Below are 348,097 nucleotides of genomic sequence, written 5' to 3' on the forward strand. Positions count from 1 at the left end.
GCATTAAATAAGTGAAGAAGCCCCGCACGAAAGTGCGGGGCTTTTTTACGTCTGCACTTTGCCACGTTAAGCTGAAACATTTTCATTTTCTGCATCAAACCTCGACATCTTACAACGATCAGGCTAATGTTGGGCATCTGGATGTCTAAACGTTTATATGGTTGTAAGAGGTGAGCAGGTTATGCCAATCAGGGTTCCCGACGAATTACCGGCAGTGAATTTTTTGCGTGACGAAAATGTCTTTGTGATGACATCGTCGCGCGCCAGTGTTCAGGAGATCCGCCCGCTTAAAGTGCTCATACTGAATCTGATGCCGAAAAAGATCGAAACGGAGAATCAGTTTCTGCGTCTGCTTTCCAACTCGCCCTTACAGATCGATATTCAGCTGCTGCGCATCGACAGCCGCGAGTCACGCAATACGCCCACTGAGCACCTCAACAACTTCTACTGCAATTTTGAAGATATCCAGCATGATAACTACGATGGCTTAATCGTGACAGGTGCACCACTCGGGCTGGTTGATTTTAATGATGTCGCTTACTGGCCACAGATTCAGCGCGTTCTGCACTGGGCCAATGAGCATGTCACCTCAACCCTGTTTGTCTGTTGGGCGGTTCAGGCTGCGCTTAACATTCTGTATGGTATCCCCAAGCAAACCCGGCATAACAAACTGTCTGGCGTCTATGAACATCAGATACTGCATCCCCATGCGTTACTGACCCGCGGTTTTGATGATAATTTCCTCGCACCGCACTCACGCTATGCTGATTTTCCCACTCATTTGATAACGGATTACACCGATCTTGAGCTGTTTGCTGAATCGGAACAAACCGGTGCCTATCTGATGGCGAGTAAAGACAAACGTCTGGTGTTTGTTACCGGTCACCCGGAATATGATGCCCTGACGTTGTCTGGTGAGTATCATCGCGATTATGAAGCGGGGGTGAATCCGGAAGTCCCTTATAACTATTTCCCGCAGGATAATCCGGTATTGCCACCCCGCGCCACCTGGCGCAGTCACGGCAATCTGTTGTTCTCGAACTGGCTCAACTACTACGTTTACCAGATCACGCCGTTCGATCTGCGTCACATGAACCCAACGCTGGAATAGTCCCGTCTGAAGATCAACTGAACCGTGTTAGCCGATGGCAACACGGTTTTTTTTCGCCTTTAAAACGTTAACTGAAAGCGATTCCTTTAATGGATTAAAGTTTTATTTCAGATAAAACATCAGGATAGGTTGTTTTGTATTTAAAAATGGAAATAGTTTTTGATTTAAAAAAATAAATGCTTATGCTCTGATCCTGTAGCTCACAAAATAAACACCGTGTGGATCCGCTGCTTTCGATCCTTTGAATACAGGAGAACGCCAGCATGACAGACTCAGTGATCAGCCATACCCTGATTTTCAGCCAGCCCTTTAGCCATGCAGAACAGCAGCTGTTAACGCCCGAGGCTGTTTCTTTTTTAGAGTCTCTGGTCGCACGCTTTGCACCGCAACGCGAAGTGCTGTTATCGGCTCGCCAGCAGCGTCAGCAGCAATATGACCAGGGCTATCTGCCAGACTTCGATATGGAAACGGCTTCCATAAGGGCCAGTGAATGGCGTATTCAATCTATTCCGGCAGATTTAGAAGATCGTCGGGTCGAGATCACCGGTCCACCCGATCGGAAAATGGTGATTAACGCCCTGAACTCAAACGTTAAAGTCTTTATGGCCGACTTTGAGGATTCGCTCTCTCCGGAGTGGTCAACGTTGATTGAAGGGCAGCTGACACTGCGCGAAGCAGTACAGGGCACCCTGAGTTATACCAGCGACAAAGGCAAAATTTATCAGCTCGGCGCTACCCCTGCGGTACTGATGTGCCGGGTGCGCGGTCTGCATCTGTCAGAAAAACATGTCAGCTGGCAGGGAAAGGCAATTCCGGGCGGGCTGTTTGATTTCGCGCTCTATTTCTTCCACAACGTCCGGCCGTTACTGGCCAAAGGCAGCGGGCCTTATTTCTATCTGCCGAAAACCGAGAGCTGGCAGGAGATCGCCTGGTGGCGTGAGATCTTCAGTTTCAGCGAGGATCAGTTCGATCTGCCGCGTGGCACGATCAAAGCCACTGTCCTGATCGAAACCTTACCCGCCGTGTTTCAGATGGATGAGATCCTGTGGAATCTGCGCGATCACATTGTTGGCCTCAACTGTGGCCGCTGGGATTACATCTTCAGCTATATCAAAACCCTGAAACAGCATGCGGATCGCGTGCTGCCGGATCGCCAGTCCGTCACCATGTCTCAGCCTTTCCTGGACGCTTATTCGCGACTGCTGATTAAAACCTGTCATCGGCGGGGGGCTTTTGCGATGGGCGGGATGTCAGCGCTGATCCCCGCTAAAGATCCCACGCGCAATGCCTGGGTACTGCAGCGCGTGACGGAAGATAAGCAGCGGGAGGCAGGTAACGGGCATGACGGCACCTGGATTGCTCATCCTGGTCTGGCAGAGACCGCGATGGCGGTCTTCAACGCTGCGCTGGGCGACCGGCCAAACCAGCTGCAGGTCATGCGGAAAGAGGATGCGCCGATCACAGCGGAGCAGCTGCTGGCGCCCTGCCAGGGTGAGCGCACCGAAGCCGGTATGCGCGCCAACATCCGTGTTGCGCTGCAATATCTGGAAGCGTGGATCAGCGGTAACGGCTGTGTCCCGATTGACGGACTGATGGAGGATGCCGCCACCGCTGAGATCGCACGCACCTCAATCTGGCAATGGATTCATCATCAGCAAATGCTGAACAACGGCCAGCAGGTCACAGCTGAACTGTTTCTGCGCTGGCTTAACGAAGAGCTGCATCTGCTACAAAACGCGCTGGGCGAAGCCCACTTCAGCGCCGGTCGCTATGACGACGCGGCGCAGCTGATGGCTCAGATCACCACCGAGCGCGAGCTGGTTTCCTTTCTTACCCTGCCAGGCTATCGCCTGATCCCCTGAACAGAGGAGCTATTGCCATGACACGTACTCAACAGATCGATCAACTGGAACAACTCTGGCAGACCGCACGCTGGCAGGGCATTACACGCCCTTACAGCGCAGCAGAGGTCGTCAATCTGCGCGGCTCGGTCCTGCCCGCCTGTACGCTGGCAGAGCGCGGTGCGGAAAAATTATGGGCGTTGCTGAATGGCGAGGCGAAGAAAGGGTATATCAATAGCCTGGGTGCGCTGAGCGGCGGGCAGGCACTGCAGCAGGCCAAAGCGGGCATCGAAGCGATCTACCTTTCTGGCTGGCAGGTAGCGGCGGATGCCAACGTGGCGGGGCAGATGTATCCCGATCAGTCGCTCTACCCGGTGAACTCGGTGCCGGAAGTGGTGACGCGCATTAATCAGACCTTTCAGCGCGCCGATCAGATTCAGTGGTCCAGCGGCATTGAAGCGGGGGACAGCCGGCACACCGATTTCTTCCTGCCAATTGTGGCCGATGCTGAAGCTGGTTTTGGCGGCGTGCTGAATGCGTATGAGCTGATGAAGGCGATGATTCAGGCGGGCGCGGCGGCGGTCCACTTCGAAGATCAGCTGGCGGCGGTAAAAAAATGCGGTCACATGGGCGGCAAAGTTCTGGTACCGACTCAGGAAGCCATTCAGAAACTGGTAGCGGCACGGCTGGCTGCCGATGTGATGGGCGTGCCAACCGTGCTGCTGGCACGAACTGATGCCGACGCCGCTGACCTGATTACCTCAGACTGCGATGAATACGATCGTCCCTTTATCCAGGGCGACCGGACGGCAGAAGGCTTCTTCCGCACCCACGCCGGCATTGAACAGGCGATCAGTCGCGGGCTGGCCTATGCACCTTATGCTGACATCCTGTGGTGTGAAACCTCAACGCCGGATCTGGCGATGGCGCAGCGCTTTGCCGACGCCATTCATGCGCGTTTCCCCGGCAAGCTGCTGGCCTACAACTGTTCACCGTCGTTCAATTGGAAGAAGAACCTCGATGACCGCACCATCGCGAAGTTTCAGCAGGCGCTCAGCGACATGGGCTATCGCTTCCAGTTCATCACGCTGGCGGGCATCCACAGCATGTGGTTCAACATGTTCGATCTGGCCCACGCCTACGCCCAGGGCGAAGGGATGCGTCACTATGTTGAAAAGGTTCAGCAGCCTGAGTTCGCTGCCCGCGATCGCGGTTACAGCTTCTCTTCGCATCAGCAGGAGGTGGGCACCGGCTATTTTGATCAGGTGACTAATATCATTCAGGGCGGTAAGTCCTCGGTCACCGCGCTCACCGGTTCGACCGAAGAGCATCAGTTCTGACCCTTTTCCTCTGACTGATTTCCCGTCCGCAAACCGCGGGCGGGCGTTTACCGGAGCTGATTATGCCGCCACGCGAATCATTGATCGCCCACACTATCCTGCAGGGTTTTGATGCACAGTATGGTCGCTTTCTCGACATCACCGCTGGCGCGCAGCAGCGGTTTGAGCAGGCGGAATGGCAGGCGGTGCAGCATGCCATGAAGGCCCGTATTCATCTCTATGACCATCACGTCAGCCTGGTTGCCGATCAACTGCGGGTGCTGAACGGTGCGGCCAGCTGGGATGAGATGTTCTGGCTGCGGGTTAAGGACCACTATCAAAGCCTGCTGCCCGGCTATCCACGACATGAAATTGCCGAAAGCTTCTTTAATTCTGTCTACTGCCGGTTACATGGACATGCCGATCTGCAGCCGGACCGGCTGTTTATCTTCAGCTCTCAATCCCTGACCGCACCGGTCACACCTTTGCGCCCGTTATCGCGCCGTTATCAGCCGGAGCGGGGCTGGCTGGCACTGGTGGATCAGGTGTTGAGCGATTTACCGCTGACGTTGCCGTGGCAGCAGCGCGCTCGCGACGTCGGCTGGATTGTCCGCCACCTGCAGTCGCATTTTCCCCGGCTGAACCAGGGCTGGCTCGAGGTCAACAGTGAACTCTTCTATCGTAACAAAACTGCCTGGCTGGTGGCGCGCCTGCATCTGCCGGAGGGCATCTTGCCCTGTCTGCTGCCGATCCAGCGCAGTGAAACGGGCGAACTGTGGATCGACACCTGTCTGACCGATGTGAATGACGCCAGCATTGTGTTTGGTTTTGCCCGCGCCTATTTCATGGTTTATGCGCCGGTGCCTGCGGCGCTGGTTGCCTGGCTGCAACCGATTCTGCCTGGCAAAACCCTGGCGGAGCGCTATATGGCGATTGGCTGCCAGAAGCACGGTAAAACCGAGAGCTATCGCGAGTATCTTCAGGCGCTGGCAGAGAATGAGACGGCCTTTGAGATCGCACCCGGCGTGCGCGGCATGGTGATGCTGGTCTTCACGCTGCCGGGTTTTGACTGGGTGTTCAAGGTCATCAGGGATCGCTTCGCGCCGCAAAAAGAGGTGACGGAAGCGCAGGTCCGCGCCTGTTATCAGCAGGTCAAAGAGCACGATCGCGTGGGACGTATGGCGGATACGCAGGAGTTCGAGCAGTTTGCGCTGCCGCTGTCGCGCATCTCACCGGCGCTGCTGGCAGAACTCCACGCCTGCGTGGCTGAGAAGCTGCATATCGAAGGCGATCGCCTGATTATTCGTCACCTGTGGCTGGAGCGCCGTATGCAGCCGCTTAATCTCTACCTGGCCCAGGCGAATGCCGCAGAGCGACGTCACGCGATTGAGGAGTATGGCAATGCCATCCGACAGCTGGCGGCGGCCAATATCTTTCCCGGAGACATGCTGTTTAAAAACTTCGGCATCACCCGCCATGGCCGGGTGATTTTTTACGATTACGATGAGATTCGCCCGATGCAGGAGCTGCACTTCCGGGAGGTGCCCGCGGCGCGCTATGAGGAGGATGAACTCAGCGCCGAGCCCTGGTACAGCGTCGGGCCGGACGATGTCTTCCCGGAAACCTTCCGCTATGCGTTATGCAGTGAAGCCGCTACCGGCGCATTGCTGTTACAACTGCATCCGGAGATATTCGACGCCCGCTGGTGGCGCGCGCAGCAGCAGCGCATCGCCCAGGGCCATGTGGAAGAGGTGATCGCCTGGCGGCAGACGCAGCGTTTCAGCGTCTGCTACGGCGCAGATAAAGTTAACGACCGCTGTACGCCAGCGTAACCTGGCGCGCTTCGCGGATGACCAGTGCACCTAATTCAGTAATCCGATCGTCTGTCATGCGGGCGATGGGGCCGGAGATGGAGAGCGCGGCAAACGCCTCGCCATGTTCGTCATAGATTGGCGCGGCGACACAACGCAGTCCAAGCGCATGTTCTTCATCATCAAATGAGAAGCCCGCTTTGCGCACCAGCGCCAGATTCTCTTTCAGACTCTGCGGCGACATCAGGGTTTTCGGCGTGTAGTAATGCAATCCTTTCTGATGCAGCAGGGCGGTGACCTGCTCATCGCCCAGATGGGCCAGGAACGCTTTGCCTGCGCCAGACGCATGCATCGGCAGCTTGCCGCCAATCGGCGCGGACATTCGCATCAGCTGGGTACACTGCACCTGATCAATGATCACCGCCTGGTGATCGCTGAGATCCAGCACCGCCAGATTCACCGTTTCACCGGACTGCTCCATCAGGCTACGCAGCACCGGGTGTACCAGCGCCAGCAGGTTACGGCTCTGCAGGAAACTGCTGCCGACCACGAAGGCGTGTGCGCCGATCGTCCACAGCCCGAGATCGCCCACCTGCCGGACAAAACCCTGCTGCTGCATGGTGCTGAGCAGGCGATGCGTGGTGGAGTTAGGCAAACCCGCCTGCTGAGCCAGCTCGGTCAGCGCTACGCTGCCATGTGAGTCAGCAATCAGCTCCAGCAGCGTCAGGCCGCGGGTCAGCGATTGCACCTGACCGCCCGCGGGTGCGGCGACAGGGGTGCCACGGGGTTTCTTGCCGCGCTTAACAGGAACCGGCGTTGCCATCATTGTTTCTCCTTTTGCATTGTGGAAATCATTTTCGTTTTAATCACGCGCATTGCAAACGCTGGTTTTCTGGTCAGACCTGTACAGCCGTGACCTGAAAAACTCTCAGTCGAGGTTACTTTGTCGCCTGACCAGCTTGTGCCAGAATGAAAAACGGGCTTTTCCGCCAGCAGACTGACGTGAATGGGGCAACAGTGAGCAATAAAATCGACGCGTTAAAACAGCAGCTCGCACAACGCATTATGGTGCTGGATGGGGGGATGGGCACCATGATCCAGAGCTATAAGCTGGAAGAAGAGGATTATCGCGGCAGCCGTTTTGCTGACTGGCCCTGCGATCTCAAAGGCAATAACGATCTGCTGGTGCTGAGTAAACCGGCGGTGATGCGCGAGATCCACGACGCCTATCTGGCGGCGGGTGCGGATATCCTCGAAACCAACACCTTTAACGCCACGTCGATTGCGATGGCGGACTACCAGATGGAACGTTTATCGGCGGAGATCAATTTTGAAGCGGCCCGCCTGGCGCGAGCCTGCGCCGATGCGTGGACGGCGAAAACGCCGGATCGTCCGCGTTATGTTGCGGGTGTGCTCGGCCCGACCAACCGCACCTGCTCGATCTCACCCGACGTCAACGATCCTGCCTACCGTAACGTTACTTTTAATCAGCTGGTGGAGGCGTACCGCGAATCGACCCGCGCGCTGGTGGAGGGCGGGTCCGACATCATCATGATTGAAACGGTGTTCGATACGCTGAATGCCAAAGCAGCCGTCTATGCGGTGCAGACCGAGATGGAAGCGCTGGGCGTTGCGCTGCCGCTGATGATCTCCGGCACTATCACCGACGCCTCCGGCCGAACGCTCTCCGGCCAGACCACCGAAGCTTTTTACAACTCGCTGCGTCACGCCGAACCGCTCTCTTTTGGCCTGAACTGCGCGCTGGGACCCGACGAGCTTCGTCAGTATGTGGCGGAACTGTCGCGCATCGCTGAAGGCTACGTGACCGCCCATCCCAACGCCGGTCTGCCCAATGCCTTTGGCGAATATGATCTGGATGCGGAACTGATGGCGCAGCAGATTGGTGAATGGGCCACCGCCGGATTCCTGAACATTATCGGCGGCTGCTGTGGCACCACACCGCAACATATCGCTGCCATGGTGGCGGCGGTTGAAGGCGTTGCACCGCGTCAGTTGCCGACGATCCCGGTGGCCTGCCGTCTCTCCGGTCTGGAGCCGCTTAACATCACCGCAGAGTCACTGTTTGTTAACGTCGGTGAGCGCACCAACGTCACCGGCTCAGCAAAATTTAAAAGGCTGATCAAAGAAGAGAAGTATAACGAAGCGCTGGAAGTGGCGCTACAGCAGGTGCAGAGCGGCGCGCAGATCATCGACATCAACATGGATGAAGGCATGCTCGACGCCGAGGCGGCGATGGTACGCTTTCTGAATCTGATTGCTGGCGAACCCGATATTGCCCGCGTGCCGATCATGATCGACTCCTCAAAATGGGAGGTGATTGAGAAAGGGTTGCAGTGCATTCAGGGCAAAGGGATCGTGAACTCAATTTCGATGAAAGAGGGTGAAGCGGCCTTTATTCATCATGCGCGTCAGGTCCGGCGTTACGGCGCGGCGATGGTGGTCATGGCGTTTGACGAAGTGGGTCAGGCGGATACCCGCGCCCGTAAAATTGAGATCTGCCGCCGTGCTTACCGGATCCTCACCGAACAGGTCGGTTTCCCGCCGGAAGATATTATCTTCGACCCCAACATCTTTGCGGTCGCCACCGGCATCGACGAACACAACAACTACGCCATGGATTTCATTGGTGCCTGCGAAGATATCAAGCGCGAGCTGCCCCATGCGATGATCTCCGGCGGCGTCTCCAACGTATCGTTTTCATTCCGTGGCAACGATCCGGTGCGTGAAGCGATACATGCCGTCTTTCTCTATTACGCCATCCGTAAAGGCATGGATATGGGCATCGTCAACGCAGGCCAGCTGGCGATTTATGATGATTTGCCGGCAGAACTGCGCGAGGCGGTAGAGGATGTGATTCTTAACCGGCGGGATGATGGCACCGAGCGGCTGCTGGCGCTTGCGGAGAAATACCGTGGCGGCAAAAGCGATGGCTCGCAGGAAAAACAGCTCGCGGAATGGCGCAGCTGGGACGTGGTGAAACGGCTGGAGTATTCGCTGGTCAAGGGGATCACCGAGTTTATAGAGCAGGATACCGAAGAGGCGCGCCAGCAGGTACCACGGCCGATAGAGGTGATTGAAGGCCCGCTGATGTCCGGCATGAACGTCGTCGGTGACCTGTTCGGTGAGGGCAAGATGTTCCTGCCGCAGGTGGTGAAATCGGCGCGCGTGATGAAGCAGGCGGTGGCGTATCTGGAACCCTTTATCGAAGCCAGCAAAGAGGCGGGGCGCAGCAACGGTAAAATCGTGCTGGCCACGGTCAAAGGCGACGTGCACGACATCGGCAAAAATATTGTCGGCGTGGTGCTGCAGTGTAATAACTACGAAATCATTGACCTTGGCGTGATGGTGCCGGGCGAAAAAATTCTCAAAACGGCGCGCGAAGTGAATGCGGACATCATCGGCTTATCAGGCCTGATTACGCCGTCGCTGGATGAGATGGTCAACATGGCGAAAGAGATGGAGCGTCAGGGCTTTACCTTACCACTGCTGATTGGCGGCGCGACCACCTCGAAGGCGCATACCGCTGTCAAAATTGAGCAGCATTACAGCGGCCCGACGGTCTACGTGCAGAACGCTTCACGTACCGTTGGCGTAGTGTCGTCGCTGCTCTCCGCCACGTTAAAAGAGGATTTCGTCGCCCGAACCCGCAAAGAGTACGAGACCGTGCGCATTCAGCATGCACGCAAAAAGCCGCGCACGCCGCCGGTCTCGCTGCAGGCGGCGCGCGATAACGCCACCTCAATTGACTGGGAGAGTTACACGCCACCCGTGCCGCACCGTCCCGGGGTCAGCCAGGTGGAGGCCAGCATTGAAACACTGCGCAACTACATCGACTGGACGCCGTTCTTTATGACCTGGTCGCTGGCGGGCAAATATCCCCGCATCATGGAGGATGAGGTTGTGGGTGAAGAGGCGCAGCGTCTGTTTGCCGATGCCAATGCGATGCTCGACAGATTAAGCCAGCAGTCGCTGCTGAAGCCACGTGGCGTGGTCGGTATTTTTCCGGCTAACCGGGTCGGCGATGATATTCATCTCTACAGTGATGAGCGGCGGGATGAGATTTTGTGTGTGAGTCATCACTTACGCCAGCAGACCGAAAAAACCGACTTCGCCAACTACTGTCTGGCGGATTTTGTGGCCCCGAAATCGAGCGGCAAAGCGGACTATCTCGGTGCCTTCGCGGTGACCGGCGGGCTGGAAGAGGATGCGCTGGCGGAGGCGTACGATCGTCAGCATGACGACTACAACAAGATCATGGTGAAAGCGCTGGCTGACCGTCTGGCGGAAGCCTTTGCCGAATATCTGCACGAGCGGGTACGTAAGGTGATCTGGGGCTTCGCGCCCAACGAAAATCTCAGCAATGAAGAGCTGATTCGGGAAAATTATCAGGGGATACGTCCGGCGCCAGGCTATCCGGCCTGCCCGGAGCACACTGAGAAAGCCGCCATCTGGCGTCTGCTGGCGATGGAAGAACAGACCGGCATGAAGCTCACCGAATCCTTTGCCATGTGGCCGGGCGCGTCAGTCTCTGGCTGGTACTTCAGCCATCCTGACAGCCGCTATTTCGCCGTAGCGCAGATCCAGCGTGACCAGGTGGAAGATTATGCGGTACGCAAAGGGATGTCGTTAACGGAAGTTGAGCGCTGGCTGGCGCCGAATCTCGGCTACGACGCGAACTAAATAAAAAAGCGGCCTGAGGGCCGCTTCAGACTGCTGACAAATCCAGCTCCGGTTAAATCTGGCAGCAATGAAGAAACTCAACGCGCAGGGAACCCGGTCAGAGGAGGAAAGCGTCCCGCGCCAGGGACGGCGCGGGCCGAGCGGCCAGGGATGGCATTAGCGCCTTTCCGATCTGACCGGGTTCCCTGAGCAGGCGCGATCTCATTGCTATGCTTTGCTTCAGGCGTATGCTCCCTGAGCCTGCTTTCTGTTAACCGCATGAAACGGCCCTGAGGCCGCCATCTGCTTAGTTAAAGCGCGCGTCGCGATCGGACGTCAGATCATACAGCTGGTACTTGCGACCCAGCATCTGACCGCCATCACGCGTCAGCGGCACCCAGTTCACCTGCGCGCGACCGCGCGTTGGCGTCACGGTGAACAGATCCATTGGGATGGAGATATAGAAGCCTTTGGTGAAGTCGCCTTCGCCATACTCTTCAGACGAGACGTTGGTTTTGGTGGCATAGACACCCACCATCACGCCACTGTCGAAGCGCTTCGACACATCGACCGTCACGCCTTTATCTTTCGCCAGATACTGACCGACGCTGGTTTTCACCAGTACATCCTGCATGAACCATGGACGCCAGTAACCCGTCAGGTTGCCGGTTGAGGCTTTATAGCGGTTAAACTGCATCATGTTGTCCCAGTCACGCTGACGGACATAGTTGGCATCGACGCCCACCGCCCAGTTCGCATCGACCGGACGATAGAGCAGCTCGCCGCCCACGCCGCCATACATCGTCTCCAGGTACCCGCCGTAAACCTGACCATAGAAGCCGTTACCGAGGTGGCCCATATAGTTCGCCTGCAGATCGTTGACGTAGACGTTGTTCTCAACGTAGTCGCGGATATGGGTACGCACGCGCGGCAGCGAAGAGTCCGCCGGTGCGCCGTTGTAGTTGAACTTGTCGTAGTTGTTGGCGAGGTTACCAAACAGACTACCGCCCACCAGCAGGTGATCCGTCAGCCAGTAATCAGCGTTAGCCATTACGCCGACCTGATACATATAGAAGCTTTCCGGGCCGCCCACCGACTGATTCAGCACTGGTGAGAGGCTGTAGTTCAGGCGATCCTGACGAATAAACATACCCTGCTCGGTGCTACCCGGATCGACCGGTTCTTTGCGGGTCTGTTGCAGTGGCTGCTCATGGCCCAGCGGATAGCCTTCCAGATTGTTACGCAGGCTGGCGACCTGCGTCTCAGTCGTCACCTGTGGCATGTTAAAGCGCGACTCGGTGACATTGATAGTGTCGATGCCGTCAGGCAGGTGGTTCATGATGATGCGGTTCGCGCGATCCACCCCTTCACGGGTATCGCGATACTTCGTCTGCTCGCCTGACACATAGATCGTGTGACCCTGAGTCTGAATACGCGGACCATCGAGACCGGCATTGTATTTCAGATCGGTTAACTGAGTGCCCACCACCGTCGGCTCCAGCAACTTAGGTTGCGGCTGCGGATTGTAGGAAGGCTTCTCACTGTCGATGTGCGCCTGACGCAGATCGTTGAAGTTGGTGCGAATGGTGACACCAAACATAAAGGTGTTACCGCGTTCGTAGCTGGCGTTGATGTCAGCCCAGTCGGTCAGGCGATAAATCGCGCCGACGTTGAGCTTGCTGCGCTGCTCAAGGCGACCAGCAAAGTCATTCTGGTAGTCGTTGCCCTCATACTCCATTTTAAGGCGCAGCGGCTGCCAGGGCGTCTGATACTCCACGCCGCCAAACAGCGCCGTCGGGCCGTGGAACATCTGCGAGCCGTTGATTGAACCCGCTTCGCCCACCTGCGGACGCTGGCAATAGCTGTCGCTGTATGAGCAGAAGGGGTTCTTCACGGTGCCGCTGTTGCCGAGATAGCCCCAGCCAAGCCCCAGGGTAAAGTCGAACGGTCCCCATGCTTTGGTCGCCACCAGGTATTCGCTGTCGAACAGACCGGTACCGCCCAGATCGCGGGTGCCCACCGCCACTTCCGGCAGCCAGAAGCCCTCCTGCCACAGACGGAGTTTCAGGTCGAAGGCTTTATCTTTATAGCTCTGCGTGCCGCTGAATTCTGAGACCGCACTGTACTGACGGGTACGCACGTCGGTATACCGCACCGTGGTCTCCAGCCAGGGAAAGAGCTGCAGTGACGCGGAGTAGTATCGGTACTGATCGTTGTCGCGTGCGTTGAGGCTGAACTCGCCCTCTTTGGCCATGCGCGCCGTCGGCACCTGCATCAGACCCACGCCGCCGAAATCGGATTGTGAAGGGCCCACCGGCTCGGGCCAGGTGTCAGCCTGCGCCTGACAGGCTGCCGCCACGGAAACAGCCAACAGGCTGAAGAGATAACGTTTTTTCATCAGTCTGGTATCCGGTGAGTCAGTACGGAAAGGATGCGTTCATTAAGGTCTTCATAGCTGCCTGGCAGGCTCCATGACGAAAAGCCGAGCCAGATAATGCTGCCTGGCTCCACTTCCGCGTGGCGATGATTCCAGTAGGCAACCGGCACCTGCTGTGTGGCGCCTGAAGGTGCAATCACGGTGACAAAATTGCGTTCTGCCCCGGAGAGTGCGTCATGACCATCCAGATAGTCGCGTACTGATTTACCCGGCTGCCAGCTCACTTTGCCAGCGCCGCTCAGCGCGCCGAGCAGCAGCACAGAATCTGAGGGGGCCTGCAGATAGAGGTCATAGCTGCCTTCCAGCCGACGGTTGTCAGCCGGATGCAGACGGATCCAGTCCGGGTCGAGCGACGTGAACTGGCGACCTGCTACTTTGATGGCGCTCAGCTGGCGGATCACCTCATCAATGGCCGCCGCCCGATCGCCGCTGCTGTCGGCACGCCAGGCACGTAACGCGCCCAGCGTCTGTTGATAGTGCTGCTGTGCCACTGCGCTGGCGCCGCGCTCGGCAATAAAGGTCGTGCGCCAGTCAGTGTTGACCTGCAGTGGAGGCAGAGTCACCAGCTGGGAGAGATCCGCGACCTGGCTCAGCTCAGCCTGACCGCCGTTGTGCGGTGCATGAACGATAACCTGCGCAGTTGCCTGCGCTTCTGCGGCGCTGAACAGGCTCAGCCCGGCCAGCAAAAAAGTGATTTTTTTCATGATTTCGCCGGCTTCAGAATAGTGATATCTACAGGGAAGGCGTCTGCCGCCAGCATCTGATGGGCCTGCACCACATCGCCGCTGCTGTTATCGATCCAGAAGGTGTTTTCCCACTCGCGGTTACTGCTGTCGATGCTCACCTGCTCATGCCAGACGCGGCACGGAATGCGGTTGCCCGCCACGGTCAGGACTTCGTCGGTGCCGCGCTGGAAGGTTGAACGCACAGTCGCGCCGCGAACCTTGCCCTGTTCGGTCCACTGCACGATGCGGGTCCAGCCTGCGCCGTTGCTGATATGCAGGCTGTCAGCGAGCGGATCCTGTTGCAGATTGCTGACGCTCAGCAGGTTATCCGGCAAGCCCAGGGTTTTAACCAGGCGGCCATGCTGTGTCACCAGCATCGCCTGGTCCTGTGTCACCCATTTCTGCTGACCTTTCTCGTTGTAGCCGAGCACTACAAAAATGCGCGGACCTTCATTCAGGCGAGCATAGAGACTGGCATAGGGAAGATTGTTGACCTGTTGATCGGTAACGGTCACGTCGTCCGGACCGTTAACCGCAAGCAGCAGAGTCTGTTCAAGACCTTTTTGCGTTTGTGTACAGGCCTGCAGCAGCAGGCAAGCGAGCAGCAGAGGAAGTTGGCGCACTGTGTGTCCCTGATAAGTCATGCCAAAGTAAAAAATAACCACACAGGCGTGTGGTTATGTTTAAAGGTGCTCTGCCCGTCCCGTTCCGGCTGCAGAAATACAGGTTACGTGGCTCAGCGTCCTCACTCACCGAAGTCAGTGGTTCAGCCTCTGCCCGTTTGCTGCAGATCAGCAATCAGACGGGGGTCGGGCATCCATCAACGAGTGGTGCTCGTCGTGGTCGTGGTTGTTGTACCGGTATTTGCACCGTCACCACCGCCAGAAGCGGCAATGCCGAGCCCGACCAGCGCGCCAAGCGCACCGATACCCACAGCGGTCGACGTGCCAGCAGAGATTGCTCCCGCCTGCGCGCCAGCTGCGGTACCAGCTTCTTCCGGCGCAGCAAATGCGCTGGAAGAGACGGCAACGAAGATCAAGGCTGCACCGGCAACCATAGTTTTTTTCATAACAGCGTTTCCTGCATTGAGTGAATGAAGGATCTCTGTCCGCTGAGGTTGCAACGCAGTCAGACTGCGGCAAAATCGACGGACAGTCCCATTGCGGGCGCGTTCAGTATAGGGCAACAAAATACCAGAGTTCAGCACCGGAAAAACCAGGGTGAATAGCGGGGTGGGCGCGTGATTTAATTAGCTGGATTGGGGATAACTACTTTTTATATCGGAATATTTCGGGCTGATGCCAGATATTTCGCTGCTGGCGAATCAATTGCAAAGCGGAATGTTCTTTTTTATTAATATCTGGTACGGAATAAGAATAATCAGAATTTACTCAGGATTGCTGAAACTGAATATGATTATGAATCAATAGCTAACAATAGAGATTGCCCCATTTCAGGACCATTTTATACTTTATGCTGGCCCGTTCAGCGCATCGATGTTCAGAATTATCTTAGGTTATTTTAAGACTTTTCCCTGACAACCCATGCTCTCCGACGATATAAACAGCCCATTCAGATGTAAAAACAGACATAAAAAGGGCGGCAAAGTGGCCGCCCGATGAAATTAACGCCGATTAACGCCAGGATTTATAGCGGTTAATTAAGGCATTAGTGGAGCTGTCGTGAGTGGTAATTTCGTCCTCGTTTTCCAGTTCCGGCAGAATACGGTTCGCCAGCTGCTTACCTAATTCCACACCCCACTGATCGAAGGTGAAGATATTCAGGATGGCACCCTGAGTGAAGATTTTGTGCTCATACAGGGCAATCAGTGCGCCCAGGCTGTAAGGGGTAATCTCACGCAGCAGGATGGAGTTAGTCGGGCGGTTACCTTCAAACACCTTGAACGGCACGATATGGGCCACAGACTCTGCAGATTTACCGGCATCGGTAAACTCTTTCTCTACGACGTCGCGTGACTTACCAAACGCCAGCGCTTCAGTCTGGGCAAAGAAGTTAGAGAGCAGCTTCGGATGGTGATCCGCGAGCGCATTATGGGTAATGGCCGGCGCAATAAAGTCGCACGGAACCAGCTTGGTACCCTGGTGGATCAGCTGATAAAACGCGTGCTGACCGTTGGTGCCAGGTTCGCCCCAGATGATTGGGCCAGTCTGGTAGTCCACCGGATGACCGGCACGATCCACATACTTGCCGTTTGACTCCATATTGCCCTGCTGGAAATAGGCGGCAAAGCGGTGCATGTACTGGTCGTAAGGCAGAATCGCTTCGGTTTCAGCACCAAAGAAATTGTTGTACCAGATGCCAATCAGCGCCAGCAGCACCGGCAGGTTCTGCTCAGCCGGCGCAGAGGCGAAGTGCTGGTCCATGGCATGTGCGCCGCTCAGCAGCTGCTCGAAGTTATCGAAACCAATCGAGAGAATGATCGACAGGCCGATCGCTGACCACAGTGAATAACGGCCGCCAACCCAGTCCCAGAATTCAAACATGTTGTTGGTGTCGATACCGAATTCGCCCACCGCTTTGGCATTGGTCGACAGCGCAGCAAAGTGTTTCGCTACGTGCTGCTGGTCGCCTGCCGTTTTCAGGAACCAGTCGCGCGCGCTGTGGGCGTTGGTCATGGTTTCCTGGGTGGTGAAGGTTTTCGATGCCACCAGGAACAGGGTGGTTTCCGGGCTGAGATCTTTCAGCGTTTCGGCGATGTGGGTGCCGTCAACGTTAGAAACAAAATGCATGTTCAGATGGTTTTTGTACGGGCGCAGCGCTTCAGTCACCATAAACGGGCCGAGGTCAGAGCCGCCGATACCGATATTCACCACGTCGGTGATCGCTTTACCGGTATAGCCTTTCCATTCGCCGCTGATGATGCGCTCAGAGAAGCCTTTCATCTTATCCAGCACCGCGTTGACCTCTGGCATCACATCTTTGCCATCCACCAGAATCGGCGTGTTACTCCGGTTACGCAGCGCGACGTGCAGCACCGCACGATCTTCGGTGCGGTTAATCTTCTCACCCGAGAACATAGACTTAATGGCACCGCTCAGGTCGGTCTCTTTGGCCAGCGCCTGTAACTTATCGAGGGTTTCCTGGGTGATGCGGTTTTTGGAGAAATCCACCAGCATCTGATCATCAAAGGTGGCAGAGAATTTGGCAAAACGATCGGCATCCTGGGCGAACAGATCGGCAATTTCTACCGACTTCATCTGCTCAAAATGCTGTTGCAGCGCTTTCCAGGCTGCGGTTTGTGTCGGATTGATATTTTTCATGGCAACACTCTTGTTGATATTAAGAACCGTCATTCCATCGGAGGCACATCATGCCCGTTTAGCGTTTCAGTATGACCACAGTTGTAACTGAAAGGAAAAATTTTGTCAGCGCGCGCCGGACAGGCGATCTGAACGCCGCTGTTTATCGCCAGCATTCACTGGCGCGAACAGCCAGCGGACCGCAGAGGCAACGCGCGGTAAAGTGTGACGCGAAAGTCTGCGCAAAACGTTGTGCCGTATCAGGGATTGCTGCATGGGCTGAACCCATTAAGCACTGTAGCCGCTGCGACGCAGAGTCATTTGTTTTCTGATGCGGCGCTCCGGGCATCGCTGACATTGACAGCAGGTCCAGAAAAGGCTAGATCTATGCGCCTACTTGCGCACCTGTGCGCAAGCCAGAAGAGGCGCGTCGCCCAGGCAGTGTGTTGGAGGAACCGTATCCGGTGAAAACACATGATGGGGAGCGACGCCGAGGTGGGTCAGCACGCGGTGTGCTGCCTGTCGGCTACAGGGGCTGAATCCTCTGGGTTGTCACCAGAAACGTCTGCAGTCGACGTTTCGCAAGGTGGGGCGCTTCTGGGTGACTCGTCTATCCGATCTTGTCCGCCCGTTTCTGCTCTTTCCTTGTGCCTGGCTGAAAGAATGTTTCTCGACCCTTTCATCGGCGAGAACAAGATAACCTGACACGAGGTCCTACATGTCTCAAACACTGATAGTGGCAAAATTCGGCGGCACCAGCGTAGCCGATTTTGAAGCGATGAACCGCAGCGCCGATGTGGTGTTGCAGGACGCCAGCACGCGTCTGGTGGTGCTCTCTGCTTCGGCGGGCATTACTAATCTGCTGGTTGCGCTGGCTGAAGGCCAGCAGGCTCCTCAGCGCGCTGTGCTGCTTGATGATATCCGCCGTATCCAGTACGCCATTGTTGATCGCCTGCAGCGTCCGGAAGTGATCCGCGATGAAATTGATCGGATGATCGACAATATCAGCATGCTTTCCGAAGCCGCCTCACTGGCAACCTCGAATGCCCTGACCGATGAACTGGTCAGCCACGGTGAGCTGATGTCATCACTGCTGTTTGTGGAAATTCTGCGTGAACGCCAGGTTAATGCGGAGTGGTTCGATGTCCGCAAGGTAATGCGTACCGACGATCATTTTGGCCGGGCAGTACCGGATGTACAGGTGCTGGCGGAGCAGGCGACGGCGCAGTTACAGCCGCGCATTGAGCAGGCATTGGTCATTACTCAGGGGTTCATCGGCAGTGAAAGCGAAGGGCGCACCACCACCCTGGGTCGCGGCGGCAGTGATTACACCGCCGCGCTGCTGGGCGAAGCGCTGAATGCGGCGCGTGTGGATATCTGGACGGATGTGCCGGGCATCTACACCACCGATCCGCGCGTGGTGCCGACGGCGAAGCGTATTGATGAAATTACTTTTGAAGAAGCCGCTGAAATGGCGACGTTCGGTGCGAAAGTGCTGCACCCGGCGACGCTGCTTCCCGCTGTACGCCGGGGTATTCCGGTATTCGTCGGTTCCAGTAAGGATCCGGCAGCCGGTGGGACCCGCGTCTGCAATGAAACCCGCAACCCGCCGCTGTTTCGGGCGCTGGCGCTACGCCGTAAGCAGACGCTGTTAACGCTGCACAGCCTTAACATGCTGCATACGTTTGGTTTCCTTGCCGAACTCTTCAATATTCTGGCGCGTCATAACGTCTCGGTTGACCTGATCACCACCTCCGAAGTGAGCGTGGCGCTGACGCTCGACACCACCGGATCGACCTCAACCAGTGCCAGCCTGCTGACCCAGGCTTTACTGACTGAACTCTCGTCGCTGTGCCGGGTTGAAGTGGAAGAAGATCTGGCGCTGGTGGCGATTATCGGTAATCAGCTGTCAAAAGCGTGCGGCGTCGGCAAAGAGGTATTTGGTGTGCTCGACCCGTTCAACCTGCGGATGATTTGCTACGGTGCCAGTAGCTACAACCTCTGCTTCCTGGTACCGGGCAACGATGCTGAAAGCGTGGTACGTACGCTGCATCGTAATCTGTTCGAGTAAACTTCTCTGCCATTCAGGCCGCGTCAGCGCGGCCTGAAAAACGGCAAGAATGGTTCATATCTCCCTCATTACTCCCCATCACGCGACTTCCGATAAATCCCCTTAATACATAAAGTTACATTCTGTTATTGCCAAATGGCAACCCCTTTCTCTGCGCATTTCGTGCACCTGCATTGCGCTCCCTTCCCGCAGATTTATAATCCCGCCGCTGAATCAATTCACCCAAATTTAGGAAATATCATGAAAAGGTTAGTCGCAGAGGCGCTGGGTACCTTCGTGCTGGTGGCCGGCGGTTGTGGTAGTGCCGTGCTGTCAGCTGCGTTCCCGGAGCTGGGCATTGGCTTCATGGGCGTGGCGCTGGCTTTCGGGCTGAGCGTGCTGGTCATGGCGTATGCGGTCGGTCACATCTCAGGCGGGCACTTTAACCCGGCGGTGACCCTGGGATTAGTGGCAGGCGGACGTTTTCCCGCGTCTCAGGCTATCCCTTACATCATCGCGCAACTGGCTGGCGGCATTGCCGCTGGCGCGGTGCTCTATCTGATCGCCAGCGGTAAAGGCGACTTCAGTGCAGCGGCCAGCGGCTTTGCGGCGAATGGCTACGGTGAACACTCGCCGGGCGGCTTCAGCCTGCAGTCAGGTATGATCGCCGAAGGGGTGATGACCGCTATCTTCCTGATTGTGATCATGGGTGCCACCAGCGAGCGCGCGCCGAAAGGCTTTGCACCTATTGCGATTGGCCTGGCGTTAACCCTGATTCATCTGATCAGCATTCCGGTGACGAATACCTCGGTTAACCCGGCACGCAGCACCGCGGCAGCCCTGTTCCAGGGTGACTGGGCGATCTCTCAGCTGTGGATGTTCTGGTTAATGCCGATTATCGGTGCCGTGATTGGTGGTTTGATCTACCGCGGTTTAGATGAAAAAGCAGCGTAATTTCGTCAATAATCAGCGGATCGGCAGCAGTCGATCCGCATTTTCCCGCCTCGACCCATCTTCGCCTTACGCCATGATAATGAAATGTTATGATCCGGCCTTCGTCACGGCAGTCGTTCCTGCATGATGACTCTCTATGGCAAATCTGCATAAAACATAACATTCTTATAAGGAAGTCTGGCTATGCTCGCCACGTTAACCCGCCTGTTCCCGCTCTGGGCCGTGCTGTTGTCTGTCGCCGCTTATTACTCTCCAGGTACGTTTCTCGGCATCGGACCCTGGGTCACTTATCTGCTGATGCTGATTATGTTCGGCATGGGTGTGACCCTGAATATCGACGATTTTAAACGGGTCCTGACCCGACCTGCGCCGGTGATTGCCGGAACCTTTCTGCACTATCTGGTGATGCCGTTAGCCGCCTGGGGACTGGCAAAACTGTTTCATATGCCGCCCGATCTGGCTGCCGGTATGATTCTGGTCGGCTCAGTTGCCAGCGGCACCGCCAGCAACGTCATGATCTATCTGGCGAAGGGGGATGTGGCGCTGTCGGTGACGATCTCGTCAGTCTCTGCGCTGGTGGGTGTATTCGCCACGCCGCTGTTAACCCGCTTTTATGTTGATACCCACATTCAGGTTGATGTGGCTGGCATGCTGCTGAGCATCGTGAAGATCGTCGTGATCCCCATCTCCCTGGGACTGATCATTCATCACAGCATGAACAGCGTGGTTCGCCGGGTGGAACCCTGGCTGCCTGCGTTTTCGATGGTCTGTATTCTGCTGATCATCAGTGCGGTGGTGGCGGGCAGTCAGGCCTTTATTGGATCGGTGGGTCTGATGGTGATCGCGGCGGTGATCCTGCATAACGCGATTGGCCTGCTTGGCGGCTACTGGGGCGGTAAGCTGTTTGGCTTCGATGAGTCAACCTGCCGTACCCTGGCGCTGGAGGTCGGCATGCAAAATTCCGGTCTGGCGGCGACGCTGGGCAAACTCTACTTCTCACCGCTGGCGGCATTGCCAGGCGCGCTGTTCTCGGTGTGGCACAACCTGTCAGGTTCACTGCTGGCGGGTTACTGGTCAGGGAAGCCGATTAAGAAGAAGTAACAGTGGCGGCGCACTATTGCACTGCGCCGCATCTCACTGCTGCCGCGCCGGACGATCGTCGCTCCGGCGCGGCAGGTTATTCACTCCGCTCAGTTTTATTCATAGTCACGTTCATCGTCGGGCTGTTCCAGCACCGTGTAGGCCACACTACAAAACAGTGAATTCAGGCGCTTCATGTCGCCCAGTAAACCGAGATGCAGCGAACTGGTCTCAATGCTCTGCACGTTCTTCTGGTGCAGGCGGTCAACATGCGCATGAGAGTAGCGGCGGATCATCAGACGGAAACGATGTTTAGCGCGGCGCAGACGTTTAGCGCTGGTGATATCGTGTGACAGAAACACCGACAGACTCATTCTGAGGTTAGCGATCAGCAGCTCATGCAGCTCCTGCAGCTCTTTTAATCCCTCGGCAGAGAACGCGCGGCCCGCTGCCAGTGACTTGTCAGCGACATCGCCGCTCATCCGCTCAATGATGTCCCCGGCCTGCTCCAGATTTAGTGACATTTCAATGATTTCGCCCCAGCGACGTGAGTCCTCTTCGGGGAGGTCCTCTTTTGGCATCCGCGCCAGATAGAGTTTGATGGCGGTATAGAGCACATCGACATCATCATCCAGCCTGCGCACCGTGCGTTCCTCGCGGGATTCGCCATGTACCACCTTATTAAACGCCTCCAGCATCTGCTCCAGCACGTCACCCATGCGCAACGCTTCGCGGGCGGCATTCACCAGCGCCAGCGCCGGCGTATCCAGTGCGCTGCGATCGAGGTGCTTCGGCTTGAGGTGCAGCGCGTTATCCACGTCGTCGGCGATCATACGGCGACAGAGGCGCGCCATCAGGTCAGCAAACGGCACCATCGCCACGCAGCGGATCAGGTTGTAAAACACATGGAAGAAAATCACTAACTCTTCATCGTTGACCGGCAGCTTATCCAGCCACTCCGCCACAATATCGACAAACGGCAGGATGAACACGCAGCCGATCAGCTTGAACAGCAGGCTGCCGAGCGCCACGCGCTTGCCCGCGGCATTCGAGCCGCTGGCGTTGATCATCGCCAGCAGGCCGCTACCGAGATTGGCACCAATCACCAGACAGAGCGCCACCTTGAACGAAATCACGCCGGTGGCGGTGAGCGTCGCGGTGATCAGCACCGCGGCCAGGCTGGAGTAACTGATGATGGCGAACACCGCACCCAGCAGCGCATCGAGCATCACGTCGCCGGTCAGGCTGGAGAAAAGCACCTGGACACCGGCGGCCTGGGTAATCGGGCGAGCCGCTTCGACAATCAGCTGCAGCGCCAGCAATATCAGGCCCAGGCCGATACTGGCCCGGCCTAACTGACCCGCACGGGTCTGCTTGCGGCTGAGGAAGAACACCACGCCAAAGAAGATAAACAGCGGTGAGAGCCAGGAGAGATCAAACGTCAGGATACGCGCCATAATCGCGGTGCCGACATCCGCGCCAAGAATCACCACCAGCGCGGGCGTCAGGCTGACCAGATTCTGCGCCACAAAAGAGGTCACCAGCAGCGTAGTGGCGTTGCTGCTCTGCACCAGCGTGGTCACGCCAATGCCCGCCAGAAACGCCATCGGTTTTTTTTCTATGCTGCGGCTCAGGACGCGGCGCAGATCGGCACCGTAAACCCGCATGATGCCGGTTCGTACGATATGCGTGCCCCAGACCAGCAGGGCCACCGCAGAGAGTAAATTAAGCAGGGTTAACACGTGGTGTCGCTCCTCGAATGTCAGGCTCAAAGCACAGACTGCCAGCCTGACGGAAGAGAGCAATCTGTGAAGGGGATTGCCGTGCTATGCGTGATTTTTTCCTGTGTTTTAAGCCACCTGGCGCAAAGTCGACATCTCTAATTGTAGACCAATCTTCCTGCCAGCGGGATGCAAATCCGCCGCCGATCGGTTAAGCACATCAACCGAAAGTTCCACATCATGCGCCCGGATACGATAGCGGATCACGTTGCCCAGCAGGCTGTGGCTGAGGATTTCCGCAGGAATGCCCTGGCCCGGCGCGGTAAACAGCATTGATTCCGGGCGAATGGCCACCTGGCTGTGGAAAGGCTGACCGGTCAGTCGCGTCGCCTGCTCAGCGCTCAGCAGGTTGTAGTTGCCAATAAATCCGGCGGCGAAGAGATCGACCGGTTGGGTATAGAGCGCTTCGGCATCGCCATTCTGCACGATTTTGCCCCGGTTCATCAGCACGATACGATCGGAGAGCGTCAGCGCCTCCTCCTGATCGTGGGTGACGAACAGGGTGGTGAGATTCAGCTCGCGCTGGATGCGCCGGATTTGATCGCGCAGATGGCGGCGAATACGCGCATCCAGCGCCGACAGCGGTTCATCCAGCAGCAGCAGACGCGGACGCGTCACCAGCGAACGAGCCAGTGCCACGCGCTGACACTGCCCGCCTGACAACTGGTGCGGATAACGGCGTGCATAATCATTGAGTTCAACCAGCTCCAGCACCTCCAGCACCCGCTGGCGAATCTGCGCTTCGGGCAGTTTCTGCATCTTCAGGCCAAATGCGACGTTCTTCTCTACCGTCATGTTAGGAAACAGCGCATAGCTCTGAAACACCATACCGATGGCGCGCTTCTGCGGGGCCAGCGGCACGATATCTTTGCCCTCCAGCCTGATTTCACCGCTGTCGACGCCGGTTAATCCCGCCAGACAACGCAGCAGCGTCGATTTACCGCAGCCGCTGGGGCCGAGCAGGGTGACAAATTCCCCTTCAGCGGCGCTGAAATCGATCTGCTCAAAAATGGGCGTGGGTCCATAGGACTTGTTCAGCTCTCTGACCTCAAGGTAACTCATATTCAGCCTCGTTCGGGATTCAGGGCGTTGGCCAGCCAGGTAACCAGCAGCACCACAAAGAAGTAGGAGATCACCAGCGCGCTGGTGAAATGACCGCTGCCGTTACGCATGTTGAAGAGGTAAACCTGCAGGGTTTCATAGCGGTTGCCGACCAGCAGGTTAGCGAAGACAAATTCGCCAATCAGGAAGGAGAAAGAGAGCAGCACGGCAATCAGCATCCCTTTGCGCAGGTTGGGCAGCACGACCCACAGCGCCGCCTGCCAGGTGCTGGCACCCAGCAACTGCGCGGCATCAATCAGCTCTTTGAGGTTGATCGCCTGCATATTGTTCGCCAGCGCCCGGTAGATAAAGGGTAACGCGATAGTGAAATAACAGCCGATTAAGATCCACGGCGTGCCGGTCAGCATCAGCGGTGACGAAGAGTAGAGTTGCAGTAATCCCACTGACGACACCACCGGCGGCACGGCGAAAGGCATCAGGATCAGGACGTTCATCACCGCATCCAGTCGAGGAAAATAGTAAGCGATTACAAACATGGCAGGCAGCACCAGCACCAGCGAGAACAGCAGCGCACCCAGGCAAATCAGCAGCGAATGGCCCAGCGCCGTCAGAAATCGCGGGTCGCTCCAGAGCTGGATGAACCACTTCAGGCTATAGCCCTGTGGCAGAATGGTGTTACTCCAGTCGGACGACAGTGCATAAAGCAGTGTGGCCAGTAAAGGCAGTGCCAGCAGGGTAAAGAGTAACCCGACCATTATCCGGTGATAGAGGTGCTCAGCACGTGACATGGCGGCTCCTTTCATGGCTGTTTCGCATTGAGATAGCTACGGCGCACCAGATATTGCTGCACCAGGGTGATCAGCGCCATAATCGCCACCAGCAGCATCGCCAGCGCACTACCGGTGTTGGGATCCAGCGAGATATCGCCGGAGACCAGCGCGGCAATGCGCACCGGCACCACGTTGAAATTACCCGTGGTCAGGGCATAAATCGTGGCGTAAGCGCCCAGTGCATTTGCCAGCAGGATCACAAAGGTCCCGAGCAGCGCCGGAAACAGAATCGGCAGGCCGATATGCCACCAGTAGTGCCAGCGGCTGGCACCCAGCAGCGCAGCGGACTCCTGCCACTCTTTTTTCAGCCCGTCGAACGCCGGGTAGAGCAGCAGCACGCCCAGCGGGATCTGGAACCAGGTGTAGACCAGCACCATGCCGTTGCGCGAGAAGAGTCTGAAGCTCTCAACCAGACCATAATGGCGCAACAGCAATGTCAGGCAGCCGTTCAGCCCCAGCAGAATCACAAAGGCAAACGCCAGCGGGACACCGGCAAAGTTGCTGGTCATATTGGTAAAAGCGATGAGAAAGCGCTGCAGTCGCCCGCCGCCGAGCTGATGCAGTGAATAGCCGGTGACCAGTGCAATCAGTAAGCCGTAGACGCTTGACCAGAGTGAGATATCCAGCGAAAAACGAAACGCCTGCTGGTAGAAGGGCGAGGTGAGAATGTCCTGATAGTTATCCCAGCCCCACTGGCTGTTCATCTCACTCCAGAAGCTGTTAATGGCGATCCACAACAGCGGTGCCAGCTGAAAGGCGACCCAGAACAGGGTGAACGGTAACAGCAGCAGCAGCGCGACTCCTTTTCCTCTCATCTCTTCGGCTCCGCCAGCAGGCCGCGACAAACCGGCTTGTCATGCGCCACCTCAAGCAGTTCACACAGCGTGCCGCACAGATCGGTCTGCTGCGGTGCCAGGTCAGGCTGCAGCGAGAAAGCCCGGCCAAAGACAAACAGCGGCACCGTGGTCTCTTCCGGCAGAATGCCGCCGTGGGAGCGATCGTCATTCATGCCGTGATCGGCGGTCACCATCACCTGATAGCCCTCAGCCAGCCACAAGGGCATCCACTGCGACAGCAGGCCGTCGGCGATGCGTGCCCGGTTGCGGTACTGTGGCGAAGAGAGGCCCGATTTATGACCGGCATCGTCGATATTCATCGGGTGGATTAGCAGAAAATCGGGATCGTGACGCAGCCGCAGGCTCTCTGCATCTTCAAACAGATGCGAGTCGGGATAGCTATCGTCAGAATAAAAATGGCCATACTGAATGGGCAGGTCCGGCGCGTCAGTGTGACGATCGCGCGCCGGAACGAACGGCGTTCGGTTATAAAGCTCACTCACCCAGTGGTAGGCCGCCGCCGCAGTCGTCAGTCCCGTCGCTCGCGCAAAGTGAAAGATGCTACGCTCGCGGCTTAACCGGCTGACGCCATTATGAATAATGCCGCTTCTGACCGGCGGAATACCGGTCAGAATGCACTCATAAAGCGGGCGTGACAGCGAGGGTAATTCACAGGTCATACGGTAATAAAATCCGTTGCCCTGCGAACATTCGGCATGCAGGTAACCCATTGCATGTTGTGCGACCTGATTGCTCAGGCCGTCCAGCACTACCAGGATGGTCTTCATTCCGTTCTCCCTGCCGCGAATTACTGCTGCATGTTGATGATGACGTTTTCCTGCCACAGGCGCGGCAGCATTTTCGACGATTTATCCCAGGCAGCCTGATCCTTCACCGGACGGGCATTTTTATATTCAGATTGCGGCAGCAGGCGAGCCTGAACGTCCGCTGGCAGCGTCAGATGTTCAGCACGGATCGGACGGGCATAGCCCTTCGCCAGATTGATCTGTCCCTGGTCTGAGAAGATATATTCGCGCGTCAGTTTTGCGGCGTTAGGGTGTTTCGCATATTTGTTGATGACGGTGGTGTAGCCGGAGGTCACGGAGCCATCAGACGGGATCACCACTTCGTAGCGGTTTTTGTCGATCTGGTCCCGGTAGTTAAGGGCGTTAAAGTCCCACACCACCGCCATCTGCACTTCGCCTTTTTCGATATTGGCAATCACCGGATCGGTAACGCCAAGACGACCCTGTTTGGCCAGATCGGCAAAGAAAGCCAGCGCCGGTTTCAGGTTCTTCTCATCGCCACCTAAGGCGTAGTTTGCCGCCAGTACGCCGTTAGCCGCCTGAGCTGCCACGCCGACGTCACCGATAGTAACCACATACTTACCTTTTTTCAGATCGGCCCAGCTGTGGGGGATATCTTTAACCTGCTGCTTGTCGATCAGGAAGGCGATGGTGCCGGTATAGGCCAGCGCCCAGTGGCCATCTTTATCTTTAGCCCAGGCCGGAATCTGATCCCAGTGAGTGGGTTTATAGGGCTGGGTCACACCTTTAGCGACAGCGATCGGGCCAAAGGCGGCACCCACGTCCCCGATGTCAGCGCTGGCGTTCTCTTTCTCTGCATCGAATTTCGCCAGCTCCTGCGCCGATGACATATCGGTATCGCTGTGCTTAAGGCCATATTTGCTGCTGATGTCGTTCCAGGTGTCTTTCCAGTTAGCCCAGCTATCCGGCATCCCGACGCTGTTGACCTGGCCTTCACTGCGTGCCGCTTTTTCCAGGGCGGCAAGGTCGTTATCGGCGGCCTGCGCAACGGGCAGGGTGAGCACTACAGCACTGGCTATTACAGAGGCGATAAACGCTTTCATCTCAGTTGCTCCGGGTGTAAGTTGATGGGCCTGGCTGGTCTAGTCCAGCAAGAACCGAGCCAATGTAGCCCCTGTATATGAACGATTTATGACAGGGCGGCGCTGTGCGGGGGATGGGCGATGAAAGATGTGACCCGTTCGCCTGTCACAGGCGCGTTTACCTGAACAGTAAGAGTGCGGAGTCGCACCAAAATGAGGCTACTGTTGTGGAGTCGATAGCACTCAAAACGGCGGATGCGATCGCCAGCGTCCTGCTGACGCGTATTCAGGCCGGAGAGTTCAGCGCCGGGCGACTGCCGGCGGAGCGTGCCTTAAGCGAAGCGTTCAGCACGACCCGGATTACCCTTCGGGAAGCATTGGGCAAGCTGGAAGCCCAGGGGATGATCTACCGGGAACTGCGTCGCGGCTGGTTTATCGCACCGCCGCGGCTGATCTATAACCCGCTGCATCACAGCCACTTTCATGCCATGGCAATGGAGCAGGGACGGCAGGCGGCTACCGAGGTCATCGCCGCCGAACAGGTCGCGGCACACGACAGCGTGGCGACAGCGCTGCGGCTGGCCTCCGGTTCGTCGGTTTACTGCATCCGCCGCCTGCGGCGCATCGACGGGCGCGCGGTGCTCTATGTTGAACACTACCTCAATCCGCGTTTTTTTCCTGGTCTGCTTGATGAAGATTTGACCCGCTCACTGACCGATCTCTATGACCAGCGCTACGGCATTCGTTACGGCGGCGCGCGCTTCACCATCCTGCCCGGCCCGCTGCCGGAGGTCGCCGCACCCATGCTGAATGTGGCACCGGGCAGCCCCGGTTTGTTGATCACCCGCATCAATCGCAACCAGCAAAAAGAGGTGATTGATTGCGACTGTGAATACTGGCGTTACGATGCGCTCTGTGTTGATGTGGAGGCCTGAGGAGTTATTGTGATTTGCGTCACACTCGCGCATGATACCGCGCGCTAACAACTCCTTTTTTAAGGCGCAACATGAGTGACAAAAATCCTTTGGCCCGCCACCTTGCAACGGTACTGCAATGGGTGCTGAATCTGGGTCTGCTGAGTCTGGCGATCATCCTGATCGTCTTTTTAGGCAAAGAAACTATCCATCTGGCAAACGTGCTGTTTAACACCAGCGAGCAGTCATCCTCCTATCTGTTGATTGAGGGGATTGTCATTTATTTCCTCTACTTCGAATTTATTGCGTTGATTGTTAAGTACTTTCAGTCGGGATATCACTTTCCGCTGCGCTATTTTGTCTATATCGGTATCACGGCAATTATCCGCCTGATTATCGTCGACCATAAAAACCCCTTCGATACGCTCTGTTACTCTGCGGCGATTCTGATTCTGGTAATCACTCTGTGGCTGGCAAACAGCAACCGCCTGAAACGCGAGTAATCCTCCTGCCGTCTGTCATGACGGCAGGTGTTCGCATCGCGTCTCTGCGCTAAACTAGCGTCCTGAAAATTATTGGGAGTGGTGCTATGTCGCAAGACGCGCTCAGCTTATTACGTGCACTCAACTGGCTTTCTCCGTCGCAGGCAACCCTTGCGCCGCCATTGCTCGACTGGCTGATGGAGGAAGATTCAATGACGCGCCGTTTTGAACAACATTGCCAGCGGGTCACGGTTCAGCCGCTGCGTGAAGGCTTTATCGACGCCAGCGAGTTGGATGATGAAAAGGGCTTGTTGCCAGACGATCAACGCTTCTGGCTGCGCGAAGTGTTGCTGTTCGGCGACGATCAGCCCTGGCTGGCTGGCCGTACGCTGGTGCCGGAAAGCACCCTTAACGGGCCAGAAGCGATGCTGCAGCAGCTGGGCACCCGGCCGCTGGGTCGCTATCTCTTCTCCTCTTCAACGCTGACCCGTGATTTTATTGAGCCGGGGCAGGTGGAGGGATTGTGGGGACGGCGCTCACGCCTGCGTCTCTCCGGCAAACCCCTGTTGCTGACTGAACTGTTTTTACCGGCATCGCCGCTCTATCGCGATCTGGTCTGAGGATCCTGTGGTGCAAAATAGCTTAAGTATAAATAAATGGCGGGCCTACACGCGCCTGATGCGTATCGATAAGCCGATCGGTACGCTGCTGCTGATGTGGCCAACGCTCTGGGCATTATGGCTGGCTGACATGGCGATCCCGCCGCTGCCGGTGCTGGCGGTGTTTGTTGCCGGTGTCATCGTGATGCGTGCGGCCGGTTGTGTGATCAATGACTACGCCGATCGCAAAGTAGACGGTCATGTCGAACGCACGAAGCATCGGCCACTGGCCAGCGGCGCGGTGAGTGCAAAAGAGGCTAAGCTGCTGTTCGTGATACTGGCTCTGGCGGCTTTTGCGCTGGTGCTGACCATGAACATGATGACGATTATGCTCTCAGTGGTGGGGCTGGCGCTGGCCTGGGTCTATCCCTTTATGAAGCGTTATACCCACCTGCCGCAGGTAGTGCTGGGTGCCGCCTTTGGCTGGGCCATTCCCATGGCATGGTCCGCAGTTAGTGAGTCCTTACCTCTGGTCTGCTGGCTGGTATTCATCGCCAACATCTGCTGGACGGTCGCCTATGACACTCAGTATGCGATGGTGGATCGGGATGATGACCTGAAGATTGGCGTGAAGTCGACCGCGATTCTCTTTGGCCGTTTCGACAAGCTAATCATTGGTCTGCTGCAACTGGCGACGCTGCTGCTGCTGGCGCTGGTTGGCCTCATGCTGCATCTGAACAGCGCCTTCTACTGGACGCTATTACTGGCCGCCGCGCTGTTTGTTTATCAACAGAAGCTGATCGCCGGACGCGAGCGGCAACCCTGTTTCCAGGCTTTTCTCAATAATAACTATGTCGGGATGGTGCTGTTCCTCGGTGTGCTGATGAACACCCCGCCGTTCAGCCAGCTGTTCTGACAGGGGATTCAGGCACAAAAAAGGCGACCTCATGAGGTCGCCTTTTTACTATGCGCGCTGGGGTCAGTCGTGCGCCACAGCGGTTTCAATCGTCATACGGACATCGCTGGTGACCAGGTCTGCCAGCATATGCCAGGTCGCCAGGGTCTGCGCAACATCGGCATCACCGCTGTCGCTGATATACCCTTCATCGCGCAGGGTCAGGACCAGTGAGGTAAAGACCGCTTTGTCGAAGAATTCCGGGGCATTGATACCGTGCAGCACCGACAGACGCTGTGCCAGCGTCCGGCTCTCTTTCTCCAGCGTGCCGCGGTTAATCGTCGGCTTGGCGCTGAGAATGGAGAACGTAATAGCATAGCGCTGCAGTGTTTCACGCACACCGGCGGCCAGCAGTTGCAGCGTGCGATAGCGCGCTGAGGAAAAGCGCAATTCGCCGGCTTCAAGCGTAATCAGGCCCTGACGCGCCAGCTCCTGACTCAGTTCGGTCAGCAGTTGTGGCAGCTCATCGGTCTGCCAGCGCAGGAACAGCTCACTCTTCAGCATCGGGTAGATCAGGCTCACCTGACGCAGCAGTTCTGCTTCGCTCAGCGTTTGATGCTGCTGAACTATGGCGGCAATCAGCGACGGCATCACCAGCATATGATGAATATTGTTGCGATAGTAGGTCATCAGCACAGCCTGCTCACGCGGCAGAATGATGATGTCGCCAATGCTGTCCTTTTCACTCTCAAACTTATTCATACCCATGGCGTGATCCAGCAGCGCTTCCGCTGAGAGATCGGGTACGGTCGCATTTGGCGAGTAAGGCACGTTGCGCAGCAACTGGGTATAGCACTCCAGTTGTTCAATCAGCTGTTCACGGGTTAGTGAGCGCTGACGTGACGCCAGCAGGGCGGTGACACAGAGGTTCATGGCGTTAGCCGCGCCCGCTTCATTGATACGCACCATCAGGCTGGCAGCAATATCGTTGACGGTTGGGGTTAACCAGCTGGGACGCTGCGGCTCAATCGGATCGATGGCATCGCGCCATTCCGGCACCCGCTTGTTGAGATAGTTGACCAGCGGCAGGGGTTCGCCAAAGTTCACGTAACCCTGACCGAGATTGCGCAGCTTGCGTAAGCCGCGCACCATCTGCATGAAGCCCTCTTTCTCTTTCGCCGCGCCGCGCAGCTCTTTAGCGTAAGTGCCCACTTCCATCACGTGCTCATAGCCGATATAGATCGGCACCAGCGTGATCGGGCGATTTCCGCCGCGCAGCATCGCCTGCAGCGTCATGGCTAAGGTGCCGGTTTTAGGGTCCAGCAGGCGACCGGTTCGTGAACGGCCTCCTTCGACAAAGTACTCAACCGAATAGCCGCGGGTGAATAGCTCGCCGAGATATTCGCGGAATACCGTGGCGTAGAGCTTGTTGCCTTTAAAGGTACGACGAATAAAGAAAGCGCCCAGGCGACGGAAAATCGGGCCGGCTGGCCAGAAGTTGAGATTGATACCGGCTGCGATGTGCGGCGGCACCAGTCCCTGATGATAGAGCACATAGGAGAGCAGCAGATAATCCATGTGGCTGCGATGGCACGGCACATAGACAATCTCGTGGCCATCCTGCGCCAGCTGGCGGACTTTTTCGCCGCCATTGACGTTGATGCCCTGATAGAGCCGACTCCAGAGCCAGCCCATCACGCGGTCAGTTACGCGGATGGCTTCATAGGAGAAGTTTGCCGCAATCTCCTCCATCATTTCGACGGCGTTCTGCTGCGCTTTCTCATGGGAGATTTTTTTGCTGCGAGCTTCATCTTCTACTGCTTTTTCAATCGCTTTGGATTGCAGCAGACGAGTAAACAGATCCTGACGCGCCGGCAAGCGCGGGCCAATCGCCGCCAGCCGCTGGCGGGCAAAATGAATGCGCGCCACACGAGCCAGCTTCTGGGCGATCGACTGATCCGTACCGTGTTCAGTTGCCATGCGGCGCAGCGACACCGTCGGCGAGAAGCGGACAAAACTGTCGCGCCCGTGCCAGATCACCGCAAAAAACTTCTGCACCCCGTTCAGCACCCGCAGGTGTGGCGTTGCTTCGCCCTGGACTTCACGTCCTGGTGCGCGGCCAAACATCACCGTGACCGGCAGCATCTGAATATCCAGCTTAGGGTTATTGCGATGCAGGTCCAGGTAATCGTGAAAGATTTTCACGGATTCAACGCTGGGCACAAAATAGGGGAAGACGCGAGGGCCATTGTGGATAAAGACGTGGCGCGGCAGCAGAGAACCATCAATCTCCAACGGAGTGAGCGGGTCGGGCAGATGATGCCGCAGACACTGTGCGCGTAAAGTCAGTAAGTCGGCCTTCGAATCGTAAGGCAAAACATACATAATAGGTCGGGTCGGATCCAGACCATGTTCAGACACGGGATCGGCCGGAATGGCCTTACTTTTTACCAAAAACGACAGTGGTAAATTAAGCAGTTTGTAATAGAGTTTACGCCAACCTGACATAGACAACATGAAGCCTCTTGTTAGCAAAGCGCCGCAAGCATACCAGAAAGCGCAGCGAAGATCTGTGGTGGTGCCAATTGCACGCAGCCCAGACATTGACGTCAATCCGATGAAAGGGTTCCCACATCATGGCAAATAATGCCACCGGACTTATCAGAATAGTAAAAGCTGCAGGTTACTCATGGCAGGGGCTTCGTGCCGCCTGGCAACATGAAGCGGCGTTTCGGCAGGAAGCGCTGGCTGCGCTGGCCGCTATTGTTATCGCGTGCTGGCTGGATGTCGATGTGGTCTCCCGCATCCTCATGATTGGGGTGGTGGTGCTGGTGGTCATTGTTGAAATCCTCAATAGCGCCATTGAAGCAGTGGTCGACCGCATCGGTCAGGAGCATCATCCGCTGGCGGGCCGGGCAAAAGACATGGGCTCGGCGGCAGTGCTGATCAGCATCTTACTGGCACTCTTCGTCTGGATCGCGCTGCTCTGGACACATTTGCGATAAGCCTTCCATAACGCGTTTGAGGGCGCGTTTTCCCTGACAATCGGTTTCCATTTCACCAATACCTGTATATACTCACAGCGACTGTATAAACAACCAGGGGGCGGGATGAAAGCATTAACCAGCAGGCAGCAGCAGGTCTATGACCTGATTCGCGACCATATTTCTTCAACGGGCATGCCGCCTACGCGTGCCGAGATCGCCGCGCAGCTGGGCTTCCGTTCGCCGAACGCGGCAGAAGAGCATCTGAAAGCGCTGGCGCGCAAAGGCGTCATCGAGATCGTTTCCGGTGCATCGCGCGGCATTCGACTGTTAATGGAAGAAGAAGCCTCAGAAGGGCTACCGCTGATTGGCCGGGTTGCTGCCGGTGAGCCGATCATGGCGCAGGAACATATCGAAACCCACTACAAGGTCGATCCGGGCCTGTTTAAGCCGTCTGCTGACTTCCTGCTGCGCGTCAGCGGAATGTCGATGAAAGATATCGGGATTATGGATGGCGACCTGCTCGCGGTGCATAAAACCCAGGATGTGCGTAACGGCCAGGTTGTGGTTGCCCGCATTGATGATGAAGTCACCGTTAAGCGCTGGAAAAAGCAGGGTGCTATCGTGCATCTGCTGCCGGAAAACAGCGATTTTGACCCGATTGTTGTCGATACCCGTGCGCAGTCACTGACCATAGAAGGTCTGGCTGTTGGCGTGGTGCGCAACGGCGAGTGGCTCTGATTCTTCTGCCAGCGTGCATTCGCCTTCTCTGATGCTATTCTGTCTGCCCTAATTTTGTCGCTGCCTCTTTTGCGCAGCGACACTGAGCACGGAACGGCGAATGCGCTTTATTACGGCAACCGATAAAAATCTCTGGCGGCTTGCGCTGCCGATGATCCTTTCAAATATCACCGTTCCCTTACTGGGAGTGGTCGATACTGCAGTAATTGGTCATCTCGACAGCCCTGTCTATCTTGGCGGGGTTGCGGTCGGGACTACAGTGACCAGCTTCCTCTTTATGCTGCTGCTTTTCCTTCGAATGAGTACCACTGGCCTTACGGCGCAGGCATTTGGCGCTGGCGATAAAATGGCGCTGGCACGCGCGCTGACTCAGCCGCTGATCATTGCGCTGCTGGCGGGCGTACTGTTCATCGCTTTGCGTTATCCGATTATTCAGCTGTCGACCCATCTGGTTGGCGGCAATCCCGATGTACTCGAACAGGCGGCACTGTTTATTCAGATTCGCTGGCTCAGTGCGCCTGCCACGCTGGCAAACCTGGTCATTCTGGGCTGGCTGCTGGGCGTGCAGTATGCACGCGCGCCGGTGATCCTGCTGGTGGTGGGCAACCTGGTTAACATCGTGCTCGATCTCTGGCTGGTGATGGGGCTGCACTGGGGTGTCGCGGGGGCGGCAACCGCCACGGCGCTGGCGGAATACATTACGCTGGTTGTCGGCAGCATCATGGTCTGGCGGGTGTTAAAACTGCGCGGAATTACGCTTAGCCTGCTGAAGCAGAGCTGGCGCGGTGACAGCGGCCGGCTGTTGCGACTGAACCGGGACATCATGCTGCGCTCTCTGATGCTGCAGTTCTGTTTCGCCTCGCTGACCGTACTGGGTGCCCGGCTGGGTCCGGATGTGGTAGCGGTTAACGCAGTATTACTGATGTTCATCACTTTTACTGCCTACGCGCTGGATGGCTTTGCCTATGCGGTTGAAGCTTTTGCGGGTGAGGCGCATGGTGCAAAAGATGGCAGCAAGCTCCTGCGCGTCTGGCACTCTGCCTGTCGGCAGGCGGTGGTGGTGGCGCTGTTCTTTTCGCTGATCTATGCCATTTTTGGCCCGCAGATCGTTACCCTGCTGACCTCTCTTCAGTCACTCCAGCAGACAGCGGACCGCTATCTGGTCTGGCAGATGATTATGCCGCTGATCGGTGTCTGGTGTTATCTGCTGGATGGCATGTTCATCGGGGCGACGCGCGGGCGTGAGATGCGTAACAGCATGGTAGTTGCCGCAGCAGGCTATTTTCTGACGCTGCTTAGCGTACCGGTACTGGGTAACCATGGTCTTTGGCTGGCAGTCACAGTTTTCCTGGCGCTGCGCGGCCTGTCGCTGTGGCTCATCTGGCGTAAGCACTGGCGTCAGAACAGCTGGTTTGATGCCTGAGTCAGCCGTGGCTGCACGCAAGCCGATACGGATTATTCTGTATTATTCCACGGTTAATAAATTGGCTACTACAATTAACTCTATGCAGCGCAGTTAACCAGCGCTTTGTATCGTTATTTTGTTAAGTAGCAAGATAATCATTAAAACCCGAGGATTGGAGGTCTGCCATGAATAAAGACGAAGCAAGCGGCAACTGGAAGCAGTTCAAAGGCAAAATGAAAGAGAAATGGGGCAAGCTGACCGACGATGATATGCAGGTTATCGAAGGTAAACGCGATCAGCTGGTCGGTAAAATCCAGGAGCGTTACGGCTCTACCAAAGATGAAGCCGAGCGCGAAGTAAGCGACTGGGAAGGTCAGAACAAAGATCACCGCTGGTAATCAGACAATAGGTTGATAATCAGCTGAATGCGTTCCGGTGGGCCCTCACCGGAACCGCACAAGGATGTGCCGATTACCCGCGTTTCCCCCGCTTTTTACCCTCATCCTGATGGTCATGCTCGCAGCTTTCATGGTGCGTACAGGCTTCAACCGCAGCACAATTTTCACATAAACCATGCGCTTCAATCACGCTGTGGCGTAATGCAAACTGCGCTTCACCTGCCAGACCAGCAATAATCTTCTCTACGCCCTGCGCCTGTTTCTCTGTAACGACGGCACAGCGGTCACAGACCAGCATCACTGATGTATGTGCTGGTGCCTCAAAATGATGACACATGACGTAGCTGTTGTTGGATTCCACCCGATGAATGAAACCCTGCTCCAGCAGGAAATCGAGCGCCCGGTAAACCGTGGGAGGCTTGGCCTGCGGCTCGCTGACCCGGAGTTGATCCAGCAGATCGTAGGCGCTGATCGAGCCAGGCTGCTCGGCCATCAGGCGCAACACTTCAGCACGCTGCGAAGTCAGACGCACACCGCGCTGCAGGCACATCTTTTCGGCCTGAATCAAAATTTGCTGCGACGTCATGTTTGTCATGAAAATTCTCCGCTGGATAAGTGATGTTATTTTATCACACATAGTTTCGCGGCGCTGAGGTTGGTTTTCGTCTGAAAAACAGCATCATTTGCCTGATAAAGCAGCAGAATCAGAATTTAAGCCGTCTTCTATCTCAAATCTGACGACAAATCAGATCCATTCCGAATCAACCTGAAGCGGAATTTGTTGGCATTTTGCTTTGCATCTCACTGAGTTAAGAAGTAATGTTCAGAAAGACTTAAGAAAAGTCTGGCATTATTTGAAATATCCCAATGCAGTTTGAACAATTACAACGGTTTTTTGATTGGAAAACGTCCAATCCTTTGAATTAAGACACTGTTTCCTTTGAATTCACAGCAATAACGCGTTAGCCAGGGTTCACAATAGGGCTAACAAACTATTCAGTCATTGAATGTTTCAATGACAATTTCTCAGGTGATGGCAGGCAAATGGTGAAAAAATCCGCTCAACGTTCAGCGCTAATCTACACAGCTGTAACGACCGCGCTTTTCCTTTCTTCTTCCGCCATGGCGGCAGGGACCTGGTATGATGCACGTAATGACGCCATGGGCGGCACCGGCGTAGCATCTTCTCTTTATGGCTCCGCAGTGCTGGCGAACCCGGCATTAATGACACGCGCCAAACCCGACGATAGCGTCAGCATTATTTTTCCCTCAGCGGGCATTCAGGTGACTGACAAAGATAAGCTGATAGATAAAGTGGATGATATTACCGATACCGTTGATCGCTACCGCGACGTGCTCAGTAATTTAACCTTCGCTGATTATCTGCGTGGCTATCCTGAAGTGCGCGCCGCCTCAGGCGATGTCGCCAACCAGCTAAATGATTTACGCGGCAACAAAGCGGACGGTAACGCCGGGGTTGCCCTGGCCGTCACTATCCCTGACGAGACGCTGCCTTTCGCCTTTATCACCAAAGCCTATGGCTCAGCGCACGTGCGTGCCAATGTGGTCCAGAGCGATATCGACTATCTGCGCGGTGTGGCTAACGGCACAGTGCTTCCTCGTCCTGGCGATCAAAATAACCTGCGCTCCAGCGCGAATGGCTTAGCGGCGCTGGTCACCGATTATGGTGTTGCGGTGGCGCATGAGTTCACCATCGCTGGTCAGCCAGTATCGGTAGGCGTTACACCGAAAGTGCAGAAAACCTGGCTCTATAACTACACCGCCAGCATTTACAACTACGACAAAAGTGACATCAATAACAGCCAGTATCGCAGCACCGACACCGGCTTTAACGTTGATGCCGGTCTGGCGACCACCTTTGCTGAAAACTGGACGCTGGGTGTAACCGGACAGAACCTGGTTTCGCGCGATCTGCAGACCAAAGAGGTCAATGGTTTCCGCGACACCTACCAGATTCGCCCGCTGGTCACCACCGGTCTGGCCTGGGATAAAGGTCCGTTTACCGTGACGGGCGATGTGGATCTGACTGAAACCAAACGCTTCAAAACTCAGGATAACAGCCAGTATGCGGCAGTGGGCGCGGAATACCGCGTACTTGACTGGCTGCAGCTGCGTGCAGGTTATCGTGCGGACATGCGTTCTAACGACGAAAATGTCGCTACGGCCGGTTTTGGTCTGTCACCGTTTAACAAAGCCGTCCATCTGGATCTGGCGGGCTCTGTAGGTGCTAACAACACCTGGGGCGCGATGATGCAGCTGGGCTTTAACTTCTAAGCGCGTTATTCAGACTGTTCGGGGGCGGGCGATGCACTATCGCCCGCCCTTGTGTTATCCTTGCACAGAATTCCATCACCCCTTAATTACCGGATTGTCTGCGCTTCATGCCTAATTTCTCTTCGCAACGTTTCTCTATCGCCCCTATGCTCGACTGGACCGATCGTCACTGTCGCTATTTTCATCGCCAGCTGACCGGTGACACGCTGCTCTACACCGAAATGGTGACCACGGGCGCAATCATTCATGGCAAAGGGGATTACCTGGCTTACAGTGAGGCTGAGCATCCGGTCGCGTTGCAGCTTGGCGGTAGCGATCGGGCGGCACTGGCGCAGTGCGCGAAGCTGGCAGAGCAGCGCGGTTACGATGAAGTGAATCTTAATGTCGGCTGTCCCTCTGATCGGGTGCAGAATGGCCGTTTCGGCGCCTGCCTGATGGCCGAGGCGAATCTGGTCGCAGATGCCGTTAAAGCGATGCGCGACGTGGTTTCCATTCCGGTCACGGTGAAAACCCGCATTGGTATCGATGAGCTGGACAGCTATGAATTCCTGACCGATTTTATCAGCACGGTGGCGGGACGCGGTGAGTGTGAGACATTTATCATTCATGCGCGTAAAGCCTGGCTCTCCGGCCTCAGCCCGAAAGAGAACCGCGAGATTCCACCGCTGGATTATCCCCGCGTCTATCAGCTGAAACGCGATTTTCCGCAACTGACCATTGCCCTCAATGGCGGCGTGAAAACGCTGGAAGAGGCACTGACCCATCTGCAATACCTTGACGGCGTGATGATGGGACGTGAAGCCTACCAAAACCCCGGCATTCTGGCGCAGGTCGATCAGACATTGTTTGGTCGTCAGCATCCGGCGGCGAACCCGGTTGAAGTGGTGCGCGCCATGTATCCCTATATTGAAGCGGAACTGGCGAAGGGGACGTATCTGGGACATGTCACGCGCCATATGCTGGGTCTGTTCCAGGGAATTCCGGGCGCCCGTCAGTGGCGACGCCACCTGAGTGAAAATGCCCACAAACCCGGTGCCGATGTCCGTGTGCTGGAGGCGGCGCTTGCGCTGGTCGCCGATAAAATCCCGCAGGAAGCCTGACGCCTCATCTGAAACCGAAAAAACCAGCTCTGAAAGCTGGTTTTTTTACGCCACTATGTGGTTTTTCTCACCAGGTTGCGCTCTTCTGTTTATCTCTTATCAGCAGAAAATCAATGAGTTAATTGTTGGCACGTTTTTTGTAATAACTATAACAATCGGAATCAAAAAGGAGCGCTGACGTGGAAATTTTATTCGTATTAGGGTTTTTCCTGATGCTGTTGCTGACCGGCGTTTCGCTGTTAGGCGTGCTGGCGGCACTGGTGGTCGCAACCATCGTGATGTTTGTCGGTGGACTGTTTGCAATTGTTATTAAAGTGTTGCCGTGGCTGGTGCTGGCGGTAATTGCGGTCTGGCTGCATCGTGCCTTTTTTGGCGACAGCGATGAGCGAGCACGTCGTAAGCTGCGGCGTAAGATCAACAGGTTAGACCGCAAAGGCTGGCGCTAAATGCGGTGAAGATCACAGTGTGAGAGATTGGTCAGGGCTGATTTGCAATTAAACATATTTTTTACTTATGTTTTCTGGCAGGATGCCTGTCGTCAAATCGATGTGCCATCGACTCGACACGAATTCATCGCCGCTGTCCCTACACCAGCGCGAACAAAAAATAAAAAAAGAGAAGGGCTTCCCGCGGGAGGCCCTTTTTGTTGCTCACTACTATGGAATTAAGAGACAGGATCCCTGCGTGGCGCGGCTCTCCAGCATCTGGTGCGCTTTGCTGGCCTCTTTCAGCGCAAACTTCTGCTGCTCCGGCACATCAACTTTAATTGCGCCACTCGCCAGCAGCGAGAAAAGCTCGGCACTGGCGGTTTCCAGCTCCTGACGGTTGGTGATATAGCCAAACAGTGAAGGGCGGGTCACAAACAGCGAGCCTTTCTTATTCAGAATGCCGAGATCAATCCCGGTCACCGGACCCGAAGCATTGCCAAAACTGACCATCAGCCCATGACGGCGCAATGAGTCCAGCGATGCTTCCCAGGTATCTTTGCCCACGGAGTCATAAACTACGCCCACTTTTTTTCCATCGGTCAGTTCGCTGACGCGTTGCGCAATATTCTCTTCGCGGTAGTTAATCGTCGCCCAGGCGCCGGCCTTTTTCGCCATCGCTGCCTTTTCTGCTGACCCGACTGTGCCAATCAAATGGGCACCCAGCGCTTTTGCCCACTGACAGGCAATTAACCCGACGCCGCCCGCTGCGGCATGAAACAGAAAGGTCTCACCGGCGCTGATTTTATAGGTCTGGCGCAGCAGATATTGTGTGGTCAGCCCTTTCAGGTAGCTGGCTGCGCCCTGCTCAAAGCTGATCGCCTCCGGGAGATGCATCAGGCGATCTTCCGCCACGTTGTGCACTTCGCTATAGGCCCCCATCGACGCCAGACAGTAGACCACGCGATCGCCGGGCTTAAATAATGTCACGCCACGTCCAACCCGCGACACCACGCCTGCGGCTTCTGTACCCAGGCCAGAGGGAAAAGCGGCGACCGGATAAAGCCCGCTGCGAACATAGGTATCGATGTAATTAATCCCGATAGCGCGATGTTCTACCTGCACTTCATGTTCGGCCGGGTCAGCAGGTTCAAAATCTGTCCACTCTAAAACGTCCGGGCCGCCATGTGCGCTGAACTGAATACGCTTTGCCATTCTGACTCCTGTGATTGTTTCATCATGAGGGTGAGGCACGCACCCCAACTAAGGTATACTTGCGCGTCCCCACAGAAGATCGGTAATGCATTCACTATGGCAGGAAATAAACCCACCAACAAATCGAACGAAACGCAGGATCGCCAGCTCGCAGGCGTGAAAATGCCCCCGCATTCGCTGGAAGCGGAGCAGTCGGTGCTCGGTGGGTTAATGCTGGATAACGAGCGCTGGGACAATGTCTCTGAGCGCGTCGTCGCGAATGATTTTTTCAACCGCTCGCATCGGCTGATTTTTTCAGAGATGCAGCGGCTGCTGGAAAACAGCAAGCCCATTGACCTGATTACGCTCTCCGAATCGCTGGAAACCCGTGGCGAACTGGAGATGGCGGGCGGCTTCGCCTATCTGGCGGAACTGGCGAAAAACACCCCGAGCGCGGCGAACATCGGCGCCTATGCTGACATCGTGCGCGAACGTGCGGTGGTGCGTGAGATGATCGCCGTCGCTAACCAGATTGCCGATGCCGGTTATGATCCGCAGGGGCGTAACAGCGAAGAGCTGCTCGACTTCGCGGAGTCGAACGTCTTTAAAATTGCGGAAGCCCGCGCGGATAAGGATGCTGGTCCGAAAAACATCGAGCAGATTCTGGAATCGACCGTTTCGCGTATCGAATCGCTCTATCAGACACCGCACGATGGCGTCACCGGCGTCGATACCGGCTATCAGGATCTGAATAAAAAGACCGCGGGCCTGCAGGGTTCTGATCTGATTATTGTTGCAGCACGTCCTTCGATGGGTAAAACCACCTTTGCGATGAACCTGTGCGAAAACGCCGCCATGCTGCAGGAAAAACCGGTGCTGATCTTCAGTCTGGAGATGCCCAGCGAGCAGATCATGATGCGTATGCTGGCGTCACTCTCCCGCGTCGATCAGACCCGCATCCGTACCGGGCAGCTGGATGATGAGGACTGGGCGCGTATTTCCGGCACCATGGGCATCCTGCTGGAGAAGAAGAACATGTACATTGATGACTCTTCCGGCCTGACGCCCACCGAAGTGCGTTCACGCGCCCGACGCATCTACCGTGAAAACGGTGGATTAAGCATGATCATGATCGACTATCTGCAGCTGATGCGCGTGCCGTCGCTGTCGGACAACCGTACGCTGGAAATTGCTGAGATCTCCCGCTCGCTGAAAGCACTGGCCAAAGAGCTGAACGTGCCGGTTGTGGCGCTGTCGCAGCTTAACCGCTCGCTGGAGCAGCGAGCCGATAAACGTCCGGTCAACTCGGATCTGCGTGAATCGGGCTCGATCGAGCAGGATGCGGATTTGATCATGTTTATCTATCGCGATGAGGTTTACCACGAAAACAGCGATCTTAAAGGGATCGCGGAGATCATTCTGGGTAAACAGCGTAACGGCCCGATCGGTACGGTACGCCTGACCTTTAACGGTCAGTGGTCACGCTTCGACAACTACGCTGGCCCGCAATACGACGACGAATAATCCCCGGTTTGTGCTGTCATGCACGATCTGTGCATGACAGCCCCCATCATCACAAAATAGTGTTGGACAACCTCTCGGGTTATCGGGTTATCTGTAACAAAGCGACGCCCATCACGCTGTGGAAACGGAATGACTCACGTAGACGATTACGACCTTAAAATCCTGACTTTATTACAATCCAACGGCCGTCTGACCAATCAGGAACTCAGCGATCTGGTCGGCCTTTCTGCCTCACAATGTTCCCGCCGTCGTATCAATCTGGAACAGGCTAATCTGATCCTGGGTTATCATGCCCGGCTGTCGCCCGATGCCATCGGGCTTGGCATGGTGGGATTGATTGAGGTGCGTTTAATTAACCACACCGCAGAATATGTTGAGAGCTTTCACCGGATGGTGGAGCAGGAACAGGCGATCGTGGATGCCTATAAAACCACCGGCGATGCGGACTATCTGCTTAAAGTGGCAGTGGCCGATCTCAATTCCCTTAGTGCGTTAATCAGCCAGTTAGTCGCGGGCCACCAGAGCGTTTCCCATGTGAAAACCTCGGTAGTGCTGGGACGCATGAAAGAGAACGGGCTGATGATGCTGCCTGAGCAGAAGACGCGCTAAAAAGGTGCGCGCTGTGCGCTTTTGGTGCACACTTGCGGCAATTAATGCGAAGAGCGCGCATAGAGTCGGACTTTAACGCATAGGTTGACGGTATCTGCCGGAATTTATGCACAAAGTTCTTTTTTAAAGCGCCTTAGATATCAATGGGATATCGCTGGCACCCGGTTTACAGCAGTTCAGTGCTGTGGCGATGGTGCGTTTTTTGCATCGAAACCGCATCCTTTGCACTGAGAAAACCCCATGGATAACATCGCAGAACCCTCCCGCGTCCCGCATTCGCGCATTGAAGATGCGCTGGCGATGGTGCTTGGCACCCTGATGGTCTCGTTCGGCGTCATTATGCTGAAACAGGCGGGAGCGCTGACCGGCAGCACCGCAGGCATCGCCTTTCTGATCAGCTACCTGTCGCCGCTTTCGTTCGGCAGCGCGTTCTTCCTGATCAACATCCCTTTTTACTGGCTGGCGGTAAAACGCATGGGCTGGGAATTTACGCTGAAAACCTTCTGCGCCGTCGGTCTGGTATCGCTGTTCACCCAGCTGCACCCGCTGTTCGTCCACTTTTCTGACCTTAACCCCTTCTATGCGACACTGTTCGGTAACGTCATCATGGGAATCGGGTTTATAGTGTTATTTCGTCATAAGGCGAGCCTGGGCGGCGTCAATATTCTGGCGCTGTGGCTACAGGATCGCTTTGGGATCCGCGCGGGGAAACTGCAAATGGTGGTCGATACCTGCGTCGTGCTGGCGTCACTCTTTGTGGTGAGCGGCCCCATCCTGCTCGCGTCGATTGCGGGTGCGGTGATCCTGAATCTGATTATTGCAATGAACCACCGTCCGGGACGCTATCGGGTTTAATCCGCATCTTCCCTCTGGACCAATCATGGAGACCTACACCGTGTTTCAAAACGTTGATGCCTATGCTGGCGATCCGATTCTGTCGTTGATGGAAGCCTTCAAACAAGACCCACGCGAACACAAAGTTAACCTGAGTATCGGCCTCTATTACGACGAAAAGGGCATCATCCCGCAGCTGAAGGCTGTAGCCGCTGCCGAAGAGCAGATCTATGCTGAGCCGCATCAGGCATCACTCTATCTGCCAATGGAAGGGCTGAACAGCTACCGTAGTGCGATTGCACCGCTGCTGTTTGGTGCCGATCATCCGGTGTTAAACGCGGGCCGTATCGCCTCTATTCAGACGCTGGGCGGTTCTGGCGCGCTGAAAGTGGGCGCGGATTTCCTTAAGCGCTACTTCCCGCAGTCTGCGGTCTGGGTCAGCGATCCGACCTGGGAGAACCACGTCGCGATTTTTAATGGTGCAGGTTTTGAGGTAAATACCTATCCCTGGTATGACGCAGAGACCCACGGCGTGCGGTTTGATGCCTTTATCAGCACCCTGAAAACCCTGCCAGCGCAGAGCGTCGTGCTGCTGCATCCCTGCTGTCATAACCCGACCGGTGCTGACCTGACTGATGCGCAGTGGGATCAGACCGTTGAGGTGCTGAAAGCACAGCAGCTGATCCCATTCCTGGATATCGCCTATCAGGGCTTTGGGGCCGGCATGCAGCAGGATGCCTATGCGTTGCGCGCGGTCGCGGCGGCGGGCCTGCCAGCCCTGGTGAGCAACTCCTTCTCCAAAATTTTCTCGCTCTATGGCGAGCGCGTGGGCGGTCTCTCTATCGTCTGTGACAGCGCCGAAGAGTCAGCGCGTGTGCTGGGCCAGTTAAAAGCCACGGTTCGCCGCAACTACTCCAGCCCGCCGAATTTCGGTGCGCAGGTTGTCGCGCGCGTACTCAACGATGACGAGTTGAAAGCCAGCTGGCTGGCTGAAGTGGAAGCGATGCGCTTACGCATTCTGGACATGCGTCAGTCGCTGGTGGACGTGCTGAGCACTGCACTGCCAGGTAAAAACTTCGACTACCTGCTGAAGCAGCGTGGCATGTTCAGCTACACCGGCCTGAGTGCGCAGCAGGTCGATCGTCTGCGCAACGAATTTGGCATCTATCTGGTGGGCAGCGGCCGCATGTGTGTGGCCGGTCTGAACAGCAAAAATGTGCATCAGGTGGCTGAAGCGTTTGCCGCCGTGATGTAACGGCCGCCAGGCTGTAAAAAAAACCGTCAGGGTGCTCTCTGGCGGTTTTTTTATGGGTCAGGGTTTACCTTTCGGCGACATGCTGCACACTTAAACGGGGTAACCGTTTCAGGAATAAGCTATGTGGCATCAACAAACTATTACGCTGAGCGCGAAGCCGCGCGGGTTTCATCTGGTCACCGATGAGATCGTGAACTCGCTCTCCGGACTGCGTGATATCAAAACCGGTCTGCTGCATCTGCTGTTGCAGCACACTTCGGCGTCGTTAACCTTAAATGAGAATTGCGACCCGACGGTGCGCAGCGACATGGAGCAGCATTTCATGCGGCACGTGCCGGAGAATGCGCCTTATCAGCACGATTACGAAGGGCGTGATGATATGCCGGCGCACATCAAATCGTCGATCTTAGGGGTTTCGTTGTTATTACCGGTTCAGCGGGGACGTCTGGTGCTGGGCACCTGGCAGGGTATCTGGCTGGGCGAGCATCGCATTGAGGGCGGTGCCAGGCGGATTGTCGCCACTTTACAAGGGGAATCGTAATGAATAACTCAGACTTTCTGACCTATTGCATGAGCAAGCCGGGCGCGGAGCAGAGCGTCCACAGTGACTGGAAAGCCACGCAGATTAAAAGCAACGGCGTGCTGTTTGCGATGGTACATGAGGCGAAAGGGCGGCCAGCGGTCTCGCTGAAATCGACGCCTGCGCTGGCCGAATTACTGCGCGAAGAGCATAGCGATATTATTCCCAGCGAGCATCTGAACAAGTCACACTGGAGCACGCTGTTCCTGGACGGTTCGCTGAAAGATTCGCAGATCTACTATCTGGTCGATGCCTCATTCCAGCAGGTTGCAACGGCCCGCTAAACGGCAATAAAAAACCCTCTTACCTGAGCAAGAGGGTTTTAGAGACCGCGGGTTACGCGGCAGGCTGCTCGCGCAGGGTATTAATGTCGATAACGAAGCGGTATTTCACATCGCTTTTCAGCATGCGCTCATAGGCTTCATTGATCTGGTCCATCGCGATCAGTTCAATGTCTGACGTAATGCCGTGCTCACCACAGAAATCGAGCATCTCCTGGGTCTCTGCGATGCCGCCAATCAGTGAACCGGCGATGCTGCGACGCTTGAAGATCAGGTTAAATACCTGCGGTGCCGGGTGATCGTGCTCCGGTGCACCCACCAGCGTCATGTTGCCATCCAGCTTCAGCAGGGTGATGAAGGGGTTGAGATCGTGCTGAGCCGCCACGGTATTCAGAATGAAGTCGAAGCTGTTGGCGTGCTGCGCCATCTGCTCCGCATCTTTAGAGATCACGACTTCATCGGCACCCAGACGTTTGCCATCTTCAATTTTGGAAGGCGAGGTGGTGAACAGCACCACATGTGCGCCCATGGCATGGGCAATTTTCACGCCCATATGGCCCAGGCCGCCTAAGCCTACGATACCCACTTTCTTGCCCGGGCCGACATTCCAGTGGCGCAGCGGCGAGTAAGTGGTGATACCGGCACACAGCAGCGGTGCCACGCCCGCCAGCTCCAGGTTCTCGGGAATGCGCAGCACAAAGCTCTCATCAACCACCATCGACGTTGAGTAACCGCCGTAGGTAATGGCGCCGGTTTCACGATCTTCACCGTTATAGGTGCCAACAAAGCCGTTTTCACAATACTGCTCCAGACCCTGCTGACAGCTCGGACAGCTGCGGCACGAATCGACCATGCAGCCTACGCCGACCAGATCGCCGACTTTGTATTTCTGCGTCTGCGGGCCAACGGCCGTGACGCGACCGACAATTTCATGGCCCGGAACCACGGGAAAAATGGTGTTTTTCCACTCATTACGGGCCTGATGCAGGTCTGAGTGGCAAACGCCACAGAACAGCACCTCAAGCTGAACGTCATGGGCGCGCAGCTCACGCGGCTTAAAATCGAACGGTGCCAGTTTGGATTTTGCATCCTGAGCAGCATACGCATGCGTAATATTCATGGTGTCTCCAGTTTCGATGTGTCGTGAGTGTTATTCGATGAAGTGCAGCAGCGTTGATGTGCTGCGAAAACAGGGCGACGCCAGGGGCGTGCCAAAGAGGAACCGCTTAAGGATAGTCAGCGTGGGGAAAAGCGTATATGCCTATACATGTCTGAATCTTGCCTGATTCTGCAATTTTCTGGCTGAATCGACAGGGGAGAGTAAAAGGCCCGCACGCGGCGGGCCTGACAGAATTACTTCTGTAACAGTGGCTTCAGGAAGCGCGCGGTATGTGATTTCTCACATTCCGCCACGGTTTCTGGCGTACCAGCTACCAGGATTTCACCGCCGCCGCTGCCGCCTTCCGGACCCAGGTCGACAATCCAGTCTGCAGTTTTAACCACATCCAGGTTGTGCTCAATCACCACGATGGTGTTGCCCTGATCGCGCAGCTTATGCAGCACTTCCAGCAGCTGCTGGATATCGGCAAAGTGCAGGCCGGTGGTCGGTTCATCCAGAATGTAGAGCGTCTGACCGGTGCCACGCTTTGACAGCTCACGCGCCAGCTTCACGCGCTGGGCTTCACCGCCGGAAAGAGTGGTCGCGGACTGACCGAGGCGGATGTAGGTGAGACCCACATCGATCAGCGTCTGCAGCTTACGCGCCAGCGCCGGCACCGCATCGAAGAACTCACGTGCCTCTTCGATGGTCATCTCCAGCACTTCGTGAATGCTCTTTCCTTTGTACTTCACTTCCAGCGTTTCACGGTTATAGCGTTTGCCTTTGCACTGATCGCACGGCACATAAATGTCCGGCAGGAAGTGCATTTCGACTTTCAGCACGCCATCGCCCTGACAGGCTTCACAGCGTCCGCCACGCACGTTAAAGCTGAAGCGGCCCGGATTATAGCCGCGCGAACGCGCTTCCGGCACGCCCGCAAACAGTTCACGCACCGGGGTGAAGATGCCGGTGTAGGTGGCCGGGTTGGAGCGCGGTGTACGACCAATCGGGCTCTGGTCGATGTCGATTACTTTGTCGAAGTGCTCCAGTCCCGCCACGTCACGGTAAGGTGCCGGTTCGGCGATGGTCGCGCCGTTCAGCGCCCGCTGGGCAATCGGGAAGAGCGTATCGTTGATCAGGGTCGATTTACCCGAGCCGGAAACACCGGTAATACAGGTGAACAGTCCGACCGGCAGCGTCAGCGTGACATCCTTGAGGTTGTTGCCGCGTGCGCCAGTAATCTTCAGGACTTTGGCCGGGTCGCCTTTGACGCGCTCCTCTGGCACTGCAATGCCACGCTTGCCGCTCAGGAACTGGCCGGTCAGTGACGCTTCCTGCGCCATGATCTGATCAACCGTGCCTTCAGCCACCACCTGGCCGCCATGTACGCCCGCACCCGGACCGATATCGATCACATGGTCAGCGGCACGAATCGCATCTTCATCATGCTCAACCACGATCACCGTGTTACCGAGGTCGCGCAGATGAATCAGGGTGCCAAGCAGACGTTCGTTGTCGCGCTGGTGCAGGCCGATTGAAGGCTCATCCAGCACATACATCACGCCGACCAGACCGGCACCGATCTGGCTGGCCAGACGGATACGCTGTGCTTCACCACCGGACAGGGTCTCGGCGGAACGCGACATCGAAAGATAGTTCAGGCCGACGTTGACCAGGAAGCTCAGGCGATCGCCAATCTCTTTCAAAATTTTCTCGGCGATCTGCGCACGCTGGCCGCTGAGTTTCATATTTTCAAAGAAGGACATCGCATGGCCGATGCTCATCTCAGAGATGGTCGGCAGCGTGGTGTTCTCCACGAAGACATGACGCGCTTCACGACGCAGACGGGTTCCTTCACAGCTGGCACAGGCGCGGTTGCTGATAAATTTCGCCAGCTCTTCGCGTACCGCTGAGGACTCGGTCTCTTTGTAGCGGCGCTCCATGTTATTGAGCACCCCTTCAAATGGATGACGGCGCACCGAGGTGTCGCCGCGATCGTTGATGTACTTAAATTCGATGCTCTCTTTGCCTGATCCGTACAGAATCACTTTCTGTACGTTTTCTGGCAGGCTGCCGAACGACGCTTCGATATCAAAATCGAGGTGTTCCGCCAGCGAACGCAGCATCTGGAAGTAGTAGAAATTGCGGCGATCCCAGCCGCGGATTGCACCGCCCGCCAGCGAGAGTTCAGGATTCTGCACCACGCGGTCAGGGTCAAAATATTGCTGTACGCCAAGGCCGTCACAGGTCGGACAGGCGCCCGCCGGGTTGTTAAACGAGAACAGGCGCGGCTCCAGCTCGCTCATGCTGTAACCACAGATCGGGCAGGCGAAGTTAGCCGAGAAGAGCAGCTCTTCTGCGGCGCTGTCATCCATGTCCGCCACGATGGCCGTCCCGCCGGAGAGCTCCAGCGTGGTCTCAAACGATTCCGCCAGGCGGGTTGCGAGATCTTCACGTACTTTAAAGCGGTCAATCACCACTTCAATGGTGTGCTTCTTCTGCAGCTCGAGTTTTGGCGGATCGGAGAGGTCACACACTTCGCCATCAATACGCGCACGGATATAACCTTGCGTCGCCAGATTCTCCAGCGTTTTGGTGTGCTCACCCTTACGATCTTTCACCACCGGCGCCAGCAGCATCAGGCGACGGCCTTCCGGCTGGGAGAGCACCTGATCGACCATCTGGCTGACGGTCTGCGCCGCCAGCGGCACATCATGATCCGGGCAGCGCGGTTCGCCAACGCGGGCAAACAGCAGACGCAGGTAATCATGGATCTCGGTGATGGTTCCCACGGTCGAGCGTGGGTTGTGTGAGGTGGATTTCTGTTCAATGGAAATGGCGGGCGACAAACCTTCGATATGATCGACGTCCGGCTTCTCCATTAACGAAAGAAACTGGCGCGCATACGCAGAGAGCGACTCCACATAGCGGCGCTGACCTTCCGCATACAGCGTATCAAACGCCAGTGAGGATTTACCGGAACCTGACAGGCCGGTTACCACAATGAGTTTGTCGCGTGGGATGGTCAGGTTGATGTTTTTCAAATTATGGGTGCGGGCACCACGAACTTCGATCTTATCCATTCACCTTTCCCGGATTAGCAGCACTCACCGCGCCTTGCCGACACGGCCAGAATAAACGTGTCATTATGGCACAAAAAATAGACTGAATAAATATCCAGTACTCTCAGCCTCCGGCGCGCAGCGGATTAAAACTGGAACCCCGCTCGAAAGTGGGAAACAGACCGCAGGACGTGTTAGAATTGATAGATTAGACTGTATGCATTAACTCATCGGGAGACAGCAACATGGCCAGTCGTGGCGTTAACAAAGTGATTCTTGTCGGGAATCTGGGTCAGGATCCGGAAGTACGTTATATGCCAAATGGTGGCGCTGTTGCCAACATTACGCTGGCTACGTCGGAAAGCTGGCGCGACAAGCAGACCGGTGAAAACAAAGAGATCACTGAGTGGCACCGTGTGGTTCTGTTTGGCAAACTGGCTGAAGTCGCGGGTGAATACCTGAAAAAAGGGTCGCAGGTCTATATCGAAGGCCAGCTGCGCACCCGTAAATGGCAGGATCAGGGTGGCCAGGAGCGTTACACCACCGAAGTCGTGGTTAACGTTGGTGGTACCATGCAGATGCTGGGTGGCCGTCAGCAGGGCGGTAATGCCGGTGCAGGCGCTCCAGCCGGTGGTGGCGCGCAGGGCGGTGGCAACAACAATGGCTGGGGTCAGCCGCAGCAGCCGCAGGGCAACAATAACCAGTTCAGTGGTGGCGCGCAGTCCCGTCCGCAGCCGCAGCCACAGAGCGCGCCGGCCAGCAACAACAACGAACCACCAATGGATTTCGACGACGATATTCCGTTCTGATTCCGTTGGCCAGAGAGTACAAAAAAAGCCCGCTTTGCGGGCTTTTTTTATGCGCGGCGTCTGGCGGCCAGCTACGACCATTCCGCCAGAATCGCCTCCGTGCTCAGCACACGCGGCACGTTGCCGGGGATCAGCAGTGAGGCCCACACGTCATTGTGCTGGTTAATCAGTGCTTCGGCGCTGACCCAGCGGCGGTCTGCCGTGGTGTGCGCATCGGCGGCAACGGTAATCGCATAGCCCGCACTGGCACCGACTTTTATCGTGGTATCCAGGCAGTAGTCAGTGGCACAACCGCACACCACAAATTCCTCTACCGCCAGCCTCTTTAACAGCGCGGCCAGGTCGGTGTGCCAGAAGCTGTCGCAGGCAATTTTAGTCACATAGTGTGCGCCAGCAGGCTGAACGATTTCCGGCAGCAGCCCGAAAGCCGCATTACCCTCGCACATCTCGCCTTCGCGGTGCTGGATAAATATTGTGATATCGGCGCGTTCGGTCAGCCGGTTAATCTGTGCAATCCTTCCCGCTGTGTCGAAGCGTGGCGTGCTGAAGACGCCATTCTGCATATCAATGACCACGACTACCCGCTGTGCCATGCTTAATCCCATCCGGTTTGAAAAAAGCAGTGTTACCTGAGGCATTGCGGAAAGCAATCTTTTGCATTTTCCCCCCTGTCACAGGCATGCTAAACCGACTGGTTAAATAAGGAGAGAGAAGTGGAAGGTGTTCCGGCGAGTTTCCCCTGTGAGAAAGACCGCGCCCGGTTTCAGCAACTCGCCGAGCTGCCCGGTGTGGAACTCTATCAGGCCCACATCTCCCGCTACGCATTTGAACCCCATACCCATGAAGCCTTTGGTATCGGCACCATTGAAGCGGGCGCGCAACGCTTTCGCTACCGCGGCACCGAATATACTGCGCCGGAGAACTCGCTGGTCATGATGAATCCGGATGAGCTGCATACCGGTGAGTCAGCGTGTGAAGAGGGCTGGCGCTACCAGATGATCTACATTCAGCCGCAGCTGATGGATGAACTGACCGGCGATCGCGGCTGGTGGTTCAACGAGGCGCTGTTGACCGATCCGCGCGTGGCGCGGCCGCTCTCCCGCACGCTGGCGACACTCTGGCAGGCGGAATCACCTCTGGCGCGCCAGAGCCTGCTGGCTGAACTGCTGTTGCAGATTCGTCCGCTGGCACGCATGTCCTCACAGGGCAGACCGGATGCACGGCATCGTTTTGATCAGGTAAGAGATTTTCTGCGCGCAAACCTCGCAGAACCGGTGCGGCTGGATGAGCTGGCGGCGCTGGCCTCGCTTTCGCCGTGGCACTTCTTACGCGCCTTTCGTCAGCACTATCACGTTACGCCTCATCAGATGCTGATGGCTTTCCGGCTTTACGACGCCAAGCAAAGGCTGGCACAGGGTGAAGCGGCTGCCAGCGTTGCGGCGGCGGTGGGATTAACCGATCAGGCCCATCTGACCCGCGCCTTTGCAAACCGTTATGGCATCACGCCGGGCCGCTATCAAAAGCAGGTGCGCCAGCCCTGATACCACCGCAATCTGCTACAAGCATTCCCCGCCCGAACCCGCCACACTGAACGAAAAAGCTATATAAGGAAGAAATTATGTTTGCTGGTGTCATGTTTGCCGTCACCGCCGGACTGCTGTGGGGGCTGATCTTTGTCGGGCCGCTGCTGGTGCCTGACTATCCTGGCGCGCTGCAATCGGCGGGACGTTATGTGGCGTTTGGGCTGATTGCGCTGCCGCTGGCCTGGCACGGTCGTCATCGCCTGCGCAAGCTGGCCCGGGCCGACTGGCGTGAGGCGGTAAAGCTCTCGCTGGTGGGAAACCTCTTCTACTATGCGTTTCTGGCGAACGCCATTCAGCGCACTGGCGGGCCGGTCTCCACCATGATTATCGGCACGCTGCCGGTGGTGATCGCTGTGACGGCCAATCTCTGTTACGGCCATCTTGAAGGACGCCTGCCGTGGCGGCGGCTGTTTCCGGCACTGGTCATGATGGCGGCCGGATTACTCTGCGTGAATGCGGCGGAGCTACAGAGTCAGGGCCACACCCTTGATCTCAGCCGTTATCTGACCGGTATCGCGCTGGCGCTGCTGGCTGTGGTCTGCTGGACCTGGTATCCGCTGCGCAATGCCCGCTGGCTGCGTACACATCCCGAACTGCGGCCCTCGACCTGGGCAACAGCGCAGGGAGTCGTGACGCTGCCGATGGCGCTAATCATGTACGCGCTGGTCAGCGCGCAGCTTGCCTGGCAACAGCCGGCTTTTGCACTGCCGTTTGGGCCGCGTCCTGAAGTGTTTATCTCCCTGATGCTGGCGATTGGTCTGCTCTGTTCCTGGCTCGGGACCTTATGCTGGAACGCTGCCAGCCAGCGTCTGCCCACCGTACTGATGGGGCCACTGATTGTTTTTGAGATCCTTTTCGGCCTGTTGTGGACTTTTCTCTGGTATCAAAGCTGGCCACCCCTGCTCACCGTGACGGGGATTATTTGTCTGATGGCTGGTGTCCTGTGGGCAATGCGCATTAAACCGCAGCCTCTCGTCGTCGCGGTTAAAGAGTAAACCGCGAAGATTGCCAAAAGACCTCTGCCGCGCGGATAACACGCCGCGCGGCTTTTTAAGATTAAACCCTACCCCGATTTGCTCGCTCTCCGGCAGATTTGTGCCGCGAAATCGATTTCATGCCTCTGCGTAATCGTGCCTTTACCCCCGAAAGCCTCTTTCATCCCCTGTTTGTCAGTGAAAAAACGGGACTGATGGTCTCCTGAACATAGCCATGTTTAGCGTTGCCAGGGAGGAACTGTTCAGATATCGGTCATTAATCAGGAAAAATCGCGCAGCATTATGGACGTTATGCTTTTATCAGCGGCTTTTTATTGCGGTATGGTCCTGAGAAAGGGAGGCTGAAAACCACTATTAACTTCACTTAGTGATGAATGAGTAAGAAAACTCCGCCGCTGCGTTAATAATTAAAGATTAATCTCTGGCATCAATGATGCGCAATGAAGAGAGCGAAAAGATAGACACATAACGTTAGTGATAAGGAGCAATAAACTATTTATCCTGGATTAATCCTGGAGAAAGTATATGCCATTAACCCATTCCCCGGAATTAAACGCAGCCGCAAAAATTTGAGTCAGGTCCAGCATTAACTCAAATATACGATGATTGTTTTTTGCGCGATGTTTAAATTGGCTTAATGAAATTGAGACGATTTAGTTCCGACGATTAGCTGGGCTTACGTAAGAAAGGGAGGGCCCAATCCCGCGTAAACGAGATTGGGAAGGGAAGAGTAGCCGTAGAATGCGAGACGTTTGCTGTTGTGAATCAATTTTACCGCAAAAAAAGAAGCTTAGCCGTGAAGCCATTCATTAGTTATAAATGGAGCGGAAAAGGGTGCCGCAATTGTCCTGTTAAATGATCTTCATCTCTTCTGGTAAGAACAAATCTCAGCGTTAAGTCTAAAAAGCGCGGTAGCATTGGGGTTTAGCGGTTCTCCGTGCCTGACGGATAATGGTATACGCTGCGACTGATATCTAATAAGCGGCAGCTGCGACGGGTGCCAATGTCAAAGGTGGCCTGCAGGAAATCCACAGCCTGACGTTTTTCATTAGTGGTAAAGAAGTGCTTCAGAACACTCTGCAGCATCTCTTTGTCCGAGTTGAGCGTCTGCAGTTCACGCGTGATGTTCTGCAGTTTTTCTTCCAGCTCTTTGATTTTTCTGCCTTCTTCCGAAGACAACCCAGAAAACTTCTTCTTCCAGCTGTAGAACGTGGCTTCAGAGATGCCTAACTCTTCACAAATCTCTCTGACTTTCACGCCCGATTCAGAAGCTTTAATGGCATTTGTGATTTGATCTTCGCTGTATCGTGACTTTCTCATAAATGCTCTTACCTTTCTTATCGATTAATGGATGAGAATGACTTTAATAATTTCTGGCACTGTAAGATTCTATTAAGGCAGTATTAAAGTGCGCGAATTGAATTGCGAAGCCTAAATTAAGATATTTAGAATAAATATCATCATGGGATAAATCTTATTTTATTCTTATCCGGTGGGCGTGCCTTCCTGGAGGGGGATTTTTGTTATAAATTCATCGCATCCAAAATACGAAAAAATTCTACGTACATTGGATATTTAGCCTGACCGACTTGATTAATATGGCGGGAAGGGCTCTTAAAGGTTGTTTTATTTTCAGCCTGAAATCGTTTCCATCTGAAGTGATTCGCGCCATTTATAATAAGAATTATCCTGAATTAACACTCCGGATCATGATTTACATCTCAATTTTCGGACCAGCTTGGTCTGAAGTCTTACATTTTCGCCAGGCCCACTGAGCGCTTATTAATTCGTTACAGGGATGTTGTACCGAAGCGGTTGTAGTTGAGTAATACTAAGGAAGAGTCGATGAAATTGAGCGTAATGTCTAATGCCGCCTGGATGATGTCTGAGAAGATCATCTCCGTTTTTGGCGTCATTTTTGTGACGTCTTACGTGGCGAAATCCTTTGGCCCAACGGTGTTTGGCCAGATGGCGTTTTCTACTTCACTATTTGCGATGGTGCAAACCGTTGCAATCTTTGGCACCGAAACCATTCTGTTTAAACGCGTCAGCAAAAATGCGTCAAAAGGCCTGCGCCTGATGACCATCGCCCGCACGATGAGAATGGTGCTGTTGCTGGTCACTTCGGTGCCAGTCTTAATCTGGGTCTGGTACAACATGCAGGAAAATTTCCTGGCGTTTGCACTGGCCTCATTTGTTGCCTCGGTTTTTGTCACCCAGGACACCTTCAGCGTTTATAACAACGCGCGTCTTGCCTCGCGTCTTAACACCATCGCCAACGCCGTGGGCATGCTGCTGAGTTTCGGCATCAGCTTCACCGTCGCCTGGCTGCGTCTTAATCCGCTCTGGCTGACGCTGTCGATTGTCGCAGTGACTCTGGTGCCTTATCTGATTAAGCGTCACAACTTCTATCAGGACCATCAGGATCAGATGCCACCGCGCGAAAAGCGCACGGCCTATCTGCGTTATCTGATGTATGCCGGTCTGCCACTGGCGATCTCCAGCATCTTTATCTCTGTGCAGGTAAAAGCGGCGCAGATGTTCCTGGCAGGCACGGCACCCGCGCGCGACCTCGGGCTGTTTGCGGCGGCGAATACCATTTCCGCCTCATGGATTTTTATCCCGGTGGCGCTCATCACCTCCTGCTTCACTGAAATCTTCAGGGAGCGGGGCGAGGTCGCCATTAAGCTGGCTGCGCGGCTCAATGGCTATGTTATGGCGGTTTCATTGCTGATGCTGCTGGTCATTTCGCTTTACGGCGAGCGGATCATCATTGCGTTGTACGGCCCGGAATTCACACAGTCAGGAAGTCTCATTACGTTGCTGTCGATAGCGACCAGCTTTTCGGCAATGGGGACCGTAGCGTATCGCTACATGGTCAAAGAGGGAGGATTTAACTACTTGCTGAGGAAAATCATCTGCCTGATGGTCATCAGTTTGCCGCTCTCCTGGTGGTTGATCCAGGGTCACGGCATCATGGGGGCCGCGTGGAGCGTTTTCCTTTCAGAACTTTTGTCCCTGACCGTAATGAATTACTTCTTTAAAAACGGCGTCATTCAAAAGATTCAGGTTTCCTCACTCAACTACAAAACATACAAATGAGGTCAGATATGCTCAAGTTGAAAGAAGAACTCAGAAGAAGTGTGCAGTATTTTATTAAGAAGATGCCCTGGGCTTATCAGGACCGCATCTACTACTTCCATAAGTTCAGAAAGCTGCCCAATCTGCGTCAGCCAAAAGTGTTCAACGAGAAGGTGTTGTACCGTAAGTTTATCTTCGGCGATTACCAAAGCTATGGTCGTCTGTCAGATAAGTACTCGGTGCGCGAATTCATTGCTGAAAAAATCGGTAATGAATACCTGATCCCGCTGGTACACGAAACGACTGACCCGACCACGCTGAACAGCTTACCCTGCTGGAAGGGGACGGTGATCAAGCCGAACCACGCCTCCAACATGGTAGAGATTCTGCTGGAGGAGCCGGACGCACTGCGCAAGCAGCAGATCATTCATGACTGCTATCGCTGGCTGAAGACCGACTTCGCCAACGAAGCGCGTGAGATTCACTATCGCTACATCAAGCCACGTATCCTGGTTGAGAAGTACATTGGTGATGGCAAAAGCGCGCCCATTGATTACAAGTTTCATATGTTCAACAAGCGTGATGGCAAGTTCGAATATGTGCTCCAGGTGATCTACAACCGCTGCCAGCCGCTGCTGTCGATGAATTTCTACGTGAATAACCTCAATGAGGCCTATCACAAGATTCGCGATACCGGTCTGGATGTCTCACCGATTATGCCGTCACTGGAACATGCGCTCGAACTGAGCAAGAAGCTGGCCAGTGATTTCGACTACGTGCGTGTGGACTGGTATATCCATGACGAGCGCATCTACTTTGGCGAACTGACCTTCACCCCAGGTGCAGGACTGGTCACCGGATTAGATCGTGGTTTAAATCAGATGATGGGAGATATGTGGATTCAGGACCGCCGCGGAACGCAGAGCCCGGGCGTTACAGTGCAGGATGTTAATATCCCTGCCATGTTGAAGAAAATTTAAGCACACACAGCAATATAAAAAACCCCGCTAAGCGGGGTTTTTTATGCGCAAAAATCAGGGCATCGGCCAGTCAGCAGGCGCCTGGCTCATCACATCGATAAAGGCATGCTTTGAGATTTCCAGAAAGTTATGCACGTTATCCATGCTCAGGGTAATGCCCATCAGACCGGTAACAAACCAGCAGGTCATGCCTAAACCAATCCCGCCACACATAAATGCCATCACGTGACGGCTATCCTGACGAAGTTTGGTTTTCAGGGTGCTGGCAAAAAACATCATGATTGCGCTCAGCAATTCCCAACGCATAACAAGTAAACTGGCGGTTAACGTAGCCATCGGCCGGACCTCAATATCAGTAAGTATTCCTGACAATCTGCGGACATCACCGGCGGCGGAAAAGTGTGTCAGGGGGTGCTTTTTCGCCGTCAACCCAGGTTCAAAGTGTGACTTGGGTCACATTATATCACCCGATTTTAAATTTTGAACAAAATTTGACTCTGGTATGGTAGCGGCGTGAGGGAATAGTGAGCAGTAGAAGAAGAACGGCGGGGAAATCAGTCAGATGCGCCCGGGCGGGCGCATCTGAGGGGTCAACGAACCGGACAGCACTCGCCGGTCGTGCGCTGGGTGAAGCTACTGATACCGTCATTGCAGCCAAAACTCAGCAGGCGAGGGCGCTGAATCGCCTGGCGGCGCATGGTATGGCGGTAAGCGGTAGGCGTCTGTGAAAACTGACGACGAAACACACGGGAGAAGGTCTGCTGCGAGTCATAGCCATACTGCATCGCGATATCAAAAACCGGCCGCTGTGTCTGTGACAGCGCTTCCGCTGCCAGCGTCAGACGGCGCTCGCGAATATAGCCACCCAGCGTCTGTTTCGTTACCGAACGGAACATACGCTGCAGATGCCATTTCGAATAGCCCGATTTTGCGGCAACCTCATCGATCGACAGGCTCTTATCCAGGTTCTGGTCAATCCAGTGCGTCAGGGAATGAATGATCTCTTCTTGCATCATGGTCTCATCCTTCTGGTGCTTAATAAGCGGTAATGGGAGTTTAGTGGTTTTGATGGAGAGCGAGTATAATTCCTCAAGTTAACTTGAGGTAAAGAGCCTGATGAAAAAAGAACGCAACTATCCGAAACCGGTCTTAACACCGGGTGAAGTGGCGCGCCGCAGCGGTGTGGCGGTTTCGGCGCTGCACTTTTATGAGACAAAAGGACTTATTTTCAGCACCCGCAACAGCGGCAATCAGCGGCGATACAGCCGTGACGTGCTGCGACGCGTCGCGATTATCAAGATTGCGCAGCGTATCGGCATTCCGCTGGCAACGGTCAGTGACAGCCTGGATCACATTCCGCCTGACAAGCGCATGTCGACACCGGAGTGGGATGCGCTGACGCAGCACTGGCGCGAAGAGCTGGATAAGCGCATTGAAACCCTGACCCGCCTGCGTAATGACCTGGATGGCTGTATCGGCTGCGGCTGTTTGTCGATGCGCGACTGCCCGCTGCGCAATCCCGGCGACCGGCTGGGTCAGCAGGGCTCGGGTGCGGTGCTGCTTGACCCGGAACAGGATGATAAACATCCGGATGTGGAGTGACGTCTATACTTGGTGAAGGTCAAAACACAGGGAATCATGATGATCACCGTTCACCATCTTGAGAAATCGCGCTCACATCGGGTGCTGTGGCTGCTGGAAGAGCTGGAAGTGCCGTACCAGATTAAACGCTATCAACGCGAACCGACCATGCTGGCCCCGGAGGCGCTGAAAAAAGTGCATCCACTGGGAAAATCACCGGTCATTACCGACGGGAACCAGGTAGTGGCAGAGTCAGGTGCCATTCTCGAATATCTTGAAGAGAAATATGATCACGAGTTCCGGCTCAAAGTGAGTGATGAGGCGTCACGGCTGCAGTGCCGCTACTGGCTGCACTATGCCGAAGGCTCGCTGATGCCGCTGCTGGTGATGAAGCTGATCTTCGGTCAGATGGGTAAAGCACCGGTGCCGTGGCTGCTGCGTCCGGTCGGGGCGGCATTCGGTAAAGGCGTGCAGAAAGCGTTCCTGGATAAACAGCTTAAGCCACACATGCAGATGATCGAACAGCATCTGGCTGCAAATCCCTGGTTCGCCGGTCAGCGCTTCAGTATCGCTGATATCCAGATGAGCTTTCCGCTCCTGGCGCTTGCGCGACGTGCCGGACTGGAGCAGATGCCCGCCAGCCAGAAATGGCTGCAGACTGTGCAACAGCGTGCCGCCTGGCAGCGCGCGATCGATCAGGGCGGCGAGCTTTCGCTGCCAGGTTAATTCCCCTCTTCCACTGGCGGGTCGTGTCTCATCACGGCTGCGCCGGTGCGCATCCCCCTGAAAATCGCGTTAACTTCAGGGCGTCAGCGTTTGACGTCGGCCTGGGCCACGTGGCTGCTGGCCACTTAAGCCTGATCTTTATGCTGAAGAATCTCCCTCTGACAGTTGAAAATGTGCCGCTAAACGCCGGATAATCGCATGCCTTTTTATCTGGCCGCTTCTGGCGGCCAACTATCTGCGGCAAGGTAAACGTTTGCCTGTCGGATAAAACCCGACAGTGACGCCGTCTACCCGCTTATTCCAGGGACAGCGATGGTCGCAGAGCGATCCACACAACAAAAATTTTTGAGGCTCAACTATGTCAACTGAATCACGCCCGGCCAGTGGAAAACTGGACGCCTGGTTCTCGATCTCGGCGCGCGGCAGCAGCGTGCGCCAGGAAATTCTGGCCGGACTTACCACCTTCCTGGCGATGGTCTACTCCGTCATCGTGGTGCCGGGGATGCTGGGCAAGGCCGGTTTTCCCCCCACTGCCGTGTTTGTCGCCACCTGCCTGGTTGCCAGCTTTGGTTCCATCATCATGGGACTGTGGGCCAATCTGCCGATGGCAATTGGCTGTGCAATCTCCTTAACCGCCTTTACCGCTTTCAGCCTCGTGCTGGGCCAGCACATCAGCGTGCCGGTTGCGCTGGGCGCGGTGTTCCTGATGGGCCTGCTGTTTACCCTGATCTCAGTGACCGGCATTCGTGCCTGGATCCTGCGTAATCTGCCGATGGGCGTGGCGCACGGCACTGGCGTCGGAATTGGCCTGTTTTTGCTGCTGATTGCGGCTGACGGTGTAGGCCTGGTAGTGAAAAACCCGGCACCGGGCCTGCCGGTGGCGCTGGGCCACTTCACCACCTTCCCGGTAATGATGACGCTGCTGGGACTGGCAGCAATTATTGGACTGGAGAAGCGCCGGATGCCCGGCGGTATACTCATGACAATTATCGCCATTTCGCTGCTGGGGCTGATTTTCGATCCGGCGGTGAGCTACAAAGGATTGTTTGCGCTGCCGAGCCTGCGTGATGCCAGCGGTGAGTCGCTGCTGTTCAGCCTCGACATTATGGGCGCGATGCAGCCGGTCGTGCTGCCAAGCGTGCTGGCACTGGTGATGACGGCGGTCTTTGACGCGACCGGCACCATTCGCGCGGTCGCGGGTCAGGCAAATCTGCTGGATAAACAGGGCCAGATTATCAATGGTGGCCGTGCGCTGACTAGCGACTCCGTCAGCAGCCTGTTCGCGGGTCTGGTGGGCGCGTCACCGGCTGCGGTTTATATCGAATCGGCGGCAGGAACGGCGGCGGGGGGTAAAACCGGTCTTACCGCGATTGTGGTCGGCCTGCTGTTCCTTGCCATTCTGTTTATGTCACCGCTGGCGTATCTGGTGCCGGCTTACGCCACCGCCCCCGCGCTGATGTATGTGGGTCTGCTGATGCTGAGCAACGTGGCGAAAGTGGACTTCAATGATTTTGTCGATGCGATGTCGGGCCTGTTAACGGCGGTGATTATCGTGCTCACCTGTAACATCGTAACCGGTATTATGATCGGCTTCGCCAGCCTGGTCGTGGGGCGTCTCTTCGCGGGGGAATGGCGCAAGCTCAACGTCGGCACCGTCATTATTGCTATCGCGCTGGTGGCGTTTTACGCCGGTGGCTGGGCGATCTGACTGTACAACCGGGCGTGCGGCTGCACGTCCGGAATTTTTCACTATTTTCCCGCCCGGCGCACGCGTAGCTGACAATCTTCACCGCAGTTTGTTTTACACTTTAGCGCTTAACCAATGATTGAAAGAAACGACGCCTAAGGAAAGCATGGAAATCTTTTTTACAATTCTCATCATGACGCTGGTCGTGTCGCTCTCTGGCGTCGCGGCTCGTATCCTCCCTTTTCAGATCCCGTTGCCGCTGGTTCAGATCGCCGTGGGTGCGATGCTGGCCTGGCCAACTTTTGGTCTGCATGTCGACTTTGACCCGGAGCTGTTTCTGGTGCTCTTTATTCCGCCGCTGCTGTTCGCGGATGGCTGGAAGACGCCGATCAGTGAGTTCCTGCATCATGGTCGCGAGATAATTGGCTTAGCACTGGCGCTGGTCCTGATTACCGTGATCGGCATCGGCTATCTGATCTACTGGCTGGTACCAGGTATCCCGCTGATCCCTGCCTTTGCGCTGGCGGCGGTGCTGTCACCGACCGATGCCGTGGCGCTCTCAGGCATTGTCGGTGAAGGCCGTATTCCCAAGAAGATTATGTCGATCGTGCAGGGCGAAGCCCTGATGAATGACGCTTCGGGCCTGGTATCGCTGAAATTTGCCGTGGCAGTCGCCATGGGTACCATGGTGTTTACCTGGGGCGGTGCCAGCGTTGAGTTCCTGAAAGTGGCGGTGGGTGGTCTGATTGCGGGTGTCGCGATCTGCTGGCTCTACGGTAAGTCACTGCGCCTGCTCAGCCGCTGGAGCGGTGACGATCCGGCTACCCAGACCGTACTGCTGCTGCTGCTGCCGTTCGCCTCTTACCTGATTGCTGAACATCTGGGTGTCTCAGGCATCCTGGCGGCCGTGGCTGCCGGTATGACCATCACCCGTTCCGGTATTATTCGTCAGGCACCGCTGGCGATGCGCCTGCGTGCCAACAGCGTCTGGCAGATGCTGGAGTTCGTCTTTAACGGCATGGTCTTCCTGATGCTGGGCCTGCAGTTGCCGGATATTCTGCAGACCTCTGTCGATCAGGCGCAGGCCGATCCGAACGTCGAGCTCTGGATGCTGTTTGCCGATATCGGGCTGGTCTATGCCGCGCTGATGATCGTGCGTTTTGGCTGGCTGTGGATTATGCAGCGCTTCAGCAAACGCCTGCTGAAGAAGAAGCCGCTGGAGTTCTCCAACTACTCGTTGCGTGAACTGCTGATCGCCTCCTTTGCGGGTGTGCGCGGCGCGATTACCCTGGCCGGTGTCCTGTCGATTCCGCTGTTCCTGACCAACGGCGAGCCTTTCCCGGCGCGTTATGAACTGGTCTTTATCGCCACCGGCGTGATTCTCTTCTCGCTGCTGGTGGGAGTGGTGATTCTGCCGATTCTGCTGCGCGGCATTGATACCATTGATAAAGGCGCACACCGTCGCGAGTTGCAGAATGCGCGAGCGGTAATGGCAGGCGCAGCCATTGAGAGCCTGCACAAGATGGAAGAGCGGCTGGAGAATGAGTCGGAAGAGAACATCGACCCGGAGCTGCTTAAAGAGGTGAGTCTGCGGGTGATTGGCAACTTACGTCGTCGCGCTGAAGGGAAGAATGACCTTGAACACGCGCTGTTCGCCGAGAACCTGGAGCGTCGCTTCCGCCTGACCGGACTGCGTGCCGAACGTGCTGAGGTCTATCATCTGCGCGCCACCCAGCAAATCTCCAATGAGACGATGCAGAAGTTACTGCACGACCTGGATCTGCTGGAAGCGCTGCTGATCGAAAAAGAGGAGTAAGTCCTGACTGGCACGCCTGCGCGTTAATGCGGCGTGCCAGCCTTTCACACCGACAGGCGCGGCGGCTCATCCGGCCAATGCTCGCGACAACAGGCTATCCACGCCTGCGCACTGCGCGACAGATAACTCCCTTCCCGCCAGATCAATCCCAGACTCCACTTCAGCTCCGATTCCAGCGGCAGCCACAGCAGCGACTGCTTATCCAGCCGCTGACAGATCGGCTCCGGCAGAATCGCCAGCCCCATCTCCGCCTGCACCATCGCCGCCAGAAAATCCCACTGTCCGCTGCGAACCGCCACCGTTGGCGTCAGGTTGAGCCGCTGAAACGCCTGCATCAGCTGACGATTCAGCGAGAACTCCTCATTAAAAATCAGCAGTGGATGCTCTGCCAGTTCTGCCAGTCCAATCTGCTGGCGGCTGAGCCACTCCGGGCGACGCGGCAGCAGTACGCAGAGCGGATGATGCATCAGGGGCAGGGTGTTCAGCGGCAGCTCGGCATCGACCGGTAGCGCGGTCAGGGCGATATCCAGACTGCCCGCCAGCACCGCCTGCTGGACGGTCAGACCGCCGAATTCAGAGATTTTCAGCTTCACACCGGGATAGCGGCGGCGAAACGCGGAAATCGAACCGGCGATCTGCATACCGACCATCGGCGGAATACCCAGTCGCAGCTCACCGGTTTTAAGCTGGTTGATGTCACCAATCTCCGCTTCCAGCTGATGAAACTGCTGCAGGATCGCCAGGCCGCGCTGATAGACCGCCTGGCCGCTGTCGGTGAGGTGCAGACGACGACCATCGCGCAGGATCAGCGTGCAGCCCAGCTCCTCCTCCAGCTGGCGCAACATTTTGCTGATGGTCGGTTGCGTCACAAACAGCTTCTGCGCCGCACGGGTAAAGCTTTGCTGGCGTACGACTTCAGTAAAGTAACGCAGGGCGCGGACATCCATAACTATTCCTTTCAGGCATGATTTCGATAATTTTAATTCATTTTTTTCACCTTCTGTTGACGATTTATACTGGTGACATCAATTTAATCGGGGAGACAAGGTGATGGCGTTAGCGCTCACTTTACGCAGCAACCGCGCAGTGCAATGGCTCAGCCTGCCGCTCCAGCTGGGTTTCTATATCGGCCTGTTTATCGCCTGCGACCGGCTGGTGAGCTGGCTGCATCTGCCGCTGCCCGCCAATATCGTCGGGATGCTGCTGCTGCTGGCGTTAATCGTGACGCGGATTGTGCCGCTGAACTGGGTGAAAGCCGGATCACGCTGGCTGCTGGCCGAGATGCTGCTGTTCTTTATTCCGGCGGTGGTGGCGGTGGTGAACTATGGCGATCTGCTGCGGGTTGATGGCTGGCGCATCTGTGTGGTGATTGGCGTCAGTACGCTGCTGGTGCTGGCCTCGACTGCCTGGGTGGTGGACCGGCTTTATCAGTATGAAGTCGCGCGCGCCGCGCGTAAGCAGGATCCGCATGCGTGATTTTCTTCTCAGCCTGCTGTGTGTAGCCGTTACGCTGCTGGTTTATGCGCTGAATAAACGGCTTTATCGCCGCTGGCGGACGCTGCTGCTGATGCCACTGGTGATGACGCCGCTGGTGCTGGTGGCATTGCTGCTGCTGACGCATATCAGCTGGCAGGATTACATCGCCGAAAACCACTGGCTGCTCTGGCTGCTGGGGCCAGCGACGCTGGCGTTTGCCGTACCGGTCTATGAGAACGTGGAAATTATTAAGCGCCACTGGCTGTCGCTGAGCGCGGGCGTAGTGACCGCGACGCTGGTCGCCGTCTGCAGTTCCGTCTGGCTGGCGCGGCTGTTAACCCTGCCGGAGTCGATTCAGCGCAGCCTGGCCGTGCGCTCTATCACCACGCCGTTTGCGCTGGCTGCGGCGGGTCCGATTGGCGGGCAGCCCGATCTGGTGGCGCTGTTCGTGGTGATCACGGGCGTGTTTGGCATGGCAATCGGCGACGTGCTGTTTCTGCGGCTCGCCATTAAGCAGGGCGTGGCGAAAGGCGCGGGATTCGGTGCGGCGTCCCACGGCGCCGGCACGGCACGCGCCTATCAGATTGGCCAGCAGGAGGGCGTGGTCGCCAGCCTGGTAATGATGCTCTCTGGCGTGGTGACCGTGGTGCTGGCTCCGCTGATTGGGCACCTGATGTGGACAATATAGGCTACACTCCGTCGCACAGGGGCTGGTCTGCGCTGAGACACGTATTTTTACGTAAAGTTTTCCAGATTTTGTTGTCTCCCCATTTCAGGCTGTTAACCTTGCGGCCGAATTAATTGTCCTTTCACGGAGTGGAATCATGTTTAAGCAACTTGTTGCCGGGAGCGCCCTCGGGCTGGTTTTAATGAGCGGTGCCGCTCAGGCGATTGAAGGCAGTGTTGATGTCAGCGAACACAACACCAACCTGAATGTGGGTCTGGGCACCACAACACCCGGTCTGTTTCTGAAAGGTAACTGGCTGCGTAGCGACCATGACGGCAGCACCTACGGTGCCGGTCTGGGTTACAACGTTGATTTCGGGCCGCTGCGTCTGGCGCCGACCGCAAAAGCGATCTTCACCCATCCTGAAGATGGAAAAGATGGATTTGCGGTGGCGCTGGGTGGTGCAGCACACTACAGCTTCAACAGCATGTGGGGCCTGTATGGCGAATATTATTACGCGCCAGAGTCTTTCACCGATCAGCTCGACAGCTATCAGGAAGCCGGTGGCGGCCTGAGCTTCACGCCGGTTTCACTGCTTAACCTGCGTGTGGGTTATCAGTACATCGAACTGAACAACAAAGATGGACGCAAAGATAACGTGCTGGTCGATGGCCCGTACGTGGGTGCATCGCTGCGCTTCTGATTCTGCTGCGCAAAAGAAGAGGGCGACTACTTCGGTAGCCGCCCTTTTTTATTGCCTGCTCGTTATGAACGAAAAGCCACGATCAGTGCGCTTTGCCCTGTTCGATGCCGGTGCCGGTCTGCGAGCGGATAAACTGTGCACGGAAGCGTGAACGTTCTTCTGCGCCCTGCTGCGAATGGTCGGTAATCGAGAAGAGCCAGATGCCCACAAAAGCCACCGCCATGGAGAACAGCGCCGGATACTCATAGGGGAAAATCGCCTTCGCGTTGCCCAGCACCTGTACCCACACCGTCGGGCCGAGGATCATCAGGATAACGGCGGTCAGCAGACCGAGCCAGCCGCCCACCATCGCGCCGCGCGTCGTGAGTTTTGACCAGTACATCGACAGCAGGATGATCGGGAAGTTACAGCTGGCCGCAATCGAGAAGGCCAGCCCGACCATAAAGGCGATGTTCTGTTTCTCAAACAGAATACCCAGCGCAATCGCCACCACGCCCAGCGCCAGCACGGTAATTTTTGAAACCCGCAGTTCATCTTTCTCGCTCGCCTGACCTTTACGATACACGCTGGCGTAGAGGTCGTGAGACACCGCCGACGCACCTGCCAGGGTTAAGCCTGCGACAACGGCCAGAATCGTGGCGAAGGCAACCGCAGAGATAAAGCCCAGGAAGGTGCTGCCGCCCACGGCGTTCGCCAGATGTACCGCCGCCATATTGGTGCCGCCAATCAGCGCGCCGCTGGCATCTTTAAAGGCCGGGTTAGCGCCCACCAGCAGGATGGCACCGAAGCCGATAATAAAGGTCAGGAAGTAGAAGTAGCCCATAAAACCGGTGGCCCAGAAGACGCTTTTACGTGCCTCTTTAGCATCCGCTACGGTGAAGAAGCGCATCAGGATATGCGGCAATCCGGCCGTACCAAACATCAGCCCCAGCCCCAGAGACAGCGCCGAGATAGGATCTTTAACCAGTCCGCCAGGCTGCATAATCGCGATGCCTTTTGGATGGACCGCCATCGCTTCGGTGAACAGCGTATTAAAACTGAAACCGGTCGCCTTCATTACCATGACCGCCATGAAGGTGGCACCAAACAGCAGCAGCACGGCTTTGATGATCTGCACCCAGGTGGTGGCCAGCATGCCGCCAAACAGCACATACATCACCATCAGAATGCCGACCAGGACTACCGCAACATGGTAGTTAAGGCCAAACAGCAGCTGGATCAGTTTACCGGCCCCGACCATCTGCGCGATCAGGTAGAGCGCCACGACCACCAGTGAGCCGCAGGCTGACAGGGTGCGGATCGGCATCTGCTTCAGACGATATGAGGCGACATCGGCAAACGTATAGCGACCCAGGTTGCGCAGTCGCTCGGCGATTAAAAACAGAATCATCGGCCAGCCAACCAGGAAGCCGAGCGAGTAGATCAGCCCGTCATAACCAGAGGTGTAAACCAGCGCCGAAATGCCCAGGAACGAGGCGGCCGACATGAAGTCACCCGCCATCGCCAGGCCATTCTGGAAGCCAGTGATATTGCCGCCCGCGGTGTAGTAGTCATTACGTGATCGGGTGCGCTTTGAGGCCCAGTAAGTAATTCCCAGCGTGGCCCCGACGAAAATCGTAAACATGATAATCGCCTGGTAGTTGGTCGCCTGGCGCTGCACGGCACCGGTTATCGCATCGGCAGCCATCGCTGAAAACGGCAGCATTAAGGCCAGCAGCCATAAGGTGAGACGAGTCATGATTTCACCTCGCTGAGGATCGCTTTCGTTAAACGGTCAAACTCACCGTTGGCACGCCAGACATAGACGCCGGTCAGCACAAACGACATCACAATCAGCCCGACCCCAATCGGGATACCGCGCGTGACGTTGGTGCCGGCATGCAGCGGCGTACCGAGCCAGCCGGGGGCAAACGCGATCAGCAGGATAAAGCCGACATAGAGCACCAGCATGATCAGCGACAGCAGCGTCGCGAACGCCTGACGCTTACGGACTAACTCATGAAAAAGGGGATTACGCTCAATCTGTTGATTGATGGCATCCTGATTCGAAAGGGCGTCATTCATCACATTTTCTCCAGAGGGCTTGCAGGCGAGAACCTCGCGACAGGGCGCGGATTCAGCTGGTTATAATATTTGTGACTACCGAAACAGACTGCGTAGGGCGGGTGTGGCGGGAAGCGATCTTCCCGCCGGACAGCGTGCGCTTAAGGCATTTTGATCGACTGTTTCTCCTCAAGCAGTTTTTCTACTACGCCAGGATCGGCGAGCGTAGAAGTATCACCAAGATTACTGGTATCTCCGGTGGCAATTTTGCGCAGAATACGCCGCATGATTTTGCCGGAGCGGGTTTTCGGCAGTGAGTCGGTCCAGTGCAGCACATCCGGTGTGGCTATCGGGCCAATCTCTTTACGGACCCACTGGCGCACTTCGGTATACAACTCCGGCGACGGCTCTTCGCCATGATTCAGCGTGATATAGGCATAAATCGCCTGGCCTTTGATGCTGTGCGGAATCCCCACTACCGCCGCTTCGGCAATTTTAGGGTGCGAGACCAGCGCCGATTCAATTTCGGCGGTGCCGAGTCGATGACCGGAAACATTGAGTACGTCATCGACGCGTCCGGTGATCCAGTAGTAGCCATCTTCATCACGACGGGCACCATCACCACTGAAGTAGACATTTTTAAAGGTAGAGAAGTAAGTCTGCTCGAAACGGTCGTGATCGCCATAGAGGGTACGTGCCTGACCCGGCCACGACTCGGTGATCACCAGATTGCCTTCACAGGCGCCTTCCTGTGGCTGACCTTCGTTATCCACCAGCGCGGGCTGCACGCCAAAGAACGGTCGGGTGGCGGAACCCGCTTTCAGTTCGGTCGCACCCGGCAGCGGCGTGATCATGAAGCCGCCGGTTTCGGTCTGCCACCAGGTATCAACAATCGGGCAGCGGCTGTTGCCGATTTTCTTGTAGTACCACTCCCAGGCTTCCGGGTTAATTGGCTCACCGACCGATCCCATAATGCGCAGGCTGCTGCGGTCGGTGCCGGCAATCGCCTTATCACCTTCCGCCATCAGCGCACGGATTGCAGTGGGCGCGGTGTAGAGCAGCGTGACTTTATGTTTATCGACCACTTCCGCCATACGGCTCGGCGTTGGCCAGTTTGGCACCCCTTCAAACATCAGTGTGGTGGCGCCACAGGCCAGCGGGCCATAAACCAGATAGCTGTGGCCCGTCACCCAGCCAACATCAGCGGTGCACCAGTAGATATCATCCTGATGGTAATCAAAGACGAACTTAAAGGTGGTCGCGGCATAGACCAGATACCCGCCGGTGGAGTGCAACACGCCTTTGGGTTTGCCGGTTGAACCGGAGGTATAAAGGATAAACAGCGGATCTTCTGCGCCGACTTCTGCGGCAGCGTGGTTGGTGCTCGCGTTCAGCATCAGGTCGTGCCACCACTGATCGCGGCCTTCAACCCAGCCCACATCTTTACCAGTGCGCTGGAACACCACCACGTTTTTCACGCTGGTGACATTGGGATTTTTTAACGCGTCATCGACATTTTTCTTCAGCGGAATGCTGCGACCGGCGCGGATCCCTTCATCGGCCGTGATTACCAGCGAGGCGCTGGAATCGACGATGCGGCCCGCGACCGCCTCTGGTGAGAAACCGCCAAAGATCACCGAGTGAACGGCACCGATACGCGCACAGGCCAGCATCGCTACTGCGGCTTCCGGCACCATCGGCATATAGATCGCCACCACGTCGCCTTTTTTCACTTCCAGCAGTTCCAGCACGTTGGCGAAGCGACAGACTTCGGCATGCAGCTGGCGGAAAGTCAGGGTTTTGCTTTCGCTGGCGTCGTCGCCTTCCCAGATAATCGCCGGGTGATCGCCGCGCGTGGCTAAATGACGGTCAAGGCAGTTTGCCGCCAGGTTGAGCGTGCCATCTTCGTACCAGCGAATGTTAATGTTACCTGGTGCAAACGAGCAGTTTTTCACTTTGCTGTAAGGCTTGATCCAGTCAAGGATTTTGCCCTGTTCGCCCCAGAAACTGTCTGGATCGTCGACAGATTGCTGATACATCGCCTGATACTGTTCTGCAGTAATCAGGGTGTTTGCTGCAATATTCTCTGGAACGGGATGTTTGTGTATTTGGCTCATGGCGGATCTCCTTGAAGATGTTAATGATATGTCAATCAATGGTTAATTAAAGCCTGCGCCAAAGCTTTGTTTCTTTTTTGCGCCACAGATCACGTGATACACATCCCCCAAGAAGCGTTAAGCCATTCTGATCTATCAGGTTAACGCTCTGGCGGCGCTGGAGAAGTCAGGCATCGCTTTTACGCTTTTATCCTGAATAAAAAGCGAGCAAACGCGCCGGATCAGTTTTTAATCGTTTCTGCATAGCTATGCGTAAATTCATCGAAGTAATACTTTTCATAACAGCAGGTTAGGGTTTTTCAGCTCCAGCAGCACTTTATGCTGCTTAGATGGTGAACTTTTAATCGGATCCGCCAGGGGTTGCATTTACCACAGTGAAAATGGTACTTATCTCGCCCCTGTTCTGCAGGTATCAACTCAGACCGCGTCTGAAAATGGGTATGGGAATCATCAGATTTTCATACGAGGCGCTGTTTCAAGACACCCTCTAATTTACCGGGCTTTTTGCTCACTCCCTGTGTGTATTGTCTTCTGCACCTTCGCAGTAGAGAGAAACGGGTTTTGACTGAGGAAATTACACGTTATGAAAGGTTTTAAAATCAGCCTGGCCTGGCAGATTCTGACAGCCCTGGTGCTTGGCATCGTTGTGGGTGCTGTGTTGCATAATCAGCCAGACAATCGTGAATGGTTAGTCACCAACATTCTCAGCCCGGCAGGCGATATCTTTATTCATCTTATCAAGATGATTGTGGTACCGATTGTGATTTCATCCCTGATTGTCGGCATCGCTGGCGTGGGTGATGCAAAGAAGCTGGGACGCATCGGCGTCAAAACGATTCTCTACTTTGAAGTGATCACCACCATTGCCATTGTGGTCGGTATTACGCTGGCCAACGTATTTCAACCCGGCACCGGCATTGATATGTCAACGCTGGCAACGGTGGACATCTCTAAATATGAAGCGACAACGGCAGAGGTACAGGGCGGTCCGCACAGCCTGGTGACCACCATTCTGTCGCTGATCCCGCAGAATATTTTCGCCTCAATGGCGAAGGGCGACATGCTGCCGATTATCTTTTTCTCGGTGCTGTTTGGCTTAGGCCTGTCGTCACTGCCGTCAGAACAGCGCGATCCGCTGGTGAACCTGTTCCGTGGCATTTCTGAAGCGATGTTTAAAGTGACGCACATGATCATGCGCTATGCCCCGGTGGGTGTGTTTGCGTTGATTGCGGTGACGATTGCTAACTTCGGCTTTGCCTCGCTCTGGCCGCTGGCTAAGCTGGTGTTGCTGGTTTACGCGGCAATTCTGTTCTTCGCCTTTGTGGTGCTGGGCGGAGTGGCGCGCTTCTGTAAGCTGCGGATTACCACGCTGATGCGTATCCTGAAGGATGAGCTGATTCTCTCTTACTCCACTTCCAGTTCGGAAACGGTGCTGCCGCGTATCATGGAGAAGATGGAAGCCTACGGCGCGCCGAAAGCGATCACCAGCTTCGTGGTGCCGACCGGTTATTCGTTTAATCTGGATGGTTCAACGCTTTATCAGAGTATCGCGGCGATCTTTATTGCGCAGCTGTATGGCATTGACCTGTCGCTGACCGACGAGATTGTGCTGGTAATAACGCTGATGGTGACCTCGAAAGGTATCGCTGGCGTGCCAGGCGTCTCCTTCGTAGTGCTGCTGGCCACGCTGGGCAGCGTCGGCATTCCTCTGGAAGGTCTGGCGTTTATCGCCGGTGTTGACCGCATCATGGATATGGCGCGTACCGCGCTGAACGTGGTTGGTAATGCGCTGGCGGTGCTGGTGATTGCCCGCTGGGAAAACCAGTTCGACGTCGAAAAGGCGAAAGAGTATGAGCTGGAGCTGCGGACACAGACCGCAAGCTGAACACGGCATTAACGTAAAAATGGGCTCAACGAAAGTTGGGCCTTTTTTTATGAGATTTTTCATGTCAGATATGCAGGTTGACCGAGAATTAAATAGTTATATTTTTATAACTATAATGCAGGCTTTCGAGGCAGTAACATTGTTATTATGATTGATTATGGTTATATTTCGTTGCGGTGAGTTGACTGTGGTCTTTGACAACATGGAGTGTTGACGGATGCCAGAAATTAACTGGACGAAAAAGGCATTGAAACAGCTTTATGGGCTGCCTCAGAAAGAGGGTAACGCTATTGAAGATGCTGTAGAGGCGCTGGCTAAATGGCCGGATATTCCCCATCTGAAAGTCGAAAAGCTGACTGATGATAAACAGAAGCGAATGAAGCTGGTAGTAGGTCACTACCGCGTACTCTGGAAGATAGAGAAAGGTCAGCCAGTAGTGATAGATATACTTGAAGTCGTAAGAAGAACATCGACCACGTACAAAAAGCGCTAGCAGTGTGGCAGGAGCAATGTGCGTCATCAATAAGTTCTGTGCAGCCGGGTTTAGCGTTCCGCAGCACAGGCAGACGATCAGACAGTGTTGCCTGCCGTACCAATAAGGAGTGATTACCCATGAATGCTATACAGTTTCTGACGGACGAGCGCGGGAACCGCACTGGTGCTGTCATCCCTATAGAGCTGTTTAATAAGCTCATGGCTGAACGTCATTTAGATGATGTGTTTGAGTCTGTCCCTTATGAAGTGGGTCCAGACGATGATGAAACGATTCCTCATGATGTAATGAAAATCAGCCGACGGCAATCCGTTCCTTTGCATGTTGCCTGGCGTTTGCATCGTCACATGTCACAGGAAGAGGTGGCGAATAAACTGGGCATCACGCAGGCTGGCGTGTCGAAGTTAGAGTCGAGAAAGAAACCTCAAAAACAAACGCTTGAGAAGCTGGCTGCTTTATATGGCTGCAGAACGTCACAACTTTATATTGATTAAATGGATGCGCGTTTAACCTGCGATTGGTGGGTTTTAATTGGCTGACGCGGCTCCCTCGCGATGTCGAATGGTGCCCTCAGAACCCATTATGAGGCAGGCAATTGCTCACTGTTTTCTGATACCTGAAGAGTAAAGCGTCCCACGCCAGGGACAAAAACGCCGGGAGCGTTTTTGAACAACGCAGAGCGTTGGCCCGGCAACGGGCGCACCTCATGGATGAGGTGCGTAATCGCGTGGGCCGAGCGTCATGGATGACGAATGCGTCTTTACGATCAGGTGAACCTATTCTGACCTGCACCAGTCTCCCAGCGATTCCACTAACATGCACCGCACCCAGGTCGTAATGCTTATACTCATCACTAACCCAACCTGATCTCCCGCAACATGACTCACCCCACATCCATCGAAAAAAGATCTCACCCAATGAATTAATCATTCGTTATGATAGTTAGTAATTTGAATAATTTATTCCTTTGCGGAGCCCGCCATGAAACTCGACCTCAGCCAGATGATCACCGAAGGCCGCAACCCGGCCAGCCAGAATATTGACGAACTCTCCACCGAAGCGATGCTGCGCGTCATCAATGATGAAGATAAAAAGGTGGCGCTGGCGGTTGAGGCCATCGTGCCGCAGATTGCCGCCGCCGTTGACGCCATCTGCGCCGCCTTCCAGGCCGGTGGACGACTGATCTATTGCGGCGCAGGCACCTCCGGTCGACTTGGCATACTGGATGCCAGCGAATGCCCACCTACCTTTGGCACACCCCGCGAGCAGGTTATCGGCCTGATTGCAGGAGGCCATACCGCCATACTCCAGGCGGTAGAAAACGCGGAAGACAACCGGGAGCAGGGCGCGCAGGATCTGAAAGATATCCACTTCAGCCGCCACGATGTGCTGGTTGGCATCGCCGCCAGCGGTCGCACACCCTACGTACTGGGTGCGCTGGCATACGCAAACGAACTTGGCGCGACCACTGTATCGCTCACCTGTAATCCAGGCAGCGCCATGTCGCAGGTTGCCGCGATTGCGCTCACGCCGGTGGTCGGCCCCGAAGTGATCACCGGGTCTTCTCGTATGAAAGCGGGCACGGCGCAAAAACTGGTGCTCAACATGCTCACTACCGGGTCGATGATCCGCAGCGGAAAAGTGTACGGCAACCTGATGGTCGATGTGGAAGCCACCAATCAGAAACTGGTGCAGCGTCAGGTTAACATCGTCATGCAGGCCACTGACTGTGATGAGGCGACGGCCAGCGCCGCGCTCACCGCCTGTGGCGGACACTGCAAAACCGCCATTCTGATGGTGCTGGCTGACCTGGCTGCCGATGAGGCGAAAGCGCTGCTCAGTCAGCATCAGGGCTTTATCCGTCAGGCTTTACAGGCAGCGGGAGCACGCTAATGGCCAGAATCACCGAGGCACTGTTGCGCGACATCCTGCAGGCGGTCGGTGGCGCGCAAAATATCGCGGCCTGTGGTCACTGCATGACGCGGCTCCGCCTGACGCTCAATCAGCCGGGAGAGAGTGATCTGGCACGGTTAAAAAGCCTGCCGGGTGTCTTAGGCGTTATCGACAGCGAGGCACAGTTGCAGATTGTGCTGGGGCCTGGCAAGGCGCAAACCGCCGCCGAAGGGATGCAGAACCTGCTGGCTCAGGGTGATACCGCGCTGGCACCGCAGGGCCAAACAGCGGAACTAAGCCTGCTTGCGGCGCAGCAGAAGCAGCAGCTAAAGGCGAAACAGACCAGCGGCGTGCATCAGTTCCTGTCGCGCTTCGCCACCATCTTCACTCCGCTGATTCCGGGCTTTATCGGCGCGGGGCTGCTGCTGGGATTTGCCACGCTGATTGAACAGAGTCTCCACCTCAATGCACCCGGTGACCACGCGCCCTGGCTGCTGCATACCGTGGCGTACATGAAAGTCTTCGGTAAAGGGTTGTTCACCTTTCTCAGCATCCTGATTGGCTACAACGCGCAGAAAGCGTTTGGCGGCAGCGGCGTCAATGGCGCAATCATCGCCTCGCTGTTTGTGCTCGGCTATGTGCCCACGGCCACCACCGGCTACTACAGCGGCATGGAAAACTTCTTTGGCCTGGCGATCGACCCGCGCGGCAACATTATTGGCGTGCTGATGGCGGCGATTATCGGGGCGTGGATTGAAAAACAGCTGCGCAAAATCATTCCCGACAATCTCGATATGATCCTCACCTCGCTGTTTACGCTGTTGATCACCGGCGCCATCACCTATCTGTTGATCATGCCGCTGGGCGGCGAACTGTTTAAAGGGATGTCGTGGCTGTTTATCCATCTCAATAACAATCCCTTTGGCTGTGCGCTGCTGGCCGGGCTGTTCCTGATCGCGGTGATGTTCGGCATCCATCAGGGCTTTATTCCGGTCTACTTTGCGCTGATGGAAACCCAGGGTTTTAACTCGCTCTTCCCGATTCTGGCGATGGCGGGAGCAGGCCAGGTCGGCGCATCACTGGCGTTGTGGTGCAAAGCAGAAAAAGGGGCGCTGCTGCGGGCGCAGATCAAAGGCGCTATCGTGCCGGGGCTGCTTGGCGTCGGTGAACCGCTGATCTACGGCGTCACTTTGCCGCGCCTCAAGCCCTTTATCACCGCCTGCGGCGGTGGTGCGCTGGGCGGGTTCTTTATCGGGCTGGTGGCGTGGCTGGGTTTGCCGGTCGGGATGAACACGGTATTCGGACCCTCCGGCCTGGTCACGCTGCCACTGATGACCTCCAGCCAGGGGATCTTCGCTGGCATGGCGGTCTATCTGGCCGGGCTGATGGTGGCCTGGATCGGCGGATTCCTGCTCACCTGGTGGTTTGGCACCCGTAATGTCGACCTCAGCTGACCCGCTGCCGGAATTCTCCAGTCCGGCTAACGGATGGATAATCAACCAAAAATGTGAAAGCCGCTACAAAGCGGCTTTATTATTGCCACTAATTTAACTTAAACGCTAAAGAGTAGGCAGAAGCATGCCGAAAACATAAAAAAAGGTAATCGTTATCTCTCAGCCCACAGTTTTCATGCCGACACTCAGACCGTCGCGTGCAGGACGTCGGGTCTCCAAGGACTTTTGATGCGTAACAACCAGCCTGTCTCTCAGCGTGAATATCTGTTCGACGATAATGCGACACTGATGTCGACCACCGATCTTAACAGCCACATCACCTACGCTAACGACGCGTTTATCGAGGCGAGCGGATTCACCGCCGACGAGATCAACGGCCAGCCGCATAACATGGTACGTCACCCCGATATGCCATCAGAAGCGTTTGCCGACATGTGGGCGACGCTGAAACAGGGTGAACCCTGGACGGCACTGGTCAAGAACCGCCGTAAAAATGGCGATCACTACTGGGTACGGGCCAACGCCATTCCGGTAGTACGCGACGGTAAAGTGCAGGGCTACATGTCGGTGCGCACCAAACCCACGGCAGAGGAAGTGCGTCAGACTGAGGTGCTCTATCAGGATTTTCGTGAAGGGCGCGCCAGAGGGCGACGTTTTCACAAAGGCCTGCTGGTTCGCAGCGGCTGGCGTCGTCCCGCCTCAATCCTGAAGACGCTGCCCCTTCGCTGGCGGATCCGCACAACGCTGCTGACGTTACTGCCCCTCTCGGTGGCAGGCGTCTGGGCGCTGGGCATGACGCCCACGGCACTGGCAGGCTTTACCGCGGGAATGGTTGCGCTGCTTCTGCTCTGCAGCCTGTGGCTGGAGCAGCAGATTTCACGCCCTATTGAGCGGATGTGCAAACAGGCGCTGAGCGTGGCAACCGGTGCCAGCCATAAAGTGGAGCAGATGGACCGCGTTGATGAGGTGGGTGTGACGCTGCGCGCCATCGGTCAGCTCGGATTGATGTTCCGCTGGCTGGTGGATGATGTCAGCGGCCAGGCGATCAACGTGCTGAGCGCCAGCGACGCCATCGCCCGCAGCAACAACGAACTCAGCCGCCGTACCGAGCAGGCGGCTGCCAATGTGCAGCAGACTGCGGCCACCATGAACGAAATGACCGCCACGGTGAAGAGCAACACTGAAACTGCGCATGAGGCGAATACCCTCTCAGCCGGCACCAGCCATGCTGCCAGCAAAGGCGGCGAGGTGATGACCGAAATGATGGGCATGATGGGCGAAATTGCTGACAGTTCAAAGCGGATTGCCAATATTACCAGCGTTATCGACGGGATTGCGTTCCAGACCAATATCCTGGCACTGAACGCCGCCGTGGAAGCGGCGCGGGCCGGTGAGCAGGGCAAAGGCTTTGCGGTGGTCGCCGGAGAAGTGCGCAGCCTGGCGCAGCGCAGCGCCAAAGCCGCGAGCGAAATCAAAATGCTGGTTGAAACCAGCGCCAGCCGGGTCAACTCGGGCAATGAGCACGCCAGCGCGGCAGGCCGCACGATGCAGGATATCGTGTCGCAGGTGCAGAATGTCACCGCACTGATCGCCCAGATCAGTGCCGCCACGGCCGAACAGGCGACCGCGCTCAGCGAAGTCAGTTCAGCGGTGGAAGATCTTGATGATATCACCCACCAGAACGCCGCCCGCGTGACAGAAAGCGCTGAGGCTTCAGGTCGCATGACCCATCAGGCTAACCGTCTGGTCGAAGCGATCAGCGTCTTTCGTTAAGAGAAGAGATTCAGCGGCCCGGTTAAGAGGCCAGCGCCTGCGTGCCGTCGCGTCCGGCACGCAGTGCGCCTGGTGACTGACCGACAATCCGTTTAAAGGCGCGACTGAATGCCGCAATCGAGCCGTAGCCGAGATGATAAGCCACGGCTTCCACCGCTTCACCGTTGTTCACAATCCGCTGCACCGCCAGCCGCATCCGCAACTCCGTCAGATAGCGCAGCGGCGTCATACCGGTGGCATTGAGAAACCGTCCGGCAAACACTGAGCGCGAACAGCCTGCCACGCTGGCCAGCCGCGCCACCGTCCAGTTTTCGCCTGGCTCCCGATGCATCGCAGCAATCGCCTGACTCAGACGTGGATCGCGCATCGCCTGCACCAGCCCACTGCGCTCGCCGCAGCCGTTCTCTACCCAGCCGCGCACAATCAGCGCGGCAACCACGTCTGCCAGACGCGACAGAATACCGGCGAATCCCGCCTGGCGGGTGAGCGACTCCCGCTCCATCGCCGCCAGAATCGGCTGAATCTCCGGGTATTGCGACAGCAGAGTACTCACCAGCATCACATCGGGCATGGTATTGATCAGCGGCTGCATGCCGCCGAGCTCAAACGCCATGCAGGCGCTGAATAACAGCACGCTGTGCTCGTCATCACAGGCATCTTCCGGGGCTGCAATGGCGCAGACGCTGTCGCAGAGCGGCTTGCTCGCCATGTTCTTAATACACTGGCAGCTCGCCTCCTCACTGGAGATCAGGCTGTGGGGTTTGCCGTGCGGCACCAGCAGCGCATCGCCGCTGTTGAGCTGAAACACCTCGCCGGAGGCGCTGCGCACCATCAGTGAGCCGCGTCCGACAAAGTGGAACTGCGCCCGGCCCGGCGCGTGATCATAACGCAGCCCAAACGGCGCGCTCACTGCGATACGCTGATAGTTCACGCCATAGAGGCGCATCCCCATCAGCAGCTCACTGGTCAGATCTCCATAGTGGCTCATGTGATTCCAGACGAATTATCAAAAATGAAGGTGTAAGCATCATAGATCGTCCTGACACGGCGTTCTATGCTCACACTCACTTTTTTTATCTTCCGGAGAAGCAGCATGAGTCTGACAACCGAAGTGGCTGATGAGGTTTCCTCGCCGACCCGTCCCGCGTGGGGCGCGGTATTTGCTATGGCATTTGGGGTGTTCAGCCTCATCACCGCCGAATTTTTACCCGTGAGTCTGCTGACGCCGATGGCCCACAGCCTCGGCGTATCCGAAGGCCAGGCGGGACAGACCGTCACCATCACCGCGCTGGTGGCGCTGTTTACCAGTCTGGTCACCGGCAGCGTCACGCGGCGCATCGACCGCCGCATCGTCATGCTGGTGTTTTCGTTGTTGCTGATCGCGTCGGCACTGATGGTGGCGTTTGCGGCTGACCTGACGGTGATCCTGCTGGCGCGGGTGCTACTGGGTATGGCCATTGGCGGCTTCTGGACACTCTCAACCGCCATCACCATGCGCCTGGTTCCCAACGATCAGGTGCCGCGTGCGCTCTCTATCGTCTTCAGCGGTATCTCGCTGGCGACGATTATCGCTACGCCACTGGGCAGCTATCTCGGCGGACTGGTGGGCTGGCGCAACATCTTTATGCTGACTGCCGGACTGGGTGCGGTGGCGCTGCTGTGGCAGTTCTTTACCCTGCCCGCCATGCCGGCAGAGAACAAAGCCCGCAACGGCGGGGTGCTGGCGCTGCTGCGTATTGGTGTGATGCGCTGGGGAATGCTGGCGGTAATCATGATGTTTACCGGTCACTTCGCCTTCTTTACCTATCTGCGTCCATTTCTGGAAAGCGTTGCGCAGCTCAACCTCAATCAGCTGTCGCTGGTGCTGCTGGCCTTTGGTGTGGCGAACTTCTTTGGCACCTCGCTGGCCGGTTTCCTGGTCACCCGCAGCGTATCACTGACCCTGAGTGGCATGGCGCTGTTGATGAGTGTCACCGCGCTGCTGCTGGTGAGCTTTGGCGATGTCAGCTGGATGGTAGGTGCAGGCGTGGCGATCTGGGGTATGGCGTTTGGTTCGATGCCAACCGGCTGGTCAACCTGGATTTCGCGCGCGGTGCCGGATGATGCGGAGTCGGGCGGCGGTTTACTGGTTGCCACCATCCAGCTGGCGATTACTGTCGGCGCGGCGGCGGGCGGCTGGATGTTTGACCTGCGCGGCGCAGGCGGTGTGTTCGTTGCCAGCGGAGTGCTGATGCTGCTGGCCGCGCTGACCATCTTCACCCGGGTACGACATCACGGTTAAATCCTCAAGGGCAGCAATATATGCTGCCTTTTTTTATGGGCGTAGATTATTAACCTTTTGAGTGATAACTGTGCGAAATGTGCTTTTTATCATCAATTTTACTGAACGAGTTAAGCAAAACCCTCCGCTTTTTACTGATCAACTTCCGGACTAATATATCTATCAACAAGGCAGCACGCCTTACCTGATAAAAATTAACCGAGGAATTGACCATGAAATCTATCAAAACTTTTGCAGCTGTTATCGCGCTTTCTGTTCTGCCATTCGCCAGCTTCGCCCAATCTGTGACCGCCATCGACTCTACGCTGGATGGTGCTGAAGCGAAAATCGCTGCGCAGGCTCAGGAAGCTGGTGCTTCATATAAAATCACTGAAGCTTACACCAACAACGGCGTTCACATGACCGCTGAGCTGCTGAAATAAGTTAAGTTTTACCCTCTTGTGCTGACAGGACGCCTTTGGGCGTCCTGGCGGCGTTTATCCGCTAATAATCCTGTCCCTTTCCCCCCGAAATAATTATTATTCTCAAAAACAATTCTGCATCTGACTGCTGGTCAGCTGTTTCTGGTTGCAATGTCGGGCTTTCTTTTCACTGCGTCTGCAGTGGATTAACTATGGAGAAGTTATGAAAGCGATTACCAATACGTGCCGGACCCTGCGTCCGCTGTTACTGGCTACGGCCCTGTTCTCTGCCTCAGGATGGCTGGCGGTGCAGGCTGAAGATCTCAATCAGGCTGTGGGTAAAGGCGTCTATGAACTGGCAGTCAGCCCGAAAGATAACGCGCTGTTCGTGGCGACAGCGCAGAACAGCAGCGGTGACGGCGGCACAGTTTTCCGTCTCGACCCGGCTACGCTGGCGGTACAGCAGTCGATCAATACGGAGCTGAAATCTTTCGGCGCGGCGATCAACCCGCAAACCAACGTGCTCTACATCGGCAACACCGTAAACGGCTCGGTTACGGCCATTGACGCCAGCAGCGGCAAAGTGCTCAACACGCTGGTGCTGGATAGCCGTAAGCGCAGTGAGACAGTGCGCCCATTGCAGCCGCGTCAGGTGGCGGTTGATGCTAAAACTAACCGGGTTTATATCACCGGCCTGGGACCGCAAAGCGTGGTCTGGGTGGTGGATGGCAGCACGCTGAAGCTTGTCAGTACCATCCCGAATACCGGTAAAATGGGCACCGGCCTGGCGGTAGATTCAGACGCGCAAAAGGTCTACGTCACCAACGGTGATGGTGAACTGGTGACGATCAATGCGCGCACCAATGCCATTGAGAAAAAGCAGAAGATTGACGGAGATAAAGAGCACTTCTTCCTGAACATCGCGCTGGATACGCGCGGTCAGCGCGCCTTCCTGACAGATTCAAAGCAGGCGCAGGTGCTGGTGGTTGATCTGCGTAATCAGCAGGTGATTCAGCGGATTGATGTGCCGGAATCACTGGCGGTGCTGTTTAATGGTGAGCGCGATGAGCTTTATGTCACCCATCGCAAAGCGGGTGAAGTCAGCATCATCGACGCCAGCAGCTATAAGGTGAAGCGCACGGTAAAAACCCCGGCGCTGCCTAACAGTCTGGCACTCTCGGCAGATGGCAAGGTGCTTTATGTCAGCGTGAAACAGCCTGGCTCGCGTAAGGCGCCGCCAAAAAATCCTGACAGCGTGATGCGTATTGCACTGTAAGGCGTGACGTCCCGGACACTACTGTGTTGAAGCTGTTTTACATCCGGTCTTTGTAAACGAGAAAGCCACTCTGACGAGTGGCTTTTTATTTAAACAGAATCGCTTTCGCCGTTTTGAGGGTTCAGATGCGAAAGGCCACTCTTTTTCCGGTCGGAAGTTCCACATCAAGACTGAGTTTTCCGCCCATTGCTTCGACATAGCGTTTCAGCGTGGCAACCTTAATCTCATTTCCGCGTTGCTCAATCTGAGCAACGGCAGGCTGACGCACGCCCATGGCCTCGGCGAGCGTCTTTTGTGATAACTGAAGCTCTTCGCGAATCATCTGAAGCCCGACTTCCAGAGTCATTTCATCAGACATTTTTTTGATTCGCGCCTGACTCTCAGGGGAGAAGTCGGCGATAACATCATCCAGGGTTCTCATTAATTATTTCCCTTCTCCTGTTCAGCCAGCCAGGCTGAAAATTCATCGTCAGCGATGCGTATCATTCGGATATAAAAACGTTTGTCATGACTCTTATCTCCGGCACATAACACAATAGCCTGGCGGACAGGGTCAAATGCATAAAATGCCCGGATTGGCTTTCCTGAAAACTGTACGCGGAGTTCTTTCATATTCCTGTACTGCGAGCCCTTGAGAGTATCAGCATAAGGGCGAGGCAAATCAGGGCCGTATACTTTTAACTTTCCCAGATCCGCTAACATTTTTTCCTGCAGGGCTTCTTCCTGCTCACTTAGCCAGCTTTCAAAGCGCGGGCTCAGGAGTACGGTCCACATGACATACTTCCTTGTATATATTCCGTCATACAGGGTACAGATTATAAGCTACAGCTTATAAATTCAAGCCAGAGAACACGCATGACGGCTGATTTAAGCATTAAAAAAGCCCGCTTTCGCGGGCCAGGAGCAGCACATCTCTGCTGTTACAGGAGTCCTGCAGGTTCTTTGCGGGATGATCCGTGGCTGAGGAGAGTGGGGTGGAAATCGACCCGTGCCGCCATACTTAAGTAGTTACACCTCTTCCGACGCTTCGCGCATCATCTCATCGTGCGGAACATCATCCAGAATCTGTTCAAAGCTGCGCAGACGCTTATAGATCGACATCAGTTCGATCAGCGTCGACCAGGAGGCGATCAGATACTGGAACGAGCCGCGCACCTGATCAAACACGTTGGTGATCTGGTTGAGTAAGCCCAGCGTGATGGTGCCCGCCACAATGGATGGAAACAGCAGGAACAGACCAAACACGTTATCAACCTGCAGATAGAGAATGCGGGTGATGTTGAAGTAGAGATAGTGAAAGTAGAGACGGAAGTAGTTAACCCGCACCCGACTGAACAACTCCTGAACCGTCTGCGGTGTGGCACGATCGGCATTGTCTTCGCCGTAGACCAGCTCTTTACGGTAGGCGGCTTCAACCCGCTGATTGCGGAACTCCAGCCCCGGCAGCTTAATCCCGACCAGCGCCAGCAAGCCAGTACCAAACACTGACCAGAGCACAGCGGCAATCACCAGTGCGTAAGGAATGTTGCCGAGGATGGGAATATCTTTCACGTGATGGGAGAGCGCGACCAGCACCGGTAAAAACGCCACCAGCGTCATAATTGCCTGAATAAAACTGACACCCCAGTTTTCCAGCGTGGTCGCAAACCGCATGGTGTCTTCCTGCACACGCTGTGCGGCACCTTCGACATGACGCAGACGCTGCCAGTTGTGCATGTAGTAGTTATTCATGGCGCTACGCCAGCGGAAAACCCAGTGGCTGATAAAGAAGGAGTTGAGTACGCCAATCACCACCGCGATTAATGCGATGCCGAGAAAAGAGAAAACCTCATGGTAAAACTCCGCAATCTGCACCGATCCCGCTTTGGTTAACGCTTTCTGAATCAGATCATAAAACGGTCCATACCAGGCGTTAATGGCCACTCCGACCTGCACGCCAAACCAGGTCACAAAGATGATCAGCGCGGAGCCCCAGACTGACCAGCGTTGCCATGGATGCGCATCAATCAACCGCCAGACCCCGGCAAAAATGGCTACCATGATCCAGTAATAGAGGTAGAACCAGAGCTGACTCACGGCGATAAAACGCGCTGCCGTCGTCGGCAGGGGCTGTTTCATTGCTGTTTCAAAGGTGGGCCAGATGCCGGGCAGATGCGCGGCAAAGCCGAACCAGGCAAAAATCGCTACTAAGCTCCAGACAGCCGCAGAGCTGAAAAACAGCGCTGGCCGCGGAAAAAAAGACTTAAACATAGGCACTCCGCTGTTGTGTGTTGCCTGTTATAACGTTTTTGACGGGTCGCTGTCTGTAGTCTGTTGTTTCTGCTAATGACAGGAGGGGGATAGATGTTAATGAAATTGTGCGGTTTTGTTTCCTGGAACTAAATCTTTGTGAATGGCAGTGTTACAATAGGTTGTTTGTTACCGGTAACAAACAGGCTCCTGGCCTGTATCTGCTGATAAAAACCATTACAACGCAACCACCTATTTTTTTCATACCGCCGGTCAGCGCGGGAATGAGGCAATGTCATGTCAGAACAAAAAAAGGGTCATTCACGCAGGGATTTTTTGCTGAAGACAATCACCCTGGCGCCTGCAATGGCGGTAGGTTCCACAGCGATGGGTGCACTCTCCCTGCCGCTGGCCACACAGGCGGCTGAAACCCCGGCCACGCCACAGCAGGCGCGCGACTACCAGCCGAACTGGTTCACCGCCGAAGAGTTTGCTTTTATTACCGCCGCCGTGGCACGGCTTATCCCCAGCGATGAACGCGGGCCTGGTGCGCTGGAAGCGGGCGTGCCTGAGTTTATCGATCGTCAGATGAATACGCCGTATGCCACGGGGTCGAACTGGTATATGCAGGGGCCGTTTAACCCCGACCTGCCGAAAGAGCTGGGCTATCAGCTGCCGCTGGTGCCACAGCAGATCTACCGCCTCGGTCTGGCCGATGCCGATAATTACAGCAAAAAGCAGCACGGCAAGGTGTTCGCCCAGCTCAGTGGCGAGCAGCAGGATGCCTTACTGCAGGCGATGGAAAATGGCAGTGCTGAATTCAGCCAGCTGCCGGCAAAAGTCTTCTTTAGTTTCCTGTTGCAGAATACCCGTGAAGGCTTCTTCAGCGATCCTATACACGGCGGGAATCAGGGCATGGTCGGCTGGAAGCTGATTAACTTCCCTGGCGCACGCGCCGACTTTATGGACTGGGTAGAGCGCGGCGAACGTTATCCGTTCCCGTCAGTGTCGATTCGCGGGGAGAGAAGCTAAGCATGGCAAACGAAATGAAAAAAGTGGATGCGGTGATTGTCGGCTTCGGCTGGGCGGGTGCCATTATGGCGAAAGAGCTGACCGAAGCGGGCCTGAACGTGCTGGCGCTGGAGCGCGGACCGCATCGTGATACCTATCCCGATGGCTCTTATCCGCAGTCCATTGATGAGCTGACCTATAACGTCCGCAAAAAGCTTTTCCAGGATCTCTCCAAAAGCACCGTGACCATTCGTCATGATGCGTCGCAGACCGCAGTGCCCTATCGTCAGCTGGCGGCATTTCTGCCCGGTACCGGTACCGGTGGCGCGGGTCTTCACTGGTCCGGCGTCCATTTCCGTGTCGATCCGGTTGAGTTGCGGATGCGCAGCCATTACGAAGAGCGCTACGGCAAGAACTTCATCCCGGAAGGCATGACGATTCAGGATTTTGGCGTCAGCTACGATGAGCTGGAGCCGTTCTTCGACAAAGCGGAAAAGGTTTTTGGCACCTCAGGCAGCGCCTGGAGTATCAAAGGCAAAGTGGTCGGCAAAGATACAGGCGGCAACCCGTTTGCGCCCGATCGCTCAGATAACTTCCCGCTGCCCGCGCAGAAGCGCACTTACTCGGCGCAGCTGTTTGCTCAGGCGGCAGAGTCGGTCGGCTATCACCCTTACGATCTGCCGTCCGCCAATACCTCGGGTCCGTATACCAACACCTACGGCGCACAGATGGGGCCGTGCAACTTCTGCGGTTACTGCAGCGGCTACGCCTGCTACATGTATTCCAAGGCGTCGCCTAACGTCAATATCCTGCCTGCGCTGCGTCAGGAGCCGAAGTTTGAGCTGCGCAATAACTCTTATGTGCTGCGGGTCAATCTCAGCGATGACAAAACGCGTGCGACCGGCGTGACCTATGTGGATGGGCAGGGCCGCGAGCAGATTCAGCCCGCTGACCTGGTGATCCTCTCCGCCTTCCAGTTCCACAATGTTCACCTGATGCTGCTGTCGGGCATCGGCAAACCCTACAACCCGATTACCAACGAAGGGACCGTGGGCCGTAACTTCGCCTATCAGAACCTCTCTACGCTGAAGGCACTGTTTGATAAGAACACCACCACTAATCCGTTTATCGGTGCGGGTGGCGCAGGCGTTGCGGTTGATGATTTCAACGCGGATAACTTCGACCACGGGCCGCTGGGCTTTGTTGGTGGTTCGCCATTCTGGGTTAACCAGGCGGGCACCAAACCGATCTCCGGCCTGCCGGTGCCGGCGGGTACGCCTAACTGGGGCAGCAAATGGAAAGCGGCGGTGGCGGATACCTACACCCATCATCTGTCGATGGATGCGCACGGCGCCCACCAGTCTTATCGCGCCAACTACCTTGATCTCGATCCCAACTACAAAGATGCCTATGGACAGCCGCTGCTGCGCATGACCTTTGACTGGCAGGAGAACGACATCAAAATGGCGCAGTTCATGGTCGGTAAGATGCGCAATATCGCGGAAGCGATGAATCCGAAGATGATCATCGGCGGCGCGAAAAAGCCGGGCACCCATTTCGACTCTACGGTTTATCAGACTACCCACATCAGTGGCGGGGCGATCATGGGTGACGATCCAAAAACCAGTGCGGTTAACCGTTATCTGCAAAGCTGGGACGTACCGAATGTGTTTGTACCGGGCGCATCAGCTTTCCCGCAGGGACTGGGCTACAACCCGACCGGCATGGTGGCGGCGCTGACCTACTGGTCAGCTAAAGCGATTCGCGAACACTACCTGAAAAATCCAGGCCCACTGGTGCAGGCATAAGGATATGGCGATGAAAAATGGCATTCTGGCTCTGATTCTTGGCTCCCTGACGTTCGCCGCCCTGGCGGAGAGCAGCCAGGACGACCTGGTTAAACGGGGTGAGTATCTGGCGCGAGCCGGTGACTGTGTGGCCTGCCACACCAGCAAAGGCGGCGCGGCGTTTGCCGGTGGTCTGCCGATGGCAACACCGATTGGCACCATCTACTCCACCAACATTACGCCCGATCCCGCGACTGGCATTGGCGAATACAGCTACGACGACTTCCAGAAAGCGGTGCGTCAGGGCGTGGCGAAAAATGGCGATACGCTCTATCCGGCGATGCCATATCCCTCTTACGCCGTGGTCAGCGATGAAGACATGAAGGCGCTTTACGCCTACTTCATGCATGGCGTCGCGCCGGTCGGGCAGCCAAACCGGGAGAGCGACATTCCCTGGCCGCTATCGATGCGCTGGCCGCTGGCGATCTGGCGCGGAATTTTTGCGCCCGACGTGAAAGCGTTCCAGCCTGCAGCCCAGGAAGATCCGGTGCTGGCACGTGGTCGCTATCTGGTAGAAGGACTGGGTCACTGCGGGGCCTGTCACACGCCGCGCAGCATCACGATGCAGGAGAAGGCGCTGACCAACAATGAGGGCAGCGACTATCTGGCGGGCAGCAGCGCACCGATTGATGGCTGGACCGCCAGCAACCTGCGTGGCGACAACCGCGATGGACTGGGTCGCTGGAGCGAAGAGGACCTGCGTCAGTTCCTGCGTTATGGCCGCAACGATCAGACCGCTGCTTTTGGTGGCATGACCGACGTGGTGGAACACAGCCTGCAGCACCTGAGCGAGTCCGATATCACGGCGATTGCGCGCTATCTGAAGTCGCTGGGCGCGAAAGATCCCCATCAGGCAGCCTTCAGCGTCGATGACGCCACCGCCAAAGCGTTGTGGAAAGGTGACGACAGTGCGACGGGGGCAGCCACCTACGTCGACAGCTGTGCGGCGTGCCATAAAACCGATGGCAGCGGCTATAAACGTTTCTATCCGGCGCTGCGCGGTAATCCGGTAGTACTGGCGGACGATCCGACCTCACTGATTCATATCGTGCTGGTGGGCGGAGAGTTGCCTGGCGTTAATGGCGCGCCGTCGACCATTACCATGCCAGCATTTGGCTGGCGTCTTGACGATCAGCAGGTGGCGGACGTGGTGAACTTCGTGCGTAACAGCTGGGGCAACAAGGCGTCGGAGCCGGTCAGCGCGAAACAGGTCGCTGAGCTGCGTAAAGATGAGAAAGATCGGCTGGGCAGTGCAGATATCCGGGTACTGGAAGGCAAATAATCGGCAGTAAAAAAGGCCGTCATCATCAGGATGACGGCCTTTTCTTTTAGATATTCTCCAGATCGATACCGCGCGTTTTCGGCCCATAAATCCCTACCGACAGCATCACCATCACCATGCTCAGCACGATAAAGGTAATCACGCCTGGCGTACCGGCATACTGCAGGATCACCCCAATCAAAATACTGCTGAATACCGTAGAGAGACGGCTGAAGGAGTAGCAGAAGCCGACCGCCCGCGCACGAATATGGGTCGGGAAAATCTCGGTCTGATAGGCGTGGAAGCTGAAGGTCAGCCAGGCGTTGGACCAGGTGATCAGGAAGCCGCAGAGAATCAGCAATACCGGCTGCGTCTGGAAGGCGAACAACGTGCCGAACACCACCGTCATCAGCGACGACAGGACAATCTGCCACTTATTTTCCAGCTTATCGGCGTAGCGGCTACAGATCAGCGATCCCAGCGGATAGGCCAGCGTGATGAAGAAGGCATAAAGCAAACTGTGCGTCACCGTGGCACCGCGGCCTGACAGCAGCGCAGGCAGCCAGTTACCAAAGCCGAAAAAGCCGATCGCCTGGAAAAAATTCATCACCACCAGCATCAGGGTGCGCTTGCGGTAAGAGGGTGACCAGATCTCGCTGAAGCGCCCCCGTTTTGGCAGCTGCGCCGCGGCGTCGTCGGCTGAAAAAGCGGGTCCTGCCGGGATGCCGCAGCGTTGCTCCATCGTGGACAACACCTGATGCGCCTCCTGATGACGACCCTGCTGCGCCAGCCAGCGCGCCGACTCCGGCAGGTTCCTGCGCACCAGCCAGATCACCAGCGAGCAGACCGCGCCCGCAATGACCACCCAGCGCCAGCCTTCAAGGCTGAACAGCGTTTGCGGAATCAGCCACCACGACATCAGCGCCACGGCCGGCACCGATAAAAACTGCACGAAAAAGGAGAAGGCAAAGGCGCGGCTGCGCAGATGGGTCGGCACCCATTCCGACAGATAGGTGTCGATGGTCACCAGCTCGACGCCCAGCCCGATCCCTACCAGAAAGCGGAACAGAATAATCATCTCCGCGCTCTGCTGGAACGCCATCAGCAGCGAAAACAGTCCGTACCACAGCAGCGCACACATAAAGGTGAGACGGCGACCAAAGCGGTCAGCGTAGGGTGCCAGCAGGCTGGCACCAAAAAACAGACCGAGAAAAGTGGCTGAGGCGAAGGCCGCCTGATCGGAGAAGCCCAGCACGCCTGCCGCACCAGTGTGAAATACGCCCGCCGACAGCAGGCCGGTACTGATATAGCCGGTTTCAAACAGGTCATAAAGCTCAAAAAAGCCGCCCAGCGCCAGCAGCGTAATAAAGCGCCACAATCCGGCGGAGGAGGGCAGCGCATCAACCCGAGCGGCTAAGCTGTTACGGGCCGCCGATGAAGCGTGCATCGGCGGCAGGCTGGTGGAGGTGGTGGTCATGTCAGCGTGAACCTCAGGCAGTGTAGAGACGACTCGCAGCCGGTCGGAGGCTTATTAAAATAGTTAACCGTTAGCAAGCGAAGAAATAGCAGAATAGTCAATTCATCCGCCGTTGCCGAGAGGGTCGTTGCTGACTATTTAGCAACGTACATTGCAGGTTTTGCCATCCGTGGCACTGTGCTTTAAGGCAGCTTCGGCCAGACGCCTGGCCCGATCGGCAGACCCAGCAGATACCACACCAGCAGCAGCGCTATCCAGCTGATAAAGAACACCAGCGGATAGGGGAAGATCAGCACGTAATAGGTGCCGAGCTGCGCATCTTTCTGATAACGCTGCAAAAAGGCGAGAAACAGCGGCAGAAACGGCGACATCGGTGCCAGTGGCAGCACGGCGGAGTCGGCGATGCGGAAAATCATCTGGGCAAAGGCGGGATGGAAGCCGAGCAGCATAAACATCGGCACAAAGACCGGTGCCAGAATCGACCAGATGGCTGAGCCGCTGGCGATAAACATACAGAGAAACGCCGACAGGAACATCAGGCCGAGAAAAGCGGGCGCGCCGCTGACGCCTGCGCTCTCCAGCACATCGGTCAGCCCGATCGCCATGAATTTTCCCATGTTGCTCCAGTTGAAGAACGCCACGAACTGCGACAGCGGAAACACCATCACGATAAAACCCGCCATGCCCTTCATCGGATCGACCAGCAGCTGCGGGATATCATCCGGACGGCGGATCTGTCGGGTGACCACGCCATAAGCAATCGCCACCACAAAGAAAAACAGAATGATGATCGGCACAATGCCCTGAATAAAAGGCGAGGGAATAATGGCGCCGGTGGCGGGATTGCGCAGCGGTGCATTTTCCGGCACCACCAGCAGCGCCATCAGGGCGATAAACAGCAGCGCGGCGATCCCGGCAGCCCGCAGACCGCGGTTTTCAAGCGGCGTCAGCGCCGCCAGCTTCTCGCCGTTGCCCTGCCACTTTGGCAGTCGCGGCTCGACAAATTTATCGGTCAGCAGCGCGCCCACAATCGTCAGCACAATCACCGACGTGGCCATAAAGAACCAGTTATCGATCACGCTGACATGCACCGTGTCGCTGACCGCTTTAGCCGCTTCAGTGCTGATGCCCGAGAGCAGCACATCGGTGGTGACAATCAGCAGGTTGGCGGTAAAGCCGGAGGCCACACCGGCAATGGCGGCCAGCAGGCCCGCCACCGGATGACGGCCCACCGCCAGAAAGATAAGTGCGCCCAGCGGCGGCATCACTACCAGCGCGGCATCCGAGGAGATATGGCTGAAAAAGGCGATAAACAGCACCATGTAGCTGGCATAACGGCGGCTGACGCGTGACGCCATCTTCACCATCAGCGACTGGAGCAGGCCGACCTTTTCCGCCAGTCCGGCACCAATCACCAGCGCCAGAATCGATCCCAGCGGGGTAAAGCTGCTGAAATTTTTGATGATATTTGGCAGGATCCACTGAATGCCTGCGACGCTCAGCAGGTTATTCACCCGCACGATTTCGCCGTTGCTCGGGTTCTTCACCGCCAGATCCAGCGCGCTGATAATGGCGGTCGCCACCATCAGCACCACGATCAGATAGACAAACAGTAAAAACGGGTTGGGGACTTTATTCCCCACGCGCTCGATCCAGCTGAAGAGCCGGCCAGGACTGCGGTTCTCGGATGTTGCTTCCATGGTATTGGTTCTCGTCTTGTGTCCCTTTTATCGGCGGTAGCAAGGCCTGACGCCGGTCGCGTTGTGCGACAGGCGGTGAGTTCAGTTCCGGCACCGCTGAATCAGGGAAGTGTTTGCAATATTTTTTTATAGTGGTCCGTGTCAGAGACACGGCCGTTGGCTCATTCGGCCAGTTTTGTTGGTGTGATCCCCGCCGGGATCGGGCAGTGATAGGGCTGCGCGGCGCGTACCCGATCAAACTCGGCCCGGCAGCCAGCCAGCGCCTGCCGATCCGTTAACAGCGTTAGCACCGTGGCCGCCATCACTTTGCCCGCCAGAAACATCCCCTTATGCCCGATACTGGTGCGTCCCTGCGCCACCAGTTGCCAGGTGTGCAGCGGCGTGCCGAAGGTAAAGCAGGGCGCAAAACACTGTGCAGTCGGCGTCACCCAGCTGACATCGCCGACGTCGGTGGAGCCATAAAGCAGATCACGTGTGACCGCATAGGGCGCGACCTCATCCATAAACAGCTTGTCACCCAGTTTTTCAGCCCAGGCGTGACCGGCTTCACCACCGGTTCGGGCGGCATTGAGCCGGGCATTGCGCAGATCGTCATCAGTGAGCGTGGCACGCAGTTCAGCCGCAAACGCGCGTTCTTCGTCGCTGTAGTCGGGCAAACCAAACTGATGCAAATAACGCTCCATGACCGCTTCCAGCGCGCGATTCGGCACGTAATCCGAGCAGGCTTTGTCAAAACGTACGGTCAGCGTGGTGTCGGTCATCAGTGCTGCCCCCCTGGCGATATTGATCACCCGTTCATAAATCGCCTGCGCCTGTGGCAGTTCCGGGGCGCGGATCAGGTAGAGCACCTCCGCATCGGCCTGCACCACGTTCGGCGATACACCGCCGCTGTTGGTGATGGCGTAGTGCAGACGTGCCTCCTGAACGATATGCTCGCGCAGAAAGTTGGCCCCGGTATTCATCAGCGTGACGGCATCCAGGGCGCTTCGGCCCAGATGGGGAGAATTGGCCGCGTGCGCCGCAACCCCTTTGAAGCTGAACGCCGCCTGAATATTGGCGAGGGTGCGCAGATTGAACATGCCGCTGAACCCCTCCGGATGCCAGGTCACGGCGGCATCAACGTCGTCAAACAGCCCTTCGCGCACCATAAAAGTCTTGCCCGAACCGCCTTCTTCGCCAGGGCAGCCGTAAAAGCGCACCGTGCCACCCGTGTGATGCTGTTCCATCCAGGCTTTCACGGCGCAGGCCGCCGCAACACCCGCCGTGCCGAGCAGGTTGTGACCGCAGCCGTGTCCGTTGCCGTTGGCTTCCAGCGGTTGTGGCCGGGCGCAGCCCGCCTGCTGACTCAGGCCCGCCAGCGCATCGAACTCGCCAAGGATGGCAATCACCGGCTTGCCGCTGCCCGCACTGGCGATAAACGCCGTATCGATGCCACCCACGCCGCGTTCCACTCTGAATCCCTCTTCTGCCAGCGCATCAGAAAGCAGGGCTGACGAGCGGGTTTCGGCAAAGCGGGTCTCCGGTATGTCCCAGATGGCGTCACTGAGCGTGCTGAAACGAAGCTGATGACGAGCGATATAGTCGGCAATAAAGTCTTCCATCATCGTGAGCCCCCATACTGCGCCTGGTTCAGCGCCAGCGTCGCCAGCAGCGTGATGGCGTCCGGCATCACCCGCTCATCAAAGTCGAATTTCGCATTGTGGTGACCCGCCGCCAGCTCACAGCCAAAAATGACGTAAGAGGCCTGACCGCCGCGCTGCTTTACCCGTTCCATCATGTAGGTCGCATCTTCCGAACCCGCCGCCTGCGCTTTACGATCGACCACGGAGTTGAAGATACCGAGCGCGTCCGCCTGCTGATGGATGAAATCAACCCATGGCTGCGTCGGGGTACAGCTGCGCGCGGCCCCCATCAGCGAGACCCGCTGCTCAACGCCATACATCGCCGCCGCACCGGCAATCACCCGCAGCGCCTGCTGATAGATGTCGTCGTTGACCTGATTGGTCACGCCACGGGTTTCGACTTTCAGCAGGGCGCAGTCGGCTACCACGTTGCGGCCGGTTCCCGCCTGCAGCACGCCCACGTTGACCCGTGCCACGCCGCCGCTGTGCTGGGTTAAACCATGCAGCGCCAGCGTTGCCTGCGCGGCGGCCAGCAGGGCATTGCGCCCCTCTTCCGGGCGACCGCCCGCATGGGCACCGACGCCGGTAAAGTGAACATCCAGCTTGGTAGTGGCGAGGAAGCTGTCGCTGCCGCACACCACTTCGCCTGCCGGTACGCCGGTGCCGATATGAATCGCGGTGAAGCGATCAACGTCATCGACCACGCCCGCCGCCACCATCGCTTTTGCGCCGCGCACACCCTCTTCGGCGGGCTGGAAGATCAGTTTAATCGTACCGCTGAGCTGATCTTTCATCGCCATCAGCACCGAGGCGAGACCCAGCCCGATAGTGGTGTGGCCGTCATGCCCGCAGGCGTGCATCATGCCTGCGTTGCAGGAAGCGAACCCTTCACGTTGCGGCAGATGATCGTCAGCCTGGCTCTCGTTGAGATCCAGGGCATCCATATCGACGCGGAAGCCCATCACCGGGCCTGGACGGCCGGTCTCGAGCGTTGCCACGATGCCGCAGAATCCGCCGGAGAAGTGGCTGATCCACTGCGGCAGCGCGCCCTGTTGCAGCGCGCGCGCTTCCTGCTGCTTCAGCACCGCCTCGTCGGGCAAGCCCATCCGCGCGTCAGCGTCGATGACCTCACGGCCCAGCTTCAGTTGATAACCGAGCTTATGCAGCTCTTCAGCGACTAAGGTGGCGGTGCGGAACTCCAGCCAGCCCGATTCGGCATAGTGATGGAAGTCGCGACGCCACTGTTGCAGCTGTGGCAGCCGGGCGCTGACGTGGTCTGAAAGGGGGTTCATCGGCTCTCTCCTCGTTGTTGATTTTTTATGCACTGTTCCGAATCTACACAATGGTATTGACCGGCATAAGATGCGAATATCTTGTGACTGATAAACAACGGTTATCGCAAAATTATGTCTGCCAATCTCAAGCTCCATCAGCTGCGCGCCTTCGTTGACGTGGCGCGACAGGGCAGTATCCGGGCGGCAAGCCGTCTTTCCGGGCTGTCACAACCGGCGTTAACCAAAGCGATTCAGGAACTGGAGCGCGAGCTGGGGGCAAAGCTGTTTATCCGCCGTCAGCAGGGCGTGGTGTTAACCGATATCGGTGATAACTTTTTTCGGCATGCCAGCCTGGTGCTGGCGGAGTTGCGGGTCGCCGAAGAGGATATCCAGCAGCGGCTGGGACTGGGTGGCGGTCAGGTGAATATCGGCGTCGGTGGCAGCGTGGCGCGCACCATTATGCCGCAGGTGATTAACCAGTTTCATCGCGAATACCCGCTGGTGAAGGTGCGCATCGTCGAAGGCCAGCTGGTGTCGATGGTGCATGAACTGCGCCAGGGCGCGCTCGATTTCACCATTAATACCTACGATCAGAGCCATCTCGATCAGGAGCTGATGTATGAGCGGATGATGGAGCGCGAGTACAAGGTGGTGGTGCGCAAAGGCCATCCGCTGGAAAAGGCGCGTTCTCTGGCGGAGTTACAGCAGGCGGACTGGACGATGCCAACGCCTAAAGGCAGTTACTACCGCTTGTTGCACGATCTGTTTGGCGAGCGCGGCATGGCCCCGAAAATTGTGGTGACCTGTGAAACCTTTATGGCCTGCACCAGCCTGGTCGCGCAAAGCGATTTCATCAGTATTCTGTCGGTCGACGTCATTGACGACCCGATTCTGGGTCGGTCGCTGGTGGCGCTGACGCTCGACGAACCCCTGCCGAAAGCGATCTTCTATCTGATCCAGCGCAAAGACACGACGCTGACCCCAATGAGCAGTTATATGGCACAACTCTTTCGCCGTTATTGCCAGTAAAATCAGCGAGTAAAGTCGATCGTCTACACTGTTAAGGTACTGAAAAAAATCCACCCGACAAATATAGAGGTTACGATGCAAGTCAGTCCTTATCTGTTTCTCTATGGCCGTTGCGAAGAGGCTATCGACTTTTACCTGCAGGCGACCGGGGGAGAGTTGCTCTCTAAAATGAAATTCGGTGATATGCCGGATCAGGGTGAGCAGGTCGGCGATCAGTCTGCCGCGCCGCAGCCGCCAGAAAAGATCATGCATGCCCAGCTGCGTATTGGTGACGGTGAGCTGATGCTGAGCGATGGCAACACCGATCAGCCGCCAGCGTCTGAGCATGCCGGTTACGCGGTCAGTCTCTCAACTACCGATGTCGAAAAGGGTAAAGCCTGGTTTGAGAAACTGTCGGCAGGCGGTAAGGTGACAACTGAGTGGCAGGAGACGTTCTGGTCGAACGGATTCGCGATGTTCATTGATAAGTTCAACATTCCATGGCGCATCAACGTCGAGAAGCCGCAGGAATAATCGGGCCAGCCGGCGTCGCAATTTGCGGCGCCGTATTAATTAATGGCAACTGCCCGGATTAAAGCGCGGCGGCGCTATTCAGGCCGCCGCACGTAATCAGAAGTTATAACCCGCCACCAGGTAGTAACCCCAGCCAGTCGATTTCACTTCAAACGGTCCATTGCCGAAATTCTGTTCCTGACCATCCGCCCACTGTCCGCCGTTGTGGAAGTAACGCGCCACCGCAGAGAAGTGCCAGTGATCGTAACCCAGTGACAGAATGTGACTGGAGGCGATTGAGTTGCTGGTGCGTGATGAACCGCCTTTATCGCGGAGATCGGAACCCCAGTCGAAGTTGGTGAAGCCCACATAGCCCAGATTACCGCCCCACAGTGTGGTGATTGGCACGAAGTATTTCACTTTGAAGCGATAGCCATCCCAGCTGTTTTCATTCGCCGCACCGTAGTTTTCCCACTGATATTTGGCGTAGACGTTCAGCGACAGGCCGACATCGCTGTGCGTATCGATATCGGTGCCCAGACCCATATACCAGGTGTTCTGGCGGCTATCGCTGTTGCGGCCCATGTCGTAGATGTAGTTGTTAGCGAAATACCACTCTTTGAACGGACCAAACGCCAGGCTGGTGCCGGTCAGTTTGTCGATAGAGAAGCGCGGCTCAATCTCCATAAACATCGGTGAACCGTGATCAAAAATGCCGTTGGCGTTGCTGTTACCTGCGCCGAAGAAGTTGGTCAGGTCGAGGTAGCCATAAAAATCGAACCAGTCCTTCTTCGCGAACGCTTCATATTCCAGATAAACGTCGTTGTTAAACTGCGGTCCGAAACGGGTGTGGTAGCTGCCTACCACGTTAACGCTCTGATGCCACCAGTCGGAGACATACTGCGGATCGCTTTCAGCGGCCTGCGCAGCGCCACTCAATGAACATGCCAGCACGGCACCTGCTATCAACGTTTTAAATTTCATTATTATCAGCCACATGCTTTTGACCGCCGCACAGCAGACGCAGTCAGAGAGAAATCGGTCCCTTGATGGGAATGAGGGTTTCACAGCAAATAACAGCCAGTTCTTCAGCCCGCGTAGCGTGCCTGTAACAGATCGATAGAAAATAGATTTTGCTCACGTTTGTCAAAAAGTGTTGCATTACAATTCAGCTAAAATGTGATGCGCTTCACAATAATGACCAGGATCGAACGGAACCAGGCAACCGTTTACGTTGTCTGGTTCGTGATCAAACGGGCGGGATCAGGGAAGGGTGACGCGAACCTGCAAACCACAAATGGCACCCTGTGGCGTCAGGCAATTGGAAAGGGCGACGTGAATCTGATGCTTCTGTGCGACGTTGCGCACAATGGATAATCCCAGCCCGCTGCCCTGGGCTTTAACGTCAGGTGAACGGGTAAAACGGTCAAAGGCGCGTTCGATAAAGGATTCCGGCATGCCTGGCCCGTTATCGACAATATCGACCACTGTTTTACCTGCGACCCGATGCAGCAGCACATCGACCAGGCTGCCCTCCGGCGTGTGCAACATGGCGTTACCAATCAGATTGTCGAACAGGCTGCGCAGCTCGGAACGGCTGGCCTGCAGACGATACTGCGTGGAGCCATTAAAGCCGATATCGATGCCGCGTTTATCTGCCACTACCATCAGCTGCTCAATGCTCTCTTTCAGCAGATCGTCCAGTTCGATATGCTCGACGCTGGCGACCACGCTCTGGTCATCCTGACGCGAGACATTGAGTAACTGCGTGACCAGATGACGGGTGCGTGTGACGCCCGCTTCCAGCTGGCTGAACTGCCGGCTCGCTTCGCCTGGCTGGATGTGCTGACGCAGATTTTCCAGCTGCAAGGTCACCGCCGTTACCGGCGTGCGCAGCTCATGCGCCGCATCTTCCAGGAACTGACGCTGCGACGACCAGGCCTCACGCAGCTTACTCAGCAGCGAGTTGTAGGCGGCCACCAGCGGCAGGATCTCATCCGGCAAGCCTTCGGGTGAGACATTGTGCGGATGGTGCGTCTCCTGCGCGGCAATCTGACGCGAAGCGACCTGCAGATCCCGGGTGATCTTGCGCACCACCAGCCAGATCACCAGCAGTGAAAGCGGCATCATCAGGATCAACGGAATGATCGCTGACAGCGCCCGCTTGACCATCAATGCCTTCATGTAGCTGAGGTTGTGCATCACCTGGATAGTTTTTATCTCGCTGCCAGGTAAGCCGGGCCGGGTATAGATGCGCCATTCGCAGTCGTCGCACTGACCCACATGCACGTCGCGATAGCCCCGTTGATTTTGCAGCGGAGCCTGCAGCTCCGGCCATGAGCTGGCCCGTAACTGACCCCGATCGTCCCACAGTTGTACCACAAAGGCGCTCTTCGCCTTGTCAGGCGCAATAAGCATCGGCATCAGGGCGGGCATCTGTTTATTAGTGGACCAGGCATCAGCGATTTTTGCCAGCTGATCGTCCTTCATGGTGCCGACCATATCGCCGTAGCAGCTGAAGAAATACCAGGTGACGCCGCCGATCATCAGCAGATGAATAATCAGCAGCGTAGAGAGTAATTTGTTGCGTAATGAACGCATAAAGGTGAAGGGTTTCATATTGCCGGTACCCGCCAGCCCAGTCCGCGCACATTGCGGATCACGTCGTTATCCAGCTTGCGGCGCATCCCGTGGATCAGAACATCCACCGCGTTGCTGCTGACTTCATCGCCCCAGCCATAGATGCGATTTTCCAGCTGCTCGCGCGACAGAATAGCGCCTGGCCGCTCCAGCAGGGCGTAGAGCAGGGCATATTCGCGCGCCGTAAGCTGCTCGCGCTGTCCTTTGTAGAGCACTTCGCGGGTCATCATATCCAGCTGCACATCGCCGCTGCCCAGCACCGAGTCTGCTGCGCCGTGACTACGTCGGGTAATCGCGCGCATCCGGGCCATAACTTCCTGTAAATCGAACGGTTTAAGCAGGTAGTCGTCAGCGCCGCTGTCGAGTCCCTGAATCCGCTGCGCCACCGTGTCGCGTGCGGTAAGAATCAGCACCGGCGTGGCGTCGCCGCGCCCGCGCGCCCGGCGCAGTACCTGCAGGCCATCATCGCGCGGTAAGCCGAGATCGAGCAGCACGCAGCTGTAGCCGCCTTCGCTCCAGGCATTCTGGGCATAGATGCCATCACGCACCCAATCCACCGACCAGCCCGCGCCCTCCAGTGCCTGCTGCAGGTTCGCGCCGATCATTTCATCATCTTCAACCAGTAACACGCGCATGGCTGATCTCCTTCAGAAAGATGAGGGGAGTTTACTCACCAATTGTTAGGCCAGAATTATCCGCCGTCATACTTCGCGCTGTAGCGGCGTTGGCTGCTTTTGCTCACCCCAGTCACTGACTGATGTCAGTGACTGGGGACTCGCGCATTTGCCGCCTTGCCACAGCACGGATTATTTTGGCGGACTTCTGCCGTCATACTTCGCACTAAAGCCCCGCTGGCCGCGCGATCCCGCTTCCGTTTCAGCCGTTGCTAATTCTGCGCTAATTTTCTGCTAATTAAGGGATAAATTTTAGCGGGTAGAGTGGCTCCACTGCACATCAGCATCAACAGGAGGAACCATGAATCAGCGCGAGTTTATTCGGAGTTTGCTGGACTGGATTGAGAACAACTTAGGACACGATCTGCATCTGGATGAGGTGGCGCGCCGCTCGGGCTATTCGCGCTGGCATCTGCAACGGCTGTTTCGCCAGCATACCGGCTTTTCACTGGCAGAGTATATCCGTCAGCGCCGTTTAACCGAGTCTGCGCTCACGTTGCTGAGCAGCAACGAAGCGATACTGCAGGTGGCGATGAACTATGGCTTTGATACCCAGCAGGCCTATACCCGCACGTTTAAAAACTACTTTATGGTGACGCCTGGCCAGTTGCGCCGTCAGCGTCGCGTCGAGCCGGATCGGCTGCTATTCCCTCTGGCGATGGCCAGCTGATGCCTGATAAGACCTTCCCGTCACAGCCTGCGGACGGGAAGGTCGGCCCGCGCTTTGCGCTTCTCTCCACGTGTTCTTCGCCTCGCCTTTTTTTGCCCATCAGCCACAGTGACCCCGCCCGAACGTGTTAGTTTGTTGCCAGCATCCCTTTACTGTCGGAGTCGGGAAACATGGAAAACGGCGCGAATTTAACCGCCATGTTGGTATTTGCACGGGTTGTGGAATTACAGAGTTTCAGTGAGGCGGCACGCGCACTCGGCTTGTCCAAATCCCATGTCAGCCGGGAGATCGCCCGTCTGGAGCTGCGGCTCGGTATCCGGCTGCTGCAACGCACCACCCGGCGGCTGGCGCTGACCGAGCTGGGCCAGGCGTACTATCCCTACTGTGTGCGGATGCTGGCCGAAGTGCAGCGCGCCGAAGCCTTTGTGCAGCAGGTGCATCAGCAGCCCGCCGGCCATGTCAGGCTGCAGGCACCCGTCACGTTCGGCTGCCAGTGCATAGTCCCTGTTCTTAATCGCTTTCTGCGTCGGCATCTGCATATCAATGTCGATCTTGATCTGACCGATCGCAGTCACGTTCGGCTGGATGATCAGGCGGATCTGGCGATTGTGATCCGATCCCGATCGCCACAGCAGGGCAATTTTCGGGTACTGAGCGAAATCGAGTGGGGGCTCTATGCCGCGCCCGCCTACCTGGCGCAGCGACCCGCCATCACGCATCCTGAGATGCTGCCACGCCACGACCTGCTGATGTTTCATGGTCCGGCGCACACCGCCGCACTGCCGTTCCGCCGTGATAAACAGCGGCTGGCACTGGATGTACGTAGCCGTTTTCGCGCCAATAACAGCATGGCGCTGCTCAATGCGGCACTGGCAGGGAGCGGCATCGCCTATCTGCCCTCCTACATGGCCCAGGAGGCGATGGCGCGCGGGGATATTCAGCAACTGCTGCCGGAGTGGCAGATGGATCGTCTGCAAAGCTATCTGCTGCTGCACGACACGCCCGAACCGGCGTCGCCCGTGACGCTGCTGTGCGATGCCCTGGTTGCGGCGCTGAATACAGGCTGATTGTTGCCTGCTGACAACAATCAGCGCCACAGAGTAACTATCCCGCCGCGACTGTTGTTACTCCGCTACGCCGGTTAGCCTGTATCCCTGATTACTCACCGGATATCATCATGCAACAGTCACCCGAAACTGCAGAGTTTCAGCACTGGCGACGTAACTTAGGGGTCTGCGTCGTCGGCTCTTTTACCACTATCGTGGCGATGACGCTGCTGCTGCCGTTTCTGCCGCTCTATGTGCAGCAACTCGGCGTTGAGCAGCCCGCCGCTATCGCCCGCTGGTCCGGCCTTGCCTACGGCGCGACCTTTTTCAGCGCCGCACTGACTGCGCCGTTGTGGGGCAGGCTGGCTGACCGCTATGGTCGTAAGCTGATGCTGATTCGGGCCAGTCTCGGGATGGCGATTGCGATGTCGCTGATTGGCATGGCGACCGCGCCGTGGCAACTGGTGGCGCTGCGCCTGCTGGCGGGGCTGCTGGGCGGCTACGCATCGGGATCGACCATTCTGGTGGCGGCGCAAACGCCGAAAGCGCAGACCGGCTGGGCGCTGGGGGTGTTGTCTTCTGGCATTATGGCCGGCAACGTGGTCGGACCGCTGCTGGGCGGTGTGCTACCGCCACTGATCGGGATTCGTCAGACTTTCTGGCTGACCGGCGCCGTGATTTTTCTCGCCTTCCTCGCCACCACCTTTTTACTCAAAGAGCAGCCACGTGCTCCCGCGACATCGCGCGCCAGCCAGCAACCGCATTCTGAAGCCGGGCCGGTTAATCACAGCCTGATACGGCTGATGTGGCTCTCTGGCATGTTGCTGATCTTCGCCAGCATGTCGATTGAGCCGATTATTACGCTTTACGTGGGCGAGTTTGTGCAGGGCGACCACCAGATCACCCTGATCGCCGGACTGGTGATGTCCGCGGCGGCGCTGGGCACGGTCCTGGCGGCACCACGACTGGGTCGGCTGGCCGATCGGGTAGGGCACTGGCGGGTGCTGACCGGCGGTTTAGTCGTTAGCGGGCTGCTGCTGATACCCCAGGCATTTATCACGGCGGCCTGGCAACTGGTGCTGCTGCGTTTTCTTATGGGGATGGCGCTGGGCGGGTTGATGCCGTGCATCACGGCGATTATTCGTCATAACGTGCCGGGTTCACAGGTTGGGCGGATGCTGGGATATTCGACATCGGCACAATATATCGGCCAGGTCAGCGGCCCGCTGTTCGGTGGACTGGTGGGCGGTGCATTCGGGATGCGGCCGGTGTTTCTGGCAACCTGCGTGGTGATGCTGTTTTGCGCCTGGCTCAACTGGCGTGGCATGAAAAAGTAGTGCGATCAAAAAAGGCGGACCGGAGTCCGCCTTAGTTTATTCACAGCTGCGTGAATTACTTCTGGTCTGGCAGCGCGTAGGCAATCACATAATCGCCCAGCCTGGTACCAAACGAGCCGTGACCCCCTGCCGCGATGACAACGTACTGCTTGCCATCCACTTCATAGGTCATTGGTGTCGCCTGGCCGCCTGCTGGCAGACGTGCCTGCCATAACAGTTCGCCGGTATCAGTGCTGAAAGCACGCAGGTAGTTATCTGCGGTCGCACCAATGAAGAACACCTTACCTGCGGTGGTGATAGGACCACCCAGCATCGGCATACCCATTTTGAACGGCAGCGGAACCGGTGCGCTATCGCGAACGGTACCGATACGCTGTTTCCACACCACGTTGTTGGTCTTCAGATCCACCGCGGAGATGTAACCCCAGGCAGGCTGTTTGCATGGCAGACCAAACGGTGACAGGAACGGGTTCAGCTCGACGCCATACGGCACGCCATACTGAGGCTGAATACCGGTTTCAGTACCTGAACCACCTTCAGCGCCTTTCGGCGGCTCAATCGGGTTGCCTGGGCCACGTGGAATCAGCTTAGAGACAAACGGCAGCGCCATTGGGTTAGCAATCGCGATCTGACGATGAGGATCGACTGCGATGCCGCCCCATTCGAACATACCGAGGTTACCCGGGAACACCAGCGTACCCTGCTCAGATGGCGGAGTGAACGGACCTTCATAGCGCAGGCGCTTGAAGATCACGCGGCACACCAGCTGGTCAAACATCGTCGCGCCCCACATATCCTTGTCCGTGAGATTCTGTTTCGGACGGAAGGTCAGCTCAGAGTAGGGCTGAGTGGCGGCAACGTGATCGCCTTTAGCAGCACCCTGTGGCACTGGCGTTTCCGGCGCAGGCACGACTGGCTTGCCGGTACGGCGATCCAGTACAAAGATGTTGCCGGTTTTCGCTGGCGCGTAGACAACCGGTACGGTGTTGCCATCTTTGTCGGTGATGTCAGCCAGCGTCGGCTGCGACGGCAGGTCCATATCCCACAGATCGTGATGCACAGTCTGATAAGACCAGACCAGCTTACCGGTGGTGGCGTTCAGGGCCAGCACGCTGCTCGCATAACGCTCCTGCTCTGGTGTGCGGTTACCGCCCCAGATATCCGGGGTGCTCACGCCCATCGGCAGGTAAACGGTATCCAGTTTCGGATCGTAAACTGCCGGTGCCCATGAGTTCGGAGAGTTCATGGTGAAGGTGTGTTCATCAGCCGGAATGGCATTAGGATCTTTTGCGCCTGGATCAAATACCCACAGCAGTTTGCCGGTATTCACATCAAAGCCACGAATCACGCCTGACGGCTCGCGGGTTGAGTAGTTATCGGTAACCGCACCCGCCATCACGATGGTGGTGTTAGTAATCACCGGCGGTGAGGTCGGCTCATACTGACCCGCAGTGGTGACAGGCTGTTTGTGTTGCAGATCCAGCTCGCCGTTGACGCCAAATGCCGGGCAGCGTTCGCCGGTCTCTGCGTCCAGTGCAAACAGACGACCATCGTTGACCGGCAGATAGATACGACGTGAACACAGCGCAGGCTGAGTGTTCGCTGCATCGGCGGCTGCCGGCACTTCGTGGTAAGAAACACCGCGACAGGTCACGTGCTGGAAGGTCGGGTTGACCTTCATGCCCGGATCAAATTTCCACTTCTGCTTACCGGTGGCCGCATCCAGTGCAAACAGGATCTGGTGTGGCGAACAGAGATAAAGCGTGTCGCGGATTTTAATCGGCGTGACTTCGTCGGTAATTTCACCCGGATCGTTAGGGGTTTTCATGTCGCCAGTCTGGAACTGCCAGGCAACCTGCAACTCTTTCACGTTCTGATGATTAATCTGCTTCAGCGGAGAGAAACGGGTTCCCTGCTGATCACGTGCATAAGCGGGCCAGTCAGCGTCCGGGATGTTGCTCAGCGGCGCAGCCTGCGGGGCGTTGTCAGCGGTTTCTGGTACTGACCCGTTGATGACCTGCGGATCGTTGAATACCGCATAGGCCAGCACAATGGCACTGGCAATCAGCGCCACAGCCATGGTACCCAGCGCGGCTTTGCTGCCCGCATTGAAGCTGCGATAGACAAACGGCAGGATCAGCCAGACACCGAAGATCACCAGCACATCGGTGCGTGGTGCCAGTGCCCAGAAGTCGGTGCCCACTTCCCATACACCCCAGATCAGGGTGCCGATCAGCAGCAACGCATAGAGAACCAGCGCAGTGCTTTTACGACGGGAAAGCAGATAAGCGGTGATAAGCATCACCACACCGCCAAAAACGTAATACCAGGAACCACCAATGGCGGCTAACCAGCCACCGCCAATCAGCATAAACGCGCCCGTCAGCACTGCGAACAGCACCGTCAGGAAACGAATTACGCCAAAAGATGAGGAGTTTTTCCCCATAATATCGACCTCGTTTCGTTGCCATAAAACACACGAAAACAACCAGATAGGCTGTTTCCAGTTATCAAGTACAAATGATTAGGGTGTTCTGAAGTATCTCTTCCGTTAAGACAGACGATCCCTTTGTGTTAAATGTTATAGCAAAATCAGATCGAGGTTTGATTTTTTTGGCTTAAACCGCTTAACAACTGGAATAAAACGACATTTTATGGGGGATTAAAGGACGTTAAGCGCACCGCCGTGTGCCCTTAACGCCGGAAGGCAGGATTTGTGAATCAGCAGCTAATAAGATCGCCGTCCGAGCGTTGCTGTTGCCAGCCGCTGATATTTATCTCAGCAAACTGCTCAGCGGTTAAGGGCGGCGTATGACTTCGTACGATTACCTCTGCCCCTTTTTCACGAAACGTCGCCATAAAAAAGGGAAAGGTAAACTTCTCATAATTATCATTAAAGAAAGATTCGGTTAAAACAATTCCTGAAAAAGGAAATGATTCCAGCAGTCGCCAGTCTGCACCCGGCGGCGCAAAATCATAAAGCCAGAAATCAAATTTCTTTGTTAATTCAAGCAGTGACGTACTGTGTGCTGCCAGACTGGAATAATTAATTCCAATCCGGACACGCGCATTTTGTAAATGCGTATAGGCATCCGGAACCGCGATCATTCCCCGTAATCGAATATCTTCCACCGGCACAACCATTAATGCTGCTTCAGTAGCAATTTGATTGTGTAATGAAATAATGTTGTTTGTATTAAGTATATTGCCGCTATCCTGGTTTTGCTGAAGATAAGGCACGCTATAGCAAATGCCAGTGACATTACGCTTAACGTGATGGATTGGTTCAGTAACATAGGGGTTATATAAACTGTTTTTCATTATCTCTATGAAATTCAATAGAAAGGATTTGTTGTTAATTAAGCATATAAAAAGTCGCATTTTTCTAAACGCGTGAATAAATATAGATCACATGCTTAATCCAAATCATCCTTTTGTTGCCTGAGAAAGTAAATAAACCTGTTAGCAAAGAAACGATAATTCCTTTGGCGTCTGATGATGTGCTGGAATATATTCAATAGTCGGGACCAATAGGCTGGTAATAATCATGAGGGGTCTGACGCGCCTCGGCCGGACAGGGACGCTGCTTATCGCGCAGGGAGGCTGCGCTGGAGCCGCAGGCCTTCTGCTCGCATCCGGTCTGCTATCGTGAAGCCGACAATCACCACACCAATAACACCGCGCAACGACGCGGGTTTCCTCACCTGATTTGGGATAAGACATGGGATTTATGGCATCGGCGGCGGAAGAGTCGCTGTGGCGACATCGGACATTTGTCGCCTTCTGGGTGGCGCGTACCTGCTCATCATTTGGTTTTCAGATGTTCTCGGTCGCAATCAGCTGGCAGATCTATGCGCTGACCAACAGCGCAATGGCGTTAGGGATGATTGGCTTAATGCAGTTTCTGCCGTCGGTGTTGCTGGCGCTGCCAGCGGGTCATCTGGCGGATCAATATGACCGGCGGCGGATCGTGCTGTTGGGTCAGCTGGTGGAATTTGCCGCACTGCTGGCATTAGTGGTGCTTACCTTATTCCATACCCCCGATAAGACCGCCTTGTGGGGGCTGGTGTTTATGATTGCAGTGGCGAAAGCGCTGGAGTGGCCTGCGATGTCTTCGATGCTGCCGTCGCTGGTGCCGCCTTCGATTCTGGCGCGTGCGATGGCGATGAACTCCGTGGGCGGTCAGGCAGCGGTTATCGTTGGGCCGACGATTGGCGGGCTGCTTTATGTCGCCGGGCCGCATGTGGTGTATGGCGTTTCCGGGCTATTTTATCTGGTTTCGCTGACGCTGGTGAGTCTGCTGCGTTATGAACGCCCGGTGCAGGCTCGTCTGCCGATGAATATGAAGAATCTGTTTGCCGGGATTCACTTTATCCGTGAGCGTAAAGATGTACTTGGGGTAATTTCGCTCGATCTGTTTGCGGTGCTTTTGGGCGGTGCAACGGCGCTGCTGCCGATTTTTGCCAAAGATATTCTGCATACCGGGCCCTGGGGGTTGGGGATGTTGCGCGGGGCGCCGTCGGTAGGAGCATTGCTGGTGGGCATCTGGCTGAGCCGCCACAAGCTGGAGAAGCATGTCGGGATGATTATGTTTGGCTCGGTGGCGGGCTTTGGCGTTGCCACGCTGGTGTTCGCGCTTTCCACGCAATTGTGGCTGTCGCTAGTGGCGCTCTGTGCGCTGGGTGGCTTTGATATGGTGAGTATGGTGATCCGGGGTGCGCTGGTGCAGCTGGATACGCCGGACACCATGCGCGGTCGGGTGAATGCGGTTAACGCGATTTTCATTAATACGTCGAATCAACTGGGCGAGTTTGAGTCGGGGTTGCTGGCTGCCTGGATGGGTGCGGCACCGGCGGCGGCGATTGGCGGCATCGGTACGCTGGTAGTGGTGGCGCTTTGGATGAAGTTGTTTCCGCATCTGCGACGGCGTCAGAAGCTGGAGAATGAGGTGGATCCGGTTTGAACAACCGAGGTTGGTGAGGCAGATGCGGTTGTAGAATTGAGTGCAGTCTCAGGGAGCCTATGCCTTGCGCAAAGACGCAAAAGCGCCATCCATTCGCTGTGAGTATGTAAGTTGCCTCTGACTGAGACGCAAACCGGACGAACGCAAAGCTCCGGAACGCCTTTCAAAACGTTCCTGATTTACACGAAAACGCGTTCCTTGCTATAACTTATCTCTCATCGGCAGGCCTGTGGCCTCCTCAGTCAGCTTAAGCGCTTATAGAGGGTTCCGTTATGAATCAGACTCACTCCATTCCGGAAATTTATAATCCTGATGTGCCGTATTCAGTAAAGTGCGAGATCGTGGCGCAGCTGTGCCGGGCGCTGGCTTCCCATAAAAACATCCCGGTTAGCGCCCTGAGAAAATATCTTCTGGAAAAAACTCACGTTGATTTCGAAAATCTGGAGGATAACCCGGTAGGAATGCTGCTGCTGTATGAGTACCTTCACTGCCAGCGCCCCTCGGTCTGCGCCCGGAATGAAAAAAACCTTCATTAAGCGCTGCCTCCAGCAGGGGGCCATTTAATCAAATACGCCTTCGGAGAAGAGGGCTGGAGAAGGGGCGGTTGAGTTGTCGCTGGCAACGGTTTCCCGAGCCAGCTCAACCTCAATATTGTCACTGGCCCGAAGGCCAGTACAGGAAGTTACCAGTCATACTGCCATTAAAATCCTGGGGTCAGAGGGGGAGGCCGACCCGCAGGCTGGGGCCATCAGGCCCCGGTTTTTCCCAGGTTGGCGTCAAATGTTAGCCAGCTTTCACGCATGTCCACTACGCTGCGGGTTTTACGAGCCTCATCGATTTTAATTGCCGTGAGGCCCGCTTCCAGCGCGTCCACTACTGAAACTTTCAGCGGTGTTCCCTGTTTAATATGTTTAACGATCTCTTCAGCCATCAACGCATCTGCGCCGTAATGGCCATCATACGCATTGCCGCTGTAGGCGGTATCGACCTCTTTCTCGCCGCTGCGCGCGTTGTGTACGCGGAAGTAGTTGCGCACGAAGTCGCCTTCCGCCATGCCGTCGGTGCCCATGACACAGAAACGGCGGAACTCATCCGGCACATTCAGATTGGCGTGGAAGGCCAGCGTCGCGCCGCCTTCGTACTCAATCAGGGCAGTCTGGTAGTCGACAATATCGGCATCGCTGTCGAACACCGCATCGGTGCTCGACCAGCCGCTGGGCTTCACGTGATAAAGTTCTGAGTCAGCGGTGATAGCTCCCTGCGGCGCATGAGCGGGAGTAAAGGATTTCCGGCCACCAAAGCTGGCGACGCGGATCGGGCGCTCCTGCAACAGGCCCTGATAGAGATCGATGTCGTGACAGCATTTTTCCAGAATGTACGGGCCGGCATATTTCTCCAGACGGCGCCAGTCGCGCTGAAAGAATGCGCCGTGATAAGGCTTGATATGTTCTGTCGCCTCAATCGAGGTGATCTCACCCAACTGACCCGCATCGCGTGCCGCCAGCAAATCATGATAGAGCGGGGAATAGCGCAGTACCAGGCCGACCAGAATGCGCGCTTCGCCATACTGACGCACCAGCTTCGCCATCTCCATGGTCTGCTCTTCATTGATCACCACCGGCTTTTCGGTAAACACCGTGTAACCCGCCGCCAGCGCCTGACCCACATGCTCCAGATGCAGGAAGTTGGGTGAGCCAACCAGCACGACATCCATTCCGCCATGTTCCAGCAGAGCATCGATTGACGCAAAGGCCTGGCCGGGCGCGATACCAAAGCTGTGCAGATTAGGCAGTCCGGCGGGTGCCGGATCGTAATAACCCACTACCGAGAAGGCGTCGTCGGCTTTGCTGAACTCTTTGATCACGTGGGACAGTCGAAAGCCGAGACCGATAATGCCTACTTTCATGTTAAACCCCTGCTCCTGAAATCGCATGATGCATAGCCCGCCTGTGATCGGGCGCGCCTGTTGATAATCTGACCACCAACTTATTACGACAGAAAAACTAATGTCAATAACGCACTGCGCGTTTTGCGAGGGGTTTTTTGTTATGATGATGTAAAATAACAAGAAAATTCAGATATGATTTTGCTATATTTATTTGTTATTGCGATTTAAGTTTTTTTATCCTATCGTTCGCTCATTATGGCTATAACCCTTAATCAGGGAAGGAAGCGCGTGCAACCACACTATCTTCTGGGCATTGATGGCGGCGGTACACAGTGTCGCGCGCGGTTAACCGACCTGCAGGGTCGCATCCTGGCTGAAGCCACCGGCGGGCCTGCCAACGTCTGGTCAGACTATGACGCGGCACTGACCTGCGTCGGGCAGCTGATCGAACGGGTATTGTCACAGGCGGGATTAGCCCCGGAGGCGCTGACGCAAACCGCGCTGGTGGCCGGATTAGCCGGTGCGAACGTCACCTCGGTACAGGCGCGGCTCGCCAGCTGGCAACCTGCCTGCGCGGCGTTACAGGTGGTCAGCGATGTGGAGATCGCCTGTGCGGGCGCCCATGGCGGCGCACCTGGCGCCGTCTTTATTATCGGCACCGGCAGTCAGGGAGCCGCGTGGGATGGCGAACAGTTTACGCTGCTTGGCGGCTGGGGCTTTGCCTTGTCTGACCAGGGATCGGGCGCTGAGCTGGGCCGTCGTGCGCTGCGGCTGGCGCTGCTGGCCCATGAAGCGATTATTACCCCGAGCGCTCTTACCCGGCAGCTGATGGCGCAGTTCGACCACGGCCCGGAAACCATGCTGCTCTGGACGCGCTCAGCGACGCCTGCAGACTGGGCTCGCGTGGTGCCACAGATTTTTGCGGCCGCCGACGCGGGCGATGGTCATGCACAGGATCTGCTGCATCAGACCGCAGCCGATATCGGCCTGATGGTCCGCCGTCTGACTGCCCTGAGCAGCGGACCCGTGGCGCTGATGGGGGGACTAGCCACGCCGATTCAGCGCTGGCTGGATGACGATATTCAGGCCCGGCTGGTGACGCCGCAGGGCGATGCCCTGAGCGGGGCGCTGATACTGGCGCAGCAGCTGACGCCTGCCCGATTACCGATCTGAAGCTGGCTGAGTATCCTCAGCCAGATAACCCGAGGAATTTATGACCGCTCCCAACGTAACCGCGCGCATTCTGCGGTTGATTGTTGAAAATGCGCCGATCAGCCAGTCAGACCTGAAAGTTCGTAGCGGACTGAGCATGTCGACCGTGTCGCAGGCGACTAATCGCCTGCTGGCGCAGGAAATCGTGCAGGAGCTGGGGCTGCGTCGCGTGTCGATGGGGCGGCCAAAAACGCTGCTTGGGCTCAATCCCGATCGCGCCAGCGTGATTGGCATTCAGCTCAATGCGGAACGCAACCTGATCGTCATGACCGATCTCAGCGGCAATCTGCTGGGCGAGCAGCAGATGCCGAAAGGCACGCTGACGCCGCGCCAGCTCGGCGATGCGCTGGCGAAATTCCTGCGCGGTGTTGAGGAGAAGCGGGTGGGCGCCATTGGCCTGGCCCTGTCGGGACTGGTCGATGCCGAAAACGGCTACTGTATCCGATCCAAAGTGCTCGACTGGGACAACGTCCCGATTGCGCGCCTGCTGGAAGAGCGTTTTTCGCTGCCGGTGTTTATCGAGAATGACGCCAACGCCATGGCAATGGCGGCGCTGGTGTTTGGTCAGCTCGGCAACGCGCAGTCGGCGGTGATCGCCACCTACGGCAAAGGGATCGGGGCGGGCATCATCCTGAATCGTCAGCTCTACCGCGGTCGTCACGGCAAGGCGGGGGAGATTGGCAACGGGCTGGTGGGCGACGGCTCACTGCGTCTGCTGGAAGATGTCGCCTCATCGCGCGCCATTCTGCAACGGCTTGCTGAGCAGGAACCGGTGGAAGGCCTCACGTTGCAGGCGCTGGATCAGCGGCCAACACCCGAGGTGCTGGCGGTGCTGGAAGAGGCAGGACGCGAGCTGGGAATTTCACTGGCGAACCTGTCGGTGGCTTACGATCCGGATGTGGTTTATCTGGCGATGGAGCCGCACATGGCGTCACGCATTCTGCTCGATCACATCACCCAGAGCTTCCAGGCCTACCGGCTTAAACTGACGCCGCACATGACGCCGCTGCAGTTCCTGACTGAATCGAACCGCATGTGGGCGCTGGGCGCGGCGGGTTTTGCTGTCAACCGGCTGCTTGATCTGCTGGCGGCGCAGGCCGATGAAGAGCCGGTTACCTGAGTTATCCCTCGAATAAAAACGGGCGCCACGGCGCCCGTTTTTGTTTCCGCGCTTCCCTTAGCGCAGGCGCATCCCCTGATCATCAAACAGCAGGCAGTGTGCGGCAGAAAAGCCCAGTTCAACCTGGGTTCCCAGATCGCGCGTGGTTGCTTCACGCTCTTCCACCACCAGCATCTCTTCACGCCCGATATCCAGGTAGAGATAGTTGGTGTGGCCCAGCATTTCGCCATAGGCCAGCTCGCCGTGAAAGCGCAATGCCTCCGGCGTCTGCGCGGCAGGCTGGAAATGCTCGGGACGAATTCCCAGCGTCACGGTTTGCCCCTCGCGGCAGTCGGCGGCGATTTTCAGCACCAGCCCCTCAATCTTCAGTTCCGGCACCCGCAGCTGCACTTCACCCTTGCCCGTGGCGCTGATTTCCGCCCGCAGGAAGTTCATTTTTGGCGAGCCGATAAAGCCGGCGACAAACAGGTTATCCGGGTCGTGATAGAGCGTCAGCGGTGCGCCGACCTGCTCAATGCGGCCCTGACGCAGCACGACGATGCGGTCAGCCAGCGTCATCGCTTCCAGCTGATCGTGGGTGACATAAATCATGGTATTGCCGAGCGAGGCGTGCAGCCGCGCAATCTCAATCCGCATCTGCAAACGCAGCTCGGCATCGAGGTTAGAGAGCGGCTCATCGAACAGGAAGATACGCGGATGACGGATAATTGCCCGGCCAATCGCCACGCGCTGCCGTTGTCCGCCAGAGAGCGCGCGCGGCAGGCGGTCGAGCAGTTCGGTGAGATGCAGGCGGGCGGCCGTCCGGGCAATCGCCTCGTTGATCTCCGCTTTGGACTTTTTCATTACCTCAAGCGGATAGGCCAGGTTGCCGCGCACCGTCATGTTGGGGTAGAGCGCATAAGACTGAAACACCATAGCAATGCCGCGCTCGGTGGCGGGCTGCTGCGTCATGTCCTGCTCCTCAATCAGCAACTGACCGCTGCTGATCTCCTCCAGCCCGGCGATCATCCGCAGCAGTGTCGATTTGCCGCAGCCGGATGGCCCGACAAACACCACAAATTCGCCGCTGTTGATCGTCAGATCGATGCCATGAATGACATTAACGTGTTCATAAGACTTCTTCACATTCTGCAAGCGCAGGCTGGTCATCGGCTACCTCACTCAGAGTAACTGGCCCATGTAGATGGCATTGCTGCGCAGGATTGGGGTGAACCCCATGCGCTGATAAAAGGCACAGACCTGCTCATTCTGCAGGCTGACGCCAAGATGGACACCAGTGACACCGGCAGCGCGCAGCGCCGCCAGCTCATGCTCAATCATCCGGCGACCCCAGCCGCCTTTCTGTGCCGGGGGTAGCAGGTTGATATGCAGATGAGCGGGCCACTGCGTCACCAGCGTGTCAGCGGCCTGGTCAGGATGGCGTATTGCGTCGAGCACTTTGCTGTCGAGCGGCGCGCTGGCGCTGCGATCACGATATTTCTCCTGCAGCTGCGGCCACCATTCGGCCTGTAGCTGCGCTTCAAACGCGCGGGTATCGGGCGCGGCGACCACATAACCCTGCACCTCACCGTCCCGCTCCAGCACAAAAGCAAAGTCAGGCGCGAAACGCGCATAAGGCACAGCAAAACGCTGGCCGGGATAGTCAGGATCGGAATAGAGCGCGCGGGCATCGCCACCTGCATCGGCTGTTTCCAGGCAGATGCGGTAGAGCGCCGGGTAGTCCGCCGGGGTGGCCGGACGAATGACACCTTGATTCGCCATGGTGAATTCTCGTGAGTGAGTGAATCGGTCAGGGATTGAACAGATCCGCAGATAAAAGTTACGTTAATGAAAGTGGACTTAGTTTTCAAGATAGAATAATTACCTTATCTCACTAACACGGGCGCTTCGGCAATGTTTACCGGCATCGGGATGCACAACTGTGATCGCCAACACGCCCGGATCGTGGCGGCTGGCAGCAGATTCACGGCCAGTGAAAGGGGAAAAGTGTGAGCGTGATAGGATTTTCGTATGTTTTATCAGGACGTTATTTTGCAATGATTGCACTGGCATCTCCTGCTGCAGAAAAAGTAGCTGGCGACGCACCGCCACGGTTAATCGCGTAAATGCCAGCGCAGTGTGCTGAATTTCACGCCATGTCGCTGTTTATTTGCGCGTGCTCACAGCGTTGCAATTCCCCGCGCAGGCTGTTTGACTTTATTTTTTTATTAAAGTAAGTATGAGTGAGTGCGTTTGTGTGCGGCTGCAGCCTGCAGGATGTCAGGCGGTGAGATGAAAGGATGCCGATCCTGGTCTGAAGAAGGTGAGCATAATGTCTGTTTCCTCCGTTCGTTCGTTCCGAATTCGCAATGTGGGTCGGCTGCTGGCAGCGGGCCTGCTGGCGGGCAGCGTCTCGCATGCCGCCCACGCCGCCGTTACCCTGAATGAGTGGGATATCTACAACTACCCGGAGCAGACTGCCGCGGTAGATGAAGGGATTAAAGAGTTTTCCCAGCAGAATCCCGGCATTGTGATTAACCGCTCGGTTCACTCCTTTGAAGATACCCGTATTCCCCTGAAGCTGGCGCTGACCGCCGGTGATGGCCCGCAGATCGCTCAGGTCAACCAGGGCGGCGGCGATATGGGCTCGCTGGTTAAAGATAAGCTGCTGCTGCCGCTCGACAGCTACGCCGCCAGCAACGGCTGGACCACACGCTTCCCGGACTCGATTCTGAAACGTAACCGCTGGTCAGACAGCGGCGAGTTTGGCAGCGGCAAACTCTATGGCGTCGCCAGCCTGGGCGAGATGGTCGGGCTCTATTACAACAAAGCGCTGCTGGATAAAGCAGGTATTGCCGTGCCGAAAACGCTGGCTGAGCTGGAAAGCGCGATGGCGAAACTGAAGCAGCAGGGCACCGCACCGATGATGCTCGGTCTGCTGGATGGCAACATGGGCCAGCAGCTGCTCAGCACCCTGTGGCAGGCGCAGATTGAGAGCCACGACCGCAAGACGCTGGATAATCTGATTTACGATGTGGGCGGCACCTTCAAAGACAGCAAGCTGGTCAATGCCGCCTCTATGATGAAGAGCTGGACCGACAAAGGGTACTTCTTCCCTGGCTTCCAGGGCATCGGTCACGACGATGCGGCGACGCTGTTCCAGAACGGCCAGGCTGCGTTCCTGGTCAGCGGCACCTGGTATCTCGGCCAGTTTAAAGACAACAAAGATATTCACTTTGCCGCGATGCCTGCCGGTGAAGGCGTGAAGCAACCGCTGATGGTGGGCGGTACCGATCTGGCGTTCTCCATCACCAGCACTGCCAAAGGCAAAGACCAGCAGGAAGGTGCGGCGAAGTTCATCAACTATATGGTCTCTGATGCCATGGCGAACCGCTGGCTGAAGGTGGGCTTCCTGCCTGCCAGCACCAACAAAGCGGCGAAAATGCCAGCGGACAATCCGCTGCTGGCCGAGGCGTATCAGGTCTGGCTGACGCTCAATGATTACGACGGTTTAGGTCACTACGTGGACTGGGCGACACCCACCATGAACGCCGAGCTGAATCAGAACGTTCAACTGCTGCTGGCAGGCCGTCAGACACCCGATCAGATGGTAGTTAATTTTGATAACAACTATCAGCGTTACCTGAAAACACTGAAGCATTAAGCCGGAGGCCCGGCGAACAGCCGGGCCTGAGCCTCGTTCTGAACCACGAGTAGAGTTATGTTGAATTTAAGTGGCTGGCGTAATTTTCTCTATGTTCTGCCTGCGGTGCTGGTCTATGCGGTGTTTCTGCTGTTCCCGCTACTGGCCTCGCTGGGCATCAGTTTTACCGAATGGGACGGCACCTCGCTGCCGGTGTTTAGCGGCGTCAGCAACTATCTGCGGATGTTCAGCGATCCGGTGTTCTGGATTGCACTGGGCAATAACGCCATCCTGATGCTGTTCTATACCCTGTTGCCGATTGGCGTCGGCCTGCTGCTCTGCAGCTTTCTGTATGACACGCGCAACAACAGCGAACGCAGCGTGCTGCGCATTCTCTTTTTCCTGCCCTACATCATGCCGATGGCGGTGCTGGGCGTGGTGTGGCGCTGGCTCTATAACCCGGCGTTTGGTCCGATCGACCAGATATTACGCGCAATCGGATTGCCCCAGCTGGCGCTCTCCTGGCTGGGTGATTTTACCTGGGCGCTGCCCGCCGTGGGTCTGGTCGCCACCTGGTACTTCTTCGGCTTCTGTCTGGTGCTGTTTATGGCGGGCCTGCAGCGCATGGATCCGTCACTGCTGGAAGCGGCCGATCTCGATGGCTCGTCGCGTCGCCAGAAGTTTATGCGCATTACGCTGCCAGGCCTGCGACCCGAGCTGCGGATTGCCCTGCTGCTGACGGTGATCGCCAGTCTGAAAGCCTTTGACCTGGTCTATGTGATGACGCAGGGCGGCCCGGGCACCTCCACCATGGTGACCAACATCTTTATGTATAAGCAGGGCTTTGATCTGCACTACTTTGGCTACGCCTCGTCGGTAGCGGTGTTCAGCATGGTCATTGTTTTAGGGATTAACTATCTGATCCATCTGGCCTTAAAGGAGCGTTACTGATGCGAAGCACGCCGGTGATTTCACGCGCGCTGATCTGGATCGTGGCGCTGATGACGATTCTGCCGTTCCTGATGGCGCTGATGACGTCGTTCAAAACCCAGATGGAGCTGTTTCAGGGGGTCTTCACGCTGCCCGCCTCGCTGAATTTCAAAAACTACCTGACCGCGTGGCAACAGGGCCACTTCAACGTCTACTTCCTCAACTCGGTGCTGGTGGTGATTCCGGTGGTGCTGTTCAGCGTGCTGCTGGGCATTCTGGCCGGGTTCGGTTTCGCGTGGCTGAAAATCCCTGGTAAAAAAGTCATCGGAGCGATGCTGGCGCTGGGGATGGTATTGCCGAGTGAAGCCTTTATCATTCCGCTCTATCACGAGCTGCGCTGGATGGGGCTGACCAACACCTATCTGGCGCTGATCCTGCCGCAAATTGCCCTGTCGCTGCCCTTTACCACGCTGATGATCGCCAGTGCTTTCCAGCAGGTGCCGAAAGAACTGGTGGAAGCGGCGGTAATGGATGGGGCATCGCGGGTCAAAATTCTGTGGGGCATTCTGGTGCCCGCTATCTGGCCGACCCTCTCAACGCTGGGGCTGCTGCTGTTTATCTGGACCTGGAATGAGTTCCTGATCCCGCTGATTCTGGTCAACAAGGATGAGTTACGCACACTGCCAATTGGCATGATGTTTTTCCAGAACAAAAACACCATCGACATTCCGGTGCTGATGGCGGGCGCGATGATTGTGATTATGCCGCTGATCGTGGTGTTCCTGATTTTCCAGCGCAAGTTCATCAGCGGCGTCACCGAAGGGGCCGTGAAGTAATCTGTGATAGCCCGCACGAAACGGCGCACTGGCGGCCAGACAAAGGTTTGCCGCGCCGTATCGTGCTGCAATTCCTCCTCCTCAATCCTGCGGGAGACGCATGATGCACCTTTCCCTTGCTGATTTTCACCCTGTCGCCGATGGCGAAACCCCGGACACGGCCGTGCTGCAACGCGCTATGGATCAGATTGCGGCGGCGGGTGGTGGCCGTCTGACCCTGCCTGCCGGGCGTTATCGCAGCGGCTGCCTGAATCTGCCCTCTGATTTTGAACTCCATCTTGAAGCGGGCGCGGTGCTGATCGCCAGTCAGCGGCTGGCTGATTACCAGGCGGTACAGGCGCTGAGCTGTGCTGAGAAGTCCCACAATGTGCTGCTCTATGCGCTGGGCCAGCGCAATATCACCATCAGCGGCACCGGCCGTATAGACGGTGACGGTGAAGCCTGGTTTGCCGCTGAGCGTGACGAGCAGGGCTATCGCCTGCCGCGTGCGGACCGGCCGCGGATCATTGTGTTTGAAGATTGTGAGCAGGTAACGCTGACCGCTTTTACCATCGTGCAGGCGCCGATGTGGACGGTGCATCTGGTGAGCTGTCGCCATGTGCATATCGACCACCTCACCATCGACAATGCCATGACCATGCCGAATACCGATGCGCTCGATATCGACAGCTGCGAAGCGGTGTTTGTCAGCAATAGCTATCTCAGTGCCGCCGATGATGCCATCTGCATCAAAACCACCCATAAACCGGCCGCGCTGCGGCGTCCGGCGCGGCAGATTATGATCACCAACTGCCTGCTGCGTAGCTACAGCTGCGCCTTTAAAATCGGCACTGAAACCTGGGATGATGTGGAAGATGTCACGGTGACCGGCTGCACCATTTTTGATTCCAACCGTGGCATTGGCATTCTGTCGCGTGACGGCGGCGCGATGCGGCGTCTGCTGTTCAGTAATCTGACTTTTGCCTGTCACCATGCGCCGCTCTGTCACTGGGGAAAAGCCGATCCGCTGCATATTTCGGTGCGCAGGCGCGATCCCGCCATTACGCCCGGCATCGTAGAGCAGGTGCAGTTCAGTAACGTTACGGGCGTGGCGGAAGGGGCGATTAACCTGCATGCCGCAGAACCGGGCTGGATACGCGATGTGGTCATCAGCCAGCTGCAAATGCGGCAGATCGTGGCACCGGTTGCACAGGGACACTATGACGTACGGCCGCCCTGTAATCCGGACTCCCCGACCGGCATGGGGCTGGATAACGCCTACAAACTTGACCCGAAAACCGGCGAAGCTTTTGGCGTAGAGCGCTATCCCGGCGGGCTGCCGGGCCTGTTTGCACGCGGGGTGGAGAACCTGCAACTGCACAGCCTGGCGATAGTACGGCCGGAACCGTTACCGCCAGGCTGGCACCCCGAGTGCGTGGTGCAGTTGCCGGACTAAATCACAGCGCGGCGGCGATGGCCATACCGAGCTGTTCGGTGCTGGCGCTGCCGCCGAGATCGCGCGTCAGGTGCTCACCCGCTGCCAGCGTGCGTTCAATCGCGTCTAACACCGCATCACCTGCCGCTTTGTAGCCGAGGTGCTCCAGCATCATCGCGCCACACCAGATCTGTCCGATGGGATTGGCGACGCCTTTACCGGCGATATCGGGCGCAGAACCGTGAACCGGTTCAAACAGGCTGGGGAACAGGCCTTCCGGATTGATATTGGCCGAAGGGGCGATGCCGATGGTGCCGGTACAGGCCGGGCCGAGATCGGAGAGGATATCGCCAAACAGATTGCTGGCGACCACCACATCAAACCAGTCCGGATGCAGCACGAAGTTAGCGGTGAGAATATCGATGTGATACTTATCGACGCGAACCTCGGGGAACTGACCGGCCATGGCTTCAACGCGACTATCCCAGTAGGGCATAGTGATGGCAATACCGTTCGATTTGGTGGCGGATGTCAGGTGTTTCTTCGGCCGACTCTGCGCCAGCTGATAGGCAAACTTCAGGATGCGATCGACGCCGGTGCGCGTCATCACCGTCTCCTGAATCACCACTTCACGTTCGGTGCCGGGGAACATGGTGCCGCCGACGCTGGAGTATTCACCCTCCGTGTTTTCGCGTACCACATAGAAGTCGATATCGCCGGGCTGACGGTTCGCCAGCGGCGCTTTGACGCCTGGCATCAGTCGCACCGGACGCAGATTCACATATTGATCGAACTCCCGGCGGAACTGCAGCAGCGAGCCCCACAGTGAAACGTGGTCGGGCACCACATCGGGCCAGCCGACTGCGCCAAAATAGATCGCATCAAAGGCTTTCAGCTGTGGAAACCAGTCGTCAGGCAACATTTTGCCATGCTGCTGCCAGTAGTCGGCACTGGCGTAATCGAACCACTCCCAGCGCAGCGGAATGTTAAATTTCTCTGCGGCCGCATTCATTACACGGACGCCTTCCGGCATCACTTCTTTGCCGATGCCGTCGCCAGGGATCACGGCAACAGAGTGAATTTTGTCAGTCACAGGGTACCTTTCCGGTTGATGTTCGAATTGTGTACGCAGTATAACTGTCGCTTACGGGGAAATAATGAGCCTGAAAGGCAATCCAGTGTTGAATAAAAGTAGAGAATCCCGCACCTCCACCGATGATTTAGCCTTCTTTGTTCGCCTGGCTGCGCTGGATAGCCTGACTGCGGCGGCGCGCGAACTGGGACTGTCGCTGGCGGCGGTCAGCAAACGTCTGAGCCAGCTGGAACAGCGGCTTGGTGTGCAACTCCTGCGCCGCACCACGCGACGACTGGAGCTGACGCCGGAAGGGCGCCGTTATCTGGCGGGTGCGCGTCCGTTGCTGGATCAGCTGGCGGCGCTGGAAGAGGCGGTCAGCGGCGAAACCGCCCAGCTGCGCGGCACACTTAACATCAACGCCTCATTTGGCTTTGGCCGTCGGCATATTGCGCCCTGCGTCTCGGCTTTTGCCGCGCTGCACCCGGAACTCTCGCTGTCGCTGCAGCTCAGCAGCCAGCCACTTAATTTTCTTGATGCCCACATGGATATTGATATCCGCGTCGGAGAACTGCCCGACTCACGGCTGGTGGCGCGCAAACTGCGTACCAATCCGCGCATTCTCTGCTGCTCACCCGCCTATGCCGCCCGGCACGGTCTGCCGGAGACAGTGCGCGATCTGGCACAACACAACTGCATTTTACTGCGCCAGCACGACAGCGATTTTACCCTGTGGCGACTGACCAGCGGCGAACAGAGCATCAATCAGAAAGTGCGCGGCAGTCTTATCACCAACGATGGCGAAGTGGCGATGCGGCTGGCGATGGATGGGCATGGCATCTTGCTGCGTTCCTGGTGGGACGCGCAGCACAGTCTGGCGACGGGCGAACTGCTGCCGGTGTTACCCGACTGGCAGGCACCGGATGGCGATATTTTTGCGGTCTGGCAGGCGCAGCGTCAGCTTCCGGCGCGTATTACCGCATTTGTGGCGTTTCTGCAGAGCAATCTGCAATCGGTTGATTAGCCAGGCTTTTAAAGGCAGTTTCTGGTGCGGCCAGACGCCTGCGGACAATATACATACCGCATTAAGCTGATTCGGTTGCGTCAGCGTGCCGCTGCGTTTACAGCGTTTTAGCGGCTGCGTATGATTCTTATTCTTTTTATTTCCAGCCTGTCCTCTGCGTTGTGGCCAGCCGGGAGCAGCAGGCAGATAGGGGAGTTAAGTATGAAAGCGTTGTTCAGTCCGCGTACAGCGGCACTTACACTGGCGATGGTGACCACCTTCAGCCTGACGGCGTGCCAGATGCCGGCGAAAAAAGTGGATGCCAGCGCGCCGGTGGTGATGCAGCCCTCCAGCCCGGATAACCTGATTCAGCGCGAGCTGGGTGAAGGTTTGTATGAGATGGCCTATCTGCCAGCAAAAAACGCCCTCTATGTCGCCAGCGCGCAGGGATTTAAAGATATCAGCGGCGGCATGATCTACCGTCTTGATGCTTCCACGCTGCAGAGCACCGGCGCGGGACACTTCGATCTGAAAAACTTTGGTCTGATCAGCGCGCCTGACGGCAGCGCACTCTACGCCACCAACACGCTGGATGGCGGTATCTCTAAAATCGATCCTGATAACGGTAAGGTGCTGAAGCGCCTGATGTTTGACGAGAAAAACGAGAAAGGCATGCCCTATGGCACGCGTGAAATCTTTCTGCATGACGGGCTGCTCTATGTCGGCGGCGTGGGCGATCCGGGCGTGATCTGGGTGGTTGATGCCAAAACCCTGACGCTGAAAACCCGGATAAAAAATGCCGGGAAGTGGGTCACAGGTATCATCTTCTCGCCGGTCAGCGACCGGATTTATGCGGCGAACGGCAGCGGGGAAATCCTGGTGATCAATCCGCGCAATAACAAAATCGAGCAGCGCCTGACGGCGGGTGACGGGCAGGAGTATCTGTTCCTGAATATGGCCGAGGATCCGGCAACCGGTCGCCTGTTTGTGACGGATAATTCAAAAGCGAAAAATACGCTGGTGTTTGATGAGCGCAACGGCAAGGTCATTAAGCGTCTGAATCCGGGCGACTCACTGGGGATTAAGTTTAATGGCAAGCGCAATGAGATTTATATCAGCCAGCGCGAATCGAAGAAGGTGCTGCAGCTGGATGGCACCACCTATGAGGTGAAAAACAGCTGGTCATTTGATAGCCACCCCAACAGTCTGCTGGTCTCACCGGACGGGCAGACCCTGTTCGTCACCCTGAAGCAGGGCTTCAATGACGATCACAGCAGTCAGGGGCTGGATGGCGTGGCGCGTATCACACTGCAATAAGAAAAGGCGGCATCGCTGCCGCCTGCATCTTTACTTAGCCACACCTTCTACCAGCACCACGCGATAGTTCGCGCCTTTCAGACGGTGCGCTTTGGCAGCCTGATATTCCGGGCTGTCATACCAGGCATGTGCGGCTTCGCGGCTCGCGAATTCCAGAATCACCACGCCTTCCGCTTCCTGCCCTTCCAGCGTTTCCAGTTCGCCATAAAAGGCGAGAGGATTGATCTGATGATCGCCGCGAGCCTCGCCCGCTTTCTCGGCATAGATCGCCATTTCGTCCTGGTTCAGGGTGTTATCACGAATAAATACAACATATGCACTCACAGGTCTCTCCTTAAGCTTTTTTATCCTGGGTTTTGGTATCGAAGTCAGCGGCATCATGACGCTCGTGCAGCTGATCGGCCGGGTCGCCCATGACACGGTTGACCTTGCGGCCACGAATCACAGCAGGTCGCAGCGCGATCTCTTTCGCCCAGCGCACCACATTTTTATAGGAGTGCACATCCAGGAATTCGGCACCGCCATACTGGTCATTCAGCACCATGTTGCCGTACCACGGCCAGGTAGCGATATCAGCGATGGTGTAGTCATCACCGGCCAGATAGCGGTTATCTGCCAGCTGACGATCCAGCACGTCGAGCTGACGCTTCGCTTCCAGCGTGAAGCGGTTAATGGCGTACTCAATTTTTTCTGGCGCGTAGTGATAGAAATGACCGAAACCACCGCCGAGGTAAGGCGCTGAGCCCTGTAACCAGAAGAGCCAGTTCAGGGTTTCGGTGCGGCCAGCGATATCTTTCGGCAGGAAGTAGCCATACTTCTCCGCAAGATAGAGCAGGATATTGCCCGATTCAAATACCCGAATCGGCGGCGTTGCCGAGTGGTCGCTCAGCGCCGGGATTTTCGAGTTCGGGTTTACGTCGACAAAACCGCTGGAGAACTGATCGCCTTCGCCGATACGGATCAGCCAGGCATCATATTCCGCATCGTTGACGTTAAGCGCCAGCAGCTCTTCCAGCAGGATGGTCACCTTCTGGCCGTTAGGCGTGCCAAGCGAATAGAGCTGTAAAGGATGCTTGCCGACCGGCAACGCTTTTTCATGGGTGGGACCAGCGAACGGACGATTAGTTTTAGCGCCGTTACCTTTGGCTTCAGGGTCCCAGGTCCAGACTTTTGCGGGCTGATATGCATTTTCCGACATAATGAAAGTTCGCCTTATGGTGTGGTATTGGTCTGGAGTGTAGCAGGTGCTGCGAAGGGGGTTTAACTCTGCTGGCTGCGCAAGGCCGTGCTGCAGGGGGCTGATGTCAGGCGGGCAGCGGCACTGGAGAAAAGTGAATAAAAGTGTGTCAGGCAGGTGGTTCGTTATCCTGAGCGGAGGTGGCCGTGCAGTCAGCAGCGACTGCACGGCAGGCAGGGTTACAGCAGTTCACGCTCAATCAGTTCGCGGGTTTCTACCGCCTGAACCTTCATCTTTTCCGGGTAGCCAAACAGAGACGCCGCGATGATCGGTTCACCGCCGACTTTATAACTGCGGGTGGCAAAGCCGGTGTCGCGCAGCGTTTTGAACAGGGTGTCGAAGTCCACTTCGCCTTCGCCCACGCCGACATGCTGGTGAATGGTGGCATCCACCCCTGGCGGGTTAACGATGTAGCGACAGTGTTTTGTATGGTTCATGGTGTCGGCGATCAGCATGTGTGACAGATCGTCACCGGCATACTCCAGCATCGGTTTCACATCACCTTTGCCTTTGTCATAAAAGAAAGTGTGTGGCGCGCTGTAGATATACTTCACATTATCGCTGCGGAACGACTTCACGATATCCACAGTTTCGTTGTTCTCTTCGCAGAAATCCCACGGATGGGCCTGGATTTCGACGCGGATGCCTTCACGTTCGATGATCGGCAGCAGCTCTTCCATGGAGCGATAGAACATCTCTTCACAGATTTCCGGCTCGTTAGGCGTGCCGGAGAGTTCGGTGTTGATCACCTGCACACCCATCTCAACCGCGATCTCGATCATCCGCTTCCAGTTCTTCACCGCCGCCTGACGACGCAGCTCATCCGGGCCGGACCAGCGATAGACCACAATAAACGAGGAGATCTCCAGCCCGGTGGCGTTTAACGCATTCTTATACTCGGTGATGATTTCACGGCTGGCTTTAGGATGCTTATAAAACGGGTTGATCTGCGGATGCGGCGACTGTTCGATATATTTGTATCCCCAGTCGGCCACCTGATGAACCATACGGGTGATGCCTAAATCTTTAATCACATCCACATCAAAAGCGATTTTCATCTTTCTGCTCCGGGCACATTAAGGTTGCTGTTCTTCATTGAAGGTCACGCCAATCTGCTGCCTGACGTTGTCCATCGCGGCCAGGGTGGTAATCGCCTGGTCAAGCGAATGGATGGGCGAATCGATCCGGTTCTGACCGATACACCAGGCGAAATGGTTAATTTCATGACAGAGCTGTTCATAGCGGCTGGCAGGCTCCTGCCACTGCAGGCGATGACGCCGATCGCTGGAGGTCAGGGTGAAGTTACCGGGCGCATAGAACTGGCCTGAAAGTTCCAGCGTGGCCTCGCGTCCGGCGATCACCGCGCCGCCTGGCGTGTTGCTGAACAGGGTGGTATTCAGCACCGAATGCATGCCGTGCTGATGGGTAAACAGCATCGACGTCTGACCGTTTACACGCCCATCCGGGACGGGCTGGCCCCGGGCGACGATCGTGTCAGGCGCACCGCCGCCAACAAACACGCTAAGCGCCACCAGATAGCTGCCCAGATCCAGCATCGGGCCGCCCGCCAGATCGGCGTTGAAGATGCGATGGTCCGGGGTGAAAAACTCGCCATGATCGGCAATCAGGGTGTGAACATCGCCGAGCACGCCATCCTCCAGCAGCTGACGGATAACGTCATATTTCGGTGTGAAGTTGCACCACATCGCCTCCATACAGAGCAGGTTCGCGGCAGCGGCAGTCTGTTTAAGCTGTGTCGCCTGCTGAGCATTCAGCGCCAGCGGCTTTTCAATCAGCAGATGCTTTCCGGCGGCAATGGCGCGCAGACCATCGGGAAAATGGTGGTTGTGGGGCGTAGCGATATAGACCGCATCAACATCCTCCCGCGCCAGCAGCACGTCGAGACTGCCCGTGGCATGGCTGATTGACCATTTGTCGGCAAAGGCCTGTGCTTTTGCCGGGTCACGCGCAGCCACCGCCGTGATCTGCTGATGGGTATGCTGGCGCAGTGCATTGGCAAAATGGTCGGCGATCCAGCCCGGCCCGATAATGCCCCAGCGCAACTGTGGTACCTGGCTGGCAGCGGTCAGGCGTGGAACCGGAAGCGTTGAAGGGAACATAACTTTTCCTTTTATACGTGCAGGCAGGTGCTGCTCAGGGCTCCACTATAGAAAGCCCGCCGTCGTCGCTCTAACCTTTTAATGATGTGATCCCATCAACCCGATCGGCGCAGGATTTTTATCCGTTTTAGCAAATGGGCGTTTTAAAGAGAATGCAGAAAGAAATGAATGTTTCATTTTGCGAGGACGATCAAGATTAACGCTGACTTTCTATCAAATAAATGAGAGGAAATGGCTGTGCCGCGATAGAGTGTTGATGTCTCAGACAACAGAATATATAGGCGTAGCCGTCAGCCAGCGCTACAGAAAGCAGAAGCAGGGAGAAGGATGATGTCAAAAGTGACGATGACCGCCATTGCGCAGGCGGCGGGCGTGGGCGTGGCCACCGTGGATCGGGTGCTGAATGGACGCGCGCCGGTGCGCAGCGTGACCGAGCAGAAAGTGCTGGCTGCGGCCCGCGAGCTGGGCTATCACCTGACGCAGGCACACATCCGGACAGCATCGCCGCTCGCTGCGGCAACAGTTCGCGTGAGCTTTATCCTGCTGCCTGCTCGTTATTCGTTTTATCAGCAGCTGGGCGAGATGCTGAAACAGCAGCTGAAGGCTCAGCAGCCACAGGGCAGCGAACCTGAGTTTTGCTGGCATGATATTCACGAAGTGGAGGCGGTGGCGCACTCGCTGCGTCTGCTGGCACAGCGCAGTGATGTGATTGCGCTGGTGGCGCTGGATCATCCGCTGATTCGTCACGCGATTCAGGATGTGTCCCGACTGGGCGTGCGGGTTCACGCGCTGTTTTCTGATTTCTCGCCCTGTGAGCATGCGGGGTTTGTCGGCATTGATAATCAGAAAGCGGGACGTACGGCGGCCTGGATGGCACAGCATCTGCTGCGTCAGCCGGGATGCGTTGGGGTGCTGCTGGGCGATCACCGCTTTACCTGCCAGGAGAGCAGCGAGATCAGTTTCCGCTCTTACCTGCGCGAGTCAGGCATCAGCCAGCGGGTACTGGAACCGTTAAAAACGCATGAGTCGGGTGAAGGGGGCTATCAGGCGACCCGGCAGTTGCTGGACACTCATGATGATCTGGTGATGATTTATGCGCCCTGCGGCGGCATAGAGGGTGTGGTGCGGGCGCTGCGTGACAGCGGGCGCAGACAGATCGATCTGCTGTGCCACGGTCCGCTGCCCGGCGATGAGCTGGCGCTGATTGATGGCACCATTACGCTGATGTTGCGCCATCGTATTGATGCCATGGCTGCGGCGGTGATCGCCACCTGCCTCAATAGCCGGATGGAACAGCGCGACCATTTTGCGCAGGTGACCGTACCCTTTGAAATCGTGACGCGTGAAAACCTGTAGAAAGAGCAGGTTAGCGGGTATTTGATAGAAAACTATCATATAAAGAAATATTTAAACGCGATCTCTATCAAAAAATGAAACTTTCATTGTTGTCTGAGATGAAATTTTCATTTGATACTGCCAGCAGTTCTCACTGCACAGGCAGATATCATGACCTTTCACATTGCTAATGCGCCCTGTAGCTGGGGCGTCGACGATCCCGCTAATCCCTGGCTGCCGCCATGGCAGAAAGTCCTGACGGAGGCCGCTCAGGCTGGCTATCCCAGTATTGAACTTGGCCCCTGGGGCTATCTGCCAGCGGATGCAGCCGAACTGACGCGGCAGCTTAATGCGCATCAGCTTTCGCTGGTGGCGGGTACGATTTTTGATGATTTGGTCAGTGAAGCGCATTTCCCTGAACTGGTGACGCTGACCCACAATCTGTGTCGTACGCTGGGCAGCGTACCAGCCGCCGCCAGAACGCCCGGCGCCAGCGCGCCTTATCTGGTGATCATCGACTTCGGGAATCCGGAGCGGGCGAAATATGCCGGTCAGTCAGAAAAAGCGCCACGGCTCTCCGCTGACGACTGGCAGCGCATGATGCGACACATCACCATTCTGAGTGAGATTGCCTGGCAGGAGTATGGCGTGCGACCGGTGATCCATCCGCATGCGGGCGGCTGCATTGAGTTTGCCGATGAGCTTGCGCGGCTGGTCAGTGATATTCCGCATCAGGTGGCTGGTTTATGTCTGGATACCGGCCATCTCTATTACGCCGGGATGGATCCGGTCGCTTCACTGCAACAGTACTGGACCCGCATCGATTACCTCCACTTCAAAGACGTTAACCAGCGGGTCTGGCGAGACGCCCTCTCTCGCGGACTCGACTTTTTCACTGCCTGCGCGCAGGGGGTGATGTGTCCGCTGGGGCAGGGCGCAATTGACTATCCGGCGGTGCGCGCACTGCTGACTGAGCGTAACTATCAGGGCTGGATCACCATCGAACAGGAGCGTGATCCGCGCCATGCCGACACCAGTCTGCGGGATGTTAAAGCCAGCCTGGACTATCTCCGATCAACAGGATTTTGAGGACAACAGCATGATTAACGGTAAAAAAGCGGCTAATCGCTCGCTGCGCTGGGGCATGATCGGCGGCGGCGGCACCAGCCAGATTGGCTATATCCATCGCTCTGCGGCACAGCGTGACGGAAACTTTGTGCTGCTGGCGGGGGCATTTGATATTGATGCCGCACGCGGGCGTGAGTTTGGTCAGGCGCTGGGTGTGGCACCGGACCGCTGTTATCCCGATTATGCCAGCCTGTTCGCCGGGGAAGCCGCGCGTGAAGATGGCATTGAGGCGGTGTCTGTCGCCACGCCTAATAATACTCATTTCGCCATTTGCCGCGCGGCGCTTAACGCCGGGCTGCATGTGGTGTGCGAGAAGCCCCTCTGTTTTACGGTCGAAGAGGCGGATGAGCTGGAGCAGCTGAGCCGGGAGAAGCAGAAGGTTGTTGGCGTCACCTACGGTTACGCCGGGCATCAGCTGGTTCATCAGGCCAGGGAAATGATCGCCGAAGGGGCTCTGGGTGAGATCCGCATCGTTAACATGCAGTTTGCTCACGGCTTCCATAATGAGGCGGTGGAGTTGCAGAGTGAAAGCACCCGCTGGCGGGTCGATCCGCGCTTTGTCGGCCCGAGTTACGTGTTAGGCGACCTGGCGACGCATCCGTTATTTATCGCAGAAACGATGTTGCCACAGCTGAAAGTGACGCGTCTGCTCTGTTCGCGTCAGAGCTTTGTCGCGTCGCGTGCGCCGCTGGAGGATAACGCCTTTGTGATGATGGAGTATGACAACGGCGCAGTCGGCACGTTATGGGCGTCGGCGGTGAATGCCGGATCGATGCACGGGCAGAAGATTCGGGTCGTCGGATCGAAAGCCAGTCTGGAGTGGTGGGATGAGCAGCCGAACCAGTTGCGCTATGAAGTGCAGGGCGAGCCAGTGCGCATTCTGGAGCGCGGCATGGGCTATCTTAATCCGCGCGCGCTGGAAGAGGACCGCATTGGCGGAGGGCATACCGAGGGGTTATTTGAAGCCTGGTCCAATCTTTATCGTCGCTTCGCACTGGCGATGGATGCCACCGATCGCCGTGACACCGACTTCCTGCAGGATTTCTGGTATCCCGACGTGCATGCCGGATTAATGGGCGTGCGCTGGGTCGCGCAGTGCGTGAAATCGGCGGATGCCGGTGCAGTGTGGGTGGCGTGCTGAAGCAGAGGGTGAGCCACAGGATGTGGCGAGTGTATCGAACCTTCGATAACGGGTTCGCTCCACAAAAGCAAAAAACCCGCCAGAGGCGGGTTCTTTAAATATGGTGCCCGAACCCGGACAAAAATGCCGGGAGCATTTTTGCATCGCGCGGCTTCGCGCGACCCGGAGGGTGAGCCACAGGATGTGGCGAGTGTATCGAACCTTCGATAACGGGTTCGCTCCACAAAAGCAAAAAACCCGCCAGAGGCGGGTTCTTTAAATATGGTGCCCGAACCCGGACAAAAATGCCGGGAGCATTTTTGCATCGCGCGGCTTCGCGCGACCCGGAGGGTGAGCCACAGGATGTGGCGAGTGTATCGAACCTTCGATAACGGGTTCGTTCCACAAAAGCAAAAACCCGCCAGAGGCGGGTTCTTTAAATATGGTGCCCGAACCCGGAATCGAACCAGGGACACGGGGATTTTCAATCCCCTGCTCTACCGACTGAGCTATTCGGGCAACGGGGCGCATTAAACCGTAAAGGCCGCGGGTCGTCAACGGCTTTCACTAAAAAACCCCTGGAAACGTGACTGATTGCCTGATTTTCAGTCAAAGCGGGTAAAACCTCAGGCCAGCGCGCCATTTTTACGGCACAGCGCGATGCTGTAAACATCCTCCGCCAGCCGCTGTGCGGTGGCGACATCCTGCACATTGCGCTTCACCAGCAGCTTGCTGAGGCAGCCTTCAAGAATCAGCTCCATCTGATCGGCCACCATGCTGGGGTTGTCCAGCGCCTGCTCCACCAGAATGTCGTGGGTGAACTGCCATGAGCCGCGTTTCTGCTGTTCGGCCAGTTGATGGATGGGCTGATCGGGCTGCGGGTAGAAGCTGCAGGCGGCGATAAACAGGCAGCCTGGAAAGCGTCCTTTGCTGACCTGCTCACTCAGGACCTCATAGCGTGCCATCAGCTTCTGGTCGGGCGACAGCGATTCATCCAGCAGGATCTGGCGTCGCCAGGTATCAATCTGCTGCCCGTGATAGCGCAGTGCATCGTAGAGCAGGGCGTCACGATCGGGCCAGAACTGCTGAAGCTGGTCACGGGTTAATTCGGATCCCGCCAGGGTTTCCAATGAGAGGGTGGCGGCGAGGCCGTTCTGTTCAAGCACATTCAATGCATGCTCGAGTATCTGTTCACGCTGCAAGTGACTCTCCTCTGGTATGCAGGCCCGGTAATGCACCGGGCAATGACCTGACTCCAGTGTTGTTTACGGGGTAAGTTTCTGCAAATGCGCCCGGAAGTCGGCGGCATTGAGAAACCCGGTGATGCGCGATCCGGCGATTTCGCGGCCCTGCGCATCAAAGAACAAAATCGTCGGTAAGCCCAGCACCTGAAGGTGCTGCAACAGCGCGTTATCACTGGCGTTGTTGGCGGTGACGTTGGCCTGTAGCAGCTGTACCTGACTCAGGCTATCGCGCACGGCGCTGTCACTAAAGGTATATTTTTCAAACTCTTTGCAAGCGACGCACCAGTCAGCGTAGAGATCGACCATGGTGATGCGGCCACGGGCCTGCTGCAGCGCGCTATCGAGCTGCTGCGGCGTCTGGATAGTATGGAACGGCAGCGGTGCCACAGCCTGCTGCTGCGCCGCCGGGCCACCAAAGGCCCAGTCCTGCAACGGGCGTGCGCTGATCAGCGCAGCGGCCAGCATGATAATCTGCACTACGCGCCACTTACCGCTGCTGGCGCGCAGGCTGACGCTGAACGCCCAGCCAAAGAACGCCACGCCGAGCAGGCTCCAGAACCGCAATCCCCATGCATCGCCCAGCACCCGCTCCAGCAGGAAGACCGGCAGCGCCAGGATGACAAAACCAAAGCCCTCTTTAACGGTTTGCATCCACGGGCCGCTTTTCGGCAGCAGCCGGTTGCCAAACAGGGTCACGGCGATCAGCGGTAATCCCATTCCGACCGCATAGAGCCACAGCGTCCCGGCACCGGCCCACAGATTTCCGCTCTGCGCGATGTAAAGCAGAATGGCGCTGAGCGGGGCCGTGGTGCATGGCGAGCAGATCAAACCCGCCAGCGCGCCCATCAGGAAGACGCCGGGCAGCGAGCCACCCTGCTGACGATTACTCCACAGGGTCAGGCGGGTTTGCAGGCTGGCGGGCAGTTGCAGCGTAAACAGGCCGAACATTGACAGCGCCAGCACGATAAACAGCAGTGAGAGCGTGAACAGCACATAAGGATGCTGCAACGCGGCCTGGAAGCGCAGGCCCGCTGCCGCGACGACCACTCCCAGCAGCGTGTAGGTCAGCGCCATCCCCTGCACATAGACCATCGCCAGCGCGAACAGTCGGCCCAGCGAATAGTGGCGCTGTCCGCCAAGGATAATGCCGGAGATCAGCGGATACATCGGCAGTACGCAGGGCGTAAACGCGACACCGATACCAATCAGTAGCGCCCAGAGCGGCGAGAAAGGCAGCGGGCTGGCGGGCGCGGGCTGAGCGCTGACCGGCGGCGGTGCGCTGCTGGCGGTCACCGCACTTACCGGAACGCTGCGCGTTTCTGGCGGATAACAGAATCCGGCGGCGGCACAGCCCTGATAAGTCACACTGAGCGTGGCGCCGCTGGCCGCCTGTTGCAGCGTCACCGGCAGCGTCAGATCCTGCGGATAGATTTCACTTTTGCCGAAGAATTCATCTTCATGCGGCTGACCAGCCGGCAGCGTTAACGGCGCGATGGTCGCGTTCTGCGGTGTGATGTGGATCTGCTGGCGATAGAGGTAGTAACCCGATTTCACTTTCCAGTGCAGGTTGAGCTGCGCGCCCTGCTGGTCGAAGTCAAAAGTAAAGGCCTGATCGACCGGCACAAAGCGACTGGTCGCCGGATTTGAAAAGAGTGAAGCGTGTGCCTGCAGGCCGATAAACAGCGTCAGCAGAAGCGTAATTAAGCGAGAGATGCGTGCAGCCATGACAAGTATTCACTGTCTCCATATTGAACCGGCAGCGCCAGCAGTTCGGGCACATCGTAAGGGTGAGCGTCTTTGAGCAGATCACACAGCGCCTGCTGATGATCGCTGTCGCATTTCAGCAGCATCTGGACTTCGCTGCTCTGCTCCATTTTTCCCTGCCAGAGATACCAGGAGGTGGCGCCCGGCAGCAGTGTGACACAGGCCGCCAGCCTGGCTTCCAGCGCTAAGCCAGCAAGGTGCTCCGCCGTGGCCTGATCGGGCGTGGTGCAGAGGATAACGACAGCATTCATCCTGTAACTCCTGTTTTAAAGAGCGCCGATGATAGCACGCTCCATCCGTAACACGAGGAGTGCGCTTATAGCAGCAATCCGCCAAAAACGAAGCCAGAGAGCACCGACAGCGCAATGGCGATCACGCCGGGAATGATAAAGGCATGGTTAAACACATACTTGCCAATCCGGGTCGAACCCGTGTCATCCATCTCAACGGCGGCCAGCAGGGTCGGGTAGGTCGGCAGCACAAACAGCGCCGAAACCGCCGCGAAGGAAGCGATGGCAGTAAGCGGCGTAACGCCCAGCAGCAGCGCGGCGGGCATCAGCGCTTTGGTGGTCGCAGCCTGCGAGTAGAGCAGCATCGAGGCGAAGAACAGCACCAGCGCCAGCATCCACGGATAGGTTTTCAGCGTGTCGCCCGCCAGCATCTGAATCTCCGCCAGATGTGCCTTCACAAAGGTATCGCCCAGCCAGGCGACGCCCATCACGCAGATACAGGCGCTCATGCCGGACTTAAAGGTGCTGGCGCTGAGGATTTCGCTGGTGTCGAGTTTGCAGGTCAGGCTGATCAGCGTGGCGATGGTCAGCATAAACACCACAATCGCTTCATTGCGTGGCAGTGGCGGATTGACGATCAGCCCGACGCTGGCGCTGGTCGCGGTGGCATAAAGCACCACGGCCACAATGCCCGTCAGAAACAGCAGCACCGATTTTTTCGCGCCCGGTTTTGCCTGGTAGAGGCTGGCGCCGCGCAGCGTGACTTCGCCTTTGGCGAGACGCGCCTGATAAACCTCATCATCCTTTAGCTCACGGCCTAAGAAGTTAGTCACCAGAGCCGCCAGGAAGAGGCCCACCATGGTTGAGGGGATGGCAATCGCCAGCAGCGTGATATAGCTGACGCCGCGCGGCTCAAGCAAAGTGGCGAAGAAAACCACTGCGGCTGAAATGGGTGATGCGGTAATCGCGATCTGCGAAGCCACTACCGCAATCGACAGCGGCCGGGAAGGGCGAACGCCTTGCTCTTTCGCCACTTCTGCAATCACCGGTAATGTTGAGAACGCGGTATGTCCGGTACCGGCCAGTAGCGTCATCAGGTAGGTCACTAGTGGGGCCAGCAGCGTAACGTGGCGTGGATGGCGGCGCAGCAGGCGTTCCGCCAGACTCACCAGATAATCCATCCCGCCTGCCACCTGCATGGCGGCTATCGCGGCGATCACCGCCATGATGATTTCAATCACATCGAACGGAATAGCACCAGGTGCCATGCCAAATCCCAGCGTCAGGATCAGCACGCCCATCCCGCCTGCGAACCCGATACCAATGCCGCCAAGACGTGCGCCCAACCAGATCGCCATCAAGACGATAAGCAGCTCAACCACAAACATGAATGACTCCTGAAAGATAAACCGGTAATAGCCGGGTGTGCTGTTTAACAAAAAAAAAGGCACACCGTGTTGATCGCGGTGTGCCTTTGGTTAACCAGCGTCGGTTAAAACTTACTGTTCGTTTTCATCAGTATAACGTTTGGCTTTATAAACCGGGTACATCAGGTTCTGCACCGAGAAGATATCGTCCAGCTCACTTTCCGTCAGCAGGCCGCGCTCCAGCACGACCTCACGTACGCTTTTACCGGTTTCCGCACAGATTTTGCCGACGATGTCGCCGTTGTGGTGGCCGATGTAAGGGTTAAGGTAAGTCACGATACCAATCGAGTTGAAGACATAGGCTTCGCACACCGCGCGGTTGGCGGTAATGCCGTTGATGCACTTCTCCAGCAGGTTGTAGCAGGCGTTAGTCAGAATGCTGATCGACTCAAACAGCGCCTGGCCAATCACCGGCTCCATCACGTTGAGCTGCAGCTGGCCCGCTTCAGAGGCCATCGTCACGGTGATGTCGTTGCCAATCACTTTGAAGCAGACCTGGTTTACCACCTCCGGTACAACCGGATTGACCTTGGCGGGCATGATAGAGGAACCCGCCTGCAGCTCTGGCAGATTGATTTCATTCAGGCCTGCACGCGGGCCAGAGGAGAGCAGGCGCAGGTCGTTACAGATTTTAGAGAGCTTCACCGCCAGACGTTTCAGCGATGAATGGACCATCACATAGGCGCCGCAGTCGGAGGTTGCTTCAATCAGATCTTCCGCCGGCACCACCGGCAGGTTGCTGACTTCCGCCAGACGCTGTACCGCCAGGTGCTGATAGCCTTCCGGCGTATTGAGGCGGGTGCCGATGGCGGTCGCGCCCAGGTTCACTTCCAGCAGCAGTTCCGCGGTGCGCAGAATGCTTTTGGTCTCTTCATTCAGCAGTACGCTGAAGGCGTGAAATTCCTGCCCAAGAGTCATCGGCACGGCATCCTGCAACTGGGTACGGCCCATTTTCAGGATGGTCTGGAATTCATCGGCTTTGTGCTGGAAGCCTTCGGCCAGCTGACTGATGCCATCAAGCAGTTTCAGTAGCGAGCTGTAGACCGCGATGCGGAAACCGGTTGGGTAGGCGTCATTGGTGGACTGGCATTTGTTCACATGATCGTTGGGGTTGAGGTACTGATATTCCCCTTTCTGGTGGCCCATCAGCTCAAGGCCGATGTTCGCCAGCACTTCATTGGTGTTCATGTTGACCGAGGTTCCGGCACCGCCCTGATAAACATCCACGGGGAACTGGTCCATACAGCGGCCGTTGTTAAGCACTTCGTCGCAGGCCTTAATGATGGTATCGGCAATGTTGCGCGGGATGGTCTGCAGCTCTTTGTTGGCCATCGCCGCCGCTTTTTTTACCATCACCATGCCGCGGACAAATTCAGGTATGTCGCTGATTTTGCTGTTGCTGATATAAAAATTCTCAATCGCACGCAGAGTATGAACGCCATAATAGGCATCCGCCGGAACTTCGCGCATACCTAACAGGTCTTCTTCGATACGAATGTTGTTCGCCATGATAACCTTCTTGTTGTTGCCGCTAACCATCACAAAGGATGTGTTTATTTTGTCGTGGTGTACCCGTGCCGACATATTATCCGTCTTCATAGGGGCGTGTGCGATCATATTCTGATGCATATGAAAAGCACGCATGCAGATCACTTAATGCTGCAGCCTGGTTAACGATATGTGAAGTTGGTTACAAAATTAACCCCGCAGGATAAATTTGACAGGATCGGTTGAAAATGGCGGCGCGGGTGCCCATCTCTTTTCTTATCATCCTCAGGATGAACGCTTTCTGCTGACCGGCACGCTGCCGTTCAGCCCCTACTTACAGGAGAGTACGGTGCGCTGGATACCGTTATTAGTCTTTTTCGTTCTGGCCTGGATTGAGATTTCCCTCTTCATTCAGGTTGCACACGTCATGGGCGTGCTGCTTACCATGCTGCTAGTGGTCTTCACCTCGTGCATCGGCGTCTCGCTGGTCAAAAATCAGGGCATGAAAAACTTTATGCTGATGCAGGAGAAGCTGGCACGTAATGAAAGCCCGGCCAATGAGATGATCAAAAGCGTGTCGCTGATCATCGCCGGTTTCCTGCTGCTGCTGCCTGGTTTCTTTACCGACCTGCTGGGCCTGCTGCTGCTGCTGCCACCGGTGCAGAAGCATCTGACGCTGAAGCTGATGCCTCATCTGCGCGTCTGGCGGGGACCGGGAGCCGGTCCAGACAGCGGCTACACCATGGATGGCGAGTTCGAGCGTAAAGACAGCGATCGCCTTGAGCATCATGACGATCACAAGGATCGTTAACCGCAACTGTCACCTCTGAAAGCGCAACCCTCGGGTTGCGTGAGATTGTTGAAAAACCTGACCCGGCCAGCTGTGAGACCGGAGCCGCACAGGGAACAGGGTCAGATCGGAAAGTCGCAAAATCGTCATCCATGACTGCTCGGCCCGCGCCATCCATGACTTCTCGGCCCGCGCCATCCATGACTGCTCGGCCCTCGCCATCCGTGGCGCGGGACGCTTTCCTCTTCTGACCCTGTTTCCTGCGCCCTGAGCTTAACCGTTGCTGCCAGGGTCATCCTGTTCTGAGTTTGTCAGCACGCTGGCGCAACCTTCGGGTTGCGTTTTTTATCTGCCCTATCATCTGTTCAAAAAGCCATCACTTATCACTCACAGGTAAAAAATTTGTTGTCCGCCCCCTTGAAAGTGGGTGGCAGCGGCCCTATCTCTCTGGTCACGAGGCCGGAAGCCATGCAGCCCGGTGTTCAACCCCAAAACTGAATGATTGGACTTCTCAAAGGAGAGCTATCAAATGAAAATTCGTCCATTGCACGATCGCGTTATCGTCAAGCGTAAAGAAGTTGAAGCTAAATCAGCTGGCGGCATCGTGCTGACCGGTTCCGCAGCCGGTAAATCCACCCGTGGTGAAGTACTGGCTGTCGGCAATGGCCGCATCCTTGAGAGTGGCGACGTTAAGCCGCTGGACGTGAAGGTTGGCGACATCGTGATCTTCAGCGAAGGTTACGGCGCGAAAACCGAGAAAATCGACAACGAAGAGGTGCTTATCATCTCTGAGAGCGACATTCTGGCCGTTGTTGAAGCGTAATTTTTACGCGTAATTCACTGAACGAAACGAATTTAAGGGATATTTAAAGATGGCAGCTAAAGACGTAAAATTCGGTAATGACGCACGCGTAAAAATGCTGCGTGGCGTGAACGTACTGGCAGATGCAGTAAAAGTTACCCTGGGTCCTAAAGGCCGTAACGTAGTCCTGGATAAATCTTTTGGTGCACCGACCATCACTAAAGATGGTGTTTCTGTTGCACGTGAAATCGAGCTGGAAGACAAGTTTGAGAACATGGGCGCGCAGATGGTGAAAGAAGTTGCCTCTAAAGCGAACGACGCTGCGGGCGACGGTACCACCACTGCAACCGTACTGGCACAGTCTATCATCACCGAAGGCCTGAAAGCGGTCGCAGCGGGTATGAACCCGATGGACCTGAAGCGCGGTATTGACCAGGCTGTTATCGCTGCGGTTGAGAAACTGAAAGCGCTGTCTGTTCCTTGCTCTGACTCTAAAGCGATTGCGCAGGTAGGTACTATCTCTGCTAACTCCGATGAAACCGTGGGCCAGTTGATTGCTCAGGCGATGGAGAAAGTGGGTAAAGAAGGCGTGATCACCGTTGAAGAAGGCACCGGCCTGCAGGATGAGCTGGATGTGGTTGAAGGTATGCAGTTTGATCGCGGCTACCTGTCACCTTACTTCATCAACAAGCCAGAAACCGGTGCGATTGAACTGGAATCTCCGTTCATCCTGCTGGCTGACAAGAAAATCTCTAACATCCGTGAAATGCTGCCAGTGCTGGAAGCCGTTGCGAAAGCCGGCAAACCACTGCTGATCATCGCGGAAGATGTTGAAGGCGAAGCGCTGGCAACACTGGTGGTTAACACCATGCGCGGCATCGTGAAAGTGGCTGCGGTTAAAGCACCAGGCTTCGGCGACCGTCGTAAAGCTATGCTGCAGGATATCGCTATCCTGACCGGTGGTACCGTAATCTCTGAAGAGATCGGTATGGAACTGGAGAAAGCGGCTCTGGAAGATCTGGGCCAGGCAAAACGCGTTGTGATCAACAAAGACACCACCACCATCATCGACGGTGTGGGTGAAGAAGCGACAATTCAGGGCCGTGTAACCCAGATTCGTCAGCAGATCGAAGAAGCAACGTCTGACTACGACAAAGAAAAACTGCAGGAACGCGTAGCGAAACTGGCAGGCGGCGTAGCCGTTCTGAAAGTAGGCGCAGCAACTGAAGTTGAAATGAAAGAGAAGAAAGCCCGCGTTGAAGATGCGCTGCACGCAACCCGTGCTGCTGTAGAAGAAGGTGTGGTTGCTGGTGGTGGTGTGGCGCTGGTTCGCGTGGCAGCACAGCTGGTTGATCTGCGTGGTCAGAACGAAGATCAGAACGTCGGTATCAAAGTTGCGCTGCGCGCGATGGAATCTCCACTGCGTCAGATCGTTTCTAACGCCGGTGAAGAGCCATCTGTTGTCGCTAACAACGTGAAAGCGGGCGACGGTAACTACGGTTACAACGCGCAGACTGAAGAGTACGGCAACATGATCGACTTCGGTATCCTGGACCCAACCAAAGTGACCCGTTCTGCTCTGCAGTACGCGGCCTCTGTTGCGGGTCTGATGATCACGACCGAATGTATGGTCACTGACCTGCCAAAAGGCGACGCACCTGATTTAGGCGGCGGCGCTGGCGGTATGGGTGGCATGGGCGGTATGGGCGGCATGATGTAATTGCCGTTGACTGCTTAAGTCATCAAAGAACCCCCGATCGGAAACGGTCGGGGGTTTTTCTTTTTCAGCGTCTGAATGCTGGCAGCAGCAGGAAAAACCCATTAACTTTTTTTATGTTCTGCATCATGGTTTAGTCAGGGCGGGATGCTCTAACGTGGATCCCGGCGCAAAATAGCGCGCTCTGAAAGGGATAAACAACAGATTAAGGAAAATTAAAATGCAAGATAAATGGGAATTTTATAAGGACGAAGCACACAAGTGGCGCTGGAGAAGAACGGCGCCCAACGGCAATATTACCGGCGCCGCCAGTCAGGGCTACGTTAACAAAGCCGATTGCATCGAAAATGCACGACGTAATGGCTACACCGGTTAAGGGCATCACGCTCTGACATCACCCCCGATCGGAAACGGTCGGGGGTTTTTCTTTTGGGTGGGAAAATAGTATAAGTAAGGCGCAATCGTTCGTCTTTCCTCTTGATATGTCACGCTGTCTGCGGCTGCGCCGACTGATCGACTGGCTTCATTTTATTCACCAGCATCGGCACGCTTGCCAGCCTGCAAGCGGCGTGAAATATTGAGACGATATAACGGGATAAGGGCAATGAATGTGCAGAAAGAAAAATCCTTTTTCTGCTACGCTGCCACCCGACTCTGATGATAATAAATGGGGATTACAATGCGGATTAACCTCTTGCTCGGACTGACGGCTGGCGCGTTATTGCTGGCGGGCTGCAGCAGCTCTACGCAACTCTCTTCAGCAGGACAGCGCGTGACGTTCACCGATCAGCAGCCTGGCAATACCTGTCAGCTTCTGGGCAATATTACCGGCTCTCAGAGCAACTGGCTGAGCGGTGCAGGCGGCGAAACCAGCGCACTGCGTGGCGCAGCAAACGACCTGCGCAATCGCGCAGCGGAGATGGGCGGTAACGTGATTTATGGAGCAACCAGTCCGACGCAGAACCTGTTGTCCGCGTTCGCGCCACTCGACAGCAAAATGACCGGCCAGGTCTACAAGTGCCCATAATGTGAATCAGGCAGTCTGCCAAATTGAACCGGCCAGCCTTTTGCTGGCCGTTTTTATTCCTGACGTAACTGTAAATCTAACGGTGTTTTACTTGGCTCTCCGCCAATTTCACGCGCCAGCTTTGGCACCAGATAGCCGGAGACCTGTGACAGTAATGCACGCACCAGCTGGCGGGCCTCGTCATCTGACACAAAGAAATGCGCCGCACCCTGTACCTTATCCAGCACGTGCAGATAGTAGGGCAGAATGCCGGCATCAAATAGCGCATTGCTCAGGGTGGCCAGCGTCTGCGCATTATCGTTGATGCCACGCAACAGGACGCTCTGATTCAGCAGGGTGACACCGGCACGCTTCAGGCTGCTCATCGCCTCACGCAGCTCATCATCAATCTCCTGCGCATGGTTGATGTGCGTCACCATCACCACCTGCAGATGCGTCTCGCTGAGCATCTGACAGAGCTGATCGGTAATGCGCGCCGGTATCACCACCGGTAAACGGCTGTGGATGCGCAGACGTTTCAGATGCGGGATCTGTTCCAGCGCGGCGATAAGCCAGGCGAGCTCATGATCTTTCGCCATCAGCGGATCGCCGCCGGAGAAAATGATCTCATCCAGCTCGGGATGATCGGCGATATAGTCCAGTGCAGCCTGCCAGCTACGCTTGTTGCCGGGATTATCCTGATAGGGGAAATGACGACGGAAGCAGTAGCGACAGTTGACGGCGCAGCCGCCTTTTACCAACAATAAAGCCCGGTTTCGGTATTTATGCAGCAATCCAGGTACAACGTTGCTTTGTTCATCGAGCGGATCGGTGCTATAACCTGGCGCATCAGTGAATTCCTGGCGGCGGGTCAGTACCTGAAGCAGCAGCGGGTCGTGCGCATCGCCTTTTTTCATCCGGCGGATGAACGCATGCGGTACACGTAAGGCGAAAAGACGCCGCGCATCCGCACCTTCAGCCAGCTCAGTGTGCTGATCAAGGGCTAAAATCCGCAGTAATTCATCAGGTTCGGTGACAACATCCGCAAGTTGCTGCAACCAATCTTCTCTGGAAGGTGTTTTTAGGGTTACAATGTGTGCCATTTTTTTGGCTTAGTACCAGTGTCAATTTTCGTAGAGGGCCTTCATGGCGACTTATTCTAGCAACGATTTCCGTCCCGGTCTTAAAATCATGTTCGAAGGCGAGCCGTATGCCATCGAATCCAGTGAGTTCGTTAAACCGGGTAAAGGTCAGGCATTCGCGCGCGTTAAAATGCGTCGCCTGCTGACGGGTTCTCGCGTTGAGAAAACTTTTAAATCTACCGACTCCGCCGAAGGCGCTGACGTAGTAGATACCAACCTGAACTACCTGTACAACGACGGTGAGTTCTACCACTTCATGCATCCGGAAAGCTTTGAGCAGTTCCAGGTTGAAGAGAAGACGGTAAGCGATGCAGCAAAATGGCTGCAGGATAACGCTGAATGTATCGTTACGCTGTGGAACGGTCGTCCGATCGCCGTTCAGCCGCCGAACTTTATCGAAGCTGAAGTTATCGAAACCGATCCAGGCCTGAAAGGTGATACCGCAGGGACTGGCGGCAAGCCAGCTAAACTCTCTACCGGTGCCGTGGTGAAAGTGCCACTGTTCGTGCAAGAGGGCGAAGTGGTGAAAGTTGACACCCGCTCTGGCGAATACGTGTCACGCGTGAAATAAGATTCGCAGGCGCATCTTCTGGTGCGCCTTTTTCTTGTCTGAGAGAAAAAAATGATCAAGCTGGCAAAATTAATCGCGTTCGCGTTGCTGGTCTCCTCTGCGTTAAGCGCCTGCAACACATTCCACGGTTTTGGCGAAGATGTCTCTCACTTAGGTGGTGCCATTTCGCGAGCAGCAAAATGACCTTAACTGATTGTCCTTTTTAAAGTCTCGCCAGCAGCAACTGCCGGAAATCCGGCTATGCTTAAAGCGCTGTACTTTACATCCATCAAAAAGGACATTGTTATGTTAAAGAAAAGTATTGCTGCAATCTTCTCTGTACTGGTGCTCTCTTCCCTGCTCACAGCTTGTAATACAACGCGTGGCGTAGGTGAAGATGTCGAAGCGGGCGGCCAGGCGATTCAGAACAGCACGAAGTAACCTGTTATTCCAACCGGTACGAAATGCTTTTCGTACCGGCTTGTCAGATTCTGCACTATTTCTGTTTTACCCAGATTAACTCTTCAACCGGGAAACCATCCCGACGCGCCTGATCAACCAGTTTCTCTTTTACGCCCGGTTCCAGTTGTGGTGTGCGTGACAGTATCCAGAGATAGTGGCGATTCGGTCCACATACCAGCGCATAGCGGTAGTCCGGATCGAGAGCAATCACGTTATAGCCGCCATAGAAGGGGCCGAAGAAAGAGACTTTCAGAGAAGCCCGCGTGGGTTCACCGGTGAAGTAGGCTTTGCCGACGCTCTCCTGCCAGCGCTGCTTTTTGACGTTATAGCCACGGTTGATTACCTTCAGGCCGCCATCTTCTCGCGGGCTGTAGTTTGCCGTTACCTGTTCAAGTCCGCGCTCAAAAGGGTGGTTAAGGCGGGCAATCTCATACCACTGGCCGAGATAGCGCTGGCTGTCAAAGTTATCTACGACCGTGACGTTCTTTGGCGGCGTAGTGCTGCAGGCGACAGAGAGAAAAGCACTCAGGCTGGCAACAACTGTTTTCCATGGAGACATAGTGGGATTCCTTTGTGATTTAACCGCTTAAGTATAGAAGCCGAAACGCTGTTTTTGGCAGTACGGGCACGAGATTGTTTGCCGCAGGCATTGCAGGTAGACTTCCCCCCCTAATTTGTATCAGGAGTCATCACCATGAGCGAAACGGCAAGCTGGCAACCAAGCGCATCCATCGCCAATTTGTTAAAACGCGCCGCTATTTTAGCAGAAGTGCGTCGTTTCTTTGCCGATCGCGGCGTGCTGGAAGTGGATACGCCGGCGATGAGCCAGGCCACCATTACCGATATCCATCTGGTGCCATTCCAGACGCGTTTTGTCGGGCCTGGCGCTGCGCAGGGGCGCGATCTCTGGCTGATGACCAGCCCGGAATATCATATGAAACGCCTGCTGGCGGCGGGCAGTGGCCCGATCTACCAGATGGCGCGCAGCTTCCGCAATGAAGAGGCGGGACGTCACCACAACCCGGAATTTACCATGCTGGAGTGGTACCGGCCGCATTACGATATGTACCGTCTGATGAACGAAGTTGACGATCTGATGCAGCAGGTGCTGGAGTGTGACAGCGCTGAGTCGCTCTCCTATCAGCAGGCGTTTATCCGCCATCTTGAGCTGGATCCGCTGTCAGCGGATAAAGCGCAGTTGCGTGAAGCGGCAGAGAAGTTGGGTGAAGGCGAGCTGGCGCGTGCAGAAGAGGATCGCGATACCTTACTGATGCTGCTGTTTATGCTGGGGGTGGAACCGAAGATTGGTCAGGATAAACCCTGCTTCGTTTATCATTTCCCGGCCAGCCAGGCAGCCCTGGCGGAGATCAGCACCGAAGATCACCGCGTGGCCGAACGCTTTGAGGTCTATTACAAAGGCATTGAGCTGGCGAACGGTTTCCGTGAACTGACCGACAGCCGTGAGCAGCGTCAGCGTTTTGAGCAGGATAACCGTCGCCGTGCGGCGCGCGGCCTGCCTGTGCATCCTATTGATACATATCTGCTGGATGCGCTGGCGCATGGCATGCCAGCCTGTTCCGGGGTCGCACTGGGTATTGATCGCCTGATCATGCTGGCGTTGAAAGCGGAGTCATTGAGCGATGTCATCGCCTTTCCGGTGGATCGCTGCTAATCGGTTAATCACAAACGATGGCGGATTAGAGGGGAAGGGTTGGCCCGGATGAAGAGCAAAGCGTCCGAGCCAGGATGGCGAGGCCGACCGCCATGGATGGCGGCCTTCTTTGCGATCAGCCGGGCCATCCCTGACCTGGCACAGGTTTCAGCTAACTGCTGCTGTCAGGAAACTCCTGAATGGTGACCGGCAGCGTCAGTTTCTGATCGTTTCGCAGTACCTGCACATCAATCACTGAACCCGGGCGAATTTCTGCTACCTGATCCATGGTCTCCTGTGCGGAGATGGCCGGCTTGCCATTAACGCTGAGCAGCACATCGTTGGCCTGAATCCCGGCTTTATCCGCTGGCCCATCTGGCGTGACCACGCTGACAATAATGCCCTGAACCCGATCCAGATTGCTGCCCTGTCCATGCAGCGGCGGCAGCTCACGCCCGGTAATGCCGATATAGCCGCGTATCACCCGACCATCACGAATCAGCTTATCCATGATCTTCGAGGCTAAAACGGTTGGAATGGCGAAACCAATCCCTTCCGGGGTTTCACCATCACTACTTTTATCAAAGGTCAGGGTGTTAATGCCCATCAGCTCGCCTAGCGAGTTAATCAGCGCGCCGCCGGAGTTACCCTGATTGATTGACGCATCGGTCTGCAGGAAGTTCTGTCGGCCTGATGAGCTTAAGCCAACCCGGCCCGTGGCGCTGATAATGCCCTGCGTGACCGTCTGACCAAGGTTATAGGGGTTGCCGATAGCCATCACCACATCCCCGATATGCGCCTGGCGATTTGGATTGATGGGGATAACGGGCAGGCCGGAGGCCGTAATTTTCAGTACCGCCAGATCGGTCATGCCATCGGAACCCACCAGCGTCGCTTCAAAGAAGCGGCCATCCTGCAGCGCCACGATAATTTGATCGGCATTATTGATCACATGCTTATTGGTAAGGATGTAGCCTTTTGCATTCATGATCACCCCTGAACCCAGGGTCGTGATGCCACGATTGTTGTTGCCGTGGGCGCTACGATTGTAAACGTTCACAACGGCAGGCACGGCGCGTCGCACCCCTTGATTGAAGCTAAAGGGCGTTTCGTCTGTAATATTTTCGTGGTTATAGAGGGCGTCGCTGCCCATACGTAGTGCAGGCAGTGCTGCGAGCAAAATACCCGCCACAATCAGGCCCAGCACCACGGCACGCAAAAGTTTAAGAAACATGGTGTTAAATTACGCCAGGGGAGATCGCAGGGGAGAATAGCATGAGAGCGGCGGACACACACGTGCTTGTGTCCGCCGTAATGCGAGGTTTATCTCAACAACAGATAGATACTTTCATCGCCGCGCACCACATTCAGTGCCAGTACCGGCGGTTTCCCTTCCAGTATTTTACGCATTTCAGCAATGGTCTGAACCCGGTTACGGTTAACGCCGATAATCACATCATCTTTCTGCAGACCAACCTGTTCAGCCGGTGTGCCTTTTTCGATGGTATCGACCTTCACGCCTTTATCACCGGTTTTAGTCTGTCCATCACTGAGGGTTGCGCCCTGAAGCGCGGGTGACATCAGCTGTGCGCTGGCGGTGCTCTGTGCGCTCTGCTCCAGCGTAACGGTAACCGTTAATGGCTTACCTTCACGCAGCAGGCCAAGTTTAACCTGTTCACCTGGCGGCGTGGTTCCCACTTTGACGCGCAACTCAGCGAAGCTGGTAATCGGCTTGTCGTTGATCGACGTAATGATATCGCCTGACTTCACGCCCGCTTTCTGCGCGGCAGATTGCGGTAAGACTTCAGAGACAAAGGCGCCGCGCTGCGCATCGACATTGAATGCTTTAGCCATATCGGCTGTCATTTCAGTGCCTTTGATGCCGAGCTGACCGCGCTTCACTTCACCAAATTTAATCAGCTGCTGCGCGAGGTTCATCGCCATATCACTCGGGATAGCAAAGCCGATACCGATGTTACCGCCGCTGGAGGCGAGAATCGCGGTGTTGATACCGATCAGTTCACCATTAAGGTTGACCAGCGCACCGCCTGAGTTGCCACGGTTGATCGCGGCATCGGTCTGAATAAAGTTTTCCAGCCCTTCCAGGTTCAGGCCGCTACGGCCCAGTGCGGAGATAATACCGGAGGTGGCCGTCTGTCCCAGCCCGAACGGGTTACCGATCGCCACCGCGAAATCACCCACTTTCAGCTGGTCAGAGTCCGCGACTTTCACCTGCGTGAGGTTTTTTGCGCCCTGAATCTGAATCAGCGCGATATCGGTCTGCTCATCATGACCAATGAGTTTGGCTTCATATTCACTGCCGTCGCCAAGCTGTACGTTGATTTTATCCGCACCGTTGACTACGTGATTGTTGGTGAGCACGTAGCCTTTCGCGGCATCGATGATCACGCCAGAACCTAAACCTTCAAACGGCTGTGGCTGACTATTTCCGCCAGGCATCTGACCAAAAAAACGCTTCAGCGGTTCAGGAATATCCTGAGCCTGTGCACCCGAATCAGTGCCTTCCACATGCACACTGACCACGGCAGGTAGCACTTTCTCCAGCATCGGTGCCAGACTCGGCAGCGGCTGGCCCGCAATTTGTGCTGGCAGCGTTGCCATCGCGTCTGGCGCGGCGGCAAGGCTCATCCCAATACTCAGGGCTAATGCGCTAAACAGGCGTGCTTGTTTTTTCATTGCTACAACGCTCTCGCTGCAAAAGGTGGGAGGAATTAATAAGTGTGACAGTCATTTGCGGTCAGGGTTCGCAAAAACAGCGGGCGCAGACAGGCTGCGCCCCAAAAAGATTAGTCGCGGGCAGGGCGCTCGCCACGCAGTAAACCGGATGCGCCTTCAGAATAGTCGCGCGGCATCTGCACCGGCACCTGATCGTTGTCCGCTTCGGCTTCAGTCAGCTGATAGGCAAACGGATTTTTCTGGCCAGGCAGATTCGGCAGCAGGTCATTTGAGCCTTTTGCCATGTGCTGATAGAGCTGACGATAATCACGCGCCATGTTGTCCAGCAGCTCCGCGCTCTGCGCGAAGTGATTGGTCAGCTCTTCGCGATAATCCGCCAGCTCCGCTTTCGATTTTTCCAGCTCGTACTGCATGCTGCGCTGCTCACGCAGCTTTTTGTTGCCAAAACGCATGGCGACTGCGCCGACAATAATACCAACCACTAAACCAATTAGCCCGTATTCCCAGGTCATAATGACTCCCGTGTTATTTCCATTGTTCCGTAGGGCATTGCACCATTTCAATAATAGTCACTATACCCGTTAATCTTATGGATGTGGAACTCTGGAGCAGCATGGCTTAGTGTAGAACGGCCTTTTTTTCAGCAACCGTGGTATGAATCAGACACCATTCAGGGACTTTGAAACAACAATGCAAACCTCAACTCCGCTTGCACGCTATGAACAGGCGCTGTCGCAGGGCGAATTCAGGCCCGATGACGTACAACGTGAAGCGATTACCCGTTTAGACGCGCTGCAGCAGGCGCTGGTTGCCCGGCAACAATCCGCCGCGCCTGCCACATCCGGCCTGCTGGGTCGCCTGTCAAAATTGATCGGTAAAGAGAAAAACGAGACGCCACAACCGGTACGTGGACTCTATATGTGGGGCGGTGTCGGTCGCGGTAAGACCTGGGTCATGGATCTCTTTTTTCAGTCTATTCCTGGCGATCGCAAACTGCGTCTGCACTTCCACCGCTTTATGCTGCGGGTGCATGAAGAGCTGACGCAGCTTCAGGGGCAGAGCGATCCGTTACTGATTATTGCGGACAAATTCAAAGCAGAAACGGATATCCTCTGTTTTGATGAATTTTTTGTCTCCGATATCACCGATGCGATGCTGCTGGGCACGCTGATGGAAGCGCTGTTTGAACGCGGCATTGCGCTGGTGGCCACCTCGAACATTCCGCCTGATGATCTCTATCGTAATGGTCTGCAGCGCGCGCGCTTCCTGCCTGCCATCGAGCAGATCAAACGTCATTGTGATGTGATGAATGTGGATGCCGGTATCGACTATCGGTTACGCACGCTGACCTCCGCGCACCTGTGGAACTCTCCGCTGAACAAAGAGACGCACGCTGAAATGGCGCGGATGTTTAAAGCACTGTCGGGCAGCCAGCCTGAAGATGCGCCGGTTCTGGAAATTAATCACCGCCAGATGCCGACGCTGGGCGTCAGCGAGGGCGTGCTGGCGATTAATTTCACCACTCTGTGTGGCGAAGGGCGCAGCCAGCATGACTATATTGCGCTGTCGCGCCGTTTTCACAGTGTGCTGCTGTATGACGTGCCGGTGATGATCTACAAAACCGAAGATCAGGCACGGCGTTTCCTCGCACTGGTCGATGAGTTCTATGAACGGCATGTGAAGCTGGTGGTCGCGGCAGAAACGTCACTGACCGAGATTTATCAGGGCACGCGGCTGAAGTTTGAATACCAGCGCTGTTTATCCCGACTTCAGGAGATGCAGAGCGAAGAGTATCTGCGTTTACCGCACCTGCCGTGAGAATAATCGGGATAAATACCGAAATAGGGTTCGATTTTTGTAACCGACTTCTCTATAATCTTGCGACCCCACGTTACAGCAAAGGATTTTTTTCCCAAATCCTCTGTGTTCCAGTAACTCTATCCGAAGGGGTGGCTTGCTGGTCAAAATGGTCGTGTGAGCCTCATTCGTTTACTTAAGCGTTTGGGATTTCACCAACGTGTAACTTAATTTGGGTAAGCTTTTCGATGAAAACTTTTACAGCTAAACCAGAAACCGTCCAACGTGACTGGTTTGTAGTTGACGCAACGGGCAAAACTTTGGGTCGCCTGGCGACTGAACTGGCGCGCCGTCTGCGTGGTAAGCATAAAGCGGAATACACTCCGCACGTTGATACGGGTGATTACATCATCGTTCTGAACGCAGAAAAAGTTGCTGTAACCGGCAACAAGCGTACTGACAAGATCTACTATCACCACACTGGCCACATCGGTGGTATCAAACAGGCGACCTTTGAAGAGATGATTGCTCGCCGTCCTGAGCGTGTGATTGAGATCGCGGTTAAAGGCATGCTGCCGAAGGGCCCGCTGGGTCGTGCTATGTACCGTAAACTGAAAGTTTACGCAGGCAACGAGCACACCCATGCGGCACAGCAACCGCAAGTTCTTGACATTTAATCGGGATTAAAGGCAATGGCTGAAACTCAAAACTACGGCACTGGTCGCCGCAAAAGCTCTACCGCTCGCGTATTCATTAAGCCGGGTAGCGGTAACATCGTAATTAACCAACGTTCTCTGGAACAGTACTTCGGTCGCGAAACTGCCCGCATGGTAGTTCGTCAGCCGCTTGAGCTGCTGGACCTGGTTGGTAAATTCGATCTCTATGTCACTGTTAAAGGTGGCGGTATTTCTGGTCAGGCTGGTGCGATCCGTCACGGTATCACCCGCGCTCTGATGGAATACGACGAATCACTGCGTGGCGAGCTGCGTAAAGCTGGCTTCGTAACGCGTGATGCGCGTCAGGTTGAACGTAAGAAAGTCGGCCTGCGTAAAGCACGTCGTCGTCCTCAGTTCTCCAAGCGTTAATTGTTTGCAGCTCCGGCTGCGGCAATTGGCTCAAAAAACCCGCTTCGGCGGGTTTTTTATTTTCTGCCTTCCCATAAACTGTCCGCGAAAACCGTAACGCCGCGCTCAATTTACCTGCAAAGATTCATTCCACGCCCACAAGCAGCCTAAAATCTGGTAAACTCTGTGTCACTTTGCGCCCGCAGGCCGGTGCGTTATGCGCCTCCCCACTGTCGGGGCGTCAGTATCTGTGACGCAGCTAACCAGGTTGCGTGCGAGTTCGATAAGCAAGTGAGTCGCCGTGTGGTTGGCTATTCGCAGTATCTTTTTGTGAACAAACTTGGAGGTTTTCATGGCTGTCGCTGCCAACAAACGTTCGGTAATGACGCTGTTTTCTGGTCCTACTGACATTTTCAGCCATCAGGTACGTATCGTCCTGGCGGAGAAGGGTGTCAGCGTAGAGATCGAGCAGGTCGAAATGGATAACCTGCCGCAGGATCTGATTGACCTCAATCCGTATCGCACGGTACCGACGCTGGTAGATCGTGAGCTGACGCTGTATGAATCACGCATCATCATGGAATATTTAGATGAGCGCTTCCCGCATCCGCCACTGATGCCGGTTTATCCGGTTGCCCGTGGTGATAGCCGCCTGATGATGCACCGCATCGAGCAGGACTGGTATAGCCTGATGAGGAAAGTAGAGAATAGCAGCGGTCAGGAAGCGGAAGCGGCACGCAAGCAACTGCGTGAAGAGCTGCTGGCTATCGCGCCACTGTTTGGCCGTACGCCTTATTTCATGAGCGAAGAGTTCAGCCTGGTTGATTGCTATCTGGCTCCGCTGTTATGGCGTCTGCCGTCAATGGGTATCGATTTGATCGGCTCAGGTTCAAAAGAGCTGAAAGGTTACATGAATCGCGTATTTGAGCGTGACTCTTTCCTCGCTTCATTAACTGAAGCTGAACGTGAAATGCGGCTGCAAGCCCGGGCTTAACGTATGGAAATGTCGCAACTTACTGCACGTCGTCCCTATCTGCTGCGCGCCTTTTATGACTGGTTGCTCGACAACCAGCTGACGCCGCATCTGGTGGTCGACATAAATCTGCCGGGTGTGCAGGTGCCGCTGGAGTATGCGCGCGATGGTCAGATAGTCCTGAACATTGCGCCACGTGCTGTCGGTAACCTCGATCTGGCAAACGATCAGGTGTCGTTCAACGCCCGCTTTGGTGGCGTTCCTCGCCAGGTTAACGTGCCGATGGCGGCGATTCTGGCAATCTATGCGCGTGAAAATGGCGCCGGGACGATGTTTGAACCGGAACCGGCTTACGAGCTGGGCACGCATGAGGCGTCAGAGGGTCAGGAAGAGACTATGATGTCGGTGATTGATGGTGATCGTCCTGACGATGCCAGCGATGACGAGACACCGCCTGATGACGATCCACCGCCACGTGGTGGACGACCTTCACTGCGCGTAGTGAAATAGCAGTGACATAACAGCGAATACCCGTCCATCCGACGGGTATTTTTTTGCCTGTCAGCCATAAAAAAATCCGGCTGCCTGCGCAAGCCGGATTTTTTCAGCAGACCATCGCGATCAATAGACGTCGCGCAGGTAGCGCTTCTCTTTCTTCAGCTGATCGACATAGTCAGCAGCGCGCTCGGTGGAGAGACCACCAAACTGGCGAACCACTTCATACAGCGCGTTATCCACATCCTTCGCCATACGCGATGCATCGCCACAGACATAGAAGTAAGCCCCTTCCTGCAGCCAGGCATACAACTCAGCGCCCTGTTCAAGCATCCGGCTCTGCACGTAGATTTTCTTCTCCTGATCGCGTGAGAAGGCCAGATCCAGACGCGTCAGCAAGCCATTATCGCGCCAGGCAAGTAATTCATCCTGATAGATAAAGTCATGTTCCTGATGCTGATCGCCGAAGAACAGCCAGTTTTTGCCCTGCGCGCCGGTTGCCTGGCGCTCCTGCAGGAAAGCACGGAATGGGGCGATACCGGTACCTGGTCCCACCATGATCAGCGGTGCGCTGTTGTTGGCAGGCACGCGGAACGATTTATTGGGTGAGATAAAGATGGCGGGCTTCTCACCGCGACGCACACGCTCGGCCAGGTAGGTTGAGCAGACGCCACCGCGATTACGGCCGCCACTGTGATAACGCACCGAGGCAACGGTCAGATGCACCTGGTCAGGATGGGCTTTAGAGCTGGATGAAATTGAGTAAGCGCGATGCTGCAGCGGACGCAGCAGCGCGACAAACTCGGGTACCGCCAGCGTGCGCGTCAGCTCAAGCTGCAGCAGGTCAAGGGCATCTTTGCCCCACAGCCACACGCCCAGCGCATCCTTATCATCATGCTGTAACACATGACGCAGCTCCTGGTTGGTGGTGTTCTGCCCGACCCATTCGATTAACTTGCGTGACGGCTCTGAGATCTCAAACTGATAGGTCAGCAGGTCGCCAAGGCTGCGATCAAAGCCGGGCACCGGCGTCTCGTAGTCCGCGTTAAGCTGGGTCAGCAGCAGGCTGACCAGCGACGGCTCGTTGACCGGAATTACGCCCAGCGCATCGCCCGCTTCATACTTCAGGCCGCTGTCAGACAGGTCGAACTCGAAATGACGAATATCTTTGGCTGACTGCTCGCCTGACAAACGCTTGTTAGTGATCAGCGCGGCGGCGTATGGATTGGATTTGTTGCTGCCTGGAATGACTGGCGCTTCAGGCGCGCTTTCCAGCACGGTGCCGCTGCTGCCCGCGCTGGCGGCAAACTGTGGCATTGAGCTGTTCAGCCACTCGCTGGAAGGCTCCTCAAAATCGATATCACAATCGATACGATCAACCACGCGTTTCGCGCCCAACTGCTCAAGACGCATATCAATGAATTTACCCGCCTGACAGAAGCCATCGTAGCCGGTATCGCCAATCGCCAGCACGGCGAAATGCATCTGCTCCAGACGCGGTGCGGTACTGGCAGAGATCGCGTCCCAGAACAGCTGCGCGTTGTCCGGCATTTCACCTTCGCCATAGGTCGAGGTGACGATCAGTACATGGCGCATGGTGGCAAATACGTCGAGATCGACATCGCCCAGCGCCTGAACCACCGGCACCAGACCTTTAGCGCGCGCAGATTTCGCTGCGGTCTGCGCCAGTGCTTCAGCATTGCCGGTCTGTGAGCCATAAAGAATGTGCAGTTGCGTCGTCGCGGCTGCGCTTGTGCCCGCGGCGGGTTGCTGCTTGTCTTCTAATACCAGCAAACGGGAGTGCAGACCCGCAAGAAAGCCAGCCAGCCAGTACTTCTGATCGCCATTAAAAGGTGCATCTTCTGGAATATAAGGAATTTTCATGGGTACTTTTACTCAATCCCGTTCTCGCCCGTCATCAGTGGCATTGTCCGGTGTGAAAGCGGTTCCGCTTTCCCGCGCCGCATCATGTGCGACAGGGGAGAGCGGTGCTGCATCTGTCCGGTACAACGATTAATCCGGGCAATGATCAATTAATAATATTCAGTTCAGCCTGATCAGTATCACTGTCAGGAGAGTTTACCCACCGCAGCGGCGATTTCCGGCAATGCCGCACGTGCAAACAGCTCTTCAAAGTCAGGCAGGTGGCCCAGCACTTCCCGGTTACAGGCATCCTGATACATGATCCAGCCATAGGTTGCCAGACTGTCCATGGAGCGGATGTTACGTTGCGTCAGCGCCGCTTTGTAATCTGACATGCGTTTGGTACCAATCAGACTCGCCAGTTCATCATCGCTGTAGCTCTCGATAGCGGAACGGGCATGACGCTGCAGCTTGCTTATCAGCGAAAAGTCTTCCGTCATCAACAGATTACGGACCGCTTTTTCAACTGCCGCATCTTCAACCGGGGTGCCTTTCGGTAATTTCCCCAGCGCCAGCTGCTGGGCAAAACTCAGCACGGTGTAGTTGTTCAGCAGGACAAACATCTCCAGCGTATCGGTCGCGCCATAAGCCGGTACGGCACCGTTGGCGATGGTTTTACCCTGACGCCATGCGGCTTTAAACTTCGCCACCTGATGGCCTGCCAGCGCCGTCGACAGCTCTTCGAGCAGATCTTTACGGCTCTTGGCTTTCAGAATCTCGCCGCCATCCTGATAGAGCAGCAGCGAGCGCGGCATCACGTAAACAAAGTGGTGACACTCTGTTTCCCAGTTCTCCAGCAGCCAGGCGGCACGTGGTGATTTGGTCGCCTCCAGATGCCAGTTCAGCATGGTCAGCACCGCCTGCTTGTGCACCTGGGCCATCTCATCCTGATCGGCAATCGAGCCGAACTGCACCGAATCACCGGCAGCATGGCTGGCCAGCGATCCATAGGGGTCGTACTGGTAGGCGAAGCCGCCGCTCATGCCGTTGCCAAATCCTTTACCGAAGGTGCCCAGGTTGAGGATGGCACCGTTGGTCATATATTCGCAGCAGAAGTCACCGACGCCTTCAACCACGGCGGTGGCACCGGAGTTACGCACCGCGAAACGGTCACCGGCCTGGCCCTGCACGAACAGACGTCCGCCTGTCGCGCCAAACAGCGCAAAGTTACCAATCAGCACGTTGCCATCGGCATCCTGCGCGCCGCCACCAGGCGACATCACGATCAGTTCGCCGCCACACTGTCCTTTGCCGACACCGTCGTTACAGGTGCCGTAATGGGTCAGCTGCATGCCATCGTTGCAGAAGGCACCAAACGACTGACCGGCAGAACCGGTGGTGGAAATTTTTACGCTCTCAGGGGCCAGATAACGACGACCGCGGTCGTCAGTCATTACGGCAGGCATCGCCTGCAGCTGCTCAGAACTCAGCTGATGGTTCAGCATCCGCTCAATATCGATGGCCAGCTGGCCGCCGACACTTTTGTTTCGGTTATTCAGCACGATGTTGTTGCCCAGAGTGACGTCAGGATTTCCCTGATCCACCAGCGACAGCTTCAGTTGCTCAATCCAGACATCATCCAGCTCAAAATCTTTTTCCAGATAAACCGGCTTGTCGATTTTCAGCTCAGGCACCACGGTAAGCATGGCGCGTAAGTCGAGCTTGCCCACTTCCAGCGGGTGATCCATCAGGTGCAACAGGTCAGAGCGACCGCGTGCCTCACGCAGGGAGCGCAGGCCCATACGCGCAAGGATTTCACGCACTTCATGCGCCACGTTGAGGAAATACTGCGCCAGCTGACGCGGATCGCCATCAAACGCTTCGGCATTCGTGGTTAAGCCAGCCGGGCACTTAACGTTACAGTTCTTCGCCATCACGCATTTCAGCATCATCAGCGCCGTCGTACCGAACTCAAAGCTGTCGCCGCCCAGCAGCGCAGATTTCACCACGTCGCTGCCGGTCTGCTGTGCGCCAGAGCAGCGCAGCAGCACTTTCTCACGCAGGCCGTTGGCGCACAGCGCCTGGTGGACTTCAGCGATGCCGATTTCAGCCACGCGTCCGGTATATTTCAGGCTGGTCACCGACGCAGCGCCGGTACCGCCGGTGTTACCCGCAACGTTAATCACGTCTGCACCGGCTTTGGCCACGCCGACCGCGATGGTGCCGATCCCTTCAGACGAGACCAGCTTGACGATAACGCGCACCCGCGCGGCTTTGCAGTCGTGGATCAGCTGCGCCAGATCTTCGATGGAATAGGTGTCGTGATGCGGCGGCGGTGAGACCAGCTCGACGCCAGGCGTACCGCCACGCGCGGCAGCAATCTCGACGGTAACTTTGGCCGCCGGTAACTGACCGCCTTCGCCAGGTTTCGCACCCTGACCAATTTTGATCTCCAGCTCTTCCAGCATCGGATCCGCCAGATAGGCAGCCCAGACGCCAAAACGGCCCGAAGCCAGCTGTTTGATGCGTGAGGCACGAATGGTGCCGTGACGGGAGTAATGCTCGCCGCCTTCACCGCAGTTACTCATGCCACCGACCATATTGGTGCCGTGCGCGACCGCTTCATGAGCGGGAGCCACCAGCGCACCGTGGCTCATCGCCCCGGAGGCAAAGGTACGGGTAATTTCACAGGCTGGCTGCACTTCGCTCAGTGGCAGTGAGGGCAGGGTGGTGAAGATACGTGACAGATAATCGGCCGCTTTACCGTAAGCGGTCACTTTCAGACCGCCAGTCACCACTTCGCTGCTTTCAATATCGTCGCCGAAGCGGGATTTCAGGGCGCGAGACAGGTTCTGCAGGCGTTCGCTCTCAGGCTTCAGTCCTTCAATCGCATCGGTCAGACGCAGCATAAAGTGATTCAGGCTGCCATCTACCGCTTCACACTCCATGCCACGAATGGCAAAGCCGTTGTTGGTCAGCGAGTAGCGTCCCAGCTTGCGGCGGAACTCCGCTTCGCTGTCGATGTGGGTCAGGTCAGCCGGGAATGTCAGGATGTCGCGCAGGGCCGCCGGGCGACGTTTACGCTCTTCATACATCAGGCTTGAGAACTGACGGTAATCAGCAGTAATCGCGAAATTATTAATCACCTCATCCGGGATGCGCTCAAAGCTGCTGTCTTTAAAGGTCTCTGGCTTGATGCCAAACGCATTATCCAGTTTAGCCAGCGTCATCAGGCGGATGAAGTTGTCCTCTTCGCGCGCTTTGTCGGCAAAGCGAATCGGTTCTTCGGTCATATCGATAAAGGTCCGCACGGCGATGGTGCCGTAGGAGTGACCTGCGCCTTCTGCACGCTCTTTGAACAGGCCCAGCAACGGAACTTCAGATTCGCCCTGAATCTTCAGTGCGCTCTGGTGCCAGTCAACGGCCATCTGCGCGATCGTCGCGAAGCCTGCGCCGCCCACCGGCGTTTTGATATTCGGGAAATACTTTTTCAGCACCGGATCATCGGTGTTGAGGAAGTTAGGCTCAAAGAACTCACCGCTGCTGTAGCTCTCAACGGTACAGAGGCCCACTTTGCCCATGGTTTTCATCAGTGCTTTTTCAGCCGCTTTGGCATAGCGCTTAAAGGCTTTGTTACCTTCTTCACCTTCACCAAATTTCTCCTCTGCGCGCATCTGTACGCCCAGCGGATAGATAGCTGACGCTCCAAAGCCAAGTGTGGCGGCAATGTGGTGCGACGAGATGCTCTGGCCGCTTTCAACCACCAGAGAAACATCCAGACGCAACCCTTCCTTTATCAGGCGCTGGTTGATGGCGGAAACCACCAGCAGCATCGGGATCGCGGCGTGCTTTGAAGAGATATGGCGATCGGTAAGTACGGCGATGCCACCCTGGGTACGGGCAAAATCAACCACCTGTTGCGCCAGGTCATCAATCGCTTTTTCCAAAGCATTCGCGTTCGCGGTGGTGCTCAGCAGATCTTTGCCGATCACCGGCTCATAGAGCATCTCAAAGCGGGCATAAGGTGCGATAGTCTGCTCGCGTAAACGCAGCATATCGAGGTGGCTGAGAATCGGGGTCGGCACCACAATCTGACGGCCTTTGCTGCGGCCCAGATGGGGTTTTGCCCCCAGCGCGACACGCAACGTCATGCCATCCACTTCGCGGATTGAGTCCAGCGGCGGGTTGGTGACCTGCGCAAAGCGCTGAGAGAAGTAGTGCGCCATACCGCCTTCATGATCGGATAAGCCGTTGATGGCGTTGCCGTAACCCATCGCGGAGATCTTCTCTGCGCCGGTATTCAGCATCGGATCCATCATGAACTTGAAGCTTTCCTGGTTGTAGTAGTAGGCAACAAAGCGCTGATACGTTTTCAGATCGCCACGATAACGCAGCGGTGAACCCTGTTGTTCTGCCGGGATCTCGGGCAGATCGTCAAGACCGACGCGCGCTTCACGCAGCAACGCCGAATAATCTTTCTCTGCGGCCAGTTTTTCCAGCGCCTGCAGCGTGGTATAGCTGCGTTTTTCACGGTGATCGAAATAGAGCATACCGCCCGCTTCGATACGCCCACGACGCAACACGCTTTCAGGTGGGAAGGCGATCTGGCCCGCTTCCGACATCGCACCGATATAGTCAGCGGTTTCTACTGAACGCAGTGGACGCAGACCCAGACGATCAAGACGGGCGCCAATTACTTCGCCATTACCAAAGATTAAGGCAGCAGGGCCGTCGTTCTTCTCTTCATACAGCGAGAAGTACTCCAGCATGTCACGCACTTCTGGCGACAGCGCGCTGTCGTTTTCCCAGGCGGGCGGCATCATCGACACCACGGCGGTGATCAGATCGAGGTCATCTTCCATCAGACGGCTGTGGATGCTCTGATCCAGGCGCGAACTGTCGGACTGGCCTTTAGGCCGCACGATGGTCTTGCCACGGGCCAGCGCCAGCGCGGACTCAGCGATGCGGTTTTTACGGTCAGTGTTCAGCTCGCCGTTGTGCGCCATCAGGCGGAACGGCTGCGCCATCGTGGTATGGGGATCGGTGTTAGTGGAGAAGCGGGTATGGAAAAACAGCCCGCGCACCTGATGATCCGGATCGGTCAGATCTTTGAAGTAAGGGATCACCTCATTGGAATTCAGACGGGCTTTGAATACCTGCGTGCGTGACGACAGCGACAGCGGATAGAGGCCGCCAAATTCGCTTTCGGTAAAGGCTCGGGCTTCAATGGTTAACAGGGCACGGTAGATGCGTTTTTCGAAGTCGTTCTGATCAACCACATCCTGTGGCGCAGTGAAAATCCACTGCAGAATCGGTAACTGGAACTGCGCGGCTGCCGGGCGCGTCACGCTGCTGTCGAGCGGCATGTCACGCTTCATAAGTACCGGCAGACCAAAGCTGCTGAGGGTTTCATCCACCAGACGTTCGGCATTCGCGCGCAGCTCAGCATCTTTCGGCACAAAGAAGTTACCGACACCAAAGCGTCCCGCTTCCAGCGGCTGGCCGGTAATTTTGCGGAAGAATTGCAGCGAAAGATCAACGTTGACCCCCGCGCCGTCGCCAACGCCTTCCGCTGACATGCCGCCGCGGTGAGGCACCGTACACAGGGCGCTGTGCGCCATCTGCAGAATCTCGTGGGTCTGCTCGCCGTCCTTACGCGTAATGAAACCTACACCACAGCTGTCACTGCCTGCTGTCGGATCATACAAGCCATAGGATTGAGGTTTTTTAGTGGACATTGAGGGTCTCCTTAAACTGCTTTGACATTACCTGCACTGTTTCAGGGTCTGAGCGCAACGGGGGCGCTATCATTTTCATCGCCATGCTCTGTCGAGCGCGCGTCATAGCCCTGAGCATTTCTCTCCAGACATCGGTAAAACGTCCTTAATTGAGCTGCTCTCTGATTTCCGGTCTCTTAAAGGAGATGACTTAAACCACGCGGGAGTCTTCTTGTTGCATAGATATGCCGAGACAATGGCCCGTCTGGAAAGCTTTCAGCGGATTTCCAACTTATCGGGAAAGCGTAATCAGGTCAAATAGGGCGGTCAGACGGGATTATCAGGCGTTTTAACTGCTTAAGTCTATGAATTAAATACTTTTTAAGGTTTAAAATGTATCACTCTGGTGCCTGGCGACAGGCCGATAAATGTGAACTGACTCACTGTAGTGCAGGCGTCAGATCTCTGCACCATGCTGGTGACAGGGTGTTAAGCAGCATTAAATGCTGTTCAGCACCCATGATGCATAGCATGTATCTGTTTTTCTTATGTCCGGTTATTTGAATGAAACCGCGGTTGGTTATAAGAAAAATTAATCAGCATGGGCATGCTTAAAACAGCATTAAAGATGAATGGCTATGCATATAAAAGGGTGTGCCTGTGCAACAGGACGCTGCCAGGATATTGAAAAAAGGCCGTACAGAGAAATCGGTGATTCGCTGGCGGCCTTACAGATTATTCATTTGGCACAGTCAGTCAAGGGTTTTAACCGCTTTGTCCTTAACGTCGCCGATCGGCGAGGCTGCTGCACCATAAAAGCGCATTTGATCCCTTATCTCCACGCGACGTGCTGCGACGGCAGCGGGTTAACTGCGCTATTATGAGGCTGTTTCTCTTCCAGGGAGTTGTTATGAAACAAATTCGTCTGTTGGCGCAGTACTACGTTGATTTAATGGTGAAGCTTGGACTGGTGAGGTTCTCGCTGCTGCTGGCGTCTGCGCTGGTGGTGCTGGCGATGATTGTCCAGATGGCGGTCACGATGGTACTGCGGGGCCATGTCGAGAGTATTGACGTGGTGCGTTCGGTCTTCTTCGGGCTGCTGATCACGCCCTGGGCGGTCTATTTCCTCTCGGTGGTGGTCGATCAGCTGGAGGAGTCACGGCAACGCCTGGCACGGCTGGTGGATAAGCTGGAAGAGATGCGTACCCGCGATCTGGAACTCAATCAGCAGATGAAAGAGACCATTACGCAGCTGAATCAGGAGATCAGCGATCGTAAAAAGGCGGAGCTGGCACGCGAACAGGTGATGGATAAGCTGCGTGAAGAGGTAACGCGTCGTGAGCAGGCACAGATTGAGCTGGAACAGCAATCCTCCTTCCTGCGCTCCTTCCTGGATGCCTCGCCTGACCTGGTGTTCTATCGCAACATCGATAAACAGTTCTCCGGCTGCAACCGTGCAATGGAGCTGCTGACCGGCAAAAGCGAAAAGCAGCTGATTGGCCTGACGCCGCGCGATATCTATGATGATGAAGCGGCCACTAAGGTGCTGGAAACGGACGAGAAGGTGTTCCGCCACAACGTCTCGCTGACCTATGAACAGTGGCTGCAATATCCCGACGGACGCAAAGCCTGCTTCGAGATCCGTAAAGTGCCTTACTACGACCGCGTGGGTAAGCGCAGCGGATTGATGGGCTTTGGCCGCGATATAACCGAACGTAAGCGCTATCAGGACGCGTTAGAGAACGCCAGCCGGGAGAAGACCACCTTTATCTCTACGATCAGCCACGAGCTTCGTACGCCGCTTAATGGCATTGTCGGCCTGAGCCGCATCCTGCTGGACACCGACCTCAATCAGGAACAGCTGAAATATCTCAAAACCATCCACGTCTCCGCCATCACGCTGGGCAACATCTTTAATGATGTGATTGAGGTGGACAAAATCGAGCGCCGTAAAGTACAGCTGGATAATCAGCCGCTCGACTTCACCGGTTTCCTGGCCGATTTAGAAAACCTCTCTGGCCTGCTGGCACAGCCGAAAGGGCTGAAGTTTGTGCTCGCGCCGCAACTGCCGCTGCCGCATATGATCTCGACCGATGGAACGCGTCTGCGCCAGATTCTGTGGAACCTGATTGGTAACGCCGTGAAGTTCACCCAGCAGGGCGAGATCGTGGTGCGGGTAACCTATGAGCAGGACGAGACGCTGCGCTTTGAGGTGCAGGACTCCGGCATGGGTATCCGTCAGGAGGAGCAGGACAAGATCTTCGCTATGTATTATCAGGTCAAAGATCAGCATGGCGGTAAACCGGCTACCGGTACCGGCATCGGGCTGGCAGTATCACGCCGCCTGGCGCAGGCGATGGGCGGTGATATCCGGGTGCACAGTGCGCCGGGACAGGGTTCCTGCTTCACCGTAGAGATTAAAGCGCCACGCATTGCTGAAGAGGTGGAGGATGAAGGCGTGGACGACAGCCTGCCACTGCCTGCGCTGCACGTGCTGCTGGTTGAAGATATTGAGCTTAATGTGATTGTCGCGCGCTCGGTACTGGAGAAGCTGGGCTGCAGTGTGGAAGTCGCCATGACCGGCAGTGAGGCGCTGGCGATGTTTGACCCGCTGGAGTTTGACCTGGTGCTGCTGGACATTCAGCTGCCCGATATGACCGGGCTGGATGTCTCACGTGCGATTCGCCAGCAGTACCAGGGAACGCATCTGCCCCCGCTGGTTGCTCTTACCGCCAATGTTCTCAAAGACAAAAAAGAGTACTTCGACGCGGGAATGGATGACGTGCTCAGCAAACCGCTGGCAGTGCCGGCACTCACTGCGATGATTAAAAAGTACTGGGATTATCAGGCAGAACCGGAAGAGGAGATCGCTGATGTCAGCGATGACAAAACCCGGATGCTGCTGGATGTCGCGATGCTCGAACAGTATATCGAGCTGGTTGGTCCCAGCCTTATTACCCAAAGCCTGACGATGTTTGAAAAGATGATGCCGGACTACCTTGCGGTGCTGGAGTCGAATCTGATGGCGCGCGATCAGAAAGGCATTGCTGAAGAGGGACACAAAATCAAAGGGGCGGCGGGTTCGGTCGGGCTGCAGCGTTTGCAGATGCTGGCGAAACAGATTCAGAGTCCGGAGTTACCGGCGTGGTGGGACAATGTGGGTGAATGGATTGATGAGCTGAAGCATGAATGGCGACACGATGTGCAGGTATTACGCGACTGGGTGGCAGAGCAGGATAAGTGATACCCCGGAAAAAAATGACCCCAGCCGAGGCCGGGGTGCGCGAAATACTGCGCCAACACCAGGGAAATCATTGCGGCCGCTATGATTTGAATAATTAATGCAGCCGCAGGGTATTGGTTAACACTGTCATCACCTTAGCAAATTCATCTTCTCATGCGACAAGATTCATTAAAATTTGTGATATTGAGCAGCGTTTAAATACAGAAAACATTAATTTGGCAACACAGTCAAGTAAGGAATTAATTTCTGTGCTGTGTTGCTGCTATTTTAATCAGTTTTACGCTTTTTCGTGTAGTTTTAATGCTGCCGGGCAGGGAAACTGAGGCTGAGCAGCACCAAAGTGAGCCGCCGTTAACATTTGCCTTTTGAGTGAGGCTAACGCGCTGATATTGCAAGCGCGCTGCCTGAAATGACACGAATTATCCAAAACGATTTGGAATGATAAAAAAGAATCTAAAAGTTTGTCCTTCTGTCGTTCTGCTATCAGGGTTATTACTGGAAGGAAATAGTGCCATTCTGGCAACCCGTGACGCTATTAAGCGCTGCTTATTTATCCGTTATAACGATAATTCTGATTAACCTTTAGGCGCGGCAGGATTAAGAAAACAATAACAGTTAAGCATGGTAAATGATTCATGCGGGCGCTTATTACTCATGATTAAGTGTTTATCTGGAAAGATGCTAAGCAATGGCAATGAATGGAACCGATTCCTTTTTTGCGGAAGTACTTGAACTATTTCGAACTGTTGCAGCATGTTGATGCAAAATGATTGAATAAAGTCTGGAAACAGCCTGTCAGTTTTCAGCGATAATCGTAAAAAGGCTGCTTTTTTAGCAGTGATTACATGAGTGATTGATTAACGTCTGAAACAAGTGTGGGAAGATTGCATGAACAAGCATAAAGGAAGCGTCGGACAGCGTATCAGACGTATTGTTGGTCGTATCGTACTGGTGTGGCTGGGAATATGGCTGGCGGGCATTTTACTCTTTTCGTTCTTACCCGTGCCGTTCTCAGCGGTGATGGCTGAACGACAGATCGGAGCCTGGTTACGCGGTGATTTTAGTTATGTCGCCCATTCAGACTGGGTCGGCCATGACGAGATTTCGCCCTGGATGGGGCTGGCCGTTATCGCCTCAGAAGATCAAAAGTTTCCCACCCATTGGGGCTTTGATGTGGCGGCGATTGAGTCTGTACTGGATAACAGCGATAGCCGGATGCGTGGGGCGTCCACGCTGTCTCAACAGACGGCGAAGAATCTGTTCCTCTGGGATGGTCGCAGCTGGGTGCGTAAAGGTCTGGAAGCGGGTCTGACGGTAGGAATTGAAACGGTCTGGACGAAGCGGCGTATTTTAACCGTCTATCTCAATATTGCGGAGTTCGGGCCCGGCATCTTTGGCGTTGAGGCGGCTTCTCAGCGTTATTTCCATAAGCCTGCCAGCCGGCTGACCGCAGCAGATGCCGCCTTACTGGCAGCGGTGCTGCCTAATCCGATACGTTATCGTGCTGCTGCACCCTCAGGCTATGTCAGAGAGCGGCAGCAGTGGATACTGCGTCAGATGCGCCAGCTTGGCGGGGAAGGCTTCCTGCAGCGTAATCAGCTCGACTAAGCGTTAATCTTCATCGAAACCCGCTTCAAATAACTCAATGACCGCTGCCAGCGCCGGAATCTCCTCCGGGCCGCTGGCTTCAATCTCAATGTGGCCGCCTTTTGCCGAGTCGAGCATCAGCAGCGCAATCACGCTGCTGGCTTCGGCTTCAGTGCCCGCTTCATTGCGCAGTAATACTTCGGCATCAAAGCTCTGCACCAGCTCAAATAACTTCATCGCCGGACGTGCATGCATGCCCAGCTTATTTTTGATTTCTACAGTTTGTCTGACGGTCATGATTTGCGCTTTTCCAGCGTACGATGGCGTGACTGCACATTCTTACCCCGTGAACGGAAGTAATCTGCCAGCTGTTCTGCAATATAGACTGAGCGGTGTTTACCGCCGGTGCAGCCAATCGCCACGGTAAGATAGCTACGGTTATTGGTCTCCAGCATCGGCAGCCAGAGTTCAAGGTAGCTGCGCGTCTGGTAGATAAAATTATGCACTTCAGTGTGGCGATCAAGGAAGGCCGCCACAGGACGATCGAGGCCGGTCATCGGGCGCAGTTTGGGATCCCAGTGGGGGTTGGGCAGAAAGCGCACGTCAAATACATAGTCAGCGTCAATCGGAATGCCATGCTTGAAGCCAAACGACTCAAACACCATGGTCAGCTCACGTTCACGCTTGCCCAGCAGGCGGGTACGCAGCATCTCTGCCAGCTCGTGCACCGACATCTCTGAGGTGTCGATGATCAGATCGGCACGCGAACGAAGTGGCTCCAGCAGATCGCTCTCTTCATCAATCGCGCTCTCCAGCGAGAGGTTTTTGCTGGAGAGGGGATGCAGACGGCGCGTATCGCTGTAACGACGAATCAGGGTGTTGCGATCGGCGTCGAGAAACAGCAGCTGAGGGGAAAATGTATCAGGCAGATTATTCAGTGCGGTTTCAAAAATTTCCGGGGATTCGGGCATATTACGCACGTCGATGCTGACCGCCGCCGAAATATTGCGCTCAGCCAGCGAGTTAGCTAACTCAGGCAGCAGCACGACCGGCAGGTTATCAACGCAGTAGAACCCCATATCTTCCAGCGCACGGAGCGCCACTGACTTCCCCGAGCCTGAACGACCGCTAACGATCATCAGCACCATGACCTTCTCTCCCGTTTTAAAACCGGCACCGGGCCGGTAAAGACGCGTTACTGCTCCGACTGGACTTCCGTAATAATGGCATAGAGCTCTTCATCACTCTGCGCTGCGCGCAGACGACGGCAAACCGTTTTATCTGCCAGACGCTTTGCCACCAGTGACAGGGTGTGCAGATGTGTTTTGCACTGGTCAGCCGGGACCAGTAAGGCAAACAACAGATCGACCGGCTGGTTGTCGACGGCATCAAACGCAATCGGCTGTTCGAGGCTGATAAACACCCCAACCGCGCGCAGCGTATCCTCTTCCAGCTTGCCGTGCGGGATGGCTATCCCGTTACCAATACCGGTACTGCCCATGCGTTCGCGGGTCAGGATCGCTTCGAAAAGCGTCTGGTGCGGCAGGTTGAGCTGCTTAGCGGCCAGTTCGCTGATGATTTCCAGCGCACGTTTTTTGCTCTGGCAGTGGACGCCGCTGCGGGTGCAGTCTGGCGAAAGCACTGTGCTCAATTCCAGTGTGAGATCGTTGTTCATTATCGTTTCACTTGCGTGTTCACCAGGCCATTCACCGCCAGCGCGTATTGACGCGTGTGACAAACGGCGCCTGCTCAGATGACAAAACGGGGCGGATTATCCGCCCCATCCTGTCGGCTCTGCGCGCCAGGCGCGCGTCGCTAGCGTGAAGGTTAGTGTTTTTTCAGTTTATCTTTGTGTTTGGTCAGCTGACGGGTGAGCTTATCGATCAGTCCGTCAATGGCCGCATACATATCTTCCGCTTCGGATGTGGCGTGCAGCTCGCCACCATTCACGTGTAGTGTTGCGTCAGCCACCTGCGTGACTTTCTCAACCTTCAGGACAATATAGACCTGATTGATATGTTCAAAATAGTGTTCCAGTTTGGCAAATTTACCGTTGACGAATTCACGCAGAGGTGGAGTGATTTCAACGTGTTGCCCGGTCAGGTTCAGCTGCATAGGTCTTCCTTCTCATTTCTTTCAAACCAGTTGTTTACGCTGGTTCGATGGCGGGATGGATAAAGACTCACGATATTTGGCGACGGTACGCCGTGCCACCATGATCCCCTGATCAGATAACATGGAGGTCAGTTTACTGTCGCTCAAGGGTTTGGCTGGATTTTCCGCCGAAATTAATTTTTTCACCAGGGCACGAATCGCGGTAGAGGAGGCTTCACCGCCACCTTCCGTATTAACGTGACTGGAGAAAAAGTACTTCAGTTCAAAAATGCCACGCGGGCTGTGCAGATACTTCTGCGTGGTAACGCGGGAGATGGTCGATTCGTGCATCTCAACGGCCTGGGCGATATCCGCCAGCACCATCGGGCGCATAAATTCTTCACCCTGCTCGAAAAAGGCCTGCTGCTGCTCAACAATACAGCGCGTCACTTTCAGCAGGGTATCATTGCGGCTTTCCAGACTCTTAATCAGCCAGCGGGCTTCCTGCAGATTACTGCGAATGAACTGGCTGTCGCTGTCGTTCCGCGTCGCGCCGCTCATTGCCGCATAGTGCTGATTGATCTTCAGGCGTGGCACGCTATCGGCATTGAGTTCAACCGTCCAGCGGCTGCCGATCTTACGCACCAGCACATCGGGAATGACATATTCTGGTTCGCCGGTGTTGATCGACTGACCCGGACGCGGGTCCAGCGACTGAATCAGCAGCATCGCCTCTTTCAGCACCTCTTCTTTGAGGCGTGTGACCCGCATCAGGCTGCGGAAATCGTGGTTTGCCAGCAGATCGAGATGTTCGCTGACGATCAGGCGCGCCTCTGCCAGCATCGGCGTTTCGGGCGCATATTGTGAAAGCTGCACCAGCAGGCAGTCACGCAGGTCGCGCGCGCCAACACCAATCGGGTCAAAGCGCTGGATGCGTTTCAGCACCGCTTCAACTTCATCCGCTTCGAGCTCATCATCGCCGATGCTGTCAAGGATCTCCTCAAGCGAAACGGTGAGATACCCGGTGTCATCAATAGCATCGACAATAGAGGTGGCAATGGCGCGATCGGTATCGCTGAACGGCGTCAGGCCGACCTGCCACATCAGATAATCCTGCAGCGACTGGGTTGTTTCGCCCTGATAAACCGGTAACTCATCATCCTGGTAATCGGTGCCGGTGCCGGAAGGCGTACCCGCGGTGTAGATCTCATCCCAGGTCGCATCCAGCGGCAGTTCATCAGGCATCTCTTTCTGCTCAAGCGCTTCGCGTGTATCCAGCGCCTCGGCCTCTGAAGACTCCCGTGAATCGATCTCTTCATGCAGGTCAGTCTGCTCAAGCAGCGGATTACTTTCCAGCGCAAGCTGAAGCTCCTGCTGGAGTTCAAGCGTAGAGAGTTGCAGCAGGCGAATCGCCTGTTGCAATTGCGGAGTCATTGCCAGCTGTTGGCTGAACCTGAGTTGTAAACCTTGCTTCATAGACAGGATGATCGTTCCCAGGTAAACATCGGTATTAACGACACCTTATCAGAGTCTGAACTCTTCACCCAAATAAACCCGCTTAACCTGCTCATCCGCAAGAATTTCATTCGGTGTGCCGTGTGCGATCAGGTGCCCCTGGCTGACGATATAAGCCCGCTCACAGACCGCTAACGTTTCACGTACGTTATGGTCGGTAATCAGCACACCGAGGCCGCTGTCACGCAGATGCTCAATGATCTTCTTAATGTCGATAACGGAGATGGGGTCAACACCGGCAAAAGGTTCATCCAGCAGGATAAATTTAGGATTAGCCGCCAGCGCCCGCGCAATCTCAACACGACGTCGCTCACCACCCGAAAGTGCCTGGCCCATGCTGTCGCGCAGGTGCTCAATGTGAAACTCTTCCATCAGCTCACGGGCACGATCCTGGCGTTGCTCTTCGGTCAGATCGTCACGGATCTGCAAGACCGCCATCAGGTTATCGTAGACGCTGAGGCGACGGAAGATCGATGCCTCCTGCGGCAGATAGCCGATGCCACGACGCGCACGGGCATGCAGCGGCAGGATGCTGATATCTTCATCATCAATAATAATGCGGCCAGCGTCACGCGGCACAATGCCCACTACCATGTAAAAGGTGGTGGTTTTACCGGCACCGTTCGGGCCCAGCAGGCCGACAATCTCGCCGGATTTTACCTGCAGGCTGACATCTTCTACCACGCGACGGCCTTTATATGCCTTCGCCAGGTTTTCTGCGATTAATGTGGCCATAGCTATCAGTTACTCTTCTTTCCGCTGTTGGACGAACCTTTGTCCTGAAGTTGCGACGGCACCAGTACAGTCGTGACGCGCTTGTTCTGGCCCTGACTGAAAGCCTGCATTTTCTGCTCTTTCACCAGGTAGGTAATACGATCGCCTTTGATGTTGCTGTCCTGCTGCTCAATGAACGCATTGCCGGTCAGTTCAACGAAATCATTAGCCAGTTCATAGTGCAGTTTTGCGGCATGGCCCTGCACCGGCTTACCGCTGTCCTGCATCTGATAGAAGGTGGCGGGATTACCGTAGGCGTCAACGATGGTTTTCTTGCTGTCGCCGCCCGGACGGGTCACCACGACTTTATCTGCCGTGATTTTAATTGAGCCCTGCGTCACGATGACATTGCCGGTAAAGGTCGCGACATTGCCTTGCAAATCCAGCGCCTGATTCTGCGAGTCAATATTGACGGGCTTGTCCGAGTCACCGGTCAGAGCCAGCGCCGGAACGCTGGTTGCCAGCAGCATGCTGGCCAGTAAAAGCTTCAGGCTATTTTTGTTCATTTTGAATTTCATAAGAGGTTTTGACCTTCTCGATTAACTCGGCGTTTTTTGTCCGTAAATTGCCGCGCATTTTCATGCCGGTGGAGTTAAAACTGCGGCCATACAATGTCACCTGGTCATCAGAGGTAACGTCCTGAGTGACAAGATTAATCTGGGCGTTATCGGTTTTGATCCGCTCAAGCTGAGAATCCTGCGTCAGCGTATTCAGCTCAACATGGCCATACAGGTAAAGCATACGATCTTTGGTGAGCTTTGCTTTATCCGCGCGTAACGTCCATGTAGGGATTTTGTTCTCATCAAAGGTGGTCATGACCGGATTGTCGAACCAGCTCAGTTCATCATCCGAGAAATAGGTCACTTTGTCAGAGACCAGTTTATATGACAGCGCGCCCTGCGGGTTATAAACCACAGTGTGTGAATCAGCACTGGTGTAGGTCGGTGACTGACTGTCCGTGCCGACTGGCGTGCCATCGTCATCCTGGTTAGTAAGATTCCAGCCGATCAAAACCAGTGCAATCAAGGTCAGAATCAGCGTTATCCAACGCCTGCTTTTACTCATACTGATTGCCCTTTGGCATCCTCAAATTTGTTCTGCGCCATTAAGATCAGGTCACATACTTCGCGAACTGCACCGCGTCCACCGGCAATCCGCGTGACATAATGCGCGCGCGGCAACAGGATCGGATGTGCATCCGCCACCGCCACGCTTAAACCCACTTTCGCCATAACCGGCCAGTCGATCAGATCGTCACCAATGTAGGTGACCTGGTCGTCGGAAAGAGACAGTTTATCCAGAAGTTCACGATAGGCCAAAAGCTTATCCGATTGTCCCTGATAAAGATGACGGATGCCGAGCGTTTTGCAGCGATCTTCCATCAGGCGGGCATTGCGGCCGGTAATAATAGCCACTTCCACATCGGAGGTCAGCAAACAGCGAACGCCGTAACCGTCCCGCACGTTGAATGCCTTCAGCTCTTCGCCATTATTCCCCATGTAGATCACCCCGTCGGACATCACGCCATCGACATCGCAGATCAGCAGACGAATCCTGCTGGCGCGCGCCATAACGTCAGCGCTGACCGGGCCGTAGCAGGTTTCAATCGGGTGGGTTGCCTGTTGCATTTTCTCTTCCTGTTCAGACTACGCCAGCGCGCAGCATGTCATGCATATGTACCACACCGAGCAGATGGTCGTCATCGGCCACCAGAATCGAGGTAATGTTTTTGGTCTGCATCAGGTTCAGGGCTTCCACCGCCAGCATATTAGGCCGGACGCGGATGCCACCTGGCGTCATCACTTCCCCGATGGTGGCGCGCTGGAAATCGATGCCCATATCAAAGATGCGGCGCAGGTCACCATCGGTAAAGATACCTTCAATTTTCATCAGGTCGTCGACGATCACCGTCAGCCCCAGATTTTTGCGGGTAATCTCCAGCAGCGCATCGCGCAGCGAGGCGTCCCGTGTGACGTGCGGCAGCTCATCGCCACTGTGCATGATATCAGCCACATGCAGCAGCAGTTTACGGCCCAGCGCACCACCAGGATGGGACAAAGCAAAGTCTTCGGCGGTGAAGCCGCGCGCTTCCAGCAGCGAAACCGCCAGCGCGTCACCCATCACCAGCGTGGCCGTGGTGCTGGTGGTCGGTGCCAGACCCAGCGGGCAGGCTTCCTGCGGAACATGGACACACAGATGCACATCGGCAACCCGGCCCATCGCACTGTCAGGCCGTCCGGTCATGCAGATCAGCGTAATGTGCTGACGCTTTAAAACCGGAATCAGCGCGAGGATTTCGTTCGACTCACCGCTGTTGGAGATGGCGATGACCACATCATTTTTGCTCACCATGCCCAGATCGCCATGGCTGGCTTCGGCCGGATGAACAAAAAAAGCGGGCGTGCCGGTACTGGCAAAGGTCGCCGCCATTTTTTTGCCGATATGGCCAGACTTGCCCATGCCCATCACCACCACTTTACCCTGACAGGCGTAGATCAGGGCGCAGGCGCGGGCGAAATCGTCGTTAATATATTGATCGAGTTGTTCCAGACCTTCGCGCTCAATGCGCAGTACGGTTTTCCCCGCCTGCTGGAAATCAAATGCTGTTGGTTGCTGATATGACATAGTGAGTCTGTCCTTGTTAGCCGTCCATGAATGCCGGCTGCATCCACAGCAGCGTCACCCAGACGAAGAAACCACAGAGTAAAAATAAGCCTGCCGTACGGCCAACGCGGCGGCGACGTAGCAGGCAGAGCAGGGCAAACAGCACGCTGACTCCCAGCATCACCCAGTAATCACGGGCGAAGGCGTGATAATCGACACTGCCAGGGTGAATCAGCGCCGGCAGACCCAGCACAATGGCAATATTATAAATGTTGGCGCCGATCAGATTGCCGATCGCGATATCATCTTCGCCTTTCAGCGCACCGGCAATAACCGTTGCCAGCTCGGGCAGGCTGGTGCCCACGGCGATCAGCGTCAGGCCCATCACCAGCTCGCTGACGCCAAAATAGTCGGCAAACGCCGTGGCATTGTCGATCACCATTCGTGTCGACATCGGCAGGATAATCAGCGCGACGGCCAGCCAGAGAAAGGCCACCGTATTTCCACTCTCTTCGCGTGGCAGCTCGGCCAGCTGCTCGCGGGTCAGGGTGTCGTTGTTATCCCGTTCTGCTTTACGCGCAATGCGAATTACCACCATCAGATAAATCGCGGCAATGGCGATCAGGCCTATTCCATCCAGTCGACTAAGCTGATTGTCAAACAGCATGAAACCGCTGAGCAGGGTAACCAGCAACATTAACGGCAGTTCACGGCGTATCAGATTAGAATGGACGCTGAGCGGGTGCATAAGCGCAGCGGCACCCAGGATGAGTAAAATATTGGTAATATTCGAGCCGAGCGCGGTGCCAACAGCAAGATCCATCTGGCCATGCTGCGCGGCGGAAAAGGAGAGGATCATCTCTGGCAGCGAGGTGCCGATGCTGACAACGGTCATGCCAATAATCAGTGGCGGGATGCCAAATGATCGACACAGTATAGAGGCGCTAAACACCAGACGATCGGCACCATATGCCAGTAAAAGCAAACCGATAATCAGCAGTGCAGAAGCTACGAACATGAAAAATCCTTGCGTAAAAACCCAGGCCGGCAATGCCTTTCCCGACCGGTTTAAGGTTCTGTTTGGCGAGACAGGCGCTGATTTTGACCGTCCGGACGGCAAAAGTAAATTTAATGACCATTTTCGCCAAATCTTAGCGGTAAGTTTCTGTAAAGCTATCGTGAATCAGGACCGAACAGGCTACCATCGTACCCCATGTTTACGCCCGATCCTTACAAGAGGTTATAATGATCCAGCAGCAATCGAATCTGGTTGAGGTTCGTGGCGTGAGTTTTTCGCGCGGAGATCGCACCATCTTCGATGACATTTCGCTGACCGTGCCAAAAGGCAAAGTGACGGCGATAATGGGGCCGTCGGGGATAGGAAAAACCACGCTGCTACGCTTGATTGGGGGGCAACTTCAGCCGACCCGCGGTGAAATCTTTTTCCGTGGTGAAAACATTCCGTCACTGTCTCGCACTAAATTGTACGAAGCGCGCAAAAAAATGAGCATGCTGTTCCAGTCTGGCGCGCTGTTTACTGACCTGACGGTCTATGAAAATGTTGCCTGGCCGCTGCGTGAACATACCCGTCTGCCTCCTCCGCTGCTGCACAGCACAGTGCTGATGAAGCTGGAAGCGGTGGGTCTGCGTGGCGCGGCCCAGCTGAAGCCCGCGGAGCTGTCGGGCGGAATGGCGCGTCGTGTGGCACTGGCGCGCGCTATCGCGCTGGAGCCGGAACTGATCATGTTTGATGAGCCTTTCGTCGGTCAGGATCCGATCACGATGGGTGTGCTGGTAAAACTCATTGATGAACTGAACCATGCTCTGGGCCTGACCTGTATTGTGGTCTCGCACGACGTACCGGAAGTACTGAGTATTGCGGACTATGCCTATATCGTGGCCGGACAAAAAATTATCGCACACGGCACCACGCCGGAGTTGCGAGCGAACAATGACCCGCGCGTTCGCCAGTTTATTGATGGCGATGCGGATGGTCCGGTTCCCTTCCGTTTTCCTGCCGGCGACTATCTCGCTGATTTAACCGGCTAAGGGAGTAACTAAACTGATGGTGTTGAAGGCGCTGGCGACATTTGGACGTCAGGGAATTGAAACGTGCGCCAGTTTTGGACGCGCAGGACTCATGCTCTTTCATGCGCTGGTGGGCAAGCCAGCGTTCCGCAGACACACGCCGCTACTGATTAAACAACTTTATAGCGTCGGCGTGCTGTCGCTGCTGATCATCGTGGTTTCCGGTCTGTTTATCGGCATGGTGCTTGGCCTTCAGGGTTATCTGGTCTTAAACACCTATGGCGCGGAAACCAGCCTCGGTATGCTGGTGGCGTTGTCATTGCTGCGCGAACTGGGGCCGGTTGTAACCGCGCTGCTGTTCGCCGGACGGGCAGGGTCTGCGCTGACCGCCGAAATCGGCCTGATGAAGGCCACCGAACAGCTCTCCAGTATGGAGATGATGGCGGTTGACCCGTTGCGCCGGGTGGTCTCGCCGCGCTTCTGGGCCGGTTTTATCAGTATGCCGTTACTGACGCTGATTTTTACCGCGGTAGGGATTGCCGGTGGGGCGCTGGTCGGGGTGAGCTGGAAAGGGATTGATCCTGGTTTCTTCTGGTCGGCGATGCAGAATGCCGTCGATTTTCGTGCCGATGTGGTTAACTGCCTGATTAAAAGTGCGGTATTTGCCATTACCGTGACGTGGATTGCGCTGTTTAACGGCTATGATGCGATTCCAACCTCTGAAGGGATCAGTCGCGCGACGACGCGCACTGTGGTGCACGCGTCACTGGCGGTGCTCGGATTGGATTTTGTGCTGACAGCACTGATGTTTGGGAATTGATGCAATGCAAAGCAAAAAAAGCGAAATCTGGGTTGGCATATTTATGATTATGGCGTTGCTGGCGGCGCTGTTTCTCGCTCTGCGCGTCGCCGATTTAAAGTCAATGGGCACCGAGCCGACGTGGAAGCTCTACGCCACCTTTGACAATATTGGTGGTCTCAAAGCCAGTTCGCCGGTCAAGATTGGTGGGGTGGTGATTGGCCGGGTGACCGACATTGAGTTAGAGCCGAAAACGCTGCTGCCGCGTGTCACCATGGACATCAGCGATCAGTATGCGAATAAAATTTCAGACACCAGCTCGCTGGCGGTTCGCACTCAGGGACTGCTGGGTGAGCAATTCCTGGCACTCAATTTAGGATTTGACGATCCTGAACTGGGTTCGGCGATGCTGAAAGATGGCGATACGCTGCGCGATACGAAATCCGCCATGGTGCTCGAAGACCTGATCGGTCAGTTCCTTTATAAGAGCGGCGATAATAAACAAAACAGTGAAAACAAGGATGCGCAGGAAGGCGACAGTGCTGCGCCTGCGGCACCGGCTCAACCTTAAAGAAGAGGGTATACCATGTTTAAACGTTTACTGATGATTGCCATGCTGGTGGTTGCGGTACCGCTGACGGCAACCGCAGCCGATCAGAGCAACCCCTACAAACTGATGAATGAAGCGGCGCAAAAGACGTTCACCCGTCTGAAAAACGAGCAGCCGAAAATCAAGCAGGACCCTAACTACCTGCGTCAGATTGTGCGTCAGGAGCTGCTGCCCTATGTGCAGATCAAATATGCGGGCGCGTTAGTGCTGGGCCGCTACTATCGTGATTCGACGCCCGCTCAGCGTGAAGCCTACTTCAGCGCCTTTGGTGACTATCTGGCGCAGGCTTATGGTCAGGCACTGGCACTGTACAACGGACAGAGCTACCAGATTCAGCCTGAGCAGCCGTTAGGCGATGCCCAGATTGTCGCTATTCGCGTTTCCATTATCGATCCAAATGGCCGTCCACCGGTTCGCCTCGACTTCCAGTGGCGTAAAAACAGCCAGAGCGGTAACTGGCAGGCGTATGACATGATCGCTGAAGGCGTCAGCATGATCACCACCAAACAAAATGAGTGGAGCGATCTGTTACGTACCAAAGGTATCGATGGTCTGACGGCGCAGCTGAAATCTTCTGCGGCACAGCCAATCACGCTGGATAAACAACAATAATGCACGAATCGTTACGCTGGGAGCGGGAAGCCAGCACGCTATTACTGAAAGGCGAACTGGATCGCGACACGCTGATGAGCCTGTGGCAGCAACGTGAAACGCTGATTAAAGATGTCGATACCATCGACGTCGCGGCGCTGGAGCGTGTGGACTCTTCCGGGCTTGCCCTGCTGGTGCATCTGCGGGAAATCGCGCGGGCACAGGGTATTACCCCTCGCTTTACGGGCATCAGCGACAAACTGCATTCGCTGATTACGCTTTACAATCTGCAACAGATTATTGTTTCTGCGGATAAAAGCGCCTGATATCCGGTTGTTATGCTAAGCCCCTGTTTTCAACAGGGGCTTTTGCGTATTTAAGAGTCAGCCGCTTTCCTCTACTATGTCAGCCTTATTATTATTAAGTGAAGTTAAGCCCAATGGAAAACAGTGAAATTCAGGCCGTGCTGATGGCAGCATTGCCTTTAGACGAAGTGCATGTGATGAGCAATGATGGCAGCCATTTTCAGGTGATCGCCGTAGGCGAACTGTTTGGCGAACTGAGCCGCGTGAAAAAGCAGCAGGCTGTCTACGCGCCGCTGATGGAATTTATCGCGGATAACCGCATTCATGCTGTCTCTATCAAAACCTATACTCCCGCTGAATGGGCGCGTGACCGTAAACTCAACGGTTTCTGATCCCCAGCGTGGTGAACTCGTCGCTGGCGAGTCCAATCTTTAGCTAGTTAATTGAGAGCCGTGTTAATGGACAAATTTCGTGTGCAAGGCCCCACCCGCTTAAGTGGTGAAGTAACCATTTCCGGGGCAAAGAACGCCGCGCTTCCTATTCTGTTTGCTGCGCTGCTGGCTGAAGAGCCGGTCGAGATCCAGAATGTGCCAAAGCTGCGCGACATTGATACCACCATGAAGCTGCTGAGCCAGCTGGGTGCGAAGGTGGAACGCAACGGTTCTGTGCATGTCGATGCCAGCGCGGTAGATGTATTTTGTGCGCCTTACGATCTGGTCAAAACCATGCGTGCCTCAATCTGGGCGCTGGGCCCGCTGGTGGCGCGTTTTGGTCAGGGTCAGGTTTCCCTGCCGGGTGGCTGCGCTATCGGCGCGCGTCCGGTTGATCTGCACATTACCGGTCTTGAACAGCTGGGTGCCGAGATCAAGCTGGAAGAGGGCTACGTGAAAGCGTCAGTCAATGGCCGCCTGAAGGGCGCACTGATTGTCATGGACAAAATCAGCGTCGGCGCGACCGTGACCATCATGAGTGCTGCGACGCTGGCGACCGGTACTACCGTGATTGAGAATGCGGCGCGTGAGCCGGAAATTGTCGATACCGCCAATTTCCTGAACACCCTGGGCGCCAGAATCAGCGGTGCAGGCAGCGATAAAATCACCATCGAAGGCGTAGAGCGTCTGGGTGGCGGTGTTTATCGTGTCCTGCCAGACCGTATCGAAACCGGTACCTTCCTGGTGGCTGCCGCCATTTCGGGTGGCAAAGTGATGTGTCACAAAACCCAGCCGGATACGCTGGATGCTGTGCTGGCCAAGCTGCGTGATGCGGGTGCCGATATCGAAACCGGTGAAGACTGGATCAGTCTGGATATGCACGGCAAGCGGCCAAAAGCGGTCAACGTGCGCACTGCACCGCATCCAGGTTTCCCGACCGATATGCAGGCGCAGTTCACACTGCTAAACATGGTTGCGGAAGGCACGGGCGTGATTACCGAAACCATCTTCGAAAACCGTTTCATGCATATCCCGGAACTGATTCGTATGGGCGGACATGCTGAGATTGAGAGCAACACGGCGATCTGTCATGGGGTTGAAACCCTGTCAGGTGCGCAGGTGATGGCGACCGATTTGCGTGCGTCTGCCAGCCTGGTTCTGGCCGGTTGTATTGCGGAAGGAACGACGTTTGTTGATCGCATTTATCACATCGATCGTGGCTATGAGCACATCGAAGATAAGCTGAAAGCCATGGGCGCAAACATCGAGCGCGTCAGCGAAGAGTAATCCCGCAGATGCTCTGAAAGAGCCAGCCCCCTTTGGGGGCTGGTTTTTTTTCGCCTGAGGATCGCCTGAGTTTTCAGGCGGTATCGGAATGATCGACAGGCGCCCGGATACGTTTTCTGCGATCCAGCAGGCAGTGGGTCTCGGGATCGTAATAGCGGCTGGGCCAGATCTCACAAGGATGAACCTTGATCGCGTCAGCGATCAACCATTCGCCCTTGGGCCATGGACGCGTGAGCGCATTAGCCAGCGTTGATGAACTGAGACCTGCTGCGCGTGACAGCGCTGCGAGTGTCATTCCACGCTTATGCAGCGCCGCGATAATGTCAGCCGGGTGCCAGTCTTCCATCCTTTTTTGCATATCCTGTTCTCCTTTTCCCTGTCATTGCGTCGTCCAGCAGGACGTGAGCTTTCCTTTTTACCGTTATCTGGAAAGATTGAGGTTTTTATAGCAAATAGTTCCCATTAGTTTCCAGTAATATTTGGATCCAGCATCTGATCTGTGGGGTGGCATGCAAAAGGAGTGCAACAGCTAAGAGATAACAAAAAGAAGTGAGAGCAGGGACGTAAAAACGGAGCCTGTCAGGCTCCGTGAGGGATCAGAAATCGCGCTGAACTGACATGTGCGCCAGCGACTCCAGCGCACTGCGCCACGGCGATTCGGGCAGAATACGCAAGGCTTCAATGGCTTTATCCGCTTCCTGTTCGGCGCGGCTGCGCGTCCATTCGAGTGAACCACACTGATTCATCGCTTCCAGTACCGGTTCCAGCAGATGGCGGCCATTTCCCTGCTCAATGGCTTCACGGATCATCTTCGCCTGCTCAGGTGAGCCGTGCTGCATAGCATGCAGCAGTGGCAGCGTGGGTTTGCCTTCACTCAGATCATCGCCGGTATTTTTGCCCAGCGTCTCGCCGTCAGCACTGTAATCCAGTAAGTCGTCAATTAACTGGAAAGCGGTGCCCAGATAGCGCCCATAATCCTGTAGCGCTTTTTCCTCTTCAGGTGTGGCTTCAGCCAGTATCGCCGAGGCCTGCGAGGCCGCTTCAAACAGACGCGCGGTCTTGCTGTAAATCACGCGCATGTAACTCTCTTCGGTGATGTCGGGATCGTTGACGTTCATCAGCTGCAGGACTTCGCCCTCAGCAATCACGTTTACCGCTTCTGACATCAGCGCCAGGATACGCAGCGAACCCATGCTGGTCATCATCTGGAAGGCGCGGGTGTAAATAAAATCACCGACCAGCACGCTTGCCGCATTGCCAAACGCCGCGTTCGCGGTCGCTTTGCCACGACGCATATCGGATTCATCCACGACATCGTCATGCAGCAGCGTGGCGGTGTGGATAAATTCGATCAGCGCCGCATTGGTCACGTGAAGATCGCCCTTGTAGCCCATGGCACGTGCGGATAGCACGGCAATCATGGGACGGATACGCTTGCCCCCACCACTGATGATGTAGTAGCCCAACTGGTTGATGAGCGAGACATCTGAATTCAGCTGGTCGAGGATGGTCTGGTTAACGGCAGCCATATCCTGTGCGGTTAATTCATTAATCTGTTCTAAGTTCATTCGTCTTTTCAGCTATGACTCGTTATCTCTGCCATGGTAAGTGCTTTTACCCAGCCAGCGTTCAGGTAATCTGTTACTGATTGTACTTGAATTTTCTGCCTGAGAAACGGTTGCATTCAGCCTGTGTTTTTTTTCTGCAAGAGTGTGCAAAGTGCTCTTGTCTTCTTCTGGAGTTTTGCGTAGAATTCGCGCCCTATTGTGAATATTTAGCGCGCCGCCTGATGAACTAAAAGGCAAGCGCAGAAGCGGAGTTTTATATGTACGCGGTTTTCCAAAGTGGTGGTAAACAACACCGAGTAAGCGAAGGTCAGACCGTTCGCCTGGAAAAGCTGGACATCGCAACCGGTGAAACGATTGAGTTTGACCAGGTTCTGATGATTGCTAATGGCGAAGACGTGAAAATCGGCGCGCCACTGGTTTCAGGCGGAATGATCAAGGCAGAAGTTGTTGCTCACGGTCGTGGCGAGAAAATTAAGATCGTTAAGTTTCGTCGTCGTAAGCACTACCGTAAGCAAGCAGGCCATCGCCAGTGGTTCACTGATGTGAAAATCACTGGTATCACGGCATAAGAGGAGATCTGACAAATGGCACATAAAAAGGCTGGTGGTTCGACTCGAAATGGTCGTGACTCCAATGCAAAACGTCTGGGTGTAAAACGTTTCGGTGGCGAATCTGTTCTGGCAGGTAGCATCATCGTTCGTCAGCGTGGCACCAAATTCCACGCCGGTACCAATGTAGGTTGTGGTCGTGACCACACCCTGTTTGCTACCGCAGACGGTAAAGTACAGTTCGAAGTTAAAGGTCCGAACAACCGTAAATACATCAGCATCGTTGCTGAGTAAGGTTGTCGTGACGCAGACGTTTAACGTCTGAACGCACGAATTGAAGGCCCCGCAGCTCCTGCGGGGCTTTTTACATTCTGCGGTCTGTTGCGGTAAAAGCGACGCATCACAAAAGTTTGCTGTACACTTTATGTACGCACTGGCGAAAGCCAATCCTGATTTATCCGCCGCTGGTCAGCGCAGAAGACCCTGGCGGACCCGTCTGCAGAGTGCTGCAGGCGATTGTGTGACGGAGATAGAAAATGAAGTTTGTAGATGAAGCGACAATTTTGGTCGTCGCCGGTGATGGCGGTAATGGTTGCGTAAGCTTCCGCCGCGAAAAATATATCCCGAGAGGCGGCCCTGATGGGGGTGATGGCGGTGACGGCGGTGACGTTTATCTGATCGCTGATGAAAACCTCAACACCCTTATCGATTATCGTTTCGAAAAATCTTTCCGCGCCGAGCGTGGGCAGAACGGCCAGAGCCGCGACTGTACTGGCAAACGCGGTAAAGATATCGAAGTTAAAGTGCCGGTCGGCACCCGGGTTATCGATCAGGGTACCGGCGAGACACTGGGCGACATGACGCGTCACGGCCAGAAACTGATGGTCGGCAAAGGCGGCTGGCATGGCCTGGGTAACACCCGCTTTAAATCATCTGTAAACCGCAGTCCGCGCCAGAAAACCATGGGTACCCCAGGTGAAAAGCGCGATCTGCAGCTGGAGCTGATGCTGCTGGCAGATGTCGGGATGCTGGGCTTACCGAATGCCGGTAAATCGACCTTTATCCGTGCCGTATCGGCAGCGAAGCCAAAAGTGGCGGACTATCCGTTTACCACGCTGGTGCCGAGCCTGGGCGTGGTTCGTATGGACAGCGAGCAGAGCTTCGTCGTGGCCGATATCCCTGGCCTGATTGAAGGCGCAGCCGATGGCGCAGGCCTGGGCATTCGCTTCCTGAAGCACCTTGAGCGCTGCCGCGTGTTGCTGCACCTGATCGACATCGACCCTATCGATGAAAGCGATCCGGTTGAAAATGCCCGCATCATTCTCGGCGAGCTGGAAAAGTACAGCGAGAAGCTGTTCAACAAGCCACGCTGGCTGGTCTTCAACAAAATTGATCTGATCAGTGAAGAAGAAGCGCAGTCACGGGCTAAAGCGGTGGCTGAAGCACTGGGCTGGGAAGATAAGTATTACCTGATTTCTGCCGCAAGCCGTACCGGTGTCAACGAACTCTGCTGGGACGTGATGAGCTTCATCAACGCTAATCCGAAAGAAGCGGAGCTTGAAGAGAAGCAGCCGGAGAAAGTGGAGTTCATGTGGGACGATTACCACAAAGAAACCATTGAAAACACGGTTGAAGTGGAAGATGAAGAGTGGGATGACGACTGGGATGATGAAGACGACGAAGGCGTTGAAATTATCTATCAGCGTTAACCGATCGCCTGCTACAGCGTGATATGCAATGCCCCCTTTCAGGCCTGAAAGGGGGCATTGTTCTTTCTGCAGCTAGCTCATCACCGCCACACTCAGTCGCGCACTGCAGCACAGCTGATCCCGACCGTTACGAATCTCAATCTGCCAGCTCTGACTGCGTTTACCCAGATGCAGTGGACGGCAAATTCCCCGCACCAGACCGGCAGAAACCGCACGATGATGGCTGGCATTCACTTCTACGCCAACCACGCTGATGCCTTCCTCAACCGCCAGATATCCGGCAATTGAGCCCATCGACTCCGCCAGCACCACGGACGCACCGCCATGCAGCAGCCCGAACGGCTGTTGCGTACGGGCATCGACCGGCATCGTCGCTTCCAGATAATCATCACCTATCAGGGTAAAAACGATACCCAGATGGGCCACCAGAGAGTTCTCACCCAGCGCATTCAAGGCGGGAAGATCAATGGATCGCTTCCAGATCGCTGTCATTATCAGGCTCCCAGGGTTGCGCCACCATCAACCACAATATCCTGCAGCGTCACATGGCTGGCAAGATCCGACGCGAGAAACATTACAGTGGCCGCAATTTCCTGCGGCTGCGCGATCTTGCCCAGCGGGATACCCAGCTTGAACTGATCCGGGAAGCCGGCAATCATCTCCTGCTCACCCGTCGGTGTGTGCCACAGGCTGCGCTGCATATCGGTGTCGGTGGAACCGGGTGAAACGATGTTGCAGCGCACGCCATAGGGCGCCATCTCCAGACCCACGGTCTGACAGAGACTGCGCAGCGCCGCTTTTGAAGCACCATAAGCGGACATGCCAATACGCGGGGCATGAGCCGAATTAGACGCGACGGTGACGATGGCACCGGCGCGCTGTTCGCGAAAGCGTGGCAATGTTTGCTGGAACAGATTAAACGCGCCGCCCGCATTGACGTTAAGACACGCCTGCCAGTCGGCAAACGACAGCTCATCGGTGGCACCAATCCGTAAGATACCGGCTGCGTTGACCAGCACATCAATGCGCGGTTGCACGGCCAATACGCGCTGGCAGATCGTTTTGACCTGAGCCGGATCGGCTACATCCATCGTGTGGCAGGGAAACGGGTAATCATGGCCCTTAAAACGTTGATCAAAGGCCTCGACCTGTGCGCCAGCCTGATGAAAGGCTAACGCAGTATGATAGCCGATGCCCTGGCCGGCACCGGTTACCCAGACGATTTTACCGCTGAAGTCGAATGTGTGGCTCATTTCGCCGGCTCCCGCGTCAGCAGCGCCCACCAGCCATCAATGCTCGGATTTTTCGCCAGGCTGACGAAATCGATATCACGATGTACCTGACGCCAGCGTGCCGCCAGCGCCATCACGCGTACTGAGTCCAGACCGTAATCAATCAGGTTTTCATCATCTTCCGGCACCTCATCATCTTCCAGCAGCGGCAGGATCAACGCGCGCAAATCATCTTTGCTGAGTGGCACAGGCATCAGATCGGCGGTCATCACCACTTTTCCGCTACGGCCCGCGGTGTAGGTCAGCGCCATCATATGTTCCTCACGGCTGAAGTCAGCCAGCGCATCGGCCACCATGAACGGCTGAATATTGCGCATAAACGCATCGGTGGCGGTGGTCAGGCAGCCAATATGGGCATAGACGCCGGTGATAATCAGCTGATCGCGACCCATCTCCTGCAGGATCGACTCCAGCGGCGAGCGGTGAAATGCACTGTAGCGCCATTTGGTCAGGACATGATCGTCCTCATCTGGTGCCAGCGCATCCACGATCTTCTGCTGATCGGGATGTTTATTCAGGCCCGGTCCCCACATGTCGTTGAGCAGCGCACGATCTTCATCGCTCTGCGCGTTTGGCTGAGCGGTGTAAAACACCGGAATGCCCTGCGCTTTGCAGTAGCGACGCAGCCGGGCAATATTGTCGACTACCTGCTCAACCAGCGGGCTGTTGTCGCCCCAGAAGTTGAGAAAATAGCGCTGCATATCGTGGATCAGCAGGGCGGCACGGCCCGGCTCCAGCATCCATTTCACTTTGTTGTTGGGCAACTCGGTGGCGGCTGGCAGCGGATAAGAGGTCAGTTGTGGAATAGCCATTGAAAATCTCCGGACAGATCAGGCTTGCGCTTGTTGATCGGCAAGTTGTTGGCGCAGACGTTTTTTGTCCACCTTTCCGACCGCGGTCAGCGGCAGGGCATCTACGCAGGTAATACGGTCGGGCAGCTTAAATTCTGCGACGCCAAGTTCACGAAGGTGACGACGCAGCGCTACCGGTTTAACCGGCTGACGGGTGACGATAAAGGCACAGCTCTTTTCACCCATCAGCTCGTCGCTCATGGAGACCAGTGCAGCGTGGATCACATCCGCATGGCGCTGCAGCAGGTTTTCGATCTCTTCGGCTGCGATCTTTTCGCCGCCCCGGTTGATCTGATCTTTCTCCCGGCCCTGCACGATGATGTTGCCAGCAGGCGTGATCTCAATCAGATCGCCAGAGCAGTAAAAGCCCTGGTCATCGAAGCTGGCGGCGTTATGTTCCGGGCTGTTGTAGTAGCCGCGGAAGGTATAAGGACCACGCGTCATCAGGCGACCGATGGAGCCTGCTGGCAATGGATTACCCTGATCGTCGGCGACCCACACCTCGTCATCCGGGGAGATCGGGCGTCCCTGCGTGGTGAGAATGGTCTGCTCATCGTCATCCAGTCGGGTGTAGTTCACCAGACCTTCCGCCATACCAAATACCTGCTGCAGGGTGCAGCCGATCTCGTTCTGGATGCGCGCGGCCAGCGTTTCGCCCAGCTTTGCGCCACCGACCTGAATGCGTTGCAGCGAGGCCAGCGCAGCATTGCTGCCCCATTCCTGAATCGCCTGCAGCCAGAGACTGGCGGCGGGCGGAACCAGGCCGGTATCGGTGACCTGATGCTTTTCAATCAGCGGGAAGCAGAGTGTTGCGCTGGGATCGGCGGCTAAGATCACCTGTCCGCCCGCGTAAAAAACGCCCAGCGCGCCCGGCGAACTCATCGGGAAGTTATGCGCGGCGGGCAGGGCGATCAGGTAGCGGGTGTCGGCGGTAACATCGCAGATAACGTCACTCTCACGGATGCTGTAGTAGTAATCATTATGGGTACGTGGGATCAGTTTCGGTGTACCGGTACTGCCACCCGACAGCTGGAAAAAGGCGACTTCATCGCCTGCGGTCGGGGTTGCGATGAAGTTGCCCGCGGGTTCAGCCAGCAGGGCGTCGAGGCTGTTTTCCGTCTGAGCGTCATTACGCAGGATCACCTGTTGTAGTGAACGCTGATCGCGGCGAAGTTGCGCAATAAACGCATCATCGGCGAACAGTGCGTGGCTGCGATCGGCAATTAACAGGCTCGGCGAGATCTGACTGGCATAGGCGGCCAGTTCAGTGCGCTGATGGCTGAACAGGGCGTTAACCGGGGCAACGCCGATTTTGAACAGGGCAAACAGCGTCAGGTAAAACTCAGCCACGTTGCCAAGCTGCACCAGCGCCGTATCGCCTGACTTCAGGCCGCGACGCTGCAATGCCGCGGCCAGGTTGTCACTCAGCGCCGCCAGCTGGCGATAGGTAAATTGTCGTTCGCCATCAATCACCGCTACGCTCTCGCTGTCGCGATGACGTTCCAGGATATCGGTCATCGGCAGATCGAGCCAGTAGCCTTTTTCACGGTAACGTGCGGCCAGATCGTCCGGCCAGCGGCTGTAGGAAATCGTCATACAGGTTCCTTTATTGCAGTCCAAAAGCGCGAAGCATGGTGTCGAGTTTGACGCCGGTTTCACGCCATTCTGATTCAGGTTGTGAGTCCGCTACGATGCCTGCGCCCGCAAACAGCCGCACCCGCGGGCCATTCACCGTACCGCAGCGAATGGTGACGACCCATTCGCCATTGCCCTGATCGTCACACCAGCCGACGATGCCGCCAAACAGCTGACGTTCAAATGGCTCCAGTCGCTGAATCAGCGCCTGAGCACGCTGATGCGGGAAGCCGCTGAGGGCCGGTGTTGGATGCAGCAGACAGGCCAGTGACAGCGCATTTTCGCGATCGTCCAGCACGTCACCCTGAATCTGCGTAGCGAGATGCCACAGTGTTGCGGTGGTCAGCAGTGAAGGTGTCTCGGGGACCGACAGCATCCGGCTGCGCGGCTGCAGCGTCGCGCGCATCGCATCCGTGACCAGCTTATGCTCATGACGATCTTTTGCTGAGTGCATCAGGCTGTCGCCAGAGGCCTGGTCACGCTGCGGATCGCGATGACGCGGCGCTGAACCGGCCAGCGGACAGGAGCTGAACTGGCGGCCCTGCTTACGAATCATCAGTTCCGGGCTGGCGCCAACCAGCGCGCCACCATCGGGCAGCGGCAGATGGAAGTGATAGCTGTTAGGGTTCTGCGCCACGATGCGCTGCATCAGGGCGGCCTTATCAACCGGTTGTTCCGCCACGATATCCATCAGCCGCGACAACACCACTTTATCCAGATCGCCGCGCTGCGTAGCCGCTACCGCCTGCGCAACCATGTCGATGAAAATGTCATGGTCCGGCACCGCCGTGCGGCGACGCACCTGCGGCAGTTCAGCCTCAGTTAGAGAGGCACTGGCGTTGAGATCGTCACGGTTAAAGGTCTGATACGACTCAGGGATAAACAGCGCAGCGGGCTGATCCACGTCGAAGGGGATTGCACCCACCAGAATGGGATGGGCAATGCCCTGTTTTCTGGCTGAAGCAAAATGGTGCTGTAGTTGCTGCTGAAACTCCCCTGTCAGCTGCTCACCCTGCCTTACCGGCGCGGTAAGGGTAGTAAAACAGCCCTGTGTGGTCAGGCTTTGCCAGGGAGAGGTAAACAGAAAGCCACGGCAGAGTGCCGGGAAATCCTGCAACAAGGGATGTTCAAACGCCAGCGATTCCACCATAATTTCCACCTATAAATGATAAGATAACTAATAATGATTATCATTTGTATTGTGGGCCAGTAACCTACGTTGATTAGCCGAAAGTGTCAATAATTACGCGGCGATTCAGCTGGCATGGCCGGTTAAATCAGCACAAATGGTCTCTCTCTTTTTCCGGGTAAAAGTGGACGAAAATCTATGAGTAAACATGGTGTCACATCGGCGATAGCGCTGTTTTTCCTGAGCATCAGCCTGTTCAGTGTTACCGCTGCTGCCCAGACCGGCTGGCCGCGAACTGTCGCCGGGGCAACAGGCAATATCACGCTGACCCAGGCACCGATGCGCATTGTTTCGACCAGCGTTACCCTGACCGGCTCGCTGCTGGCCATTGATGCGCCGGTCGTCGCTAGTGGCGCAACCGCACCCGGCAGTCGGCTGGCTGATAAGCAGGGATTCTTCCGTCAGTGGGGCGAAGTGGCCAAACAGCGCGGCGTAAAACGTCTCTACATTGGTGAGCCCAGTGCAGAAGCGATTGCTGCTGAAGCGCCAGACCTGATTGTGGTCAGCGCCACCGGGAATGATTCGGCGATCAAACTGGTCGATCAGCTTGCGGCGATTGCGCCGGTGCTGGTGGTGAATTACGACGATAAAAGCTGGCAGCAACTGGTGACGTTGCTGGGTGAGGCGACCGGGCATGAAGCGGAAGCTGCCGCCCGGAAAGCTGAGTTTGATGCGCGAGAAAAGGCTCTGAAAGCGAAGCTGACCCTGCCGCCGCAGCCGGTATCAGCGATGGTGTGGAACGGGGATGGCCGGGCAGTCAATCTGTGGACGGATGCATCGGCGCAGGGGAAATTACTGCAGCAACTGGGCTTCACTCTGGCGACGCCGCCGGCCACTCTTCAGTCTGGTCACAGCATGGGACAGCGTAAAGATATCCTGCAACTGTCAGGAGAAAATCTGGCGGCAGGCCTTAATGGTCAATCATATCTGCTGTTTGCCGCTGAAGAGCCCACCGCCGCACAGGTGATGAGCAACCCTTTCCTGGCGCAGACCCCAGCTGTGCGCGCAAAAGCGGTCTATGCGCTGGGGCTGGATAGCTTCCGGCTCGACTACTACAGCGCCAACAATTTGCTGACGCGGCTGGAGACGTTGTTCGTTAAATCATGATCCCGTTTCCGCCGGTGCAGGCGGTTGATAGCGACGCAGACGCGCCATCAGCAGCCACATGACGATGCTCAGCACGGTTGCTGCCAGACCAGCCAGGCTGGCCGCCTGCTGCGGCAACAGCAGTGAACCCATCGCGCCAATCATCGCTGCACCTATCGCATCGCCGGTGACATTCTGCGCTGTCCAGAGGCTGTTGATCCTGCCGAGCAGCGCATCAGGCGTCAGCGTCTGGATCAGCGCGTACTGCACCAGGCTGTTGATGGCACTGAAATAGCCAAAGACCGCGAGGCAGACCAGACTCGCGCTGAACCACGGCATCAGGCTGAACAGAGCCAGCGCGACGAAAGCAGCAATAGCACTCGCCAGAATCAGGCGGCCCGGCTGCGGTGACTGTGCCAGCCGTCCGCTGGTGAGGGCACCTGTGGCAGCACCCAGCGGAACGGCGGCATACATCAGCCCTAACTCCGTCACACCGACCTGCCAGTGTGGCGCCAGCGCCGGATAGAGCACGCGCACCGCGCTGGCTAACGTCACCAGCGCGCCGACCAGCGCCGCCATGCCAACAATCGGGCTGGCAAACAGGAATTGCACGCCGCTGGCCAGTGCTTTCAGCGGATGTTCACGCGGCTGCGGCGGTGGCGCAAGCCGCGGCAACCGCAGCAGGGTTAGCACCGTCAGCAACGTGCCGAACGCCGCCAGTCCGTAGTTCCACGCCACACCGCCCTGCGCGATGACCAGTCCGGCAATGGCGGGGGAGAGAATCGCGCCAAAGCGCACCGTCAGCATGGTAATCGCACCTGCTTTCATCAGGTTTTCACGCCCGACCAGCGCCGGCGTCGCCGCCAGCAGCGCGGTGACGCCTATCGCGCCGAAAAAACCATCCCACAGTCCCAGCACAAAGACGGCGATCACCGACGGCGAAGGGAGCAGGGCATTGATGCATAAGGCGACAAAGCCCAGGCCACAGGTGGATCGGGCAAACAGGATCAGACGTCGGCGCTCATAGCGATCCGCCAGCACACCGCCGGTCAGCAGGCCGATAAACATGCCGGCACCGGCCAGCGTCACCGCCAGCCCCACCAGCAGCGGCGACTGCGTTAGCTGCTGAATCTGAACCGGTACCGCCACCGCCAGCATGCCGAGGGCGACGATGGAGATAAAGCGGGCGATAAAAATGGCGCGAAAGGCGGGGTGGGTTCTCAGCAGGCTGAGATCGATAAAGTGGGAGGGTTTGTTCATAACGTCGCTTTTTTGCACCCATTTTCCTCATCATTGAGTCCGGGAGTCATGGTAACATACAAAAAATCACTAATAACGATAACAAGTATCATTATCATAATGACTCGTGCTGCGATCTCAATGAATCGGTGAAGGTTTAAACGTTATGCGTCAACTTCGTGCAATAGCAGGTTCAGGGATGCTGCTGTTGTTGCTTCTCGCGCTCAGCCTGATGCTGGGTGCCAAATCTATCCCCTTTCATGATGTCACGCAGGCCTTACTCAGCGACTGTAACCGCGTCGATTGTGTCATCGTGCGCGATGCCCGACTGCCGCGCACCCTGGCGGGACTGCTGGCCGGGATCAGTTTAGGTCTGGCGGGCGCGCTGATGCAGAGCCTGACGCGCAATCCGCTGGCCGATCCCGGCATTCTCGGTATCAACGCCGGTGCAGGCTTTGCGGTAGTGCTGGGCATCGCCCTGTCTGGCGCTGACTCCCCCGCGGACTGGCTTGGCTTTGCCTTTACGGGCGCACTGCTGGCCTCCCTGCTGGTGGCGCTGACCGGTGCGCTGGGTGGTGGCCGCGTTAATCCGGTGCGTCTGACGCTGGCAGGCGTGGCGCTGGGCGCGGTGCTGGAGGGGTTAACCTCTGGTTTATCGCTGCTCAATCCTGACATCTACGATCATCTGCGTTTCTGGCACAGTGGCTCGCTGGATATCCGCAATTTTGCCATTCTGCGCACCACCTTTTCGGCGGTAGTCGCCGGGAGCCTGCTGGCGCTGCTGCTGGCGCGTTCGCTCAACAGCCTGAGTATGGGCGGTGATATGGCGACTGCGCTGGGTACCCGGGTGATGCGTACCCAGCTGGTGGGATTACTGGCTATTGCGCTGCTGAGTGGGGCGGCGACAGCCGCTGTCGGCCCCATCGCGTTTGTCGGCTTAATGACGCCACATCTGGCCCGCTGGCTGCTGGGTAACGATCATCGCTGGATGCTGCCCGGAACCCTTCTTATCACCCCCTGTTTGCTGCTGGCCGCCGATATTCTGGGACGGCTGCTGGTACCGGGCGAACTGCGCGTGTCGATTGTCACGGCCATACTGGGCGCGCCGATGCTGATTGTGCTGGTGCGCCGCAAGTCGGGAAGAGGGCAGCTATGAAACGGGTGATGATTAATGCGCTGATGCTGCTGGTGGCCTGCGGGGTGCTGACCTTTCTGAGCATTACGCGCGGCACCTTACCGATCTCCGCCAGCCAGTTGTGGGCCCTTATCAACGGCGAGGCGGCGCGTAACATACAGCTGATTGTACTGGAGTGGCGACTGCCGCGTGTCATGATGGCGCTGCTGATTGGTGCGGCACTGGGCGTCAGCGGGGCAATTTTTCAGTCGCTGCTGCGCAACCCGCTGGGCAGCCCCGATATTCTGGGTTTCAATACCGGCGCTTACAGCGGCGTGCTGGTGGCACTGGTGCTGTTCCAGCAAAACATGGAGGGCATGACGCTGGCGGCACTGCTTGGCGGACTGCTCACGGCGAGCGTGGTCTGGCTGTTCAGCTGGCGCAACGGCGTGGAGACCTTTCGTCTGATCATTGTGGGCATCAGCGTGCGGGCGCTGCTGATGGCGCTGAACAGCTGGCTGATTATCAGCGCCTCACTGGAGGCGGCACTGAGCGCCGGGCTCTGGAGCGCCGGTTCACTCAACGGCATTACCTGGGCGAAAACGACGCCGGTGATTACCGTGCTGCTGCTGGCGCTGCTGGCGACAAGCATGCTGGCCCGGCGCATGCGTCTACTGGAGATGGGTGACGACACCGCCTGCGCGCTGGGCGTACCGGTTGAACGCAGCCGCGTTTTGCTGATGCTGACGGGCGTGATCCTCACCGCCGCCTCTACCGCGCTGGTCGGTCCTGTCTCCTTTATTGCGCTGCTGGCACCGCAGATTGCTCGTCGGCTGTGTGGCGGTATCAAAGGCGCGCTGCCGCTGGCTGCCTTGTGCGGCGCGCTGCTGTTAACCGCCGCGGATTATGCCGCGCAGCACTTTTTCCTGCCTTATCAGCTGCCGGTTGGCGTCATCACGGTTAGCCTGGGCGGACTCTATCTGATTGCTCTACTGGTACGGGAGGCGCGACGCCAATGACAGTGAAAACACGTTTGCAGGGCGACGCGCTGACGCTGGGGTATGACAAAAAAATCGTGGCGGAGAATCTCACCGTCGCGATCCCCGACGGTGAACTGACCGTTATTATTGGCCCCAATGCCTGTGGAAAGTCGACGCTGCTGCGTACCTTAAGCCGCCTGGTCTCGCCCCTGAAAGGCCAGGTGCTGCTGGATGGCAATGCGATTGCTCACTACGCTACCAAAGAGGTGGCGCGTCGGCTGGGGCTGCTACCGCAAAGCTCGAATGCACCAGCGGGCATCAGCGTCAGCGAACTGGTCGCGCGCGGGCGTTATCCGCACCAGTCGCTGTTTGGTCGCTGGCGACAGGAAGATGAGACGGCTGTTCAGCAGGCAATGCAGGCTACCGGCGTGGCAGATTTGGCGCAGCAGCAGGTTGATACGCTCTCTGGCGGCCAGCGGCAGCGGGTGTGGATTGCGATGGTGCTGGCTCAGCAGACGCCACTGTTGCTGCTGGATGAACCGACCACCTGGCTCGACATCGCCCATCAGATTGAGTTGCTGGAATTAATGCAGGATCTCAATCAGCAGCATGGCCGTACGCTGGTGGTGGTGCTGCACGATCTCAATCAGGCGTGCCGCTATGCCAGCCACCTGATTGCGATGCGAGACGGGAAAATCATTGCCGAAGGGAAACCGGCGGAGATCGTCACGCCGGAACTGATAGAAGCGATCTACGGCCTGCGCTGCATCATCATTAACGATCCGGTGGCCGGTACGCCGATGATTGTGCCGCTGGGAAGAGGCTGACCTGCGCTTTCTTCAGGTGGAGAAAGCGCAAAGTCAGAACGGTTCAGGGATTCAGCGACGCCAGGCACTGCTGCAGTCGTGGCCCAATCTGTTCGAACATGCGCGGTGAGATGATCTCGACGTGCGCACAGTCCAGCGGCCAGATAGTCAGCTCGCCGACATAGGGCGCCCAGGCGCGGCGCGCATCCTGACCGGGCTGCTGCGTCTGTTCCGCCAGGAACAGGGTTGCGTGTCCGGTGAAACGGGCACTGCGCGCTGTTGCCAGCAGGCGCACCGAACTGGCGTAGTTGGCTTCAATGGTGGTAAACAGTGCCTCCATTCCTTCACCGGCCTGCTGCCGCTGCGCAGCGATAAACTGCTCGCGCTCACGATTAACCTCTTCCAGCACCGCCGGATCCAGCACGTTTTCACCGCGTCGTTCATCCCAGTTCTGCGTCTCCGGCGGCCAGGTATCCAGCAGTCCGAGGAAGGCAACGGTTTCACCTTCGGCCTCCAGCCGCGCGGCGATACCCTGCGCCAGCGTGCCACCCAGCGAGTAGCCCAGGAAATAGTATGGCCCCTGTGGCTGCTGCTGACGCACCGTCGCCAGATGCGCCTCACACACCGCGTCAAGGTGCTGCGCCTGGTTCAGCGGGCTGGTGATGTCGGGTGACTGAATGCCGAGTAGCGACCAGCGTGCATCCAGATAGCGTTGCAACACGCTGAACTGCCAGGCAAAACCGGAGGCGGGATGGAAGCAAAACAGCGTTGGGCCAGTGCCGCGTCGCAAGGGTAATACCGCTTCAAATCCGGCACGAGCCACATCCGCGGGCTCGCTGCTGAGCAGTGTCGCCAGCTTTTCTACCGTGGATGCCACCATGATCTGGCCCACTGACACCGGCTGATTCAGCGTCCGGCGCAGCTGTGCTGCCAGCCGCATCGCCAGCAGCGAGTGACCGCCCAGCGAGAAGAAATCATCCTGGGCGCTCACCGGTTCGCACTCCAGCAGCCTGGCAAACGCCTGTGCCAGTGTCGTTTCGAGTCCGGGATGCGGCGCGCGACCAGCCAGCGCTGCCTGCGTTTGCGGCAGCGGCAGCGCTTTGCGATCCAGTTTACCGTTGCTGCTGAGCGGTAACGCCGCCAACTGAACAATCGCCACCGGCACCATATGCGCCGGTAACTGTGAGGCCAGAGTCTGACGCATTGCGTCGGTATCGATCGGGCCATCAGCCACCACATAGCCGACCAGCTGGCGGGCATCGCCCTGCTGATCGCTGCTGCTCCCCAGCACCACCGCATGTGTGACGGCCTGCTCAATGCCAGGTAGCGCAGCCATGGCGTGGTCGATCTCGTTCAGCTCGATACGCTGCCCGCGAATTTTTAGCTGATCGTCGCTGCGGCCCAGATACTCCACCGCACCATCCGGCAGCCAGCGCGCCATATCACCAGTGCGGTACATCCGGGAGCCGTGACCCCACGGATCGGCGACAAACCGGCTGGCAGTGAGGTCGGGACGATCAAGATAGCCATGCGCCAGCTGCACGCCGGTCAGATAGAGATCGCCAGCCACGCCCGGTGGCACCGGCTGCAGACGCGCATCCAGAATCCGTAAGCCGGTGTTCCAGACCGGGAAGCCAATCGGCACGCTGGCCCCTTCGACGGCCGCCAGCTCCGGGCCAAAGGCCGGATAGTAGCTGACATCAACCGCCGCTTCGGTCGGGCCATAAAGATTATGCAAGGGCACACGGGTCAGCGCCTGCCACTGGCGCGATAACTCTGCGGGCAGCGCTTCGCCGCTACAGAAAACCCGGCGCAGGGTGGCGCAGCGCGCTATCGCGTCACCTTCCTGCAACGAAGCGACAAAAGCAGCCAGCATCGACGGAACAAAATGGGTGGTGGTCACGCGGTAGCGGGCAAACAGCTGCTGCAGCGCGTCCGGGTCGCGATGAGCATCGGGCGGAGCCATCACCAGCCGTGCGCCGACGATGAGCGGCCAGAAGAACTCCCATACCGAAACATCAAAGCTGCTCGGGGTTTTCTGCAACACCACATCATCGCTGCCGAGCGGATAGCGATCCTGCATCCATAACAGACGGTTGACGATCGCCTCATGACTGACCAGCACCCCTTTTGGCCGACCGGTCGAGCCGGAGGTATAGATGATGTATGCGCCATCCTGTGGACGCGGGGCCTGCATCAGCACGCTATCCACGGGTGTTAACAGCGCGTCGTAAAACAGCGGCGCGACGGGTGAGAGTGCCGCCAGCCGCTCGGCCAGTTCACGACAGGTGATCAGCGTTTTCGGCGCGGCATCTTCCAGCATCATCTGTAACCGATCGTCCGGGTAGCCGGTATCAAGCGGCAGCCAGGTTGCCCCCACGCTGACGATCGCCTGCAGCGCCAGCGATAAAAAGACCGAACGCGGCAGCGCTACGGCGACGATATCACCCGGCGTCACTCCCTGCGCAATCAACTGCTGCCCCAGCGCGGCGACCTGCTGCTGCATCTGTTGATAGTTAAGCTGATGCCCCTCATCTGCCAGTGCCGGAGCGCGCGGCGAACGCTGTGCCTGCCGAAGCAGCAGGCTGCTCAGGGTTTCTGCAGGCAGCATTACGGCAGTCTGGTTGATCGCCGCGAGCTGCTGATGCTCTTCCGGCATCAGCATGTCCAGCTCGCCACAGGCACTGGCTGGCCGGACGGCAAGCTGCTGAAGCAGCAGGCCAAAGCGGTTGGCGTGTTGCTTTAGCGTTGTCTCACTGTAGCGCTGTGCATTAGCGAGTAACTCCAGCGTCAGGTCGCCCTGTTCGCTGAGGTAGATAGCAATCTCCAGATCGCGTACCGGTCCTGACGCCAGCTGATGGGTTATGCCTTTGATGCCAGCGAAATCGAGCTGGTAATCAAACATCTTCAGGTTGATTACCGGCCCATAGAGCGGATCGCTGTCGCCGGAGCGACCCAGATCGCGCTGCACCTGTTCAGCGTCGTAACGCTGATGACGACGCATTTTTTTGACTTCGGCCGCCAGACGCCCGGCCAGTGCCGTCAGCGGCTGTGCCGGATCGTAATGCACCGCCATTGGCAGCACGTTAATCACCGGACCGGTGGCGCAGAGCGCGGCCGAGCCGATGCGGCGCATAAAGATGAAACCGGCGGCGAACGCATGCTGACCGGTGAGGCGCGCCAGCCATAACGCCACCAGCGCAAAGGCGGTATCCGCAGCACTGAGGTTGTGCTGCCCGGTGTGCGTCAGCAAAGCCTGAAACGTGTCGCGATCCACGGCAAACGTGTGGCGCAGCAGGTCGGTACTGGCGCTCTCACCGGCCAGCGGCAGAGCGGACAACGAGGCGGGCGCAGGTAGCTGCGCGCCTTTCTCCAGCCAGAACTGGCGATCGCGCTGCCAGCCCGAAGATTGCTGATAGCGCTGATATTCATCAACGACGTCGCTGAACGGCACGAACGGGCTTGGCTCCGGCGTGTCGCCGCGCTGCCAGGCGCTGTAGAGATTGGCGATACGGCGGGTCAGGGCGGTGAAACTAAAACCATCGACCACCAGATGATGGTATCGCTGATACCAGCACCAGTGATCCTCATCCAGCCGAAACAGGCTGTGATGGTAGAGCGGCGCGCCGCTCAGCACCCGCAGATCGCCGGTCATATCCTGCTGCATCAGCGCACGTGCTGCGGCCTCCGGATCGGCGGCGTCGCGCAGATCGATCACCTCAGGCTCGCGGAAAGCCTGGGGTTCAGGCCACTGTAGCGGTTCACCCTCCAGCTCGCCAAAGGCCATATTCAGTGTGTCCGCTTCCTGCATGCCAGCAATTATGGCCCGTGACAGCAGCGCGCTGTTCAGCGCACCGCGCAGTTCGACAAAATGCGCCACGGCGTAAGCATTGGAATAGGGCGATAGCTGGTCAGCGATCCAGATTCCGGGCTGAGCGGCCACCAGTGGCAGCGTTTTTTGTTCTGTCTGCGGGTTGAGGGTGATCTCAGACATTTTCGCCTCTGTCCTGCGTCATAACCGGACGGATATCGTGCCAGTTTTCATTCAGCCAGCTCAGACAGTCAGCCTGTGGCCCGGGGCCAAACACCGGCTGCCATCCTGCCGGAACCGCACAAAAGGCGGGCCATAAACTGTACTGCTGCTGATCGTTCTTCAGCACCTGACAATCCTGTTGCGGATCGTCGAAAGGGTTAAGTTGTTGCATGTCGGTCTCCTGTCCGCAGTCACCGGGCGCGCTAACGCCGCTGTCCTGCATAGATATCTTTCAGTGGCGCGCAGAAGGCGGAATATAAGCGGGTCAGGGCTATTGCCACATGGCTTTAAGGCCTGCCAGCAGTCCGCCGCGCCAGCACAGCGCATCGTGACCGCCTTCGACCGGGTGATAGCTGACCTGATGTCCGGCAGCGTTCAGATCGTGCTGAAACTGCTGGTTTGCTGCCAGAATCAGCCGTTCGCGTCGTCCCGCTTCCAGGTAGAAGCGGCGAGGGGGGGCCTGCAGTAAGCCCTGTTGTAACTGCTGTGGCAGCCAGCCATTGGGATCGCCGCGCGCGGGCCACCAGAACGACCCGGAGAGGCTGATCGCCCCAGCAAAGGTTTCCGGCCAGGTCAGGGTGGCGTAAGCGGCAGAAAGGCCGCCAAAACTCTGTCCCGCTACCAGCGTGCTGTCGGCACGAAACGGCGCCCAGCGCTGAACCTGCGGCAACAGCTCGTGCTGAATCGCCAGCCAGAAGTCAGGGTTACAGGTCAGCTCACGCGTGCGGTGCTCGCGGTCGATGATGTCGATCATGACATAGACCGCAGGGGGCAGTTCGCCTGCCTCTGTCAGTTGCTGAAGCGGGCCGGCAACCGGCATGTTCTGTGCCCAGAACTGACCATCCAGCAGCAGTACCAGCGGACGATCGCCTGCACTGGCGTCTCCGGTAACAGAGATCCAGATCTGACGCTGGTTCCCCAGCCGTTCGCTGCGCCACAAATAGTGTTGCAGCGGAATATCAGCGGCACGGCCTTCATCAACTGCACGCCACACCTGCTGATCCGGCGCGTGTGGCAGGTGCAGTGGCGAGACCCTCATTCCGCGTCCACCCGCCCAGCTTCGCAAAGGATTCAGCGGGTCGCTTTGCGCCTGCGGGAATTTCTGACTCCACCACTGGCGCACTGCCTGCATATCGGCCTGCCCGGTAAAAGTCTCTTCCTGACTATCAGGAATCAGGCAGTAACTGCCGCGCCAGTCAGCGGGCAGGGCGGTCTGCCACCACCAGACATCGGTATCGGGAACAGGCGTTAATGAGGAGGGGACCGCTGAATGATGATGATCGGTTACGCCGGTAATATTGATCCAGACGCGCCGGGTATCGGAGTGCTGCGTGTCACCCTGAGGATCGCGCCAGAAAAAGGTGACCTGACAGGTTCCCTTTTCGCCAGCTTCAACCAGAGGAATGCCCCGTTGCTGCTGCTGTTGCCACCAGCGTTCACTGCCGGTTTCTTCATTTAACCACGTCATACGCGCCATCTTTCGATCACCCTTGATTAGGGTCATGCATGTTATGAATAATAGTATTGATAATTATTTGCATTTGCAATAGGGTGTTTCCGCCCGACAGGGAGCGCGCGCATCCTCTCTGCCGCACCGGCTTTCAGACTGATGCAAAGCGGTTCTGACGCTGGCCCGGCGACAAGGGGAAAACGTTGCAGGCAAGGTTATTACTTTTTTACCGGCACGCCGGCAGTGGCATCCTCGCCGGCACTCCAGGAACAGAAAAATGAAAAAGTTATCCCGGCTTTCGTTAGCCATTATGATTGAACTGGGTTTCACCGCCTCTCTCATTTCTGCCGGTGCCGTGGCTGCCGAAGCCACCCGCGAACCGGCTATCGACAGCAGCACCTCCGATACCCTCCACGACGACACCATGATGGTGACCGCCGCCGAGCAGACGCTGCAGGCACCTGGCGTGTCGACCATCACCGCCGACGAAATTAAAAAACATCCACCCGCACGCGATGTCGCCGAAATTATTCGCACCATGCCTGGCGTCAATCTGACCGGTAACTCCACCAGCGGCCAGCGCGGAAACAATCGCCAGATCGATATCCGCGGCATGGGGCCGGAAAATACCCTGATTCTGATCGATGGATTGCCGGTGACCAGCCGCAACGCGGTTCGGCTTGGCTGGCGTGGCGAGCGTGATACGCGCGGCGACACTAACTGGGTGCCGCCAGAGATCATTGATCGCATTGAGGTAATCCGCGGTCCGGCAGCGGCCCGTTACGGTAACGGTGCAGCGGGCGGCGTGGTGAACATCATCACCAAAAAAGAGATGGATAATCAGTGGCACGGCTCATGGAGCGCCTATTACAACGTGCCGGAACACAAGGAGGAGGGCGCGACCCGTCGCACCAACTTCAGCCTTGAAGGGCCACTGGGCGATGATGTCAGTTTCCGGCTCTATGGCGGACTGGCAAAAACGCAGGCTGATGCTTACGACATTAATGAAGGGCACGCCGCAGACCGCACCGGCAGTTACGCCGGATCGTACCCGGCGGGCCGGGAAGGCTCGATCAACAAAGATATTCATGGCCTGCTGCGCTGGGCATTTGCGCCGATGCAGACGCTGGAAGTGGGGGCCGGTTACAGTCGTCAGGGCAACCTCTATGCCGGGGACACGCAGAACACCAATACCAACGCCCTGGTGAAAAGCAAATATGGTGAAGAGACCAACCGGCTCTATCGGCAGAACTTTTCTGTTAAGTGGACCGGTGCCTGGGATAATGGCATCAGCACCAATACCTACGCGCAATATGAGAATACCCGCAACGCGCGTCTGAATGAGGGGCTGGCGGGCGGCACCGAAGGCATCTTCGCCAACAGCAACTTCAATACCATCCAGCTGGATGATGTGTTGTTGCACAGTGAGATCAGTGTGCCGTTTGAATGGCTGGTGAACCAGACCGCGACTTTCGGGACGGAATGGAATCAGCAGCGGATGAAGGATCCTTCATCGACGACTCAGGCCGCCAGCTACGGGTCGATTCCCGGTATCGCTACGACCGGCCGCACACCCTATTCACAGGCGGAAATCTTCTCGCTGTTTGCCGAAGACAATATTGAGCTGACCGATAGCACCATGCTGACGCCGGGCCTGCGCTTCGATCACCATTCGATTGTCGGCGATAACTGGAGTCCGTCGCTCAACCTGTCACAGGGATTAGGCGATGAGTTCACACTGAAAATGGGTATTGCGCGCGCCTATAAAGCCCCGAGCCTCTATCAGACCAACCCGAACTATCTGCTCTACAGCAACGGTCAGGGCTGCGCCGCCAGTGCCGGTGCCTGTTATCTGATGGGTAATGACGATCTGAAAGCGGAAAACAGCATCAATAAAGAGATTGGGGTCGAATGGAAGCGCGATGGCTACCAGGCGGGCCTGACCTGGTTCCGCAACGACTACCGTAACAAGATCGAGGCTGGCACGGCGCCAACCGGCACCGCATCTAACGGCAAAACCGACATCTACAAATGGGAAAATGTGCCCAAAGCGGTCGTCGAGGGGCTGGAAGGCACGGTCAATGTCCCGTTCTCTGACAGCGTGACGTGGAACAATAACTTCACTTACATGTTGCAGAGTAAGAATAAAGAGACCGGCGATCGTCTGTCGATTATTCCGGAATATACGCTCAATTCGACGCTGAGCTGGCAGGCGATGCAGGACCTCTCCCTGCAAACGACCCTGACCTGGTACGGTAAACAGGTACCGAAGAAATATGACTATAAAGGTAACGCCGTTACCGGTAGCGCCACCGATCAGGTGAGCCCCTATTCGGTTGTGGGCATGAGCGGCACCTATGACGTTAATAAATATGCCAGCGTCACCGTGGGTATCGACAACCTGTTCGACAAGCGCCATTTCCGTCAGGGCAACGCGCAGACCACCGGCAATGCCACCACCGGAGCGTGGCTCTATGGCGCAGGGGCCAATACCTTTAACGAGTCGGGCCGCACCTGGTATATGAGCGTGAATATCCGCTTCTGATGGACGGGCAATAAAAAGCGCAGCGGTTGATCTGACCGCTGCGCTTTTTTTATGACTGAATAATCAGTTGTTCTGATTGATATCGCGGTAGAGACGGCTCTCAAATCGCACCAGCGGAATACGGCGGGTACGCTGATCTTCCGGCGGGACCGCATAACCGGAAAGGAACTGAACGAATGCCACCCGCGCACCACTGGAGGTGGTGATAAAGCCCGCCAGGTTATAGACGCCCTGCAGTGAGCCGGTTTTCGCCGAGACTTTGCCATCCAGCCCCGCCTCATGCAGCCCGCCGCGATACTGCAGCGTGCCGTCGTAACCTGCCAGCGGCAGCATCGAAATATAATCCAGCGTGTTGTCATTCTTCGCAATGAACTGCAATACCTGCATCATGGTTTGCGGCGAAATCAGGTCATGGCGGGAGAGACCTGAACCATCCACCTGAATGCTATTACCCATGTCGACATTGGCTTTGGCTTTCAGGATGCGGCGAACGGCATCCTGTCCGGCGCGGAACGTGCCGGGCACATTGAAGTAGTGCTGACCAATGGTGCGAAACACCGTGTCGGCAATCATGTTGTCTGACTTCTTCAGCATGGTGTGCAGCAGCGTATGCAGCGGCGCGGACTGGGTCGATGCCAGCACGGTACCCGGTTCGGTGACCTGCGTCTGTCGCACCAGATGCCCGCTATAGTCAATCTCAGACGACCGTAGTTCCGCCTTGAGGATTTCGCCAGCCCAGGCCGCGCCATCCTGCACCGCAAATGCCAGCGGCAGCGGTTCCGCGCGCTGGCGCATACAGCCCGTGAGGGTGTAGCGGTTCAGCTCGCCCGGCACCACATCCAGCTCGCAATATTGCCCTTCGCCGCTGTTGCGGCCAATGGTGCGCACCTGGCTGTACATATGCGCCGGATAATAGGAGGCGATACGTACAAAGGCATTCTCACCCGGCGTATTAGCACTGTAGAGCGACACCGAGAAGCAGTTTTTATCAACGATTGCCGCACCCGGCGGAGCACTGAAGCACTGGGTCATATCGTTCCACGGCCAGCCCGGCGCCATATCGTGACTGGCAAAAACGGAGGTGTCGATAACCAGATTGCCTTTGATATGGTTAATGCCCTGCTTTTTTATCGCCGCCACCATGTTGCGCAGATCCTGACGGCTTAAGGTGGGATCACCGCCGAAACGTGCGACTAAATCGCCGTTCAGGGTGCCATCGATAATGGCGCCGCGAGTCTCAAAAGTGGTCTGAAAACGGAAGTCGCCACCCAGCTCCAGCAATGCTGCCAGCGCCGTCACCACTTTCATGGTACTGGCGGGCAGGGCCATCTGTTTTCCGTGATAATCAATAATCGGTGTTGATGCGCCTACTTTTTGTACCATCAGCGCCAGATTGGCGCCGTCTGGCAGGTACTGCATGTATTCATCAACTGGCGCTGCGTGTGCCTGCAGCATAAATGCGCAGCTTAATCCGGTAACAAGTCGTGAAAATCGCATAATCTCGCGGTAACTGGCAGGTGAGGGCGTCAATACTACGTCGCTGGACGGTGCAAAGTAAACGATGACCCGCAGGGAACTCTGGGGTAAAATACGTATCAAATTGCAAAACTCTTTTCTGGCCTGGAAGCATCTCCGGGTCAGGATTCTTTTATTTGCAAAAACGGGCTAATGCGCCGCAGAACGCTTTTTTCTGCAGTCACCGGTCAGGATGACATCGTTAAACAGGAAAGATGGCGAGGAGCTTAAATGAATCAGATTCCGATGACGTTAAGAGGCGCTGAAAGATTGCGCGAAGAGCTGAACGAGCTGAAAACCGTGAAGCGCCCGCGCATTATCGCCTCTATCGCTGATGCACGCGAACATGGCGATTTAAAAGAGAACGCGGAATATCACGCTGCGCGTGAAGAGCAGGGTTTTTGCGAAGGCCGTATTCAGGAGATTGAAGCCAAACTCTCCAATGCGCAGGTTATCGACGTCACTCAGATGCCGAAAACCGGACGCGTGATTTTCGGTGCAACCGTTACCGTGCTGAACGTCGAAACCGACGAAGAAGCCACGTATCGCATTGTGGGCGATGACGAAGCGGACTTTAAGCAAAATCTGATTTCGGTCAATTCGCCGATGGCGCGTGGCCTGGTGGGTAAAGAGGCCGATGACGTGGCTATCGTGAAAACCCCGGGCGGCGACGTTGAGTATGAAATCCTGAAGGTGGAATACCTTTAAGATGTTGCTACGCTTTGAAAAGCGTTAAAGCACAATGTAAAGAAAGGAAAAAGGCCGCATTGCGGCCTTTTATCTGAGGTAAGAGCATGTCACTTTCTTTGCCCACTTAGCGTGGCAGAGAAATTTTGCTCTCTTTAGAGGGGCGATACAGCACCAGCGTTTTGCCGATCACCTGTACGTTGCTGGCACCGGTCTCACGCACGATAGCCTCAACGATCAGCTGCTTCGTTTCACGATCTTCCGAGGCGATTTTTACCTTGATCAGTTCGTGATGCGACAGAGCCTGCTCGATTTCGGCCAGCACGCCTTCAGTCAGGCCATTGCCACCCAGCATAACCACTGGCTTGAGCGGATGGGCGAGGCCCTTGAGGTGCTGTTTTTGTTTGGTACTTAGATTCATCGTAGTTTTTTACTTACTCAGGGATTGAAAACGGTTCATTCTACCGCCATCTCGGGTATATCACCAAATCGACGCAACCCATTGCGTGCAGGTTTATCGCTACGATGACGATTTAGTTGGAAATATTATGACGGGTAAAAAGCGTTCGGCCAGCTCCGGCCGCTGGCTTCAGGAACACTTTAGCGATAAATATGTGCTCCAGGCGCATAAAAAAGGGTTGCGTTCGCGCGCCTGGTTTAAACTTGATGAAATACAACAGGGTGACAAGCTTTTCAAACCCGGCATGACCGTGGTAGATCTGGGTGCTGCACCCGGAGGCTGGTCGCAATATGTGGTACAGCAAATTGGGAACAAAGGGCGAGTCATTGCCTGTGATATCCTGCCAATGGATCCGATAGTCGGTGTCGATTTCCTTCAGGGCGATTTTCGTGAAGAATCGGTGGTCAATGCGCTGCTTGAACGCGTTGGCGATCAAAAAGTTCAGGTTGTCATGTCCGATATGGCGCCGAATATGAGTGGTACACCTGCCGTAGATATTCCCCGGTCGATGTATTTAGTCGAGCTGGCGCTGGAGATGTGTCGGGATATCCTGGCACCTGGCGGCAGTTTTGTAGTGAAAGTGTTTCAGGGAGATGGCTTCGATGAATACCTGCGGGAAATTCGCTCCCTGTTTACGAAAGTGAAAATTCGTAAGCCGGACGCTTCACGTTCACGTTCACGTGAAGTGTATATTGTGGCGACTGGGCGCAAACTATAACCAAATTGCTGGAGAAGTCCGCAGTTTTGCTGCGATTCCATGTATGCGGGATCTATAGTACCCTACGCTATCTGTTAACACCGTTGTAATATGAGGTTAATCCCTTGAGTGACATGGCGAAAAACCTGATTCTCTGGTTAGTCATCGCGGTCGTGCTGATGTCAGTATTCCAGAGCTTTGGGCCCAGCGAGTCGAATGGCCGTCGGGTTGATTATTCAACCTTCCTGTCGGAAGTGAACCAGGATCAGGTCCGCGAGGCACGTATTAACGGGCGTGAAATTAACGTCGTTAAAAAAGACAGCAATAAATACACGACCTACATTCCTGTCAACGATCCCAAGTTGCTCGATAACCTCTTGACCAAAAACGTCAAAGTGGTTGGCGAACCGCCGGAAGAACCAAGCCTGCTGGCTTCAATCTTCATTTCATGGTTCCCGATGTTGCTGCTGATCGGTGTGTGGATCTTCTTTATGCGTCAGATGCAGGGCGGCGGCGGTAAGGGCGCGATGTCCTTCGGCAAGAGCAAAGCCCGCATGTTGACGGAAGACCAGATTAAAACCACTTTCGCCGACGTAGCAGGTTGTGACGAAGCGAAAGATGAAGTTGCTGAGCTGGTGGAATATCTGCGTGAGCCAAGCCGTTTCCAGAAGCTGGGCGGTAAGATTCCAAAAGGCGTTCTGATGGTGGGGCCACCGGGTACCGGTAAAACCTTGCTGGCAAAAGCGATTGCCGGCGAAGCGAAGGTGCCTTTCTTTACCATCTCCGGTTCTGACTTTGTGGAAATGTTTGTCGGTGTCGGTGCATCCCGTGTGCGTGACATGTTCGAACAGGCCAAAAAAGCGGCTCCATGCATCATCTTTATCGATGAGATCGACGCAGTCGGTCGTCAGCGTGGCGCCGGTTTAGGCGGTGGACATGACGAACGTGAGCAGACGCTGAACCAGATGCTGGTTGAGATGGATGGTTTCGAAGGTAACGAAGGTATTATTGTTATCGCCGCAACTAACCGTCCTGACGTACTGGACCCTGCGCTGCTGCGTCCAGGTCGCTTTGACCGTCAGGTTGTTGTTGGCCTGCCAGATGTTCGCGGTCGTGAGCAGATCCTGAAAGTGCATATGCGTCGTGTGCCGCTGGCAACTGATGTTGATGCAGCAATCATTGCACGTGGTACGCCAGGCTTCTCGGGTGCCGATCTGGCCAACCTTGTTAACGAAGCAGCGCTGTTCGCGGCCCGTTCAAACAAGCGTGTGGTTTCGATGGTAGAGTTCGAGAAAGCGAAAGACAAAATCATGATGGGTGCGGAACGTCGCTCCATGGTGATGACGGAATCGCAGAAAGAGTCAACTGCCTACCACGAAGCAGGCCACGCCATTATTGGTCGCCTGGTGCCAGAGCATGACCCGGTTCATAAAGTAACGATTATCCCGCGCGGTCGCGCACTGGGTGTGACCTTCTTCCTGCCTGAAGGCGACGCGATCAGCGCCAGCCGTCAGAAACTGGAAAGCCAGATCTCAACGCTTTACGGCGGTCGTCTGGCAGAAGAGATCATCTACGGTGCAGAACGTGTTTCTACCGGTGCGTCCAACGATATTAAAGTTGCGACCAATCTGGCGCGTAACATGGTGACGCAGTGGGGCTTCTCTGAAAAACTGGGTCCGTTGCTCTATGCAGAAGAAGAGGGTGAAGTGTTCCTCGGACGTTCTGTCGCGAAAGCGAAACATATGTCTGATGAAACGGCCCGCATCATCGACCAGGAAGTTAAGCACCTGATCGACAGCAACTACCAGCGTGCTCGTCAGATTCTGGGTGAGAACATGGACATCCTTCACGCGATGAAAGACGCGCTGATGAAGTATGAAACCATTGATGCACCGCAGATCGACGACCTGATGGCACGCCGCGAAGTGCGTCCGCCAGCGGGCTGGGAAGATCCAGGCAGCAACTCAGACAGCAACGGTACGCCAAAGGCGCCACGTCCGGTTGATGAACCGCGTACGCCAAACCCAGGCAATACCATGTCAGAGCAGTACAACAAATAAGACGCAACATCGTCAGACAAAACCCCGGCTGGTCCGGGGTTTTTTACATCCAGATATTGATCAGCAAGGAGTTTCCGCTATGAAGTTGTTCGCCCGTGATTCCCATCTCGATTTATCTTTTCCACATGTGATGGGCATTCTTAACGTCACGCCGGACTCCTTTTCAGATGGTGGAAAGCATAACGCGCTGGTCGATGCGCTGACGCATACCAATGAGATGGTCAATGCAGGCGCAACCATCATCGATGTGGGTGGGGAATCAACCCGTCCTGGCGCGGATGAAGTGAGTGTGGAGGAGGAGCTGGAGCGGGTGATTCCGGTCATCGATGCCATTGCCCAGCGTTTCGAAGTCTGGATTTCAGTGGACACCTCTAAAGCTGACGTCATCCGGGAAGCTGCGCGAGTGGGTGCTCACATCATTAACGACGTGCGTTCACTTTCTGAACCCGGAGCACTGGAAGCCGCAACCGCAACCGGACTGCCCGTCTGTTTAATGCATATGCAGGGCGAACCGCGCACCATGCAGCAGGCACCGGTTTACGAAAATATTTTAAGCGAAGTGGACACTTACTTCGCTCAGCAGATAGCGCGCTGCGAAGCAGCGGGCATTAAAAAAGAGCGTCTGATACTCGACCCGGGCTTCGGTTTCGGTAAAAATCTCAGCCACAATTATGAACTGCTGGCTCATCTTGGCGATTTTCACCACTTCGGCCTGCCGCTGTTAGTGGGGATGTCGCGTAAATCGATGATTGGCCAGCTGTTAAACGTCGGCCCGTCACAGCGTTTAACCGGCAGCCTGAGTTGCGCGGTGATTGCTGCTATGCAGGGCGCGCAGATTATTCGCGCCCATGATGTAAAAGAGACGGCTGAAGCGATGCGCGTGGTCGAAGCGACCCGAAGAGCAAAAGGAGTATCATGAGTAATCGTAAATATTTCGGTACAGACGGCATTCGTGGCAAAGTCGGTGAAGCACCCATCACCCCCGATTTCGTCCTGAAGCTGGGCTGGGCCGCAGGTAAAGTGCTGGCGCGCCACGGTTCAAAGAAGATCATCATCGGTAAAGATACCCGTATCTCTGGTTATATGCTGGAGTCCGCGCTGGAAGCCGGTCTCGCTGCAGCAGGCCTGACGGCCGCCTTTACCGGCCCGATGCCGACACCAGCCATCGCCTATCTGACCCGTACCTTCCGCGCAGAGGCGGGCATTGTGATTTCAGCGTCACATAACCCCTTTGACGACAACGGAATTAAATTCTTCTCGTCCGAGGGCACCAAACTGCCCGACGACGTTGAAGAGGCGATTGAGCTGGAGATGGAAAAGCCGATTACCTGTGTTGAATCAGCGCAGTTAGGTCGTGCCAGCCGTATTGTGGATGCAGCAGGGCGTTACATTGAGTTCTGCAAAGGGACGTTCCCCAGCGAACTGAATCTGAATGGCCTGAAAATTGTGGTCGACTGCGCCAATGGTGCCACCTACCACATTGCGCCGAATGTATTGCGTGAACTGGGCGCGACGGTGATTGCTATCGGTGTCCAGCCAGACGGCATGAACATCAACAAAGAGTGCGGTGCCACCGATCTCAAACTGCTGCAGCAGCGCGTGCTGGCGGAGAAGGCCGATATCGGCCTGGCCTACGACGGTGACGGCGATCGCATCATGATGATTGACCATCTGGGTGACAAAGTTGATGGCGACCAGATCCTCTACATCATTGCGCGTGAAGCCCTGCGTCAGGGACAGTTACGCGGCGGCGTGGTGGGTACGCTGATGAGTAACATGGGGCTGGAGTTAGCGCTGAAACAGCTTGGCATTCCGTTTACCCGTGCCAAAGTCGGTGACCGTTATGTACTGGAGAAGATGCAGGAGAAGGGCTGGCGTCTCGGTGCAGAGAACTCCGGTCATGTGATCCTGCTGGATAAAACCACAACCGGTGACGGTATCGTTGCAAGTTTGCAAGTGCTCACTGCGATGGTGCGTAACCACATGAGCCTGCACGATCTCTGTAGTGGCATGAAGATGCTGCCGCAGGTCCTGGTTAACGTACGCTTTGCGGGCGAACATGATCCGCTTCAGAGTGACGCGGTAAAAGCCGTCACGGCTGAAGTAGAGAAAGCGCTGGCGGGCCGCGGACGCGTTCTGCTGCGTAAATCAGGGACTGAGCCATTGATTCGTGTCATGGTCGAAGGCGAAAATGAGGCGCAGGTTACCGAACTGGCGAATCGCATCGCCGACCAGGTCAAGGCCGTTTAAAACCGTAACAGGCGGTCTGCAGAGTGCTGAACTGCCTGTAAAATCACCGGGATGGCGTTTTTTTCTGCAAACAGTATGGGTAGTAAAAATTGCACTTGCAGAGATATGCGCCTTTGGTTAGTATTCACACCCGCTTCTGATGGGTGATGACGAGACTCCCCATCAATACTGGTTGAAGCTTTAACTGTACGATTACCGTGCAAGGAACAGGATGATATGTACCAAGCTCTTTTAGTAGTTTTCCTTATTGTAGCTATCGCCCTCGTGGGTATGATCATGCTGCAGCAAGGCAAAGGCGCTGATATGGGAGCCTCATTCGGTGCAGGCGCATCCGGTACGGTGTTTGGTTCTTCGGGTTCAGGTAATTTCATGACTCGTACAACCGGCATCTTAGCAGCGCTGTTTTTCATCATCAGCCTGGTTCTGGGTAATCTGAACAGCAATAAAGCGTCTAAAGGAAGCGAGTGGGAAAATCTTTCTGCGCCGGCGCAGTCTTCTCAACAGACTGAAAAGCCAGCTCAACCGGTAACGCCGGGCAGCGATATTCCTAAGTAAGGTCGTCAGCACAACGAATCGTTGTGGTCAGTGCAGTGCCGTGGTGGTGGAATTGGTAGACACGCTACCTTGAGGTGGTAGTGCCCGATTGGGCTTACGGGTTCAAGTCCCGTCCTCGGTACCAAATAGCAGTATCCCTTGCATTTTATGCAGGTCTGGCGTATTATTCGCCACGTTTTCGGACGCGGGGTGGAGCAGCCTGGTAGCTCGTCGGGCTCATAACCCGAAGGTCGTCGGTTCAAATCCGGCCCCCGCAACCAATTTTCCCTTTGAGTTCTTTTTCAAATATACTGTATGCATCGACGGACGCATTCACGGTTATTTTTTGAAAGAAAATTCTTTGGATGGAGTCCGGGCCGCATTGCGGCATACAGGGTCCAGTGATTAAAAGCCCCGAATATTCGGGGTTTTTTGTTATTAGCGAATCGTAATACTGGGCTATAGGCCCTTTTTTTATGTCTTGGGGGTGGGCTTGTCCACATTAGAGCAAAAATTGACAGAGTTGGTATCGGCTCCCGTAGAAGCGCTGGGTTACGAACTGGTTGGAATTGAATTCGTTCGTAGTCGCACATCTATCCTGCGCATCTATATTGATAGTGAAGATGGCATCAATGTCGATGATTGCGCCGATGTCAGCCACCAGGTAAGTGCGGTAATGGATGTTGAAGATCCCATTACCGTCCCTTACAACCTAGAAGTCTCTTCACCGGGACTCGATCGTCCTCTGTTCACTGCAGAACACTACACCCGCTTTATGGGTGAAGAAGTGAGTCTGGTGTTGCGTATGGCCGTTCAGAACCGCCGTAAATGGCAGGGAACCATTAAGTCAGTTGATGGCGAGATGATCACGGTGCACGTTGAGGGTAGCGATGAAGTGTTCGCGCTGAGTAATATTCAGAAAGCGAACCTGGTCCCCCACTTTTAAAAGTCCGGATTGAGGCTAACCAGGATGAACAAAGAGATCTTAGCTGTTGTAGAAGCCGTTTCTAACGAAAAAGCCCTGCCGCGTGAGAAAATCTTCGAAGCGCTGGAGAGCGCGCTGGCGACTGCGACCAAGAAAAAGTACGAGCAGGAAATTGAGGTACGCGTCAGCATTGATCGCCGCAGTGGCGATTTCGATACTTTCCGCCGCTGGGAAATCGTAGAAGAGGTGACACAGCCGACGCGCGAGATCACGCTGGATGCGGCCCGCTTCGAAGATGAAGCATTCAATCTGGGCGAATATGTCGAAGATCAGATTGAATCGGTCACCTTTGACCGTATCACCACCCAGACCGCTAAGCAGGTTATCGTGCAAAAAGTGCGCGAAGCTGAGCGCGCAATGGTGGTTGATCAGTTCCGTGAGCAGGAAGGCGAAATTATCACGGGCGTGGTGAAGAAAGTTAACCGCGACAACATCTCCCTCGACTTAGGCAGCAATGCCGAAGCGGTGATTCTGCGCGAAGATATGCTGCCGCGTGAAAACTTCCGTCCAGGCGACCGTATTCGTGGCGTACTCTACTCTGTACGTCCGGAAGCGCGTGGCGCGCAACTGTTCGTGACGCGTTCTAAACCAGAAATGCTGATTGAACTGTTCCGCATCGAGGTGCCAGAAATTGGCGAAGAACTGATTGAAATTAAAGCCGCTGCCCGTGATCCGGGTTCGCGCGCTAAAATTGCAGTCAAAACCAACGACAAACGTATTGATCCGGTGGGTGCCTGTGTGGGCATGCGCGGCGCGCGTGTTCAGGCAGTTTCCAGTGAACTGGGCGGCGAGCGTATCGATATCGTGCTGTGGGACGATAACCCGGCGCAGTTTGTTATTAACGCCATGGCTCCGGCCGATGTGGCGTCAATCGTGGTTGATGAAGATAACCACACCATGGATATCGCCGTAGAAGCTGGCAATCTGGCTCAGGCGATCGGCCGTAACGGCCAAAACGTGCGTCTCGCTTCACAGCTGAGTGGCTGGGAGCTGAACGTGATGACCGTCGATGATCTGCAGGCTAAGCATCAGGCTGAAGCACATGCAGCGATCGATATGTTCACTAAACATCTCGACATCGACGAAGAGTTCGCCACCGTACTGGTGGAAGAGGGCTTCTCCTCGCTGGAAGAGCTGGCATACGTGCCAATCAACGAGCTGCTGGAAGTCGACGGCCTCGACGAAGAGACCATTGAAGCCCTGCGTGAACGAGCAAAAAATGCGTTAACCACCCTGGCACTGGCGAAAGAAGAGAGTCTTGGAAATCAGGAGCCCGCTGAGGATCTTCTGAATCTTGAAGGCCTCGATCGTGCGCTGGCGTTCCGCCTGGCGTCGAAAGGCGTTTGCACGCTGGAAGATCTCGCTGAGCAAGGTGTTGACGATCTGACGGATATTGAAGGCATGTCTGATGAACAAGCCGGCGCGCTGATTATGGCCGCACGTAATATCTGCTGGTTCGGCGATGACGCGTAATAACAGGAAGGAACAGCATGACAGATGTAACCGTAAAATCGCTGGCCGCAGAAATTCAGACTCCGGTCGATCGCCTGGTACAGCAATTTGCTGATGCGGGGATCCCTAAGTCTGAAAATGACGCGGTGACCCAGCAAGAGAAAGAAACCTTACTATCTCATCTGAACCGTGAACACGGTCAGGTCGGTTCAGCTAAGCTGACGCTGCAGCGTAAAACGCGCAGCACCTTGAATATTCCAGGCACCGGGGGTAAAAGTAAGTCGGTGCAAATTGAAGTCCGCAAAAAGCGTACCTATGTGAAGGGTGATGCAGAGGCTGAGCAAGCTCAGGCAGAAGCTGAAGCCGAGGCGCAGCGTGAAGCGGAAGAGCAGGCGCAACGCGAGGCTGAAGAAAAAGCCCGTCGCGAAGCTGAACAGAAAGCGCAACGTGAAGCCGAAGATAAAGCCAGGCGCGAAGCCGCTGACAAGGCCAAACGTGCAGCAGCGGAAAATGAAAAAGTGACAAATCAACCTACCGACGAAGTGACCAGGGCTGCGCAATCAGACAAAGCCCGTCGCGAAGCTGAAGCTGCCGAACTGAAGCGTAAAGCTGAAGAAGAAGCCCGCCGTAAGCTTGAAGAGGCTGCCCGCCTCGTAGCAGAAGAAGCCCGCCGTCTGGCTGAAGAGAAATCAGCTGAATGGGAAAAACCGGAAGAAGAGGATAAAGGCGACTATCACGTCACCACTTCGACACATGCCCGTCAGGCGGAAGACGAAAACGACCGTCAGGTTGAAGCAGGTCGTGCGCGTGCGCGTACTACGGCTAAAGCTGCGCGTCCGGCGAAAAAAGGCAACAAACACTCTGAAGCCAAAACTGACCGTGAAGAAGCGCGTGCGCAGGTTCGTGGTGGTAAAGGCGGCAAGCATCGCAAACCTAGCGCACTGCAGCAGGGCTTCAACAAGCCAGCGCAGGCCGTTAACCGCGATGTTGTGATTGGCGAAACTATCACCGTAGCCGAACTGGCTAACAAAATGGCGGTGAAAGGTTCTCTGGTCATTAAAGCGATGATGAGAATGGGCGCCATGGCGACCATCAACCAGGTCATCGACCAGGAAACTGCACAGCTCGTTGCCGAAGAGATGGGCCACAAAGTGACCCTGCGTCGTGAGAACGAGCTGGAAGAAGCGGTAATGGACGATCGTGATACTGATGCTGCGCAGGAGTCTCGTGCTCCGGTTGTCACCATCATGGGCCACGTCGACCACGGTAAAACGTCCCTGCTGGACTATATTCGTTCCACTAAAATCGCCTCTGGCGAAGCGGGCGGTATTACTCAGCACATCGGTGCTTACCACGTTGAAACCGACAACGGTATGGTTACCTTCCTGGATACCCCGGGCCACGCCGCGTTTACCGCGATGCGTGCACGTGGTGCGCAGGCGACCGATATCGTTATCCTGGTGGTTGCAGCAGACGATGGCGTGATGCCACAGACTGTCGAAGCTATTCAGCACGCCAAAGCCGCTAAAGTGCCGGTTGTGGTTGCAGTGAACAAGTGCGATAAGCCAGAAGCGGATCCGGATCGTGTTAAAAACGAACTGACTCAGTACGGTATCATTCCGGAAGAGTGGGGCGGCGAAAACATGTTCGTTAATGTCTCTGCGAAAGCGGGTACCGGCATTGATGACCTGTTAAACGCTATCCTGCTGCAGGCGGAAGTGCTGGAACTGACCGCTATCCGTGAAGGTATGGCGAGCGGCGTGGTGATCGAATCGTTCCTCGACAAAGGTCGTGGTCCGGTTGCCACCGTGCTGGTACGTGAAGGTACGCTGAACAAAGGCGACATCGTTCTTTGTGGTTTCGAATATGGCCGCGTTCGTGCAATGCGTGACGAACTGGGTCGCGAAGTCATGGAAGCGGGTCCATCTATCCCGGTTGAGATTCTGGGCCTGTCCGGCGTGCCGGCTGCGGGTGATGAAGCGACCGTGGTACGTGACGAGAAGAAAGCACGTGAAGTTGCGCTCTATCGTCAGGGCAAATTCCGCGAAGTTAAACTGGCTCGCCAGCAGAAATCTAAGCTCGAGAACATGTTTGCTAACATGACCGAAGGCGAAGTGTCTGAACTGAACATCGTTCTGAAAGCTGACGTTCAGGGTTCTGTGGAAGCAATCTCCGACTCCCTGCAGAAACTCTCCACCGACGAAGTGAAGGTGAAGATTGTGGGTTCAGGCGTGGGCGGGATTACCGAAACCGATGCGACCCTGGCTGCTGCCTCTAACGCCATCCTCCTTGGCTTCAACGTTCGTGCCGATGCCTCTGCGCGTCGCGTCATTGACGCAGAAAGCCTGGATCTGCGCTACTACTCTGTCATCTATAACCTGATTGACGAAGTTAAAGCGGCGATGAGCGGCATGCTGGCACCAGAGTACAAACAGCAGATCATCGGTCTGGCTGCGGTGCGCGATGTGTTCAAATCACCGAAGTTTGGCGCGATTGCCGGTTGTATGGTGACGGAAGGTAACATCAAGCGTCACAATCCAATCCGTGTCCTGCGCGACAACGTGGTAATTTACGAAGGCGAGCTGGAATCTCTGCGTCGCTTTAAAGATGACGTCAACGAAGTGCGTAACGGCATGGAGTGCGGTATCGGCGTGAAGAACTACAACGACGTTCGCGTTGGCGATATGATCGAAGTGTTTGAAATCATCGAAATTAAACGCACCATCGAGTAATAGACTGCTGATGTGTTGCAATTTGGGAGGCCTCTGGCCTCCCGAATTATTTGGGAGAAATAATGATGGCGAAAGAATTTGGTCGCCCGCAGCGCGTTTCACAAGAGCTGCAAAAAGAGATTGCGATGATCCTGCAGCGTGAGATCAAAGATCCACGTCTTGGCATGATGGTCACCGTATCAGGCGTTGAAGTCTCACGCGATCTCGCTTACGCAAAAGTGTTCGTGACTTTCCTCAACGACAAAGATGAAGAAGCGATTAAACATGGCCTGAAAGCGCTGAAAGAAGCGTCAGGTTATATCCGCATTCTGCTGGGCAAAGCGATGCGTCTGCGTATCGTGCCTGAGCTGACTTTCTTCTACGACAACTCGTTAGTCGAAGGGATGCGCATGTCCAATCTCGTCACCAGCGTCGTGAAGAACGATACTGAGCGCCGTGGTCCGGACGCCACTGGCGATGACGAGGAGGCGTAATGAGTCGTCCGCGTCGTCGCGGTCGCGACGTCCATGGCGTGTTGTTGCTGGATAAGCCACAAGGCGTCTCGTCGAATGATGTCCTGCAGAAAGTGAAGCGTATCTTTAACGCGAATCGCGCAGGACATACCGGCGCGCTGGATCCTCTGGCTACCGGCATGTTGCCGATCTGCCTGGGTGAAGCGACTAAGTTTTCGCAGTATCTGCTCGATTCCGACAAACGCTATCGCGTGATTGCCCGACTGGGCGAGCGGACCGACACGTCAGACGCCGATGGCAACATCGTGCAGACGCGTCCGGTCAGCTTCACTCAGGCCGATCTGGACAGTGCTCTGGAGAGCTTCCGCGGCGAAACGCTGCAGGTGCCTTCAATGTTTTCGGCACTGAAGCATCAGGGACGCCCGCTGTATGAATATGCGCGTCAGGGCATTGAGATTGCGCGTGAACCGCGTCCCATCACTGTCTATGAACTGCAATTCATTCGCTGGCAGGATAACGAGCTGGAGCTGGAAATTCACTGCTCCAAAGGCACCTATATCCGCACCATCATCGATGACCTGGGCGAAAAGCTGGGATGCGGTGCGCACGTGATTATGCTGCGTCGCGTTCAGGTTGCCCGTTATCCGTATGAAAGGATGGTGACGCTGGAACAGCTCAACACCCTGCTGACGGAAGCCACAGAAGCCGGCATTCCACTGGAAACGCAGCTCGATCCGCTGTTGTTGCCAATGGACAGCCCCGCCTCTGATTTCCCTGAAGTGAATATCCCGCCTGCCGTGGCAGATTTCTTCCGCCAGGGACAGCCGGTACAGGCCAGCAATGCGCCTGCGCAGGGGCTGGTAAGGGTATCGGAAGGCGAAGCGCGTAAGTTTATCGGTATGGCAGAAATTGCCGACGATGGCCGGCTTGCGCCACGTCGTTTAGTGGTTGAGTATCAGGATTGAGCCAGGCGTTCACTTTTCGCTGATGGGGCATTTGCGTTGCTATCGGGCGCAGAGTAGAATAGCGCGGCTTTAAAGCGGGATGCTGAATTAGAGATCGGCACCCATACATTCATTTATTACTGGAGTTTATTATGTCTCTAAGCGTAGAAGCTAAAGCAGAGATCGTTGCTAAATATGGCCGTGGTGCTAACGACAGCGGTTCAACTGAAGTTCAGGTTGCCCTGTTGACCGCGCAGATTACCCATCTGCAGGGTCACTTCTCTGAGCACAAAAAAGACCACCACAGCCGCCGCGGTCTGCTGCGCATGGTATCTCAGCGTCGTAAGCTGCTGGACTACCTGAAGCGTAAAGACGTTGCACGCTACAGCAGCCTGATCGAAAGTCTCGGTCTGCGTCGCTAAGTCTGAAGAATCTGATCGTCGGGGCATTATGCGGGCTTTTGCACTCTGTGCAGCTTACGATCAGATTTGTGCGAGTTTCGTGAAGAGGGGGCCTTTATGGCCCCTTTTTTCGAGCAATCGGCAGCAATCCGGACCAAACTGATGTATTGTTGCTTAGTGTGATCTTTAGTTTGCAGAATTTCGCGCGGCTAATGAGAGGCTTTACCGCAGGGGCGGTCGAGGGTTGTCATTAGTCGCGAGGATGCAACTGAAGATTGGTAATCAATGGCGGGCTACAGATAGCCATGCCCCGAAGTTAAGGACTTTGATTTTGCTGAATCCGATCGTACGCAAATTCCAATATGGTCAACATACCGTCACGCTGGAAACCGGCATGATGGCTCGCCAGGCGACAGCCGCTGTTATGGTGAGCATGGACGATACTGCAGTATTCGTCACTGTAGTAGGTCAGAAAAAATCTAAACCAGGTCAGGATTTCTTCCCACTGACCGTGAACTATCAGGAGCGTACTTACGCTGCTGGTCGTATCCCAGGCAGCTTCTTCCGTCGTGAAGGCCGTCCAAGCGAAGGCGAAACCCTGATTTCGCGTCTGATTGACCGCCCGATTCGTCCGCTGTTCCCGGAAGGTTTTGTTAACGAAGTTCAGGTTATCGCCACTGTTGTCTCTGTGAACCCACAGGTTCATCCGGACATCGTTGCCATGATCGGTGCTTCTGCTGCACTGGCGCTTTCTGGTCTGCCGTTCAATGGCCCAATTGGTTCTGCGCGTGTTGGTTACATCAACGATCAATATGTCCTGAACCCAACCGCAGATGAGCTGAAACAGTCCCGTCTGGATCTGGTGGTTGCCGGTACGCAGAATGCCGTTCTGATGGTTGAATCTGAAGCTGAGATCCTGTCAGAAGAGCAGATGCTGGGCGCCGTGGTCTTTGGTCACGACCAGCAGCAGATCGTTATCGAAAACATTAATGCTCTGGTTGCTGAAGCGGGCAAACCACGCTGGGACTGGCAGCCAGAAGCGGCCAATACCGCACTGATTTCTCGCGTTGCTGCCCTGGCAGAAGCGCGCATCAGCGATGCTTACCGCATTACTGACAAGCAGGAGCGTTACACTCAGGTTGGCGTCATTAAAGACGAAACCATCGCTGCGCTGCTGGCTGAAGATGAAACGCTGGATGGTTCAGAAATCGGCGACATCGTGCATAGCCTTGAAAAAACCGTCGTTCGTACTCGCATCCTGAATGGCGAGCCACGCATCGATGGTCGTGAAAAAGATATGATCCGTGGTCTGGACGTGCGTACTGGCGTATTGCCACGTACACACGGTTCATCACTGTTCACCCGTGGTGAGACGCAGGCACTGGTTACTGCAACGCTGGGTACGACCCGTGATGCGCAGAACCTTGATGAGCTGATGGGCGAACGTACCGACAGCTTCCTGTTCCATTACAACTTCCCTCCATACTCTGTCGGCGAAACCGGCATGGTAGGTTCGCCGAAGCGTCGTGAGATTGGTCACGGTCGTCTGGCGAAGCGCGGCGTGTTAGCGGTAATGCCTAAAGCGGAAGATTTCCCTTACACCATTCGTGTTGTTTCTGAAATCACCGAATCTAACGGCTCTTCTTCAATGGCCTCTGTCTGCGGTGCCTCACTGGCGCTGATGGATGCAGGTGTGCCAATCAAAGCCGCCGTTGCCGGTATCGCAATGGGTCTGGTGAAAGAAGATGAGAAGTTTGTTGTTCTGTCTGACATCCTGGGCGATGAAGATCACCTGGGCGACATGGACTTCAAAGTAGCCGGTAGCCGTGAAGGTATCACCGCGCTGCAGATGGACATCAAAATCGAAGGCATCACGCGTGAAATCATGCAGGAAGCGCTGAACCAGGCCCGTGGTGCACGCCTGCACATTCTGGGCGTTATGGAACAGGCTATCAGCACGCCGCGTACTGAGATTTCTGAATTCGCACCACGCATTTACACCATCAAAATCAGCTCTGACAAGATCAAAGATGTGATCGGTAAAGGCGGCTCAGTGATTCGTGCACTGACCGAAGAGACCGGCACAACGATTGAAATTGAAGATGACGGCACCGTGAAAATCGCTGCGACTGATGGTCTGAAAGCGAAAGAAGCGATTCGTCGTATCGAAGAGATTACCGCAGAGATCGAAGTGGGCCGCGTTTACAGTGGTAAAGTGACCCGTATCGTTGACTTCGGCGCTTTCGTTGCAATCGGCGGCGGTAAAGAAGGTCTGGTTCACATTTCACAAATCGCTGATAAGCGCGTTGAGAAAGTGACCGACTATCTGCAGATGGGTCAGGAAGTACCGGTTAAGGTGATGGAAGTTGATCGCCAGGGCCGTGTACGTCTGAGCATCAAAGAAGCGACAGAATCTAAGCCGCAGGCTGAAGAAGCTGTCGCGGTGACCACGCCTGACGCTGCTGAATAAGTCGTTGCTGATTTGCCCCTCTCTGCCTGGCAGAGAGGGGCGTTTGTATCATCGCGAGGGCGGGAATCCTTGTGCACAGCAGGCGGATGACAGGATGGTTATCCCAATGTTTGTATTCGGGAGTGGGAAATGAAGCCTTTTCTGCGCTGGTGTTTTGTTGCGACAGCTTTGACGCTGGCAGGATGCAGCAACTCCAATTGGCGTAAGAACGAAGTTCTTGCAGTGCCTTTACAGCCCACACTGCAGCAGGAAGTGATACTGGCGCGCATGGAACAAATTCTTGCCAGTCGCGCTCTCACCGATGATGAACGCGCACAGCTGTTATATGAGCGCGGAGTGTTGTATGATAGTTTAGGTCTGCGGGCATTAGCGCGGAACGATTTTTCGCAAGCGCTGTCTATAAGACCAGATATGCCCGAAGTGTTTAACTACTTAGGCATATATTTAACGCAGGCGGGCAACTTTGATGCCGCCTATGAAGCGTTTGATTCTGTACTTGAGCTTGATCCAACTTACAACTATGCGCATTTAAACCGTGGTATCGCCCTCTATTACGGCGGTCGATACAAGTTAGCGCAAGATGATCTGCTGGCGTTTTATCAAGACGATCCTAACGATCCTTTCCGCAGTTTGTGGCTCTATCTCGTTGAACGTGAGATGGATGTCGACAAGGCAAAAGTCGCGCTTCAACAGCGTCACGACAAAGCGGTCAGAGATCAATGGGGATGGAATATTGTCGAGTTCTACCTTGGAGATATCAACGAGAAAACGTTGATGGAAAGTCTCAAGGCGGACGCAACGGATAACACCTCGCTCGCTGAACATCTCAGTGAAACCAACTTCTATTTAGGTAAGTACTACCTAAGTCTGGGGGAGAAGGACGACGCGAAAGCGTTGTTCAAACTGGCGGTGGCCAACAACGTCAATAACTTTGTTGAACACCGATACGCATTGTTGGAACTGGCGCAACTCGGCCAGGCACAAGACGATTTATCAGAATCTGACCAGCAATAGCTGACGAACTTAATTTGCCTGTAAAACCTGTTAAGTCATCATCTTAAAGGATGAAGGCTTTTCTGTTCGTCAAAACTTTTAATTTGAGCCGGTTCACACTTTTTGATGAAAATGACTGAAAGTTTTCACGACGAGTTATGTAGACTGGCCGCCGCAATCTAAGAGGCACGTGTACTACATGACTGATATTCAAACCACTTTTGCTGACCTTGGCCTGAACGCCGACATCCTTGAATCACTGAATGGCATGGGCTACGTAAAGCCATCCCCAATCCAGGCTGAGTGTATTCCTCACCTGCTGGCGGGCCGTGACGTGTTAGGCATGGCGCAGACCGGGAGTGGTAAAACCGCGGCGTTCTCTCTGCCGCTGTTACATAACATTGATCCTACTGTTAAAGCGCCACAAATCCTGGTGCTGGCACCTACCCGCGAACTGGCGGTACAGGTTGCTGAAGCAGTTACCGAATTCTCTAAACACATGCGTGGCCTGAACGTGGTTGCCCTTTACGGCGGCCAGCGTTATGACGTGCAGCTGCGCGCACTGCGTCAGGGACCACAGGTTGTTGTGGGTACGCCTGGCCGTCTGCTTGATCACCTGAAACGCGGCACGTTAGACCTTTCTAACCTGCGTGGCCTGGTGCTGGATGAAGCAGACGAAATGCTGCGCATGGGCTTCATCGAAGACGTTGAAACCATCATGGCGCAAATTCCAGCCGATCATCAGACCGCGCTGTTCTCTGCAACCATGCCGGAAGCGATTCGTCGTATCACCAAACGCTTCATGAAAGATCCACAGGAAGTGCGTATTCAGTCAAGCCTGACCACGCGTCCTGATATCAGCCAGAGCTACTGGACCGCTTACGGTCGTAAAACAGACGCACTGGTTCGCTTCCTGGAAGCAGAAGACTTTGATGCTGCCATCATCTTCGTGCGTACCAAAAACGCAACCATGGAAGTGGCAGAAGCGCTGGAACGTAGCGGCTATAACAGCGCCGCGCTGAACGGTGACATGAACCAGGCTCTGCGTGAGCAGACGCTTGAGCGCCTGAAAGATGGTCGTCTCGACATTCTGATTGCAACCGACGTTGCGGCCCGTGGCCTGGACGTTGAACGCATCAGCCTGGTTGTTAACTACGACATCCCGATGGACTCAGAATCTTACGTTCACCGTATCGGCCGTACCGGTCGTGCTGGTCGTGCTGGCCGTGCGCTGCTGTTCGTTGAGAACCGCGAACGCCGTCTGCTGCGTAACATCGAACGTACCATGAAGCTGACCATTCCTGAGGTAGAACTGCCTAACGCAGAACTGCTGGGTGAGCGTCGTCTGGCTAAGTTTGCTGCTAAAGTTCAGCAGCAGCTGGAAAGCAGCGATCTGGATCAGTACCGTGCTCTGCTGGCTAAAATGCAGCCAGAAGACGAAATGGATCTGGAAACACTGGCAGCCGCACTGCTGAAGATGGCACAGGGCGAACGTCCTCTGATTCTGCCACCAGAAGCACCGCGTCCGGCACGTCGCGAATACCGCGATCGTGACGAGCGTGATGGCCGTCGTGACAGCCGTGAAGCGCGTGGCGATTCTCGTGCTCCGCGTGAAAACCGCGAAAGCCGTGATGGCGATCGTCCACGTCGCGAACGTCGTGATGTTGGCGAAATGCAGCTGTACCGCATCGAAGTAGGCCGCGATGATGGTGTTGAAGTTCGTCACATCGTTGGCGCTATCGCTAACGAAGGCGACATCAGCAGCCGTTACATCGGTAACATCAAGCTGTTCGGTACCCACTCGACTATCGAGCTGCCGAAAGGCATGCCAGGCGATGTGCTGCAGCACTTTACCCGTACCCGTATTCTGAACAAGCCGATGAATATGCAGTTACTGGGTGATGCACAGCCGAACGAAGGCCGTGGTGATCGTCGTCCAGCTGGTGCTGGCGGTGAGCGTCGCAGCGGTCCAGGTGCAGGCGGTCCGGGCGCAGCTAACCGTGAAGGTGGTCGTCGCTTCTCTTCTGAACGCCGTGAAGGTGGTCGTGAAGGCGGCGGACGTACTTTCAACCGTGAAGGTAGCCGTGGTCCACGTCGTGAAGAGGGCGCAGCCGCCGCTCCACGTCGTCGTGATGCATAACGACTTAGCGTCGTAACAAAAAGGGAAGCCAATGGCTTCCCTTTTTTTATGCCTGTCAGGCACCGCCGCTGATCATCACGCGCTCGCCGCTGACCCAGGCGGACTCTTCAGAGGCCAGAAACAGCGCAACCTGCGCCACATCTTCCGGCAGACCAAAGCGTCCCAGCGGCGTGGCAGCCAGCAGTTGCGCTTTGAGCTGCGGGCTCATTCTCTTCGCGGCCAGTAATCCTTCCGTCAGAATCATGCCTGGTGCCAGGGCGTTAACCCGGATGTTCTTTGCGCCCAGCTCGCGCGCCAGTCCCTGGGTCAGGGTATCCACTGCGCCTTTGGTTGCCGCCCAGAGCACGGAACCCGGCGTGCTGTTTTTACTGTTCAGGGCGCTGAGATTAATAATGCTGCCGCCGTGCGCCGGGAAGTGACGAATCGCCTGCTGACAGACCATCAGCGTACCCAGCAGGTTAACGTTAATCTGTTGCTGCATCTCCTCCAGCGTCAGCGCCGCAAACTCGCCGTGATGAAAGCTGCCCGCATTGTTCACCACAATGTCGGGCGCGCCGAAGCACTCTGCGGTGGTGGCGAAGAGCCGTTCCACATCCCGCAGGAGAGAGATATCTGCCTGTACCGCCACGGCTTCACTGCCCAGGTTGGCGATATCGCTGACCACGTCAGCCGCTCCCACTTCATCCTGACGATAATTGACCACGACGCGGGCGCCAGCCGCGGCAAAAGCGATGGCAATCGCCGCACCAATGCCTTTTGAGGCGCCTGTTACCAGCGCGATTTTATTCTGCAGTGCCTTCATTATGTTGTTCTCCGCCGTAATGATTGCGTCGAAAGACTATGCGCGCTGGTGCCGAAAAGCGGGTAGTGCAATCCTGCAAGCTTCTTGCACGATCCTGCAAAAGTAGCGCAGCGGGCCAGGTATTCCGCTCAGCGTCAGGTAATATCAGCACAGATAGCGGGAGGGGAGAACACAGTGACAGAGAGTGAGAAGTGGCAGGGGCTGGCGCAGTTAATTGCCCGTCATGCTCCGGAGGATGGGCGGCATTCAAGCGCCATAGATTGCCTGTTTTTTGGCCGGGTTTCAGCACCGACTGAGCCAATGCACTTTGCTCAATGGGCCAGTTTTGCCCTGGTGGCACAGGGCGGTAAGGCGCTGCATATCGGTGATGAGGTGCTGCACTATGGTCCGGGCGATCTGCTGCTGGTGACGCTGGATATGCCGGTGCGCGCCTGCGTCACCGTCGCCACGCCGGAAAAACCCAATCTGGGGATTGGTATTGCCATCAATGAATCCCGGCTGATGCGCTACCTCGAACAGTTTCCCCCGACGCTGCCGCTGGCGACACCAGACAGTGAACGTGGCGTCACCGTGCATAAGGTCTCACCTTTGCTGGTGGATGCGGTTATCCGGCTGGTACGCCTGCTTGACCACCCTGAGGACATTGAGGCGCTGGCCCCGCTCATTGAGCAGGAGATTTTCTACCGGCTGCTGACCGGGCCGGAAGGTTCGCGCATCCTGAATATGGCGCTGGCTGAACGGCCGGGCAACCGGGTCGCGCAGGCTGCCCGCTGGCTGCGGGAAAATTTTCATCAGCCGCTGAAGATCGATCGGCTCGCCAGCAGTGTCGGCATGAGCATCTCTTCGCTGCATCATCACTTCAAAGCCGTGACGGCCATGACGCCGATGCAATACCAGAAACAACTGCGGCTGAATGAGGCGCGACGTTTGATGATGGTGGAAAAGCTGGATGCCGGTACGGCAGGCTATCGGGTGGGGTATCAGAGCGCGTCACAGTTCAGCCGGGAGTATCGCCGCCTGTATGGGCAATCTCCGGCCAGGGATAGTCGTCAGCTGGCGGTGAGCCCGGAGAGATTGCGCCCACCGCAGAACTGATTACAGGCTGTTAGCCGCTTCCATCGCAATGGCGAAGGAGCGCAGGCGCGCTTCGGAATCAAAAATCTGGCCATTGACCATAATTTCATCCGCCTGGGTTTCACGCATCAGTGAGGCCAGCCCATGACGCACTTTGTCCGTATCGCCGACCAGCGACATGCTGAGCGCCTGCTGTACGCCATACTGTTCTGATGGCGACCAGAGGTTATCCATGTTTTCAACCGGTGCCGGTAACGGGCCCGGTTTGCCGCGGCGCAGGTTGATAAACTGCTGCTGCTGCGAGGTAAACAGGAAGCGCGCATCACGCTCACTGTCTGCGGCGATCACGTTAATGCAGACCATGGCATAAGGCTTGTCGAGACGCGCCGATGGCTGGAAGTTTTCGCGGTAGACGTGCAGCGCCTGAAAGAGCTGGTCAGGGGCAAAATGGGAGGCAAACGCAAACGGCAGGCCCATTTTCGCTGAAAGCTGTGCGCTGTAGAGACTGGAGCCGAGCAGCCAGACCGGGATCTGCAGGCCCAGACCGGGTACCGGCTGCACCGGCGGCTGCGCATCCGCTTCGGCATCGAACCAGCTAATCAGTTCAGCCACATCCTCGGGGAACGTGTCGATGTGCATGTTGGCCTGATGACGGCGCAGTGCCATCATGGTGCGCTGGTCAGAACCTGGCGCGCGACCTAAGCCGAGATCGATACGGCCAGGATAGAGAGAGGCCAGCGTACCAAACTGCTCGGCGATCACCAGCGGCGCATGGTTAGGCAACATAATGCCGCCGGAGCCCAGCTTCAGAGTCTCGGTATTCGCCGCCAGATAGCCAATCAGCACGGAGGTGGCTGCGCTGGCAATCCCCGTCATGTTGTGATGTTCAGCCAGCCAGTAGCGTTGATAGCCCAGTTTTTCAGCCTGACGCGCCAGCGCCAGCGAATTATGGAACGCATCCCGAGCGGTCGCGCCCTGTGGAATCGGCGCGAGATCCAGCACGGACAGGCGAAGAGGTTTTTTATCAGACATGACTACTCCCGTTGTATGGCGCAGGCGTTAAGTTAAGGCCTGCACCATTTAGTATTACGCATCATTCCTTATATTAAAACTGCTAACCTCAGCAGGAATATAGCCGGTATGTGCTTTTATTCAGGATGCCAGCGTCATGCCCGCCAGTTTGCGCCAGTAACCGTTACAATCACTGCCTTTTGCGACCATTAGCGGAGCCTGACCGTTTTCATTGGCGCGGAAACGGTCGATCTCTGCCAGCGTTGTCACATCCTGCGGCGAGAGCCGTATGCAATCGACCTGGCCGTGCATGCCAGCCAGATCGTTACCCAGGTTATAGCAGTAACCGCTCATGGTCTGAATGCCATTGAGGACGAACACCTGCTGCCCCTCCTGGGAGTTGACGCGCCGGCCTGTCGGATAGTTGATACAGCAGGTTTCGCAGTCATCTTTCGCGCGGTTTTCCGAGCGGGCGGTGAAGCAGCGCGCTGAGAGCGCCAGCGGCAGATGACCGTAGCCCAGCACCTCCACCTCAAACTGCTGCCGGATACCCCGCGTCTCGCACTGCTCCAGCAGCTGTAGCAGCCAGTCACGTGACATCTCCACCGGCATACACCAGCGCGTCATGCCCTCTTTGACCAGCAGCTGCAGCGTGTCGGCGTTATAAACATTGAGCGTCGGACCCGCGACAAAGGGCAGATGACGCTCAGCGGCCATGTTTACCGTGCCGATATCATTGGCTTCAATCAGGAACTCACCGTTCTCTACGTAACGCTGCAGCTCTTTCAGCTCAGAGGGCGATTGCAGCAGCGCCAGCGTGCTCAGCACCACCTGTTTGCCGCTGGCCGCGAGTTCACGGGCCAGCGCCATCCAGCGGGCATAGGGCGTGGCGCGACGTTTACTGCACACCGCTTCGCCAAGGTAGATAATATCCGCGCTACTGCGGGCAGCCTGCTGGTAAAAATCTTCCAGCGTATCGGTCGGCCAGTACCAGAGCACCGGCCCAAGGGCATATTGCATCATGACTCCTTATTGCCATTCACGGTGATAAGCACCCAGCGTGGTTTGCGAACCTTCTGAGAGATCGCCCAGCGTCTGCATCCACTGTGGTGCGACTTCAAACTGTTCCGGCTGCGCCTTGCAGCGATCAATTGCCTGACGCCAGACGCGCGCCACGTCAGCGACATAGGCAGGGCTGCGCTGACGGCCTTCGATTTTCACCGAGGCGATGCCAGCCCGCAGCAGTTCCGGCAGCAGCTCCAGCGTGTTCAGACTGGTGGGCTCCTCGAGCACGTGATAACGCTTGTCGTTAACCATATAGCGTCCTTTGCAAAGTGTCGGATAACCCGCGCTTTCGTCCGGGGCGTAGCGATCGATCAACACTTCATTAAGACGTGACTCCATGCCCTGCGGCGTCTGCTGCCAGCGCACAAACTTCGCCGGAGAGCAGGCACCGGCGCTGTTAGGTGATTCACCGGTCAGCCAGGAAGAGAGGTAGCAGCGGCCTTCCGCCATGATGCACAGGCTGCCAAAGGCGAACACCTCCAGCGGCACCGGCGTGCTGCGCGCCAGCTGTTTAACCTGGTGAATCGACAGCACGCGCGGCAGCACCACACGCTGCAGATTGAAGTGGCGATGGTAAAAGCGAATCGCCTCCAGATTGGTTGCCGAAGCCTGTACAGAAAGATGACGTTCAACCTGGGGATAGTGCGTCGCGGCATACTCCAGCGTGGCGATATCCGCCAGGATCAGCGCGTCAGCTCCGTTTTGCGCCGCCACATCAATCGCCCGCTGCCAGCGACCCATGCCATCCGGATGGGCAAAGGTGTTGATCGCAACATGCAGTTTGCGACGATGCTGATGAAGATAGCGCGCGGCTTCAGCCAGTTTTTTATCGGTGAAATTCAGACCCGCAAAATGACGGGCATTGGTGTCATCTTTCAGCCCCACATACACCGCATCAGCGCCATTCTCTACAGCGGTGCGCACTGCGGGTAAGTTTCCTGCCGGGCAGAGCAGTTCCATAGATATTCCTCTCAACATGCAGATGGGCGTCGAGTCTAGGCATCTGGTCCGGGCTGCGTGTTGATTTGGGGCAGTGAAATTCAAATTCATCCGCCCTGCGGCGCTTTTTTTACCTGCATGGCAGCGGTTTTTATTGATCTCAGAGGAGGCGCGCAGAAAAGGATATGGCAATATACGTAAAATTTTCTGAAGGGAGTGACGAAAGTGTTAGAGCGGATACATGCCCATTGTGTGAAAAACGGTCCTAAAATCTTAGGGTTACCCGCTGCGTTCACCCCATTCCCGGTCAAAAAGTTGCTTCTGCAACAACTCTTAAACTGGCAATTTCGTCATGCTTTGGCTGAAGGTGAGTTAGACTTTCTGGATGGTCGCCTGCTGGGTATTGAAATTGCCGATCTCAATCTGCAATGGATAACCACGCTGCAGGACGGCCGACTGGCGGTATTGCAACAGTCCGAAGCGGATGTCTGGTTTCGGGGCAATGCCAATGATCTGTTGCTGGTGGCAGCACGTAAAGCAGATCCCGACATGCTGTTCTTTCAACGCCGGCTGGTGATTGAAGGTGACACTGAACTGGGACTTGAGGTGAAGAACGTAATGGATGCTATTGAACCCGAGGCTATGCCCACCGCGTTACGCACGGCAATTGAGCAGATGGCGGCATTTGTCGACGCCGGCATGAAACAGGACGCGAAGGCCGCACAGGCGCGCGCAGGTGCTGCATGTTGATTCGTAGTGAAATTGGCGTGGATGCCGCAGGCATCGACGCGCTGCTCAGACGCTGCTTCAGTACCTCAGCAGAGGCGGAACTGACTCAGGCGCTGCGTGAAGATGGCTTGCTGACCTTAGGCGTGGTCGCGACGGATGACGAGGGACAGGTGCTGGGTTATGCCGCATTCAGTCCGGTCAGCGTTCAGGGTGAAGATCGCGGCTGGGTTGGGCTGGCACCGCTGGCCGTCGATGAGACGCTGCGCGGTCAGGGAATTGCCAGCAAGCTGATCTATGAGGGGCTGGATACGCTCAATGAATTTGGCTACAGCGCGGTAGTGGTGCTGGGCGATCCGGCGCTGTTCAACCGTTTTGGTTTTGAACCGGCGGCACGCCACGGCCTGCGCAGCCGCTGGCCGGGTACAGAGGCAACGTTCCAGGTCTACCGTCTGGCCGATAATGCGTATGACGGGGCGGAAGGGCAGATCGACTACGCCGAACCCTTTAATCGCCAGCCGTAATACCCAGCCAGCTCTCCAGACAGCCGGGCTGGCCCGCCACCAGCAGTAATTTCTGCTGGCGGGTCAGTTGCTTGACCTGATACTCCAGCCTGGAGGCGCTGGCGCGATCGCCCGCGTCACAGTGAAACACCAGGTCCAGCGGCCCTTTGCCGCGCAGCGCGCGGGCGCCGCGTCCGCTCTGGTGCTGAGCGACCCGGCGCACCACATCCGTGGTGATACCGGTGTACAGGCTCCCTTTCGCCGTACGGACGATGTAGAGTTGCCACTGCTGACTCATCGCAATCATTTCCCAAAAAAAGGTGCCGGGCAGTGTAGCGCGCTTCACTCTCCGGTGCACCGCCAGGAGTTTATCTTGTCCGATCACGCCCATCTGGTCCGCTATCTGAGAAAGCAGCATGTGCTTTCACTCTGCTGTACCGCCGACGATCAACTGTGGTGCGCTAACTGCTACTACGTCTTTGACGAGACGCGCATGGCCTTCTGGATCATGACGGAACCCGATACCCGCCACGGTGAGTTAATGGTGCAGAATCCGCAGGTTGCGGGCACCGTCAATGGCCAGCCCAGAAGTGTGCTGCTGATTAAAGGCGTGCAGTATCGTGGCCGGGTCAAACGGCTGGAGGAGACAACAGAGCAGATCGCCAGAGCCGCTTACCAGAAACGTTTTCCGGTCTCACGCAAAGTGTCGGCACCGCTGTGGGAGATTGTGCTGGATGAAGTGAAGATGACGGATAATGCGCTGGGATTCGGCAAGAAAATTGCCTGGCAGCGGGAGAAATAGGAACGCCCTTTTCAGCAGAAAAGGGCGTCGCGGCTTACAGCGCTTCGAGGATCCGCAGGGATTCACGATTAAAGGCCGGTAAATCGGCCGGGGTGCGGCTGGTGACCAGCTTATCGTCGTCTACTACCACTTCCTTATCATGGAAGTCGGCACCGGCATTGATCAGGTCAATGGCAACGGCTTTAACGGTAGTCATCTTGCGACCGCGCACGCCGTTAGCGCTAATCAGCAGCTGTGGCCCGTGGCAGATGGCAAAGATTGGCTTGCCGCTGGCGACAAACTCTTTGGTAAAAGCAACAAAACGATCGTCGCCGCGCAGGGCATCGGGCGAGTGACCGCCAGGCAGGAGCAGAGCGTCAAATTCAGCCGGGCTGACGTCATCAATGCTGCGATCGATGGTCACTTCCGCTTCGCCTTTCTTGCCTTTAACGACATTACCGGCTTGTTTCTCAATGGTAACCACCTCAAAACCAGCGCGTTTGTAAACTTCCGCAGGTGAGGTAAATTCTGAGTCTTCAAATTCATCGGTAATTAAAACCGCCACTTTCTTGCTCATTTTTTCCTCCTTCAGCATGTGGAGCGCGAGACGCGCTTTCCGGATAACGCTATAAGCCTGGTCGCTGAGAGTGAGAACGCAAGCCAGCCCGTTAAGATCAGCTATCTTTTAACCAGTCAGCAGTGAAATAAGGATGAATCTGAGATGAATCGCGTATTACTGACCGGTGCCACCGGCTTAGTCGGGTCGCATCTGCTGCGCTTACTGATTGAGGATCCACGCGTCGATGAGATCATCGCGCCAACCCGTCGGCCACTGCCCGCGATGAACAAGGTGGTGAATCCGGTTGAGGCCGATCTCACCGATGTACTCGGGCCGCTGCAAAGTTCGCTGGACACGGTGTTCTGCTGCCTGGGCACCACGCGTAAGCAGGCGGGCAGTAAACAGGCTTTTATCCACGTTGATTACACCCTGGTGGTGGACAGCGGGTTAAGCGGATTACGTCTGGGGGCGAAGCAGATGCTGGTGGTCAGTGCGCACGGGGCCAGTCGTCACTCGCCGTTTTTGTACAATCGCGTCAAAGGCGAAATGGAGAATGCGCTGCGCCATCAGGGCTGGCCGCGCCTGACGCTGGTGCGGCCTTCATTGCTGCTTGGGGATCGCGCGCAGAAGCGCCGGGGTGAAAGCCTGGCGGGACCGCTGTTTTCGCTGCTGCCGGGCAACTGGCGGGCGGTCAGCGCGCACGACGTGGCACGCTGTCTGCACCAGCAGGCTTTTACGCCGGGGAGTGAGAGCGTCAATATCATTGAGTCTGGCGAAATCCCGCGCCACTCAGCGTAACTGCCAGATAATCTGATTACGGCTGCCGCGCCATTGCAGCGTGGCATCCTTCTCCTCTTCGACAAAACGGCCATCGATCAGCACGTCGAGATAGACCAGCACAGCGCGCTGCGCCGCATTCAGCTCCTGCATCCGGTAACCGGTCCAGAGCCAGATATCTTTACCGGGACACGCCTGCCGCACCCGTTTCACCAGACGGCGAATGTGCGGCACGTTATGCGGATGCAGCGGATCGCCACCACTCAGCGACAATCCCTGGCGTGGAATGCGGGTGTCCTGCAAATCCGCCAGCAGTTGCTCCTCCATGGCAAGCGTAAAGGGCACGCCGGAGTCGAGCCGCCAGGTGCTCTGGTTATAACAGCCGCGGCACTGATGTTCGCAACCAGCGACAAACAGCGTGCAGCGGGTGCCGGGTCCATTAACGATATCCACATCATAGTAGCGATGGATGTGCATCATCCCAGCGGTCCTTCAGACAGATGCTTCACCCGACGCTGCACTTCCTGCTGTTTACCGGCGTTAAAGGGCCGCGCATCCGGGCTGCCCAGATAGCCGCAGACCCGCCGGGTAACGGAGACGCGCGCCGGATCGTGGTTGCCGCAATTCGGACAGGTGAAGCCGCGGCTGGTACAGGTGAACTCGCCGTTGAAGCCGCACTCGTAGCACTCATCAATCGGGGTATTGGTGCCGTAATAGGGCACGCGGTCGTAGCTGTAATCCCAGACATCCTCCAGCGCCTTGAGGTTGTGCTGCACATTCGGGTATTCGCCGTAACAGATGAATCCGCCATTCGCCAGCGGCGGATAAGGCGCTTCAAAGTCGATTTTGTCGTAAGGATTGACCTTCTTCTCAACGTCAAGATGGAAGCTGTTGGTGTAGTAGCCCTTGTCGGTAACGCCTGGCACCAGGCCAAACTGCGCCGCATCAAGACGGCAGAAGCGGTCGCACAGATTCTCGCTTGGCGTGCTGTAAAGGCTGAACCCATAGCCTGTTTCAGCTTTCCAGCGCTCGGTGGCATCGCGCATGTAAGCAATGATCTCCACGCCTTTGGCGCGCAGAGCCGCGTCATCGTAAGGATGCTGATGACCGCCGCTGAGCGCATTCAGGGTTTCATGCAGGCCGATATAGCCCAGCGACAGCGACGCACGGCCATTACGGAAAATAGGACCGACTTCATCATCCGCATTCAGCCGAACGCCACAGGCGCCTTCCATATAGAGGATGGGCGCCACGCGCGCTTTGGTCTTCTCCAGCCGCGCCACCCGCGTCATCAGCGCCCGCTTAGCCAGCTGCAGTCGCGCATCGAGCAGCGTCCAGAAGCGCGCTTCATCACCGCCCGCTTCCAGTGCGATGCGCGGCAGGTTCAGGCTGATTACCCCGATATTGTTGCGGCCCTCATGAATCTGCTCGCCGTTCTCTTCATAAACGCCAAGGAAACTACGGCAGCCCATTGGGGTTTTAAACGAGCCGGTGACTTTAACCACCTGATCGTAATTGAGGATGTCGGGATACATCCGCTTGCTGGCGCACTCCAGCGCCAGTTGTTTGATATCGTAATTAACGTCGCCCGCCCGGCGGTTGACGCCTTCGCGAATGCTGAACACCAGTTTAGGGAACACCGCCGTCTTGCGATTTTTACCCAGTCCGGCCAGCCGGTTAAGCAGAATCGACTGCTGAATCAGCCGGGCCGCCCAGTCCGTCCCCAGACCAAAACCAAAGGTGACAAACGGCGTCTGGCCGTTGGCGGTGTGCAGGGTATTCACCTCATACTCCAGCGACTGAAAGGCGTCGTAGCACTCTTTCTCCGTACGCTGGCGCGCATACTGCTCGGCCTGCGGGATCTGCCACTGCTCAGCAATCGCCAGATGCCGGGCATAGCTCTGCTCAACAAACGGGGCCAGCACTTCATCAATACGGTTAATGGTGGTGCCGCCGTAAATATGGCTGGCGACCTGCGCGATGATCTGCGCCGTCACGGCGGTGGCGGTGGCGATCGATTTAGGCGGCTCGATCTCAGCATTGCCCATTTTGAAACCGTTGGTCAGCATGCCTTTCAGATCGATCAGCATGCAGTTGAACATCGGGAAGAAAGGGGAGTAGTCGAGATCGTGATAGTGGATCTCGCCGCGCTCGTGCGCCAGCACCACATCGCGCGGCAGGATCTGCTGTTGTGCGTAGTGTTTTGCCACGATCCCGGCCAGCAGATCGCGCTGCGTCGGGATCACTTTGCTGTCTTTGTTGGCATTCTCGTTCAGCAGCGCCGCATTGGTCTGATCGACCAGTCCGCGAATGGCGTGATGTAACTGGCTCTGACGATCGCGGGCGACATCGCGATCGTGGCGGTATTCAATGTAGGCGCGGGCCAGTTGAGGGTAAGGGCCCGCCATCAGCGTCTCTTCTACTGCACACTGAATTTCACGGATATCCACTTCCGGACGATCGGCCAGCCGCAATGCCACGCGCTCAGCGACCTGCGCGCACCAGGCCGCGTCTTCTACTTCGGCTGCCCGTGCCGCCGCCGCCACGGCCTCCTCAATACGCTGTGCATCAAAGCCTGTCCGGCATCCATCACGCTTGATTACCACCGTCGCCATTTCTCTCTCCATAAACTACATATAGGGGTCGAAAGGATTCTATTCGCCACATGTAGTGATTGCTGAGAATTATTGCGATCAGATTTGACCTGAAACAAGGAAGCCTCAACCTGCTGGAAAACTCCGGCTGATGTAAAAAATCGGGTGCTGGTTCAGGTTTCCTGCAGGATCCACTGGCGGATTGGCGTGCAGCAACTTTAATCAACGTTCTGCCCTGTCAAAACGTTGACGTTACAAGGATGCCCGCCAATGTGGTTACCCCGTTCTTTGCTCCTGCTCCTGCTCCTGCTCCTGCTCCCGGCCCTCTGCCCGATCGCTCTGGCCAGTTCGCTGCCGCTGATGCCCTGGCCGCAACAGGTGGAACAGCCCGCCAGCGGCGGCACGCTTATCCTGACGCCGCAGCTGACGCTGCAAATCTCCGGCGATCATCTGGCGGGTGCTGAAGCGCGCTGGCTGGAGCGAATCAGTAATCAGACCGGCTGGCCGCTGTTGCCCGCCACCCAGCCGGTGGCAGCACCGACTATCCGCATCGTCATTGCGAAGGCGGTGGATCCGCAGCCGCTGCCTGATAGCGATGAGAGCTATCAGTTGCAGGTCGATGGCGACGGCGTCCTGTTAACCGCGCCCAGCCGTTTCGGCGCGATGCGCGGCATGGAAACCCTGCTGCAGCTGATACAAAACGGCGCACAGGGGACAACCATTCCTTACGTCACCATCCACGATCATCCGCGCTTTCCGTGGCGCGGCGTGCTGATCGATACGGCGCGTCACTTTATGCCGGTGGAGACGCTTAAACGGCAGATCGACGGCATCGCCGCCGCGCGCATGAACGTCTTTCACTGGCATCTTACTGACGATCAGGGCTGGCGCTTCGCCTCCAGCCACTATCCCCAGCTGCAGCAGAAAGCCAGCGATGGCAACTATTACAGCCAGCAGCAGATGCGGGAGATCGTGAAATATGCCACCGATCGCGGGGTGCGTGTGGTGCCCGAGCTGGATATGCCGGGACATGCGTCCGCGCTGGCGGTGGCGATGCCAGAGCTGATTAGCGCACCCGGCCCCTGGCAGATGGAGCGCGGCTGGGGCGTCTTTAAACCGCTGCTCGATCCCAGCAACGAACAGGTTTATCAGGTGATCGACACGCTGGTGGGTGAGATGGCGGCGATCTTCCCCGATCCCTGGCTGCACATTGGCGGCGACGAGGTGGATCCGACACAGTGGAACGACTCGCCCACTATCCAGCAGTTTATGCGCGACCACGATCTGAAAGATGCCCATGCGCTTCAGGCGTATTTCAATCAGCGGGTAGAGAAGATCCTGGAAGTCCATCACCGTCAGATGGTGGGCTGGGATGAGATTGCCCATCCCGACTTGCCGCGCAGCATTCTGATCCAGTCGTGGCAGGGCCAGGATGCGCTGAGCGCGCTGGCAAAAGAGAACTACCGCGGCATCCTCTCTACCGGTTTCTACCTCGATCAGCCTCAGCCTGCCAGCTATCACTACCGCAATGAGGTCACGCCACAGGGCCTCAACGGCCAGGATCGTCTGTGGCCAGGCGATCAGGCGCAGAGCTGGTCATTCACCATGCCGCGGCTGAAAGGCAGCCCGGTAAAGGGCAGCTTTACGCTGATACAGGGAGAACCAGGCTGGCGCGGTTTTATCGACTTCGATGGCAAAGCCCGCCGGATGGTCAGTCAGATCAACTGGCTCTCGACGCAGCAGGTGCGGTTTAGCGTGGATAGCTGGATGGGGCCGTTCCAGCCGGTGTTCACGCTGCAACAGAACGCCCTCAAAGGTTATGCAGAGGTAGGCAACGTGCGTTATCCCACCACCGGCCAACGGCTGGCTCAGACGCCTGCGGGCATCGCGCCCGCGCTGCCCACACCTGCGCAGGTGCAGCAAAATCTGCTGGGTGGCGAGGCGGCGCTGTGGGCGGAAAACATCAACAGCCAGATTATTGATACCAAACTGTGGCCGCGCGCCTTTGTGGTGGCCGAGCGGTTATGGTCGGCACAGGATGTCACCAATACCGACTCGATGTATTCGCGGCTGGCGGCGATGGATCGCTGGAGCAGCGTGTCGGTCGGAACGCTGCAACACGCGCAGACGGAGCAGCAGATGATGCGGCTGGCCAGTGGGCATGACATCGCCCCACTGCGGGTACTGGCCGAGGTGCTGGAACCGGCGCAATACTACACGCGCCAGCATCTCAAGTTTCAGGCGGGCCATTACGACTACCATGAACCCCTGAACCGGCTGGCAGATGTACTGCCCGCTGAGAGTGAGGCGGTACGTCAGCTGGAGCAGCAGGTCGCCGTGTTAATCGCCAATCGTAATAATCCGGCTGCCGCCTCAGCGGTTCGCGCGCCGCTGCAGCGCTGGCAGGCTAACACCAGCGCGGTGCTGCCGATCATTAACGCCAGTGCAACGCTGAAGCCGCTGGCACAGAGCGTGCAGCAGATCGAGGCGCTGAGCGCCATGGGCCTCGCGCTGGTTAATGCTTACGTTCGCAATCAGGCGTTTGGTGCCAGTGAAGTGGCGGAGATGCGTGCGACACTGGATGCCGCCGCAGAGGTACAGGATGAAACAGTGATTGCGCTGGTCAGGCCGCTGGAGACGCTGCTGCGCGCCTTTCAGTAAACGCTGCGGCCGGATAAACCGGCCATAGCGTCCTCAGGCCGGGCCGCTGACCGAGTGGCGGCGCACCAGGGTCGGACTGAACATGTGGGTCACTTCCGGCAGCGGCTGATTGTTGGCCAGCGCCAGCGCCAGCTGGGCCGCCTGCTGCGCCATGGTGACAATAGGATAGCGGATGGTGGTGAGGCGCGGTCGCACATAGCGCGAAACCAGCACATCATCGAAGCCGATCAGCGACATCTCTTCCGGCACCCGAACGCCGTTATCGCTCAGCACCGCCAGCGCGCCGGCGGCCATTGAGTCGTTGTAGCAGGCGACGGCGGTAAAATTCTTGCCGCGACCCAGCAGTTCCGTCATCGCCTGCTCACCGCCCACTTCATCCGGTTCACCCCAGGTGACCAGCCGATCGCTGCACGGCAGGCCATGTTCTTTCAGCGCATCGTAGTAACCCTGCAGGCGATCTTCTGCATCGGAGATGGTGTGGGTCGAGCAGATAAAGGCGATATTCTGGTGGCCAAGCTGGATCAGATGACGGGTTGCCAGCCAGGCACCGTAGCGGTCGTCGAGCGCGATACAGCGCTTTTCAAAGCCTTTTATCAGCCGGTTCAGCAGCACCATGCCAGGCACCTGCTTCATCAGCACTTCCAGCTCTGCATCGGGGATTTTCTTGGCGTGAACCACCAGCGCCGCGCAGCGGTGACGCATCAGTTGTTCAATCGCCTGCCGCTCTTTTTGCTCATTATGGTAACCGTTACCAATCAGCAAAAAGTTACCGGTGTCACCTGCAACCTCATCCACGGCTTTAACCATTGCGCCAAAAAAGGGATCGGAGACGTCACCGACAATCAGGCCGAGCGTTTCGGTCGATTGCTGCGCCAGCGCACGTGCGTTGGCATTCGGGTGATACTGAAGCTGCTCCATCGCCTGACCTACGGCCTGTCGGGAGCTGTCGCTGGCTTTGGGAGAATTATTGATTACACGGGAGACTGTGGCGACAGAAACGCCAGCCAGTCGCGCAACATCCTTTATGGTAGCCATGCGTTGACCTGCTTTGGGGAAAACGTTTACACATCGCATCAGTGTTACGGAAAAGGGCGGACACATCAACCCGACAGAATGCCAGCGTCGTCGCAAAAAGGGGTAAAAACGGTCACTGCTGCACGTCTTCTGCTGAGGCGTTGCACCATGCTATGCTCAATCTCCCACCTGGCTACCGTGAAAAACAACGATGAAAACCAAAGTGCCACATCTGGCGCACTGGGGCGCCTTTACCGCCGTAACTGAAAACGATCGCCTGATTGGCTGCGAACCTTTCTTCGCCGATGCCGATCCGTCACCGATGATCCACACCATTCCTGAACTGGTCTATTCCGACAAACGCATTCGTCAGCCGATGGTGCGGCGCTCGTGGCTGAAGTCACGTGAAAAGAGCGACCGTACGCTGCGTGGCCGGGAAGATTTTGTTGCCGTCGACTGGGAAACCGCGCTGGATCTGGTGGCGGAGGAGAATCGCCGCATTCGCGAGCGCTATGGCGCATCGGGCATTTTCAACGGCTCCTACGGCTGGTCATCGGCCGGACGTGTTAACCATGCCCGCACCCTGATTCGTCGCTTCTACTTTCAGGGCGGCGGCGGCGTTGATCAGCAGGGTAACTACAGCTGGGGCGCCGCGCAGTTCTTCCTGCCCTATGTGATTGGCACCTACATGCCGCTGACCGGGCGCGTCACCGAATGGCCGCAGGTGGTGGAACATGCCGAAATTTTTGTCGCCTTTGGTGGGCTGGCGCTGAAAAATGCCCAGGTCGCCTCGGGGGGCGCAGGGCAGCACAGCCTGAAACCGGCGCTGATGCAGCTGGCGGCCAAAGGCACGCCGGTGATCAACATCAGCCCGATGCGTGATGACTGCCCGGAATTTGTTAACGCCGAGTGGATTCCGATTCGCCCCAACACCGACGTGGCGCTGATGCTGGCGCTGGGTCATGAGATCACCCAGCGCGGCGCGGTTGACGAAGCGTTTCTCGCCAGCCACTGCACCGGCTGGCCGCAGCTGCGCGCCTATCTGCTGGGCGAAACCGACGGCGTGGCGAAAACCGCCGGCTGGGCCAGTCGTATCACCGGCATCCCGGCCGATCGCATTGTGCAGCTGGCGCAGCAGCTCACCGGCAAGCGCAGCTTTATTACCTGCTCCTATTCCGTTCAGCGCGCCCATCGCGGCGAACAGCCTTACTGGATGATGATTGCGCTGTCGTCGATGCTCGGCCAGCCAGGTTTGCCGGGCGCCGGTTTCTCTTTTGGTCACGGTTCGATGAACAGCGTCGGCAACCCGCGCCCGGAAGGTCCGGCTCCGATGATGAGCACCGGCCCCAATCCTTCCGGGCTGTCGATTCCGGTGGCGCGGATCAGCGATATGCTGCTCAATCCCGGCCAGCCTTACCGCTTTCAGGGCGAAACCCTGCACTATCCCGACATTCACATGGTGCACTGGGCGGGCGGCAATCCTTTCCATCATCATCAGCAGCTCAACCGGCTGGTGGAGGGCTGGCAGCGGCCCGATACGGTCGTGGTGCAGGATATCGTCTGGACACCCGCCGCGCAGATGGCGGACATCGTACTGCCCGCGACCACCACGCTGGAGCGCAATGACATCGGCGGCTCCTCCCGTGACCGCTTTGTGCTGGCGATGCATCAGGCGATTAAACCGCAGCATCAGGCGCGCAACGACTTCGATATTTTTGCTGACCTGGCGGAGCGCCTCGGCTACCGCGATACCTTCACCGAAGGGCGCAACGAGATGCAGTGGATCGCCCATCTTTATCAGCAGTGTGCGACGGCGCATCAGCGTAAAGGCATCGATTTCCCGTCGTTTGAGGAGTTCTGGCAGCGCGGCTTTGTGGAGATCCCCGAAGGGGGCAAACCCTATCAGTTTATGGATGATTTCCGTGCCGATCCGCAGGCCAATCCGATTAAAACTGCCAGCGGCAAAATCGAGCTCTTCAGCCAGACCATTGCGGACTACCAGCTGGACGATTTCGCCGGCCATCCGGAATGGCGTGAACCGCAGGAGTGGCTCGGTTCGCCGGTCAGCCGCGACTATCCGCTGCACATGATCTCGATTCAGCCTTCCGACCGGTTACACAGTCAGCTGGATGCGACAGAAACGGTGCAGGGCAATAAAACCGCCGGACACGAAACGCTCTACATGCATCCGCAGGATGCGGCCGCGCGCGGGCTGGTGGAGGGCGACGAGATAGAGGTGAGCAACGCACGCGGCGTGATGCTGGCGGGCGTGCGGATCACCGATGGCGTGACGCAGGGCGTAGTGATTATCGCCACCGGCGCCTGGTTTGATCCCGGCTTTGGCAAGGCGTGGCAGCCGCACGATCGCGCGGGTAACCCCAACGTGCTGACGCTCGATATCGGCACCTCGTCGCTGACGCAGGGGCCAAACGCCATGAGCTGCCTGGTGGAAATCAAAAAACATCAGGATTGCACAATAGCGTAAGGATCTCATGGCTGGTTACATTTTGCCGGTAACTGTTGCGTTTGAGAGATGGCAGCCGATCGATCCCTCTTGCTACATTCAGGGTCCCAGAGGTATTGATGGGTGAACATCAATAGATTTTCTTGATTACACCGACCTGCGCAGATGCGCAGGTTTTTTTTTGCCAGAAATCGGCTGCCGATAACGAACTGATACACAGTTTTCCTGTTATACGGCCAGCGCTTTCTTTATAACTGCTGGCACCAGCCCCTTTCTCTTTATTTTGCGCAGCGGAATGCCATGCCCCGGATTAAAAAACTACTGGGAAAAGACCAGATAAAAGCGCCGTTTAACCCTTTTCGTTTCCGACTGATCTGCCTGGGTGTCACGACCTGTCTGGTGGTGCTGCTGGCGCGCGTCGCGGACCTGCAGTTCCTGAATCAGCCGATGCTGGAGCACGAAGCGGATCAGCGATCGCTGCGTACCGTGACGCTGCCGACCAGTCGCGGCACGCTGCTGGATCGTAACGGTGAAGCGCTGGCGCTCAGCGTCCCGTCGCGCGACGTGATTGCCGATCCGCAGCGTGTGCTGGAGAGCAACCCCGATTTTACCAGTGCCAAATGGGCCTATCTGGCGGCGGCGCTTAACACCCGTCCCGAAGAGCTGGCGGCGCAGATCACCGCCAACCCGAAACGTCGCTTCCTCTATCTGGGGCGTAAAGTCGAGCTGGGCATCGCCAAAGATATTAAAGAGCTGAAGCTGAAAGGCATCAGCGAAGTCTATGACGACAGCCGTTTCTACCCGATGAGCGAGGCCTCTGCGCCGCTGATCGGCATCGTCGGGGCGGATAACGTCGGCCTGAACGGACTGGAAAAGGGCTTTGATAAAGTATTGCAGGGCGAGCCGGGCAAAGAGGTCTATCGGCAGGATGCCGCAGGCAATATCATCGCGATGATCAACTATCAGCCGCCGACCCAGCCGCCGACGGTACAGCTCAGCATCGACAAATATGACCAGTACACGCTCTACAGCAAACTGCGCGACGGCGTACTGATCAACAAGGCGGACTCGGGTGCGGCCGTGCTGGTGAAAATCGACACCGGCGAGATTCTGGCGATGGCCTCCTATCCGTCGTTCAACCCCAACAACTATGAAGGGGCAACGCCCGCGCAGATGCGTAACTCTGCCATCAATGACAGCTACGAACCGGGATCGACCGTCAAACCGTTAGTGGTGATGGAAGCGCTGGAGCGCCACCTGGTGCGCCCGGATTCGGTGATCGACACCACGCCTTACAGCGTTAACGGCCACCTGATCCGCGACGTCGGCCACTGGCCGCGCCTGACCATGACCGGCATTCTGCAAAAATCGAGCGACATCGGCGTGTCACACCTCGCGCTGGCAATGCCCGCCGAAGCGCTGGTCAACACCTATCATGCGTTCGGCCTTGGCAAACCGACCGGCTTAGGGCTGACCGGCGAAAGCGTCGGCTACTTTCCGTTGCACCGCACCCGCTGGGCAGATATCGAGCGGGCCACCTTCTCCTTTGGCTATGGCCTGCGTGTGACGCCGCTGCAGATTGCCCGCGAATACGCCACGCTCGGCTCCTATGGCATTTACCGTCCGCTGTCGATCACCCGCGTTACGCCACCGGTCATGGGACGCCAGGTCGCCAACCCGGAAACGGTGAAAGAGGTAGTGCACATGCTGGAGAGTGACGTCCTGCCGGGCGGAACCGGGCTGAAAGCCGCGGTGCCGGGCTACCGTCTGGCAACCAAAACCGGTACGGCGGAAAAAATGGGCACCAGCGGCAAGTATGATGGCGGCTACGTCAACTACACTGCCGGTCTCGCTCCCGCCAGTCATCCTGAAGTGGCGCTGGTGGTGATGATCAACCATCCGACGGCGGGCGATCACTTCGGTGGCTCGGTTGCTGCACCGGTGTTCGGCAATATCATGGGACCAGTACTGAAACACATGAATATTGCACCGGATGCCATCTACACCAAACCAGCGGCCACCCCTTCAGATAAATCTTAGATAAATCAGAGTGTAAGCGAGGCGTGAAGGATATTCACACCTCGTTGCACTTCCCCGAATTCGGTTGCGTTTTCCTGCTGTCTCCGCGCGGTCAATCAGTGCGAGGATAGCAGTCCCAGAGGTATTGATGGGTGTGAAAACAACACTGCTTCGGCAGTGAGACCCTGTTATTACACCAACCCACGCAGATGCGTGGGTTTTTTTTGCCTGCTCGCCTGAGCCTGCCGTTACCGCTGTAAAAACCCCCGCTAAATCAACATCGTTCTTAACGAAACCCTGACAGTTTGCCGATAGAAAGGCGCATCGCCTTTCACTGATAATGGCCGCCGTGAAGCCTGGCGGTTTTTTGCCCGCCGCCGCTCACTGCCGCATTCCGCACGTTCCGGGATTTCTTTTTCTGCTTATCTGAAGAGTTCGACGATGACTCACCTTTCTCGCCCCGCGCGTTCCTTTGGGCTTAAATGGCTGCTTCTGTTGCTGGTGGCGGCGATTGTCGCTGGGGTTATCTGGCGTCTGCTGGCGGCGGGTCACGGGCCTGGCGAGGGGATGCCGTCGGGCAGACCGGGTGCGCATGGCATGATGGGCGGAGGGGCAACGCTGGTTCACAGCGGTGTCGCCAGCACGGCGGATGTGCCGGTGTGGCTGAATGCACTCGGCACGGTCATCCCCAACGCCAGCGTCACGGTGACCAGCCGCGTTGACGGCCAGCTGGAGCAGGTTTTCTTTACCGAGGGGCAGAAAGTCAGCGCCGGGCAGCTGCTGGCGCAGATCGATCCGCGCAGCTTTCAGGCCACGCTTAACCAGTATCAGGGCGAACTCAGCGAAAACCAGGCGCTGCTGAAAAGTGCGGAGCTGACGCTGGCGCGCTACCGCAAACTGGCGGCGCAGGATGCACTGGCGCGTCAGGATCTGGACAGCCAGATTGCCACCGTCGGGCAGTATCGCGGTGCCGTCGCCGCCGATCAGGCGCAGATCGCCAGTGCCAGACTCAGCATTGAATATGCCCGGATCACCGCCCCGATCAGCGGGCGCGTCGGCCTGCGTCAGGTCGATCCCGGCAACATGGTTCAGAGTGCCAGCAGCACCGGTCTGGTGACCATCACCCAGATGCAGCCTGCCGCCGTGACCTTTAGCGTGCCACAAAGCGAAATCCCGACGCTGGTCAGCGTGCTGCATCAGGGGCAGAGCCTGCCCGCCACGCTGTATGATCAGGACAACCAGCATCAGCTCGGCAGTGGCGAAGTGAAGTTCATCAGCAACCAGATCGACACCGCCACCGGCACCGTGGCGCTGAAAGCGGTGTTCGCCAACCAGGATGAGTCGCTGTTTGCCAATCAGTTTGTGAATCTGCGGCTGCAGACCCGGGTGCTGAAAGGCGCGACGGTGATCCCGGCCCAGGCGCTGCAGCTGAGCAGCGACGGCAGCTTTGTCTTTGTGATCAATCAGGATCACAGCGTTACGCGCAAAGCGGTCACCACTGGTCCCGCTTTCGGAGACGAACAGCAGGCGATCCTCAGCGGCGTTTCGCCGGGCGATCGGCTGGTGACGGAAGGGATCGATCGTCTGACCAGCGGCAGCAAAGTGTCGCTGGCCGATGAGACGCCCGCCGCTGCGGGTGCTGTGTCGAAATGAACCCGTCGCGCCTGTTTATTCTGCGTCCGGTCGCCACCATTCTGCTGATGGTCGGCGTGCTGATCGCCGGCATTTTTGCCTGGAAATTCCTCTCTACCTCGGCGCTGCCGCAGGTCGACTATCCGATCATTCAGGTCACCACGCTCTATCCGGGTGCCAGCCCGGATGTGATGGCATCGTCGGTCACCTCACCGCTGGAGCGCCAGTTAGGGCAGATGGCGGGGCTGAGCCAGATGAGCTCCACCAGTGCCAGCGGCTCCTCGATCATTACCCTGAAGTTCAGCCTCGATCTGTCGCTGGATGTCGCCGAGCAGGAGGTGCAGGCGGCGATCAATGCGGCGAATAACCTGCTGCCCGACGACCTGCCCAATCCGCCGACCTACAAAAAGGTTAATCCGGCGGACAGCGCGGTGGTGACGCTGGCGGCCAGTTCCAGCACGCTGCCGTTGACCGCGGTGCAGGATCTGGTCAATACCCGGGTGGCGCTGAAGCTGTCGCAGATCTCCGGCGTCGGGATGGTGACGCTGGCGGGCGGCCACCAGCCGGCGATTCGGGTGCAGATGAATCCTCAGGCGCTGGCGGCGCATCATCTGACGCTGGAGGCGGTAAATACGCTGATTGGCAACAGCAACGTCAATGGCTCCAAAGGCGGCTTTGACGGTAAATATCATTCGGTGACCATTGACGCCAACGACCAGCTGCGCACCGCAACTGAGTACGGCAACCTCATCCTCAGCTATGAGAATGGCGCGGCGCTGCGCCTGAAAGATATCGCCCACATTGAACAGGGCCCGGAAAACAGCTTCCAGTCGGCGTGGGCCAACAACCAGCCCGCGATTGTGATCAGCGTGCAGCGCCAGCCGGGCGCGAACGTCATCCAGGTGGTGGACAACATCAAGGCGCAGCTCCCCGCGCTGCAGGCGGCACTGCCGGAGGGGGTGAAGATGACCATTCTCTCCGATCGCACCCAGACCATTCGCGCCTCGATCAGTGACGTCCAGTTTGAACTGATGCTGTCGATTGCGCTGGTGGTGATGGTGACTTTCCTGTTCCTGCGCAACGTTGCTGCCACGCTGATCCCGAGCGTGGCAGTGCCGCTGTCGCTGGTCGGCACCTTTGGTGTGATGTATCTGGCGGGCTTCAGCCTGAATAATCTGTCGCTGATGGCGCTGACTATCGCCACCGGTTTTGTCATTGATGACGCCATCGTGGTGGTCGAGAACATCTCCCGGCGGCTGGAGCAGGGTGAGTCGCCGATGGAAGCGGCACTGAAAGGCTCCCGGCAGATTGGCTTCACCATTATCTCGCTGACCTTTTCCCTGATTGCGGTGCTGATCCCGCTGCTGTTTATGGGCGATGTAGTCGGGCGACTGTTCCGGGAGTTTGCGATTACCCTGGCGGTGGCGATTCTGGTGTCGATGGTGGTATCGCTGACCCTGACACCGATGCTGTGCGCGTATCTGCTGCGCCACATTCCGCCAGAACAGCAGTCGACGTTTGCCCGCAAGGGCGGCGAACTGTTTGATGCCCTGGTGCGCGGTTATGATCGGCTGCTGACCGTGGTACTGAACCATCAGAAACTGACGCTGCTGGTGGCGCTGGCCACCTTCGGGCTGACGGCGCTGCTCTACATAATGGTGCCGAAAGGCTTCTTCCCGACCCAGGATACCGGGCTGATTCAGGGCATTACCGTCGCCTCACAGGACGTCTCGTTTAACGCCATGGCAACGCGGCAGCAGGCGTTGTCGGCGCGGATCCTGAAAAACCCGGCGGTGGAGAGCGTCTCATCGACGATCGGCATCGACGGCACCAACACCAGCCTTAACAGCGGGCGGTTACAGATCAACCTGAAGCCGTTTGGCTCGCGTGATGTGAAAGCGGGTGAGGTGATTAAACAACTGCAACAGGCGACCGCCGATGTGCCGGGCATCCGGCTCTATCTGCAACCGGCGCAGGATCTCACCGTCAACGATCAGGTCTCGCCGAGTCAGTATCAGTTCACCCTCGATGATGCCGACAGTGAAAATCTGGTCAGCGCGTCGCCGAAACTGGTGGCGGCATTGCAGCAGCGGCCCGAGTTTAATGGCGTGGTAAGTAACCTGCAGGATCAGGGGCGCGTCTCTTACGTTGAGCTGAACCGCGATAAAGCGGCGCGCTTCGGCATTACTGCCTCGGACGTGGACACCGCGCTCTATAACGCCTTTGGTCAGCGGCTGGTCTCGACCATCTTCACCCAGTCGAATCAGTATCGGGTGGTGCTGGAAGTGGCTCCGGCATACCAGCAGGGTCCGGCGTCGTTTGATGATGTCTGGCTGCAATCGTCCGGCAGCAGCAGTTCGGCGTCGTCATCCACCAGCACGGCTTCATCAGCGTCAACGTCTTCGTCAACGTCCACTTCAGCCTCTGACACCAGCGCCAGCACGACCAGCAGCGGCATGGTCAAACTCACTGCTATCGCCACTATCCACCAGCGCACCGGTTCGCTGATGCACATGCGGCTGAATCAGTTTCCGGCGGTGATGATCTCCTTCAACCTTAATCCGGGCTACTCGCTGGAGGATGGACAACGGGCGATCGCGGAAGTACGGCAGCAGCTGCATCTGCCGGAGAGCACCACACTGCGTTATCAGGGGGAAACCTCGGCGTTTCAGAGCGCCACCGGCAACACGCTGTGGCTGATTCTGGCGGCGCTGATCACCATGTATGTGGTGCTCGGCATCCTCTACGAAAGCTTTATCCATCCGGTGACCATCCTCTCTACGCTGCCGTCGGCGGCGGTGGGCGCGTTGCTGACGCTGCTGCTGGCGGGCACCGAATTCAGCCTGATTGCGCTGATTGGGGTGATACTGCTGATCGGCATCGTGAAAAAGAACGCCATCATGATGATCGACTTCGCGCTGGAGGCGGAACACCATCAGCAACTCAGCGCACGCGACGCGATTCATCAGGCCTGCCTGCTGCGCTTCCGCCCGATTCTGATGACGACGATGGCGGCGCTGCTGGGTGCGCTGCCACTGATGCTGGCCTCCGGCTCCGGGGCAGAGCTGCGTCAGCCGCTGGGGCTGGTGATTGTCGGCGGGCTGATTGTCAGTCAGGTGCTGACACTCTTCTCCACGCCGGTCATCTACCTCCTGTTTGATGGGCTGGCGCAGCGCGGTAACGCCTGGGTGAAACGCCGTCAGCAGCGGGCGCGGAGCGGGCAATGAATCTGACCCGGCTGTTTATCTTTCGTCCGGTGGCGACGCTGCTGCTGACGCTGGCGATCCTGCTGCTGGGCGCGCTGGGCTACCGGCTGCTGCCGGTAGCACCGCTGCCGCAGGTCGATTTTCCTACCATCATGGTCAGCGCCAGCCTGGCAGGCGCCAGCCCGGAAACCATGGCGGCGACGGTCGCTACGCCGCTGGAACGTTCGCTGGGGCAGATTGCCGGTATTAGTGAGATGACCTCCAGCAGCTCGCAGGGCTCAAGCAGCATCATCCTGCAGTTTGAACTGGACCGCGATATCAATGGCGCGGCGCGCGACGTTCAGGCGGCAATCAACGCAGCGCGCAGCCTGCTGCCCAGCGCAATGGCCTCGCTGCCGACCTATCGCAAAGCCAACCCGTCAGACGCGCCAATAGTAATGCTGGCGCTGACCTCTGCCACCCGCACGCCAGGCGAGCTCTACGATCTGGCAGAGAGCAAAATCGAACAGGCGATGGGGCAGGTACAGGGCGTCGGCGAAGTGTCGCTGATGGGCAGCGCCTTACCGGCGGTGCGGATTGATCTGCAGCCGCTGAAGCTGACCCATTACGGCATCTCGCTGGAGACGGTGCGTGCCGCCGTCGCCAACAGCACTACCAATCTGCCTAAAGGGATCTTACAGGGCAGTGACCAGTCGTGGCTGGTGGACAGCAACGGCCAGCTGGAGAAGGCGGCCAGCTACCGCGATCTGATCATCACTTATCAGCAGGGCAACGCGGTGCGACTGCGCGACGTCGCCACGGTCTATGACTCGGTAGAAGATCGCTATCAGGCGGGGTTTCTGAATGCCACACCGGCGGTGATGATCGGTATCAAACGTCAGGCGGGTGCCAACATGCTGGAAACCATCGACGCGATAAAAGCGCAGTTGCCGCAGCTGGAAAAGAGTCTGCCTGCTGACAGCCAGCTGAACGTGGTGGTTGACCGTTCGCCTGGCGTGCGCGCCTCGCTGTATGACACCGAAGAGACGCTGCTGATCGCGGTGCTGCTGGTGATTGCGGTGGTGTTTATTTTTCTGCGCAATCTGCAGGCGGTGATCATTCCGGCGCTGGCACTGCCGGTGTCGCTGATCGGCACCTGCGCGGTGATGTATCTGCTGGGATACAGCCTGGATAACCTGTCGCTGATGGCGCTGATTATCGCCACCGGCTTCGTGGTGGATGATGCGATTGTGGTGCTGGAGAACATCACCCGTCACATTGAGCGCGGGCTGAGCCCGTTGCGGGCAGCACTGCGCGGGGCGCAGGAGGTGAGCTTCACCGTGCTGTCGATGACCGTGTCGCTGATCGCGGTGTTCATCCCGATCCTGCTGATGGGCAGTATTGTCGGGCGGCTGTTCCGCGAATTCGCCGTGACGCTCACCGTGTCGCTGCTGATCTCGCTGTTTGTCTCGCTGAGTCTGACGCCGATGCTCTGCGCCCGCCTGCTGAAACCAAAGCCGCCCGTCAGCCAGCGGCCGCATCCGCTTTATCAGTTGATTGAAAACCAGCTGAATCGCCTGCTGGCCGCCTACGGGCGCGGGCTGGCCTGGGTGATGTGCCATCAGAAACTGACGCTGCTCAGCCTGCTGCTGACCGTACTACTGAATGTTTTTCTCTTCGTCGTGGTGCAGAAGGGCTTCTTCCCCAATCAGGATACCGGGCTGCTGATGGGTGCGCTGCGCGCCGATCAGAACATCTCGTTCCAGGCGATGAAGCCGAAAATGCTGATGTTCACGCAGATCATTCAGCAAGACCCGGCGGTAGAGAGTGTGATGTCGTCGATGGGCAGCGGGATGTTTGGCTCCCGCAACAGCGCCAACTTCTTTGTGCGGCTTAAAGATTTTGATCAGCGCGATGCGACCGCCACCGAGGTGGCCAACCGGCTGACGAGAAAAACCAGTCACATCGCCGGGGCGCAGATGTTCCTGATGGCGGCGCAGGACCTGCACATTGGCGGACGCAGCGCCAACGCCACGTATCAGTACAGCCTGCAGGCGGACGATCTCGATCTGCTGCGCACCTGGACGCCGAAAGTGCAGGCGGCGCTGGCGGCGATCCCCGAGCTTAACAGCGTGGACTCCGATTCGCAGACCGGCGGCCAGGAGGTGGAGCTGACCATCGATCGTGATCGCGCCACCCGGCTGGGCGTCAACGTGAACATGCTGGATACGCTGCTGAACAATGCGTTTAGCCAGCGGCAGATCGCCACGCTCTATCACACCCTGAATCAGTATCACGTGGTGATGTCACTGCAGGATAGCGACACCGCCAATCCCGAGACGCTGCAGCAGCTTTATGTGATTAACGATAGCGGTGACCGCGTGCCGCTCTCCGCCTTTGCCCGCTTCAGCGGCGGCAACGCGCCGCTGTCGGTGGCGCATCAGGGCCAGTCCGCGACCAGCACCCTGGCGTTTAATCTCAACGAGGGGGTGTCACTGGAACAGGCGCAGGAACTGATAAAACAGGCGATGGCGAAGCTGGGCCTGCCATCGACCCTTCATGCCGGTTTTGCCGGCACCGCCGCCGCCTTTTCTCAGCTGACCGCGACCATGCCGTGGCTGATTCTGGCGGCGCTGGCGGCGGTCTATCTTGTGCTCGGCGTGCTCTATGAGAGCTACATCCATCCGCTGACCATTCTTTCGACCCTGCCGTCAGCGGGCGTCGGCGCGCTGTTACTGCTGCTGCTGACCGGCACGCAGCTCACGGTAATCGCGCTGATTGGCATCATCCTGCTGATCGGCATCGTGAAAAAGAACGCCATCATGATGATCGATTTCGCCATCGACGCGGAGCGGCGGCAGGGCATGTCGCCACAGCAGGCGATCACCCAGGCGTGCCTGATGCGCTTCCGGCCCATCATGATGACCACGCTGGCCGCCTTTTTCGGCGCGTTGCCGCTGGCGCTGGGCAGCGGCGGTGATGCCGATCTGCGCAGCCCGCTGGGCATCGCTATTGCGGGCGGACTGGCGCTCAGCCAGCTGCTCACGCTGTTTACCACGCCGGTTGTTTATCTTTGGCTCGATCGTCTGGGCCGTGCCACTCAACGTCAATGGCGTCGTCTGCGCCCTACGGAATCCTGATCCATGAAACCGCTTATCCCCTTTGTTGTGATGCTGCTGAGCGGCTGTAGCGTCGGTCCCGACTATCAGCGCCCCGCGATGGTGATGCCGGTCCACTATAAAGAGGCCAGAGGCTGGCAGCAGGCGACGCCGCTTGATGCGCAAAGCAAAGGCGAATGGTGGGCGGTTTATCACGACGCCACCCTGAGCGGCCTGCTGAACCAGGTGAGCATCTCGAACCAGAACGTGGCGAATTATGCCGCGCAGTACCGGCAGGCACAGGCGCTGGCGAGTGAGTCACGCGCGGCGCTGTTTCCCTCGCTGGGCTATGACGGCAGCGCGACGCGCAGCGGCAGCCACGCGACTGACAGCAGCGTTCGCACCACCAGCAGCAGCCATCAGGCGGAGCTGAGCGCCAGCTGGGAGCTGGATCTGTGGGGCAAACTGCGACGCACGCTGGAGGAGAACCGCGCCAGCGCCTCGGCCAGCGCGGCGGAACTGGCCAATATCACCCTGAGCGCCCAGTCTGAACTGGCGCAGGACTATTTCCAGCTGCGCATCATGGATCAGAAAATCGCGCTCTATCAGCAGAGCGTTGATGCTTATCAGCGCTATCTGAAAGTGATTACCAGCCAGTATCAGGCGGGCACCGCGTCGCGTGCCACCCTGGCTCAGGCGCAGCTGCAGCTGGAGAGCGCCAGCGCCTCGGCGCAGGATTATCAGTGGCAGCGTGCACAGATGGAGCACGCCATTGCGCTGCTGGTCGGCAAAGCACCCGCTGAATTCAGCCTGACCGCCGCGCCGCTGACGGCCACGCTGCCCGCGATTCCGGCAGCCCTGCCGGGCGAGCTGTTGCAGCGCCGTCCCGACATTGCTTACGCCGAACGTAACATGGCCGCCGCCAATGCTGCGGTGGGCGTGGCGGTGGCCGGTTACTATCCCGACCTGACCCTGAGCGCCAGCGGTGGCGTCAGTTCTTCCGTGCTGCATTCGCTCTTCTCGCTGCCGAATCGCGTCTGGTCGCTGGGGCCGGAGCTGAGCGGCACGCTGCTGGATTTTGGTGCGACCGCAGCACAGGTCGATCAGGCACGAGCGGGCTGGGATGCCAGCGTTGCGACCTATCGTCAGACGGTGCTGACCGCAATGCAGGAGGTGGAAGATAAGCTGGTGGAGCTGAACACGCTGCAGGGTGAGATCGCCGCGCAGCAGCGCGCCACCGACGCGGCGCAGACCTCGGCGCGGGTAACGCGTTTGCAGTATGAGGCGGGCATGATTACGTATCTGGATGTGGCGACCACCGAAAACAGCCGCCTGAGCGCGCAGCAGAGTTTGCTGACGCTGCAGAGCACGCAGTGGGTCAGCAGTGTGGCGCTGATTGCCGCGCTGGGCGGTGGCTGGCAGGCACCCTGAAGGCGGCGTCAGGTTACCGATAATTCTGTTGTCGAACCGCGTCAAATCCTGCATCGTGAGGGGCTATTTTCACGATGCTAAGGAGCCGGCATGGTTTTCACACTATTGCGCCTGATATTTCGCCTGTTATGGCGGGTCGAACTGCGTGGCGACGTCGCCGAACTGCATAAGCAGAAGGTATTGATCACGCCGAACCATATGTCGTTTCTCGACGGCATATTGCTGGCGCTATTTTTGCCGATTAAGCCGGTCTATGCGGTCTATTCGACCATCAGCGAAAGCTGGTTTATGCGGCTGGTTAAACCCTTTATCGACTATGTACCGCTCGATCCCACCAAACCCATGGCGCTCAAACAGCTGGTCAGGCTGATCGACAGTGGCCGTCCGGTGGTGATCTTCCCGGAAGGACGTATTACCGTCACCGGCTCGCTGATGAAGATCTACAGCGGGGCGGGTTTTGTCGCGGCGCGTTCGGGCGCGAATGTGGTGCCGATGCGCATTGAAGGCGCAGAGTACACGCCGTTTGGTCGTCTGGCGGGCGTGTTTAAACGTCGCCTGTTCCCGCGCATCACCCTGACGATTCTGCCCGCCACCCGCATTCCGATGCCGGAGGCGAAACGGGCGCGCGATCGGCGCGTGCTGGCCGGTGAGCATCTGCATCATGTGATGATGGAAGCGCGCATGGCGGTGCGTCCGCGTGAAACCCTGTTTGAGGCGTTTCTGGCGGCGCGTACGCGTTATGGCGCGTTTAAGCGCTGCATCGAAGATGTCAATTTCAAACCTGACAGCTACAACGGACTGCTGAAGAAGGCGCTGGGCGTGGGCCGTATTCTGGAGCGCTACAGCCAGCCGCGCGAAGTGGTAGGACTGCTGCTGCCCAATACCACCGTCACGGCGGCGGCGATTTTCGGGGCATCCCTGCGCGGACGTGTTCCGGCGATGCTCAACTACACGGCGGGCGTAAACGGCATGCGGGCGGCACTGACCGCCGCGCAGATCAAAACGGTCTTCACGTCGCGCCAGTTCCTGGACAAAGGCAACCTGTGGCATCTGCCACAGGGGCTCGATGATGTGCAGTGGATCTATCTGGAAGATCTGAAAGATACCGTGACCAGTAAGGACAAACTGTGGATCGTCGCCCATCTGCTGATGCCGCATCGCGCACAGCTGCCCCAGCAGCCGGAAGACGCCGCGATGGTACTGTTTACCTCCGGCTCGGAAGGCAATCCTAAAGGGGTGGTGCATTCGCATAAAAGCCTGCTGGCGAACGTCGAACAGATCCGCACCATCGCCGACTTCACGCCGCGTGACCGCTTTATGTCGGCGCTGCCGCTGTTCCATGCATTTGGTCTGACCGTCGGGCTGTTTACGCCGCTGATGACCGGCGCACAGGTGTTCCTCTATCCCAGCCCGCTGCACTATCGCATCGTGCCGGAGCTGGTCTATGACCGCAACTGCACCGTGCTGTTTGGCACCTCGACCTTCCTCGGCAACTACGCGCGCTTTGCCGCGCCCTATGATTTTGCCCGCCTGCGCTATGTGGTGGCGGGGGCGGAGAAGCTGCAGGAGAACACCCGTCAGCTCTACATGGAGAAGTATGGCATTCGCATTCTTGAAGGCTACGGCGTAACCGAATGCGCGCCAGTGGTCGCGATTAACGTGCCGATGGCGGCGAAGGCGCACACCGTCGGACGCATTCTGCCGGGCATGGATTCGCGGCTGATGTCGGTGCCGGGCATTGAGCAGGGCGGACGGCTGCAGCTGCGCGGACCGAACGTGATGAAGGGCTATCTGCGCGTCGAGAATCCAGGCGTGCTGGAAGTGCCGGTCGCCGACGATGGCGAAGGCAATCAGGAAGCGGGCTGGTATGACACGGGTGATATCGTCAGCTTTGATGACGGCGGTTTCTGCCAGATTCAGGGGCGCGCCAAACGTTTCGCGAAGATTGCCGGTGAGATGGTGTCGCTGGAGATCGTCGAGCAGATCGCTCTGAAGGCGTCGCCGGACAAACAACATGCCGCCTCGCTGCGCCCGGATGGTCAGCGTGGTGAGGCGCTGGTGCTGTTCACCACCGACGCTGAACTGGCGCGCGACAGCCTGCAGAAAGCGGCCCGCGAGCTGGGTGCGCCAGAACTGGCGCTGCCGCGTGATATCCGGGTGATGAAGCAGTTGCCGCAGCTGGGCAGCGGTAAACCCGATTACGTCACGCTGAAAAAAATGGCGGAAGAGGAGCAGGCATGAGCCTTGATCGTAATGCGCCGCTGATGTCACGCGGCATGATCGCCGTGATTATCGCCCAGTTCTTTTCGGCCTTCGGCGATAACGCGCTGCTGTTTGCCACGCTGGCCGTGCTGAAAAGCCAGTTCTATCCCGACTGGAGTCAGCCGGTACTGCAGATGCTCTTTGTCGCAGCCTACATTCTGCTGGCACCGTTTGTCGGTCAGGTCGCGGACAGCATGGCAAAAGGGCGGGTGATGATGCTCGCCAACAGCCTGAAGCTGCTGGGCGCGCTGGTGATCTGCTTCGGCTTCAACCCCTTCCTCGGATATACCCTGGTGGGCGCGGGCGCAGCCGCTTACTCTCCGGCTAAATATGGCATCCTCGGTGAGATCACTCACGGCGAGAAGCTGGTGAAAGCCAACGGGCTGATGGAGGGATCGACCATCGCCGCCATTCTGCTCGGCTCAGTGGCGGGTGGGATGCTGGCTGACTGGCATCTGCTGGCGGCGCTGGGGATCTGTGCGCTGACCTACGGCATTGCCGTGGTGGCCAACCTGTTTATCCCGAAACTGCAGGCGGCGCGTCCTGGTCAGAGCTGGCAGCTGGGTATGATGGTACGCAGTTTTTTCAGTGCTGCCGCGCTGCTATGGCGTGATGCGGAGACGCGCTTCTCGCTGCTCGGCACCAGCCTGTTCTGGGGCGCAGGCGTGACGCTGCGTTTTCTGCTGGTGCTGTGGGTGCCGGTGGCGCTGGGCATCAGTGACAACACCACGCCAACGACCCTGAATGCCATGGTGGCGATCGGGATTGTGATTGGGGCGGCGGCGGCGGCGAAGCTGGTGACGCTTGAAACGGTGCGTCGCTGTATGCCAGCCGGTGTGCTGATTGGTGTGATGGTCGTCGTCTTCGCGCTGCAGCATTCTCTGCTGAATGCCTATCTGGTGCTGATGCTGATTGGCGCGCTGGGCGGTTTCTTTGTGGTGCCGCTGAATGCACTGCTGCAGGCGCGGGGCAAAGAGAGCGTCGGTTCAGGTAATGCGATTGCGGTGCAGAATCTGGGTGAGAACAGCGCCATGCTGATCATGCTGGGGCTCTATACGCTGGCGATCAAGGCGGGTGCCCCTGCGGTGGCGACGGGCGTCGGTTTTGGCGTGCTGTTTGCGCTGGCGATAGCGCTGCTGTGGCTGTGGCGTCCGGCTAAGCGTTAAGCGATTCACCGCCTCTCTCCGGGATAGCCGGAGAGAGGCGGGCGCCCTCGTTAACAATAGATGTTAACAACGTAGATTAGCGACGAAGGGCAATCGCTTCGATTTCGATCTTCACATCTTTTGGCAGACGCGCCACTTCGACACAGGAACGCGCCGGGAAGTGCGCTTCATGCTCGGTGAAAAACGCCTCATAAGCCGCATTGACCGTGGCGAAGTCATTTAAATCCTTTACGAACACCGTGGTCTTCACGATGTCGCCGACCTTCAGACCCGCTGCTTCGACAATCGCCTTCACATTTTCCAGTGACTGACGCGCCTGTGCGGCAACGTCATCCGCCACCTGGCCGGTCGCCGGATCCACCGGGATCTGGCCAGAGGTGATGATCATGCTGCCCAGATCGACACCCTGAACATAGGGGCCGATAGCGGCAGGGGCTTTTTCAGTACTGATTTCACGAGACATCATTGCTCCTTTGATTACGTCGTCAGGCGGCGATGCCGCCGGTGTTGCCCATTATAAGGTCGGGCAGGGCGATTACCAGTGACCCAGCACCACATGGCGGGCGAACTCTTTTTCGCAATATTTGCACTTCAGATGCACATCGTCGGCGCGCTGCTTCACGGCAAAGCTGGAGAAGACCGGCTCGCTGCGGCTGATGCAGTTGCTGTTGGGGCAGGTCAGCACCCGTTCAACGTGGTCCGGCAGCGTCGGGGCGATCTTCGCGACCACTTCATAGTCGTCGATGCGGTTGACCGTAGCATGGGGCGCATAGACCGCCAGCTGATTGACCTGATCGTCGGTGAGAAAGGTGTTCTCAATCTTGATCAGATCTTTGCGGCCCATCTCGCCTGAGGGCAGATTCAGGCCAATGGTAATGCGCTGATCGGTTTCGGTCAGCCGGAACAGAGAGAGCAATTTAAAGCCGATCTGCGCCGGAATATGGTCGATGACCGTGCCGCGTTTGATCGCTTCGACCTGCAGTTTGTTGTCCTGCGTCATGGGGGTATCTCCTTACAGGGCGAGTTCGCTGTTTAAAACCAGTGCCAGCAGAGCCTGGCGCGCATAGATGCCGTTACCCGCCTGCTGGAAATACCAGGCATACGGGGTTTTATCGACATCGGTGGTGATTTCGTCGATGCGCGGCAGCGGGTGCAGTACCTTCATATTGTCGCGCGCTGTAGCGAGATCGGCAGCGCGCAGAATGAACTGCGCTTTGACGTTGGCATATTCTGACGGATCGAGCCGCTCTTTCTGCACCCGCGTCATGTAGAGGATATCGAGCTGCGGCATCACCTCTTCAAAGCTGTCGTGACGTGACCAGCTGATATTCTTCTCATCCAGCATATCGGTGATATAGGCCGGCATCGCCAGCGCATCGGGCGCGATAAAGAAGAAGCGGTTGCCGTCAAACTTCGCCAGCGCCTGGGTCAGGGAGTGCACGGTGCGGCCATACTTCAGGTCGCCGACCATCGCCACATTCAGCTGATTAAGACGGCTCTGCGTCTCCTGAATGGTGAAGAGATCAAGCAGCGTCTGGGTCGGATGCTGGTTCGCGCCGTCACCGGCGTTGAGAATCGGGATGCCGCCGGAGAACTCGGTCGCCAGCCGCGCCGCGCCTTCCTGCGGGTGACGCATCACGATCGCATCGACGTAGGTGCTGATCACTGAAATGGTGTCGGCCAGGGTTTCGCCTTTTTTGCCCAGCGACGTATTACTGCCGTCAGCAAAGCCCACCGCTGACGCGCCGAGGCGATGAATGGCGGTTTCAAACGACAGGCGGGTACGGGTAGACGCCTCAAAGAAGCAGCTGGCGATAACCTTGTGCTTCAGCAGTTCCGGCTGCGGATGGGCTTTAAGCTTCGCGGCGGTGTGTAGCGCCAGTTCCAGCTCTTCACGACTGAGGTCGTTGATTGAAATAATGTGCTTGCGATATAGCGGGTTAGCCATAGCTGTCTCCTCTGCGCGGCCGGATTGCGGACAAAAAAAAGCCCCTGCTTAAGGGGCTTTTTTAAGATCGGGTCGATGACCGAAAGAAACAGTAGCACCGCCTGCGGTCAGGCGTGATTGAGCGTCAAGTTGTCCGCTGTGCTGTAGCATATTTCCTCCGGCAAATTGGGCCGCATTATACCCGTTCGCGGTGGGTCAGCAAGAGGAAAACGTTTGCGCCTGCCTGGCCGATCGGAGGCCAGGCCAGATCAGGCGGATGAATCGCTAAGTATCCGCGCTCCCTGGCAGCATCAGCCCGTGTCACATCCGTCGGTCAGCGCTGCCCCAGCGTGGCCACCATTACCGCTTTAATCGTATGCATCCGGTTCTCGGCCTGGTCGAACACGATGCTGTGCGGCGACTCAAACACCTCGTTGCTCACTTCCATGCCGTTGGGCAGATCGTACTGTTCCGCCATCTGCTGGCCCAGCGTGGTCTGATCGTCGTGGAAGGCGGGCAGACAGTGCAGGAATTTAACCTGCGGGTTGCCGGTCAGATCGAGCATCGCCCGGTTCACCTGATAGTCACGCAGCAGCGCGATACGCTCGGCCCACACCGCTTTGGCTTCGCCCATCGACACCCAGACATCGGTGTAGATAAAGTCAGCGCCTTTCACGCCGTCGGCAATATGTTCGGTGAGGGTAATTTTCCCGCCGGTCTGCTGCGCGGCTTCACGGCACTGCGCCACCAGTTGCTCCTCTGGCCAGCAGCTTTTCGGTGCCACCAGACGCAGATCCAGCCCCACCTGTGCGGCGGCTTCCAGCATGGTGTTGCCCATGTTGTTGCGCGCATCACCCACATAAACCAGCGTCATCTCGCTGAGTTTTTTGCCCGGCAGATGCTCCTGCATGGTCAGCAGATCGGCCAGCAGCTGGGTCGGATGAAACTCGGTGGTCAGGCCGTTCCACACCGGCACACCGGCATGTTCCGCCAGCGTTTCCACCAGTTCCTGACCGTAACCGCGATACTGAATGCCATCATACATCCGGCCCAGCACCCGCGCGGTGTCGCGCATCGACTCTTTATGGCCGATCTGGCTGCCACTCGGGCCAAGATAGGTGACGTTTGCACCCTGATCGTAAGCGGCAACTTCGAAAGAGCATCGGGTACGGGTCGAGTCTTTTTCGAAGATGAGCGCGATGTTTTTACCTTTCAGATGCTGTACTTCCTGGGCGCTTTTTTTCGCCCGTTTCAATTCAGCGGAAAGGGTAAGCAGGTGATCAATTTCGGCGGGCGTAAAATCCAGAAGCCTGAGGAAATGGCGCTGATACAGCTGACTCATACAACACTCCGGTAATCATTAAAGTGAATTAAAATTCAATCTAACCGTATGAATATGCATTTTCAAGTGCGGGGCTAATAAACTTTTCGTTTTGTGTAGTGGCGCGACGGGCAGTATGGGAAAATAATTGATTATTGCCGAACTCAGAGAGGATATCGTCATGGCATATGAAGCATTACTGGAAGAGCAGCAGGAAGAGACGCGGCAGATTATCGAAGAGCTGCTGGAGGATGGCAGCGATCCTGATGCGCTCTATACCATCGAGCACCATCTCTCATGCAATAATTTTGATTCGCTGGAAAAAGCGGCCGTTGATGCGTTCAAGCTGGGTTATGAAGTGACCGAGCCGGAAGAGCTGGAGCTGGAAGATGGCACCACCGTGATGTGCGTCGATATCATCAGCGAATCCGCCCTGAAGCCTGAACTGATCGATGTGCAGGTTGAGCAACTGGTGAACCTGATTGGTAAGTACAACGTCGATTACGACGGCTGGGGCACCTATTTTGAAGATCCCGATGCCGAAGATGAAGATGACGACGCCATCGAAGATGAAGATGATGATGGTATTCGCCACTAAGTAGCCGGGGCGGAGAGTTCTCCGCCTGTCACCCCTGCCACCTGTTTTAACATCATGAACTACGCACCCTTACTTGAACCGATCTATCAGTTTCTGCACTGCCGCACGCCACAGGCCTGGATTGATGAGGCGCGCAAGCCGGAAAATCTGACCCTGCTGTTAACCGACCATCTGGTGTGCGAACTGAAAGCCGCGCAGACCGCGGTGTGGTTGATCCGCAAATATGTTGCCGACAAACCCAGTGGCGACGCCATTCTGGCGTGGCTGAAACCTTATGAAGATTTTATCTTCCGCGAAGATGGCGACAGCGACTTTATCAACGCCCATAAGAACCTGACAAAACGTATCATCGTGCGCAATGCGCTGCCGTGGGCGGATGAGCTGGTGGAGAAGATGGTGCTGCTGATTAAAGAGGAGCTGCATCACTTCTATCAGGTGTGGGAAATTATGCAGTCGCGCGGGCTGGTCTATCAGAAGATCACCTCCAGCCGCTATGCCAAATCGCTGCTGCGCGAAGTCACCACCCATGAACCGGAAACGCTGGTGGATAAGCTGATATGCGGCGCTTACATCGAGGCGCGCTCCTGCGAGCGTTTCGCCAGTCTGGCACCTTATCTTGATGACGAACTGGCGAAGTTCTATCTGTCGCTGTTGCGCTCAGAGGCGCGGCATTATCAGGACTATTTAACCCTGGCGGCGCAGATTGCCACCAGAGATATCACGCCGCGGGTGCAGGTGATTGGGGCAACAGAAGGGCGGTTAATTAGCGAACCCGACAACGAATTACGCTTTCACAGCGGCGTACCGGCGTTCTGATTAGAGTAAACGGCGCTCTTACGATGGCCGTTTATTTTTTATATTGAACCGGGTTGATTTTATTAATAATAAAAAGATAAGTATTAACTGTTAATCTAATATGAACGCGTTACCTCCGAAAAATATAATTTGAGTGACCCCTCACAAAATATTTTATCTCTTCTGTTTTTTCTTTGCGGAATAACTATAGTGCTCTTGCCGGATTAGGATTGTTATTTTTCAAGCAAAACCTGATTCATAACGCCTCTTTGCCAGAGAGGGTTGTGAATCAGGTTTTTTTTTGCACCGGCTATAGCCGGGGAAAAGAATCAGCGACTTTTTTTTGGCGTCCAGTTTTGCTAATAAGCATTTAATGGAAGGAGTCATTAACATGAGGGGAAAGCGCGGTATTCCGTTATTTATTTTACTGTTTTTGCAGCCATCTGGCGCATGGGCTGACTTTTCCGACGCATTATCGTTCTCTGACAATGCTTTCCTGCGTTATTCGCAACTCGATCTCAGACTGCGTAATCACTGGAAGTATCTCAAGGAAAATGAAGCGCAGCCTGCCGCTGTTCATAATGCCTGGGGACAGGCGTCAAGCCTGAATTTTCGTTCCGGCTATCAGTGGGACTGGCTGGGTTTCGATGCAACTTATACCCGAGCGATCAGGCTGGGAGCCAGCGACTACTTTGCCACGCGCGGCCTGCTTTACGACAGCGGCGGTCATCAGCAAAAAGCTGACGCGCACGGCTTCAGCAAGTTTGGTGAACGCTATCTGAAAGTGAAGCTGGGGGACGTGAATGCGGGATTTAAAGGAAAAGCGGGCTGGCAGGAGTTAAAAAACATCGGCGTGCTGACCACCACGGACCGCTTGTCACGCAACAGTTACTCAGGCTTTAGCGGCGCGCTGAACGTGCAGAAGATACGGCTGGATTTGGCTTACGTGACCAAAACGCTTCGCCACGACTCGCCGGAGAGTCTTGCCCTGCAAACCCAGGACCGACGAAAAATTAATGCGATCTATACCGGCGCACTGAGCTATACCGGTGATCGCGGACGTCTCGCCTACGCATTTGGCGAAGCGGAAGCCTACCAGCGGCGTCATGTTATCGAAGCGAATTACTCGCTCTCGCCGAACTGGCGCTTGTCCTCTCAAATTTATGGCAGTCAGGGGCTGGAAAATTATAAAAGCATGGCGGGCAGCAAAAGATCGTTCGATAACCACGCGTGGCACTATGTCGGTGAAGCAGACTGGATTAACGACAGATGGACACAGAAATTCGCTGCCGCCTGGACTTCGGCGCCCAAACATAATGCGGTGGGATATTATGTGCGCCCGCTGACAAAAAATACCCGTGGGCGTTTCAACGCCCTGACCTCTGCCGGAAAAGATTATACCCGTGATAAAGAACTGGCGCTGGTGTCGCAGACGGAATTTGAAATTTCAAAAGGCATTTTTAGCGGATTTCAGATTAACTATGGACAGTTTAATTATCGTAATACGCGTATACGTTCGGGGGAAGTCGCGCTCATAAACCGCTTCATCGAACCCCATCCGGTCCTGAAGGATTTATCGGTCTTTACGCTATTCGGTTATGGCTGGTCATACAAGAATAATAAAGAAACTCCGGTTTTTAATGCGCAAGGGAAATATATGCGTTCTCCCAGCCTTTCTGCAGAGATCGCGGTTGAATATAAATTAAATCTGTTCAGATAAGGAAAATACGATGAAAAGAATTTTTAAAGCGTTGCTGATTCTTATTGTGGTTGGGGCTGTCGCAGGCGAAGCCCTTGCCGCCGATGTCACTCTCTACGTTACGCGGCATGGTAAAACGATGTTCAACACGGTGCATCGCGCGCAGGGATGGGCAGATACTCCGCTAACGCCAGCGGGGGTAGAGGTGGCGCAAAAGCTGGGACGCGGTCTGCAGACGATCCCGTTTATCGCCGTCTGGTCCAGCGATGCTGGCAGAGCGAGAGAAACCGCGCAGCTTGTGATGCAGGCATGGAAAACGCCGCTGCCGCTGAACGAACGCCGGGAATTGCGGGAAGTGGGCTTTGGCCTGTATGAGGGCGATCTGAATAATAATATGTTGAACGATGCCGCCCATCAGTTGGGATTTGCATCCGATACGGCGCTAATGGAGGCCTATGGCAAAGGCAAGGTTCATGTCGACAGGATCATAGACGCTATCCGGCAGGCGGAAGCGTCAGGCACGCCGGCACTGAGAGGCATTAAATCAGCAGGCATGGCCGAAAGCTATCAGCAGGTTGCGAAGCGAATGGTCGATAGCCTGACTGAGATAGCGCAGCAGGCCCGGCAGCAGGGCGGCGGTAACGTTCTGGTGGTCACGCATGGCCTGGCGATTACAGCGCTACTGCAGGCGCTTGGCGATACATCGTTAAACCAGACGCTGGACAATGCGAGCGTAACCCGGCTGCGCTATACCGACAGCGGAGAGTTCGTGATTGAATCCATCAACGATATGAGTTACGTAGAGCGCGGCTTATAACTTCCGCAACATACGCACTTCGCAGTCGACATGGCCTGTGCAGCCCATCGCGCTGTCGATATGCTCAAAGCCGAGTGACTCATAAAGTTTAATGGCCCGCGTCAGGCTGGCGGTGGTTTCCAGATAGCAGCGACGGAAGCCGTGGCTGCGTGCATGTTCTATCGCCCGCAGCGCCAGTTCGCGTGCCAGACCCTGACCGCGCACCTCCGGCAGAAAGTACATCTTTTGCAGTTCGCAGATATCGGGCGCGCTACAGGCGAGCGGCGCAACACCGCCGCCGCCGACCACCTTGCCCTGATACTCAACAATCCAGTAGGCGCTCTGTTCGGCACTGTAAAGCTCAAACAGCTGGTCGAGCTGCGGATCGGAAACGGTGTAGCCCTTGTCAGCCGTCAGGCCGAACTCCGCGGAAACGTCGCGGATCACCTGGGCGATATGCGGATTATCGGCGGCAGTAATCGGCCGCACCTGGAGGTGCTGAGAGTCAGAAATCATGTGGGAGTTGAGCTATGTAAATCGGTTAGACATTTACCAGAAGTAACATTATCGTCATGTAAAAGCAATATTCCTGACAATGCAGGGAGGCTTTAAAAACGTCATGTTTTTTAATGTCACTTGAAAATCTGTTTTATCATTTACACCTTACTATGTTCAGTAATAAGGGATTGTTTCTATCTTCTGGTCTTAATAGTGCTGATTACTTCACAATCAATTTGTTTGTCTTAATTGATGTAAATCAAAAATGCTGACTGCTACTCCTGTAAGTTAATATCTTTAACGCTAATTAAAGGATTAATTTCATGGCAATTCCAGCTTACCTATGGCTGAAAGATGATGGTGGCGCAGATATCAAAGGATCAGTTGACGTCCAACATCGAGAAGGAAGTATTGAAGTACTTAGTTTCATGCATGGTTTGAGCATACCGGTCGATCCTCACACCGGTAAACTCACAGGGACGCGTGTTCATAGTGCATTAGAATTCGAAAAAGAATTCGACTCATCCAGCCCTTATCTCTATAAAGCAGTCTCCTCCGGGCAAACACTCAGGTCAGCTGAAATAAAATGGTACCGTATTAATCACGCTGGCCAGGAAGAGGAGTACTTCAATATGTTCATTGAAGGAGTGAAAGTGGTGTCGGTTAATCCACTCATGCATAACATCAAATCCATTGAAAATATGAACCATCTTGAGTCAGTAACGCTGCGCTACGAAAAAATCACCTGGAAGTACTGTGATGGCAATATTCAGCACTCCGATTCATGGAAGGAACGCACATAATTCAACTATCAATGGCGCAGCAATTCTGTGAGTCATTTTAAGGAGCGTGTATGACATGGGTCTATGACGTCAGAAAGCGATCTTTTACACGAGATGGTGTCTATAAATTCGATGCGTTATATGCCGGGGCTGAAGGATATAAAGACGATCCTGCATTAGCATGTGAGGTGAACAAAGGTCCTTTGCCAGCAGGAAAGTATAAGATTGCCAGTCCTATGGCAAAGCATCCTACAGCCGGACGGTTTGTTCTCCGTCTTATACCTTATGCGGGTAACAATATGTGTGGTCGCGCCGGATTTCTTATTCATGGAGATAACGGCTTTGGTACCGCTTCGAATGGCTGTATTGTCGCGTCTTTCAATGTAAGAAAAAGTATTGCAGATAGCGGCGACAGGGAGTTAATAGTGAAATGAAATGGCTCATTATTTTGCTATTAGCATTGTTTTCCGTCTCCTGTTCATCAGGAAGGTTCAATTCTGCAGAACATGTTTTGTCAGATAAAGTGATTACGGCATCCCGCAATAATGACAGCAGTTCACTTTCAGATGCTGATTATGACAAGATAACAGAATATCTTTCTCAGGGCCGGACACGCTGGATTGAACTTTACCCCATTCTTAATCGATCGCCATTCTTAGGCGCAACCTCTTTTCAGGAAGGTCTGGACATCGCGATGGCCTATGCCTTACCTGAAAATCCTGGCGCGGTAATGAAATACGTTAATCAAGGCAATGTTAATAAGCTATGCGGCATGCCATTTATTGAGCCGACTCCGGATGAAACAGATACGTACTTTTTGAAAGCCCGCACGGCGCTTACTCAGTTAACGTCAGAAAGTGACCGGGAAAAAAGATGCCTGTCTGTATTAGAAAAGAGTCATGATCATCTTGCTGCTGAAACAAGGACGAGAAGGGTGTCATCGAAAAAATGATATTAAAAACCCCGCGCGAGAGCGCGGGGTTTTTTCAGAGCGAGGAATCAATCAGAGCGCCGCAATGACCGCCTGCTGTTCAATCAGTTTTGCTTTTGATTGTTGCAGGTCCGCTACGCGTTCGCGCTCTTTCGCCACCACCGCTTCCGGGGCACGCGAAACAAAGCCTTCGTTCGCCAGCTTGGTTTCGATCTTCTCGATTTCCACATCCAGCTTAACCAGCTCTTTCGCCAGACGCTCCAGCTCGGCGGTTTTATCCACCAGATCCGCCATCGGGATCAACAGCTCTGCGCCTTCGACCAGTTTGGTCACCGACACCGGACCTTTCTCGCCCGCAGGCAGAATGGTCAGGCTTTCCAGACGCGCCAGGCGCGACAGGAAGTTGCGGTTAGCTTCAACGCGACGCAGTGCCGCAGGCGAGCAGTCACGCAGCAGCACATCCAGCGGCTTGCTCAGTGCGATGTTCATCTCGGCACGGATATTACGCACCGCCACGATCGCCTGTTTCATCCACTCGATGTCCGCTTTCGCTTCGGCATCTTCTTTCGCCGCATCGTACTGCGGGAAAGGCTGCAGCATGATGGTGTCGTCGCTGATATTTTTCAGCCCCTTCACGCGCTGCCAGATGGTTTCAGTGATAAACGGAATGATCGGATGCGCCAGACGCAGCAGCGCTTCCAGCACGTGAACCAGCGTATGACGGGTGCCACGCAGTTCAGATTCACTGCCGCTGTTCATGACCGGCTTGGTCAGCTCCAGATACCAGTCGCAGAACTGGTTCCAGGTGAAGTCATACAGCAGGTTAGCCGCGATATCGAAACGGTAGCTATCCAGCGCTTCACGGTACGCTTTCACCGTGTTGTTGAACTCGGTCAGGATCCAGCGATCTGCCAGCGACAGCGTCATTTCGCCGCCATTCTGTCCGCAATCCTGCTCTTCGGTGTTCATCAGCACAAAGCGGCTGGCGTTCCACAGCTTGTTACAGAAGTTGCGATAGCCTTCCAGGCGCTTCATGTCCCAGTTGATGTCGCGACCGGTAGAGGCCAGCGCCGCCAGGGTGAAACGCAGCGCATCGGTGCCTGATGGCTCGATGCCGTCCGGGAACTGCTTCTCGGTACGTTTGCGGATTTTCTCCGCCAGCTGTGGCTGCATCATGTTGCCGGTGCGTTTTTCCAGCAGTGCTTCCAGTGAAATGCCGTCGACCATATCCAGCGGGTCAATCACGTTGCCCTTGGATTTCGACATCTTCTGACCTTCTTCATCACGGATCAGACCGGTCATGTAGACGGTTTTAAACGGTACCTGTGGTTTGCCGTTTTCATCTTTGATGAAGTGCATGGTCAGCATGATCATGCGGGCAATCCAGAAGAAGATGATGTCGAAGCCGCTGACCAGCACGCTGGTCGGATGGAAAGTACGCAGCGCTTCGGTGTTTTCCGGCCAGCCCAGGGTGGAGAAGGTCCACAGACCTGAGGAGAACCAGGTATCCAGCACGTCATCATCCTGACGCAGCGCCACATCGGCGGCCAGGTTGTTCTCGGCGCGCACTTCGTCTTCGGTGCGGCCGACGTAGACGTTACCGTTGTCGTCATACCACGCCGGGATGCGGTGACCCCACCAGAGCTGACGGGAGATACACCAGTCCTGAATATCGCGCATCCAGGAGAAGTACATGTTTTCGTACTGCTTCGGTACAAACTGGATGTCGCCGTTTTCAACGGCTTCAACCGCGACTTTCGCCAGCGGTGCGGTACGCACATACCACTGGTCAGTCAGCATCGGCTCGATAACCACGCCGCCACGGTCGCCGTAAGGCACAGTCAGATCGTGGGGTTTGATCTCTTCAAGCAGGCCGAGTTCATCGACAGCGGCAACAATCGCTTTACGCGCCGCAAAGCGTTCCATGTTCTGGAAAGCCGCCGGGATCTCATCGGAACAGGCATCGCTGGCTTCGCCATTGGTGTCATACACCTGAGCACGGTCGCGGATATCGCCGTCGAAGGTCAGGATGTTGATCATTGGCAGTTTGTGACGACGGCCGACTTCATAGTCGTTGAAGTCATGCGCCGGGGTGATCTTGACGCAGCCGGTGCCTTTTTCCATGTCGGCATGTTCGTCGCCAACGATAGGGATCAGGCGGCCAACCAGCGGCAGCATCACAAATTTGCCGATCAGATCTTTGTAACGTGGATCTTCCGGGTTAACGGCGACGCCGGTATCGCCCAGCAGGGTTTCCGGACGGGTGGTGGCGACCACCAGATAATCTTTACCGTCGGCCGTTTTTGCGCCGTCAGCCAGTGGATAGCGGATATGCCACATCGAGCCTTTGCTCTCGCGGTTTTCCACTTCCAAATCGGAGATTGCGGTACGCAGTTTTGGATCCCAGTTCACCAGGCGTTTGCCACGGTAGATCAGGTTCTCTTTATAGAGGCGAACAAACACCTCTTTCACGGCGTTGGAAAGGCCATCGTCCATGGTGAAGCGCTCGCGCTCCCAGTCGACGGAGTTGCCCAGACGGCGCATCTGGCGGGTGATGGTGCCGCCGGACTCTGCTTTCCACTGCCAGATTTTGTCGATGAACGCATCACGGCCATAGTCCTGGCGCGTCTTGCCCTCTTCAGCCGCAATTTTGCGCTCAACTACCATCTGCGTGGCGATGCCCGCGTGGTCAGTACCGGCCTGCCACAGGGTATTTTTCCCCTGCATGCGCTGGTAACGAATCATGGTGTCCATGATGGTTTGCTGGAAGGCGTGACCCATGTGCAAGCTACCGGTGACGTTCGGCGGCGGGATCATGATGCAAAAGCTTTCCTGGCTGGTATCGCCATTCGGTTTGAAGTAGCCCTGCTTTTCCCAATGCTCGTAAAGCGGCTGCTCGATATCTTGCGGGTTATATGTCTTTTCCATTTCTGCTATGTCGTTTGCGGCTGTGGTGGCGCTGCCGTATTCAATTGGAATCCAACGCTGCGATACGCTTTATAGCGGTCGCGCGCCAGTTGTTTGAGCGTGTCTTCGTAAGGAACGAAGTCTATCACTTCATGGAAAGCAGTAGCAAAATCTGCGAAGTGGGGCAGCAGGCTAATCAGCAGGTCGCGCGGTGAACTGCCGCGACGCTGTGGCCAGGCCAGCTCAACCGGCGCACCGTAGCGCGGGCCTTCACCCGCCAGGTTGTGTGGCACGAAGGCGTTTGCCGGTCGTTGCCACAGCGCTTCGTCGAGACGAATGGCTTGCTGTTCATCTTCGCAGGCGATCAACACCCGCTTTCCGGCCCGCCAGCGTGTTTCCGCCAGATTGCACACCAGCGCTTCAACGGCGCTAAGGCCATCGCTCGTTGCATCGGTTTCCAGCACGTAGAAGGTTGCGTTTTTCATCGGTTTGCTCATCAGAAGATCAAGGGCGGAATGATATCCGCCCTTGCTGTCAGAAAAGAGGGCGCTTAATCGTCGCCGTTCAATCCTGCCCGATTCAACAGAAATTGCGACAGCATCGGCACCGGACGTCCGGTGGCGCCTTTGGCCTTGCCGGAGCGCCAGGCGGTACCGGCGATATCCAGGTGTGCCCAGTTATATTTGCGGGCAAAGCGTGCCAGGAAGCAGGCGGCGGTAATCGCGCCGCCGGGACGGCCACCAATGTTCGCCATATCGGCAAAGTTGGACTCCAGCTGCTCCTGGAACTCATCCGCCATCGGCAGACGCCAGGCGCGATCGCCTGACTGCTCCGAGGCGCTGATCAGCTCATGCGCCAGCGGATTGTGGTTCGACAGCAGGCCGCTGATGTGATGACCCAGCGCAATCACGCAGGCACCGGTCAGCGTCGCCACGTCAATCACCACTTCCGGATCGAAACGTTCAACATAGGTCAGCGCATCGCACAGGACCAGGCGGCCTTCGGCATCGGTGTTCAGCACCTCAACCGTCTGGCCAGACATGGTGGTCAGCACGTCGCCCGGACGCATCGATCGGCCATCCGGCATGTTTTCACAGCCCGCCAGCACGCCAACCACGTTCAGCGGCAGATTCAGCTCTGCCACCATACGCATCACGCCATAGACGGCGGCCGCGCCGCACATGTCATACTTCATTTCGTCCATGCTGTCGGCAGGCTTGATGGAGATGCCGCCGGAGTCAAAGGTCAGCCCTTTACCCACCAGCACAATCGGACGTGCTTCCGCATCCGGATTGCCTTTGTATTCAATTACCGACATCAGCGATTCGTTTTGCGAACCGGCCCCGACAGCGAGATAGGCGTTCATGCCCAGCTCTTTCATCTGCTGTTCGCCAATGACGCGGGTGGTGACATTTTTGCTGAAGGCATCCGCCAGCTGACGCGCCTGTGACGCCAGATAGGCGGCGTTACAGATATTAGGTGGCATGTTGCCGAGATCTTTAGCCGCTTTCATACCGGCAGCGACCGCTAATCCATGCTGGATCGCCCGTTCGCCGCTGGTCAGTTCACGGCGGGTCGGCACGTTAAAGACCAGCTTGCGCAGCGGACGACGTGGCTCTGCTTTGTTACTTTTCAGCTGGTCAAAGTTGTAGAGCGCCTCTTTAGAGGTCTCTACTGCCTGACGCACTTTCCAGTAGGTGTTGCGGCCTTTGACATGCAGCTCGGTCAGGAAGCAGACCGCTTCCATTGAGCCGGTGTCGTTGAGCGTGTTAATGGTTTTCTGAATGACCTGCTTGTACTGGCGTTCATCCAGCTCACGCTCTTTACCGCAGCCAATCAGCAGAATACGCTCGGACAGGATATTTGGCACATGATGCAGCAGCAGTGTCTGGCCCACTTTTCCTTCCAGCTCGCCGCGGCGCAGCAGGGCGCTGATGTAGCCGTCGCTGATTTTATCCAGCTGCTCGGCAATCGGTGACAGACGACGCGGTTCGAAAACGCCAACGACAATGCAGGCACTGCGCTGTTTTTCCGGGCTTCCGCTTTTTACACTGAACTCCATGCACTCTCCTGAATCTTAAAGACAACGGCCGCTGCTGCCGCTAGAATGTAGCGCGCTCATGACCCATTTATTCATCGTCGCAGCATGACATTCTGCTGCTGGAGGTCATAATGAATCAGGGTGACAAGATGTTGTTTTTTCACCACCCGGACGCGTTTTTCATACAAATTTAGCTACGGCGACGGCCATTGATGAAGAAAAATGGCTGATAAGCGTTGAAACTAGCGATTTTCCTGCAAAAAGACAAGTTTTCACAGGCGTACTAAGCGTGATCATCATTAGATATCTGGTTCGGGAAACGCTCAAAAGCCAGCTGGCTATCCTGTTTATCCTGCTACTCATCTTCTTTTGTCAGAAGTTAGTCAGGATCCTGGGTGCCGCGGTGGATGGCGAAGTGCCGACAAACCTCGTTCTGACCTTGTTAGGACTCGGTGTGCCTCAAATGGCACAACTTATACTGCCCTTAAGTCTGTTTCTGGCGATCCTGATGACGCTGGGGCGGCTCTACACGGAAAGTGAAATTACCGTGATGCACGCCTGCGGCCTGAGTAAGGCCGTCCTGGTAAAAGCGGCGATGGTTCTGATGCTGTTTACCTCGATAGTGGCGGCCGTGAACGTCATCTGGCTGGGGCCATGGTCATCCCGCTATCAGGATGAGGTGACGCAGAACGCCAAAGCGAACCCGGGTGCGGCAGCAATGGCCGCCGGACAGTTCCAGACCTCCAGCGACGGCAGCGCCGTGCTGTTTGTCGAGGATGTGAAGGGCAACAACTTTGGTAACGTGTTCCTGGCGCAGTTACGGCCAAAGGGCAACGCGCGGCCTTCAGTGGTGCTGGCTGACAGCGGTCACATGGAGCAGCATAAAGATGGCTCGCAGGTGGTGACGCTGGATAAAGGCACCCGTTTTGAGGGCACCGCTCTGCTGCGTGATTTCCGTATCACCGACTTCACCAATTATCAGGCCATCGTAGGCTATAAAGCGGCAACGCTCGATCCTAACGATGCAGAACAGGCAAGCCTGACCGACCTGTTCGCGAATAAGACACCTGAGTTTCAGGCCGAGCTGCACTGGCGTCTGACGCTGGTGTTCTCGGTGCTGGTGATGGCGCTGATGGTGGTGCCGCTCAGCGTGGTGAACCCACGTCAGGGGCGCGTGCTGTCGATGCTGCCCGCCATGATGCTCTATCTGATTTTCTTCCTGTTGCAGAGCTCGCTGAAGTCGAGCGGCGCGAAAGGGCGGCTCGATCCGGCGCTCTGGATGTGGGTGGTGAATATCAGCTATCTGGTGCTGGCGGTGCTCCTTAACCTGTGGGATACGGTGCCGATGCGTCGGATTCGCGCCCGCTTTACCCGCGGAGGGTCGGTCTGATGTTTCGCGTACTTGACCGCTATATCGGTAAAACCATTTTCAATACCATTATGCTGACGCTGTTCATGCTGGTGTCGCTTTCCGGCATCATCAAGTTCGTCGATCAGCTGCGCAAGACCGGCCAGGGCAGCTACAACGCGCTGAGCGCCGGTTACTACACCCTGCTGAGCGTACCCAAAGATATTGAGATCTTTTTCCCGATGGCGGCCCTGTTGGGCGCACTGCTGGGACTGGGCGCGCTGGCGCAGCGCAGTGAACTGGTGGTGATGCAGGCGGCGGGCTTTACCCGCATGCAGGTTGCGCTGTCAGTGATGAAAACTGCGATTCCGCTGGTGTTGCTGACCATGGCGATTGGCGAGTTTGTTGCGCCCTCGGGCGAGCAGATGGCGCGTAACTACCGGGCGCAGCAGCTTTACGGTGGCGCACTGGTGTCGACGCAGAACGGTCTGTGGGCGAAAGATGGCAATAGCTTTATCTTTATCGAGCGCATTAAAGGCGACAACGAAATTGATGGCGTGAGCATCTACAGCTTTAACGATCAGCGTCGTCTGCAGAGTGTGCGTTACGCGGCGACGGCGACCTGGGATGCGGCTAAGAAGCGCTGGATACTGTCGCAGGTTGATGAGTCTAACCTGACCGATCCTAAGCAGATTACCGGTTCACAGAGTCTGAGTGGCGAGTGGAAAACCAATCTGACGCCGGACAAGCTGGGTGTGGTTGCGCTGGATCCTGACGCGTTATCGATTCGCGGTCTGCATAGCTACAGCAAATATCTGAAGCAGAGCGGCCAGGAATCGGGACGTTATCAGCTGAATATGTGGAGCAAAATCTTCCAGCCGTTGTCGGTGGCGGTGATGATGCTGATGGCGCTGTCGTTTATCTTTGGTCCGCTGCGTAGCGTGTCGATGGGTGTGCGTGTCGTAACCGGTATCAGCTTTGGCTTCCTGTTCTACGTGCTGGACCAGATTTTCGGTCCGCTGAGTCTGGTTTACGGTCTGCCGCCGATTCTGGGGGCGATTCTGCCGAGTTTTGCGTTCTTCGCTATCAGTATGTTTATGTTGATTAAGCGGCGCTAAGCGCAATGAATGCAGTAAAAGAAAAGGCCGCGCAAGCGGCCTTTTTTGTTTTTAAAGTGAAGGCTCAGGGAGCATACGCCTTCCACAAAGACGCAAAAGCGCCATCCGTGGCGGCTCAGCGCGGGCCATCCCTGGCCCGCGATGCTTTGCTACAGGCGTATGCTCCCATCGCTTTACGTTTGTGGGTCGTCTGTAAGCCACGGTTTCAGCGGCTTTATTCTGCGCTGATGCCCTGTTTATGCGGAGTGCCGGGTCGTCTCTTTCAGTGTCCTGATGAGTTGCTCTCTGTTCAGGGCTACGCAATAGGCGGGCGTCACACGCTCGAAACGCCAGCCTTCCGCTAACGATCCCGCATCCACGGCATCAAATCCAAAAACTTCATATAATGCCGTGGCGGTCGCTTTCCCTTCGCTATCATCCCCCGCCAGCGGTAATGCCTGCCGGTTAGCATCGCCCGGCGGCAGGCCCTGCGTTTCAAGATCGGTCATGCGGATGGCATTGAATGCCTTGGTGACGCGGCTGTCAGGAAGCAGGCGGGCAAGCCGTTCACTGGTGCTGATGCGGCCATTGAGCAGCTCTTCAATTTCGCCATCGCGGTCGGGATAGTAATTGACTGCATCAAGCACGATTTTTCCCTGCAATTCTGTGGCCGGAAGTTGTTCCGTAGCCGTGAGCGGCACGGCAATCACCACCACGTTGCCGAATTCTGCGGCCTCGGTGGCGGTGCCGGTTTCACAGCCAATCATCGGTTTCAGGCTGAACAGCGTTCGTGGATCGCGCGAGTTGCTGAGCATCACCTGATGTCCTGCCTGAATCGCCAGTTTTGCAATCGCCCGGCCAACAAAGCCTGCGCCAATAATGCCTATTTTCATACGTTTCTCCTTGATGAGTTTCACGCACTGACCTTAATTAAAAACAGGAGGTGAATAAATCGACAAACAGACGCAATATAAACAACCAACAGGAGGGAATCATGGATCGGCTTACCAGCATGAACGTGTTTGTTACCGTCGCGGAATCGGGCTCGTTTGCCGCCGCCGCCGGGCATTTGCAAATCTCACCGCAGATGGTGGCGAAGCATATCGCCATGCTGGAGAAGCATCTCGGTACGCTACTTCTGCATCGCACCACCCGACGACAAAGTCTGACGGATGTGGGCCGCAACTATTTCGAACGCTGCAAAATCGTGCTGGCAGAGGTGCAGGAAGCGGATGCGATCGCGCTGGATATGCAGCAGCGGCCGTCCGGTACGCTGAAGGTCAGCGCCCCGGTCACGTTTGGTTCTTTTAGCCTGGCGCCGTTTGTGACCCGCTATCTTGACCGGTTTCCGGAAACGCAGGTCGATCTTGAACTCAGCGATCGGCTGGTCGATCCGTTTGAAGAGGGTTATGAGGTGGTGATCCGGATTGGTGCGCTGGCGGACAGTTCGATCATCGCCCATCCACTGCAGCCCTACCGGCTGATAGCCTGCGCGTCGCCAGCCTATCTGGCGCGGCACGGTGTTCCCGCCACGCCAGCGGAGCTGGTGAACCACGCCTGTCTCGTTTATGGCATCTGGTCGCCCTCAAAACCCTGCCGCTGGGTATTCAGCCAGGCCGGTAAGGTTGAAGAGGTGCATCCGCAGGGGCGCATGCGATCAAATGACTGGAAAGCGCTGCTGCATGCGGCGCTGGAGGGTTATGGCATTACCCTGGGGCCGGCCACCATTCTCTCTGAAGAGATCAGACAGGGCCGGCTGGTCCAGGTGCTGCCCGATTATGCCGGGCCAGCACGACCCATGCATGTGCTGATCCCGGCGGGCCGCCGCCAGACGGTGAAAATCCGCAGCTTTGTTAGCGCTATTATCACCGAGTTTGGCCTCTATCCACCCCAATCCGGCTAAACCAGGCGGTTATCGGCTCAGCAGCGGGAGTAACTGGGGCAGCTGCGACAACAGGTAGAGAATCAGACCGATGGTGCCGCCAACCAGCGTGCCGTTGATGCGGATAAACTGCAGGTCTTTGCCGATATTAAGTTCGATCTGCTGCGACATGTCACGTGCATCCCAGCTCTTCACGGTGTCGCTGATGTGGCGCGTCAGGAAGCCAGCAAACTCGGGTGCAACGCTGCGTGCGGCCTGTTCCAGATGCTGATTCATCGAGTCACGCAGTGCCGGGTCGGCCGCCAGGGTTTCGCCCAGCCATAAGGCTGCACCACGCACTTTCTCCTGCACCCGTGAGTCATCACTGCTGAGATCCGCCTTGAGCCAGTTGCGCATATCATTCCACAGCTCGCCGATGTAACGATTGAATGAGGCATCTTCTTTCAGCCAGCCTTTGATCTCCTCGGCACGCTCTGCCATTTCCGGGTCGTTCTGCAGTTTAACGATCAGCTTGTCGACCGCCCGGTTGAAGCCGAGGCGCAGCTCATGCCCCTGATCCAGCGCCACATCATCCAGCAGTGAATCGACCGCGTTTGCCACCAGCTCGGCGCTGTGTTCGCCCAGCCATTCGGTTGGCAACATTTTGGCTTTGATCGGATGCTCGCGTTTCAGCCAGCGCACCAGCTGCATGGCAATAAACTCGCGGGTACTGGGCTTGTGCAGCAGCTTCAGCAGTTGTTCGATTGCCGCGTCCAGCAGCGCCTGATGACGGTTGTTTTTCGTCAGGCTCTCCAGCAGCAGGGCGCTGGTCTGGCTGAGATCGACCTTGTCGATGGCGCGATGTACTGCGCGGCGCATGAAATTCTGGATCCGTGTGTCATCGGTCAGATCAAGGAAGCCGCGCATGACCTGCAGCAGATGGCGGCCAATGCGGTCAGCATTGCCCGGCGCATTCAGCCATTGCGCCAGCAGGTTGGAAGGATCGTGACGGCGAATCAGATTCAGCAGCGAGTCGGTATCAAGAAACTTCTCCTGCACAAAGCGACCGAGGTTTTCACCGATACGATCTTTGTTGCGCGGAATGATGGCGGTATGACGCGAGATAAAGGGCACCGGCACGCGCCGGAACAGTGCGACCACCGCGAACCAGTCCGCCAGCGCGCCGACCATCGCAGCTTCTGCTATCGCCTTTACGCCGCTGACCCAGAAGCCGGGTGGCAGAAAAAGCGTAACGATAAAGGTAATTGCAGCCAGCAGTAACAGCAGAAGCGCCAGACGTTTCGTCCGTTTCAGTTCGTGTTGTTTATCCATATCCTGATCTTAGCAGAGAGCCGTTTTCATCGGCGACGACCACCCAGCAGGCTGCCGAGTACGCCACGGATGATCTGATTGGTAATCTGGCGCGTAGCGCTTTTCGCCATGGTCTGCACCACGCCATCGTGCTTGCCGCCGCGCGGGCCGGTTCGGCCAAACAGGATCTCTTTCAGCCCGCCGAGAATGCCGTTATCTACCGCGACATCGTCGCCTTTCGACGGAGGCGCACTGGCCTGATCGCTGGCGGCCTGAAACCCTTTTTGCAGCTTCTCAAACGCCGATTCGCGATCAACTTCGTTGTCATATTTGCCATAGAGCGGTGAATGGTTGATCAGGCCGTTGCGTTCATCGCCTGTGACCGGACCCATACGTGAGCCGGGCGCAATGACCATGGCGCGCTCTACCACCGACGGACTGCCTTTGGCATCCAGGAAGGAGATCAGCGCTTCGCCGGTGCCCAGCGCCTGAATCGCCTCGACGCTGTCAAACGCCGGATTGGCGCGCAGGGTATCGGCGGCGGTTTTTACCGCTTTCTGATCTTTAGGGGTAAAGGCGCGCAGGGCGTGCTGAACGCGGTTGCCGAGCTGGCCCAGCACCCGATCGGGAATATCCGCCGGGTTCTGGGTGACGAACCAGACGCCGACCCCTTTGGAGCGGATCAGCCGCATGACCTGTTCTATTTTCTCCAGCAGCACCGGCGGTGCGTCGGTAAACAGCAGGTGCGCCTCATCAAAGAAGAACACCAGCTTTGGCTGATCGAGATCGCCCGCTTCCGGCAGGTGCTCATAAAGCTCCGACAGCAGCCACAGCAGGCTGGTGGCGTAGAGTTTTGGCATCTGGTAGAGCTTCTCAGCAGAGAGGATGTTGATGACGCCTTTGCCGTTGCTGTCGACGCGCATCCAGTCGGCGATATCCAGCATCGGTTCACCAAAGAAGTGCTCCGCACCCTGTTGCTCCAGCGTCAGTAACCCGCGCTGGATGGCGCCGACCGAGGCGCTGTTGATGTTGCCGTAGTGGGTCTGGAAGCTTTTGGCGTTGTCACCGATGTACTGGGTCATGGCGCGCAGATCTTTGAAGTCCAGCAGCAGCAAACCCTGGTCATCGGCGATGCGGAAAATAATCTGCAATACGCCGCTCTGCACCTCATTCAGGTTCAGCAGCCGCGCCAGCAGCAGCGGCCCGAGATCGGAGACGGTAGCGCGAACCGGATGGCCTTTCTCGCCGAAGATATCCCACAGCACCACCGGATTGCTCTGCGGCTGCCAGTCGGTGACGCCGATTTTCGCCAGCCTCTCCTGCAGTTTTTCGCTGGACTGCCCAGCCATCGCCACGCCGGTCAAATCGCCTTTAACGTCAGCCATAAAGACCGGTACGCCGCTGGCGGAGAACGATTCAGCCAGTTTCTGCAGCGTAACGGTTTTACCGGTGCCGGTCGCGCCGGTGATCAGGCCGTGGCGGTTGGCCATTTGCGGCAACAGATGAAGTTCGACGTCTGGCGTACGGGCAATCAGTAGCGGGGAAGTCATGATTTCCACTCTCAGGCATTGGGTTATGCCTGAAGGATAGCAAGCCGGAGCGGCACAGGAGGAGAACTATTCATCAAAAAAAGGCCGCTGCCCGGGGAGCAGCGGCCTGCAACAGTGGTTTACTTCTGAACCTCTTCAAAATTGAGCAGGCTGACCCCGATGCCCTGCTGCAGGTGACTGAGGTTGCTGCGCACCGCCACCTGGGTTGCGCCCTGTAACAGCATGACAAACGGCGAATCCTGCTGGATGCGGGTTTGCAGCCCGGTGTAGAGATTGCGACGTTTCACCGCATCGCTCTCTCCGGCGGCAGCGCGGGTCTGTGCACTCAGCTCCGGAATCGTCCAGCCGACGCGCCACGCCAGGGTTTTGCCGCCGCCCGGCACGTTATAGGCAAAGGTGCTGGCATTGGTGTTGGGATCGATGTAGTCCGCGCCCCAGTAAGTAAAGATGGCCTGGAAGTCCCGGCTGCGCATTTTGCTCCACAGCTCCGATTCCGCCACCGGCTGGATATCAAGCTGCACATCCGCTTTGGCAAAGCTGGCCTGCAGTGCCTGCGCCACATCAATGTAAGGCGGCTGGTTCACCACCGTCAGCGCGATATGGGTGCCAGGTTTGATGCCGCCTTTTTGCAGTATCGCCTGCGCCTTTTTCAGATCGTAATGGAACGGTGTCGTGTTCAGCGCACCATCGAAGCCGTCCGGCAGGAAGCTCTGATGAATGCGGTACTGACCTTTCAGCAGCTGGTTCGCCAGGCTGTCATAGTCAACCAGCCAGCGCGCCGCCTGCCACAACGCCGGATTCCCCAGCGCCGGTTGCTGCGGGCTTTGGGTGTTAAAGCCCAGGTAGTAAACCAGGCTGGACGGGAAGGCGTCGACACGCACATTCGCCACATTTTTCAGCGCGGTAATCTGATCCGGGCCGAGCTGATAGGCGACATCCACATCACCCTGCTGGATCAGCAGACGGCGGCTGCCTGGATCGGCCACACCTTTCAGCAATACCCGCTTCAGATGCGGCTTCCGGATGCTGTTGGGATTGGCTTCCAGCACCAGCGCCTGCAGCGGGACAAACTGTTTGATGGCATAGGCGGCGCTGCCGGCGGAGTGCACCTTCAGCCAGCTATTGCCGTAATCGTTGTTGCTGGCGTGCTGCTGCGCCAGTTTGCTGTCGACGATGGAGGAGACCGGCGCGGTCAGCAGGCGCAGCGCCAGATCGCTGCCGATCTCCGCTGGCCAGCGCAGTTCAAGCTGGTGGTCATTAATTACCGTGAACTGCTGATCGATGTTTTCTGGCGTCCAGCCAAATTCACCCAGAATAAAAGAGGGCGCTTTATTGAGTTTTACTGCACGGGTTAATGAGAAGACCACATCCTGTGCGGTCACGGGATGACCACTGGCGAAGCGGGCCTGCGGATTAAGATCAAACACCAGGCTATGAGGCGTTTTGCCTGCCTGCCAGCGCGTGGCAGCCAGCGGCGAGAGCTGCTGCGGATTCTGATGATCCGGCTCCAGCAGCGTCTGGTAGATATTGCGCAGGCTACTGGTGCTGACGGTCTCAAAACTTTCCGCCGGGTCGAAACTGATGATGCCATCAAGCGGAACGGCAATTACCAGCGTGTCGCCAGGCGTGGCGGCGTGTGCCGGGTGAACCAGTGCCAGAGCCGTAAACAGGGACAAGAGTGTTTTTCGCATGGAGGGTTATCCTGAGTCGTTGATAGCTCTACTCTATCGGGCGCCGGATAATCTCCAAATGCGGGTTTCTTATGAGCTTTGCACAATTATTAGCGTAGTCATTCAGGCAAAGAGACAAAATAAGATAATGACGGTCAGTAATTATTTTATTGTCATTTTACAGCGGGCGGAATAAAGCCGGTTTTACTCAGCCGATCACAAATTGCGCACAGTCTGATTGTATGACTATCAAAGTCACTATAGTGTTAACGGTGAGAATCATTCTCTTGTATGGAAGTATGATATTTTTTTATCGGTTATCTGGCGTGATGATGACAGAGCGAAAATAATAACCCTCATTCCTGCGTTAAAAGAGTTAAATACCCGATGTTTATGCGGTTTTACCCCCGATTTCCGCGCTGTAAATCTTTTACCTCTCCGCAACCCTTTCGCAACACCATGATAAACTTTTACTAAGACACATCTTAAATTCAATTTTTACATCCAGACATATTTATATCCCTAAGATTGCCAGGTTATTAACCGATAAGTTCCGTTAGTCACCGAACCATAATTCTACCTGCCCTTGTCTGTTCTGCCGTCGTCTGTGCCGCGTGCGTTGATCTCTGCGGGGAATTTTCCGCCTGCACTCAGCCTTTCAGCTTCATAACAAATAAAGCGGGTATTTAGCAGATGAGAGTCGTGCGGATATGCTTTTAGAAAAACCCACCACCAGGCGTAAATTTTTGCTCGGTTCACTGCTGGCGTTGCCATTAAGTGAACTGGTCTTCAAAGGCATTACTGCGGCACAGGCGGCAGAGATGGCCGCACCGGAGTTAGCCGATTATAAACCGATCTTTTTTAGTGCCGATGAGTGGCAGTTTATCCTGGCCGCCACTGACCGTTTGATTCCGGCAGGCGGCAAAGGCAAAGCGCCGGGCGCGCTGGAAACTAACGTGCCGATCTTTATCGATCAGCAGCTGCACAGCGAAGCGTTTGGCAGCGAAATCTACATGCAGGGGCCGTTCAATACGCAGGCGCCCGCAACCATGGGTTACCAGATCCCGTTCCGCCCACAGCAGATGTATCAGACCGGTATCCGGCTGATTAATCAGTGGTCGCAGAACACCCATCAGAAAGCGTTTCATGCACTGACGCTGGAAGAGAAAGATGCGGTGCTGACCCAGGTAAACAAAAACGAGATCGACTTTGCTGCACTGGGCGAAGCCGATCTTAAGCCTGCGCATTTCTTCAGCCAGCTGCTTTCCGATACCAAGCATGGCTACCTTGCTGACCCGATGTACGGCGGTAATAAAGGCATGAAAGCCTGGATCGCCATCGGCTTCCCCGGCGCGCGTGCCAGCTTCACCGAATGGGTGAAACAGCACAACGTTCCTTATCCGCTGGGTCCGGTCAGTGTGAAGGGCGAACGCGCGTAGGGCGCGTCCACATCAGGTATTTGAAACAGGATTATCATGGCACAGGTTACTAAAAAAGAAGTCGACGTCGTGGTCTGCGGCCTCGGCTGGGCAGGCTCGCTGATGAGCATCGAGCTGGCACTGGCAGGTCTGGACGTACGCGCCCTTGAGCGCGGCGGCGATCGCGATTATGACGAGTTCGCCTACCCGAAACCAGCGGATGAATACGCCTATGCGGTGCGCAATAAAGTATTTGCCACCCCCGCCGAAGTGGCGGTCACCGTCCGCTACAACAGCAGCCAGACGGCATTGCCAACCCGTAAATGGGGTGCGTTTGCTCCGGGCACCGGCGTAGGCGGTTCCGGCCTGCACTGGACCGCAGTACTGATCCGTCCGACACCGACCGATATCAAACTGAAGACCTATGTCGACGAGGCTTACAAGCCGGGCATTCTGCAGGATGATATGCGGGTGATGGACTTCCCGTTCAGCTGGGAAGAGATCGAACCTTACTACTATAAATTCGAACTGATTTGCGGCCAGTCGGGCAACACCGGCAACCTGCGCGGCAAAATTCTGGAAGGCGGCGATCCGTTTGAAGGCCCGCGTTCTGAGCCTTATCCGCTGCCTGCGCTGGATGACACACTGAACAACGTGATGTTCAAAGAGGTGGCGACCAAACTCGGTTACCATCCGTTCCCGAACCCGTCGGCCTGCGTGTCGCGTGCGTGGAAAAACCCGTACGGCAACCAGATCGCGCCGTGCAACTACTGCGGCTACTGCAGTAAATATCCCTGCCTGAACTACTCCAAAGCGTCGCCGCAGACCGCCGTAATGGATTCACTGAAGCGTATGCCGAACTTCTCCTATGAAGTGAACGCGGAAGTGATCAAGGTCGTGCTGAACGATGATAAGAAAACCGCGAAAGGCGTGATCTACATCGATGCACAGGGCAATGAGTGCTTCCAGCCAGCGAAAATCGTGGTGCTGAGCAGCTTCCAGCTCTACAACGTGCGACTGATGCTGCTCTCCGGCATCGGCAAGCCTTACAACCCGATTACCGAAGAGGGTGTGGTAGGGCGTAACTACGCGTTCCTGTCCAACGGCGGCGCGACGCTGTTCTTTAAAGATAAAAACTTCAATCCGTATGCGACGGCGGGCGCGACCGGCCAGATGTTTAACGATATCTCGCCAGGCAACTTCGACGGCCCATCACTCGGCTTCCTCGGCGGCGCAAAGATCCACAGCTCACAGGCGACCGGTACGCCGATCAGCACCGCGCTGCCAAAAGGCACGCCGACCTGGGGCATGGGATACAAGGAAGGTCTGGAGGAGTGGTACGGTCATTCGATGAAGATCAGCATCACCACCACCTGTCAGTCTTACCGCGATATCTATCTGGATCTCGATCCGAACTACAACGATCACCGTGGCCTGCCACTGCTGCGCATGACCTTCAACTGGAAAGAGAATGAGCTGAAGCTGCAGCAGCACCTGAAAGGCATCGTCGGCAATATCGCGAAAGAGCTGAACCCTGACAGCATGAGCATGAGCTTCCTGCCAATGGGCGCGGACTTTGACCTGACCAAATATGTCTCTACCCACAACGTGGGCGGGGCCGTGATGGGCGATAACCCGAAAACCTCGGCGCTGAACAAGTATCTGCAGAGCTGGGACGTGCATAACGTCTTTGTGCCGGGCGGCAACGCTTTCCCGCAGAACTTCCAGGCGAACCCGACCGATACCATCGGTGCGATCACCCTGATGGCGGCACAGGCGATCAAAGATCAGTATCTGAAAAATCCCGGCCCACTGGTACAGGCATAAGCGCATGAATAAGCTGAAACTGAAATCTTTTATCTTTGCCAACGCGGTGCTGTTAGCCAGCGGATTTGCGCTGCCGGTTCACGCCGAAGATGAAGCGCAACTGATTAAGCAGGGCGAATATCTCTCGCGGCTGGGCGACTGCATGGCGTGCCACTCCCTGCCTGGTAAGCCTGACTATTCGGGCGGGCTGGCGATTGAGTCGAACCTTGGCACCATCTTCTCCACTAACATCACGCCCGATAAGCAGCACGGTATTGGCAACTACAGCGAGCAGCAGTTCTCGGACGCGGTGCGCAAAGGGGTATTACCGGACGGTTCGCATCTCTATCCGGCGATGCCTTATCCTGATTACGCCAAAATCAGTGATGCCGACATCCACGCGCTTTACGTCTACTTCATGAAAGGCGTGCAGCCAAGCGCAGAACAGCCGCCGGAAACCGATCTGAGCTTCCCGTTCAGCCAGCGCTGGGGCATGCGTTTCTGGAACTGGGCGTTCGCCTCGGATAAGCCGTTCCAGCCGATCGGTGGTGCGTCAGCAGAGGTTAACCGCGGTGCCTATATCGTGGAGAGTCTGGGCCACTGCGGCAGCTGCCATACGCCGCGCGGTCTGGGCATGAATGAGAAAGCGCTGGATAGCGGTGACGATAAATTCCTGGCAGGCGGCAGCCTGAATAACTGGGATGTGCCGTCACTGCGTGGCCTGCCGCGCTGGAGCGAGCAGGAAGTGGTGGACTACCTGCAGACCGGCCGTAACGATAAAGCGGCGGTGGGCGGCGAGATGACCTCGGTGATTGAGCACAGCAGCTCACACATGACCGACGCCGATCTGAAAGCCATCGCGGCCTACCTGAAGTTCCTGGGCGGCAACCCGCCATTGCAGGCGTACAACGTGCAGGCGCAGCAGGCAACGGAAGCGAAGCTGACCGCGGCGAAGAACCTGAGCGAAGGCGAGCGTCTCTATCTGGATAACTGCGGTGCCTGTCACTTCGTGACCGGCAAAGGCGCCCCGGGGATCTTCCCGGAGCTGGATCAGGCGACGATCGTCAATGCCAAAGATCCAACCGGTCTGATCCACACCATCCTGGCCGGCGCACAGCAGCCTTCCACCGCGAAGGCCCCGTCGAAACTGGCGATGCCAGGCTTTGGCCAGCGTCTGAGTGATGAAGAGGTGGCGCAGCTGGCGACCTTTATTCGCCAGGGCTGGAGCAACACCGCGCCAGCGGTGAGCAAAGATCAGGTTGCTGAAGTGCGTAAAACGCTGAAGTAATCGAGCTTTCCCCTCTGCCCGTTCGGAGAGGGGAAATCCCGGATTAGTGAAAGGTGCGCACCACTTCCAGCACGCCGTTAATGATAAACTGCACGCCCATACAGACCAGTAAAAATCCCATCAGGCGCGATATCGCCTCAATGCCGCTTTTACCCACCAGCTTCATGATGGCACCCGAACTGCGCAGTGAAATCCACAGGATCAGACTCACCAGCAGGAAGATCAGCACTGGCGCGACGGTGATGACCCAGGCCGGAAAGTCGACGCCGCTTCTTACCGTCGAGGCAGAGGAGATGATCATCGCAATGGTACCTGGCCCGGCCGTGCTTGGCATCGCCAGCGGCACAAATGCGATATTCACCGGCTCTTTGGCTTCATCCAGCTCATCCAGTTTCTGCTTTGCTTCGACAGAATGGCCGGCAGGTTTAGCCGGGAACAGCATCCGAAAACCGATAAAAGCAACGATCAGGCCGCCCGCCATGCGCAGGCCAGGAATGGAGATGCCGAAAGTATTCAGCACCGCGCTGCCCGCATACCACGCCACCATCATGATGGCGAAGACATAGATAGAAGCCTGGCGCGCCTGTCGGTTGCGCTCCTGGAAGTTCATCTCACCCGCCAGCCCCAGAAACAGCGCCACGGTGGTGAGTGGATTGGCGAGCGGCAGGATCACCACCAGCCCCAGACTGACTGCTTTAATTAACTCCAGCATGACAAATCGCCTTTTCCGTGGTGATTAGTGCTTCGGACGCTCCAGCGCCTCAAGCAGTTCCGGGAAGAAGTCCTGCAGGATTTCAGGCGTCATCAGTTCGGGATACTGCATCAGATGTTCGCGGATACGCTCATTGATGTCCGGCAGCAGACGCTGGGCCGCGGCGCTGGCGGTGATTTTGTGCTTCTTCATGGCGCGCAGCAGATCGCCCGGCAGCGCGTCTTCGTCGTCGGCGTCATCCACCATCTCCAGCGCGTCCAGCTCGTCGAACATCTCCATCAGCGCTTCGGTCTGTGGCGTGCGCGACTCATATTCACGCGGATGTTCATCTTCCAGGAAACGCAGCATGGCGCGCATTGGCGTGCCGTCTGGCGTGGAAGGCGGCTCAGTGGCGAACCAGCTCAGCAGCTGATGCATGGTGACCTGATGGACGCGAAAGCCGCTGTCGACCAGCTCATCCGCCAGCAGCTCGGCGGTTTCGTTTTCAATCACGCAGATGTGGGTACGTTTGGGTTCGTACTGCTCCAGCCACTGGTAGATCTCTTCAATCACGCCATCGTCATACTCGAATTTTTTGGTGACATAGCTGTCGTCCTGTTCGTGAACGCAGGCCTGAATCTGATCGGGGTCGAAGTAAAGTGCGATGTTGATGCCTTTCATGCGTGCTGTCCTGTAGAAATCAAAACAACACTATAGCGCTCAACCCCAGGTTAAGGGAATGTCAGGCGTCACAGCATGGGGGGCGTTTAACGCTCCCCTCAGAGCTGAGAGGGGAGAGAGAAGGGAAGGTGATCAGGAGATAAAGTTTTTGCCCTGCTTCAGCACCACGTCACAGGCTTTGGTTTTCAGCTTCTCACCCATTGGCGAGTTGCTCAGGCTTTGCAGATTCAACTGCTGGCCATTACCGGTATTCAGCAGACCGGCCACGCCCTGGGTGTAATCGGTTTTCTGTTCCTGCGCGGTGGTGGTGTTCAGACCGAGCTTGCTCAGCACCTGGTCTTTGACCGACTGCACGTTGTTTTTCACCACGTTGTGTTCGACGCAGTACTGCATCACACCAGCGGCGTTGGTCATGCTGTTGGCGCTGACCGCTTTATCGCCGCCACCCAGCATGCTGGTAATGGTAGAAAGCGACATGCCGCCATTCTGCTGCGTGGTGCCGGTGCTGCTGCCGTTGTTTTGCTGGCTGAGCTGTGACGCTGCACTGCTCAGCTGATCCTGCCAGCTTGCCGCTGATGCACTGCCTGCGACCAGAAGTGCCGCCAGTCCCCATCCCCACGCACTGCGTTGTGCTTGCTTCATTTCAACCTCGGTATGTGCTTATTCAGTTTTCCTAAGAAAGGCTGACGGGCAGAAAGTTCCTGACTTCCTTTTATAAAAAGCGTCTTAAATAGCACTTTGGGAATCTTCTGTAATAAGAGCGATAAAATATTCAGATGCTTGTGGGTGTTATTATTCTGTGAAGTGATTAACTGAAGGCAGTAATAAGCACATCCCGCGGAAATATTATTTAATATCCTCACGATTTTTATCAGGAATTGTCCTGGTTTAAATTAAAGTTACCGCTTTGCTTATAGCGTGTTTTCTAAGCGCTTGCGTCTGGTCTGGTAATATTTACCTGCGAAATAATATTAATATAACCTCATGTATTTTAGTTATTTTTTATTTTTAGCGTAGCGGTGATTTAAGCCAGATTGCTGTTTTTTGATGCGGTTTTTTGTGCCGTAATTAAATTGAGTTAGCGGAGTTTTTTATTATTCCGGCTTGCGAAATCAGCCAGAGTGTTCATGCTTAATCACTGTGTCAGGCAGTTGTGGCAGATATTTAATTTAACGGGAGCGATATTATGGCTGGACAGCCAGAGCACAATAATAATGCAGAGGTCACGCTTAAACTCGCTGAAGAGCAAATAGCCCTGACGAAGCAAAAGATTGTGGATGGACATGTCCGTGTTACCCGTTCCACAACTGAGCATGACGAGGTCATCAGTACACTGCTTAACCGGGAGAAGGTTGAGGTTAAGCATGTAGCGAAAGCGCAACCCGTTGAAACGATGCCCGAAATCAGGGAAGAGAACGGTGTACTGATTGTCCCGGTAGTAGAGGAAGAAATCCAAATCGTCAGAAAGCTGGTGCTTAAAGAGGAGATCCACATCCGAAAAGTGCAGGAGAATGTTCCTTTTCAGGAAGTGGTGACCCGACGTGAGCAGCAGGTGAACGTTGAAAGAGATGACGATCAAATTAGCTAACAGAGAGGAACCTATCATGGCACATGAAAAAATCGTAACACTGTTCGATTCTGCAAATCAGGCAGAGGCCGCGAAAAGAAATCTCGTGAAAGCAGGCTTTTCTGATCGGGACATCAGTCTTATCAGTGGAGAACGTTTGCAGGAGGAAGGACACTCTATCCGCCATCCGAGCATCTGGCAGCGTCTGTTTGGTCACTCCGTTGATAAAGAGCAGGCCGATGTTTACACCAGAGCGATGGACAAGGGCGGCGTAGTGCTGACCATTCGTACTGAGGAGGAGAAGCTGGCTCGCGCCATGACCATTCTCCATTCTCATGACTCGGTGGACGTTCCGTCACGTATGCAAAGCTCGGTTGAGAATGGCACTACCGCGCCGGGCATCAACCCGACGACGGCAGGCAAGCAGTTTGCTGGTGAGACCAACGACCGACAGGTTGAACCGCGACGCACCTCACTGACCGGTGATGAGAGCGAAGCTGACATTCTGCGTCTGGCCGAAGAGCAGGTTGAAGTGGGTAAACGTCTGGTGAGCGAAGGCTCTACCCGTGTTCGCCGCTATACCGTGACCGATACCGTATCTGAAGATATCTCGTTGCATGAGCAGCACGCTGACATCTTCCGCCGTTCGGTGAATGAACCCGCGCTGGCTGGTGAAGTGGACTGGTCAGAGAAAACCGTCGAGGTCGCTGAGACCCATGAACAGCCGGTGATCAACAAAACGACCCACGTGAAAGAAGAAGTGGTGGTGCGTACCGACGGCAGCGATCGTACCGAGACCATTAACGACACGGTGCGTCGTCAGGAAGTGGATATCGACCATGCACGAGGTGGTCTGGAGCGCGATCTGCCGGGTACAACCGCAGGGGTAAAACCTGCGACCGCAGCAGCAGGCACACAGTCACCAGGGGTACATAACCGTGACCACAAAGAGAGCCTGACTGAGAAGGTGAGTGAGAAAGCCAGCGAAGTGAAGGATAAGGTCGGGAACAAATTGCACGATCACTCGCATTGAGGCGCTTATCCTGACAACAACAGGCGCTAATGGGCACCGCTGATGCCCGATGCTGAGCATGCAAGATGCAAGAAGGGGCCAACCGAGAGGTTGGCTCTTTTGCGTTTGTGGGGCAGTAAAAAACGGACAACGGCGTCATATCTTCTTCGGTATAATCAGGAAATATCTGCGCAGGCCAGGCAGGAATAAAACATAAGGGAATAAAGTGAACTGTAAACCGATGCTTTTCGTACTGGCGGCGTTCTCCCTGTCGGCTCAGGCCGCCCAGAGCGGAAAAACGCTTGAGCACAAAGACTGGGAAGTTGTCTGTGACAACACCCTGACCTGCCGCATTGCGGGTTATGCCAAAGAAGAGGATCCGTCCGGCTCCATCCTGCTCACCCGTGCCGCTGGACCTGGAATGGAGACAGTGGGAGAGGTGACGCTGGGCGACACCGAAGATGACAGCAAACCGGCGGAAAAGCTAACGCTGTGGATCAACGGGAAATCAGCTGGCGATCTGGTGGCGGCTGATGACAACTGGCGGCTGTCTTCCAGCCAGACCGCTGCGGTAATCAGCGCCGTCAAAGGCAGCGGTAAAGTCGAATTTAAAGGTGGCACAAAGCCTTTCCTACTTTCTGGCGATGGCGCTTATGCCGTGCTGCTGAAAGCGGACGACGTGCAGGGCCGTATCGGCACACCAGGCGCGCTCACCAAAAAGGGCAATAAACCGGAAAGCAGTGTGGCTAAGGCTGTGCCCGCACCGGTTATTCAGGCGGCAAAAACCCTCAGCGGCGAACCCCGTTTGCTGACCGCACCAGAAATCGACGCGCTGAAAACCCGACTGCTTTCGACGGTCAATCACAATGACGATGACACGTGCGACAGCCTGTATTCACCTGCAGAAAACAGTGATCCGGAAACCGATGGACTCACGCTTACGCCACTGGACGACACACACGCCTTGCTTTCGGCGCTCTGCTGGCGTGCCGCTTATAACGAAGGATATGGCTACTGGGTCATCGATAACCAACTCAAAGGCAAGCCGGTGCTGGTGACCATTTCCGGATCGGATTACGACAAGGGCGAGATTACCAATGTGCAGAAAGGCCGGGGTATCGGGGACTGTATGAGCCAGGAAAGCTGGGTATGGGACGGCAAGACTTTCCGCAAAAGCTATGACGGCGGGACCGGTATGTGTCGTTATATCCATGCGGGCGGCACCTGGGATCTGCCCACGCTAGTAACGGATGTGAAGCCTGTTTCGGGGTAAAGCTTTTGATATGCCAGTGAAACATGATGGCTGACGTGAGTGCTTTGCAGCGGGCGAGGGTGAGTGAAGAATTTCTGACAAGGATTTCACACAGTGTCCCGGAGAACCCAAGAGACGGTTTTTTCAGCAGTTGCACCACTGCCTGCGGATAAGGGTTGCGGAAACAGGGGGTAACGGTATAATCCACAACGTTTTCCGCATACCCTTCAGTGCCGAAGTGGCGAAATCGGTAGACGCAGTTGATTCAAAATCAACCGCCGCGAGGCGTGCCGGTTCGATTCCGGCCTTCGGCACCAGGTATGGAAATTAAAGTCGCTCAAGGGCGGCTTTTTTTGTGTCTGGGATCCGATGCCCGCAAGAGGATGGCGTTTTTTCCTCAATGTGAATGATCTAATTCAATCAAAAGTAAGTTACTGATGCTGATAAATTTGCAGATGTATTTCAGTTTGATAATGTTGGTCTCCACACAAAAATTTTGTGAAGGTTGTTTTTCATTAGCTCTGAGTAATATTAAATTTAATTTATATCATCCCCATTCCATCTTTTAATGTCGTCTATTGCAATAGTTCTTACTGTCAGCATTGGTGCATGAATTCCCTGAAGAGTAAAATTATAGTGGGGAAGTAATCCTGCCTGTTTTGGATAAATTAATTGCAAGTGTGGTGCTTTATAGCGCCCTGCATAAGCATAAAGCTGATACATATCGCTGCTAGAAACGCCCAGTTTTCGGTCCGCTTCATTCAATAATTTCCACTTGGTATCCGCTATCAGTTGTGGAACTCCGTTATCATCAACAAGTGCAATATCCGGTCGTAATTGAAACTGTGGGGAATCGCCATCACGCATAGCCAGATATTTTCGTGGACCCTGTGTACGAAGATGCCAGCCTTGCTGGTGGGCCCAGGGCTTCAACTTTTCTGCTACCCATGCTTCAAACAGGCGATTCATATCAAACAGCAATGAGAACAGCGGCGTGCTGCCCGCTAATACATCCGGCTTAACTGCAGCAATAAACAATCGACACTGTTCCAGTACAGGCTGAAATCGTTGGGTAATGCGATCGCTTTTAAGTAAATTGAATGATTGCAAGGTGATGGGCGCATCGCTAATGTTGTCAAAATGCATTAACAGTCCGGATAACTGCTTTTTGGTTTTGCCGGAGCGTGTCCAGGGAAGCAGCAGACGCAGGGTAAAGCGGAGTATCTGATTCAGCAGCATATCTTCGCTGAATTCGTCGAAGCGACAATAAAGACGTTCTTTATGTACTAAGTTTTGCCGGATATGTTGTGGGATAACCAGGCGGCCGCGCATTACTGACAGGTTTTCTTCCTGTTCTATGTAATTGCGTAACTTGCCCTGAAGGATCTGCGTATGCAAATCATGGCAAAAGTGCTGGATAAAAATATCCAGCAAACTATGTTGCTGAGTATTGATACCCGCCTGCGCCCCTTTATATGTACGCATGATTCGGGCGGTATGCAGCATTTGCACCATTGCTGCACGGCACGATTCAGGCTGTTCCTCTTTACCATGTATCTTAGGCAGGATTTCAAGTGTTAAATCGCCTAGCTGAATTACGCCGCAAAACTGTGCGAAACGAACCGATTGATGGCCCCAGCTAAAGGTGCCGGCAGGAAGATTTGGCGCCAGCTTTTCCAGCAAGCGGGCATGATGAATGCCCAGCGCGTGCTGAGCTATGGTTCTTTCTGCAATAATCGGTAGCGAGCTATGTTCAATAACCGATAATATTTCCGCCACGGTTTAATCCTCGTAAATTTTGCGAATCGAGTCGGGCGTAATTTCCTGGACAGTTGAAACACGGTATTCAACGACCTCTTCAAAGTCATCATGGGTAAAGCCGAAAACATCTTTACTGGTCAACTTAAGATGGCCAATCAGTGGAGCCTCCACCAGCTTGCCGGTAGCGTCGATATCGCGGAACACCAGCTGGATTTTGTGCCAGTCCTCATAAAAGTATTCCTGCAAAAGCGGAATAAACTGATTCAGGAAGACCGTTTTTAGCTGTGTAAGATTAGCAACCGGGCAAAGGTAAGCATGGCCCAGCATGAGATCCCGGCTGAGAAGAAAACGGATTCGGTGATTCATCGCATCCAGCAGTCTACGCAGGTTAATCTGATTGCCATCTTCATCAACGATATTTCCCGTACCGTCTGAGCCAGCGATTTTGCTGCTGTCCGGCATCAGCTCTTTAAAACGGAAGCGGCGACGTAAAGCGGTATCCAGTAGTGCAATTGAGCGATCGGCGGTGTTCATCGTGCCGTATATATCCAGATTTTCAGGTACGCCAAATGGCTCGCGAGAGTAGGGTAGCGTAATGCGCATGCCTTTGTCGCCGTTGATGCGTTTGTCGGTTTCTATCAACGTGATTAGCTCACCAAAAATTTTCGCCATATTGCCACGGTTAATTTCATCGATAAAGATAGCGTAGCGATGCAGAGGATCGGCTTCGGCACGTTGGCAAATACGACGGAATACGCCATCCTGTGGCGAGTAGCTTAATTCACCGCTATCTTCGTCCAGCTCAGGGCGGATACCTTCAACGAAGTCTTCATAGCTGTATGCCTGATGAAAAGTAACAAACTCGTAGCGGCTTAAAGTTTCCGATTCGGCTGGCTGTTGCTTTAGCTGTTTACTCAGAGTAAGCAGCTCAGCTGATTCCTCTTGTGCTTCAGGCAAAGTAACCCAAAAGCTGTCGTCAGTTTTATCAAATAGATAAGGTGGAACCCGGCGAGCATATTTAACTGTCGTGGACTCTTCCGGCGTATGGGTTTGCAAAGTTGCCCAAATTGTTGAATTGAGTGCATTGCTACGCCCTTGGGCTTTAGCTTTGCTGAGTACATATTCATGAGTGGCAATTTGAGCAACCTTTGATTTACCGCCAATATCTGCCAGTGCCATGAAAATTACGTCATGCCATGATCTCTCTGCAAGCTGTTCCCCCAACCATTGCTCGCGAGTCAGTGTCTGCGCTTTACTGACATATTTCGCTTTTAACTGGTTTAGCTCGTAGGTTTTGCCTGTTCCCGGTGGGCCGAATAAAATTAGGTTTAAAGGCTCGATAGTTTCCGGTTGAGTGAGTACTTCATCAATGGGCGCGATTGCCACAGGTTTTTCAGCAGCTTCCTCGCGTCGTTGCCAGATTTCCGATAGTGGGGGAACGTAGAAATCGAGTTGATTACTATTCTGTTTTTCTTCCTGCTCTCGACGGATCTCTAACAGCGTTCTGTCCATTCCCACAGCTGACAGCTCTTCTTTTTGTTGTGGCTTGAAGGCGCGGATGATGATGCGGCGATCATTGTTACTAAAGATGCGTTCAAAATTATCCGGAAACAGCATAAACATCAGCATATGACGAAACTGGCGGCTAGCGTTCTCAGGGATTACGCTTAGCCACTCTGCAAAGGTGAAGCCATCACTCAGGCGCGCCTCTCGTTCAGCTGATGGCTGTGCTAATAGAGCTTTAATAACGTTGGTAAGGTAGGCAAATTCGCGTGCCCGGAAGGTGTTAAATCCAGTCCCAGCACTGCCTACGCCTGAAAGCACAACGTCTTTTAGCAAGGGGTTGTCACTATTTAGCGGTTCATTAGCAAGTTCCCAAAGGGTAGATATCTGTTCACGCTTGGTTCTGACGCTGATATTGCTGGCACAAAGAAACAGAAGCCAAAGCATTTCTGCAGCGAGCTGCTTCGCCTCTGGAGAAACGCCAGCTAACTGTTCTTTAAGGCGATGCATGAAGTTGCCTTCAAGCTCTAGCTGGCTGTTGATCACATCGCGCTCAATTTCGGCCAGATACTGACTGTTCCACAGATTTTTATTACTGAAAAGTGAGCCACCATCAATCAGGCAACGTTGTCGCCATTCACTGGCTGCTTTTAAAATCTGACCTGCTTGCTCTGCACCGGTATAGCGGCTCATCCTTGTTATCCTCTTTTAAATAGTCAGCAAATTACGAAGCTAACTGATTCGATATGACCCATTGTCCATTCGCGTACCGTCAGTTTCAGCATCTCTTTCAAACATCATTCGGATACTTGTTTCTAAAATATCTCCGCTCGTTTCAGACTTGTCTTTTCTTAAAGCTGCCTGTAGCTGTGAGATGTCACCAGCACTATCACCCATTGGCCATAGGGCTGCTCGCGCTAAACTTCGTTTGCGTGACATAAGCCCCTGGAGTAAACAGTCGAAAGAGTGTTCCTGGTAGCCAGCATGTATGGCCATTGGCATATGGATTTGGACTGGGTGCTGCTGGCCGATACGATGGACACGGTCATTACATTGCTCTTCAACAGCAGGGTTCCACCAGCGAGACAGGTGAATGACATGTGTTGCGGCAGTCAACGTTAAACCCGTTCCGGCTGCTTTAGGGCCGAGCACCAGCAAGTCAAAGCCACCATCTTGCTCAAGATGGTGCTGGAATCGACGCACGATAGCCTGGCGCTTCTGAATGGGCGTATCGCCGTTAATATGATCAATATATTCAAGCCCGAATTCCTGGCGAGCCAGTTCCATAAACCGGAACTGCATTTTCCGGTGTTCAATGAAAACCAGAACACGCTCACCTTTCGCTTTAATACGATGCAAAATCTCAAAGCATGCATTCAGACGCGCAGAGGCATCGATAAAACTCTGATTGTCGCCGCTCATTTCCATAGCTGGATGTACTGAAACGCCGCGGATATGCTGCAGCATTTTAAGTGCAGCGCCGGGACCGCCCTGAGAAAGTTTTAACCGGGCTGTTTCGTAAGCAATAGCTTGTCCTTCCGGCATCAGGCGCGGATGAAGAAAGCGTGTTTTTGCAGGCAGCTCTTTCGCAACATCTTCTTTCAAACGGCGGAACGCTAAAGGTGGTAGCTGATTGCGACATTCAAAGACTCGCTGATATAGCTGAAGCATATTTTGCTCATCAGGTTCGCTATACAGCGTATTGAAATTACTCAACGTATCCAAAGAACCTGGAGCCAACTGGTCCATTACTGCCCATAAGTCAGTCGTGGTGTTTTCTATTGGCGTGCCTGTCAGGCCGATTCGATAAGCAGCATTGACGGCGCGTGCGGCGCGAGCCCGTAGCGAGTCAGGATTTTTGACCGCCTGTATTTCATCAAACACCACGGCCGAGAAATGGATTTTCGCAAAAGAGTGCTGGTAATTAGTCAGCGTTGTATAGGTCGTTAGTATCCAGAAACGATGGCCTTTTCCTTCCCTGATTGACTCATGCAACTGCTGAAAATTCAGTAAGGTATTGCCATCTTTTGTCTCGACACCTTTAGCATCGAAATTTTTATAGTGGCTTAGCGATGAACCATAGAGACGCAGCAAATGACCAAGTCCGTCACTATCAGTATGCTGCCTGACCTCAGCATTCCAGTTTTCCAGCAATGAGGTCGGAGCAACAATAAGTATTGGCCCGCGCTCTTTATTGCTGGCAGTGCTGACGTTATTGTTCTCTTTCAACCAGCGTAGAAATGCGATGGTTTGAAGTGTCTTACCCAAGCCTTGCTCATCTGCGTTCAAAATGCCTGGCATGCCTGACTTCCATGATGAAAGCTGCAAGCTAAAGCTCTCCAGCTGATGCGGCCGCAAAACTGTTTTAATGCCTGCGGGAAGTTGTTCATCAATAAATACGGAACGCTTTTTAAGGTCAGGCTGCCAGAACAGCTCCTCAAAGTTGTCTTTGGTATCCAGGATCACCGTAGCGGGAGGTTGAACATCCACAGCCACCTTATCTTCGCTTTCTGTTGTTTCTGCTGAACCTTCTATCTCTATAAGATTAGCCAAACGCTTTTCTAGCGCGTGCAATGTCTCTTCTGTGGCTTTAACAGGATGAGACGCGATCTCAACTTCATTCTGAGATGCATCTATAGCATTACGCAACTGATCGCAGATGCTTGCCAGCGCCTGGCTATCCATCGCAGTGATAATGTTGGTCAGGGCATCAGGGATTACCTCAGGCAACCAGACCGTTTCTCCGGTCATAGGCGTAGAAACAGCACCTTTTCGGTAATGCAAAATTCCTTTAACACGCTCGGAATATTCAATGGTTTCAACAAATGCAGGACCTGCTGCAGCTTCAATAGCTTCTTCTTCACCCACATCGTCGAGACCATCCAGCCTGCCTGATTGTCTTAAGTATTTTTCAACAGCACTGGTAATTGCAGGTCGTGGGTTTTCGATAAAAGCGCGTCTTTCGTCAGGTGAAGACTTTTGCTTCTCCACCATGACATCAAGGATGGGCCGAGCGCTGCGGTCAATGACCAGATAATTGCCTTCGCCAACACGGTAAGCGGAAAGCGCTCCTTGAGTTCTGACACGTTGTTGGAACCGACGTAACGTTTGCTCACTTAGCTCACCTGCAGCCTCGCTAACCGCTTCTCCGCTGCTTTCCAGTTCTTCCACGTTCTTACCGGAAAAAGGGACGATTTCGAAATCATCAGCTCCATGTAAGCTGGTGGAAATAGAAAAACGATCGGCAATGCGAACTTCTAAACCTTGCATAAAGTCGGTCAGCGAGACACGAACGGCATTGATTTCATGGCCCATCTGGACGCCAGGATCAAGGGCCTGACGGAAGCGCGCCAGCGATTCCCAGTCCGATGCTTCTCCGCCGCCTGGCGTAAAGTTTTCGGCAACTTCAACAGCCTCCATCATCCATAATGGCAACCGGCGTGGCCCTTGAGATGTGGTTAAAATTGATCCGGTCCGACGTGGTATTTGGCGAACACCGTTGCGTAGCCATTCATACTGCAGGCGAAAGGTATCGCTTCCGAGTGAGCCTTCGATATCAGTTTTCAACGTCAGATCGACGAGAGGGGGTAGGCCCAGCGTCTGCGCCGTTTCGGCGTCCAGTCGGCCTGCCAGATGATGACTCATTACGATAGCGTCATCACTGATGTGTAAAGGTTCACTAAATTCTTCTGCCAGCGCTTTCAGATCGGCGATAGCAAAAGCTAAGGCGCGATCGTTATGTGTCAGGCCAGACAAAGTCGCAGGTTGCTGTCTTTTAAACAGACGATGAATAACGCTCTTTTTTTCTTCAGCAATATTGAGGGTAATCGCTTCTGCATTATGATTGAAAGCAAATGTCATGACAGATACTCAATTTGTTCGCGCACTTTATCCTGCCAACCGCTGAGATGTGGAATCGCAACAGGATTAGGGAGCATGCGAATATGTTCGCAGTCATAGGTCAATCTAAATAGTTCAGGCGCTTTTTTATTATCACTGCTAAAAATATGCACTTTGTAGTTGTGTGATCCTTCAACCACAATGCAACGTCCAATTTTCAGAATAAGCAAAGAGGTATTTCTGCGGCTGCCAGCAACTTGCCGTCCGAAGGTTAAGGTCGCACTTTCCCGCATAGTCTTTTTTATCGATCTGGCCCGCACATCTGCTTCAGCACTAAAAGCAACCCATGCGGAATCAATTTTGTCCTGATGGTATAAATTAAGCCAGAACTTGCGTCGAGGCTCCCACATATGGCTGTCTTCGACGTCAGAAACTACATCTAAGAAGAACAAAATATTTTCGCGTGTCAGCCAGTTTATAATCAGGTTTCGGCAAGCTTCATCTACACTTCCCCATACGCCACCGCGGCTCAGGCGTGGATCTTCATAAAAGGCCACCAGCGTTTCGGTCAGATAGCGAGAAAGTTCTTCGTCGGGTTGTTTATACAACCAGTGTGATAACAGCGCATTGATGGCTTCCGCTGCGCCATTCATCAAAGCGCCACTTCTGCCCTCCGGTTTTAACCAGGCAAAAAGCTTCTCAATAGCGGCTCTTTCATTCAATCCAGGTGCCAGTGATGCTATATAGGCCAGATGAGCGTGCGACATTAACCCCGGATCGTGCGGGCGTGTAATACCAAACTGTTTAAGCTCTTTCCATGGCGCATCCATCTCCGTCATTCTCTCTGCTAAAGCTTGGTGTGCCTGGTGAGCGTTAAAGAATTCGGGTAGTTGCTCGACAATATCTTTCCACTTATCGCTCATATGTTCGCTTGCGATATCAAGGCAGTTTTTAATTTTGATTGTGTGAACAGAGCCCGGTTCATAACTACGGATATAGGCCGATATCATTGCAGAAATAAAGGGCTGTGAGTCCGTAACGATGGTTTCCCGTAAATAGAACTCCTGTAGTACAGCAAACTCCTCCTGGGTTCTGAATTCTTTATCAAACACAATCGGTGCGCCAGAGCAGATAAAGGACATTTTTACATCATTCCATTCCCAGCGTTCTATATAGTCAAGCAGCTTGCGTAACATCTTTTCACGATCGCGATCGGCAATCTCCTTAACGACATCGGGCCAGCGCTCATGAATGGCTTGGATCTTTACCGTTAAACCTTTTGATACAGCTATTGCTGGCTTGACGAGGGCCACAGGCTTAAGAAAAACATCGCTCAATTTCATAGCGTACTCTTCCTCAGCGGCTCGATCAGGCGCTTGCGGATGTCTTCAATTTCCGCTGCATTGGCCGGTGTATGCATAATGATGCGGAGATCGATACGGCGATTCATCGCCATATTTTGCGGGGTGTCATTGGGCTTAACCGGACGCATTTTGCCGTAGCCCGCCACAGAAAGAACGGGTTGGGTGCGCATATTAAAATGTGCGACCAGGTCTGGCGCTGCGGCAAGCATGCTGGTAAACGTGGTGATGGCTCGGTTAGTCGAAAGATTCAGGTTATAAACATCTTCGCCTTTGGAATCGGTGTGACCCTCAATCTGTACCGCTTCAATAATGGCAAACGAAGGATTACAGCTTTTATTCCATCCAACGCTTTGGCTGAAGGTATAGCAGGGCAGCAGGGAATCGAGCGTCTTCGCCAATGCTTCGACGATTTTCCGCTTATCGTCGCTTAACGTATAGCTGTTGCTGGTAAACAAGCCTTCCCCCTGAAAGCGCAGCGTGCCTTCTTCAGGAATGACATCAACTGGCAGTTCAGGAAACGACTGCTTCAGATTATTGCGCAATTGATAGAGTAAGTTGAGCCGGGCAGCAGCAGCCTGCGACATATACTGTTCCAGCGGATCAACCTGCTTTAACAACGCAATCTCAGCGCGCAAATCCACGATGGTTTTATCGCGGATTTGTACCGCCTGTTCATACTCATCACGCGGGACAGTGTTCTTATCGTTGTAGCGGCTGGCAAAAAAAGCGAGCAGCACCATGACAATGAAAAGAAAGCTGACCGTCATATCTGTCATCGAGACAAAAACGGACTCTTCTTCCTCTTCATGTGAATGCTTACGACTGGCGTTGGCTCTCATGAGATTCGCCCTTGTTTCGGTGCGAAGTTTTCAGCTTGTTCAACAATACTCTGCATTGTGTCCAGCGCTGGCATGAGTTCCTTCTGCATGGTTTTGACATGATCGAAGAGCGTTTCAACCGACGTAGCAACTTGCTGTTGGTAGCTGTCGAATGCCTTGCCAAGTTTCTCGTCAATGCCATCCAGACGTTCGCCCTGGCCGCGTAAAGCCGCAATCAAAGACTGGAGATTAGTCAGCGTGGATTCAACCGCACGATGTTGTCCACCAAGTGTCTCTTGTGCAGCTGAAAGCGTCATTGCAGATTGTTCCGCATTGGTTTTGGCGGCTTGGGCGATAGCCGACAGGCTATTCTCACTGCTCTCACGCAGCTGGCGTGTGCTGACTTCAATACGCTCCATCATCGCCCGAATCGGATCAGCGGCACTGGTCAATGATTGGGCGGATGTGCGGAAGCTGCCAGAAGCGTTCTCCGAGGCGACAGCACCTTCTTTAATCCCATCAGAAGCCCGTCGTAAGGCAGTGCTGGTTTCGGTCAGCATGCCCATCACGTCTTCCAGTTTTTCAGCAATAACTGAAAGAGGGGAAAGCAGTTCGCTGCTGGCTTTCTGGGCCATCGCCTCAGTTGCTTTAGTGATTTCACCTGCGGTATTGCCAAAAGCACCCAGCACTTGTGTTGCGGCCTGACCAATCGCGTCGCTGGCCTTAGACGCTGATTCAGACATACGTGCCTGCGCTGCTTCAGCCCCCTGTTTCGCTGCAACTTCGAGTTCGGTTCGAATACCCAAGGCGGCGGCTTTCATATCAGCAGCCGCTTCGCCCATCGCACGCGCGCCTTCACCGGTATTGTCTTTAATGCCCTGCAGGGTTGAATTCATGGTTGCCAGCAGGTTTTCGGCACCTTGGTTGAATGCCGATGTTGCCGTCTCTGCCGTTTGCTGCATGCCATCACGCAGCGTTTCCACCGCCTGGCCTAAGCGGCCAATCGCGCTTTCCATTTCATTGCCCATTTTTCCTGAGCTTTGATCCATTCGCTCTGCCAGCAATTTGATCTGGTCTCCTGCCAGAGAAATACGTTCGCTGGCTTGTGCCAGAGCCCGACCGACATCCTCAGAAAAGCGTGAAGAGAGGTTTTGTACCATCTCTCCCACGCCATCATTGCCCAAACGGCTGACCTGTTCGATAACCGGCGTAATAGCTGTACTAATCGATTCCGAGATTGCTCTTGGGAGGTCTTCACGTAGCGGGCGGCCAATCTCAGCCACCATCTCCAGTCCCAGCTTGCGGAAATGCTCACGACTTTCAATGGTTGCTTTCAACTGGCGAATGGAGAGATCTTCGAGGCTAATAAACGTCAGGCGCTTTTCAATCAGGCTATTGAGGCCATGAACCGCTTTTTCTAAATGTGACGTACCGCGTCTTAAAGCTACGGTAAAGACAATCGAACAGCAGAGACCGGTCAGGGACATGATGAATTTTGCTGAAGCGATGGTAAGTAAGCCCTCTAAGGCTGCACTCCCGCCGTCATCCAGAGAAGTACTCATCGAATTAAGTGCAGAAATCAGGCCGAGAAAGGTCAGAGACAGGCCTACAGTGACAAAGAGTCCCGGAACGATGCGCCAGAAGCCTTGCGTAAAGTGCAGGTCATCCAGATTAAAAAATTGGCTGGGACGGACCGCATTGCGCACGACAAGTGTACCGTTCTGATCGTCGATTACGTGGGTTTCGCGATATTCATACCAGGCTTCAGCAACATTCTTTTGTTCTTCCGTTTTATCGGCTGCTGCAATACTGGCGTCGATTTCAGTCACATGCTGGCTGAACTGATCTTCAGGCGTGTTTGCGATAATGCTGTGAATGCTGCTGAGAGCATTGCGGCGGCTTTTTACCAGCTTGCGCCAGCGGACAACGGCAAAGCAAAGCGTGGCAACCAGCAGGATAGTTACAAATCCAGGGGCAGCATCATTTTTTAAAACTGAAGCGATAGACAAAATGCCATTACGCACCAGCACGCCGGGAAGCAGCAGCGAATCCATTTTTACACCATAGATAACAAGAAGAAGGGAAGTGTTTCTTTTGGGAATACTCTAATAGATTTCATTATTCTTATCTATCTTAACAGCACTTCTTAAGAAGAAGTTTAGGTTCTACATTTTTAACTTTAATAATCAAATAATTACTTGGCGGTTGCCGCGACCTTGGCTGGTGAATTTAAAGAGAAGTATTAGTTTTGCAGGGGATTCCTGAAGCTACGGGGAAGTTTTACTGAGGGAAAGTTGATGCTTGTGCTTGAGCGCATGCGATGTATGATTTTACCCATCTCATTTATTGCCCTCCGTTTGCCGTTTCGACAGTCTGTCGACCGTATGCGGCAGGTAGCGTATTCAACGTTTTTCCGGAATTCCTATGTCTGACAAAAATTTTTCGCAAACGGCTGCCTTTATCTGGTCTGTCGCTGACCTACTGCGCGGTGATTTCAAACAGTCTCAGTACGGGCGCGTGATCCTGCCCTTTACGCTGTTGCGCCGTCTTGAGTGTGTGCTGGCGGAGACTAAAGACGCGGTGGTGGCGAAGTATGATGAACTAAAAAACAGCCCACTGCCGGAAGATGCCAAAGAGAAGTTTCTGCTGCGCACCAGCACATTTTCCTTCTTCAACACCTCGAAGATGGATTTGGGTAAAATGGGGCAGAATGACATCAAAGCCAACCTGGAAAGCTACGTACAGGCGTTCTCTCCGGACGCACGTGAAATCTTCGAACACTTCAAATTCAGCGAGTTTGTCGGCCTGCTTGAAGATGCCAACCTGCTGTTCAAAGTGGTTAAGAAATTCGCCACCACCGATTTAAGCCCAAAAGCGATTTCCAATCATGATATGGGCCTGGTGTTTGAAGAGCTTATCCGTCGTTTTGCGGAAAGCTCCAATGAGACCGCCGGTGAGCACTTCACCCCTCGTGATATCGTGCGCCTGACCACCTCGCTGGTGTTTATGGAGGATGATGAAGCACTGACGCAGGACGGTATCATCCGTACCATTTACGACCCGACGGCCGGGACTGGCGGCTTCCTCTCTTCAGGCATGGAATATGTCCACGAATTGAACCCTAACGCGGTGATGCGTGCCTTTGGTCAGGAGCTCAACCCTGAATCCTACGCTATCTGTAAAGCCGACATGCTGATCAAAGGTCAGGACGTCAGCCGTATTAAGCTGGGTAACACCCTCTCTAACGACCAGTTGCCGCAGGATCAGTTCGACTACATGCTATCTAACCCACCGTTTGGCGTGGACTGGAAGAAGATTGAGGGCGAGATTAACGACGAACATACGCAGAAAGGCTTTAACGGTCGCTTTGGTCCGGGCCTGCCGCGTGTTTCCGACGGCTCGCTGCTGTTCCTGATGCACCTGATCAGCAAAATGCGCGACAACCACGATGTGGATGGCACCGTGAGCAACGGTGGGCGAATAGGGATTATCCTTAACGGCTCCCCACTGTTTACCGGCGGGGCGGGCAGCGGTGAGAGCGAAATCCGTCGCTACATTCTGGAAGCCGATTTGCTGGAAGGCATTGTCGCGCTACCAACGGATATGTTCTACAACACCGGCATTGCCACTTACGTGTGGATTTTGTCGAACAAGAAAGCTGCCGAGCGTAAAGGCAAAGTCCAGCTGATTGACGGCACCAACCTGTGCGGCAAAATGCGTAAGTCTTTAGGTTCCAAGCGTAACCTGATGGGCGAGGACGATATTAAGCTTATCACTCAGACCTTTGGTGAGTTTGAAGTGGTGGATGCGACTTCTCTTGAAGCGTTAGGCCTTGATAAAGCACCGGAGCAAAAATCTAACCGTGGACGCCAGTCAGCCACTGCTAAAACTGAAGCGGTGAAAACCTTCGCCAGTAAAATCTTTAACAGCACCGATTTTGGCTACCGCCGCCTGACCATTGAGCGCCCACTGCGTTTGTCAGCCCAGGTGACTGACGAAGCGATTGCCACGCTGCGCTTTGCCACCAAACCCCTGAATGCACCGATGGAACGCCTGTATGAAGAGTTCTGCGCACAGTGGCAAGACGATAACTACGGCGACTTTACAGATATCGAAGTTGAAGCCCGCGCGATTATCAAAGCTGAATTTGCCGAGCTGAAAGAGAAGCAGATTAAAGACCTGCTGGATAGCAAACTGTGGCTGGCTCAACGTGCTTTAATGAATAAGGCGCAGCAAATCCAGACGGCGTTGGGTGCTAAAGCGGGTGGCAAAGAGCTTGTCAGTAATGACTTTAATGAGTTCCAGTTGACGCTGAAAGGCGCGATGAAAACCGCAGGCGTTAAGCTGGATACCAAAGAAAACAAACAGTTTATCGACACCATCACCACGAAAAACCCAGCCGCTGAACCGGTAGTGAAAAAGGTACTGAAAGAAGCTGCCCAGCCGCTGTACGGTGCGTTTGAGTATAAAAGCAAAGTGGTGGAGTTCGAGCAGGACGGCGATCTGCGTGATAACGAAAACGTGCCGTTAAATCCGGCGATTGCCACCAGTGACCTGATTGAAAACTACTTTAAAGCGGAAGTGCTGCCGCACGTTGCCGATGCCTGGATTAACGCCGATAAGCGCGATGCCCAAGACGGTGAGGTGGGGATTGTCGGTTATGAAATTCCATTTAACCGCCACTTTTACGTTTATCAGCCGCCGCGCCCGTTAGAAGAGATTGATGCCGACTTGGATGCCGTCAGCGCTGAGATTATGAAGTTGCTGCAGGAGGTACATTCCTGATGACTAAATATAAGGCTTATCCGGAATATAAGGGTTCTGGGGTTGAATCTTTTGGATCTATTCCTAAGAAATGGTCGGCACTTAGACTTAAATATATTTTTGAAATAAAAAAGAGAATTGCAGGGACACTCGGGTTCGATATTCTTTCTGTAACTCAGAAGGGTGTTAAAATAAAAGATATTGATAGTGGTGAAGGGCAACTATCAATGGACTATTCAAAATACCAGAGAGTATTGCCTGGTGAATTTGCAATGAATCATATGGATTTATTGACTGGGTATGTTGATATATCAAAATATGATGGCGTTACAAGTCCTGACTATCGGGTGTTCTCTGTTCGTGATAATAATGATTTTTATAGCCGATATTTCCTTTATTTATTGCAAGATGGCTACAAACAACGTCGATTCTTCCATCTTGGACAAGGAAGTGCGCACTTAGGTAGATGGCGTTTACCTACAGAGGCGTTTAACGAGATTATATATCCGCTACCTTCGTTAGAAGAGCAAGTTAAAATAGCGGATTTCCTCGATCATGAAACCGCAAAAATCGATAACCTGATCGAAAAGCAACAGCAACTGATTGAGCTGCTAAAAGAAAAACGTCAGGCAGTGATTAGCCATGCCGTCACAAAAGGGTTAAATCCTGATGTGCCGGTGAAAGATTCGGGTGTTGAGTGGTTGGGGGAAGTGCCGGAACATTGGATTGTTTCTGGGTTCAAAAAATATTTATCCTCAATTGTTGACTATCGAGGAAAAACACCTAATAAGACAGATGATGGAATATTGCTTGTTACTGCAAGAAATATTAAGAAAGGAAGGCTTGATTATCAGTTATCTCAGGAATTTATTGCTTACTCTAATTATAATGAAGTCATGAGTCGCGGTCTGCCTGATATCGGGGATGTATTATTTACAACTGAAGCTCCGTTAGGTGAGGTAGCCAATGTTGATAGAACTGATATTGCTCTTGCTCAACGTATAATTAAATTTAAGGGTATGGTGTCATGCCTTGATAATTTCTATTTGAAATATTTCATTATGTCTTCAGAATTTCAGCAATCACTTAACCTTTACTCATCAGGTAGTACAGCTCAGGGAATAAAAGCAGAACGTTTTGTTTATTTGCGTAAGTTGTTACCGCCAATGAATGAACAGAGACAGATTGTGAGCTTTCTTGATAAAGAAATTAGCAAAATAGATATGCTAGTTGAAAAACAGTTTGTAATGCTGTCTTTACTTCAGGAACGTCGCACCGCCCTTATCTCTGCCGCCGTCACCGGCAAAATCGACGTGCGCGATTGGGTTGCGCCAGGCATCAGCGATATCGAGGCAACAGAGGAAGCTACCGCATGAGTATGGATACCACCAAAGAGCTGATTTTCCAGGATGAAATGATTGCTCAGATGGAAGATAAAGGCTGGATTCGTGGCAAGTCTGACGGCTATGACCGCGAACGCGCTCTGTTCTCGCAGGATGCCATCGCCTTCGTGCAAACCACTCAGCCGCAGGAGTGGGAGAAGTTTGCCAAAATTTATCCTGGCGATACCGAGCGTCATTTCCTCGATGCGCTGGTGGCGCAGCTGAAAAAAGCAGATATCAACGCCACCGATGTTTTGTCTCGCACCTACGGTACGCTCGGCGTGCTGCGTCATGGTATCAAAAGCCATAACGCGCGTTTTTCCCTGTGTCAGTTTAAGCCGGAACATAACCTCAATCCGGAAACCCTGACGCGCTACAAACAGAATATCTGCCGCATCGTGCCGGAGCTGGTTTACAGCCCGCATGCGTCGAGCGCTGCATTTGAAGAAACGGGCGTGAAGGCGAAGAAATGGCGTATCGACCTGGTATTGTTCGTCAATGGCCTGCCGATCGCGACCCTGGAGCTGAAGTCTGAATTTAAGCAGACAGTGCAAAACGCCATTACGCAATATAAGAAAACGCGTTTGCCAAAGGACCCGGGCACTAATAAACCTGAACCGCTGCTGATCTTTAAACGCGGCGCGCTGGTGCACTTTGCCGTCAGCCAGTACGAAGTGTTTATGGCGACCAAACTCGATGGCGATAAAACCTTCTTCCTGCCGTTTAACAAAGGCACCCATGACGGCGGCGCGGGGAACGACATCCCGGAAGATGCCAACGACTACGCCACCAGCTATCTGTGGAATGAGGTGCTGCTGCCGGACAATCTGCTGAAAATTCTCGCCAGTTTTGTGCATCTGCAAATCGAAGAGAAAGAAGACGCCATTGGCCTGAAGTACAAAAGCGAGAGCCTGATTTTCCCGCGTTATCACCAGTGGGATGTGGTGAACAAACTGATCACCGCCGCTACGGTGGAAGGGACTGGCAATAAATACCTGATTCAGCACAGTGCGGGGTCGGGAAAATCGAACTCTATCGCCTGGACGGCCCACCAACTTTCCCGCCTGTACGATGAAAATGGCGAGAAGCAGTTCCACTCGGTGATTGTGGTGACGGACCGCACCGTGCTTGACGATCAGCTGCAGGACACCATCTATCAGTTCGAACATCAGGATGGCGTGGTCGGGCGTATCAATAACAAAGAAGGTGACGGCTCTAAATCGGAGAAGCTGGCCAGCGCGCTGGAAAATTCGCAGCCGATCATTATCGTCACCATTCAGACCTTCCCGTTTGTCCTGAAAGCGATTGAAAACAGCGTCAGCCTCAAGCAGCGTAAATACGCGGTGATTGCCGATGAAGCGCACTCCTCGCAGAGCGGCTCTACGGCGCGTCAGCTGAAAGAAGTGCTGATGACCGAAGAGGCGGATGACGATGTGGAGATATCTTCAGAAGATATTCTGGATGCCACCGTTGCCGCGCGTAAAGGCAGCAACAACCTTAGCTATTACGCCTTCACCGCCACGCCGAAAGCCAAAACACTGGAGTTGTTTGGTCGTCGTCCTCATCCGCTGGAACCGGCGTCGAAAACGAACAAACCGGAAGCGTTCCACGTTTACTCCATGCGTCAGGCCATTGAAGAAGGCTTTATTCTTGATGTGCTGAAAAACTACACCAACTACAAGGTAGCCTACAAGCTGCTGCAAAAGCTGGACGATCCTGATCGGGAAGTGGACAGCAAGAAAGCAAAGATCAAACTCAACCAGTGGGTGTCGCTGCACGATCATAACGTGTCGCAGAAAGTGAAAGTGATTGTTGAGCACTTCCGCAAGCATGTTATGCACTTACTGGCTGGTCAGGCGAAAGCGATGGTGGTGACGAGTTCGCGTAAGGCTGCGGTGCGCTACAAGCTGGCCTTCGATAAATACATTGCGGAACAAAAGTACGACAAGATCAGCGCAATGGTGGCGTTCTCCGGGGAAGTGGAATTCAATGAAGATGACCACAATAGCTTTGCGCTGCTTCACCAGAAGTTCACCGAAATCAATATGAACCCAGGCCTGAAGGGCCGGGATATGCGTAAAGCGTTTGATACCGATGACTACCAGGTGATGCTGGTGGCCAACAAATTCCAGACCGGTTTCGACCAGCCCAAGCTGTGCGCCATGTATGTGGATAAAAAGCTGGGCGGCGTGGAGTGTGTACAAACGCTGTCGCGCCTGAACCGTACCTATCCCGGGAAGGCGCAGTCCGGCACCTTTGTGCTCGATTTTTACAACGAACCCGACGAGATTTTGGGCGCATTCCAGCCGTACTACCAGACAGCAGAACTGACGGATGTCAGCGATCCGCAGCTCGTTTTTGAACTGTTTGAAAAGCTGCGTACCAGCGGTATTTTCCAGTGGAACGAAGTGGAGCAGTTCTGCGAAGCATTCTTCAGCAAAAACAAATCCAACGCGGCTATTAGTAATATCTGCAAACCTGCGGTGGATCGCTGGAAAAACCGCTACACCTCGGCGATTGATGCGTATGTGCTGGCCAAAGAGATGTTTGAACGCACCAGGAAGACTGGCGATGTTGTGCTGATCACCAATGCGGAAAACACCTTTAAGGACTGCGAGAAAGAAAAAAGTAAGCTGGATATCTTCAAAAAAGATCTCGGCAGCTTTGTCCGCTTTTACGAGTTTATGTCGCAAATTGTCGATTACGACGACAAGAACCTGGAAAAGCTGAGTCTGTTTGCCCGCCACCTGCGTCCGTTGCTGCATGAACAACGTATCGAAGAGGATGAGATTGATTTAAGCAACGTGGAGATGAGTCATTATCGCCTGTCGAAGCTTCACGAACAGCACCTGAAGCTGCAAGAGGATGCTGAAGAATACAAAATCAAGCCGGGGAATGATGTCGGCACGGCGAAGCCGAAGGACAAGAAAGAAGAGTTTCTGTCGAATATTCTGTCTCGCCTTAATGAGCTATTTGTCACCGATAATCTCACCGATAAAGACATGATCAATTATGCCTTCGCGGTGCGCGACAAGCTGTCAGAAAACCAGGCTGTGATGACCCAGATTGCCAACAATACTCGCGAACAGGCGATGCTGGGGGATTTCCCGAAAGCCATTGATGATGCCGTGATGGACAGCAACGAGGCCCAGCAGGAGATGATGGTGCAATACCTCTCTAACCCGGAACTGGCGAAAGGCTTTGCCCGGGTGGTGTTTGATATGTTGAAAGGGGCATAATTTTTTAAGTCGTCGGTGAGTGGGGTGTTTAAGTGATAAGTAGGAATAGACTTCCCTTGTTATTTTCCGCCTCATGACGCGTAAGAAGTGGCTATAAGGATGTATTTCAATTCAGAGGGTTAATGAAAACTTTCCACAATATAAGGATTTACTTATGCAAGCGTTAAAATTCTCAGTGTCTCTTTTCGCTCTCGGCCTGTTCTCTACCACTGCTTTAGCTGATGAGGCACACGTCTGTCGTTCGGCCTCGCTGCCTCAATCCAATAGTGCAGCAACCCTCTCTGACAACACCTCTTTTTCATGTGGTAGCGATATCTCAGGCACAGTACCTGCTTTGTCAAAAGCAGGCTGGAAGATTACGCATGTTCTGGAGCAATCAGATATGTCAGCTTTATCTTCAATGAAATCTGGTAAAATGCCGCCAAACCCAGGTGATTTAGCCAAAACATATTGGGTGCTGATCATTCAAAAATAATTTATTAGCATTATAGTAGTAGGTCTTTTCAAGCCTGATAGTAAATACAGAATATCAACTAGCGGGAGCACATCTCTATTCTTTTTTTTTGAGTGTGTCGCTCCCGTAAAAAGATTTTTTATAAGAAACTGATTTTTATCCTGATTGGCTAATTGAGATTTCGTATTTTCATACCTATCGTTCAAGTATAAATCGCTAATCGGCTTGTTAAATCATTCATAAATTCGTGACCTTTGCATAGATTCTGGTTTATAGATTAATTAGTCCCAACAGGTTTAATTTTGATTTATAAACGCATGCCGATTATCTCTGTTAATTGACTTGCTGCCAATGAGCTGCACCTAATCGATTAACATATGGCACAGTTAATAATGTCTTAATAAGCCTCATGAGGACATTGTCATAAAAAGATATTTTTTCCGAATCAGCATCCTCTGCCAAGCCGAATCTGAAACTGGAGTTCCTGCAACGGAACTCTGTGTTAAGCACACTTTCTCCGCTGTGACCTCCTGCATCTGGCGCAGGAAATCTGGCGGTAGAATTATAAAGAGTGTTATCTACATTCAGCACTGGGTTATCAAAGTCTATCAGAGTTTTCAGCACGTTGGCGAAATAGAAACACAGTAAATATTAGATATATCACTAACTCATGATTGTGTTGAATATTAGACGCAGATCATTTTCATTTTATGATGAGGCATTATGATAAATCACACTCATCTAGAAAATGATCAAAGTAGAAGGAGCCAGACATGGCATTAAAAGGAATTTTCACTGTCAATGATGCAGATTACTCACCTTTACTCATGTATGGGATAGGGACGTTTATGGCGTACTCTGGTAACAGGGAATATCGCAATCGTGCAGGATGCATTGCAGTTCCAGACAACGGGCCAATACCTGATGGATTATATCACATCGTTAAGCGCCCAACCGGTGGCTGGAAAGGTATAATCCGAACTGACTTGCATGATTTCTACTCATGGCCTACTTCAACGCCAGTTATCAAGTATGAATGGTTTGCTTTGTATCGTGATGATGGAAGGATAGATGACCATATGTGGGTTAATAATGTAGAGCGAGGGAATTTCAGACTACATCCTCGCGGGCCTCTTGGTGTATCTTTAGGCTGTATCACTTTGCAACACAGAACTGATTTCATCGCTATTCGGCAAGCATTACTCTCTACTTCACAAGTGAAATTACGTAATGGACTAATGTCTTTTGGCACAATTGAGGTGGTTTTAAATGGAAGCAAAACGTGTCCCAGCGGGGTTTAGAATCCTTATCGCAGTATCTTTGTTTGTAATGACGTTCCTTCTGGTAAGACCGTCAGATCCATCGACACAAGGAGAGCAGCAGTTTTGGACAGAGTTAGCAAAGCTATTTAAACAACGCGATATTGAGGGTTTCGTGGGTATTGCGCTATTAGTGATATGTACAATGGTAACGCTCATTGGTTATCAGATTATAGTCAGAGCGATTGAGAAGAAAATTAACACTAAGCAATGATTTTATAAGGTGTGAATTAATTCTGGCAGAAGTTGAAAAATTAATTATAAATTGAATGACGTAAATTCGCTCACATTGTGCATTAAATTATTAAGACATGTATGGCTAAATCTTAGGTTTTCTTGCCCAAAAATACGTGCATGCGTGATTGATTGAGTTGCATTATAACCTGCTCACCGTTTTCTGGTGTATCCACCACCGGGACATCGGATTTTCGTTGCCTGATTGTTTAATTCACTTTCCTGCAGTCCGATTATCCCCTGGGAATGAAAGAGACCACACAGGGATGTTTATATGGGATTGAGTCTGCCAGAAAAACCGTCTTATTTGTCTATCGGGTAATAATCTTCCGCCGGAGCCGTTTGAACGTATCATCAGCCCTTTTGCTGCATGGAGCCACGCCGGACAGGACTACCAGTTTGATTATCGCTGACATCACCAGCGCTATATCGTCAATATCGAACCAAAGTCCAGCTATCCCCTTGCCGGAACGCTTTCCAGACACGCAGAGCGGTCAAAGGAACAACTAAAAGCCATGATAGAGTGTGGTGATGTGGTATGCCTGAATGATGTGTGTGTTCTGTCCGCCGGGCTGTTTTACATTGACGACAACGGTAAGTTAATTTGCGGCAATGAAAATGCCTTCAGATTCGGTGGAGCCAAAACACTATCGGTGCGTTTAATCCTGCAGTGAGTAAGCGCGATCACTGACGCTCTGACGGAAAACCTGCGCCAACCTCATTAAGGCAGCTCAGCGTGGGAGGCGGGAGACAGCCAGCCAGTAACCTACGGAACGCTTAACATCAAAAACGTCGGCCGGTTACTCGCTGCTGGCGGTATCTGTAACGATAATAGTGAGGGGTTTCGTATAACGGCTGAACAGTTTGGTGGCGATGTCTTCAGCAACTGATAAGTGTCAGACGGGGATACCCCCGGTTAACCTGTATCACAGATTAGATAATAGTTGCTTTAGTCAATGCAACAGGAAAGCTTGCCCCTTAAAATTATAAAGGGCAATAATTAAACTATAGTTAATTGATGTTTTTCGTATTTTAATATAATTATCGTTTGAGCGCTTAGTGCACTCTGTACCCGGTACCTGAAATATCAGATAATCGCGGGTGGGTTTTCCCTGGTGTTGACTTGGTCTTTGACCTCCTGACCGCTAAGCATGGTGAGTGCCTGGTGGTCAGGTACTTTTTTAAGTATAGAGTCTGCGCAGGTGTAATAAAAGCTGTCTTAAAAGACAGGGGTAATAGTTCCCATGTGTTATTATCAGGAATGAATGAATGAATTCTGCTATTGAGTTTTTTTTGCGTGATTACGATGAATTTCCGCCAGAATTATCAACCGAACTCTACCGGCTCAGAACAAAAACATTTCGTGAGAGGCTCGACTGGAAAGTCGAATGCATTGACGGCATGGAAAAGGATCAATTTGACAACGAAAATACGACTTACCTGCTGGGCATGCATAACGGGAAGTTGCTATGTGGTGCACGGTTTATAGATTCAACGCAGCCGACGATGATGAGCGAAATTTTTCATGAATATTTCGAGGGTATAAGTGGTCTCCCCACAGATATCCCCTGTTGTGAGATTAGCCGGCTGTTTTTAGATAAAGAAAGACGTGACTCTGCAGGCCTGCACGGCTTGCCCGCCAGTAAAGTGTTATTCCTTGCAATGATTTTTTATTGCATGAAGAGAAACTATCGGGGGATGTACGCTGTGGCAAGTCGCGGCATGTATGCAATATTTCGCCATGCGAACTGGAAAATAGAAGTTATTCAGAAAGGCCTTTCTGAAAAAGGGGAAGTTATCTACTACATTTTCATGCCTGCCAGCATGAGCATCGTGGAAGATATTATCACCAGGGACAAAGCCAGTGGCTGGCTTCGTGAGATGTCCCGGCATTTACGCCATCTTTAACCCGTAACGTTGGCTCAGTTGTCCAGCAGCCGGAGCTCCGTCCCAAGTTTTACCGCATGTGTGGCGTTATTCACTCCGAGCTTTTTCATGACGTTGCCCATATGAAATTTTACGGTGCGTTCCGCAATAGATAAAATGACCGCAACTTCGGCGTATGTTTTCCCGGCGCCGACCCACTTAAGTATCTGCCGCTCACGCGGTGACAAAAAAACGTTTTTTTTCTGATGGTGTTGACTGTATAAGTTAAGCGTCTTCTGATGTAATTTAATAAGAAAACTAACTATTTTCGAACGATTTTTTTCCATGTCAACACCAGAATCTTTCTGACTGATAATGGATAGCAAAGCCAGGTTGTTCAGGTAGTCATGCAGAGGGAATGTCTGCCCCTGGAAAATATTATATTGAAAGCTTTCATTAAAAATTCGCGTGAGATTGTAGCCGCCTGACAGAATGACGTTGTTTTCCCAAAAAAAATCTTCAACACAACGTAAACTCTGAATAATGACAGGATCAATAAACTGATATTTTCTTTCAAGGTATATATCGAACCACTCAGGGTTGTTATTAATAATACGCATCTGTGAAGGGTCTTTCTTGTTCATAATGGCGTAGGCATAGATAACACCCTTGTAATCCTCAAAGAATGCATTCAGTTCATTCTGGATTAACAAATTGATTCTTGTATCGTTGTAGTATGTATCCTTCACGTCAGTTTCTACCTCCGGGATGAGTGGATAAACCAGTATAATCCGCTTCGTTAGCTGTTGCTAATCGTATTTTAATCCAGCTAACGGACAGCGGAAATGACATCTGCCAGCAATATCCTGAATATTTTTGCTTTACAAAACGGATGGAAAGACCAGCTTACAAGACTACAGATGAATTATCGGGATTCACAAAAATCTGCGGGGACAGCAGGAACATTCGAATAATGATTCGCGATTTTAAGTTATTGCTGACTGGAGTGAACCGACAGCAGCATTTTTCATAACAAAACTCATGCTGGCAGGCGTAATTAAACAGGCACCGAGTCAGTATCTGACTGCTGACGGTTTTTAAATCCTGATTCTCATGCTCTCCTTCGGCTCTCCGGCATGGTTTGATAGGTGATATTGAGCAATTTATGAGTGAGTCTGAAAAGCTGGCGAACGATTTTGAAGGCCGCTATGGCGCGGAATTTTCCACAGAATTATGGGAAACTACGCCTGCAGAATTCCTGATGCTTTTGAAGCAAAAGGTTAGTGCATCTCTTTCTTAAGGCTGAAGGCTGATTTGCCATTCGGCTAAACGCTCCCCCAATATGAACCCCTGCTTATGAGGTTATACCTGCATTGAGTCGCCTGACCGGACGCAATCCGTTGAACGGGAAATTGTTGTGGCGATGCCGGTCTCTGCCGCTGGTCATCGCGCTGATGCTGACAGGATGCGCCCGCTCTGACGCGCTGTGGACGGTCACGCATGACCTCTGCATGAATAACTATCACTATCGTCGCGATCCGACTCCCTGCCAGCAAATCTATCTGCCGCAGGACAGCACACAGGGCTACAGCATCATCCAGAATCCTCGCCACAAGCTGCACTTTATTCTGGTGCCGACGGTGGCGATGTCCGGCATTGAGAGCATTGCGCTGACGCGCCCCGGACGTCCCGACTATTTCGGCTACGCCTGGTTAATGCGCTATCGTCTGATGGCGGCCTATGGCGCTGAAGTGCCTGAGGATCGGCTCGGCATGGCGCTGAATTCCGCTTATGGCCGCAGCCAGAATCAACTGCATATTCATCTGACCTGCCTGCGGGAAGATGTCTATCGCCAGCTTCAGGCCGAGCGCCCCTTTATTCATAATGACTGGCGACCCTTGCCCGACCGTTTGCTGAACCACACCTACTATGCCCGTCGCGTTATGCAGCCGACGGCGATGGGGATTTATCCTGTCTCCTCCGTAGCGCGCCATTTCCGGCTGTCGCCGCCGCAGCTGGCAGAGTCTGGTGTGGCGCTCATCCCGGCGACGTTTTCGGGAGAAAAAGGGTTTATCCTCCTAACCACCCGGCGCGGCTGGGATAAGGGCAATCGGGCGTCCGTTGAGTCGCTACTGGATAAACGCTGCGCTATTCTTTCAGCGCCGCCAGCTGACGTTTCAGACGGGAAGTAACTAAACCTTATAACCCTTAATCCTCCACCGACCCAGCCACTCTGCTGTAATCAAACGCTCTGCCAGCAAGAACCCGGCTGACGAGGACGATCGCCCGTGCATCGGTTTCGTAAACATTGAATCAGGTTCGTGTCCGCCCAATATAGTGAGATCGCATAGTCATTTATCAGACCAGTCCATAGGTGACAATTAGTGCGAAACAAACCTCAGGATGCTGCCCGCAAAATAAGCTCTGATGTTTTTATAGACAAACCCAAGCTAGACTTAATAAAAGTTATTAACTGTTATTAAAAGAGGTGATCACTATGGGTTCTCTTACAAAACAGACCATTAGCGCACAGATACCCACCGATTTGGCTAATGCTGTAGAAAATCTGGCTGTGGAGCTGGATCGTTCTAAAAGCTGGATCATCAAGGAAGCGTTGACCACTATGCTGGCTGAAAGGGAACGGCGTCATCAGAGCATTCAGGCTGGTCTTGCCGATGTAGATGCCGGGCGTGTAGTAAGTCACTCTGACCTTGTTGAATTTGGTAATCGTTTAAAGAAAAGCTGATAAATGGAAATTTACTGGACGCTTAAAGCTCAGGATGACCTGGAACGCATCTAACGTTTTTCTCTTCAGTACAGCCGCCAGCATGCTGATGATGTCTTAGACCGCCTGATAACCGGCAGTGCTGGCCTCAAGGCACACCCAGCAATCGGCATACAGCAGGTTCGATATGAACCTCGGGACGTTCGAAAGGTGATACTGGATGACTACGAGATTCACTACGAACTTCGTGATAATGCTATCTACATCGTGGATCTCTGGCATACAAAAGAAGAGCGATGAGCAGATCTCTTTTCATTGATGGCTGTTGCTTACTGACCTGATACTTATTTAAAGCTCACTTCTCAAAACCCAAAAAAGACACCGATCCATCAGTGCCTTTCCCATACTCAACTCGCAACCAATCCCCCCACCAACCCCTTACCGATACAACGCCGCTTTCCCCACCGAACTAAACAGCGCCATCTTCGCGGTGACCACTTCACTTGCCGCCTGCATCGGTTTAACAAACAGAGCATTAGGCTCGTGACCCCCTAGCTTCAGTTCCTGCTCCAGCGCCACGAAAAACGCCTTCTTCATATCGCTGGAGATATTGATTTTACCGACGCCATAACGAATTGATTCCGCGACCTCGCTGTCTTTGTTGCCCGAACCGCCATGCAGTACACGTGGAATATTAATTAATAGTAAGCTTGTTACAAGCTTGTGATTTATACATGGTTGTTGAGCTATAACATCTCTGTTACTCTCAGGTTAAATAACAAGCCATAAACGCATATTAATTACATCTGTTAAGTGACTTATTGCTAACATAATCATCCTATTTATTAAAGTCAGACTTTTTCCAGGAAAAATTATTGCTCATATTCTTTTCACCAGCGTAGGATAAGCGCACAAAGGATTATAGATGCAAGGATTATCAATGGCTCTACATGGAAAGTTTGTTATTAATGATGCTGACTACTCACCGTTATCCTTTCCGGGTGTGGGAACGTTTTTAGCGTTCTCTGGCAATGGTGCTTATCGTAATCGTGGTGCCTGTGGAATGATTCCTAAAGAGGGGCCTGTACCAGCGGGTAAATACTGGATTGTTGACCGTCCTGAGGGAGGCCTCCGATCACAACTAAATGCCGGTGTAAGGGATATTTATAATCATTTTGCCAGCGGTGCTACGTTCAGGCATTCCGAATGGTTTGCAATATGGCGGGATGATTGGGCAATTGATGATTACACCTGGGTTGATAGCGTTAAGCGTGGTAACTTTCGTTTGCACCCCGGCGTTCTTTCTGAGGGTTGTATCACACTTCCGCATGATTCTGATTTTTCCCTGTTACGCAATGCATTATTAAGGACCCAGAAAATAGAGGTTCCTTGTATGAGGAAGTTAAAGGCCTATGGAACGATTGAGGTAATTGCCAATGGCAAAACATGTCCTTAGTCTCTTTATAAAATTAGCGCTCTTTACTGTGATTATGCTGTTCGTTGCTAAAGAAGTTCCCTATGATGGATTAGTTGACTCTATAACAGTCTTATTTGATTTCCAAAGCGCTCTGAACGTTACCCATTTCATTCTGGGTGAACCTGACTTAGAGGCCTGGGAGTCGTTGCGAGATTACTTTTCTATTTTAATTAATACTCTAATCAGCATTCCGGTTATGAGTGCGATTATCACCCTTTTTAACGGCCTTACTCACAAAGTGAACCCATCTTGCCTCCCTAAAGAGTGGGCTTTCTCTACCGTGCGACGATTGATAAAAATAATCATTTTTGTAATGCTGCTTTGGTTATTCGTCCGCTTTGTACCTTACCAGGCTGTTTTTCCGGACATAGAAAAATTTTCAGATGTTGCTATGGCTGCACTTATGGCTTTCAACCTGATTTTAGCCCTTTTCTGCTATTACTTTATTATGAAGAAATGCACATTCAAAAGGAGTTTGTAAAATGCCTATTCCAGCTTACATGTGGCTTAAAGATGACGGCGGTGCAGATATTAAGGGATCTGTAGACGTTCAGGATCGTGATGGTTCTATCGAAATTGTTGGCTTCAGTCACGGTTTAAATATTCCAGTGGATAGTGCCAACGGTAAAATCACCGGCAAGCGATCACACTCTCCCATTATGATTGAAAAAGAGTTTGATAGCGCCAGCCCATACTTATACAAAGCCGTTGCTACTGGTCAGACGCTGAAAAGTGCGGAGATTCGCTGGTATCGCATTAACAATGCCGGGCAAGAGGAATGCTATTTTGTTATGACTATCGAAGGGGTGAAGGTGACTGGCATTAATCCGGGGATGCCAAATGCTAAAATGGCAGGAAACTCGCAGATCAACCATATGGAAAGCCTTTCCCTGATGTACGACAAAATCACCTGGCGTTACGTTGATGGTAATGTGCAGTATACGGATGACTGGAATGTTCGGTCCTGAGATTAAAATCCTGTTTCCTGTGGTATAGCTAAGTTCTCCCTGGCAGTGAAGCACTAATTAAAACGTTACCGGGGTGTAATGGGGGATCTAGTGACGACCTCCATCCATGCTCGAAAAACGTTACGACCGCGTTATCCGGTTGTACAACATCTAAAAAAGGCACCTATTCATCGGTGCCTTTTCCCAGCCTCCGTGGCAGTCTTCAAGCCACCATCCACGCCACACAACCCCTTACCGATACAACGCCGCTTTCCCCACCGAACTAAACAGCGCCATCTTCGCCGCGACCACTTCACTCGCCGCCTGCATCGGTTTAACAAAGAGGGAATTAGGCTCGTGACCCCCAAGCTTCAGTTCCTGTTCCAGCGCCACGAAGAACGCCTTCTTCATATCGCTGGAGATATTGATTTTACCGACGCCATAACGGATCGATTCCGCGACCTCGCTGTCTTTGTTGCCCGAACCACCATGCAGCACCAGCGGAATATCAACCACCTTACGGATCTGCTGCAGGCGCTCGATATCCAGCTTCGGCTGCTTCCCTTTGGGGTAGAGACCATGCGAGGTGCCGATGGCGACCGCCAGCGTGTCGGTGCCGGTCTCGCGCACAAAGGTCTCTGCCTGCTGCGGATCGGTATAGAGAATCTCGTTACTGCCACCTTCGCCGCTGCCTTCCGCCACGCCGATGGTGCCCAGCTCCGCTTCCACAGAGACATTAATCGTGTGCGCTATCTCGACAATCTTCTTCGTCAGCGCAATGTTCTGTTCGAAAGGGTGAGACGAGGCGTCAATCATCACCGAGGTAAAACCGGCGTAGATCGCCTTCATCACCTCTTCCAGCGAGCGGCCATGGTCCAGATGGATCACCACCGGCACGCGCGCCTGAATCGCCAGCGTCCGCAGATAGCCGATAAATTCCGGGCCGGTAAAGGCCATCTCTTCAGGATGGATCTCCAGAATCAGTGGTGAATCCAGTCTCTCGGCAGTCTCAACCGCCACACGTCCAAACTCCGCGCTGGCGATGTTAAACGCACCAACGCCAAACTGATGCTGTCGGGCAACGCTGAGCAGATCTTTCATGTTGTAAAGCATAGGTTTTATCCTTGTTTTGCAGGAACGGAGATATCTTTTTTCAGGAACAGCAGGATCAGTGCTGTCAGTAAACTGCCTGCGGCAATCGCAAACAGATAACCCATGACATTGCTGATCACGTTAGGAATGAAGATGACGAAAATGCCGCCGTGTGGAGCGCGGGAAGCGCAGCCCAGCATCATTGAGAGGGCGCCCGCTAACCCGGAGCCCGCCACAATGGCCGGGATGACGCGCAGTGGATCGGCGACCGCGTAAGGGATTGCGCCTTCGGTAATGAATGACAGACCGAGGATGTAGGTGACCTTGCCGGTCTCACGCTCCTGCTCGGTAAACTTGCGGCGGAAGAGGGTGGTTGCCAGCGCGATGCCCAATGGCGGCACCATGCCTGCCGCCATACAGGCGGCAATCGGTCCGTAAACCCCGCTCGACATCAGGCCAATCGCAAACATACAGACGGTTTTATTCAGCGGGCCGCCCATATCAAAGGCCACCATCATGCCGAACAGCAGGCCGAGAATGGCCGCATTGGTGTTACCCAGCGAACTGAGGAAGTCGGTCAGCCAGCCGAGCAGCATTTTGATCGGCTCACCAATCAGCAGCGCCATTAGTGCGCCGGTCAGCAGCACGCTTAACAGAGGCACGATTAAAATAGGTTTCAGTCCGGCGACCGCTTTGGGCAGATGGATATGGTTATTGATCAGCAGCGTGATGTATCCGGCCAGGAAGCCGGCAATCAGCGCGCCGAGAAAGCCGGAGCCGGTGTGGATCGCCATCATCCCACCCACGGCGCCCGCCACGATGCCCGCTTTGCCGCTGACAGACTGGCTGATCCCCAGCGCCAGAATCGGTAGCATCAGGGCAAAGGCGGAACCGCCACCGATGTCAGAGAGCATCTTCGCTATCGGGCTGAAGTTCGCGTCCCCTGGTGTGGCCGCCGTAATTCCGAATGAAAAGCTCAGTGCGATTAAAATGCCGCCTGCTACCACAAACGGGATCATCAGGTTTACGCCGGTGATGAGGTGCACATAAATCTCTGAAATCCAGGAACGGGAACCCGACGCCTCACGGGCACTGTTAGCCGGTTCAGATGCACTGGCCTGCGGAGCGGAGTCGGCAAGCCTCGGAGCCAGTTCGCCGTTAACAATGGCATTTAACAGGCCTTCAGCATCCTTCGCGGCACGGGTAACGGGCACCTCAATCACGTTTTTGTGCTGGAAGCGCGCCATCTCAACTTTTTTATCTGCGGCGATTAACACGACGTCCGCCCGATGAATATCGTCGTCGCTGAAAATATATTCGCTTTCAATCGCGCCCTGGGTTTCAACTAATACATTCAGGCCCAGTTTTTTAGCCGCTTTTTTTAAATTACTTTCGGCAAGGTAGGTGTGGGCGACACCTGTAGGACAGGCGGTAATGGCAATAATGTTCATAAATGTTCTCCAGTGAAAATTTTATATTTATGTTTTTCGGTCTGAAGGGATGGCTACAACCTGGAATACCTCCTTTATTTTTAATTCATGCTGCTCTCCGGTTTATTCAGGCTCCCGATCGGGATAACAGTAAATGAAACATTTCTTCGCGATGCGAGACATTAAGCAATTGCTCGACGACATCCTCATCGCCTAACGCAATGGACATTTTGGCGAGCATTTTGATATGGCCCACATCTTTATCGGACTCTTTTACCGCGAACAGAATAACCAGCCGGACTTTGGTGCCGTCGATGGTTTCCCACGGAATGTCCTGGCGTAAACGACCGACGGCAATACGGGTTTTGGCGACGGCAGCAGATTTACCGTGTGGAATAGCAATATGGTTTTCAAATCCGGTAGAGCCTAATTCCTCACGCAGATAGACATCTTTCAGGAAAGCGGCTTTATCGGTGACGGCCCCGGTCTGGCAGAGCAGGTCGGTCAGCTGAGAAATAATCTGCTCTTTGGTCTGGCAATCGACATCGAGAATAATGCACTCTTCTTTTAATACTTCGTTAATAGCCACGGCTGTCGTCATTTTGCTTCTCCATTATCATTAATTAATCGAATTCGATACCAGACACTCCGTTACTCTTGCGATATCTTTCGCCGAGAACAGGGCAGAGACATACACCACCGGTTTTTCCAGCGGCTCCAGCCGGATAGTGGAAATCACCACGTCACACTCATGTCGTTTCAGGGAGTCAGCAATATTTTTCCCTGGCACGATGTCGATAATTTTCCAGTCGGGAAAGGCACGGATGATCCGTCCGTAAAGCAGCTGCGAGGTACCCAGGCCGCTGGAGCAGACCAGCAAGACCCGTTTTACCTTGATGCTGTTTTCGATGGCTGCCTGAATATGCACCGTCAGGTAAGCCACTTCGTCATCACTGATCTCATCCAGGCTGTACTCCTGCGTCAGCTGGCTGATTACCGCTTTAACGGCGGCAAACACCGTACCCAGTTCGGTCTGAATATCATGCAGCAGCGGATTTTTAATCCGGATGTGATATCTGAGGCGGTTCAGCATCGGCTTGATATGCGAGGACAATGACGCCTGCAGGTTCTGGTCGGTAGTGATTTCGATGTTGATGCGCTGCGCCACCCGGGCGATCAGCGCCTCAGCAAAGCGGGTTTCACGCTCTGAAATCAGGGAGTCATCGTGCTGTGGTGACTCACCACCCGCCTTACCGGAGGAGACCAGATACTGATAGATGGAGTGAGACTCCTCGGCCACCAGTACCGTGTTGTAGGCAGTCTCAATGCGCTCTATCACCGCCAGTGACACCTGCCAGGCGTGATGGTCGCTCACCCGGTTCATCGACACCGCGCGGGCGTCGGTCCTGTGCATCGGCGAGTGACTGCGGTGGATCAGCACCAGAATATGCGTAAATAAATTGATGTAGTAAGGATCGCTTATCGTATATTGCAGTTGCTGTTCAATAAAATTAATTAATTGCAGGGTAAAATGGACAGCCTGCTGACCAAACTTCTCTGAAAGCTCCTGCAGCGTGCTTTCATCCAGACGGCTTTCCATCATGTCCTGACGGTTATAAATCGATTTTAACACCAGCGCTTTCATCGCCATGCGAATATTATGGTCACTGCCTTTTATGCTGGTTCCGACACGGCTTTTTAATAAGGTTAAATCAAACTGATGTAACCATGCTTCTAATGTTTTTAAATCATTCACTATCGAGGCGCGGCTGATAAAATATTTATCCGCCAGTTCACTGATGGATGAACTTTTTGGTGAAAGCATTAATAAATCCGATGCTATTTTCAGCATCCTGAAGTTGCTGCTGAAATCATCCACCTCGACAGAGAAAATCCGGCGCGCGGCTATTTCCGACTGCGCATCAGCGAATTTAATTGTGATCCCTCTCCCACTTTTTCCGCTGAGATTGATTCCCTGGTCAGAAAGTTTTTCGTTAATGTCGGCAATATCGCGGCGTAGAGTTCTGGGTGTAATAGACGTTTTTTCTGAAATAGCGTGCAGGCTCACATAACTGTTATGAGAAATAAGCTGTCGCATAATCGTCAGTTGCCGTTCAGTCAGCGCCTTCATCATCATCAGGTTCCGCTTAATCCGTTATTCGCCTTGTCAGTTATCATCTAAACAAAGGCACTATGCCATGTAAATATTAAAACATGGCCACAACCTGGTGGTCAGGCTGACCACCTGACAGTGAATTTCTTAAATAATCGGGGACGAGATGAAAGAATAAGTGAAAGGGGGTGGGAGGGTTTGGCGGGCTGACTGGCAGTGATCCGATTGGTGGGGCTACATCAATGGCTGAGGGCGGAACCTGGCGGGAAAGCCCGGCTTACGCCGGGCCTGATTCTATCTTTACGCCATCTTTAAACGCTGTAGCCGTTTCTCGCGGCGAATCTTACGCTCTTCCATCACGGCAACCAGCGCCATCAGGCAGATACAGGCGATAGCAGCGGCATCCAGTGCGGCAAAGGTGCCCGCCCAGCCGGTCAGGCCAAATATCGGCGTGCCGTCGGCAATCATGCCCAGGCCCAGTTTAGCGAAGCTGTCACCAATCAGATAGGCGAAGGTGCCTTTGATGCCATCCGCTGCGCCGATTGCCTTTTTCGGTACAAAGCCGACCGCGGCGACGCCGATTAACAGCTGCGGGCCAAAGACCAGGAAGCCCAGGGCGAACAGCGACGCCAGATAGACATACTGGTTGCTGGCATGCTGATAGATCCCGAGCGTGGCAATAATCAGCGCTAACGCGACGCAGGCGACCAGCGCACGGCGGCCATTGGCCAGATCGGATAACCAGCCCCACATCAGTGTGCCCACCAGTGCGCCGACTTCAAACAGGGTAAAGCCCTGAATCGCCACCTCTTTAGAGAGCTTCAGCTCCTGGAAGGCGTAAACCGTTGACCACTGATCGATCCCGATGCGCACCACATAGAGGAAGATGTTGGCGAAGCAGAGCAGCCAGATCACCTTGTTCTTCAGTACGTACTCAACAAAGATCTGCCATTTGGTCATCGACTCATCTTCGGCTTCTTTGTCCTCATCGCTCAGCTCTTCGTCAAACAGCTCTTCGGCCTTGCCCAGGCCATAAGACTCCGGGGAGTCGCTGCCGTAGCGCAGGCCGATAAAACCCACAATCAGCGCGATAATAGAGGGGAAGATAAACATCCCAATTACGTGGCCGTTGAACAGCACATTGGCGCCAAACAGCGCAACGCCTGCCGCACCGGCACCGCCGAGGTTATGCGAGATATTCCACATGCCAAGATAGGTGCCACGCTTGCGGCGCGGCGTCCATTTGGTGATGGTGGAGTAACTACAGGAGCCGCCGGTACTCTGGAAGAATCCGCTTAAGGCATAGAAGGCGATCATCAGGAACAGGCTGACGGAACCGGTGCCCATGCTGGCGCTGAAACCCAGCATACAGATGGCCGAGAGGATCAGCATAAACGGCAGGAACTGCTTGGTGTTTTTGCCGTCAGCATAATAGGAGACCAGGGTTTTACCGACGCCATAGGTGATGGAGAAGCCCAGACCGATCATCCCCAGCTGCGTCATGCTCAGTCCGTAGGTGGTGATCATATCGTTCTGCGCGATATTGAAGTTTTTGCGGATCAGATACATGGTCAGGTAGCCGATAAAGACCACCAGATAGGACTGCATAAACGGCTTGAACCACATCTTGCGCCGCAGTTCGATGGGCAGATCCAGCGTCGGTCTGCGCACCTGTTTGAGGAATGCCAGCATGGAAGGGGATTCTCCTGGTTGGAATAGCTGCAATAGGCAGCGAATGGCTGGCATTGTAAAAACCTGCCGCCAGACTGGCCTGAGACAGCATCCAGGCGAAACCAGGAAAATTTCTTAGTTTTGCCCCACTCGGGGCAAAAAGGAGAGGCGTATCACGCTTCAGGCAGGGGACGCGGTGCCTGAGCATTTAAAAACGGCAGCAGCAATAGGGCAGATATCCCCGCCGCCGTGGCAATCACCGCAAAGAAGCCGCTCCAGTGCCAGACGTCGATAACCCACGCCAGCGGCCAGCCGGAGAGTGACGCGCCAAGATAGGCGAAAAGACCGACGAAGCCGGTTGCCGCGCCCGCCGCATCTTTATGGGAACATTCGGCTGCCGCCATACCAATCAGCATCTGCGGACCGAAGACAAAGAAACCGGTAGTAAAAAAGCAGGCTGCCTGCATCACATAACTGGTAAAGGGCATCAGCCACAGTGAGCCGACGGAAAGCAAAATCCCGGCTGCAAAAATCAGGTTCATCGGGCCACGGTTGCCGTTAAACAGCTTGTCCGAGCCCCAGCCCGCGACCAGCGCACCTATCACACCGCCCAGCTCAAACAGGGTGACTACCGAGTTGGCCGTGACCAGATCTACCCCCAGCGTGTCGGAGATGTAGAGATTTCCCCAGTCATTAAGCGCCGCGCGAACCACATAGACCAGCACGTAACACAACGACAGCAGCCAGATGTAGGGGTTGAATAGCACGTAGCGGGTCAGGATCGCTTTGCGACTCAGACCTGCGCCTTCCTGCTGCTGCGCCATCTCCATCTCATCCTGTCGCCAGTCGCCTACCGCGGGCAGGCCGACAGTCTGAGGCCGGTCGCGCAGACGCCAGCAGAGAAACAGTCCGGCGAGGATCGCTAAACTGCCCGCAATCATCATCCCGATTCGCCAGCCATAGTGCAGCGCCACTGCACCGATAACGATCGGGATAACCGCACCGCCAACGTTGTGCGCGGTGTTCCATAATGCCCACCAGCCGCCGCGCTCGTTGCGCGAATACCAGCTGGTCAGCAGGCGCGCGCAGACCGGCGCGCCCCAGCCCTGGAAAAAGGCGTTGATGGTCCACAGCAGCGCAAAGGCCCACAGTGAGGTGGAGAAGCCAAACAGGATATTGACCATGCCGGTAGCGATCAGCCCCAGCCCCATAAAGTAACGGGCGTTGGAACGGTCACTGACGATGCCGGAGAAGAACTTCGACAGGCCGTAGGTGATGTAAAATAGCGTCGCCAGCAGGCCGATATCAGTGCGCATCATCACGCCGCTGGCGATCACTTCCGGCGCTGCCGCATTGAAGCTTTTGCGGGTAAAGTAGAACAGGGCATAGCCGATCCAGATGGTCGACATGATGTGCCGCCGCCAGTAGCGATAGCGGCTGTCAATCTCACTTTTGTCCTGCAGCGGAGCGGCGTTAGCGGGCGTTTTCAGAAAGTTAAACACGGTGGTTCCTCAGGCCGTACGCAGCGGCAGATGCACGCTGACGCGGGTTCCATGGGTGCAGGAGATAGTCAGCGATCCACCCAGCGCACTCACGCGTTCGCGCATCCCGACCAGACCAAAGCTCTGCTGACCGGAACCTGGCGGCAGACCGCAGCCATCATCTTCAATCACCAGCAAAACGCGACCATCCTGTTGCCAGCCTTTCAGCGTCACGGCGCTGGCGCTGGCGTGTTTCACAATGTTGTTCAGCCCCTCCTGACAGACGCGAAACAGCGTGACGCGCTGCGCTTCGCTCAGCAGCGTCTCATCAATACGCCACTCAAGGTGACTGACGATGCCGCAATCCTCCAGCTCCATCTCACGCATCAGGGAGCGAACTGCCTGTTCAAGTGACAGGTCATCTAGCTGGCGGGGTCGCAGACGTCCCAGCAGTCGCCGCACTGAATCGTAGACACCCAGTGAGAGCTGCTCAATATGGACGCCGCTCTGGATCACCCGGCCATTATCCGGCGCAAGGCGCTGCACAATGCCCGCCTGGGTGCGGATTGCTGTAATCGTCTGACCGATGTCATCGTGCAGCTCGCGCGCCACCTCCTGGCGCACGTTCTCTTCTGTCTCGACCAGCCGTTCCGCCAGGCGCCGGTTGCGTGCCAGCTCACTCTGCAGCGACTGATTCAGCTCGCGCAGCCGCTGAATACCGGCACCCAGCAGCAGGCCGGTCAGGCTTTGCGCCAGCAGCGAGAGCAGAAGATCGACCGGATGATCGTGCCAGGTCTGGCTGGCGATCAGCGCGATTGCGTTCATCAGCGTCGCGATCAGCGCACCCTGCCAGCCGTAGTGCCAGGCCAGCGCAATAATCGGCAGCGCCAGACAGAATGGCGTAAAGCGCGACAGTTCAGCGGGCAGGCCAAGCTGCAACCACAGACTGATGACAAACAGCAGCAGATACCAGATAAGATGTCGGGCGCGCCAGTTGACCGGGTGCGAGACCAGCGCCGGTCCCAGCGGCTGCCAGCGGGTGCTGGTGAGGTAGTGCCAGATGACCAGGCAGGTCGGGGCCAGCGTCAGACCACCGGTGAGCGTCAGCAGCAGGGCGTTCAGCATCTCCTGCTGTCCCGCCCACGCCAGGGACTGCAGCAGCGCCGCGGCGATCAGAGCCGCGCCCTGGCTCAGCAGCGTGCGCCAGTCACGCTGATGGCGGTAATGGGAGATCAGCGCCACCGGCAGCAGCGTCAGTACACTGCCCGCCATTAACAGCGGCAGATGCGCCAGCGCGACCACCTTCGCCAGCCAGATCAGCATGATCCACTCAGCTGCCAGCAACACCGGCCAGTAAGCGCGTGGACATTGCAGCATCAGCCCCAGACGCAGGCCAAACGGGAATAGCAGCACCGCCAGCTCCGGGCGTTCCACCAGGTGCAGGCTGATACTCCACAGGCAGAACCAGGCCGCCGAGAAGATGAAAAAGCTGGCGACAATGGAGATCAGCCGCGAAACACAGGGGCTCATTGCCAGCCATCAAACATGCGGCGCGCCAGCTCCACATCATTGCTGACGCCGAGCTTCTCCATCAGATTCGCGCGGTGGACATGTACGGTTTTCGGTGACAGCGCCAGCTCAACGGCAATTTCCTTTACCGCCATGCCCTGTGACAGTTTTTCCGCCACCTGACGTTCGCGTCGGGTCAGCGGGTCCTGCCGACCGGCGGCCAGCTTGATCGCAATCTCTGGCGTCAGATAACAGCCGCCTGTGGAGACCGTGCGCACCGCCGCGATCAGTTCATCGGGACGACAGCGTTTAGAGAGGAATCCGCGCGCACCGGCATTAAGCGCCTGCTCCACCAGGGCCGGACTGTCATGGACTGACAGCATAATGGTGGCCAGGCCCGTCGGCAGCTTGCTCAGCAGCTCCAGACCGGAGAGATCCGGCATCGAAATATCGCAGATACAGACCTGAACGCCCCGGCCCGGTAAACCTGCCAGCGCCTCACGGCCAGAACCAAATTCCGCTACGACCTGGAAATCCGATTCCAGGCCCAGCAACTGGGCAAAGCCGGAGCGGACGATAAGGTGATCGTCAATAAGTGCGATGGTGATCATGTTTATTCCTGGCGGGTAAAATCGCGCTTACCTTAGCGATAAGCACGAAGCTGTTCAAGTCGTGAGCAGTCTATTCAGGTCAGGAAGTAGGCAGAGTGATGCAGGTCAAACTGTCGTGGATCGTGAGAAAAGCATGCCGGGCTGAATCGCCGCCCGGCAGATCGTGAGGCTAACCAGTCGATCAGTGCAGACAGCACTGCTTATATTTTTTGCCGCTGCCGCACGGGCAGGGATCGTTGCGGCCGGGCAGCTTCTCTGCCGCGACAGGCTTCTGGGGAACGGGAATCGCTTCTGGCTGGGAGATCCAGTGATCGTGCAGCGCCAGCGCAGCAGGACGAATAGCTTCAATGCTGGCTTCCATCTCGTCCGGCGTCATGGCATCGATCTTTTCAAGGTTCTCTTCCACGCCGTGCAGAGCGATGGCGTCCAGCGCGGGTTGCAGATCCTGCGGCAGGGCAGACCAGTCGGTCAGCGCGACACCGCGCATATAGCCGAAGCACCACTCTTCCACCACGGTAAATTCCAGACCTTCCATTTCACGGATGCCAAACAGCGGTTCGAACTGCTCAGGGAATTCAGATAAGCGGTCAGCCACATCATTCATATGCTGGAAGCAAAGCGACATAAAGCGCGTCATTTCACGCTCGTTGCTCCATTTTGGGATCTGCTTCTCGCCACCCCACAGTGCCACCAGCCACTGGCTTGGCTCGACGGTGACGGGACCGGAGAGAACGGCAGTCAGCAGGCCGTCGAGCTCGGAGACATCAATAATCGATGCTTCGCTGCCATATTTTTCCAGCATATCTTCCAGCCATTGCAGCTCTTTTTCGGACAGTGGGCCTTCTTTCATGCGGTTGCCTCCCGGGCATTTCAAAATTTCAGCGGCGTTGAGCCTTAAAACCGCAGCAGTGTACACCCTTGTGGACTGCAACACAGCTAACCCTGTTCGGGCGAGCTGCGGTGATTAAACCGCGTTTAGCACCACTTTCACCCCGTTGTGCAGGCGATAGCCCACAGCACTTTATGGTACATTTTTGCGCTCCAGCCAGACAGTTGCGTGTTAAATAATAATAAGTAAATGATTAATATATGAAAAATGGATTTACTGGCAGGCCGGCTGTTGCAGTCTCCCTTGCACGGCTGACCCCTGGCGGCCAGTGGATCAGCAGATTAATGACGCGATTCATGCCAGCCTTTATCTTCCTGCTGGCGGGATGTGGAACCCTGTCGCAAACCTCCGCCCCGGTGGGCGACCGCGTTTATCTGACACACGCCACCTTTCATGAAAATGTCGACGACATCGTGCAGCATTACATGCAACAGAAGCAGGTTCCCGGCATCAGCATTGCGGTCATTCATCGCGGTGGCCCGACCCGCTATTACGCTTTTGGCGTCACCGATCGTGTGCATCGCTATCCGATCACGCCCGATACCCTGTTTGCACTGGGATCGCTGAGTAAAGGCGTGACGGCAGAAGTGATTATCCAGCTGGTTGATCAGGGTAAGCTGCGCTGGAGCGATACACTGGCCGATCTTCTGCCGGAAGGTGTTCGCCTCAGCGCTGACGCGCAGCGCATCACGCTGCTGCAGCTGGTGACGCACACCTCGGGTCTGCCGCGTCAGGATATGGATCTGACGATGCTGCAGCAGTTCGTACGTTATCTGGACACCGGCGAGAACTTCTATGGCAATCTTGATAGCGACAAGCTGCTGAGTTATCTGGCGGACTTCTCTGCACCTGCGGTACGCATGCCACACTACTCTAACCTCGGCTATGCGCTGCTCGGTTATATCCTGCGCACGCGTTGTCATCAGGATATTCAGACGCTGGCATCACAGCTTATCTTCACACCGTTAAAGATGAACCAAAGCAGCTTTGTACCGGAAACGCTGGCGGGCTATCCATTGCGTGCGCTGGGCCATGCAGGTGATCAGCCAAAATTAATCCGCCGCGGCACGCTGACGCCTGACTGGCATTTTCACGGCAACATGGTGGCCGCGGCCAGTCTCTACAGTAACGCGCGCGATCTGAGTGCTTATTTGCGCGCACATCTCAGCGCTACCGGTGATGCTGCGCGGGACCGGGCTTTCGCGGCGGTAGATCAGGCGTGGTATCAGCAGGGCGCGCAGGTGCAGAATATCGCCTGGGTAACCGACACTTTCGAAGAGCAGCAGATCACCTATCAGGTGGGCTATATCGGCGGCTATGCCAGTTTTATCGGCTACGATAAACGTAACGGCAATGCGATTGTGGTGCTGCAGAACGGCTTTAACTGGAGTAACTATTTAGGCATTGCGTTGTTGGTCGATCTGGCAACTCAGGATAAAGTGGTCGGACAGTGATCCGCTACCTGGCCTGTGTGCAGTAAAGTGAATAGCGCTGTTTTTCCTTACACATAGCGTCAGTGCGCCGGAACTGAAGTGCGATAAACATTGTCTTTAGCCTGACTGTCAAAATTCAACGTGGAAATCATTATGCGCAGGACTCAACGTGTACTTTTATCAATGGGATTACTGGTTGGCTCGCTGAGCCTGATCCCCGCTGTACAAGCCGCTGGCGAAGCAACGGATACCGTTCCGCCACCGCCGCAGATTCAGCCTGCTAATCCGGATGCGCAGCCCGCTACGCCTGATACGGGCAGCGTTCAGCCGGATGCCGGTGCCGCGCAAAGCCAGGCGCCGACCAGCTCACAATCTAATGATGGTATTACGCCGACCACGCCGGCACCTTCCAACGGCGCGCACCCTAATTACGACCTCAGCACCATCATCATCGACTACAAACAGTACCAAATCGGTGACACAGTTCCAGAGAAGTACACCGATAAAACGTACACCATCAATGAGTGGCAAAAGCGTAATCTGCCTGCTCCGCAGGAAAATACCCACTGGGCCTATATCAACGCCAATTACATTCTTATTACCAATGACACCGGTAAAATCGTCATGGGTAAATCGGGCGATATCTTCTTCCGCGGTTAAAATAAGCGGTAAAAATCAGCCGGTCGTGATGACCGGCTTTTTTTAGCTGAAACGCTCAGCACCAAAGCTTGCCAGCATCGGATGCTTTTCACCGCTTACAATCTCCTCCGCCAGCAATTCACCGACAATCAGCGCCAGGGTTGCACCCGAATGCGTGAACGCCACATAACAGCCCGGCACCTTCTGCAGTTGCCCCAGTACCGGATCGCCATCGCCCGGAATCGGCTTCAGGCCAATTTTCCAGCTCTGGACGCTGAGCGGCTCGTCACCCCGTAACAACTGACTCGCTTCCTCGGCCAGCTTTGCTACAACCTGCTTATCAATATGGTAATCGCCTCCGGCCAGCTTCTGGATATCAGCCTCGTACCAGTCATGATCCAGGGCGTAACGGTTGCCGGGGTTTGGCCGGATGGCGGCGCGAGGCGTGTTCAGCACCGCCTTGAGTTCATGTTTGCCCGGCTCAGTGATCACCAGCATGGAGACGGGCGATCCGTTGGGAATCGTCACGCCCAGTGGCGCAATCACATCCGGTGTCCAGGGCCCGCAGGCGACCACCACCGCATCTGCCTGTAGTTCACCCAGCTCACTGCGAATGCCGCAGGCCCGGCCATTCACTGTGATCACACTGGCTTTACCGGCGTGTTCAATCACTTCACCACCCCGCACCCGGAACTGATTCACCAGATACTCTGACAGGTGCGGCAGACTGACCCAGCCTTCACCGGGGTTAAATATCGCCTGCGACGGCAGCGCGTCAGGATCGATCGTCGCATCCGCCTGCGCCACGTTATCAGGTGTCATGAGTTGTGAGTCGTAGCCGTGTGCTTTCTCATAGGCGTGCCGCGCCTGCGTTCCGGCTGCATCATTGCTGAACCAGCAGACCCCGCCATCAAAACGCAGCCAGTCGAGGGTAGGTTGTTGAGCAAACAGGGTGCGATAGCGATCAATGCCCGCCATGCGCAGCGCGTGATAGGGGCGGGAGCGTTCACCCGCCGAGTTGAGCCAGGAGAGTGAACGTCCCGATGCGCCAGAACAGAGCGCGGCTTCGGTCACCAGCGTCACCGCCGCTCCCCGTTTTGTCAGCTCCAGCGCCGTCGAGACACCTATTACGCCACCGCCCAGTACAACTACTTTCATTTCAGTTTTTACCGCCATTATCAGGTTCCTTGCTCAGTTACAGCACTTCAGAGAGAAAACGTTGCAGTCGCGGCGACTGTGGCGTATCAAAAATGGCGCCCGGCGGCCCGGCTTCAACAATCTCGCCTTCGTCCATAAACACCACCTGATCCGCCACTTTGCGCGCAAAGCCCATTTCATGTGTCACCACAACCATCGTCATGCCGCGACGACAGAGATCCGCCATTAGCGTCAGGACACCTTTCACCAGTTCGGGATCGAGCGCAGAGGTCGCCTCATCAAACAGCATGACCTCGGGATCCATCGCCAGCGCGCGGGCAATCGCGACACGCTGCTGCTGGCCGCCGGAGAGATCGCGTGGCCAGTGATCGGCGCGCTGACCCAGACCCACTTCTTCCAGCCGCTGACGCGCAATCGCCATCGCCTGCGCTTTGGGCAGGCCTTTAACCCGCCACGGTGCCAGCGCCACGTTCTCCAGCGCGCTGTGATCGGGGAAGAGATTGAAATGCTGAAACACCATGCCGATCCGTAACCGCAGCGCATCTGGCTTGTCGCGCAACACTGACCGATCAGCCAGAAGTACATCCCCCGATTGCGGTTCATGCAGCCGGTTGATGCCGCGCAGCAGCGTCGACTTACCCGAACCGGATGGCCCGATAATGCAGGTGGTGCTGCCGGGCGCGACCCGCAGCGAGACGTTACGCAACACCTCAATCGGGCCATAAGCCAGAGTCAGATCGCGCAGCTCCAGGCTGGCACCGTGCCAGCTCGCGGCAGTGGTGCTGTTCAGGTTATTCATGGTTGCCTCCGATCCGGGGATGAGTGACCAGTGCGCCGCCGGGCGCTCTGACTTCCTCCACCTCTTTTAAGCCACTTTGCGGGGCAGTCAGGCGACGTCGGCCGGTGCGATAACGCACATCGACATAGTTGACCATGTGCGTCAGCGGCACAGTGATAATCAGATAGAACAGCCCTGCCAGCATCAGGGGCGAGAGGTTGCCGGTGAGCACCGCCGCGTCCTGGCCCACGCGAAACAGTTCCCGTTGTTGTGTCATCAGGCCCAGCAGGTAAACCAGCGAGGAATCTTTAATGATGGCGATGAACTGGTTAACGATGGCGGGCAGTACGCGGCGGATCCCCTGCGGGATCACCACCAGTCGCATTGCCCGGCCATAACTCATCCCCAGCGCCCGGCAGGCTTCCATCTGGCCGCGTTCAACACTCTGAATACCGGCGCGGAAAATCTCGCCCATGTAGGCGCTGGCGATCAGGCTAAGGGCGAAGATCCCCAGCGGATAGGGCGTAGGACCGAACAGCTGATAGCTGAAGCGCGCCAGGCCCTGACCAATCAGCAGAATGGTCAGAATCGATGGCAGACCGCGGAACAGATCGGTATAGAGCCGGGCAGGCAGACGCAGCCAGCGTGAGGGCGAGATGCCCATCAGCGCCAGCAGAAGGCCGAATAGCGTGCCGAGCAGCGTTGCCGCCAGCGAGATAATCACCGTGTTGACCAGCCCGGTGGTCAGCATCTGCGGCAGTACTTCCATCATTGATGGAAAATCAAAGAAGGTGCGGGAAAGAATCGTGAGCAAGTCCATCGCCGTCTCCATGCAGAGTGGGGGATCCCCCGGTTAACTCAGGACGCGAACGTCCGCATCTTTACTGCCCGCCAGGCAGATACTGTTTTGGCATCGGCGATCCGGGGAACCACTTCTGATAGAGCCGTTGCCAGGTGCCATCCTGCATGGCTGCTTTAATGGCGCGGTCCAGCGCGGCCTTGAAGGCGGGTTTGCCTTTGGCAATGGCAATGCCGGCCGGTGCATCAAACGAGGGGATGTCGGCGGCAGAGACCAGCTTAAAGCGGTCGGCGTAGCTTTTTGCCGCCTCGTAGTCGAGGAAGATCGCGTCGAGCGTACCGTTGTTGAGCGCAGAGACTGCGCTGTTGTTGTCCGGGAAGCGTACGAGATCGGTCTGGGTGAAGTGTTCGACGGCATAGCTCTCCTGCAGCGTACCCTGAACCACCCCGAGCCGGTGTTTTGCCAGGCTGGCGACATTCTTCACGCCGCTGTCGTGGCGGGTCAGCACGGTGAGAAATCCCGCCAGATAGCCGGTTGAAAAATCCACCGTCTTTTCACGCGCAGGGGTGATGCCGATAGCCGCTACCGCCGCGTCATACTGACCGTTGGCCACCGCCGGCATGATGGCCGAGAAGTCCTGTCCAATAAAATCGACCTTATCGATCCCGATACGATGGGCGACATCTTTGAAGAATTCGACGTCAAAGCCGGTGAACTGACCGCTGGCATCCGTGAAGGTGTAAGGTTTTGAGTCGCCGACGCTGGCGATGCGTAGCTGACCCGGTTCGATCAGCCCATAGGGATTGTTATCGCTGGCAGCCAGCGTACAGAACGACAGTGAACAGAGTGCGAGTGTGGTGCCGAGCAGTTTGCCCAGGGTGGTTTGCGATTTCATAGCTCATCCGTTTTTGCAGGTTTAAACATCAGAGACTGTTGAGCCAGCGATTATTATTGAGACCGGTCTCAACACAGGTGGCACCTTAAGACACTGATGTTGTGAGACCGGTCTCAAGGGGTTACAATGAGTTTAAGCACAGCCTTTTTTCGGCGTCAATATTCCTGTCATCAACCTGTGATTCAAAATAATTATGACCAGCCAGAAACGACAATCTAAAGCGCCCACCGTGGCGGATGTGGCGCGCGCAGCAAAAGTATCCAAAGCCCAGGCGGCGCGTGCGCTGGGTGGCTATGGGGCGGTCAGTGATGAGGTGCAGGAGCGGGTCAACAGCGCGGCCTCCGCGCTGGGCTACCGTCTGAATGCCCTGGCCCGCAGTATGAACACCGGACGTTCCAATACCATTGGTGTGATTGTCGGCGACATTGAGAATCCCCATTTCGGTCTTGCGCTGCGCGGCATGGCGGATGTGGCGCGCACTGCCGGTTACCATCTGCTGCTCAGTAACAGCGATGAGAAGTTGCAGGCTGAGCAGGATGCGGTGCGGGTGATGCTGGAAAAGCGGGTCGACGGCATCATCGTTGCGCCCTGCTGTTCAGAACACCATCACAACAGTCACCTGACTCAGGTACTGGAAGAGGGCAGAGCGCTGAAATTATTTGATCGCGCAGTGACTGACCTTGATGTGGAGGCGATCTGCTGCGAATTTACCGAAGTGGCTGCAGAAGCAACCTCGCAGTTACTGGAAGCGGGCCATCGCCACATCGCTTATATCACCAGCATGGCACTGGCAACCGACTACAGCACGCCAGGGGATTTTGGCCTGACGCCGGTCGCCCAGCGCGTGGGCGGCATGATGCAGGCATTTGCTGCCGCGGGCGTGGAATTTGATCCGACGATGGTGAAAGTGAATGCGCTGGACGAAGCGGAGATTGCCCGTATCGTGGCCGAGCTGTGGCAGCGTCCGCAGCCGCCCACTGCGCTGGTGGCTTCTGACAGCGTGGTGGCGATGTGGCTGCTGCGCGAAGTGACGCAGCGCGGACTGCGAATCCCTGCCGATCTCTCATTCGTGATGTATGACAATTTTCCGTGGAGTGAGATTGTCACGCCACCGCTGACGGTGGTAGCGCAACCGGTGTATGAGATGGGCCGTGAAGCGGCACGACGCCTGATCGCGGAGATACGCGGCGAAGCCGTCGGACCGATGCCGCGCTTTGATGCCCGTCTGATGATTCGCCAGTCCATTACCGCACCGGCCAGCCTCATCAGTGCGGAATGATGCGGTTAACCCGGCCAGCCCGGTAACCGATATATCGCCTGGCTGATGCGTTCGCAGGCAATGGGTCTATCATTTTCGCCAGTTTTGGTCCTTTTTTATCAATTATGATCGTGGCAATCTGCAGAGATAATCTGCAGCCAGGAGACAACATGCCACAACATACCAATCAGTTCGGACAGCCGGTCGGTGAGCCAATGCCAGACTGGCAGCCCCGACCTCTGCCCCAGCATCAGGTTTTTACTGGCGAAGTTTGTCGGCTGGAGCCGTTCAGTGTGGCGCGTCATGCTGAGGCACTGTTTGAGGCATGGGCGCTGGCTGAAGATGGGCGTGACTGGACTTACCTGCCTGCCGGTCCCTTTACCGAACGTCCGGCATGGCAGGCGTATGCCGCACAGCTTGAAATGAGTCGTGATCCGCTGCATTTTGCCGTGATCGATCTGGCCACCGACCAGGCAGTAGGCAGCCTGTCGTTAATGCGCATCCAGCCGGAACATGGCGTGATGGAAGTCGGGCATGTCATGTTTTCGGCCCGGCTGAAACAGACCCGCATGGCAACGGAGGCGCATTTCCTGCTGATGCGTTACGCCTTTGAGACGCTGGGTTATCGCCGTTATGAATGGAAATGCGATAGCTGTAACGCCCCTTCCCGTAAGGCGGCGGCACGTCTCGGTTTTCGTTATGAAGGCGATTTCCGTCAGGCGATCGTCTACAAAGGGCGTTCACGTGACACCAGCTGGTTCTCGCTTATCGATAGCGAATGGCCGCAGGTGAAAAAGGGCCTGCAGCGCTGGCTGGCGGAGGATAACTTTACCGCCGACGGTCAGCAGCGCGAAAAGCTGGAGGCGCTGCGCGACAGACCCTGACAGGGTGATAACGGGATCACATTAAAATATCTTTCAGGACCGCCGCCAGCAGGGTGGTGGTCATGAGAATAGATAACCGTTTGATCCAGCGCATATCGGTGGTCAGAGTAACAACGTCATTTCTGAGGCTGTCCACAGCCGAAGTTAATCGGAAATTCATTTCACTGAGAGCGACATCCAGCTTATCCACCTTGGCTTCTAACTGATTAAAACGGATGGCCAGTTTGTCCGTTTTTCTTTCAACATGGCCAAGCCGCTCGTCTATCTGATGTACTTTTGTTGTGAGCTGACCAAGCTGCCCATCTATCTGATCGACTTTGGTTGTAAGCTGGCCGAGCCGAATGTCTATCTGATCAACTTTTATTGTAAGCTGGCCGAGCCGGTTGTCTATTTGATCAACTTTTATTGAAAGCTGGCTGACCCGGCTGTCTGTCTGGTCGACTTTCAATGTAAGTTTGCCGAGTCGATCATCCATCTGCTCGACTTTGGTCGTAAGGTGGCTGACCCGATCGTTTGTTTCGTCGATTTTGGTCGTAAGGTGGCTGACCCGATCGTTTGTTTCGTCGATTTTGGTCGTAAGGTGACTGACCCGATCGTTTGTCTCGTCGACTTTGGTTGTAAGGTGGCTGACCCGATCGTTTGTTTCGTCGACTTTGGTCGTAAGGTGACTGACCCGATCGTTTGTTTCGTCGACTTTTGTTGTAAGGTGTCTGACCCGATCGTTTGTTTCGTCGACGTTGGTCCTGAGCTGACTGACCCGATCGTCTGTCTGGTCGGCTTTTGCCTGAAGCTGGCCGAGCCGAATGTCTATATGGTTGGCTTTGGTCTGAATCTGACCGAGTTGCTTTCCAACCTGTCCGCCTGGCGGCCTCTGCTGCATATCAGTAAACACCTCCACCATCGCCTCCGCTTGCTGATCGTCGATCCCTGCCTGTTGCAGCGCTTTAAAGGCTTTGTGGGTACTCATCATTGTGCTTGTCATCACGACACCTCCCTGTGCACTTCAGCGATAACGGCATCATGACAGGCAAAAGACGTATCGCCACTAAGCCGGTTATATTTTGCGCGCCTCGCCGAAAAATATCAATTAGTACAACAAGTAACGTGCAACAGAGTGCGGGCTGTCTCGCAACATTTAGCTGATTTCAGGATGAGGCGACTCTGCGGAAATCCGCAGAGTCGGAAAGAAAAAAGCGGGCGTCAGGGCTGTGGCACGATTTTAATTTCAACCATGCCGATGCCCAGTTTGCGCGGATCCTGACCGGTGATATTGCCGGTGTTACTCAGCTGCGGTTCAGGTGGTGCAATCACCAGACGATGGCTGGCGCCTGGGTTATCAAAATGCAGGGTATGTGTCGATATCTCTTCACTCAGCGACAGCAGTTGCTGCTGATCGCCGACCCGCACCGGAATCGCCCGGTGCGCGTTGGGGCCATACGCACGCGCGGTGATCACCAGATCGAACTTCGCGGGCAGCGCATCGATATAGTCGATATGAACCTCGGGCGCGAGATTAGCGTTAGACCAGCGTCCCCAGCTCTCTGGCCGTGAGATGCCGCTGAAGCTTTTAACACTCTCCGGTGCGCCAGGCACGTCAAGCCGGAAGCTGTCAGCGCTGTAGCGAATGTTGTTATCTTCAATACGGATCTGCGCGAGGTTCTGCTGGTAACGCGCATCGCTGATAGCGCCCTCGGGGAAACGGACTTTGCCTTTCCACTGCGGTTTGTCGACATGCGTCACCGACGGCGTGCCGCCGAGCTGTCCCATCGCCACACAGAGATCGCCGGAAAGTGCCAGCGAAGGCTGCCAGAGTCGCGCCATCTTAAAACAGCGATCCACCCAGAGGAATTTATCGGCTGAGGCGAAATCCGCCAGCTGATAGCGCAGCGGTGCCGAATATTCCCCCTCCGGCATCGGCTCAACGTGCTTATCACTGATGCGGAACAGAATCGGCAATTTGAAGGTGGTCCCCGAGAAGCTGAAGATATTCTTCGCCTGATCCACCGTGAAGTTGTCTATCTTCTTCGGGAAGTTCCACAGCTGGATAATGTCGGGCTTCCAGCTCGCCACCTTACTCTTCATATCGTCGAACTGGGTGGAGAGTGAAAGCGATGAGAGGCTGCTGCGGCCCAGGCCAATCGCGTTATCGCCGCCGAGAATATCGAGCAGCGTGGCGCCGTTATCCAGCGTGCTGCGCTTCGCCTCCATCAATTCCGCCTGCGGCTTGTCACCACGGATCACCATGAAAAGATTGCGACGAGGCTGTTTGACCAGCCACGGATGCGCAGTGTTGTTCATCGCCAGATGATCCGAGCTCACCACAATCACGGTGTTTTTGAACCACGGCGACGCTTTAATGCGCGCAATCAGGCGCGCCACATGCTCCTGCGAGCAGGCGACCGCACTGAATGACTGATTCGGTTTGCCCTCAATGCTGTAGCTCCTGCGATCGCAGCTGCGTGAGATAAATCCGTCAGGATGATGGGTGTCGACGGTCAGCGTAAACAGCGCAAAAGGTTTACCGGCCTGAGAGAGTTCCTGATACTTCTCAAACACCTCATCCATTACCGTATCGTCGTAATAACCCCAGTTATTACGGTAGGTGGGATCGGCGACGCGGCTTTTCAGCTCCTGCGAACCATAAAGGTTAGCGGGATCAAAACCGTGTGATTTCAGGAAGACATCTTTCCCGGCGAAACGCAGATCGGCACCCTGAATAAACCAGTTCTCGTAGCCGGAGTTCTTCAGGATGTCGCCCAGACAGACGTTCTGAGGATAGAAGCTGGAGAGCGATGCTGACGCATTGCCATCAAACGGGGCAAACAGCGGAATGCCACACTGTGAGGCGACCATGCCCGCAATGGTGTAATCGGTACCTGGCAGCTGTTCGGTTTCGCTGAAGTCGATGCTCTGCTCTTTCTGCCGGCTCAGCTCCGGCGCTAAGCCGGGAAAGGCGATAGGGTCAAAATAGGTGCGCTCCAGGCTTTCACCATAGATGTAAACCACGTTGAGGTGCGGCTGTTCAATGCGATTACGCGGCACTTTATAGAAGTTGTCGAAGTCAGAATCTGCCAGTTGGGTATGCGACACAATCAGGGTCGCGACCTGGCGAAAGGCCGGGGTAGTCTGCACCGAGCCGAGTGCACAGGCGGCGGCCAGCAGCGACCAGCCCATGTGATGCGGACGCTTACGCCGCCGCAGAATCCACGACAGCAGGCAGAACAGCAGAAACAGCACGATGATCAGCGCAATCGCCGGCACCACATATTTACTGACACCCGCGCCGGTCAGACTGTTGGTCAGGGTATAGAGCACCGCATCGTTGATGCCGTCACCGGTAAAATAGTTGCTGGCATAGAGGGTGGCGTTCAGCACAACGAAAAGCACCAGCAGAATAAGAACGACAATAAACCAGAATTTGTTACGCCCGGCTTTACAGGAATAGATTGCAATAGCGGCCAGAAACAACGCGACGGACACCAATTCGGACAACGGCAAATCCTCTCTTCAGGGCTACGCGAGGCTTCACGCAACCGGCCACCTTCGGGGGATGGTTTTTCGACAATCTATATTGGCTGTAATCCGGCTGCAACATATCCGGCCCGATTTGTGCGGTGAAGAGCAGATTGGTTTATTGTCATTTCAGAAGTGAGGTTATCAGGCGTGACGGTGGCTGGCGCGCACCGTCAGCAGAGCAGAAGTCAGGGCGATTTTCAGAGTTTGCCGGTGAGATATTGTGCTTCGCCGTCGGCAAAACTCCAGTCACCTTTGTCATTGGTGATAAAGCTGATCATTAAATCGTTGCCCTGCACACCACAATGCTCACGCAGCTCACGCGCCAGCTCGGCCATAAACAGCTGTTTCTGTTCACTGCTGCGTGGGCTGGTATAGACCCGCACCATCACCAGATTATCGCTCCGGCTGAATCCCAGTCCGGTATCCTGGAACACCATCTGATAGCGCTTGTTTTCCTGAACAATCTGGTAGCGATCGCGTTCCGGCACCTTAAAGGCCGTGAGCACGGCGCGGTGTGCCGCATCCAGCAGTGTACGAAGCTCTGATTCTGAACGACCCTGGATAACATCAAATTGCAGCAGTGGCATAGCGGATTCCTCCCGGTGATTAAGAACCCTATGGTGACCCCTTTATCCGGCGGGAAAAAGCGCGTAGCCTGAAATGATTATTCACTATAGTGAACAATCACGATGAAAGAGATGAAAACGGATACGCTGTGGGATCATCTGCACTGGCTGACCGTACTGGCAGAGCAGGGCAGTTTTACCCGCGCGGCAGAGCGGCTCGACGTCAGCAAGGCGGCGATGAGTCAGAAAATTAAAGAGCTGGAGGAGATGGCCGGTGTGTTGCTGGTACAACGCACTACGCGCAGCGTGCGGCTGACCTCTGCCGGTGAGAAGCTGGTGGAGGAGCTACGCGAGCCTTTTGCCCGCATTGAACAGAGTTTTTTCAGCGTGCGGGATACCGCCGGGCCGGTGCGTGGCCTGGTGCGCATTACCGCACCGGTGGCGTTTGCCCGTCAGCAACTGGTGCCGATTATCGGTGAGTTTCTGCGTGATTATCCGCAGGTGCGTCTGCAGCTGGATGTGACTGACCGCATTGTGTCGCTGAGCAGCGAGGGATTTGATCTGGCCATTCGACACAGCGACACCCTGCCGGAAACCCACGTGGCACTGCCGCTGTGTGACACGCGGACATTACTGGTGGCATCACCCGCCTATCTCAACGAACAGGGGATACCGCGTACGCCGCAGGATCTGGCGCAGCATAACTGCCTTTACTATCCACGAGGCGTCGAATCACCGCGCTGGCGATTTACCACCTCCGCGGATAGCGAACAGGTCCAGATACGGATTCAGGGCAGCTTTGCCACTAACAACAGCGAGTCGATACGCGATGCGGCCCTGCAGGGGTTAGGGATCGCTATGCTGCCCGATTTCAGCGCCCGGGAGGCGCTGGCAGCAGGGTCATTGCAGCAGGTGTTGCCTGCGTGGCAGCCGGTTGAGGCCTTTGCCGCCCGCCTGTGGATCGTACGACCCTGGGCGGCGCAGGTGCCCCGCGCGGTCACCACGTTTACGCACTGGCTACGCGCGCGCTTTGACCGTTGAAGGCAATGCCAGCGCAGGTGGCGTGGTGTGCATCATCTCGCCAATCAGGCTGCTGCGGTTATATAAACCAAGCCGCAGATTGAAGTCGAGATGCAGCCGCTCGTTGCCGGTTAATTTTATAATGGGTGGCGGCGTCTGTGGCCGCTGCTGAAACATCACAGACTGCGCAAAGGCGCTGCTGCTGTCGGCATGCAGGCGCTGATAGAACCAGGCGCTGGCTTCACTTTTACGCAGATAGAGATTAGCCCGCCGGTATTCCCGCATCGCAACCTGCTGCGCCAGCGACAGGAGCTGACGAGACGGATTCTCCATATTCTGCACAATCAGCGGAAAATCATCACGCTTCTTCAGCTCATGGAAATAGTTGCGGATACCGACGTTTTTAACCGGTGCCAGCTGTTTCAGCCATTCGCGGATAAACGGATTTTGCGGGGCGGCAGCAAGAAACCAGCTCTCGGTGACCGGCGCAAGCAGATTCAGCGTTGATTGCTCGTTATAGTAACCAATGAGATCCATTGACCGCGCTTCGTGAACGCGATGCACCCAGGCGAGATTCTCAAACAGCAATGTGCTGCAATCAATGCCGATGCCGCCATAACGGTGAATCAGCTCAAGCCGGATGATTTCACTTTTATGTGCCAGCGTCAGATCGGAAGAGATAAAGTTGAGATCGGGCAGCCACTGCGACAGGGTGCGCTGCGTAATCAGATAAACCTGGTGGTCGGGGTTGTCCCGCCGGATTTTACTGATATTCAGCGCCATTGAGGCAGGCAGGTGATCGTTATGCCAGACCATCCAGACGATTTTTGGAATCTCCGGCAGATCTTTCTGCTGCGCGATCAATACGACATTATCTTCCTGACCCGGATCATATTCCGGTGCCCGACAGAGTTTCTGCTGTTTTCTATTCCATAACATCTGGCTACTGAACGATATTCTTTTCCAGTTACGCCAGATTTTATGCGCTGGACGTTGGCGATGTGAAGTCATGGTACACCTGTTATTTTTATTTTCCCGTCATAGTGCAGGCTCTGCCCGTTCCGCCAGCGGCGGGAACGGCCGGAATTACATACTGACTGCAATCCCGATGAGTGCGGGAATTAATGAATAGTTTTCCCTGGTGGCGACGCAGTGCTGGAGCGCGCGATAGTTTCCTCACGGCTGTTTAATTGCACTGCACCTTTTTAATAAAACATTATTTACACATTAGCTATGTCTTTTTTTGACTTTAGGATAATACGGAAATAATCCGGTCACGTTATGAAAATAATAATGTCGTCACTGTTAATCATTTATTTAAATGCGGGAATAAACGCAGTTAAGGAATATCTGAATATTATTCTTAACCTGCGCGTTATCCTGCGGCCCGGGCCACAGTAACAGTGGCTATTGTACTTAACTGGTGGTGTAAGCCCGGCTCATCAATCCGCGGAATCAGACATCCTGAAGAGGATTGTCTACGCTTAAGAAGAACTTACTGAGAAAGGAGCGCGCATGCAGAGTGAATCTTACGGGTTACTGGCGGTTGATAAGCAGGGTAATCGCGTCCTGTTTCTTAATCCGGAAACCTTCGCGGTCGAGCGGGAACTGAACGCTTTTCCACCGCGGCCGCATGAACTCCTGATGCTGGCCCCCTGGGGTAAAGCCTATGTACCCATTTTTGGCGACGGCGTTCATGGTAATAACCCGCATCCGGGTCACAAAGTGGCGATTATCGATTTACAGCGTCGGGAGATCAGCGGCTTTATCGATCTGTCGCCGCTGCGGGCACCCCACAGCGGGCAGCTGGGCCGCGATGGCAAAGTCTATCTCTGCTGTGAGCAGAGTGCCGCAGTGGCGGTGATCGATCCGCAGAGCGACAAAGTGGAAAAAATCATTCCAATTCCTTCTCACAACGCGCATCGCCTGACGCTGTCACCCAGCGGCCGCAAGCTGTTCACCGATAACGAAGAGGATGCGACCATCACCGTGGTGGATCTCTGTGAAGCAGAGGGGCGGGTCATCGACACCATCCTGCTGCCCGGGCCGATTGCGGGCATCGCTGCCTCTCCGAAACACCCCTATCTGGTCGCCAGCGCCGCTGATGCACCGTTGCTCTATGTGATTGATCGGCAAAGCCACCGCATTCGCCAGCGCCTGACGCTGCCGGGTCATGAACGGCCCTGTCAGGTGGTACGCTTCAGCGCCGATGGCGAGCAACTGGTGGCGATAGGGGATCAGGAACCGCTGGTGACGCTGTTTGACGATCTGCTGAATCCGCTGGACGACATCCGGGTAGGTAACATGCCGATGGACGGCTGTTTTACGCCAGACAGGCAACAGCTGCTGATTGCCAATCAGGATGATGGCACGCTGAGCGTGATCGATCTGGCGCAGCGTAAAGTGATTGCCACGCCGCGTGTCGGAACGGGCTGTGAGGTGCTGGGTTATTTTCCAATCGGTCAGATAAACGGACGATGATAGATCGCGGAACTCCAGTGGCGGCTGCTGGCGTGCTTCTCCGCCTGCCAGCCGCGTTTACGTAATTCGCGCGCAATCATCTTATTCATGATGCCGTGGCCCAGCAGCAGCACCGTGCCATGCCGTGAGTGATCGATCAGCTTCTCTGCCGCCGCGGAGGCGCGGCTGCGCGCATGTTCCAGCGACTCCGCTTCACCCGCATACCCGCAGAACCACAACAGCCGCAACAGGGCCAGCCAGCACAGGGTAGGCAACTGCACCGCACCGGTTCGCAGCAGTGGCACGGCGACTTCGCTGAACACGGCATCAACCTCATGGGGCTGCAGACCGAGCTGGCTCAGGGAGGATTGTGCGCGGGGCAGGGGACTACAGACAATCACCGCGGCCTGACGTGCAATCTCAATACTGCGCGGCGGCGGTCCGTCACTAACCTGTGACTGATCGTAGGCTTCGCACCAGTCTGCCAGCGCCTGCACGCTCTGGCGACCTGCCGCCTGATGATCGGGTTTACCATGTCGCATCAGAATAATGGTCATAACACCTCTGCCCGGACTTTTTGTCAGAGTAACGTATTGTCTGCGCTTACAGCGATTTTTCAGAATAAATACACCTGTCATCTCATGGTCACAGGCGTGTGCGACAACAGAGCCCGATGAAAGGATTTTACCCTGTCTTATAACGCTTAAACATAAGAGAAAATGGTAACTTATAGTCGATGGTGATTTTTTTCAGGCGATGTGTTGCGGGTAACTGGCTGAATTTGCGCTAAAAATGCGTGATGACGGGATGTGATAGTGAAGTTTTACTAATAATTTTCATCAGGATCTATTGATTTATCTACGCGCGTAGATACACTAGGTCCCCAGTGATTGCTCACGGTGCCCGATGCACAGTAGGCCCATCGATTGTTAAGTTACATTCGCTCAGTTTAAGCGACCGGTGAAAAATACACCGGCGAAATGGGGCGAAGAACAAGATTCCAACACCAGGGAATCCTTTAACCTTTCATCATGGTTAGTCAACTGAACGTCGTCACCGGGGAATTTCCGCTTTTATCAGGGAATCGACCCATGGACGGGCGTTTATCGATCTGCATACTCATTCAGGGATAGGGTTATGACGGCACACAACTCCGTTAATCAGCAGGCATCACTGTCATCCACTTCAGCCGCCGATGAGCGGTTTAACACCCCTTCAGGCCGCAAAGATTTCTGGCGCGCCACTTTCTCATGCTGGCTCGGAACGGCAATGGAGTACGCGGATTTCGCGCTCTATGGCCTGGCGGCCGGTATTATCTTCGGCGACGTCTTCTTTCCGGAATCAACCCCTGCAATGGCACTGCTCTCCAGCTTTGCTACCTGGTCAGTCGGCTTTGTTGCCCGGCCTATCGGCGCACTCTTTTTCGGCTGGCTCGGTGACCGCAAAGGCCGAAAGGTGGTGATGATCTCCACCATCATTCTGATGGGCGCTTCCACGACGTTGATCGGCCTAATCCCGAGCTATGCCTCTATTGGCGTCTGGGCGCCTGCCTGTCTGGTTCTGCTGCGCTTTACGCAGGGTTTCGGCGCTGGCGCGGAGTTATCGGGCGGCACGGTGATGCTGGGCGAATATGCGCCGACAGAGCGTCGCGGACTGATCTCCTCCGTGATCGCACTGGGTTCTAACAGCGGCACACTGCTGGCTTCGCTGGTCTGGTTGCTGGTGGTACAAATGGATCAGCAAAGCCTGCTGGAGTGGGGCTGGCGTATTCCGTTCCTCAGCAGTGCGCTGATTGCGCTGGTTGCCTTGTGGATTCGACGTCATCTGCGCGAAACGCCGGTGTTTGAGCGCAGAAAAGCGGAGATGGAAGCGGAACGCGCAGGCGTGCTGGCCGCTCCGGTGGTGGATCAGCGGCCTTTCTTCCAGCGTACCCGTGCCTTCTGGACCATGGTTGGCCTGCGTATCGGCGAAAATGGCCCCTCCTATCTGGCGCAGGGCTTCATCGTCGGTTACGTCGCAAAGGTGCTGATGGTCGACAAGTCCGTACCAACCACTGCGGTGTTCCTCGCGTCGTTGCTGGGTTTCCTGATCATTCCTTTAGCGGGCTGGCTCTCTGACCGCTTTGGTCGCCGGGTGGTTTATCGCGTGTTCTGTCTGCTACTGATGTTCTACGCCTGGCCCGCCTTTACGCTGCTCGACACGCGTGAACCGATGCTGGTGATCCCGGTTATCGTGGTCGGTATGGCGCTGGCGTCGCTGGGTATTTTTGGTGTGCAGGCGGCATGGGGCGTGGAGATGTTCGGCGTTCATCATCGCTACACCAAAATGGCAGTAGCTAAAGAACTGGGCTCGATTTTGTCCGGCGGAACCGCACCACTTATTGCCGCTGCTATGCTTTCTTATACCGGTCACTGGTGGCCGATTGCGGTTTATTTCTCGGCGATGGCCGCAATTGGGTTCTTTACCACCTTTGTCGCGCCTGAAACGCGAGGGCGGGATCTCAATCTGCCTGAAGATGCCATCTAGCTTTGCCTGAGGATGCCATCTGCCAGGATAGCGCGAAAAGCAGCAGGCCGTGTAAAGCGGCCTGTTTTTTTATGGAGGAACGTGATGTGCCTAAGTCGTTAACGGGAAAAGTGACCCGCAGTGAAGTTGCGAAAGCGGCAGGCACCTCAGTGGCAGTTGTCAGTTATGTCATCAATAACGGGCCTCGTCCGGTTGCCGAGGCGACCCGTCAGCGGGTACTGGAGGCGATTAAAGCCACCGGTTACCGGCCAAATGCGGCAGCACGTGCACTGGCTTCCGGTAACACCAAAACCTTCGGGCTGGTGGTGCCCAACATCGGCAATCCTTTTGTGGCCTCAATGGCGCACGTGTTGTTGCAGGAGTCGATGAATCACGGCCACGTCATGCTGCTGGGTGATGCAGGTGATGACCGCAAGCGCGAACTGGAGTTAATTCAGGGACTGCTTAATCGGCAGGTCGATGGACTCTTTTACAACAGCGTCGATCGCCATCCTTACATTGACCTGATTAAAGCCAGCGGTACGCCACTGGTCATGCTGGAGCGGGTTGAGCCTCAGCCGGGCGTTAACATGCTGCGGGTCAATGAACGTCAGGCCGCCTGGCAGGTGACGGCACATCTGTTGAGTCATGGTTATCAGCAGGTCGGCATAATCAGCGGCCCGGTCGATATGCTTAACGCGCAGGATCGTATTCAGGGCTGGCGTGATGCCATGCAGGATCGCGGGCTGCCGATTGATGAATCGCTGATGTTTCCCGCCAGCTACACCCCACAGGGCGGATACGCTGCGGCACAAACCATGATCGCCCGGGGTCGTGTGCCTCGTGCACTGTTTACCAGCAACGAAGGTCAGGCGATTGGCGCGCTTCGCGCCTTTTCCGAACATCAGATCCGTGTGCCACAGGATGTGGCGCTGGTCTGTTTTAACGGTACCAATCACTCCTCGTTTCACGTCCCGACATTAACGACCGTGCGCCAGCCACTGCGTGAGATGGCTCGCTCTGCGATTCATATGCTGAAAGAGGGACAGAGCGAAGCGCAATTAAAGGAGTTTCCACACTACCTTGAAATCGGTGAATCCTGCGGCTGTGAGCCGCAAAGCCAGAGTTAGCCTATAAAAATATGAAAAGAATTATTATTGACTGCGATCCCGGCAACGGTATCGCGGGTGCCAACACCGATGATGGGCTGGCGATTGCGCTGGCCTTAGCTTCACCTGCACTGTCGCTGGAATTGATCACCACCGTGGCCGGTAACACGCCATGTGAAGTTGGCGCGCGCGTCGCCAAAGATCTGATCGTCCGGCTGGGATTATCTATCCCGGTAATTCAGGGGGCGACGCAGGCGCTACAGGAAGATCCTGCGCCGTGGCGCGAGACGCTGGATAACCGGGTCAATCAGCTTGCGCTGGGTAAGATGTGGCAGGGCGTGCGCCAGCCAGCGGATATCGCGGCGGATGCGTTTGATGCTGCTGACGCTATCGGCAAACTGATTTGCGACAATCCGGGCGAGATTACCCTGGTGGCGATTGGCCCGCTGACGAATGTGGCGCTGGCAATGCAGCGCTATCCCGCCATGGCCGACGCTGTGGCGGAAATTGTCATTATGGGCGGCGTATTTACGCTGGATGATTATATCAAAGACACCAATTTTGGCCTGGATCCGGAAGCGGCCCATCAGGTGCTGCACAGTGGTGCAGCAGTAACGCTGGTTCCGATGGATGTCACCACGCAGACGCTGCTGACCCAGCAGGATTTGACCCGCCTGACCGCCGTCGATCATCCACTGACCGAATTTGTGCGCGACACGCTGCGTCCGTGGATCGACTATTCGATGGCGACCCGGCATCTGGCGGGATGCTGGATCCACGATGCGCTGGTAGTCGCCTGGTTGCTGAATCAGCGGGTCGCGGCAGGCATCGATTACCGGGTGGATATTGAACTGCGTCCCGGTGCGACGCGCGGCAAAAGCTGGCGTTATCGTCAGCCCCTTCGGCTCACTGTCGGCGTGCCTGAGCAGTGCGGCGCATCGGTGCATGTGCTGCATCGTGTCGATAACACGCTGCTGTTATCGATTATTGAACAGGCATTTAAGCGCCTGAAATCCTGATGTCGTGGGCGATTCACTCGCCCGCGTGCTGGCGGCAGCGGATCGGTTTCCAGAAGGGCGCTGTGACCATCAAACGCTGACGGTATCCGTCAGTTTATCAGCAGCATCAGGGCGCGGGCAGAAGGTGCAGGGCTTGTGTGAGCTGATACCCGGCATTACATTGCTTCGCACACATCGACCCAGCGGGCGTTAGTCAGTTCAGCCATCAGCTGTGGGGTAATGCGAACGGCGCTGTGGATAGCACCGGCGGCGGGCAGGACTTCCTCGAAACTGCGAAGTGAAACATCACAGTAAACGGTCAGCGGATTCTCAAGACCGAAAGGACAGACGCCGCCCACCGGATGGCCGGTCCAGTTAATCACCTCGTCCACGCTCAGCATTCGCGCTTTCGCCCCCAGCGCCGCTTTCAGCTTGCGATTATCCAGCCGGGCATCGCCTCGTGTCACAATCAGCACCACGTCGTTTTTCACTTTCAGTGACAGGGTTTTGGCAATCTCTCCTGGCGTCACGCCATGGGCGCGGGCAGCCATCCCGACCGTCGCAGTGCTTTCGGCCAGTTCAATAATTTCAATTTCAGGGGCGTGTTCGGCGAAGAACTGGCGCACGGACTCCAGGCTCATCTTTCTCTCCAGGCTGATCGAAGGCGTAAAAATTGCCACAAGCCTCAGTGCCTGTAAACGAGATAAACGGAGAATTCAGCGTAATTAAGTCTGTTTAGCTGCCGCTCAGGGTGCAGTTGCCGCATTGTTCGACATCGGGAATGCGATAACGCTGGCAGCAGCTGCGACGGACCAGTTCACCATTACGTGGGATCATGGTGCGGTAGAGCGGATTTTCGCTGCCATCCAGAAGCCGCTGGTTGAAGAACAGCGCCTGCTCCAGTTGCAGCACCAGCGACTCATCGATCTGACTTTTCAGCTCACCCAGGAACCACTGGAATGAGTAGCCCATATTGTTCCAGATGAGTCGGGCGTTGATATCACCATGCTGCGTAATACCATTGACTACCGGGATCAGATGCTGCTGAATCAGCCGATCGATACGCTGCTGAGGGTTAAGGTAGCGCGCTTCTTCATCCTCCTGCACATCGATCCAGAAAGTGGCCGGATGACCATTTTCATGAAAACCGACGCGGATATGCTCTGGCGAGCAGTCCAGCGCACGCGACTCCTGCAACAGCGCCATGATCAGTGTGGGCAGCAGCAGACCAAAATACCATTGCGCCCAGAGTGACAGCACCGGTTTCGCTTCACGAACGGCATCAGGATGATCGCGATAGAGATAATCGCTGTAGCGCTGAATAATTGGGGTAAAGGCTTCTGATTGTGACCAGGCGGCGAGGGTCAGCGTGTCGCGCGGCGCAGGCTGGCTGAGCTTCGTCGATTCAAGCAGATAGCTGCGCTGTTGTTGCAGCCGCTCATGCAGACTTTCCGCCAGTGGACGGTCATTCTGCCGGAAGATCATCGACTGAGCGTTAAAACGCTGTTCCTGAGCTGAAACGGTTGCCATGACGACTCGCGAAAAGTGTAGATAAGAAAGCAAATGATAATCGTTATTGATTAACTCTACAAGTCGTGTAAAAAATCGTCGTTGCGGGTGGGAAAACGGCAGGGTTGAGGTCAGTTATCCGATCGGGCAGAGCAGCAAAGAGCCGGGCATATCGCGCCGAAGCTTCAGTGATTACCGATGGCGTTACGCTTAATTATGCATGTTCACTGGCGGTCTGATGCTGTTTTCGGGGTAAATCCTCCCAGGCGAGAATGGTATTCCGGCCCTGATTTTTAGCCACATATAATGCGCTGTCAGCATTGGCGACCGCCAGGTCAAATTCATTATCGTAAATAGGCGCGATGCCGGCACTGATGGTGACGTGGGTTGAAACGGTTTCATTGAAAAGATGAGGAATTTCTAAATCCAGCACGTACTGACGGATTCGCTCTGCCAGTTTCATGGCGATGGAACTGTTCACATTGGTCATCAATACCAGAAACTCTTCGCCGCCATAGCGGGTGACAACATCGCGTGAACGCACCGCATCACGAATTGCGACAGAGACCCGCGCCAGCGCCTGATCGCCCATCGCATGCCCGTAATTGTCGTTATAGGACTTAAAGTGATCGATATCCAGCAGCAGCACATAGTGGCTGCCAGCATGGTTTTCCAGAATATTATCGAGCCGGTTCTTAAGACCACGACGGTTATAAAGCCCGGTCAGCGGGTCGAGCATGCTGAGGTCGCTGAATGTCTCTTTCTCTTCGTAGAGCTGATGCATCAGGCGCAGAGTAAAGTTGTCGGCACGGCGGCGCATCAGATGCTGTAGTGAAAAACCAATCAGCGGCAGCGTAATGGTCAGCAGGATCAGCGGCAGGTGCTGCGCATTGTCGAGCAGCAATACGGTGAGCACCGGTGGCGTGACATGCAGACAAAAAGCCCCCAGATAGTCGCTCAGGGCGATGGCACTGATAAATAACACGCTAATCAAACTGATAATAAGAAAGCCACCATCAAAATAGAACACCTGATGAAAGCGATAATTAATATGCCAGGCCCAGAGCATTCCCAGCAGCAGCGCCACAGGATTTAACAGGGGAAGTTTTACTTTAGGCCATATTAAAAGAGAAATTAACATGATGACGCTAAAGGCCGCGACACTCATTACCGGCAGGGTCGTCTCACTTTGCTCACTGCTCATTATTGGCAGCAGATGAAATAGCGAAACGGCGATATTCAGAAACAGAAAAAGCATCACTGAAAGCCGGTATTTACTCTGTTTCAGTTCTTCATAAGATTGTAATTTCATTATAAATACTCGTGACGACCCTGAAATACCAAAGCGCACGCCGGCAAAACCAGGTTCTGCCAGACAATGAGCAAATTATTGCTGTTGCTGTTATTAAAGGTGTTATCGGCCGCAATCTAGCATTTTCCAACTGGTCTGTCATCTTCGTTGCCGGGCGTGACAAAAACAGGCTGCAGAGCAGGCAAAACTGTCATATGATAATGGGAATGCTTATCATTTGAGGTTGGTGTCATGGGGATAGCGATTATCGCGGCCTGCGGCCTGTGGGGAGTCAGTTGGGCACTGGGTAAAAAGCTGGATAGTGCGTGGGGCGTGTTGCTGCCGTGCATTGCGCTGCCGCTGTTCGCCTTATGGGAACCGAGCTTCAGCCAGTGGCGGATGGTGATGACGGTTGCGCTGCTGCTGACTGTCGTGATGCTGTTTAACCAGCGGCTGCGTCACTATCTGCTGTTGCCATCCTGTCTGGCGTTAGCGGGCGGACTGGCGGCTGTCTCTGTGAATTTTCATCTGAATTAACATAAGCGGAATGGTTAAAACCAGCGAACGGCGTGAAGCGGCTGGAAAAGGTAAAGCGACCGAAAAACAGAACAACTGGAAAAGGTAAAACGAGCAGGGGGTAAAACGAAACTACAGGGGAACAGAAGAGATGAGCGGGAAAGGCCTGAAGATGACAACGTTGGTGCGAAGAGAGGGACTTGAACCCTCACGTCCGTTAAGACACTAACACCTGAAGCTAGCGCGTCTACCAATTCCGCCACCTTCGCATCGAGTTGTCTGTTCATATCACCGCAATGGTGCGAAGAGAGGGACTTGAACCCTCACGTCCGTTAAGACACTAACACCTGAAGCTAGCGCGTCTACCAATTCCGCCACCTTCGCGCAGTGCTCGCGATATGAAACTTGTGATTTTGGTGCGAAGAGAGGGACTTGAACCCTCACGTCCGTTAGGACACTAACACCTGAAGCTAGCGCGTCTACCAATTCCGCCACCTTCGCATACCCGTAACACCTTGAGAATGTTACAACCACGGAGGCGCATTCTAGAGATTTTACTCTTTGCGTCAACAACTATTTCGTCGGGCTGAAACGATCGCTGTAAAAAGCAACGTTTTCAGCCCGGCAAAGCAGTTAACGGCAGGAAAAACCCTTAGCGCGTTTTGGCACCGCGACCATAGACGGCACGGTAAACTTTAAAGCGGCCGGTTTGCGCGATGACTTCATGGCTGCCGAAGGCTTCATCCAGCGCCTGCGGGTAGGGCAGGAAGGTGTTGGCAACGATACGCAACTCGCCGCCGGTATTCAGGTGCTTCACCGCACCACGAATCAGCGCCTGTGCGGCGTCGAGGCTGGTCTGAGTGCCCTCATGGAAGGGCGGATTAGAGATAATCATGTCGAAACGACCAGTCACGTCAGAGAAGACGTTGCTGGCGAAGACTTCGCCCTCGATGCCATTGGCGGCCAGCGTCGCTTTACTCGCTTCAATCGCCGCTGCGTGCACGTCACACAGCCACAGACGCACTTTAGGCGAACGGGCAGGCAGCGAGGCGGCAATCACGCCCGCGCCACAGCCCATATCCAGCACTTTACCTTTGGTGTGCGGGGTAAAGGTCGACAGCAGCAGTGCGCTGCCGCTATCCAGACCGTCACGGCTGAAGACGCCAGGCAGGGTATGAATCGTCAGACCATCAAGCTGATACTGGTGACCAAAAGTGCTGGCATCGAATTCAGGCTGTTTGTCGAGGCGACCGTGGTAGAGACCACAGCGACGCGCGCTGTCGATCTTCTCCAGCTTCACCCACGACTCCATCATGCCTTCGGCGCTGCGCACGCCGCTGCGGTTTTCACCGACCACGAACACGTCGCAGCCCACCGGCAGCAGCGACAGCAGGTTCTGCAGCTGGAACTGCACTTCCGGCTTATTCTTGGTCCAGAAGTAGACCAGGGTATCGCAGCCCTGCACATCTTCGGCCTGAGCAACCATTCCGTAACGCGCCTGTTCGCCCATACGGCGGCTCAGGTTTTGCCAGTGATGATATTGCTGGGTGTGAACGCGCGATGAGGCGGTTTCCAGCTGAGCGGGCAGGTCATCCTGCAGATCGCCAGCAAATAAAACATGGCGGGCGGTAAATTCATCACTGTGGCGCAGAATGACTTCGCTGGCCGGGGTAAAAGCAGACATGTAGGGCTCCTGTAAGATCTGAGCGGGGATTATAGTGGTTTGTTGGCGCATGTTCGATGGGTTTGCTAGCATAGCGTCGCATTCAGGCAGCAGAACAGGTAACACCATGACGTCCAGGCGCGACTGGCTTTTACAGCAAATGGGAATTACGCAGTACCAACTGCGCCGCCCGCGCGTGCTTCAGGGCGAAATTGCCGTCACGCTGGCACCGGACACGCAGTTAATTATTGTCGCTGACGCACCGCCCGGTTTGCATGAACCGCTGATGCGCGATGTGCTGCATGCCCTCAATCTGCAACCCGCTCAGGTAATGACCGTGACACCGGATCAGCTGCAAATGCTGCCGGAAACGCTGAACTGCGCGGGCTGGTTGCTCGGCGTAGAGAGCGAACAGACTTTCAATGGCGTGGCATTAACCAGCGCCTCTTTTAATGAACTGATCAGCAGCGGCGTCGCCAAACGCGCGCTCTGGCAACAGATGTGTAACCATGACAGCCATCTCTTTACTCACCCCTGACGATCTGGCGCAGTCCTTCGCCATTGAGTGTCGTAGTCACGCGTTTCCCTGGAGTGAAAAGACGTTTGCCAGCAATCAGGGCGAGCGCTTTATCAATTTACGTCTCGACGTTGACGGCCAAATGGCCGCCTTTGCGATTACGCAGGTGGTACTGGACGAAGCCTCGCTGTTTAACATCGCGGTCGATCCCGCTTTTCAGCGCCGGGGATTGGGCCGCCAGCTGTTGCAGCATCTGATCGATGAGTTGATCAAACGCGACGTGCTGACGCTGTGGCTGGAAGTGCGGGCCTCGAACCTGCCCGCCATCGCGCTCTATGAGCAGCTTGGATTCAATCAGGTCAGTCGTCGCCCCAACTATTATCCCACCGCCAGCGGCCGTGAAGATGCCATTCTCATGGCACTGACGCCGTAGCGGTGTTAAGGAGCTTTAATGATTGATAACTGGGATTGCATCCTGTTTGATGCCGACGATACCCTTTTTCATTTCGACGCCTATGCCGGTTTGCAGCGCCTGTTCGCCGGTTATGACGTGCAGTTCACCGACCAGGATTACAGCGATTATCAGGCGATAAACAAGCCGCTGTGGGTCGATTATCAGAACGGTGCTATCTCCGCGTTACAGCTGCAGACTCAGCGTTTCAACCACTGGAGCGAAAAGCTCAGCGTTGCGCCGGAGATCCTCAACAGCGGCTTCCTCAGCGCAATGGGAGAGATCTGCACGCCGCTGCCGGGCGCGGTCAGCCTGATGAACCAACTGCATGGCCGGGTGAAAATGGGCATCATCACCAACGGTTTTACTGCGCTGCAGCAGACGCGTCTGGAGCGCACCGGTTTTCGTGATTACTTCTCGGCGCTGGTAATCTCCGAGCAGGTCGGCCAGCCAAAACCGGCGCCAGAGATTTTTGATTACGCACTGAATCTGATGGGCAACCCGGATCGTGAGCGGGTGCTTATGGTGGGTGATACGCCAGAGTCAGACATTCTGGGCGGCATGAATGCCGGTATTAAAACCTGCTGGCTCGATCATGGCACCCGGCCATTGCCGGAACATATTAAGCCCACCTGGCAGGTCAAATCGCTGGGCGAGCTGGAAGCGCTGCTCATCGGCTAACGCAAGACGCCTTGCAAATCAGCATCTTTCCCATAAAAAAGGCCCGCACAGCGGTAATGTCAGTCAGTTAAGCGACAGGTGATAACGCAGTCTGGTGCCGGGCAGGGGCTGGCGGTCCTCGCGCCGCTGCGCGGTTCCT

Annotated in this window: 304 protein-coding genes, 7 tRNA genes, 5 pseudogenes and 1 riboswitch; of the genes and pseudogenes, 174 read left to right on the forward strand and 142 right to left on the reverse strand. The window is 55.5% G+C overall.

From position 1 onward, the window contains the following. The first annotated feature begins 181 nt into the window (after positions 1-181). The 4 genes from metA to aceK all read left to right on the forward strand — a co-directional run bounded on the left by metA (position 182) and on the right by aceK (position 6,103). Positions 182-1,111 carry a homoserine O-succinyltransferase gene (gene metA, locus HFD95_RS12555; RefSeq protein WP_010252696.1) on the forward strand — a complete coding sequence of 310 codons (930 nt, stop codon included), beginning with the start codon at positions 182-184 and terminating at the stop codon, positions 1,109-1,111. A 263-nt stretch (positions 1,112-1,374) separates the two neighbouring features. Next, positions 1,375-2,973: a malate synthase A gene (gene aceB, locus HFD95_RS12560; protein ID WP_167430313.1), complete on the forward strand. Its 1,599-nt coding sequence runs from the start codon at positions 1,375-1,377 to the stop codon at positions 2,971-2,973. A gap of 17 nt (positions 2,974-2,990) precedes the next feature. Continuing rightward, positions 2,991-4,292: an isocitrate lyase gene (gene aceA / locus HFD95_RS12565; RefSeq protein ID WP_010672196.1), complete on the forward strand. Its 1,302-nt coding sequence runs from the start codon at positions 2,991-2,993 to the stop codon at positions 4,290-4,292. Positions 4,293-4,354: 62 nt separating this feature from the next. After that, on the forward strand, positions 4,355-6,103 hold the full coding sequence (gene aceK, locus HFD95_RS12570) for a bifunctional isocitrate dehydrogenase kinase/phosphatase (RefSeq protein ID WP_010672197.1): 1,749 nt from the start codon (positions 4,355-4,357) through the stop codon (positions 6,101-6,103). Here aceK and iclR read toward each other — a convergent pair. Further along, complete coding sequence (gene iclR, locus HFD95_RS12575) at positions 6,078-6,905, reverse strand: glyoxylate bypass operon transcriptional repressor IclR (RefSeq protein WP_010252683.1); 828 nt, start codon at positions 6,903-6,905, stop codon at positions 6,078-6,080. The two genes, aceK and iclR, sit on opposite strands and share 26 nt — an antisense overlap. Before the next feature lie 194 nt (positions 6,906-7,099). Here iclR and metH point away from each other — a divergent pair, with 194 nt between their 5' ends. Continuing rightward, positions 7,100-10,783 carry a methionine synthase gene (gene metH / locus HFD95_RS12580; protein ID WP_167430379.1) on the forward strand — a complete coding sequence of 1,228 codons (3,684 nt, stop codon included), beginning with the start codon at positions 7,100-7,102 and terminating at the stop codon, positions 10,781-10,783. Positions 10,784-11,069: 286 nt separating this feature from the next. Here metH and HFD95_RS12585 read toward each other — a convergent pair whose 3' ends face one another. From HFD95_RS12585 to pgi, 5 genes are all read right to left on the reverse strand, one after another. Continuing rightward, on the reverse strand, positions 11,070-13,160 hold the full coding sequence (locus HFD95_RS12585; protein ID WP_167430314.1) for a YjbH domain-containing protein: 2,091 nt from the start codon (positions 13,158-13,160) through the stop codon (positions 11,070-11,072). Beyond that, positions 13,160-13,903, reverse strand: a complete 744-nt coding sequence (locus HFD95_RS12590; protein WP_167430315.1) for a capsule biosynthesis GfcC family protein — start codon at positions 13,901-13,903, stop codon at positions 13,160-13,162. The genes HFD95_RS12585 and HFD95_RS12590 overlap by 1 nt, the downstream gene beginning before the upstream one ends. Continuing rightward, positions 13,900-14,547: a YjbF family lipoprotein gene (locus tag HFD95_RS12595; protein WP_010672200.1), complete on the reverse strand. Its 648-nt coding sequence runs from the start codon at positions 14,545-14,547 to the stop codon at positions 13,900-13,902. Before HFD95_RS12595 ends, HFD95_RS12590 begins: the two co-directional genes overlap by 4 nt. Before the next feature lie 197 nt (positions 14,548-14,744). Continuing rightward, positions 14,745-14,993, reverse strand: a complete 249-nt coding sequence (yjbE, locus tag HFD95_RS12600; RefSeq protein ID WP_010252668.1) for an exopolysaccharide production protein YjbE — start codon at positions 14,991-14,993, stop codon at positions 14,745-14,747. Positions 14,994-15,558: 565 nt separating this feature from the next. Further along, positions 15,559-17,205 carry a glucose-6-phosphate isomerase gene (gene pgi, locus HFD95_RS12605; protein WP_033759516.1) on the reverse strand — a complete coding sequence of 549 codons (1,647 nt, stop codon included), beginning with the start codon at positions 17,203-17,205 and terminating at the stop codon, positions 15,559-15,561. Between the two features lie 391 nt (positions 17,206-17,596). Next, a riboswitch (Lysine riboswitch) is annotated at positions 17,597-17,789 on the forward strand. Between the two features lie 113 nt (positions 17,790-17,902). Here pgi and lysC point away from each other — a divergent pair. From lysC to panS, 3 genes are all read left to right on the forward strand, one after another. After that, positions 17,903-19,255 (forward strand): lysine-sensitive aspartokinase 3, encoded by a 1,353-nt coding sequence (gene lysC, locus HFD95_RS12610; protein ID WP_022625207.1) that lies wholly within the window; start codon positions 17,903-17,905, stop codon positions 19,253-19,255. 240 nt (positions 19,256-19,495) lie between these two features. Continuing rightward, a complete protein-coding gene (gene aqpZ, locus HFD95_RS12615) occupies positions 19,496-20,188 on the forward strand; it encodes an aquaporin Z (RefSeq protein WP_167430316.1) in 693 nt (230 codons plus the stop codon). Between the two features lie 183 nt (positions 20,189-20,371). Beyond that, positions 20,372-21,289 carry a ketopantoate/pantoate/pantothenate transporter PanS gene (gene panS / locus HFD95_RS12620; protein WP_010252655.1) on the forward strand — a complete coding sequence of 306 codons (918 nt, stop codon included), beginning with the start codon at positions 20,372-20,374 and terminating at the stop codon, positions 21,287-21,289. Between the two features lie 95 nt (positions 21,290-21,384). Here the strand turns inward: panS and HFD95_RS12625 are convergent, their stop codons facing one another. The 6 genes from HFD95_RS12625 to HFD95_RS12650 all read right to left on the reverse strand — a co-directional run bounded on the left by HFD95_RS12625 (position 21,385) and on the right by HFD95_RS12650 (position 27,647). Beyond that, positions 21,385-23,010 carry a Na/Pi cotransporter family protein gene (locus HFD95_RS12625; protein ID WP_010672204.1) on the reverse strand — a complete coding sequence of 542 codons (1,626 nt, stop codon included), beginning with the start codon at positions 23,008-23,010 and terminating at the stop codon, positions 21,385-21,387. A 108-nt stretch (positions 23,011-23,118) separates the two neighbouring features. Beyond that, complete coding sequence (locus HFD95_RS12630; protein WP_010252646.1) at positions 23,119-24,111, reverse strand: ABC transporter ATP-binding protein; 993 nt, start codon at positions 24,109-24,111, stop codon at positions 23,119-23,121. A 2-nt stretch (positions 24,112-24,113) separates the two neighbouring features. Next, positions 24,114-24,899, reverse strand: a complete 786-nt coding sequence (locus HFD95_RS12635; RefSeq protein WP_031593877.1) for an ABC transporter permease — start codon at positions 24,897-24,899, stop codon at positions 24,114-24,116. A gap of 11 nt (positions 24,900-24,910) precedes the next feature. Then, positions 24,911-25,756, reverse strand: a complete 846-nt coding sequence (locus tag HFD95_RS12640; RefSeq protein ID WP_010252254.1) for an ABC transporter permease subunit — start codon at positions 25,754-25,756, stop codon at positions 24,911-24,913. Further along, positions 25,753-26,565: an alkaline phosphatase family protein gene (locus tag HFD95_RS12645; RefSeq protein WP_167430317.1), complete on the reverse strand. Its 813-nt coding sequence runs from the start codon at positions 26,563-26,565 to the stop codon at positions 25,753-25,755. Before HFD95_RS12645 ends, HFD95_RS12640 begins: the two co-directional genes overlap by 4 nt. 20 nt (positions 26,566-26,585) lie before the next feature. Next, on the reverse strand, positions 26,586-27,647 hold the full coding sequence (locus tag HFD95_RS12650) for an ABC transporter substrate-binding protein (RefSeq protein ID WP_167430318.1): 1,062 nt from the start codon (positions 27,645-27,647) through the stop codon (positions 26,586-26,588). Positions 27,648-27,853: 206 nt separating this feature from the next. Here HFD95_RS12650 and HFD95_RS12655 point away from each other — a divergent pair, with 206 nt between their 5' ends. From HFD95_RS12655 to ubiA, 4 genes are all read left to right on the forward strand, one after another. Further along, positions 27,854-28,561: a UTRA domain-containing protein gene (locus HFD95_RS12655; RefSeq protein WP_022625213.1), complete on the forward strand. Its 708-nt coding sequence runs from the start codon at positions 27,854-27,856 to the stop codon at positions 28,559-28,561. A 71-nt stretch (positions 28,562-28,632) separates the two neighbouring features. Next, a complete protein-coding gene (gene psiE, locus HFD95_RS12660) occupies positions 28,633-29,043 on the forward strand; it encodes a phosphate-starvation-inducible protein PsiE (protein WP_010252246.1) in 411 nt (136 codons plus the stop codon). An 86-nt stretch (positions 29,044-29,129) separates the two neighbouring features. Continuing rightward, entirely contained in the window at positions 29,130-29,642 is a 513-nt protein-coding gene (ubiC, locus tag HFD95_RS12665; RefSeq protein WP_033780412.1) for a chorismate lyase, read from the forward strand. Positions 29,643-29,652: 10 nt separating this feature from the next. Continuing rightward, positions 29,653-30,537 (forward strand): 4-hydroxybenzoate octaprenyltransferase, encoded by an 885-nt coding sequence (ubiA, locus tag HFD95_RS12670; RefSeq protein ID WP_167430319.1) that lies wholly within the window; start codon positions 29,653-29,655, stop codon positions 30,535-30,537. A gap of 63 nt (positions 30,538-30,600) precedes the next feature. Here the strand turns inward: ubiA and plsB are convergent, their stop codons facing one another. Beyond that, the gene (gene plsB, locus HFD95_RS12675; RefSeq protein ID WP_010252237.1) at positions 30,601-33,024 is read right to left on the reverse strand and encodes a glycerol-3-phosphate 1-O-acyltransferase PlsB; all 2,424 of its coding nucleotides are present in this window, start codon (positions 33,022-33,024) and stop codon (positions 30,601-30,603) included. A gap of 128 nt (positions 33,025-33,152) precedes the next feature. Between plsB and HFD95_RS12680 the strand changes: the two genes are divergently transcribed. The 4 genes from HFD95_RS12680 to HFD95_RS12695 all read left to right on the forward strand — a co-directional run bounded on the left by HFD95_RS12680 (position 33,153) and on the right by HFD95_RS12695 (position 36,044). Next, positions 33,153-33,521 carry a diacylglycerol kinase gene (locus HFD95_RS12680; protein ID WP_128084954.1) on the forward strand — a complete coding sequence of 123 codons (369 nt, stop codon included), beginning with the start codon at positions 33,153-33,155 and terminating at the stop codon, positions 33,519-33,521. Between the two features lie 105 nt (positions 33,522-33,626). Next, positions 33,627-34,241, forward strand: a complete 615-nt coding sequence (gene lexA / locus HFD95_RS12685; RefSeq protein ID WP_010252231.1) for a transcriptional repressor LexA — start codon at positions 33,627-33,629, stop codon at positions 34,239-34,241. Between the two features lie 100 nt (positions 34,242-34,341). Then, a complete protein-coding gene (gene dinF, locus HFD95_RS12690; protein ID WP_167430320.1) occupies positions 34,342-35,664 on the forward strand; it encodes an MATE family efflux transporter DinF in 1,323 nt (440 codons plus the stop codon). 167 nt (positions 35,665-35,831) lie between these two features. Then, positions 35,832-36,044 carry a CsbD family protein gene (locus HFD95_RS12695; protein WP_033770834.1) on the forward strand — a complete coding sequence of 71 codons (213 nt, stop codon included), beginning with the start codon at positions 35,832-35,834 and terminating at the stop codon, positions 36,042-36,044. A gap of 73 nt (positions 36,045-36,117) precedes the next feature. On the opposite strand, the gene zur is transcribed toward HFD95_RS12695, so the two are convergent. Beyond that, complete coding sequence (zur, locus tag HFD95_RS12700) at positions 36,118-36,639, reverse strand: zinc uptake transcriptional repressor Zur (RefSeq protein ID WP_167430321.1); 522 nt, start codon at positions 36,637-36,639, stop codon at positions 36,118-36,120. 449 nt (positions 36,640-37,088) lie between these two features. Here zur and HFD95_RS12705 point away from each other — a divergent pair, with 449 nt between their 5' ends. The 3 genes from HFD95_RS12705 (at position 37,089) to pspG (ending at position 39,885) form a co-directional block, all read left to right on the forward strand. Beyond that, positions 37,089-38,339 (forward strand): conjugal transfer protein TraF, encoded by a 1,251-nt coding sequence (locus tag HFD95_RS12705; protein WP_010672213.1) that lies wholly within the window; start codon positions 37,089-37,091, stop codon positions 38,337-38,339. A gap of 107 nt (positions 38,340-38,446) precedes the next feature. Further along, positions 38,447-39,439, forward strand: coding sequence for a tRNA dihydrouridine(20/20a) synthase DusA (gene dusA, locus HFD95_RS12710; RefSeq protein ID WP_167430322.1), 993 nt, complete (start codon positions 38,447-38,449; stop codon positions 39,437-39,439). 179 nt (positions 39,440-39,618) lie between these two features. Continuing rightward, positions 39,619-39,885, forward strand: coding sequence for an envelope stress response protein PspG (pspG, locus tag HFD95_RS12715; RefSeq protein WP_010252199.1), 267 nt, complete (start codon positions 39,619-39,621; stop codon positions 39,883-39,885). 210 nt (positions 39,886-40,095) lie between these two features. On the opposite strand, the gene HFD95_RS12720 is transcribed toward pspG, so the two are convergent. Continuing rightward, positions 40,096-41,079, reverse strand: a complete 984-nt coding sequence (locus HFD95_RS12720) for a quinone oxidoreductase (protein WP_010252198.1) — start codon at positions 41,077-41,079, stop codon at positions 40,096-40,098. A gap of 96 nt (positions 41,080-41,175) precedes the next feature. Here HFD95_RS12720 and dnaB point away from each other — a divergent pair, with 96 nt between their 5' ends. The 6 genes from dnaB (at position 41,176) to HFD95_RS12750 (ending at position 46,144) form a co-directional block, all read left to right on the forward strand. Further along, a complete protein-coding gene (gene dnaB / locus HFD95_RS12725; RefSeq protein WP_010252197.1) occupies positions 41,176-42,582 on the forward strand; it encodes a replicative DNA helicase in 1,407 nt (468 codons plus the stop codon). Positions 42,583-42,711: 129 nt separating this feature from the next. Continuing rightward, entirely contained in the window at positions 42,712-43,191 is a 480-nt protein-coding gene (locus HFD95_RS12730; protein WP_010252196.1) for an Lrp/AsnC family transcriptional regulator, read from the forward strand. A 240-nt stretch (positions 43,192-43,431) separates the two neighbouring features. Continuing rightward, a complete protein-coding gene (locus tag HFD95_RS12735) occupies positions 43,432-44,046 on the forward strand; it encodes a YitT family protein (protein WP_167430323.1) in 615 nt (204 codons plus the stop codon). A gap of 40 nt (positions 44,047-44,086) precedes the next feature. Further along, positions 44,087-45,280: an amino acid aminotransferase gene (locus HFD95_RS12740; protein WP_010252191.1), complete on the forward strand. Its 1,194-nt coding sequence runs from the start codon at positions 44,087-44,089 to the stop codon at positions 45,278-45,280. Between the two features lie 121 nt (positions 45,281-45,401). Continuing rightward, on the forward strand, positions 45,402-45,821 hold the full coding sequence (locus HFD95_RS12745; RefSeq protein ID WP_010252188.1) for a secondary thiamine-phosphate synthase enzyme YjbQ: 420 nt from the start codon (positions 45,402-45,404) through the stop codon (positions 45,819-45,821). Continuing rightward, positions 45,821-46,144: an MmcQ/YjbR family DNA-binding protein gene (locus HFD95_RS12750; RefSeq protein WP_089414666.1), complete on the forward strand. Its 324-nt coding sequence runs from the start codon at positions 45,821-45,823 to the stop codon at positions 46,142-46,144. The genes HFD95_RS12745 and HFD95_RS12750 overlap by 1 nt, the downstream gene beginning before the upstream one ends. A gap of 52 nt (positions 46,145-46,196) precedes the next feature. On the opposite strand, the gene HFD95_RS12755 is transcribed toward HFD95_RS12750, so the two are convergent. After that, positions 46,197-47,261, reverse strand: coding sequence for an NAD(P)-dependent alcohol dehydrogenase (locus tag HFD95_RS12755; protein ID WP_010252184.1), 1,065 nt, complete (start codon positions 47,259-47,261; stop codon positions 46,197-46,199). A 233-nt stretch (positions 47,262-47,494) separates the two neighbouring features. Next, positions 47,495-50,323 (reverse strand): excinuclease ABC subunit UvrA, encoded by a 2,829-nt coding sequence (gene uvrA, locus HFD95_RS12760; RefSeq protein WP_010252182.1) that lies wholly within the window; start codon positions 50,321-50,323, stop codon positions 47,495-47,497. A gap of 224 nt (positions 50,324-50,547) precedes the next feature. On the opposite strand from uvrA, the gene ssb1 reads away from it, so the two are divergent. Next, positions 50,548-51,111, forward strand: a complete 564-nt coding sequence (ssb1, locus tag HFD95_RS12765; protein WP_010252180.1) for a single-stranded DNA-binding protein SSB1 — start codon at positions 50,548-50,550, stop codon at positions 51,109-51,111. Positions 51,112-51,182: 71 nt separating this feature from the next. Here the strand turns inward: ssb1 and HFD95_RS12770 are convergent, their stop codons facing one another. Then, a complete protein-coding gene (locus tag HFD95_RS12770) occupies positions 51,183-51,704 on the reverse strand; it encodes an isochorismatase family protein (RefSeq protein WP_167430324.1) in 522 nt (173 codons plus the stop codon). A gap of 120 nt (positions 51,705-51,824) precedes the next feature. Here HFD95_RS12770 and HFD95_RS12775 point away from each other — a divergent pair, with 120 nt between their 5' ends. Continuing rightward, positions 51,825-52,652 carry an AraC family transcriptional regulator gene (locus tag HFD95_RS12775; protein WP_010252176.1) on the forward strand — a complete coding sequence of 276 codons (828 nt, stop codon included), beginning with the start codon at positions 51,825-51,827 and terminating at the stop codon, positions 52,650-52,652. Positions 52,653-52,729: 77 nt separating this feature from the next. Next, positions 52,730-53,689 (forward strand): DMT family transporter, encoded by a 960-nt coding sequence (locus HFD95_RS12780; RefSeq protein WP_167430325.1) that lies wholly within the window; start codon positions 52,730-52,732, stop codon positions 53,687-53,689. 924 nt (positions 53,690-54,613) lie between these two features. Here HFD95_RS12780 and HFD95_RS12785 read toward each other — a convergent pair. Then, positions 54,614-55,009 (reverse strand): transposase, encoded by a 396-nt coding sequence (locus HFD95_RS12785; protein WP_003855733.1) that lies wholly within the window; start codon positions 55,007-55,009, stop codon positions 54,614-54,616. Positions 55,010-55,534: 525 nt separating this feature from the next. On the opposite strand from HFD95_RS12785, the gene HFD95_RS12790 reads away from it, so the two are divergent. Both HFD95_RS12790 and HFD95_RS12795 read left to right on the forward strand, forming a co-directional pair. Further along, a complete protein-coding gene (locus HFD95_RS12790) occupies positions 55,535-56,791 on the forward strand; it encodes an oligosaccharide flippase family protein (RefSeq protein ID WP_031591774.1) in 1,257 nt (418 codons plus the stop codon). 8 nt (positions 56,792-56,799) lie between these two features. Further along, on the forward strand, positions 56,800-57,750 hold the full coding sequence (locus HFD95_RS12795; protein WP_010252168.1) for an ATP-grasp fold amidoligase family protein: 951 nt from the start codon (positions 56,800-56,802) through the stop codon (positions 57,748-57,750). 54 nt (positions 57,751-57,804) lie between these two features. Here the strand turns inward: HFD95_RS12795 and HFD95_RS12800 are convergent, their stop codons facing one another. Together HFD95_RS12800 and soxS are read right to left on the reverse strand one after the other, a co-directional pair. After that, positions 57,805-58,086: a YjcB family protein gene (locus HFD95_RS12800; protein ID WP_010252166.1), complete on the reverse strand. Its 282-nt coding sequence runs from the start codon at positions 58,084-58,086 to the stop codon at positions 57,805-57,807. 254 nt (positions 58,087-58,340) lie between these two features. After that, entirely contained in the window at positions 58,341-58,766 is a 426-nt protein-coding gene (gene soxS, locus HFD95_RS12805; RefSeq protein WP_010252163.1) for a superoxide response transcriptional regulator SoxS, read from the reverse strand. Between the two features lie 100 nt (positions 58,767-58,866). Between soxS and soxR the strand changes: the two genes are divergently transcribed. The 4 genes from soxR to HFD95_RS12825 all read left to right on the forward strand — a co-directional run bounded on the left by soxR (position 58,867) and on the right by HFD95_RS12825 (position 63,560). Beyond that, positions 58,867-59,352, forward strand: a complete 486-nt coding sequence (gene soxR / locus HFD95_RS12810; protein WP_010252161.1) for a redox-sensitive transcriptional activator SoxR — start codon at positions 58,867-58,869, stop codon at positions 59,350-59,352. A 39-nt stretch (positions 59,353-59,391) separates the two neighbouring features. Then, entirely contained in the window at positions 59,392-60,057 is a 666-nt protein-coding gene (locus HFD95_RS12815) for a glutathione S-transferase family protein (protein WP_010252159.1), read from the forward strand. A 358-nt stretch (positions 60,058-60,415) separates the two neighbouring features. Further along, a complete protein-coding gene (locus HFD95_RS12820; protein ID WP_022625223.1) occupies positions 60,416-61,765 on the forward strand; it encodes an NCS2 family permease in 1,350 nt (449 codons plus the stop codon). A 145-nt stretch (positions 61,766-61,910) separates the two neighbouring features. Continuing rightward, the gene (locus tag HFD95_RS12825; RefSeq protein WP_010252155.1) at positions 61,911-63,560 is read left to right on the forward strand and encodes a Na+/H+ antiporter; all 1,650 of its coding nucleotides are present in this window, start codon (positions 61,911-61,913) and stop codon (positions 63,558-63,560) included. 44 nt (positions 63,561-63,604) lie between these two features. On the opposite strand, the gene HFD95_RS12830 is transcribed toward HFD95_RS12825, so the two are convergent. After that, on the reverse strand, positions 63,605-64,507 hold the full coding sequence (locus HFD95_RS12830) for a LysR family transcriptional regulator (RefSeq protein ID WP_167430326.1): 903 nt from the start codon (positions 64,505-64,507) through the stop codon (positions 63,605-63,607). Positions 64,508-64,610: 103 nt separating this feature from the next. Here HFD95_RS12830 and HFD95_RS12835 point away from each other — a divergent pair, with 103 nt between their 5' ends. From HFD95_RS12835 to HFD95_RS12845, 3 genes are all read left to right on the forward strand, one after another. Beyond that, the gene (locus HFD95_RS12835; protein WP_010672051.1) at positions 64,611-65,036 is read left to right on the forward strand and encodes a CidA/LrgA family protein; all 426 of its coding nucleotides are present in this window, start codon (positions 64,611-64,613) and stop codon (positions 65,034-65,036) included. Next, on the forward strand, positions 65,029-65,724 hold the full coding sequence (locus tag HFD95_RS12840; protein ID WP_060681529.1) for an LrgB family protein: 696 nt from the start codon (positions 65,029-65,031) through the stop codon (positions 65,722-65,724). The genes HFD95_RS12835 and HFD95_RS12840 overlap by 8 nt, the downstream gene beginning before the upstream one ends. Positions 65,725-65,860: 136 nt before the next feature. Continuing rightward, positions 65,861-66,406, forward strand: coding sequence for a YfaZ family outer membrane protein (locus HFD95_RS12845; RefSeq protein WP_010252147.1), 546 nt, complete (start codon positions 65,861-65,863; stop codon positions 66,404-66,406). Positions 66,407-66,488: 82 nt separating this feature from the next. Here the strand turns inward: HFD95_RS12845 and HFD95_RS12850 are convergent, their stop codons facing one another. The 3 genes from HFD95_RS12850 to acs all read right to left on the reverse strand — a co-directional run bounded on the left by HFD95_RS12850 (position 66,489) and on the right by acs (position 70,566). After that, on the reverse strand, positions 66,489-68,144 hold the full coding sequence (locus tag HFD95_RS12850; RefSeq protein ID WP_124889609.1) for a cation acetate symporter: 1,656 nt from the start codon (positions 68,142-68,144) through the stop codon (positions 66,489-66,491). Continuing rightward, on the reverse strand, positions 68,141-68,470 hold the full coding sequence (locus tag HFD95_RS12855) for a DUF485 domain-containing protein (RefSeq protein WP_010252143.1): 330 nt from the start codon (positions 68,468-68,470) through the stop codon (positions 68,141-68,143). The genes HFD95_RS12850 and HFD95_RS12855 overlap by 4 nt, the downstream gene beginning before the upstream one ends. A gap of 140 nt (positions 68,471-68,610) precedes the next feature. Next, positions 68,611-70,566: an acetate--CoA ligase gene (gene acs, locus HFD95_RS12860; RefSeq protein WP_010252142.1), complete on the reverse strand. Its 1,956-nt coding sequence runs from the start codon at positions 70,564-70,566 to the stop codon at positions 68,611-68,613. Between the two features lie 583 nt (positions 70,567-71,149). Between acs and gltP the strand changes: the two genes are divergently transcribed. The 6 genes from gltP to HFD95_RS12890 all read left to right on the forward strand — a co-directional run bounded on the left by gltP (position 71,150) and on the right by HFD95_RS12890 (position 78,064). After that, a complete protein-coding gene (gltP, locus tag HFD95_RS12865; protein ID WP_010252141.1) occupies positions 71,150-72,451 on the forward strand; it encodes a glutamate/aspartate:proton symporter GltP in 1,302 nt (433 codons plus the stop codon). 217 nt (positions 72,452-72,668) lie between these two features. After that, a complete protein-coding gene (locus HFD95_RS12870; protein WP_010252139.1) occupies positions 72,669-72,944 on the forward strand; it encodes a type II toxin-antitoxin system RelE/ParE family toxin in 276 nt (91 codons plus the stop codon). Positions 72,945-73,063: 119 nt separating this feature from the next. Then, on the forward strand, positions 73,064-73,438 hold the full coding sequence (locus HFD95_RS12875) for a helix-turn-helix domain-containing protein (protein ID WP_022625226.1): 375 nt from the start codon (positions 73,064-73,066) through the stop codon (positions 73,436-73,438). Positions 73,439-73,925: 487 nt separating this feature from the next. Then, positions 73,926-74,837, forward strand: coding sequence for an N-acetylmuramic acid 6-phosphate etherase (gene murQ / locus HFD95_RS12880; RefSeq protein WP_167430327.1), 912 nt, complete (start codon positions 73,926-73,928; stop codon positions 74,835-74,837). Next, positions 74,837-76,291: a PTS N-acetylmuramic acid transporter subunit IIBC gene (gene murP / locus HFD95_RS12885; RefSeq protein ID WP_124889610.1), complete on the forward strand. Its 1,455-nt coding sequence runs from the start codon at positions 74,837-74,839 to the stop codon at positions 76,289-76,291. Before murQ ends, murP begins: the two co-directional genes overlap by 1 nt. A 228-nt stretch (positions 76,292-76,519) precedes the next feature. Next, positions 76,520-78,064 (forward strand): PAS domain-containing methyl-accepting chemotaxis protein, encoded by a 1,545-nt coding sequence (locus HFD95_RS12890; RefSeq protein WP_033780425.1) that lies wholly within the window; start codon positions 76,520-76,522, stop codon positions 78,062-78,064. A gap of 22 nt (positions 78,065-78,086) precedes the next feature. On the opposite strand, the gene HFD95_RS12895 is transcribed toward HFD95_RS12890, so the two are convergent. After that, complete coding sequence (locus HFD95_RS12895; RefSeq protein WP_033770846.1) at positions 78,087-79,052, reverse strand: AraC family transcriptional regulator; 966 nt, start codon at positions 79,050-79,052, stop codon at positions 78,087-78,089. Positions 79,053-79,157: 105 nt separating this feature from the next. Between HFD95_RS12895 and HFD95_RS12900 the strand changes: the two genes are divergently transcribed. From HFD95_RS12900 to HFD95_RS12910, 3 genes are all read left to right on the forward strand, one after another. Next, a complete protein-coding gene (locus tag HFD95_RS12900) occupies positions 79,158-80,345 on the forward strand; it encodes an MFS transporter (RefSeq protein ID WP_167430328.1) in 1,188 nt (395 codons plus the stop codon). A 212-nt stretch (positions 80,346-80,557) separates the two neighbouring features. After that, the gene (locus HFD95_RS12905) at positions 80,558-80,767 is read left to right on the forward strand and encodes a DUF1471 domain-containing protein (protein WP_009092571.1); all 210 of its coding nucleotides are present in this window, start codon (positions 80,558-80,560) and stop codon (positions 80,765-80,767) included. Positions 80,768-80,969: 202 nt separating this feature from the next. Then, complete coding sequence (locus tag HFD95_RS12910; protein WP_061901847.1) at positions 80,970-82,022, forward strand: YncE family protein; 1,053 nt, start codon at positions 80,970-80,972, stop codon at positions 82,020-82,022. A gap of 121 nt (positions 82,023-82,143) precedes the next feature. Here HFD95_RS12910 and HFD95_RS12915 read toward each other — a convergent pair whose 3' ends face one another. From HFD95_RS12915 to sbmA, 3 genes are all read right to left on the reverse strand, one after another. Beyond that, the gene (locus HFD95_RS12915; protein WP_167430329.1) at positions 82,144-82,443 is read right to left on the reverse strand and encodes a helix-turn-helix domain-containing protein; all 300 of its coding nucleotides are present in this window, start codon (positions 82,441-82,443) and stop codon (positions 82,144-82,146) included. Continuing rightward, positions 82,443-82,796 (reverse strand): type II toxin-antitoxin system RelE/ParE family toxin, encoded by a 354-nt coding sequence (locus HFD95_RS12920; RefSeq protein ID WP_010672045.1) that lies wholly within the window; start codon positions 82,794-82,796, stop codon positions 82,443-82,445. Before HFD95_RS12920 ends, HFD95_RS12915 begins: the two co-directional genes overlap by 1 nt. Positions 82,797-83,030: 234 nt before the next feature. After that, entirely contained in the window at positions 83,031-84,272 is a 1,242-nt protein-coding gene (gene sbmA / locus HFD95_RS12925; protein WP_033770848.1) for a peptide antibiotic transporter SbmA, read from the reverse strand. A 276-nt stretch (positions 84,273-84,548) separates the two neighbouring features. Between sbmA and HFD95_RS12930 the strand changes: the two genes are divergently transcribed. The 3 genes from HFD95_RS12930 to HFD95_RS12940 are packed head-to-tail and all read left to right on the forward strand — an operon-like array spanning position 84,549 to position 88,391. Continuing rightward, positions 84,549-85,283, forward strand: coding sequence for a gluconate 2-dehydrogenase subunit 3 family protein (locus HFD95_RS12930; RefSeq protein WP_010672043.1), 735 nt, complete (start codon positions 84,549-84,551; stop codon positions 85,281-85,283). A 2-nt stretch (positions 85,284-85,285) separates the two neighbouring features. Continuing rightward, entirely contained in the window at positions 85,286-87,070 is a 1,785-nt protein-coding gene (locus HFD95_RS12935; protein ID WP_010252112.1) for a GMC family oxidoreductase, read from the forward strand. A 10-nt stretch (positions 87,071-87,080) separates the two neighbouring features. After that, complete coding sequence (locus HFD95_RS12940; protein ID WP_167430330.1) at positions 87,081-88,391, forward strand: cytochrome c; 1,311 nt, start codon at positions 87,081-87,083, stop codon at positions 88,389-88,391. 46 nt (positions 88,392-88,437) lie between these two features. On the opposite strand, the gene HFD95_RS12945 is transcribed toward HFD95_RS12940, so the two are convergent. The 4 genes from HFD95_RS12945 to HFD95_RS12960 form a co-directional block, all read right to left on the reverse strand. Further along, positions 88,438-89,847, reverse strand: a complete 1,410-nt coding sequence (locus tag HFD95_RS12945; protein ID WP_124889613.1) for an MFS transporter — start codon at positions 89,845-89,847, stop codon at positions 88,438-88,440. A gap of 182 nt (positions 89,848-90,029) precedes the next feature. Next, positions 90,030-91,547, reverse strand: coding sequence for a p-aminobenzoyl-glutamate transporter (abgT, locus tag HFD95_RS12950; protein ID WP_010252101.1), 1,518 nt, complete (start codon positions 91,545-91,547; stop codon positions 90,030-90,032). 161 nt (positions 91,548-91,708) lie between these two features. Beyond that, a complete protein-coding gene (locus HFD95_RS12955) occupies positions 91,709-93,151 on the reverse strand; it encodes a M20 family metallopeptidase (RefSeq protein ID WP_167430331.1) in 1,443 nt (480 codons plus the stop codon). Then, positions 93,148-94,461 (reverse strand): M20 family metallo-hydrolase, encoded by a 1,314-nt coding sequence (locus tag HFD95_RS12960; protein WP_060681546.1) that lies wholly within the window; start codon positions 94,459-94,461, stop codon positions 93,148-93,150. The genes HFD95_RS12955 and HFD95_RS12960 overlap by 4 nt, the downstream gene beginning before the upstream one ends. A gap of 114 nt (positions 94,462-94,575) precedes the next feature. Between HFD95_RS12960 and HFD95_RS12965 the strand changes: the two genes are divergently transcribed. Then, positions 94,576-95,472, forward strand: coding sequence for a LysR family transcriptional regulator (locus HFD95_RS12965; protein WP_010252093.1), 897 nt, complete (start codon positions 94,576-94,578; stop codon positions 95,470-95,472). Positions 95,473-95,547: 75 nt separating this feature from the next. After that, positions 95,548-95,985, forward strand: a complete 438-nt coding sequence (yjdN, locus tag HFD95_RS12970; RefSeq protein ID WP_010252091.1) for a VOC family metalloprotein YjdN — start codon at positions 95,548-95,550, stop codon at positions 95,983-95,985. A gap of 96 nt (positions 95,986-96,081) precedes the next feature. Here yjdN and HFD95_RS12975 read toward each other — a convergent pair whose 3' ends face one another. From HFD95_RS12975 to HFD95_RS12985, 3 genes are all read right to left on the reverse strand, one after another. After that, positions 96,082-96,948, reverse strand: coding sequence for a nucleoside-specific channel-forming protein Tsx (locus HFD95_RS12975; RefSeq protein WP_052271192.1), 867 nt, complete (start codon positions 96,946-96,948; stop codon positions 96,082-96,084). 279 nt (positions 96,949-97,227) lie between these two features. Continuing rightward, positions 97,228-98,583: a HAMP domain-containing sensor histidine kinase gene (locus HFD95_RS12980; protein ID WP_010252088.1), complete on the reverse strand. Its 1,356-nt coding sequence runs from the start codon at positions 98,581-98,583 to the stop codon at positions 97,228-97,230. Then, positions 98,580-99,239, reverse strand: a complete 660-nt coding sequence (locus HFD95_RS12985) for a response regulator (protein WP_010252086.1) — start codon at positions 99,237-99,239, stop codon at positions 98,580-98,582. Before HFD95_RS12985 ends, HFD95_RS12980 begins: the two co-directional genes overlap by 4 nt. A gap of 340 nt (positions 99,240-99,579) precedes the next feature. Between HFD95_RS12985 and HFD95_RS12990 the strand changes: the two genes are divergently transcribed. The 3 genes from HFD95_RS12990 (at position 99,580) to HFD95_RS13000 (ending at position 102,331) form a co-directional block, all read left to right on the forward strand. Beyond that, entirely contained in the window at positions 99,580-99,948 is a 369-nt protein-coding gene (locus HFD95_RS12990) for a helix-turn-helix domain-containing protein (protein ID WP_009092546.1), read from the forward strand. Positions 99,949-100,118: 170 nt separating this feature from the next. Continuing rightward, on the forward strand, positions 100,119-101,015 hold the full coding sequence (locus tag HFD95_RS12995) for a LysR family transcriptional regulator (protein WP_061901844.1): 897 nt from the start codon (positions 100,119-100,121) through the stop codon (positions 101,013-101,015). Positions 101,016-101,125: 110 nt separating this feature from the next. Next, entirely contained in the window at positions 101,126-102,331 is a 1,206-nt protein-coding gene (locus HFD95_RS13000; RefSeq protein ID WP_033759578.1) for an MFS transporter, read from the forward strand. 55 nt (positions 102,332-102,386) lie between these two features. On the opposite strand, the gene HFD95_RS13005 is transcribed toward HFD95_RS13000, so the two are convergent. Both HFD95_RS13005 and HFD95_RS13010 read right to left on the reverse strand, forming a co-directional pair. Beyond that, a complete protein-coding gene (locus HFD95_RS13005) occupies positions 102,387-104,777 on the reverse strand; it encodes a glucose/quinate/shikimate family membrane-bound PQQ-dependent dehydrogenase (RefSeq protein ID WP_010252065.1) in 2,391 nt (796 codons plus the stop codon). A 275-nt stretch (positions 104,778-105,052) separates the two neighbouring features. Continuing rightward, positions 105,053-105,652 carry a hypothetical protein gene (locus tag HFD95_RS13010; protein ID WP_029519503.1) on the reverse strand — a complete coding sequence of 200 codons (600 nt, stop codon included), beginning with the start codon at positions 105,650-105,652 and terminating at the stop codon, positions 105,053-105,055. 400 nt (positions 105,653-106,052) lie between these two features. Here HFD95_RS13010 and HFD95_RS13015 point away from each other — a divergent pair, with 400 nt between their 5' ends. Next, positions 106,053-107,294: an MFS transporter gene (locus HFD95_RS13015; protein WP_010252060.1), complete on the forward strand. Its 1,242-nt coding sequence runs from the start codon at positions 106,053-106,055 to the stop codon at positions 107,292-107,294. A gap of 323 nt (positions 107,295-107,617) precedes the next feature. Here HFD95_RS13015 and HFD95_RS13020 read toward each other — a convergent pair whose 3' ends face one another. Together HFD95_RS13020 and HFD95_RS13025 are read right to left on the reverse strand one after the other, a co-directional pair. Beyond that, the gene (locus tag HFD95_RS13020; RefSeq protein WP_010252057.1) at positions 107,618-107,827 is read right to left on the reverse strand and encodes a hypothetical protein; all 210 of its coding nucleotides are present in this window, start codon (positions 107,825-107,827) and stop codon (positions 107,618-107,620) included. Positions 107,828-108,042: 215 nt separating this feature from the next. Continuing rightward, a complete protein-coding gene (locus HFD95_RS13025; RefSeq protein ID WP_010252054.1) occupies positions 108,043-109,200 on the reverse strand; it encodes a Gfo/Idh/MocA family protein in 1,158 nt (385 codons plus the stop codon). Positions 109,201-109,470: 270 nt separating this feature from the next. Between HFD95_RS13025 and HFD95_RS13030 the strand changes: the two genes are divergently transcribed. Beyond that, entirely contained in the window at positions 109,471-110,355 is an 885-nt protein-coding gene (locus tag HFD95_RS13030; protein WP_061901843.1) for a BadF/BadG/BcrA/BcrD ATPase family protein, read from the forward strand. 40 nt (positions 110,356-110,395) lie between these two features. Further along, entirely contained in the window at positions 110,396-111,514 is a 1,119-nt protein-coding gene (locus HFD95_RS13035; protein WP_010252050.1) for an ROK family transcriptional regulator, read from the forward strand. 57 nt (positions 111,515-111,571) lie between these two features. Here the strand turns inward: HFD95_RS13035 and HFD95_RS13040 are convergent, their stop codons facing one another. Together HFD95_RS13040 and HFD95_RS13045 are read right to left on the reverse strand one after the other, a co-directional pair. After that, positions 111,572-112,663 (reverse strand): ABC transporter ATP-binding protein, encoded by a 1,092-nt coding sequence (locus tag HFD95_RS13040; RefSeq protein WP_157353499.1) that lies wholly within the window; start codon positions 112,661-112,663, stop codon positions 111,572-111,574. 12 nt (positions 112,664-112,675) lie between these two features. Further along, positions 112,676-113,275 (reverse strand): GNAT family N-acetyltransferase, encoded by a 600-nt coding sequence (locus HFD95_RS13045; protein WP_064690592.1) that lies wholly within the window; start codon positions 113,273-113,275, stop codon positions 112,676-112,678. A gap of 550 nt (positions 113,276-113,825) precedes the next feature. Here HFD95_RS13045 and HFD95_RS13050 point away from each other — a divergent pair. The 4 genes from HFD95_RS13050 (at position 113,826) to HFD95_RS13065 (ending at position 118,337) form a co-directional block, all read left to right on the forward strand. Next, complete coding sequence (locus HFD95_RS13050; RefSeq protein ID WP_010252044.1) at positions 113,826-115,157, forward strand: extracellular solute-binding protein; 1,332 nt, start codon at positions 113,826-113,828, stop codon at positions 115,155-115,157. Between the two features lie 57 nt (positions 115,158-115,214). Beyond that, complete coding sequence (locus tag HFD95_RS13055; protein ID WP_010252041.1) at positions 115,215-116,087, forward strand: carbohydrate ABC transporter permease; 873 nt, start codon at positions 115,215-115,217, stop codon at positions 116,085-116,087. Continuing rightward, on the forward strand, positions 116,087-116,902 hold the full coding sequence (locus HFD95_RS13060; protein WP_010252038.1) for a carbohydrate ABC transporter permease: 816 nt from the start codon (positions 116,087-116,089) through the stop codon (positions 116,900-116,902). The genes HFD95_RS13055 and HFD95_RS13060 overlap by 1 nt, the downstream gene beginning before the upstream one ends. Positions 116,903-117,005: 103 nt before the next feature. Beyond that, entirely contained in the window at positions 117,006-118,337 is a 1,332-nt protein-coding gene (locus tag HFD95_RS13065; RefSeq protein WP_167430380.1) for a glycoside hydrolase family 28 protein, read from the forward strand. A 1-nt stretch (position 118,338) separates the two neighbouring features. Here HFD95_RS13065 and HFD95_RS13070 read toward each other — a convergent pair whose 3' ends face one another. Then, positions 118,339-119,409, reverse strand: coding sequence for a tartrate dehydrogenase (locus HFD95_RS13070; RefSeq protein ID WP_010672027.1), 1,071 nt, complete (start codon positions 119,407-119,409; stop codon positions 118,339-118,341). Between the two features lie 64 nt (positions 119,410-119,473). Here HFD95_RS13070 and HFD95_RS13075 point away from each other — a divergent pair, with 64 nt between their 5' ends. After that, positions 119,474-120,412: a LysR family transcriptional regulator gene (locus HFD95_RS13075; RefSeq protein ID WP_167430332.1), complete on the forward strand. Its 939-nt coding sequence runs from the start codon at positions 119,474-119,476 to the stop codon at positions 120,410-120,412. A 201-nt stretch (positions 120,413-120,613) separates the two neighbouring features. Beyond that, positions 120,614-121,708 (forward strand): YncE family protein, encoded by a 1,095-nt coding sequence (locus HFD95_RS13080; RefSeq protein WP_159226722.1) that lies wholly within the window; start codon positions 120,614-120,616, stop codon positions 121,706-121,708. A 30-nt stretch (positions 121,709-121,738) separates the two neighbouring features. On the opposite strand, the gene HFD95_RS13085 is transcribed toward HFD95_RS13080, so the two are convergent. The 4 genes from HFD95_RS13085 to HFD95_RS13100 form a co-directional block, all read right to left on the reverse strand. After that, a complete protein-coding gene (locus tag HFD95_RS13085) occupies positions 121,739-122,032 on the reverse strand; it encodes a DUF1330 domain-containing protein (protein ID WP_010252030.1) in 294 nt (97 codons plus the stop codon). 10 nt (positions 122,033-122,042) lie between these two features. Continuing rightward, on the reverse strand, positions 122,043-122,906 hold the full coding sequence (gene yghU / locus HFD95_RS13090; RefSeq protein WP_022625250.1) for a glutathione-dependent disulfide-bond oxidoreductase: 864 nt from the start codon (positions 122,904-122,906) through the stop codon (positions 122,043-122,045). 218 nt (positions 122,907-123,124) lie between these two features. Further along, the gene (locus tag HFD95_RS13095) at positions 123,125-124,003 is read right to left on the reverse strand and encodes a sugar phosphate isomerase/epimerase family protein (RefSeq protein WP_010252025.1); all 879 of its coding nucleotides are present in this window, start codon (positions 124,001-124,003) and stop codon (positions 123,125-123,127) included. Positions 124,004-124,021: 18 nt separating this feature from the next. After that, positions 124,022-125,065, reverse strand: coding sequence for a Gfo/Idh/MocA family protein (locus HFD95_RS13100; protein ID WP_163639808.1), 1,044 nt, complete (start codon positions 125,063-125,065; stop codon positions 124,022-124,024). Positions 125,066-125,395: 330 nt separating this feature from the next. On the opposite strand from HFD95_RS13100, the gene HFD95_RS13105 reads away from it, so the two are divergent. The 3 genes from HFD95_RS13105 (at position 125,396) to HFD95_RS13115 (ending at position 128,669) form a co-directional block, all read left to right on the forward strand. Continuing rightward, positions 125,396-126,421, forward strand: coding sequence for a LacI family DNA-binding transcriptional regulator (locus HFD95_RS13105; protein ID WP_167430381.1), 1,026 nt, complete (start codon positions 125,396-125,398; stop codon positions 126,419-126,421). Positions 126,422-126,571: 150 nt separating this feature from the next. Further along, the gene (locus HFD95_RS13110) at positions 126,572-127,489 is read left to right on the forward strand and encodes a TIM barrel protein (RefSeq protein ID WP_167430333.1); all 918 of its coding nucleotides are present in this window, start codon (positions 126,572-126,574) and stop codon (positions 127,487-127,489) included. Between the two features lie 10 nt (positions 127,490-127,499). Then, the gene (locus tag HFD95_RS13115; protein WP_010252017.1) at positions 127,500-128,669 is read left to right on the forward strand and encodes a Gfo/Idh/MocA family protein; all 1,170 of its coding nucleotides are present in this window, start codon (positions 127,500-127,502) and stop codon (positions 128,667-128,669) included. Between the two features lie 422 nt (positions 128,670-129,091). Here the strand turns inward: HFD95_RS13115 and HFD95_RS13120 are convergent. The 6 genes from HFD95_RS13120 to aspA all read right to left on the reverse strand — a co-directional run bounded on the left by HFD95_RS13120 (position 129,092) and on the right by aspA (position 134,822). Next, a tRNA-Phe gene (locus HFD95_RS13120) sits at positions 129,092-129,167 on the reverse strand. Positions 129,168-129,274: 107 nt separating this feature from the next. Then, entirely contained in the window at positions 129,275-129,850 is a 576-nt protein-coding gene (locus HFD95_RS13125) for a transcriptional regulator (RefSeq protein ID WP_010252014.1), read from the reverse strand. Positions 129,851-129,913: 63 nt separating this feature from the next. Continuing rightward, a complete protein-coding gene (locus HFD95_RS13130; RefSeq protein ID WP_167430334.1) occupies positions 129,914-131,617 on the reverse strand; it encodes a protein-disulfide reductase DsbD in 1,704 nt (567 codons plus the stop codon). Next, positions 131,593-131,907, reverse strand: coding sequence for a divalent cation tolerance protein CutA (gene cutA / locus HFD95_RS13135; RefSeq protein ID WP_010672018.1), 315 nt, complete (start codon positions 131,905-131,907; stop codon positions 131,593-131,595). The genes HFD95_RS13130 and cutA overlap by 25 nt, the downstream gene beginning before the upstream one ends. A gap of 65 nt (positions 131,908-131,972) precedes the next feature. Continuing rightward, positions 131,973-133,274 carry an anaerobic C4-dicarboxylate transporter gene (locus HFD95_RS13140; RefSeq protein ID WP_033759606.1) on the reverse strand — a complete coding sequence of 434 codons (1,302 nt, stop codon included), beginning with the start codon at positions 133,272-133,274 and terminating at the stop codon, positions 131,973-131,975. A 111-nt stretch (positions 133,275-133,385) separates the two neighbouring features. After that, complete coding sequence (gene aspA / locus HFD95_RS13145; protein WP_010251996.1) at positions 133,386-134,822, reverse strand: aspartate ammonia-lyase; 1,437 nt, start codon at positions 134,820-134,822, stop codon at positions 133,386-133,388. Positions 134,823-135,150: 328 nt separating this feature from the next. Here aspA and HFD95_RS13150 point away from each other — a divergent pair, with 328 nt between their 5' ends. From HFD95_RS13150 to HFD95_RS13170, 5 genes are all read left to right on the forward strand, one after another. Continuing rightward, positions 135,151-135,612, forward strand: coding sequence for an FxsA family protein (locus HFD95_RS13150; protein ID WP_010251992.1), 462 nt, complete (start codon positions 135,151-135,153; stop codon positions 135,610-135,612). A gap of 508 nt (positions 135,613-136,120) precedes the next feature. Further along, a complete protein-coding gene (locus HFD95_RS13155) occupies positions 136,121-136,414 on the forward strand; it encodes a co-chaperone GroES (RefSeq protein ID WP_022625257.1) in 294 nt (97 codons plus the stop codon). Positions 136,415-136,463: 49 nt separating this feature from the next. Further along, positions 136,464-138,113 carry a chaperonin GroEL gene (gene groL / locus HFD95_RS13160; RefSeq protein WP_010251987.1) on the forward strand — a complete coding sequence of 550 codons (1,650 nt, stop codon included), beginning with the start codon at positions 136,464-136,466 and terminating at the stop codon, positions 138,111-138,113. 217 nt (positions 138,114-138,330) lie between these two features. Then, on the forward strand, positions 138,331-138,486 hold the full coding sequence (locus tag HFD95_RS13165) for a DUF1508 domain-containing protein (RefSeq protein ID WP_167430335.1): 156 nt from the start codon (positions 138,331-138,333) through the stop codon (positions 138,484-138,486). Between the two features lie 303 nt (positions 138,487-138,789). Beyond that, positions 138,790-139,137 carry a DUF4156 domain-containing protein gene (locus tag HFD95_RS13170; RefSeq protein ID WP_010251983.1) on the forward strand — a complete coding sequence of 116 codons (348 nt, stop codon included), beginning with the start codon at positions 138,790-138,792 and terminating at the stop codon, positions 139,135-139,137. Between the two features lie 53 nt (positions 139,138-139,190). On the opposite strand, the gene epmB is transcribed toward HFD95_RS13170, so the two are convergent. Next, the gene (epmB, locus tag HFD95_RS13175; RefSeq protein WP_033759609.1) at positions 139,191-140,219 is read right to left on the reverse strand and encodes an EF-P beta-lysylation protein EpmB; all 1,029 of its coding nucleotides are present in this window, start codon (positions 140,217-140,219) and stop codon (positions 139,191-139,193) included. Positions 140,220-140,262: 43 nt separating this feature from the next. Here epmB and efp point away from each other — a divergent pair, with 43 nt between their 5' ends. From efp to HFD95_RS13190, 3 genes are all read left to right on the forward strand, one after another. Next, positions 140,263-140,829, forward strand: a complete 567-nt coding sequence (gene efp / locus HFD95_RS13180) for an elongation factor P (protein WP_010251979.1) — start codon at positions 140,263-140,265, stop codon at positions 140,827-140,829. Positions 140,830-140,880: 51 nt separating this feature from the next. Beyond that, entirely contained in the window at positions 140,881-141,012 is a 132-nt protein-coding gene (locus HFD95_RS13185; protein ID WP_003848306.1) for an entericidin A/B family lipoprotein, read from the forward strand. A gap of 102 nt (positions 141,013-141,114) precedes the next feature. After that, complete coding sequence (locus HFD95_RS13190) at positions 141,115-141,249, forward strand: entericidin A/B family lipoprotein (protein WP_003848302.1); 135 nt, start codon at positions 141,115-141,117, stop codon at positions 141,247-141,249. Between the two features lie 55 nt (positions 141,250-141,304). Here the strand turns inward: HFD95_RS13190 and HFD95_RS13195 are convergent, their stop codons facing one another. Beyond that, the gene (locus HFD95_RS13195) at positions 141,305-141,829 is read right to left on the reverse strand and encodes a lipocalin family protein (RefSeq protein WP_010672015.1); all 525 of its coding nucleotides are present in this window, start codon (positions 141,827-141,829) and stop codon (positions 141,305-141,307) included. A gap of 135 nt (positions 141,830-141,964) precedes the next feature. Between HFD95_RS13195 and epmA the strand changes: the two genes are divergently transcribed. Next, positions 141,965-142,942, forward strand: a complete 978-nt coding sequence (epmA, locus tag HFD95_RS13200) for an elongation factor P--(R)-beta-lysine ligase (protein WP_003848297.1) — start codon at positions 141,965-141,967, stop codon at positions 142,940-142,942. Positions 142,943-143,093: 151 nt separating this feature from the next. Here epmA and degS read toward each other — a convergent pair whose 3' ends face one another. From degS to zapG, 3 genes are all read right to left on the reverse strand, one after another. Then, positions 143,094-144,155, reverse strand: coding sequence for an outer membrane-stress sensor serine endopeptidase DegS (degS, locus tag HFD95_RS13205; protein ID WP_010251964.1), 1,062 nt, complete (start codon positions 144,153-144,155; stop codon positions 143,094-143,096). Positions 144,156-144,244: 89 nt separating this feature from the next. Then, a complete protein-coding gene (degQ, locus tag HFD95_RS13210) occupies positions 144,245-145,618 on the reverse strand; it encodes a serine endoprotease DegQ (RefSeq protein WP_010251960.1) in 1,374 nt (457 codons plus the stop codon). A 110-nt stretch (positions 145,619-145,728) separates the two neighbouring features. Then, positions 145,729-146,130: a Z-ring associated protein ZapG gene (gene zapG, locus HFD95_RS13215; protein WP_003848291.1), complete on the reverse strand. Its 402-nt coding sequence runs from the start codon at positions 146,128-146,130 to the stop codon at positions 145,729-145,731. Between the two features lie 178 nt (positions 146,131-146,308). Between zapG and zapE the strand changes: the two genes are divergently transcribed. The 5 genes from zapE to sspB all read left to right on the forward strand — a co-directional run bounded on the left by zapE (position 146,309) and on the right by sspB (position 149,962). Beyond that, positions 146,309-147,436 carry a cell division protein ZapE gene (zapE, locus tag HFD95_RS13220; RefSeq protein ID WP_010672014.1) on the forward strand — a complete coding sequence of 376 codons (1,128 nt, stop codon included), beginning with the start codon at positions 146,309-146,311 and terminating at the stop codon, positions 147,434-147,436. Positions 147,437-147,663: 227 nt separating this feature from the next. Further along, a complete protein-coding gene (rplM, locus tag HFD95_RS13225) occupies positions 147,664-148,092 on the forward strand; it encodes a 50S ribosomal protein L13 (RefSeq protein ID WP_008925400.1) in 429 nt (142 codons plus the stop codon). Between the two features lie 15 nt (positions 148,093-148,107). Beyond that, positions 148,108-148,500, forward strand: a complete 393-nt coding sequence (rpsI, locus tag HFD95_RS13230) for a 30S ribosomal protein S9 (protein ID WP_008925401.1) — start codon at positions 148,108-148,110, stop codon at positions 148,498-148,500. Positions 148,501-148,831: 331 nt separating this feature from the next. Continuing rightward, the gene (gene sspA / locus HFD95_RS13235; RefSeq protein WP_009092481.1) at positions 148,832-149,473 is read left to right on the forward strand and encodes a stringent starvation protein SspA; all 642 of its coding nucleotides are present in this window, start codon (positions 148,832-148,834) and stop codon (positions 149,471-149,473) included. A gap of 3 nt (positions 149,474-149,476) precedes the next feature. Beyond that, positions 149,477-149,962: a ClpXP protease specificity-enhancing factor gene (sspB, locus tag HFD95_RS13240; protein WP_010251939.1), complete on the forward strand. Its 486-nt coding sequence runs from the start codon at positions 149,477-149,479 to the stop codon at positions 149,960-149,962. Between the two features lie 111 nt (positions 149,963-150,073). Here the strand turns inward: sspB and HFD95_RS13245 are convergent, their stop codons facing one another. Then, positions 150,074-151,831, reverse strand: coding sequence for a sulfite reductase subunit alpha (locus HFD95_RS13245; RefSeq protein ID WP_167430336.1), 1,758 nt, complete (start codon positions 151,829-151,831; stop codon positions 150,074-150,076). 185 nt (positions 151,832-152,016) lie between these two features. Continuing rightward, positions 152,017-157,548 (reverse strand): glutamate synthase-related protein, encoded by a 5,532-nt coding sequence (locus HFD95_RS13250; RefSeq protein ID WP_010251932.1) that lies wholly within the window; start codon positions 157,546-157,548, stop codon positions 152,017-152,019. Positions 157,549-158,437: 889 nt separating this feature from the next. Here HFD95_RS13250 and arcB point away from each other — a divergent pair. Continuing rightward, on the forward strand, positions 158,438-160,771 hold the full coding sequence (gene arcB / locus HFD95_RS13255) for an aerobic respiration two-component sensor histidine kinase ArcB (protein WP_010251930.1): 2,334 nt from the start codon (positions 158,438-158,440) through the stop codon (positions 160,769-160,771). A gap of 888 nt (positions 160,772-161,659) precedes the next feature. After that, positions 161,660-162,379, forward strand: a complete 720-nt coding sequence (gene mtgA, locus HFD95_RS13260) for a monofunctional biosynthetic peptidoglycan transglycosylase (RefSeq protein ID WP_010251926.1) — start codon at positions 161,660-161,662, stop codon at positions 162,377-162,379. A gap of 3 nt (positions 162,380-162,382) precedes the next feature. On the opposite strand, the gene npr is transcribed toward mtgA, so the two are convergent. From npr to HFD95_RS13315, 11 genes are all read right to left on the reverse strand, one after another. Next, the gene (gene npr, locus HFD95_RS13265) at positions 162,383-162,655 is read right to left on the reverse strand and encodes a PTS phosphocarrier protein NPr (protein WP_010251923.1); all 273 of its coding nucleotides are present in this window, start codon (positions 162,653-162,655) and stop codon (positions 162,383-162,385) included. Beyond that, a complete protein-coding gene (gene rapZ, locus HFD95_RS13270; RefSeq protein ID WP_010251920.1) occupies positions 162,652-163,506 on the reverse strand; it encodes an RNase adapter RapZ in 855 nt (284 codons plus the stop codon). The genes npr and rapZ overlap by 4 nt, the downstream gene beginning before the upstream one ends. A gap of 47 nt (positions 163,507-163,553) precedes the next feature. After that, complete coding sequence (gene ptsN, locus HFD95_RS13275; protein ID WP_010251916.1) at positions 163,554-164,033, reverse strand: PTS IIA-like nitrogen regulatory protein PtsN; 480 nt, start codon at positions 164,031-164,033, stop codon at positions 163,554-163,556. A gap of 152 nt (positions 164,034-164,185) precedes the next feature. Further along, positions 164,186-164,473: a ribosome hibernation promoting factor gene (hpf, locus tag HFD95_RS13280; RefSeq protein WP_010251913.1), complete on the reverse strand. Its 288-nt coding sequence runs from the start codon at positions 164,471-164,473 to the stop codon at positions 164,186-164,188. 21 nt (positions 164,474-164,494) lie between these two features. Continuing rightward, the gene (rpoN, locus tag HFD95_RS13285; RefSeq protein ID WP_010251911.1) at positions 164,495-165,928 is read right to left on the reverse strand and encodes an RNA polymerase factor sigma-54; all 1,434 of its coding nucleotides are present in this window, start codon (positions 165,926-165,928) and stop codon (positions 164,495-164,497) included. Between the two features lie 48 nt (positions 165,929-165,976). Further along, positions 165,977-166,702: an LPS export ABC transporter ATP-binding protein gene (gene lptB / locus HFD95_RS13290; RefSeq protein WP_003851107.1), complete on the reverse strand. Its 726-nt coding sequence runs from the start codon at positions 166,700-166,702 to the stop codon at positions 165,977-165,979. Between the two features lie 5 nt (positions 166,703-166,707). Next, positions 166,708-167,259 (reverse strand): lipopolysaccharide ABC transporter substrate-binding protein LptA, encoded by a 552-nt coding sequence (gene lptA, locus HFD95_RS13295; RefSeq protein WP_010672013.1) that lies wholly within the window; start codon positions 167,257-167,259, stop codon positions 166,708-166,710. Next, positions 167,234-167,806 (reverse strand): LPS export ABC transporter periplasmic protein LptC, encoded by a 573-nt coding sequence (gene lptC / locus HFD95_RS13300; RefSeq protein WP_010251907.1) that lies wholly within the window; start codon positions 167,804-167,806, stop codon positions 167,234-167,236. Before lptC ends, lptA begins: the two co-directional genes overlap by 26 nt. Beyond that, positions 167,803-168,369: a 3-deoxy-manno-octulosonate-8-phosphatase KdsC gene (kdsC, locus tag HFD95_RS13305; protein ID WP_167430337.1), complete on the reverse strand. Its 567-nt coding sequence runs from the start codon at positions 168,367-168,369 to the stop codon at positions 167,803-167,805. The genes lptC and kdsC overlap by 4 nt, the downstream gene beginning before the upstream one ends. Before the next feature lie 13 nt (positions 168,370-168,382). Then, positions 168,383-169,366, reverse strand: a complete 984-nt coding sequence (gene kdsD, locus HFD95_RS13310) for an arabinose-5-phosphate isomerase KdsD (RefSeq protein ID WP_010251903.1) — start codon at positions 169,364-169,366, stop codon at positions 168,383-168,385. 16 nt (positions 169,367-169,382) lie between these two features. Continuing rightward, the gene (locus HFD95_RS13315) at positions 169,383-170,363 is read right to left on the reverse strand and encodes a calcium/sodium antiporter (RefSeq protein ID WP_010251901.1); all 981 of its coding nucleotides are present in this window, start codon (positions 170,361-170,363) and stop codon (positions 169,383-169,385) included. Here HFD95_RS13315 and HFD95_RS13320 point away from each other — a divergent pair. From HFD95_RS13320 to murA, 8 genes are all read left to right on the forward strand, one after another. Beyond that, entirely contained in the window at positions 170,362-170,619 is a 258-nt protein-coding gene (locus HFD95_RS13320) for a hypothetical protein (RefSeq protein WP_124889623.1), read from the forward strand. The two genes, HFD95_RS13315 and HFD95_RS13320, sit on opposite strands and share 2 nt — an antisense overlap. Next, entirely contained in the window at positions 170,591-171,394 is an 804-nt protein-coding gene (mlaF, locus tag HFD95_RS13325) for a phospholipid ABC transporter ATP-binding protein MlaF (protein WP_167430338.1), read from the forward strand. Before HFD95_RS13320 ends, mlaF begins: the two co-directional genes overlap by 29 nt. Before the next feature lie 16 nt (positions 171,395-171,410). Then, positions 171,411-172,193 (forward strand): lipid asymmetry maintenance ABC transporter permease subunit MlaE, encoded by a 783-nt coding sequence (gene mlaE, locus HFD95_RS13330; protein WP_010251894.1) that lies wholly within the window; start codon positions 171,411-171,413, stop codon positions 172,191-172,193. A gap of 4 nt (positions 172,194-172,197) precedes the next feature. Beyond that, entirely contained in the window at positions 172,198-172,743 is a 546-nt protein-coding gene (mlaD, locus tag HFD95_RS13335; protein WP_010251890.1) for an outer membrane lipid asymmetry maintenance protein MlaD, read from the forward strand. A gap of 15 nt (positions 172,744-172,758) precedes the next feature. Further along, entirely contained in the window at positions 172,759-173,394 is a 636-nt protein-coding gene (gene mlaC, locus HFD95_RS13340) for a phospholipid-binding protein MlaC (RefSeq protein WP_010251887.1), read from the forward strand. Then, positions 173,394-173,699 carry a lipid asymmetry maintenance protein MlaB gene (mlaB, locus tag HFD95_RS13345; RefSeq protein ID WP_010251883.1) on the forward strand — a complete coding sequence of 102 codons (306 nt, stop codon included), beginning with the start codon at positions 173,394-173,396 and terminating at the stop codon, positions 173,697-173,699. Before mlaC ends, mlaB begins: the two co-directional genes overlap by 1 nt. 113 nt (positions 173,700-173,812) lie before the next feature. Then, positions 173,813-174,070 (forward strand): BolA family iron metabolism protein IbaG, encoded by a 258-nt coding sequence (gene ibaG / locus HFD95_RS13350; RefSeq protein WP_010251880.1) that lies wholly within the window; start codon positions 173,813-173,815, stop codon positions 174,068-174,070. A gap of 66 nt (positions 174,071-174,136) precedes the next feature. Then, on the forward strand, positions 174,137-175,396 hold the full coding sequence (gene murA, locus HFD95_RS13355) for a UDP-N-acetylglucosamine 1-carboxyvinyltransferase (RefSeq protein WP_010251868.1): 1,260 nt from the start codon (positions 174,137-174,139) through the stop codon (positions 175,394-175,396). A gap of 73 nt (positions 175,397-175,469) precedes the next feature. Here murA and HFD95_RS13360 read toward each other — a convergent pair whose 3' ends face one another. Beyond that, the gene (locus HFD95_RS13360) at positions 175,470-175,754 is read right to left on the reverse strand and encodes a helix-turn-helix transcriptional regulator (protein WP_022625265.1); all 285 of its coding nucleotides are present in this window, start codon (positions 175,752-175,754) and stop codon (positions 175,470-175,472) included. A 238-nt stretch (positions 175,755-175,992) separates the two neighbouring features. Then, on the reverse strand, positions 175,993-176,964 hold the full coding sequence (gene ispB, locus HFD95_RS13365; protein WP_008925415.1) for an octaprenyl diphosphate synthase: 972 nt from the start codon (positions 176,962-176,964) through the stop codon (positions 175,993-175,995). Positions 176,965-177,221: 257 nt separating this feature from the next. Between ispB and rplU the strand changes: the two genes are divergently transcribed. From rplU to cgtA, 3 genes are all read left to right on the forward strand, one after another. Then, positions 177,222-177,533 carry a 50S ribosomal protein L21 gene (gene rplU, locus HFD95_RS13370; protein ID WP_008925416.1) on the forward strand — a complete coding sequence of 104 codons (312 nt, stop codon included), beginning with the start codon at positions 177,222-177,224 and terminating at the stop codon, positions 177,531-177,533. Between the two features lie 15 nt (positions 177,534-177,548). Further along, positions 177,549-177,806 carry a 50S ribosomal protein L27 gene (gene rpmA, locus HFD95_RS13375; RefSeq protein WP_003851093.1) on the forward strand — a complete coding sequence of 86 codons (258 nt, stop codon included), beginning with the start codon at positions 177,549-177,551 and terminating at the stop codon, positions 177,804-177,806. A gap of 242 nt (positions 177,807-178,048) precedes the next feature. Next, complete coding sequence (gene cgtA, locus HFD95_RS13380) at positions 178,049-179,221, forward strand: Obg family GTPase CgtA (RefSeq protein ID WP_003851092.1); 1,173 nt, start codon at positions 178,049-178,051, stop codon at positions 179,219-179,221. Positions 179,222-179,293: 72 nt separating this feature from the next. On the opposite strand, the gene HFD95_RS13385 is transcribed toward cgtA, so the two are convergent. Genes HFD95_RS13385 through HFD95_RS13405 form a run of 5 tightly spaced genes read right to left on the reverse strand, consistent with a single transcriptional unit; the run spans position 179,294 to position 184,149 of the window. After that, positions 179,294-179,713 carry a hotdog fold thioesterase gene (locus HFD95_RS13385; protein ID WP_167430339.1) on the reverse strand — a complete coding sequence of 140 codons (420 nt, stop codon included), beginning with the start codon at positions 179,711-179,713 and terminating at the stop codon, positions 179,294-179,296. A gap of 2 nt (positions 179,714-179,715) precedes the next feature. Then, entirely contained in the window at positions 179,716-180,474 is a 759-nt protein-coding gene (gene dhbA / locus HFD95_RS13390) for a 2,3-dihydro-2,3-dihydroxybenzoate dehydrogenase (protein WP_167430340.1), read from the reverse strand. Further along, positions 180,471-181,325 (reverse strand): isochorismatase family protein, encoded by an 855-nt coding sequence (locus HFD95_RS13395; protein ID WP_167430341.1) that lies wholly within the window; start codon positions 181,323-181,325, stop codon positions 180,471-180,473. Before HFD95_RS13395 ends, dhbA begins: the two co-directional genes overlap by 4 nt. An 18-nt stretch (positions 181,326-181,343) precedes the next feature. Then, a complete protein-coding gene (locus tag HFD95_RS13400; protein ID WP_052271177.1) occupies positions 181,344-182,960 on the reverse strand; it encodes a (2,3-dihydroxybenzoyl)adenylate synthase in 1,617 nt (538 codons plus the stop codon). A 10-nt stretch (positions 182,961-182,970) separates the two neighbouring features. Beyond that, entirely contained in the window at positions 182,971-184,149 is a 1,179-nt protein-coding gene (locus tag HFD95_RS13405; RefSeq protein WP_064690584.1) for an isochorismate synthase, read from the reverse strand. A 177-nt stretch (positions 184,150-184,326) separates the two neighbouring features. On the opposite strand from HFD95_RS13405, the gene fepB reads away from it, so the two are divergent. Continuing rightward, positions 184,327-185,295 (forward strand): Fe2+-enterobactin ABC transporter substrate-binding protein, encoded by a 969-nt coding sequence (fepB, locus tag HFD95_RS13410; RefSeq protein ID WP_167430342.1) that lies wholly within the window; start codon positions 184,327-184,329, stop codon positions 185,293-185,295. Here the strand turns inward: fepB and entS are convergent. Then, entirely contained in the window at positions 185,290-186,534 is a 1,245-nt protein-coding gene (gene entS / locus HFD95_RS13415; protein WP_167430343.1) for an enterobactin transporter EntS, read from the reverse strand. The genes fepB and entS overlap by 6 nt on opposite strands. A 145-nt stretch (positions 186,535-186,679) precedes the next feature. Here entS and fepD point away from each other — a divergent pair, with 145 nt between their 5' ends. Genes fepD through HFD95_RS13430 form a run of 3 tightly spaced genes read left to right on the forward strand, consistent with a single transcriptional unit; the run spans position 186,680 to position 189,434 of the window. Further along, entirely contained in the window at positions 186,680-187,669 is a 990-nt protein-coding gene (fepD, locus tag HFD95_RS13420) for a Fe(3+)-siderophore ABC transporter permease (protein ID WP_167430344.1), read from the forward strand. Continuing rightward, positions 187,666-188,646 carry an iron-enterobactin ABC transporter permease gene (gene fepG, locus HFD95_RS13425; RefSeq protein ID WP_033769496.1) on the forward strand — a complete coding sequence of 327 codons (981 nt, stop codon included), beginning with the start codon at positions 187,666-187,668 and terminating at the stop codon, positions 188,644-188,646. The genes fepD and fepG overlap by 4 nt, the downstream gene beginning before the upstream one ends. After that, positions 188,643-189,434 carry an ATP-binding cassette domain-containing protein gene (locus tag HFD95_RS13430; protein WP_022625275.1) on the forward strand — a complete coding sequence of 264 codons (792 nt, stop codon included), beginning with the start codon at positions 188,643-188,645 and terminating at the stop codon, positions 189,432-189,434. The genes fepG and HFD95_RS13430 overlap by 4 nt, the downstream gene beginning before the upstream one ends. Before the next feature lie 43 nt (positions 189,435-189,477). Here HFD95_RS13430 and HFD95_RS13435 read toward each other — a convergent pair whose 3' ends face one another. The 3 genes from HFD95_RS13435 to fes form a co-directional block, all read right to left on the reverse strand. Then, the gene (locus HFD95_RS13435; protein WP_167430345.1) at positions 189,478-193,407 is read right to left on the reverse strand and encodes an enterobactin synthase subunit F; all 3,930 of its coding nucleotides are present in this window, start codon (positions 193,405-193,407) and stop codon (positions 189,478-189,480) included. After that, on the reverse strand, positions 193,400-193,618 hold the full coding sequence (locus HFD95_RS13440) for an MbtH family protein (RefSeq protein WP_029519500.1): 219 nt from the start codon (positions 193,616-193,618) through the stop codon (positions 193,400-193,402). The genes HFD95_RS13435 and HFD95_RS13440 overlap by 8 nt, the downstream gene beginning before the upstream one ends. A 99-nt stretch (positions 193,619-193,717) precedes the next feature. Further along, a complete protein-coding gene (gene fes / locus HFD95_RS13445; RefSeq protein WP_163763156.1) occupies positions 193,718-194,923 on the reverse strand; it encodes an enterochelin esterase in 1,206 nt (401 codons plus the stop codon). Between the two features lie 250 nt (positions 194,924-195,173). Here fes and HFD95_RS13450 point away from each other — a divergent pair, with 250 nt between their 5' ends. Beyond that, positions 195,174-197,441 (forward strand): TonB-dependent siderophore receptor, encoded by a 2,268-nt coding sequence (locus HFD95_RS13450; protein ID WP_167430346.1) that lies wholly within the window; start codon positions 195,174-195,176, stop codon positions 197,439-197,441. Between the two features lie 63 nt (positions 197,442-197,504). On the opposite strand, the gene dacB is transcribed toward HFD95_RS13450, so the two are convergent. Then, positions 197,505-198,938 carry a serine-type D-Ala-D-Ala carboxypeptidase gene (gene dacB / locus HFD95_RS13455; RefSeq protein WP_167430347.1) on the reverse strand — a complete coding sequence of 478 codons (1,434 nt, stop codon included), beginning with the start codon at positions 198,936-198,938 and terminating at the stop codon, positions 197,505-197,507. Between the two features lie 249 nt (positions 198,939-199,187). Here dacB and greA point away from each other — a divergent pair, with 249 nt between their 5' ends. Next, positions 199,188-199,664: a transcription elongation factor GreA gene (gene greA, locus HFD95_RS13460; RefSeq protein WP_010251811.1), complete on the forward strand. Its 477-nt coding sequence runs from the start codon at positions 199,188-199,190 to the stop codon at positions 199,662-199,664. A gap of 106 nt (positions 199,665-199,770) precedes the next feature. Here greA and yhbY read toward each other — a convergent pair whose 3' ends face one another. Further along, a complete protein-coding gene (gene yhbY, locus HFD95_RS13465; protein WP_010251809.1) occupies positions 199,771-200,064 on the reverse strand; it encodes a ribosome assembly RNA-binding protein YhbY in 294 nt (97 codons plus the stop codon). A gap of 127 nt (positions 200,065-200,191) precedes the next feature. On the opposite strand from yhbY, the gene rlmE reads away from it, so the two are divergent. The 17 genes from rlmE to HFD95_RS13550 all read left to right on the forward strand — a co-directional run bounded on the left by rlmE (position 200,192) and on the right by HFD95_RS13550 (position 218,213). After that, positions 200,192-200,821: a 23S rRNA (uridine(2552)-2'-O)-methyltransferase RlmE gene (gene rlmE / locus HFD95_RS13470; RefSeq protein ID WP_010251807.1), complete on the forward strand. Its 630-nt coding sequence runs from the start codon at positions 200,192-200,194 to the stop codon at positions 200,819-200,821. Positions 200,822-200,934: 113 nt separating this feature from the next. Then, positions 200,935-202,860, forward strand: a complete 1,926-nt coding sequence (ftsH, locus tag HFD95_RS13475) for an ATP-dependent zinc metalloprotease FtsH (RefSeq protein WP_010251805.1) — start codon at positions 200,935-200,937, stop codon at positions 202,858-202,860. 79 nt (positions 202,861-202,939) lie between these two features. Beyond that, positions 202,940-203,779, forward strand: a complete 840-nt coding sequence (gene folP, locus HFD95_RS13480; protein ID WP_010251803.1) for a dihydropteroate synthase — start codon at positions 202,940-202,942, stop codon at positions 203,777-203,779. Further along, the gene (gene glmM, locus HFD95_RS13485) at positions 203,776-205,110 is read left to right on the forward strand and encodes a phosphoglucosamine mutase (RefSeq protein ID WP_010251799.1); all 1,335 of its coding nucleotides are present in this window, start codon (positions 203,776-203,778) and stop codon (positions 205,108-205,110) included. Before folP ends, glmM begins: the two co-directional genes overlap by 4 nt. Before the next feature lie 216 nt (positions 205,111-205,326). Beyond that, positions 205,327-205,665, forward strand: coding sequence for a preprotein translocase subunit SecG (gene secG / locus HFD95_RS13490; protein WP_010251798.1), 339 nt, complete (start codon positions 205,327-205,329; stop codon positions 205,663-205,665). Between the two features lie 37 nt (positions 205,666-205,702). Beyond that, positions 205,703-205,789 (forward strand) — tRNA-Leu (locus tag HFD95_RS13495). A gap of 59 nt (positions 205,790-205,848) precedes the next feature. Continuing rightward, positions 205,849-205,925 (forward strand) — tRNA-Met (locus tag HFD95_RS13500). Positions 205,926-206,137: 212 nt separating this feature from the next. Continuing rightward, positions 206,138-206,590: a ribosome maturation factor RimP gene (gene rimP, locus HFD95_RS13505; protein ID WP_010251795.1), complete on the forward strand. Its 453-nt coding sequence runs from the start codon at positions 206,138-206,140 to the stop codon at positions 206,588-206,590. Between the two features lie 24 nt (positions 206,591-206,614). After that, on the forward strand, positions 206,615-208,102 hold the full coding sequence (gene nusA / locus HFD95_RS13510) for a transcription termination factor NusA (RefSeq protein ID WP_010251792.1): 1,488 nt from the start codon (positions 206,615-206,617) through the stop codon (positions 208,100-208,102). A 17-nt stretch (positions 208,103-208,119) separates the two neighbouring features. Further along, entirely contained in the window at positions 208,120-210,813 is a 2,694-nt protein-coding gene (gene infB / locus HFD95_RS13515) for a translation initiation factor IF-2 (RefSeq protein ID WP_010251789.1), read from the forward strand. Between the two features lie 65 nt (positions 210,814-210,878). Further along, complete coding sequence (gene rbfA / locus HFD95_RS13520; RefSeq protein WP_010251785.1) at positions 210,879-211,286, forward strand: 30S ribosome-binding factor RbfA; 408 nt, start codon at positions 210,879-210,881, stop codon at positions 211,284-211,286. Then, positions 211,286-212,230, forward strand: coding sequence for a tRNA pseudouridine(55) synthase TruB (gene truB, locus HFD95_RS13525; protein ID WP_010671805.1), 945 nt, complete (start codon positions 211,286-211,288; stop codon positions 212,228-212,230). The genes rbfA and truB overlap by 1 nt, the downstream gene beginning before the upstream one ends. A 131-nt stretch (positions 212,231-212,361) precedes the next feature. Further along, positions 212,362-212,631 (forward strand): 30S ribosomal protein S15, encoded by a 270-nt coding sequence (gene rpsO, locus HFD95_RS13530; RefSeq protein WP_003851063.1) that lies wholly within the window; start codon positions 212,362-212,364, stop codon positions 212,629-212,631. Between the two features lie 310 nt (positions 212,632-212,941). Next, a complete protein-coding gene (gene pnp, locus HFD95_RS13535; RefSeq protein WP_010251767.1) occupies positions 212,942-215,080 on the forward strand; it encodes a polyribonucleotide nucleotidyltransferase in 2,139 nt (712 codons plus the stop codon). 129 nt (positions 215,081-215,209) lie between these two features. Beyond that, complete coding sequence (nlpI, locus tag HFD95_RS13540; protein ID WP_010251765.1) at positions 215,210-216,094, forward strand: lipoprotein NlpI; 885 nt, start codon at positions 215,210-215,212, stop codon at positions 216,092-216,094. Positions 216,095-216,199: 105 nt separating this feature from the next. Next, positions 216,200-216,256, forward strand: coding sequence for a protein YrbN (gene yrbN, locus HFD95_RS22305; RefSeq protein WP_098053093.1), 57 nt, complete (start codon positions 216,200-216,202; stop codon positions 216,254-216,256). A 16-nt stretch (positions 216,257-216,272) separates the two neighbouring features. Beyond that, positions 216,273-218,213 (forward strand): DEAD/DEAH family ATP-dependent RNA helicase, encoded by a 1,941-nt coding sequence (locus HFD95_RS13550; RefSeq protein WP_010251762.1) that lies wholly within the window; start codon positions 216,273-216,275, stop codon positions 218,211-218,213. A 55-nt stretch (positions 218,214-218,268) separates the two neighbouring features. On the opposite strand, the gene HFD95_RS13555 is transcribed toward HFD95_RS13550, so the two are convergent. Further along, positions 218,269-219,015: an SDR family NAD(P)-dependent oxidoreductase gene (locus tag HFD95_RS13555; protein ID WP_167430348.1), complete on the reverse strand. Its 747-nt coding sequence runs from the start codon at positions 219,013-219,015 to the stop codon at positions 218,269-218,271. Positions 219,016-219,189: 174 nt separating this feature from the next. Here HFD95_RS13555 and HFD95_RS13560 point away from each other — a divergent pair, with 174 nt between their 5' ends. Then, a complete protein-coding gene (locus HFD95_RS13560) occupies positions 219,190-220,110 on the forward strand; it encodes an AraC family transcriptional regulator (RefSeq protein ID WP_010251758.1) in 921 nt (306 codons plus the stop codon). Here HFD95_RS13560 and HFD95_RS13565 read toward each other — a convergent pair whose 3' ends face one another. From HFD95_RS13565 to HFD95_RS13575, 3 genes are all read right to left on the reverse strand, one after another. Beyond that, positions 220,111-221,121: a luciferase-like monooxygenase gene (locus HFD95_RS13565; RefSeq protein WP_010251755.1), complete on the reverse strand. Its 1,011-nt coding sequence runs from the start codon at positions 221,119-221,121 to the stop codon at positions 220,111-220,113. Positions 221,122-221,241: 120 nt separating this feature from the next. Next, the gene (locus HFD95_RS13570) at positions 221,242-222,120 is read right to left on the reverse strand and encodes a U32 family peptidase (RefSeq protein WP_033759648.1); all 879 of its coding nucleotides are present in this window, start codon (positions 222,118-222,120) and stop codon (positions 221,242-221,244) included. Between the two features lie 9 nt (positions 222,121-222,129). Further along, positions 222,130-223,125: a peptidase U32 family protein gene (locus tag HFD95_RS13575; RefSeq protein ID WP_052271171.1), complete on the reverse strand. Its 996-nt coding sequence runs from the start codon at positions 223,123-223,125 to the stop codon at positions 222,130-222,132. 204 nt (positions 223,126-223,329) lie between these two features. On the opposite strand from HFD95_RS13575, the gene HFD95_RS13580 reads away from it, so the two are divergent. Further along, the gene (locus HFD95_RS13580) at positions 223,330-223,854 is read left to right on the forward strand and encodes an SCP2 domain-containing protein (protein ID WP_010251750.1); all 525 of its coding nucleotides are present in this window, start codon (positions 223,330-223,332) and stop codon (positions 223,852-223,854) included. Further along, the gene (locus tag HFD95_RS13585; RefSeq protein ID WP_010251747.1) at positions 223,848-224,354 is read left to right on the forward strand and encodes a GNAT family N-acetyltransferase; all 507 of its coding nucleotides are present in this window, start codon (positions 223,848-223,850) and stop codon (positions 224,352-224,354) included. Before HFD95_RS13580 ends, HFD95_RS13585 begins: the two co-directional genes overlap by 7 nt. Here the strand turns inward: HFD95_RS13585 and HFD95_RS13590 are convergent. Beyond that, positions 224,338-224,631 (reverse strand): GIY-YIG nuclease family protein, encoded by a 294-nt coding sequence (locus HFD95_RS13590; protein WP_031292823.1) that lies wholly within the window; start codon positions 224,629-224,631, stop codon positions 224,338-224,340. The genes HFD95_RS13585 and HFD95_RS13590 overlap by 17 nt on opposite strands. Positions 224,632-224,706: 75 nt before the next feature. On the opposite strand from HFD95_RS13590, the gene HFD95_RS13595 reads away from it, so the two are divergent. Beyond that, a complete protein-coding gene (locus tag HFD95_RS13595) occupies positions 224,707-225,135 on the forward strand; it encodes a YhbP family protein (RefSeq protein ID WP_167430349.1) in 429 nt (142 codons plus the stop codon). A 34-nt stretch (positions 225,136-225,169) separates the two neighbouring features. On the opposite strand, the gene HFD95_RS13600 is transcribed toward HFD95_RS13595, so the two are convergent. Further along, a complete protein-coding gene (locus HFD95_RS13600; RefSeq protein ID WP_010251739.1) occupies positions 225,170-225,691 on the reverse strand; it encodes a type 1 glutamine amidotransferase domain-containing protein in 522 nt (173 codons plus the stop codon). 144 nt (positions 225,692-225,835) lie between these two features. On the opposite strand from HFD95_RS13600, the gene HFD95_RS13605 reads away from it, so the two are divergent. Further along, the gene (locus tag HFD95_RS13605) at positions 225,836-226,471 is read left to right on the forward strand and encodes an NAD(P)H-binding protein (RefSeq protein ID WP_033759652.1); all 636 of its coding nucleotides are present in this window, start codon (positions 225,836-225,838) and stop codon (positions 226,469-226,471) included. On the opposite strand, the gene nrdG is transcribed toward HFD95_RS13605, so the two are convergent. After that, on the reverse strand, positions 226,463-226,930 hold the full coding sequence (gene nrdG, locus HFD95_RS13610; protein ID WP_143789827.1) for an anaerobic ribonucleoside-triphosphate reductase-activating protein: 468 nt from the start codon (positions 226,928-226,930) through the stop codon (positions 226,463-226,465). The genes HFD95_RS13605 and nrdG overlap by 9 nt on opposite strands. Next, complete coding sequence (gene nrdD / locus HFD95_RS13615; protein ID WP_167430350.1) at positions 226,927-229,065, reverse strand: anaerobic ribonucleoside-triphosphate reductase; 2,139 nt, start codon at positions 229,063-229,065, stop codon at positions 226,927-226,929. The genes nrdG and nrdD overlap by 4 nt, the downstream gene beginning before the upstream one ends. 249 nt (positions 229,066-229,314) lie before the next feature. On the opposite strand from nrdD, the gene HFD95_RS13620 reads away from it, so the two are divergent. Then, positions 229,315-231,705, forward strand: a complete 2,391-nt coding sequence (locus HFD95_RS13620) for a beta-N-acetylhexosaminidase (protein ID WP_167430351.1) — start codon at positions 229,315-229,317, stop codon at positions 231,703-231,705. A 33-nt stretch (positions 231,706-231,738) separates the two neighbouring features. Here HFD95_RS13620 and galR read toward each other — a convergent pair whose 3' ends face one another. After that, positions 231,739-232,740: an HTH-type transcriptional regulator GalR gene (gene galR, locus HFD95_RS13625; protein WP_010251726.1), complete on the reverse strand. Its 1,002-nt coding sequence runs from the start codon at positions 232,738-232,740 to the stop codon at positions 231,739-231,741. 190 nt (positions 232,741-232,930) lie between these two features. Between galR and HFD95_RS13630 the strand changes: the two genes are divergently transcribed. From HFD95_RS13630 to lplT, 8 genes are all read left to right on the forward strand, one after another. Then, positions 232,931-235,204, forward strand: a complete 2,274-nt coding sequence (locus HFD95_RS13630; RefSeq protein WP_167430352.1) for a molybdopterin guanine dinucleotide-containing S/N-oxide reductase — start codon at positions 232,931-232,933, stop codon at positions 235,202-235,204. 279 nt (positions 235,205-235,483) lie between these two features. Continuing rightward, positions 235,484-237,223 carry a penicillin-binding transpeptidase domain-containing protein gene (locus tag HFD95_RS13635; RefSeq protein ID WP_010251720.1) on the forward strand — a complete coding sequence of 580 codons (1,740 nt, stop codon included), beginning with the start codon at positions 235,484-235,486 and terminating at the stop codon, positions 237,221-237,223. 420 nt (positions 237,224-237,643) lie between these two features. Continuing rightward, a complete protein-coding gene (locus HFD95_RS13640; RefSeq protein WP_060681593.1) occupies positions 237,644-238,855 on the forward strand; it encodes an MdtA/MuxA family multidrug efflux RND transporter periplasmic adaptor subunit in 1,212 nt (403 codons plus the stop codon). Beyond that, positions 238,852-242,061 (forward strand): efflux RND transporter permease subunit, encoded by a 3,210-nt coding sequence (locus tag HFD95_RS13645; RefSeq protein WP_167430353.1) that lies wholly within the window; start codon positions 238,852-238,854, stop codon positions 242,059-242,061. Before HFD95_RS13640 ends, HFD95_RS13645 begins: the two co-directional genes overlap by 4 nt. After that, the gene (locus HFD95_RS13650; RefSeq protein WP_167430354.1) at positions 242,058-245,159 is read left to right on the forward strand and encodes a multidrug efflux RND transporter permease subunit; all 3,102 of its coding nucleotides are present in this window, start codon (positions 242,058-242,060) and stop codon (positions 245,157-245,159) included. Before HFD95_RS13645 ends, HFD95_RS13650 begins: the two co-directional genes overlap by 4 nt. A gap of 3 nt (positions 245,160-245,162) precedes the next feature. Beyond that, entirely contained in the window at positions 245,163-246,548 is a 1,386-nt protein-coding gene (locus HFD95_RS13655) for an efflux transporter outer membrane subunit (RefSeq protein WP_167430355.1), read from the forward strand. 90 nt (positions 246,549-246,638) lie between these two features. Continuing rightward, positions 246,639-248,789: a bifunctional acyl-ACP--phospholipid O-acyltransferase/long-chain-fatty-acid--ACP ligase gene (gene aas / locus HFD95_RS13660; protein WP_010671792.1), complete on the forward strand. Its 2,151-nt coding sequence runs from the start codon at positions 246,639-246,641 to the stop codon at positions 248,787-248,789. Then, positions 248,786-249,976, forward strand: coding sequence for a lysophospholipid transporter LplT (gene lplT / locus HFD95_RS13665; protein ID WP_010251689.1), 1,191 nt, complete (start codon positions 248,786-248,788; stop codon positions 249,974-249,976). Before aas ends, lplT begins: the two co-directional genes overlap by 4 nt. 76 nt (positions 249,977-250,052) lie before the next feature. Here the strand turns inward: lplT and ridA are convergent, their stop codons facing one another. The 4 genes from ridA to argF all read right to left on the reverse strand — a co-directional run bounded on the left by ridA (position 250,053) and on the right by argF (position 253,245). After that, positions 250,053-250,439 (reverse strand): 2-iminobutanoate/2-iminopropanoate deaminase, encoded by a 387-nt coding sequence (gene ridA / locus HFD95_RS13670; protein WP_010251687.1) that lies wholly within the window; start codon positions 250,437-250,439, stop codon positions 250,053-250,055. Positions 250,440-250,511: 72 nt separating this feature from the next. After that, a complete protein-coding gene (gene pyrI / locus HFD95_RS13675; RefSeq protein ID WP_010251684.1) occupies positions 250,512-250,976 on the reverse strand; it encodes an aspartate carbamoyltransferase regulatory subunit in 465 nt (154 codons plus the stop codon). 12 nt (positions 250,977-250,988) lie between these two features. After that, positions 250,989-251,924, reverse strand: a complete 936-nt coding sequence (gene pyrB, locus HFD95_RS13680) for an aspartate carbamoyltransferase (protein ID WP_010251681.1) — start codon at positions 251,922-251,924, stop codon at positions 250,989-250,991. Positions 251,925-252,237: 313 nt separating this feature from the next. Then, on the reverse strand, positions 252,238-253,245 hold the full coding sequence (argF, locus tag HFD95_RS13685) for an ornithine carbamoyltransferase (protein WP_061901816.1): 1,008 nt from the start codon (positions 253,243-253,245) through the stop codon (positions 252,238-252,240). Positions 253,246-253,405: 160 nt separating this feature from the next. Between argF and rraB the strand changes: the two genes are divergently transcribed. The 4 genes from rraB (at position 253,406) to HFD95_RS13705 (ending at position 257,133) form a co-directional block, all read left to right on the forward strand. Next, positions 253,406-253,822, forward strand: a complete 417-nt coding sequence (gene rraB, locus HFD95_RS13690; protein WP_010251675.1) for a ribonuclease E inhibitor RraB — start codon at positions 253,406-253,408, stop codon at positions 253,820-253,822. Positions 253,823-253,876: 54 nt separating this feature from the next. After that, positions 253,877-254,638 carry a tRNA-(ms[2]io[6]A)-hydroxylase gene (locus HFD95_RS13695; protein ID WP_010671789.1) on the forward strand — a complete coding sequence of 254 codons (762 nt, stop codon included), beginning with the start codon at positions 253,877-253,879 and terminating at the stop codon, positions 254,636-254,638. Between the two features lie 370 nt (positions 254,639-255,008). Further along, the gene (locus HFD95_RS13700) at positions 255,009-256,337 is read left to right on the forward strand and encodes an OprD family porin (protein ID WP_167430356.1); all 1,329 of its coding nucleotides are present in this window, start codon (positions 255,009-255,011) and stop codon (positions 256,335-256,337) included. Between the two features lie 10 nt (positions 256,338-256,347). Further along, complete coding sequence (locus HFD95_RS13705; protein ID WP_061901813.1) at positions 256,348-257,133, forward strand: histidine phosphatase family protein; 786 nt, start codon at positions 256,348-256,350, stop codon at positions 257,131-257,133. Here HFD95_RS13705 and HFD95_RS13710 read toward each other — a convergent pair. Beyond that, entirely contained in the window at positions 257,128-257,628 is a 501-nt protein-coding gene (locus HFD95_RS13710; RefSeq protein WP_010671786.1) for a GNAT family N-acetyltransferase, read from the reverse strand. The two genes, HFD95_RS13705 and HFD95_RS13710, sit on opposite strands and share 6 nt — an antisense overlap. 305 nt (positions 257,629-257,933) lie before the next feature. Between HFD95_RS13710 and HFD95_RS13715 the strand changes: the two genes are divergently transcribed. The 3 genes from HFD95_RS13715 to HFD95_RS13725 are packed head-to-tail and all read left to right on the forward strand — an operon-like array spanning position 257,934 to position 259,344. After that, complete coding sequence (locus tag HFD95_RS13715; protein ID WP_010671785.1) at positions 257,934-258,413, forward strand: Hcp family type VI secretion system effector; 480 nt, start codon at positions 257,934-257,936, stop codon at positions 258,411-258,413. A 50-nt stretch (positions 258,414-258,463) separates the two neighbouring features. Beyond that, complete coding sequence (locus tag HFD95_RS13720; protein ID WP_010671784.1) at positions 258,464-258,826, forward strand: tlde1 domain-containing protein; 363 nt, start codon at positions 258,464-258,466, stop codon at positions 258,824-258,826. Continuing rightward, the gene (locus tag HFD95_RS13725; protein WP_158132043.1) at positions 258,823-259,344 is read left to right on the forward strand and encodes a hypothetical protein; all 522 of its coding nucleotides are present in this window, start codon (positions 258,823-258,825) and stop codon (positions 259,342-259,344) included. Before HFD95_RS13720 ends, HFD95_RS13725 begins: the two co-directional genes overlap by 4 nt. 51 nt (positions 259,345-259,395) lie before the next feature. Here the strand turns inward: HFD95_RS13725 and HFD95_RS13730 are convergent, their stop codons facing one another. The 3 genes from HFD95_RS13730 to pepA form a co-directional block, all read right to left on the reverse strand. Next, positions 259,396-262,251, reverse strand: coding sequence for a valine--tRNA ligase (locus HFD95_RS13730; RefSeq protein ID WP_010671782.1), 2,856 nt, complete (start codon positions 262,249-262,251; stop codon positions 259,396-259,398). Positions 262,252-262,256: 5 nt separating this feature from the next. Next, positions 262,257-262,715, reverse strand: a complete 459-nt coding sequence (locus tag HFD95_RS13735; RefSeq protein WP_010251657.1) for a DNA polymerase III subunit chi — start codon at positions 262,713-262,715, stop codon at positions 262,257-262,259. 65 nt (positions 262,716-262,780) lie between these two features. Continuing rightward, positions 262,781-264,292, reverse strand: a complete 1,512-nt coding sequence (gene pepA / locus HFD95_RS13740) for a leucyl aminopeptidase (protein WP_010251654.1) — start codon at positions 264,290-264,292, stop codon at positions 262,781-262,783. A gap of 268 nt (positions 264,293-264,560) precedes the next feature. Between pepA and lptF the strand changes: the two genes are divergently transcribed. Together lptF and lptG are read left to right on the forward strand one after the other, a co-directional pair. Then, positions 264,561-265,661 carry an LPS export ABC transporter permease LptF gene (lptF, locus tag HFD95_RS13745; protein WP_010251651.1) on the forward strand — a complete coding sequence of 367 codons (1,101 nt, stop codon included), beginning with the start codon at positions 264,561-264,563 and terminating at the stop codon, positions 265,659-265,661. Beyond that, complete coding sequence (gene lptG, locus HFD95_RS13750; protein WP_010251648.1) at positions 265,661-266,737, forward strand: LPS export ABC transporter permease LptG; 1,077 nt, start codon at positions 265,661-265,663, stop codon at positions 266,735-266,737. The genes lptF and lptG overlap by 1 nt, the downstream gene beginning before the upstream one ends. 236 nt (positions 266,738-266,973) lie before the next feature. Here lptG and HFD95_RS13755 read toward each other — a convergent pair whose 3' ends face one another. After that, the gene (locus tag HFD95_RS13755) at positions 266,974-267,609 is read right to left on the reverse strand and encodes an NADPH-dependent F420 reductase (RefSeq protein ID WP_167430357.1); all 636 of its coding nucleotides are present in this window, start codon (positions 267,607-267,609) and stop codon (positions 266,974-266,976) included. A gap of 101 nt (positions 267,610-267,710) precedes the next feature. On the opposite strand from HFD95_RS13755, the gene HFD95_RS13760 reads away from it, so the two are divergent. Next, positions 267,711-268,619, forward strand: coding sequence for a LysR family transcriptional regulator (locus HFD95_RS13760; RefSeq protein WP_033787469.1), 909 nt, complete (start codon positions 267,711-267,713; stop codon positions 268,617-268,619). Between the two features lie 9 nt (positions 268,620-268,628). On the opposite strand, the gene HFD95_RS13765 is transcribed toward HFD95_RS13760, so the two are convergent. The 3 genes from HFD95_RS13765 to HFD95_RS13775 form a co-directional block, all read right to left on the reverse strand. Beyond that, positions 268,629-269,909, reverse strand: coding sequence for a DUF445 domain-containing protein (locus HFD95_RS13765; protein WP_033759683.1), 1,281 nt, complete (start codon positions 269,907-269,909; stop codon positions 268,629-268,631). Between the two features lie 26 nt (positions 269,910-269,935). Beyond that, a complete protein-coding gene (locus HFD95_RS13770; protein ID WP_167430358.1) occupies positions 269,936-271,438 on the reverse strand; it encodes a helicase HerA-like C-terminal domain-containing protein in 1,503 nt (500 codons plus the stop codon). Between the two features lie 119 nt (positions 271,439-271,557). After that, entirely contained in the window at positions 271,558-273,129 is a 1,572-nt protein-coding gene (locus HFD95_RS13775; protein WP_167430359.1) for an ABC transporter substrate-binding protein, read from the reverse strand. Between the two features lie 689 nt (positions 273,130-273,818). Here HFD95_RS13775 and HFD95_RS13780 point away from each other — a divergent pair. Genes HFD95_RS13780 through HFD95_RS13790 form a run of 3 tightly spaced genes read left to right on the forward strand, consistent with a single transcriptional unit; the run spans position 273,819 to position 277,620 of the window. Further along, positions 273,819-274,547, forward strand: a complete 729-nt coding sequence (locus tag HFD95_RS13780) for a gluconate 2-dehydrogenase subunit 3 family protein (RefSeq protein WP_010251628.1) — start codon at positions 273,819-273,821, stop codon at positions 274,545-274,547. 36 nt (positions 274,548-274,583) lie between these two features. Next, on the forward strand, positions 274,584-276,353 hold the full coding sequence (locus tag HFD95_RS13785) for a GMC family oxidoreductase (RefSeq protein ID WP_010251625.1): 1,770 nt from the start codon (positions 274,584-274,586) through the stop codon (positions 276,351-276,353). Positions 276,354-276,357: 4 nt separating this feature from the next. Then, positions 276,358-277,620: a cytochrome c gene (locus HFD95_RS13790; protein ID WP_033769526.1), complete on the forward strand. Its 1,263-nt coding sequence runs from the start codon at positions 276,358-276,360 to the stop codon at positions 277,618-277,620. Positions 277,621-277,663: 43 nt separating this feature from the next. On the opposite strand, the gene HFD95_RS13795 is transcribed toward HFD95_RS13790, so the two are convergent. From HFD95_RS13795 to HFD95_RS13805, 3 genes are all read right to left on the reverse strand, one after another. After that, positions 277,664-278,332 carry a MarC family NAAT transporter gene (locus tag HFD95_RS13795; protein ID WP_010671772.1) on the reverse strand — a complete coding sequence of 223 codons (669 nt, stop codon included), beginning with the start codon at positions 278,330-278,332 and terminating at the stop codon, positions 277,664-277,666. 24 nt (positions 278,333-278,356) lie between these two features. Beyond that, a complete protein-coding gene (locus HFD95_RS13800) occupies positions 278,357-278,992 on the reverse strand; it encodes a hypothetical protein (protein WP_010251615.1) in 636 nt (211 codons plus the stop codon). Between the two features lie 132 nt (positions 278,993-279,124). Further along, positions 279,125-279,634, reverse strand: a complete 510-nt coding sequence (locus HFD95_RS13805) for a DUF2501 domain-containing protein (RefSeq protein ID WP_010671770.1) — start codon at positions 279,632-279,634, stop codon at positions 279,125-279,127. Between the two features lie 544 nt (positions 279,635-280,178). Between HFD95_RS13805 and HFD95_RS13810 the strand changes: the two genes are divergently transcribed. The 4 genes from HFD95_RS13810 (at position 280,179) to HFD95_RS13825 (ending at position 283,140) form a co-directional block, all read left to right on the forward strand. Then, positions 280,179-280,580, forward strand: coding sequence for a DUF2382 domain-containing protein (locus HFD95_RS13810; RefSeq protein ID WP_167430360.1), 402 nt, complete (start codon positions 280,179-280,181; stop codon positions 280,578-280,580). 16 nt (positions 280,581-280,596) lie between these two features. Then, positions 280,597-281,592 carry a YsnF/AvaK domain-containing protein gene (locus HFD95_RS13815; protein WP_167430361.1) on the forward strand — a complete coding sequence of 332 codons (996 nt, stop codon included), beginning with the start codon at positions 280,597-280,599 and terminating at the stop codon, positions 281,590-281,592. A 220-nt stretch (positions 281,593-281,812) separates the two neighbouring features. After that, positions 281,813-282,844 (forward strand): DUF1176 domain-containing protein, encoded by a 1,032-nt coding sequence (locus tag HFD95_RS13820; RefSeq protein WP_167430382.1) that lies wholly within the window; start codon positions 281,813-281,815, stop codon positions 282,842-282,844. 211 nt (positions 282,845-283,055) lie between these two features. Beyond that, positions 283,056-283,140, forward strand: a tRNA-Leu gene (locus HFD95_RS13825). Between the two features lie 220 nt (positions 283,141-283,360). Here HFD95_RS13825 and HFD95_RS13830 read toward each other — a convergent pair. The 6 genes from HFD95_RS13830 to HFD95_RS13855 are packed head-to-tail and all read right to left on the reverse strand — an operon-like array spanning position 283,361 to position 294,163. Continuing rightward, the gene (locus HFD95_RS13830) at positions 283,361-284,602 is read right to left on the reverse strand and encodes an McrC family protein (protein ID WP_167430362.1); all 1,242 of its coding nucleotides are present in this window, start codon (positions 284,600-284,602) and stop codon (positions 283,361-283,363) included. Positions 284,603-284,605: 3 nt separating this feature from the next. Next, positions 284,606-286,780 carry an McrB family protein gene (locus tag HFD95_RS13835; RefSeq protein ID WP_167430363.1) on the reverse strand — a complete coding sequence of 725 codons (2,175 nt, stop codon included), beginning with the start codon at positions 286,778-286,780 and terminating at the stop codon, positions 284,606-284,608. A 39-nt stretch (positions 286,781-286,819) separates the two neighbouring features. Next, positions 286,820-289,948: a DEAD/DEAH box helicase gene (locus tag HFD95_RS13840; RefSeq protein WP_167430364.1), complete on the reverse strand. Its 3,129-nt coding sequence runs from the start codon at positions 289,946-289,948 to the stop codon at positions 286,820-286,822. Further along, complete coding sequence (locus HFD95_RS13845) at positions 289,945-291,270, reverse strand: EH signature domain-containing protein (RefSeq protein WP_111534546.1); 1,326 nt, start codon at positions 291,268-291,270, stop codon at positions 289,945-289,947. The genes HFD95_RS13840 and HFD95_RS13845 overlap by 4 nt, the downstream gene beginning before the upstream one ends. Then, positions 291,267-292,130 (reverse strand): OmpA family protein, encoded by an 864-nt coding sequence (locus HFD95_RS13850; protein WP_167430365.1) that lies wholly within the window; start codon positions 292,128-292,130, stop codon positions 291,267-291,269. Before HFD95_RS13850 ends, HFD95_RS13845 begins: the two co-directional genes overlap by 4 nt. Continuing rightward, the gene (locus tag HFD95_RS13855; protein ID WP_167430366.1) at positions 292,127-294,163 is read right to left on the reverse strand and encodes a hypothetical protein; all 2,037 of its coding nucleotides are present in this window, start codon (positions 294,161-294,163) and stop codon (positions 292,127-292,129) included. Before HFD95_RS13855 ends, HFD95_RS13850 begins: the two co-directional genes overlap by 4 nt. Positions 294,164-294,533: 370 nt before the next feature. On the opposite strand from HFD95_RS13855, the gene HFD95_RS13860 reads away from it, so the two are divergent. The 7 genes and pseudogenes from HFD95_RS13860 (at position 294,534) to HFD95_RS13885 (ending at position 305,409) form a co-directional block, all read left to right on the forward strand. Further along, positions 294,534-296,894: a class I SAM-dependent DNA methyltransferase gene (locus HFD95_RS13860; RefSeq protein WP_167430367.1), complete on the forward strand. Its 2,361-nt coding sequence runs from the start codon at positions 294,534-294,536 to the stop codon at positions 296,892-296,894. Further along, positions 296,894-298,249, forward strand: coding sequence for a restriction endonuclease subunit S (locus HFD95_RS13865; protein ID WP_167430368.1), 1,356 nt, complete (start codon positions 296,894-296,896; stop codon positions 298,247-298,249). The genes HFD95_RS13860 and HFD95_RS13865 overlap by 1 nt, the downstream gene beginning before the upstream one ends. Then, positions 298,246-301,494, forward strand: a complete 3,249-nt coding sequence (locus HFD95_RS13870) for a type I restriction endonuclease subunit R (protein ID WP_167430369.1) — start codon at positions 298,246-298,248, stop codon at positions 301,492-301,494. The genes HFD95_RS13865 and HFD95_RS13870 overlap by 4 nt, the downstream gene beginning before the upstream one ends. Positions 301,495-301,648: 154 nt before the next feature. Then, positions 301,649-301,969, forward strand: a complete 321-nt coding sequence (locus HFD95_RS13875; protein ID WP_181955267.1) for a hypothetical protein — start codon at positions 301,649-301,651, stop codon at positions 301,967-301,969. 752 nt (positions 301,970-302,721) lie between these two features. Continuing rightward, entirely contained in the window at positions 302,722-303,249 is a 528-nt protein-coding gene (locus tag HFD95_RS13880; RefSeq protein WP_073970690.1) for a DUF2778 domain-containing protein, read from the forward strand. Positions 303,250-304,268: 1,019 nt separating this feature from the next. Continuing rightward, a pseudogene (locus HFD95_RS22145) lies at positions 304,269-304,376 on the forward strand (hypothetical protein); the annotation flags it as partial. Between the two features lie 394 nt (positions 304,377-304,770). Continuing rightward, a complete protein-coding gene (locus HFD95_RS13885; RefSeq protein WP_045140811.1) occupies positions 304,771-305,409 on the forward strand; it encodes an acyl-homoserine-lactone synthase in 639 nt (212 codons plus the stop codon). Positions 305,410-305,423: 14 nt separating this feature from the next. Here the strand turns inward: HFD95_RS13885 and HFD95_RS13890 are convergent, their stop codons facing one another. Beyond that, positions 305,424-306,116 carry a LuxR family transcriptional regulator gene (locus HFD95_RS13890; protein WP_167430370.1) on the reverse strand — a complete coding sequence of 231 codons (693 nt, stop codon included), beginning with the start codon at positions 306,114-306,116 and terminating at the stop codon, positions 305,424-305,426. Between the two features lie 383 nt (positions 306,117-306,499). Between HFD95_RS13890 and HFD95_RS13895 the strand changes: the two are divergent. From HFD95_RS13895 to HFD95_RS22150, 4 genes and pseudogenes are all read left to right on the forward strand, one after another. Beyond that, positions 306,500-306,667: pseudogene (locus HFD95_RS13895) on the forward strand (contact-dependent growth inhibition system immunity protein); the annotation flags it as partial. 73 nt (positions 306,668-306,740) lie between these two features. Beyond that, the gene (locus HFD95_RS13900; RefSeq protein WP_181955268.1) at positions 306,741-307,559 is read left to right on the forward strand and encodes a CDP-diacylglycerol diphosphatase; all 819 of its coding nucleotides are present in this window, start codon (positions 306,741-306,743) and stop codon (positions 307,557-307,559) included. A 305-nt stretch (positions 307,560-307,864) separates the two neighbouring features. Further along, positions 307,865-308,113: a CopG family ribbon-helix-helix protein gene (locus HFD95_RS13905; protein WP_022625341.1), complete on the forward strand. Its 249-nt coding sequence runs from the start codon at positions 307,865-307,867 to the stop codon at positions 308,111-308,113. Between the two features lie 3 nt (positions 308,114-308,116). Continuing rightward, positions 308,117-308,392 (forward strand): annotated as a pseudogene (locus HFD95_RS22150) (type II toxin-antitoxin system RelE/ParE family toxin). A gap of 138 nt (positions 308,393-308,530) precedes the next feature. Here the strand turns inward: HFD95_RS22150 and HFD95_RS13915 are convergent. Beyond that, a pseudogene (locus tag HFD95_RS13915) lies at positions 308,531-308,794 on the reverse strand (class II fructose-bisphosphate aldolase); the annotation flags it as partial. Between the two features lie 238 nt (positions 308,795-309,032). Here HFD95_RS13915 and HFD95_RS13920 point away from each other — a divergent pair. Genes HFD95_RS13920 through HFD95_RS13930 form a run of 3 tightly spaced genes read left to right on the forward strand, consistent with a single transcriptional unit; the run spans position 309,033 to position 310,537 of the window. Further along, complete coding sequence (locus HFD95_RS13920; RefSeq protein ID WP_010671743.1) at positions 309,033-309,548, forward strand: DUF2778 domain-containing protein; 516 nt, start codon at positions 309,033-309,035, stop codon at positions 309,546-309,548. Continuing rightward, positions 309,529-310,050 (forward strand): hypothetical protein, encoded by a 522-nt coding sequence (locus HFD95_RS13925; RefSeq protein ID WP_045140810.1) that lies wholly within the window; start codon positions 309,529-309,531, stop codon positions 310,048-310,050. The genes HFD95_RS13920 and HFD95_RS13925 overlap by 20 nt, the downstream gene beginning before the upstream one ends. A gap of 1 nt (position 310,051) precedes the next feature. Beyond that, positions 310,052-310,537 carry an Hcp family type VI secretion system effector gene (locus HFD95_RS13930; protein WP_045140809.1) on the forward strand — a complete coding sequence of 162 codons (486 nt, stop codon included), beginning with the start codon at positions 310,052-310,054 and terminating at the stop codon, positions 310,535-310,537. A gap of 231 nt (positions 310,538-310,768) precedes the next feature. On the opposite strand, the gene HFD95_RS13935 is transcribed toward HFD95_RS13930, so the two are convergent. From HFD95_RS13935 to HFD95_RS13975, 10 genes and pseudogenes are all read right to left on the reverse strand, one after another. Continuing rightward, positions 310,769-311,629: a ketose-bisphosphate aldolase gene (locus tag HFD95_RS13935; RefSeq protein WP_010671740.1), complete on the reverse strand. Its 861-nt coding sequence runs from the start codon at positions 311,627-311,629 to the stop codon at positions 310,769-310,771. 5 nt (positions 311,630-311,634) lie between these two features. After that, positions 311,635-313,059 carry a PTS fructose transporter subunit IIC gene (locus HFD95_RS13940; protein WP_045140808.1) on the reverse strand — a complete coding sequence of 475 codons (1,425 nt, stop codon included), beginning with the start codon at positions 313,057-313,059 and terminating at the stop codon, positions 311,635-311,637. 106 nt (positions 313,060-313,165) lie between these two features. After that, positions 313,166-313,639, reverse strand: coding sequence for a PTS sugar transporter subunit IIA (locus HFD95_RS13945; protein ID WP_167430371.1), 474 nt, complete (start codon positions 313,637-313,639; stop codon positions 313,166-313,168). An 18-nt stretch (positions 313,640-313,657) separates the two neighbouring features. Next, positions 313,658-314,863, reverse strand: coding sequence for a PRD domain-containing protein (locus tag HFD95_RS13950; protein WP_229518688.1), 1,206 nt, complete (start codon positions 314,861-314,863; stop codon positions 313,658-313,660). Positions 314,864-314,989: 126 nt separating this feature from the next. Then, positions 314,990-315,175 (reverse strand): annotated as a pseudogene (locus tag HFD95_RS22235) (HTH domain-containing protein); the annotation flags it as partial. A 276-nt stretch (positions 315,176-315,451) separates the two neighbouring features. Further along, positions 315,452-316,843 (reverse strand): hexose-6-phosphate:phosphate antiporter, encoded by a 1,392-nt coding sequence (gene uhpT, locus HFD95_RS13955; protein WP_010251526.1) that lies wholly within the window; start codon positions 316,841-316,843, stop codon positions 315,452-315,454. A 152-nt stretch (positions 316,844-316,995) separates the two neighbouring features. Beyond that, positions 316,996-318,324 (reverse strand): MFS transporter, encoded by a 1,329-nt coding sequence (locus HFD95_RS13960; RefSeq protein WP_158132027.1) that lies wholly within the window; start codon positions 318,322-318,324, stop codon positions 316,996-316,998. A gap of 9 nt (positions 318,325-318,333) precedes the next feature. Continuing rightward, positions 318,334-319,833: a signal transduction histidine-protein kinase/phosphatase UhpB gene (uhpB, locus tag HFD95_RS13965; RefSeq protein ID WP_167430372.1), complete on the reverse strand. Its 1,500-nt coding sequence runs from the start codon at positions 319,831-319,833 to the stop codon at positions 318,334-318,336. After that, complete coding sequence (gene uhpA / locus HFD95_RS13970) at positions 319,830-320,423, reverse strand: transcriptional regulator UhpA (protein ID WP_010251517.1); 594 nt, start codon at positions 320,421-320,423, stop codon at positions 319,830-319,832. Before uhpA ends, uhpB begins: the two co-directional genes overlap by 4 nt. Positions 320,424-320,604: 181 nt before the next feature. Continuing rightward, entirely contained in the window at positions 320,605-321,273 is a 669-nt protein-coding gene (locus HFD95_RS13975; RefSeq protein ID WP_033769584.1) for a YecA family protein, read from the reverse strand. Positions 321,274-321,512: 239 nt separating this feature from the next. Here HFD95_RS13975 and HFD95_RS13980 point away from each other — a divergent pair, with 239 nt between their 5' ends. Both HFD95_RS13980 and HFD95_RS13985 read left to right on the forward strand, forming a co-directional pair. Beyond that, positions 321,513-322,766: a serine hydrolase gene (locus tag HFD95_RS13980; protein WP_033770924.1), complete on the forward strand. Its 1,254-nt coding sequence runs from the start codon at positions 321,513-321,515 to the stop codon at positions 322,764-322,766. 132 nt (positions 322,767-322,898) lie between these two features. Then, positions 322,899-323,405 (forward strand): RcnB family protein, encoded by a 507-nt coding sequence (locus HFD95_RS13985; RefSeq protein WP_022625353.1) that lies wholly within the window; start codon positions 322,899-322,901, stop codon positions 323,403-323,405. A gap of 42 nt (positions 323,406-323,447) precedes the next feature. Here the strand turns inward: HFD95_RS13985 and HFD95_RS13990 are convergent, their stop codons facing one another. From HFD95_RS13990 to HFD95_RS14005, 4 genes are all read right to left on the reverse strand, one after another. Beyond that, positions 323,448-324,560, reverse strand: coding sequence for an FAD-binding oxidoreductase (locus HFD95_RS13990; RefSeq protein ID WP_157353448.1), 1,113 nt, complete (start codon positions 324,558-324,560; stop codon positions 323,448-323,450). Positions 324,561-324,579: 19 nt separating this feature from the next. Next, a complete protein-coding gene (locus HFD95_RS13995; protein ID WP_157353447.1) occupies positions 324,580-325,341 on the reverse strand; it encodes an amino acid ABC transporter ATP-binding protein in 762 nt (253 codons plus the stop codon). Beyond that, positions 325,334-326,140, reverse strand: a complete 807-nt coding sequence (locus tag HFD95_RS14000; protein ID WP_010671730.1) for an amino acid ABC transporter permease — start codon at positions 326,138-326,140, stop codon at positions 325,334-325,336. The genes HFD95_RS13995 and HFD95_RS14000 overlap by 8 nt, the downstream gene beginning before the upstream one ends. A 61-nt stretch (positions 326,141-326,201) precedes the next feature. Continuing rightward, positions 326,202-327,014 carry an ABC transporter substrate-binding protein gene (locus tag HFD95_RS14005; RefSeq protein ID WP_022625355.1) on the reverse strand — a complete coding sequence of 271 codons (813 nt, stop codon included), beginning with the start codon at positions 327,012-327,014 and terminating at the stop codon, positions 326,202-326,204. Between the two features lie 193 nt (positions 327,015-327,207). On the opposite strand from HFD95_RS14005, the gene HFD95_RS14010 reads away from it, so the two are divergent. Then, positions 327,208-328,293: a LacI family DNA-binding transcriptional regulator gene (locus tag HFD95_RS14010; protein WP_167430373.1), complete on the forward strand. Its 1,086-nt coding sequence runs from the start codon at positions 327,208-327,210 to the stop codon at positions 328,291-328,293. Positions 328,294-328,442: 149 nt separating this feature from the next. Further along, on the forward strand, positions 328,443-329,156 hold the full coding sequence (locus HFD95_RS14015) for a GNAT family N-acetyltransferase (protein ID WP_167430374.1): 714 nt from the start codon (positions 328,443-328,445) through the stop codon (positions 329,154-329,156). A 16-nt stretch (positions 329,157-329,172) separates the two neighbouring features. Here the strand turns inward: HFD95_RS14015 and HFD95_RS21965 are convergent, their stop codons facing one another. The 3 genes from HFD95_RS21965 to HFD95_RS14030 form a co-directional block, all read right to left on the reverse strand. Next, the gene (locus tag HFD95_RS21965; protein ID WP_181955269.1) at positions 329,173-330,138 is read right to left on the reverse strand and encodes a tropomyosin; all 966 of its coding nucleotides are present in this window, start codon (positions 330,136-330,138) and stop codon (positions 329,173-329,175) included. 218 nt (positions 330,139-330,356) lie between these two features. Then, on the reverse strand, positions 330,357-332,648 hold the full coding sequence (gene opgB, locus HFD95_RS14025; RefSeq protein WP_167430375.1) for a phosphatidylglycerol--membrane-oligosaccharide glycerophosphotransferase: 2,292 nt from the start codon (positions 332,646-332,648) through the stop codon (positions 330,357-330,359). Positions 332,649-332,869: 221 nt separating this feature from the next. Beyond that, complete coding sequence (locus tag HFD95_RS14030; protein WP_010251498.1) at positions 332,870-333,259, reverse strand: tautomerase family protein; 390 nt, start codon at positions 333,257-333,259, stop codon at positions 332,870-332,872. Positions 333,260-333,361: 102 nt separating this feature from the next. Between HFD95_RS14030 and HFD95_RS14035 the strand changes: the two genes are divergently transcribed. Then, the gene (locus HFD95_RS14035) at positions 333,362-334,279 is read left to right on the forward strand and encodes a LysR family transcriptional regulator (protein ID WP_033769591.1); all 918 of its coding nucleotides are present in this window, start codon (positions 333,362-333,364) and stop codon (positions 334,277-334,279) included. Here HFD95_RS14035 and HFD95_RS14040 read toward each other — a convergent pair. Beyond that, positions 334,256-335,269 carry a glycosyltransferase family 32 protein gene (locus HFD95_RS14040; RefSeq protein ID WP_033769592.1) on the reverse strand — a complete coding sequence of 338 codons (1,014 nt, stop codon included), beginning with the start codon at positions 335,267-335,269 and terminating at the stop codon, positions 334,256-334,258. The genes HFD95_RS14035 and HFD95_RS14040 overlap by 24 nt on opposite strands. A gap of 504 nt (positions 335,270-335,773) precedes the next feature. Between HFD95_RS14040 and HFD95_RS14045 the strand changes: the two genes are divergently transcribed. Further along, positions 335,774-336,739: a WD40 repeat domain-containing protein gene (locus HFD95_RS14045; protein ID WP_167430376.1), complete on the forward strand. Its 966-nt coding sequence runs from the start codon at positions 335,774-335,776 to the stop codon at positions 336,737-336,739. Here HFD95_RS14045 and HFD95_RS14050 read toward each other — a convergent pair. Beyond that, a complete protein-coding gene (locus HFD95_RS14050) occupies positions 336,721-337,275 on the reverse strand; it encodes a histidine phosphatase family protein (protein ID WP_167430377.1) in 555 nt (184 codons plus the stop codon). The genes HFD95_RS14045 and HFD95_RS14050 overlap by 19 nt on opposite strands. A 580-nt stretch (positions 337,276-337,855) precedes the next feature. On the opposite strand from HFD95_RS14050, the gene HFD95_RS14055 reads away from it, so the two are divergent. The 3 genes from HFD95_RS14055 (at position 337,856) to HFD95_RS14065 (ending at position 341,351) form a co-directional block, all read left to right on the forward strand. Further along, positions 337,856-339,244 carry an MFS transporter gene (locus tag HFD95_RS14055; protein ID WP_010251485.1) on the forward strand — a complete coding sequence of 463 codons (1,389 nt, stop codon included), beginning with the start codon at positions 337,856-337,858 and terminating at the stop codon, positions 339,242-339,244. 86 nt (positions 339,245-339,330) lie between these two features. Next, positions 339,331-340,353: a LacI family DNA-binding transcriptional regulator gene (locus HFD95_RS14060; RefSeq protein ID WP_029519642.1), complete on the forward strand. Its 1,023-nt coding sequence runs from the start codon at positions 339,331-339,333 to the stop codon at positions 340,351-340,353. An 11-nt stretch (positions 340,354-340,364) separates the two neighbouring features. Beyond that, positions 340,365-341,351, forward strand: coding sequence for a nucleoside hydrolase (locus tag HFD95_RS14065; protein WP_010671717.1), 987 nt, complete (start codon positions 340,365-340,367; stop codon positions 341,349-341,351). 155 nt (positions 341,352-341,506) lie between these two features. On the opposite strand, the gene HFD95_RS14070 is transcribed toward HFD95_RS14065, so the two are convergent. From HFD95_RS14070 to HFD95_RS14080, 3 genes are all read right to left on the reverse strand, one after another. After that, complete coding sequence (locus HFD95_RS14070) at positions 341,507-341,971, reverse strand: YbaK/EbsC family protein (protein WP_010671716.1); 465 nt, start codon at positions 341,969-341,971, stop codon at positions 341,507-341,509. A gap of 94 nt (positions 341,972-342,065) precedes the next feature. Continuing rightward, positions 342,066-342,860, reverse strand: a complete 795-nt coding sequence (gene fhuF / locus HFD95_RS14075; protein ID WP_010251473.1) for a siderophore-iron reductase FhuF — start codon at positions 342,858-342,860, stop codon at positions 342,066-342,068. A 193-nt stretch (positions 342,861-343,053) separates the two neighbouring features. After that, a complete protein-coding gene (locus HFD95_RS14080; protein ID WP_033759809.1) occupies positions 343,054-344,151 on the reverse strand; it encodes a diguanylate cyclase in 1,098 nt (365 codons plus the stop codon). 231 nt (positions 344,152-344,382) lie between these two features. Here HFD95_RS14080 and HFD95_RS14085 point away from each other — a divergent pair, with 231 nt between their 5' ends. Beyond that, positions 344,383-344,667, forward strand: coding sequence for a DUF1435 domain-containing protein (locus HFD95_RS14085; protein ID WP_010251467.1), 285 nt, complete (start codon positions 344,383-344,385; stop codon positions 344,665-344,667). 161 nt (positions 344,668-344,828) lie between these two features. Here HFD95_RS14085 and HFD95_RS14090 read toward each other — a convergent pair. The 4 genes from HFD95_RS14090 to rsmC all read right to left on the reverse strand — a co-directional run bounded on the left by HFD95_RS14090 (position 344,829) and on the right by rsmC (position 346,330). Then, positions 344,829-344,915, reverse strand: a tRNA-Leu gene (locus tag HFD95_RS14090). Positions 344,916-344,943: 28 nt separating this feature from the next. Continuing rightward, a tRNA-Leu gene (locus HFD95_RS14095) sits at positions 344,944-345,030 on the reverse strand. Between the two features lie 30 nt (positions 345,031-345,060). Continuing rightward, positions 345,061-345,147 (reverse strand) — tRNA-Leu (locus tag HFD95_RS14100). A gap of 151 nt (positions 345,148-345,298) precedes the next feature. Continuing rightward, positions 345,299-346,330, reverse strand: a complete 1,032-nt coding sequence (gene rsmC, locus HFD95_RS14105; protein WP_010253598.1) for a 16S rRNA (guanine(1207)-N(2))-methyltransferase RsmC — start codon at positions 346,328-346,330, stop codon at positions 345,299-345,301. A gap of 106 nt (positions 346,331-346,436) precedes the next feature. Here rsmC and HFD95_RS14110 point away from each other — a divergent pair, with 106 nt between their 5' ends. From HFD95_RS14110 to yjjG, 3 genes are read left to right on the forward strand one after another with little or no spacing between them, the layout of a single operon-like run. Continuing rightward, a complete protein-coding gene (locus tag HFD95_RS14110) occupies positions 346,437-346,847 on the forward strand; it encodes a DNA polymerase III subunit psi (RefSeq protein ID WP_022625367.1) in 411 nt (136 codons plus the stop codon). Next, positions 346,819-347,259: a ribosomal protein S18-alanine N-acetyltransferase gene (gene rimI, locus HFD95_RS14115; RefSeq protein ID WP_167430378.1), complete on the forward strand. Its 441-nt coding sequence runs from the start codon at positions 346,819-346,821 to the stop codon at positions 347,257-347,259. Before HFD95_RS14110 ends, rimI begins: the two co-directional genes overlap by 29 nt. 18 nt (positions 347,260-347,277) lie before the next feature. Next, positions 347,278-347,958: a pyrimidine 5'-nucleotidase gene (gene yjjG, locus HFD95_RS14120; protein WP_010671712.1), complete on the forward strand. Its 681-nt coding sequence runs from the start codon at positions 347,278-347,280 to the stop codon at positions 347,956-347,958. Positions 347,959-348,097: the final 139 nt, after the last annotated feature.

Origin of the sequence: Pantoea sp. EKM10T, from assembly GCF_011800685.1 — a bacterium.
Taxonomy (GTDB): domain Bacteria; phylum Pseudomonadota; class Gammaproteobacteria; order Enterobacterales; family Enterobacteriaceae; genus Pantoea; species Pantoea agglomerans.

Excerpts from the sequence above, each read along its gene's own strand:
- metA (WP_010252696.1), top strand. The coding sequence starts at position 182 with ATGCCAATCAGGGTTCCCGACGAATTACCGGCAGTGAATTTTTTGCGT.
- aceB (WP_167430313.1), top strand. The coding sequence starts at position 1,375 with ATGACAGACTCAGTGATCAGCCATACCCTGATTTTCAGCCAGCCCTTT.
- aceA (WP_010672196.1), top strand. The coding sequence starts at position 2,991 with ATGACACGTACTCAACAGATCGATCAACTGGAACAACTCTGGCAGACC.
- aceK (WP_010672197.1), top strand. The coding sequence starts at position 4,355 with ATGCCGCCACGCGAATCATTGATCGCCCACACTATCCTGCAGGGTTTT.
- iclR (WP_010252683.1), bottom strand. The coding sequence starts at position 6,905 with ATGGCAACGCCGGTTCCTGTTAAGCGCGGCAAGAAACCCCGTGGCACC.
- HFD95_RS12585 (WP_167430314.1), bottom strand. The coding sequence starts at position 13,160 with ATGAAAAAACGTTATCTCTTCAGCCTGTTGGCTGTTTCCGTGGCGGCA.
- HFD95_RS12590 (WP_167430315.1), bottom strand. The coding sequence starts at position 13,903 with ATGAAAAAAATCACTTTTTTGCTGGCCGGGCTGAGCCTGTTCAGCGCC.
- yjbE (WP_010252668.1), bottom strand. The coding sequence starts at position 14,993 with ATGAAAAAAACTATGGTTGCCGGTGCAGCCTTGATCTTCGTTGCCGTC.
- pgi (WP_033759516.1), bottom strand. The coding sequence starts at position 17,205 with ATGAAAAATATCAATCCGACACAAACCGCAGCCTGGAAAGCGCTGCAA.
- lysC (WP_022625207.1), top strand. The coding sequence starts at position 17,903 with ATGTCTCAAACACTGATAGTGGCAAAATTCGGCGGCACCAGCGTAGCC.
- aqpZ (WP_167430316.1), top strand. The coding sequence starts at position 19,496 with ATGAAAAGGTTAGTCGCAGAGGCGCTGGGTACCTTCGTGCTGGTGGCC.
- panS (WP_010252655.1), top strand. The coding sequence starts at position 20,372 with ATGCTCGCCACGTTAACCCGCCTGTTCCCGCTCTGGGCCGTGCTGTTG.
- HFD95_RS12630 (WP_010252646.1), bottom strand. The coding sequence starts at position 24,111 with ATGAGTTACCTTGAGGTCAGAGAGCTGAACAAGTCCTATGGACCCACG.
- HFD95_RS12635 (WP_031593877.1), bottom strand. The coding sequence starts at position 24,899 with ATGTCACGTGCTGAGCACCTCTATCACCGGATAATGGTCGGGTTACTC.
- HFD95_RS12640 (WP_010252254.1), bottom strand. The coding sequence starts at position 25,756 with ATGAGAGGAAAAGGAGTCGCGCTGCTGCTGCTGTTACCGTTCACCCTG.
- HFD95_RS12645 (WP_167430317.1), bottom strand. The coding sequence starts at position 26,565 with ATGAAGACCATCCTGGTAGTGCTGGACGGCCTGAGCAATCAGGTCGCA.
- HFD95_RS12650 (WP_167430318.1), bottom strand. The coding sequence starts at position 27,647 with ATGAAAGCGTTTATCGCCTCTGTAATAGCCAGTGCTGTAGTGCTCACC.
- psiE (WP_010252246.1), top strand. The coding sequence starts at position 28,633 with ATGAGTGACAAAAATCCTTTGGCCCGCCACCTTGCAACGGTACTGCAA.
- ubiC (WP_033780412.1), top strand. The coding sequence starts at position 29,130 with ATGTCGCAAGACGCGCTCAGCTTATTACGTGCACTCAACTGGCTTTCT.
- plsB (WP_010252237.1), bottom strand. The coding sequence starts at position 33,024 with ATGTCAGGTTGGCGTAAACTCTATTACAAACTGCTTAATTTACCACTG.
- HFD95_RS12680 (WP_128084954.1), top strand. The coding sequence starts at position 33,153 with ATGGCAAATAATGCCACCGGACTTATCAGAATAGTAAAAGCTGCAGGT.
- lexA (WP_010252231.1), top strand. The coding sequence starts at position 33,627 with ATGAAAGCATTAACCAGCAGGCAGCAGCAGGTCTATGACCTGATTCGC.
- dinF (WP_167430320.1), top strand. The coding sequence starts at position 34,342 with ATGCGCTTTATTACGGCAACCGATAAAAATCTCTGGCGGCTTGCGCTG.
- HFD95_RS12695 (WP_033770834.1), top strand. The coding sequence starts at position 35,832 with ATGAATAAAGACGAAGCAAGCGGCAACTGGAAGCAGTTCAAAGGCAAA.
- zur (WP_167430321.1), bottom strand. The coding sequence starts at position 36,639 with ATGACAAACATGACGTCGCAGCAAATTTTGATTCAGGCCGAAAAGATG.
- HFD95_RS12705 (WP_010672213.1), top strand. The coding sequence starts at position 37,089 with ATGGTGAAAAAATCCGCTCAACGTTCAGCGCTAATCTACACAGCTGTA.
- dusA (WP_167430322.1), top strand. The coding sequence starts at position 38,447 with ATGCCTAATTTCTCTTCGCAACGTTTCTCTATCGCCCCTATGCTCGAC.
- HFD95_RS12720 (WP_010252198.1), bottom strand. The coding sequence starts at position 41,079 with ATGGCAAAGCGTATTCAGTTCAGCGCACATGGCGGCCCGGACGTTTTA.
- dnaB (WP_010252197.1), top strand. The coding sequence starts at position 41,176 with ATGGCAGGAAATAAACCCACCAACAAATCGAACGAAACGCAGGATCGC.
- HFD95_RS12730 (WP_010252196.1), top strand. The coding sequence starts at position 42,712 with ATGACTCACGTAGACGATTACGACCTTAAAATCCTGACTTTATTACAA.
- HFD95_RS12735 (WP_167430323.1), top strand. The coding sequence starts at position 43,432 with ATGGATAACATCGCAGAACCCTCCCGCGTCCCGCATTCGCGCATTGAA.
- HFD95_RS12745 (WP_010252188.1), top strand. The coding sequence starts at position 45,402 with ATGTGGCATCAACAAACTATTACGCTGAGCGCGAAGCCGCGCGGGTTT.
- HFD95_RS12750 (WP_089414666.1), top strand. The coding sequence starts at position 45,821 with ATGAATAACTCAGACTTTCTGACCTATTGCATGAGCAAGCCGGGCGCG.
- HFD95_RS12755 (WP_010252184.1), bottom strand. The coding sequence starts at position 47,261 with ATGAATATTACGCATGCGTATGCTGCTCAGGATGCAAAATCCAAACTG.
- uvrA (WP_010252182.1), bottom strand. The coding sequence starts at position 50,323 with ATGGATAAGATCGAAGTTCGTGGTGCCCGCACCCATAATTTGAAAAAC.
- ssb1 (WP_010252180.1), top strand. The coding sequence starts at position 50,548 with ATGGCCAGTCGTGGCGTTAACAAAGTGATTCTTGTCGGGAATCTGGGT.
- HFD95_RS12770 (WP_167430324.1), bottom strand. The coding sequence starts at position 51,704 with ATGGCACAGCGGGTAGTCGTGGTCATTGATATGCAGAATGGCGTCTTC.
- HFD95_RS12780 (WP_167430325.1), top strand. The coding sequence starts at position 52,730 with ATGTTTGCTGGTGTCATGTTTGCCGTCACCGCCGGACTGCTGTGGGGG.
- HFD95_RS12785 (WP_003855733.1), bottom strand. The coding sequence starts at position 55,009 with ATGAGAAAGTCACGATACAGCGAAGATCAAATCACAAATGCCATTAAA.
- HFD95_RS12790 (WP_031591774.1), top strand. The coding sequence starts at position 55,535 with ATGAAATTGAGCGTAATGTCTAATGCCGCCTGGATGATGTCTGAGAAG.
- HFD95_RS12795 (WP_010252168.1), top strand. The coding sequence starts at position 56,800 with ATGCTCAAGTTGAAAGAAGAACTCAGAAGAAGTGTGCAGTATTTTATT.
- HFD95_RS12800 (WP_010252166.1), bottom strand. The coding sequence starts at position 58,086 with ATGGCTACGTTAACCGCCAGTTTACTTGTTATGCGTTGGGAATTGCTG.
- soxS (WP_010252163.1), bottom strand. The coding sequence starts at position 58,766 with ATGATGCAAGAAGAGATCATTCATTCCCTGACGCACTGGATTGACCAG.
- soxR (WP_010252161.1), top strand. The coding sequence starts at position 58,867 with ATGAAAAAAGAACGCAACTATCCGAAACCGGTCTTAACACCGGGTGAA.
- HFD95_RS12815 (WP_010252159.1), top strand. The coding sequence starts at position 59,392 with ATGATCACCGTTCACCATCTTGAGAAATCGCGCTCACATCGGGTGCTG.
- HFD95_RS12820 (WP_022625223.1), top strand. The coding sequence starts at position 60,416 with ATGTCAACTGAATCACGCCCGGCCAGTGGAAAACTGGACGCCTGGTTC.
- HFD95_RS12825 (WP_010252155.1), top strand. The coding sequence starts at position 61,911 with ATGGAAATCTTTTTTACAATTCTCATCATGACGCTGGTCGTGTCGCTC.
- HFD95_RS12830 (WP_167430326.1), bottom strand. The coding sequence starts at position 64,507 with ATGGATGTCCGCGCCCTGCGTTACTTTACTGAAGTCGTACGCCAGCAA.
- HFD95_RS12835 (WP_010672051.1), top strand. The coding sequence starts at position 64,611 with ATGGCGTTAGCGCTCACTTTACGCAGCAACCGCGCAGTGCAATGGCTC.
- HFD95_RS12840 (WP_060681529.1), top strand. The coding sequence starts at position 65,029 with ATGCGTGATTTTCTTCTCAGCCTGCTGTGTGTAGCCGTTACGCTGCTG.
- HFD95_RS12845 (WP_010252147.1), top strand. The coding sequence starts at position 65,861 with ATGTTTAAGCAACTTGTTGCCGGGAGCGCCCTCGGGCTGGTTTTAATG.
- HFD95_RS12850 (WP_124889609.1), bottom strand. The coding sequence starts at position 68,144 with ATGACTCGTCTCACCTTATGGCTGCTGGCCTTAATGCTGCCGTTTTCA.
- HFD95_RS12855 (WP_010252143.1), bottom strand. The coding sequence starts at position 68,470 with ATGAATGACGCCCTTTCGAATCAGGATGCCATCAATCAACAGATTGAG.
- acs (WP_010252142.1), bottom strand. The coding sequence starts at position 70,566 with ATGAGCCAAATACACAAACATCCCGTTCCAGAGAATATTGCAGCAAAC.
- gltP (WP_010252141.1), top strand. The coding sequence starts at position 71,150 with ATGAAAGGTTTTAAAATCAGCCTGGCCTGGCAGATTCTGACAGCCCTG.
- HFD95_RS12870 (WP_010252139.1), top strand. The coding sequence starts at position 72,669 with ATGCCAGAAATTAACTGGACGAAAAAGGCATTGAAACAGCTTTATGGG.
- HFD95_RS12875 (WP_022625226.1), top strand. The coding sequence starts at position 73,064 with ATGAATGCTATACAGTTTCTGACGGACGAGCGCGGGAACCGCACTGGT.
- murQ (WP_167430327.1), top strand. The coding sequence starts at position 73,926 with ATGAAACTCGACCTCAGCCAGATGATCACCGAAGGCCGCAACCCGGCC.
- murP (WP_124889610.1), top strand. The coding sequence starts at position 74,837 with ATGGCCAGAATCACCGAGGCACTGTTGCGCGACATCCTGCAGGCGGTC.
- HFD95_RS12890 (WP_033780425.1), top strand. The coding sequence starts at position 76,520 with ATGCGTAACAACCAGCCTGTCTCTCAGCGTGAATATCTGTTCGACGAT.
- HFD95_RS12895 (WP_033770846.1), bottom strand. The coding sequence starts at position 79,052 with ATGAGCCACTATGGAGATCTGACCAGTGAGCTGCTGATGGGGATGCGC.
- HFD95_RS12900 (WP_167430328.1), top strand. The coding sequence starts at position 79,158 with ATGAGTCTGACAACCGAAGTGGCTGATGAGGTTTCCTCGCCGACCCGT.
- HFD95_RS12905 (WP_009092571.1), top strand. The coding sequence starts at position 80,558 with ATGAAATCTATCAAAACTTTTGCAGCTGTTATCGCGCTTTCTGTTCTG.
- HFD95_RS12910 (WP_061901847.1), top strand. The coding sequence starts at position 80,970 with ATGAAAGCGATTACCAATACGTGCCGGACCCTGCGTCCGCTGTTACTG.
- HFD95_RS12915 (WP_167430329.1), bottom strand. The coding sequence starts at position 82,443 with ATGAGAACCCTGGATGATGTTATCGCCGACTTCTCCCCTGAGAGTCAG.
- HFD95_RS12920 (WP_010672045.1), bottom strand. The coding sequence starts at position 82,796 with ATGTGGACCGTACTCCTGAGCCCGCGCTTTGAAAGCTGGCTAAGTGAG.
- sbmA (WP_033770848.1), bottom strand. The coding sequence starts at position 84,272 with ATGTTTAAGTCTTTTTTTCCGCGGCCAGCGCTGTTTTTCAGCTCTGCG.
- HFD95_RS12930 (WP_010672043.1), top strand. The coding sequence starts at position 84,549 with ATGTCAGAACAAAAAAAGGGTCATTCACGCAGGGATTTTTTGCTGAAG.
- HFD95_RS12935 (WP_010252112.1), top strand. The coding sequence starts at position 85,286 with ATGGCAAACGAAATGAAAAAAGTGGATGCGGTGATTGTCGGCTTCGGC.
- HFD95_RS12940 (WP_167430330.1), top strand. The coding sequence starts at position 87,081 with ATGAAAAATGGCATTCTGGCTCTGATTCTTGGCTCCCTGACGTTCGCC.
- HFD95_RS12945 (WP_124889613.1), bottom strand. The coding sequence starts at position 89,847 with ATGACCACCACCTCCACCAGCCTGCCGCCGATGCACGCTTCATCGGCG.
- abgT (WP_010252101.1), bottom strand. The coding sequence starts at position 91,547 with ATGGAAGCAACATCCGAGAACCGCAGTCCTGGCCGGCTCTTCAGCTGG.
- HFD95_RS12955 (WP_167430331.1), bottom strand. The coding sequence starts at position 93,151 with ATGATGGAAGACTTTATTGCCGACTATATCGCTCGTCATCAGCTTCGT.
- HFD95_RS12960 (WP_060681546.1), bottom strand. The coding sequence starts at position 94,461 with ATGAACCCCCTTTCAGACCACGTCAGCGCCCGGCTGCCACAGCTGCAA.
- HFD95_RS12965 (WP_010252093.1), top strand. The coding sequence starts at position 94,576 with ATGTCTGCCAATCTCAAGCTCCATCAGCTGCGCGCCTTCGTTGACGTG.
- yjdN (WP_010252091.1), top strand. The coding sequence starts at position 95,548 with ATGCAAGTCAGTCCTTATCTGTTTCTCTATGGCCGTTGCGAAGAGGCT.
- HFD95_RS12975 (WP_052271192.1), bottom strand. The coding sequence starts at position 96,948 with ATGAAATTTAAAACGTTGATAGCAGGTGCCGTGCTGGCATGTTCATTG.
- HFD95_RS12980 (WP_010252088.1), bottom strand. The coding sequence starts at position 98,583 with ATGAAACCCTTCACCTTTATGCGTTCATTACGCAACAAATTACTCTCT.
- HFD95_RS12985 (WP_010252086.1), bottom strand. The coding sequence starts at position 99,239 with ATGCGCGTGTTACTGGTTGAAGATGATGAAATGATCGGCGCGAACCTG.
- HFD95_RS12990 (WP_009092546.1), top strand. The coding sequence starts at position 99,580 with ATGAATCAGCGCGAGTTTATTCGGAGTTTGCTGGACTGGATTGAGAAC.
- HFD95_RS12995 (WP_061901844.1), top strand. The coding sequence starts at position 100,119 with ATGGAAAACGGCGCGAATTTAACCGCCATGTTGGTATTTGCACGGGTT.
- HFD95_RS13000 (WP_033759578.1), top strand. The coding sequence starts at position 101,126 with ATGCAACAGTCACCCGAAACTGCAGAGTTTCAGCACTGGCGACGTAAC.
- HFD95_RS13005 (WP_010252065.1), bottom strand. The coding sequence starts at position 104,777 with ATGGGGAAAAACTCCTCATCTTTTGGCGTAATTCGTTTCCTGACGGTG.
- HFD95_RS13010 (WP_029519503.1), bottom strand. The coding sequence starts at position 105,652 with ATGAAAAACAGTTTATATAACCCCTATGTTACTGAACCAATCCATCAC.
- HFD95_RS13015 (WP_010252060.1), top strand. The coding sequence starts at position 106,053 with ATGGGATTTATGGCATCGGCGGCGGAAGAGTCGCTGTGGCGACATCGG.
- HFD95_RS13020 (WP_010252057.1), bottom strand. The coding sequence starts at position 107,827 with ATGAAGGTTTTTTTCATTCCGGGCGCAGACCGAGGGGCGCTGGCAGTG.
- HFD95_RS13025 (WP_010252054.1), bottom strand. The coding sequence starts at position 109,200 with ATGAAAGTAGGCATTATCGGTCTCGGCTTTCGACTGTCCCACGTGATC.
- HFD95_RS13035 (WP_010252050.1), top strand. The coding sequence starts at position 110,396 with ATGACCGCTCCCAACGTAACCGCGCGCATTCTGCGGTTGATTGTTGAA.
- HFD95_RS13040 (WP_157353499.1), bottom strand. The coding sequence starts at position 112,663 with ATGACCAGCCTGCGCTTGCAGAATGTGAAGAAGTCTTATGAACACGTT.
- HFD95_RS13045 (WP_064690592.1), bottom strand. The coding sequence starts at position 113,275 with ATGGCGAATCAAGGTGTCATTCGTCCGGCCACCCCGGCGGACTACCCG.
- HFD95_RS13050 (WP_010252044.1), top strand. The coding sequence starts at position 113,826 with ATGTCTGTTTCCTCCGTTCGTTCGTTCCGAATTCGCAATGTGGGTCGG.
- HFD95_RS13055 (WP_010252041.1), top strand. The coding sequence starts at position 115,215 with ATGTTGAATTTAAGTGGCTGGCGTAATTTTCTCTATGTTCTGCCTGCG.
- HFD95_RS13060 (WP_010252038.1), top strand. The coding sequence starts at position 116,087 with ATGCGAAGCACGCCGGTGATTTCACGCGCGCTGATCTGGATCGTGGCG.
- HFD95_RS13065 (WP_167430380.1), top strand. The coding sequence starts at position 117,006 with ATGCACCTTTCCCTTGCTGATTTTCACCCTGTCGCCGATGGCGAAACC.
- HFD95_RS13075 (WP_167430332.1), top strand. The coding sequence starts at position 119,474 with ATGAGCCTGAAAGGCAATCCAGTGTTGAATAAAAGTAGAGAATCCCGC.
- HFD95_RS13080 (WP_159226722.1), top strand. The coding sequence starts at position 120,614 with ATGAAAGCGTTGTTCAGTCCGCGTACAGCGGCACTTACACTGGCGATG.
- yghU (WP_022625250.1), bottom strand. The coding sequence starts at position 122,906 with ATGTCGGAAAATGCATATCAGCCCGCAAAAGTCTGGACCTGGGACCCT.
- HFD95_RS13095 (WP_010252025.1), bottom strand. The coding sequence starts at position 124,003 with ATGAAAATCGCTTTTGATGTGGATGTGATTAAAGATTTAGGCATCACC.
- HFD95_RS13100 (WP_163639808.1), bottom strand. The coding sequence starts at position 125,065 with ATGTTCCCTTCAACGCTTCCGGTTCCACGCCTGACCGCTGCCAGCCAG.
- HFD95_RS13105 (WP_167430381.1), top strand. The coding sequence starts at position 125,396 with ATGTCAAAAGTGACGATGACCGCCATTGCGCAGGCGGCGGGCGTGGGC.
- HFD95_RS13110 (WP_167430333.1), top strand. The coding sequence starts at position 126,572 with ATGACCTTTCACATTGCTAATGCGCCCTGTAGCTGGGGCGTCGACGAT.
- HFD95_RS13115 (WP_010252017.1), top strand. The coding sequence starts at position 127,500 with ATGATTAACGGTAAAAAAGCGGCTAATCGCTCGCTGCGCTGGGGCATG.
- HFD95_RS13130 (WP_167430334.1), bottom strand. The coding sequence starts at position 131,617 with ATGGCTGCACGCATCTCTCGCTTAATTACGCTTCTGCTGACGCTGTTT.
- cutA (WP_010672018.1), bottom strand. The coding sequence starts at position 131,907 with ATGAATGCTGTCGTTATCCTCTGCACCACGCCCGATCAGGCCACGGCG.
- HFD95_RS13140 (WP_033759606.1), bottom strand. The coding sequence starts at position 133,274 with ATGTTTGTGGTTGAGCTGCTTATCGTCTTGATGGCGATCTGGTTGGGC.
- aspA (WP_010251996.1), bottom strand. The coding sequence starts at position 134,822 with ATGGCGAACAACATTCGTATCGAAGAAGACCTGTTAGGTATGCGCGAA.
- HFD95_RS13155 (WP_022625257.1), top strand. The coding sequence starts at position 136,121 with ATGAAAATTCGTCCATTGCACGATCGCGTTATCGTCAAGCGTAAAGAA.
- groL (WP_010251987.1), top strand. The coding sequence starts at position 136,464 with ATGGCAGCTAAAGACGTAAAATTCGGTAATGACGCACGCGTAAAAATG.
- HFD95_RS13165 (WP_167430335.1), top strand. The coding sequence starts at position 138,331 with ATGCAAGATAAATGGGAATTTTATAAGGACGAAGCACACAAGTGGCGC.
- HFD95_RS13170 (WP_010251983.1), top strand. The coding sequence starts at position 138,790 with ATGCGGATTAACCTCTTGCTCGGACTGACGGCTGGCGCGTTATTGCTG.
- epmB (WP_033759609.1), bottom strand. The coding sequence starts at position 140,219 with ATGGCACACATTGTAACCCTAAAAACACCTTCCAGAGAAGATTGGTTG.
- efp (WP_010251979.1), top strand. The coding sequence starts at position 140,263 with ATGGCGACTTATTCTAGCAACGATTTCCGTCCCGGTCTTAAAATCATG.
- HFD95_RS13185 (WP_003848306.1), top strand. The coding sequence starts at position 140,881 with ATGATCAAGCTGGCAAAATTAATCGCGTTCGCGTTGCTGGTCTCCTCT.
- HFD95_RS13190 (WP_003848302.1), top strand. The coding sequence starts at position 141,115 with ATGTTAAAGAAAAGTATTGCTGCAATCTTCTCTGTACTGGTGCTCTCT.
- HFD95_RS13195 (WP_010672015.1), bottom strand. The coding sequence starts at position 141,829 with ATGTCTCCATGGAAAACAGTTGTTGCCAGCCTGAGTGCTTTTCTCTCT.
- epmA (WP_003848297.1), top strand. The coding sequence starts at position 141,965 with ATGAGCGAAACGGCAAGCTGGCAACCAAGCGCATCCATCGCCAATTTG.
- degS (WP_010251964.1), bottom strand. The coding sequence starts at position 144,155 with ATGTTTCTTAAACTTTTGCGTGCCGTGGTGCTGGGCCTGATTGTGGCG.
- degQ (WP_010251960.1), bottom strand. The coding sequence starts at position 145,618 with ATGAAAAAACAAGCACGCCTGTTTAGCGCATTAGCCCTGAGTATTGGG.
- zapG (WP_003848291.1), bottom strand. The coding sequence starts at position 146,130 with ATGACCTGGGAATACGGGCTAATTGGTTTAGTGGTTGGTATTATTGTC.
- zapE (WP_010672014.1), top strand. The coding sequence starts at position 146,309 with ATGCAAACCTCAACTCCGCTTGCACGCTATGAACAGGCGCTGTCGCAG.
- rplM (WP_008925400.1), top strand. The coding sequence starts at position 147,664 with ATGAAAACTTTTACAGCTAAACCAGAAACCGTCCAACGTGACTGGTTT.
- rpsI (WP_008925401.1), top strand. The coding sequence starts at position 148,108 with ATGGCTGAAACTCAAAACTACGGCACTGGTCGCCGCAAAAGCTCTACC.
- sspA (WP_009092481.1), top strand. The coding sequence starts at position 148,832 with ATGGCTGTCGCTGCCAACAAACGTTCGGTAATGACGCTGTTTTCTGGT.
- sspB (WP_010251939.1), top strand. The coding sequence starts at position 149,477 with ATGGAAATGTCGCAACTTACTGCACGTCGTCCCTATCTGCTGCGCGCC.
- HFD95_RS13245 (WP_167430336.1), bottom strand. The coding sequence starts at position 151,831 with ATGAAAATTCCTTATATTCCAGAAGATGCACCTTTTAATGGCGATCAG.
- HFD95_RS13250 (WP_010251932.1), bottom strand. The coding sequence starts at position 157,548 with ATGTCCACTAAAAAACCTCAATCCTATGGCTTGTATGATCCGACAGCA.
- arcB (WP_010251930.1), top strand. The coding sequence starts at position 158,438 with ATGAAACAAATTCGTCTGTTGGCGCAGTACTACGTTGATTTAATGGTG.
- mtgA (WP_010251926.1), top strand. The coding sequence starts at position 161,660 with ATGAACAAGCATAAAGGAAGCGTCGGACAGCGTATCAGACGTATTGTT.
- npr (WP_010251923.1), bottom strand. The coding sequence starts at position 162,655 with ATGACCGTCAGACAAACTGTAGAAATCAAAAATAAGCTGGGCATGCAT.
- rapZ (WP_010251920.1), bottom strand. The coding sequence starts at position 163,506 with ATGGTGCTGATGATCGTTAGCGGTCGTTCAGGCTCGGGGAAGTCAGTG.
- ptsN (WP_010251916.1), bottom strand. The coding sequence starts at position 164,033 with ATGAACAACGATCTCACACTGGAATTGAGCACAGTGCTTTCGCCAGAC.
- hpf (WP_010251913.1), bottom strand. The coding sequence starts at position 164,473 with ATGCAGCTGAACCTGACCGGGCAACACGTTGAAATCACTCCACCTCTG.
- rpoN (WP_010251911.1), bottom strand. The coding sequence starts at position 165,928 with ATGAAGCAAGGTTTACAACTCAGGTTCAGCCAACAGCTGGCAATGACT.
- lptB (WP_003851107.1), bottom strand. The coding sequence starts at position 166,702 with ATGGCCACATTAATCGCAGAAAACCTGGCGAAGGCATATAAAGGCCGT.
- lptA (WP_010672013.1), bottom strand. The coding sequence starts at position 167,259 with ATGAAATTCAAAATGAACAAAAATAGCCTGAAGCTTTTACTGGCCAGC.
- lptC (WP_010251907.1), bottom strand. The coding sequence starts at position 167,806 with ATGAGTAAAAGCAGGCGTTGGATAACGCTGATTCTGACCTTGATTGCA.
- kdsC (WP_167430337.1), bottom strand. The coding sequence starts at position 168,369 with ATGCAACAGGCAACCCACCCGATTGAAACCTGCTACGGCCCGGTCAGC.
- kdsD (WP_010251903.1), bottom strand. The coding sequence starts at position 169,366 with ATGTCATATCAGCAACCAACAGCATTTGATTTCCAGCAGGCGGGGAAA.
- HFD95_RS13320 (WP_124889623.1), top strand. The coding sequence starts at position 170,362 with ATGAAAAATCCTTGCGTAAAAACCCAGGCCGGCAATGCCTTTCCCGAC.
- HFD95_RS13315 (WP_010251901.1), bottom strand. The coding sequence starts at position 170,363 with ATGTTCGTAGCTTCTGCACTGCTGATTATCGGTTTGCTTTTACTGGCA.
- mlaF (WP_167430338.1), top strand. The coding sequence starts at position 170,591 with ATGATCCAGCAGCAATCGAATCTGGTTGAGGTTCGTGGCGTGAGTTTT.
- mlaE (WP_010251894.1), top strand. The coding sequence starts at position 171,411 with ATGGTGTTGAAGGCGCTGGCGACATTTGGACGTCAGGGAATTGAAACG.
- mlaD (WP_010251890.1), top strand. The coding sequence starts at position 172,198 with ATGCAAAGCAAAAAAAGCGAAATCTGGGTTGGCATATTTATGATTATG.
- mlaC (WP_010251887.1), top strand. The coding sequence starts at position 172,759 with ATGTTTAAACGTTTACTGATGATTGCCATGCTGGTGGTTGCGGTACCG.
- mlaB (WP_010251883.1), top strand. The coding sequence starts at position 173,394 with ATGCACGAATCGTTACGCTGGGAGCGGGAAGCCAGCACGCTATTACTG.
- ibaG (WP_010251880.1), top strand. The coding sequence starts at position 173,813 with ATGGAAAACAGTGAAATTCAGGCCGTGCTGATGGCAGCATTGCCTTTA.
- murA (WP_010251868.1), top strand. The coding sequence starts at position 174,137 with ATGGACAAATTTCGTGTGCAAGGCCCCACCCGCTTAAGTGGTGAAGTA.
- HFD95_RS13360 (WP_022625265.1), bottom strand. The coding sequence starts at position 175,754 with ATGCAAAAAAGGATGGAAGACTGGCACCCGGCTGACATTATCGCGGCG.
- ispB (WP_008925415.1), bottom strand. The coding sequence starts at position 176,964 with ATGAACTTAGAACAGATTAATGAATTAACCGCACAGGATATGGCTGCC.
- rplU (WP_008925416.1), top strand. The coding sequence starts at position 177,222 with ATGTACGCGGTTTTCCAAAGTGGTGGTAAACAACACCGAGTAAGCGAA.
- rpmA (WP_003851093.1), top strand. The coding sequence starts at position 177,549 with ATGGCACATAAAAAGGCTGGTGGTTCGACTCGAAATGGTCGTGACTCC.
- cgtA (WP_003851092.1), top strand. The coding sequence starts at position 178,049 with ATGAAGTTTGTAGATGAAGCGACAATTTTGGTCGTCGCCGGTGATGGC.
- HFD95_RS13385 (WP_167430339.1), bottom strand. The coding sequence starts at position 179,713 with ATGACAGCGATCTGGAAGCGATCCATTGATCTTCCCGCCTTGAATGCG.
- dhbA (WP_167430340.1), bottom strand. The coding sequence starts at position 180,474 with ATGAGCCACACATTCGACTTCAGCGGTAAAATCGTCTGGGTAACCGGT.
- HFD95_RS13395 (WP_167430341.1), bottom strand. The coding sequence starts at position 181,325 with ATGGCTATTCCACAACTGACCTCTTATCCGCTGCCAGCCGCCACCGAG.
- HFD95_RS13400 (WP_052271177.1), bottom strand. The coding sequence starts at position 182,960 with ATGACGATTTCCTACAGCCGCTGGCCGGACGATCTGGCCGCACGTTAC.
- HFD95_RS13405 (WP_064690584.1), bottom strand. The coding sequence starts at position 184,149 with ATGGTGGAATCGCTGGCGTTTGAACATCCCTTGTTGCAGGATTTCCCG.
- fepB (WP_167430342.1), top strand. The coding sequence starts at position 184,327 with ATGAGTAAACATGGTGTCACATCGGCGATAGCGCTGTTTTTCCTGAGC.
- entS (WP_167430343.1), bottom strand. The coding sequence starts at position 186,534 with ATGAACAAACCCTCCCACTTTATCGATCTCAGCCTGCTGAGAACCCAC.
- fepD (WP_167430344.1), top strand. The coding sequence starts at position 186,680 with ATGCGTCAACTTCGTGCAATAGCAGGTTCAGGGATGCTGCTGTTGTTG.
- fepG (WP_033769496.1), top strand. The coding sequence starts at position 187,666 with ATGAAACGGGTGATGATTAATGCGCTGATGCTGCTGGTGGCCTGCGGG.
- HFD95_RS13430 (WP_022625275.1), top strand. The coding sequence starts at position 188,643 with ATGACAGTGAAAACACGTTTGCAGGGCGACGCGCTGACGCTGGGGTAT.
- HFD95_RS13435 (WP_167430345.1), bottom strand. The coding sequence starts at position 193,407 with ATGTCTGAGATCACCCTCAACCCGCAGACAGAACAAAAAACGCTGCCA.
- HFD95_RS13440 (WP_029519500.1), bottom strand. The coding sequence starts at position 193,618 with ATGCAACAACTTAACCCTTTCGACGATCCGCAACAGGATTGTCAGGTG.
- fes (WP_163763156.1), bottom strand. The coding sequence starts at position 194,923 with ATGGCGCGTATGACGTGGTTAAATGAAGAAACCGGCAGTGAACGCTGG.
- HFD95_RS13450 (WP_167430346.1), top strand. The coding sequence starts at position 195,174 with ATGAAAAAGTTATCCCGGCTTTCGTTAGCCATTATGATTGAACTGGGT.
- dacB (WP_167430347.1), bottom strand. The coding sequence starts at position 198,938 with ATGCGATTTTCACGACTTGTTACCGGATTAAGCTGCGCATTTATGCTG.
- greA (WP_010251811.1), top strand. The coding sequence starts at position 199,188 with ATGAATCAGATTCCGATGACGTTAAGAGGCGCTGAAAGATTGCGCGAA.
- yhbY (WP_010251809.1), bottom strand. The coding sequence starts at position 200,064 with ATGAATCTAAGTACCAAACAAAAACAGCACCTCAAGGGCCTCGCCCAT.
- rlmE (WP_010251807.1), top strand. The coding sequence starts at position 200,192 with ATGACGGGTAAAAAGCGTTCGGCCAGCTCCGGCCGCTGGCTTCAGGAA.
- ftsH (WP_010251805.1), top strand. The coding sequence starts at position 200,935 with ATGGCGAAAAACCTGATTCTCTGGTTAGTCATCGCGGTCGTGCTGATG.
- folP (WP_010251803.1), top strand. The coding sequence starts at position 202,940 with ATGAAGTTGTTCGCCCGTGATTCCCATCTCGATTTATCTTTTCCACAT.
- glmM (WP_010251799.1), top strand. The coding sequence starts at position 203,776 with ATGAGTAATCGTAAATATTTCGGTACAGACGGCATTCGTGGCAAAGTC.
- secG (WP_010251798.1), top strand. The coding sequence starts at position 205,327 with ATGTACCAAGCTCTTTTAGTAGTTTTCCTTATTGTAGCTATCGCCCTC.
- nusA (WP_010251792.1), top strand. The coding sequence starts at position 206,615 with ATGAACAAAGAGATCTTAGCTGTTGTAGAAGCCGTTTCTAACGAAAAA.
- infB (WP_010251789.1), top strand. The coding sequence starts at position 208,120 with ATGACAGATGTAACCGTAAAATCGCTGGCCGCAGAAATTCAGACTCCG.
- rbfA (WP_010251785.1), top strand. The coding sequence starts at position 210,879 with ATGGCGAAAGAATTTGGTCGCCCGCAGCGCGTTTCACAAGAGCTGCAA.
- truB (WP_010671805.1), top strand. The coding sequence starts at position 211,286 with ATGAGTCGTCCGCGTCGTCGCGGTCGCGACGTCCATGGCGTGTTGTTG.
- rpsO (WP_003851063.1), top strand. The coding sequence starts at position 212,362 with ATGTCTCTAAGCGTAGAAGCTAAAGCAGAGATCGTTGCTAAATATGGC.
- nlpI (WP_010251765.1), top strand. The coding sequence starts at position 215,210 with ATGAAGCCTTTTCTGCGCTGGTGTTTTGTTGCGACAGCTTTGACGCTG.
- HFD95_RS13550 (WP_010251762.1), top strand. The coding sequence starts at position 216,273 with ATGACTGATATTCAAACCACTTTTGCTGACCTTGGCCTGAACGCCGAC.
- HFD95_RS13555 (WP_167430348.1), bottom strand. The coding sequence starts at position 219,015 with ATGAAGGCACTGCAGAATAAAATCGCGCTGGTAACAGGCGCCTCAAAA.
- HFD95_RS13565 (WP_010251755.1), bottom strand. The coding sequence starts at position 221,121 with ATGTCTGATAAAAAACCTCTTCGCCTGTCCGTGCTGGATCTCGCGCCG.
- HFD95_RS13570 (WP_033759648.1), bottom strand. The coding sequence starts at position 222,120 with ATGCAATATGCCCTTGGGCCGGTGCTCTGGTACTGGCCGACCGATACG.
- HFD95_RS13575 (WP_052271171.1), bottom strand. The coding sequence starts at position 223,125 with ATGGAACTGCTCTGCCCGGCAGGAAACTTACCCGCAGTGCGCACCGCT.
- HFD95_RS13585 (WP_010251747.1), top strand. The coding sequence starts at position 223,848 with ATGTTGATTCGTAGTGAAATTGGCGTGGATGCCGCAGGCATCGACGCG.
- HFD95_RS13590 (WP_031292823.1), bottom strand. The coding sequence starts at position 224,631 with ATGAGTCAGCAGTGGCAACTCTACATCGTCCGTACGGCGAAAGGGAGC.
- HFD95_RS13600 (WP_010251739.1), bottom strand. The coding sequence starts at position 225,691 with ATGAGCAAGAAAGTGGCGGTTTTAATTACCGATGAATTTGAAGACTCA.
- HFD95_RS13605 (WP_033759652.1), top strand. The coding sequence starts at position 225,836 with ATGAATCGCGTATTACTGACCGGTGCCACCGGCTTAGTCGGGTCGCAT.
- nrdG (WP_143789827.1), bottom strand. The coding sequence starts at position 226,930 with ATGATGCACATCCATCGCTACTATGATGTGGATATCGTTAATGGACCC.
- nrdD (WP_167430350.1), bottom strand. The coding sequence starts at position 229,065 with ATGGCGACGGTGGTAATCAAGCGTGATGGATGCCGGACAGGCTTTGAT.
- HFD95_RS13620 (WP_167430351.1), top strand. The coding sequence starts at position 229,315 with ATGTGGTTACCCCGTTCTTTGCTCCTGCTCCTGCTCCTGCTCCTGCTC.
- galR (WP_010251726.1), bottom strand. The coding sequence starts at position 232,740 with ATGGCTACCATAAAGGATGTTGCGCGACTGGCTGGCGTTTCTGTCGCC.
- HFD95_RS13630 (WP_167430352.1), top strand. The coding sequence starts at position 232,931 with ATGAAAACCAAAGTGCCACATCTGGCGCACTGGGGCGCCTTTACCGCC.
- HFD95_RS13635 (WP_010251720.1), top strand. The coding sequence starts at position 235,484 with ATGCCCCGGATTAAAAAACTACTGGGAAAAGACCAGATAAAAGCGCCG.
- HFD95_RS13640 (WP_060681593.1), top strand. The coding sequence starts at position 237,644 with ATGACTCACCTTTCTCGCCCCGCGCGTTCCTTTGGGCTTAAATGGCTG.
- HFD95_RS13645 (WP_167430353.1), top strand. The coding sequence starts at position 238,852 with ATGAACCCGTCGCGCCTGTTTATTCTGCGTCCGGTCGCCACCATTCTG.
- HFD95_RS13650 (WP_167430354.1), top strand. The coding sequence starts at position 242,058 with ATGAATCTGACCCGGCTGTTTATCTTTCGTCCGGTGGCGACGCTGCTG.
- HFD95_RS13655 (WP_167430355.1), top strand. The coding sequence starts at position 245,163 with ATGAAACCGCTTATCCCCTTTGTTGTGATGCTGCTGAGCGGCTGTAGC.
- aas (WP_010671792.1), top strand. The coding sequence starts at position 246,639 with ATGGTTTTCACACTATTGCGCCTGATATTTCGCCTGTTATGGCGGGTC.
- lplT (WP_010251689.1), top strand. The coding sequence starts at position 248,786 with ATGAGCCTTGATCGTAATGCGCCGCTGATGTCACGCGGCATGATCGCC.
- ridA (WP_010251687.1), bottom strand. The coding sequence starts at position 250,439 with ATGTCTCGTGAAATCAGTACTGAAAAAGCCCCTGCCGCTATCGGCCCC.
- pyrI (WP_010251684.1), bottom strand. The coding sequence starts at position 250,976 with ATGACGCAGGACAACAAACTGCAGGTCGAAGCGATCAAACGCGGCACG.
- pyrB (WP_010251681.1), bottom strand. The coding sequence starts at position 251,924 with ATGGCTAACCCGCTATATCGCAAGCACATTATTTCAATCAACGACCTC.
- argF (WP_061901816.1), bottom strand. The coding sequence starts at position 253,245 with ATGAGTCAGCTGTATCAGCGCCATTTCCTCAGGCTTCTGGATTTTACG.
- rraB (WP_010251675.1), top strand. The coding sequence starts at position 253,406 with ATGGCATATGAAGCATTACTGGAAGAGCAGCAGGAAGAGACGCGGCAG.
- HFD95_RS13695 (WP_010671789.1), top strand. The coding sequence starts at position 253,877 with ATGAACTACGCACCCTTACTTGAACCGATCTATCAGTTTCTGCACTGC.
- HFD95_RS13700 (WP_167430356.1), top strand. The coding sequence starts at position 255,009 with ATGAGGGGAAAGCGCGGTATTCCGTTATTTATTTTACTGTTTTTGCAG.
- HFD95_RS13705 (WP_061901813.1), top strand. The coding sequence starts at position 256,348 with ATGAAAAGAATTTTTAAAGCGTTGCTGATTCTTATTGTGGTTGGGGCT.
- HFD95_RS13710 (WP_010671786.1), bottom strand. The coding sequence starts at position 257,628 with ATGATTTCTGACTCTCAGCACCTCCAGGTGCGGCCGATTACTGCCGCC.
- HFD95_RS13715 (WP_010671785.1), top strand. The coding sequence starts at position 257,934 with ATGGCAATTCCAGCTTACCTATGGCTGAAAGATGATGGTGGCGCAGAT.
- HFD95_RS13720 (WP_010671784.1), top strand. The coding sequence starts at position 258,464 with ATGACATGGGTCTATGACGTCAGAAAGCGATCTTTTACACGAGATGGT.
- HFD95_RS13725 (WP_158132043.1), top strand. The coding sequence starts at position 258,823 with ATGAAATGGCTCATTATTTTGCTATTAGCATTGTTTTCCGTCTCCTGT.
- HFD95_RS13730 (WP_010671782.1), bottom strand. The coding sequence starts at position 262,251 with ATGGAAAAGACATATAACCCGCAAGATATCGAGCAGCCGCTTTACGAG.
- HFD95_RS13735 (WP_010251657.1), bottom strand. The coding sequence starts at position 262,715 with ATGAAAAACGCAACCTTCTACGTGCTGGAAACCGATGCAACGAGCGAT.
- pepA (WP_010251654.1), bottom strand. The coding sequence starts at position 264,292 with ATGGAGTTCAGTGTAAAAAGCGGAAGCCCGGAAAAACAGCGCAGTGCC.
- lptG (WP_010251648.1), top strand. The coding sequence starts at position 265,661 with ATGTTTCGCGTACTTGACCGCTATATCGGTAAAACCATTTTCAATACC.
- HFD95_RS13755 (WP_167430357.1), bottom strand. The coding sequence starts at position 267,609 with ATGAAAATAGGCATTATTGGCGCAGGCTTTGTTGGCCGGGCGATTGCA.
- HFD95_RS13760 (WP_033787469.1), top strand. The coding sequence starts at position 267,711 with ATGGATCGGCTTACCAGCATGAACGTGTTTGTTACCGTCGCGGAATCG.
- HFD95_RS13765 (WP_033759683.1), bottom strand. The coding sequence starts at position 269,909 with ATGGATAAACAACACGAACTGAAACGGACGAAACGTCTGGCGCTTCTG.
- HFD95_RS13770 (WP_167430358.1), bottom strand. The coding sequence starts at position 271,438 with ATGACTTCCCCGCTACTGATTGCCCGTACGCCAGACGTCGAACTTCAT.
- HFD95_RS13775 (WP_167430359.1), bottom strand. The coding sequence starts at position 273,129 with ATGCGAAAAACACTCTTGTCCCTGTTTACGGCTCTGGCACTGGTTCAC.
- HFD95_RS13780 (WP_010251628.1), top strand. The coding sequence starts at position 273,819 with ATGCTTTTAGAAAAACCCACCACCAGGCGTAAATTTTTGCTCGGTTCA.
- HFD95_RS13785 (WP_010251625.1), top strand. The coding sequence starts at position 274,584 with ATGGCACAGGTTACTAAAAAAGAAGTCGACGTCGTGGTCTGCGGCCTC.
- HFD95_RS13790 (WP_033769526.1), top strand. The coding sequence starts at position 276,358 with ATGAATAAGCTGAAACTGAAATCTTTTATCTTTGCCAACGCGGTGCTG.
- HFD95_RS13795 (WP_010671772.1), bottom strand. The coding sequence starts at position 278,332 with ATGCTGGAGTTAATTAAAGCAGTCAGTCTGGGGCTGGTGGTGATCCTG.
- HFD95_RS13800 (WP_010251615.1), bottom strand. The coding sequence starts at position 278,992 with ATGAAAGGCATCAACATCGCACTTTACTTCGACCCCGATCAGATTCAG.
- HFD95_RS13805 (WP_010671770.1), bottom strand. The coding sequence starts at position 279,634 with ATGAAGCAAGCACAACGCAGTGCGTGGGGATGGGGACTGGCGGCACTT.
- HFD95_RS13810 (WP_167430360.1), top strand. The coding sequence starts at position 280,179 with ATGGCTGGACAGCCAGAGCACAATAATAATGCAGAGGTCACGCTTAAA.
- HFD95_RS13815 (WP_167430361.1), top strand. The coding sequence starts at position 280,597 with ATGGCACATGAAAAAATCGTAACACTGTTCGATTCTGCAAATCAGGCA.
- HFD95_RS13820 (WP_167430382.1), top strand. The coding sequence starts at position 281,813 with ATGCTTTTCGTACTGGCGGCGTTCTCCCTGTCGGCTCAGGCCGCCCAG.
- HFD95_RS13835 (WP_167430363.1), bottom strand. The coding sequence starts at position 286,780 with ATGAGCCGCTATACCGGTGCAGAGCAAGCAGGTCAGATTTTAAAAGCA.
- HFD95_RS13840 (WP_167430364.1), bottom strand. The coding sequence starts at position 289,948 with ATGACATTTGCTTTCAATCATAATGCAGAAGCGATTACCCTCAATATT.
- HFD95_RS13845 (WP_111534546.1), bottom strand. The coding sequence starts at position 291,270 with ATGAAATTGAGCGATGTTTTTCTTAAGCCTGTGGCCCTCGTCAAGCCA.
- HFD95_RS13850 (WP_167430365.1), bottom strand. The coding sequence starts at position 292,130 with ATGAGAGCCAACGCCAGTCGTAAGCATTCACATGAAGAGGAAGAAGAG.
- HFD95_RS13855 (WP_167430366.1), bottom strand. The coding sequence starts at position 294,163 with ATGGATTCGCTGCTGCTTCCCGGCGTGCTGGTGCGTAATGGCATTTTG.
- HFD95_RS13860 (WP_167430367.1), top strand. The coding sequence starts at position 294,534 with ATGTCTGACAAAAATTTTTCGCAAACGGCTGCCTTTATCTGGTCTGTC.
- HFD95_RS13865 (WP_167430368.1), top strand. The coding sequence starts at position 296,894 with ATGACTAAATATAAGGCTTATCCGGAATATAAGGGTTCTGGGGTTGAA.
- HFD95_RS13870 (WP_167430369.1), top strand. The coding sequence starts at position 298,246 with ATGAGTATGGATACCACCAAAGAGCTGATTTTCCAGGATGAAATGATT.
- HFD95_RS13875 (WP_181955267.1), top strand. The coding sequence starts at position 301,649 with ATGCAAGCGTTAAAATTCTCAGTGTCTCTTTTCGCTCTCGGCCTGTTC.
- HFD95_RS13880 (WP_073970690.1), top strand. The coding sequence starts at position 302,722 with ATGGCATTAAAAGGAATTTTCACTGTCAATGATGCAGATTACTCACCT.
- HFD95_RS13885 (WP_045140811.1), top strand. The coding sequence starts at position 304,771 with ATGAATTCTGCTATTGAGTTTTTTTTGCGTGATTACGATGAATTTCCG.
- HFD95_RS13905 (WP_022625341.1), top strand. The coding sequence starts at position 307,865 with ATGGGTTCTCTTACAAAACAGACCATTAGCGCACAGATACCCACCGAT.
- HFD95_RS13920 (WP_010671743.1), top strand. The coding sequence starts at position 309,033 with ATGGCTCTACATGGAAAGTTTGTTATTAATGATGCTGACTACTCACCG.
- HFD95_RS13925 (WP_045140810.1), top strand. The coding sequence starts at position 309,529 with ATGGCAAAACATGTCCTTAGTCTCTTTATAAAATTAGCGCTCTTTACT.
- HFD95_RS13930 (WP_045140809.1), top strand. The coding sequence starts at position 310,052 with ATGCCTATTCCAGCTTACATGTGGCTTAAAGATGACGGCGGTGCAGAT.
- HFD95_RS13935 (WP_010671740.1), bottom strand. The coding sequence starts at position 311,629 with ATGCTTTACAACATGAAAGATCTGCTCAGCGTTGCCCGACAGCATCAG.
- HFD95_RS13940 (WP_045140808.1), bottom strand. The coding sequence starts at position 313,059 with ATGAACATTATTGCCATTACCGCCTGTCCTACAGGTGTCGCCCACACC.
- HFD95_RS13945 (WP_167430371.1), bottom strand. The coding sequence starts at position 313,639 with ATGACGACAGCCGTGGCTATTAACGAAGTATTAAAAGAAGAGTGCATT.
- HFD95_RS13950 (WP_229518688.1), bottom strand. The coding sequence starts at position 314,863 with ATGCTTTCACCAAAAAGTTCATCCATCAGTGAACTGGCGGATAAATAT.
- uhpT (WP_010251526.1), bottom strand. The coding sequence starts at position 316,843 with ATGCTGGCATTCCTCAAACAGGTGCGCAGACCGACGCTGGATCTGCCC.
- uhpB (WP_167430372.1), bottom strand. The coding sequence starts at position 319,833 with ATGAGCCCCTGTGTTTCGCGGCTGATCTCCATTGTCGCCAGCTTTTTC.
- uhpA (WP_010251517.1), bottom strand. The coding sequence starts at position 320,423 with ATGATCACCATCGCACTTATTGACGATCACCTTATCGTCCGCTCCGGC.
- HFD95_RS13975 (WP_033769584.1), bottom strand. The coding sequence starts at position 321,273 with ATGAAAGAAGGCCCACTGTCCGAAAAAGAGCTGCAATGGCTGGAAGAT.
- HFD95_RS13980 (WP_033770924.1), top strand. The coding sequence starts at position 321,513 with ATGAAAAATGGATTTACTGGCAGGCCGGCTGTTGCAGTCTCCCTTGCA.
- HFD95_RS13985 (WP_022625353.1), top strand. The coding sequence starts at position 322,899 with ATGCGCAGGACTCAACGTGTACTTTTATCAATGGGATTACTGGTTGGC.
- HFD95_RS13990 (WP_157353448.1), bottom strand. The coding sequence starts at position 324,560 with ATGGCGGTAAAAACTGAAATGAAAGTAGTTGTACTGGGCGGTGGCGTA.
- HFD95_RS13995 (WP_157353447.1), bottom strand. The coding sequence starts at position 325,341 with ATGAATAACCTGAACAGCACCACTGCCGCGAGCTGGCACGGTGCCAGC.
- HFD95_RS14000 (WP_010671730.1), bottom strand. The coding sequence starts at position 326,140 with ATGGACTTGCTCACGATTCTTTCCCGCACCTTCTTTGATTTTCCATCA.
- HFD95_RS14005 (WP_022625355.1), bottom strand. The coding sequence starts at position 327,014 with ATGAAATCGCAAACCACCCTGGGCAAACTGCTCGGCACCACACTCGCA.
- HFD95_RS14010 (WP_167430373.1), top strand. The coding sequence starts at position 327,208 with ATGACCAGCCAGAAACGACAATCTAAAGCGCCCACCGTGGCGGATGTG.
- HFD95_RS14015 (WP_167430374.1), top strand. The coding sequence starts at position 328,443 with ATGCCACAACATACCAATCAGTTCGGACAGCCGGTCGGTGAGCCAATG.
- HFD95_RS21965 (WP_181955269.1), bottom strand. The coding sequence starts at position 330,138 with ATGACAAGCACAATGATGAGTACCCACAAAGCCTTTAAAGCGCTGCAA.
- HFD95_RS14030 (WP_010251498.1), bottom strand. The coding sequence starts at position 333,259 with ATGCCACTGCTGCAATTTGATGTTATCCAGGGTCGTTCAGAATCAGAG.
- HFD95_RS14035 (WP_033769591.1), top strand. The coding sequence starts at position 333,362 with ATGAAAGAGATGAAAACGGATACGCTGTGGGATCATCTGCACTGGCTG.
- HFD95_RS14040 (WP_033769592.1), bottom strand. The coding sequence starts at position 335,269 with ATGACTTCACATCGCCAACGTCCAGCGCATAAAATCTGGCGTAACTGG.
- HFD95_RS14045 (WP_167430376.1), top strand. The coding sequence starts at position 335,774 with ATGCAGAGTGAATCTTACGGGTTACTGGCGGTTGATAAGCAGGGTAAT.
- HFD95_RS14050 (WP_167430377.1), bottom strand. The coding sequence starts at position 337,275 with ATGACCATTATTCTGATGCGACATGGTAAACCCGATCATCAGGCGGCA.
- HFD95_RS14055 (WP_010251485.1), top strand. The coding sequence starts at position 337,856 with ATGACGGCACACAACTCCGTTAATCAGCAGGCATCACTGTCATCCACT.
- HFD95_RS14065 (WP_010671717.1), top strand. The coding sequence starts at position 340,365 with ATGAAAAGAATTATTATTGACTGCGATCCCGGCAACGGTATCGCGGGT.
- HFD95_RS14070 (WP_010671716.1), bottom strand. The coding sequence starts at position 341,971 with ATGAGCCTGGAGTCCGTGCGCCAGTTCTTCGCCGAACACGCCCCTGAA.
- fhuF (WP_010251473.1), bottom strand. The coding sequence starts at position 342,860 with ATGGCAACCGTTTCAGCTCAGGAACAGCGTTTTAACGCTCAGTCGATG.
- HFD95_RS14080 (WP_033759809.1), bottom strand. The coding sequence starts at position 344,151 with ATGAAATTACAATCTTATGAAGAACTGAAACAGAGTAAATACCGGCTT.
- HFD95_RS14085 (WP_010251467.1), top strand. The coding sequence starts at position 344,383 with ATGGGGATAGCGATTATCGCGGCCTGCGGCCTGTGGGGAGTCAGTTGG.
- rsmC (WP_010253598.1), bottom strand. The coding sequence starts at position 346,330 with ATGTCTGCTTTTACCCCGGCCAGCGAAGTCATTCTGCGCCACAGTGAT.
- HFD95_RS14110 (WP_022625367.1), top strand. The coding sequence starts at position 346,437 with ATGACGTCCAGGCGCGACTGGCTTTTACAGCAAATGGGAATTACGCAG.
- rimI (WP_167430378.1), top strand. The coding sequence starts at position 346,819 with ATGACAGCCATCTCTTTACTCACCCCTGACGATCTGGCGCAGTCCTTC.
- yjjG (WP_010671712.1), top strand. The coding sequence starts at position 347,278 with ATGATTGATAACTGGGATTGCATCCTGTTTGATGCCGACGATACCCTT.